Source organism: Bacteroidota bacterium, assembly GCA_040388375.1.
Lineage (GTDB): Bacteria > Bacteroidota > Bacteroidia > UKL13-3 > UKL13-3 > JAAFJM01.
Window position 1 is genome coordinate 1 of record JAZKBU010000007.1, and the last position, 461,373, is coordinate 461,373.

411 protein-coding genes, 3 tRNA genes and 2 riboswitches (1 of these 416 only partly in view) are annotated in these 461,373 nt (G+C 35.1%); of the genes, 223 read left to right on the forward strand and 191 right to left on the reverse strand.

Annotated features, from left to right (window positions below):
* From V4538_11600 to V4538_11615, 4 genes are all read right to left on the reverse strand, one after another.
* Nucleotides 1–3,152: metallophosphoesterase (locus V4538_11600; GenBank protein MES2381679.1), on the reverse strand; the 3,152-nt coding region annotated here is incomplete at its 3' end.
* 120 nt (nt 3,153–3,272) lie between these two features.
* Nucleotides 3,273–5,111, reverse strand: a complete 1,839-nt coding sequence (locus V4538_11605; GenBank protein MES2381680.1) for a cytochrome c peroxidase — start codon at nt 5,109–5,111, stop codon at nt 3,273–3,275.
* Between the two features lie 121 nt (nt 5,112–5,232).
* Nucleotides 5,233–6,813 (reverse strand): DUF1501 domain-containing protein, encoded by a 1,581-nt coding sequence (locus V4538_11610; GenBank protein MES2381681.1) that lies wholly within the window; start codon nt 6,811–6,813, stop codon nt 5,233–5,235.
* A 13-nt stretch (nt 6,814–6,826) separates the two neighbouring features.
* Nucleotides 6,827–8,536 carry a DUF1800 domain-containing protein gene (locus V4538_11615; protein MES2381682.1) on the reverse strand — a complete coding sequence of 570 codons (1,710 nt, stop codon included), beginning with the start codon at nt 8,534–8,536 and terminating at the stop codon, nt 6,827–6,829.
* A gap of 208 nt (nt 8,537–8,744) precedes the next feature.
* Between V4538_11615 and V4538_11620 the strand changes: the two genes are divergently transcribed.
* The 8 genes from V4538_11620 (at nt 8,745) to V4538_11655 (ending at nt 20,714) form a co-directional block, all read left to right on the forward strand.
* Nucleotides 8,745–11,117, forward strand: a complete 2,373-nt coding sequence (locus V4538_11620) for a 7TM diverse intracellular signaling domain-containing protein (GenBank protein ID MES2381683.1) — start codon at nt 8,745–8,747, stop codon at nt 11,115–11,117.
* An 83-nt stretch (nt 11,118–11,200) separates the two neighbouring features.
* Complete coding sequence (locus V4538_11625) at nt 11,201–12,445, forward strand: DEAD/DEAH box helicase (protein ID MES2381684.1); 1,245 nt, start codon at nt 11,201–11,203, stop codon at nt 12,443–12,445.
* A gap of 474 nt (nt 12,446–12,919) precedes the next feature.
* Nucleotides 12,920–14,050 (forward strand): T9SS type A sorting domain-containing protein, encoded by a 1,131-nt coding sequence (locus V4538_11630; protein ID MES2381685.1) that lies wholly within the window; start codon nt 12,920–12,922, stop codon nt 14,048–14,050.
* A 268-nt stretch (nt 14,051–14,318) separates the two neighbouring features.
* Nucleotides 14,319–15,950 carry a hypothetical protein gene (locus V4538_11635; GenBank protein MES2381686.1) on the forward strand — a complete coding sequence of 544 codons (1,632 nt, stop codon included), beginning with the start codon at nt 14,319–14,321 and terminating at the stop codon, nt 15,948–15,950.
* 14 nt (nt 15,951–15,964) lie between these two features.
* The gene (locus V4538_11640; GenBank protein MES2381687.1) at nt 15,965–17,500 is read left to right on the forward strand and encodes a hypothetical protein; all 1,536 of its coding nucleotides are present in this window, start codon (nt 15,965–15,967) and stop codon (nt 17,498–17,500) included.
* 408 nt (nt 17,501–17,908) lie between these two features.
* Nucleotides 17,909–18,328, forward strand: a complete 420-nt coding sequence (locus tag V4538_11645) for a hypothetical protein (GenBank protein MES2381688.1) — start codon at nt 17,909–17,911, stop codon at nt 18,326–18,328.
* An 11-nt stretch (nt 18,329–18,339) separates the two neighbouring features.
* Entirely contained in the window at nt 18,340–18,972 is a 633-nt protein-coding gene (locus V4538_11650) for a class I SAM-dependent methyltransferase (protein ID MES2381689.1), read from the forward strand.
* A gap of 125 nt (nt 18,973–19,097) precedes the next feature.
* Nucleotides 19,098–20,714 carry a T9SS type A sorting domain-containing protein gene (locus V4538_11655; GenBank protein MES2381690.1) on the forward strand — a complete coding sequence of 539 codons (1,617 nt, stop codon included), beginning with the start codon at nt 19,098–19,100 and terminating at the stop codon, nt 20,712–20,714.
* Between the two features lie 76 nt (nt 20,715–20,790).
* Here the strand turns inward: V4538_11655 and V4538_11660 are convergent, their stop codons facing one another.
* Nucleotides 20,791–21,165: a DoxX family protein gene (locus V4538_11660; GenBank protein ID MES2381691.1), complete on the reverse strand. Its 375-nt coding sequence runs from the start codon at nt 21,163–21,165 to the stop codon at nt 20,791–20,793.
* Between the two features lie 148 nt (nt 21,166–21,313).
* Between V4538_11660 and V4538_11665 the strand changes: the two genes are divergently transcribed.
* The gene (locus V4538_11665; GenBank protein ID MES2381692.1) at nt 21,314–21,667 is read left to right on the forward strand and encodes a helix-turn-helix domain-containing protein; all 354 of its coding nucleotides are present in this window, start codon (nt 21,314–21,316) and stop codon (nt 21,665–21,667) included.
* 5 nt (nt 21,668–21,672) lie between these two features.
* Here V4538_11665 and hrpB read toward each other — a convergent pair whose 3' ends face one another.
* The 3 genes from hrpB to V4538_11680 form a co-directional block, all read right to left on the reverse strand.
* Nucleotides 21,673–24,159, reverse strand: coding sequence for an ATP-dependent helicase HrpB (hrpB, locus tag V4538_11670; GenBank protein MES2381693.1), 2,487 nt, complete (start codon nt 24,157–24,159; stop codon nt 21,673–21,675).
* 136 nt (nt 24,160–24,295) lie between these two features.
* Nucleotides 24,296–25,045, reverse strand: coding sequence for a LytTR family DNA-binding domain-containing protein (locus V4538_11675; GenBank protein ID MES2381694.1), 750 nt, complete (start codon nt 25,043–25,045; stop codon nt 24,296–24,298).
* Nucleotides 25,042–26,814, reverse strand: coding sequence for a histidine kinase (locus V4538_11680; GenBank protein ID MES2381695.1), 1,773 nt, complete (start codon nt 26,812–26,814; stop codon nt 25,042–25,044). The genes V4538_11675 and V4538_11680 overlap by 4 nt, the downstream gene beginning before the upstream one ends.
* 1,120 nt (nt 26,815–27,934) lie before the next feature.
* Between V4538_11680 and V4538_11685 the strand changes: the two genes are divergently transcribed.
* The 7 genes from V4538_11685 (at nt 27,935) to V4538_11715 (ending at nt 36,210) form a co-directional block, all read left to right on the forward strand.
* On the forward strand, nt 27,935–28,429 hold the full coding sequence (locus tag V4538_11685; GenBank protein ID MES2381696.1) for a hypothetical protein: 495 nt from the start codon (nt 27,935–27,937) through the stop codon (nt 28,427–28,429).
* Between the two features lie 9 nt (nt 28,430–28,438).
* Nucleotides 28,439–29,539 carry a hypothetical protein gene (locus tag V4538_11690; protein MES2381697.1) on the forward strand — a complete coding sequence of 367 codons (1,101 nt, stop codon included), beginning with the start codon at nt 28,439–28,441 and terminating at the stop codon, nt 29,537–29,539.
* Nucleotides 29,508–29,918 (forward strand): hypothetical protein, encoded by a 411-nt coding sequence (locus V4538_11695; protein ID MES2381698.1) that lies wholly within the window; start codon nt 29,508–29,510, stop codon nt 29,916–29,918. The genes V4538_11690 and V4538_11695 overlap by 32 nt, the downstream gene beginning before the upstream one ends.
* 147 nt (nt 29,919–30,065) lie before the next feature.
* A complete protein-coding gene (locus V4538_11700) occupies nt 30,066–31,028 on the forward strand; it encodes a DUF898 family protein (protein ID MES2381699.1) in 963 nt (320 codons plus the stop codon).
* Nucleotides 31,028–32,119, forward strand: coding sequence for a M48 family metallopeptidase (locus V4538_11705; protein MES2381700.1), 1,092 nt, complete (start codon nt 31,028–31,030; stop codon nt 32,117–32,119). The genes V4538_11700 and V4538_11705 overlap by 1 nt, the downstream gene beginning before the upstream one ends.
* Before the next feature lie 223 nt (nt 32,120–32,342).
* On the forward strand, nt 32,343–34,175 hold the full coding sequence (locus V4538_11710; GenBank protein MES2381701.1) for a TonB-dependent receptor: 1,833 nt from the start codon (nt 32,343–32,345) through the stop codon (nt 34,173–34,175).
* Nucleotides 34,176–34,314: 139 nt separating this feature from the next.
* Nucleotides 34,315–36,210, forward strand: a complete 1,896-nt coding sequence (locus V4538_11715; GenBank protein ID MES2381702.1) for an SPFH domain-containing protein — start codon at nt 34,315–34,317, stop codon at nt 36,208–36,210.
* A gap of 73 nt (nt 36,211–36,283) precedes the next feature.
* On the opposite strand, the gene V4538_11720 is transcribed toward V4538_11715, so the two are convergent.
* Nucleotides 36,284–36,745, reverse strand: coding sequence for a hypothetical protein (locus V4538_11720; protein MES2381703.1), 462 nt, complete (start codon nt 36,743–36,745; stop codon nt 36,284–36,286).
* A 6-nt stretch (nt 36,746–36,751) separates the two neighbouring features.
* Nucleotides 36,752–38,632 carry an Nramp family divalent metal transporter gene (locus V4538_11725; GenBank protein MES2381704.1) on the reverse strand — a complete coding sequence of 627 codons (1,881 nt, stop codon included), beginning with the start codon at nt 38,630–38,632 and terminating at the stop codon, nt 36,752–36,754.
* Between the two features lie 105 nt (nt 38,633–38,737).
* Between V4538_11725 and V4538_11730 the strand changes: the two genes are divergently transcribed.
* The 4 genes from V4538_11730 to V4538_11745 all read left to right on the forward strand — a co-directional run bounded on the left by V4538_11730 (nt 38,738) and on the right by V4538_11745 (nt 42,098).
* Nucleotides 38,738–38,902: a DUF6728 family protein gene (locus V4538_11730; protein MES2381705.1), complete on the forward strand. Its 165-nt coding sequence runs from the start codon at nt 38,738–38,740 to the stop codon at nt 38,900–38,902.
* A 25-nt stretch (nt 38,903–38,927) separates the two neighbouring features.
* On the forward strand, nt 38,928–39,608 hold the full coding sequence (locus V4538_11735; GenBank protein ID MES2381706.1) for a zinc metallopeptidase: 681 nt from the start codon (nt 38,928–38,930) through the stop codon (nt 39,606–39,608).
* A gap of 106 nt (nt 39,609–39,714) precedes the next feature.
* Nucleotides 39,715–40,836: an outer membrane beta-barrel protein gene (locus V4538_11740; protein ID MES2381707.1), complete on the forward strand. Its 1,122-nt coding sequence runs from the start codon at nt 39,715–39,717 to the stop codon at nt 40,834–40,836.
* An 80-nt stretch (nt 40,837–40,916) separates the two neighbouring features.
* Nucleotides 40,917–42,098 (forward strand): cation:proton antiporter, encoded by a 1,182-nt coding sequence (locus V4538_11745; GenBank protein MES2381708.1) that lies wholly within the window; start codon nt 40,917–40,919, stop codon nt 42,096–42,098.
* Between the two features lie 32 nt (nt 42,099–42,130).
* Here V4538_11745 and V4538_11750 read toward each other — a convergent pair whose 3' ends face one another.
* On the reverse strand, nt 42,131–43,114 hold the full coding sequence (locus V4538_11750; protein MES2381709.1) for a helix-turn-helix domain-containing protein: 984 nt from the start codon (nt 43,112–43,114) through the stop codon (nt 42,131–42,133).
* Between the two features lie 563 nt (nt 43,115–43,677).
* On the opposite strand from V4538_11750, the gene V4538_11755 reads away from it, so the two are divergent.
* The 8 genes from V4538_11755 to V4538_11790 all read left to right on the forward strand — a co-directional run bounded on the left by V4538_11755 (nt 43,678) and on the right by V4538_11790 (nt 50,901).
* Entirely contained in the window at nt 43,678–44,112 is a 435-nt protein-coding gene (locus tag V4538_11755) for an SRPBCC family protein (GenBank protein MES2381710.1), read from the forward strand.
* An 18-nt stretch (nt 44,113–44,130) separates the two neighbouring features.
* On the forward strand, nt 44,131–44,544 hold the full coding sequence (locus tag V4538_11760; protein MES2381711.1) for a VOC family protein: 414 nt from the start codon (nt 44,131–44,133) through the stop codon (nt 44,542–44,544).
* A gap of 29 nt (nt 44,545–44,573) precedes the next feature.
* Nucleotides 44,574–44,942, forward strand: coding sequence for a DoxX family protein (locus V4538_11765; GenBank protein ID MES2381712.1), 369 nt, complete (start codon nt 44,574–44,576; stop codon nt 44,940–44,942).
* A gap of 11 nt (nt 44,943–44,953) precedes the next feature.
* Nucleotides 44,954–45,166, forward strand: coding sequence for a hypothetical protein (locus V4538_11770; GenBank protein ID MES2381713.1), 213 nt, complete (start codon nt 44,954–44,956; stop codon nt 45,164–45,166).
* Between the two features lie 157 nt (nt 45,167–45,323).
* Nucleotides 45,324–47,471 (forward strand): S46 family peptidase, encoded by a 2,148-nt coding sequence (locus V4538_11775; GenBank protein ID MES2381714.1) that lies wholly within the window; start codon nt 45,324–45,326, stop codon nt 47,469–47,471.
* 18 nt (nt 47,472–47,489) lie between these two features.
* Nucleotides 47,490–47,888 carry a DUF4920 domain-containing protein gene (locus V4538_11780; GenBank protein ID MES2381715.1) on the forward strand — a complete coding sequence of 133 codons (399 nt, stop codon included), beginning with the start codon at nt 47,490–47,492 and terminating at the stop codon, nt 47,886–47,888.
* A gap of 117 nt (nt 47,889–48,005) precedes the next feature.
* Nucleotides 48,006–49,670 carry a DNA repair protein RecN gene (gene recN / locus V4538_11785; protein MES2381716.1) on the forward strand — a complete coding sequence of 555 codons (1,665 nt, stop codon included), beginning with the start codon at nt 48,006–48,008 and terminating at the stop codon, nt 49,668–49,670.
* A gap of 7 nt (nt 49,671–49,677) precedes the next feature.
* Nucleotides 49,678–50,901 (forward strand): O-antigen ligase family protein, encoded by a 1,224-nt coding sequence (locus V4538_11790; protein ID MES2381717.1) that lies wholly within the window; start codon nt 49,678–49,680, stop codon nt 50,899–50,901.
* 15 nt (nt 50,902–50,916) lie between these two features.
* Here the strand turns inward: V4538_11790 and V4538_11795 are convergent, their stop codons facing one another.
* The 4 genes from V4538_11795 to V4538_11810 are packed head-to-tail and all read right to left on the reverse strand — an operon-like array spanning nt 50,917 to nt 56,917.
* The gene (locus V4538_11795) at nt 50,917–52,242 is read right to left on the reverse strand and encodes a TolC family protein (GenBank protein MES2381718.1); all 1,326 of its coding nucleotides are present in this window, start codon (nt 52,240–52,242) and stop codon (nt 50,917–50,919) included.
* On the reverse strand, nt 52,235–55,330 hold the full coding sequence (locus V4538_11800) for an efflux RND transporter permease subunit (protein ID MES2381719.1): 3,096 nt from the start codon (nt 55,328–55,330) through the stop codon (nt 52,235–52,237). The genes V4538_11795 and V4538_11800 overlap by 8 nt, the downstream gene beginning before the upstream one ends.
* Before the next feature lie 19 nt (nt 55,331–55,349).
* Nucleotides 55,350–56,414, reverse strand: coding sequence for an efflux RND transporter periplasmic adaptor subunit (locus V4538_11805; protein ID MES2381720.1), 1,065 nt, complete (start codon nt 56,412–56,414; stop codon nt 55,350–55,352).
* 5 nt (nt 56,415–56,419) lie between these two features.
* On the reverse strand, nt 56,420–56,917 hold the full coding sequence (locus V4538_11810; protein MES2381721.1) for a MarR family transcriptional regulator: 498 nt from the start codon (nt 56,915–56,917) through the stop codon (nt 56,420–56,422).
* Between the two features lie 158 nt (nt 56,918–57,075).
* On the opposite strand from V4538_11810, the gene V4538_11815 reads away from it, so the two are divergent.
* Nucleotides 57,076–57,441 (forward strand): hypothetical protein, encoded by a 366-nt coding sequence (locus V4538_11815; GenBank protein MES2381722.1) that lies wholly within the window; start codon nt 57,076–57,078, stop codon nt 57,439–57,441.
* 6 nt (nt 57,442–57,447) lie between these two features.
* Here V4538_11815 and V4538_11820 read toward each other — a convergent pair whose 3' ends face one another.
* Nucleotides 57,448–58,104 carry an START domain-containing protein gene (locus V4538_11820; GenBank protein ID MES2381723.1) on the reverse strand — a complete coding sequence of 219 codons (657 nt, stop codon included), beginning with the start codon at nt 58,102–58,104 and terminating at the stop codon, nt 57,448–57,450.
* Nucleotides 58,105–58,445: 341 nt separating this feature from the next.
* Here V4538_11820 and V4538_11825 point away from each other — a divergent pair, with 341 nt between their 5' ends.
* The 23 genes from V4538_11825 to V4538_11935 all read left to right on the forward strand — a co-directional run bounded on the left by V4538_11825 (nt 58,446) and on the right by V4538_11935 (nt 86,147).
* Complete coding sequence (locus V4538_11825; protein MES2381724.1) at nt 58,446–61,829, forward strand: PAS domain S-box protein; 3,384 nt, start codon at nt 58,446–58,448, stop codon at nt 61,827–61,829.
* A 16-nt stretch (nt 61,830–61,845) separates the two neighbouring features.
* The gene (locus V4538_11830) at nt 61,846–62,271 is read left to right on the forward strand and encodes a response regulator (GenBank protein ID MES2381725.1); all 426 of its coding nucleotides are present in this window, start codon (nt 61,846–61,848) and stop codon (nt 62,269–62,271) included.
* A 188-nt stretch (nt 62,272–62,459) separates the two neighbouring features.
* Nucleotides 62,460–66,269, forward strand: a complete 3,810-nt coding sequence (locus V4538_11835) for a PAS domain S-box protein (protein ID MES2381726.1) — start codon at nt 62,460–62,462, stop codon at nt 66,267–66,269.
* Nucleotides 66,270–66,386: 117 nt separating this feature from the next.
* Nucleotides 66,387–69,083: a PAS domain S-box protein gene (locus V4538_11840; GenBank protein ID MES2381727.1), complete on the forward strand. Its 2,697-nt coding sequence runs from the start codon at nt 66,387–66,389 to the stop codon at nt 69,081–69,083.
* Nucleotides 69,084–69,086: 3 nt separating this feature from the next.
* Nucleotides 69,087–69,521 carry a response regulator gene (locus V4538_11845; protein ID MES2381728.1) on the forward strand — a complete coding sequence of 145 codons (435 nt, stop codon included), beginning with the start codon at nt 69,087–69,089 and terminating at the stop codon, nt 69,519–69,521.
* Between the two features lie 37 nt (nt 69,522–69,558).
* Nucleotides 69,559–69,732, forward strand: a complete 174-nt coding sequence (locus tag V4538_11850) for a DUF3820 family protein (GenBank protein ID MES2381729.1) — start codon at nt 69,559–69,561, stop codon at nt 69,730–69,732.
* Nucleotides 69,733–69,740: 8 nt separating this feature from the next.
* Nucleotides 69,741–70,310 carry a pseudouridine synthase gene (locus V4538_11855; GenBank protein ID MES2381730.1) on the forward strand — a complete coding sequence of 190 codons (570 nt, stop codon included), beginning with the start codon at nt 69,741–69,743 and terminating at the stop codon, nt 70,308–70,310.
* A 106-nt stretch (nt 70,311–70,416) separates the two neighbouring features.
* Nucleotides 70,417–71,073 (forward strand): fructose-6-phosphate aldolase, encoded by a 657-nt coding sequence (gene fsa / locus V4538_11860; protein MES2381731.1) that lies wholly within the window; start codon nt 70,417–70,419, stop codon nt 71,071–71,073.
* 84 nt (nt 71,074–71,157) lie between these two features.
* Nucleotides 71,158–71,685, forward strand: a complete 528-nt coding sequence (locus V4538_11865; protein ID MES2381732.1) for a 3-hydroxyanthranilate 3,4-dioxygenase — start codon at nt 71,158–71,160, stop codon at nt 71,683–71,685.
* The gene (locus V4538_11870; protein ID MES2381733.1) at nt 71,685–72,014 is read left to right on the forward strand and encodes a MerR family transcriptional regulator; all 330 of its coding nucleotides are present in this window, start codon (nt 71,685–71,687) and stop codon (nt 72,012–72,014) included. The genes V4538_11865 and V4538_11870 overlap by 1 nt, the downstream gene beginning before the upstream one ends.
* A 72-nt stretch (nt 72,015–72,086) precedes the next feature.
* The gene (locus V4538_11875; GenBank protein ID MES2381734.1) at nt 72,087–73,286 is read left to right on the forward strand and encodes a bifunctional 3,4-dihydroxy-2-butanone-4-phosphate synthase/GTP cyclohydrolase II; all 1,200 of its coding nucleotides are present in this window, start codon (nt 72,087–72,089) and stop codon (nt 73,284–73,286) included.
* A gap of 56 nt (nt 73,287–73,342) precedes the next feature.
* Nucleotides 73,343–74,086, forward strand: coding sequence for an ABC transporter permease (locus tag V4538_11880; GenBank protein MES2381735.1), 744 nt, complete (start codon nt 73,343–73,345; stop codon nt 74,084–74,086).
* A complete protein-coding gene (locus tag V4538_11885) occupies nt 74,083–74,811 on the forward strand; it encodes an ATP-binding cassette domain-containing protein (protein MES2381736.1) in 729 nt (242 codons plus the stop codon). The genes V4538_11880 and V4538_11885 overlap by 4 nt, the downstream gene beginning before the upstream one ends.
* 70 nt (nt 74,812–74,881) lie before the next feature.
* Nucleotides 74,882–76,924 (forward strand): tetratricopeptide repeat-containing sensor histidine kinase, encoded by a 2,043-nt coding sequence (locus tag V4538_11890; protein ID MES2381737.1) that lies wholly within the window; start codon nt 74,882–74,884, stop codon nt 76,922–76,924.
* Between the two features lie 36 nt (nt 76,925–76,960).
* The gene (gene carA / locus V4538_11895; protein MES2381738.1) at nt 76,961–78,136 is read left to right on the forward strand and encodes a glutamine-hydrolyzing carbamoyl-phosphate synthase small subunit; all 1,176 of its coding nucleotides are present in this window, start codon (nt 76,961–76,963) and stop codon (nt 78,134–78,136) included.
* A 74-nt stretch (nt 78,137–78,210) separates the two neighbouring features.
* Nucleotides 78,211–79,503 (forward strand): phosphopyruvate hydratase, encoded by a 1,293-nt coding sequence (gene eno / locus V4538_11900; protein ID MES2381739.1) that lies wholly within the window; start codon nt 78,211–78,213, stop codon nt 79,501–79,503.
* A gap of 39 nt (nt 79,504–79,542) precedes the next feature.
* Entirely contained in the window at nt 79,543–79,842 is a 300-nt protein-coding gene (locus V4538_11905; protein ID MES2381740.1) for a septum formation initiator family protein, read from the forward strand.
* Between the two features lie 61 nt (nt 79,843–79,903).
* Complete coding sequence (gene rpsU, locus V4538_11910; GenBank protein MES2381741.1) at nt 79,904–80,098, forward strand: 30S ribosomal protein S21; 195 nt, start codon at nt 79,904–79,906, stop codon at nt 80,096–80,098.
* 107 nt (nt 80,099–80,205) lie between these two features.
* A complete protein-coding gene (locus V4538_11915) occupies nt 80,206–80,775 on the forward strand; it encodes a hypothetical protein (GenBank protein MES2381742.1) in 570 nt (189 codons plus the stop codon).
* Nucleotides 80,776–80,870: 95 nt separating this feature from the next.
* On the forward strand, nt 80,871–82,112 hold the full coding sequence (locus tag V4538_11920) for a transglycosylase SLT domain-containing protein (protein MES2381743.1): 1,242 nt from the start codon (nt 80,871–80,873) through the stop codon (nt 82,110–82,112).
* A gap of 121 nt (nt 82,113–82,233) precedes the next feature.
* Entirely contained in the window at nt 82,234–84,951 is a 2,718-nt protein-coding gene (locus V4538_11925) for a DNA gyrase/topoisomerase IV subunit A (protein MES2381744.1), read from the forward strand.
* Nucleotides 84,952–84,963: 12 nt separating this feature from the next.
* The gene (locus V4538_11930) at nt 84,964–85,653 is read left to right on the forward strand and encodes a VIT1/CCC1 transporter family protein (protein MES2381745.1); all 690 of its coding nucleotides are present in this window, start codon (nt 84,964–84,966) and stop codon (nt 85,651–85,653) included.
* A gap of 2 nt (nt 85,654–85,655) precedes the next feature.
* The gene (locus V4538_11935; GenBank protein ID MES2381746.1) at nt 85,656–86,147 is read left to right on the forward strand and encodes a hypothetical protein; all 492 of its coding nucleotides are present in this window, start codon (nt 85,656–85,658) and stop codon (nt 86,145–86,147) included.
* A gap of 17 nt (nt 86,148–86,164) precedes the next feature.
* Here V4538_11935 and V4538_11940 read toward each other — a convergent pair whose 3' ends face one another.
* The 8 genes from V4538_11940 to V4538_11975 all read right to left on the reverse strand — a co-directional run bounded on the left by V4538_11940 (nt 86,165) and on the right by V4538_11975 (nt 96,410).
* Complete coding sequence (locus V4538_11940; GenBank protein ID MES2381747.1) at nt 86,165–88,327, reverse strand: helix-turn-helix domain-containing protein; 2,163 nt, start codon at nt 88,325–88,327, stop codon at nt 86,165–86,167.
* Nucleotides 88,328–88,407: 80 nt separating this feature from the next.
* Nucleotides 88,408–89,586 carry an SPOR domain-containing protein gene (locus V4538_11945; protein MES2381748.1) on the reverse strand — a complete coding sequence of 393 codons (1,179 nt, stop codon included), beginning with the start codon at nt 89,584–89,586 and terminating at the stop codon, nt 88,408–88,410.
* Nucleotides 89,587–89,763: 177 nt separating this feature from the next.
* On the reverse strand, nt 89,764–92,076 hold the full coding sequence (locus tag V4538_11950) for a UvrD-helicase domain-containing protein (protein MES2381749.1): 2,313 nt from the start codon (nt 92,074–92,076) through the stop codon (nt 89,764–89,766).
* Nucleotides 92,077–92,158: 82 nt separating this feature from the next.
* Complete coding sequence (locus V4538_11955; protein ID MES2381750.1) at nt 92,159–92,821, reverse strand: DUF4159 domain-containing protein; 663 nt, start codon at nt 92,819–92,821, stop codon at nt 92,159–92,161.
* A 38-nt stretch (nt 92,822–92,859) separates the two neighbouring features.
* Nucleotides 92,860–93,762: a site-specific tyrosine recombinase XerD gene (gene xerD / locus V4538_11960; GenBank protein ID MES2381751.1), complete on the reverse strand. Its 903-nt coding sequence runs from the start codon at nt 93,760–93,762 to the stop codon at nt 92,860–92,862.
* A gap of 77 nt (nt 93,763–93,839) precedes the next feature.
* On the reverse strand, nt 93,840–94,718 hold the full coding sequence (locus V4538_11965; protein ID MES2381752.1) for an Omp28-related outer membrane protein: 879 nt from the start codon (nt 94,716–94,718) through the stop codon (nt 93,840–93,842).
* Between the two features lie 94 nt (nt 94,719–94,812).
* Nucleotides 94,813–95,667 (reverse strand): carboxylating nicotinate-nucleotide diphosphorylase, encoded by an 855-nt coding sequence (gene nadC, locus V4538_11970; protein ID MES2381753.1) that lies wholly within the window; start codon nt 95,665–95,667, stop codon nt 94,813–94,815.
* Between the two features lie 17 nt (nt 95,668–95,684).
* Nucleotides 95,685–96,410 carry a polyprenol monophosphomannose synthase gene (locus V4538_11975; GenBank protein MES2381754.1) on the reverse strand — a complete coding sequence of 242 codons (726 nt, stop codon included), beginning with the start codon at nt 96,408–96,410 and terminating at the stop codon, nt 95,685–95,687.
* Between the two features lie 75 nt (nt 96,411–96,485).
* Between V4538_11975 and V4538_11980 the strand changes: the two genes are divergently transcribed.
* On the forward strand, nt 96,486–96,989 hold the full coding sequence (locus V4538_11980) for an HAD family hydrolase (protein ID MES2381755.1): 504 nt from the start codon (nt 96,486–96,488) through the stop codon (nt 96,987–96,989).
* Nucleotides 96,990–97,010: 21 nt separating this feature from the next.
* Nucleotides 97,011–98,183, forward strand: a complete 1,173-nt coding sequence (locus V4538_11985) for a hypothetical protein (protein MES2381756.1) — start codon at nt 97,011–97,013, stop codon at nt 98,181–98,183.
* A 72-nt stretch (nt 98,184–98,255) separates the two neighbouring features.
* Here the strand turns inward: V4538_11985 and topA are convergent, their stop codons facing one another.
* From topA to rnr, 3 genes are all read right to left on the reverse strand, one after another.
* Nucleotides 98,256–100,658: a type I DNA topoisomerase gene (topA, locus tag V4538_11990; GenBank protein MES2381757.1), complete on the reverse strand. Its 2,403-nt coding sequence runs from the start codon at nt 100,656–100,658 to the stop codon at nt 98,256–98,258.
* A gap of 171 nt (nt 100,659–100,829) precedes the next feature.
* Complete coding sequence (locus V4538_11995; GenBank protein ID MES2381758.1) at nt 100,830–101,021, reverse strand: hypothetical protein; 192 nt, start codon at nt 101,019–101,021, stop codon at nt 100,830–100,832.
* Between the two features lie 18 nt (nt 101,022–101,039).
* A complete protein-coding gene (rnr, locus tag V4538_12000) occupies nt 101,040–103,256 on the reverse strand; it encodes a ribonuclease R (GenBank protein ID MES2381759.1) in 2,217 nt (738 codons plus the stop codon).
* A 181-nt stretch (nt 103,257–103,437) separates the two neighbouring features.
* Between rnr and V4538_12005 the strand changes: the two genes are divergently transcribed.
* Nucleotides 103,438–104,280 carry a M48 family metalloprotease gene (locus tag V4538_12005; GenBank protein MES2381760.1) on the forward strand — a complete coding sequence of 281 codons (843 nt, stop codon included), beginning with the start codon at nt 103,438–103,440 and terminating at the stop codon, nt 104,278–104,280.
* Between the two features lie 57 nt (nt 104,281–104,337).
* On the opposite strand, the gene V4538_12010 is transcribed toward V4538_12005, so the two are convergent.
* Together V4538_12010 and V4538_12015 are read right to left on the reverse strand one after the other, a co-directional pair.
* Nucleotides 104,338–104,817, reverse strand: coding sequence for a hypothetical protein (locus V4538_12010; GenBank protein MES2381761.1), 480 nt, complete (start codon nt 104,815–104,817; stop codon nt 104,338–104,340).
* Between the two features lie 406 nt (nt 104,818–105,223).
* The gene (locus V4538_12015; GenBank protein ID MES2381762.1) at nt 105,224–106,042 is read right to left on the reverse strand and encodes an SDR family oxidoreductase; all 819 of its coding nucleotides are present in this window, start codon (nt 106,040–106,042) and stop codon (nt 105,224–105,226) included.
* A gap of 119 nt (nt 106,043–106,161) precedes the next feature.
* Here V4538_12015 and V4538_12020 point away from each other — a divergent pair, with 119 nt between their 5' ends.
* The 7 genes from V4538_12020 to V4538_12050 all read left to right on the forward strand — a co-directional run bounded on the left by V4538_12020 (nt 106,162) and on the right by V4538_12050 (nt 113,241).
* Complete coding sequence (locus V4538_12020) at nt 106,162–107,796, forward strand: M1 family metallopeptidase (GenBank protein MES2381763.1); 1,635 nt, start codon at nt 106,162–106,164, stop codon at nt 107,794–107,796.
* Between the two features lie 728 nt (nt 107,797–108,524).
* Nucleotides 108,525–109,487: a rhomboid family intramembrane serine protease gene (locus V4538_12025; GenBank protein MES2381764.1), complete on the forward strand. Its 963-nt coding sequence runs from the start codon at nt 108,525–108,527 to the stop codon at nt 109,485–109,487.
* A gap of 53 nt (nt 109,488–109,540) precedes the next feature.
* Nucleotides 109,541–110,107, forward strand: coding sequence for a hypothetical protein (locus V4538_12030; protein ID MES2381765.1), 567 nt, complete (start codon nt 109,541–109,543; stop codon nt 110,105–110,107).
* A 45-nt stretch (nt 110,108–110,152) separates the two neighbouring features.
* Entirely contained in the window at nt 110,153–111,334 is a 1,182-nt protein-coding gene (locus tag V4538_12035; protein MES2381766.1) for a serine hydrolase domain-containing protein, read from the forward strand.
* A 13-nt stretch (nt 111,335–111,347) separates the two neighbouring features.
* Complete coding sequence (locus V4538_12040; GenBank protein ID MES2381767.1) at nt 111,348–111,908, forward strand: hypothetical protein; 561 nt, start codon at nt 111,348–111,350, stop codon at nt 111,906–111,908.
* A gap of 76 nt (nt 111,909–111,984) precedes the next feature.
* The gene (locus tag V4538_12045) at nt 111,985–112,461 is read left to right on the forward strand and encodes a GNAT family N-acetyltransferase (protein ID MES2381768.1); all 477 of its coding nucleotides are present in this window, start codon (nt 111,985–111,987) and stop codon (nt 112,459–112,461) included.
* A 183-nt stretch (nt 112,462–112,644) separates the two neighbouring features.
* Nucleotides 112,645–113,241 (forward strand): phage tail protein, encoded by a 597-nt coding sequence (locus V4538_12050; GenBank protein MES2381769.1) that lies wholly within the window; start codon nt 112,645–112,647, stop codon nt 113,239–113,241.
* Between the two features lie 464 nt (nt 113,242–113,705).
* Here the strand turns inward: V4538_12050 and V4538_12055 are convergent, their stop codons facing one another.
* Entirely contained in the window at nt 113,706–116,624 is a 2,919-nt protein-coding gene (locus V4538_12055) for a class I tRNA ligase family protein (protein ID MES2381770.1), read from the reverse strand.
* Between the two features lie 153 nt (nt 116,625–116,777).
* Here V4538_12055 and V4538_12060 point away from each other — a divergent pair, with 153 nt between their 5' ends.
* The 6 genes from V4538_12060 to V4538_12085 all read left to right on the forward strand — a co-directional run bounded on the left by V4538_12060 (nt 116,778) and on the right by V4538_12085 (nt 125,472).
* Nucleotides 116,778–117,650: a permease-like cell division protein FtsX gene (locus tag V4538_12060; GenBank protein MES2381771.1), complete on the forward strand. Its 873-nt coding sequence runs from the start codon at nt 116,778–116,780 to the stop codon at nt 117,648–117,650.
* A gap of 18 nt (nt 117,651–117,668) precedes the next feature.
* Complete coding sequence (locus tag V4538_12065; protein ID MES2381772.1) at nt 117,669–117,920, forward strand: DUF3098 domain-containing protein; 252 nt, start codon at nt 117,669–117,671, stop codon at nt 117,918–117,920.
* Nucleotides 117,921–117,955: 35 nt separating this feature from the next.
* The gene (locus V4538_12070) at nt 117,956–118,756 is read left to right on the forward strand and encodes an undecaprenyl-diphosphate phosphatase (protein ID MES2381773.1); all 801 of its coding nucleotides are present in this window, start codon (nt 117,956–117,958) and stop codon (nt 118,754–118,756) included.
* Nucleotides 118,757–118,773: 17 nt separating this feature from the next.
* The gene (locus V4538_12075; GenBank protein ID MES2381774.1) at nt 118,774–119,535 is read left to right on the forward strand and encodes an MBL fold metallo-hydrolase; all 762 of its coding nucleotides are present in this window, start codon (nt 118,774–118,776) and stop codon (nt 119,533–119,535) included.
* A gap of 9 nt (nt 119,536–119,544) precedes the next feature.
* Nucleotides 119,545–120,996 carry a DUF2079 domain-containing protein gene (locus tag V4538_12080; protein ID MES2381775.1) on the forward strand — a complete coding sequence of 484 codons (1,452 nt, stop codon included), beginning with the start codon at nt 119,545–119,547 and terminating at the stop codon, nt 120,994–120,996.
* Between the two features lie 99 nt (nt 120,997–121,095).
* Complete coding sequence (locus V4538_12085) at nt 121,096–125,472, forward strand: gliding motility-associated C-terminal domain-containing protein (protein MES2381776.1); 4,377 nt, start codon at nt 121,096–121,098, stop codon at nt 125,470–125,472.
* Nucleotide 125,473: 1 nt separating this feature from the next.
* On the opposite strand, the gene V4538_12090 is transcribed toward V4538_12085, so the two are convergent.
* Together V4538_12090 and V4538_12095 are read right to left on the reverse strand one after the other, a co-directional pair.
* Complete coding sequence (locus V4538_12090) at nt 125,474–126,286, reverse strand: hypothetical protein (GenBank protein ID MES2381777.1); 813 nt, start codon at nt 126,284–126,286, stop codon at nt 125,474–125,476.
* Between the two features lie 60 nt (nt 126,287–126,346).
* Nucleotides 126,347–127,309: a PhoH family protein gene (locus V4538_12095; protein ID MES2381778.1), complete on the reverse strand. Its 963-nt coding sequence runs from the start codon at nt 127,307–127,309 to the stop codon at nt 126,347–126,349.
* A 59-nt stretch (nt 127,310–127,368) separates the two neighbouring features.
* On the opposite strand from V4538_12095, the gene V4538_12100 reads away from it, so the two are divergent.
* The 3 genes from V4538_12100 (at nt 127,369) to V4538_12110 (ending at nt 128,568) form a co-directional block, all read left to right on the forward strand.
* Nucleotides 127,369–128,151 carry an SAM-dependent chlorinase/fluorinase gene (locus V4538_12100; protein ID MES2381779.1) on the forward strand — a complete coding sequence of 261 codons (783 nt, stop codon included), beginning with the start codon at nt 127,369–127,371 and terminating at the stop codon, nt 128,149–128,151.
* Between the two features lie 2 nt (nt 128,152–128,153).
* Complete coding sequence (locus V4538_12105; protein ID MES2381780.1) at nt 128,154–128,450, forward strand: antibiotic biosynthesis monooxygenase family protein; 297 nt, start codon at nt 128,154–128,156, stop codon at nt 128,448–128,450.
* A 44-nt stretch (nt 128,451–128,494) separates the two neighbouring features.
* Nucleotides 128,495–128,568 (forward strand) — tRNA-Met (locus tag V4538_12110).
* Between the two features lie 157 nt (nt 128,569–128,725).
* On the opposite strand, the gene V4538_12115 is transcribed toward V4538_12110, so the two are convergent.
* The gene (locus tag V4538_12115; GenBank protein MES2381781.1) at nt 128,726–129,319 is read right to left on the reverse strand and encodes a DUF6134 family protein; all 594 of its coding nucleotides are present in this window, start codon (nt 129,317–129,319) and stop codon (nt 128,726–128,728) included.
* A gap of 279 nt (nt 129,320–129,598) precedes the next feature.
* Nucleotides 129,599–130,084, reverse strand: coding sequence for a DUF3667 domain-containing protein (locus V4538_12120; GenBank protein MES2381782.1), 486 nt, complete (start codon nt 130,082–130,084; stop codon nt 129,599–129,601).
* A gap of 160 nt (nt 130,085–130,244) precedes the next feature.
* Here V4538_12120 and V4538_12125 point away from each other — a divergent pair, with 160 nt between their 5' ends.
* Nucleotides 130,245–130,385 (forward strand): hypothetical protein, encoded by a 141-nt coding sequence (locus V4538_12125; protein ID MES2381783.1) that lies wholly within the window; start codon nt 130,245–130,247, stop codon nt 130,383–130,385.
* Nucleotides 130,386–130,452: 67 nt separating this feature from the next.
* Here the strand turns inward: V4538_12125 and V4538_12130 are convergent, their stop codons facing one another.
* The 9 genes from V4538_12130 to V4538_12170 all read right to left on the reverse strand — a co-directional run bounded on the left by V4538_12130 (nt 130,453) and on the right by V4538_12170 (nt 138,964).
* Complete coding sequence (locus V4538_12130) at nt 130,453–130,902, reverse strand: PA2169 family four-helix-bundle protein (protein MES2381784.1); 450 nt, start codon at nt 130,900–130,902, stop codon at nt 130,453–130,455.
* A 12-nt stretch (nt 130,903–130,914) separates the two neighbouring features.
* Nucleotides 130,915–131,424 carry a pyridoxamine 5'-phosphate oxidase family protein gene (locus V4538_12135; GenBank protein MES2381785.1) on the reverse strand — a complete coding sequence of 170 codons (510 nt, stop codon included), beginning with the start codon at nt 131,422–131,424 and terminating at the stop codon, nt 130,915–130,917.
* 26 nt (nt 131,425–131,450) lie between these two features.
* Nucleotides 131,451–131,687, reverse strand: a complete 237-nt coding sequence (locus tag V4538_12140; GenBank protein MES2381786.1) for a hypothetical protein — start codon at nt 131,685–131,687, stop codon at nt 131,451–131,453.
* Between the two features lie 154 nt (nt 131,688–131,841).
* On the reverse strand, nt 131,842–132,942 hold the full coding sequence (locus V4538_12145; GenBank protein ID MES2381787.1) for a lipase family protein: 1,101 nt from the start codon (nt 132,940–132,942) through the stop codon (nt 131,842–131,844).
* A 5-nt stretch (nt 132,943–132,947) separates the two neighbouring features.
* Nucleotides 132,948–133,505, reverse strand: a complete 558-nt coding sequence (locus tag V4538_12150) for a hypothetical protein (protein ID MES2381788.1) — start codon at nt 133,503–133,505, stop codon at nt 132,948–132,950.
* Between the two features lie 20 nt (nt 133,506–133,525).
* The gene (locus tag V4538_12155; protein MES2381789.1) at nt 133,526–134,152 is read right to left on the reverse strand and encodes a hypothetical protein; all 627 of its coding nucleotides are present in this window, start codon (nt 134,150–134,152) and stop codon (nt 133,526–133,528) included.
* A 202-nt stretch (nt 134,153–134,354) separates the two neighbouring features.
* On the reverse strand, nt 134,355–135,605 hold the full coding sequence (locus V4538_12160; GenBank protein ID MES2381790.1) for a homoserine dehydrogenase: 1,251 nt from the start codon (nt 135,603–135,605) through the stop codon (nt 134,355–134,357).
* A 12-nt stretch (nt 135,606–135,617) separates the two neighbouring features.
* Complete coding sequence (locus V4538_12165) at nt 135,618–136,784, reverse strand: PLP-dependent aspartate aminotransferase family protein (protein MES2381791.1); 1,167 nt, start codon at nt 136,782–136,784, stop codon at nt 135,618–135,620.
* A gap of 195 nt (nt 136,785–136,979) precedes the next feature.
* Nucleotides 136,980–137,086, reverse strand: a riboswitch (SAM riboswitch).
* Nucleotides 137,087–137,281: 195 nt separating this feature from the next.
* A complete protein-coding gene (locus V4538_12170; GenBank protein ID MES2381792.1) occupies nt 137,282–138,964 on the reverse strand; it encodes a CocE/NonD family hydrolase in 1,683 nt (560 codons plus the stop codon).
* Between the two features lie 313 nt (nt 138,965–139,277).
* Here V4538_12170 and V4538_12175 point away from each other — a divergent pair, with 313 nt between their 5' ends.
* Nucleotides 139,278–139,544, forward strand: a complete 267-nt coding sequence (locus V4538_12175) for a hypothetical protein (protein MES2381793.1) — start codon at nt 139,278–139,280, stop codon at nt 139,542–139,544.
* A gap of 112 nt (nt 139,545–139,656) precedes the next feature.
* Here the strand turns inward: V4538_12175 and V4538_12180 are convergent, their stop codons facing one another.
* The 12 genes from V4538_12180 to V4538_12235 form a co-directional block, all read right to left on the reverse strand.
* Nucleotides 139,657–140,388, reverse strand: a complete 732-nt coding sequence (locus V4538_12180) for a hypothetical protein (GenBank protein ID MES2381794.1) — start codon at nt 140,386–140,388, stop codon at nt 139,657–139,659.
* Nucleotides 140,389–140,434: 46 nt separating this feature from the next.
* The gene (locus V4538_12185) at nt 140,435–140,746 is read right to left on the reverse strand and encodes a hypothetical protein (protein ID MES2381795.1); all 312 of its coding nucleotides are present in this window, start codon (nt 140,744–140,746) and stop codon (nt 140,435–140,437) included.
* A 2-nt stretch (nt 140,747–140,748) separates the two neighbouring features.
* Nucleotides 140,749–141,357 (reverse strand): hypothetical protein, encoded by a 609-nt coding sequence (locus tag V4538_12190; protein ID MES2381796.1) that lies wholly within the window; start codon nt 141,355–141,357, stop codon nt 140,749–140,751.
* Between the two features lie 31 nt (nt 141,358–141,388).
* On the reverse strand, nt 141,389–141,820 hold the full coding sequence (locus V4538_12195; GenBank protein ID MES2381797.1) for a hypothetical protein: 432 nt from the start codon (nt 141,818–141,820) through the stop codon (nt 141,389–141,391).
* Between the two features lie 27 nt (nt 141,821–141,847).
* A complete protein-coding gene (locus V4538_12200; GenBank protein MES2381798.1) occupies nt 141,848–142,168 on the reverse strand; it encodes a hypothetical protein in 321 nt (106 codons plus the stop codon).
* 119 nt (nt 142,169–142,287) lie between these two features.
* Nucleotides 142,288–142,707 carry a VOC family protein gene (locus V4538_12205; GenBank protein ID MES2381799.1) on the reverse strand — a complete coding sequence of 140 codons (420 nt, stop codon included), beginning with the start codon at nt 142,705–142,707 and terminating at the stop codon, nt 142,288–142,290.
* Between the two features lie 130 nt (nt 142,708–142,837).
* Nucleotides 142,838–143,809 carry a tetratricopeptide repeat protein gene (locus V4538_12210; GenBank protein MES2381800.1) on the reverse strand — a complete coding sequence of 324 codons (972 nt, stop codon included), beginning with the start codon at nt 143,807–143,809 and terminating at the stop codon, nt 142,838–142,840.
* 138 nt (nt 143,810–143,947) lie between these two features.
* On the reverse strand, nt 143,948–145,336 hold the full coding sequence (locus V4538_12215) for a SulP family inorganic anion transporter (GenBank protein ID MES2381801.1): 1,389 nt from the start codon (nt 145,334–145,336) through the stop codon (nt 143,948–143,950).
* Nucleotides 145,337–145,384: 48 nt separating this feature from the next.
* Complete coding sequence (locus tag V4538_12220; protein MES2381802.1) at nt 145,385–145,807, reverse strand: hypothetical protein; 423 nt, start codon at nt 145,805–145,807, stop codon at nt 145,385–145,387.
* A gap of 134 nt (nt 145,808–145,941) precedes the next feature.
* Nucleotides 145,942–147,315, reverse strand: coding sequence for a HAMP domain-containing sensor histidine kinase (locus tag V4538_12225; GenBank protein ID MES2381803.1), 1,374 nt, complete (start codon nt 147,313–147,315; stop codon nt 145,942–145,944).
* A gap of 4 nt (nt 147,316–147,319) precedes the next feature.
* Nucleotides 147,320–148,018 (reverse strand): response regulator transcription factor, encoded by a 699-nt coding sequence (locus V4538_12230; GenBank protein MES2381804.1) that lies wholly within the window; start codon nt 148,016–148,018, stop codon nt 147,320–147,322.
* Nucleotides 148,019–148,201: 183 nt separating this feature from the next.
* On the reverse strand, nt 148,202–148,753 hold the full coding sequence (locus tag V4538_12235; protein MES2381805.1) for a hypothetical protein: 552 nt from the start codon (nt 148,751–148,753) through the stop codon (nt 148,202–148,204).
* Between the two features lie 274 nt (nt 148,754–149,027).
* Between V4538_12235 and V4538_12240 the strand changes: the two genes are divergently transcribed.
* Together V4538_12240 and V4538_12245 are read left to right on the forward strand one after the other, a co-directional pair.
* Nucleotides 149,028–149,414 (forward strand): hypothetical protein, encoded by a 387-nt coding sequence (locus V4538_12240; protein MES2381806.1) that lies wholly within the window; start codon nt 149,028–149,030, stop codon nt 149,412–149,414.
* Between the two features lie 221 nt (nt 149,415–149,635).
* Nucleotides 149,636–150,412 carry a hypothetical protein gene (locus V4538_12245; protein MES2381807.1) on the forward strand — a complete coding sequence of 259 codons (777 nt, stop codon included), beginning with the start codon at nt 149,636–149,638 and terminating at the stop codon, nt 150,410–150,412.
* A gap of 493 nt (nt 150,413–150,905) precedes the next feature.
* On the opposite strand, the gene V4538_12250 is transcribed toward V4538_12245, so the two are convergent.
* The 6 genes from V4538_12250 to V4538_12275 all read right to left on the reverse strand — a co-directional run bounded on the left by V4538_12250 (nt 150,906) and on the right by V4538_12275 (nt 156,892).
* On the reverse strand, nt 150,906–151,199 hold the full coding sequence (locus V4538_12250) for a hypothetical protein (protein MES2381808.1): 294 nt from the start codon (nt 151,197–151,199) through the stop codon (nt 150,906–150,908).
* Between the two features lie 119 nt (nt 151,200–151,318).
* The gene (locus tag V4538_12255; GenBank protein ID MES2381809.1) at nt 151,319–152,167 is read right to left on the reverse strand and encodes a hypothetical protein; all 849 of its coding nucleotides are present in this window, start codon (nt 152,165–152,167) and stop codon (nt 151,319–151,321) included.
* 186 nt (nt 152,168–152,353) lie between these two features.
* Nucleotides 152,354–152,740: an acyl-CoA thioesterase gene (locus V4538_12260; GenBank protein MES2381810.1), complete on the reverse strand. Its 387-nt coding sequence runs from the start codon at nt 152,738–152,740 to the stop codon at nt 152,354–152,356.
* A gap of 12 nt (nt 152,741–152,752) precedes the next feature.
* Complete coding sequence (locus V4538_12265) at nt 152,753–155,146, reverse strand: ribonucleoside-diphosphate reductase subunit alpha (GenBank protein MES2381811.1); 2,394 nt, start codon at nt 155,144–155,146, stop codon at nt 152,753–152,755.
* 235 nt (nt 155,147–155,381) lie between these two features.
* The gene (locus V4538_12270; protein MES2381812.1) at nt 155,382–155,738 is read right to left on the reverse strand and encodes a four helix bundle protein; all 357 of its coding nucleotides are present in this window, start codon (nt 155,736–155,738) and stop codon (nt 155,382–155,384) included.
* A 179-nt stretch (nt 155,739–155,917) separates the two neighbouring features.
* On the reverse strand, nt 155,918–156,892 hold the full coding sequence (locus tag V4538_12275) for a ribonucleoside-diphosphate reductase small subunit (GenBank protein ID MES2381813.1): 975 nt from the start codon (nt 156,890–156,892) through the stop codon (nt 155,918–155,920).
* Nucleotides 156,893–157,004: 112 nt separating this feature from the next.
* A riboswitch (cobalamin riboswitch) is annotated at nt 157,005–157,140 on the reverse strand.
* 219 nt (nt 157,141–157,359) lie between these two features.
* On the opposite strand from V4538_12275, the gene V4538_12280 reads away from it, so the two are divergent.
* From V4538_12280 to V4538_12290, 3 genes are all read left to right on the forward strand, one after another.
* The gene (locus V4538_12280) at nt 157,360–159,462 is read left to right on the forward strand and encodes an endonuclease (protein ID MES2381814.1); all 2,103 of its coding nucleotides are present in this window, start codon (nt 157,360–157,362) and stop codon (nt 159,460–159,462) included.
* Between the two features lie 174 nt (nt 159,463–159,636).
* On the forward strand, nt 159,637–160,524 hold the full coding sequence (locus V4538_12285) for a DUF72 domain-containing protein (protein ID MES2381815.1): 888 nt from the start codon (nt 159,637–159,639) through the stop codon (nt 160,522–160,524).
* Between the two features lie 126 nt (nt 160,525–160,650).
* Complete coding sequence (locus tag V4538_12290) at nt 160,651–162,915, forward strand: S8/S53 family peptidase (protein MES2381816.1); 2,265 nt, start codon at nt 160,651–160,653, stop codon at nt 162,913–162,915.
* Nucleotides 162,916–162,996: 81 nt separating this feature from the next.
* Here V4538_12290 and V4538_12295 read toward each other — a convergent pair whose 3' ends face one another.
* Both V4538_12295 and V4538_12300 read right to left on the reverse strand, forming a co-directional pair.
* Nucleotides 162,997–164,595 (reverse strand): hypothetical protein, encoded by a 1,599-nt coding sequence (locus tag V4538_12295; protein ID MES2381817.1) that lies wholly within the window; start codon nt 164,593–164,595, stop codon nt 162,997–162,999.
* Between the two features lie 130 nt (nt 164,596–164,725).
* Entirely contained in the window at nt 164,726–165,484 is a 759-nt protein-coding gene (locus tag V4538_12300; GenBank protein MES2381818.1) for an XRE family transcriptional regulator, read from the reverse strand.
* Between the two features lie 214 nt (nt 165,485–165,698).
* Between V4538_12300 and dinB the strand changes: the two genes are divergently transcribed.
* Together dinB and dnaE are read left to right on the forward strand one after the other, a co-directional pair.
* On the forward strand, nt 165,699–166,883 hold the full coding sequence (dinB, locus tag V4538_12305) for a DNA polymerase IV (GenBank protein MES2381819.1): 1,185 nt from the start codon (nt 165,699–165,701) through the stop codon (nt 166,881–166,883).
* A gap of 3 nt (nt 166,884–166,886) precedes the next feature.
* Nucleotides 166,887–169,832 carry a DNA polymerase III subunit alpha gene (gene dnaE, locus V4538_12310; protein MES2381820.1) on the forward strand — a complete coding sequence of 982 codons (2,946 nt, stop codon included), beginning with the start codon at nt 166,887–166,889 and terminating at the stop codon, nt 169,830–169,832.
* A 178-nt stretch (nt 169,833–170,010) separates the two neighbouring features.
* Here dnaE and V4538_12315 read toward each other — a convergent pair whose 3' ends face one another.
* Nucleotides 170,011–171,057, reverse strand: a complete 1,047-nt coding sequence (locus V4538_12315) for a nucleoid-associated protein (protein MES2381821.1) — start codon at nt 171,055–171,057, stop codon at nt 170,011–170,013.
* Nucleotides 171,058–171,242: 185 nt separating this feature from the next.
* On the opposite strand from V4538_12315, the gene V4538_12320 reads away from it, so the two are divergent.
* The 5 genes from V4538_12320 (at nt 171,243) to V4538_12340 (ending at nt 174,865) form a co-directional block, all read left to right on the forward strand.
* Nucleotides 171,243–172,388 (forward strand): exodeoxyribonuclease VII large subunit, encoded by a 1,146-nt coding sequence (locus V4538_12320; GenBank protein ID MES2381822.1) that lies wholly within the window; start codon nt 171,243–171,245, stop codon nt 172,386–172,388.
* 11 nt (nt 172,389–172,399) lie between these two features.
* Entirely contained in the window at nt 172,400–172,582 is a 183-nt protein-coding gene (gene xseB / locus V4538_12325) for an exodeoxyribonuclease VII small subunit (GenBank protein ID MES2381823.1), read from the forward strand.
* Between the two features lie 155 nt (nt 172,583–172,737).
* Nucleotides 172,738–173,670 (forward strand): arginase, encoded by a 933-nt coding sequence (locus V4538_12330; protein ID MES2381824.1) that lies wholly within the window; start codon nt 172,738–172,740, stop codon nt 173,668–173,670.
* A gap of 107 nt (nt 173,671–173,777) precedes the next feature.
* The gene (locus tag V4538_12335) at nt 173,778–174,350 is read left to right on the forward strand and encodes a 30S ribosomal protein S16 (protein ID MES2381825.1); all 573 of its coding nucleotides are present in this window, start codon (nt 173,778–173,780) and stop codon (nt 174,348–174,350) included.
* Nucleotides 174,351–174,358: 8 nt separating this feature from the next.
* On the forward strand, nt 174,359–174,865 hold the full coding sequence (locus V4538_12340) for a hypothetical protein (protein ID MES2381826.1): 507 nt from the start codon (nt 174,359–174,361) through the stop codon (nt 174,863–174,865).
* Between the two features lie 57 nt (nt 174,866–174,922).
* Here the strand turns inward: V4538_12340 and queA are convergent, their stop codons facing one another.
* On the reverse strand, nt 174,923–175,969 hold the full coding sequence (gene queA, locus V4538_12345) for a tRNA preQ1(34) S-adenosylmethionine ribosyltransferase-isomerase QueA (GenBank protein MES2381827.1): 1,047 nt from the start codon (nt 175,967–175,969) through the stop codon (nt 174,923–174,925).
* 258 nt (nt 175,970–176,227) lie between these two features.
* On the opposite strand from queA, the gene V4538_12350 reads away from it, so the two are divergent.
* The 3 genes from V4538_12350 to V4538_12360 all read left to right on the forward strand — a co-directional run bounded on the left by V4538_12350 (nt 176,228) and on the right by V4538_12360 (nt 179,071).
* Nucleotides 176,228–176,464 (forward strand): hypothetical protein, encoded by a 237-nt coding sequence (locus V4538_12350; protein ID MES2381828.1) that lies wholly within the window; start codon nt 176,228–176,230, stop codon nt 176,462–176,464.
* 1 nt (nt 176,465) lies between these two features.
* Nucleotides 176,466–176,948, forward strand: a complete 483-nt coding sequence (locus V4538_12355; protein ID MES2381829.1) for a GAF domain-containing protein — start codon at nt 176,466–176,468, stop codon at nt 176,946–176,948.
* A 92-nt stretch (nt 176,949–177,040) separates the two neighbouring features.
* Nucleotides 177,041–179,071: a T9SS type A sorting domain-containing protein gene (locus V4538_12360; GenBank protein MES2381830.1), complete on the forward strand. Its 2,031-nt coding sequence runs from the start codon at nt 177,041–177,043 to the stop codon at nt 179,069–179,071.
* Nucleotides 179,072–179,292: 221 nt separating this feature from the next.
* On the opposite strand, the gene V4538_12365 is transcribed toward V4538_12360, so the two are convergent.
* The 3 genes from V4538_12365 to V4538_12375 form a co-directional block, all read right to left on the reverse strand.
* The gene (locus V4538_12365; GenBank protein ID MES2381831.1) at nt 179,293–180,717 is read right to left on the reverse strand and encodes a sugar transferase; all 1,425 of its coding nucleotides are present in this window, start codon (nt 180,715–180,717) and stop codon (nt 179,293–179,295) included.
* The gene (locus V4538_12370) at nt 180,714–181,601 is read right to left on the reverse strand and encodes a hypothetical protein (GenBank protein MES2381832.1); all 888 of its coding nucleotides are present in this window, start codon (nt 181,599–181,601) and stop codon (nt 180,714–180,716) included. Before V4538_12370 ends, V4538_12365 begins: the two co-directional genes overlap by 4 nt.
* 114 nt (nt 181,602–181,715) lie before the next feature.
* Nucleotides 181,716–182,651, reverse strand: a complete 936-nt coding sequence (locus tag V4538_12375; protein MES2381833.1) for a Gfo/Idh/MocA family oxidoreductase — start codon at nt 182,649–182,651, stop codon at nt 181,716–181,718.
* Between the two features lie 232 nt (nt 182,652–182,883).
* Here V4538_12375 and V4538_12380 point away from each other — a divergent pair, with 232 nt between their 5' ends.
* Nucleotides 182,884–183,528, forward strand: coding sequence for a protein-L-isoaspartate(D-aspartate) O-methyltransferase (locus V4538_12380; GenBank protein ID MES2381834.1), 645 nt, complete (start codon nt 182,884–182,886; stop codon nt 183,526–183,528).
* Between the two features lie 2 nt (nt 183,529–183,530).
* Here V4538_12380 and V4538_12385 read toward each other — a convergent pair whose 3' ends face one another.
* The 3 genes from V4538_12385 to V4538_12395 all read right to left on the reverse strand — a co-directional run bounded on the left by V4538_12385 (nt 183,531) and on the right by V4538_12395 (nt 185,042).
* The gene (locus V4538_12385) at nt 183,531–184,727 is read right to left on the reverse strand and encodes a M20 family metallopeptidase (GenBank protein MES2381835.1); all 1,197 of its coding nucleotides are present in this window, start codon (nt 184,725–184,727) and stop codon (nt 183,531–183,533) included.
* Between the two features lie 103 nt (nt 184,728–184,830).
* Nucleotides 184,831–184,914 (reverse strand) — tRNA-Leu (locus V4538_12390).
* A gap of 11 nt (nt 184,915–184,925) precedes the next feature.
* Nucleotides 184,926–185,042, reverse strand: coding sequence for a 30S ribosomal protein THX (locus V4538_12395; GenBank protein ID MES2381836.1), 117 nt, complete (start codon nt 185,040–185,042; stop codon nt 184,926–184,928).
* A 349-nt stretch (nt 185,043–185,391) separates the two neighbouring features.
* Between V4538_12395 and V4538_12400 the strand changes: the two genes are divergently transcribed.
* The 3 genes from V4538_12400 to V4538_12410 are packed head-to-tail and all read left to right on the forward strand — an operon-like array spanning nt 185,392 to nt 188,708.
* On the forward strand, nt 185,392–186,270 hold the full coding sequence (locus tag V4538_12400) for an aldose 1-epimerase family protein (protein MES2381837.1): 879 nt from the start codon (nt 185,392–185,394) through the stop codon (nt 186,268–186,270).
* Nucleotide 186,271: 1 nt separating this feature from the next.
* Nucleotides 186,272–187,381, forward strand: coding sequence for a DNA-processing protein DprA (dprA, locus tag V4538_12405; GenBank protein MES2381838.1), 1,110 nt, complete (start codon nt 186,272–186,274; stop codon nt 187,379–187,381).
* Between the two features lie 28 nt (nt 187,382–187,409).
* Entirely contained in the window at nt 187,410–188,708 is a 1,299-nt protein-coding gene (locus V4538_12410) for a folylpolyglutamate synthase/dihydrofolate synthase family protein (protein ID MES2381839.1), read from the forward strand.
* Here the strand turns inward: V4538_12410 and V4538_12415 are convergent.
* A complete protein-coding gene (locus V4538_12415) occupies nt 188,705–189,430 on the reverse strand; it encodes an aminotransferase class IV (protein MES2381840.1) in 726 nt (241 codons plus the stop codon). The two genes, V4538_12410 and V4538_12415, sit on opposite strands and share 4 nt — an antisense overlap.
* 111 nt (nt 189,431–189,541) lie before the next feature.
* Between V4538_12415 and V4538_12420 the strand changes: the two genes are divergently transcribed.
* The 5 genes from V4538_12420 to tgt are packed head-to-tail and all read left to right on the forward strand — an operon-like array spanning nt 189,542 to nt 192,720.
* A complete protein-coding gene (locus V4538_12420; protein MES2381841.1) occupies nt 189,542–189,856 on the forward strand; it encodes a thioredoxin family protein in 315 nt (104 codons plus the stop codon).
* Nucleotides 189,857–189,865: 9 nt separating this feature from the next.
* Nucleotides 189,866–190,108, forward strand: a complete 243-nt coding sequence (locus V4538_12425) for a hypothetical protein (protein ID MES2381842.1) — start codon at nt 189,866–189,868, stop codon at nt 190,106–190,108.
* 23 nt (nt 190,109–190,131) lie between these two features.
* On the forward strand, nt 190,132–190,863 hold the full coding sequence (gene ubiE, locus V4538_12430) for a bifunctional demethylmenaquinone methyltransferase/2-methoxy-6-polyprenyl-1,4-benzoquinol methylase UbiE (GenBank protein MES2381843.1): 732 nt from the start codon (nt 190,132–190,134) through the stop codon (nt 190,861–190,863).
* A 29-nt stretch (nt 190,864–190,892) separates the two neighbouring features.
* Complete coding sequence (locus tag V4538_12435; GenBank protein ID MES2381844.1) at nt 190,893–191,564, forward strand: outer membrane beta-barrel protein; 672 nt, start codon at nt 190,893–190,895, stop codon at nt 191,562–191,564.
* Between the two features lie 37 nt (nt 191,565–191,601).
* Entirely contained in the window at nt 191,602–192,720 is a 1,119-nt protein-coding gene (gene tgt / locus V4538_12440) for a tRNA guanosine(34) transglycosylase Tgt (GenBank protein ID MES2381845.1), read from the forward strand.
* A gap of 84 nt (nt 192,721–192,804) precedes the next feature.
* Here tgt and V4538_12445 read toward each other — a convergent pair whose 3' ends face one another.
* The gene (locus V4538_12445) at nt 192,805–194,502 is read right to left on the reverse strand and encodes a T9SS type A sorting domain-containing protein (protein ID MES2381846.1); all 1,698 of its coding nucleotides are present in this window, start codon (nt 194,500–194,502) and stop codon (nt 192,805–192,807) included.
* Nucleotides 194,503–194,620: 118 nt separating this feature from the next.
* On the opposite strand from V4538_12445, the gene V4538_12450 reads away from it, so the two are divergent.
* From V4538_12450 to uvrA, 8 genes are all read left to right on the forward strand, one after another.
* Nucleotides 194,621–197,452, forward strand: coding sequence for an alpha-amylase family glycosyl hydrolase (locus V4538_12450; GenBank protein MES2381847.1), 2,832 nt, complete (start codon nt 194,621–194,623; stop codon nt 197,450–197,452).
* 107 nt (nt 197,453–197,559) lie between these two features.
* Complete coding sequence (locus V4538_12455; protein ID MES2381848.1) at nt 197,560–200,631, forward strand: SusC/RagA family TonB-linked outer membrane protein; 3,072 nt, start codon at nt 197,560–197,562, stop codon at nt 200,629–200,631.
* 14 nt (nt 200,632–200,645) lie between these two features.
* Nucleotides 200,646–202,070: a RagB/SusD family nutrient uptake outer membrane protein gene (locus tag V4538_12460; GenBank protein MES2381849.1), complete on the forward strand. Its 1,425-nt coding sequence runs from the start codon at nt 200,646–200,648 to the stop codon at nt 202,068–202,070.
* Between the two features lie 17 nt (nt 202,071–202,087).
* The gene (locus V4538_12465) at nt 202,088–202,579 is read left to right on the forward strand and encodes a DUF5004 domain-containing protein (protein ID MES2381850.1); all 492 of its coding nucleotides are present in this window, start codon (nt 202,088–202,090) and stop codon (nt 202,577–202,579) included.
* 21 nt (nt 202,580–202,600) lie between these two features.
* Nucleotides 202,601–203,464, forward strand: a complete 864-nt coding sequence (locus V4538_12470; protein MES2381851.1) for a hypothetical protein — start codon at nt 202,601–202,603, stop codon at nt 203,462–203,464.
* A 231-nt stretch (nt 203,465–203,695) separates the two neighbouring features.
* Nucleotides 203,696–204,181, forward strand: coding sequence for a phosphatase PAP2 family protein (locus V4538_12475; GenBank protein MES2381852.1), 486 nt, complete (start codon nt 203,696–203,698; stop codon nt 204,179–204,181).
* The gene (locus tag V4538_12480; protein ID MES2381853.1) at nt 204,174–205,817 is read left to right on the forward strand and encodes a glycosyltransferase family 39 protein; all 1,644 of its coding nucleotides are present in this window, start codon (nt 204,174–204,176) and stop codon (nt 205,815–205,817) included. Before V4538_12475 ends, V4538_12480 begins: the two co-directional genes overlap by 8 nt.
* Nucleotides 205,818–205,898: 81 nt before the next feature.
* A complete protein-coding gene (gene uvrA / locus V4538_12485) occupies nt 205,899–208,784 on the forward strand; it encodes an excinuclease ABC subunit UvrA (GenBank protein ID MES2381854.1) in 2,886 nt (961 codons plus the stop codon).
* A gap of 1 nt (nt 208,785) precedes the next feature.
* Here uvrA and V4538_12490 read toward each other — a convergent pair whose 3' ends face one another.
* Both V4538_12490 and V4538_12495 read right to left on the reverse strand, forming a co-directional pair.
* Nucleotides 208,786–209,175, reverse strand: a complete 390-nt coding sequence (locus V4538_12490; GenBank protein MES2381855.1) for a hypothetical protein — start codon at nt 209,173–209,175, stop codon at nt 208,786–208,788.
* The gene (locus tag V4538_12495; protein MES2381856.1) at nt 209,168–210,154 is read right to left on the reverse strand and encodes a YihY/virulence factor BrkB family protein; all 987 of its coding nucleotides are present in this window, start codon (nt 210,152–210,154) and stop codon (nt 209,168–209,170) included. The genes V4538_12490 and V4538_12495 overlap by 8 nt, the downstream gene beginning before the upstream one ends.
* A gap of 238 nt (nt 210,155–210,392) precedes the next feature.
* Here V4538_12495 and gyrB point away from each other — a divergent pair, with 238 nt between their 5' ends.
* Nucleotides 210,393–212,333 carry a DNA topoisomerase (ATP-hydrolyzing) subunit B gene (gene gyrB, locus V4538_12500; GenBank protein ID MES2381857.1) on the forward strand — a complete coding sequence of 647 codons (1,941 nt, stop codon included), beginning with the start codon at nt 210,393–210,395 and terminating at the stop codon, nt 212,331–212,333.
* An 87-nt stretch (nt 212,334–212,420) separates the two neighbouring features.
* Here gyrB and V4538_12505 read toward each other — a convergent pair whose 3' ends face one another.
* From V4538_12505 to V4538_12520, 4 genes are all read right to left on the reverse strand, one after another.
* Nucleotides 212,421–213,215 carry a hypothetical protein gene (locus V4538_12505; protein MES2381858.1) on the reverse strand — a complete coding sequence of 265 codons (795 nt, stop codon included), beginning with the start codon at nt 213,213–213,215 and terminating at the stop codon, nt 212,421–212,423.
* Nucleotides 213,215–213,442 (reverse strand): hypothetical protein, encoded by a 228-nt coding sequence (locus tag V4538_12510; protein ID MES2381859.1) that lies wholly within the window; start codon nt 213,440–213,442, stop codon nt 213,215–213,217. Before V4538_12510 ends, V4538_12505 begins: the two co-directional genes overlap by 1 nt.
* Before the next feature lie 464 nt (nt 213,443–213,906).
* Nucleotides 213,907–214,605 carry a hypothetical protein gene (locus V4538_12515; protein ID MES2381860.1) on the reverse strand — a complete coding sequence of 233 codons (699 nt, stop codon included), beginning with the start codon at nt 214,603–214,605 and terminating at the stop codon, nt 213,907–213,909.
* 90 nt (nt 214,606–214,695) lie between these two features.
* Entirely contained in the window at nt 214,696–215,388 is a 693-nt protein-coding gene (locus V4538_12520; GenBank protein MES2381861.1) for a hypothetical protein, read from the reverse strand.
* A gap of 246 nt (nt 215,389–215,634) precedes the next feature.
* Between V4538_12520 and V4538_12525 the strand changes: the two genes are divergently transcribed.
* From V4538_12525 to V4538_12545, 5 genes are all read left to right on the forward strand, one after another.
* Nucleotides 215,635–216,285, forward strand: a complete 651-nt coding sequence (locus V4538_12525) for an alpha/beta hydrolase (protein MES2381862.1) — start codon at nt 215,635–215,637, stop codon at nt 216,283–216,285.
* Nucleotides 216,286–216,307: 22 nt separating this feature from the next.
* A complete protein-coding gene (gene priA, locus V4538_12530) occupies nt 216,308–218,761 on the forward strand; it encodes a primosomal protein N' (GenBank protein ID MES2381863.1) in 2,454 nt (817 codons plus the stop codon).
* Nucleotides 218,762–218,834: 73 nt separating this feature from the next.
* Complete coding sequence (locus V4538_12535; protein ID MES2381864.1) at nt 218,835–219,092, forward strand: hypothetical protein; 258 nt, start codon at nt 218,835–218,837, stop codon at nt 219,090–219,092.
* A gap of 4 nt (nt 219,093–219,096) precedes the next feature.
* Nucleotides 219,097–219,489, forward strand: coding sequence for a DUF983 domain-containing protein (locus V4538_12540; GenBank protein MES2381865.1), 393 nt, complete (start codon nt 219,097–219,099; stop codon nt 219,487–219,489).
* A 6-nt stretch (nt 219,490–219,495) separates the two neighbouring features.
* Nucleotides 219,496–219,894 carry a DCC1-like thiol-disulfide oxidoreductase family protein gene (locus V4538_12545; protein MES2381866.1) on the forward strand — a complete coding sequence of 133 codons (399 nt, stop codon included), beginning with the start codon at nt 219,496–219,498 and terminating at the stop codon, nt 219,892–219,894.
* A gap of 67 nt (nt 219,895–219,961) precedes the next feature.
* Here the strand turns inward: V4538_12545 and V4538_12550 are convergent, their stop codons facing one another.
* From V4538_12550 to rfaD, 4 genes are all read right to left on the reverse strand, one after another.
* Complete coding sequence (locus V4538_12550; protein ID MES2381867.1) at nt 219,962–220,411, reverse strand: Hsp20/alpha crystallin family protein; 450 nt, start codon at nt 220,409–220,411, stop codon at nt 219,962–219,964.
* Nucleotides 220,412–220,568: 157 nt separating this feature from the next.
* Entirely contained in the window at nt 220,569–224,237 is a 3,669-nt protein-coding gene (locus tag V4538_12555; protein ID MES2381868.1) for an ATP-binding protein, read from the reverse strand.
* An 86-nt stretch (nt 224,238–224,323) separates the two neighbouring features.
* Nucleotides 224,324–224,650, reverse strand: coding sequence for a multidrug efflux SMR transporter (locus V4538_12560; GenBank protein ID MES2381869.1), 327 nt, complete (start codon nt 224,648–224,650; stop codon nt 224,324–224,326).
* A 3-nt stretch (nt 224,651–224,653) separates the two neighbouring features.
* Nucleotides 224,654–225,622: an ADP-glyceromanno-heptose 6-epimerase gene (rfaD, locus tag V4538_12565; GenBank protein MES2381870.1), complete on the reverse strand. Its 969-nt coding sequence runs from the start codon at nt 225,620–225,622 to the stop codon at nt 224,654–224,656.
* 186 nt (nt 225,623–225,808) lie between these two features.
* On the opposite strand from rfaD, the gene mltG reads away from it, so the two are divergent.
* Nucleotides 225,809–226,846 (forward strand): endolytic transglycosylase MltG, encoded by a 1,038-nt coding sequence (gene mltG, locus V4538_12570; protein MES2381871.1) that lies wholly within the window; start codon nt 225,809–225,811, stop codon nt 226,844–226,846.
* 3 nt (nt 226,847–226,849) lie between these two features.
* On the opposite strand, the gene V4538_12575 is transcribed toward mltG, so the two are convergent.
* On the reverse strand, nt 226,850–229,972 hold the full coding sequence (locus tag V4538_12575; GenBank protein MES2381872.1) for a DEAD/DEAH box helicase: 3,123 nt from the start codon (nt 229,970–229,972) through the stop codon (nt 226,850–226,852).
* Between the two features lie 140 nt (nt 229,973–230,112).
* Here V4538_12575 and V4538_12580 point away from each other — a divergent pair, with 140 nt between their 5' ends.
* Nucleotides 230,113–230,529 carry a hypothetical protein gene (locus tag V4538_12580; protein ID MES2381873.1) on the forward strand — a complete coding sequence of 139 codons (417 nt, stop codon included), beginning with the start codon at nt 230,113–230,115 and terminating at the stop codon, nt 230,527–230,529.
* 1 nt (nt 230,530) lies between these two features.
* Here V4538_12580 and V4538_12585 read toward each other — a convergent pair whose 3' ends face one another.
* Together V4538_12585 and V4538_12590 are read right to left on the reverse strand one after the other, a co-directional pair.
* Nucleotides 230,531–231,181 (reverse strand): heme exporter protein CcmB, encoded by a 651-nt coding sequence (locus V4538_12585; GenBank protein MES2381874.1) that lies wholly within the window; start codon nt 231,179–231,181, stop codon nt 230,531–230,533.
* Complete coding sequence (locus V4538_12590) at nt 231,181–232,272, reverse strand: alkaline phosphatase (GenBank protein ID MES2381875.1); 1,092 nt, start codon at nt 232,270–232,272, stop codon at nt 231,181–231,183. Before V4538_12590 ends, V4538_12585 begins: the two co-directional genes overlap by 1 nt.
* A gap of 79 nt (nt 232,273–232,351) precedes the next feature.
* Between V4538_12590 and V4538_12595 the strand changes: the two genes are divergently transcribed.
* From V4538_12595 to V4538_12605, 3 genes are all read left to right on the forward strand, one after another.
* On the forward strand, nt 232,352–232,840 hold the full coding sequence (locus V4538_12595; GenBank protein ID MES2381876.1) for an asparaginase domain-containing protein: 489 nt from the start codon (nt 232,352–232,354) through the stop codon (nt 232,838–232,840).
* 95 nt (nt 232,841–232,935) lie between these two features.
* Nucleotides 232,936–234,195 (forward strand): aspartate kinase, encoded by a 1,260-nt coding sequence (locus V4538_12600; protein MES2381877.1) that lies wholly within the window; start codon nt 232,936–232,938, stop codon nt 234,193–234,195.
* A gap of 115 nt (nt 234,196–234,310) precedes the next feature.
* Nucleotides 234,311–235,708 (forward strand): hypothetical protein, encoded by a 1,398-nt coding sequence (locus V4538_12605; protein MES2381878.1) that lies wholly within the window; start codon nt 234,311–234,313, stop codon nt 235,706–235,708.
* 316 nt (nt 235,709–236,024) lie between these two features.
* Here the strand turns inward: V4538_12605 and V4538_12610 are convergent, their stop codons facing one another.
* A complete protein-coding gene (locus tag V4538_12610) occupies nt 236,025–236,852 on the reverse strand; it encodes a hypothetical protein (GenBank protein MES2381879.1) in 828 nt (275 codons plus the stop codon).
* Nucleotides 236,853–237,094: 242 nt separating this feature from the next.
* Here V4538_12610 and V4538_12615 point away from each other — a divergent pair, with 242 nt between their 5' ends.
* The gene (locus V4538_12615; protein MES2381880.1) at nt 237,095–237,469 is read left to right on the forward strand and encodes a hypothetical protein; all 375 of its coding nucleotides are present in this window, start codon (nt 237,095–237,097) and stop codon (nt 237,467–237,469) included.
* A gap of 23 nt (nt 237,470–237,492) precedes the next feature.
* Here V4538_12615 and V4538_12620 read toward each other — a convergent pair whose 3' ends face one another.
* A complete protein-coding gene (locus tag V4538_12620; GenBank protein ID MES2381881.1) occupies nt 237,493–239,130 on the reverse strand; it encodes a hypothetical protein in 1,638 nt (545 codons plus the stop codon).
* Nucleotides 239,131–239,346: 216 nt separating this feature from the next.
* Between V4538_12620 and V4538_12625 the strand changes: the two genes are divergently transcribed.
* The 7 genes from V4538_12625 (at nt 239,347) to V4538_12655 (ending at nt 243,877) form a co-directional block, all read left to right on the forward strand.
* Nucleotides 239,347–239,667, forward strand: coding sequence for a metalloregulator ArsR/SmtB family transcription factor (locus V4538_12625; GenBank protein MES2381882.1), 321 nt, complete (start codon nt 239,347–239,349; stop codon nt 239,665–239,667).
* A gap of 1 nt (nt 239,668) precedes the next feature.
* A complete protein-coding gene (locus V4538_12630; protein MES2381883.1) occupies nt 239,669–240,136 on the forward strand; it encodes an SRPBCC domain-containing protein in 468 nt (155 codons plus the stop codon).
* An 8-nt stretch (nt 240,137–240,144) separates the two neighbouring features.
* Nucleotides 240,145–240,534, forward strand: a complete 390-nt coding sequence (locus V4538_12635; GenBank protein MES2381884.1) for a DoxX family protein — start codon at nt 240,145–240,147, stop codon at nt 240,532–240,534.
* Between the two features lie 24 nt (nt 240,535–240,558).
* Complete coding sequence (locus V4538_12640; protein ID MES2381885.1) at nt 240,559–240,891, forward strand: hypothetical protein; 333 nt, start codon at nt 240,559–240,561, stop codon at nt 240,889–240,891.
* A gap of 32 nt (nt 240,892–240,923) precedes the next feature.
* Complete coding sequence (locus V4538_12645; GenBank protein ID MES2381886.1) at nt 240,924–241,496, forward strand: DUF4256 domain-containing protein; 573 nt, start codon at nt 240,924–240,926, stop codon at nt 241,494–241,496.
* A 27-nt stretch (nt 241,497–241,523) separates the two neighbouring features.
* On the forward strand, nt 241,524–242,102 hold the full coding sequence (locus V4538_12650; GenBank protein ID MES2381887.1) for a YdeI/OmpD-associated family protein: 579 nt from the start codon (nt 241,524–241,526) through the stop codon (nt 242,100–242,102).
* Between the two features lie 362 nt (nt 242,103–242,464).
* Entirely contained in the window at nt 242,465–243,877 is a 1,413-nt protein-coding gene (locus V4538_12655) for an NAD(P)/FAD-dependent oxidoreductase (GenBank protein MES2381888.1), read from the forward strand.
* A 318-nt stretch (nt 243,878–244,195) separates the two neighbouring features.
* Here V4538_12655 and V4538_12660 read toward each other — a convergent pair whose 3' ends face one another.
* The 7 genes from V4538_12660 to V4538_12690 form a co-directional block, all read right to left on the reverse strand.
* Nucleotides 244,196–244,795 (reverse strand): AidA/PixA family protein, encoded by a 600-nt coding sequence (locus V4538_12660; GenBank protein MES2381889.1) that lies wholly within the window; start codon nt 244,793–244,795, stop codon nt 244,196–244,198.
* A gap of 165 nt (nt 244,796–244,960) precedes the next feature.
* Nucleotides 244,961–245,518 carry an AidA/PixA family protein gene (locus V4538_12665; protein MES2381890.1) on the reverse strand — a complete coding sequence of 186 codons (558 nt, stop codon included), beginning with the start codon at nt 245,516–245,518 and terminating at the stop codon, nt 244,961–244,963.
* 291 nt (nt 245,519–245,809) lie between these two features.
* The gene (locus V4538_12670) at nt 245,810–246,085 is read right to left on the reverse strand and encodes a hypothetical protein (protein ID MES2381891.1); all 276 of its coding nucleotides are present in this window, start codon (nt 246,083–246,085) and stop codon (nt 245,810–245,812) included.
* A gap of 266 nt (nt 246,086–246,351) precedes the next feature.
* Nucleotides 246,352–246,993 carry a response regulator transcription factor gene (locus V4538_12675; GenBank protein MES2381892.1) on the reverse strand — a complete coding sequence of 214 codons (642 nt, stop codon included), beginning with the start codon at nt 246,991–246,993 and terminating at the stop codon, nt 246,352–246,354.
* Nucleotides 246,990–248,912, reverse strand: coding sequence for a sensor histidine kinase (locus tag V4538_12680; protein ID MES2381893.1), 1,923 nt, complete (start codon nt 248,910–248,912; stop codon nt 246,990–246,992). The genes V4538_12675 and V4538_12680 overlap by 4 nt, the downstream gene beginning before the upstream one ends.
* Complete coding sequence (locus V4538_12685) at nt 248,913–249,602, reverse strand: hypothetical protein (protein MES2381894.1); 690 nt, start codon at nt 249,600–249,602, stop codon at nt 248,913–248,915. It lies immediately after the preceding gene.
* Between the two features lie 87 nt (nt 249,603–249,689).
* Nucleotides 249,690–249,881: a hypothetical protein gene (locus tag V4538_12690; protein MES2381895.1), complete on the reverse strand. Its 192-nt coding sequence runs from the start codon at nt 249,879–249,881 to the stop codon at nt 249,690–249,692.
* A 115-nt stretch (nt 249,882–249,996) separates the two neighbouring features.
* On the opposite strand from V4538_12690, the gene V4538_12695 reads away from it, so the two are divergent.
* From V4538_12695 to V4538_12720, 6 genes are all read left to right on the forward strand, one after another.
* The gene (locus V4538_12695; GenBank protein ID MES2381896.1) at nt 249,997–251,127 is read left to right on the forward strand and encodes a PKD domain-containing protein; all 1,131 of its coding nucleotides are present in this window, start codon (nt 249,997–249,999) and stop codon (nt 251,125–251,127) included.
* A 135-nt stretch (nt 251,128–251,262) separates the two neighbouring features.
* Complete coding sequence (locus V4538_12700) at nt 251,263–252,054, forward strand: DUF4290 domain-containing protein (GenBank protein MES2381897.1); 792 nt, start codon at nt 251,263–251,265, stop codon at nt 252,052–252,054.
* Between the two features lie 64 nt (nt 252,055–252,118).
* Nucleotides 252,119–253,405 carry an ABC transporter permease gene (locus V4538_12705; protein MES2381898.1) on the forward strand — a complete coding sequence of 429 codons (1,287 nt, stop codon included), beginning with the start codon at nt 252,119–252,121 and terminating at the stop codon, nt 253,403–253,405.
* 9 nt (nt 253,406–253,414) lie between these two features.
* The gene (locus tag V4538_12710; protein ID MES2381899.1) at nt 253,415–254,857 is read left to right on the forward strand and encodes an aldehyde dehydrogenase; all 1,443 of its coding nucleotides are present in this window, start codon (nt 253,415–253,417) and stop codon (nt 254,855–254,857) included.
* Between the two features lie 374 nt (nt 254,858–255,231).
* Complete coding sequence (locus V4538_12715) at nt 255,232–255,690, forward strand: hypothetical protein (GenBank protein ID MES2381900.1); 459 nt, start codon at nt 255,232–255,234, stop codon at nt 255,688–255,690.
* 191 nt (nt 255,691–255,881) lie between these two features.
* Complete coding sequence (locus tag V4538_12720) at nt 255,882–256,454, forward strand: NifU family protein (GenBank protein ID MES2381901.1); 573 nt, start codon at nt 255,882–255,884, stop codon at nt 256,452–256,454.
* A 150-nt stretch (nt 256,455–256,604) separates the two neighbouring features.
* Here the strand turns inward: V4538_12720 and V4538_12725 are convergent, their stop codons facing one another.
* From V4538_12725 to V4538_12815, 19 genes are all read right to left on the reverse strand, one after another.
* Nucleotides 256,605–257,723: a GNAT family N-acetyltransferase gene (locus V4538_12725; protein MES2381902.1), complete on the reverse strand. Its 1,119-nt coding sequence runs from the start codon at nt 257,721–257,723 to the stop codon at nt 256,605–256,607.
* A gap of 57 nt (nt 257,724–257,780) precedes the next feature.
* Nucleotides 257,781–258,863 (reverse strand): iron-containing alcohol dehydrogenase family protein, encoded by a 1,083-nt coding sequence (locus V4538_12730; GenBank protein MES2381903.1) that lies wholly within the window; start codon nt 258,861–258,863, stop codon nt 257,781–257,783.
* 54 nt (nt 258,864–258,917) lie between these two features.
* Nucleotides 258,918–260,123 (reverse strand): aminotransferase class I/II-fold pyridoxal phosphate-dependent enzyme, encoded by a 1,206-nt coding sequence (locus V4538_12735; protein ID MES2381904.1) that lies wholly within the window; start codon nt 260,121–260,123, stop codon nt 258,918–258,920.
* Nucleotides 260,124–260,351: 228 nt separating this feature from the next.
* A complete protein-coding gene (locus V4538_12740; protein MES2381905.1) occupies nt 260,352–261,629 on the reverse strand; it encodes a Glu/Leu/Phe/Val dehydrogenase in 1,278 nt (425 codons plus the stop codon).
* A gap of 125 nt (nt 261,630–261,754) precedes the next feature.
* Nucleotides 261,755–262,723 (reverse strand): polyprenyl synthetase family protein, encoded by a 969-nt coding sequence (locus V4538_12745; GenBank protein ID MES2381906.1) that lies wholly within the window; start codon nt 262,721–262,723, stop codon nt 261,755–261,757.
* Nucleotides 262,724–262,763: 40 nt separating this feature from the next.
* Nucleotides 262,764–264,023, reverse strand: a complete 1,260-nt coding sequence (locus V4538_12750; protein ID MES2381907.1) for an aminotransferase class I/II-fold pyridoxal phosphate-dependent enzyme — start codon at nt 264,021–264,023, stop codon at nt 262,764–262,766.
* Nucleotides 264,024–264,140: 117 nt separating this feature from the next.
* Entirely contained in the window at nt 264,141–264,953 is an 813-nt protein-coding gene (locus V4538_12755) for a hypothetical protein (protein MES2381908.1), read from the reverse strand.
* A gap of 86 nt (nt 264,954–265,039) precedes the next feature.
* Nucleotides 265,040–265,534, reverse strand: a complete 495-nt coding sequence (locus tag V4538_12760; protein ID MES2381909.1) for a hypothetical protein — start codon at nt 265,532–265,534, stop codon at nt 265,040–265,042.
* Nucleotides 265,535–265,703: 169 nt separating this feature from the next.
* Nucleotides 265,704–266,234 carry a hypothetical protein gene (locus V4538_12765; protein MES2381910.1) on the reverse strand — a complete coding sequence of 177 codons (531 nt, stop codon included), beginning with the start codon at nt 266,232–266,234 and terminating at the stop codon, nt 265,704–265,706.
* Nucleotides 266,235–266,516: 282 nt separating this feature from the next.
* Nucleotides 266,517–266,909: a hypothetical protein gene (locus tag V4538_12770; protein ID MES2381911.1), complete on the reverse strand. Its 393-nt coding sequence runs from the start codon at nt 266,907–266,909 to the stop codon at nt 266,517–266,519.
* A 116-nt stretch (nt 266,910–267,025) separates the two neighbouring features.
* A complete protein-coding gene (locus tag V4538_12775; GenBank protein ID MES2381912.1) occupies nt 267,026–267,532 on the reverse strand; it encodes a GNAT family N-acetyltransferase in 507 nt (168 codons plus the stop codon).
* Between the two features lie 115 nt (nt 267,533–267,647).
* Nucleotides 267,648–270,806 carry an SIR2 family protein gene (locus tag V4538_12780; protein MES2381913.1) on the reverse strand — a complete coding sequence of 1,053 codons (3,159 nt, stop codon included), beginning with the start codon at nt 270,804–270,806 and terminating at the stop codon, nt 267,648–267,650.
* 376 nt (nt 270,807–271,182) lie between these two features.
* Nucleotides 271,183–272,076: a carboxypeptidase-like regulatory domain-containing protein gene (locus tag V4538_12785; GenBank protein ID MES2381914.1), complete on the reverse strand. Its 894-nt coding sequence runs from the start codon at nt 272,074–272,076 to the stop codon at nt 271,183–271,185.
* A gap of 255 nt (nt 272,077–272,331) precedes the next feature.
* Nucleotides 272,332–272,568 (reverse strand): hypothetical protein, encoded by a 237-nt coding sequence (locus tag V4538_12790; protein ID MES2381915.1) that lies wholly within the window; start codon nt 272,566–272,568, stop codon nt 272,332–272,334.
* Nucleotides 272,569–272,854: 286 nt separating this feature from the next.
* Complete coding sequence (locus tag V4538_12795) at nt 272,855–273,445, reverse strand: STM3941 family protein (protein MES2381916.1); 591 nt, start codon at nt 273,443–273,445, stop codon at nt 272,855–272,857.
* Nucleotides 273,446–273,600: 155 nt separating this feature from the next.
* Nucleotides 273,601–274,038, reverse strand: coding sequence for a hypothetical protein (locus V4538_12800; GenBank protein ID MES2381917.1), 438 nt, complete (start codon nt 274,036–274,038; stop codon nt 273,601–273,603).
* Nucleotides 274,039–274,289: 251 nt separating this feature from the next.
* A complete protein-coding gene (locus V4538_12805) occupies nt 274,290–275,195 on the reverse strand; it encodes a pentapeptide repeat-containing protein (GenBank protein MES2381918.1) in 906 nt (301 codons plus the stop codon).
* A 269-nt stretch (nt 275,196–275,464) separates the two neighbouring features.
* Nucleotides 275,465–275,923: a hypothetical protein gene (locus V4538_12810; GenBank protein ID MES2381919.1), complete on the reverse strand. Its 459-nt coding sequence runs from the start codon at nt 275,921–275,923 to the stop codon at nt 275,465–275,467.
* A gap of 132 nt (nt 275,924–276,055) precedes the next feature.
* Complete coding sequence (locus V4538_12815) at nt 276,056–276,697, reverse strand: hypothetical protein (GenBank protein ID MES2381920.1); 642 nt, start codon at nt 276,695–276,697, stop codon at nt 276,056–276,058.
* A gap of 214 nt (nt 276,698–276,911) precedes the next feature.
* Here V4538_12815 and V4538_12820 point away from each other — a divergent pair, with 214 nt between their 5' ends.
* Nucleotides 276,912–277,748, forward strand: coding sequence for an alpha/beta hydrolase (locus V4538_12820; protein MES2381921.1), 837 nt, complete (start codon nt 276,912–276,914; stop codon nt 277,746–277,748).
* 7 nt (nt 277,749–277,755) lie between these two features.
* On the opposite strand, the gene V4538_12825 is transcribed toward V4538_12820, so the two are convergent.
* The 6 genes from V4538_12825 to V4538_12850 form a co-directional block, all read right to left on the reverse strand.
* Nucleotides 277,756–278,247 (reverse strand): GNAT family protein, encoded by a 492-nt coding sequence (locus V4538_12825; protein MES2381922.1) that lies wholly within the window; start codon nt 278,245–278,247, stop codon nt 277,756–277,758.
* A gap of 29 nt (nt 278,248–278,276) precedes the next feature.
* Nucleotides 278,277–279,002, reverse strand: a complete 726-nt coding sequence (locus V4538_12830; GenBank protein MES2381923.1) for a hypothetical protein — start codon at nt 279,000–279,002, stop codon at nt 278,277–278,279.
* Nucleotides 279,003–279,359: 357 nt separating this feature from the next.
* Nucleotides 279,360–279,833 carry a group II truncated hemoglobin gene (locus tag V4538_12835; protein ID MES2381924.1) on the reverse strand — a complete coding sequence of 158 codons (474 nt, stop codon included), beginning with the start codon at nt 279,831–279,833 and terminating at the stop codon, nt 279,360–279,362.
* A gap of 39 nt (nt 279,834–279,872) precedes the next feature.
* Nucleotides 279,873–280,340, reverse strand: coding sequence for an SRPBCC domain-containing protein (locus V4538_12840; GenBank protein ID MES2381925.1), 468 nt, complete (start codon nt 280,338–280,340; stop codon nt 279,873–279,875).
* Nucleotides 280,341–280,354: 14 nt separating this feature from the next.
* Nucleotides 280,355–280,720, reverse strand: coding sequence for a DUF2200 domain-containing protein (locus V4538_12845; protein MES2381926.1), 366 nt, complete (start codon nt 280,718–280,720; stop codon nt 280,355–280,357).
* A gap of 152 nt (nt 280,721–280,872) precedes the next feature.
* Nucleotides 280,873–281,136: a hypothetical protein gene (locus V4538_12850; protein MES2381927.1), complete on the reverse strand. Its 264-nt coding sequence runs from the start codon at nt 281,134–281,136 to the stop codon at nt 280,873–280,875.
* A gap of 149 nt (nt 281,137–281,285) precedes the next feature.
* On the opposite strand from V4538_12850, the gene V4538_12855 reads away from it, so the two are divergent.
* From V4538_12855 to fdhD, 3 genes are read left to right on the forward strand one after another with little or no spacing between them, the layout of a single operon-like run.
* On the forward strand, nt 281,286–282,266 hold the full coding sequence (locus V4538_12855) for a hypothetical protein (GenBank protein MES2381928.1): 981 nt from the start codon (nt 281,286–281,288) through the stop codon (nt 282,264–282,266).
* On the forward strand, nt 282,256–283,335 hold the full coding sequence (locus V4538_12860; GenBank protein MES2381929.1) for an NTP transferase domain-containing protein: 1,080 nt from the start codon (nt 282,256–282,258) through the stop codon (nt 283,333–283,335). Before V4538_12855 ends, V4538_12860 begins: the two co-directional genes overlap by 11 nt.
* Nucleotides 283,336–283,337: 2 nt before the next feature.
* Nucleotides 283,338–284,192, forward strand: a complete 855-nt coding sequence (fdhD, locus tag V4538_12865; GenBank protein MES2381930.1) for a formate dehydrogenase accessory sulfurtransferase FdhD — start codon at nt 283,338–283,340, stop codon at nt 284,190–284,192.
* 99 nt (nt 284,193–284,291) lie between these two features.
* Here the strand turns inward: fdhD and V4538_12870 are convergent, their stop codons facing one another.
* The 16 genes from V4538_12870 to V4538_12945 all read right to left on the reverse strand — a co-directional run bounded on the left by V4538_12870 (nt 284,292) and on the right by V4538_12945 (nt 301,292).
* Nucleotides 284,292–285,896 carry a hypothetical protein gene (locus V4538_12870; GenBank protein MES2381931.1) on the reverse strand — a complete coding sequence of 535 codons (1,605 nt, stop codon included), beginning with the start codon at nt 285,894–285,896 and terminating at the stop codon, nt 284,292–284,294.
* Nucleotides 285,897–286,093: 197 nt separating this feature from the next.
* Complete coding sequence (locus V4538_12875) at nt 286,094–287,488, reverse strand: di-heme oxidoredictase family protein (protein ID MES2381932.1); 1,395 nt, start codon at nt 287,486–287,488, stop codon at nt 286,094–286,096.
* Nucleotides 287,489–287,508: 20 nt separating this feature from the next.
* Nucleotides 287,509–288,582, reverse strand: a complete 1,074-nt coding sequence (locus V4538_12880; GenBank protein MES2381933.1) for an imelysin family protein — start codon at nt 288,580–288,582, stop codon at nt 287,509–287,511.
* 10 nt (nt 288,583–288,592) lie between these two features.
* The gene (locus V4538_12885; GenBank protein MES2381934.1) at nt 288,593–289,012 is read right to left on the reverse strand and encodes a Rieske (2Fe-2S) protein; all 420 of its coding nucleotides are present in this window, start codon (nt 289,010–289,012) and stop codon (nt 288,593–288,595) included.
* Between the two features lie 13 nt (nt 289,013–289,025).
* Nucleotides 289,026–290,240: a hypothetical protein gene (locus tag V4538_12890; GenBank protein ID MES2381935.1), complete on the reverse strand. Its 1,215-nt coding sequence runs from the start codon at nt 290,238–290,240 to the stop codon at nt 289,026–289,028.
* Nucleotides 290,241–290,408: 168 nt separating this feature from the next.
* Nucleotides 290,409–290,768, reverse strand: a complete 360-nt coding sequence (locus tag V4538_12895; protein MES2381936.1) for a nuclear transport factor 2 family protein — start codon at nt 290,766–290,768, stop codon at nt 290,409–290,411.
* Between the two features lie 65 nt (nt 290,769–290,833).
* Nucleotides 290,834–291,178, reverse strand: a complete 345-nt coding sequence (gene gldC, locus V4538_12900; protein MES2381937.1) for a gliding motility protein GldC — start codon at nt 291,176–291,178, stop codon at nt 290,834–290,836.
* Between the two features lie 105 nt (nt 291,179–291,283).
* Nucleotides 291,284–292,645 (reverse strand): cystathionine beta-synthase, encoded by a 1,362-nt coding sequence (locus V4538_12905; GenBank protein ID MES2381938.1) that lies wholly within the window; start codon nt 292,643–292,645, stop codon nt 291,284–291,286.
* A 170-nt stretch (nt 292,646–292,815) separates the two neighbouring features.
* The gene (gene tnpA, locus V4538_12910; protein ID MES2381939.1) at nt 292,816–293,286 is read right to left on the reverse strand and encodes an IS200/IS605 family transposase; all 471 of its coding nucleotides are present in this window, start codon (nt 293,284–293,286) and stop codon (nt 292,816–292,818) included.
* 156 nt (nt 293,287–293,442) lie between these two features.
* Nucleotides 293,443–294,855, reverse strand: coding sequence for an NFACT RNA binding domain-containing protein (locus tag V4538_12915; GenBank protein MES2381940.1), 1,413 nt, complete (start codon nt 294,853–294,855; stop codon nt 293,443–293,445).
* A gap of 109 nt (nt 294,856–294,964) precedes the next feature.
* Nucleotides 294,965–296,491, reverse strand: coding sequence for a glutamine-hydrolyzing GMP synthase (gene guaA / locus V4538_12920; protein ID MES2381941.1), 1,527 nt, complete (start codon nt 296,489–296,491; stop codon nt 294,965–294,967).
* Between the two features lie 144 nt (nt 296,492–296,635).
* On the reverse strand, nt 296,636–297,979 hold the full coding sequence (locus V4538_12925) for an MvaI/BcnI family restriction endonuclease (GenBank protein MES2381942.1): 1,344 nt from the start codon (nt 297,977–297,979) through the stop codon (nt 296,636–296,638).
* On the reverse strand, nt 297,909–299,141 hold the full coding sequence (gene dcm / locus V4538_12930; protein MES2381943.1) for a DNA (cytosine-5-)-methyltransferase: 1,233 nt from the start codon (nt 299,139–299,141) through the stop codon (nt 297,909–297,911). Before dcm ends, V4538_12925 begins: the two co-directional genes overlap by 71 nt.
* A complete protein-coding gene (locus V4538_12935; GenBank protein MES2381944.1) occupies nt 299,142–299,360 on the reverse strand; it encodes a helix-turn-helix transcriptional regulator in 219 nt (72 codons plus the stop codon).
* 280 nt (nt 299,361–299,640) lie between these two features.
* The gene (locus V4538_12940; protein ID MES2381945.1) at nt 299,641–300,945 is read right to left on the reverse strand and encodes a type II toxin-antitoxin system HipA family toxin; all 1,305 of its coding nucleotides are present in this window, start codon (nt 300,943–300,945) and stop codon (nt 299,641–299,643) included.
* Nucleotides 300,945–301,292, reverse strand: a complete 348-nt coding sequence (locus V4538_12945; protein MES2381946.1) for a helix-turn-helix transcriptional regulator — start codon at nt 301,290–301,292, stop codon at nt 300,945–300,947. Before V4538_12945 ends, V4538_12940 begins: the two co-directional genes overlap by 1 nt.
* A gap of 223 nt (nt 301,293–301,515) precedes the next feature.
* Between V4538_12945 and V4538_12950 the strand changes: the two genes are divergently transcribed.
* Nucleotides 301,516–302,763 (forward strand): DUF1015 domain-containing protein, encoded by a 1,248-nt coding sequence (locus V4538_12950; protein MES2381947.1) that lies wholly within the window; start codon nt 301,516–301,518, stop codon nt 302,761–302,763.
* 21 nt (nt 302,764–302,784) lie between these two features.
* Here the strand turns inward: V4538_12950 and V4538_12955 are convergent, their stop codons facing one another.
* The 6 genes from V4538_12955 to V4538_12980 all read right to left on the reverse strand — a co-directional run bounded on the left by V4538_12955 (nt 302,785) and on the right by V4538_12980 (nt 307,068).
* On the reverse strand, nt 302,785–303,381 hold the full coding sequence (locus V4538_12955) for a DUF3575 domain-containing protein (protein ID MES2381948.1): 597 nt from the start codon (nt 303,379–303,381) through the stop codon (nt 302,785–302,787).
* Nucleotides 303,381–303,974 carry a dephospho-CoA kinase gene (gene coaE, locus V4538_12960; GenBank protein ID MES2381949.1) on the reverse strand — a complete coding sequence of 198 codons (594 nt, stop codon included), beginning with the start codon at nt 303,972–303,974 and terminating at the stop codon, nt 303,381–303,383. Before coaE ends, V4538_12955 begins: the two co-directional genes overlap by 1 nt.
* Nucleotides 303,975–304,036: 62 nt before the next feature.
* Nucleotides 304,037–304,366, reverse strand: coding sequence for a preprotein translocase subunit YajC (yajC, locus tag V4538_12965; GenBank protein ID MES2381950.1), 330 nt, complete (start codon nt 304,364–304,366; stop codon nt 304,037–304,039).
* Nucleotides 304,367–304,394: 28 nt separating this feature from the next.
* Entirely contained in the window at nt 304,395–304,850 is a 456-nt protein-coding gene (locus tag V4538_12970; protein ID MES2381951.1) for a DUF1573 domain-containing protein, read from the reverse strand.
* 51 nt (nt 304,851–304,901) lie between these two features.
* Nucleotides 304,902–305,849, reverse strand: a complete 948-nt coding sequence (gene nusB, locus V4538_12975; protein MES2381952.1) for a transcription antitermination factor NusB — start codon at nt 305,847–305,849, stop codon at nt 304,902–304,904.
* Nucleotides 305,850–306,000: 151 nt separating this feature from the next.
* On the reverse strand, nt 306,001–307,068 hold the full coding sequence (locus V4538_12980) for a Glu/Leu/Phe/Val dehydrogenase (GenBank protein ID MES2381953.1): 1,068 nt from the start codon (nt 307,066–307,068) through the stop codon (nt 306,001–306,003).
* A 131-nt stretch (nt 307,069–307,199) separates the two neighbouring features.
* Between V4538_12980 and argS the strand changes: the two genes are divergently transcribed.
* The gene (argS, locus tag V4538_12985) at nt 307,200–308,981 is read left to right on the forward strand and encodes an arginine--tRNA ligase (protein ID MES2381954.1); all 1,782 of its coding nucleotides are present in this window, start codon (nt 307,200–307,202) and stop codon (nt 308,979–308,981) included.
* Between the two features lie 14 nt (nt 308,982–308,995).
* Here argS and V4538_12990 read toward each other — a convergent pair whose 3' ends face one another.
* Nucleotides 308,996–310,234, reverse strand: a complete 1,239-nt coding sequence (locus V4538_12990) for an efflux RND transporter periplasmic adaptor subunit (GenBank protein MES2381955.1) — start codon at nt 310,232–310,234, stop codon at nt 308,996–308,998.
* 380 nt (nt 310,235–310,614) lie between these two features.
* On the opposite strand from V4538_12990, the gene dnaB reads away from it, so the two are divergent.
* Nucleotides 310,615–312,189, forward strand: coding sequence for a replicative DNA helicase (gene dnaB / locus V4538_12995; protein MES2381956.1), 1,575 nt, complete (start codon nt 310,615–310,617; stop codon nt 312,187–312,189).
* A gap of 37 nt (nt 312,190–312,226) precedes the next feature.
* On the opposite strand, the gene V4538_13000 is transcribed toward dnaB, so the two are convergent.
* The 7 genes from V4538_13000 to V4538_13030 form a co-directional block, all read right to left on the reverse strand.
* Nucleotides 312,227–313,087: a pirin family protein gene (locus V4538_13000; GenBank protein ID MES2381957.1), complete on the reverse strand. Its 861-nt coding sequence runs from the start codon at nt 313,085–313,087 to the stop codon at nt 312,227–312,229.
* A gap of 126 nt (nt 313,088–313,213) precedes the next feature.
* Nucleotides 313,214–313,993, reverse strand: coding sequence for an enoyl-CoA hydratase-related protein (locus V4538_13005; GenBank protein ID MES2381958.1), 780 nt, complete (start codon nt 313,991–313,993; stop codon nt 313,214–313,216).
* Nucleotides 313,994–314,035: 42 nt separating this feature from the next.
* The gene (locus tag V4538_13010) at nt 314,036–314,695 is read right to left on the reverse strand and encodes a lipoprotein signal peptidase (GenBank protein ID MES2381959.1); all 660 of its coding nucleotides are present in this window, start codon (nt 314,693–314,695) and stop codon (nt 314,036–314,038) included.
* Between the two features lie 68 nt (nt 314,696–314,763).
* Nucleotides 314,764–315,987, reverse strand: a complete 1,224-nt coding sequence (locus tag V4538_13015; GenBank protein MES2381960.1) for a TraR/DksA C4-type zinc finger protein — start codon at nt 315,985–315,987, stop codon at nt 314,764–314,766.
* Nucleotides 315,988–315,994: 7 nt separating this feature from the next.
* Entirely contained in the window at nt 315,995–319,450 is a 3,456-nt protein-coding gene (gene ileS, locus V4538_13020) for an isoleucine--tRNA ligase (GenBank protein ID MES2381961.1), read from the reverse strand.
* Nucleotides 319,451–319,611: 161 nt separating this feature from the next.
* Nucleotides 319,612–320,817 (reverse strand): T9SS type A sorting domain-containing protein, encoded by a 1,206-nt coding sequence (locus tag V4538_13025; GenBank protein MES2381962.1) that lies wholly within the window; start codon nt 320,815–320,817, stop codon nt 319,612–319,614.
* Nucleotides 320,818–321,386: 569 nt separating this feature from the next.
* Nucleotides 321,387–323,690 carry a TonB-dependent receptor gene (locus tag V4538_13030; GenBank protein ID MES2381963.1) on the reverse strand — a complete coding sequence of 768 codons (2,304 nt, stop codon included), beginning with the start codon at nt 323,688–323,690 and terminating at the stop codon, nt 321,387–321,389.
* Nucleotides 323,691–323,786: 96 nt separating this feature from the next.
* Between V4538_13030 and V4538_13035 the strand changes: the two genes are divergently transcribed.
* The 3 genes from V4538_13035 (at nt 323,787) to V4538_13045 (ending at nt 325,439) form a co-directional block, all read left to right on the forward strand.
* Nucleotides 323,787–324,578, forward strand: coding sequence for a M48 family metalloprotease (locus V4538_13035; GenBank protein ID MES2381964.1), 792 nt, complete (start codon nt 323,787–323,789; stop codon nt 324,576–324,578).
* Between the two features lie 7 nt (nt 324,579–324,585).
* A complete protein-coding gene (locus tag V4538_13040) occupies nt 324,586–325,059 on the forward strand; it encodes a 23S rRNA (pseudouridine(1915)-N(3))-methyltransferase RlmH (GenBank protein MES2381965.1) in 474 nt (157 codons plus the stop codon).
* Nucleotides 325,060–325,145: 86 nt separating this feature from the next.
* Entirely contained in the window at nt 325,146–325,439 is a 294-nt protein-coding gene (locus tag V4538_13045) for a hypothetical protein (GenBank protein ID MES2381966.1), read from the forward strand.
* 75 nt (nt 325,440–325,514) lie between these two features.
* On the opposite strand, the gene V4538_13050 is transcribed toward V4538_13045, so the two are convergent.
* The gene (locus tag V4538_13050; GenBank protein MES2381967.1) at nt 325,515–325,952 is read right to left on the reverse strand and encodes a DUF1573 domain-containing protein; all 438 of its coding nucleotides are present in this window, start codon (nt 325,950–325,952) and stop codon (nt 325,515–325,517) included.
* 123 nt (nt 325,953–326,075) lie between these two features.
* A complete protein-coding gene (locus V4538_13055; GenBank protein ID MES2381968.1) occupies nt 326,076–327,317 on the reverse strand; it encodes an MFS transporter in 1,242 nt (413 codons plus the stop codon).
* A gap of 48 nt (nt 327,318–327,365) precedes the next feature.
* Between V4538_13055 and V4538_13060 the strand changes: the two genes are divergently transcribed.
* Nucleotides 327,366–327,845 (forward strand): regulatory protein RecX, encoded by a 480-nt coding sequence (locus V4538_13060; protein MES2381969.1) that lies wholly within the window; start codon nt 327,366–327,368, stop codon nt 327,843–327,845.
* Nucleotides 327,846–327,867: 22 nt separating this feature from the next.
* Here V4538_13060 and V4538_13065 read toward each other — a convergent pair whose 3' ends face one another.
* The 4 genes from V4538_13065 to gldE all read right to left on the reverse strand — a co-directional run bounded on the left by V4538_13065 (nt 327,868) and on the right by gldE (nt 331,653).
* The gene (locus V4538_13065) at nt 327,868–329,205 is read right to left on the reverse strand and encodes a dihydroorotase (protein ID MES2381970.1); all 1,338 of its coding nucleotides are present in this window, start codon (nt 329,203–329,205) and stop codon (nt 327,868–327,870) included.
* An 81-nt stretch (nt 329,206–329,286) separates the two neighbouring features.
* Nucleotides 329,287–329,700, reverse strand: coding sequence for a Rid family hydrolase (locus tag V4538_13070; protein ID MES2381971.1), 414 nt, complete (start codon nt 329,698–329,700; stop codon nt 329,287–329,289).
* Between the two features lie 39 nt (nt 329,701–329,739).
* Nucleotides 329,740–330,321, reverse strand: a complete 582-nt coding sequence (gene gldD / locus V4538_13075; protein ID MES2381972.1) for a gliding motility lipoprotein GldD — start codon at nt 330,319–330,321, stop codon at nt 329,740–329,742.
* Nucleotides 330,322–331,653: a gliding motility-associated protein GldE gene (gene gldE, locus V4538_13080; GenBank protein MES2381973.1), complete on the reverse strand. Its 1,332-nt coding sequence runs from the start codon at nt 331,651–331,653 to the stop codon at nt 330,322–330,324. It lies immediately after the preceding gene.
* A 169-nt stretch (nt 331,654–331,822) separates the two neighbouring features.
* Between gldE and V4538_13085 the strand changes: the two genes are divergently transcribed.
* Genes V4538_13085 through V4538_13095 form a run of 3 tightly spaced genes read left to right on the forward strand, consistent with a single transcriptional unit; the run spans nt 331,823 to nt 335,159 of the window.
* The gene (locus tag V4538_13085; protein MES2381974.1) at nt 331,823–333,673 is read left to right on the forward strand and encodes a 2-oxoacid:acceptor oxidoreductase subunit alpha; all 1,851 of its coding nucleotides are present in this window, start codon (nt 331,823–331,825) and stop codon (nt 333,671–333,673) included.
* Nucleotides 333,674–333,732: 59 nt separating this feature from the next.
* On the forward strand, nt 333,733–334,089 hold the full coding sequence (locus tag V4538_13090) for a four helix bundle protein (GenBank protein MES2381975.1): 357 nt from the start codon (nt 333,733–333,735) through the stop codon (nt 334,087–334,089).
* A gap of 47 nt (nt 334,090–334,136) precedes the next feature.
* Nucleotides 334,137–335,159 carry a 2-oxoacid:ferredoxin oxidoreductase subunit beta gene (locus tag V4538_13095; GenBank protein ID MES2381976.1) on the forward strand — a complete coding sequence of 341 codons (1,023 nt, stop codon included), beginning with the start codon at nt 334,137–334,139 and terminating at the stop codon, nt 335,157–335,159.
* 15 nt (nt 335,160–335,174) lie between these two features.
* Here the strand turns inward: V4538_13095 and V4538_13100 are convergent, their stop codons facing one another.
* Entirely contained in the window at nt 335,175–335,537 is a 363-nt protein-coding gene (locus V4538_13100) for a hypothetical protein (GenBank protein ID MES2381977.1), read from the reverse strand.
* Between the two features lie 80 nt (nt 335,538–335,617).
* Between V4538_13100 and V4538_13105 the strand changes: the two genes are divergently transcribed.
* Complete coding sequence (locus V4538_13105; GenBank protein MES2381978.1) at nt 335,618–336,238, forward strand: DNA-3-methyladenine glycosylase 2 family protein; 621 nt, start codon at nt 335,618–335,620, stop codon at nt 336,236–336,238.
* Between the two features lie 25 nt (nt 336,239–336,263).
* Here the strand turns inward: V4538_13105 and rlmN are convergent, their stop codons facing one another.
* Nucleotides 336,264–337,322 carry a 23S rRNA (adenine(2503)-C(2))-methyltransferase RlmN gene (gene rlmN / locus V4538_13110; GenBank protein MES2381979.1) on the reverse strand — a complete coding sequence of 353 codons (1,059 nt, stop codon included), beginning with the start codon at nt 337,320–337,322 and terminating at the stop codon, nt 336,264–336,266.
* Between the two features lie 10 nt (nt 337,323–337,332).
* The gene (locus V4538_13115; GenBank protein MES2381980.1) at nt 337,333–337,983 is read right to left on the reverse strand and encodes a phosphatidylserine decarboxylase family protein; all 651 of its coding nucleotides are present in this window, start codon (nt 337,981–337,983) and stop codon (nt 337,333–337,335) included.
* Nucleotides 337,984–338,204: 221 nt separating this feature from the next.
* On the opposite strand from V4538_13115, the gene sufB reads away from it, so the two are divergent.
* The 7 genes from sufB (at nt 338,205) to V4538_13150 (ending at nt 344,462) form a co-directional block, all read left to right on the forward strand.
* Nucleotides 338,205–339,656 (forward strand): Fe-S cluster assembly protein SufB, encoded by a 1,452-nt coding sequence (gene sufB, locus V4538_13120; GenBank protein ID MES2381981.1) that lies wholly within the window; start codon nt 338,205–338,207, stop codon nt 339,654–339,656.
* 98 nt (nt 339,657–339,754) lie between these two features.
* Nucleotides 339,755–340,516: a Fe-S cluster assembly ATPase SufC gene (sufC, locus tag V4538_13125; protein ID MES2381982.1), complete on the forward strand. Its 762-nt coding sequence runs from the start codon at nt 339,755–339,757 to the stop codon at nt 340,514–340,516.
* A 93-nt stretch (nt 340,517–340,609) separates the two neighbouring features.
* The gene (gene sufD / locus V4538_13130; protein ID MES2381983.1) at nt 340,610–341,896 is read left to right on the forward strand and encodes a Fe-S cluster assembly protein SufD; all 1,287 of its coding nucleotides are present in this window, start codon (nt 340,610–340,612) and stop codon (nt 341,894–341,896) included.
* Nucleotides 341,897–341,959: 63 nt separating this feature from the next.
* Entirely contained in the window at nt 341,960–343,255 is a 1,296-nt protein-coding gene (locus tag V4538_13135) for a cysteine desulfurase (protein MES2381984.1), read from the forward strand.
* Between the two features lie 33 nt (nt 343,256–343,288).
* Nucleotides 343,289–343,720, forward strand: coding sequence for a SufE family protein (locus V4538_13140; GenBank protein ID MES2381985.1), 432 nt, complete (start codon nt 343,289–343,291; stop codon nt 343,718–343,720).
* Nucleotides 343,721–343,814: 94 nt separating this feature from the next.
* Complete coding sequence (locus tag V4538_13145) at nt 343,815–344,159, forward strand: iron-sulfur cluster assembly protein (protein ID MES2381986.1); 345 nt, start codon at nt 343,815–343,817, stop codon at nt 344,157–344,159.
* 87 nt (nt 344,160–344,246) lie between these two features.
* Nucleotides 344,247–344,462 (forward strand): hypothetical protein, encoded by a 216-nt coding sequence (locus V4538_13150; protein ID MES2381987.1) that lies wholly within the window; start codon nt 344,247–344,249, stop codon nt 344,460–344,462.
* A 42-nt stretch (nt 344,463–344,504) separates the two neighbouring features.
* Here V4538_13150 and V4538_13155 read toward each other — a convergent pair whose 3' ends face one another.
* The gene (locus tag V4538_13155) at nt 344,505–346,718 is read right to left on the reverse strand and encodes a DPP IV N-terminal domain-containing protein (protein ID MES2381988.1); all 2,214 of its coding nucleotides are present in this window, start codon (nt 346,716–346,718) and stop codon (nt 344,505–344,507) included.
* A gap of 221 nt (nt 346,719–346,939) precedes the next feature.
* Here V4538_13155 and surE point away from each other — a divergent pair, with 221 nt between their 5' ends.
* The 4 genes from surE (at nt 346,940) to V4538_13175 (ending at nt 349,972) form a co-directional block, all read left to right on the forward strand.
* Complete coding sequence (gene surE / locus V4538_13160) at nt 346,940–347,707, forward strand: 5'/3'-nucleotidase SurE (protein ID MES2381989.1); 768 nt, start codon at nt 346,940–346,942, stop codon at nt 347,705–347,707.
* 1 nt (nt 347,708) lies between these two features.
* Nucleotides 347,709–348,014: a hypothetical protein gene (locus tag V4538_13165; protein ID MES2381990.1), complete on the forward strand. Its 306-nt coding sequence runs from the start codon at nt 347,709–347,711 to the stop codon at nt 348,012–348,014.
* A gap of 49 nt (nt 348,015–348,063) precedes the next feature.
* Nucleotides 348,064–348,137: transfer RNA gene (locus V4538_13170), tRNA-Ala, on the forward strand.
* Between the two features lie 482 nt (nt 348,138–348,619).
* Complete coding sequence (locus tag V4538_13175; GenBank protein MES2381991.1) at nt 348,620–349,972, forward strand: ATP-binding protein; 1,353 nt, start codon at nt 348,620–348,622, stop codon at nt 349,970–349,972.
* Between the two features lie 67 nt (nt 349,973–350,039).
* Here the strand turns inward: V4538_13175 and V4538_13180 are convergent, their stop codons facing one another.
* Together V4538_13180 and V4538_13185 are read right to left on the reverse strand one after the other, a co-directional pair.
* Nucleotides 350,040–350,246, reverse strand: coding sequence for a hypothetical protein (locus V4538_13180; protein ID MES2381992.1), 207 nt, complete (start codon nt 350,244–350,246; stop codon nt 350,040–350,042).
* Between the two features lie 198 nt (nt 350,247–350,444).
* On the reverse strand, nt 350,445–351,146 hold the full coding sequence (locus V4538_13185; GenBank protein ID MES2381993.1) for a hypothetical protein: 702 nt from the start codon (nt 351,144–351,146) through the stop codon (nt 350,445–350,447).
* Nucleotides 351,147–351,837: 691 nt separating this feature from the next.
* Between V4538_13185 and V4538_13190 the strand changes: the two genes are divergently transcribed.
* From V4538_13190 to V4538_13200, 3 genes are all read left to right on the forward strand, one after another.
* Entirely contained in the window at nt 351,838–352,218 is a 381-nt protein-coding gene (locus tag V4538_13190) for a hypothetical protein (protein MES2381994.1), read from the forward strand.
* Between the two features lie 9 nt (nt 352,219–352,227).
* Nucleotides 352,228–352,617, forward strand: a complete 390-nt coding sequence (locus V4538_13195; GenBank protein ID MES2381995.1) for a hypothetical protein — start codon at nt 352,228–352,230, stop codon at nt 352,615–352,617.
* A 61-nt stretch (nt 352,618–352,678) separates the two neighbouring features.
* Entirely contained in the window at nt 352,679–354,064 is a 1,386-nt protein-coding gene (locus tag V4538_13200) for a hypothetical protein (protein ID MES2381996.1), read from the forward strand.
* Nucleotides 354,065–354,362: 298 nt separating this feature from the next.
* Here the strand turns inward: V4538_13200 and V4538_13205 are convergent, their stop codons facing one another.
* The 12 genes from V4538_13205 to V4538_13260 all read right to left on the reverse strand — a co-directional run bounded on the left by V4538_13205 (nt 354,363) and on the right by V4538_13260 (nt 365,098).
* Nucleotides 354,363–354,797 carry a hypothetical protein gene (locus tag V4538_13205; GenBank protein ID MES2381997.1) on the reverse strand — a complete coding sequence of 145 codons (435 nt, stop codon included), beginning with the start codon at nt 354,795–354,797 and terminating at the stop codon, nt 354,363–354,365.
* A 113-nt stretch (nt 354,798–354,910) separates the two neighbouring features.
* A complete protein-coding gene (locus V4538_13210; protein ID MES2381998.1) occupies nt 354,911–355,651 on the reverse strand; it encodes a lycopene cyclase domain-containing protein in 741 nt (246 codons plus the stop codon).
* Nucleotides 355,652–355,653: 2 nt separating this feature from the next.
* Nucleotides 355,654–356,106: a beta-carotene hydroxylase gene (locus tag V4538_13215; protein MES2381999.1), complete on the reverse strand. Its 453-nt coding sequence runs from the start codon at nt 356,104–356,106 to the stop codon at nt 355,654–355,656.
* Between the two features lie 22 nt (nt 356,107–356,128).
* Complete coding sequence (locus V4538_13220) at nt 356,129–356,590, reverse strand: hypothetical protein (GenBank protein MES2382000.1); 462 nt, start codon at nt 356,588–356,590, stop codon at nt 356,129–356,131.
* Nucleotides 356,587–357,423 (reverse strand): phytoene/squalene synthase family protein, encoded by an 837-nt coding sequence (locus V4538_13225; GenBank protein MES2382001.1) that lies wholly within the window; start codon nt 357,421–357,423, stop codon nt 356,587–356,589. Before V4538_13225 ends, V4538_13220 begins: the two co-directional genes overlap by 4 nt.
* The gene (gene crtI, locus V4538_13230) at nt 357,407–358,900 is read right to left on the reverse strand and encodes a phytoene desaturase family protein (GenBank protein MES2382002.1); all 1,494 of its coding nucleotides are present in this window, start codon (nt 358,898–358,900) and stop codon (nt 357,407–357,409) included. The genes V4538_13225 and crtI overlap by 17 nt, the downstream gene beginning before the upstream one ends.
* Nucleotides 358,900–359,559, reverse strand: coding sequence for a MarR family winged helix-turn-helix transcriptional regulator (locus V4538_13235; protein ID MES2382003.1), 660 nt, complete (start codon nt 359,557–359,559; stop codon nt 358,900–358,902). The genes crtI and V4538_13235 overlap by 1 nt, the downstream gene beginning before the upstream one ends.
* A 182-nt stretch (nt 359,560–359,741) precedes the next feature.
* Nucleotides 359,742–360,194: a hypothetical protein gene (locus tag V4538_13240; protein ID MES2382004.1), complete on the reverse strand. Its 453-nt coding sequence runs from the start codon at nt 360,192–360,194 to the stop codon at nt 359,742–359,744.
* A gap of 36 nt (nt 360,195–360,230) precedes the next feature.
* A complete protein-coding gene (locus tag V4538_13245) occupies nt 360,231–362,642 on the reverse strand; it encodes an outer membrane beta-barrel family protein (GenBank protein MES2382005.1) in 2,412 nt (803 codons plus the stop codon).
* Between the two features lie 16 nt (nt 362,643–362,658).
* On the reverse strand, nt 362,659–363,102 hold the full coding sequence (locus V4538_13250; GenBank protein MES2382006.1) for a PepSY-like domain-containing protein: 444 nt from the start codon (nt 363,100–363,102) through the stop codon (nt 362,659–362,661).
* 60 nt (nt 363,103–363,162) lie between these two features.
* Nucleotides 363,163–364,428, reverse strand: coding sequence for a HAMP domain-containing sensor histidine kinase (locus tag V4538_13255; protein ID MES2382007.1), 1,266 nt, complete (start codon nt 364,426–364,428; stop codon nt 363,163–363,165).
* Nucleotides 364,421–365,098 (reverse strand): response regulator transcription factor, encoded by a 678-nt coding sequence (locus tag V4538_13260; protein MES2382008.1) that lies wholly within the window; start codon nt 365,096–365,098, stop codon nt 364,421–364,423. The genes V4538_13255 and V4538_13260 overlap by 8 nt, the downstream gene beginning before the upstream one ends.
* A gap of 112 nt (nt 365,099–365,210) precedes the next feature.
* On the opposite strand from V4538_13260, the gene V4538_13265 reads away from it, so the two are divergent.
* Genes V4538_13265 through V4538_13280 form a run of 4 tightly spaced genes read left to right on the forward strand, consistent with a single transcriptional unit; the run spans nt 365,211 to nt 368,913 of the window.
* Entirely contained in the window at nt 365,211–365,687 is a 477-nt protein-coding gene (locus V4538_13265) for an OsmC family protein (GenBank protein MES2382009.1), read from the forward strand.
* A 20-nt stretch (nt 365,688–365,707) separates the two neighbouring features.
* Nucleotides 365,708–367,381 (forward strand): serine hydrolase domain-containing protein, encoded by a 1,674-nt coding sequence (locus V4538_13270; GenBank protein ID MES2382010.1) that lies wholly within the window; start codon nt 365,708–365,710, stop codon nt 367,379–367,381.
* Nucleotides 367,335–368,072 carry a carbon-nitrogen hydrolase family protein gene (locus V4538_13275; protein MES2382011.1) on the forward strand — a complete coding sequence of 246 codons (738 nt, stop codon included), beginning with the start codon at nt 367,335–367,337 and terminating at the stop codon, nt 368,070–368,072. Before V4538_13270 ends, V4538_13275 begins: the two co-directional genes overlap by 47 nt.
* A gap of 1 nt (nt 368,073) precedes the next feature.
* The gene (locus V4538_13280) at nt 368,074–368,913 is read left to right on the forward strand and encodes a GNAT family N-acetyltransferase (GenBank protein ID MES2382012.1); all 840 of its coding nucleotides are present in this window, start codon (nt 368,074–368,076) and stop codon (nt 368,911–368,913) included.
* Here V4538_13280 and V4538_13285 read toward each other — a convergent pair.
* The gene (locus V4538_13285; GenBank protein MES2382013.1) at nt 368,910–369,563 is read right to left on the reverse strand and encodes a metal-dependent transcriptional regulator; all 654 of its coding nucleotides are present in this window, start codon (nt 369,561–369,563) and stop codon (nt 368,910–368,912) included. The genes V4538_13280 and V4538_13285 overlap by 4 nt on opposite strands.
* Nucleotides 369,564–369,676: 113 nt before the next feature.
* Between V4538_13285 and V4538_13290 the strand changes: the two genes are divergently transcribed.
* Genes V4538_13290 through V4538_13300 form a run of 3 tightly spaced genes read left to right on the forward strand, consistent with a single transcriptional unit; the run spans nt 369,677 to nt 372,547 of the window.
* Complete coding sequence (locus tag V4538_13290) at nt 369,677–370,879, forward strand: di-heme oxidoredictase family protein (GenBank protein MES2382014.1); 1,203 nt, start codon at nt 369,677–369,679, stop codon at nt 370,877–370,879.
* 2 nt (nt 370,880–370,881) lie between these two features.
* A complete protein-coding gene (locus tag V4538_13295) occupies nt 370,882–371,322 on the forward strand; it encodes a Rieske (2Fe-2S) protein (GenBank protein MES2382015.1) in 441 nt (146 codons plus the stop codon).
* Complete coding sequence (locus tag V4538_13300; GenBank protein ID MES2382016.1) at nt 371,297–372,547, forward strand: hypothetical protein; 1,251 nt, start codon at nt 371,297–371,299, stop codon at nt 372,545–372,547. The genes V4538_13295 and V4538_13300 overlap by 26 nt, the downstream gene beginning before the upstream one ends.
* Before the next feature lie 282 nt (nt 372,548–372,829).
* Here the strand turns inward: V4538_13300 and V4538_13305 are convergent, their stop codons facing one another.
* A complete protein-coding gene (locus V4538_13305; protein MES2382017.1) occupies nt 372,830–373,153 on the reverse strand; it encodes an SRPBCC domain-containing protein in 324 nt (107 codons plus the stop codon).
* Between V4538_13305 and V4538_13310 the strand changes: the two genes are divergently transcribed.
* Nucleotides 373,148–374,254, forward strand: a complete 1,107-nt coding sequence (locus V4538_13310; GenBank protein ID MES2382018.1) for a DNA replication/repair protein RecF — start codon at nt 373,148–373,150, stop codon at nt 374,252–374,254. The genes V4538_13305 and V4538_13310 overlap by 6 nt on opposite strands.
* Here V4538_13310 and V4538_13315 read toward each other — a convergent pair.
* Both V4538_13315 and V4538_13320 read right to left on the reverse strand, forming a co-directional pair.
* Nucleotides 374,251–374,619 carry a response regulator gene (locus tag V4538_13315; GenBank protein ID MES2382019.1) on the reverse strand — a complete coding sequence of 123 codons (369 nt, stop codon included), beginning with the start codon at nt 374,617–374,619 and terminating at the stop codon, nt 374,251–374,253. The genes V4538_13310 and V4538_13315 overlap by 4 nt on opposite strands.
* A gap of 158 nt (nt 374,620–374,777) precedes the next feature.
* On the reverse strand, nt 374,778–375,383 hold the full coding sequence (locus V4538_13320; GenBank protein ID MES2382020.1) for a 7-carboxy-7-deazaguanine synthase QueE: 606 nt from the start codon (nt 375,381–375,383) through the stop codon (nt 374,778–374,780).
* A gap of 214 nt (nt 375,384–375,597) precedes the next feature.
* Between V4538_13320 and ruvB the strand changes: the two genes are divergently transcribed.
* Together ruvB and V4538_13330 are read left to right on the forward strand one after the other, a co-directional pair.
* Nucleotides 375,598–376,620: a Holliday junction branch migration DNA helicase RuvB gene (gene ruvB, locus V4538_13325; protein ID MES2382021.1), complete on the forward strand. Its 1,023-nt coding sequence runs from the start codon at nt 375,598–375,600 to the stop codon at nt 376,618–376,620.
* 298 nt (nt 376,621–376,918) lie between these two features.
* Nucleotides 376,919–377,638 carry a LuxR C-terminal-related transcriptional regulator gene (locus V4538_13330; protein MES2382022.1) on the forward strand — a complete coding sequence of 240 codons (720 nt, stop codon included), beginning with the start codon at nt 376,919–376,921 and terminating at the stop codon, nt 377,636–377,638.
* 53 nt (nt 377,639–377,691) lie between these two features.
* On the opposite strand, the gene kdsA is transcribed toward V4538_13330, so the two are convergent.
* Nucleotides 377,692–378,522, reverse strand: coding sequence for a 3-deoxy-8-phosphooctulonate synthase (kdsA, locus tag V4538_13335; protein ID MES2382023.1), 831 nt, complete (start codon nt 378,520–378,522; stop codon nt 377,692–377,694).
* A gap of 7 nt (nt 378,523–378,529) precedes the next feature.
* Nucleotides 378,530–380,650: a DUF349 domain-containing protein gene (locus tag V4538_13340; protein ID MES2382024.1), complete on the reverse strand. Its 2,121-nt coding sequence runs from the start codon at nt 380,648–380,650 to the stop codon at nt 378,530–378,532.
* A 281-nt stretch (nt 380,651–380,931) separates the two neighbouring features.
* Between V4538_13340 and V4538_13345 the strand changes: the two genes are divergently transcribed.
* Together V4538_13345 and V4538_13350 are read left to right on the forward strand one after the other, a co-directional pair.
* Entirely contained in the window at nt 380,932–381,300 is a 369-nt protein-coding gene (locus V4538_13345) for a hypothetical protein (protein MES2382025.1), read from the forward strand.
* 38 nt (nt 381,301–381,338) lie between these two features.
* A complete protein-coding gene (locus V4538_13350; protein MES2382026.1) occupies nt 381,339–383,660 on the forward strand; it encodes an FdhF/YdeP family oxidoreductase in 2,322 nt (773 codons plus the stop codon).
* 8 nt (nt 383,661–383,668) lie between these two features.
* Here V4538_13350 and V4538_13355 read toward each other — a convergent pair whose 3' ends face one another.
* The 5 genes from V4538_13355 to V4538_13375 all read right to left on the reverse strand — a co-directional run bounded on the left by V4538_13355 (nt 383,669) and on the right by V4538_13375 (nt 386,831).
* Nucleotides 383,669–384,589: a TIGR01777 family oxidoreductase gene (locus V4538_13355; GenBank protein ID MES2382027.1), complete on the reverse strand. Its 921-nt coding sequence runs from the start codon at nt 384,587–384,589 to the stop codon at nt 383,669–383,671.
* A 4-nt stretch (nt 384,590–384,593) separates the two neighbouring features.
* Nucleotides 384,594–385,427, reverse strand: a complete 834-nt coding sequence (locus tag V4538_13360) for a DCC1-like thiol-disulfide oxidoreductase family protein (protein ID MES2382028.1) — start codon at nt 385,425–385,427, stop codon at nt 384,594–384,596.
* A gap of 47 nt (nt 385,428–385,474) precedes the next feature.
* Complete coding sequence (locus V4538_13365; GenBank protein MES2382029.1) at nt 385,475–385,867, reverse strand: hypothetical protein; 393 nt, start codon at nt 385,865–385,867, stop codon at nt 385,475–385,477.
* Nucleotides 385,868–385,886: 19 nt separating this feature from the next.
* Nucleotides 385,887–386,255 (reverse strand): hypothetical protein, encoded by a 369-nt coding sequence (locus tag V4538_13370; protein MES2382030.1) that lies wholly within the window; start codon nt 386,253–386,255, stop codon nt 385,887–385,889.
* A 69-nt stretch (nt 386,256–386,324) separates the two neighbouring features.
* Complete coding sequence (locus tag V4538_13375) at nt 386,325–386,831, reverse strand: transcriptional regulator (protein ID MES2382031.1); 507 nt, start codon at nt 386,829–386,831, stop codon at nt 386,325–386,327.
* 147 nt (nt 386,832–386,978) lie between these two features.
* Here V4538_13375 and V4538_13380 point away from each other — a divergent pair, with 147 nt between their 5' ends.
* Nucleotides 386,979–387,671: an SGNH/GDSL hydrolase family protein gene (locus V4538_13380; GenBank protein MES2382032.1), complete on the forward strand. Its 693-nt coding sequence runs from the start codon at nt 386,979–386,981 to the stop codon at nt 387,669–387,671.
* Here V4538_13380 and map read toward each other — a convergent pair.
* From map to V4538_13400, 4 genes are read right to left on the reverse strand one after another with little or no spacing between them, the layout of a single operon-like run.
* Complete coding sequence (gene map, locus V4538_13385; GenBank protein MES2382033.1) at nt 387,661–388,425, reverse strand: type I methionyl aminopeptidase; 765 nt, start codon at nt 388,423–388,425, stop codon at nt 387,661–387,663. The genes V4538_13380 and map overlap by 11 nt on opposite strands.
* A gap of 1 nt (nt 388,426) precedes the next feature.
* On the reverse strand, nt 388,427–389,710 hold the full coding sequence (locus V4538_13390) for an aminopeptidase P family protein (GenBank protein MES2382034.1): 1,284 nt from the start codon (nt 389,708–389,710) through the stop codon (nt 388,427–388,429).
* Nucleotides 389,711–389,762: 52 nt separating this feature from the next.
* A complete protein-coding gene (locus V4538_13395) occupies nt 389,763–390,626 on the reverse strand; it encodes a helix-turn-helix domain-containing protein (protein MES2382035.1) in 864 nt (287 codons plus the stop codon).
* Nucleotides 390,590–391,111: a DUF3347 domain-containing protein gene (locus V4538_13400; protein ID MES2382036.1), complete on the reverse strand. Its 522-nt coding sequence runs from the start codon at nt 391,109–391,111 to the stop codon at nt 390,590–390,592. Before V4538_13400 ends, V4538_13395 begins: the two co-directional genes overlap by 37 nt.
* A gap of 731 nt (nt 391,112–391,842) precedes the next feature.
* On the opposite strand from V4538_13400, the gene V4538_13405 reads away from it, so the two are divergent.
* The gene (locus tag V4538_13405; GenBank protein ID MES2382037.1) at nt 391,843–401,280 is read left to right on the forward strand and encodes a T9SS type A sorting domain-containing protein; all 9,438 of its coding nucleotides are present in this window, start codon (nt 391,843–391,845) and stop codon (nt 401,278–401,280) included.
* A 241-nt stretch (nt 401,281–401,521) separates the two neighbouring features.
* Nucleotides 401,522–401,713 carry a cold shock domain-containing protein gene (locus tag V4538_13410; GenBank protein MES2382038.1) on the forward strand — a complete coding sequence of 64 codons (192 nt, stop codon included), beginning with the start codon at nt 401,522–401,524 and terminating at the stop codon, nt 401,711–401,713.
* A 77-nt stretch (nt 401,714–401,790) separates the two neighbouring features.
* Here the strand turns inward: V4538_13410 and V4538_13415 are convergent, their stop codons facing one another.
* Nucleotides 401,791–402,597: a hypothetical protein gene (locus V4538_13415; protein MES2382039.1), complete on the reverse strand. Its 807-nt coding sequence runs from the start codon at nt 402,595–402,597 to the stop codon at nt 401,791–401,793.
* A 237-nt stretch (nt 402,598–402,834) separates the two neighbouring features.
* Here V4538_13415 and V4538_13420 point away from each other — a divergent pair, with 237 nt between their 5' ends.
* From V4538_13420 to V4538_13430, 3 genes are all read left to right on the forward strand, one after another.
* Nucleotides 402,835–403,389, forward strand: coding sequence for an RNA polymerase sigma factor (locus tag V4538_13420; protein ID MES2382040.1), 555 nt, complete (start codon nt 402,835–402,837; stop codon nt 403,387–403,389).
* Nucleotides 403,376–404,758, forward strand: coding sequence for a hypothetical protein (locus V4538_13425; protein MES2382041.1), 1,383 nt, complete (start codon nt 403,376–403,378; stop codon nt 404,756–404,758). Before V4538_13420 ends, V4538_13425 begins: the two co-directional genes overlap by 14 nt.
* 146 nt (nt 404,759–404,904) lie before the next feature.
* On the forward strand, nt 404,905–405,657 hold the full coding sequence (locus V4538_13430) for a hypothetical protein (GenBank protein ID MES2382042.1): 753 nt from the start codon (nt 404,905–404,907) through the stop codon (nt 405,655–405,657).
* A gap of 66 nt (nt 405,658–405,723) precedes the next feature.
* Here the strand turns inward: V4538_13430 and V4538_13435 are convergent, their stop codons facing one another.
* On the reverse strand, nt 405,724–406,476 hold the full coding sequence (locus V4538_13435) for a DUF4197 domain-containing protein (GenBank protein MES2382043.1): 753 nt from the start codon (nt 406,474–406,476) through the stop codon (nt 405,724–405,726).
* Between the two features lie 96 nt (nt 406,477–406,572).
* On the opposite strand from V4538_13435, the gene V4538_13440 reads away from it, so the two are divergent.
* From V4538_13440 to pfkA, 46 genes are all read left to right on the forward strand, one after another.
* Nucleotides 406,573–408,483: a peptide MFS transporter gene (locus V4538_13440; GenBank protein ID MES2382044.1), complete on the forward strand. Its 1,911-nt coding sequence runs from the start codon at nt 406,573–406,575 to the stop codon at nt 408,481–408,483.
* A 161-nt stretch (nt 408,484–408,644) separates the two neighbouring features.
* On the forward strand, nt 408,645–410,276 hold the full coding sequence (locus V4538_13445; GenBank protein MES2382045.1) for a peptide MFS transporter: 1,632 nt from the start codon (nt 408,645–408,647) through the stop codon (nt 410,274–410,276).
* A gap of 24 nt (nt 410,277–410,300) precedes the next feature.
* Nucleotides 410,301–410,822 (forward strand): UpxY family transcription antiterminator, encoded by a 522-nt coding sequence (locus V4538_13450; protein MES2382046.1) that lies wholly within the window; start codon nt 410,301–410,303, stop codon nt 410,820–410,822.
* Nucleotides 410,823–410,982: 160 nt separating this feature from the next.
* Nucleotides 410,983–411,789 carry a polysaccharide biosynthesis/export family protein gene (locus V4538_13455; protein MES2382047.1) on the forward strand — a complete coding sequence of 269 codons (807 nt, stop codon included), beginning with the start codon at nt 410,983–410,985 and terminating at the stop codon, nt 411,787–411,789.
* Between the two features lie 8 nt (nt 411,790–411,797).
* Nucleotides 411,798–414,299 (forward strand): polysaccharide biosynthesis tyrosine autokinase, encoded by a 2,502-nt coding sequence (locus V4538_13460; protein MES2382048.1) that lies wholly within the window; start codon nt 411,798–411,800, stop codon nt 414,297–414,299.
* A gap of 30 nt (nt 414,300–414,329) precedes the next feature.
* The gene (locus V4538_13465) at nt 414,330–415,589 is read left to right on the forward strand and encodes a nucleotide sugar dehydrogenase (protein MES2382049.1); all 1,260 of its coding nucleotides are present in this window, start codon (nt 414,330–414,332) and stop codon (nt 415,587–415,589) included.
* A 32-nt stretch (nt 415,590–415,621) separates the two neighbouring features.
* Entirely contained in the window at nt 415,622–416,392 is a 771-nt protein-coding gene (gene rfbF, locus V4538_13470) for a glucose-1-phosphate cytidylyltransferase (protein ID MES2382050.1), read from the forward strand.
* Nucleotides 416,393–416,435: 43 nt separating this feature from the next.
* Entirely contained in the window at nt 416,436–417,500 is a 1,065-nt protein-coding gene (gene rfbG, locus V4538_13475) for a CDP-glucose 4,6-dehydratase (GenBank protein ID MES2382051.1), read from the forward strand.
* Nucleotides 417,501–417,506: 6 nt separating this feature from the next.
* Nucleotides 417,507–418,595 (forward strand): acyltransferase, encoded by a 1,089-nt coding sequence (locus tag V4538_13480; protein MES2382052.1) that lies wholly within the window; start codon nt 417,507–417,509, stop codon nt 418,593–418,595.
* Nucleotides 418,596–418,602: 7 nt separating this feature from the next.
* Complete coding sequence (locus V4538_13485; protein ID MES2382053.1) at nt 418,603–419,496, forward strand: NAD-dependent epimerase/dehydratase family protein; 894 nt, start codon at nt 418,603–418,605, stop codon at nt 419,494–419,496.
* Entirely contained in the window at nt 419,489–420,793 is a 1,305-nt protein-coding gene (rfbH, locus tag V4538_13490) for a lipopolysaccharide biosynthesis protein RfbH (GenBank protein MES2382054.1), read from the forward strand. The genes V4538_13485 and rfbH overlap by 8 nt, the downstream gene beginning before the upstream one ends.
* A 2-nt stretch (nt 420,794–420,795) precedes the next feature.
* Nucleotides 420,796–421,752 carry a glycosyltransferase family 2 protein gene (locus V4538_13495; protein MES2382055.1) on the forward strand — a complete coding sequence of 319 codons (957 nt, stop codon included), beginning with the start codon at nt 420,796–420,798 and terminating at the stop codon, nt 421,750–421,752.
* Entirely contained in the window at nt 421,752–423,293 is a 1,542-nt protein-coding gene (locus V4538_13500; protein ID MES2382056.1) for a hypothetical protein, read from the forward strand. Before V4538_13495 ends, V4538_13500 begins: the two co-directional genes overlap by 1 nt.
* A 31-nt stretch (nt 423,294–423,324) precedes the next feature.
* Nucleotides 423,325–424,221: a hypothetical protein gene (locus tag V4538_13505; GenBank protein MES2382057.1), complete on the forward strand. Its 897-nt coding sequence runs from the start codon at nt 423,325–423,327 to the stop codon at nt 424,219–424,221.
* A gap of 4 nt (nt 424,222–424,225) precedes the next feature.
* Nucleotides 424,226–425,323, forward strand: coding sequence for a glycosyltransferase family A protein (locus V4538_13510; protein MES2382058.1), 1,098 nt, complete (start codon nt 424,226–424,228; stop codon nt 425,321–425,323).
* A 38-nt stretch (nt 425,324–425,361) separates the two neighbouring features.
* Nucleotides 425,362–426,135 carry a DUF268 domain-containing protein gene (locus V4538_13515; GenBank protein MES2382059.1) on the forward strand — a complete coding sequence of 258 codons (774 nt, stop codon included), beginning with the start codon at nt 425,362–425,364 and terminating at the stop codon, nt 426,133–426,135.
* Nucleotides 426,136–427,029, forward strand: coding sequence for an alpha-1,2-fucosyltransferase (locus V4538_13520; GenBank protein ID MES2382060.1), 894 nt, complete (start codon nt 426,136–426,138; stop codon nt 427,027–427,029).
* A gap of 22 nt (nt 427,030–427,051) precedes the next feature.
* Nucleotides 427,052–428,413, forward strand: a complete 1,362-nt coding sequence (locus tag V4538_13525; GenBank protein MES2382061.1) for a hypothetical protein — start codon at nt 427,052–427,054, stop codon at nt 428,411–428,413.
* 29 nt (nt 428,414–428,442) lie between these two features.
* Nucleotides 428,443–430,272: an asparagine synthase (glutamine-hydrolyzing) gene (gene asnB / locus V4538_13530; GenBank protein MES2382062.1), complete on the forward strand. Its 1,830-nt coding sequence runs from the start codon at nt 428,443–428,445 to the stop codon at nt 430,270–430,272.
* Nucleotides 430,269–431,291, forward strand: coding sequence for a glycosyltransferase (locus V4538_13535; protein MES2382063.1), 1,023 nt, complete (start codon nt 430,269–430,271; stop codon nt 431,289–431,291). Before asnB (V4538_13530) ends, V4538_13535 begins: the two co-directional genes overlap by 4 nt.
* A gap of 7 nt (nt 431,292–431,298) precedes the next feature.
* On the forward strand, nt 431,299–432,018 hold the full coding sequence (locus V4538_13540; protein MES2382064.1) for a class I SAM-dependent methyltransferase: 720 nt from the start codon (nt 431,299–431,301) through the stop codon (nt 432,016–432,018).
* Nucleotides 432,015–432,998 (forward strand): glycosyltransferase family 1 protein, encoded by a 984-nt coding sequence (locus tag V4538_13545; protein MES2382065.1) that lies wholly within the window; start codon nt 432,015–432,017, stop codon nt 432,996–432,998. Before V4538_13540 ends, V4538_13545 begins: the two co-directional genes overlap by 4 nt.
* Nucleotides 432,995–434,077, forward strand: coding sequence for a glycosyltransferase family 4 protein (locus V4538_13550; protein MES2382066.1), 1,083 nt, complete (start codon nt 432,995–432,997; stop codon nt 434,075–434,077). The genes V4538_13545 and V4538_13550 overlap by 4 nt, the downstream gene beginning before the upstream one ends.
* A 2-nt stretch (nt 434,078–434,079) precedes the next feature.
* Nucleotides 434,080–435,924, forward strand: coding sequence for an asparagine synthase (glutamine-hydrolyzing) (gene asnB, locus V4538_13555; GenBank protein MES2382067.1), 1,845 nt, complete (start codon nt 434,080–434,082; stop codon nt 435,922–435,924).
* A 27-nt stretch (nt 435,925–435,951) separates the two neighbouring features.
* A complete protein-coding gene (locus V4538_13560; GenBank protein ID MES2382068.1) occupies nt 435,952–437,100 on the forward strand; it encodes a glycosyltransferase family 4 protein in 1,149 nt (382 codons plus the stop codon).
* A 3-nt stretch (nt 437,101–437,103) separates the two neighbouring features.
* Nucleotides 437,104–439,014: an asparagine synthase (glutamine-hydrolyzing) gene (asnB, locus tag V4538_13565; GenBank protein ID MES2382069.1), complete on the forward strand. Its 1,911-nt coding sequence runs from the start codon at nt 437,104–437,106 to the stop codon at nt 439,012–439,014.
* 104 nt (nt 439,015–439,118) lie between these two features.
* A complete protein-coding gene (locus tag V4538_13570) occupies nt 439,119–441,248 on the forward strand; it encodes a bi-domain-containing oxidoreductase (GenBank protein ID MES2382070.1) in 2,130 nt (709 codons plus the stop codon).
* 17 nt (nt 441,249–441,265) lie between these two features.
* Complete coding sequence (gene wecB, locus V4538_13575) at nt 441,266–442,357, forward strand: UDP-N-acetylglucosamine 2-epimerase (non-hydrolyzing) (GenBank protein MES2382071.1); 1,092 nt, start codon at nt 441,266–441,268, stop codon at nt 442,355–442,357.
* Nucleotides 442,358–442,371: 14 nt separating this feature from the next.
* A complete protein-coding gene (locus V4538_13580; GenBank protein ID MES2382072.1) occupies nt 442,372–444,252 on the forward strand; it encodes an alginate lyase family protein in 1,881 nt (626 codons plus the stop codon).
* A gap of 20 nt (nt 444,253–444,272) precedes the next feature.
* The gene (locus tag V4538_13585; GenBank protein ID MES2382073.1) at nt 444,273–445,514 is read left to right on the forward strand and encodes a glycosyltransferase family 4 protein; all 1,242 of its coding nucleotides are present in this window, start codon (nt 444,273–444,275) and stop codon (nt 445,512–445,514) included.
* Complete coding sequence (locus V4538_13590; GenBank protein MES2382074.1) at nt 445,514–446,119, forward strand: sugar transferase; 606 nt, start codon at nt 445,514–445,516, stop codon at nt 446,117–446,119. The genes V4538_13585 and V4538_13590 overlap by 1 nt, the downstream gene beginning before the upstream one ends.
* Entirely contained in the window at nt 446,116–447,084 is a 969-nt protein-coding gene (locus V4538_13595) for an ATP-grasp domain-containing protein (GenBank protein ID MES2382075.1), read from the forward strand. Before V4538_13590 ends, V4538_13595 begins: the two co-directional genes overlap by 4 nt.
* Nucleotides 447,068–447,724, forward strand: a complete 657-nt coding sequence (locus V4538_13600; protein MES2382076.1) for an HAD family hydrolase — start codon at nt 447,068–447,070, stop codon at nt 447,722–447,724. Before V4538_13595 ends, V4538_13600 begins: the two co-directional genes overlap by 17 nt.
* Nucleotides 447,725–447,765: 41 nt before the next feature.
* Nucleotides 447,766–448,893 (forward strand): aminotransferase class I/II-fold pyridoxal phosphate-dependent enzyme, encoded by a 1,128-nt coding sequence (locus tag V4538_13605; GenBank protein ID MES2382077.1) that lies wholly within the window; start codon nt 447,766–447,768, stop codon nt 448,891–448,893.
* Nucleotides 448,894–449,029: 136 nt separating this feature from the next.
* On the forward strand, nt 449,030–450,040 hold the full coding sequence (locus tag V4538_13610; protein MES2382078.1) for a Gfo/Idh/MocA family oxidoreductase: 1,011 nt from the start codon (nt 449,030–449,032) through the stop codon (nt 450,038–450,040).
* A 113-nt stretch (nt 450,041–450,153) separates the two neighbouring features.
* The gene (locus tag V4538_13615; GenBank protein ID MES2382079.1) at nt 450,154–451,488 is read left to right on the forward strand and encodes a DEAD/DEAH box helicase; all 1,335 of its coding nucleotides are present in this window, start codon (nt 450,154–450,156) and stop codon (nt 451,486–451,488) included.
* 95 nt (nt 451,489–451,583) lie between these two features.
* On the forward strand, nt 451,584–452,159 hold the full coding sequence (locus V4538_13620) for an acyltransferase (protein ID MES2382080.1): 576 nt from the start codon (nt 451,584–451,586) through the stop codon (nt 452,157–452,159).
* Complete coding sequence (locus V4538_13625; protein ID MES2382081.1) at nt 452,159–453,301, forward strand: DegT/DnrJ/EryC1/StrS family aminotransferase; 1,143 nt, start codon at nt 452,159–452,161, stop codon at nt 453,299–453,301. The genes V4538_13620 and V4538_13625 overlap by 1 nt, the downstream gene beginning before the upstream one ends.
* A gap of 6 nt (nt 453,302–453,307) precedes the next feature.
* Nucleotides 453,308–453,826: an exosortase family protein XrtF gene (xrtF, locus tag V4538_13630; GenBank protein MES2382082.1), complete on the forward strand. Its 519-nt coding sequence runs from the start codon at nt 453,308–453,310 to the stop codon at nt 453,824–453,826.
* Nucleotides 453,827–454,238: 412 nt separating this feature from the next.
* Nucleotides 454,239–455,936, forward strand: a complete 1,698-nt coding sequence (locus V4538_13635) for a hypothetical protein (GenBank protein MES2382083.1) — start codon at nt 454,239–454,241, stop codon at nt 455,934–455,936.
* Between the two features lie 67 nt (nt 455,937–456,003).
* The gene (locus tag V4538_13640; protein ID MES2382084.1) at nt 456,004–456,756 is read left to right on the forward strand and encodes a glycosyltransferase family 2 protein; all 753 of its coding nucleotides are present in this window, start codon (nt 456,004–456,006) and stop codon (nt 456,754–456,756) included.
* A gap of 9 nt (nt 456,757–456,765) precedes the next feature.
* Complete coding sequence (locus V4538_13645; protein ID MES2382085.1) at nt 456,766–457,530, forward strand: ElyC/SanA/YdcF family protein; 765 nt, start codon at nt 456,766–456,768, stop codon at nt 457,528–457,530.
* 1 nt (nt 457,531) lies between these two features.
* Nucleotides 457,532–459,304 (forward strand): ABC transporter ATP-binding protein, encoded by a 1,773-nt coding sequence (locus V4538_13650; protein ID MES2382086.1) that lies wholly within the window; start codon nt 457,532–457,534, stop codon nt 459,302–459,304.
* A 96-nt stretch (nt 459,305–459,400) separates the two neighbouring features.
* Nucleotides 459,401–459,718: a DUF3276 family protein gene (locus tag V4538_13655; GenBank protein ID MES2382087.1), complete on the forward strand. Its 318-nt coding sequence runs from the start codon at nt 459,401–459,403 to the stop codon at nt 459,716–459,718.
* An 85-nt stretch (nt 459,719–459,803) separates the two neighbouring features.
* Nucleotides 459,804–460,796 carry a hypothetical protein gene (locus tag V4538_13660; protein MES2382088.1) on the forward strand — a complete coding sequence of 331 codons (993 nt, stop codon included), beginning with the start codon at nt 459,804–459,806 and terminating at the stop codon, nt 460,794–460,796.
* A 104-nt stretch (nt 460,797–460,900) separates the two neighbouring features.
* Nucleotides 460,901–461,373 carry the 5' end (the start) of a 6-phosphofructokinase gene (gene pfkA / locus V4538_13665; GenBank protein ID MES2382089.1) on the forward strand. The gene runs 505 nt beyond the window's last position, so the window shows 473 of its 978 coding nt (coding positions 1–473); its start codon is at nt 460,901–460,903; its stop codon lies off the right edge, out of view.

The window sequence follows — 461,373 nt, forward strand, 5'->3', positions numbered from 1 at the left end:
GGTGGTAATACTTTTATGGTACGCGATGTTTGGCTTGTGTTGTTCCAAGTATAATTTCCAACAAATGATGCTGTTAAGGTAACACTATCGCCTAAATTAGCATTGATGGTAGTTTTTTGATTTACATTTTTAACCATAGTAAACTGGTCACGAATAACCCCATCAGCACAAATCCATTTAGCATCTAATCTGTTATTTTGTACTTCCAATATCATAGAACCACCGTTGGTAGCATTTGAGTAATACATGGCATTGTGTGGGAATTGGCTTCCTTGTGTTCCGCCTAATTGTCCTGCTGAGCCTGAAACCACATAAATAGTTCCTGCATTTACCAAAGTATCTTTTATGTATGGGCATGAATTGTTACTGCCATTATACTTACCTGTTGACTGGCTGATATTGTGCGTAAGGCTATCAAAACTAGCTTCTAAACCATAATGGCCTTTCATTAATTTTGAACGTTCGTAATCGTGGCTGTGACCAGTTAATATTAAATCAACACCGTAGCGTTCTAAAATTTTAATAAAATTTTGGCGGATAAGCATTAATTCTCCTTCAGTATCTGAATTATGCGAACCCATAGTAAATGGCGGATGATGCCAGTACGCTACTATCCATTGTTTGTTGGTATTGGCGGCTAAATCGTTTTTTATCCAGGTTACTTGTGCTCCTAATGTATCGTATAAACGGGTAGCATTGTTTTCTTTACCGTATGAGTCAATAGAAAGGAAATGAATGTTACCAATATCGTATGAGTAAAAAGCTTCTGTGCCTGATGCTAATCCACCTGCTTCCGCATTGGTAGGCATAGTAAACATATCATAATAAGGCATGTTATGATCGTTCTGACGAGCGCTGCTTCCATTTCCATAATCATGGTTACCAGGGGCAGGCCATAATGGATATTTTTTCAATAACTCATTTTTATAAATATTGAAAAACTGCGCTTGAAATTCAGCATCGGTTCCGCTTGAATAAGCATTGTCGCCAGATAAAAGCCATGAGTCCATATAATTATTACCCAGATAATTTACCAATTGGTTGTTTACATTTATTTGGTTGGTTGATGCATTACCACAATCGCCAATTACACCAATTCTGTATAGTTTACTGTTATCACCTTTTGCTGCTAATGTTCTAAAGTAGTTATTACTATCACCTTGTAGAGTATCAGCTAAACTACCTAAACTATAATAGTATTTAGTATAGGTACTCAATCCAGTAATTCTTAACTCATGTTCAGTTACCAAAGTTGAATCATCTTTTACAATATTTAATACACCTTTTGTAGTTCCTAATCTTATTCTGCTTTGTGCCGGATAATTGGTTCTCCAACGTATAGTAGCTGCATTTTGAGTAACCATTTGTAAGTATGGTCCTCTTATTAACGTAGCTGCTGGTGGTGGGTTAATAGTAAAACGTGCATTGCTTGTATCAAAAGTAGCTACGTTAGCTGAATCGCTAATACGTAATACACATTGTGTAGAAGGAGTATTAGGTACAGCCCAGTTATATGTGCCTAATGTAGCTGTAATAGCTGGAGCAACGGTATTCCATGTGCTTCCGTTTGTACTGTATTCAATTTTTACTTTGGCAATACTTGTATTGGCTAACCAATTAATAACATAATTAGTACCTGCATTAAGGGTTTCTCCTCCGTTTGGAGCAGATACAGTAATAGGTATAGTTGGTGTTTGATTACCTTTTAAACGTAAGTTGAAACTTACATCGGAACTGGTTCCACTTTGTTGGTGTATTTCTACAGCTATGGTATTCCATCCATTTACAAAATAGGTTTTTGCTAATGTATATAGTTGGTAATTTATTTCATCAGATCCACCAATAGCTGCCGGTGCAAGTGTAGTGTAAGTAATGGTACCTGTAGGTAAATTATCTCTCCATACTTCGTTTCCATTTACGTATACAACAGCACCATCATCGCGCACTACTTGTAATGAGAAATTATTGAAATCGTTTAAGTTTGGTATGTATACTTTTTTACGAAAATAGGTAGTAGTATATTTATTAGAGCAAGAAGGATTTTGTGTAACAGTACCACAAGCATTAATAATAGTTACTTCATCACCATCACCATAACCAAACTCTGCATTACCTGTGCTCCAACTTAAATCGTTAAAAGCACTGTCTCTCCATGCAGTGTTTTGATTAGAACCATTGTCCAGATATTTCCATGCAGTTCCAGGTTTAATTAAAGTATCAGATGCTATCGTAAAGTTAGCATTACTAGTATCAAAAGAAGATACATTTGCAGAATCACTTACCCTGATACTATAAGTACTGCCGGGCGTATTGACCGCATTAGGTAATGTCCAAGTATAAAAACCTAAGTTGCCCGCTACATTATTGGCAATGGTATTCCATGTAGTTCCATTGTTTGAATATTCTAATTTAAGTGTTTGTATTCCGTTGGCGTTAAAGCTAATATTTTTAGTAGCACCAGCTTGCCATGTTTCACCGCCATTGGGTATTAACAGATTAGGAAAAACCTGGTATTGAACAACCAGTTCCGGTGCCAAAGTAGTGCTTCCATCGTAAGTGTACGCATTACGCACACCGGCTCCACGCCAAACAAAGCTCATAGCATTACCACTTTTCCAGTTGGTTCTGTTTACTATATTTTGTACAATGGTTTTTAAGTCAGGTGTTTTTTGATCAACGCCTCTGGTTCCTCCGGCTGTGGTGCCCCAAGTACTGCTTGTACTGCCTGTCCATATTACTGAATCTGTAGTTACTGCACGAGAAGATAAATTAAAAGAAGTACTGGTAAATGTAGCTGTACTGTCACTTGCTTCACCTTTAAAAATTATATTACCCAACGTTGCATTTTTATCACCCTTCGTAGCAAACTGAATATAAGCATTGGTAATAATAGCACCTTTCGGTATAGTAATGTTTCTGAAACGTGAACCAATTACTTGGTACTTGGTTCCATCAAGCATGTTTTCTAAATCAGAGCTGGTTAAGTCCATAGTACCAACAGTGCCTGTTCCGCCTGCAATTACTTCTTCCACATCATCGGTACCTGCGCTTACAAAGCGACTAAGTGTTACTGTTGTTTGTGCATTTGTAACAGCATGTGATAACAGGATTACCAATAGTAATCCTGTTAATTGTTGTATTCGTTTTCTCATAGTTTTTTTGTAAATTTTACTTTGCAAAAAACTATGTCGCATGTTACATCATGGTGAATACTGCTTTACCATAAAGTTACTCTTAAATGAACTAAATGTGTAATTAATGTTACCTGCTTTTTATTTAATACTGTATGAGGCAATTGGCAATTCGTCAGTTAATGATTTCATAAAACTGATGATGGATTTGATTTCCTTATCAGATAAATCGAGAGGTTTGGAAGGCAAAGTTTGGTGTTGTAAAGTAAGGCCTAAACCATTGCCACCACCTTTGTTGTAAAACTCCATTACCTCTTCTAAAGTTTTAAAATTACCGTTGTGCATATAAGGAGCAGTACGTTCAATATTTCTGATAGTAGGTGTTTTAAAAGCACCCACATTGTATTCAATAGGGAAAAAGTGAAAGCGGCCACTGTCGGCATCGCATGTTGGTTTGTTAAAATTGGTATTCTTAGTAGTACCTAAAACTTCCAGTTCTGTAATGGCATAATTGGGAGGTAATAAACCATTAAACAAAGGAGCAAAATGGCAAGTGCCACATTGTGCTTTACCCATAAATAAATTAAAGCCTTCTATTTGTTCATTGCTCAGCGCCTTTTTATCGCCACGCATATAATTATCGAATGGCGAATTCATAGGAGCGAGGGTACGTTCAAAACTGGCTATAGCTAAGGCAATGTTTTGAATAGATATAATAGAGTCTTTTTTGGAGTTAGGGAAATTATTTTGGAATAGCTGAAGCAGGCGTTTGTTTTTATTTAAGCGCTTAATTAACAAAGGAAGCTTGGCGTTCATTTCTTTTTTATTAAACAATACCTGTTCAATTTGTTCTTCCAAACTTTGCGCGCGTGCATCTAAAAACTGTCCGTGTTGAAAAGCTGCATACAATAAAGTGGGTGCATTTCTATTCACTACCGATATGCCATTAAATGCAATACTTTTTTCTAAATTATCAGTAAAATAATTTGTTGGATTATGGCATGAAGCACAACTTACCATTCCGTTCCCCGATAATGATTTTTCGAAAAATAATTCTTTTCCTAAGGCTGTTAACTGCTCATTGCCATTGTTTGAACCATTGGGAAACAAACCAATATTTAAAGCATCTTTGGCAAATAAATTTTGATTAGCCTGATGGGTTTTAGCAAGCGTTAAGTTTAAATCGGCAGCTAAAATTTTTAACTGGTTTTGAAGCGGCAAAGCGGCTTCAGTTAAAAAGATAAGTCGGTTAAAACTATCAAAATGGTTGGTAGTGTTTGTGAAGTCAAGTGCTTTTTGTAAGTACTTATTTACACTGTCTTTAACAGGGGTGGAGGTCCTGTTTAAATAAGGTGTTAATACGGCTTGTATGGATAAAAATACCTGATGCGATTCAAGAATACCGCTTTTTAATTCAGGTGCATCAAACCCGCTAATACCTAAAGTTATATTACGCAATAATTCTAATTGCAGGCTTTCTATTATTTTTTCATCGTTTACCGTTAATTCGTACAAAAGCGCATTTAAATCGTTAGCGTACATATTTACCAGTTCTGCATTCGATTGTAGTTCTGCTAATAAACTGCTATCAATATTGTCTTCAAAAAGCAGCGCTTCTATGTATTGCATTCCTTTCGGATGTTGAAATTCCATGTGAGGTTCCTCTACCTCGTAAACCGGTGCTACATTAAATGGACGTGCCGTAACGGGAATAAAATACTCCAGAAAAAACTCAATTGGTTTGTAAGCTAAACGGCAGTTAACAAGTGCTTGTTTAGCTTGCTTTATGGTATTGCTATCCTTCGTATTAATGTTTTGAATAGCTGCTTTTAATTGGTTGGAAGTGGTTGCAAAAACTTTACTTTTAGCTTTGTAATAGTCTAGCGTTGAGTTAACACCAATAGATTGATTGGATGGAAAAATAAATCCAAAAGCAAAACAAAGGCAAATAAAAAAAGTGAAAAGTAAAGGCCGTTTCATGCTCAAAAATAAGCTTTGAACTGGTAGTAACTATATTTTTGCTATTATTTAACTATTAAACAATAAAGAGATAATAAGAAAGGTATTAGTTAATAATTTGTCAGCATTTACTTCCGTTATGTTATTTGGCTACAATCATGGTTTTCATCAATTGCGATTGACCTTGCTGTACCTGGTAATAATAAGTTCCGTTGCTTAAACTATCGGCTTGCATAACAACTTCGTGAGTACCCTTGCTAAAGTTATCTTCGGCTATGGTTAATATTTCACGACCCACATTGTCAAACAACCTGATTTTAACATAACCTCCGCTGCAAGTAAACCTAATAGTAGTTTGGCTAATTACTGGGTTAGGGAAGTTTTCAAGCACGCCTATTTTTGCCACTTCTGTTTCTTTAATACTGGTATTACCATCAGCTATAATATCAAGCAGCGGAAATGTTTTATTGAGCAATAGCGGGTTCAATTCAGCATCGCTTACATTAAACCAATATTTTAAAATACTGGCATAAATGGCTCTGAAATCAACCTGCATAGGTACATTATCGTTGGTAGTAACTACATCGGGAATAATAGGATTATTACCTGTAATGCCCGGTTTTACTTTTTTACCAAAAATAAATAATGGAGCAGCAGCACCATGGTCAGTACCTAAGCTATCATTTGATTTTATTCTGCGGCCAAATTCTGAAAAAGTCATACCCAACACACGCTCATCAATGGCTAATTTTTTCAAATCGTCCTGAAAAGCATTTACCGCCTGCGATATTTTTTGCATTAAATTAGCATGGGTTCCTGTTTCGGTAGCACTTGCATCAGTTTGCGAAGCATGTGTATCAAAACCACCTAAACTTACCATATATACTTGTGTTTTTAAACCACCTGCAATTAATTGAGCTACAATTTTTAATTGATCGGCTAAAGTATTTTGCCCTGCAGCCGGGTATAAAGTGGATAGGTTGGTAGCTTTATCGGCTGCAGCTTTAATGGTACCACTGTATTGTTGCGTTTGTTGGGCTACCAAACGTACATAAGTTAATTCGTGTCCGGCAGGAGTATTGGGTGCAGGGTCAACGGTTCCATTTACAAACTGATAAAAGGAGGTAGGGTCGGTAATAGACATGCCTAAACTGGCTTGATGGCCTTGCAATGCTGGTGAAACCATAGCACCAATTTGAATAGCCGGTGGGTCAGGATAATTGGTATTCGGATAATTGACAGGGAAATTTTCGAACTTGGTATCTAAATAACGGCCAAGCCAGCCTGTTTCTTCATTTACATTACTATCGCTGCCTGTAAGCCAAATATCAGTAGCTCTGAAATGAGAAAAGTTAGGGTCAGGGTAACCAACGCTTTGTACTATGTTTATCATAGCGTTGTCGTACAAGCTACGTATTTCACTTAAACTTGGGTGTAAACCTGTAGCCTGTGTTCCACTTAAAGTCAATACTTTGTTTTGTTGAATAATAATATTAGGGCGCGCCAACATTAACTTACTATATTGGTCCAATGGAATAACGGTGTTCAAACCATCATTTCCTCCATTAAGTTGTATCAGTACAAGTACCCTGTCTTCGGCTCCTGTTTTACCTAAAAACTGTACTATTGGATTGTCGGCTAAGGCTTGAATAGGGAAACCATTTATAAATAAAGGTATGGCGCTAGCGGTAATGGCTTTTTGTAAAAAATCTCTTCTTTTCATAATAATGGCTGTTTTAAATTAATTGAAACTCGGCTAAATCCATTAAGTATTTAAATAACCCTTGCAAGCGTGAGTAAACGGTTTGCTTTTTCATGGTATCGGTTGGGTCGGCTATATAGTCGTTCCATGCATCTGACCAATAATGATCACTGGCTTGTCCTGAAAGTAAAAACACAGTTTTTAATTGTGTTTTGGTATTGGCCGAAACATCAACAGCATATAATAAACCAAGTGATTCACTGATTACAGTATTGGGATCTTCTGGATAGGTTAACTGACTGGTAAACGCAATAGGGTCTAAAATAAGTTTAAAGCCTTGTCTGTTAAAACCAGTAGTAACTAATCCATCGCTTACCTGGTTTCGTTTTGGAAGGGAGTCAGAATTAATCCATAGTTCGTAAAACTGGGGCGATTGCCAGTATGCCGGCCAACCTGCTACATTTGGCGCATCGCCTATGTCTTGTCCAAAAGCCATTCCTAGTTGTTGTACATAATATAGATGAGCATACAATTGCGATACGTTTGCACTATCAGGGAATTGTAAATTAAAGGTACGTGCTAAACCAACTAAGTGATCTGTTGGTGGTTTTATAACACAACCCATATTGAGTACATCGTAAAAATGTTCACTTTTTAGCAAAGTGTCCATTACCGTTTTTATATTGTAATTGCTGTTTCTAAAAATGGTAGCCAAAGGAATAATTACATTCGTTTCAGTACTTGCATCAATGTTATAGTACACAAAAAAACGGTATATTTTTCGGCATATATATTTGGCTACTTCTTCCTGTGCAAAAATCATATTGATTAAATCATCCAATTCGGTTGCACCATTAGTTCCCATTTTGCCGGTAATTACGGTATTGTTATAGAATGCTGAAAATTGTTTATTGGTAGTATCATGTTTGGTTGAGTCAAAGAATGAGGTATAACCACTTCGGTTATTTCTCCATCCGGTCATAACCCTTGCCGCTGCTTTTACATCGTCTTCAGTATAATGGTTGGCTAGGTCTTTTCCTACGGTAAAAAGTTCTTGTAGCTCTCTGCCAAAATTTTCATCGGGTGCGGTTTTAGTGTTTTTTTCTCCGTTTAAGTACACCAACATACCGCAGTCCGTAGCCACTAAACGGGCAAATGTTTTAAAATTTCCCAAACAGTTTTGGCGCAACATTTTATGGTGGTCATAAGTAAATCTTGCTAATTGTATTACGGTTGATTCTGTGGCAAAATGATTGTGCCAAAACAAAGTCATTTTTTCTTTAATTGTTCGGTCTTGATTTATCATTAAGCCCATCCACCAAGCCTTAAATGATTGTCGCCTAACGGCAGTTAACGTAGGATTTTCGTTGGCATTTACCCATGTTTGTCCTAAAGGAACATCAGCATCGGGGAAGTTAACATTGGCACTGTAATGGTTAAGCGGAGGGGTAGGGTCTGTTACTGAAATATTTAGGAGGCTATCAACAGCCTGTACCATTGTTTTACTTTTTAAAAAATCAATATCGGCTTTGTTCACGCCAAATAAAGTTCTTCTGCACAAATGTTTAATTTGTTCTTCGCCCCATGCACCTTGGTATGGTGCAATACCCGTGGAGGTTTTTCGTAAACTAGTTGGTAATTCTTTGTTAATAGGATCCTTGTAAGGATAAACTGGAACTTCTTTTTCATCTAATACATTCAATGCTGCATTTTGAAAAAACTGTTTACGGTTAATTGGTGCCATAAAATAGTGGGATTAAAACAATAAAAAACTCAGACTGTTAAAAAGCCAAAAGGTTTAATAACGTTCCGTAAAATTATTTAAAAAAAGCATATTGTGTAATTTTATTTACTGGTAATAAGTAGTTTATGGGTATGTATATTCTTTTTTAATAATTACGAAATCTGCCGGCATAAAATTTCCGTACATAAGGCTTAAGCCTTATATAATAATGAAATATTTATTTTACGTTTTAATTTGTATTACAAGTAAAGTTGCGTTTGGGCAGTTACTTATTTCAACCAACCAAAATCAATCCTATGCGTTGTATCCGTACACACAGATAGCAGATGTTGGACAATCGAAATTTAGTTTAAGAGAGTTTAAGGCCAAAGCCTCCGGTTTGGAGTTTAAACCCGTTATGCATATGAATGCCAATATTGGTTTTACAGCTAATTATTACTGGTTAACTTTTAGCGTACAAAACAATACTGATGTTAAAAAAACGTATTATTTAGAAACAGCACGCCCCATTACAGACTATGTACATTTATATACGGAGTTTACCAATGGAATGATCAAAAGTCAGGAGAGTGGCGATGCCATGCCTTTTGCTGAACGCGATTACGAACACCGCAAAACCATATTTAAAATAGAACTACCCGCCAATGAAAAAGTGAACTTTTATTTAAATTTAAAAAGCGATGGCGAGGTTATAAACTTACCTTTAAAATTAAGTACGGCTGATGAATTAATTATACAAACCTATAAAGAGCAATTAGTGTATGGCATTTTTTATGGCATATTGTTATTAGCTACCATTACCTATTTGTTTTTTTATTTTGCCCTTGACGATAAAAGTTTTTTATATTACTGTTTGTACGTAGGTTTTGTTGGCTTACTCCAGTTTGCACTCGATGGGTTTTTTTATCAGTATTTTGGTCCCAATGCAGGCATACTTTCACTAAAGGCAGTTATTATTTTTGCTGCTTTAAGCACCCTGTTTTTTGTTAAATATACCCAGTGGTTTTTACATGTAAGCGAACATTTTAAAAGTTTAGACAAAATATATAAAGGGTTGTTTATAGCTATTTTGGTTTTATTTATTGTTTGTGTTTTAGCGCCCCAAATACCTACATTAAGTTATACCATTATTAATGCCATGGCTTTGTTGTCGTTGGTTTTAGTTATAGCAACGGTAGTTGTTTCCATTATAAAAAAAGTAAAAGTCGATCCTTTTTTTATAGCAGGTATTAGTTGTATGGTACTTGGCTTTACCATATTTATACTCAATAATTTTAGCATTATACCCAATTCATTTATTACCGAAAATAGCTCAAAATTAGGAACAGGTTTAGAGGTTATATTTTTATCACTTTCCATGTCCAACAGAATCAGGAAACTAAGGAGTGAAAAAGAAATGGCACAGTCTATAGCTTTAAAAAAATCGGAAGACATGAACGATGTGAAGTCGTATTTTATGAATAACATGAGCCATGAATTGCGGACCCCTTTAAATGCTATAATGGGTATTGCCGATGTAATGTTGAGCGAAAATATAGACCCTAAAATAAAAGAGAATTTTGAAATTATTAAATATTCATCGCAAGGTTTACTCAGTTCAGTAAACGATATTTTAGACTTTAGCAAAATAGAAAAAGGCGAATTAAAGTTAGATTATGTAGAGTTTGAACCCGTTCAGTTATTTATTCAGATTAACTACAGTGCCAATAAACAAGCCCTCGATAAAGGCTTATTATTTACTTATGAAGTAGATGAAAATTTACCATCCTTACTATTGGGCGATAACGTTAGGTTAAGCCAAATAATGAACAATGTAATTAGCAATGCCATTAAATTTACCAATGTAGGTTGGGTTAATGTACGCGTTAAAATAATAGCCCAATACGATAACGAAATTGTTTTACAAATAGCCATCAGCGATTCAGGTGTTGGTATTCCTAAAGAAAAAATAGAATCTATTTACGAGTCGTTTAGTCAGGAAAGTATTACTAACAAACGCAAGTTTGGTGGTTTAGGTCTAGGCTTATCCATAGTTAAAAAACTAGTTGATTTACAGGGAGGTAAAATTAACATAACAAGCAAAACTGGCCAAGGTACAAATTGTACCATAGAGTTACCCTTTACTATAATTACTCAACCGCAAATGATAAACGAACATATACAAAAAGAAGAACCCGTTGAAGACAATGGGGTCAATATTTTACTGGTAGAGGACAACGCCATCAATCAATTAATAATGAAAAAAATAATGAATAAATGGGAAAATGTTCGTTATGCCATTGCCAATCATGGCGAAGAAGGATTACAATTATTACAGCAAGACCATTTTGATATAGTGCTCATGGATTTGCAAATGCCCATAATGGATGGTTACGAAGCAGCTACGGCCATTAGAGTAGGTACAGCAGGAGTGAGTAATATAGATATTCCTATAATAGCCCTTACTGCCGATGTAATGGAGGGAACAAAAGACAGGGTGAAGCAGATAGGTATGGACGAATACATGTCCAAACCCGTTGACCAAAATATGTTGTACCAAACCGTTATGCGTTTAATACAACAGAAACAAAATAAAAGCTGAGGGTAAACAAGCCTATATTTAGTAAGCAAGGAATTACTATAATATTAGCTTATATTGCATCAATAAAAAACAGTATAAAACTTTTGACTTTTCACGATTTTAAATTTAATAAAACCCTGCTTGATAGTTTAGATGCAATGGGTTTTGAAACACCTACTCCAATACAACAACAAGCTATACCAGTAGTAATTGATAACAAAGATTTAATTGCTTGTGCCCAAACAGGTACAGGTAAAACAGCCGCTTATTTACTACCCGTAATGAATAATATAATTAACGATGGCTTGGGTAAACTAAGCACCTTAATTATAGCACCCACACGTGAGTTAGCCCAACAAATAGACCAACAGGTAGAAGGAATGGCTTATTTTACAGGCATTAGCTCAGTAGCAGTATATGGCGGAAGCGATGGACAAGTATTTGTGCAACAGCAAAAAGCCATGCGCGAAGGAGCAGATATAGTAATAGCAACGCCCGGCCGTTTAATAGCCATGCTTACCTCCAGCGGTTCAGTTGATATGAGTAATATAAAACACTTAATATTAGACGAAGCCGACCGTATGTTGGATATGGGTTTTAATGACGACATTAACCGAATAATAGGTTATTTACCAAAAGATAGACAAACCCTTTTGTTTTCAGCTACCATGCCCCCTAAAATACGCATGTTAGCCAACAAAATATTAAGACAGCCCGAGCAAATAAATATAGCTATAAGCAAACCGGCCGAAGGTATTTTACAACAGGCTTATATGGCTTACGATAACCAGAAAACAGCGTTGCTTAAAAATATTTTAAACCAAAAAGATTTTGGCAGCACTATTATTTTTGCCAGTACCAAGGAAAAAGTAAAAGACCTGGACAGAGAATTGCGCAGAAGCAATTTATCAATTAAAGCATTTCATAGCGACTTAGAGCAGGTAGAACGCGAAGCCATTATGAGCGATTTTAGAAACCATGCCGTACAAATTTTAATAGGAACCGATATACTTTCACGTGGTATAGATGTAAGCGGAATAGGTTTGGTTGTTAATTACGATGTGCCGGGCGACCCCGAAGATTATATACACCGCATAGGCCGTACCGCAAGGGCTGAGAGTACAGGTACAGCCATTACTTTTATTAACCCTAAAGATGCACGTAAGTTTTTCGATATAGAAAGTTTAATAGGTTACGATATTCCAAAATTGTCATTGATGCCGGAGTTAGGCGAAGCACCACTTTACCAACCGGAGGTTAAAATAAAAAAAGACTTTAGCAAAACAGGTTTTAAGAAACCATTTAAAAAGAAAAACTTTAACAAGAGCAATTCGACTAAGCCTAACTAGCAGTTTACCGGGCCTATTTAAAAGAGTTTCTTATCTTTTTTTGTTTTCTGAAACCATTATAAAAGCCAAGGTAATAGCCTACCAAAAATGGAATCATTAATAATCCTACTACTAAAATACATATAACTGTTATATCAGAAACACTCAAACTGTCTATCACTGCGTGTGGCATACTTTCTTAAATTCTATTCGTTTATTTAGCCTCCAAACATACAATACATATAGCATGCATTATGTAGTGAAAACACGGTATTTATAGTAGAATATATATTTTCATCTACTTAAAAATAGCCCTGTTTTAAATGTACTTTTATTGCTGTTTTTTAGGCTAAACTATTATTTGTAAGAAGTTAACACTATCTCGTTATTCATACTTTGTAATGCCGTATGGTAAATAAAAGGAATAAGATTATGTTTGTTTGCCGACCAAAAGCAGTAATAAATGGCAGCCATACAACAACAAACCATTACAAAATGAAACAACTTATTACCTTACTTGCTATAGCTATATATTCATTAAACTTACACGCACAAACCGACAGATTATTAGGTTGCAGGGCAGAGGGGAGTGGAGCCATATTCAGCTCGTTAAACAATGCCAATACCGCCTTTGCCGATATTGATACCATACCCAATATGAAGCTGAGTAGTTCAGGCGAAAGTGCTTTTGATGTAAACAATAACCGCTACTTTATTAAAACCAGTTTAGGCATTACCATTATGCATTCCGAAACAGGTGCACTGGTAGATACCATTAGTGCAGGAAGCGTTATAAAAGGCATAGAGTTTGACTTAAACACCAATAAAATAGTAGGATATAAAAAAGTAGGCAATGCACAAATATTTACGGCATTAAACTTAACAAGCAGAAGCATTACCACTATTGATACCTTATATGGTGTAAATGTAATAACACCCGGTGAAAGCACTTTTGACCTTAGTGGCAGCCGCTATTTTACCATAACAAACTTAGGAATAACCATTATAAACGCACAAACAGGAGCCATTATAGAAAGCATTGGCAATACAGCCGATATCAATAATTTAGAATATGACTCCGTTGGAAACAGGTTGTTAGGCGTACGCTGGGATGGAGATGTAGAAATACTGACAGCTTTAAACCTTACCGATAAAACATTTACCGATATAGATACACTGCCCAATGTAAATGCCATTATACAAGGTGAAAGTACTTTTGACAGAAGCAATGGACATTATATTATTAAAACCAATTTAGGTATTACCATTATAAATGCCCAAACAGGAGCCATTACCAATCAACCCAACAATTTAGGCGCATTAAAAGGTTTAGAATATATTAATAAATCAATTGCAGTTGGTATACCAAACATAGCAGTTGAAAATACAGTGAATGTTTTCCCTAACCCGTTTAATACCTATACTACCGTTCAGTTAAATATACCTGCCAAGCAAGTAACGCTGGCTGTTTACAATGTAAACGGACAACAGGTAAATACCACACATGAAGCATTTGGTAATAGCTTAATTATAAATAAAGCCGACTTACCTGCCGGCATTTATTTTATGCACTTACTACAAAACGATACAAACAATATAGTAAAAAAACTAATCATAACCGATTGATAAAAGGATAAATACTGATACCAAAAGAGTGTTTTCCCTATTTTGTAGAGTAGTTATTACCCTATGAAAAAAGAGTAGTTTTCCTATGCACATAGGGTGTTTTCCCTATTGTTGTTGACACAAACATTCCGCAAACTTGTACTCCAAAAAATAACTGATTGCACTTATACAAAGTGTAGGCATATTATATTTTGTAAGTATTAACAGTTACGGACGAAGCTGAAAATCCGCTAGAGAGTAAGCAAAGCAACAACAACAATACATACTCATGTCAACTTTTCAATTTATGCCTCCTGCTAACATACAGGATTTTGCAAACGATGCAAGCAACCAAGCAGCGTTAATTAGTTTATGGAATAACAACATCAATGGATTTATTCAACAAGGTATGATGGGCAATCCGTGGAATGCCACCAATGCACCCGTACCTACTAATTATTTTAATCCGCTTGTAAATAATCCGGATGGGCAAATAATGCAAGCTATTCCTTGGCCTGCTTTTCCGGGTAGGTTGGCTTATAACTACCCAACACTTACGCAGGTTGAGTTGTTTGCTTTAGCCGATACAGGTTTGGCACCTGCTGATATTAATAACAACCCATGCAATACAGCTACAGGTAATAACGTTCCTTATTTTCCGTATGGTCCGCGTGGTTGGCAGGATGAGTATTGTGAGTGGGCTGTTACCCGTAACAGCGAAGGTAAAATTACCCGTATTGATTTTACTTGCGAGAACCCCGAATATTATAATTCAGTTTGGTTAATCAGCCCACAAAAAGTATTAGAGCTATACCAAAACACATTAAACAAACCACAAATAGTATTGAACGATTTATGCGTATTAGATAGCGAAAACAATCCGGTTATCAATCCGTCAACAGGGCAGCCATTATACAATCCATTAAACAAATGGAATATAGGTTCCAACTCAACCGCTAAAACAGGTGGTGCTATGCACTTAACCAGTACACCCAATACCATACAAACCGAAATAGGTTTGGCTTGCGCTTCGTCAGTACAACGCAATGGTACCTTTACCGATAACAATGCATTGCTTTGTTGCGGGCAATACGGGCAACCACACAGAAACAGCGACCCGACTATAGGCGCCCAGGTAAATGCTTTTGTAGGCGAGGGTTACTCTGTAACATTGGCCAATCCTCCAGGCTTATATATACAAACACCTGATTTCTCCAGTTACGTGGCGCCTGATAATGCAGACTGCTCGGAGTTTTGGACTATAGTACGTGGAGCAGCATCAATGGACGGTATGCCCGGTAATTTTATATTACATGCCGTTTTTGAAGTACCCTCATCAAAACCATACGTAGTAGGCGATATATTAATTGGCAAGCAAAAAATCAGTTGGGGCTCACAAGTTACCAATACCTTTTTTATGCATATAGTAGCAGCCGCTTACAGCTCCTCAACACCCCAAAGCTACTCCTGTGTAGGCACACCAACCCCTGACCGAACCTTTGCGCAACCCCTGCAGTTGTTTTACGAAACAGTATACAATGCCATGTATCCTTCACCGGTACCTAACCCCGTAAGGCATCCAATAGCCTTGTTAAGTAACAGCACCTATATAGCACCATTTATTAACCAGGGTACTACCGCCAATATGGTTATTACGGCAGATACCTGCACCGCAGTAGCCGGCAATGCATCAACCTACCCAACAATTACTTTTGACGGAACAGGTATAACAGCAACCGTAAACAGTGTAGCGCCTGTTACCTATGCGGTACCCGGTAATTCACAACCCAGTACCTATACCGCTTTGTTTGTTACCGTAACCGTTGCTGCCAATGCTACCCAAGGATACAGAAGTTTAAGCGTAGCCAATGTGGGGCAATCCAACCCAATTGCTATGCCAGCTCTGTTAAATGTATTGTAATCTATTTACAGCCTATGAAACAAATAAAATTACCCCTGTCAAAACAGCACATTGGTTTAGTTGGCATGTTAACTATATGTATTGGTTTTTGGGCCTTTACCGGGATAGAAAAAAATGAAAATAGCCAGCCTAACAATTACGATAGTTGTGCGTGCTTTTCGCCCAATAACCAACTATCCAAACTAACCGTATATTTTAACAACCAAGTACCCGGTGATACCAAGCGGCCATTTACCAATCAGTCGCAAGCCGACTGTTTTGCATGGTCAGAGTTTATAAGCGTAAACTGGCCAACCAAAGGAAACTATTTTGGCGACCCGAACGATTTTTCACCCGTTGCCTGGGAAACTTATATGCCCCGAAACGTATTGTTTCAGGCCAATGGAAATCCGCCTCCCGCATGGGGTACACTCGTATCAAACGAGTTTGCAGCCAAGTTTAAAACAGAAAAATTAATATATAATAAATCAACAACCAAAGTGCTTACCTTTTTAGGTACAGGTGTCGATACTACTATTGACCTTGTTTTTGGCGACCCGAATCAGGCAGCACCTTTCGGGCATCCCAGTTGGTTAGGTGCACAAAACGGAGTGAACCTGTGGTACGAAATATTATTGAATAAAGACTATTATGATTTTGTAGTAAAAACAGGCTATTACAATGCCAAAACACAACACGACTCCGCCAAAGCAGGCATCCCTCTAAACTTTCCACAAGGCGTTTATAACGGACAAGTAGGAGCCATTGAAATAAAAGCGGCTTGGATGGAACTAACCGATACCATTTCAGCACACTGGAACCGTTATAAAAAATCAAAGGCTTATGTGTTAGACCCCGGTACCCGTAAAATGAGACAAGCCACTGTTGCTTTGGTAGGTATGCACATACTGCATAAAACAACCACTCAACCCACATGGGTATGGGCTACGTTTGAGCAAATAGACAATGTGCCCGATAAAACAAGACCAGCACCACCTTATGGTTACAACTTTTACAACAGCAATTGCAAAGCACAACAATTAAATGTTCCTGCTTCCGCATTGGGATACGACTCATTGACTTCACCAGTAACCATTCCCTGCAATGCCAATATACCGCCACCTTATTATTTAAAAGCAGGCATGAAATCCGTGCCTTTACAATTAGAACGTACCAATATAATTAATACCACCAATGCGCAACCAATTAATACCAATATGCGCGATACCATTAAAAAGTATTACCCAAAATCAGTATGGCAATACTACGAATTGGTAGATGTAATATGGTCGCAGCAGGTACAGCCTAACCCAACAAAACCTATTAATGTACCCAGAAATTTAAATCCCGGTTATATGAATCCCTTAACCATTGTGGCCAATACCACCATGGAAAGTTATGTGCAAGGTACCAATACCTGTACCAGTTGTCATATATACGGAACCATAGCCGACTACCCGCCAGACTCCGTAAACAATACCATTTTCGGTGATTTTAGCTTTGCCATAGGCGATGCTAAATACCCAAAACCTTTACAGACAAAATGGAAAACAAGTAAAGGCAAACACTAACTAAGAAACAACCTCTAAACAATCATTCATATATAATCCGTAGCCATTAACTATGTGGCTACGGGTTTTGAATGATAAATAATTTATCAAAGCTAGCACACGCTATAAGCGTGTGCTATTCTTTTAAATATTTTAGTAAATTTAAACACCTAATACAAAAAGGATGCGAGCGCAGGCCAGACAAAAAAGCGGGCCGCGCATCAAGCCTGTGGGGAGAAGCATTTTTTTGTCTAGCGTTTTTGGATACTTTTTTGGCAATGCAAAAAGTATCGAAGCAAAAAAAGAGAAGAACATTTATTGCAGGCGGGGACGCCTGCAATGGCTATATAAGATATCTGTGCTAACACACACCTATAGCGTGTGCTATTCTTTAATTATTGTAATATTACATTTTAAACAACCTTTAAAATGACAATAGCAAAATACCTTTGGGAGCTGGGCTCCCTCATCATTCTTTTATTGGGAAGCATTCATTTATACTATACCTTTTTTAGCGATAAATTTTTAACAAGAGATAAAAGCCTGAAGCCTGCGATGGAAAAAAGCAGCCCGGTATTAACCAAAGAAACCAACATGTGGAAAGCATGGATAGGCTTTAATGCCAGCCATAGCAGCGGTGCTATGTTTATTGGTATAGTTAATATGTATTTAGCTTGGCAATACTTTCCCGTATTACAATCAGCCTATTTCTTTTTTATATTCAATATTATAACCATTGCCTTTTATGTATGGTTAGCTAAAAAATATTGGTTTAAAGTACCTTTTATAGGTGTAAGTATTACTTTAATTTGTTTTATTGTATCGTTTATTTTAGTACTGGCTAGTTAAATATTTATACAATGGACGACCGTAATCAAACAACCATAGAAACCTGGGATAAGCTGGCTGCTGCTTATGAGGAAAAATTCATGGATTTAGATTTATACAACGATACGTATGATACCTTTTGCCAATTGATTGAAAAGCAAGCAGCACATATATTAGAGATTGGATGCGGGCCGGGAAACATTACCAAATACTTGTTAGCGCAAAGACCTGATTTTAATATAGATGCTACCGATGCAGCGCCAAATATGGTGAAAGCAGCACAGGAAAATAATCCAACGGCATATTGTACATTAATGGATTGCCACGATATAGATACTTTAACCACCAAGTACGATGCAGTGATGTGTGGCTTTTGCATGCCCTATTTATCCAAGGACGATTGCCGGAAATTGATAAAGGATAGTGCTTATGTGTTGAACAGTGGTGGTATATTGTACTTCAGTACCATTGAAGATGAGTATAACAAATCGGGCTACGAAACCAGTAGCAATGGAGAACATACTATATTTGTTTACTACCACGAAGCAGGTTATTTAAAAGACTATTTACAGGAAAACAATTTTGAGCTGTTGACTATAGAGCGTAAAGATTATCCGCAGGCAGCACACCCCACTCATATTATTTTTATAGCTCGCAAAAAGTAAAGAATTAATTTAACTACATATGATAGTTGCAGCATCAACTATTTTTTTTATTTTTACAAAACCCAACATTGTTTAATATAATTACGTACCCTTAAAAAAACAACTAATAACTAAAACTAACAACTATGAAAAAATTAATCTACTTATTTCTTGGCGTATTTGCCTTATTGTATAACACCCAACTGAAGGCCAGCCATGTGGTAGGGTCCGACATGAGCTATACCTGTACCACAACACCCAATGTGTATAAGGTTACCTTAAAAATATACAGGGACTGTAGTGGTATTAATTTATGCAAAAATTGTGGCGATAATCCTGTTCCTACAGGTAATACAAATGGTTGTAATACCAGCAACGCAGGTTTTTCAACAAATATTATTGGCATGAGTGGTACGTGTGCAGGAGTTAATTTTGGTAGTTACACATTAGATGCACTTACAACAAATAATGGTTATGATATTATACAAACATGCAACAATACAAAAACAGTTTGTACCAATTGTAATACCAGAACAGCAGGTACTTTTAGCCCCGGCATTGAAGTATATATATTTGAGGGTTTAGTTGATCTATCAAGTGTGCCTGCATCTTGTTGCGTAGTAGGCTTAGAACTAAGCCTTTGTTGCCGCAACACTGCATTAACAACTATGGAACCCGGTAATTTTTATACCAACGCCCAAATAAACAGGTGTGTGAGTGTTTGTAATTCAGCACCCACATTCTCTAACGAGGCTGTAATTATGGCTTGTGTGGGAGTAGACTATGAATATAATTTAGGAGCTATGGATCCTGATGGCGATTCATTGAGTTATAATTTAGGAGCTTCGCTTGCAACAGCCGGAGCTAATGTAAATTATATTGCACCTTATTCTCCGGCTTATCCTTTTCCTTATTTTGGTGCACCCAATGCCAATGCTCCTTTACCGGCCGGCTTACATATAGACCCCAATGCAGGCAATTTGTTTTTCAGGCCTACTGGTGTTTTTGTAGCTAATTTGGTTATAGAGGTTAAACAATGGCGTAATATAGCAGGTACTATGACTCAAGTAGGTTTAACCAGACGCGATGTGCAATTACAAAGCGTTATGTGTAATCCAAACCTAGCCCCTAAAATAAAAATATACCAAAATGGCGTACTACAAAGCAACAACCAGTTTTCAGTAAGACCCAATCAACAGATTTGTTTAGATATAGTAGCCGAAGACCAAGAAAACAGTTCAATACCAGCCGATACTACTATACTAACATGGAACAATCCTGGTTTGTATGTACCTGCTATGGCCAATGCTACCTTTACCAGTAATTACATAGCGAGTTTACGTAGTATAAACGGTCCCAAAGCCGATAGCTTTAAATTTTGCTGGACACCTCCTACAACAGCCGTTAGACCACAACCTTATTTGTTTTCAGTAACCGGTAACGATAATTTTTGCCCCTTTAAATCTTTAAGTATAAAAGGGATTAATATTAAAGTGGAGAATCCATTAGGAGTGAAAGCTATAGCTGCTGAAAACGATTTAATGGTATATCCCAATCCAAGCCAATCATGGGTTACGCTTACACATAAAACCAATTTAGCAGGTAAAAAGTATGTGGTTTTAAGTGTAGACGGACAGCAGGTATTAAATGGAAAAATGAATGCTTTTGAAACCATGATTAATGTAGAGTCATTAGCCAATGGTGTTTACCTGATAGAAATTGAAGGAGCCAATACTAAAGGTTTGAAACTAATAAAAAACTAAGTTGAATACGAGCCATACGGATGGCTTTTGTAAAAAGACCTCAGTACTTATCTGTTTGTACTGAGGTCTTTTTTTATTATTTGCTTACCTCACCGGTAGCAGGTGCCAAAAACATGGCTTTGTTGCTTAAGAATACCGATACCCATAATAAAGTTAAAAAGGCAGCAGCCATAGGAGGGTGTCCACTGGCTAACTCTATTGATAAAGCGCCACCCAAGTAACAACATAACAATAAAAAACCAATGCGGCTTGTTTTGGGGTAAACGAAAAGCGCTACCGCTAGTATTTCTATAATACCCAATAATGTAATGTAGCTACCCAATCCAATTTTGCCTAAACTGTCTACTATTTGCGGTGATGCCATCAGCTTCATTACCCCGCTCATTACTAACATTAATGAAGGAATAGCCATAAGTACTATAGCAATAATACGTGTTGTTTTGTTTGTCATATTTGTTTTGTTTTTAAATTGTTTTGTAATGCGGGCAAATGTATATACGTTTGCTATATAAAAGTAAGTACTATACAATAGTATAGCACTATACAAAAGTATAGTACTTGCATACCACAAAAGCTAAACGTAAAATTGACAAGAAATTATGCCTGAATTAATAGTACACAACAAGGAGCAATGCACAAAAGCCATTCTGCCTGTAAGAGATGCGTTAGATATATTAAGTGGAAAATGGAAGCTACCTATTATCATTTCATTATCGTTTGGCAATAAAAGATTCAGCGAAATATCCAAACACATTCCGGGTATTACAGATAGAATGCTTTCTAAGGAATTGAGGGATTTAGAGCAAAACCAATTAGTGAAACGAACTGTGTACGATACCGTGCCGGTAGTGGTTGAATACTCCATGACCACCTATGGTAAATCGTTAGAGAAAATAATACAGGAATTACAGGTTTGGGGAGCCAAGCACCGCAAGCGTATTATGGAGAAGTAAAATGCTTACCTTTTTACGCCACCTTTGGCTACGGCACTGGCAGTCCAGGGGTCATCGGGCCAGGCATGTTTGGGGTACCTGCGTTTCAATTCTTTTTTTACTTCAAAATAAGTATTGTTCCAAAAGCTGCGTAAGTCAGCCGTTACCTGCACGGGTTTAAAACCGGGCGATAACAAATGCAACACCAATGGAATGGTATTGTTGTTTATTTTAGGCGTATCGGCCATACCAAATACCTCCTGCAAACGCACGGATAGGATAGGAGTTTCGCCATTGGCTAAATAAGCAATAGCTATGTTGGAGCCACTGGGCACGGGTATTTTAGCCGGAGCCAGTTTGTCTAACGCTTGTTGTTGCTCCCAGCTTAAATGGTTCTTCAATGCTTCGGTTATATTTATTTTCTTTAAATCTTCCGGCTTTTTTACCTGGGTTAAATAGGGGGCAAGCCATTCTTTATTGGTCAGTAATAAATGAAAGGTGCTTACATCGGGCCAGTTATCGGCACTATTCCATTTACGTAAACTTAAAATACGGTTTTGTAATTGGGCAAAGCTTTCATCAAAATTCAACAAGGCTTCACCTTCGGTTTTTATGGCATTGCAAATAGCATCAACCAAATGCTCTGCACTTGGTGCAGGCAATGGTTTTGATTGCAATACAATACTGCCAATGCGTAAATCTTTGGTGGCAATTAAACCACCTTTGCGGGTATCCCAGGTTATTACTTCGCGTTCTTTCACCATCGGCAATAAGTCTTTTGGGTTTAAGGGTGAAGCCATAAATATTTTTCCCAAGCCATCGCGCGTATCAATATGGGCTACGGCTAACCAGGGCTCGTTGGCTAAGTTATCCCTATGTCCGGCAGTAGCTATTTTACCATTGGCTAATTGAAACTGTGCATTGTTTCCAGGTCTGGCAAAAGCAATGCGTTCCGGATAAGTATAAGCCAATAATAAACCTGTTTCGTAATCATCAACGGGTGTGTTTTCGGCTTCTACCTGTAACATTTTACGGTACGAGTCGGCTACCTTGTCTATGCGCCCAAACTTATTGCCCAAGCTGTTGGTCTGTCTGGCCCTGCGCAATGCTTCAATACGTAAGTTTATATCTATACCACTGTCTTTTGGTAAAGGATCACGTTCCTCTAAAATAGCAGCAATGTCGGTAGCTAAAGCAATGGCATTATCTGTTTTGGCTTTTAAAAGCATGTGCGCTATACGTGGGTGGCAAGGCAACTGGTGAATGGCTTTACCATGCTCAGTAATACGTTTATTTGCGTCTATGGCATTCAGATTGGTTAATACATCAAAAGCTTGTGCAACGGCTGCTTTGGGTGGTGGTGTTAACCAGGTTAATTGTTCAATATTGGCAATACCCCATTTGCTCATATCCAATACCAGGGCGGCTAAATCGGCTTCCATTATTTCGGGTGTGCGGTGTTCAGCCAAACGCTGGTGTGTGGCGTTGGTCCACATACGGTAACAAACGCCTGCACTTAAACGCCCTGCACGCCCTGCGCGTTGGTCGGCTGAGTCTTTGGTAATGCTTACTGTTTCCAAACGCGATAAACCTGACTTAGGGTCGAAACGCGATGTGCGGGCAAAGCCTGTATCTATTACTATTTTAATACCTTCAATGGTTAAACTGGTTTCGGCTATGGAGGTAGCCAATACTACTTTACGTTTACCTGTTTTGTTAGGCATAATAGCTGCGTATTGTTCGCGTTGTGGTAATTGTCCGTATAAGGGATGAATAGCAAAATCAGTGAGTTTGTTTTTTAACAACTCGGCACATTTTCTTATCTCGCCTTCGCCCGGTAAAAATACCAATACATCGCCCGGGTTTTCTTTAACCGCTTTTATTACTGCCTGCGATGTTGTTTCGGGCAGCAAAAATGGGTCTTGCTCGCCTGTATAATGTATAGCCACCGGGTATTGTTTGCCCTCGCTTACGGCTACAGGGCAGTTTAACAAAGCTGTTAGCTGTGGCATATTTAAGGTTGCCGACATAATCATAATACGCAAATCGGGCCTTAATATTTGTTGTGCTTCGCGGCATAAAGCCAAAGCTACATCTGCAAATAAACTGCGTTCATGAAACTCATCAAATATAACCAGCCCCACATTTTCCAAAGCATTATCAGTATGCAACATGCGGGTTAAAATACCTTCGGTTACTACTTCTATTTTGGTGTTTGGGCCTATTCTGTTTTCAAACCGAATGCGGTAACCTATGGTTTGCCCTACTTCTTCTTCCAATAGTTCAGACATACGCATGGCAATACTGCGCGCAGCTAAACGCCTTGGCTCCAGCATTATTATTTTTTTACCGCTGAGCCATGTTTCTTCCAGTAAGGTTAAAGGTAATAAGGTACTTTTTCCTGCTCCCGGAGGGGCATTTACGATGAGGGTATTGTTATTGGTTAAATGTGTTTTTACCTCAGTAATAATATCGGCAACGGGTAAATTATATTGGTATGGATTAAATGACAAGCGTGGTATGTAATTAGGGCTGCAAGTTTAGCAAAAATTGATGAATAAGGCAGGCTTGTTTTGCAGGTATAAAAACACAAAATACCTTGGCTTTACAAGCAAGGTCTTTTAATATATAATACATTTTTAGCAAGGTTTATTTGCTCAACCAGTTTTTAAAATCGGCAGAGCGGTCAATACTTACTATTAACTCCTCGGTACTGGCAGGGGTGGTTTCTATTTTTATACGCCCTTTGGTATAAGCAGTCATTTGTTTAATAGCCTGAATTTTTATAATAAACTGTCGGTTTATACGGAAAAAATATTCAGGGTCTAACATCGTTTCCAGTTTATCTAAAGTATAATCAATCAGGTGGGTAGATTCATCGTTGAGTATTACTTTAACATAACGTCCCTCTGATTGAAAGTAAGCAATATCATCTATACCAATAGAGCGTATTTTACTGCCTGATGTAACCATAAAACGTTTCTGAAAAGTGTCCTGATTTTTCATTTCATGTAGTAGCTTATCCAATACTTCTTTCGATACAACTTTTGTATCGTGGTACTTATCCAGTGCATTTTTAAGCTCACTTTTATCAAAGGGTTTCAACAAATAATCAATGCTGTTTAGCTTAAAAGCTTTCAGGGCATAGTGGTCGTAAGCGGTAGTAAAAATAATAGGTGCTTTTACCACTACGCTGTCAAAAATACTAAAGCTTATATTGTCTGATAAATAAATGTCAAGGAAAACAATATCGGGTGCCAGGTTATTTTTAAACCAGCTAATGGCTTTGCTTGCTGATGGAATAACCGCCAATACTTCTATGCTGCTATCTATTTCCTGCAATAGCTTTTGTAAATAGTCAGCCGCTATTTGTTCGTCTTCAATAATCAATACTTTCATATAGTGTGGGCTTGTATCAATGGAATAATGACTATGTATTTATTATCGCGGGTTTCAAAACGGGGCGTTTCGTTGTGCAAAATAGCAAATCGGGCCATAATATTTTTTATACCAACGCCCATGCTGTTTGTTTTGTGCGTACGTATTTGCAGGTTGTTTTCTATAATCAGGTAATGCTGTTGGGTGTATATATTTATTTGTAGAGGATGCTCTTCTTCTATGGTATTGTGTTTAAGCGCATTTTCTATCAACATTTGTAAACAAAAGGGCGGAATAAATAGCGCCATACTTTCTGCCGCTATGTTTTTATGCAATAACAAATTATTGCCAAAACGTATTTTTTGCAAATACATATAATCATCTACCAAGTTTAGCTCCTCTTGTAAGGGTATCAGCGAGTCGCCTTTTTGTGAGAGTATGTTGCGGTAAAATTTAGAGAATACGGTTACAAATTCGGCAGCCTTTTTTACATCGGTTTGTATAAGCGAGCTTAAAGCATTTAAGCTGTTGAATAAAAAGTGTGGACTAATCTGGCTGCGTAGTATTTCGTATTGTGCCATTATGTTTTCGGTTTGTAAGCCTACATTTTCGGTGGTTAGGGTTTGGTTGGTTTTCTTTTTTAACCGGGTATTTCTATACAGTAAAAACACCAGTAAAAACATAGCCCCAAGCAATATTATAAATATGGTTTTTTGCAATAAGGCTTTGCTCAGTTCGCTTTCCTTTAACTCGTTGGCGGTTTGTAGCAAAGCCAGCTCTTTGTTTTTACGTTCTACGTTAAACTTGGTTTCTGTTTCGGCCAGTTGGGCTACATGCGACTGGTTAATTAACGAATCGTTTAAGGCTATAAACCTGTTTTGCCACGCGTAAGCTTCGGCCGGCTTATGGGTTTGAAAACACAGCTCCCCCATATTGCGGTAGTAGTTGGAAACTACCGAGCGTGCGCCTATTTGTAAGGCCAATTGGTAGCCGCTGTCCAGGTAGTGTTTGGCTTCCTTATAATTACCTGTGCCTATTAAAACACTGGCCAGTGTGGTGGCGGTGCTGGCACAGCTTAGTTTGTTATTGGATTTTTTCTGGTATGCAATGGCCTGTTTTAAATAGTCAATGGCTTTGTCGTTTATGCGTAACTCCGCATAGGCTATACCTATACTGCAGTATAATACAGATTGATTAACAAAAGTGCTGTCCTTGTGGGCAGAAGGAAGCGCTTTTAAATACAAGGCAATGGCTTCTTTGTATTTTCCTTCCGAGGTATAAATATTGCCTATATTATTGGCTATGGATACATATTTTTTATAATCGCTGGCTTCTAGTTTCGATAGTGCTTGTAGGTAAAAACCCAATGCTTTCTTTTTGTTGTTTAAATAAAAATAGTCGTTGCCAATATTAACCAGGGCAGATATATATCCTTTTTCATATTGAAGCGAATCGTACAGGCGCAAAGCATGTAAATGCAAATCAACGGCCTCGTTGTATAAACCTTCTGTGCGCAGCATATTGGCGTTTAAATCCATGGCCATAGCCAAACCCGGAGCGTAATGTATTTGGGTGCTTAGTGTAGTTATTTCGTGTGTTAAAACTTTACCCGCTTCTCTGTCAGATAAAACAACGCCAAAGGCCAAATCGCGCAGCGCTTTTACCTTGTTGCTGTCGTTAGGCATGTGCTTAATAGCCTTTTGCAGGCTATCTATATTGTGGTTTTGCGCATGTATGGGGTTGCTAAAACAGACCCAAACAATGGTTAGTATCCATAAGGCTTTAAACATATGGCAACTTAAATATTTCAGCGCTAAAAAAGTATTATGCTGTGCTGAAAGTGTCATTTATTGACATGAAGGAGCAGTATACTATTTTAAAAATGACACATTTAAACGGTATGAAAAAGGGCTTAGTAGTTTACGAGTTAATAAGAGATGGGTTGATTGGCTGCCTACTTAAAACCCGGACAGTATGAAAAAAATGTTTTTGGTACATTCCTGAAACTGGGACTATATAAAAAATATATTTTTATTACGTTCCTCAAATTCGGAATGTATATAAAATAAATTTTTACTACGTTCCTGAAACTAGGACTGTATATAAAATATATTTTTATTATGTTCCTGAAACTCGGAATATATATAAAATAAATTTTTACTACGTTCCTGAAATGAGGAATGCATATAAAATAAATTTTTATTATGTTCCTGAAATGAGGACTGTATATAAAATAAATTTTTACTATGTTCCTAAAACTAGGACTATGTGTAAAATAAATTTTTAGTACTTATTTATAACTAACATATCATATAAAAAGCAGAAATACCTTCAGCGTGCGTACAGAAGTATTTTGCCCTTATTGTGTCTTCAGACCAATAAGTAGCCTGGCATTTTTGGATACTATTTTGCTCATGCAAAAAGTATTGAAGCAAGAAAAGGGAAGAATATTAATTGCATGCGGGGACGCCTGCAATGGCGTAATTACAATCCGTAAAGTGCTTCGTTAACTATATGAACTGTAAGATATAAAAATGTAATCCTACCTATATACCAATATTTATATTTTTTCGTTTTACATATTAGTTTTAAAAAAAAGAGTGTTTTTCCTACTAAAAAAGGGTATTTATACTATTGGATAGTAATAAATACATATTTACTATTGCAGTCAATATATATATAAGTAATATAACAAATATAGATAAAAAGCCCATAGGTGCGCTAACACCTACAGGCCATGTAAATAAATAAAACGTTGTCCTATGCTGATAAAACTACATCCTATTTAGCTACGAAAGTAGCCAAATAACAAAACATAGCAATACTGATTTGCTGATACACTAAAAATGCCATAACCCCAAGGCTAGCTTTAAATAGTGAGGTAAATAACAAACTATTAAACAAACAATAATGAAACGAATAATAATTATAATGACTACTCTTGTACTTGTTGCCTGTAGTCGTGAAAAACAACAGGAAAGTGCTTTACCCTTTAAAAAAGCTATTCCTAATCTTACCTCGACAAATACAAAAAAAGACCCTAAACCTACTTCTGGTAAAAATGCAAAAATGATAAAAACCAATAAATGTGATGCAACAGTGACTACAAACTGTACACTGATGAATAAAGGCACACGGGAAGCTCCCAGAAAGTATGATGAGTTGGTGGATATGCTTAAACTGGCGCCTGCAAATGGTAATCATTATGTGAGCGATTTATTTAACTCAAGTGATTTTGAAGAAATTTCGGAACAACTTGACTCCATAGATTTGGTTAAATTGCAAAGTGATACTTACTATTTAAATATTAATTATGAAGCTGACGATGTAGTAGTTTTTATGGCAGGACCTACTAACCCAGTTAGTACGGAGAATATGGACTTTGGATTTCAATTACCTAAATAATACACTTACATGTTATCAATTAAAAATATAGCTTTTGTATTCCTGGCAATTTGTTTTTTTACAAGTTGCCGGGAAAAGGTAAATGGAAATACTTACAATGCTGACGAGTTCATTACGGACTCTTTTACCATAAACATTAACGATTTTAACAGCGTTTGCCAGTTTATCAATTTTACCAATGCCCAAACTATTAACTCATTTGACCCGGTAAAAAATGAAATTGAAACCTATCAATTAAAGGGTAATACCTTTGTGCTTGATAGTACTCAAAACATACGGGTGAATCAGCGGGTGGATTTTTACTTTTTTACGCCTTTGCAAGGCAAATACTATTTAACGGATGCGGAGAACAATTGGACCATTGTAGACGCTGCTACTAAACAATCGCAGTTTTATAAACGAACCGCTACTATTCCGTTTATTGAACAAGAGTATCGCTTGGGTTATAACAGACAAACTCCCCTTATTAAACAGGGTAATGTATTATACTGCCAATATACAAGCCCTGCCGGGACAGCCCAAATAGATGAACATATTATGGCTTCGTTTACGCCTCAAAATGGTGTTATTGATAACATCAGTAATTATTTGGATAAGCCTAAGGCTTTATATAATTATGTAGAAAGACTGCATATGTATTGCGTAAAGGATAGTATTGTATCACTTCTGTTTCCTTGTTTTGATACGCTGTATAGGTTAAACATAACCACAGGTATGGTTACCAAGAAGGTACTCCAAAACAAAAACTTTTGTTTACCTGTACAAACGCAATTAAATGTTGATGATCCCAATTATTTTAGTGCTTTGAGTAAATATACTTATGCTAATTTCAGGTACTACGGTATTCAATACAACCCTGCTACCGGGCATTACGTAGCCTATTATAAATTACCTGTAAAACATGTAAAGGATAGAAATATAGTTGATACAGACCAACCGCTACAAGCCATTGTAATGGATAGTGATTATAATATTCTTAACTATGTATTGTTTAAACCTGTTTATGATGACCCTTTTTGTTTTGCAGTGCATCCCACAAAAGGTATAGCCATTCCTTTACTTAAAGAGCCTAAAACCAATGCTAAGAATTTTTATTATTTTAATTTTTAGTTGCTTGCTTGGGTGTAAACAAGTCAACTACACTACCAATAAGGAGTTTTTTAGCTATGCGGCTATGTGGGGTATAAAACCGGAAACGGATACGCAATTGTATGCGCTTTTTCCGGCTAACCAATGTACCAAATGTTTTACGATACACAATACCAACCCAGCTTTAACCCATCAAGTTACCATTATACATGCTTTGAATAAGGAAATGTTTAGTGGTTTTCAATCTATGTATTACGACAGTACAAATACGCTGCAAACCCTGCAACTGGTTAATTATGCCAATACTTTTGTAGTGGTTAAAAACAAAAACATAGTAGCCATTAGCCCTATTACCGACTTTTTCCCCCAAGCGGATAGTTTACTGGCAGTATACCCGTAATAGCGTACCATAATCAGTTAATTTAAATAAACACCAAGTATAAAAAATAGATTTCTCCTTTATTAACAACCCAATAATAAATACCCAAAGTTTGTAAATGGTATTAAAATAAATATTTTTGGCTTTACTAAAACTAAAAATTTATTTATGGAACAAACACCTACAACTGAAACAAAAAATTACCAACTTGATTATCACGGCAGAGGCAGTGAGTTATTTGGGGTACTTATTATTAATTGGCTGCTTACCTTAGTAAGCTTGGGTTTATATTACCCTTGGGCCAAAGCCAAACAACTCAACTATTTATTTGGAGCTACCTCTTTAAATAATGATAGGTTTGCTTTCCACGGCACCGGACAAGAAATGTTTAAAGGCTTTATTAAAGCCATAATACTGTTTGCTATTATTTATGGTATTTTTTTCCTGTTTATTTATTTGCAAATGCCTGTTATAGGTGCATTGCTAATGTATATAGGCTTTTTGGCTTTAATTCCATTGGCTATACATGGTTCGTACCGTTACCGCATGTCAAGAACCTCATGGAGAGGCATTCGTTTTGGCTACCGTGGCGATAGAGATAAACTAATAGCGCTATTTGTAAAAGGTATATTATTAACCATCGTAACTTTTGGTATTTACGGGGCTTGGTTTGCTGTTAATTTAAGAAGGTATGTATTGAGTAATGTACGTTTTGGCAATATTAGTTTCCGCTACGAGGCCGATGGTAGTGATTACTTTTGGTTGGTATTTAAAGGTTATATATTGTCAATTTTAACCTTAGGTATTTATAGTTTTTGGTGGATGAAAGAAATGTTTGCCTTTTTTGTAGATAACCTAAGCATGTATAAAGATGGCGAAAGAATAAACTTACATTCAAAAGCAACCGGAGGTGGTTTTTTTGCTTTAATGGTGGTTAATTTTTTAATTATAGTATTTACCTTAGGCTTGGGTTATGCTTGGGTAGTAACCCGCACCATGCAATTTATGGCCGAAAATATAGTAGTAGAAGGCGATATAGACTTAGACACCATTAGTCAAACCGAAGAAGAATTTACTGATGCTACAGGCGAAGATGTAAGTGACTTTTTAAACCTTGACATTACGTTATAATGTATAGAACCACGGCTATCTATTTTGATGGAAACTCGTCTACTGCGCAAACCATAGATTTGTTGCTTGATACGCAAAATGCTTTATTGGTTTTTGCTTCGGACACTTTAAGTATACAAAAATGGCCTGTAGAAGATATTATCCTAAACCATGTAAGCGGATTGCATACCATACAATATGGCAGCAGCCCTATACAAACCATTAAAATAGAAGACCAGGCATTTATACACCAGTTAAACCAATATAGAAAAGCAATAGGTAAGGACAGTTGGTATCAGGGTTTGCTTAATTTAGGTTTTATAGCCCATATATCTATAGCCCTTGCCCTGTTTGCACTTTTAGTAGTTAGTTATATATGGGTATTGCCGGCCGTGGCCGAACATGCAGTAGTATTAGTACCCGAAAGTTACGATATAACAGTAGGTGAGGAGTTTTACGAGCAGTTTATGGAGTACAACGAAATAGATTCATTCCGAACCGAAAGCCTTAATCAGTTTGCTAAAAAGCTGCAATTGCATAACCAAAAGCCGCTTCAATTTACGGTAGTAAAATCGGAAACCGTAAATGCTTTTGCTTTACCCGATGGACACATAGTAGTATTTACGGGTTTAATAGAGCTAATGGATAATTACGATGAGCTAGTAGCCCTCATAGGCCACGAAGCTACTCATGTAAATGAAAGGCACTCCGTAAAAATGCTTTGTCGTAATGTATCAGGTTATTTAATCGTATCGGCCATATTGAGTGATGCCAATGGTATTATGGCTACCCTTGCCGATAATGCCAATGGTTTATATTCCTTATCCTTTTCGCGAGGTTTTGAGCGCGAAGCCGACTTAAAAGGATTTGATATTATGGAAAGCAACCGCGTAAACCCATATGGCATGACCCATTTGTTTGATAAGCTGGTAACTGGTAACGATACCACTATAATAGTTCCTGAATTTTTAAGTTCACACCCTGTTACCAAAGATAGAATGAGCTATATGCACAAAACCATTGAGAGTCGCCCGTACAGCTACAAAAGTAATTTACTACTTAAAAAATTGTTTGACGATATTAAACGGGGCGAGGCTATTCCTATAAAATAAAGCTTCCCATAAAAAAGCGCAAAGGCCAAGCCTTTGCGCTTTTTTTATAACCATTCCGTAAGTATTAAGTAGTTGTAATGGCATACGTTATTAGTATTATAAAATACTAAAACACAAAATAAATACTGACAATCAACAGGATGAAGGATATATAATTTTTATCAATACCCGTAAGCACCTCCCATACACATAAGCAACTATAATTGCGCCCAATTTTTTAAGTATGAAATATAAAATATTGGGGGGAATATTGGCTGTTTTCAGTTTAATAAACGGAGCCACAGCACAGCAAGACAGTAACCAATTAAATACGGTAGTAATACAAGAAAACCGATTACAGATTAAAGAATTGCCCAACAGCCATGTGCTCTTAAAAATGGAGTTGGCACTATTACAATCACATAAAAGCGTAGCCGACCTGTTAAGTAACGTAAATGGAGTAGATATACGCCAAAGGGGTCCTGCGGGTATACAGTCCGATGTATCTATAAGAGGTGGTTCCTTTGACCAAACACAAATTTTATTGAATGGCTTAAAAATGAACGACCCACAAACGGGTCATCATAACATGAATTTGCCATTGCCCGAAGAAGCCATTAAAGAAATAATAGTAGCCAAAAACTCAGCCGCCCGTAAATATGGTTTAAATGCTTACAGTGGTTATGTAAACATACTAACACAAGTACCTAAAAACAATATGGTGTATGCAGGTGTTATGGGAGGAGAATATGGTTTGTTTGCTGCTCAGCTTGGGGCCGCTTGGCACATAAAAAACTGGGCGCAGCATATAGCGGTTAAACAATCAACCAGCGATGGGTATACCACCAATACCGATTTTAAAACCAAAGAAATATTTTACCAATCAAGCATTCATACATCCAAAAACCAATTGGATATTTTTGGTGGTTATGCCGAGCGTGCCTTTGGTGCAAGAGGTTTTTATGTAGCAAAATCAACCGAGTTTGAAACAACCAAAAGTACTTTTATAGGTATAAAAGATAAATTTAAAATAAACAATTGGCATATACTTACACAAGCCTATTGGCGCAATAATGGCGACCAATATATTTACCTGAGAAACAATCCCAGCATCTACGAAAACCAACATTATACCAATACCATGGGTTTAGAGTTACATGCTACGCATTATAATAAATTAGGGCAAACGGGTATTGGTATTGATATAAGAAACGAAAGTATTAGGAGTTATAATTTTTCGTCAGGTAAAAGAAATGAACAGTTGGGCATAAGAGATAGAAATATACAAGGACTTTTTGTAGAGCATGCGTTTAGCTTATTAAACAAAAAACTATTCATTACGCCAGGGGTGTATGTTAATTTATTAAACAATAACCAACTGGATTTTTTCCCCGGGTTTGATGCACAATACAAAGCCACCACGCAAATAACTTTATTTGCCACGCTCGATAATGCTTTGCGCTTACCTACGTATACCGATTTGTATTACAAAGGGCCTGCTAACATAGGTAACAGTGCACTGACGCCAGAAAAATCAATCAATTCAGAAATAGGAATACAATATAAAAAACAAGCCATTAGCATAGCTGCATCGTATTTTAATAGGTACTCCAACAATACCATTGATTGGGCTAAAATGGCCGATTCGCTAAAATGGCAACCTTTAAATGTAAACCACTTACAAACCGATGGTATGGAGTTTTCGTTTGCTTATTTTACCAAAGGCATTTTAAACAAATTGTCTGTTGACTATACTTATATAGATATGAAACTTTTGCAAAGCGAAAATTATAAAAGCTATTATGCACTCACCAACTTAAAACACCAACTGATTATAAAAGCAGCTATTAAATTACCCAAAAGTATCATGCTTACTTTATCGGGCAGGCACATAGAAAGAGTAAGTTTGGTTGATTACCAATTGTTAGACGCCAGATTGAGTTGGCAATACAAAGGCTTATTCACTTACATTGATATGAGCAATATATTGAACAAACAATATACAGAGGCAGGTTATGTACAAATGCCAGGAAGATGGTTCAGTGCTGGCATACAATATAAACTGGTGGGTAAATAAGGTGACGTTTTGTTACCTTTTTCCCTTTTCAAAATTTGCAAGTAATCAGCGTAGTTTAAATACTATAGAAAGTTAATCATAAAAATAATGCCATATTTCATTTAATTTATTTAATTGCACGCTACAAAACAAAACAACTATGGGAGAATTTTTAACGCATTATGGCTGGATTATTATATTGGTCATCTGTTTATTACTGTACAAAATTATATTGAGGTTTTTATTCGGAATGGTAATAGTTCCCGAAGATAAAATAGGTTTAGTAACCAAAAAATTTGTACTGTTTGGTACTGATAAGGAATTACCTGATGGACGCATTATTGCTACCAAAGGCGAAGCAGGTTTCCAGGCAAAAACATTGGCTCCCGGTCTATACTTCTGGATGTGGGTTTGGCAGTATGATGTAACCATGGAAAGCTTTATGATAATACCGGAAGGAAAAATAGGTTTGGTATTGGCAAAAGATGGTGCAGAGATTCCAACAGGTAATATATTAGGTAAACGTGCAGAGTGCGATAATTTTCAGGATGCAGAAAAGTTTTTAAACAATGGCGGACAACGTGGTCGCCAAACGGTTTATATAACGGCCGGTTCGTACCGTATCAATACCATGTTGTTTCAGGTATCCATAACCGATATGATACGCATACAGGAAAGCATGGTGGGTATAGTAACCACTTTAGATGGTATGCCTATAGATGCAGGACAAATAGCAGGTAAGCTGGTGGACGGACATAATAATTTCCAGGACTTTGATACCTTCCTTAAAAATGGTGGTAACAGAGGTTTACAACCACAGGTTATTTTAGCAGGTTCGTATAACTTAAATCCTTGGGCAGTGCAAATGGAAGAAATTCCGATGACGGAAATACCTATTGGTTATGTGGGCGTTGTTATATCGTACATAGGGCAAGAGGGAAGCGATTTAACAGGCTCAGAGTTTAAACATGGTAATATAGTAGAAAAAGGATTTAAAGGCGTTTGGCTAGAGCCGCTTGGTCCGGGTAAATACCCTATTAACAAATATATTATGAAAGTAGAGTTGGTACCAACTACCAACCTTGTTTTAAACTGGGCTGCAGCCCGAAGCGAAGCCCATAATTTAGATAAAAACTTATCGACCATTACCGTACGCTCTAAAGACGGATTTCCGTTTAACTTAGATGTGGCGCAAATTATACATGTACCTACTACGGAAGCACCAAAAGTGATTGCCCGTTTTGGTAATATGGTTAATTTAGTATCGCAGGTATTAGAGCCAACTATTGGTAACTATTTTAGAAACTCGGCACAGGATAGCGATGTAATTGCTTTTTTAAGCACCCGTAAAGAGCGTCAGGAATCAGCCAAAGGACATATTAAAAAAGTATTGGATGAGTATAACGTAAATGCTGTTGATACTTTAATTGGCGATATAGTACCACCAGAATCGTTAATGAAAACATTAACCGACAGGAAGCTGGCAGAAGAGCAAAAGATAACTTACAATACACAAAAGCAGGCACAGGAAACTCGCCAAGGAATGGAGAAAGAAACTGCCATTGCCGATATGCAGAAAGATATAGTAAAAGCACAACAAAGTGTAGAGATAGCCGAACGTACAGCTAACGCAACGGTTAAAAAATCGGAGGGAGATGCTGCCAGTGTAAGGTTAGCCGTAAGTGCGGAAGCAGAGGCTACCAAGCTGCGTGCGCAAGCCGAATCAGAATCTATTAAGCTAAAAGCATCGGCACAGGCAGAGCAAATAGTTTTAACTGGTAATGCCGAAGCAGGTAAAATTTTAGCCATTGGTAAGTCAACAGCCGAAGCCTATGAGTTAGCCGTAAAAGCATTGGGTGGCGAAAACTTTACCCGTTATAAAATTACCGAAGAGTTATCGAAAGGCAATATCAAACTAATACCGGATGTATTAATTGGAGGTAACAACGGTGGCGGCAATGCCATGGAAGGTTTATTGGGATTAAAGCTCATGGAAATGATGAACCCTGATAAGAAAGAAAATCCTGTTACTATTGAAAAGAAAGACGAAGCGTAAGTAAATAACCTATACTAAAAAAGCCCAACTGCATTGCAGTCGGGCTTTTTTAGTATAGGTTATTTTGTTTGTATTAACGTCTCCGTTTTACAAAGGTTAGCTTTTTTGCTTTAGGAGCAGGTTTCAGGCTTATTTCCTTTTCAGCCAAAGCTACATCGTAATCAATCCAGATAATGTTTAAATGGTAGTTGTCATATAGCACAATAACACGGTGTGTAATGTCTTTATCCTGTATATATTCTATAGCAGCAATGGTATATTTTCTGCCACCCATAGAGCAAGGCAATCTTTTACCATCAAGACTTGGCGTATTGAAAAATACTTTGGTAAAGCCTTCGCCCGTAATGGAGTCGTAAGCCGTTTTATCGTAAGCCGCAGTGCGGCTATACAATTCTATACCTACATATTCAGGTTTGTTTTTTACACAGGCGTTTATATGCAATTGCTGACCAACAGTAAAGGGCACTTTGTTTTTTTGCTGCGCAAACAAAGCAACACTGCTCAACACATACAGGATAATGAATAACTTTTTCATATTATTTTATGCTTTAACAACCAATACCGGAATATTTACCAAATGCCTTACATCGTCAACAGTTGAGCCAAAAATTAAATCGCTTATACCAGCATGTCCGTGTGCACCCATTACCAACACATCCATATTGTTTTCATTTACAATTTGTGCAATACTTTTAGCCCTGTTGCCGTAGCCTAACTGTATATCAGCGGTAATACCCAATTCTTTTAAGTTGTTTTGGTAAGCTTCCAAATTAGCTTGGTCTGATAGGGTTTCCGTATCCAATGCATCTTTACCCAAGCGTTTAGCCATAGCCGATTCTACCACATGTATCAATAAATAATCCATATCCTTTCCGCCCAAAGTAATAGCGTGGTTTATGGTAGCCTGGTCCTGTTTACTGAAATCAACTGAAATGGCAATTTTTTTGTATTGAACAGGTTCAATGTATTCCAACTGCACCGCATTGCCGTGAGGGACTAATCGTTTTTGTGTATTGAGTTTTACAAACAACGGATTGAAAGTAATGTATAATAAAAGCCCCAATGCAAATAAGCAGGTAGCCAATACCAATAGTTTTACTATAATATAATCACCACCCAATACATCAAATAGTTTTATAATTTCTTCAATAACCAGTTTTATATTTAAGCTTACAATAATAATGGCCGTAATCCATGCAGCTATTTTTACCCAATTATTAATAGCAAAAGAGCCCATTAGTTTTTTACTGCTGGTAAAGTGAATAAGCGGAATAACTGCAAAACCAAGTTGTAAGCTTAACACCACCTGGCTAAGTACCAACAGGCTGCCTAATTTATCGTTACCAAAAAATAAAATGGTTGCTACTGCGGGTATAATAGCTATTAAACGGGTTATCAACCTGCGTAATAAAGGGCTGATACGTAAGTTTAAATAACCCTCCATAATAATTTGTCCGGCCAGTGTGCCCGTAATGGTAGAGCTTTGCCCTGCACAAATTAAAGCAATGGCAAACAGGGCAGGAGCCAGATTGCCAAATAAACTTTTCAGTAAAATATGTGCATCCTGTATACTTGAAACCTCATGATGCCCCAGCTTAAAAAAGGCAGTAGCGGCTAAAATTAATATAGCAGCATTTACAAAAAAGGCCATGTTTAAAGCAATGAACGAATCAATAAAATTAAACTTAATGGCTTTGCGAATACCCTCATCGTTTTTTTCAATTTTACGCGATTGAACCAATGCCGAATGCAGGTACAAATTATGGGGCATAACGGTAGCACCAATAATACCAATGGCTATGTACAAGGCATTGCCATCTAGGTTGGTAGGTATAAAACCTTTGCTTACTTCTATATAGTCAGGATCAACAATAAACAACTCTGTTAAAAACGAAAGCCCAATAATACTAACCAGCGAAACAATAAATATCTCAAGCTTGCGTACTCCTTTATTAATTAAAAGCAATAATAAAAAAGTATCAAGCACCGTAATTAAAACACCATATATTAAAGGCAAACCAAACAGTAAATTTAAACCGATTGCCATCCCTATTATCTCCGCTAAATCGCAAGCGGCAATGGCTATTTCGGCAAATACATACAAAGAAACATTGGTCCATTTTGGGTACTGTTGTCTGCTGGCTTGGGCTAAATCCCAGCCTTTTACTATGCCTAACCGAGCGGCTAAACCCTGTAAGAGCAAAGCCATTAAATTACTCATTAACAATACCCAAATGAGTTGGTAACCAAACTGGCTTCCTCCGGCTATATCAGTAGCCCAATTACCCGGGTCCATATAACCAACACTTACCAAATAAGCAGGCCCTATAAACGCCAAAAGCGTACGCCACCAGTTTTTCTGAACAGGTATATTTACGCTTTCGTGTATTTCGCTTAATGATTTATCAGAGTGCTTATCCATAGATATAATTAGTTTCGCAAAACTAGTAAGTTAGACGCATCTAACAAATAAATATTCTTATTTTGTTGTTAAAACTTTTTTTGAGGTATAATTGTAAATAATATGATGATTAAGAAATTTTTGAGCTACATACTGTTTTGGAAAAAAACGCCCGAAACAGACAATACGTCAAACTTTAGCCTGAAGGTTATGCATGGAATTAACAAAATTTCCATTTTAATGTTCTTATTGGCAGTTATAGTGCTTATAGTACGCTATTTGTTTGCTTAGGCTTATAAATTAAACAATAAAAATTATGTTACCTTATCTAATATTAGTATTACTACCCATTGCTGCCAGCTATTTTATAGGATGGCGCTTTAAAGCAAAAGCAAAACAATATGCCGAAAGTTTTTTACAAAACGGACTAACAGGCGCACAAATTGCTGAGCGTATGTTACACGACCATGGCATATATGATGTAAAAGTTCTTTCAGTAGAAGGACAGTTAACTGACCATTATAACCCGGCTAATAAAACAGTAAATTTAAGCCAGGTAGTATACCATAGTAACAGCGTTTTAGCTGCTGCGGTTGCTGCGCATGAGTGTGGTCACGCAGTGCAACATGCCAAAGCTTACAGTTGGTTAATGCTTAGAAGCAAAGTAGTACCCGTAGTAAGTATTACCAGTCAGTTTATACCCTTTGTATTAATGGGAGGTGTATTAATGATTAATATATTCCCGCAATTGTTACTGTTAGGCATAGTTATTTTTGCCTTAAGTACCTTGTTTAGCATTATAACTTTACCCGTAGAGTTTGATGCCAGCAAAAGAGCTTTAGCCTGGTTAAATACAAAAGGTTATGTAGTAGGCAGAGAAGCAAACGAAGCTAAAACAGCTTTAAACTGGGCAGCTTCTACTTATGTAATGAATGCTATTGCATCAATTGGTACCCTTATGTATTACGTACTTTTGTTTACAGGCAGAAGAGACTAAAATAGTTAACAATAGGTTTTAAAAAGTTGTGGTTTAGCAGTAAGCCACAACTTTTTTGTTTATACACTTTTGTTGCTTACCATATCCTAAACTTTATATTTACCGCATGAAACAAAAGGCTTTACTCATTATTATTAGTTGTCTGCTTTGGCTTGGTACTTGGGCACAAGTGAGCAATACGGGTATGGTAGATCAAATGGACAGTGCTGAAAATGGTAAACTAAGTATTTCTGGTTACGTTGATATTTATTATGGATTCGATTTAAATCAACCAAAAACATCTGACCGTGATTATGCTGTTTCTTCTCCCAGGCATAATGAGTTTAACATTAACCTTACCTATATTGATTTAAAATACCGTAACGATAAAGTAAGAGCCAGATTAATACCTGGTTTTGGTACCTATGTAAATAGCAACTATGCCAACGAAAAGGGCTCGTTAAAAAATATTATAGAAGCCAATGTAGGCATAAAGCTATTTAAGGCTAAAGATATTTGGGTAGATGTTGGGGTAATAGGTTCTCCTTATACCAATGAGTCTGCTGTTTCTAAAGATCATTTTATGTACACACGCTCTTTCGCACCCGAGTATGTGCCTTATTATCTATCGGGAGCAAAGCTAACCCTTCCGTTAAGTAAGAAAGTAAATGCCTATTTATATTTACTCAATGGTTGGCAACAAATTTCTGATGTAAACAATCCATTATCAATAGGTACACAAATAGAATATAGGCCAACCAATAAAATACTTTTGAATTGGGATACTTATTTAGGTGATGAAGAGTCGAAAGTAACCCCACATTTTGGGAATAGATACTTTACAGATATATATGCTATTTACAATCCTGACGGGCAATTTTCATTTACCAGTTGCGTATATATTGGTTGGCAGCAAGTAAAAGACACCGTGGCTAATAAAACAAATTTCAATCAGTGGTGGCAAGCCAATTTTATAGGAAAATATAAAATAAATAAAAACACCTTTATAGCAGGGAGAGTGGAGTATTTTGAAGATAACCATGAAGTAATGATAAAACCGGTAACAGGTATTAATGGCTTTAGTACATATAGCAGTGGTTTATGTTTAACAACTAAAGTGAGTAATAATGCTTTATTTAGAATAGAAGGCCGCAATTATTATAGCAACAAAGAAGTATATATAGATACTGACGGTAATAAAGCAAATAGTAGTAATTTATTAATTACCAATATTACAGTTTGGTTTTAAAACTTAGCCTTACATTATCAATAACATGATTTCTTCAGTAAAATGAGATAACAACAACATTTATAAACTTTCTAAACCAAATGACTATTCCAATAATTATTACTATTTGTATACTCCTTATTTTAGCTTATATCTTTGATGTTAGTTCATCAAAAACAAAAATACCATCCGTTATTTTATTGCTGCTTTTAGGCTGGGTAGTAAAACAAATTGTAGTGTTATTTCAATTATCCATTCCCGACCTTACATCCATATTACCCATTTTAGGTACTGTTGGTTTAATTTTAATTGTATTAGAAGGTTCGTTAGAGCTGGAGTTTAATAAATCAAAACTTCCTATCGTTATACAATCATCAATTATTGCATTGTTACCTATGTTATTGTTAAGCTTTGGTTTAGCCTGGGCTTTTCATTATGTTGGCCATACCGGCTTTAAAAATGGTTTAGCCAATGCTATACCTTTTGCCATAGTGAGTAGTGCCATTGCCATACCCAGCGCTAAAAACTTAATAGCCCGCAACAAAGAATTTGTGACTTACGAAAGTAGTTTGTCAGATATTTTTGGTGTTATACTTTTTAACTTTATTACTTTAAACGACAATATAGGCACCAAATCTATTGGTATATTTTTGATAGAATTACTCATTATTTTAGTCGTTACATTTATTGCTACCTTGGGCTTGGCTTATTTGTTAAGCAAAATAAAACACCATGTAAAATTTGCCCCCATCATCTTAATCATTATTTTGATTTATGCCATTTCAAAAGTGTACCATTTACCGGCTTTAATTTTTATTTTATTGTTTGGCTTATTTCTGGGTAATTTAGACGAGTTGAAACAGTTTAAGTTTATCCAAAAACTAAAACCCAATATACTCAATCAGGAAGTACATAAGTTTAAAGAGTTAACTACCGAAATAGCCTTTTTAATTCGTGCCTTATTTTTTCTGCTTTTTGGTTACCTCATAGAAACAGCCGAACTGTTAAATTCAGAAACCATTTTATGGGCATTGGGGATTACCCTTGGTATTTTTAGCATACGTTATTTGTTTTTAAAAGTATTTAAATTACCAATAAGTCCCTTGTTGTTTATTGCACCCCGAGGACTCATTACCATACTTTTATTTTTAACCATACCCATTACGCAAACAATTGACATAGCCAATAAATCATTAATTATACAAGTAATAGTTTTAACGGCCTTGGTAATGATGTATGGTTTGATAAAACATAAAAATGCAGAAACCGTAGCAGCAACTTAATGCTTCTTGAGTCTGTTTATAAATCGTGTTATTTACGATTCCTTCATAGCCATTTTATTGTATTTATTCCGGTACTCAATAGGAGTAAGCCCTGTTATCTTTTTAAATATAGTTCTAAACGATTTCGTGTCAGTATAACCTACATCAAACATCACCTCATTTATATTTTTTCGGCTGTTTTCAAAGCTACGTTTAGCCGCTTCAATTTTTATACGTTGTATGTATTCTAAAACCGAATTATTGGTAGCCAGTTTAAAACGCCTTTCAAAACTACGTCTGCCCACAGCTATAATAGTAGCCAAATCATCTACGCTTAGTTTTTCGTGAATATTGTTCTCTATATAAGTTTGTATTTTTTTGATATCATCATCTTTATGATTCTTTTGGCCCTTAAACATGGCAAAAGTGGTCTGACTATCCCTGTCAATATCAATAGCAAAATATTTAGAGGCCAGTATAGCCGTTTCCCTATCCGTATATTTCTCCACCAGGTGCAATAATAAATTCCAGTACGAGTTAGCGCCACCACTTGAGTACAAACGGTTTTCTTCCGTAATAATACTACCATCAATAACATCAACCTCAGGAAACATTTCCCTGAACTCATTTTGAAAACCCCAGTGTGTTGAACATTTTTTGCCATTTAACAAACCCGTAGAAGCCAGTAAAAAAGCACCTACACATAACGAGGCTACCTCCGCACCATTTTCATATTGTTTATTAATCCACGGTAATAAATCCTTGTTTTGGTTAATAGCTGATTGCATATCGCCAAACAGTGCAGGAATAATAACCAAATCACTTGGCGCATCATCATGTATTTGCGTATCAGTATGTATGGAGTACATGCCATTATTTATTTTTACCTCCTTGGTACCGCCCACCAATTGTACTTGGAACAAAGGGCTTTTACCCGATGCCATTAAAAACTGGTTGACAGCCGAAAACAAATATTGAGGATCGGCAACGGCTTGCATAACCGATGATTCAGGAACTAATATGCTTACATGTTTCATGTTGTTTTATTGAAGTGATTGCGAATATAATAAAATAAATTGTCGCAAAACACCCTTTTGTTGCCGTTTATACACTGCTTTTATTTTGTAGAGTTATTACATATTTGTAGTGTTCAAAATCAAATAATATTCATTTAAAAAATATAGACATGCAAAAATTAGATTTTAAAATTAACATACAGGCAAGTGCTGCAAAAGTATGGCAGGTATTATGGACCGATGCACTTTACCGTAAATGGACCAATGTTTTTCACGAAGGTTCGTATGCCGTTTCCGATTTTCAACAAGGCAGCAAAGTATTGTTTTTAGGACCCGATGGTGGTGGTATGTATAGCGAAGTAACCGTATGCAAACCCAAAGAAGAAATGTCGTTTACCCATTTGGGTATGGTAAAAGATTTTAAAGAATTACCTCTTGACGAAGAAACAAAGAAATGGAGTGGAGGAATGGAACGTTATTTTTTAACAGAAGAAAACGGAACTACCCTATTGCATATAAGCTTAGATTCAGTAGAAGAATTCAAGGATTATTTTAATGAAACATTTCCCAAAGCAATCAATACCATAAAAGAGTTAGCTGAGCAACCCATATTAATTACCATAGAAGCACAGGTAGATGCACCCGTAGAAAAAGTATGGGAGTTTTGGACTTCGCCCAAACACATTATGCAGTGGAACAATGCTTCTGATGACTGGCATACCACAAAAGCCGAAAACGATGTAAGAATAGGAGGTAGCTTTTCGTCAAGAATGGAAGCCAAAGACGGTAGCTTTGGGTTTGATTTTGGTGGCGTGTACGATGAGGTAAAACCAAATGAAGTACTGGCTTATACACTTGGCGATGGCAGGAAAGTAAAAATACTATTTAGCGAGCAAGGCAACCAAACAAAAATAACCGAAACCTTTGGTGCTGAAGAACAAAATACCATTGCATTACAGGAATTTGGCTGGCAGTCTATTTTAAACAATTTTAAAAAATACGCAGAAGCTAATAAATAGTCAAAACAGTTTAATACCATGACTACGCAAATTAATACCTACCTGACCTTTAGTGGCAATTGCCGCGAAGCAATGACCTTTTACCAAAGCTGTTTGGGAGGTGAATTGGTGTTCCAAACTATTGGAGAGTCGCCTTTGGCAGCACAAATGCCTGAGCAAATGAAAGCGTGTATTTTACATGCTACACTTACCAAAGATAGTTTGCTGTTAATGGGATCCGACATGGTAGCTTCAGCCGGGTTAATATTTGGTAATGCTGTTTCACTTTCTTTAAATTGCGCTAGCGAGGAAGAAATAAGAAACTGTTATAGCAAACTTTCGGTAGGTGGCCATGCTACCCATCCCTTAGAAAATAGTTTTTGGGGTGCTTTGTTTGGTGGCTTAACAGATAAGTATGGAAACCATTGGCTACTTAATTACAATAAAAATTAACAACACAATTAAATTAAAAATAAACTACTATGAAAAAAACAACTACCCTTTACTGGATTATTACTTCTTTGTTTAGTGCATTTATGATTTTCACTGCTGTCCCGGATATTTTAATGGTGCCGGAAGCAGTTACTTTTATGAACCATTTAGGTTATCCCAATTATTTTATTCCATTTATTGGTGTAGCTAAAATTTTAGGTGCTATAGCTATTCTTATTCCTGGTTACCCACGTATTAAAGAATGGGCTTATGCAGGGTTAGCTTACGATTTAATAGGAGCCGTTTACTCAGCTGTATCTACTGATGGTTTTGACACCGGTATGTTATTTATGGTATTGCCATTTGGCTTCTTTGTTTGGTCGTATGTGCTATACCACAAAAAAATAGCAGCTGTTTAAAGCAGACATAAATGGTTGAAGTTTTTAAAACAAATGTGCAGGGAGTGGATGAATCAAAAATGATTATTCAGCAACTCCTTGCACATTTACCCGACAGTAAAATTAACTTTGATTTAGACGATTGTGATTATATTCTGCGAGTAGAATCACTTTGCACCGCCACCGAAAGTATTATTTCTACAGTGCAATCAATGGGCTACCAGTGTGTGGAACTGGTTGATTAGTAAATACAAGTAACTGCTTTACAGTTAGGAACGGGCAGTTTTTTTGTTGGTTAAGTATTACTCCAATACCTTCAAAACCAAATCAAACCTCTTAAAAAAAATATTTATATAGCCCGTAAATAATTTTTACATTGCCCCCTCAAAATTTTATTAAAGAATGAAGAAAATAATTACAAGTGTGCTTATTTTATTGATGCTTGGTGTAAAAGTATCGAAAGCAGATGAAGGCATGTGGTTACCATTGCTATTGCAGGAAAACTATGCCGACATGAAAAAGAAAGGGTTGAAATTAACAGCCGAACAGTTGTACAGTGCCAATAACTCAAGCATGAAAGATGCGATAGTTTGGTTTGGTGGCGGTTGCACAGGCGAGGTTATTTCAAACCAAGGTTTGGTTTTAACCAATCACCATTGCGGATACGATGCCATTGCAGGTAAATCAACCCGAAAAGACAATATTTTAGATAACGGTTTTTGGGCTAAAGATAAAAGCGAAGAAAAACAGATTGAAGGTTTAACAGTAGCTTTTGTAAAAAGCATTAGTGATGTAAGCGCCAAAGTAATGGAAGAGGTAAAAGGCATGGACGAAAAAACACGTACCGCTAAACTACCTAGTATATACAAAAAAATAGTTGACGAAGCTATAAAAGGAACAGGTTACGAAGGCTTGGTACGCGAAATGTACAAAGGCAATGCTTATTACCTGTTTATATTAGAGCGTTTTACCGATATCCGTTTAGTAGGTACACCACCACAAAACATTGGTAAATTTGGTGGCGAAACTGATAACTGGATGTGGCCACGCCACACTGGCGATTTCAGTATGTTCCGTATTTACAGCAGTAAAGACGGCAAGCCGGCTAAATACAGTGAAGAAAATGTTCCTTACACACCAAAACACTCATTACCCATTAACTTAAAAGGTATAAAAAGTGGCGATTACGCTATGATTATGGGTTTTCCTGGTCGTACCAACCGTTATGAGTTTAGCAAAGGTGTGCAGATTATTACCGATAAAGTAGATCCAACCATAGTAGCTTTACGCGATATCCGTTTAAATGCATGGAACGAACAAATGAGCAAAGATGTGGATACACGTTTAAAACTATCTTCAAACAAAGCATCAATTGCCAATTACTGGAAATTTTACAGAGGTGAATATGAGCAATTAAAAAAGAACAAAGTATTTGAACAAAAACAAGCCGAAGAAAAAGCATTTGCTAAATGGGCGGCTGATAAAGACGAATACAAAAACTTATTGGCAGATGTTGACAAAACTTTTGATGCTTACAGGCCAATAAGCCAACAACGTACCTTCTTAAACGAAGCTATTTTAGCACCCACCGTTTCAGCATTGGCAAACTTAGCAAGCGCTATGGAAGATGCAGTAAGCAAAGGCGATGAAAAACAAATAACAGGTTTAAAAGAACAAGTAATGGGCGCTATGGAAGATTTACCATACGAATCGTTAGTGGTAAAAGCCGATAAACGTATTTTTGATAGTATTTTATTGTACTACTACAATAATGTACCAAAAGACCAACAAGCACCATTAATGGGTGAGATTATTGCAAAATACAATGCAGGAAATCCGGCAGCAGCTATTAAAGCTTATACTGATGATGTGTTTGCACACAGTATTTTTGCCGATAAAAAAATGGTAGAAGGCTGGGTTGTTAACCCCCGTTTAAGCATGTTACATAACGATATAGCTTACAAACACGTAAAAGCATTTAAAGACCATTATATCAATAACTATAAATCTAAAGTAGACGCTTTTAACGAAAGCAGTTTAGCCTTAGGCAGATTGTATATTAAAGGTTTAATGGAAATGAACAAAAGCCGCAAGTTCTATCCTGATGCAAATTCATCGTTGCGTTTAACTTACGGTACTGTAAAACCATATGGTAAATTTCCTTTGATTACCAATTTAGATGAAGTAATAGCTAAAAACATAAAATACGCTGATCAACCAGAACAAGAGTTTGCTATTCCTGAAAGATTAAAAGAATTACACAAAGCCAAAGATTACGGTCGTTATGCTATGAAGGATGGTAAATTACCAGTTGCTTTTTTAACCGATAACGATATTACAGGTGGAAACAGTGGTAGCCCGGTAATTGATGGCGAAGGCCAGATTATAGGTTTAGCTTTTGACGGAAACTGGGAAGCTATGAGTGGTAATATACACTTTGACCCGGCTAACAAACGTACTATCTGTGTTGATATCCGTTACGTATTGTGGTTAGTTGACAAATTTGGTCAGGCTCCACATATAGTAGCAGAAATGAACATTGTTCAATAAACAATTATTTAAACTCAAATGAAAAAAGTATTTGCTATAGCATTGTTAAGTATAAGCTTGGTGGCTTGTAATAACGACCCTCGTGCAAAATTACCTGCAACAGGTAGTTTTGGTCAACCAGTAGTGGCTGATACCGTTAAAACAGTAAGCGATGTATTGACCTTGTTACAAACGGGTAATAATATACCCGTTAAAGTAACCGGTACCATTGACAAATACTGCAAAGGCGAAGGTTGTTGGTTAACCCTTGAAAATAAAGGTAGCGAACCTTTGTTTGTAGAGGTGGAGAACAAAGCCTTTGTTTTACCTTTAAATATTGAAGGTAAAATAGCTACTGTACAAGGCAATGCTGTAAAAGAAATCAAAGATGGTAAAGAAGAAGTGAGGATTATAGCTTCAGGAGTAACCATTCAATAATTATATTTTTATTAAAAAAATGCTCTATGCTGCAACGGCATGGGGCATTTTTTATGTCTAAGGTTCGAATGTTAGTTTAAAAATCATTATTTTACTACTTTCGCCTTTCCAATAGGTATGCTACAAAAGTTAAACATTAAAAATTACGCTATTATTAAACAAGTTGATATAGAGTTTCATAAAAACTTTAATATTATAACGGGTGAAACAGGTGCCGGTAAATCAATATTGATGGGCGCTTTGGGCTTAATTTTAGGCGATAGGGCAGATGCAAAATCTATTATGACCGATGAAGATAAATGTGTAATTGAGGCACAATATTTCATCAAATCGTACAAGCTAAAGCCTTATTTTAGTGCTAATGAATTAGATTATGACGATGTATGTATAGTAAGACGCGAAATTACCAGCAACGGTAAATCAAGAGCATTTATTAATGATACACCGGTAACTTTAAATCAGTTAAAAGATTTAGGCAGTTTATTAATTGATATAGTTAGCCAGCATGAAACATTGGCTTTAAACGATAATGCATTCCAATTATCGGTAATAGATGCCATTGCCGATCATGAAGACGTTTTAAACAATTATAAAAATAACTTTCAGCAGTATAAAAAAGCAGAAAAGTATTTGGCTGAATTGATGGAGCGTGAAGCAAAATCAAAACAAGATGAAGACTATTTCCAGTTTATTCTAAACGAATTGGTGGAAGCCAATTTACAGGAAAATGAACAACAGGAATTAGAATTACAGCTAAGCATATTAAGCAATGCAGAGCAAATAAAAGAAGCTACTTATAACGCTTATGCAGGTTTAGATGTAGCAGAGCAAAATATAATAGACCAATTACGCGCTATTAAAAATACCATTACGCCCGTTGCTAAACACAATATCTTAATAGTTGATTTGGCACAAAGAGTTGAACAAAGTATAGTAGAGTTAAAAGACATAGCTGCGGAGTTAGATGGCATTTCAGAAAAAACCAATGCAGACCCCAAAGAACTAGAACGTGTAGAAGAAAGATTACAGTTGTTATTTGCTTTGCAAAAAAAACACCGTGTAGCAAACAATGCAGAATTGTTGGCATTGCAACAAAAACTGGAAAATGATTTATTGCAAATAGGTTCATTACAACACGAAATTGAAATAAAACAAACAGAATTAACGTTACTCAAAAACAGTTTAACAAATAGTGCACAAACCATTAGTAGCAAGCGAGCCAGTGTTAAAACACAAGTGGAGCAAAAAGTAAAACTATTATTGGCACAGGTGGCTATGCCCGATGCGTCATTGCAAATAAACCAAACCGTATTGGCTACCGAGCAAATGAACATAAACGGAATAGATAAAATAGAGTTTATGTTTTCGGCCAATAAAGGTTCCGCATTTCAACCCATTAGCAAAGTAGCCAGTGGGGGAGAGCTGAGCCGTTTAATGTTATGTATTAAATCGCTCATTAGCGAAAAAGTAAGTTTACCAAGTATTGTTTTCGATGAGATAGATACAGGTATTAGCGGGGAAGCGGCATTAAAAGTATCGCAGGTATTACAAAAACATGCAAGTAAGCACCAAATAATAGCCATTACCCATTTACCACAAATTGCAGCCAAAGCTGATGCGCATTTTAATGTTTACAAACAAAACATAGGCAATAAAACAGTATCAAATATTAAATTGCTGAATAAAAGTGAACAAATTAATGAGATAGCAGTGATGCTAAGTGGTAATAATCCAACCGACCAGGTAGTATTAGCAGCCAAAGAATTAATGATGAGTAACTAAAATTTGCATGAAAGTAATTTTTAATAAATATAATCAATCCATTATGCTGTTTTTTTTATGGCTTTGGACTGTTGGTTTATTTACCGTAGATAAATTCAGAGTGCTTTCCAGTATATCCATGATTGGGTTTTCAGCCATTGGTTTGTTATCAGCACCACCTAAATATTGGTTTAAAAACTATTATAACAACAAATCATTTTTTGCATTAGGCATTAGTTTTTTTATACTATTTCCATCCTATTTATACTCTACCAATACCGATTACTTGTGTAAAAAAGTATTACTACTCCTGCCTTATTTTGTATTGCCCTTTACCTATGTACAAATTAAACCATTCAATAAAGACCATATACAAATTATCATCAATACCTTTTGTATAGGTGTAATTATAACTGCCGTACAGGCATTAATTTACTACTATAACAATGCCAGCGAGGTCAATCAGGCTTATTTAGAAAGCAGGGTAATGCCAACCGCAGTAGCACATCATCCAACATTTAGTTTAATGTGTGCTTTAGCCATTTATTTTTTATACTATAATTTTAAAAATGCTGAAACACTCAAATACCAAATTATCAATGCCGTAGGAGCTGTTTTATTAGTTGTATTTATTCATATATTTTCGGTAAGAGCAGGCTTACTAGCGTTCTATCTGCTAATGCTTTTAGCTATTTACGAACAAGTAATCATATACAAAAAGATAAAATTAGTAGTGGCTATGGTAGTGGTATGCTTAACCGTGGCAGGTTTAACCTTCGCGTTTTCACCTACCATTCGCAACAAAATAGCCAATACACAAAACGACATAGACAACTACCAAAGCGGTAAAAGTGTAAACAACCAATCATTGGGAAGCAGAATTATTTCCTACAAAAATGCCATTGAAATAGCCTCCAATACCTCCGTATTATTTGGTTGTGGGTTAGGCGATATTGAAGACCTCAATAACCAATTGTTTGCCACCAAATATCCCGAAGTAAGTAAAAGAATCATACCACATAATCAGTTCCTTTTTTATTATGCAGCCATTGGTTTATTAGGCGTATTCATATTTATACTAGCCTTTTATTTTCCATTGTATAAAAATTTCAGCAACCTGTACTTAGTAGCACAATACATAGTTGTTACCGTAGCGTTTTTAATTGAAGCCTTTCTAACCACCCAATTAGGTGTATCATTTTCACTGTTATTCCTGCTGTTGTTTATCAATAATAAGCAAGCAAGCTTATAGAATAATAGCCCTGTGCTAATTGCTTCGGTTAATATAAGCCATTAAGTCGCCACTTATTCTCATCAACTCTATTTCCGCCAGTTTTGCATCGTAGGTAGCACTTAAATAGCGGTTATTACTTAATAATAAATTTTGTTGTGCATCCCTTAACTCCAGCGAAGTAATAGTTCCTACTTTGTATTGTTCATCTGTAATGCTAAAGTTTTGCGTTACAATAGATACATTTTCCTTTTCGAATTGCACCAGTTGGTTATTTAACGTATACGTATTATACGATTGCTGTAAGTTGTTTTGCAGTTTTGCTAACGAATCCTTATACACTAGCTCGCTTGATTTTAAAGTGATTTTAGCATTCTGTAAACGCTTATTTACATCAAAACCATTAAACAAATTAATATTAAGCGCAGCTCCATAATGAAAACCTAAGTTTTGCGATGACTGTAAAAAGCCGGCTTCCGAGGTTTGTTTACTATAATTATAACCACTTTTTAATTGCACCGTAGGCATACGTTCTGCATTTATTTCCTGTATAGCCAAAGCATTTACCTGCTGGGTTCTTTTAGCTGCCAATACATCGGCATTTTGAGCCATTACTTTTGTTTGCAAATCAGTTAGCTTTAGTTCTGCATTCAAGGCAATCGAATCAGGTACATCAAAATCAGTACTCACATCTCTGGCCAATAATTGGTTTAAATTGTTCTTACTGTTTTTAAATTTAATCTCTTGTTTCATCAGGTTTGATTTATCAGTATTTAAATCAACCTTAGCCTTCAATACTTCATTAAGCGAAGCCTTACCGGCATCATATTTGTCTTGTGCCAACTGAACCCTTTTTTCAGAAATAGTTAAAGCACTTTTATTTACATTGGTTTGTTGTTTAGCCAATACTACATCATAATAGGCTCTTATTACCCTGGTGAAATTTTGTTCAATTTGCGAACGCATTCTTAATTCACCTATATTTTGTAACTCGTTTAATTTGCTTTTAGTGGCAAACATTTTTAAACCATCAAAAATAGTCCAGCCCAATTCAACGTTGGCCGCTAACTGACTACTTTTTGCCCCATCCTTGTTGTTTTCAGTACCATTTAAAAACTGTTGTTGGGTATTAATTACCTGATTGTCCTGAAGGGCAGTTCCAGCTACATTGGGTAACATTCCTGCTGCCCCAATGCGGTTATTGTTCTTGCTCAGTTCAGCTTCGTTTTTAGCCAGTTGAATAGCATAGTTATTGCTTAATGCAATAGTTAAAACATCGCTTAAATTCAATACCTGTTGGGCTTTACTTATGTTAGCATTGCCAATAAAATAAATGAGAAATAATACAATATACTTATTCATGATTCGATTCTTCTTTTAATTCGTTAGCGTTACCTTTTTGCTCTTTCGACATAAAACTATAAATAGCCGGTATTACATACAGCGTTAAAAAACCACTAAACAATAATCCGCCAATAATTACTATACCCATTGAAACCCTGCTTTTAGCTCCGGCTCCTAAAGCTAAAGCAATAGGTAAAGCACCTAAAATAGTAGCCAAGCTGGTCATCATAATGGGTCTTAGCCTTGAAACAGCAGAGTCAATAGCTGAATCAAATACCTTTTTACCCAAATGTTTTTGATGGTTGGCAAACTCAACAATTAATATCCCGTTTTTAGTTACCAAACCTATTAGTACAATAATGCCTATTTGCCCGAAAATGTTAAAGGTTTGGTTAAAATACCAAAGCGAGAGTAGGGCTCCTGCCAAAGCCATTGGAACAGTAAGCATAATAATTAAAGGGTCAACAAAACTTTCAAACTGAGCTGCCAAAACCAGATAAACCAATACCAGTGCCAGCACCAATGCAAAAGTGGTATTTGATGAGCTTTCGGAAAAATCGCGCGAAGGTCCGGTTAATGCAGTAGTAAATGATTCATCCAAAACTTTTTTGGCTATTTTATCCATTTCCTTAATACCATCGCCAATTGTTTTACCCGGTGCTAAACCCGCCTGTACAGTAGCTGCCTTATAACGGTTATAATGGTATAGTTGAGGTGGACTACTGCGTTCTTCTACTTTCAATAAGTTATCCAGTTGCACTATCTGTCCTTTGTCGTTTCTTACAAATAACGATTTTAAATCAAGTGGTTCATCACGATTGCCCCTGTCTACTTGTCCTACCACCTGGTATTGTTTTCCATTCATGGTAAAATAACCGTAACGTAAACCACTGTATGACAGTTGTAAGGTTTGTGCTACACTTTGAATGCTCACGCCTAAACTTTTGGCTTTATCCCTGTCAATAGTTACCACCAGTTCAGGCTTATTAAACTTTAAGTTTACATCAATACCCTGAAAGGTTTTGTTGTTATTTACCTCTTCCATAAACTTTGGTAAAAAGGTTTGTATTTTTTCAAAGCTTTGGTTTTGCAATATGTATTGCACAGGAAGCCCGGCTCTTGAGCCTCCTGAACCATTAATGGTTTGATCCTGTATTACAAATGTTCTAGCATCAGGATAAGCTTTTAAGTTTTGAGTAATATAATCAGCTATTTCCTGTTGCGTTCTTTGTCTGCTATCCGGAGGACCTAATAAAATACGTGTGAAACCCGTATTTACGGCACCACTCCCAATAAATCCTGGAGCCGTAACTGATAACATAACCCTTTTTTCATCCACAGAGTCCATAACCATTTGACCTATTTTATCCTGAAAATCTTCCATGAACTCATACGAAGCACCTTCAGGAGCAGTACTGCTGATACGCATTACACTTCTGTCGTCTAATGGTGATAACTCAGATGGTATATTAATCCAAATCAAAACAATCAAAACAAACGAAGCCAATACAATAACCCAGGCCAACCATCTTTTATGCATAAAACTAGTTAATGATTTTCTATAAGCCTCGTTTAACCATTCAAAAAATGGCTCGGTAGCATGGTAAAATTTGCTTCTCTTTTTTGCATCTTTTCTGGTCAGAACCACGTTTAACATAGGTGTTAGCGTTAACGATACAAAAGCTGAAATCAATACCGCACCCGCTACCACCACACCAAATTCCCTGAATAAACGGCCAACAAATCCTTGCATGAAAATAACAGGTAAGAATACAACAGCAAGTGTAATAGAGGTAGAAACAACGGCAAAGAAAATTTCATTAGAACCTTTAATGGCTGCTTCGCGAGGTGATAAACCTTCTTCTATTTTTTTGAAAATATTTTCAGTTACCACAATTCCGTCATCAACCACCAAGCCCGTTGCCAGCACTATAGCTAATAAGGTTAATATATTAATAGAAAAACCCGCCAGATACATAATAAAGAAAGCCCCTATTAACGATACAGGTATGTCAATTAAAGGCCTGAAAGCAATCAACCAATCCCTAAAAAACAGGAAAATAATAAACACTACCAATATAAAAGCTATCAATAAAGTTTCTTTTACTTCCGTAATCGAAGTTTTTATAAAACCAGTATTGTCAATAGCTATATCCAGTTTAAAGTCTTTTGGAACTTCTTTTTTTATTTGCTCATAACGTTTGTAAAACTCATCCGCTATTTCAATATAATTAGCTCCCGGTTGAGGTACAATGCCAAGCCCTATCATAGGTACACCCGATTCCTTTAAAATAGTTTCTTCATTTTCAGCTCCAATAATAGCATTACCAATATCCTTTAGTTTAATGGTTTGGTTATTATCCGACTTAATAATAAGGTTGTTAAACTCATCTTCAGTTGCAAATCTACCTACTGTTTTTACTGTTAATTCCGTATTGTTTCCTTCAATTTTTCCGCCCGGTAATTCAACATTTTCTTTATCCAAAGCATTTTTTATATCCAAAGGAGTTAATCCGAATGAGGCCATTTTAATAGGATCTAACCAAAGACGCATAGCATATTTCTTTTGCCCCCAAATTTGAATAGTACTAACACCCGGAATAGTTTGTAACTTCTCCAATAATACATTCTCAGCATAGTCACTTACCATTAATTGGTTTTTAGTATCACTCTGAACAGTTAATGAAATTATAGCATCAGAGTTAGCATCAGCTTTACTCACTACGGGCGGAGCATCAATATCTTGCGGTAATTGACGTACTGCCTGAGAAACTTTATCGCGTACATCATTGGTAGCACTTTCTAAATCTGCATCCAAATTAAACTCAACAGTAATACTGCTTGTTCCTAAATTACTAGCTGATGAAATAGAACGAATACCTGCAATACCATTAATAGCTTTTTCTAAAGGTTCCGTTATTTGCGACTCTATAATATCAGCATTAGCCCCCGTATAACTTGTTCTAACGGTTATAACTGGTGGGTCTATGGATGGGTATTCTCTTATACCTAAAAAGGTGTAACCAATAATGCCAAATAAAACAATAATGATTGACATTACTGTGGCTAATACCGGTCTGTTTATACTTATTGAACTTAAACTCATTTTTTATTTGGTGTAAATTTTATGGTTTGGTAACTTTTACTTTGGCGCCTTTTTTCATTTGTATTACGCCTTGCACTATTACACTATCATTTTCATTTAATCCGTCAATTACCTCAACAGTTAAATCATTTCTGTTTCCAATGGTTACCTGTTTCTCAATAGCAGAGTCACCTTGTATTAAAAATACTTTCTGTCCTTTTAAAATTGGAACAATAGCTTGAGTTGGGATTAATAAGGCATCAGGGTTACTATCCAACGTAATGTTTACTTTGGCAAAAGCACCCGGCAGTAACTTTTTATTAGTGTTATTACAGATAGCTCTGGCAATTACATTTCTGTTAACGGGGTCTATTTTTGGGTCAATGGCATATATTTTTGCAGTAAAGGTTTCTTTTTGTCCTTCTACAGTAAAGTTAATAAGCATACCGTTTCTTATTTTAGAAGTGTACTTTTCAGGAATGGCAAACTCAATTTTAACCTGATCGATATTTTGTAAATGACTAATAGTAATTGTATTGTTAATAAAGCTTCCTTCACTAATATTTCTCAACCCTATCAATCCATTGAAGGGAGCTATAATTTCGGTGCGTCTGATTTGTTCTTTCAATAAATCAATATCAGCATTAATACTGTTTAAGTCAGTTAACGATAAGTCGTAGGCTTCAGTGCTGATAGCTCCTTTGGCTAAAAGTTGTTTGTTCCTTTTTTCAGTTTCATCCTTTAGCTTTTTAGTTGATAAAGCCTTTTTCAATTGTGCCTGCAAGTCAGCATCGTTAATTTTTACTAACCATTGTCCTTTGTGTACTTGTTGCCCTTCGTTAAAGTTTATTTTTACAACCTTACCCTGTGTTTCACTTTTTAAATCAACCTCTTCATTGGCTAAAATATTTCCAACGGTTTGAATGCTATTATTTAAAACACTTTTCTTCACTACATAAATACCAACACTTACCGGAGCAGCAGGTCCTTTCTTTTTGCCGTTATTAGCTGTCTGTGCTGATTTGCTTGATGATATTTTAAATAGGGTCAATAATGCAATGATTGCAATAATGACTATCGTCCAGATTATTTGTCTTTTATTCATGTCTTTTATTTTCTTTTTTCAATCTTTAATTCGTATTTGTTAGCAGGTAGTTTACCAAGGTTATCTAACATTCTATTGGTAAGGTCATAAAATGTGGTTTTTTCCTTTTCTGTAAAGCCATCGAATGCCGCTTTATTGATATCTATAAATACTTGGCTAATTTTTGGAGCAAATTTTAAAGTTTTTTTAGTGGCTACAATTCTGTGTTCACGCCTGTCTTTTGGGTTTATTTCTCTTTTAACCAAGCCTTTTTCCGAGAGGTAATCAATAACACGTACTATCATTGCTTTGTCAATACCAAAGTATTTTGCCAAACATTGTTGGGTCATGTTTTCATTTTTACTAACCAGACTTAGTAAAAGAAAATACTTGTCCAGGTTAATATCTTCAAACTGTTTTGAGGCTACTCCATAATACGTTTTAGCTAATGTTTTAAACCCAAAGTAAAGAGGAGTTTCTTCATCGGCAAAAGGAGCCAGCGGTAATTCTCGTGTAGTTTTCATAATTGAAGGGCACAAATATAGTTGTTTCTGTCAATAGTTGATTTAATCAACTAATTTTTACAAAACGATGAATATTTAAATTATTTTAACAATTATCTTTTATTCAAATAATTTATGTATAAGTTTGCACTTACCAAAAAATCGGATATATTTTCATTATGAGAGATGCAGGCGTTTATACACAGCTTTGGAAGAAATACCTTCCTATAATCAGAATTTTACTAAAAAAAACTGAGGATAGTGATCAAAAATTACAAATTTACAAACATGAATTTGTTTCTACCGGAGCTAAAAATAAATTAGGCTATATCTTTAACTTAGAGCTTGTAAACGGTAAAGCAATCAATAAATCAAATTCAACAGCTCCTGCCTTTGATTTATTAAACTTAATGAACGATAATGAACTTATTGCTCAATGGTTAAAAGAAAAAAGTGTTAAAATTAGTGTAAATAAAGCCTGTGAGTTAAACTTACAGCTTATTCAAAAAGCAGAAGTGCCAGAAGTAGTTGAAGCTGCTATGTAAACTTATTTAGTCTTTAATATAAGAACTTTTAGCTCCCTGGTATTTACCTTGGGCTAAAAGTTTTTTCATTTTTAGGAGGGTGTTATACGGGCCATCAACCAAAAATAAATTAATCAGCCAAACAGGAATATTACCTCCCGGATTTACATACAAATAATATTCACCTTCCACTATTCCGTTTGCTTTTGGTGTAAATGTCCAGCTTGCTTTTAAGGCAGGTACTTCTACCATGTCAGCTTTTGGAGGTAATAAGCCAAGTATATTACTTGATTGTATAACCACTGTTTTATTTGAGGCCTGCCTTATTTTGTAGTAAATAACCACATATCTATTAGCCACTGGCCAGGGTGCTTCCGTTTCCTGATAATAATACAATTCAGAATCATTCACATTTCTGATGATATAAGCACTTTTGCATCTTTCAATGTATTGTTCATGTATAGCAATGTCTTTTACAAAAGCTACTAAACCGTTTAAATTGGAATTAAAATTAGTCACTGCTTTTATTTCATTAATGGCGTAGTTGTTATTCTTTTTTACATAAATCTTTATATTATTCTGGTCTTTTTTCAACTCCCAACGGTCATTATTATCACGTACATTTTGCGAAGTAAAACCAAAGCAACATACTAGGATGACAGGTACTAAAATCTTATGGTACAATTTTTTAAATTAATTAAGTGTATACAATTTAGTTATTGATTCTATTAAGTAGCTAATTTATTTTAGCTAAATAAGCCTTATTTTGTTGTATTTTATCCAAAATCCCTTTAATTGCAACTGCTAGTTTGAGTAATTAGCTGTTTTAGTGGTTGTTTTTTTAGTTTCAATGATTTTATTTTTTTAATCAGTTTAGACAAGAACTTGAGTAGAATATTTAAAAGACATCATGGGGCAATTAACACGATATCTTCTGAAACAGTATTTATAATTTATATTGACCAATACTTTAAATGAGAATAGAATAATTCTATTAATAAACGAATATTAGCAATAAACAATTAATGACAAATATTAATACTGAATTATCCCTATTTGATAAGGCCTTAAAGGAGACATTATTTAGTAGTTTTGAACATCCATTTGTAATCATTAATGAATATTACGAAATACAGAGTATACACGGAAATATAGAGTTGTTTTTACCCCCTACCTATTACAACAATAATTTATTAGAAATAGTTAATAGTAGTTTACAAACAGAAGTAAGCTCCATTACTTCACGCGCTATCAAAGAGCAAAAAGATACTAAAAGCGCTATTAAAAAAATAAACATAACAGGTAGTACTTATTATATACAATTATCAGTTAAAGTTTTATTGTTAAATGGCGTCAAGACAAAATTATTTATGGTAATTTTTGAAGAGGTTTTTTTTGATGATTTAGAACTTGACACCGTTAAGAACTCATTAGATTTAATCGTTAATCCACATTCAGTAGCCGAAAGACATATTACCGAAGAAAAATACAAAGCGTTTATTGAAAACTCAATGAGTGCCTTTTTATTGACCAAACCTGATGGAACAATTTTAGAAGTAAATAATGCGGCTATTGAAATATTTGGCTATTCAGAAGAAGAGCTTAAACAAAATGCCTGTCAAAATATAATTGACCATGACGACCCACAGTTTTCAAAATTACTGGAAGCCCAATTTAAAAAAGGAAGAATAAAAGGAGAAGCCATTGGCATTAGAAAAAACGGAGAATATTTTCCTGTGGAGTTTTCTTCAGTTGTATTCAAAGATTTTGTTACAGGTGAAGATAGAATTAGTAAAGTAATAACAGATATTTCTGAAATTAGAAAAACAGAAAGAATGTTGGAAGAAAGTAGTAAAGTGGGGAGGATAGGGGGATGGGAATTGGATTTGTTCCACAATACACTTTATTGGAGTGAGGTAACAAAAGAAATTCATGAAGTACCTAGTGATTTTGTTCCCAATTTAGAAACAGCAGTCAATTTTTATAAAGAAGGATATAATAGAAAAACGATTAATAGGTTATTGAAAGAGGCCGTAGACAAAGGCTCTTCTTTTGATATTGAATTGAAAATTGTTACCATTAAGCAAAGAGAATGTTGGATTAGGGTAAAAGGAGAAGCGGAATTTAGAAATGGAAAGTGTTCCCGTTTATTTGGAATTTTTCAGGATATAGATAAACAAAAAATAATACAAGAGAAATTAGAAATTAGCCAGCAAGAATACAAATCACTATACGAACAGAATCCGGCAGCCGTTTTTTCCGTTAATTTAGAGGGTGAGTTTATTAGCGCTAATGATGTTTTTGCACAAAAAGCAGATTGTACCAAAGAAGAAATTTTAAATAGTAATTTCAATAAATTTATCCATCAGGATGATTTAGCCCGTGTAAGTACCTATTTTGATGATGCTAAAAAGGGCGCGGTTAGCGAAGCTGAAATAAGGATAATCAATGCGAAGCAAAAAGAAATACTCATAGCCTTAATAGTTTTACCTATTATAGTTAACAATAAAATTACGGGAGTATATGGAATTGCTAACGATATAACGGCTGATAAATTAATTCGTCAATCTATTGAAAAAGCTAAAAACGATTTAACTAAAATTATGTCCGCTTCTCAGGATATTATTTGCACCATTGATAGAGAAGGGAAATTTGTTTTATTAAATAAAGCGGCAGAACATATACTTGGTTTTCCAATTGATTATTTAAAAGGAAAATCATACAACGAGTTTGTTTATGAGGCTGATATAGCAGACACTGAAAAATCAATGTTTTTGATTATGAATGGTCAGTTGGCTTCTAATTTCGAAAACAGGTATATCAGGATAGACGGAACAATGGTTCCATTATCGTGGTCAGCCAGATGGGACTCAACTGACCAGTTAATGTATTGTGTTGCACGTGATGTAACCCAAAAGAAAAAGGCCGAGGAGGAAATAATAAAAAGCAACGAGCGCTTTGAATATGTTACACAAGCTACGTTTGATGCCATTTGGGATTGGGACATAGTGAATGATTTAATATATTGGGGAAGTGGTTTTAAAACATTATTCGGTTATTCCAATATCAATGAATTTGTAAAAGGAAATGAGTGGAAGAACAGAATTTACAAAGACGATATAAAAAATGTAATACAATCATTAGATACTTTTTTACAAGGAAGAGAGTTAAACTGGACCTATGAATATAAGTATTTAAAAGCCGATGGAACTTATGCTTACGTATTAGATAAAGCCATTGCAGTGAGAGATGCAGCAGGTAATGCCATTCGTATGATTGGTGCTATGCAGGATTTAACCAAACAAAAACAAGAAGAGCATAGGCTTAAATTATTAGAATCAGTAATTATTAATGCCAAAGACGGTGTAATAATACTAGAGGACGAATTCAGTGCAAATGCAAGTAAAAAAATTATATATGTAAATGATGCACTTTGTAAAATAACTGGCTATTCAAAAGAAGAACTGATAGGATGTAGTCCCAACATATTTCAGGGTTTTAATACCGATAAAAAAGAAATAGAGCGTGTAAAAAAAGCAATGAATGATTGGCAACCAGTAGAAGCCGAAGTAATTAATTATAGAAAAAATGGTGAAGAGTTCTGGATGAATTTCTCCATTGTACCTATAGCAAATGAAACAGGTAAATATACACATTGGATTGCAATAGAAAGAGATGTAACAGCAAGGAAAACATCAGAGGAAGAGAAAGAACATTTACTAAAAGAGTTAACCCAAAATAACAAAGAACTTAAACAGTTTTCTTATATTACTTCCCATAACATGAGGGCTCCATTAACCAATTTATTGGCTATTTTCGATATTTTAGATTTATCTAAAATTACAGATATGGAGACAAAAGTTTTATTAGATGCTATGAAAACATCAACGTATCACTTAAATGAAACTTTAAATGATTTGATAAAAATCCTCATTATAAAAGAAAATACAAACCAGGATGTAGAGGAAATATATTTTAGTGATTCAGTACGGGCAGTAACCAAATCAATAGATTCACTATTGAAAAATGCCAAAGCAAGTATAAAAAGTAACTTTAGTAAAGCAGAAAAAGTAAACTTTAACAAGAGTTATTTAGAAAGTATATTTTTAAATTTAATTACCAATTCAATTAAATATGCTCACCCGGATAGAAGGACCCAAATGAGCATTACTACCACTACTATCAATAATACCATAGAACTTGTTTTTACAGACAACGGATTAGGCTTTGATAATGAAAAAGTGAAGGGTAAAATTTTTGGATTGTATCAAAAATTCCATAGCCATCCCGACAGTAAAGGGATTGGTTTATATTTGGTATATTCGCAGGTGACTTCTTTGGGCGGGAATATTAAAGTAAGCAGTAAAGAAAATGAAGGCACCACTTTTACAATAACATTTTTAAATTAACAACAAATAGACCAATATGATTCCTTTAGTACTTTGCGTTGATGATGATAAAGTTGCTTTAATGATAAGCAAGTTAAACTTTAAAAAGGCAAGTTTTTGTTCAGAGGTGGTAACTGCTGAAAACGGTAGAGAAGCACTTAATTATTTTGAACAACAAGATGAATTGGCCGAAAACGGCAGGAAAATACCCAATTTGATTTTCCTTGACTTAAACATGCCGCTTATGGATGGATGGGAGTTTTTAGATTTGTTTGCTAAAAAGTACGGAAGTATTTATCCCAATATAAAAATAGCGTTATTGTCTTCCAGTGTTAATCCGGAAGATAAAATAAAAGCAGATCAAAATCCAATGATTTTCTGTTTTATAGACAAAGCATTAGGAATAGATAATTTAAAGGAATTAAGACAAAATAAAGAAGTGAAGCATTATTTTGCAGAATAATAATTTTATAAGTGAGCTATGTATTTGTCGCGTTAATGTTAGCAAGTAACTATAAAACTCTATAAAATGATACAGCAAAATAGTTCTAAGTGAATTATTTTTGATTCGTACCATTTGAGATAAATTTTATATTAAAGGTCTATCAAAAATGTGTAAAGGATTTCAGTAAAATATAATTGATAATAAAATTGAATAGCTCAATTAACTATAATACTTTAAAAACTATATTAGATAATGCAAATCAGGCATTATTTGTAACCAATGCAAAAGGTAATATTTGTAATGCCAATAATACAGCCGGCAAAATATTCGGATATAGTAATGAAGAGTTACTGAATTATTCATTCAATGATTTAGTTAAAAGTACTGCTGGAAGCCTTGATTTTACTAGCTTTATTAAACAACAAATAAGCCCCTTAACAAAATTTATTGGTATTCATAAAGAAGGGTTTAGCTTCCCTGTGTTTGTTGCTAATACTTCCTTCACAGATGAACAAAATGGCGAGCAGTATTATTACATCACATTCAATAACGGTAATCAAACACAAGCAATAAACTCAGCAGATACATTAGAAAAAAACGAAGCCAAATTAAAGGCCATACTTGAAAATTTAGCAGATGTAATAACGGTTGTAAATAGTGATTTAGAAGTTGTGTTTCAAAGTTCCATCAAAAACATATTAGGCTATGAGGAAAGTGAATTAATTGGACAAAATATTTTAAATTATATTCATAAAGACGACTTAGCGCTTATAAAACAAGAATTTGAAAAAGGTATTGAAAAGGGAGGAATAAGCAATTTAATTGAATTTAAGTTTTTAAGTAAAAGTGGCAATTATATATATTTTGAGGCCAGTGGAAATAACCAATTGAATAATCCCGCTGTAAATGGTATTATAATTAATTCAAGGGATATAACCACAAGGAAACAGATTGAAAAAGAAGTAGTATTATCAAGATTTACTTTAAATAATATAGAAAGTTCCATATTATGGAATATGCCTGATGGTACTTTTTTAGACTATAATGACTATGCTTATAAAATGCTAGGTTATACTAAAGAAGAGTTTAAAAACATATCAGTTGCTAATATTGACTCCACTTACACACCAGAAGCTTGGGCAGAGCATTGGGAACATTTAAGAAAAGAAAAACACCTAAGTTTTGAAAGCAAACATATTCGTAAAGACGGTACTTTAATTGATGTTGAAATTAATGCCAATTATATTCAATACGGAGACTTTGAATTAAATTGTGCTTTGGTTAACGATATAACCAACCGTAAAAAAGTAGAAGATGCACTTCAGGCATCAGAAAGCCAGATTCGCTCTGTTTTTGATAATACAGAAATAGGTTTTATTTTATTTTCAGCCGATTTAAGAATAGTTTCATTTAACGCTACTGCTGAAAAATATACCATTGAAGAGCACGAAAAACAGTTAGTTAATGATGCGTATTATTTAGATTATTTTCCTTTAGATTCAAGAGCGAATATTTTAAAGCATGCTCAAAATGTGCTGGCAGGTAATAAAATGGATTTTGATTTACTTGGAAAAAAAAATAAAGCCAATCAGGAGAATTGGTTTAATGTTAAGTTTTCGCCAGTTACAAATAAAAACAATGAGGTTGTTGGTTTATTAATGGCAATGGAAAATATTAGTGAACGTAAAAAAATTGAAAAAGATTTAAAAATCAGCAACGAACGATTTGAATATGTTACGCAAGCTACATTTGATGCTATTTGGGATTGGGATTTACTAACCAACCATTTGTTTTGGGGTAAAGGTTACCATACTTTGTTTGGTTATAATGTAGTTGAAAGTAATAATTACATTAATGAATCAAACTATTTTATTCATGAAGAAGATAGAGAACGCATATTTGATAGCTTGCAACAAGCAATAGATAAAGGTGAAAATAACTGGAATGCTCAATATCGATACTTAAAATCAAATGGCGAATATGCCTTTGTTGAAGATAAAGGTGTAATAGTGAGGAATGAAAATGGCAAAGCCATTAGAATGATAGGAGCTATGCAGGATATAAGCTCGCAGAAACAAAAAGAACAACAGTTGAAATTGTATGAATCCGTTATTACAAACTCAACAGATAGTGTTTTAATAACAGGAGCCAATGCAACAGAAGAAGGTTATGAAATAGTTTTTGTAAACGAAGCTTTTACCAAAATGACAGGTTATACCAAAAAAGAAGTAATTGGTAAAACACCCAAATTATTACAAGGACCTAAAACAAATAAAAAATCATTAGACCGCTTAGACAGAGCTTTAAAAAACTTTAAACCTTGCGAAATTGAAGTAATCAATTACAAAAAAAACGGGGAAGAGTTTTGGGTTAATTTAGCTATTGTTCCCATTGGCGATATGAATGGTTCATATACCAACTGGGTTTCTATTCAACGCGATACAACAGAGCGCAATAAAAATATAATTGAAAAAGAAGCCATATTTGAAATAGTTAAGTCAATTAATGGCAGTAATAATCTAGAAAACTCTTTAGGAGAAGTAATAGAAAAAGTTTGCAGATATTTAGATTTTCAATATGGTGAAGTTTGGTCGCTGAATATTGATGAAAATAAAATGGTTTTTAGGGCAGATTGGAGTGCCAATAAAAAAATATTTTTAAAGCGGAGCGATGCTAGCATAAGTACCATAGAAAAAGGAGAAGGTTTACCCGGTACAGCCTGGTTAAACAAAGAAAGAATATACATAAAGGATTTACAGAACTCTATTTTTGTAAGAAAAGAAAGTGCTAAAAAGGCAGGTTTAGTAAGTGGAATGGCCTTGCCGATTTATTTCAATAATGAGGTAGTAGCCGTGTTTAATTTATTTTCAAACAAGCCATTTACCAAAGACCAGCTATATGCAGATTTACTTAATAAACTAACAAGCCAAATAGGAGCTGATATTCAAAAAAACAGGAAAGAATTAGAACTGAACCAGTTTTTTACTTTATCACCCGATTTGCTTTCCATATCAGGTATGGATGGCTATTTAAAAAAAATAAATCCGGCTTTTACCAACATTTTAGGTTATACAGAGCAGGAGTTATTGGCTGTACCACTCATAGAATTTGTCCATGCAGATGATAAGCATAAAACACTATTTACGGCTGAAAACTTTTTGGATAATAATTCAAACATTTATATTGAAAACAGATTTATAGCTAAAAATGGTGAAATAAAATGGCTGGCTTGGACATGTACTCCACTGGTTAAAGAAGGGCTGATTTTTTCAGCTACCAAAGATATAACAGAAAAGAAAAAAATGGATGATGAGCGTAAAAAGCTTATCAATGAATTAACGAGCAATAACAAGGAGTTAAAACAGTTTTCATATATTACCTCACATAACATGAGAGCGCCATTAACTAATTTATTGGCTATTTTTCAAATGTTAGATACTTCAAAAATTGTTGATGAAGAAACATTGACTTTAATAGAAGCAATGAGGCAGTCAACCCATAATTTAAATGAGACACTTAATGATTTAATTAAAATTTTAATTATAAAAGAAAATACCAACCAAAAAGTATTTGACCTTGAATTTAAAGTAGTGCTTGATTATGTACGTGAAAGTATCAGTTCTATTATTAATAATTCAAATGCAGTTATTAATGTTAATTTTTCTAAAGCCCCAATAGTTAGGTTTAATAAAGGTTATTTGGAAAGTATATTTTTAAATTTAATAACCAATTCAATTAAATACGCTCACACAACACGAAAACCTACTATACACATTGAAACCAGAGTAGGCAATGAGTTTATTGAATTGATTTTTAAAGATAATGGGCTTGGTTTTAATGAAGAAAAAGTAAAAGGTAAAATATTTGGGTTGTACCAAAAATTCCATAATCATCCGGATAGTAAAGGGATAGGTCTGTATTTGGTTTACTCTCAGGTAACAGCATTAGGTGGCGAAATATCAGTTAATAGTATAGAGGGCGAGGGTACTACGTTCGTAATAAAGTTTAAAAAATAAAAAGCTTACCAATAAAAAGCAGGTGAAATTACTTTTATGATTTAAATATCCATACCATACTAAAATGTAATCAGTATGATTGTAGTGTTATAATAACATTGTTTAAATGGCGAGTTGATGAGTTTAGAAAACGAAAATATTATCCTGAAACAAAAACTGTCTCAACTTGAAATAGAGTTGCAGCAAGTACGTGATACAATTTCAATTCCATTAAGTAAATTAAAACAAGAAACTATTTATCGCCAATTAATTGAATACTCCAGCGATATTATTTATGAGATTAATACCGAAGGATTACTTACCTATATTTCTCCAAGTTGGACAAAATTATTAGGACACCAGCCACAAGAAGTTTTAGGACACCAATTTGAAATATTTATTCATCCCAATGATTTAGCTGAAAGAAAAGCTTTTTTACTAAAATTAATACGCAATAAAACAGATGATGAAATTGAATATAGAGTGCTGCACAAAAACGGTAATTATATTTGGTATAAATCAAGAGTTACAATAGTAAAAAGCGGCAACGAAAAATTTTATATTGGCAATGCACGAGATACGAGTGCAGAGAAATACGCACAAGAAAAGGTACACTTAGTTGAGTTTACCATTCAAAAAGCAACTATGTCCGTTTTTTGGATTAAATCAAATGCTACATTTTTTGAAATGAGCGAAGCTGCCCATAATACACTTGGATATACCAAAGACGAATTAATGCGTTTAAGTATAGAAGACATAAACCCTGAATATAGTATTGAAACGTGGCCAAACCATTGGGAAGAATTAAAGAAAAACAAAACACTTGAATTTATAACAAAACAAAAAAAGAAAGATGGAACAGAGCTTTTAGTTGAAATAAAGGCTAATTTTATTCAGTTTGGCGATATAGAATTAAACTGTGCTTTTGTTACCGATATAAGTGAAAGGAGTAAAATAGAACAAGAATTAAAAGAAAGTGAACAACGCTTTAACGTAGCCATAGCCGGTTCAAGCGATGGTATTTGGGACTGGGATGTGAAAACCAATTCAGTTTATTTTTCAGGTCGGTTTAAAACCATGTTAGGTTACACTGAAAACGATTATTTGGATGGCCCAAAATTTTTAATAGAAGCTGCCCATCCAGATGATTATAACAGAACCGTTTTAGCTATTGAAAAAAGTTTATCAAATAAAACAAACTATAGCAATGAGTATCGTTTAAAACTAAAAACAGGAACCTATAAATGGTTTTTAGTAAGAGGCCAGGCTATTTGGGACGAAAACAATGCACCCATTCGTATGGCAGGTTCGTTAACAGATATACATGAAAAAAAATTAGCACAGGAAGAATTACAAAAAGCAAATGAGAGGTTGATTCAGAGTGAAGAAATGTTGCAAGAAAGCGATTCATTACAAAAAGCAATTATTTCAGCTTTACCCGATTTAATTTTTAGGAGCTCAGCTGATGGTACTTTTATTGATTACCATGCACCTGACAATGATTTATTAATTGTACCACCGGAAGAGTTTATTGGTAAAAAGCCTACTGATTTTATGGCTCCCGATTTAGGCAATGAGTTAATAAAAATAATTAATCATGTTGTAACAAGTCAGGAGCTGGTAAACTACGAATATTCGTTAAACTTAAATGATAAGGAATATGATTTTGAAGGTAGGATAGTGCCTTTTGGTACCAGCGAAGTGTTGGCTATAATCAGAAACGTTACTGATAAAAAAATTGCAGAAAAAGGAATTAAAGAAAGTGAAGAACGCTTTAAATCATTGGTACATAATATTTCCGATATTATTTCATTAATAGATGAGAAAGGATTTATAAAATACCAGAGCTCATCTATAAAACAGATAATGGGTTATGAAGAAAATGAATTACAAGGTAAAAACATTTTCGAAATAGTTCATCCTGAAGATCACTTAATAGTGGCTCAAGCATTTAAAAATGCGATAGAAAATGAAGGTAATAGCCCTGTTGCCGAATTTAGATTGTTAAATAAAAACGGTGATTATATTTATTTAGAAGCCCAAGGTAATAACCAACTAAATAACCCTTCAATAAAAGCAATTGTTGTTAACTCCAGGGATATATCGCAAAAGAAAAAAGCAGAATTCGAAAAACTTCAATTGATAAAAGAACTTACACAAAATAACAAAGAGCTTAAGCAGTTCTCCTATATTACTTCGCATAACATGCGAGCTCCTGTAACCAATTTAATGGCCATTGCCGATTTAATAGATTTAAGTAAAATTGAAGATAATGATAATAAAGAACTGATTAAAGGCTTTAAAACATCAACATTTCATTTAAACGAGACATTAAATGATTTGATAAAAATTCTTATTATAAAAGAAAATACCAACCAAAATTTACAATACATTAAGCTGGATACGTGTTTAGAAGAAGTAAAATATTCCATTGACTCTATTATAAAAAATGCACACACACAAATAGAAGTAGATTTCTCAGCGTCCAATGAAATATACTTTAATAATGCTTATATGGAGAGCATATTTTTAAATTTAATTACCAACTCCATTAAGTATAAACATCAAGATCGAAATCCAATTATTAGCATATATACCCAATTAGTTAATGGGCAAACAGTGCTTTATTTTCGGGATAATGGCATTGGATTTAACGAAGAAAAGGTAAAAGGGAAAATTTTTGGCTTGTACCAAAAATTCCATAATCATCCTGACAGCAAAGGAATTGGTTTGTATTTAGTGCAATCACAAATTAGCTCATTGGGCGGAACCATAGATGTAGAAAGCAAAGAAGGTGTTGGTACAAAATTTATTATTACTTTTGCCAAAAAATAAAATATGATTCCTTTAGTATTATGTGTAGATGATGATTCCATAACATTGATGTTATGCAATATGATTATGCAAAAGGCTTCGTTTAGCAAAAAAACAATTACCGCCACCAATGGCAAAGATGCCTTAAGTTATTTTTACGAACAAAGGAAACTGCCTGTTGCAGAGCAAAGCCTACCCTCGTTAATATTGCTTGATTTGAATATGCCCGTTATGGACGGGTGGGAGTTTTTAGAATTGTTTAATAATGATTTTGCTGATTTTCATAAAAGCGTTAAAGTAGTTATTTTGTCATCGAGCGTAAATCCGGAGGATAAACAACGAGCACATTCTTACCCTTTAATTATTGATTTTATTCCCAAGCCTTTAAGTGCAGTAAGTTTAGAAAAAATTAAACAGTTAGATGAAATAAAATCGTTTTTTCAAAGTGCCGGAGTATAACCCAAAAGAAATATTACTAAGTTTAGTACAAACAAAAATGCCCTATGGTAAATACAAAGATGTAACCATTTGTAATATACCTGTCTACTATTTGGAGTGGATGCAAAGGCAAGGTTTCCCAAAAGGAAAGCTAGGTGTACAGTTAGAAACCATGTACGAAATTAAACTAAATGGCCTCGAACATTTATTAACCCCCTTGAAGAATATTTAAAAAGTAAAATGGAAAGCCATAAACATTTTATTATACATAAGCCATTTGGTTACCTAAGTCAGTTTGTTGTTGATATAAAAAAGAAAAAGCTTTTAGGAGAGTTATATCCATTTCCTGATGGTATAATGGCCATAGGTCGCTTAGATGAGGATAGTGAAGGACTTTTACTGTTAACTACAGATGGTGCCGTAAGCGAATACATACGCAGCCGCAAAGTAGAAAAAGAATACTACGCACAGGTAGATGGCTTAGTAACAGATGAAGCCATTGAGCAAATGCAAAAAGGCGTTGAAATTGGGATTAGAAATGTAAAATATATTACCCAGCCATGTAAAGTATTCCGTTTAGCAGATAAGCCAGGTTTTGCAGAACGAACAAAAAAAATAAGAGATGAAAGGCATGGCCCAACTTGCTGGATTTCCATTACACTTACCGAAGGCAAATACCGTCAGGTTAGAAAAATGACCGCAGCCGTTGGTTTTCCAACATTGCGACTTTTTAGGGTAAGGATTGGAAATACCGTATTAGGTACAATGGAACCCGGAGAAGTAACAGAAGTGAGCCAATTTAAAATTTAAAACCCTTAGACATTTAAAGGTTCATTACTTTGTATATTATTGGTTAACTATTTAACAGAATAAATTAACATAATTTCATTTTATTTGCGGCTCCAAAAAATATATTATGAAGTTTTTTATTGATACAGCCAATCTTGCTCAAATTAAAGAAGCAAACGATTTAGGAATTTTAGATGGTGTTACAACCAATCCGTCATTGATGGCAAAAGAAGGTATTAAAGGCGATGCTGCTGTAATACAACATTACAAAGATATTTGTGCTTTAGTAGATGGCGATGTAAGTGCAGAAGTAATTGCAACTACCTATGACGAAATAATTAAAGAGGGAGAGGCTTTAGCAGCACTGCATAAAAATATAGTGGTAAAAGTACCCATGATAAAAGATGGTATTAAGGCCATAAAATACTTTAGCACTAAAGGAATCAGAACCAACTGTACATTAGTATTTAGTGCGGGTCAGGCTATTTTAGCAGCCAAAGCAGGTGCTTCATATATATCGCCATTTGTTGGCAGGTTAGATGATATTGGGTTTGACGGAATGGAACTAATTGCTCAAATTTCGCATATATTTTCAGTACAAGGTTACGAAACAGAAATATTAGCAGCATCAATACGTAATCCAATACACATTATTAAATCAGCAGAAGCAGGTGCTGATATTATTACAAGCCCGCTTGATAGTATTTTAGCCTTGTTAAAACACCCTTTAACAGATAGTGGCTTAGAGAAATTTTTAGCAGACCATAAAAAATTAAATTCATAAAATTAAAATGCCCTGAATAATAAAAAGATTTAGGGCATTTTTTATATTTGAAATCTTTAACCAGCCACATTTAAAACTACTAACATGATAAGAAGACCCTTTAACTTACAAAAATGGATAGATGAAAACAGGCATTTATTAAAACCGCCTGTTGCTAATAAAAATTTATATCCAGAAGGAACAGATTATATTGTAATGATAGTTGGTGGGCCAAATGCCAGAAAAGATTATCACTATAATGAAACCGAAGAGTTGTTTTATCAATTAGAAGGAGAAATAACCGTTCGTATTCAGGAGGAGGGTAAAGCCGTTGATATAAAATTAGGCCCTGGTGATATGTTTTTATGCCCGCCAAATACCCCACATTCCCCATTAAGAACAGAAGGCTCCATTGGTTTGGTAATTGAAAGAGTTAGAAAAGGCAAAGGTTTAATGGACGGTTTAATGTGGTTTTGCGAAAAGTGCAACCATCAGTTAAAAGAATACAAGTTTGAGTTAAGTGATATAGAAACCGATTTCTTACCCCGTTTTAAAGAATTTTATAGCTCTGAAGAAGCACGTACTTGTAAAAATTGCGGGCACGTAATGGAAACAGATTCACGTTTTGTTTAATGCCAACCGAAGAAATAGAAAAATATTATATCAATATAGGCGAACTAGCTAAGAAGTTTGATGTTTCCGTTTCGTTAATTAGGTATTGGGAAAAAGAATTTAAACAATTCAGACCCGATACAACAGAAAAAGGTACCAGAAAGTACAGCAAAAAAAATATTGAAACATTTAGCCTGTTATATAGGTTAATAAAAACAGAAGGATACACCATTGAAGGTGCCAAAGAAAAATTAAATAAACAGCCCAAATTACAGAGCAATCAGGAAACCATTGAGAAATTAACGGAATTGAAAAGCTTTTTAACCAGACTGAATGATTTGATTGGATAGTTACAAGGCCAGAATTGCTAGTTTTTAAATTCAACATCCATAAATCAAAAAACATAAATCAAAAATCAAGAAATGTTTAATACCATAGAAGAAGCCATTGAGGATATAAAAAACGGTAAGATTATTATTGTTGTAGATGATGAAGACCGTGAAAATGAAGGAGATTTTTTAACAGCAGCACGAAACGTAACTCCCGAAGTTATCAATTTTATGGCCAAAGAAGGTCGCGGATTAATTTGTGCGCCACTTATTGATACCCGTTGCCAGGAGCTAAAGTTAGAGTTGATGGTGAGCGATAATACCACATTACACGAAACTCCATTCACCGTTTCAGTCGATTTATTGGGTAAAGGCTGTACAACAGGCATATCAGCACAAGACAGAGCCAAAACCGTACAGGCATTAATTGACCCCGCTACAAAACCAGAAGAATTAGGAAAACCCGGACATATATTTCCATTAAAAGCAAGACCAGAAGGTGTATTAAGAAGAGCCGGCCATACAGAAGCAGCTATTGATTTTGCACGTTTAGCAGGTTTTGAACCAGCGGGTTGTATAGTTGAAATACTGAATGAAGACGGAACCATGGCACGATTACCAGAATTGGTTAAAGTGGCCGAAAAGTTTGATATGAAGTTAGTAACTATTAAAGATTTAATAGCTTACCGATTAAAGAAAGAAAGTTTAATTCAAAGAATTATATCAGTTGATATGCCAACCGAATATGGTCATTTTGTTTTAACAGCATACAAACAAATTGATACCGATCAGGAACATCTAGTGCTTCAAAAAGGAACTTGGGAAGAAAATGAACCCGTTTTAGTACGTGTACATTCAAGTTGCGTTACAGGCGATATATTTCATAGCATGCGTTGCGATTGTGGTGATCAGTTGGCCAAATCAATGCAAATGATTGAAAAAGAAGGCAAAGGAGTTATTATATACATTAATCAGGAGGGCAGAGGTATTGGTTTAATTAATAAACTAAAAGCCTATAAATTACAGGAACAAGGTTTAGATACCGTTGAAGCCAATATAAAACTTGGTTTTAAAATGGACGAAAGAGATTATGGTGTAGGCGCACAAATGTTACGCGATATAGGAATTTGCAAAATGCGTTTAATGACGAATAATCCTACCAAACGTGCTGGGTTAATTGGCTATGGCTTAGAAATAGTAGAAAATGTACCCATTGTAGTAGAGTCAAATCCGCACAATAAAAAGTATTTCGAAACCAAGCGTGACAAAATGGGGCATGAGTTTACAAGCTAAACCCTAAATAATAAGTAAAATTATATATTTTCGCACCCATTATTCACTAAGTAAACATGAAGTTTTTTCAACATTTTGGTGAGTATTTATTGTTTTTAAAAGCAGTATTTACCAAGCCCGAAAAAAGTAAAATATTTATAAAGCAGATTTTTACAGAAAGCAATAGCATCGGAGTAGGTTCATTTGCCATTATATCATTAATCAGTTCATTTATTGGGGCCGTTTCAACTATTCAAATAGGCTACCAGTTAGTGAGTGGAATTTTACCCGATTACTTAATTGGCCGTATTGTACGCGATAGTAATATTTTAGAATTTGCTCCTACAGTAACAGCGTTAGTATTAGCTGGAAAAGTAGGTAGTAATATAGCTTCAGAAATTGGTACCATGAAAGTTACCGAGCAGATTGATGCATTAGAAATTATGGGTATAAATGCAGCCAATTATACCTCATTAGCCAAAATTATATCAGGCATATTAACCATACCCATGTTGGTTTTGTATGCTATGTTATTAAGCTTAATAGGCGGAGCCATCTCGGGTTGGGCCTCAGGAATTATAAGCGTTGAAAGTTTTGTAAAAGGATTGAGAACCGACTTTATGGGATACAATCTCGTTTTTGCTATGACCAAAGCATATACCTTTTCATTTTTAATTACTTCAGTTTCAGCTTTTCAGGGTTTCAGAACACAAGGAGGAGCTTTAGAAGTAGGAGAGAGTAGTACAAAAGCTGTGGTTTACAGTTGTATGAGTATTATATTTTTTGATTATATCATTTCACAATTAATGTTATTCAAATGATAAAATTAGAAAACATAAATAAAACATTTGGTACCAAACAAGTGCTTAAAAACATATCAGCCAATTTTTATACCGGTAAGTGTAACTTCGTAATAGGAGCGAGCGGTGGCGGTAAATCAGTATTAATGAAGTGCATGGTGGGTTTACTCACGCCCGAAACAGGCAGCATTATGTTTGATGACAGGAACTTTTTAAAGCTCAATTACAAAGAAAAAATAAACGTAAGAAAAGACATAGGCATGTTGTTTCAGAATACAGCCCTGTTTGATTCATTAAATGTAGAAGATAATGTGGCATTTCCTCTACGTATGTTTACCGATTTTACAGAAGAACAGATTTTAGAAAGAGTAAACTTCTGTTTAAGCAGGGTAAACCTGGTAAATGTAAACAAACTGTTCCCCTCCAATATTTCAGGTGGACAAAAGAAACGTGTTGGTATTGCCCGCGCCATAGCCTTAAATCCTAAATATTTATTTTGCGATGAGCCTAATTCAGGCCTTGATCCATTAACAAGCCGTGTTATAGACGAACTGATTAAAGATATTACTAAAGAGTACAATATAACTACCATTATAAATACCCATGATATGAAGAGCTTGTTCGTGATGGGAGAAAACATTGTATTTATTCATCAGGGACAAAAATGGTGGGAAGGTGAAAAAGAAGGTATACGCTCTTCAGGAAATAGAGAGCTATTGGCTTTTATGGAAGCCAGCGAATTTTAAATACATTTTAAATGTTATTTAATTCAATTATAATTAGCTTACTTTGCTTCAAGGCTTCCCATTTTTAAAAATGAAACAGTACAGAGTAACAACCTTAAGTGTGCATAAACAAATAAAAATAGGAGTACTTTTAGTAGTTTTATTTTTTAGTGGATTACGCTTAATAGCTCAGGAAAACAATGTTTTGTTTGATAGTTTAAGAGACGAAAGCCGTAAAAACTATTTTTCTGGAAATTTCGAAAAAGCTTTTGAAATTAATGATTATGTACTTAAATTAGCCATTGAGAAGAAAGAAAAAAAGTATCAAATTTATTCGTTGAATACTTTTATGTTCTATTCCATTAATGACAATAAATATCTACCTGCCTTTAATGCTTCAGAGGAAGCCATACATATAGCAAAAGAAATAAAAAACGATACCCTTTTAGCCTATTTATACATTTACAGAAGTGAGTTATTGGCAAAAATAAACAATACTGATGGTGCAATAACCTATTTGCTAAAAGCAAAAAGGATATTGATGAAATTTGATGATTACGAGAGTTCATTACTACTCAACTCAACCCTTGCTTTATTTTATTACAACCAAAAAGAGTATTCAAAAGCAATTCAATACTTTAAATTAGCATTGGAACAATATGCTAAAAAGAAAGATACAAATAATTATAGAGGAGCTTTCGATAATATAGGTTTATGTTACAGAAATTTAGGTAACTACAAGTTAGCCGAATTTTATTTTAAGCAAGCCATCCATTTTTCAAAGTCATTTAAATCAGATATTGGAGAAGTAAATGCCAATATCAATTTAGCTGTCAATTATTCATTACAAAAAGACTTTAATAAAGCCATTAGTATTGCTAATTATACCGTTAGTCTTATTAAGAAATATAAAATTACCGATAACTACTTAATTGAAATTAGCACACAACTGGCTAAAATATATTTAGAAAAGAAAGATTTAAAAAAACTAGATTCAGTTATGAATCAGTTAGGTAAATTGTTTTATGATGATAAAGTAATAAGTGAACAAAGGCTAAATTATTTAGAAGTTGTATATAAGCGGAACAAAATGGCCGAAAGCCCTAATTATGTATACGATTTTGAAAACTTTATTGCAATAAAAGATTCGTTAGAAGGCCTTAAAAAAGTGAAGCTGGATAGCGGTGTCAGTAATAAATATGAAATAGCCGAAAAGCTTGAAAATTATACCGACATAGAACAAAACTTAAAAATAGAAAAGGTAGAAAAAACATGGGCCATCTACTTAATCATTATCATTTCAATAGCAGTTATTGTTCTATCTTTCTTAATTTATAAAGCCCAGAAAAATATAAAAAATGCCAATTTGCTGAAAGAAGAAATTACCCAAAAGAACAAAGAGCTGGAAATTTTAAACAAGCAAAAAGATTATATATTAGCTACTGTAGCACATGATTTGAGAGGTCCTATAGGCAACATAAGCAGTATTACAAGCTTTATAGAAGAAGAAACCGTTTTAAGCGAAGACAATAAAAACTTTATTAAGCTTATCAATCAAAGCGTTGATTTATCATTAAATATAATCAGTGATTTAGTTGATGCGATTGCTTTAGACAATAAAACAATGTTACTAAAGCAAGATAAGATTTTACTAAAAGAAACGATTGAAACGGTGCTTAGAATGTTGCAAACCCAGATAAACAAAAAAGAAATTTCAATACATACTGATTATTTTGATGGCCTGGAAATTAAAGGAGATAAGAACTTAATAATAAGAGTGTTTTTTAATATCATATCCAATGCGGTTAAGTTTGGACGAAAAAATACAGAAATAGCCATTGAGACCATTTTGTTTGATGAGAACAATGTATTGATAAAAATTATTGATAACGGAATAGGAATAGAAGAAGAACATTTAGCGGCTATTTTCGAACCTTTTACAGCATTATCAAAAAAAGGAACGGCAGGCGAAAAATCAACAGGTTTAGGCTTATCAATTGCTAAAAAAATAGTGGAGCTACATCATGGTCGGATTTGGGTTGAAAGTAAATTAGACGAAGGTTCTACGTTTAATGTGGTATTGCCATTAAATTATTTAAATCAGATTTTAAAAAGCATCCCGGCTAATTTTTAGAGCATTTATAAGCATGTTACAGCTTGTATTGTAACCATGTGGACAAACATTGAAAAACCTTCATTGGCAAAAAACTTAAAAAAGTATACTTTTGCCAAAACCCAAACCACCTTGAATAAGTTAATTAATAAATTTCCTGCAGTGTTACTTTTAGCCGATGGCACTGTATTTAAAGGCACTTCTATTGGTAAAATTGGTACAACCGTTGGTGAAATATGCTTTAATACAGGCATGACCGGCTACCAGGAAGTATTTACCGACCCTAGTTATTTTGGACAGATTTTAGTAGAAACCAATGTTCATATTGGTAATTATGGTGTTCATAATGACGAAATTGAAAGCAGCGATATAAAAATTGCCGGTTTAGTTTGTAAAAGTTTTAACGTAGTACACGATAGGAAACAAGCCTCACAAACCATTCAGGAATATTTTGCATTGAATAACTTGGTTGGAATAGCCGATGTAGATACAAGAGCTATTGTTAGGCACATTCGCCAGAAAGGGGCAATGAATTGTATTATTTCATCAGAAGAAAAAACAATAGAAGAGTTACAGGCTGAATTAGCTAAAGCACCTTCAATGGAAGGTTTAGAACTTTCAAGTAAAGTTTCAACTCCCGAAACCTATTATGTAGGCAATGAAAATGCAGCTCGCAAAGTAGCCGTACTTGACTTAGGAGTAAAACAAAATATATTACGTTGTTTAGCTGACAGAGACAATTACCTAGCTGTTTTTAATTGCAAAACATCATTTCAGGAAATGATGAAATTTAAACCTGACGGTTTTATGATATCAAATGGTCCTGGCGACCCCAGTGTTATGCCATATGCAGTAGATACTGTTAAACAAATTGTTGATGCAGGAGTTCCATTGTTTGGTATTTGTTTAGGTCACCAGATATTGGCCGAAAGTCAGGGATTAGAAACATTTAAGATGCACAACGGGCACAGAGGCTTAAATCATCCGGTAAAAAATTTAGTAACCGGGTTAAGTGAAATTACCTCTCAAAATCACGGTTTTGCTGTTAAAGCAGATGATGTAACAAGTAATGACAATATAGAAGTAACACATATTAACTTAAACGATAATACCATTGAAGGCATAAAATTGAAAAACAAAAAAGCTTTTTCAGTCCAATACCATCCGGAGGCAGCACCAGGCCCTCATGATAGCAGGTACTTATTCGATGACTTTGTGAAAATAATGAATTAAAAAACCAATCGGTTTGAATTTTTAGTGATAAAATAGATTACATAATATACTTAACTTAAAAAATTAAATAAAAAATGGGCTCAATTGTAGAAATTAAAGCAAGACAAATTCTTGATTCAAGAGGAAATCCAACGGTAGAAGTGGATGTAACAACAGAAGACGGTGCATTAGGAAGAGCAGCCGTTCCAAGTGGTGCATCTACAGGAGCACATGAGGCAGTGGAATTACGCGATGGTGATAAAGCTGTTTATTTAGGCAAAGGTGTTTTAAAAGCAGTTGAGAACATAAATGGTAAAATAGCTGATGCGCTTTTAGGAGTTGATGTATTTGAGCAAAACAATATAGATGCAGCCATGATTGCTTTGGACGGAACTGAAAATAAAGCAGTTTTAGGAGCCAATGCAATTTTAGCAGTTTCATTAGCTTGTGCAAAAGCAGGAGCCATTGAATCTAATATGCCTTTATACCGTTATGTTGGAGGAGTAAATGCAAATACGCTGCCTATTCCTATGATGAATATAGTGAATGGCGGTTCGCATGCTGATAATTCTATTGATTTCCAGGAGTTCATGATTATGCCTGTTGGTGCCGATAGCTTTAGCAGGGCATTACAAATGGGAACAGAAGTTTTTCATCATTTAAAAGCAGTTTTAAAATCCAAAGGTTATTCAACCAATGTGGGTGATGAAGGTGGTTTTGCTCCCAATATTAAATCGAACGAAGAAGCAATAGAAACGGTATTAACAGCTATAGAAAAAGCAGGTTTTAAACCGGGACAAGATATTTATATAGCAATGGATGCTGCAACAACCGAGTTTTACGATGAAAAAACAGGTTTGTACACATTTAAAAAATCAGATGGAAAACAAATGACTTCATCAGAAATGGTGAGCTATTGGAAAACATGGTGCGATAAATATCCGATTATTTCAATTGAAGATGGTTTAGCGGAAGATGATTGGGCTGGATGGGCTGAATTAACCCAAGTATTAGGTAGCAAAGTGCAATTGGTAGGGGACGATTTGTTTGTAACCAACACCAAACGTTTGGCTGATGGAATTAAAAAAGGAGTAGCCAATTCTATTTTAGTAAAAGTAAATCAAATTGGTAGTTTAACTGAAACTATTGATGCTGTTAATTTAGCTACACGTAATTCATATACCAATATTATGAGTCATAGAAGTGGCGAGACTGAAGATACTACTATTGCCGATTTAGCTGTTGCTTTAAATAGCGGACAGATTAAAACGGGTTCAGCAAGTAGAACAGATAGAATTGCTAAATACAACCAACTATTACGTATAGAAGAAGAATTAGGAGGAAATGCTTATTATCCTGGTTTGGATTTTAAATTTTTAAAAAAATAAGATCATTATTGATGCTTTCCATGGTTTAAACTGGAACAAATGCAAAAACTAGTACTCAAATATTATAAATATTTAATAAACAAATATGCCATAGCAACCGGGTTATTTTTGTTTGTTTTACTATTTAGTGATAGGAATGGATTAGTCAATCAATGGGAACAGAAAACCAAGTATAACAGGGTTTTAGAAGAAAATAAGTATTTTAAAACAGAGATAGAAAAGCTGAATAAGGATTACGTTAACTTGTTTTCAAATGCAAAAAATTTAGAGAAATATGCACGTGAAAAGTATTTGATGAAACGTGATGATGAAGATGTTTTTATTATTGTAAAAAAATAGTTTGCATTTTTATTTGATAATCTTACATTTGCAAGCCCAATGAAGGGAGGTGTAAAGGGATATGATATATATTAACGTAAAAGAAAACGAATCATTAGACAAAGCGCTAAAAAAATTCAAAAAGAAGTTTGAGAAAACTGGTGTTGTTAAGGAATTACGCGCTCGTCAATCATTTGTTAAACCATGTATTCAAAATCGTATGCAAAACATTCGTGCAGCATATAAACAAAAAATGCAGCAACAAGTTGAAGCATAATTAATAACTAATTTTAGTAAAAATTACAAAAGCCCATTTTTTAAATGGGCTTTTTGTTTGTTTTTTCAAGAAAAATTGTACATTATTGCTTTCTAAAATATTTATAAATGAAAAAAACACTCATTACAATAATTACACTTTCAGTTATTTTATTCAGTTCTTGCGAAGAAAAGAAAACAACAACTCCAACAACAACTACCACCACATCAACCACCAGTACTACCTCAACAACTAGTAGTACCAGCAGTGGTCAATTTATAAAAGGAACTTTTGATGGTCAAACCATTAATTTTACTTCATTTTTAGCAGAAAGATCAGAAGTTGATCAACCTTATCCAAAATTGACTATTATTGGAAGCAAAAGTGCAACAGAACAAAATCCAAGAATAGAATTTGCATTAGGACATGTTGGAACAACTTGGCCCAATGATTTGAGTTTTGTTTTAAATTCAACTAACACTTATTATTTTAGATATTATCAAAACGATGTTGTTTTCCATACTAGTAGTATACTAGATGAGCAAGAAGGCTCATTTAATATTAACTTTACTAAATGTAATTTTGCTCCAAATGGTATCATAAGTGGTACATTTAGTGGTTTATTAGCCATTGAAACAGATACAACTAAAATGAAAGTTGAAAATGGTTCATTTTACATTCAGTTAAACGATAAATAATATTCTTAAATAAAAGACTATTTATTTCGTTTGTAGATAACATAGCAAAATTCATTTATCTGAAATTGCTATTTTTGATTTTTTAATAAAAATTAATGCTAAAAAAAATATTATATATAAGTACTCTTGTTATATCTGCAACCTGCCTGCATGCACAAACAATAGTGAGTGATAATGCAGCGTTTCTTGCATCTATTGACTCGAATACTATAAAGCTTAGAAATAAGTTATTTCCGGTTGTTTGGCAAGGCGATTTGAATATATATGGATTTGATGAAAATGAAGTTCCTATTTATTCTGACCAAGACATTAAAGCCAGACTTAATTTATTGGAATCGGAAATTCCTTTAGATTACAACGAAAACGTAAGACCCTACATTGATTTGTACACGGTTAGAAAACGTAAATTATTGGCTAAAGTACTTACTTTATCTAAATTATATTTCCCAATTATTGAAGAAATATTTGATAGAGAAGGAATTCCTTTGGAAATGAAATACCTTGCTGTAATAGAGTCAGCTTTAAACCATGGAGCAACAAGCCCTGTTGGTGCAGCTGGTATGTGGCAGTTTATGGCACCTACGGGTAAAATGTATGGTTTAAAAACTACCAGTGCTTTAGATGAAAGACGTGATTTTATTAAATCAACAGAAGCATCGGTAAAGTATTTTAAAAATTCGTACCGTGTTTATGGCGATTGGTTATTGGTTATAGCAAGTTATAACTGTGGAGTTGGAAACGTAAATAAAGCAATCAGAAAAAGTGGAGGTAAAAGAAACTTCTGGTCTATCATGCCTTATTTACCAAGAGAAACCCGTGGTTATGTTCCAGCATTTATTGCTGCTACTTATGCCATGAACTATGCTTCGGAACATAATATTTACCCAACAGAGTTAGATTTAAATTACCATACTGATACCGTTTTAGTGGATAACAGATATTCATTAGAGCAATTATCGATGGCATTAGAAATGCCTTTGGATGAGTTAAAACAATTAAATCCATCACTTAGAAAAGGTTTTATACCGTTTACGGGTGAAAAAATTTCTTTAACTCTGCCTTATAATAAAGTAATCAAATTCTCATCTATCAATAATTTTGATAATTTAAATTTAGTGGATGAGCACCTTATTGCTTTAGCTGATAAACAAGATAAAAACTATCATAAAAAGCATAAGCAAGAGAAAATTTATTATAAAGTTAAAAGGGGCGACCTTTTAGCCTCTATTGCTGAACAATATGATGTTACTATAAAACAACTTAAAAAGTGGAATCGAATAAAAAGTTCTAAATTGAAAAAAGGACAACGATTAACCATTTATCCAAATAAAGCTTAGTGTAAACTAAGCTTTTTTTATGCACTAAAAGTTGTTATAAAATTCAATAAAATGTTGATAGTACTAAGTATAAATTAAATAGTTTTGTTATTTAAAAGCCATTTAGAAGAATATACAATTCATGGACGAATTAAACGAGAATAAAGAAGAAAATAAAGACGCACAAAATAAGAACGAATACCATGTTGTTGCTGTAAATGGGTTGTATCAAGACTGGTTTTTAGATTATGCAAGCTATGTTATATTAGAACGTGCTGTACCTGCAATTGAAGATGGTTTGAAACCTGTTCAACGCAGAATATTACACAGCATGAAGGAAATGGATGATGGCAGGTATAACAAGGTTGCTAATATTATTGGGCAAACTATGCAGTACCATCCTCATGGCGATGCTGCTATTGGCGATGCTTTGGTTAACTTAGGTCAGAAAGATTTATTGATGGATTGCCAGGGTAACTGGGGCGATATTAGAACCGGTGACTCTGCAGCAGCTCCTCGTTATATTGAATCACGCTTATCAAAATTTGCGCTTGAAGTAGCTTTTAACGGACAAACAACTTCGTGGCAAAGTAGCTACGATGGTCGTAAAAAAGAGCCTATTTCTTTACCAATGAAGTTTCCTTTGCTATTGGCACAGGGAGTTGAAGGTATTGCTGTTGGTTTGGCTACTAAAGTTTTGCCTCACAATTTTATTGAATTAATCAATGCGTCTATTGATTATTTAAAAGGCAAAAAATTTGACTTGGTACCTGATTTTCCTACAGGTGGTTATGTGGATACGGGTAATTATAACCAAGGGCAAAAAGGAGGGAAAGTACGTTGCCGAGCTAAAATTGAAGAGTTTGATAAAAAGACTTTATTGATTAAGGATATTCCATTTGGAACTACTACCACTAGTTTAATTGATAGCATTATTAAAGCGAATGATGCCAATAAAATAAAAATAAAAAAGGTAATTGATAATACGGCTAAGGACGTTGAAATTGAAATTCAATTAGCTCCAGGTGTTTCTCCTGATATTACCATTGATGCTTTATATGCATTTACAGATTGCGAAATATCAATATCGCCTAACACATGTGTAATTATTGACGATAAACCACATTTTATGTCGGTTAATGAGTTGTTGAAAATAAGCACTGAAAAAACACTTGAATTATTAAGACGCGAACTTGAAATAAGAAAAGGTGAATTAGAAGAAAACTGGCACTACGCATCACTTGAAAAAATATTTATAGAAAATAGAATATACAGAGACATTGAGGAATGTGAAACTTTTGAAGATGTAATTGATACCATTTGGCGTGGTATGAATAAGTTTAAGAAGTTGTATATACGTGAATTGAATGAAGATGATATTCTGAGATTGACGGAAATAAAAATTAAACGTATATCAAAATATGATGGTTTTAAAGCGGATGACTATATAGCCCGTATACAAGCCGAGTTGGAACAGGTTAAGAACGATATTGAAAATTTACGTGTTTATGCTATTAAATATTTTGAAAATTTATTGAAGAAATACGGCAAAGGACGTGAACGCAAAAGTGAAATAAAAACTTTTGACGTGATTGATTCGAAAACGGTTGCTATAGCTAATCAGAAATTGTATTTAAACAGAGCGGAAGGTTTTGTGGGAACTGGTTTAAAGAAGGACGAATACATTTGCGACTGTTCTGATTTGGATGATATTATTGTGTTTAGACGTGATGGTAAAATGCAGGTAAGCAAAGTGCAGGATAAAGCCTTTATGGGCAAAGATATTTTGTATGCCAATGTGTTTAAAAAGAATGATGATAGGATGACCTACAATATGATTTATATTGATGGGAAAACCAAAGTAAGTTATGCTAAACGTTTTAATGTTACGGGCATTACCAGAGATAAAGAATATGATTTAACCTTAGGTTCGCCTAATTCTAAAATTCTTTATTTTACAGCCAATGTGAATAGCGAAGCTGAAGTAGTAAGCGTAACTTTAAGTCCATTGAGCCATGCACGTAAACTGGCTTTTGATTACGATTTTGCTGAATTAACCATAAAAGGCAGAGGTGTTCAGGGTAATATATTGTCAAAATATCTGGTTAAGTCTATCAAACAAAAAACAAAAGGTGTAAGTACCATTGGTGGTAGAGAAATTTGGTATGATGATGTAATTGGTAGATTGAATAGCGATGGCCGTGGTAAATACATTGGTAGTTTTTTAAATGATGATTTGATATTGGTAATGTATAAAGATGGAAACTATGAGTTAACCAACTTTGAATTAACCAACCATTACGATGCACCGCAGGTAATGCATATCAATAAGTTTTATCCGGAAAAACCATTGAGTGTTGTGTACTTAGATTTTAAACAAAAAACGTATTATGTAAAACGTTTTTTAATTGAAACAAAAACCATCAATTCTAAATTTTTATTTATTAGCGAAGGCGAAAAAAATACCTGCGTTATAGCATCTGATTTAAAAACACCATTGATAAAAGTATTAACGGGTAAAAACAAAAAAGAAGCCGTTGAAGAAACCATTAATTTAAGTGAATTTATTGATGTAAAAGGATGGAAAGCTATTGGTAATAAATTAGGTGGATCTGAAATTTTATCTATTGAAATGCCAGAAGGTCAAGCAGACCCTGAAGAGGAAAAGACAAACGAAGAAAATACAGAAGAAGTTGTTAATCAACCGGAGTTGTTTAATGATGACTTTATAAAAGAGGAGCAAGAGTTGGTGAAAAAATTGTTGGAGGACGATGAAGAAGAAAAACCAACTAAACCGGCATTGCCTAAGTTAAAGAAAATTACGCCAAAGCCCGACTCTGATCAACCTAAATTATTCTAATAACAAAATAGTATGCACGAAGAAAAACACTTTGAAGGAAGTCAATTGGTTCGCGATATAGTAATTGGTATGAGTGATGGATTGACTGTTCCTTTTGCTCTTTCAGCTGGATTAAGTGGTGCTGCTATTGGTAATAATGTAATTGTTACTGCCGGCTTGGCCGAAATTGTTGCAGGAAGCATTGCTATGGGTTTGGGCGGATACTTAGCAGGGAGAACAGAAATTGACCATTATAACAGTGAAGTAAAAAGGGAATATTACGAAGTAGATCATTACCCGGAACGTGAAAAACAAGAAGTAGCTGAAGTGTTTGCAGAGTACGGTTTAAGTATTGAACACCAAAATATAATAGTGGAAGGATTGGCTAAGGATAAAGACCGTTGGGTTGACTTTATGATGAAATTTGAATTGGGTTTGGATAAGCCTAATATCAATGCGGCACGAAATAGTGCCGCGGCTATAGGCTTCTCCTATATAGTTGGTGGTATTATTCCCCTTTTAGCTTATTTTCCTGTATTTGGTTTAACCAACAGTATGGCTTTGTTATATAGTTGTGTGGTTACGGCTATTAGTTTATTTATATTCGGGTACTTTAAAACAAAAATAATCGGGCAGCCACCATTGAAGGGGGCTATTAAGGTTTTATGTATTGGAGCAGCTGCCGCTGCAAGTGCTTATTTTATAGCAGGCCTGTTTAATTAGTTATGAGAAATAAATTACTCTTCCTATCTATTATAATTATCACTTTTGCTTTACAGTTAAAGGCTCAAAATCCCATTGAAATAGGTACTTTAAATTCGGCAAATGAAGAGTTATTGCTTTCGGGTAAAAACAAATCGGCTTTACGTATAGCTTATATCAGAACGTTTAATGACGGTAGAAAATTAGATTCTGTTTGGGTAGAGAATGTAGGAGGAAGAAAATTTTTATTGATGGCCGGCACACGTATGAATGTAAAGAGCTTAACCGCTGTTAGTATTAGTATTATAAACAATAAAGTTTATGTAGAAAATACTACTGAAGTTAAAACCTGTGCCAATGGCTCATGTACTGCGTGTAGCTTTTTTGTAGAGCATAATAAAGTAGTAGCATGTAAGTGTGAGTCGACAGGAACGGTGAGTAATCATTGTACTTTTAAAGTAAATGATGCTGTTGTTTTTTATACTGTTTTATCGAAATTGAATACGGGGCAATAATAGGATAGAGGGCAGATTTATTTTTTTGCTCTTATATAACTAACGGCCATGCGTATTTGATCAAAAGTTACTTCCTTAGGTAATTCGGCCTTTAATTCACCAAAACGTTCTTTACCATTTTGTAATAATGTGGCAACCTGCTCTATTATTTCTTCTGTTACAAAATCAAGTGCATTTAATTCTCCTAAATCAACATAATGGGCTAAATGTCCACCAATGGTAGATATTGCCATTCCTCTTATACCGGCTATTTCGTCTATTGACTTACCATCTTTGTATAATTTAAAGCTTTCTTCTTTCGAATTTATTTTGGCTGCTTTCTCTTTACTGCTTTCTGTTATTATTTCTGGTATATCAATTACCCCATCTATTTTTAAATCAAAAGAACCCAGTGTAGCGTGTTGAATAGCTGAAATCTTTTTCCAGGTGAAGTTTTTTACTTTTGTTAAATTACTGATGAACTGTTTTGTTTTTTGTTTAGGCCTTAACTGTTCTTCCATATTTTGAAGTGGTTTATAAGCCAGCTCCATTAGTTTTGGTGTAAAATATTGTTTGGCACTTTTTATCCTTTCGCTTAATAATTGTTCATTCAGTGTAGGTTCAGTAATAATTTCTTCTATCCTGATTTTAAATTTGTCAGCTACAATTCTGTGTTCGTTTAAGCTGTGTATAATAGCACCTAGTTGTATTAAGGTCTCTTCTTTCTCCGGAATTTGTTTGGTGGCGGTATAAGCTTCAAACTGGGTAAATTCAATAAGTATTTTTCTTAAGTCAAATGTTTTGTATAATTGAATTAAGCCATATTCAAACTTTGCCTTATCAAGGTTATCTAGTAACTCTTGCTCGTTTGATTGTTTCAATGAAAACTGGACTATCCTTTCATCGCTCAAAATACTGTTTTGGTATATTCTGCTGAGTAATGTTAATCCATCAAAAGTTCTGCATCTGCTCAATGCTACATACACCTGCCCGGCTGCAAATGAAGCACCCGCATCTATAGCTAACCTGTCAAAAGTGAGTCCCTGGCTTTTGTGAATAGTAATGGCCCAGGCCAGCCTGATAGGGAATTGCCTGAAGTTGCCTATCTCTTCTTCTTCAATGGTGTTTTCGTCCCTGTTTAAATTGTATCTTATATTTCTCCAGGTTTCTTTTTCTATTTTTAGTTCATCATCGTTTTCAAAAACGACTACAATATCATCTTTATGTATTGATTTTATTTTGGCTAGTTTTCCGTTGAAATAACGCTTTTCAATGTCGTTTTTGATAAACATTATTTGTGCGCCCTCTTTCAGTTCAAGGCTCTTTTCTGCGGGTAATGCTTTTTCGTTAAAATCGCCAGTAATTTCTCCTTCAAACACAAAACTTTCCGATTCTATTTCTGCCAGTTTTTGTTGGTTCATATTATCAGCCGTTCTGTTGTGTGTGGTTAAGGTTATCAATCCATCAACATAACGTGCAGCCTCAGGGTCGAAACGTTCTTGCAGTAATTCAAAGTCATATTCATCCATATTATTGTGGCGAATATTGTTCAGTAAATTGATGAACTTCTCTTCCTTTTGCCTGTATATTTTAAATAATTCTAAGTGGGCAGGATTTAATTCTGCGTAGGCTTGAGAGCTAAAGAAAAAAGGGCTTTTGTAGTATTGGCTTAAAAGCGACCATTCGTTATCAGTAGTTACGGGTGGTAACTGATACATGTCGCCAATAAATAACACTTGTACACCACCAAAAGCTATTTGGCTACGTTTATAATACTTGAGTGTTTCTGAAATGCAATCAAGCATATCAGCACGTAACATACTTACTTCATCTATAATGAGTAAATCAAGTTCGTTAAGTAATTCAATTTTTTCACGGTTGAACTTTACGTTTTTAAAATGGGTAAATTTATTAACGTAATCTATTTGTCCAAAACCATGATTCCCATCTTTAATAAAAGGTAAAAAAGGAAGTTGAAAAAATGAATGCATGGTAACGCCACCTGCATTAATAGCGGCTACTCCTGTAGGGGCAACAACTACCATTCGTTTGTTACAGGTTTGTTGTATATGTTTTAAGAAGGTGGTTTTACCTGTACCTGCTTTACCTGTTAAAAATAAACTTATGTTGGTGTTTTTTACAAGGTCGCTTGCTAGGTTAAAGGTTATATTGTCGTTATCAGTAGTATCAATGTCACTCATTCTCTACAATGATAAACGAATTATATAAATGCTTTTAAACATTTAATATACCAATAAAATAAGGATTGTTTGTGATTGAATTATCGGGCTAATAAAATCCATGCATCAGGATTTTCGCTTTCATGAATAGTATTTAAAGCGATGGTACTTGCATTAAAATCATTCAATTTTTTATAGGTTACAAAAAATTTAATATCCCTTGATTTGGTTTTTGGATTGGCTATTAATTCTGCTTCCGGGTAACCTTCTTTGGTTAGCTCCTGCAATAATTTATTAGCACGTTTTTCTGTTTCAAAGGCACCTGCAATAATGTAGTAGGATGATTTTTCTGCAATGGTTGCTGTTAATACTTCTGTTACTATTTCGTTTATAGGTTTGCTTTCTTCTGTAACAGTAATTGGTTTAGCAATTACGCTATCCATATTGGTATTATCAGGAGTATTATTTATAGCATTGCTATCTATTATAATATCTTGAGCAGGTGGGGTTACAGGAACAGCTTTTTCTATAACTGTAGGAGTAGGCGTAATAGTTTCTGTTGCCGACTTAAAGTTATTGTCGAACCAAGTTTTTATGGTAACGCCTAAGTTTAATTCGTTGTATTTATTTCTGATAGGGGTTAGGCTTCCTTCTTGCAAAAAAATATAAGCATTTAGCGCTAATACTAAAACCAATACGGAGCCAATAGCAGTAAAGGTTAAACCTCTGCCACTTCTTTTTGATTTTGTTTTTGGTAAAACTGCTACATTATCATTTACTACTACTTCTTCTTCAGTGGTTGGAACAATAGTTTCAGTATAATTGGTAATTATTTTACTGGTTTTAGCATCACTACCAGTATTTAGTCTGATAGGTTGTAAACCAAATGAGTGGAGTAAAAAGTTGGTGTTTTTCTCAGGTGTAAAAACAAGGTTTCTATCTACGTTATGGGTAAAAACACCTAATCCTGATAAAACAATTTGTCCGTTATAGTTCAGTAAGTGATCAAAATTGGCTACTTCTGTTTCTATAATTTTGATAGCGTCAACGTAATTTATTTTTAAGTAATCGGCTACTTTGGTCGCTAAAAGACCATCGTTTAGTTTTAATTGCGCATTAAAAGTAATGGTTTTTGTTGGCGGATTAATGACCATAGAAACAGGGTCAATAGTAGCACTTTGTTGGTGCGCTAAAAAGCCTCCCAAGTTTGGAACTATTACACAATTGTGGTTGTACAATAGGCTATTAACTAATGACCATATATTAACTTCTACCTGCATCTATCTTGATTAATTACTCAAATATAACGTATGCAATATAGTAAAAATGCCTAAGCTATCAACATTTACGTGTAAAAAGTTAATTGCGACTTTTTGTTGTTTGGTTTACAAGTACTAATACGGTGGAAAACTTGTTAGCTGTTTACCTATTTAAATGAATTTGACTGACTTTTGTTTTTAAAGCAATTTGAGTTTGGCAAATTTTAGCACAATCATTTTTTTTCCAAAATTTTCAAATTCAATTTCGGCTTTTTTTCCATCGCCAGCTCCATCTAAATTGATGACCATTCCAAATCCAAATCGTTGGTGTTCTACTTTTTGGCTTAATTGTATTTTGCTGGTATCGTCTCCTATAAAATTAGGGTCGCCAGCTGGAGGAGGAGCAACCGTTGTTTTGGGTTGTGTGGTAAATTTTTGTCCTACTGTTGATGTGGCCGTTTTTGTTGCAGGTAAGCCGGGTTTACCAAATCGAGAGTTGGTATTACCATAGCTACCACGTGGCGATGAACCTATGCTATCGCTACCTTTACTGAATATAGCATCCATTTGCAGGTATTGTGGGTTTAACTCACTTAAAAACCTACTGGGTTCGCAATTACTAATGGTACCAAATTTAAACCGACTTGTGGCAAATGAAAGGGTCAGTTTTTTCATGGCTCTTGTTACGGCCACATAAAATAGTCTTCTTTCTTCTTCTAGTTCTTGTCGGCTGTTTAATGAAAGTTGTGAGGGGAATAAATTTTCTTCTAAACCTACAATATATACATGTTTAAATTCAAGTCCTTTTGAGGAGTGAATAGTCATTAAGGTTACTTTGTCTCTATCGCTTGGGTCTTCGTTGTCGGCATTGGTTAGTAAAGCAATGTCTGACATATACTCTTCTAAAATACCATATTTTTGTACACCATCATCATCCACACTATCGTCTACACTAAACTCTTTTATACCATTTAATAACTCTTCAATGTTTTTATAGTGAGCAATCCCTTCTACCGTTTTGTCTTCATATAAAGTTTTCAATAATCCTGTTTGTGTGGCAATATGCATAGCTATTTCATAAGCCGGTTTCTGCAACATGGTTTGAAAACTTTTAATCATTAACACAAAGTCGTTCAAAACATCACTCCCTTTAAAACCAAATTCTGCTGAGCGTTGTAGTGTGTCAAATAAACTAATATTGTTTTCCGAGGCTATAACGGTTAATTTATCTAAAGTGGTTTTACCAATTCCTCTTGTTGGGTAATTGATAATTCGTTTTAGTGCTTCTTCGTCATTGGGGTTAAGTACTACTCTGAAATAGGCTATTATGTCTTTTATTTCTTTACGCTGATAAAAACTAAGTCCCCCATAAATTTTGTATGGAATATTCATTTTGCGTAAAGCTTCCTCCAATGAACGACTTTGGGCATTTGTTCTATACAAAATGGCAAACTCATTGTTCATGGCGTGTGTATTCATTTTTTCCTGAAAAATGCTGCCGGCTACCATTCGCCCTTCTTCATTATCGGTTAAAGCTCTGAGTACTTTAATTTTTTCTCCTAAATCGTTGGTGGTAAATACTTTTTTAGGTATTTGGTCTTTGTTCAGTTTTATTAAATCGCCTGCTGCCTCCACTATGGTTTGTGTACTTCTATAGTTTTGTTCCAGTTTAAATACTCTGGTATCAGGGAAATCGCGTTGAAAGCCTAAAATATTGGCAATCGTTGCTCCCCTGAAAGCATAAATACTTTGTGCGTCATCGCCTACCACTGCTACATTTTGATGCACAGCTGAAAGTTTTTTTATAATAGCGTATTGGGCTTGGTTGGTGTCCTGAAACTCATCAACCATAATGTATTTAAACTGATGTTGGTATTTGTGCAAAACATCTGCATGGTTACGGAATAACTCAAATGTTTTTAAAAGAAGGTCGTCAAAATCCATGGCACTGGCTCTGAAACAGCGCTCTTGGTACATTTGAAATATTTTACCAAACATAGGTCTGCCACTGCTTTCATCAAATGAGGTATTCTCATCATTGGTTATGTATTCTTTTGCATTAACCAAAGCATTTTTAGCGGCTGAAATACGGCCTAATACACTAGATGGTTTATATAATTTATCGTCAAGCCCTAGTTCTTTAATAATGGTTTTGAGTAAACTTTTAGCATCATCGCTATCGTAAATAGTAAAATTACGTGGGTAGCCAATACGTTCACTTTCTACTCTTAAAATACGTGCAAAAACACTGTGAAATGTGCCCATCCAAAGGTTACGTGCTTCATTGCCAACTACGGAATGAATTCTTTCGCGCATTTCTTTACTGGCTTTGTTGGTAAATGTAAGGGCTAATATATTAAAGGCATCATTGCCTTGTTTTAAAATATGTGCAATTCTGTAGGTAAGTACTCTTGTTTTTCCTGAGCCTGCTCCCGCAATAATCATTACTGGCCCTTGGGTATTTTCAACTGCAGCACGTTGACTTTCGTTTAATAAACTTAAATAATCCACGTTGGCAAATTACTGTTTTTGCTTTGGCGGTTTTCAACAACTTTTAATAGTTTACCGTTGTTTTAAAAATAGGTGTTTTTATTTATTGGGTAAAAGCAAATTGTAAAATATTAGCACCCATTTTAAGCGCTTGTTGTCTGGTTGCTTCAGGGTCGTTGTATATGTCCTGGTCTTCCCAACCATTGCCTAAATCGCATTCGTAACTATAAAAACAAACTAACCGACCTTTATACATTAAACCAAAACCTTGAGATTGTTTTCCCTCATGCTCATGTATTTTGGGTAGGCCTTTATTAAAATCGAATTTCTGGTGGTAAATAGGGTGTGACCAAGGCAGTTCAACAAACTCCAATTCCGGAAAAACTTTTTTCATTTCGCGTCTGAAAAATTTATCTAAACCATAATTATCATCGGCATGGAGGAAACCTCCTGCTATTAAGTAATTGCGCAGATTTTCGGTTTCTTGTTTATTAAAAACTATATTACCATGACCTGTTAAATGTATGAGCGGGTAATTGAATAAATCTTTGCTTCCCACTTCTACAATATCTTCTTCAGGCCAAATGGCCAGCTTTAAATTATCGTTACAAAATTTAATCAGGTTGGGTAACGATGTTTTATTAGCATACCAATCACCACCACCATTGTATTTGAGTTTGGCAATTTTTACACTTCCTGTTTGGGTAAAGGATAAAAGTGTAATACTGAAAATAATATAAAGGCTGTACTTTATAAGTTTAAACATTTGTGTTGTTATGTTGAAAGGGAGCAAGGTAGTAAAATTTATAATTTTCCCCGTGGATGAAAACTATTTATTACGTCATGTAGATACTCTCTGCTGATGTGGGTATAAATTTCGGTAGTTGTTATACTTTCGTGCCCTAGCATTTGTTGTACTGAGCGTAAATCGGCACCTGCATCAACTAGGCTTGTAGCAAAGGAGTGGCGCAGGGTATGCGGACTAATGTTTTTATTAATTTGTGCTTTTTGTGCCATTTCTTTAATCACTAAAAAAATATAAACTCTTGACAGGCCTTTACCACGCCTGTTTAAAAAAATAATATCAGTACTGTTTTTATCTATGTTTAATTTATTGCGTACGGAGTGTAAATAGATATCAATTTCTTTTAAGGCTCTTTTTGATATGGGCACTAGGCGTTCTTTGTTGCCTTTGCCTATTACTTTTATAAATTCATCGTTCCAAAAAATATCTGATATTTTTAAACCTGTGGTTTCACTTACCCGTAATCCGCAGCTAAACATTGTTTCTATAATAGCATGGTTGCGTGTTCCCTCATCGGTGCTTAAATCAGCAGTAGCAAGCATTAGGTCAATTTCATCAACACTTAATGTATCGGGTAGTTTGCGTGTTACTTTCGGGCTTTCTAATAATTCGGCAGGATTTATTTTTATTAAATCTTCTAAAAGTAAATATTTATAAAATGATTTGATACCGCTAATGATACGGGCTTGACTGGTATTGTTTATACCTAACTCGTTTATAAAACGTAAAAACTCCCGTAAGGTATGTAATGTAATATCTTGTGGTTGTAGCGTAAGTTCTTTAGCGGCCAAAAATTGACAAAGTTTTTCTACATCATGTATATAGGCTTCAATGCTATTTGGGGAAAGTGATTTTTCTAGTTTTAAATAGGCATTAAAGCCAATTAGGTATGAGTGCCACATATGCTTGAACAATGATAATAAAAAAAGCCGATTCTAATTATTTAGAATCGGCTTTTTCTTATTTAGCATACAAGTAGTTATTCTACCGGTAATTTAACTTTTTGACAGTTCATTACTTCTACTACATTGGTTGTTCCAACTTTAGTATGTTTCCAAACTATAACTACTGCACTCATGTTAGCTTTGTTCCAGTAGTTAACTGAACCAACCGGTGTAGTAAGAGGAGCTGAACCCATGTGTACTTTTTCTATAATTGTTCCTGCATCTACTTTACCTGCTTTAATTTCATCTCCAAAAGCACTTGTTGAGAATTTACCTCTTAATACTTCATCGTGTATATAGTTTTGTACTATTTTGCCGTTTGCTATCTGGTGGTATTTAACACCATCTTCCAAAGGTAATACAGCCACTTTGTACTGACCGCTATCAGCAGTAAGGAATTTTACTCTTGTTTTTATATTGTAAATACCACCTGCATTAGTAGCAGTAACATTCATACCAACTATAGGAGCTGGAGCAGAAAATGTGTTTACATAACTGCTGGCATTGGCTTGGGCTGTAGAACCAGAACCGCTGAATTTAGCATTTGGTGGAATTAAAAATGTAGGTGCACTATAGCTTCCGCTTGATATAATAAGTTGTAATAATTCGCCACCTGCAGGAGCATTATACATACTATCATCTTGAGGAGCATTACAATGTACTGCTACGCCTATAACTTTACTTTTTAAGTTTAAATCTTTTGTTACGGCATTGTAGTTAGGAATACCTAAAGAACCACAAGGATTACATTCGCTACCGGTATAATAAAGGAAAAGAGCTGTTTTTGTAGAGCTAAATACTTCTCCATTTCCAGTTGAATCGTCCTTTTTAGAATCGTCTTTTGAGCAAGATGATAAAATTAGACTTGCTGCTGTAAAAGCAACAGCAAAAGTTTTTAGTGTAAAATTTTTCATTTCTGTTTTAGTTAATTTATAGTTAATTATACTTTAACAATGTAATTAAAAAAAAACTGAATAAGCAAGTAAAATTTTACAACATGTTCAATTATTACATAACTTTTAAACTCAAATCAATACTTTTTGCAGAGTGGGTTAAGGCACCTACCGAAATATAATCAACTCCCGAGGCTGCAAAATCGGTTATGGTAGCTTGTGTAATACCACCACTGGCTTCGGTTTCGTATTGTTTATTAATAAGTGTTATTGCTTCTTTAAGTAATGCAGGGGTAAAGTTATCAAGCATTATTCTGTTTACGCCCCCTTTGGCTAATACTTGTTTTACTTCGTCTAAACTTCTTGTTTCTATTTCTATTTTAAGGTCTAAATTATTTTGCTTTAGGTATGCATGTGTTTGGTCAATAGCTTGTGCTATGCCTCCTGCAAAATCAATATGATTATCTTTCAACATAATCATATCATATAAACCTATTCTATGGTTATAACTACCACCAATTTTAACTGCATACTTTTCAAACAAACGCATGCCCGGTGTAGTTTTACGTGTATCTAAAACTTTGGTATGGTAATCTTTTAAAAGGGTACTTATGTTTTTACTTTGGGTGGCTACACCGCTTAATCGCTGGCAAAAATTTAATACCAAACGTTCCGCTGTCAGTATTGAAATTGATTTTCCTTCTACTGTAAAAACGGTATCGCCCTTTTTTATGCTATCACCATCTTTAAAAGTAGTAGTAAAAATTAATGAGCTGTCAACTTGTTGGAAAATATATTTAGCCAATGGCAATCCGCAAATAATGCCATCGTCCTTGGCTGTACAATAAGCAGTACCTGTTTTACCGGCACTAATACAAGCTAACGAACTGTGATCGCCTGAGCCAATATCTTCTCGGAGTGCAATATTAATAAGTTCTTGCACATCGGCTTGTTGTAATAAATTTTCCATTAAATAATGAATTGCAATTATTTGTTGTAGGTTTTGAATAGGCTTTTTAGTTTTAAACTAATTACGCCCCAAATAGCTTCTTTGAAAATGGATTTACTCATTTTTGATTCTCCCTGTGTTCTATCGGTAAATATAATAGGTACTTCGGTAATTTTAAATCCATATTTTAATGCAGTGAACTTCATTTCAATTTGAAATGCATAGCCTCTAAATCTTATTTTATCGAGTTCAATGGTTTGTAGTAATTTCCTGGTGTAACAAACAAATCCGGCTGTTGTATCTCTTACATTCATGCCTGTAATAAAACGCACATAAGCACTGGCATAGTAACTCATAAGCACTCTGTTCATAGGCCAGTTTACTACGTTTACGCCATTGATATAACGTGAGCCAATGGCTAAATCAGCTCCTTGTTCACAGGCATTGTATAATCTGATTAAGTCGTCAGGGTTATGGCTAAAGTCTGCATCCATTTCAAAAATGTAATCGTAGCCTTTATTTAAACACCATTTAAATCCTTCAATATATGCTGTGCCTAAACCGTTTTTTTCTTTGCGGGAAAGCAGGTATAAATTACTGAATTCGTTTTGCAGTTGGGTGACCAATTTTCCTGTTCCGTCAGGCGAATTATCATCCACTATTAATAAATCGAATGTGGGCTGAAGGCTCATTACTTTTCTAATAATGTTTTCAGCATTTTCTATCTCATTATAGGTTGGTATGATAACTATTTTATTGGTCATAAATTTTTCAATTATAAACTTAAACGGTTTATTTTACAATTTATCGCGTATTATTGAAGCAAAAATTATTTATAAATGGTTTTGAACAAGGCCGCATTTTTTGACAGGGACGGAGTTTTAAATTTTGAAGTTGGAGATTATATTCAACGTTTTGAGGATTTTAAGTTGCTTCCTTATCTGTTTTCGAACCTGAAAAAATTACACGATAATGGTTACTTACTTTTTGTAATTACTAACCAGGGTGGCATAGCAAAAAAGCTATATAACAGGACTGAATTAGAAAAAATGCATTTGTTTTTGCAAGAACAAGCCAAAGAAAACGGCTTCTTTTTTACTGAAATGTATTACTGTCCACATCATCCTGAAAGTAGTAATTGCCTATGTAGAAAACCAGGAAGTATGATGGTTGAAAAGGCTGTTGCTAAATACAATATTGATGTAACAAAAAGTTTTATGATTGGTGACAAGGAACGCGATGTTGTTTGTGCAAATGGGGCGGGGGTAAAGGGCTATTTAATTGATGCAAATCAAGATTTTAGCCATATTGTTGAACAAGAAATGAGCTGCAGTATTAGCTAATTTATTGGGGAATTTAAGTAAATGAAGTATATTATTTTTAAGTGTGTAATTAGTTTAATTTTAGTTACTAGCTTTTGTTCAGGTTTAAAAAGTCAAAATTTTACCATTCACGATGGGGATACTATCAATGTAACTGTTGATGGCAAGAAGCAAGGTTTTTGGCGTTACTACTGGCCTAATGACGATTTGAAATATGAAGTGTTTTACGAAAACAATGAGAAACAAGGTCTGGAAATAAGATATTATGATGGACAAGACTGCATTGAACTAAGTAATACTTTTAAAAATGGAGTGCTTGATGGCCCTAGTGTTTCTTTTTTTCCTAATTGCAGCACACGTTGCGAAGAAATTTACAAAGATGGTTTAAAGAACGGTTACGAACGTTGTTACGATGAAGCCGGGTTTATGCAAACCGAAGCTAATTTTACTAAAGGCGATTTAGTAGGAAGCTATGCTCATTTTGATAAGAAGGGTTATGTAACTTATGAAGCGCCCACCAAAGAAAAACCAACTACTATAAAGTTTGATAAGTTTTTAACCGGAGAATATAAATTAAAAGACTCTACTATTTTTCATGCTTTCAGAAGAAACCCACAATGGAAAAAAATAGCTATGGTGGTTGATTTAACTGGGAGTATGTTTCCTTATATAGGCCAATTGCTTATTTGGTATAAACAAAACTACGAAAGCGAAAAAGTAATGTTTTATACGCTTTTTCATGATGGTGGTGATGTAATTGATGAAACCAAGAAAGTGGGTTTAGTAGGTGGTGTTTATACTTTTGAAGCCAAAGATTTTAAGAAATTTAAGAAGGATATAGACGAAACCCGTAAAAAAGGTGGGGAACGCCAAGGCGGAGATGACCCTGAAAACGATTTAGAGGCGGTTTTAAAGACAATTACTACCTTACGTGGGTATTCAGACATAGTTTTAGTAGCCGATGACAGCCCGGTACGTGATATGGTTTTATTGAAAAGAATAAAAAAGCCAATTCATATTATTATTTGTGGTACAGCAAAAGGAATTAATGCGGAGTATTTAAAAATTGCTTATCAAACCAAAGGTTCTATTCATACGGCCAAGGACGACATTAATATGAAAACCATTAAGGAGAACCAGGAGTTTACTATTGATGATGATATTTTTAAGTTTAGGGCTGGCGAATTTATATGGATGGATACGGTGGCTAAATAATTTTTAGCTTTAATGATAAAACAAAAAGCCCTGACTAAATATTTAGTCGGGGCTTTTTTATGGTATATTTTATTAAGCTTTTTTAGCCACTTTCTTGGCGGCTTTTTTCACTGCTTTCTTTGCTGTTTTGGCTACCTTTTTTACGGCAATTTTCTTCGCTGCTTTTTTATTGGCAGCAGCTTTTGTTTCTGCACTTGGTACTTTTACCAGTTTTATTAAATCTTCGTAAGTAAGTGTATTTACATCGGAACCTTTAGGTAGTTTATAGTTGTCTTTACCATAAGCTAAGTAAGGTCCCCAACGGCCATTTAATAGTTTAAGGTTGGTGTCTTCTTCAAATACTTTAATAAGCTTATTGGCATCTTTTTCTCTTTTTTCCAGTATTAACTCAATAGCTCTTTCTGCTGTTATACTAAAAACATCATCGGTTTTTGGAATAGTAGTAAACACACTGTTATGTACTATATATGGCCCAAAGCGTCCGATGGCGGCTTTCATATCTTTATCTTCAAACTGACCAACTACTCTAGGTAGTTTAAATAACTCTAATGCATCTTCTAAACTAATGGTCTCAATTAACTGGTTGCTGCGCAAGCTGGCAAAACGTGGTTTTTCTGCATTGGCATCATCGCTGTTTTCGCCTATTTGCGCATAAGGACCATATTTACCCACTTTAACCAATACGGGTTTATTGGTTTCCGGATCGTTTCCTAATAAGCGCTCCGCATTTTGACGCTCTGCATTGGCACTTGTATTGGTTACTTCCTGGTGAAAAGGTGTATAGAATTTTGAAATCATATTATTCCATACCAATTGACCTCTGGCAATTTTATCAAACTCTTCTTCCACACTGGCAGTAAAGCCATAGTCCATAATGTTTTCAAAGTGTTTGGCTAAAAAATCGGTAACAACCATTCCTATATCGCTAGGAAATAGTTTTGATTTTTCGCTGCCATATTTCTCTGATTTTACACTGCGTGTAATGTTATTGTTTTCAAAAAATAAAACGGTGAAGTTTCTTTCTTTTCCTTCTCTATCTTCTTTTATTACGTAACCTCGTTTTTGTACGGTACCAATAGTTGGTGCGTAGGTACTTGGTCTACCTATACCTAATTCTTCCAGTTTTTTTACCAAACTTGCTTCCGTATAGCGTGGAGCTGGTCTGCTAAAACGTTCGGTAGCATCTATATTGATTAAGTTTAATGTTTCACCTACTTTTAAAGGTGGTAGCATTTTGCTGTTTTCATCATCGCTTTCGTCATCGGTACTTTCTAAGTATACCTTTAAAAAACCATCAAACTTTAATACCTCACCAGTAGCTGTAAAAGTATCGGGCATGGTTGAAATGGTAACGGTAGCAATGGTTCTTTCAATTTGCGCTTTGCTCATTTGCGAGGCAATGGCACGTTTCCAAATCAAATCATACAAGCGTTTTTCCTGTACGGTTCCATCTATTTCTGCTTTTTCGAAATAGGTGGGTCTGATGGCCTCATGCGCTTCTTGTGCACTATCGCTTTTGGTGGTATATCTTCTTGAGTTGGAGTATTTATCGCCATAGCTGGCAATAATATTTTCTTTGGCATTGGCAATGGCTAACTCACTTAAGTTAACCGAGTCGGTACGCATATAAGTAATGTGTCCGTGTTCGTATAGTTTTTGGGCAACGCTCATAGTAGCTGTTACACCAAATCCTAATTTCCTGCTCGCTTCCTGTTGTAAGGTTGAAGTGGTAAATGGAGCAGCCGGTGATTTTTCAGCCGGTTTTACTTCTAAATTTTTAATAGTAAAACTAGCATTTTTACATTTTTCTAAAAAGGCCTGTGCTTCAGCTTCTGTTTCAAAACGTTTAGGTAACTCAGCATCCATTTGTTTACCGCCTACGTTAAACTTAGCGGTAACTTTAAATGCAGAGCTTTGGTTAAAGTTGTTTATTTCTCTTTCGCGCTCTACTATTAATTTAACAGCTACTGATTGTACTCTGCCTGCTGATAAACTAGGGCGTACTTTTTTCCATAATACTGGGCTTAATTCAAAACCTACTAACCTGTCTAAAACCCTGCGTGCCTGTTGGGCATCAACCAGGTTTTTATCAATAGTACGTGGATTTTCAACGGCACGTAAAATAGCGGGCTTGGTAATTTCGTGAAAAACAATACGTTTTGTTTTTTTTGAATCTAATCCCAATACTTCGCTTAAATGCCAGCTAATGGCTTCTCCTTCACGGTCCTCATCGGATGCCAGCCAAACAGTTTCTGCTATTTTCGATAATTTCTTTAACTCAGCTACAACTATTTTTTTATCGTCACTTACTTCGTAATGGGGTGTAAAATTATTTTTTATATCAATGGCTTCATCACCTTTTGCAAGGTCTCTGATGTGGCCATAACAACTTTTAACAGTAAACTCACTACCTAAAAATTTTTCGATGGTTTTAGCTTTCGCAGGGGACTCAACAATTACAAGGTTTTTACTCATCAGTTTTATTTATAGGATAACAATATGAAATTTTAAATACGGGCGCAAAGTTCAAAATTTATTTTAAAAAGCAAGCTAATCTTAAAAAACCTTTGCCTGTTTAAAAGTTAAAATTGCTGTAAAGTGTTTTTTACCAGTAAAATACGACAGTATTTTATAAAAAAAATAACTTTAATACCCTTGCGGATTTGACCGTTGCTTTACTCTTTTTTTCTTTACAAGTCCGTGTTTATCTATTCTGTTGTGGGTATCAACCTGGGTAAAATCAGGACATTTTTTTGACTTACATCCGGTTAATGTACTATAGGAAAAACCCACCAAACCAATTAATAAAAGTGTTTGTATTTTTTTTAAAGGGCTCATTGTTGTATTGATTAAGTTTTAACGCCTGCGTTTTTTATTTCCTCTTCCTTTTGAACGGTCTTTTTCTTTTTTGAAACGTTGCTGGTTTTTACGTAATTCTTTTACCAATGCATCGCCTTCCATTTCTAAATCAATCTGGCGTTTAATAACATCGGCTGCTACTACACGTACTTTAACTATATCGCCTAACTGGTATTTTTTGCGTGTGGCTCTGCCAATAATGCACAGGTTCTTTTCATCGTATTCATAATAGTCGTCCTGCATATTGGCTAAACGAATCAATCCTTCGCAACGGTATTGGGTTATTTCTACATACATTCCCCATTCGGTTACTCCGCTTATAATTCCATCAAACGTTTCACCTATAAAATCGCGTATATATTCTACCTGTTTATATTTAATACTGGCTCTTTCTGCATCGGATGCTTTTTGTTCCATTGACGAAGATTGTTTACACATTTCTTCATACATATCCTGATTACCACTTTTTTCTCCATTTAAATAATCAAACAATAAGCGGTGTGCCAGCAAATCAGGATAACGCCTGATAGGGGAGGTAAAGTGTGAGTAATAGTCAAATGCTAAACCATAATGTCCTGATTTTTTGGTGCTGTAAAATGCTTTGGACATGGTGCGGATAGCCTGGCTTTGTAATAAGTTTTGCTCCGGCTTACCTTCTACTTCGAGTAAAAAGTTATTAAGCGATTTGGCTACTTTGTTAGGATTGTCAAGGCTTAAACTATACCCGAAACGTGCAGCAAACATGCCAAATAGTTTTAATTTATCTTCGTTCGGGCTTTCATGCACACGGTATACGTAGGTGTATTTTTGATTGCCTTTACCCATAGTGGCTACATATTCAGCTACTTTTTTATTGGCCAACAACATAAACTCTTCAATCAGTTTATGGGCATCTTTTCGTACTTTAATGTATATATCAACGGGCTTAAAGTTTTCGTCTAACTTGAATTTTACTTCTTCTGTTTCAAAACTAATAGCTCCGCTTTTAAACCTTTCTTCGCGCATTTGTTTGGCTAAATTATTTAGCAAAACTATTTCATCTGCATAATCGCCTGTGCCTGTTTCTATGCGTTCCTGTGCTTCTTCGTAACTAAATCTTCTGTCACTATAAATAACGGTTTTACCAAACCATTCTGATAATACCTGTGCTTTATCGTTAATGGTAAATACGGCTGAAAAGGTTAGTTTTTCTTCCTGCGGACGCAGGGAACACAAACCATTCGATAGCTTTTCGGGTAGCATAGGAATGGTTCTATCAACTAAATAAACAGATGTTCCGCGGTTATAGGCTTCGGTGTTTAATTCTGATTTAGGTGTTACGTAATGGGAAACATCGGCAATGTGTACACCAATTTCATAAATACCTTTTTCTATTTCTTTGAATGAAATAGCATCGTCAAAATCTTTGGCATCAGCGGGGTCAATAGTAAAGGTGAGTGTTTTTCTAAAGTCTTTGCGTTTGCTTATTTCTTCTTTGCTTATTTTATCGCTAAAACGGGCTGCTTCTTTTTCAACCGAATCGGCAAATTTATTGGCAAAGCCAAACTCAGCTACAATAGCGTTCATTTCGGTATTGTGTTCGCCCGGCTTACCTAATATTTCAATCACTTCTCCCGTTGGGTTATCATCATGTGGCATCCAATGGGTTAGGCGTACTATTACTTTTTCGCCATTTTTTGCTTTGTTTATTTTTTCCTTCGGAATAAAAATATCGGTATACATGCGCTTGTCGTCAGCTACTAAAAAAGCATAGTTGAAGTTTACCTGTATGGTTCCTACAAAATCAATTTTATCCCTGTGTACTATTTCAACAATTTCGCCCGTTTGTTTGCCATTGTTTTTTGCTGCCAGTACCTGTACTTTTACTTTGTCGCCATGTAAGGCGGTGTTTACGTTTTCTTTCTGAATAAAAATGTCGTTGCTGTCATCGCCTCTGGCAGCCTCTATTGGTTTTACATAAGCAGCACCGCGCTGGGTCATATCAACTATACCTTCCACAAACTGGGCTGTAAATACGGCTGCAAATTTACCTGGTTGTACTTCTTCCAAAGCACCTGCTTTTACCAATTGTTTAATGGCAAGTATTACATCGTTTTTTTCTTCAGTGCTTGTTATTTCAAGCTTAGCCGCAATTTGTTTATAGTTTAATAATTTACGTTGGTTTTCGGCAAATACCTGTTCAACCCTACGTTTTATTTTATCTAGTTTAGCCATTATAATTAATTAAAATTAAGTGCAAAGTAATCATTACTTAACTAGAGATATTAGCATATAATCCCCAATTAGGTATTTATGACAAGGGCTTTACTGTTTTAACGGATGCATAATTTAAAACTTACATTGTGCTGAATTGGGTTAATTAGCCTATTTTTGACAAAATTTATAAATTCAAAATATGAACAAAGTTATTGCATTAACACTTGTTGCTGCGGCTTTTACCTTATCATCGTGTAGCAAAGATTCGGGGCCTACTGAAGATAAGTGTGCTGGAAAATATGCACCAAGTGGTGTAACCAATTTATTAATCAGCTTAGATCAGGACAAGCAAATGGGCTTGGCTACGGTTGCTGAAATTGAAAAAAATTCAACAGAGTATCCATTGTTAGATTCGGCTTCGCATCCGGTTGCTTATAGCCATATTAACCGCATTACTAAAAATATTTTAGATAGCGGTGGGGTATATTATAGAAACGAATTTGCATGGCGTGTACGCATTATAAAAAAGGATGACGTGTTGAACGCTTTTTGTACTCCGGGAGGATATATTTATGTGTATACAGGTTTAATTAAATACCTAGATAACGAAACACAATTGGCAGGTGTAATGGGTCATGAAATAGCGCATGCTGATAAACGCCATAGCGCTAACCAAATGGTAAAACAATACGGATTAAATGCTTTAATAAGTGTACTAACCGGAGGAAGTGCGGGTGAGTTAAGTACTTTAGCGGCTAATTTATTATTGCTTAAATATGGTAGAGATGATGAAACCGAAGCGGATAAATTCTCGGTTAAATATTTGAATGGAACGAGTTATGATGGGAGAGGTGCTAAATACTTTTTTGAAAAACTAATTGCCAGCGGACAAGGTGGAAGCACACCGGCTTTTTTAAGTACACATCCAAATCCTGATACAAGGGTAGCTGATATTACGGCTGTTTGGGAATGTTATGGAAGTAGACCCGGTCAAACTTTTGATGCGCAATACATGGCTTTTAAAGCTAGTTTACCAAACTAGAATAAAACGAGATAATAAAAAGGCACTTATTGAAAAATAAGTGCCTTTTTTGTTTTACTATTTATTAGTATCATCAATATCCTGACCTTCTTTGCAGGGGTTTCTGCCTTTATATTGAGGCTCGTGTATATTGGGCTTGTGTGCATAATCAAAGTTATTCATGTCTTTATGGTCACACAGGTAAATAGGGCGACCATCGCATACGTGTGGAGTTCCACCCGGATATCCGCCCTTGGTTTTGCAGGTTGATATTAAGAAAACGATTAAACTACCCAATACAGCGGTCCATTTAAAAGTAGTAAAAAAGCGAGGCATTTTTATAGGCTCTTGGTACAGTGTTGTATGGTTAAATTTTCCGCAAATTTCTTCTTCCGAAGTTTCAATTTTATTGATAATGGCTGCTGTTTCCCAGCCCCTGAAGTCATGTACCTTTTTGCTGCATGTATCGCAAAAGCGCCCACCTGCTACTTTATGCATAGCCGACCATTTGGCTTTACAAGGTTCAGGCAATACAATTATTTTATCTGTTGACTCCATACTGCAATATAAAAAGTTCTGTTTATAAAGTTATTTTTCCAATAAAAAAATCCGTGTAAAATATTTCTAAAAACTATTTGATGGATGCTATTTTGCTTATAAATAAATGTACATTTGCTAGCGAAAGGTCGGTATATATTTGAAAAAATTAATACTATTTTTAAAACGGCTCAACCACATATCAAAACCAGGCTTTTTTACCCTCGTGGGATTTTTAATACTTGTATTAGAGACGTTAGAAGGTTGCGGTGCCAGTGGAGGCTAAATCCTTATTCATTTCGGATTTTTATCAAAAGCCGACCTTTCTTTTAAGTCAGTTCGAGCGGAGTCAAGAACCGCGATATTATAAACAAAAAAGGCAGCTTAAATTTTAAACTGCCTTTTTTATTAGTTATTATATTAACTACTATTCTACGTCTTTGCCCACGTTAAATACATCGGGGCTAAAGCCTGTAAAGCTAAAACCACCATCGTGGAAAAGGTTTTGCATGGTAACCATTCTGCTTAAATCGCTAAACATTAATACGCAATAGTCTGCACACTGCTCAGCATTGGCATTGCCTAATGGACTTAATGCTTCTGCATAATCAAAGAAATCGCCAAAACCTTTTACGCCACTGCCTGCAGTAGTTTTGGTAGGGCTTTGCGAAATGGTATTGATACGTACTTTTTTGCTTTTACCGTAGTGGTAACCAAAGCTACGCGAAATACCTTCTAATAAAGTTTTAGCATCGGCCATTTCACTGTAATCAGGGAAAATACGTTGTGCTGCAATATAGGTTAAGGCTACTACTGAACCCCAATCGTTAATAGCATCCTTTTTATAGCAGGTAGCCAATAAACGGTGAAAACTCATGGCTGAAATGTCTAATGTTTCATGCATAAATTTATAATCCAACTCGGTATAAACTTTGCCTTTTCTTATATTCATACTCATACCAACGGAGTGTAATATAAAATCAATTTTACCGCCTAAAATCTCCATCGACTTATCAATCAAATTTTCCATGTCTTCGTTTTTAGTTACGTCACATGAAATAATTTGTGCATTGTTACAAGCTGCGGCCAGGTTGTTTATTTCGCCCATACGCATAGCAATGGGTGCATTGGTTAACACAAATTGTGCACCTTGCTCATGGCATTTTAAAGCTACTTGCCAGGCTATTGATTTATCGTTTAATGCACCGAATATGATGCCCTTTTTTCCTTTTAGTAAATTATTCATTTTATAAGTAATTAGTTAATCAGGTTAACCGGTTAATTAAGTTGATTTTTAAATATGATTAGTTAAACAGTGAACGCGCAATTTTAAGGTTTTTCTGCTTAGATTTGAAAATATTTTTTATGAAAAAACCATATCATATCTTTTATTTTCTATTTTTTAGCCTGCTCTTATCGCTGCAAGCACTTAGTCAACCTTTTTCAAAGCAAGAGTATGTACATGGTAAGCTTACCAAGCTGCGTAGCTGTTTTGATGTAAACGTATATGATATTACCGTAAAGGTTGATATTGACCAACAATTTATAAGCGGAACGAATGTCATTACTTTTACTGCATTGAGTAATTTTAAAAAGCTGCAGCTTGACTTAATGCAACCAATGCAGATAGAGAAAATACTGTATAACGATGCCCCATTATTATTTACCCATGATAACAATGCATACATTGTTCAGTTTAAGGAAACGATAAAAAAAGGAAGCAAGCATACCATAGTGGTTTCTTTTAAGGGTAATCCACCGGTGGCTAAAAATGCTCCCTGGGATGGGGGTTTTGTATTTACCAAAGACAGCAGTAATAAACCTTGGGTAGGTTTGGCTTGCGAGGGTATAGGCGCTTATTGCTGGTTGCCTTGTAAAGATCATTTGAGCGATGAAGCAGAAACGATGCTGATGCACTTACAAGTACCAAGTGGATTGGTAGGGGTGAGTAATGGAAAGTTTTTAGGTACCAAAGTAGTGGACAATAATTATACGCAATATGACTGGAAAGTAAGCTACCCCATTAACAATTATAATATTACTATCAATATAGGTGATTATGCGCAATTGCAGGATGATTACCGAAGCCCGACCAATGGTATTTTGGTACTTAACTATTATGTATTAAAAGGCAATGAACAAAAAGCTAAAGCACATTTTAAACAGGTAAAGGATATGCTGGGTTGCTTTGAGCGTTTTTTTACGCCTTACCCTTTTTGGAACGATGGTTATAAACTGGTTGAAACACCTTATTGGGGTATGGAACACCAGAGCTGTGTGAGTTATGGCAACGATTACCGGAACAATGCTTTTGGTTTTGATTTTATTATTATACACGAAAGCGGGCATGAGTGGTTTGGCAATAGCTTAAGCATGAAAGACCATGCGGATATGTGGATTCATGAAAGCTTTACTACGTATACCGAAGCGGTTTATGTAGAGTTTAGACAGGGTTTGGCTAAAGCCATAGAGTACTTAAACACCCAGAAGCACCACATCAAAAACCTGAAACCTATTATAGCGCCCAAGGATGTTTATTTTCATGGCAGGAAGGATAATGATGTATATTACAAAGGCACGTGGATGTTACATACCATGCGCAATATGCTGAATAATGATACTACGTGGTTCAATATGTTGTATGAATTAGCAGATGAGTTTAAACACCAAACACTGACGAGTGCGCAAGTTGAAAATTATATAAGCAAACGCACCCGTTTTAATTATGCACCTTTTTTTGAGCAGTATTTACGCCACGCTGCATTGCCTGTATTTGAATATAGCTTTATTCAGAAGGATGATATTTTGGAATTGAAGTACCGATTAAAAACCAATGTAGGAAATATTGAAATGCCTTTAAGGGTTATGTTGAGTAAGGATAAGTTTGAGTATATTATTCCTGCCAAGCATTGGCAAATAGTGGAGTTAAAGTATAGTGGTAAAGAAAATTTTAAAGTTGATACGGATAATTTTTTGATTGATGTAAAGGAAATAAAATAGCCTTGTTCCTTACGCCATTTCAGGCGTCCTCGCCTGCAATTATTTCACTGCTACCATAAACAAAACAGTTTCTGCTTTTCTTACTTCGATACTTTTTGCATTGCCAAAAAAGTATCCAAAAACGCTAGACGAAAAAATGCATGCAGTTGGCTTAATGCTTGAAATTCTTTTTATATTATGGATTAATTTTTTATTTCACTGCTACCCGCTACCCTAAACAAAACAGTTTCTACTTTTCTTACTTCGATACTTTTTTCATTGCTAAAAAAGTATCCAAAAAAGCTAGACAAAAAAATGCTTCCACCCGCAAGGCTTGATGCACTGCCCGCTTTTTTGTCGGGCTAACGCACACCTACTATTGGTGTTTAGTAAATCATATCAAATATTGTAAGGCATGACTTCAAATATAGTTATGAAGTGCTCTGATGTAATCATTTCATAGCTTGATATAGACGCTATAAACACATAGAAAAATTGTTTAGACTCTTTAAAGCAAGAGTAAGAAACTATTTTCTCATCTGAAATAACTATAGTCGCTTGTGCTTAGGTAAGCACAAAACAATTGATGCCGTAGGTATCAAATATTAATAATAACAAATCATTCAAACAGCATACGACCCTGAAGGGGTCGAATAGTTAAAAATGGGGTAGCGGTACTCTTGAGCGGGCATATTTTGTTATTGCTTTCAAATTAAAATTACTTTTATATTGTATTACAAGACTCGGTAATGGAAGAAATAACGGACGCTCCTCAAATAACAAAAAATACATTTCAAAAATTTGTTCCGGTATTTACCGTTGCCTGTTGTTTGGTTAGTATTGGTTTATGCATAGGCTTTAACCTGGACAGGCAGCCTGCTACATGGGACACTTACAAAAGGTGGGGAGCGCCTGATTCTATCGAGATTTTTAATGGTAGCTATTGGGGATTGTTTACTTCTAATTTTTTGCATACGGAATGGTGGCATATAGCTTTTAATATATATTGGTTTTGGTTGCTGGGTAAAAAGATTGAGTTTGAAAACAGCCGTTTTTTTTATGCTGTTTTTATTTTTACATCGGCATGGGTTAGTTCTGTTGCCCAGCTTAGTTTTGGTAATTCTACAGGCATAGGTCTTTCGGGTATCGTGTATGCTTTCTTTGGCTATATATTTATAAAAAGCAGAACGAGCGAAACCTATAAGCAATTCCTTGATACACGAACCATCAATTTGTTTTTATCGTGGTTGGCTATTGGTGTTTTGTTAACGCGTTTTAAAATGATAAGCATTGGCAATGCAGCCCATATAGCCGGGTTGTTATGGGGTATGGCCGTGGCTTATCTGTCAAGGTTTGCTGCTGTTAAACAGGTTGCTATTGGTTTGGTGTTGCTGGTGTTTTTCACTTCTTCTGTTTTCTGGAACCCCTTCTCTACATCGTGGTACTCGTACCGGGCATTTCAATTGCATAAGGACGATAAGGTAGATGAAGCCATGATTATGTACCAGAAAATATTGGACAGGGATGCTGATAATGAATTTGCAGGTGGTAATTTAAAAGCACTGAAAATATATAAGCAGGAACTGGAAGCGGTGGAGTTAACCAAACAAGGCTATTATGATAAAGCACGTAGAATTTATAATGAAATATTGACTCTTGACAGGGAAAATAAATATGCTAAAGAGGCTTTGGAAGGGCTGCCTAAGGAATAAATAATTTGCAGGCGAGGACGCCTGCAATGGCGAAAAATAATAATGGAAAAGCTATGACAACAAAGGCTGATAAAACAAACTGGTACAAAATAGCCATAGGTAGTATATTTTTTTTTGCAGCCCTTTTTAGTGCGAATAAAAGTGATATAAGTGGGGATGAATTAACGACTAAAACTATTGTTGTAAAATCGCCTGTACGCAATATACACAGACGCAGAAGTAATGATGAGTATAGCATAAGTGCCCTCAACTATGGGTGTAGTTTTATTATTAGAACTCCGGGAGTTATGGCTGCTAAGGGGCAGGATATAGCTAATATTACGCAAAATGATACGTTGCTTATTCATATTCGCAATAGCAGGGTAGATGATTTAAACAATAAATCGAAAGACATTCCTATTTATACATTGATAAAAAATAACCATGTTATTTATGGACTTGCTGCTTATAACGAATCGCAGGCTATACTTGACAAACGCTGGAATATTGTTTTTATCATGATGGGTTCACTCTTTTTATTAAGGGGCTTGGCGCTTATATCCAGTAAGGCAGGTTATATTTTAGGTGGACTGGCTGCACTTACTATTATTGTTTTGCGCATTTTGCATATATGGTGGTAATAACGCTAGCTTGTACCATTAAAACTGGCACATAAATAATAGTATATGAAACATTATATCTTATTGCTTACCCTTTCCATTTTATGGATAACTGCTACTTTGGGGCAAACAATTAAAAGAATAGATGGCAGTAAAATAACAGTTGATAGTTTAAATGCCAAAATTGAATACCTGATGAAGGTAGCCAATGTTTCAGGGGTGGCTGTTGCGGTGTTTAACAATAACAAACCTGTATTGAGCAAAACCTATGGCATGGCTGATGTGCAAAAGCATATTCCCTTACAACAAACATCGGTTATGTATGGTGCCTCCTTTGCCAAAGCGGTATTTGCTTATATAGTGATGCAGTATGTGCAGGAAAAAGTAATTGATTTGGACAAGCCACTTGTTACTTACTTAACTCAACCTCTGCCTGATTATAAAATAAATGGTTGGCGCAAGGGTTACCACGATTTAAAAGACGATAAGCGTTACGAAAAAATAACAGGCCGTATGTGTTTAACGCATACCACGGGTTTTCCTAATTGGCGTTGGTTTGAACCCGATAAAAAACTGCGGTTTAAGTTTGAGCCCGGTACGCGTTATAGTTACTCCGGTGAAGGATTGTATTTGCTGCAATTTGTACTGGAGCAAATAACAGGAAAAGACTATGAAACCATTTCGCAGAAAAGAGTTTTTAAACCTTTGGACATGGCCAATACGAGCCAGGTATGGCAAACCCGTTTTGATACCAATATATGTTACGGACACAATGCCAAAGGCGAGCCTTACGAATTAATGAAATGGAAGGAAGCGAGTGCAGGTGGTTCTATGAGTACCACTTTGGCTGATTTTACTAAATTTTATACGGCTTTAATTGGTAGCCAAGGACTTTCCAAAACAAGCTTTAAAGCCATGACCAGCCCACAGGTACGCATTAGGTCTGTAAGCCAGTTTGGGCCATTAGCCAAAGTAGATAGTACAGACAACGATACTATACAATTAAGTTATGGCCTGGGTGTAGGCGTTTTTATGACTCCTTATGGCCGTGCCTTTTTTAAAGAAGGACACGATGAAGGCTGGGGGCATTATTCTATTTGTTATCCTGACCAGAAAATTGCCATTGTTATTATGACGAATAACGACAATGGGGAAAGCATTTTTAAAGAACTGTTGGCTTATGCCATTGGCGATGTTTTTACGCCTTGGCGTTGGGAAAATTATATTCCGTATGACCAGCAGCATTAATAGCAATTTTAAAATGGAAAAAAGAATTAAACAGAAAATAAAGCAATTGGGTATTACTGCTCTTAAAGTTTATGGGCTAATAATTACCTGTTTTTTATTGCTGAGTCTTTTTCAAAATTGCTCCTCTAACAAAGAGGCTACACCTAATGAAGACTTTATTAGAAAATATGGAACGGATAATTATGATGTATTTAAAAACAAGTCCTTTTCTGTAAGGGGATTTGATGAGGGTAATCCCATTGTTTTTATTCGCGATTATGCAGCAACACAACAACCTTGCGGACTTGTAAGTATGACTATTTCGAGTCAAACAAAAGAATTATTAGCAGTGAAAGAAGTTCCTCAAAAAGATAGCTGTGTATTGAGTTTTGATAAAGCAGCCTATTATAACTTAGCTATAGCTTTTCTTAAATACGATATTAATTATTTGAGTGTTGATAGCGATTTAAATGTTTTTATAAAAACTTTATTTGTAGAAACACCGCCAGATTTAGTTCAGTTTGCTAGTCCGAAAAATATAGCCGATACTAAATTCGTTCAAATAAAAGACAATTGGTATAGCGTAAAGCAATAAAGAATAATGTGTATTCAATAGGATTTTATTACAAAATTATTTTGTTACTTGCTAATCCCTAAAATAACAAAACCCCATGCACCCACACATCACCCTCCGCACAACTGAGCTAACTGATTTGCCTATTTTTTTTCAATACCAATTGGATGAAGAGGCCGGTTATATGGCGGCTTTTATGCCGAAAAACCATACCGATAAAGAGGCTTATATAGAGAAATGGACCAGGCTCATAGCTGACCCGACTATCAGCATACGCACCATATTGTATCAGGATAATATAGTAGGCGTGGTGAGTAAGTTTATGATGCATGGCGATGCTGAAATTACGTATTGGATAGATAAACCTTATTGGGGGCAGGGGATAGCCAGTGAAGGGCTTGCGCAGTTTTTAACCATAGAGCTAACAAGGCCTATTCATGGGCATGTAGCGTTTGATAATGTGGGCTCGCAAAAGGTATTGGAGAAATGTGGTTTTGTGAGGATTGGCACTGATTATGGGTTTGCCAATGCAAGGGAAGCGGAGATCGAAGAGTTTATTTATCAATTACCATAAATGTTGTAGCGTTACGTTCGGGACATTGAGCGGAGTCGAAATGTGTCCGGATTTAATGATGAATGAACTTAAAAAAAAGAATTTATAAACCGAATACAACTAAACCAATTGATGCTTTAGAAATGATTATACCAACATCAATACAAATACCAAATAATAAAAAATTACCCCAAAATAAAATATATGAATAATTCAAAAATCTCTTTAATGAATGTAACGCTCCCTGTAGGGTCGGTTATTACCTATGTCGGAAATGTAGAAAAATTTCAAAACATTAATGCTCCATTTACTCTTCAACCCGAAACTCAGGGTTGGATGTTGTGCGATGGTTCGGCACTAAGAGCCACCGAGTACCCTGAGTTGTATGCAGCTTTAGGTAGTCTTTATGGTATTAACGGCTCCGGAGCTGATTTTACATTTAACCTTCCTGATTTAAGAGGGCAGTTTCTTAGAGGTATTGGTACAGACGAGGCAAGTGTGGAGGGACGCACCTCCGCTTATGGAGGCACTGCAAATGGAGTTGGCTCAACGCAAAAAGATGCATTGCAAATTCATGAGCATAAGTACAGCCAACCAACTGGTGCGCCTGTTCAAGGTAATGCAGGCATGGGCACTGCTACCGTTAATGATAATGCTTTTACGGGTGAGCCTACAAGCAGGTCAAATCCTTCATCCATTCATGTAAGTCAGTACGAAACAAGGCCTACTAATGTATTTGTTAATTACTTAATAAAATATACTTATAAGTTACCTGTTCTTAATCCAATGGCTGATTTATAAAGTAAAAAATAGTAAAGTATTTATGCCATTGCAGGCGTTCGCGCCTGCAATCTCTTTGCTTAGGGCATTGAGCGGAGTCGAAATGCATTTTTATAGTTGTTATCGACTCCGCTCGAACTACTGCAACTATCCGTTGAGTTAGCGAAGCGCTCTACGGATTATATATGCAAAGCGGTGTCTCTGACACGGTACAGTTTCTTAATTTTTTACTTCGATACTTTTTGCATTGCCAAAAAAGTATCCAAAAACGCTAGACGAAAAAATGCTTCTCCCCGCAAGGCTTGATGCACGGCCCGCCTTTTCGTCTGGCCAATGCTCGCCTTCTATTTGTATGATGTGTTGATTTGAGATTATATGATTATAAAACAAAACAGGCTGCCCGAAGACAGCCTGTTTTGTTTTATGTGCATTGAGCGTAGCCGAAATGCACTTTTATAGTTGTTCTCGACTCCGCTCGAACTGACTTATACTACTATATTGACAATTTTGCCTTTTACGAAAATTACTTTTTTTGGTGTTTTGCCTTCTAAGCGTTTTTGTATGGTTTCGTTGGCCAGTACTGCTGCTTCTACTTCGGCTGCGGTGGCTTGTAAACTAAACTCCATATTATCGCGATGTTTGCCATTGATAGAAATAGGATAGCTGAAGCTGTCTTCTACCAAATATTCTGCATGGAATACTGGGAATGTGGCATTAACTATACTACCGGTATTACCCAAAGCATGTTGCCATAACTCTTCGGCTATATGGGGTGCATATGGCGATATACAAATTAATAGATCCTGTAAGATAGCTTGCTTTGAACATTTCAAATCGCTTAGCTCGTTTACCGCGATCATAAAGGTAGAAACAGAAGTATTGAAAGAGAAATTCTCTACATCTTCGGCTACTTTTTTAATGGTTTTGTGCAAGGCTTTCAATTCTGCTTTGCTCGGTTCTTCCTGCGTTACGATGTTGTTGCCATCCTGGTAAAACAAACGCCATAGTTTTTTGAGGAAACGGTGTACGCCTTCTATACCATTGGTATTCCATGGTTTACTTTGCTCCAACGGGCCTAAAAACATTTCGTACAAACGCAAAGTATCAGCGCCATAATCAGCTACAATATCATCAGGTGTTACTACGTTGAATTTTGACTTAGACATTTTTTCAATTATACTTTCACACAATATTTTTGAATTTTTATTTGTAATGTAAGTGAAATCATCAAACTCTCCTTGATGAAACCTTTTAAAACTATCAATATTTAATATGGAATCAGAACCTTCTAATTTATTCTTGCTTGATTCTGATTTAACGTATTCAAATGATATTGTTCCCCAATCAATATTTTTATATTCTGAACTCATGAAATCAAAATTGATTTTTGCATTTAATGGAGCATTTTGGTAACCATCTCTTGTAACCTCAAATGAAGCTTGTTTCAAATCTGATGAAACAACAATTTTGTATTCTCTATTTATATATACAAAATTTGAAACACCAGTTATCATCCCTTGGTTAATCAACTTTTTAGCCGGTTCATCGCAAGGAATCAAACCTAAATCAAATAAAAATTTGGTCCAGAAACGTACGTATAATAAATGGCCTGTGGCGTGTTCGCTACCACCTAAATACAAATCAACCTGTTGCCAGTAATCAATGGCTTTTTTGCTGGCAAACTCGTTCGTATTTTTATTATCCATATAACGTAAAAAATACCAACTGCTGCCTGCCCAACCCGGCATGGTCGACAATTCGTATTCGTACTCGCCTTTGTATTTCCAATCGGTGGCTCTACCCAATGGTGGCTCGCCTGTTTCGGTTGGTAAAAACTTATCTATTTTAGGAAGCTCTAAAGGCAATTCATCGTAACTCAATACGTACGGAATATTGTTTTTGTAATATACGGGAATAGGCTCGCCCCAATAACGTTGGCGGCCAAATATGGCATCGCGCAGGCGGTAATTGGTTTTGCTTTTACCCAAACCACGCGATTCTATTTCGTGTATGGCTTTTTTAATGGCTTCTTTTACGGATAAACCATTTAAGAATTGCGAATTGTATAAGGTTCCTTCTTTGGTGTCGTAGGCTTCTTGTAAAGACGTTGCATGCAACGTCTCTACGGGTTTGATGACCTGTGTGATGGGTAAATTAAAATGTTTGGCAAAGGCAAAATCGCGGGTATCGTGCGCGGGAACGGCCATTACTGCACCTGTTCCGTAACCAGCCAATACATAATCAGCCACCCAGATAGGAATTTCCTGACCTGTAAACGGGTGTATAGCATAAGCACCCGTAAACTCACCTGTTATATTTTTTACATCAGCCTGCCTGTCACGTTCGCTACGGTTGGTAGCCATTTCTACGTAATCCATTACATCGCTTTCGTTATCTGCCGCTACCAGCTCTGATAACATTTCGTGCTCGGGAGCAATAGCTAAATAACTAATACCAAAAATAGTATCAGGGCGGGTAGTAAAAACTTCAATGCTTAAATTGCTGTCCTGTACTTTAAAAGTTAAGCTGGCTCCCTGCGATTTACCTATCCAGTTGCGTTGAGCTTCCTTTAAGCTATCGCTCCAATCTAATGAGTCTAATCCTTGCAATAAACGCTCAGCATAAGCGGTAATACGCATGCTCCATTGGTTCATCAGCTTACGTTCTACGGGATGTCCGCCACGCTCGCTTACGCCATCTTTTATTTCATCGTTGCTTAAAACAGTGCCCAAAGCAGGGCACCAGTTTACATAGGTTTCGCTTAAAAAAGCAATCCTGAAACCTAGTAATATTTTCTGTTGTGTTTCGTGGCTGTAAGCTTTCCACTCACTGCTTGTAAAATTACCAAAGTCTAATTCAATACCACCTGTTAGTATACCACTATCTATGCTATTAAAACCCTCTTTTTCAAAAATAGCTATCAGGGTTTCAATAGGTTCGGCTTTATCCGTTTTTGGGTTATACCACGAGTTGAATAACTGAATAAATATCCATTGTGTCCATTTATAATAATCAGGATTGGAGGTGCGTACTTCCCTGTCCCAATCGTAACTAAAACCCAGCTTACCTAATTGCTCGCGGTAACGGTTTATGTTTTCTTCGGTGGTAATAGCCGGGTGTTGCCCTGTTTGTATAGCATATTGCTCAGCAGGTAAACCAAAGCTGTCGTAACCCATCGGGTGCAATACATTAAATCCTTTTAAACGTTTGTAACGCGAAAAAATATCGCTTGCAATATAACCCAGCGGATGCCCTACGTGTAAACCGGCTCCACTTGGGTACGGAAACATATCAAGCACATAGTATTTAGGTTTGCTACTGTCTTCCGTTACTTTGTATATGTTGTTATCGGCCCAGTATTGCTGCCAGTTTTTTTCAATGTCCGTAAAATTATATTCTTTCATTTTCGTTTTTGTCTGTGTAAAATAGTCTGTTTTTGTACTATTTTTTGAGGTGCGAAAATATAATTAACAACACCTAAAACAAAACTGTGGATTGAATTTACTTGATGACTACTATTTATCAATTATTTTCGTCCTATAAAATTTTACATCAAATTGGCTACTCAGTTACAAAAAGTTAATAGAAGAAGACGCATATCTTATTTATCATCCATAGTTAGTATTGCTATGGTATTGTTAATGTTAGGCTTGTTTGGTCTTATTTACATTCAATCAACCCAGTTAAACAGGGTTATTAAAGAAAATGTGGTGGTAAGCATTTATTTAACTGACAATGCGGAGCAAAGCACTATTGATAAAAATATACAGGCTATTAAAAATATGCCTGATGTAAGGGAAGTAAAGTTTATTAGCAAAGATGCAGCCGCAGCCGATTTATCGAAAGAAATGGGGCAGGACATAGTTGGTTTTGCGGGTTATAACCCATTACCACCGGCCATTGAAGTAAGTTTAAATGCGGAGAGTGTAAACAGTACTAAAATACAGGAATTGAAAAATGTATTGCTGCAAATGCCCGCTGTAAGTGAGGTAAAATACAACGAGATTTTATTTGACAATGTAGGAAGCAACTTAGGTGCTGTCAGTTTCATCTTAATTGGGTTGGCAACTATATTTATTATTATAGCCTTGGTTTTAATTAACAATACCATCCGCCTACATTTATATGCCCGCAGGTTTTCTATTAAAAGTATGCAACTGGTGGGAGCTACCCATTGGTTTATTATAAAACCTTTTGTAGTACGCAGTTTTTTCAATGGTTTGTATGGGGCTTTACTGGCTTTGGTGCTGTTAAATTTAATACTTTGGGTATTGCCTAATTATTTACCCTCTATTGAAATATTGTACAATACAGAAAGTTTTGCAATATTGTTTATAGCACTTATACTTGTAGGCATATTGGTAAGTATGTTGAGTAGTTGGGTAAGCACCAATAAGTATTTAAAAACAAAAATTGAAGATCTTTATTAAATAGAAAAATAAAAAATTATGAGCGATAAAAAAGTAAACACCAGCAAAACGGCTGACAAAACTAACAATACTGTACAAGGCGATTTTATTTTCGGAAAACAAAATTACATGCTGATGGCATTGGGTGTTGTAGTTATTATTATTGGTTTTTTTGTAATGAGTGGTAAAGACGATATTTTTAGTACTACTAAATTAACCGCAGCGCCTATTATTATTTTGTTGGGTTTTGTGATAGAGATATTTGCCATCATGAAAAAAAATAACGATTAATTCTTTTATTAATCGTTACTTTATTTGTAAGCATTATGAGCATTATTGAAGCAGTTATTATTGCTATAGTTGAAGGATTAACGGAATATTTGCCCGTGTCGTCAACCGGGCACATGATAATAACTACCGCTATTTTGGGTATTGAACCCGATGATTTTATTAAATTTTTTACGGTAAACATTCAACTGGGCGCTATACTGGCTGTAGTGGTTTTGTATTTCAAACGTTTTTTCAAATCGTTTGATTTTTACTTTAAGTTGATAGTAGCCTTTATTCCCGCAGCTGTTTTAGGTATTTTGTTTAGCGATAAAATAGATGAGCTCTTGGAAAGTCCCGCTACCGTTGCCGTTACTTTATTAGTGGGCGGTATTATTTTATTGTTTGTAGATAAATGGTTTGCTGCCAACGATAGCGAAGGGGTAGAGGAAGTAACTTATAAAAATGCTTTTATCATTGGTTGTTTTCAATGTATTTCCATGATACCCGGTGTATCGCGCAGTGCATCAACCATAATAGGTGGTTTAACCCAAAAGCTCACACGCAAAGCTGCGGCTGAGTTTTCTTTCTTTTTAGCAGTACCAACCATGTTTGGTGCTACAGCTAAAAAATCGCTGGACTTATACCAGGATAAAGGCCTGGAGTTTTTTACTTCTGAACGATTGATGTTATTGGGCATAGGAAATGTAGTGGCTTTTATAGTAGCTTTAGTAGCTATTAAAGCGTTTATTACTTTTTTAACTAAAAACGGATTTAAAGTATTTGGCTGGTACCGAATTATAGTAGGTGGTATTATACTAATATTATTAGGTGCAGGCTACTCATTAAGTGTGATATAAATTAAAACAATAAAACAATGAAGGTAACATTTCTTGGCTCAGGTACTTCGCAAGGTGTTCCCATTATTGCTTGCCATTGCCGGGTATGTACTTCAACCAACCAAGCCGATAAACGCTTACGTTCATCTATACTTGTTCAGTACCACGATAAGAATATAGTGGTTGATACCGGTCCTGATTTCAGGCAACAAATGCTTACCGTAAAAATAGATAGTTGCCATGCTATTTTATTTACTCATGCGCACCGCGACCATTTAGCCGGTTTGGATGATATACGTGGCTTTAATTTTGCCATGAAAAAGCCTATTGATATTTACTGTGAACCCATCGTTGATGCAGCCATTCGCCAGGAGTTTCATTATGCTTTTGAAGAGCCTAAATATCCGGGAGTACCTGAAATGACTATGCACCCGCTGAGTGAGACACCACTTGAACTGTTTGGCAAGAAAATTATTCCTTTGCGTGTGTGGCACCATAAGCTACCTGTTTTGGGCTTTAAGTTTGATAACTTTGTATACATAACCGATGCCAACAGAATAGACGATGAGGTAAAGGAAAAAATAAAAGGAGCGGATGTTTTGGTATTAAATGCCTTGAGGCGGGAACCACATATTTCGCATTTTACTTTACAGGAAGCCGTTGATTTAATAAATGAACTAAAACCAAAGCAAGCTTATTTAACCCATATCAGTCACCAGTTAGGTTTACATGATGAGGTAAACAGTGAATTGCCTAAACATATACAATTGGCTTACGATGGCTTGGAATTAAACTTTTAAATTTAAGGTATGAAGCAGCTTAAATGGATTTACGCGGTGCATGCCTTTTTCTTTATTGCTTTTTGTTTAGTTTCCTTTGTTAACCATTATTTTTTCAGAACCTATGCGCACGATTTAGGTATAGCCAATCAGGCATTATATGAGTTTGCCCACTTTAAAAATCATTATGCTACATTACTGCTAAGACCCGACCCAACGCATTATTTGGGTTTGCATGTAGGTATTTGGGTGCCGCTGCTCAGCCCATTTTATTATGTTTTCGGTTCTTATACCTTACTGTTATTTCAAAACATAGCCATTGTGTTTTGTGCAATAGGTATTTATAAATATGCGCAAACAAAACAACTTTCAAATGTAATAAGCGCTTTGATTGTTGTTCAGTTTTACTGCATCTGGAGTTTGTATACAGCCGTTGCCTTTGATTTTCACGATACCGTAATGGCTATTGCCTTTGTGCCTTGGTTGTTTATGAGTTATGCCCATAAAAAATGGATACCCTTTGCACTTTGCTTTGTGGCTATTTTATTGAGTAAAGAGAACGAATCTATTTGGCTGATTGGTATTTTATTGGGTTTAATAGTTAAGCATAAACAATACAGCTTTAAGCAAAATAAAGTGGCTTTGGGTTTTGGCTTCATAGCCATAGCTTGGTTTTGTTTCTGTTCATTTCTGTTCATGCCATATTTAAGTCCTACTGGAAATTTTGAGCAGTTAAGCAGGTATTCGCATTTAGGAAATAGTATTGGAGCCATTATTTATACTGCTATAAATAATCCGTTATACGTACTCCAACAGTTTTTTGTAAGCAATGCACCCAACGACCCTGATACTATTTATAAAACCACATTTTATGTTACACTGCTGGCAAGTGGTGCTTTGGCTTTTGTAATCAGGCCCTATTATTTATTGATGATTTTACCATTACTGGCGCAAAAAATGCTAAGCAAAGTGGTTTCGTTCTGGGGCGTAAACCAACATTATTCCATAGAGTTTGCTCCGCTGTTAACACTGGCTGTTATTGATGTTTTGATTTTATTCAGGCAAACCAAATGGCAGGGGCTTATTACGGTAGCACTTATTATTAGCAGCTTTACAGCCACTTACAGTAAAATGTTTAGCGTAAAACATACGTACATAGCAGGGGAGAATTTATTTGAACCAGTACACTACCAAAGTCAGGTTGAGTTGAATAAAGTATATGAGGTAATTGATAAAATAGACAATGACATACCTTTATCAGTATCGGCACAACTGGCACCACATTTATACAAAAGAGCTTTGCTGTATCATTTTCCCATAGTACACAATGCCGCAAAAATTGTATTGTTAAAAGGCAATCAAACGGCTACTTACCCTTTGTATCCGCAAAATTATTTCCATAAACTTGATTCATTAAAACAAAGCAATGACTGGAAAATTGAAATAGAAAACAACGAAATCGTTGTTTTTAAAAGGCCTTAAAGGAACGGTGCCTTTGTAAAAAAAACCTTAAAATACCCTTTATCGGTAAATATTGCTTAATAGTTTATTAAATTGCAGTTGGTTTAAAACCAAACTGATTTGATAAACAATATTTACTTACTCATAAACAACATTAAAAAAACAAAATACCCATTCCAATGGGCTTGGTTGTTTATTATTTTTTTTAAAGTAAATAGTTTATTCGCTTTTCAAATGCCAACAGGCATTAAGTTTATTGAAAACAAAGGTCAGTGGGAATCGGAAGTGCTTTATAAAGCTGATATTCCTGGAGGACATTTATTTATTTCAAACAACTGTATTACCTATTATTTGGTTGATAAATTAGCCGTACACGACCACCAACATGGCAAGGGTATAAAATCCGGTAATGCGCAAGTTTATAAAATATTTTTTGATGGTAACAATCCTACCTTGGTAACCCACGAAGCCAATTTCCCGAATAAAGAACGCTATAACTTTTACAAAGGGGAGCAATCAAAATGGCGCAGCGGAGTAAGAGCTTACAATCAGGTTATATTGAAGAATGTTTTTGAAGGGATTGACTTGGAGATAAACAGTTATGGCATGCAGGTTAAAACTACTTTTATAGTAAGTCCCAATGCCAACCCTAATGATATTAAACTAAGATACGAAGGTGCTGATGAGTTAAAGTTGATTGATGAAGACATTAACGTAAGCACCTCATTAGGCGATATTATAGAAAAGAAACCTGAGTCGTTTCAGCGGTTGGATAAAACCATATTGAAAATATATTCGGCTTACGAATTAAATAAAAATGTAATTACCTATAAGTTGGGGGAGTATGAAAAAGGCAGGGAACTGATTATAGACCCTACCTGGATTTTTGGTACTTACGTAGGCTCTCCTGCTGATAATTTTGGCTTTTGCTCTACCTTTGACAGGTTAGGAAATGCGTATGCAGGCGGAACCGTTTATGGGGCTAATTTTCCCAGAACAGTGGGGCGTTTTCAAGCCAGTTTTCAGGGTGGTAATAGTGCAGGTAATGAATATGGGCGTGATTGTATCATAGCCAAGTTTAGTCCGGATGGAACCGATATGCTTTGGGCTACCTATTTGGGTGGAACCAATAATGAACAACCCCATTCCATGACCACCAATACCATTGGCGATTTATATATTATGGGTTCAACTTACTCCAGTAATTTCCCTGTTTCTACCGTGGCTTACGATAAAACTTTTAATGGAGCCTGCGATATATTTGTAAGCAAGTTAAGTCAGGATGGAATGGTTTTAATGGCATCGAGTTTTTTAGGAGGTGCCGGAAAAGATGGTATTACCGGTTTTGAACAAATTGGTTACCCAATCAATAATGGCATATTGTGTTACAATTATGCCGATTGGTATAGAGGTGAAATTATAGCTGATCAATTTGGTAGTGTCTACATAGCTAGTGTTACCGAATCAAATTTATTTCCCGTTCCAAATGCTTTTCAGCCGGGTTTTGGTGGTGGAGTAACAGACGGTGTATTGGCTAAGTTTAACGATAGTTTAAGCAGGTTAAATTTTGCTACTTATGTAGGAGGCTCAGGCGATGATGCTTGTTATGCCCTTATTACAGATCCTTTATCGAATAATTTATATGTAACCGGTGGAACAACTTCAGCTAATTTACCGGGAACTGCCGCACCATTTACTTACAAAGGTGGTGTGGATGGTTATATTTTAAAAACAAATACATCAGGCTCAAGCAGTCCGCGTACCGTCTATATTGGAACCAATGTATACGACCAAACTTATTTAATTCAGCAAAATACCGATGGCGATGTATTTGCAATTGGCCAAACCGCAGGCAATATACCTGTAACACCGGGCATATACAGTGTGCCGGGAGCCAAGCATTTTATTAAATCGTTTGACAGGGGTTTAACCACCGAAAAGCTATCGACTATATTTGGTAAACCTGCTGCTTTCCCCAGCTTATCGCCCACTGCTTTTGTAATTGATAAATGTAATAAATTATATTTTAGTGGATGGGGTGGAACCGTCAATTTATTTAACAATACCGATTTAAGCAATACTGCAGGGTTACCTGTTACGCCAAACGCTTTTCAGAAAACAACCGATGGCAGCGATTTTTATTTAATGATATTGGGAGCGGGCTTGAAGGATTTAACCTATGCTTCTTTTTACGGAGGCTCTCAAAGCTCAGAACATGTAGATGGAGGAACGAGTCATTTTGATAAGAACTTTATTATATACCAAACTGTGTGTGCGGGCTGTTGGGGTAATAGCGATTTCCCAACAACAGGTGATGCATGGAGTAATGTAAATCCCGGACGTAATGCTAAATTCAATGCTGCCGGTTGTAATATAGGTGTGTTTAAATTTAATTTAGATGCTTCTATTTATAAACCTGAAGTACGTGATACTTTGATAGAAATAGATGCCGGTGATACGCTTAATTTATTAATTAATGCCATTGACAAAGACAACGATTCTATTTTGGTAACGGCTACCGGTGCTATTTTAGCGCCCGGTACAAATCCGGCTTTGTTTGAAATAGTGAGCAGGAGTAAAGGCTTAACGCAAATGCGACTTAAGTGGGCTACCTTGTGTAAAAACATAAGTACCGATACTTTTATAGTTGATTTGGATTTGACAGACGATGCTTGCCCGGTTTCGAAAACAGGTACAGGCAAAATAAAAATATTGGTTAAGTCGCCTAAATCGGTAACACCATTTCCTGCATGTTTAAGTTCTATAAACGATAATACGGTAAGACTAACCTGGGATAGTGCCACCAGCAAACCGAAACGATTTGGTTACTTACAAATTTATAAAAGTGTAAACAACGGACCTTATTCACTCATTGATACTGTTGCTAACTGGCAAGTGAATAAACGCATAGATAACAATGCGCTGAACCATAAAATTATTCAAACCAAATACTATTTAGTATCCGTAAATAATTGTGGCACTGTAGGCGACTCAAGCAGGGTAATAGGCAGCGTGTATGAAGGTGATACTATTTTACTGCCCGGTTTTACCGAGGTGGGTGATACTTTGCTGACTGTTATTAAAACAGATTCTATTGGTACTTCATTTGTGTTAAAGGATACGGAAAGTAAAGATTCATCGTATATAACAGTAAGTGGCGATTTGTTAAGTAATAACTTGGCTACCATTACTACTGAAGACGGTTTGGGCTCAGGTAAAGTAAATATATTGGTGAAAACAGATTGCAACAGTGCCTTAAAAACATGGAACCTGTATGTAAAAATACGCGACAACCAATGCCCACAACCACGCGAAAAAACAAAACATATTCAAATACAGGTTATAGGAATGCCTCCCATTCAAATGCCAGAGTTGGTTTGCCCATTAAGGTTAAACAATGACAGGTTACGTTTGGCATTGCCACTACCCACCACCAATAAATACTATAAAGAATTTGCCTTAATTAAGTACAACAGGAATGTGTTTATGGGTAAAGTGAATATGTATAACAATTTATTGGCCGATACTTTTTATATAGATGAAGCTGCGGTGGATAATGCCAATAAAAATTACTGCTATCAAACCATTGCTTATAATATTTGTGGCGAAATAATGGATAGTTCGACCAAAGTATGTGTACGTAATGAAAGCGGTGTAACGCCTGATAAATTGAAATGGTACACTGTTACCGTGGTTGACGATAAAGAGATAAAACTGGTATGGAATAAATCGCCAAACGAAGCCATTAGGTTTCAGAACTATGTTATTTATAAAATGCAGGACAGGAATGGTAAGTTGTTTAATAATTTAACATCCGTTATCAGTATTAACGATACTACTTATACCGATACTGATGTAAAGGTAGATGACCATTCATACTGTTATAAAGTAACCAATACTAACGAGTGTGGTGTAGAGAGTGTAAACAACGATACGGCTTGTAGTATATTATTAACCGGATCATCTGAAAAACTAGCCCATAATTTACAATGGCAAAATTATAATTACTGGCCTTTGGGTGCGCAGAAATACGAGCTGCAAAAAGCCAATGTATACAATACCACATTCAATAATATTTTACCTAACAACAATAAAGGTCTGGCTTATCTTGACAAGGTTTTTGATTACCAGGTGGGTTTATATTATTACAAAACGGTAGCTTCCCAAAACCCTAACGAAGGCAATGCGTTTAGCGAATCAAATACGATTGAACTGATACAGGCACCTTATGTTTTTGCACCTAATGCGTACACTCCTAATGGCGATAATTTAAACGATATCTGGATTCCGCAACACGCTTTTGTACGTGACTATAATTTGAAAATATTCAACAGATGGGGTCAGCTTATTTTTGAAACCAACGATAAAAACAAAGGATTTAACCTGAGTACTTCAAGTGGACTTATAGCGAATGATGTATATGTTTACATTATTAACTACACAGGCTGGAATGAAGAGAGTAATACTTTAAAAGGTAATTTTACGGTATTGAAATAGTTTAAAAAGCTAACGTTATACCAAAGTAAAATATATTTAAATCGCTATCTGTATTATAGTTCTGGTACGATTCTAATGTACCGGTACCACTATTGAATTTAATACTTTGCGGATCTATTACTTTTATTATGTTTCCATAGTTTCTGTGGTAGCGTAACTCAAACAAAACATTTTTTACCAGTTGCATTTTAACACCACCACCTATACCATAAATGCGTGTTGCATCGCCTTCTATATTTTTAGTATCGGTTCTACTTTGGCCCGTTCCGTCAGTATAATTAATGTTTTGGCGGGTATAAAAAAAACGTCCGCCCCAATAAGCTGTTCCAAAAATTTTAACAGGCCAGTCTCTGCCCAATTCTAAATCAACATAGGGATACCAACCATAAGAGTTGCTGTTAATAGCTAAATTAGCATTGTTCGATAAATAAGATTTATCGCCACCAAAGTATAAATAATCAAAGCCTAGGCCTGCATATAAATTAAGCGGACTTTCCACTTTACACAAAGCATTATAGCCTAACTTAAAGGCAAAGCCATAACCGGTATTCAATGTTTTATCAATGCTGGTGGTTGGTATTGAAAAGCATAATGCTGCTCCCAACTGCAAAGTTTTGCCATCAAAGTTGTTGGTATTGTTACCGCTGTTTTGTAGCGAGTCAGCTTTAAAATTATTAAGAGAATCTCTGGTACTTGTATTCCCAGTTGGTAATTTACTTATTTTGCCCGCATTGGTATTGGGATTACGTTGGGCAATTGTTGTCAGGGTAAATAAAAATAAAAGGAGGCTTAATAGGGTAATTTGTTTCATCATCGTCTCATTAGTTAAAATCATGCCAAAATGGAAATCATTACTTTAATCAACCATAAAAAACTAGTCCGCTTTATCGTAAGCTTTAATAATATCTTTTACCAGTTTATGCCTTACTACATCTTCGTAGGTTAAATATTGTATATGAATACCTTCTACTTTCTCTAATATTTTTACCGCCTTTAGTAAACCCGATTGTTGTTTTTTAGGTAAATCTATTTGCGATAAATCGCCAGTAATAATAAACTTAGCATGAGGTCCCATGCGGGTTAAAAACATTTTTAATTGCAGGTCGGTAGCGTTTTGTGCTTCATCTAAAATTACATAAGCATTGTCCAATGTACGGCCACGCATAAAAGCCATTGGTGCTATTTCAATTACGCGGCTTTCAATATGTTGTTTTAGCTTTTCTGCCGGAATCATATCGTCCAGTGCATCGTAAAGTGGTCGCAAATAAGGGTCTATTTTCTCTTTTAAATCGCCTGGTAAAAAGCCTAAGCTTTCGCCTGCCTCTACCGCAGGGCGTGCCAGTATAATGCGTTTAATTTCTTTGTTTTTAAGGGCTTTTACGGCTAATGCTACTGCGGTATAGGTTTTTCCTGTTCCGGCAGGGCCAATGGCAAACAAAATATCGTTTTTATCAATCAAATCGAGCATGGCTTTTTGATTGGGTGTTTTTGCCCTGATTACTTTTCCGTTGTTGCCATGTAAAATAACATCGGTGGCAAGGGCTTCACTATCGCTGGTTCTGCTTTGTTTTATTTCGCTGTTTATATCGCCTGATAAAAGGGCTTTGAATTGCGCATCGCTAATGCTGCCTTTCTTTATAAGAATCTGCTCTAATTGATTTAATTTTTCTTCAAAAAGGTCTATGCCTAAATCATCGCCACTTAAAATTAACTGGTTGCCACGACTTACGATTTTTAATTTGGGAAAATGTGCCTGAAGTATTTTTAAGTTTCTATTATTGTTGCCTAAAAGTTCGGTAGGATCTAAATTTTCAATAAGTATTTCTCTGTTGTTCAAATTTAATGCTGCTTAATTATATTTTTGTACGAATTTATTAAAATACTTAAGCCACACAAGTGAATTATATAACCCTTTTATCAGATTATGGGAATGCCAGCCATTATGCGGCTTCTATTAAGGGAAGTTTATATAAATCCATCAGTGAGGTGCAGATTATAGACATCAGCCATAATATTCATACTTTTGATATATTACAGGCTGCTTTTGTTTTAAAAAATACCTATCAAAACTTTCCTGCAGGCACCATTCATTTTATTTGTGTGGATGTTAACTTCCATTTATACCAACAAATAATAGTGGTAGAACACAACGGGCATTATTTTTTAGCGGCTGATAATGGCATTGTTAATTTAATGTTTGATGAAATGCCGGCTTCGGTTTGGGTAGTTAAAGAGGAGCTGGTATTGCAGGCAGGTTCGTTTATTGAAAATGGGTTGTTTGTACAAATAGCTGCACATATAAGCAGTAAAAAACCACTGGAAGCCATTGCACAAAAAGGAGCCATACGCAACAACAGCCATTCACAAGCCATAGAAATAAGCAATAATATGATAAGGGCTAAGGTGGTGTTTATTGATGGTTTTAACAATGCTTTTGTAAACGTAAGCAAACCCGTTTTTGAACATGTGCGTAAAGGCAGGAAGTTTAAAATATACTACCATGGTAAAGAGTATATTGATAAAATTGTAAGCGATTACAGTCAGGCAAAAGGAGGAGAGGACTTGGCTTTGTTTAACCATAACGATTACCTGGAAATAGCCATGAACAGAGGCCAGGCCAGCCAGCTATTAGGTATAAAAATAGGCCATAATATTATTATTGAATTTTCTGATAAATAAATATGATTACACGTATAGTACGATTGAGTTTTGAACCTGCTAAGCTGGACGATTTTTATGCTGTTTTTGAAGCCAGTAAATTACAAATAGCTGCTTTTGAGGGATGTAATGGTTTGCAACTGATGCAGGATGCCAACGAAAAAAATGTATTGTATACGTTGAGCTATTGGGAAAGCGAAGCGCATTTGAATAAATACCGTTTTTCAGAACTTTTTAAAACAACTTGGGCCCAAACTAAAATTCTGTTTAACAATAAACCTCAAGCATTTAGTTTAGAATTATTGCAAAAGGTAAAATAATATTTGCGTATAAAGTAAAAATTTTTACATTTGCAGCCCTTAATGGCGGGGTAGCTCAGATGGTTAGAGCACAGGATTCATAACCCTGAGGTCGGCAGTTCGATTCTGCTCCCCGCTACAGATTCATTCGCTTCGTGCGGATGATTTTTTCCCTTGTTACTTTTATAAAGTGGCAAGGGTTTTTTATTTACGGCTTTGTTCATTGCCAGAGCGTCAAAGGCGTGCACAAGCATTGCGAATATGCTCATTCGCAAATGCGAGCGGGTGCAGTTTGATTAGGAGGTTCTTTTGGAGACTACTTTACCTATGGAAAGTTCCACTTCTATGATGCTTAGTTGACCATTTATGTAAGTATAAGCATTAACCTTACCATCTGGTGTGGTAAATTTATACTTATGATTTCCTAAGTCTGAAATCTTTACAAAAGAACCATACATGTTGGAATAAATCTCTGTTAATCCTATCGGTTCAGTAAAGTATAAATCGGCTACTGTAAATGTAATTGCAGGCTTGTAAATGGTATCTACCTTATGGTTAATATTGCTTACATATTTGTTACCGAGTTTCTGTGTGTAACCAATTATATTTTCTGTACCCCTGTTTGAATGCCTGTAGGCAATACCATTTTTCAGTACTGCCTGTTCCTTATGCAGGTTTATTTCTGATTCTACATGAATGGACATAACCAGTATGCTGGCATCAGTATTTGTTTTAACATCTATTGTTTCCTTTTTCCCCAGAATGGTTTTAGTGGCAGTTATACTGCCTATATTCATACCATTAAAATTTACCTCAAATTTCATTTGGCTGGTTTGTGCAAATAATAAGGTAGTAAGCAAAAGCAAGAAAGTTGTATATATAAATCTCATAGCTGTGAATATCAGGTTGTGAAAATAAACAATTAAAGGACTATTGTTATAGTAAATAAATGACCATGGTAATAACTAAAGCCGCAGCGAATAGTGAAAACAAAAAAATCAAAATAGCTTTGGCAATAATTGTAAAAATATTTTTATCCTTAAATAAGTAACAATAAGTCCATATCATAAGCAAGTGTCCGGGAATGGAAGTAATGTATATTACGGGTTTAAAGTACGCAGCATCCTGAAGTAAAGCAAGCGTTGGAATAGTTACTATAATCGCTATTATTAGCCGTTGTGCTGCCAAGTAAGTATGAATGACCAGAAACTCATAAAAATTATACTGTTTGTACGAAAAAAAAGAACTGAAAAAGCGGAATAGCTGAGTAGCAGCAGCAACTGAACTTGGGTATAATGAGTATACAACATTCCATTTAATTCCTCCGCTTTATGCCCTTCAATATCACTGGTAAACATATTCAGGTGAAAATACTGACTCAGTAACACGTACAATCCTGCTATTAAAATCAGGAAAGTAAAAGGCCTGATATGTTTAACCCGTTTTCCTTTCAGGTAATCTTCAATAGCCCTCCCCGGATTTATAAACAAAGACTTAGTTGTATAAAACAAACCATCGTCCCAGAAATGAATGAATGTTTTTCGTAATTCGTGTATTACAAAATGCCTGTCTATTTTAAATGTATCACCGGGCTGTCCGCAATTATTACAAAACTTACCACTGAATTCAGTATCACAATTCTTGCATACTAACATGATATTTTATATTTAGTGGTCAATATTAAGCAAACTAGCGATAAATTTTCGCTGGTTTGTCAGGGAATTGTTTAGCCCCTTTGCTAGTGTAAGCCTTTGGCGTGTGCTAATTTTGTTTTAGGTTGGTTTTTTAATACACTCACTCGCAACATGCGAGCGAATGCAGGGATCATGTTATGGTAAAGGCTTGTTCATGGTTGGTGCACCACTACAAAATTATAGCAGGGAGTTAGTACCGATAGATTGGGCTAAGCAAAGTATTGGCTGTATTAAACAGTTAGCGCTTTTAATTGATGTATAAGTTTTTGAGTGCCTTTTTATTTGTTGCTTAAAATTCAAAGTTATCAGTTAAGTAATTGATTTTAGTGCTATAGCCTATCACGCATTAATTTTACTTTATCGTGATCGGCCTTTAGTAAATCATATTGTGCCCTAATCATTGTTTTTTGTTCTGCTGAAAAAAGATCTGTATTTAATTCTAATGTGGTTTCGTAAGTAGTTTTCATGGCGTCTTCACCAAATTCGCATGAGTTTAAAATTGTTTTGCGGTCTTTGTTGGTGAGCGCTGCTTTTACATCCATCCAAACACGGAAAAATTTTCCTGATATAAGCGTTCCCTCGGCTATTTGACCTCCTAACATACTTACCTCAGCTACCAATTCTTGTTTGCATTTCTGACTGTTTTGTATAAACGTTGCGAACAAAGTTTTTAAATCGTGTTCATCGGTTTCTTTTGATGCTGTTTCGTAACCTTCTATTCTATCGTTGTTGATAGTGATGAGTGTATTTAACACTTCAATTGTTTTATCGTTTTCCATTTTGTGTATTGATTAAACTTTTATCTCACCTTCATTACCTGTAATTAAGTTTGTTCCTGTTATAACTGAAGCAGCCATTTTTAAGAAGTTTACCATTTTGTTTCCATCGGTATCCCAATAATAGGCCGTGGTTGGTTTTACTTTTATGATGGAAATATCCGGGTCGTTCTTACCCTCTTTAAACCAAATTTTTGCCATTGGACTCCATAGTTCGTCTATTTTCTTTTTGTCAATAATTATTTCGGCTTCCCCATTTACAATTAAGTAGCTGCTTTTACCGGGATGTGAAAAATACAATTGCACATTTTTGTCTTGTTTTATTTCCCTGTTCTTATCGCTGTTTACATCGCTAAAGAACCAAATATTTCCTTGGTCACATACTTCTATTGCTTCCATTGGTCTACACGTAGCACCATCATCTATTTTAAGATTGGTGCAGAAGAGGCAAACACCTATATCTTCAACTAAACATTTTAGTTTGTCAATTGCCTCTTTGTTGTATAAATTTTTTATGTCACTCATTTTATTATCCTTTCCTGTTATCTCATTTATTTTTTTCCTGCCCTCATTATAAGGAATGCAATGATAACGATGATTGCAACTACAATGAAAATACCGAAACTCATTCCGGCTTTGAAAATACCTCCTATAATTTCGCATGAACTTATAAGGGATGTAAGGAATAGTAGTGTTACCACTGCTAAAGGTTTTTTGATTGTATATATTTTTTCGTTTAACAGGCTATCATTTTGCTGATGGTTGTTTTGATCTTTATCGGTATCCATTTTTATATGATTTTAGGTTATAACTGAATTGTTACCTAACAAAGTTGGGCATAGTATTTAGCAGAATCATTATATAATTTCTAAAAGCAATTACATATTTTACGGTATGGCAAAAAAAATGGTTACCGTTTTTGGTAACCATTTAAATGAAATTTTATTTCAGTTTTTCTGCTAAAAATAGGTATTGTGCCGGCAAATGATGTTGCCATATATTAGGGTTTTGGGTATCGTTGCTATACAATTTAAAATAGGCATCGTCAGCATATAGTATAATAGTGTTGCCTGTTCTTACATAATAGTTACTCTTGTAATAGGCAGGTATATTTAAGTTTGGTATTTGTTTTTTTACGGCTTTGGCAACCATTTTACCCAGGTACTTCTCATAATTTTTTTGTGCTTTAAAGCTGGGTTTACTTAACTGATTGTATACTCTTTTTAAAATAAGATTGGCAGGAAATTTTTGTTTTTTGATCATAGCCTTTGCATTTCGAAATGGATTAACTGCTGTAAAGTCATCAACGGTTTGGACAGAGAAAGGTACATCAGGAACCCAGTCAGCGGTATTGACAATATTATAAGCCCAGCCACCTTCATTCATTTTTTCATAATCATAAGCAAAAAATAAGTTTCCGGGTTTTGGTCCTGCACTGCAATAGGTTTTAAACTGAATATCTTGTGGTAGCTTACCATCCAATTTCAAATTTTGCAGGTAAGCATTCAGCATAAAAGTAATACCTCCGCCCTGGCTATGTCCGGTTAATATAAAGTCTTTGATACCTGCTTTGTAACAGGAGTCAATTTTGGCTTCAATTGTTTTTGACAGGTAAGCCATAGCCACAAACCAGCCAACTTGTACGGCTGCATTAGGGCTCTTAGCTAATTTGTATTTAAAAAGAAAATCTTTGTCCAGTTGCAATTCTCCGGTGGCGGGTATCATGGCGGCATATAGGTTAGCTAAAAAACTTGCTTCTGTTTGAATACTACCTTGCACTGCAATTAAAGCAACAGGCTTTTCTTTATGTATCCATAAATCCCAAATATTATCAAAGGCTACAACGGGAGAGCGGTAAACAAAGCTAAATGTTTGCGGGTCGGGTACTGTTTTATTATCAGCCCATTTATCCAAAGCTATGTGTGCTTTCTGGTTAATTTTTAAGGTTTCAATGTATTCTGCTTTGTCAAATCCGGGTTTTAAAACCTGGCCAAATACCATTTGTGATAGGATGATGCAGCTTAGTAGTATGGTTATTCGCATATTGTTTATTGGCTGTTTGATAAGGTTAAATAGTCAAAGCCTATAGGGCTTTTAAAAATACAAATGTTTGTTGTTTCTCCAATGGTAATTGCATCCCAATAGTCTTCCCTGCAAAGCAGTCGTTGGGTTTGGTTTTCAATATTTACTACCAGTATATATTTTTCAACTCGTTTATAGCCGCCATTACTAAATTGTTTATCAATCACCATAAAGTTGCCACATTCATAGAGGGATGAAATTTTTGAATTTAAAATTTGCCCGCCTAACATAAAGGTTCCAACAAAGCCAATGGAAAACATATTTGCAAGGTTGTAATAATTTATAAGCATAGTAGGATTTAGGATAACGAAGGGCTTAATTTTTCTGGCAATGGTTAACCCTGCAATTAAACCTATTGTTCCGAAAGTAAAGGCAAATAAATAGGGGCTATTGTAGTTTTTAAAATTATCAACTCCTACAATACCTGCAAACATTCCTCCAAATAAAGAAACGAAAAAGATGATTACAATAGTTACTTGCTTGCCTTTGGAAGTTTTTTTTAAGTTTATTTTCTGCTTAGCCATGTTATTGCTTTGAATATTTGTTAGCTGCTTAATTTTTCTATGATGGTTGCAAAAAGGTGTGGTATTCTACTCAAGCCTTCTAATGTTTCATTTGTATTTAATATAAGTCCTGTTATTGTTTGTGGAATCAACCCCAGTATTTCAAGTACAATTATCATGATGGGTAAAATTAAATAAGCCCAAAGCGGGTATTTAAATTTGGTTGTTAAGCCTGAAAATACACTGTTAAAAGCTAACATAATCCGCTCTTTATAATGCCATAGAATTAAAAAATCAAGAAATAAATAGTAGGAGAGTCGCCAATAAAAGCCGGGCATTTTTATATAGGTAATATCAATAATTAAAATGTTGGCAAGAATAGGAATGGAAAGCAATGCACCTAAAATAAGAGTGCGGTTATATAACAGTAACAACGCAGCTATTATCTGCGATATACCTACAAACGATTTGAAAGGCTCCTGTTCAAAAAAATACCAGGATAGTTTAAACAAGCGTAAGTCTTTAACGGGTGTTGACAGTTCTTTATCTGATAAACCAAATTGCCCTTCAGTAAGTTTAGCCCAACCATAGCTTAAAAATGTATAGGCTATTAAAACCCTTGCACAAAGAATAAAATAGTCCCAAAGTTTTTGCTTCCGTTCGGTCATTATATAAGTAGTTACATTTGTTACCGAAGGGCTGCTAATTCAGCCCTTCGATGGATAAATATACAAATGTATTTTAAAACGCAAAATTTTACTGGTTGGTGAGGACACTAACCACGGACAAAAAAAATACTTTTTTGTCCGTGACAAATATCTCTATGGTCGTCAATGGTTGTGTCTCCCGACCAACCATTAACCAGTTTTTTTAAGCAAATGCATGTTCTTCTATTGCTTCTTTATTGCTAAATGCAGTGGTATTACTATTTGCTATTTCAAAAAGTATAATAGAGGTTTCTGCATTCGGTCTTTCATTAATTTGTTTCAGATACTTGAGTGAAATAGTACCAATAATAAAACCCGATTCATGGTTAAGGTATGATTCATTGATGGTTTCAAAATATTTTTTAAACTCGCTGCCATAAGCTAAATCATGGCGTAAAAATATTTTGAGCATAATGTCTGATTCATTGGCTAATGTTTCCTTTTGATTTAGTTTTTTATACTCATACCTGTAATCATAACTCAGTGCTGAAATATCGGATAATACGGCTGAAGCTGTTGGATAAGCGCCTGCTCCTTTACCCACAAAAAACTGTACATCGCTGAAATAGGACTTTGTTTTTACCCCATTGAATACATCATCAACTGAAAATAGCTTGTCGCTTTTATGAATGAATTTTGGCAATACAAATGATCTTATTTTACCATCGGCTGTTTTTTCGGCATAGGCAACCAGTTTTATTTTTAAACCTTTTTCGCGGGCATAGTTTAATTCGAGTTCACCAATTTTATCTATTCCTATATTGTAAATATCGTTGGGTTTGGCTACCACGCCAAAGGCATGGGCAATTAACAGCAGCAGCTTATATTTAGCATCAAAGCCACCTGTGTCCATTATGGGGTTAGACTCTGCATAACCTTTTTGTTGTGCTTGCAGTAAAGCATCGGCATACGAAATATTTTCTTCTGATGTTTTGGTGAGTATATAGTTGGTAGAGCCATTTACAATGCCTTCAATAGATTCTAATAAATCGTTGTCATAGTATTCTTCTAAATTACGAATAATCGGAATGCTGGCACAGCAGGCTGCTTCGTATAGCAGCGGAACATTGTATTGCCTTTGTAATTGCAGTAACTCTTCAAAATGTTCTGCAATCATTTTTTTGTTGGCCGTTACTACAGCCTTGCCTTTTTGCAAAGCCGTTTTTACAATTTCAAATGCTGCATCGGTATCGTCAATTAACTCCACAATGGTATTGATGCTATCATCATTAAAAATATCATGCTTATCAAAAGTGAAATGATGCGCAGGTATTTGCCTTTGTTTGTTTTTATCTTTTACACAAATGCGTTTGATGTTTGCTTTTAGTCCGGGTGTTTTTTCCAACACTTCGTACAGTCCATAACCTACACAACCAAAACCAAATAAGCCTATTGTTAAATCTTTTCTATTCATTGGTTGTATGTTTTATGCAGTGAACGATAATTTTTTTGTTGCAGAACGAATGGCAGTTTGCAAATCGCTGATTAAGTCTTCAACATCTTCCAGTCCAACCGACAAACGGATTAAGCTATCTGTAACACCTGATTGGTAGCGCTTTTCAACCGGAATTGATTTGTGGGTCATTTCGCAGGGAAGGCATATTAAACTTTTTACACCACCTAAACTTTCGGCCAGTTTAAAGTATTTTGTACTGCTTACAATTTGAGTGGCCAGCTCTTTGTCATCTATTTTTAAATCGAAGGTAACTACGCCACCAAAATATTTTTGTTGCTGTTTGGCTATGTGGTGGTTGGTGTGTTGTGTTAGTCCCGGGTAGTACACATTGTTTACAATATCCTGTGTCAATAAAAACTCTGCTATACGTTGTGCATTTTCTGAGTGTTGCTTTACGCGTAAGGGCAGGGTTTCTATTCCACGTATTACCAACCAACTGTCAAACGGGGCTAATATGGCTCCTGAAGCATTTTGAATGAACTTAATTTTTTCGCCTAATTCAGTTGTATTGGTAACTACTAAACCGGCTATTAAATCGCTGTGTCCGGCTAAGTATTTGGTAGCGGAGTGAATGACTATATCTGCTCCTAAATCAATTGGTTTTTGTGAGGCAGGTGAAGCAAATGTATTGTCAACACACAATAAAGTATTGTTTGCTTTGGCTATTTTAGCAATGGCTGCAATGTCGGCAATTTTAAGTGTTGGGTTGGTTGGCGACTCTAACCATATCAATTTTGTTTTATTGGTAATGGCATCAGCAATATTGTTTGCCTGTGTGGCATCCACATACTTTACGGTAATACCAAATTTTTCATAGATGTGTGTGAACAGCCTGAATGCACCACCATAAATATCGTCAACGGCTACAATTTCATCGCCTGTTTGTAATAGCTTTACTACGGCATCAATGGCGGCAAGCCCACTTGCAAATGCGTAACCGTTTGTTCCATTTTCTAAGGTGGCTATTAAGTCTTCTACTACTTTTCTTGTAGGGTTGTTACTGCGGGCATAGTCGTAACCTTTGTTTACACCGGGTGCTTCCTGCACGTAGGTTGATGTTTGGTAAATAGGGGTTGAAACGGCTCCGGTTAGTTTGTCAACGGGGATGCTGTGCAGAATTTTTGTAGTGTCTTTCATTTGTGTTTTGAATTAAGTTGTTAAACATTTTTTATGTTCTTTCATCCCGATACTATCGGGAAAACTTATCCAAAACGGCTGGTAGAAATAACCTTGCGAAAAAGCCTTTAAACTAAAAAAGCTCTTCCGACAGGTCAGAAGAGCTTTTAATATATTTCCCTATGCATCGGGATATTTTATTATTGACTATTTTCTAACTTATCTATCTCTAATTACTTAGAGTTGAATTTGGCACCTTCCTACTTTCGTAGGGGTTGTCAAGACTTCATCGGGTCAATTCCCTCTGTCTTTCTGGATAAGAATATTTATTAAGAACGCGTGGCAAACATAACAATATAAAAATGAATCGACCAAATTTTTTTTATAAAAAAAATTATGTGGGTTTAAATTGGGGGCTTTATAGGAACGGATAAATAGTTGTTTATGTAGGGCTTTAGCACTAGCAAATTGGTCCTGTATTTTATACTTTATAATGTTTTAAATATTACACTTGTCTTTCACTCTATCCATACAGGAATATTTATATAGCTGTCGTTGTACCAATTTATATGCAAAGGTTCATTAGCATCTTTTATAGTTTCGTCTGCTACATTTTTACCCGAGCCATAATTAATTATTTCAAAAGGATGTTTGTTAATGTTTAAAAGAATAACCAACTTACTTCCTTTGCTTATTTTTTTACTGATTAAGTGTGTATTTGAAAATGGTATTGTTTCTTTTTGATTTGGTTTTAGCAGGGTTCTTTTGCTGTTGTTTTTTGTGAAACTAGCACGGCCAATATATCGGGTAAGGAAAAAATATTTTCCATCGGCCTGCAGTTCATATAAAGCCATTGAAATATCCAGATCTTTTTTGTTGATGGCTGCACTTAGTTGCCCTGTAAATGAGCCATTTATTGAAAAGTCTTTTTCAAATGTTTTTGTTGAAAACACTAATCCATTACTGGTGTCAAGTGCGTCAAAAACAATTGTTGGCGTAAAGTAATTGTTTTGATTTTGTCTGTCTTTAAAATCTACTGTTTGTGAAATACTGCTTGTTGTTTTTGGTTTTTGGGAGTCGAGTGTATGATTATTCAAATAAAAGGTCAACGTATCGTTATTCATTTTGGATAAGGATTCAACATGTTTCCATTCATTACTTCCCATTACCTGATAATTTATTTTGTTTTTCAGAAGGGCAGGTTTTTTACCATTTTTTAAAATATAGTTGAGCCACTGAAAAGCCAAATCCTGCATACTTATATTTGCAACCGAGTCAATATTATATCCCATTAAGTTTGAAGATGCATAGCGTTGCCCACCCCAATGGTCATAAGGCCCAACAACAAAATAATGATTGGCTTTTTTGTTGTATTGGTTATGCAGTTTAAAGTATTGCAAAGCACTTAATTCTGCACCGTCATAATAACCGGTTGTGCTTAAAACTGGAATGTTGATGTTGGCAAATTCTTTTGGTGTTGGAACTAATAATTTCCAAAAATCGTCATAGGAAGGGTGTTGTAACCATTTCTGGAATATTGGGTTTGGTTGTCCTGCCAAACTATCTAAACTACGGAATGAAAGACCTTTTTCAAACCATTCAAATACTAAACCATTTCTTAATGGTTGGAATTTATAAATATTGTCATTTGCCCAATTGAGTATGTTTGTAGTAGGTACATTATTTTCCATGGGCATGTCAAATCCGGGCATTACAGCAACTTGTGGTACAATGGTTTTTAAAGCGGGATGTAGTTTTTTTGTAGTTGCCCATTGCGAAAAACCAGTATAGCTTCCTCCGTACATGCCCACTTTACCGTTGCACCATGGTTGCTTACTTATCCAATCAATGATGTCGTAAATGTCTGTTGCTTCATGTTCAAATGGGGCATAATTCTTTAAATCTGACCGGATACCACGGGCATAGGCAACTACACCAACATAATCTTTATCGGCCGATCTCTTTCCAAGTATGGCATCTCCTTTACCTTGATAATAGGTTGTATAAAAAAGAATGGTTGGCAGGGGTAGGGTATCTGTTTGCTTACGAACAATAATAGCAGAAATAGGTATCCCACTTTTTGTTGGAATTAATATGCTGTCTTGTACAATATAGCAACTGTCGGGCAAAGCTTGTTTTTGGGCAAAAGCTGTTGTAACGCTGCTTAATAAAAGTAAAAATATATAAATATAATGCTGCATTATTTTGTCTTCTTATTGTTTGTCCGGTGGTATTTAAAATACCTTCTACTGTTTTTGCTTGTTTGTTTTTAGGTGTTCAAAATTTTTGGTATTGGTAAAATAGTGTAGCACCAGAATTAAAACAATGGTTGATGCAAACAAAACTTTTTGAATGATGGCGAGGTACTCGCGAAAATAACTGGAGCCATACATAAAAAGGGTACTATAAAAAACAAGAAGATAAAGGACGCACAGTAATTTTAAAAAATGCAGTTGTGATTTTAAAATAAAAACGGTGATATAAAATATACTTACCAAAAACAGGATACTGGCTATGATAACCATTATATTATGTAATGGTGTTGCTATTAAAAAGGTAAATAACATGCCTGCTGCACCCAAATATTTAACCACATTGGCGGCATTTTGTATTGGTATTTTCTTTGAAAAATCAATAAAGAACAGGGCAAAACTAATGGATAGAAAAATCATTCCGACAGTAGCCCAGGGCCGTGATGCATTATCTGAACCATTTATAGCTTTTGCTTCAAACAGATTGCTTATAAAATTTTCTGACCAGTTAAAACCAATTGAATTATAGTTAAATATGGAACCTCCCGGATAAACCATTGTAGCAATTAGCATAAGGAATACTGAAAGAGTTACTCCTGATAATATGGAATGTTTTTTTAGCATTTTATATTTGATTGATGTTATTGCATATAAGGTTGAATATTTCCTTGAATAGTGTCGTTGATTTGTACTTTATATTTTATGGCGGGTTTGTTTTTAACCAGGTAATCTTCAAATGCATAATAACAACTTGTAGCTGCTTTAATGTCCAACTCGTTTGCATTGTCCCAGCGAATATCGGTGAAGCAGTCAAAGTCGTATTTTGATATGTAAAAATTACCAAATTTAGGAATGCTGTCGCCTTGGTTAATAACCGATATGTTTAAAAAGTAATTGCCGTTTACGGGTTTAACATATTTATAAACTATCAAGTCGTATTGCCCATTTGGTGAGGTACTGCGGTAAAATATTTTGCGTTGAAATGATGAGTCAATCGGATCAGTTTGTATTACTTTTATTACCACTCCGTTTATCATGGTATCGTTTAGGTTTGATTTGTTATTACTGATAAACTCGGTGAATTTCTCTGCAATCATAATGGTGTCGTTACCGTTCCAGTATATGCTATCTATGTCTAAGCTTGAAAAGGACTTGTTTGCACCTTGTGTAAAGCTATCAGTAGCATTCATGATGGTGGTGAAAGATGTTCGGCTGCCATCCCAGGCGCCTTGTTCAAAACGGTATGTTAAAAGGTATTTAGCACCGTTAGGGGAATAAACTCTTGCTATTTCGGTATAGGTTCCGGGTGAATTGATAAAGCTGCAGCCTGCAAGCGTTAATGTAATGATTAATATAATTAAAGTTAATCTCAATGTTTGTTAGTTATAAATGGTCGTAAACCAAAACATACATGTACTATTATACGGTGCGTTTATTTTGGTATGGTTTTTTATTTAGCTTGTATAAATAAATGAGTCCTGAAGATATTATCCAAAGTATTACAAAATAGAAGAGTAGTGTTAAATAAAGCCCCCCTTCATCGGGCCTTTTTATTATATCATTAATGGCAATTGCCGGTAGCAAACAAAAAAACTCTATTACTATTTTTATATTGGTTGAACTTCTTGAGGCATTAGCAAATGCATATCCGCTATGTAAATAAGTAAAACTAAGTAGCAGATACATGATACCTATAAGTAAGGATGTGTATATTATTTTCTTATGATTCATTTTTAATTTCGTGGAAAGGTAACATAAGTATAAGTAAATCTTAGCGTTTTGTTTGTTTGTCCGGCTGAATTTAACTCTGTTAATGTTTCTATATTATTAAAGTCGTTATAGGTAATATTTATTTTTTTCCAGCCGTCCGCAATTTGTTCAATTCTATTTTGATTGTCATAAACAAAGCTGCTTGAATAAATAGTTGAAGGACCGGAAATGGAGTAATTGGTAATTCTTCCGTCCTTGTCGTAAGTCATGGTATAATTGCTCCTTAAGTTTGCTTGCAGATGTTTATTTTCAATTTTGATGTTTGTTTGTCCTGCTTGTCCTGTTAGTTGTTCGCGGTCAGGAAAATAATAGGGGAAACGAAAATGGTCATTACAAAAGTTGATGTTGAACTTTGGCTTTAAACTATCAGGTGTATTACCGCAGGCTGTTTGGTAAATTATTTTATTTTTCGGAATAGAGTCTGATGGGTCGTTCTGGTAAACGGTTACCGAGTCAACTCCCTGCCATTGATTTTCATTTTTTTGATTGGAAACAGTGGTTTGCCCGCAGGAAATTATACAAATGCTTGTTAACAGGATGCTTACTGTTTTAGTGATTGTGCTACTATGCATTTTCTTTTACTTCAAAAAGTCTAAATGTATTTTATGGTTTAATAATAATGTATGGCCTCACACATTCAGGCAAATCATTGGTGGTTTTGATGGCTTTGTTCATAAACAAATTAATAATTACGCCTTTGCCGTTTATATTACCAATAATCAGCAATTGTTCGTAGGTATCTATTTTTGTGACATAGCCAACCAAGTCATTATTAACAACTGAAACCTTAATTTTGGTAGGGCTTTTAAGTTGTAGCAATAACTCTTTCTGGCGTTTGGGTAAATCTGTCAATGATTCATAAGTCCAGGTAAAAACATAGTCACTACACTTAATCATATTGCCTTTTGTTTGGCAGTTAGCCGGTGCCATAAAATGTTTACCACAAAACTCGCTCGAGTCTGCCGTTTGCCCTAACAATATGTTTGAACAGGCTGTCAGTATAACAGCGAGTATCAATTGTTTAATTGTTTTCATATGTGTGTTGGTTTAAAGGTCATGGTTTTATTTGGAAATATAATTTGTATAAAAAGTACCTGTTCCTTTAGCATCAAGCCGCCCAACAATTACCTCTTCGGAGCTGGCTGATAGTTCCAGTTTTGGCCGCAGGTGAATATGTTCTCTTGCACCTGTTGGCAATCCTGTTACATTATTCTGGTTGAGTTCGGCTAGCTGTATTAAAAGTTTTGCCAACGATTTAAGTCCTTCCGGATCGCCATGGATTAGTACTTCTTTCCATTGCATTTTTTCGCCATCCAGTTCATCTTCGTTTTCATTAACAATAATATCTAAGTGCCCACTTATTACTGATTTATATGAATCCATTGTTTTGTTCCTTTATTGTATTTACCAACTTTAACAAGTGGTTGGTGAGGACACCAACCACGGGCGAAACAGTTTCTTATGCTGTCCTTGGTTGTGTCTCCTGACCAACCAACAAAATATTATTGTTTAACCTGATGGTTAATCATCCACGTCATTCCGAATTTGTCGGTAAACATACCAAAGTAATCGCCCCAAGGAGCTGTACTCATAGGCATTGTAATTTTACCACCAACGGAAAGGCTGTTAAATAACTTATCAGCCGTTTCTTTATTATCAGGATGGAATGATAAGGAGAAGTTATTACCGGCCTTAAAAGCTTCGCCCATAAAAGGTAAATAGTCGTTGCCCATTAGTTTTATATTATCGGGGCCTTCCAGTGCTATATGCATAATTTTGTTCTTGTCCGCGTCCGACATCTGATCTGCATTTGGGGCGTCACCAAAACGTTGCAGGTTGGTAATGGTTCCATTTAAAGCGGTTTTATAAAAATCAAAAGCTTCTTCGGTGTTTCCATTAAAAGTAATGTAAGCTGTAATCATAATTATGGTTTTTAGTTTTTTATGTATGCATAACAAATGTAAACAACGGCTGATAAAAACTATTACATCTTTTTTGTATTTTACTTTGGTTGAAAATCCAACCAAAGAATAAAATACCTCTTTCTGTTAGCTATTTATTTACCACTTTTGCGGTCTTAAAAAACTGAATCCATTTGTCTTTTAACTCTGCCGGAACTGTAGCTTGTTTAACAGCACGGAAGTTTGTGTAAAGCGATGTTTTACCTTGAACAATATACCAAAGTTGTGATTCAGGTGTTTTGTCATTTTTAAAGCCGGGTGCTTCAATGGTGAAAATTATCCAAGGGTATTCTGCTGATTCGTCCTTTTCAATAAATGTTAGTTTTGCTTTTGATGAGTTTAATTTGGCTTGCTCAAACATCATATTCATGGCCTTATCCATAGGAATGTTTTTTGCACCTTTAATGGACATCATACTACCAAACTCTGTCCATTTCTCCAATGTTTCGTTTGTATGAATTAATTCGAGCATAGCCATTTCATCCGTTTCCTGGCTATTACCTACTTTCCAATTTTCACTTTCAGGCCAGTTCAGCATTAACGATTCTCCCTCTAGTTGTTCGTTACCACAAAACTGGGCTATATATTTATCTGCCTGTTTATCGCCCATTTCTTTGGCGTAAACAAAATCTTCACAAGCCCCTTTTTTATTACCTGTTTGCGCACGTATTTGCCCACGCAGGGTTAATGCATTGGGTGTTTTGGCGTCTAATTCAATAGTCTTGTCCAAGTCGGGTAGTGCCTCCGCATACTTTTGCAGGCTAACAAAAACAGCAGCTCTGCTGTAATAAGCTTCTACAAATTTTGGGTCCAGTTCAATGGTTTTGCTAAAGTCTGCCATGGCCGATTTATAATCTTTTAAAGCCAGTTCACAATTACCACGATTATAATAAGCGTCTTTGTTTGCTTTATCTTCTTTTATGGACTTGTCGTACTCTTTAATAGCTCCTTTATAGTCTTGTTGTTTATGTTTTGCAATTCCGTTTTGAAAATGCTCTTGCGAGGTTTGCCCAAAAGCAGCCAAGGTACAAATAAGGGTAAGTGTGGTTAGTATTTTTTTCATTCTTTATAGTGTTGCTGTTACAGTGTAAGTTCAGAAGTACTTTATAGTCTGTATAAACAAATATAATTGAAAAACTCAAAACAAAAACGGCCACCTTTTCAGGCAGCCGTTACACATTTAACATTTTAAAGCAAACAATTATGATGTTAATAGATGTGGTTTCTTTCTGAAAATGTATTTAACAACAAAATAGATAATTAATGCTGATAATACGCCTGTTAAAAAATCTGTCATTGGCACCATAACAGCGGTATACAACATCATGGAAAATTCAAATTTACCTAAGTGTTTTATCTCTTTTATTTCGGATGGTTTAATCATATTACTGGCTACCCATACTAAAATACCACCAATACAAGCCATAGGGATTAACTCTAAGTATTGTGCTAAAAAGTAGGCCATGGTTAGTTTTAAAATAGCTTTAAAGTATCCGGCTAAAGGTGTTTGTGCACCTGCTTTAATACTTGTTGCAGTACGTGCCAATGCACCTGTACACGGAAACCCTTGAACCAATGGAGTAATAATTTGCACCAAGCCTTGTCCAAAAAATTCTTTATCGGGGTTAAAAGGTGTTTTTTTATTGTTGGCTAATTTGTCTGCCATGGATGAGCATAAAATACTCTCCACTCCGGAAACAAATACGATGGCACATACAAAATATACTATATCTAATAATACACTTGCACTAAACGATGGCAACGATGGTGCAGTAAAAACAAAAAAGTTGTTGGGGATTGAACCATATAAATCTTTTACCAATATAATGTTTTTATCAGCAAGCAAAGTAGCAGATAGTACGGTTGCAACACCCATTGCAATAACGGGCCCCGGTATAAAAACAGAAATACGTAATAAAACTTTGGTTAACACAAAGGTCATAATGCCTAACAAAATAGACCAGCCATTTATTAAATGCATATTAGAAAAAGCGGTTCTTAAATTATGAATAAGTCCGCCTTTTATTTCTTCGTCTTGCCCTAATAAATCTTTGAACGATTCAATGCCGAGTATATCTTCTAAATTGGTTAATGCAATGGCAACGGCTATACCAATGGTAAAGCCAACAATAATAGAGTTGGGTACCAGCTTGGCAAAACGACCAAAACCGTAAATACCCATGATCATTAATATAATACCGGCAATCATGGAAACAAGAATTAAGAAACCATGTGCTGCTTCAAAAGTGCCACCGCCTGCTACTCCGTATTTGGTAATTAAAGCGGCAATAACGGGAATAAATGCTGCTGTGGGTCCATATACCTGGTACTTTGAGCCACCAAAGGTACGGCCTATTACACAGGCTAATGCACCTGCTATAATACCATGTTCGGGGCGCATGCCCATTGCCATGGCAAAACCCATTGCCATAGGTATGGCGGTCATGGCAACAATTAATCCGGCACTAAAATCTTTGTAAATTGTTTTAGCCCAATTGTCTTTGGTAAGGTCTTCCCATCTTGAATCGAAGAAGGTGAAGAATAGCTTTAAACGGCTTATTGGTGTTTTTGGAAATGTATTTTTGTTCATGTTTTATAAAATTTAATACAACGTGTGTGAATGAATGGGAAAGGAGGTTTACTCCACTTCGGTAAAGGGGAGTGTTGTTTTGCGTAACAATGGAATAGGGTTAAATGCCTGATTGGGCGTTTTTAATTTGTACGTTTTGGGTACATAAATGGCCTCTATATTGTTTGCCTTACAAAAGTTATTGAGTGCATTGGTGTTTACGCCATGAAATATCTTGATGTCAATTTTTTCAAGCGAGGCTTCGAACCTGTTTTTGAGTATTTCTAAAGCCTCTTGAAACTCTGGTGTGTTAAGTGCTGTAATAACTTTTGTATGGGAGTAAAACAATAAGTCTGAAATGGAATCACTGAGGTATTCAGCATACATCAACACAACTCTTATGGGGGTGTTTGTATTGTTTTCTAACACCACTTTTAATGTATGCAGGGAGGCGGTTTGAAAATCAATAGGTATTAAAATAGTTTTGGCCATAACTTAAGCATTAAGAAATATGGAGGCAAAGCTATGGTGGCTAAATTAGCAGGGTATAAGGATGAGATTAGAATTTGATAAGAATAAAAATGAATCGCTTTTCAAGCGGTTCACTTTAAGGTAACAGATGGTAGTTACACAACCATTACCGGAATTTTTATTTGCACAGTTGTTCCTTCATTTTGTACGGAACTAACCAGCACTTGCCCTTTGTGTAAGTGAATAATATTACGGGTTAGTGGCAGGCCTATTCCGTAACCTTCAAACAAAGTGGTATTGGATGCCCTGAAAAAGGGGTCGTAAATAAATGGAATATCGGTTTTAGGAATACCTATTCCGTTGTCCTGAATGCTTACTATAACATATGTATTGCTCGATGCTATTTGTACGGTTACAGGTTTGTTGTTAGAGTATTTGCAGGCATTGTTTAGTATATTGGCAAAGGCAAGGTTTAATAGTTGTTTGTTGCCTGCTAACTTTAGCTTGGTAGGGTCTTCGGGTAGTAAACTTAAATCTACCATAATTTTGTTATTGGGATTCAGTCTGTCTATAATGGCTTTTGTTTCCCAAATAATTTCGTCCATCCTTATTCTTTCAAACGTAATGGCCTGGCCTTTGTAGCCTGTTTGTGCTAAAAATAAAAGAGATTGGGTAATCTCGTTTAAGCGCTCGGCTTGTTGCAATATGTTTTGAATGGCTTTAATATACTCTCCCGGATTTCTTTCTTTTAACAAGGTAACATCGGCCTCGCCAATGATAGCGGTTAATGGCGTGCCTAACTCATGCGATGCATTGCTGATAAAGTTTTTCTGTGTTTCAAAAGCGGTTTCAACCCTATCGAGCAAACCATTAAAAGTATTGGTAAGTTCACTTATTTCGTTGCTGGTGGCGTAGTTACTTTCTAAACGCAGGTGAATGTTTTCGGTGCTTATTTGTTTTACCTTATCGGTTATGTTTTTAATGGGGTAAAAAATAGATTTGGAAAAGTAAACGGAAAAGGCGGCCACAATGAGTATAACCATAGAAATACCGGCAATGAGAATATTGCGGACAAAACTAAGGTGATGGGATACATAATAGTTTTCGGCCGATACAATAACGAGGTATTGTTTGTTTAGCTTTTGGTGTTTGGCTCCTGCATATAATATATTGCCTTTTTTCGATTCGGCATTGCCGTTTTTGGTCAATGCTTCTATAAAATCAAGCGGAAGTTTATAGGTATCGGCTATATTGTTTAGTGTTGTTTGCGGAAGCAACTCTATGATGTATTCCTGTTCTTTTTCCAGCTTTTCCAGGTGCTTGGTTCTTAAAGCAATTAAATGGGTATTGTTTAAATCATCCACACTTAAATTGTATTGTGCGGCAATACTCACACGTGCTTGCAGGCGTTTGTAAAAATCGAGGTACGAAAATTTGTTTAAAGAGTAATAAATGGTTGCACCAAACAGTATAACCAATACAATGCTTATTAACCCTAAAATAATGGCCAGTTTGGTTTGTGTTTTCATAGGGTTATTTTAAAATATAACCCATGCCTACAACGGTATGAATTAATTTAGGTTCGTTATCGGTATCTATTTTTTTGCGCAGGTAGTTAATGTAAACATCTACCACGTTTGTTTCCATATTAAAATTAATATCCCAGGCACTTTCTAATATATCCATGCGCGATAATACTTTGCCTTTGTTTTTCATTAGTACTAAAAGCAAGCGGTATTCGGTGGCGGTTAGTGATATGGCGGTGCCATTGCGCGACACTGTTTTTGCATCATCGTTCACCACCAAATCGCCTACCACAAAGGTGTTTTTACTTTTATCGTTAGTGGGTTCATCTGTTTGTGAGGAGCGCCTGAGCAATGCATTGATGCGTGCATTGAGCTCAATAAACTTAAATGGTTTTACCAGATAATCATCAGCTCCGGTATTTAAGCCCAAGGCTATATTTTCTGAAGTGCCCAGTGCGGTTAAAAATAAAATAGGGGAGCTAATGTTGCGCAAACGCAACTCTTTGCATACCTCTATGCCATTCTTGTCGGGCAGCATAATGTCCAGTATAATAAGGTCGTAACCCGCATTTGTGGCCATAGCAATAGCCGTGTTTCCATCCAAAGCAACCGATACTTCATAGCCCACTTCCTCCAGTCCTTTTTTTATAAAAGCAACTACTTTAATTTCATCCTCTACTAAAAGTATTTTTTTGTTTGTATTCATTTCTTGCGTGTCAATGGTATGGCTAAAGCAATTTCAATTATAGCAAATAATAGTATTTTATTTAGTAACAAACGTAGAGACGTTGCATTGCAACGTCTTTAAACAATATTAATTAATCAGTTATAACATCATTAATAATGTAAAACAAAAAGACGTTGCATACAACGTCTCTACAAATAGTATTTAACTAAGTATGTATTCTCCATTGCTATCCTTTTTTAACTTTTGCGGAGTGTAGTTTGGAAACATTTTGTTATCCAGGTAAAAGGAAAGTCCGGCAATGGTGCTTGCTAAAACTAAGTTAATCATCATATCCGGCCCTCCGTCTGACTTGCTCATGCTTTGTGCAAAACCCACTATGGTCATTATACCACAAAAACGATAGATGGGTGCGTTGTACCGGGCTACTTCATAGGCAAAATAAGCTGCAAAAAATGGAACAATAAACACCAATAAAAGGGTCCATGCTTGCCCGGTTTGTATAGTTAAATTAAATACAAGCAGTATGCGCAACACAATGGACAAACCCAATAACCCCAATAATATATTATTGTATAGCTTATATTTCTCTTTGTTCTCTTTGGTTACTGTTCCGGTAATTAAAAGCGCAATGGCTTTGCTGTCGTAATACTGTTGCACTAATTCATTGTAAATTTCCTGGTCTGTTTTGTTGCTATCCCTGCTCTCTATAATAAATTGTTGTGCTGCTTTTCTGTCTAGTGATTTTTTACTCATTACTGTTGTTTATTAAATGGACTATGCACCCTGCATAAACAAATGTAATTTAAAAATACAAAACTTTTAGAAGTGTGGTTGGTAAGGACACCAAGCACGGATAAATGATTCCAAAGGAGTCAAATGTTAATATGAAGGAGGGCACTGCCTGCCTGTACGACCCCTTCGGGGTCGAATCCCTTTTTTTGTTGGGTATACTATATATATTTGACCTTTTCAAGGTCATGGGTGAGGACACCAACCACGGACAAAAGTAATTGAGAAAAAAAACAGTATGATTTATAGGTTTTTTATATTAACAATGGTCTTTGTTATAAGTAACTGTAATATCCAGAATAAAAAGCATAGACCAATTGTTATCAAAGGATATTATGAAATAGATAGTATCATTATAAGTAAGGATAGTTGTATTCTGGAAGGAATAGTTTTCGATAAGAGGTCAAATGAAAAATTAAACTATGGAATTGTTTATTTAGATTCTAACAAATATTTAGCTATGGTTGACAGTATTGGCGGGTTTCGCAAACAAGTGAAAGAGGGAAGCCATTCAATCATAATATCAGCTGTTGGATATAGTAAATTAAAAACAGATACTATAAATTTAAAAAACGGATATAAGTTTTTTATTAAATTTTATCTGGGGACAACAATTATAAGATAAACAATGAAATGCTTTTGGTTGTTAGTACGCACACCAACCACTCACAAGAAAGACTCCAAAGGAGTCAAATGTTAATAAGAAAGGGAGTACTGCCTGCCTGTACGACCCCTTCGGGGTCGAATACCTTTTTTGTTGGGTATACTATATATATTTGACCTTTTCAAGGTCATTGGTGCGGATACCAAGCACGGATAAATTGACTACTAATTGAGTATAAGAGTATGTATAAAGTATTAATTGTTTTTGTTTTCGTTTTGTTTTGTACAGTTACAAAAAGCCAGGTATTAATTTCTGTAAATTCAAAAAAGAAATTAGATACAATAGAAATTCGTATAAATTCAGATGATAGGATTATTCTTCTGGTTGATAGTAATAATAAACTATCAAAAATACATTCCATTAAATGTAATGAGTTAAATGGATTTCAATATTATCTAAATAAGTATTTTTTAGATTCAATAGTAAAATATTCAAATAATTTACCAACTAATGAAAAATATATTAGTTCTAGTAATGGGGAATTGAATAAAATATATCAGTCTGATGGCTCTATATTAGACTCCAATAATTTAAAATTACAGTTTCTTCATCCACAAAATGGAATCCAACTAAGACCTAAAGGTATTTTAAAATTATACGAATATGATTCATTGGGTAGAATAAGTATCATAAGTGATATAGATAGTAACTATAACAAGAATGGTGAAAGTATTAATGTTGATGAAGAGCTTCACATTTCCCAAATTCGCAATTGGCTTAATGACATTTCTATTTTTTTTGATAGTAATCGTAGAGGTATTGGTATATATGATTGCGGTATTTCGGGCAAAAGATATAATATATGGATATGGAATAGGTATAATGAATACAGAACCATAAGTGAAATAGATATTTATATTACTGATAGAACAACTAATGAAAGGGATAGTAAAACAATTAAGATTAAGAAGAGTGGAAAAGTTAAGGGCTTAAAAAGAAATGCTAATTTTATTTGGTAGAGTAGTCATTTAAACAAATATCGCTTCTCCCTTAACGGTATAGAATACATATTTGCAATGCACATTTTCCAAAACCATAACTATCTGGTAACTCCTTTATGGGCATTTTGAAAAAATTATAGGCATAAAGGAACTCCTTTATTGACATTTCAGAAAAATTATGGGCATCGGGACTCCATTTTTGACATTTAGGCAGCAAAAAAGGTATATTTATACTCCTATATACCCTTAAAAAGTGAATGAATGCCTATAAAGGAACTCCTTTATAGGTATTTCAACATGAAAATAGCAATAAAGGAGTTCCTTTATGCCTTGGGAACGTGATTCCCAGGGTACATAGGAGTTCCTTTCCTGACATTTTAACACGAAAATAGGGGTGTAGTAACTCCTTTATACCTTGGGAACGTGAATACATGCCTATATAGGAGTTGTTTTGTTAAACTTATAATGTATGAAAAAGTAATGAGTAGGTTGTAGCCAGCAGCACTGCTTACTAAATTTGAGTTGCCAATGCCCAGGTTGTGAATAAAACGGAAAGAATTATAATAAAAAGAAATTCTAAACGATTGATTCTTTTAATTTTTGTCTTGTCGTAAAAGGCTGAATTTTTAAAAAAGAAATCTAAAACTTTTGAGATAAGGAAAACCAATAAACCAAGTATTAAACAAAAGCTTAAACGATATAAATAAACCTCCCAAAAATTTTCTTTTAACATTAATTCCTGTTGTTCCTTTCCACCTAAAGAAAAAACAGAAGCCCAGAAAATAATGGCAACTTCAGCAAGCAAGAAAATAATTCTTAATAGGTAATAGAGGCTTTTCAATAGTATTATAAAGTTTGTTTAGTGTTTTGTTGAATACACACGCCAAATGCGTGCGCTAGCTAGGTTCAGTTATAGGTCTTGAATTAAGATAAGCGTGTAGATCGTCTTCTAGTCACTTCATACTTATGCATATTCTTAAAAATATCAACTTCCAGTTCAGTGTATGGTACTCCATTGTCAGCATCTGTATAAATTCTATTTTTACCGTCAAATTCTTCAATTACGTGTAATCCATTTTCAAACTTAATAATAACTTTTTCATTCTCTTTCATATCCTTTTCCATCAATTCCCTTTGTAACTCTTGAATTTGTTTATCTTTATCAAATATCATATTATTAAGCTCTTTCATTTCCGCTCTTAATTCGCTATATCTCATTTCGAAAATTTTCTGTTCATCATTTGCCATTTCATCTCTATGATTAAGTCGAGACTTAAATTCGTCAATTAATAATCTATCTTGTTTTTTTTCATTTTCATAATCATCTTGTAATTGTTTATTTTTCTCTTGAAGTTCCTCAACAAGTTTATTATGTGTATTTTTTTCTCTATATTCTGTTTTAGCTTCTTCTCGTTTAATTTCTTCTATGGCAATTTGTGTTTCATTATCAATTTTTTGCTTTTGCTTTTCCATCTGAATGGCATTTCGTTTCACTAGCGGAAATTTCAATAGTTCGTCAAATAGAAGATTTAAAAAAGGAAGAATTAAAACATAAAAGATAGCTGCTAATAATGGTAACAAAAGAACTAACACGATATTTGAAAACTCGGTTTCTATGTATTTAATTTTGTCCTCAATTATTTGTGAAGATAAAATGATAAATACAATTGGTTTCCAATTGAACAATACCCAAGAAGTTATAAAAGAGCCAATAAATGGATTCTTGACTCTATCTTCTGTTGTTTTAAAAATTGATTGTAAAAATTCTTTCATAGCTTAAATATTATTATATAATATCACCAGCAACATACTTACCCTTTTCCATTCATACAAGAGTAGAAATACCTTTTTTTAGTAGTAGAAATACTCTTTTTGCAAATGACAAAAGGGCATCAAACAAAAAAGGATTGCCGTGGTATAAACCAGCAGCAATCCTTTTATAAGTGTAAAAATTAAATATTATTTAATAATAAGGGTTGACTTCTTGTTGTCGTCTATGGCTACAAAGGTAAACTCACCGGTAACGGCTTTTTCGCGGCCCTCGGTATACATTTGTTCTATATATATTTCAACACGTACCTTTAAGCTCGTAGTACCAATATAGGTTACTTTACCCACCAGCTCAATAATGGTTCCTGCAGGAATAGGCTTTTTAAAATCTATCCGGTCGCTGCTAACGGTTACCATTTTCTGGCGGCTGAAACGGGTGGCTGTTATAAAGGCCACTTCGTCCATCAGGTGCATGGCACTGCCTCCAAACAAGGTATCGTAATGGTTAGTGGTATTGGGAAATACCGCTTTAAATATACGTGTTTCGGAGGCTTGTATTTTCTGTTCTAATGTCATGGTTGCTTTTGTTTATGAGCCACAGCTAATACAACCATCTTCCATGGTACACACAGGTCCGTCTATTTGCACAGGTTCTATGGTATCGGTATTGGCTTGTGGTTTGTTTTCGCTTACCGGAATAATAGGGTTTATTTCGTTGCTGCCTTGTTTCTCTACCGTAAACTGTACGGCTTGCGTAGCTGCCTGGCTGCGTAAATAATACATACCTGTTTTTAAGCCTTGTTTCCAGGCATGGAAATGCATAGAAGTGAGTTTAGAAGCGGTAGGATTATCTACAAATAGGTTTAACGATTGCGACTGGCAGATAAAGGCACCCCTGTCGGCAGCCATATCTATAATATTACGTTGTTTTATTTCCCAAACGGTTTTGTAAAGCTCTTTAATATCGGCAGGTATTTCTTCAATGTTTTGTATAGAACCATTGGCAGCCACAATTTTGTTTTTCATGCTGTTGTTCCATAAGCCTAAATTAACCAGGTCTTTTAACAAGTGTTTGTTTACAATAATAAACTCCCCGCTTAACACGCGTCTGGTATATATATTGGAAGTATAAGGCTCAAAGCACTCGTTGTTACCAAATATTTGCGAGGTAGAAGCCGTAGGCATAGGTGCTACTAACAATGAATTGCGTACACCATATTGTTTTACCTCTGCTTTTAAAGCCGTCCAGTCCCAACGGTTGGTAGGGGTTACGCCCCACATATCGAACTGGAATATACCTTTCGATACCGGTGAGCCTTCATAGGTTTGGTAAGCTCCGTCTTTTTGCGCCAAATCTTTACTGGCGGTCATAGCAGCAAAGTAGATGGTTTCGAAAATGTTTTTGTTTAACATTTTTGCCAACTCGCTTTCAAAAGGTAAACGCAACAATATAAATACATCGGCTAAACCCTGTACACCTAAACCTATAGGGCGGTGTTTCATGTTAGAGGTACGGGCTTCTTCTACCGGGTAGTAGTTGTTGTCTATTATCTTGTTTAAGTTTTTGGTTATTTCATACGTTACCTCGTATAGTTTTTGGTGGTCAAACTGACCATTGATAACAAAACGAGGCAATGCTAATGAGGCTAAGTTACACACCGCTACTTCATCGGGGCTGGTGTATTCCATTATTTCGGTACACAGGTTACTGCTTTTTATAGTACCTAAGTTTTGCTGGTTGCTTTTGCCATTGGCGGCATCCTTATACAACATATAAGGTGTGCCTGTTTCTATCTGCGATTGCAAAATGGCAAACCATAGGTCTTGTGCTTTAACGGTTTTGCGGGCTCTGCCTTCGGCTTCGTATTTGGTATACAAGGTTTCAAACTCAGCTCCCCAACAGTCGCTTAAGCCCGGTGCTTCGTTAGGGCAGAATAAGCTCCACTCACCATTGGCTTCTACGCGTTTCATAAATAAATCGCATATCCATAAAGCAAAAAACAAATCCCTGGCTCTCATTTCTTCTTTACCGTGGTTTTTGCGTAAGTCTAAAAACTCAAACACATCGGCATGCCAAGGCTCTAAGTATATAGCAAAAGCGCCTTTGCGTTTTCCTCCCCCTTGGTCTACATAACGGGCTGTATCGTTGAATACGCGTAACATAGGTATAATACCATTGCTGGTACCGTTGGTACCGCCAATATAGCTGCCGGTGGCTCTTATATTGTGTATAGCTAAACCTATACCTCCGGCACTTTGCGAAATTTTAGCCGTTTGCTTTAATGTATCGTAAATACCATCAATGCTATCGTCCTTCATGGTTAACAAAAAGCACGAGCTCATTTGTGGCTTAGGCGAACCTGCATTGAAAAGGGTAGGCGTGGCGTGGGTCATCCAACGCTCGCTCATTAAGTGGTAGGTTTTTATAGCCGATTCAATATCTTCTTTATGAATACCCACGGCTACGCGCATATACATGTGTTGCGGACGTTCTGCTATTTTGCCATCTATCTTTAACAGGTACGATTTTTCTAAGGTTTTAAACCCAAAGTAATCAAACCCAAAATCGCGGTCGTATATAATGGTACTATCCAACAGCTCGGCATGCTCTTCAATAATAGCCATTACATCATCGGCTATAAGCGGTAGCTTTTTACCCGAAGCTTTATCTATATAGTTATAAAGCTTGCCCATGGTTTCAGAAAAGCTCTTTACCGTGTTTTTATGTAAGTTACTTACGGCTATACGCGATGCTAAAATAGCATAATCAGGATGCGTAATGGTAAGCGATGCAGCCGTTTCAGCCGCCAGGTTATCCAGCTCGGTAGTGGGTACTCCTTCGTAAATACCTTCGATGGTTTTTTTAGCCACATCAATAACATTGACCATGGGGCTTAAGCTGTAGCTTAGCTTCTCTATACGGGCAGTAACCTTATCAAATTTTACTGACTCCTTTTTACCGTTTCTTTTTATTACAAACATTGTTTACTATTTATGATTTGTGATTGATGATATATGATGTATATCCCGATAGTTATCGGGATTGATTTTTGATGTTTTTACTTAGTGCTTTTGTTATATTCTTTATTCCTTTTTGTGCTTCTTATATATTATTGATGTTATGTTGATGCGTGTTTATTGAAATCATATATCCTAAATCACAATTCACAAATCCCTTCATATCCTAAATCACAATTCCAATATCCTACATCATACATCATACATTCCGAGCTTTTGTTGTTTTAACCGTGGCTACAAAAATGCTTACCAACTCGTTTGCTTCTTTTAGTAATGGATTGGTTATGGTATCTGCTAACAGTTCTGCTTCTGTCATTATCTCCAACCAATACATACTTTCATCAGCTTCTTCTATAATTATTTCTATTTTATAAATAAAGTCCGCTGTCGATTTTGCCCTGCAAGCCGCCCTGTAATTAGCTCCAACCGACCCCGCTGACCTTATTAATTGTTTTGCCAATTCATATCCGGCAGTACTTTTAGGCAATTGGTCACAAACCTTTAGTATGGCTATATGAAATGCTTTAGTCCGCTTCTTTAATTCATCCCGAGTCATTTATGATTTGTGATTTATGAATTATGATTTATTTACTTGGTGCTTTTGTTGTATTCTTTATTCCTTTTGGAGTTTCTTATATATTATTGATGTTATGTTGATGAGTGCTTATTGAATCATATATCCTAAATCACAAATCCTTTCATATCATAATTCATAAATCAAAAATCAGCAATCCGTTAAAAGTCCTCCTCGGTTGAAAATACCTGCGATTCCTTGTTACCCATTACACCTGCTTTTTGATAATCGCCTACGCGTTTTTCAAAAAAGTTGGTTTTACCTTGTAAGGAAATCATTTCCATAAAGTCAAAAGGATTGGTAGTATTGTATATTTTAGCACAGCCCAGTTCTGCTAACCAACGGTCGGCAACAAACTCTATGTACTGTTGCATCAGCTTGGCATTCATTCCAATCAGGTTTACCGGCAATGCTTCGGTTATAAATTCTTTTTCAATAGTTACCGCTTCTTCTATAATGGCACGTACCTGTTGTTCAGGTAATTTGTTTTGCAGCATGCTATAAAGCAAGCAGGCAAACTCACAATGCAATCCTTCATCGCGGCTTATCAGCTCATTGCTAAAGGTAAGCCCGGGCATTAAGCCTCTTTTCTTCATCCAGAATATAGAGCAAAAACTACCACTAAAAAATATACCTTCTACTGCCGCAAATGCTACCAAACGTTCAGCAAACGAGCCATTGTCTATCCAACGCAAAGCCCACTCTGCTTTTTTCTTTACAGCAGGTACGGTATCTATGGCATGAAATAGTTTGTGTTTTTCCTGTGGGTTTTTAATATAGGTATCAATCAGTAAAGCGTAGGTTTCGCTGTGTATGTTTTCCATCATTATCTGGAAACCATAAAAGCACCTGGCCTCAGGCAATTGTACCTCGCTCATAAAGTTAACGGCCAGGTTTTCGTTTACTATACCATCGCTGGCTGCAAAAAAGGCCAATACATGGCTTATAAAATGACGTTCGCCATCGTTTAAACTTTCCCAGTCTTTGGTGTCGCCACTCAAATCAATTTCTTCGGCAGTCCAAAAGCTGGCTTCGTGCCTCTTGTATTGCTCCCAAATTTTAGGGTAGTTAATAGGTAAAATAACAAAGCGGTCTTTGTTTTCTTTTAATAATATTTCTTCGCTATTGGCTTGCATAGTATCGTTGTTTGGTATTTATTTTTTTCGCAAAAGGGAAATAAACAACGACAATTTGCCCCTTATAATCGGGCTAATTATTGAGTATGCTTTTTGCCTTTGTTGCGAAGGCTCGGCACAAAATTATTTTGTGAGGTAATCTGACTTATCCATTATTTTTAGGAATTACAGTTGCGGCACAGCCCACGATTCACACATGGTTCCCCTCTCTATTCACCTTAAATGAAAACAAAATAATATTGTAAAGAACTAGCACAATTGTACCACTTAATTAAAAAATTAAAGCCATTTAATTATACCATTCATGTGGATAAATTATAAAACAAAGCAGTGGTGCGGATTAACCTCATTTAAGTAATTATTTTAAGGTAAATGATGAAAAAATAATTTTGATATATGGAAGATTATATAATCATTATTTAAAATAGGGTAGTGATTATAAAAGTGAATAGTTATACTTTTGCCTTGTGAAATTTTTAGCGCATATATTAGTAGGGCTCATTAGTTTACAGTATGCCGTAGCAGGTACTATTGTAACCAGTGTAAGTACGCTTCCTTCTTTTGGAAACGTTTATCCGTATAACAGTTCAACCAGTTTAAAATATACCGTTTCGGGTACAAGCTTAACAGCTCCCTTAATTATAAGCAGCAGCCCTGCCTTTGAGGTTTCATTAACCTACGGGTATGGTTATACAGGTTCCATTACCATTAACCCAACTTCAGGTACGGTAAGCAGCACTGTTGTTTACGTAAGATTCAGTCCTTCTGTAGTAGCCACTTATGCCAGTGCTAGTAATAGTGTAACCAATGCAAGTGTAGGCTCTACAACCGTAAGTGTAACGGTAAGCGGTACCTGTATAGCTACCACTGTTCCCAGTGGTGCATCTGCTTATTACAATACAATTGGTAACGTAAGAGGAGCAGGTTTAAAAACAGCTTTGTATGGTAAAGTATCGGTAGGTACTACAGCCGTTGGTTATACGCCCGGTGTATGGAATGCTTATGCCACTACCGATGTGCAACCCAACGGAAAAGTATGGGATATATACAGCGCCCGTTTCGATGTGAACTCGCCCTATGAATATACCCTGAGCACCAACCAGTGTGGTAATTATTCGCTTGAAGGCGATTGCTACAACAGGGAACATTCGTTTCCGCAGAGTTGGTTTAACTCAAGCACCCCAATGGTAAGCGAGTTAAACCATGTTTTTGCTTCGGACGGAAAAGTAAACGGTATGCGCAATAATTACCCTTATGGTAATGTAACTACTGCTACTTATACCAGCGCTTATGGAGGTAAATTAGGTACCAGCACTGCCAATAATTTTGGTTATACAGGTACTGTTTTTGAACCTATTGATGAATATAAAGGCGACTTAGCCCGTGGTTATTTTTTTATGGCTACCCGCTACGAAAACTTAATTGCCGGCTGGAGCACCAATGGCAATGCAGGCGATATATTAGCAGGTAATAGTTTTCCGGCATTTTTACCGTGGCAGTTAAGCTTGCTTTTAAGCTGGAACAATTTAGACCCCGTAAGCGATAAAGAAATAAAACGCAACAATGCAGTAGCCGCATTACAAGGAAACAGAAACCCGTTTATTGATAGTCCGCAATACGTGCAAAGAATATGGGGTGGGAGCATAGCGCCTGAACCAACCATAAGCAGCAGTAATTTAACTTATACCCACAACGGAACCAATACTGCTAATTTATATTGGAAAAGCGGTAATGGAAACAGACGTATAGTTATAGCCAAAGCAGGTAGTGCCGTTAATTCATTCCCTACCGATACCTTTGCTTATACCGCCAATGGTGCTTTTGCCAGTGGCACTAATTTAGGTAATAGCTGTTACGTGGTTTATAACGGAACAGGCAGTTCATGTACCATTACCGGGCTTAACAATATTACCAATTATTATATGGCTGTTATTGAATACAATGGTATTTCCAATATTACAAACTATAATACCACCACCTTTTTAGCCAGTGCACAGGTTACCTTACCTGTTAAGTGGTTAGGCTTTCAGGCTAGTTTGTATACCGATGAATCAGTACTATTAAACTGGCAAACAGCTACCGAACAAAACAATGCTTGGTTTGAAACAGAACGCAGTACAGATATGGTTAATTGGTTAAGCGTTGATAAACAAAAAGGAGCAGGCACCAGCAACCGCATTAATACTTACAATAGCATAGATAATATAGCAGCTTTAACCAATACCGAAAACATTTATTACCGCATTAAGCAAACAGATGTAAATGGTAATTACACCTATAGCGATGTAAAACAGGTTACTATTAACAACAATCAAAATATAACAGTACAAGTTAGTCCTAATCCATTCCATAACACTCTTGGTTTAAACATAACATTGCCTACACCGCAAACCGTGAAAATTGCTATTAAAAACGGACTGGGTATAACCGTAGCTATATTTGAAAAAGAAGTAAACACCGACAACCAATACATTCAGATGGACGACTTACAAAGTTTACCAAGTGGTCTGTATATGGTACAAATTGAACATAGCTTTGGTACGCAAATAGTGAAATGCGTTAAAAATTAAAGGCTAGGCATGTTTCGACTACGCTCAACATCCCCAACGTGTAGAGACGTTGCATGCAACGTCTTTTTACCAAAACCATACCAGTCATATCGAGCATAAATTCTTTCTTTTAGCAAACTTTGGATTTATTAATATGCGCTATTTTTATAAATTGCACCCAAGCATATTATAACCATGAAATTCGGACAAGTAACCAACCCAGAAGATATAGACTTTACCATTCCTGCTGACGATACAAACAACCGTAACGTACTCAAAGGAAAAGAATCAACCGGCTTTAAAGCCTACGTTGGTTGTGCCAAATGGAATAAAACCGATTTAAAAAACTTTTATCCCCGTGGTACCAAAGATGAGTTGGCTTATTATGCTTCGCAGTTTAACAGCATAGAGTTAAATGCTACCTTTTACCGTTTGTTCCCGGCCGAACAGTTTGAAAAATGGCGCGATGCCGTACCCGAAGGATTTAAGTTCTTCCCTAAAATTGGGCAGGATATTTCCCATTTAAAACGCTTAAACAATACCGAAAAGTTAGTAGATGAATACATACACAATGTATCGCATTTAAACGATAAGCTGGGTGTTCCATTCTTGCAAATGATAGAAAACTTTGCGCCTAAAGATTTTGAACGTGTAAAAGCATTTATCAATCATTGGCCTGTTGATTTTCCTTTGTCCGTTGAGTTCAGGCATACCAATTGGTATAACGACAAAGCCGTAGCCGATGAATTATATGCCATATTAGAAAGCCGTAACATACTCAACGTATTGGTTGATACTGCGGGTAGGAGGGATTTAATGCACATGCGTTTAACCACACCCACCGCCTTTATACGTTACGTAGGCGCCAACCATGAGTCAGACTACAAACGTTTAGACGATTGGGTGGAACGTATTGCTGCCTGGAAAAAACAAGGATTACAAGAGTTATACTTCTTTGTTCATCAAAATATAGAGAAAGAATCGCCATTGCTTTCCGCTTACTTTATTGAAAAACTCAATAAAAAAATAGGAACCGATATACCTATTCCAAAAACATTAGACACTGCGGGTAAGTTGTTGTAACCATTGCACTCGCTCGCGTCCCGCGAGTGAGTATATTGCTTAGCCTTCGGCTACTTTTAAAATCATACACCTCAATATTTTGATAAGAGAGGCTTATTATTATATTTGTTTTCCAAAAATAAACAAATGAAAAAGTCATTCCTGTCAGCATTACTATTCCTTACCATTTTATATGCGTTTGCTCAAAACCAAGCCGCTGTAAAACCTAAGCTTTCGCCTTTTACCCGTAAGTTTATGTTAGAGCAGCAAAGCAAGTCGAAAGACCAAAAGCCAAACTATTTATACAAAAAAGGAAACGATGGAAAACTATATGTTAGTGCCGTTATTAAAGTAACCGATGCCACTGTTGCACAAAATGGTTTAAATAAAATTGGTGCCCATGTAGGTACAAAAGCCGGAAAAGTTTGGACAGTAAAAGTGCCGGCCGATAAAGTGCAGGAGTTTGTGGAGTTAGCAGGCATTTTTTATATACAGATAGACGAGCCTGTAAAGCCACATTTAAATATAGTGCGTGGTGTTACCCGTGTTGATTCCGTTCAAAAAGGCATTAACTTACCACTTGCTTATAGTGGTAAAAACGTGGTAGTAGGCGTAATTGATTTTGGCTTTGATTATAAGCATCCAACCCTTTTTGATACACTTGGCACACGTTACAGAGTAAAACAAGTATGGGAACTAAACGGAACAGGAACACCACCGGCAGGCTATACTTATGGTCGTGAAATAAAAGACACCAACAGCATTAAAGCTGCCGATACCGATAACCCAAAACAAACACATGGTACCGGAGTTGCAGGTATTGCTGTAGGTTCAGGCTACGGAAGCCCAACACTGAATACACGTTACAGAGGTATTGCATACGATGCCGACATTGTATTTGTAGGCGTAAGACGCGATTCTATTGAACAACAATGGTTAGAAGGCGGGTTTTCCGATTTTATAGATGGTATCAGTTATATATTTGAGTATGCTAAATCCGTTCAAAAGCCAGCCGTTATTAATATCAGCTGGGGCTCACAATCAGGCCCGCACGATGGCAATACACTTTTCAACGAAGCCTGCGATAACCTGACAGGCAGCGGACGCATTATAGTAATGAGTGCCGGAAACGATGGCGAAGAAAAAATACATCTTTCCAAAACATTTACTCCTACCGATAGTTTGCTGAATACCTTTCTTACGTTTACCCCGGCTACCTATAAAAGAACCTGGGTTGATGTGTGGGGCGATACCAGCAAAACATTTTGTGGACAGGTAACATTATACAGCAACGGAGTTGCAGGCAGTACCACGGGTATGGTTTGTATTGACGATTTAATGCATCCGTTTACCTTAATTGGTGCCAATGGCGATACCTGTACTGTTGAAGTAATTACATCAACATCAGAATTTAACGGTAAACCCCGTATGACATTGAGTATATTTAACAAAGCTGCTGATAATATATGCGTTACCTTAAAAGGAACCGATGGTGCTATAGATGCATGGAATGAATATTACTATTATGGTTTTCCAAAAGGTTTTCAAAGTGAATTCAGCAATTTAAGTTATTCATGGGCAACAACAGGCAATACCAATACTACCGTAAGCGATATGGGTGCAGGAAGATCAATTGTATTGGTAGGAGCCTATGCTTCCAAAATTTCTTATACCGATATTAATTCAAATCCGTGGTCCTATTCAAGTTATGTAACATCAGGTAAAGCTGTTCCATTTTCAAGCCATGGTCCTATGATAGATGGAAGGATTAAACCTGATATTTCAGCACCAGGTCTTACCATTGGTACAGCTTATACTTCATACGATAGTGCTTATACAGCAACAGGTGCGAGCAGCAGGAGCATTGTAAGTGGGTTTACCCATCCTGTTAGCGGTAAAAGATATTACTATGGCGAGTTTACCGGAACATCAGCATCAGCACCCGTAGTTTCAGGTATAGTAGCCTTAATGTTGCAAGCCAATCCACATTTATTCCCTTCACATGTGCTTAACATTTTTGCCAAAACAGCCATTACCGATACCCATACAGGAACCCTTCCGGCAGAAGGCAATAACACCTGGGGACACGGAAAAGTAAATGCTTATGGCGCATTGAAAGGTGCCATAGCCGTTTTAAGTGTATATAATTCAGCAGGTAAAAAGTTAGAGTGTGCATTGTATCCAAATCCTAACAAAGGCGACTTTACTTTGGATTACGCTTCAGCCGATAAGAATCCTTTGCATATAGAAATATTCAACAGCAGTGGCAGCAAAGTATTATCAAAAGACTGGATTCCGGAGATAGGTTTAAACAGCAATACCATTAACCTGTCAAATGAACCACAAGGTATTTATATCATCAGGCTTTCATCAGACGAAGGTTTTACTACCATGAAAATGCTGATAGACTAATTCGATAAGACGTATTGCTTTTACATAAAAAAAACACTGGCTTACAAAAGGTAAGCCAGTGTTTTTTTTATGCAATAAAGACTATTTAATAATGTTGATGATACCTGCGCTGTTAAATTTTTTATACTCATATTGGGTTAAAAAGCTACTATCTCCAAATTTTACCCAATTGTGGTTATAATCCATTTCATAGAACATTATAAAAGGCTCTTTCATTTTTTTACTGTCTAATGTTTTATCACTGCAAGCCAATTTACGAACAAAACTACCGTCATCATTAAAATTGACCAAAGCCATTACTTTATCTGAACTACCAAACATAGTTTTTAGGTCTTTACCATAAGTATTTTTTAACAAACCGTTTAATTCATAATTTTTAGGGTTATCATAAAATAAAATAGATAATTTATCATCAATTAGAATGTTCTTATAACCAAAGTGAATTTTACTAAGATTTTTGGTTTTCCAATCAATTACATGATACCAATTTATTTTATTGTCAATATTGCTAAAACTTAGTATCCCAATACCTTTATATTTTCTCAAAGCATAGGCTTCTGTTATGTTCTGAGCTTGTAAAGCTTTATCTTGAACGCCATAATTAGCATAGTCATCTCTATACATTTCAAAACTGATATAATGGTTTGTTTTACCAACAATACTTTTAAATTGAATATCATATTTTTGAAGAAAAGTTTCCTTGTACATATCTTTTGGAATTATGGTTTTTCCAATAGAGTCTAATTTATTGGTATTTAAATTATATTTCTCTGCATGTGCTATATATTCAATCTCGTTGTTTGCAATTTTCTTGAAAATACTAAACAAAAAGCAAGTATTTGTATGGGGCTCATATTTAAAATCGTACCATAAATAAGTATCCAGATAAAGATTAAATTTAACTTCTTCTACTTTATCTGTCATTAATTGGTGTTTCATAAGGTAAATATAACTTCCTCTGCGGTATTCATCTTTTTTCTGGTGGCTACTGCTTCTAAATTTAAGAACAATCTCGTCTTTATCCATATTTAAAGTTTCAAACTCAGAACTAGCAAAAGCAGTGGCATTCATGAAAAAATTATTCTTGCCCATTAGCTTCAAACTTGTTGGATGATAGAGTTCATAATTAAATAGGGAAGTGGTATCATCCTTTGTTTTTTGAGAAGTAAAATAAAACATTACCTTATCTTCTTTTTCAGCATAACATAAATTTAGATTATGAATATTACTTTTGTATATATCTTTCTTTATCAAATTCATCCAATCTGTTTGTTCACTCAAATCAAGTTTGATAGATTTTAAATAAATTGATATAGAATCTGTTGCACTTATATAGTCTTTTCGGTATAAAATCACTCTATCATGCGTAAAAACAAAATCAGAGATGGTTTTAGGCTCGTTTTGACCAAGATATCCTGTTTCAAAAACAATAGAACCTATTATTTCATTACTTTTATTATACCGTACTATTTTTTGAAAAAAATAGGATCTAGGAAATTTAATATCCCATAGTTCTTCATAGCGATAATAAGAGTTTTCGTCAGTGCCAATAATTTTAAATCTATCCCACTGCATGCCTCTTTTTTTTACAGGCTCCCATTGGGCTGAGAATTGCTGACTGTAGAGTGATTGACTAAATAAACTTGTTAGTAAAAGTAGTAATAATAGGTTTTTCTTCATGGTTTAGTAAGGTATAAAAGGCGGCAAATAAAAGCTTATTCTATTAATATATTTACATTTAATTTCCTCTTAGTATTCACTTAAGTTCTTGGCACTTGCTTACTTTTCGCAAGTGAGTGCTAAGAATAAACTAATTCTTTTTCAATCCCTCTATCTCAACCCGCATACTCCGCAGCATATTCATAATACTATCCAGGTTTAATTCATCCTCCTTCGTATCCGACATATTCAGGTTACACACAAACTCCCATATTTCAATAACCGTAGCAGCATGTACAGCATAAGGTTCGTAGTTTTTATTATCAGAAACCAACTGTAAGTTGTTACCATCGCGAAATACCCGTTTATAAACAACTCCTTCATCTTTGGTAATTAATACATACGTGCTGCCATTGCGTATATCGTTAATCGATTCCACATACTTACCAATTACAAAACAACCATCTTTAAGCGGAGGCATCGAGTCGCCTTTAATAGGGAAAGCACGGTGTTTGCCTATAACCCTAAACGGCAAATTCATTACAGGTAAACTTTCAATATACTCAGGATCGGCATAACCATTTAAGTACCCTGCCGAGGCTTTTACCGTTACCACTTCCACCTGGTCGTTGTTATTTTTATCAACCACAATCGGAAACAGAATACGGTTATCACCCACCTTAATTAAAGAGTCTGTATCAACCGTTCGCAGGTCACATTTAACCAATGCATCAATAGAAACATGAAACAGATTCGATATTTTAATTAAGGTCTCCACTGGCGGATCGCAACGTTCTTCCTCGTACGAGCCAATACGGGCGCGTGTACTATCTAAGGCATTGGCCAACTGTTCCTGCGACCATTTTTTTAACTGCCTTAAATGCTTGATGTTACTTGAAATTTTACTCATGCTAAAATATTTAGCACAATAATACTAAAAATATTGGTAATATTGCATACTGTTTTCAACAAACAATTTTGCATTGTAGTGCCAAGTGGAGGCGAGGTATTTATTTAATTGATTACAACGTTTGAAAAATATACTCGTCTCCACTTTACAATAGCAAAATACAAAGACTTACAGGAAAAGAAATAGTTCATTAAACAATAACCACTACATCAACATGAATAGGCAAATAGTACATATTGATTTAGATTCTTTTTTTGTTTCAGTCGAAAGATTGAGCAATCCTGCCTTATATGGAAAACCCGTATTGGTGGGTGGTATGAGCGATAGAGGAGTGGTGGCTGCTTGCAGTTACGAAGCAAGGGCTTTTGGTATCCATTCTGCTATGCCCATGAAAATGGCGCGGCAGCTTTGTCCTGAAGCCATTTTAGTGCGTGGCGATACCAGCAGATACAGTTATTACTCCAACATAGTAACAGAAATTATTGCCAACGATGTTCCTTTATACGAAAAAACATCTATTGATGAGTTTTATATTGATTTAACAGGCATGGATCGTTTTTTCGGTTGTTATAAATTAGCTACCGAGTTGCGGCAAAAAATTACCAGAGAAACCAACTTACCTATTTCATTTGCACTGTCGGCCAACAAAACAGTATCCAAAGTAGGAACAGGTGAGGCCAAGCCCAACGGACAAAAAGAAATCCTGGTTGGTACCGAAAAAAACTTTTTAGCTCCTTTATCCATTCGTAAAATACCCATGGTAGGCGATAAAACCTATCAACTACTGCGCGATATGGGCGTAATGTATATTAATACCCTACAACAAATGCCCATTGTATTATTACAGCAAGTATTAGGCGATAATGGTGGGGTAATTTGGCGCAAAGCCAATGGTATTGACGATTCATTGGTTATTCCTTATACCGAACGCAAATCCATATCGACCGAGCAAACTTTTGATAAAGACACCATTGATGTAAAAGCACTCAAAGGCATACTCATTGGTATGACCGAAAAATTAGCTTACCAATTGCGTAGCGAGCAAAAGCTAACCGCTTGCGTAACCGTTAAAATACGCTATTCCGATTTTAACACCTATACCATGCAATTACGCATTCCTTATACTTCCTTAGACCATATACTCATTGAAAAAGTAAACGAATTGTTTGACAAGCTATATCAAAAACGAATGCTGATCCGCTTAATTGGCGTACGGTTTAGTCATTTGGTACAAGGCGGCCACCAGTATAATTTATTTGAGCAAACACTTGAGCAAATACAGCTATACCAGGCTATGGATAAAATACGCAAACGTTATGGCAAAGATGCAGTAAACCGTGCTGCAGGTATGGATTTTCAATCACACGATTTCAATCCGTTTAGCGGTAAAACAAAATAGCTCATGTTACTCAACTGCCATACCTATTATAGTTTTTGTTATGGTACCTATACCATTGAAAACCTACTGGACGAAGTAATACAAAAAGGTTACGACACTTTTGTATTAAGCGATATTAACAATACATCCGCTTGTTTAGATACCATACGCTTAGCACAGGAAAAAAATATAAAACCCATTGTTGGTATAGATTTTAGAAACCAAACCCAACAACAATATGTTGGTATAGCGGCCAATAATTTAGGTTTTAAAGAGTTAAATGAACATCTTTCCCTGCACCTGCATAGCAGCATTCCCTTTAACCAAACAGCTCCGGAGTTTAATAATGCCTATATTATTTACCCATTAAGCTACTATAAAGGTTGGCCTTTGCGCGATAATGAGTTTGTGGGTGTAAGCATAAAAGAATTAGCAAACTTGGCTTTTTTACCCGCTAAGCAACAAACCCATAAACTAGTAGCATTACAAACCGTTTCGTTTGCCAACAAACAAACGTTTAATGCACACCGCTTATTACGTGCCATTGATACCAATAACCTGCTTAGCAAACTACCATTAACACAACAAGCCAAAGGTACCGAGTTTATGTTAAGCAGGCAGGAAATGTATGCGACCTATGCTGCTTATCCCAATATTATAGCCAATACCGAGCACATATTGAATACCTGTAACATACATTTTGATTATGGTAAGCTAACCAATAAAAACTTAAAACATTATACCCAAAGCATACCCGATGATATAGCCCTATTACGCAGTGAGTGCATGAAAGGCTTGGTCTATCGTTATCCCAATCCATCAACCGAAGTATTAAAGCGTATAGAAAAAGAGTTGGATGTAATAGGGCAGCTTAATTTTGCTTCCTACTTTTTAATCAATTGGGATATTGTAAAATATGCGCGGCATAAAAACTATTATTATGTAGGGCGGGGTAGTGGAGCCAATAGCATTGTAGCCTATTTATTAAATATTACCGATGTTGACCCTATTGAACTTGATTTATATTTTGAACGCTTTATCAATATACACCGGAACAATGCACCCGATTTTGACATGGATTTTTCGTGGACAGACCGTGACGATATTACCAGATATATTTTTGATACATTCGGCTCACACCGAACTGCATTACTCGCCACCTATAGCACCTTTCAGCACGATGCCGTTACACGCGAGTTAGGAAAAGTATTTGGCTTGCCACCTAATGAAATAGATAAACTACAACGCAATAAAACAGGTGAAGGCTTGGATGATATAAGCAAATTAGTAATACGTTATAGCCATTTAATAAAAGGATTTCCTAGCCATTTAAGCATACATGCCAGCGGTATTATTATTTCAGAAGAGCCCATTAGTTGCTATACCGCCACCAATTTACCACCCAAAGGTTATCCAACTACCCAGTTTAGTATGTTAGAAGCAGAGGATATAGGCTTGTATAAATTTGATATATTGAGCCAACGCGGATTAGGTAAAATAAAAGACACGCTGAGCATAGTAAAAGAAAACAAAGGAGTTGATATAGACATACACAATATAGCAGCCTTTAAAACCGATGAACAAGTAAAAGCCTTATTACGTAAAGGCAATACCATAGGTTGTTTTTATGTAGAGTCGCCAGCCATGCGTATGTTATTAGCCAAGTTACAAGCCGATGATTATTTACGCTTGGTGGCAGCCAGCTCTATTATACGCCCCGGTGTAGCTAAAAGCGGTATGATGCGCGAATATATTATTCGCTTTCGCGATGAGAGTTTAAGAGAAAAAGCCCGGGACAAACTACCCGAGTTATACAACCTGTTAGCCGAAACCTATGGCGTAATGGTATATCAGGAAGATGTAATAAAAATAGCCCATTTGTTTGCCGACCTAACACTTGCCGAAGCCGATTACCTGCGCAGAGGCATGAGTTGGAAATTTAAAAAGCGTAATGAGTTTGACCAGGTACGCGAAAACTTTTTTCGCAATTGTTTAAAAAAAGGACACGACATCAATACCATAAATGACATATGGAACCAAATAGAAAGCTTTGCCAACTTTGCTTTTTCCAAAGGGCATTCAGCCAGTTATGCAGTGGAAAGTTATCAGGCATTATTTTTAAAAGCCTATTACCCCTTAGAATATATGGTAGCCACCTTAAACAATGGTGGAGGTTTTTATCGTACCGAGTTATATATACACGAAGCACGCATGCAAGGAGGTACTATTGAAAAGCCATGCGTTAATTATAGTCAGGCACATTGCGTAATAAAAAATACCACCATATACCTTGGCTTAAGTTTAATTGCCGAGTTAAGTGAACAAAACATAAAAACCATTATAAACGAAAGAGACCACAATGGTCACTATAAAAACATACACGATTTTTTACAACGTGTGCCGATATCCATAGAACAAATGCGGTTATTGGTAAAAGCAGGTGCTTTTAACTTTACAGAGCGTAACAAAACAGAATTGTTGTGGGAAATACACAGCATTATATCGCCCAATACAAAAAAAACAAATACGCAGGAGTTGTTTCAAACAGCCACCCCACATTGGGAATTACCAGTTTTGAATTACTCTGCTATTGACGAAGCCTTTGATGAAATAGCCCTGTTTGGTTTTTCTTTATGCTCTCCATTCGAATTATTAAAAGAAACCATACCTACTAAAATAACAGCAGCGCAAATAAGCCGGTCCATAAATAAAACAGTAAGCATAGTGGGTTATTTAGTCAATGTAAAAAATACTTATACAGGCAAAGGCGATAAAATGCACTTTGGTACTTTTCTAGATATAGCAGGCCATTGGATAGATACCGTTCATTTTCCACCAAGCTTAAAACAATATCCGTTTACCGGTAATGGTTGTTACCTTATTAAAGGCAAAGTAGTAAACGAATACGATTTTATAAGTATAGATGTAAGCGAACTAACCCGCTTACCGATGGTGGATAGGGAGTTGTAGAGAGCTTATAGTTACGCGAACTTTAGTAAAGTAATCTTAGTAAGTAATAGAAATTAAGTTACGTTGTACTTTGTCATGACGAATTAATACTTTAACAATATAACTATTGAATAGTACTAATTAAATCCCCATCAATTTAATAACCAATAGTAAAAACAATACTATCAATACACTATCCCTAAACTTCTTTCTCATAATATATCTTGTAATACTTTCTACCATCATTTTCAACTCCATGCTCAATTAAGTCCTTATTGCCATGAATGTATATGTGAAAGTTTTTATCCAACTTTAAAATACTTTTAAATACGCGGGCCTGTTTTTTTACCGCTTGCGATGAAATTTCAAAACTGCTTTCCATATCAATAGCATGGTCAGCACGGTAAGTTTCATCAAACTTGCGGAACGAGTTAATTAAATCAGGGTCTTGAAAAACCTCTTGCTCAAACTCATCCTTTTCAAAATTATTATGCGTTTTAAAATACTCCATCGACCTGTTTAATATGTCAATCTGGTCCGTTTTATTTACCGCAAAATCTTCAGGTAGCTGAGTGGTTACATAGTTTTTAGCTATGTTTAAAAAATCTTTCGTTTGGTGGTATTCATCGTTACAAGGAGTAAGTAATAAAAAAGTATCTTTCCAGTATTGAGCCTCAGTTGATTTATTAGACTTATCAATGATACATACCTTAAAACCCTTATCCTGTTCTATATCAAAAACAATACAGCCCTTATCAAGCTTTTCAATGTTTATGCCGTCAAAGTATTGAAGGTTAAAACCGCTGCCGGCTGCATCCAGTTTTAAAAAATCCTGTCGGTTTTCCGACTTAAATATACCAATAGCCTGGATAGTTTTACCTTGCAAACCAACATTGCTGAGAGCAGCCACAAATAAGTCGCCTGCTTTTATTTGTGGGTGGTTCGATACTTCAAATAATTGTTTGGCAATATTTACAGTGTTTAAATGAAAACTACTGGCCCCGTCAAATAACTGGCTGGCATAATTGTATATTGGGTTTAACTTAAAATCGCCATTGCTAAAAGTAAAGTTGTAAAACTCATTACTAGTAAAAGGCGTTAAGAAAAACTTTTTAAGCAAATTTCTTAATTGTAAATCTTCTATATCAAGCTCCGTTTTGCTAATAGTTAAATCATCACCGTTGGTTTTATTCCCCACCTGATGAACCGAAACCTGATCAATAGATACACTACTAAAATCAATCATGTAAAAAGTATAAGGCTATTTTGTTCGATGCAATTATAATATTATGACCAATTAATAAAGAGACTCTTTAAAAGTTTTTACTCACCTTTTACTAAGATTTTAAGGTATAAACATTTGCAACAATGTTATTTATTTAATACGCCAATTTTGTAACCTTGCAACAGCCCAATTAACAAACAGTAAAAATGACCACACAAGCCATTAATCTATCACAGTTATTGTATAAAATAGATGAAACCCTGCAAATGCAGTTTGGTTATCAAACATTTTGGATAAAGGCAGAAATTACTGATGTAAAGAAATACGAATCAAAACGCTGGTGCTTTTTAAAATTAATTGAAAAAAAAGACGAACAGATAAATGCCGAAATTAAAGCCACCGCATGGAGTCAGGGATATGCCTTTATAGAGCAATTTGAGCGTTTAACCCAACAGCATTTTGGCAATGGCCTGCAAATTATTTGCAAAGTAAAAATTAAATATAGCATTAAATATGGCTTAAGTTTAGACCTGCTCGAAATAGACAATAGCTTTGCTTTAGGTCAGATAGAATTACAAAAGCAAGCCACTTTAAAACGTTTGGTAGATGAAAGCAATGGACAAATAATTAAGGATACAGACGATAATTATATAACACCTAATAAGCGTTTAAAAATACCCATTGTTATGCAAAGAGTAGCTTTAATTACGGCACATAATTCAGATGGGCAGCGCGATTTTAAAAATGAACTTTTAAACAATACCTATGGCTATGCTTTTCAGGTAGACGAATACCTGTGCCAGATTCAAGGTGACAATGCACACGAAAATATAATTAAGCAATTTGAGCAAATATTTGCCAGCAATATACCATACGATTGTGTGGCTATGGTAAGAGGAGGAGGGAGCGAAACTGATTTTAAACCATTTGAGCAATACGAATTAGCAAGGTTAGTAGCCTTTTATCATATTCCGGTATTTACAGGCATTGGTCATGATAGAAATACATCTATTGTAGATTTAATGGCCAACCAGTTAAAAACACCAACCAAAGTGGCCGCTTACTTAGTAGAGCATAATTTTATATTCGAAAACAATTTGCTGTATCAATACAACCAAATAGAACAAAACATTCATTTAAAAATAGACAGAGCTAAGCAAAATATAGTAAACCTAAAACGCTTACTTCAAACCTTAGACCCTGAAAATGTATTGAAAAAAGGCTATGCTTTGGTTAAGTTAAACAATAAAATAGTGAGTAATCCCAGTCAGTTAAAAGCAGGCGATGAGGTAGAAACAGTTATTAAAAACACCAAAATTAAAAGCACCGTATCAGACGTAATCAATAATTAATTCCCTAAAATATGAGTAACAACAAATTAAGCTATAGTCAGGCACAACAAAAGCTGGAAGACATGGTAGCACAAATGGAAAATAATGAAATAGATTTAGAAACCCTGTCAGAAAAACTAATTGAGGCCAAAGCTCTTGTAAAATTATGCGAAACCAAACTTAGAAAAATAGAGCAAAGTATAAATCCGGAGTAAATAACGTTTGACTTTTAATATATGCAGTTAAACAATTTAACAGTTAGGCAATTAACCAACCGATTTTTTAATCTTTACAATCTTTCCCCTTATTAAATTTGGCTATGTAAGCTTCTAAATGTACTTTCGCCACCGTTCACCATACAAAAAACTTTGTGCGAAGTGTAGAAATAATATCCATAGAATCTGATTTTGGGGCAGGGAAAAAAGGAGCCAAGTTAGGCCCTCAGGCCCTTATAAGACTAATCAATAAAAACAACATACCACATATTGCTCACGCCCACAATTCCAGGATTGTAGCCGATGATTTAGAAGAAAATATAGAGCATCCGTTCAATAAAAATATTGAATCAATATATGAAGTACAGCAATTAGCTGTTGATGCCATAGAAAACACCTTGTCAAAAAATTTGTTTCCGTTTATTATCAGTGGCGATCATAGCAATGGTTGTGCTGGTATTTCAGCCGTAAAAAATTTTTATAGCGATAAACGAATTGGTATTGTTTGGATAGATGCACATGCCGATTTACACAGTCCATATTCAACACCCAGCGGAAATATGCATGGTATGCCTTTAGCCGCAGCTTTGGCCGTAAACGATTTGGTAGAAGATGCAAATGAAGTAGATGAAGAATCAATAAAATTGTGGCAAAGTCTGGTGCATTTAGGCAGTAAAAAAATTGCACCCAAAATACTTCCAAGCGATTTAATTTTTATTGACTTACGCGATTTTGAAGAAGACGAACAAATACTATTAAATAATAAACATATTACCTATTTCACTCCGCAAATAAGAACAGAAATAGGTATTGAAACTATTTTAAACAAAACATTAGACCAGCTAAGCGACTGCGATTTAATATATGTTTCGTTTGATGTAGATAGCTTAGACCCCAATATATCAATAGGCACAGGCACACCCGTTCCAAATGGATTAAGTGAAGATGAAGCAGTTTTTTTATTAAAGAATTTAATTAATAACCCGAAAACAGTGGCTTTTGAAATTACTGAGATTAATCCTCTACTAGATAGGGAGCACCCTATGGAAGATGTGGCAACAAGAATTTTAGGAAGAATATTTGCCTAATTGGGCATAAATATTTCCTTTCCATTTGTTTTCTATCTAAAAATCACGACATTTGCAGCCCGTTTAATTTTAAATGGTAAACACATAACTTTAATTTATTTAAAAACATGTCAGTAAAAATCAGATTACAGCGTCACGGACGCAAACAAGCACCTTACTACCACATAGTTGTGGCAGATTCTCGTGCACCCAGAGACGGTAAGTTTATTGAACTAATTGGTTCATACAAACCACAAACCGTTCCTGCAACCATTGAATTAAACAACGAAAGAGCTGTTAAATGGCTTGAGAACGGAGCGCAACCAACAGATACTGTTCGTGCTATCCTTTCTTACAAAGGTGTTTTATTCCAACGCCACTTAGATGCTGGTGTTCGTAAAGGCGCTTTAACTCAAGAGCAAGCTGATGCTAAATTAGCTAAATGGCTTGATGAGAAAAATGCTAAAGTAGAAGCACACATTTCAAAAGAAAAATCAAAAGCAATAGATTCAAGTTCTGCTCGCTTAGCTGCTGAAACAAAAGCAAATGCTGCTCGTATTGCAAAACTTGCTGAAAAACAAGCTGCTTTAGATGCTGCTGCTAACCCAGTTGCTGAAGAAGAAGTAGTTGTAAGTGAAGAAGCTGCTCCTGCTGCCGAAGAAACAACAGAAGCAACTGAAACAGAAACTCCAGCAGAATAATTCAATCAATGAAGTCGTTACAATTAAAAGACTTCATTATTGTAGGTGCTGTTGCTAAAACGCATGGTACCGCAGGCGAATTAAAGCTTGATTCTAATCAAAAATTAAAACAAAAGGAATGGGTAATGATTGAATTCAATCAAAAGCCCGTTCCTTTTTTTATGGAACAATGTAAAGAAACAGTTCCCAATGAATACCTGGTAAAACTGCGCGATTACAATACCGTTGAACAGGCTCAACAATTAATAGGAAGAAGCATTTTTTATTATTCAACCAAAGCCGTTAAAAGCAAAAAACAAATTGATAAGAGTATAGTTGGCTATAAACTAATTGATTTAACCTTGGGCGAAATAGGCGAGTTGCAAGACATGATAGAAATGCCCGGGCAATTATTGTTTCAAACCACCTATCAATACAAAGAAGTATTAATACCTGCTGTGGACGATTTTATTGATGAAATAGACCACGAGCAGCAAACTATATATTTAAAGCTTCCCGAAGGCTTAATAACATAAAAAAGAGGAATTAACTTAAAGTCAATTCCTCTTTTTTATGAATACTCGTTAATAGGATTATATAATTAACATAGCATCGCCATAAGCTAAAAACTTGTATTTGTTTTTAATAGCTTCGTTATACGCTTCCATTAAAAAATCAAAATCAGCAAAAGCTGCAGTAGCCATCATTAATGTACTTTCTGGTGGATGAAAATTAGTAATTAAACAATTGGCAATTCTAAAATCATGGAAAGGGAAAAGAAATTTATCAGTCCAACTTGTTTCAGGGTTTAACCTGTTTTTTGATGATACTGATGATTCAATAGCACGCATTACTGAATTACCAACGGCTACTACTTTCTTTTTATTATCTAACGCTTTATTAACTGCAGAAGCAGTTTCAGGACTTATACTAAAGTATTCAGAGTCCATTTTATGTTTGGTTAAATCTTCCACTTCAACCGCTCTGAATGCACCTAAACCATTGTGCAGCGTAATTTCATTAAACTGAGCGCCTTTTATTTCTAAACGCATCATTAACTCTTTAGTAAAATGTAATCCGGCAGTAGGAGGTATAACAGCACCAATATTTTTAGCAAATATGGTATTGAATCTTTCTTTGTCTAATTTTTCAACTGGGCGGTTTAAGTATTTTGGAATAGGCATTTCACCTAATTTTTCAATTAATTTCCAAAGTTCTTCATCAGTTCCATCGTGTAAAAAACGGATAGTACGTCCGCGCGAAGTGGTATTGTCAACTACTTCAGCTACTAAATCATCGTTACCAAAATAAAGTTTATTACCTACACGTATTTTACGGGCAGGGTCTACCAATACATCCCAAAGTTTTGATTCTTTATTTAACTCACGCAATAAAAAAACTTCAATTTGAGCGCCTGTTTTTTCTTTGCTTCCGTATAAACGGGCAGGGAAAACTTTGGTGTTATTTAAAATAAAGGTATCTCCGTCACCAAAATATTTTAAAATGTCTTTAAATGTTTTGTGTTCAATTTTTTGTTTTTTTCTGTCCAACACCATTAATTTTGCTTCGTCACGGTTTTCTGCCGGGTATTTAGCAATCATTGAATCAGTAATGTTGAACTTAAATTGTGATAATTTCATTATTTACAAGAAGTTAATCCTCTATTTTGGCTTTGTTTAAGCAGTAATAAGGCTAATTAAGCTAAAATTTTCAGGACTGCAAAAGTAAGCCTATATTAAAAAAAGTCAAGTAATTTATTTGGGAAGTTCAAATTGATTCTTTTTCTATAAAAATGAATTTAATTACAGTTAAAAATAATCATATTTAAAATAGTTTTTATCAATTAGCATTTATTTGATTAAATTTTATATTCGCAGCATTAATCAATAAAATTTAGAATGAAAAAATTGTCAATAGTATTAGCACTGGTTGCAGGTCTTAGTTTAACTGCTTGTCATTATGGTCAAGAAGAGGCTGATAAAACACTTAAAGCAAATGATTTATACAAAGGCGATAAAAAAGACTATTCAACCAATCGTGGTAACGATGGTGTAAGACCAAGTGAAGAAACCAATAAAGTGGATGGTGCAGCAGCAGAAGTAAGTACTCAGGTTGCTGATACTACCAAAAAATAGTTTGTCAGAAAACATAATTATATCAGATAGGAGCAATAAAAAACAAATGTATGAGGAGTTGATTCCTCAATTAAAACATTTGCTTTTACCTACTGATGATTTAATAGCCAATCTTGCCAATTGTTCAGCCGCTTTAAAAGAGGTTTTTAACTTTTGGTGGGTTGGCTTTTATATTGTTAAAAATAACCAACTTTCCCTCGGTCCTTTTCAAGGGCCAATTGCCTGCACATCTATTCAGTTAGGAAAAGGTGTTTGCGGCACAGCCTGGCAAAATAAAGCAACTATTATTGTACCCAATGTACATGAATTCCCCGGCCATATTGCTTGCAGCGGAGCCAGTAATTCCGAAATTGTTATACCCATTATAAAAGCAAATGAAGTACTGGCTGTTTTAGATGTTGATAGCGAGTTTCTTGCACATTTTGATGAAACAGATAAAAAACACTTAGAAGAAGTGTGTACATTTTTAGCTAAGTTATTTTAAGAAATTGTTAATAAAATATGACAATTATAGGGTCATAAAATTTGGTAATTCCTAGCAAATAGTTAATATTGGGCTTTAATTAATAAAAAATTATGAAAAAAATATTACTATTAAGCTCTTTGTTGTGCAGTCTAAATGCTTTTAGTCAGTACTGGAGCTACAAAACAATTGGCTCAACTGATGCATATGCTCAGTTTATTGCCACAGGTTCAACCTCTGTTATTTTAAACAAGCCGGCAAACGATGTACTTTCTGGTGCAAACACAATTCCATTTCCTTACTCTTTTAACGGTACTTCTTATACCTCATACAAAGTAAGTGATAATGGTTACTTAACTTTTGATGGTACTGCAACAACAGCTCAAAACACACCGGTTGCTTTACCTTCGGCATCAGCCCCTAAAAGCGCAATTTTTGCTTTATGGAGTGATATGGAATGTATTGGTAATACCCAATATACTGCAGAGCGTTCTCAGGTTTTTAGTTATACTTACGGTAGCTCTCCTAACCGTGTACATGTAGTACAATGGTACGGAATGGCTAAAAAAGGTACAGCACCTGATGGTAACAATATTCTATTTACTGCTGTTAAATTATATGAAGCAGGTGGATTTGATATTGTCTATGGTGGTAAAGCCGGTTCTATATCAGGTGTTGCAGGTTACCAAAATGCTGACGGAACTCAAGGTGCTATGATAGGTAATACTGCTGCATTCGCTTACCCTATTACTGCAACTACATTAACAATACTTGCTGAAAAAGATATGATTGTTTACAAATTTGTAGAAGGTACTCAACCTATGTACGATGCAGGTTTAACTAAATTATCTATTCCTGTTTATGTTGGAAAAGGAGTTGATAATACTTTAAAAGGAACTTTAATTAACTACGGTACTGAAGATCTTTCATCAATTAAAGTATATTACTCAGTAAACGGTGATACTAAAGTTGCAGGTACTTTACCTAGCTTAAATACTACTAATTCAGGTGGTGTTGAAACTTTTGAATTTCCTTCACCTTTAAATTTTGCTACTACAGGTGCTAAATCAATCAAAGTTTGGATTGATAATCCTAATAACAGTGTTGATCAAAACAGAAAAAACGATACATTGACTATTTCAACAGAGGCATTTAATTCAGTAATACCTCGTAAAGTATTACATGAGGTATTTACTTCGTCAACTTGCCCTCCTTGTAACCCAGGTAACATTAATTTAGATAAAGTAATAGCTCCTAATACTGATAAATGGAATGTAATTAAATACCAAGTTAATTTCCCTGGTACCGGTGATCCATATTATACATCAGAAACTGCTACAAGATTCTCGTACTATGGCGCTTCTTTTGCTCCTTGGTTAACAATTGACGGTTCATTTAACGATAATGCTAATAACTATACACAAACAATTTTTGATTCTTACGCTATAAAGCCATCATTAGTTGCTATTACAGCTACACAAACTATAGTTGGTAAAACTATTACTGTTTCAGGAACAGTTACTCCTGTACAATCATTTACAACTACAAACTTAAAATTAAGAATAGCTGTAATTGAAACAAAAACAGTACAAAACATGAAAACCAATGGTGAAACAGAGTTTTATAATGTAATGAAAAAAATGTTACCAAATGCAGCAGGTACAGCTATTAGCTTTACTGCAGGCACAGCAGTTCCATTTACTCAAAGTTTTACATTCCCAGGAAGCTACCGTTTACCTCTTGATGGTCAATCAGCAAATATTATTAATTTAACTACTGAAAATTCGGTAGAAGAATTTGGTAATTTACAAGCTGTTGTTTTTGTTGAAGATGATACTAAAAAAGAAATCTGGCAATCACAATCTACAGCTGCTGTATTTCCTTTAGCAGTTAAAAAGGTTAATGCAAACAACCAATTTAACGTTTATCCGAACCCTGCAGAAAATAATTTCAGCATTGAATTCAAAACAGCTACTGTTGGTTCAATCAGAATTATTGATATTAACGGTAAAGAAGTATATAACACCACTATTAATTCAATGAATCAATCAGTTGATTGCTCTTCATTAAACAATGGCTTATATATTGTTCAAATTGAAGCTAACGGTTCAATCTCTAGCCAAAAATTAAACATTGCTAAATAATACCTTAGCATTTATATTATTTAAAAAAACCTGCTCAAAATTGAGCAGGTTTTTTTATGCCAGTATATTAAACATTTAAGTATACCTAATACTGATTACTTTTATAGCATGTAAGAACTATTAATAACTAGTTACAATAATTATTGTGATATGTATTGTAAGCTTATTTACAATTAAAACTGAAACTTAAATAAAGGAGTAAATGAGGGAAGAGGCTATTTTTATTTACCGCGTCCTTGTAAAATAATCAATGCAGTGTAAATAATAATGCGAAAGTCAATAGCAATAGACCGATTTTCGATATACAAAATATCAAATTGTAAGCGTTCCACCATTTGGTCAATATTTTCAGCATAACCGTATTTAACCATACCCCAGCTGGTAATACCAGGCTTTACACGTTGTAAGTGTTTGTAATGCGGGGCTACTTTTATTATCTGATCAATAAAAAACTTGCGTTCTGGTCTTGGGCCCACCAAACTCATTTCGCCAATTAATACATTATAAAATTGTGGCAATTCATCAAACCTGTACTTTCTAATAAATACACCAAAAGTGGTTCTTCTGCTATCGTTGGTACTTGATAAAGCTGGCCCTGCTTGTTCGGCATTTACATACATACTTCTAAATTTAAGTATGTTAAAAGGTTTACCTTTATAACCAATTCTAATTTGTTTAAATAGGATAGAGCCCGGACTGCTTAGTCTAACACCAATTGCGACAGACAGGAAAACAGGTGATAAAACAATTAAAACAAATAGTGAAATAACAATGTCAATACCTCTTTTAACTACTTTTTGCCACTGAGGCATTTTATCTTGATTGATTTCTATTAAGGCAGTACCAACTACATTTTCTAAACGAACAGAGCCACTTCGTAAATCATACACATCAGGAATGATTTTTAAAGTAACGTTTTGGTCTTCTAAAATATTGGTGATTTCATTTAGTTCAATATGGTTGGTACTTTCCACACCAATAATAATTTCTTCTATTTCATATTTTTTTATAATCTCAGGTAAATCATTATAAGTACCTAAAGCTTGAAACATGTTTGACAACCGATGTTCAATATTTTTGTGATTATTACCGCTAACAAATCCTTTTATAATAAATCCCTGTGCATTGTACTTTTGTGTTATTTCTTTTATTAAGCCAAAGGTTTTATCGTTATTACCAATTACAATGGTGTTGAATCCAAGTTCTTTAGCACGTAGCTTTTTAATAATATAAGTAGTAAAAAGAAGCCTAAAAAATACTGTTATACTAAAGTGTAATATAAAAAGGGTTATAGTGGTTCTGTAATAGGCTTGATAATTATAAACAGCATCATCTAATAAAAGCGTAAAGAATAACAGCATTACACCAATAACAGTAACGCTAAATGTTTTTGAAAGCTCTTTTATTCGCGATTTTCTCCAAACATCTTTATAATTACCTGCTAAGTAATAAAGGACAACCCAAAATAAAGGAACATAAAAAAGACCCAGAAAGAAATTCTTATCCAGTACAATTTCCATCTCTCCATAAAGAGTAGGTTCAATAAATACTTTCCTGTATGCAAAAAAGGTTGACCATGCAGTTGCTGCTGTCAATGCATCAATGATAATAGAAAGTAATGTATGTAAATTTCTTTTGCGTATCAAAGATGAATAAGTTTAATATTATCTAATAAAAGTTGAGTATCGTCAAGCCCGGTTTGTACGTTTCTTTGTACCCTGAAAAATATTTGAAATTTTGTTCCGGTTCCTCTTTGGGCTATTTCTGAGCCCACTTCTGTAGCCAAATCTACATAAACTTTTTTCCATTTACCTCCGGTAGAATTGGGGCTATAAACACTGTAAGCGCGGCTTTCTCCATTTGGATATATTACGTTAAGACCAATATCAAAAATATTAGTAGCGTTATAATCAACTTCTAAAAACAAAGGAACAGCGTTGGCCGGTAAATTAGATAGCTCTTTTGATATATAGTTAACTTCTGAAGTGGAATCAGATAAATTTATTTTAGCTGAATTATTGCCTAATTTCCAGGCTTTGTTATCATTAACAAAAGTAACAGTATCGCCAGGTTTTGCTTTATAAATGCTGAAAAAGCTTAAGCTGCCATCAAAATCCTGAACAATGGGAAACTTACAATAAGTTAAGTATTTCACAACGGGTTTAATAGTGTCGTTAGCAAGGTCCTTAAGTTCAACGGTTGTGTTAAAATCATCATAAAGTTGATATTGTAAACGTTGATCGTCCTGGCCTGACCTTTTAACACCACCTCTTAAGGTTAAGTTCTTTTTGTTTTTATCAATAATGGGAATATAAGTGGGTAACCCGTATGAACCTATAAATTCGCCATTTTGGTATAGCCAAACATCAAGTATATCGCTACTGGTATCACCTTGAAAGGTAGGAGTATTAACAGTTTCTAATTTAAATTTGCTTATATACAGGTAAGAGGGAATGGTTGCCTTCTCTACAGAACAGGATATAACAATAAATAGAAATAATAAAATAGATATGCCTTTGCGAGTTATCATAAACGAATGCCAAAGGTAAGAGAATTGCCTAAAAAGAAACATAGATAATAGTATTTTGACCTTATTTTTATATAAGACAAATAATATTATACTTAGGTTGTAGTTTTTCTATTATTAAAGTTGGTGTTTTTTTAAGTCTTCAATTATTTTGTGCGCTACCTCAATAGCCTGATAATTGTCGTAATAGCTACGCAACCTCAATGATTGTTGACTGATGTTCTGTGCAAAGTGCTCTAACTCACGTTTAATCATTTCTGTTTGGTTTTTTCCTGTGTTTTTTAAAATCTGCTCACTGTGGTTTTCGTCCAAGGCATCGCTTGAGTTTAAAAGAGTTATTTTAAAATTATTTAAATCAAATCCGTAGGTTTTATTTTTCTGAAAGAACCTAATTTTATTGCGTTGTTCTGATTTAAAATTCCCTCCAACCATATTATAAACACATCCATTATCAAATTCTAAGCGTACGTTAATAAAGTCAATTCTGTCGCTATGCATACATGCTCCTGTTGCTCTTACTTTTAATACGTTTGCTTTTACAATATTTAAAACCAATTCCAGTTCATTCAGTAATAAGTCAAAAACCAAATCTTCGCTTGAAAGGTTAATAATGTGCGGGTCAAATTTGGAAGATTCAATATATAAAGGGTTGTTAAGTAGTTTTTTGAGTAATTGAAAGTTTGGATGGAATCTTTCATATCTACTTACATATAATTGAATATTGGCTTCGTGTGCAAGATTGGCTAACTCTTTAGCTTCATCTAAGTTTTCACTTAATACTTTGTCTACAAATACATGTCTGCATTTTTTGATGGCTTTGGATACATAATTATAATGTGTTCCCACAGGCGATAATATATCTATGGCATCAGTGTGCTTAATCAAATCATTATAAGAGTCGAACCTAGTAAGCCCATAGCTGTTAGCAATTAAATTGCTGCTTTGTTCATCATGGTCGTAAAATCCAACTAACCTAAAGTCTTTTATCTCTAAAATCTTTTCGATGTGTTTTTTACTAAGTTCATTAGCACCTGCAATACCAATTTGAATCATGTGAGTGTTTCGTTGTTTAATTAACAAAAACAAATCTATTGGCAAATACTATTACTTAATCATTGACATGTTTTAAACTGTAAACAGCGACATTTTTTTTAACCTATAAAATATACACTTTACCATATTTTATAGCAATGTGTATAGGCTAATAAAATATTAACAAGGCAAATGTTTCTAACAAAAAAAATAATTAATTAGTTTGAACATGCTTGCGTAATTTGCCATGCCAATGATTGATACATATAAAGACAAAGGTGCAAGAAAGAGACTGATTGGAGAATTGCGTGCAAAAGGCATTGTTGATGAAAAGGTATTAGCAGCCATGCTGAAAATTCCGCGACATTTTTTTATACAACCAGAGTTTAAATCGCATGCTTATTTAGATAAAGCTTTTAAAATAGATGCAGGACAAACAATTAGTCAGCCATATACTGTAGCGTACCAAACACAATTATTGCAAATAGAAAAAGACGATAAAGTACTGGAGGTAGGGACTGGTTCAGCTTATCAATCAATTATACTATTAGAACTAGGCGTTCATTTATATACTATAGAAAGACAAGAGGCTTTGTTTAATAAAGCACATAAACGTATTGCCGATTTTGGTTATACTGCTACTTGTATATTTGGCGATGGGAGTAAAGGTTATGCGCAAGGTGCTCCTTACGATAAAATAATTGTAACAGCCGGTGCACCTGTTTTACCTCAGGCGCTTATTGATCAATTAAAGATTGGCGGCATTTTGATTATTCCTATTGGAGATAGCAATACGCAAAAAATGCATAGCATTATAAAAACTTCAGCTACCGGCTTCGAGGAGATAACATTGGAAAATTTTAGGTTTGTGCCACTTATTGGTGAGCAAGCCTGGTAGTTTTAGTTGCTTAAGTCGTTAAAGGCTATATAAGCCATTAAGCCGCTTCCTATAGCTAAAGCCTCTTCATCTATATCAAAAGTAGGAGTGTGAACAGAAGATGTTATTCCTCTTTTTTCATTTCTTGTACCTAAGCGGTAAAAGCAGGCAGGAATAACCTGGCTATAGTATGCAAAATCTTCTGCTGCCATCCAGGTATCTAAGTCAACCACATTCTCAGCACCCAGATAATTTTGTGCAGCCAGTTTAGTTTGTTCTGTTAACTCTTCATTATTTTTTAAAAATGGATAGCCTTTTCGCACTTCAAATTCACATTTTCCGCCCATTCCTTCAGCTATTGAAGTAGCCATATGAACCATTTTTTCGTGTGCTTTAAGTCGCCAGTCTTCGTCCAGCGTTCTGAAAGTACCTTCTATATGCACTTCATCAGGAATTACATTGGTAGCTCCGTTGGCAATTACTTTACCAAACGAAAGTACTGTAGGTATAATGGGTTGAGCAGTACGGCTGACAATTTGTTGCAGTGAAACTATAATTTGAGCGGCAATAGCAACAGGGTCTATATTTAAATGAGGCATAGCAGCATGACCGCCTTTACCAATTACTTTTATAAAAAGTTCATCGCTGCTGGCCATATATAAGCCACTTTTAAAACCTACTTTTCCTACAGGAATTAAAGGCATAACATGTTGTCCGAATATATGGCCGGCATCAGGGTTCAGTAACGCGCCTTCTTTTATCATTAAACTGGCTCCGCCCGGTAGTTTTTCTTCTCCCGGTTGAAAAATAAGTTTAATAGTACCTTCAAATTCATCTTTTAGCTGGAACAAAATTTTGGCTGCTCCCAATAAACAAGTTGTATGCACATCATGTCCGCAAGCATGCATTACTCCGCTGTTTATTGATTTATAAGGAACATCATTTTGCTCTACAATAGGTAAAGCATCTAAATCTGCTCGTAAAGCAATTGTTTTTTTTGATGGATTTTTACCTTCAATTAAAGCAACTAAGCCTGTATTTGCTTTAATATCAATTTTAGTAATACCAATTCTCTCAAGCGCTTCCTTTACAAAGGCAGAAGTTTTATATTCTTCAAATGAAAGTTCAGGATGTTTATGTAAATGCCTTCTTATGGCAATATGCTCATCATGAAGTTGATTGGCTAAACTTTTTATTTTTTGAATAATTGAAGTACTCATGTTGTATAGATTTTCTATAAAAAATGGGCATCTAAACGTTGTTAAATGCCCATTTTTAAATAAGTTTTAAGGTGTCTTTTCTTAATTTAGTTTTGTTTTCTTGTACTCCGAAAGAGATTCGAACTCTCACGCCTTTGCAAGCACCACCCCCTCAAGGTGGCGTGTCTACCAATTCCACCACCGAAGTATAGCATAAGCTTAAGCGGCCTTTGTATGAATTCTGTTTTTAGCTGATAAAGCTCTTTTGCTTCTTACTTTGCCAAAGCTTTTATTTTTCATTTTACCTTTTTTTGATCTTAAATCGCCTTTTCCCATTGTTTTAGTATTTTATGTTTATTGGACAAATGTAATAAAATTATCAACCAATCAAAGTAAATCTTTAAAATTTAGGGGCACTAAATAACCATGAAACACTACCTGTAACCGCGCCTAGTCCATCAGTCACATTTTCAAACCTTACTACCAAGTAGGTAAATGCACAAGTTAAAACCAACACAAATATAAATCGAAGCACATTAGCCATAGAATACAGTACATTAATTATTTAGCTTCAAAAGTAATTATTAATGTAATCAAAGTAATAGTTGTTATTAACACTAAATTTTATTTGTATTTTTTTATTGGCGTAATAATTAGTTTTAATTGCAGTTATTATTTTAAACCAATGGCTTTTAATTTTAATATTACCAATGGCTGTTTGGAGCTTACTGCAAATAGCAAAGGAGCGGAGTTAAGTTCCGTTAAAAACAGGAAGCATAATTATGAATTTATTTGGCAAGCCAATGCTGATGTTTGGAACAGGCATGCACCTATTTTATTTCCTATTGTTGGTAAGCTAAACAATGACCAAACGGAGATTGATGGTAATTGTTACCACATGTCACAACATGGTTTTGCAAGGGATTGCAATTTTGAAATGATTGACCAATCTGCCAATGGACTACGTTTTAAACTGTTGGCAACACCAGAAACAATGGTTTTGTATCCTTTCAATTTTGAATTGATAGTAACTTATTCGTTTACAGATGTTGCTAATCAAATAAAGGTTACCTATCATGTCAATAATTTATCAGATAAAGCAATGCCTTTTAGCATTGGTGCTCACCCGGGCTTTCAGTTACCTGTTAAAGATTTAAGCGAGTATGAAATTGATTTTTATACCATTGATTCGTTTCAAAAAGAATTATTGAGCAATGGTTTATTTGCAGAAAAAGCTGAAGAGGTAAAGCTAAAGAACTCTAAATTAACGTTACAGGAAGATAGTTTCAGTAAAGATGCCATCGTTATCAAAGACATTGTTGCTAAAAAAATAAAACTAAATCATTTGCATTCTGACTTTGCTATTGAAATGGCATTTAATGATTTTACAGATTTGGGTATTTGGAGCAAAACGAATTGTCAGGAGTTTATTTGCCTGGAGCCTTGGTTGGGTTATGCTGATAATGTTGGTTATACAGGAAATATGTATAATAAAAAAGGGATTGTATTGTTAGAGTCAAGCCAAAGCTATACTGCTTCTTATTTCATGTCATTTAGTATTTAAAATGGGTATTGGTAACGATTTATTTTATCAAATGGCTGTTAAACAAATTCCTAATGTTGGAAATGTTACGGCTAAGTTACTGATTAGTTATTGTGGTGGCGTTGAAAATATATTTAAACAATCAAAATCGAAACTATTAAAAATACCAGGTATTGGCGAAGTAACAGCTGAAAGTATTATTGGGTTTAAAGATTTTAGTAGGATAGAGCAGGAACTAGTGTTTATTGATAAAAACGATATCAAGCCACTTTTTTATCTTGAAAATGAATACCCTAAAAGACTTAAGGATATTGACGATGCGCCCATATTATTATTTTATAAAGGCAATGCAAACTTAAATGCCACTAAGATTGTTTCTATTATAGGTACCAGAAATGCTACGGAATATGGAAAAGCATTTACAGATAAACTAGTTGAAGCATTGAAACCTACGGAAGCTTTAATATTAAGTGGTTTGGCTTACGGAATAGATTACCATAGCCATAAAGCAGCAATGAATAATAACTTACCAACTGTTGGGGTTGTTGCACATGGCTTGGATGAAGTATATCCGAGAGATCATAAGAAGGCAGCTTATTCAATGATGGAAAACGGGGGTTTGTTAACAGAATACTTAAGCAAAACAAAACCTGATGCGGCTAACTTTCCGGCTCGTAACAGAATTGTAGCAGGCATGTGCGATGTATTGGTGGTAGTAGAAACAGCTATTAAAGGTGGCTCTATGATTACAGCTGAAATTGCCAATTCATACAATAAAGATATTATGGCACTACCCGGCCGTGTTAGCGATGAGTATTCGCAAGGCTGTAACTATTTAATTAAACAAAATAAAGCAAGTATATTAAGTAAACCTGACGACCTGTTTGAATTAATGAATTGGGATATGAAAAATACCGCCACTAAAAAACCTAAGCAGCAATTGCTGTTGCTTGATTTAGATGAGGAGGATGCTAAGATTATCAATTATATTAAACAAAAGACAAAAATAGGTTTAGACGAAATAAGCTTCGATTTGCAAATAGATTTAGGTTTATTATCTCTTAAGCTGCTTGATTTAGAATTTAAAAGTATTATCCGTTCATTGCCGGGCAAGGTATATGAAATGGCTTAATGCTTTTGGTTAATAAAATATAAAAGAAATGAATTACCAGGAAACACTTCATTATTTATACGGACAGTTACCCATGTTTACGCGTGTTGGGGCTTCTGCCTATAAAGCAGATTTAGACAATACAATAGCTTTGTGTTTGGCTTTGGATAATCCGGAAAGAAAGTTTAAATCCATACATGTGGCTGGAACCAATGGAAAAGGCTCTACCAGTCATATGTTAGCTTCTGTTTTACAAGAACAAGGTTTAAAAGTAGGTTTGTATACTTCGCCTCATTTAAAAGATTTTAGGGAGCGTATAAAAATAAATGGTGTTATGATAGCAGAGCAAGAGGTGGTTGATTTTGTGAATATGCATAAACCTTTATTCGATAAAATTATGCCTTCCTTTTTTGAATGGACCGTTGCTTTGTGCTTTAACTATTTTGCAGCACAAAAAGTTGATATAGCCATTATAGAAACGGGTTTAGGTGGAAGGCTTGATTCTACTAATGTAATAACACCGGAACTTTCCATTATAACCAATATAGGTTGGGACCATACGGATTTGTTAGGCGATACTTTAGAGAAAATTGCCATAGAAAAAGCAGGCATTATAAAACCAAATATTTCTTGTGTAATAGGTGAAGTATTGCCTGAAACGGCTGTTATTTTTGGGGAGAAAAGCCAAAAAGAAAATGCCCCCATTTTATTTGCACCGCAAGAATCGCAGTTAAATAATTTTACTTTAACAGACGAGGGTGTGAAATTTATACCGCAAATAAAAAACAATAAATTACCTATAAATACTGATGATTACATGCATTGCGACTTAGGCGGAATTTACCAGCAGTTTAATATCAATACTGTGTTAGTGGCTTTAAATGAATTGCAAAACTTAGCTTATAATTTAAGTGAATCAGCCATAGTGAATGGCTTAAACAATGTAAAACAAAATACGGGCTTAATGGGTAGGTGGCAGGTATTATCTAACAGCCCAAAAGTAATTTGTGATACCGGCCATAATGTAAATGGAATATACCAGGTGGCGAAACAGATTGCTTTGCAACAGTTTGATAAATTACATATGGTGATAGGAATGGTAAAAGACAAAGACATTAGCAAAGTGTTGGCAGAGTTACCTGCTAATGCAACGTACTATTTTTGTAAGGCTCAATTGCCAAGGGCTTTAAATGAAGTTGATTTGCAACTTACAGCCCAACAATTTAACCTTGTTGGAGAAGCTTATGAAACAGTGGCTTTGGCTTTACAGGCAGCTAAAAAAAATGCAGCGCAAAACGATTTAATTTTTGTAGGAGGCAGTACTTTTGTAGTGGCTGAGATTATTTAGCAAACCAACACAATAGGACTTATTCCATTAGCAGCATTGCTCATAAAAATTTCATCCGCTTGCTGTAAAGTTTGTAAAGTGCAAACCTGCTCAATGATTGGTGTATTTTTATTGATTTGCTCTTCCATAAATGTTTCTCGTGCAACACCTGCAATACAACCCTCACTTAAAGGTACAGTATATATTTGATTGTTTTTTTTCCAAAAAATATTGGAGTTGGCAGCTTCAATAATATTTCCCTCTTCATTTATAATCAAAGCTTCGTCAAGATTATTTTCTTGTGCCCACAATTTGGCTAATACATAAATCAAAGCATTACCCGATTTTAAATTAGCCAATGGGCCTTTTGCTTTGTGTTGTTGCGTATATATTCCGGCTCTTTTAGGTTTCGCAGCTATTTCTTTCCAATTGTTACTTAATTCAAATACCTCAATTATAAAATTTACTTTATTTGAATCAGGTAAATAAAAGCCACTGCTGTTTCTGTATAAAATAAACCGTACACGGCAATTTTGCTTATTAGCTAATTCGGAAAGAGTAATTTGTTTTTGTATTTCATCGGTAAAAAATGCTAATGTGAAGCTGTCAGTAAGTTGCATTTTAAGTGTAGTCGCACTCTTGCAAAGCCTTTTATAGTGCTTGCTTACGTTTTGAATTTCATTATTTAAAACAAGCATACTTTCAAAAAGCAAATCACCATATACAAACGCGCGTTCTATCATGTTTCAAGTTTAAAAAAAATAAAACTAAATATGCACTGTTATGTTCTATTGGATAGAATAAAATTTGAATTAATAAAATATCAAGTCATCTTTGCAAACAAATTAATCATAATGGTAACTAAAGTAACAGATTCGGAATTTAAAAACTTAATTGATAGCAATGAAAAAATAGTAGTAAAATACTTTGCTAACTGGTGCGGAACATGCAGGCTGTTTGCGCCAAAATTCAATAAGATTTCCAATAAAGAGGAATATAAAGATACTTTGTTTTTAGATATTAATGCAGAAGAGAATCCTGAAGCAAGAAAATTTGGGGGCGTAAGCAATCTACCTTATTTTGTAGTAGTTAAAAACGGGCAGGTTTTAGCCAGCGATACAACTGCCAAAGAAGAAGGTCTTGAAAAAATGATTGGTTTACTTTACTAATTAACACAGATGAAATTACCAGCCATAAAACAATTAGTTGAAAATTATACGCTTGATCAACTTCAGTTAGCGGAAGAAAACATGATGGAGGAAAGGCCTGCCGGAATAGAAGTGGATGGCGATGATGAAGGTGAGCAGCTAACGCATATTTTAGGAGCAATAGATGTTTTAGAACGGGTTAGAATAGAAAACAAAGATAAATCAACTGCCTTGCGCGAATTTTTTCAACGTGTTCGCAATTCAATAAGTTAATATTGCAACCTGATTATTAGCGCATGAAAATTGTAAAACCCGATTATAACTCTGACAAATCAAAAAAAGAACAAGTAGAGGAAATGTTTGATAGTGTGGCGAAACGCTACGATTTCCTCAACAGGTTTTTATCGTTAGGGATTGATATTTATTGGCGCAAAAAAGCAATTGCATATTTAAAAAAAGACAGTACTTCTATTATTTTAGATGTTGCCACAGGAACAGGCGATTTAGCTATAGAAATTAACAAACAAATAAATCCTGCAAAAATAATCGGGCTTGACTTGTCGGAACAAATGCTTCAGTTTGGCCGACAAAAAATAGAAGCTAACGGACTGTCTCATAAAATAGAAATGATTAAAGGCGATAGTGAAGCGCTTCCTTTTCAAGACAATTACTTTGATGCCGTTACCGTTAGTTTTGGTGTACGGAATTTTGAAAACTTAGACAAAGGCTTATCACAAATAAACAGGGTTTTAAAAACAGGCGCAAAGTTGGTGGTTTTGGAGTTTTCAAACCCTAAAGCATTTCCTTTTAAACAAATATTTGGTGCCTATTTTAAATTTGTTTTACCCATGTGGGCTAAACTAATTAATAAAGAAAGCGGCAATGCATACAAATATTTACCTGAGAGCGTTAAGTATTTCCCAGAAGGCGAAGCGTTTGCAGAACACTTGCGCAATTGTGGATTTAACAATATTATTGTAAAACCTTTAACATTCGGAACTTGCACCATTTACGTAGCTCAAAAATAAATCAGTTTAACTCAAACACTATTCAGTTTTTGGGCACACTTATATTGCTTATCGTTTTTAAGTTAGGTGCTATTGCTCAGCCTAATTTAGGCCAGTACGACAATAAAAAATTACATTTCGGTTTTACCCTGGCAGGTAATTTAGGGCGTATGCAGGTAGAGACAAAGCCGGGTTATTTTGCAACCGATACCATGAAAAACTTAACAGTAGCCAATTTCCCTGGTATTGGACTGGGTGCTATAGTTAATTTAAAATTAGGCAAATACTGGGATTTACGTTTAATGGCTCCTGTTATTTCATTTGTGCAACGTAATTTGGTTTATGAGTTTCAAAACTCTGAAAAAATAGTGAAAATAGAATCGGCTTATTGCGATGCTTCTTTACTTATAAAATTCAAATCGGAAAGAAGAAAAAATACAAGAGTATATGTTGTTGCCGGCCCCCGTTTCAGTTACGATTTTGGTAGTACTGTTACCCGTACACGCGGCTTGCAAAATCCGGTAGTTTCATTAATACCATTTACTTACGGATGGGAGGCAGGTATTGGTTTAGATATTTACTTTGAATATTTTAAATTTTCACCTGAAATAAAAACAGGACAAACCACTTCAAATGCACTTTATCGCGATATTTATCCCTATACACAAGCAATAGAAGGGCTTTACCCGCAACTTATTCAGTTTAGCCTACATTTTGAATAATAGCTAAATAGACTTTTAGCCATTACATTTTTTATTTATGAAATTTACAATTACCCAAACAGATAATAATTCAAAGGCGCGTGCTGGTGTTATTGAAACAGATAGAGGTCAAATACAAACGCCAATTTTTATGCCTGTTGGTACACAAGGTACCGTTAAAGGAGTAAACCAAACAGAATTAGCGGAGCGCGTTAAAGCGCAAATTATTTTAGCCAATACTTACCATATATATTTAAGGCCAGGACCTGAAGTTATTAATAATGCAGGCGGAATTCACCAGTTTATCAATTGGGATAAACCCATGCTTACTGATAGTGGAGGTTTTCAGGTTTTTAGTTTAAATGAAATAAGAAAAATAAATGAAAACGGTGTTGAATTTCGTTCTTATTTAGATGGCAGTAAGCACTTTTTTTCACCGGAAAGTGTAATGGATATTCAAAGAAAAATAGGTGCTGATATTATAATGGCATTTGATGAATGTACACCATATCCATGTGACTATGACTATGCTAAAAAATCGTTAGGACTTACACACCGTTGGTTGAAAAGATGTATTGATAGGTTTGATTCAACGGAGGATTTATATGGCAAATCGCAAACACTGTTTCCCATTGTACAAGGTTCTACGTACAAAGATTTGCGTATAGAAAGTGCTAAATTTATTGCCGATCAAGGTAGAGAAGGAAATGCCATAGGCGGATTATCAGTAGGTGAGCCTGCTGAAATGATGTATGAAATGACCGATTTGGTTTGCGATATTTTACCCAAAGATAAACCGCGTTATTTAATGGGTGTTGGTACGCCTGAAAATATTTTAGAGTGTATTGCCTTAGGTATTGATATGTTTGATTGTGTAATGCCAACCAGAAATGCACGACATGGTTTTATTTTTACCAGTCAGGGAATTATTAATATTAAAAACGAAAAATGGAAGAATGATTTTTCGCCACTGGATGAGGTTTTTACTCCGCAATACTCAAAGGCTTATTTAAAGCATTTAATTAAGTGTAATGAGTTTTTAGGAGCCAGTATTGCCAGTATTCAAAACCTGTCGTTTTATTTATGGTTGGTAGGAGAGGCCAGGGCCCATATTTTAGCAGGCGATTTTACAAGCTGGAAAAAAAGCACGCTTGATATTGTGAACAGAAGACTATAAGAAAGAGTTGTAATTTCACAAAGTACTATAAATAAAAAAGCCACTTGAGTAATCAAGTGGCTTTTTTGTATCATGTGTTATTGATTATTCTTGAATCATTAACTTAACAGTTGTTTTTTCGTTGTTTTCGTTAGAAATATTAACAAAATACAATCCGGCTTTTAACTCAGCTTTTTCTATTTTTAAAGTAGCTAAGCCATAGTTTTCAAATGTTCTAACAGTTTTACCTGTAATATCAACTACAGCTACATTGTGTAATTTGGCGTTATCGTTAAATGCAACTACGGTAAAGTCGTTAGTTGGATTTGGAAATAATTTAACTGCTGATGAAGTTAAACCAATTTCGTTAGTTGATAAGTTACTTGTTTTGCAAGAAGCCCATTTAAAGAATAAAGTTTGGTCACCTGCTGTTCTAACTAACTCACGGTTAAATCCACCTACACCGTTTGGTTTTGTGCAAGCACGGTCTGTTGAATCAGTAAAGTTTTCATAAATAGCATCGCTTGTACTATCAGCACCATTACCAAAGCGGTAAGCCACTGTTCCTGGGCAAATATTGTTTAAAGTAGTTGTGTAAGCACCTGGTACGCCTGATACAGGAGTCATACGCACAGCACCGTTTTTCCAGTCTTTATAATCACATATTAAATATACAATTTGTGGAGTTTGGCTTGTTAAATCAACTTTAAAAGTAACGTTTGATGGAGCTGGAAGTGGATTACATGGAGCAAATGAAGAAAAGCAATTTGCAGGTAAAACAGTATCTGATTTTAAATCTAACTCACGGTTACCTGAACCTGTTACAACACTTTCCCAAGTTCTTTGACCGGCACTATAGTAACGGAACTTATAAGCAATACCACTTGCGGAATCTAATGGGAATGTAACAGTATAAACTTTACTTCCTGATGATACTGGGGTCATTTTGCTTCCAGCATCCCATCCGCCCGGTACTAATCCACCAGCCACGTCAACTGAGTCAACATTACAGCTAGAAGACATATCAATTCTTAAAGTCACTTGGTAGCTAGGTATTGGTGCTGTTGGGCAAGCTGAACATGAACCAAAACAAACTTTATCAACTACCATGTCAGCAGCTACTGTTACACCTCTGTTGCCATTAGTAGCGCAAGTGCTTGGAACGCTTTCAGGAACACTAGGAGAATTCCAATCGTTACCATTCACAAATTTATATTCATATGCACCTGCATCTAATAACAATATAATTTCATATACCTTATTAGCTGTAGGGAACAAATTAGTCATTGCGGTTTTAGCCGGATCCCAGCCTTGTAGTGAGCCTGCTATATGCACGCCATCCGCACTTACTGCTGTAACTTTATCCATATCAACAGCAAAACGCACAGCATTTTTACCTGTAGGAGCTGCTGAACTAAATTTTGCAGTAATTAAAGTAGTGTCGTTAGCCATAGAATCAACGTACATCCAACGATTTCCATTACTTTGTCCATTTAAAGCATGTCCTTTTTGTACCAAAGCGGGTATACTTTCTTCTCCTGAACCCCATGAGTTACCATTGATAAATTTGAATTCAATAACTTGTTTGGCATCAATATTTAAAATGGTTCCATATGCATTAGGTATTCCAGGTACAGGTAACAATGTTGTACCCGCTGGATCCCAATTTTGAAAACTACCGGCCACATGTACACCATTTGGACTTACGGTTTGCCCTGTCATATCGACAACAAAGGCTACTTTTTTAGCAAATACACCACTAAACGTGGCTAAAGCTGCTGTTAATAGTAAAAACTTTTTCATTATTTATATATTTTTTTAGTGAAAGCAATTTATATTATTTTATTGTTAATTTGCAATACATTTCAAATTTTTCTACTAATTATTTAAATTTCCATATATAAATTAAGGAGTTATATTCATGTATAAACAATTACTAAAAAACGCATTACAAATTGTATTCATTGTTATTTTTTGTACAAAATTTAGTACTGCCCAGGTGGTTACTATATCGCCCGCTTTTGCAACGGCTGATGATAATAATGTTGTGATTACTTTTGATGCTTCATTGGGTAATGCAGGCTTGTTAGGTGAGTCAAATATATATGCACATACGGGAGTTATAACGGATAAAAGCACATCGGGAAGCGACTGGAAATATGTATTAACGGACTGGTCTACCAATTTACCAAAAGCATTATTAACACGTGTAGGTTCCAGTTCTGTTTATAATTTAACCATTGGGAATATCAGAACTTTTTATGGCGTTCCTGCTACTGAAAAGGTATTGAAAATAGCCTTGGTTTTCAGAAATGCCAATGGCTCTAAAACAGGTAAAACAGTTTCGGGTGGCGATATTTTTATAGACATCAGCCAAGGTTCTTATCAGGTAAAATTAAACAACCCTATAAAAGCTTCTTTCTTCAATGCCGGTGATAGTATCAGTATTAGCTGTTCTGCCTCACGACAAAGTAACTTAGAGTTGTATGCCAATGGTGTTTTATTGCGTTCTGTCGCAAATGACTCTGCTTTACTTTATAAAAACACAATAGATAGTATAGGTACTGATAGAATTGATTTGGTTTTGAAAGGTGATTATAATGGAGATATAGTTTACGACTCGTCTTATGTTATTATTAAATCAGGGAGTAATGTGCAAATTCCTCCTGCAGGTACGGTAGATGGTATTAATTATATCAATGATTCAACCGTTACTTTACAAATTTTTGCTCCTCTTAAAACATTTATTTATGTGATTGGCGATTTTAATAATTGGGAATTAAAACCCCAATATAAAATGAGCAGAACGCCCGGAGCGGAAAGATTTTGGATAACAATTACCGGGTTGAAGAAAGGTGTTGAATATGGATTTCAATATGCCATTGATGAAGTTCAAATGCGTGTGGCGGATGTTTATGCGGAAAAGATTTTAGACCCTAATAATGATGTATGGATACCTGAAATAACGTACCCTAATTTGAAAAAATACCCGGTAGGTAAAACAACCGAAATTATTTCGGTATTACAAACCGGGCAAGCACCATTTGTGTGGCAAACAACTAATTTTGTGAAGCCGCCAAAAGAAAAGTTAGTAATATATGAGTTGCTGTTAAGAGATTTTATAGGCAGACACGATTTCCAAACTTTAAAAGATACGCTTGATTACTTACAACGATTGGGTGTAAACTGTATCGAGCTAATGCCTATTACAGAGTTTGAAGGCAATGAAAGCTGGGGTTATAATCCAATGTTTCATTTTGCTATTGATAAGTATTATGGCACCAAACAGGCTTTTAAAGAGTTTGTTGATGAGTGCCACAAGCGTAAAATGGCTGTGGTTTTAGATATGGTATTGAATCATTCATTTGGGCAAAATCCCCAAGTAAGAATGTACTTTGATCCTAGTGCGGGTCAATTTGGACAACCTACGGCAAACAATCCATGGTTTAACCAAACAGACAAACACCCATATGGAGTTGGATATGATTACAACCATGAAGCCCAACCGACTATTGATTTTGTAAACAGGGTAAATCATTTTTGGCTTACTGAATATCATCTTGATGGTTATCGTTTTGATTTATCTAAAGGGTTTACACAAAAAAATACTTTTGGGAATGAGGCTGCCTGGAATGCTTACGATCAATCAAGAGTAAATATCTGGAAAAAGATTCGTTCTGAAATAATTAAACACTCACCCGATGCATACTTAATATTAGAACACTTAGCTGATAATGATGAGGAGAAAGTATTGGCCAACGAAGGTTTTATGATGTGGGGTAAAATGACAAGTAATTATGCGGAAGCAGTTATGGGTTACGATAATTCAAAGGCCAATTTAAGCTGGGGCGATTACAAAAGCCGTCAGTATAACTCGCCTAACTTGGTTACTTATGCAGAAAGCCATGATGAAGAAAGAGTAGTAGCAACTTCGCTCCAATATGGAAGGGTTCAAGGAACCTATAGTACAAAAGATTTAAATACTGTTTTAAAAAGGGTAGATGCTTACCATGCATTGCTTTTACCTTTAATAGGACCAAAAATGATCTGGCAGGGTGGTGAGTTGGGTTACGAAGTTTCTATCAACACAAACGGTCGTACCGGAAATAAACCTTTTAACTGGAGCTCTTTAACCAACAGCATTAGGAAAAAAGCATACGAAAATATCAGTAAGCTCAATAAACTAAAACAACATGTAAGCTTCTCATCAAATAACTATACTTATAGTACCAGTTCGGTTATTAAAACATTGAAAGTAAACCATGACAGCATGAATACGATTATAACCGGTAATTTTGATGTAATAACTATCAATGCAGCATTTGCATTTCAGCATACAGGTTGGTGGTATAACTATATAACAGGCGACTCTGTTAATATTACAGATGTTAATACTTCATTTTTACTACAAGCAGGGGAATACAGAGTATTTACCGATAAAAACATTTATGAACAGCTAAATACAACTGGGATTAAAAATGTAAAAGAAGACCTGTCAGAAAAGTGGAATTTATATCCAAACCCAAGCAATGGAAAAGTAAATATTATAGTTGATTTTGAAAACTATTCTAACTTAGAATTAGGCATTTATGATATTGTTGGAAAAAAAGTTTATAATATTCAAACCAAAAACCAATACATTTATGGTGCGCAAGAATTTGAATTAGATATAACCCATTTACCTAAAGGTTTATATTTAGTAAAAGCAAAAACCGACACTAGCGAGTCCATTAAGAAATTGATTGTTAATTAAATATATACTTTATTGAATAAAATTTGAAAATGTAGTTTTTGTCAGATTTTACGTTTTAAGTCCAGCTATATTTAATTACCAGTTTATTGAAATTAAAATATATCCATATGAAGAGAAAATTACTAGTATTATTTGTAGGTATTTTTATTGTTTCTGTATCCTTTGCGCAGAGTATTAAAGGAAAAATAGAAGATGAAAAAAAACAACCGGTAGTTGGAGCTACAGCTATTATTGATGGCACAAAAAAGGGTGGGTACACTGATGCCGAGGGTCTTTTTGAAATTAAAGATGTGCTGCCCGGGACTTACAAATTAAAAATTTCAAGTTTAGGCTTTAATACCATTTACAAAGATGTAGAAGTTACCGCAACAGGTGCTTTTGTTGCTTTATCGATGAAGGAAGACCAAAAGAAACTGGATGAGGTGGTAGTAGTTGGTTATGGTGTACAAAGAAAGCGTGAAGTAACAGGCTCCATAGCAAAAATTAGCGGAAGAGAATTAAATGACATGCCTGTACCTAGTTTCGAATCAGCATTACAAGGAAAACTAGCCGGTGTAAATGTAACTACGGGAAGTGGTTTAGCCGGTTCTGGAGCTGTAGTTAGGATTAGAGGTATAGCTTCCATTGGTGCTGGTGGCGATCCTTTATATGTTGTTGATGGAATTCCGATTACACAAGATTACTTTTTAAATGGCAATAGTGGGGGAATGAATAACAATCCTTTGGCTTCTATAAATCCGAACGATATAGAAAGTATCGATGTTTTGAAAGATGCGGGAGCAAGTGCTATTTATGGTTCGAGGGGAGCTAATGGCGTTATATTAATTACTACCAAACGCGGTAGAAAAGGTAGTAAAAAAGGACCGAGTGTTAATTTTACAGCTACCATGGGAACATCGCAACCAACAGCTTTGCCTAATATGTTAAATACACAACAATATTTACAATTACGTCAGGAAGCTTGGGAAAACGATGGCGGAACAGGCAGAGTTTGGTTACCGGGTTATTCATCAGCTCAGTCAACAGCAGCAGCACGAGAAGCAGCCTATTTAAAAGCAAGTCAATACAATACTGATTGGGTAAAATTAACTACACGCGTTGGCTTTAAACAAAACTATGATTTATCGGTAAGTGATGTGTTTAAAAAAGTAAGTTATTATGCCGGAGTTTCTTACAGCAACAACGAAAGTTTTTTAGTAGGTAATAGTTACAATAGGCTTGCCGGCCGATTAAATTTGGATTTTAAAGTTAGTAAGAAAATAAAAGTTTCGACCAATTCAAGCTTGGCACAAGGTAATAATTTCCGTGTTAACAGCGGTTGGGCCGGAGGTTTGGGGGCTGCTATGAGTGAGGCATTGCCTATTTATCCGGTAAAATTTGGCGGACCTAATGGAGATAGTGCTTATTTCAGGGGTGGCGTAAACCCTATAATAGCGCAAGAACAAAAAACATGGAGAGTGGGTGAAACCAGGACCATTAACAATATAGCTGTTGATTACAACCCAATAAAAAATTTATACTTTAGAGCGCAGGGTGGTTATGATTACATGCAATTGTTAGATGACCAATACGATAGCCCGCAATTATTAAACATTGCCGATTCCGCAGGAGGTAATGCTAACAGAACGGCTACTTTCACTAATAATTTAAATTACTTTATTACCGGAACTTATAATTACAACCCAACGGACAATCATAAGTTTAGTTTTATGTTGGGTAATGAGTTTCAGAAATCAACCGCTTCAACCAGAACACAAAGAACAGAACATACATCAGGTCCTTTTTACGAAAAAGAACCTGATTCGTTATATGCTAACCAAACAGCTCCCGGTAATGCATGGGCTTTTTTAAGCTACTTTAGCCGTATTAATTACTCATATAAAGACAAGTATTTTGCACAGGTAATTTTACGTGCAGACTGGTCATCACGTTTTGGCGAAAACTACCGCGTTGCATTTATGCCGGCTGTTTCGGCCAGTTGGGTTTTAAGTGAAGAAAAGTTCTTACGCACCAATAAGACCATTTCATTTTTAAAATTACGTGCCAGTGCCGGAAGAAGCGGTAACTCCAATATAAATGGAAATGCTCGTTTCTTAACATTCAGAACAGATGGTTTGTATAACCAACAAGCCATTACTTATCCAACGCAAGCACCTAATGAAAATTTACGTTGGGAAACATCGTTAATTTGGGATGCGGGCGTAGAGTTGGGTTTATTTAACGATAGAATTTTTACTACTGTTGATTATTTTGATAGAAGAGTAACCGATGCTATTATTGAAAATTTAGCTATCTCTCCTTCAACAGGTATGGATCAATACACAGCCAACGTAGGTAAAATAACCAACAGAGGGTTAGAGTTTGGAATTAAAACAAGAAACCTGGTTGGTAAATTCAGATGGAGTACAGACTTTAACATTACCAAAATATGGAATTCAATTGATGATATAGGTGCTTACTCGCAAGATGCTGTTAGTGGAGGAACCAACGATACACGCCCAATTATTGGAAGCCCGATTGGTACTAATTATTTAGTAAGATTTAGCCATATAGATAAAGCTACGGGATTACCAGTATATTTAGACGTAAATGGTAACCAAACAAGTACCTGGGATATTAATAACAGGGTAGGCGTTGGGAGTGTTTTACCGGATGCTTCAGGTGGTATGACCAATACCTTTTCGTACAAAGGTTTTGATTTAAGCGTATTGATAAACTTTGTTATTGGTGGTAATATATATGAATCGTCAGCTAAACGACAATTAGGAGTAGTTTCTAACTGGAATATGAGAACAGATTTATTTGACAGATGGCAAAAACCTGGCGATGATGCCCAGTTTGCCAGATTAACTTTAAACGAAGCCAATTATGGGTCAAATACAGTATGGATTAATACTGACCAGTTTTTATACAGTGCTTCATTTGCCAGGTTACGTAACGTAACATTGGCTTATAATTTACAACCCAAAGCTATTAAAAAATTAAAATACTGCCGCTCTGTTCGTATGGCAATTATTGCAACTAATATTTTAACCATTACCAAATATCCGGGCTTAGATCCTGAGATAGCGCGTGATTTCGAAAATGCGACAGATAGAAATATGAGTCCGAATATTACTTATTTAACTCCGCCACAAGAGCGTACTTATTCATTTCAAATAAATATTGGATTTAACTAGGGAGGAAGCAGAAGATGAAAAACAGAAATAAAATAACAATTATATTTAGCATACTATTAATAGGTTTAGGCTCTTGTACCAAATGGACAGAAATAAAACCGGAAGGATTTTTATTAGAAGGTGAGGCAGTTAAAAGCGGTCAAGATGTAATAAAAATAGTAAACTCAACTTACGATGCTTTAGCCAACAGGTTAAATGGTAATGCGCAAATTTATAGCGATTTGTTAGGTGATGAATTAGCAGATTATAATATTAATGGCGACAGAAGAGAAATGTACACAAGAGGTGTAATAGCCTTTAATGCTACAGCAACCGATAATTACAGGGGAATTTACCGCTGTGTGTTCCGTGCCAATACTTGCCTGGATTATATTCAAAAGTTTAACGACTTAACTGAAACTCAAAAAAGCACTTTAGAAGGAGAGTTAAAATTTATCCGGGCTTTATCGCATTTTGAAATAGCTAAATTATATGCGCATCCAAAAGGTTCGTCACCATTAATTGATGGTAATAAAACCCAATCAGGTATTCCGTTACGTAAAAAAGTATCTATCGATCCTGTATTGAGAAGCACCATTAACGAAATGTACAGCTATATTGAAGAAGATTTATTAGCAGCTATATCATTATTGCCAAACAGCAACCCGGCTAATACTACCCGAAAAGTGTATGCTGATAAAATTGCAGCTAAAGCATTATTGGCCAAAGTATATTTTCAAAGCAATCAATACCAAAAAGCCATTGATATACTAAACGATGTATTAAGCGATAATGCTTATCAATTAAGCGATAGTTTAAATCACTTTGACAATGCAAGCTTTAGTAAAGAATATTTGTTTCAATTTGTAAGTACCGGAACTGGCGATAACAGAGCAGCAGGATATACAGGAAATTACAGAAGCGATAATGTAGCCGTACCTAATATGCAAATTTCAAAACTGGCATACGACTACATGAATCAAGATACTACTGACAAAAGATTGGGTTTAATTAAAGTAATAAACAAAGGAAAGCCTGAAGAAGTATATGGCTCTAAAAAGTTTGATTACGACTTTTTTGATGTACCTTATTTATTGTTAACCGATATGTATTTAATGCGCGCTGAAGCTTTGGCTATTACCAACCAAAACTTAACAACTGCTGCAACCGATGTGAACAAAATTATATCAAGGTCATATATAACACCTGCACCTAAATTATTGACAGGAGCAGAATTACCGGATGTGATAAAAGCAAAAGTAAGAGATGAAAGACGCAGGGAGTTTTTATTAGAAGGCGATAGAATTCAAAGCTTTAAAAGAATAGGAGCTAATGGAGAAACACAGACACCAAATACAATCAGAAATGCTGAATTTAACTGCAATGGTCTTGTTTTTGCTTTTCCACAAACAGAGGTAACTATTGGGTTTACTCAGAACCCAACACAAGCATGTAACTAGTTAAAAAGGGAACGAATATGAAAAAAGCGATAATAATAGCAAGTATATTTTTAGGCATAATAGCTTGCAAAAAAGATATAAAAGACCTTGGCACACCATCGAGTAAAGTTGACGGATTGCAAGCCAAATGGGTGTTAAAAAGATGTTCAATGGTGGATGAAGTTTCGTTAACCAAAGAAACCATAAAAATGGGCGATTACTTTACCGTAAAAAACATTGCCTACACACAGCCCAATATTAAGTTTGAAACACTTAACGGAAGCAGAGTGTATACAGTTGATACTACTAACGTATTGGTTAATTTTTTCCAGACACCAACAGGCGCATGGAATTTTGACAGCGATGAATTTCCAACAGAAATAGTATTTACACCAACAGGCGGCACTGCATTTACATTGCCACTTGGAGGGTCAATAAGAACGGTAGACCAGGTTTTAAAACTACGTAAACCCGTTTATTGTGGTGGAGAGTTAAAGTTTTCTTATGTTTTAGAGTTTGAAAGAAATTAAGAGAAAGAAGAGGACACTAATATGAAAAAGATAATAGCCATAACCGTACTGTTTTTAAGTTTGTATAGCAATAAACTAGCTGCTCAAGCCTATTGGATTGAACCGGAAAATCCGGATGTTACCAAACCAATAAAAATATATGTTGATGTGAGTAAAACGACCAATACAAGTTGTAAGGACAATCCCGGACCATTTTATATATGGACTTGGAAGCCAAAAGAGCACCCCGTTGGGCACCCACTAAGAAATGGTCTTGGTGAACAAGAATGGAAAAACTCAAACGAAGCATTGAAAATGACTAACGATGCGACAAAGGGGCCATTTGTTTGGTATTACGAAATGACACCAACCGAATTTTACGAAACAAACGCGGCCGATGTTTATAAAAACGGAATCTCTTTATTAGTAAAACCAAAAGATGGTGGAGGATTTGGTGACCCTGATATAAAAACAGAAGATTTAAATTTCACTATAGAAGCTCCAAAAACAGACAGAGGCTCATTTTATACGGTTCCTGCCTTTGCTTTCCCAACCGAAATTGTAAATTTTGTTTACGATAACAAAGTAGAAACAAAAGCTACCATGAAAAATCTAGGTGCTGATTCTGTATATATATTACTAAAAGCCAATACTATTGATACCGTAACAGCAGTTACCAAATCATACCAAGTAAAAACAATTTTTACTATTTCAGATAATGACCAGTTAAAAATGCTTTACGAAGGAGATGGCGTATTTAAGTATTCCATATTACCATACCAATTTTTCTCTATGCCTAAAAACTTAAAAATTATTGATGTGGAAGTGTTTATTGTAAAACTAGGCTGGACAGGTATTGACGACCAAAGTGATATGATAAAAGTGAAATTTGGCGTTTGTAATTAAAATATAAAAAGAATTATACAAACAAAAATGCAACTTCTCGAAAAGAAGTTGCATTTTTGCGTTTTAAACATAAGCATTTCATCATTGAACGCATATATTCACAAAAACAGGGTATTCATTTCTTTATACTTTTTTGTTTTACTCATATTTACCTTGTTGCTCATATTGAGCAGCAGTGAAAATATAAGTTTGCTAATTAACAGTAAGCACAATCCCTTACTTGATTTGCTTATGAAATATATTACCCACTTAGGTGAGGGTTGGTTAGCTGTTCCGGTTTGTTTGTTTATACTTTATAAGGATAGGAATTTAGGCATAGCCATTTCATTAATTTGTATTTCCAGTGCACTTATCACCCAGTTTAACAAACATTTTGTTTTTGACAATGCTTTGCGCCCCTCACTTTTATTGAAAGAGTTTAACCTGCATTTTGTAGAAGGTGTTGAAGTATTAGAGTATCATAGTTTTCCTTCGGGGCATACCACAGCTGCATTTGCTGTATTCTCCACATTGGCTTTTATTTATACCAAACCCAAATTTCAAATTGCTTTTTTAGCACTCGCTATTATCATTGCCTTTTCGCGCATTTATTTATTACAACATTTTTTACGCGATACCATTGTAGGATCCTTAATTGGTTTTTTAACAGCATTTATTTTATTTTGGATATTGGTAGAAAAAAAAGAAGTGCTTAAAAGCAACAGTAGCAATGTATAAAGTTATAGCAAAGCATCCTTATTTTTATGTAGCAATTTGGGGTCTTTTATTATTTATCCCTTTTTTAGGCAATGTACATTTGTTTGATTGGGACGAAATAAATTTTGCTGAAAACTCACGCGAAATGTTGCTTACAGGAAACTACCAGCAAGTGCAAATTAATTTCCAGCCCTTTTGGGAGAAACCACCTTTATTCTTTTGGCTGCAAACCATATGTTATCATATATTTGGTGTGAATGAATTTGCCGCAAGACTACCGAACGCGCTGGTTGGTATAACCGCTTTATTAGCGGTTTTTTATGTTGGTAAAAAGTATTTCAACAGTCAGTTTGCCTGGATTTGGGTTTTATGTATTACCGGTAGTTTTACACCACATTTATACTATAAAAGCGGAATCATTGACCCCATTTACAATCTGTTTATAGCGGCAAGCATATTCCAGTTTTTTTTAATTGCAAAAAGTAACTCCTTTAAACAAAAAAACATCCATTCGTTATATGCCGGTTTATTAATTGGAGCCGCTATTATTACCAAAGGGCCGGCTGCTTTGCTTATATGTATTCTATCCATAATAGTATATGTTGCTATCAATAAGTTTAAATTCTTTTTTGGCTTAATACAAGTATTTATTTGTGCTTTAGCAGCGTTTGCGGTAAGTGCAACATGGTTTGGCTGGGAGTTAATGCAACACGGAAGTGTATTTTTAAAAGAGTTTATTTTATACCAGATAGATTTATTTAGAAACCCCGTAGCAGGACATGGACAACCTTTTTGGTACCACCCTTTAGTAGTTTTATTAGGTTGTTTTCCTATTTCCATTTTAGCTATCAATTTATTGTTTAAAAGAAAACTAAACGATTTAAATCCGCCTCAGGCAGCCATTTTCAGATGGAGTCAGGTTTTATTTTGGGTAGTACTTATTTTATTCAGTATAGTTAAAACAAAAATTGTTCATTACTCATCAGCTTGTTATTTGCCTTTAAGTTTTTTAGCTGCTTATGCCATTAGTCAGAGCTTAATTAACAAAGAAACAGTAGCACCCTGGAAACGTTATTTTATATTGATAGCAGGTGTATTATTAGGCATATTGCTTTCATTGATTACGTTAATAGATTTATTTAAGGGTAGCCTATTACCTTATATTGATGATGATTTTGCAAAAGCATCATTAAGCATAGATGCCAACTGGAGCGGTTTTGAAGTGCTATTTGGTTTTGTATTTATTGCCATTATTACGGTGAGTGTATTTTATTTAAAAAGAGTAGAATTAACAAAAGCATATTACGGCTTACTCGTTATGATTTCACTTTTCTTACCGCTTTACATGGCTTTTGTAGTACCTAAAATAGAGCAATATTCGCAGGGGCCGGCTATTACCATGTTGCAAAAAATAGCCGATGAAAATTGTTATGTAACTACCTTGGGCTATAAAAGTTATGCGCATTACTTTTATGGCAATGTAAAACCCTATAAAAACGATTCGGCCAGGAGCAACAATTGGTTACTCACCGGTAAAATAGATAAACCCGTTTATTTTCTTTTACATGTAAACGATACGCAAAACCATACCAACGAGTACATGCATATAGTTGACCAAGAAGGTGGTTTTTTAATGATGCAAAGAAACCCTCAATAAATTTCAATTTACCCAATTAAAAATAGCAACATAAATTCCTTTACAAGGAACTTTTTAAGTAATGTTGCGTTTAGTATATAAATGAGTCAGTCAAACAATAAAAACATAGTTATTAAGGGCGCTCGCGTTCATAATTTAAAAAATATAGATGTTAACATTAAACGAAATGCTATAACCGTTGTTACCGGTGTTTCGGGTTCAGGCAAATCAAGTCTGGTATTTGATACCCTATATGCCGAGGGACAAAGAAGGTATGTAGAAAGTCTTTCCGCTTATGCACGCCAGTTTTTAGGTAAAATGAATAAGCCTGATGTTGACTATATTCATGGCATTTCACCATCTATAGCTATAGAACAAAAAGTAAATACACGCAATCCGCGTTCTACCGTAGCAACCTCTACCGAAATATACGATTATTTAAAGCTGTTATTTGCCCGTATTGGTGTAACTTTTTCACCTATAAGCGGTCAGGTGGTAAAACGCCATACCATTGAAGATGTAGTTCATCATATTTTATCGTTACCCGATTCCACCAAAGCTTATTTGTTAGTGGAGATAAAAACAGAAGCTTCCGAGTTAAAGAAAAAATTAGAAGTTTATCTGCAAACAGGTTTTAACAGGTTATGGGTAAACGAAGAAGTAATTGATATTGAAGATTATATTGCTGGTCAAAATAAAATAGTCACACCAAAAACAAAAAAAGGTAAAGCTCAAGATGGTGAGATAGTATCAACCGCTCCATTGTTTTTATTGATAGATCGTTTTGCAGTTGTGCAGGATGATGAAGATTTTTTAAACCGTATTTCAGATTCCATACAAACTGCATTTTTTGAAGGGGAGGGCGAATGTGTTTTAAATGTATTGACAGAAAACAATACCTACGAAAGCACCATTTTTAACAATAAATTTGAGCTGGACGGAATAAAATTTGAAGAACCAAGTGCTAATTTCTTTAGCTTTAACAATCCTTATGGTGCCTGTAAAACATGCGAAGGTTTTGGTAATGTAATTGGTATTGATGAAGATTTAGTTGTTCCGGATAAAGGCTTATCAATTTTTGAAGATGCTATTGTGCCCTGGAAAGGTGAAAAAATGCAAGAGTGGAAACAATCGTTTTTACAATACGTGCGTAAAAATGATTTCCCTATTCATAAGCCTTACTTTCAATTAACCCAAAAACAAAAAGATTTTTTATGGCGGGGAGAAAAAGCCTGGGCCGGTATAGATGGATTTTTTAAAGAGCTAGAAAAACAAACCTATAAAATTCAATACCGTGTTATGTTGGCTAGGTATAGAGGTAAAACAACTTGCTACGATTGCAGAGGAACACGCTTACGTAATGACGCCAACAATGTAAGGTTAATTTCAGCAACAGATTATGCCCAATTAAATCAGTTAAAAGTAACGGACGAACACATGTCGCTATCTGTTTTAATGCTTATGAGTATTGACGATTGCGTAGCATACTTCAAACAGTTAACTTTATCAGAAACACATTCCAAAATAGCACAACGCATACTAACAGAAATAACAAGCAGGCTTAACTTTTTACAAAATGTAGGCTTAGGCTATTTGTCGTTAAACCGCTTGTCCAATACATTAAGTGGGGGCGAAACCCAGCGTATTAATTTAGCTACCTCACTAGGCTCAAGCTTAGTTGGTTCCTTATATATTTTAGATGAGCCAAGTATAGGTTTACACCCGCGCGATACAGAAAACTTAATTAAAGTACTGCATACACTTTGCAATATTGGTAACACCGTAGTGGTAGTTGAGCACGATGAAGAAATTATGCAAACCGCTGACGAGATAATTGACATAGGCCCCTTAGCAGGTATTCATGGTGGGCATAAAGTTTCGCAAGGCAATATTGATTTTATTAAAAACGATAAAAATAGCTTAACAGGAAAATACCTTTCCAATGTAGAAAGAATAGAAGTACCGGGTAAGCGGAGAAAGTGGAAAGATGCCATTGAAATAAAAGGAGCAAGGCAACATAACCTGAAGGGTTTCGATGTAAAGTTTCCATTGCATACTTTTACTGTTGTAACAGGTGTTTCAGGTAGCGGTAAAACCACTTTAATCAAAAAAATACTATATCCTGCGGTTCAAAAGCATTTAGGTAATTACAGTGGCGAAAAAACCGGAGCTCATGAAAGTATAACAGGTAGCATCAAATCAATTACACAAGTTGAAATGATTGACCAAAACCCGATTGGAAAATCGAGCAGGAGTAACCCGATTACTTATATTAAAGCCTACGATGCCATCAGGGATTTATATGCACAATTGCCTATTTCAAAAGCACGCGGATTTAAACCACAACACTTTAGTTTTAATGTAGAAGGAGGTCGTTGCGAAACTTGTCAGGGCGAGGGGGAAGTAACTATCGAAATGCAATTTATGGCCGACATACACTTAACATGTGAGGAATGTAAAGGCCAGCGTTTTAAAGAAGAAGTATTAGATGCCAAACACAATGGCAAAAGCATTAGCGATTTATTGAGCTTAAGTGTTGATGAAGCATTGGAATTCTTTCATGATGAAACAAGCATAGCCAATAAAATAAAACCACTGAGCGATGTCGGCTTGGGTTATATAAAATTAGGTCAGTCAAGCAATACATTAAGTGGAGGAGAAGCGCAAAGAGTTAAGCTGGCATCGTTTTTAGGCAAAAGAAATAGCACCGAGCATATCCTGTTTATTTTTGATGAACCAACCACAGGATTGCATTTTAACGATATCAAAAAACTATTGGCCTCATTCAATGCATTAATTGATCAAGGGCATTCCATTATAGTGATAGAGCACAATATGGATGTGGCTAAATGTGCAGATTGGATTATTGATTTAGGTCCACAAGCAGGCGAAAATGGTGGCAATTTGGTTTTTGCCGGTTTACCGGAAGACTTAATTAATAATACAGAAAGCTATACTGCTCAATACCTAAAAACGAAATTGGTATAAATTATAAGCTGCTAAACAAAGCATCAAGCTTATGTTTTTGTATTATTTTTTGTCCTTGTTCCCCTTCAGCAATGAGTCGGTCGCCAACTTTGGCCGTATAGGTGCAGATAATTTCGTTTTTAATAACGCTTTTTACAACGGCTGTAAACTCAACTGTAGAACCAATCAGTGCGGGGCTTTTATGCTGAATAGTTAAGAATGTGCCAATACCTTCCTCATTCGTTTCTTTCATATCCAAAACAAACAAACGGCAGCACCATTCCGCATCGCGGCCCAATGCAAATGTGGCATATACCGGATGTACTTCACCCGTGTCAAATGTGGCGGTATCGTTTTCTTTAACAATTTTGGTAAATTGTTTAGTATCCCCAACTTTAAAAGGATTATTCATCGTCCTTGACAGTATCTTCTAAATAAATAATAAAATTACTTTTTTCACGATGCGCTTTAGATTTAGCAGATTGGGATTTAGCTGAATCCAAAGCGACATTAAGCTCATAGCCAAGCAATAAAATAAACGTATTGATATAGATTAACATCATGATAACAATAAGTACACCAATAGAGCCATATACCTTGTTATACGTGTTAAAGTGGTTTACATAAAACGAAAAGCCTGTAGTAGTTATTAATATAATGATACAACTAAAAATAGAGCCGGTTGACACAAAACGCCATTTTCTTACTTTAGCAGGTGCATAATAAAATATAGCCGAAACAATACTTAAGCAAATACCCGCAGCTACCACATAGTTTAATGATTGTAGCCCGAATTTAGCAATAGACTGTGTAATTAAATTCTGCTTATCTAGCCACTTAATAGCAAAACTGGCACTGGTAATTAAAACGACCGAAATAAGAATCAAAAAAGAAACAAAAACTGCCAAACCAATAGCCACCACTCTTTGTTTCCAAAAAGGCCTGTTTTCGGTTGTATGTCCGTATTTGTTAAGTGAATCCATTAGCGAATGGAATCCGTTAGTCGAAAAGTAAATAGCCGATAAAAAACCAAACGATAATAAGTCGCCACGCTGATGTTTTAAAATATCCTCTAAGGTTTCCCTCAGGGTATCGTAAGCGCTTTTAGGAATGAGTGTTGAAATAAAAAATAATATCTTATCGTGATCCTGTTTTACAGGTAAATAAGCGATTACAGTAAAAAAGAAAATAACGGTTGGAAATAGGGCCAGAAAAAAAGTAAACGCAAGGGCGGAGCTGCGCAATTGAATATCTTTTTTGCTGACAGAACGTACAAAAAACTCCAGTACAGCGTAAAGCGATACATTTTTATTGCCCGGAAATGAAACACGTTGTGTTACTTTATAAAGCCATTTAACAGGTTTCGTATGTAACAGATTGTTCTTTTTCATGTAGCGCAATATAATTTTAAGCGACTAAAAAACGATATTAATCGCTACTTTTTAAAACAAATGCTTCAGAAATGAGCCAATTAAAAATACAATATAAAACTCCCACACTCAATTCGGTTAAAAAAGCGGGTAAAATGTGGAAAAACAGTGGTGCTAAAGCGAAGTATTGTTTAGGTAGATAAGGGCATTTGCAGTATATTTACAGCCTATTTAAACTAATAAATTTTAAATACAATAAATGGAAGATAAAAGTAATTATTCAGCCGATAATATTCAGGTATTAGAAGGTTTAGAAGCAGTACGTAAGCGTCCTGCAATGTACATAGGTGATGTTGGGACGCGTGGATTACACCATTTGGTTTACGAGGTAGTCGATAACTCAATTGATGAGGCTTTGGCTGGCTATTGTAAAAATATTACAGTTATTATCAATCCTGGCGAATCAATTACTGTTGAAGATGATGGGCGCGGAATTCCTACAGGAATGCATGCTAAAGAAGGTAAATCGGCATTAGAAGTTGTAATGACTGTGTTGCATGCCGGTGGTAAATTTGATAAAGATACTTATAAAGTTTCGGGTGGTTTGCATGGTGTGGGTGTTAGTTGCGTAAATGCACTTTCTACCTTAATGAGAACCCAAGTTCACAGAGAAGGTAAAATTTGGCAACAAGAATACTCATGTGGTAAACCATTATATGATGTAAAAATTGTTGGTGAAAGCGATAAAACAGGAACTATTCAATATTTTGAACCTGATGGCAGTATTTTTACAACACTTGAATACAAATACGATACCATTGCTGCCCGTTTACGCGAACTCGCTTTTTTAAATAAAGGAATTGTTATTCATTTAAAAGATGCAAGACCAGATGAAGATGGTAATTTTAAAGAAGAAACTTTTCATAGCGAAGGCGGATTAAGAGAGTTTGTTACTTATTTAGATGGTACACGCGAAAAAATATTACCAGACCCTATTTATGTAGAAGGTGAAAAAAATGGCGTACCAGTAGAAGTAGCTATGACTTATAATACAGGTTATACCGAAAACCTACACTCGTATGTAAACAATATCAATACCATTGAAGGTGGAACACACGTTGCCGGTTTTAGAAGAGCATTAACAAGAACTTTAAAAGCATATGCTGATAAAGAAGGTTTGTTAAAAAATGTAAAAGTAGAGATAGCAGGTGACGACTTTAGAGAAGGTTTAACAGGCGTTATTTCAGTTAAAGTACAAGAACCTCAATTTGAAGGACAAACAAAAACCAAATTAGGTAATAACGATGTAACAGGTGCTGTTGATCAATGTGTAGGTGAAATGCTTTCAAACTATTTAGAAGAAAACCCAAGAGAAGCAAAATTAATTGTACAAAAAGTAATACTTGCAGCAACTGCACGTGCAGCAGCGCGTAAAGCAAGAGAAATGGTACAAAGAAAAGGTGCTTTAACAGGAAGTGGATTACCAGGAAAATTAGCCGATTGCCAAGAAACAGACCCAGCACAGTGCGAAATATACTTAGTGGAGGGAGATTCAGCAGGAGGAACAGCTAAACAAGGCCGTAACCGTGTTTTCCAAGCCATTCTACCTTTAAGAGGTAAAATTCTTAATGTAGAGAAAGCCATGGAACATAAAATTTATGAGAACGAAGAAATAAAAAATATGTTTACCGGTTTAGGCGTTACAATTGGAACTGCCGAAGATGCTAAAGCCTTAAATTTAGATAAATTACGTTACCATAAAATCATTATCATGACCGATGCGGACGTGGATGGTAGTCATATTCGTACCTTAATTCTTACTTTGTTTTTCCGTTATATGAAAGAATTGTTAGAGTTTGGTTATGTATATATTGCCCAACCGCCTTTATACTTGGTAAAAAAAGGCAAAGAAGAAGAATATTGCTGGACAGAGGCACAAAGAACAGATGCTGTTTTACGTATTGCCAAAGGAGCAAATCCTGATACAGTAGGTATACAGCGTTATAAAGGTTTGGGAGAGATGAATGCAGAGCAATTGTGGAGTACTACCATGAATCCTGATACAAGAACCCTAAAACAAGTAACCTTAGATAGCGCTGTAGAAGCCGATAGGATTTTTAGTATGTTAATGGGCGATGAAGTTCCACCGCGCAGAGAGTTTATTGAAGCGAATGCAAAGTATGCTAAGATTGATGCTTAATAGATTATAATTTATTTGTATAAAACAAAGGCTGCCTCAAAAGGGTAGCCTTTGTCTTTACTCATGGTTATAATAAGTAAAATAACATTAAACTATTTCATACTCCAGCCTGGGTTTATTGCTTATTTGGTACCTGCTGTTAATCGTTAATTTTCTTTTGTCTGAAGGCGCTAGATTCAATATGTTTCTGGGTAATGTCAGGCCGCTTTCTGCAATTTCTATAATTTCATTACTATACACCTGAATATCGGTCAAAAGCAGAAGAGAGTTGCTATTGGCTTGCTGTTCCATTTCTATAACAGTCTGATCTGCTCCAAATGCTTGTCCATATTGCCATTCTTCAGGTTTTTGAATAAAAGGCTTCATGCTTTCTTTACTAATTTCCAAAATCTTTTTTAGTCTTTGGTAGTGCTTATTTTCTAATTCAGTATCGTTAATACCTTTTTGTTTTAAACCTAATTGAATGCTTATTTTTTCGGGTATGAAAATAGTATCAGGTTTTGCCTGATTCATCAGGTGTAAAAAAATGGGTACTTGTTGCTCCTTATCCAATACATTTTGCATTGTTTCACTAACAATAACATCGGGTATGTGTTTTTTGTCTATGGTATAGGCAGAAGCATCTGTTAGTAACAAATTGATGGGATAAGAAGTAAAATCAATGGCATCAATTAAACTTTTTAACCAGTCCAAACTAATTGGATTTATTTCCAGGAAAGTATAGTTAATACGGTTTTTGGGGTATTTAAATATAAGTGGTAATAGTATAGTGGCAAAAGGCCCGGTTCCTGCATACAATATGTTTATGGTATCATTGGTTTGTTGAGCCAATTTATCAGATATAGCTTTATGAGTACCTCTTATAAACTGGCGTGTTCTCATTAATCATCCAAGCATAAAGCAGCCCAAAACGGACCTATGGCAAGCCCATTATTCATATAAATATGTTGGCGCCCTTCACGGGTATTTAAGTCGTTAGCGTTTAAGCTTTGTAAAAGGGCCTTGTAGTCTGTTGTTATTTGGCTTAGTTTTTTATAATCAATGGTATCTTCTAAATATACAGAAGCAATGCGTAGTAATTCTTCTTTTATAGTTGTTTGCTCTATCATAACAGGTAATCATATAGGTTACCTGCAACATATAATTTATCCAAAAGAATAACCAATGCTTTTTTTGTTATTTAAAGGTTTTGTAAATTAACTAAGCCCAGTTATTTTTGAAGGGGGAAGCACTTTAAACAAATGTTAATGCATATTTTCGCACTATTTTTCTTTTCAGGATGGACTTTACGTGTCATATTTATCTTATTCTCTGGTTACATTGAATTAAAGTATTCGTTTAATTATCCCAAGAATAAATATAACCGTATTAGTATTCGCAAACTGAAGGCTCTAATTAAAAGCAACAAAATAGAAGATAATGGACTTTTGAAATTACTTAATTGGCTTATTTATATTTATTATGCAATGATGAGTTTACTCCTATGTTCTTTTATACTAATTATTGGATTTATAGTTTTATGTATAATTATCAGCTAATATAAAGGAATAAAAATATTTGGTTTGTTTACCACTTAATACTTACTAAAGTAGTAGTACAAGCCAATGGTTGGCACTAAGTTTAACCCAACAGTGAACCCGCCACTGGTTGCCTCTAATTTTGGGCTGCTGTTTCCAATAGGTTCTTGGTTTGCTCTGATAAATGAATAGCTGATCACTTTATTAAATGAAAAATCGAAACCCAATTTAGGGATAATAAAAAAGGTAATGCCGGGATTTAAACTTGCTTCAAAAACCGAGTTGGTTACTTTAATACTGTCTTTTAGTTGCGATTGTCCAAAAGTTTGTTTGTCATTATAAGTTCCCGAATTAAAGTCAAGGTTAAACTGGCTATGAAAATAAATACTTCGCCATATTTCAATGTAATGGCGTACATATAACTTACCTCCGTAATTAAACGCATTGATGTTTTCAATGGTGTTACCATCAAGGCTTGCGCGTTGTGTTACAAAGCTACTGCCTAAATTTACAGCCACACCGCAAGCCAGTTTATCGTTAATGAAATATGCCATACTTGGCGAAAAATTCCAGTTAATGGCAGGCTTTAAAGTATGTGTACTTGAGGTGCCATTGTTTAATGTTATTTTCTGTTCGCCAAAACCTACTGACGAGATACCAACACTACCTCCGGCAAAAAACTTATACTGCCCAATTTGAGCACTTAAAAAATTGGATTGAATAATAATGAGCAGTAAAGCTAATATCTTTTTCATAAGAATTATTTGATGAATAAATTTTAGTTATCAATAAAAAAGGCTGCCAATACAGACAGCCTTTTTTATTGAGATTTCAGAATGTATTAACTAAAATACAAATCCTAAACGTACACCACCTGTAGTAACACCAAATAAATCAAAAGTGCTGCCACCTAAAGTTTTAGTTTCAGCACCATTATTTATTTTTTGAGTACCGTCTCCATCAGTAGTCATGTTAAATAAACCTAAGCCCATTTCACCTCCTACAAAAATACCTTGTGTAATATGGTAGTCAGCGCCTAATAATAAACCTAATCCAATTCCTAATTTGCTACCACCAGTTGATTTGTAAGAATCGCCTGAATTAACTTGGCCAGGAGCAGGATTAGCAAAGCCAGAATTAGAAACTTCAGTAGAGACACCTGTTCCCATAGAAAACATTAATTGTGCACCAACATAAGGAGATAATTTAGCGGTACCTGCAAAATGTTTTTCAATACCCGGAGATAACATCAAATTAAAGCCACTACTTTCTTTAATTTCTGCAGTCACATCACCAGCACCATTCTGTACTTTTTCAGTAGAAGTAGTCATACCCATTCCTAAACGAGCTCTAACGGCCATTGTTTCTGAAAGGAAATAACGTAAACGTAATTCACCTGGTAAGTTGTAGCTAATAGGAGCTGTACCGGTTTGAAAGTTTAAAACAACTTCAGCAGTTTTTGAACCTGCTATTGGTTTTTGGGCATGTGCTGCAATAAATAATGAAGCAGTTGCAATAGTTAAGATAATTTTTTTCATATTGTTTTTGTTTTGGTTAACGATATCGAATGTAGAATTTAGTGTTATTACTTTCAAATGCTGAAACAAAGGTATTTAGCTTAAAAATGTTTATAATTCATAATTACGATGCTTAAGTATAGTCGAGATGCTAATAAAATAAGGTATTAGAGGTTGTTGTAGTATAAAATATACAAGACTATATTAGCGGTAAATATCATTAGGGAATTAGTTAAAAAGAGTACTTATATGAAAAGCAAAAAGGGTATGAAAATATATTTTATAAGTGGGCTAGGCGCGGATGAGCGGGTATTTCAATATCTTAATTTGCCTGATATAGAAAAGGTTTTTATTAAATGGGAAAAACCTTTAAAAAGAGAAAGCTTAAGTAATTATGCCGGTAGATTAATAAAACAAATAGATATTAGTCAGCCAGTTTATTTAATAGGAGTTTCCTTTGGGGGATTAATAGCACAAGAAATAGCTAAGCAAATTAACTGCGTTAAAATAATTATTATTTCCAGTATCAAATCGCCAAAGGAGTTTAGCTGGGCATTGAAATGTGTTAAGCTTTTACAGCTACATTTAATTTACCCCAAAGCGCTTTTAAAATGGAGTAACAGAATAACAGGCAATTTTTATTTTAGTATTCAATCAAAAAAAGAAGCGCAATTGTTAGTACAAATAATAAATGATACCGATTTAGATTTTTTGGTATGGGCTATGCATGAAATAATAAATTGGAAACCCGCAAACGAAACAACAATACCTTTGTTACATATACATGGAACCCACGACAGGATTTTTCCTGTAGGTAATTTAAAAGATTATCTACCAATAAAAAATGGCGGACATTTTATGATTGTGAATCAGTCAAAAACCATCAGTGAAATTATTTTAAACTACCTAAATAAATAAAAATATATAACTTGCTCCCTGCATGATTGAAGCTTTTGCCACCTTTGTTGATGTAGTTTTACCGCTATATGTTCCTAAATTATATACCTATAGAGTGGCTGATGATTTAGTAGCACAAACACAAACAGGCAAGCGTGTTTCAGTTCAGTTTGGAAAAAGTAAAGTATATGCAGCCATTGTAGCCAAAGTGCACAATACACCTCCTAAAGATTACGAAGCAAAATACATACTCTCCGTTTTAGACGAAGAGCCCATTATATTTGAACAACAACTTAAATTCTGGCAATGGATAAGCGATTATTATTTATGCAATATGGGCGATGTAATGCAGGCTGCTTTACCGGCCATGCTCAAACTACAAAGCGCCAGTAAAATAATTGCCAACCCTGATTTTGATACCAATACTGTATTGGATGATAGGGAATACATGATTATGGAAGCACTGCAAGTGCAACATGAATTAACCATTGATAATATACAACAAATTATTAATAGTAAAAACGCTTTACCCATTATAAAAAGCCTCGTTATAAAAGAGGCCATTATTATAAATGAGCAAATACACGAACGTTATAAAGAAAAGTTAGTATCGTGTATAAAGCTAACAGATACCTATACCCACGAAGAAAATTTAAAGCTGCTGTTTGATTTATTGGCAAAAAAAGAAAAGCAAATAGAAGCACTGGTTACCTATGTACATTTAAAGCAAAATAAAACGCATGTACTAAAAGCGGATTTAATAAAAAAGGGAAATGTGAGTACCTCATCATTACAAACACTTATTAAAAATGGTGTTTTTGAGGAGTTTGAAATAGCCGTAGACAGGCTTCAATTTGATGAAAATAAAACAGAAACATTTGAGTTAAATGCAGAGCAAGCAGAAGCATTTATTCAAATAGAAAAAGAGTTTATAGAAAAAGATGTGGTGCTGCTACAAGGTGTTACCAGCAGTGGTAAAACCCATGTATATGTTAGGTTAATGGAGCAAGCTTTAAAGCAGGGAAAACAGGTTTTATACTTACTTCCCGAAATTGCTATTACATCGCAAATTATACATCGTATAAAAAAATACTTTGGCGAAAAATGCGTTGCTTTTCACAATAAAATAGGGGATAGTGAACGGGTAGAAATTTGGAATAAAGTAAAATCGTCAGATATAAAAATAGTAATAGGCGCAAGGAGTGCTATATTTTTACCTTTTGCTGATTTAGGTTTAACCATAGTTGATGAAGAGCATGAAACCACTTTTAAACAAAATGATCCTGCTCCCCGTTACCATGCCCGGGATAGCGCAGTAGTTTTAAATAAAATATACAATTCGAAACTAATTTTAGGGAGTGCTACACCAAGCTTTGAAAGTTATTTTAACGCCAAAGGAGGGAGGTATGGTTTGGTGAAATTAACCAAGCGGCATGGCGATATAGAACTACCGCAAATTATAACAGCTAATATAGCGGAGGAAAGAAAAGCTAAAATTATACAAGGCAATTTAACTACTGTTTTGGTCAATGAAATAAAAGAAACATTGGCTAAAAATGAACAAGTTATTTTGTTTCAAAACAGGCGAGGTTACAGTCCGGTGTATGAATGCGATAATTGCCAGTGGGTACCTAAATGCCAGAATTGCGATATCAGTTTAACATACCATAAGTACATAGATTCACTCAAATGCCATTACTGTGGATTTACCCAAAAACTGCCGGATACTTGTATGGCATGTGGCGCACATACTTTAAGTTTTAAAGGCTTTGGAACCGAGAAAATAGAAGATGAACTAGCGATACTTTTTCCAACAGCCAGAGTTGCCCGCTTTGACCAGGATTCAGTTAAAGGTAAAAATGGACACGAGCATATTATAAAAGATTTTGCAGAACATAGGTTCGACATTATGGTAGGAACCCAAATGGTAACAAAGGGTTTGGATTTTGACAATGTAACATTGGTGGGTGTAATCAATGCCGATCAACTTTTATATTTTCCCGATTTTAGGGCCAACGAAAGAGCATTTCAGCTCATAGAACAAGTGAGTGGCCGGGGAGGCAGAAGAAAAAAGCAGGGGAGAGTTGTTATCCAAACCAGTTCGCCAAATCATCCAGTTATAACGGCTGTTATTAATCATGACTACGAGGCTGTTTACAATAAAGAAATACAAGATAGGGCTCAATTCCTGTTTCCGCCTTTTCAGCGCATCATAAAAATTAATTTACGCCACAAAGAATTTAAAGTATGTGAAAATGCAGCAGAACAATTACACCACTTGATGCATGGCACTTTTGGTGATAATTTATTGGGGCCTGCAAACCCATATGTGAGCCGCATTCGCAATTATTATATCAAAGAGTTTTTGGTTAAAATAGATAGGACAGATACACGCTTGCCGGCATTGAAAAAATTTATACGCCAACAAATAGCCAAGCTTTATGAAACCAAATTATACAGCCAGTTAATAATACAATTAGATGTAGATGCTCTTTAAACTAGTTACAAACCACCTCATTTACTGATAACAGTCAACTGCTAACTAACAACTAATAAAATACCTTTGTTGCATGAAAAATAGAATAATTGTTAGCCTATTTTTACTAATTAGTTTTATTAGTTCGTTGCCTTATACTGTAAATGCACAATGCCCTATGTGCAAGCAATCGCTTACATCAGCCAGAATGGATGGCGATACGAGTGTAGGCAATACCCTCAATAATGGGATTATTTACCTATTTGTATTTCCTTATATTTTAGCCATGGTATTTGTTTTTTTATACATAAGAAACACACGCGCTAAAAAGAAACTCAACCAAAACCAATAGTATTATGTGTAATCAATATGAACCTAGCAAAGGCTTATCAATAGCTAAAGCTAAATGCCCGCAATGCCAAAGCGGAAAAATGTATAAATACAACGCTTTTAAATTAAACGGATTTACGCAAATGTTTACCACTTGCCAGGTATGCGGAGTTCAGTTTGAAGTGGAGCCGGGCTTTTTTTGGGGAGCTATGTATGTAAGCTATGCTATTACTTGCGGTATTATGTTAGCCGTTGGTGGTATTGTTTTTTTTACTACTACAGGAGCGGGATTCTGGACATACATTATCCCTATTTTTATTGTTATGTTTTTATCAATACCATTTACCTACAGATATGCCAGGGTGTTGATGTTGTATTTCTTTTCTCCGCTTACGTTCAAGAAAGAATTCGTTAAATAAAAATAGATGGCGTCAGAGTCTATCATATTTTTTGACGGGGAGTGTAACTTATGCAACGGATTTGTGCAGTTTGTGTTAAAACACGAGCAAGCGCCAAACCTTAAATTCAGCAGTTTGCAAAGTGAATTTGCGCAAAACTTTTTCAAGCAACAAAACTTTGATCCCTCTTCAATAGATTCTGTTATTGTTTACCATAACAACCAATTTTACTTGCAATCAAAAGCAGCATTTATAGTTATAGCCCAGTTAAAAAGTCCTTACAAATGGCTAAGCGTATTTAAGTTTATACCTTCTTTTATAGCTAATTTTATTTATAAAATAATAGCCAGGTATCGCTATAACATATGGGGTAAAACCAATCAGTGTTGGGTAATGAAGCCAAATTACCAAGATAGGTTTTTATAAAACATTTATTGCAAAAAAAGCCCTTGAACTTACGTCCTTGGGCTTTTTGTTATCTAAAACACTTTAACTATTTAATGGTTACAGCAGTTTTTTCTGTTTTGTTTTCTACTTTTTTAAGTTCAATACTTAAAATACCGTCTTCCATTTTTGCATCAATATTTTCTTTATCAATATTTTCTGTTAAATGAAATACGCGTTTAAATTTACCTTCAAACGATTCAACCGTATGGAATTTGCGGGTATCGTTTTCAGTTTTTAATTTTCTCTCTCCGCTAATCACCAATTTGTTTTTTACTACTTCCACGCTAACGTTTTCTTTTTTCACACCCGGTAATAATACATGTATAGCATAATTACCTTCTGATTCTGTTACATCGGCTCTTGGAGTAAAGTGGTAATCGTTTTCTGCACGATTAAATTGTTGGTTGATTAAACTGTCTACTGAGTTTAAAAATTGTGAAGGGATTGAGTTTTCAATAAAGAACTCACGAGCTGGATTTACTTTTAAAAATTTCATATTTGTTTTGTTTAATTGTTTATTTAAAATATGAATACGGTTAAGCAAAAAGTTTTCCAGTTGAATTTTAAAGCCATAATGGCTTGATATTGCATTTTTGTATTAGGAGCGAAGCAAATTAAAAGACTTTTTGTCTTTTAATTTGAAAAATGACTGTTTACAAGTCAGCTAAAGGCAAGGTGATTTCAAATACAGTTCCCACATCTTCATGGCTGGTAAAGCTAATTTTACCACCACCGGCTTCAATCATATTTTTAACCATGGGTAAGCCCAAGCCCATTCCATAAATTTTGGTGCTGAAGTAGGGTGTGAAAATTTTATCTGCATCAGCGTTGCTAATACCTTTACCGTTATCGCTAATGCTTATCTTTACTGTTTTGTTATCAACTATTGCGCTTATATCAATTAAGCCTTTTTTATCGTCAGGGATAGCTTGTGCAGCATTTTTAATTAAGTTGGTAAATGTCCTGTTCAAATAATTATTATCAAAATACACATACATATCATCGCTTATCTGATTAACTATTTTAACATTTTCATCGTTTTGATGCAAATCAATAATAGGCTCTAAGGCATCCTTTAAATTAATGTTTTCAAACTCAGGCGTTGGCATTTTAGCATAATTACTAAACTCGCTGGCCAAATCGTTTAAAACGTCTATTTGTGTTATAATGGTTTTACTAACTTTATGGAATGTTTCTTCTAACTTAGGGTGCTTGTCATTCCACGCGCGTTGTAAGTGCTGTACACTTAGCTTCATAGGCGTTAAAGGATTTTTTATTTCGTGTGCAATTTGCCTTGCTATATCACGCCAGGCACCTTCGCGTTCACTTTGTGCCAGCTTTTGCGCACTCTCCTCTAACTTATCTATCATTAAGTTGTATTGCTTTACCAGGTCGCCAATTTCATCTTTTCTGTTCCAAAGTATTGGCTCGTTTTTTTTACCTAAACTGGTTGTACTTAACTGGCGTTGGATTAATATGAGTGGGAATGAAATACTGTGCGAAATAACATAAGCTATAACACCTATTATAATAAACAACAAAGCGTACAAGTTAATAAAGCCCACTACAATACTTGATATCTCACTTAATAAATCAGCTTGCTTACTAAAGTAGGGTAGTTGCGCATAACCAATTAACATGTTTTCGTTTTTATAAATAGGTACGTAAGCAGCTATATAACCAAACTCCGCTATTTTTTCAGCCTGACTAAACTGCGATTCTTTTAGTTTTGAGAGATGGTAAAAGGCTGTTGGATTCATTAAGTCGCCAATAACTCCTTCATCATATACTTTGCTTATACTACTGGCTAGCAACTTACCTTGCATGTTAAATATGCTTATATCTGTATCATAAAAATCGGCCAACTGGTTTAAGTAAGCTTTACTTTCATCCAGTCTGTTTTTTACAATATAATCAGCCGCTTCGCCTTGCAATGTATTTACTACATTCCTGATTTTTCTACTCAGCTTTTCATTTTGCTTGGTATTGTATTCCGACTGAATAAAATTAATGGTAACATAAGCCGTAATGCTTAACGTAATAAACACGATTAAAATAATAGATACCTGTATGCGGGTTCTAATCAATACTACATCCGGATCTTTGATAAACAATAAGCGGTTAATAAGGTGCCTGACGGTGCGGTATATATCCGATTGAATTAGTTTATACTTCTTTAAAAAGCGCCCATTAACAATGGCATATACCGAAAGAGAGAAAATGAGCAGGAGGGTAAAGAACGTAAATATAAGCGAAAACAAGCCTAGTGGCTCATAAAAGGTGTTATGCTTTTTGCTGACAATAACGGTTAATTGCTGGTCGTTAAAATATTGCAAATGATCGTAATCGTTTTCAATATAAGTAGTAAATATTTCCGGCTGAGTTGTTAAGCTATTTACGGTGCGGTAAGGATAATCGCCACTCTGGCTTATTAAAGCTTTATTTTTATAAATAGCATAGCTGTAATCAAACTTTTTAAAGCCAATGGTATTGGACGTTCCCTCAATTTGCAATTCATCAAAACGGTTTTCATCCTGAATAAGCTTTGGTTGCAATTGAATAAATATATAGCCTAATTTCTGGCTACCATTTTTAACCGTAAATTTTGATAAGTATCCTTTTAAATAGCTGTTTGTTTTTAAGTATTTAAAATATTTATCAATGGTTTCAATGGATTGGTTATAGTAAATTTCATTTAACTGATTAAATGAAATACCATTTCTTTCGTGGAGGTGATAACCGCTGGAATCAAAGTCGTAAAAGGTAACATCGTATTTACTTAAATAGCCTGTAAAGTACAATTGCCTAATGGTTTTCTTTAATTGCGACTTAAGCGCCATTGGGTTTAAGAAGTAATATTTTACCTGCTTATCCAATATTATTTTCTTCTCTACATCGCGTAAAAAGTATTCTGTATTGATATCGTTTTGCGATATTAATTTAGCCGCATACAGCTTCCGGTTATCAATATCTTTTAAGTTAGAAAAATACTGAACAGAAAAACTGGTAGCAAAAGAAATGAGTATAACCAAAACAAAATAATGCTGGAAGCGATTAGTACGAGTCACTAAAAAATTAAACCCGGCAAAAACAACAATTAAAACAACAGAGCCTAAGTAGTAAATATGTTGCCTGCCGAAAAACTCATTGATTATAACAGGATGGACAACGGCTAATACAAACACCATCAACCCGGTTAAAACATAATAGTTGAATTCATTTTTACGTATAAATAAATACGTGTTTTTTATACAGATATGTATAATAATGTAAAGTATTACTCCAATTAATAATCCGTAAAAAGTATATTGATTAAGGAGGTAAACATTTTTTAAGCTGTACGAAATCTGGGAGTCGAAAACCAAACTTTTTATACTGTCAATACTTGAATCAATAGCCGTAATGGTTATTAAAAATAAAAAGAACACTTTGATGTATTTTAACCATTCTCTTTTTTCAGGATTCACCAAAATACGTTTAGCATCAATAAGCACAGCAAACCACAGTGCCATAAAAGCCACCACAATAAAATCACCTAACGAAGGTATAATATCGCTTGAGGCATAAATAATGGGGCTAAACAAAGCTTTTGAATACAGGTAGGATGGAAGCTGGTAGTAAAGTAATAATTTTTTCAGCACCAACATAACACTAAAAAACACCAATGCTCCAATGCCTATATTTACATAAAGCAACTGACTGCAAAACAAATGGAACGATAAAACAAAAAATAAGATGGCTAAAATAGAAAGTGAAATAAGCCACCAATTGTCAAGCCAGTCCTTGCTAAACACTTCTACTGAAAACAAATATTTATTACTTACATCTTTAATGTCAGTAAAACCTTTCAAGGGTTGCGGACTTATAATACCATTATCTAAAAACGATAAATCATCAATAAACTTATTGTTTAAGTATTGGTTTTTATAGTTATAGCCTTCATAAATATTGTAAAAAAAAACCAATTGAAAGCTACCAACAGCTTTATAATAAACTAGGTATGAACCATTGTTATTCACTATAAAACTTAGCCCGTCTTTAAACTTATTGTTAAACTTTTGGGCATTAATTAAGTTACTGGTCCAGGTTATTAAAGTATCTTTTCTGAATATCTGAATGAGACAATTTTCCCGCTGGGCTATATCGTTAATGGTTAGCCAGTTTTTATCGAAACTGCTGCTGTCTTTTATTAAATGGCTATAGGCGTTTACTAAATCAAGTTCTTTGTATTTAATAAACTCTTGTAGCTGCTGATAAGTATTTTCTAATTGCTGAGGTGTGTTTTTTAAATAGCGTTGTTCAGCTACAAACGCTAACTGCATCAACACAATGGATATTAAAAACCGAAGGAAATATTTTTTTAGTTTTGAATTAATATGCATTGTAAGGCAAAGTACAATTATTTAATTTATTCCGAAACAAATTTCAGGCCCACAATAGAAAATATTAATGTGCTGATAAAAAATAAACGCCAGAAATGGGCCGGTTCATTAAAAACCAAAATACCTATTAAGGCTGTACCTACAGCACCTATACCTGTCCATACAGCATAAGCAGTACCCAAAGGGAGTGTTTGTGTGGCTTTGTATAGCAATAACATACTTATACATAAAGAAAGTAGAAAACCACCTAACCACATACTGGATTCAAGCCCATTGGTAATTCTTGCTTTGGCTAGACACGAAGCAAAAGCCACTTCAAATAATCCTGCAATAATTAATAGTAACCAATTCATCAATTATTCAAATTTTTGAGGTACTAAATAGTTGTTTACATAGTCGTGTACCGCTTCTTCAATATTGGTAAAAGGCTTATCGTAACCTATCTGTATCAGCTTATCCATATTGGCTTCAGTAAAATATTGGTATTTATCTCTAATGTCTTCAGGAATATCTATGTACTCAATATTAACAGGCTTATCCAATGCGTTGAAAATAGCCTTGGTTAAGTCATTCCATGTACGCGCTTTACCGGTACCTAAATTATATATACCACTGTTTTTTCTGTGGTGCATTAAATACAAGCATACATCGCAAAGGTCTTTTACATAAATAAAATCGCGCATTTGTTCACCATCTTTAAAGTCCGGCCTATGCGATTTAAAAAGCTTTACTTTCCCTGATTGTTGTATTTGATGGTAAGCATGGAAAATAACAGAAGCCATTCTTCCTTTATGGTATTCGTTAGGTCCGTAAACGTTAAAAAACTTTAGCCCTGCCCAAAAATAAGGCTGTTTGGTTTGTTTAACAGCCCAATTGTCAAAATCATTTTTTGATTGTCCGTATAAGTTTAAAGGAGTTAATGACGACAACTTATTTACATCATCATCGTAACCATTTTCGCCTTCGCCATAAGTAGCGGCACTTGATGCATAAACCAACGGTAAGCCTTCTGCTATACAAATATTCCAAAGCGTTTGGGTAAAATCTAAATTTAACTCTTTAAAAATAGCCGCATTTGTTTCAGTTGTATCCGTACGTGCGCCAATATGAAAAATGAATTGCACCTGATTGGCATTTTCCTGTAGCCAAGGGAAGAACTGTTTTCTGTTTATTTTAGCAGTGTATTTTTTACCGATCAGGTTTTTACTTCTTTCCGGCCAAGTGTCAAAATCATCCACCAAAATTAAGTCATTATAATTATGCTGATTTAGTTTTGCAACAAGGCATGAACCTATAAAGCCTTCGGCTCCAGTAATAATAATCATTATATAATATTTAAATTAACTTGTTTACAGATTAACAACACCTTTAAACTACTTAAACTTTTGATGACTAATAGGATAAAATAGGGTAGTGTTAATTCTTCTTATTAAATTTCAAGCAAATATCCTTATTGCATTGGTAAATTCAAATCAAATGTTTTTATTGTGCTTGAGATTTTTTATAAAACCATGAAAAACCAAACAATAAGTTGGCGTTATGTAAGCATTATCATAGGTATTTTACTGCTTTTTGCTGCTTATAAATTTGTAGCCGATTTGTTTTTAAACAATGTGGGTGATAATGTTAATCAGCCGACTTATATATACATACAATCCAATGAAAGCTTTGATCGCTTGATTTATAATTTAGATAAAGACCATATTCTTAAAAATGTAGAATCGTTTGAACGTGTAGCTAAACTATTAAAACTAGACGACTCTGTAAAATCGGGTAGATACAAGATAGGCAACAATATGAGTAATTTAGCTTTGGTCAGATTGCTTAAATCAGGCAAGCAAGAGCCTGTTAATTTGGTTTTAAAATATGCACGAAGAACAGGGAATTTAGCCAGCGCCATCAGTAAACAAATAGAACCGGATAGTACGGAACTAATGAATGCTTTTAACGACACTAGTTTTTTTTACAAAATAGGCTTTGATAGCAACAATATAATATCCCTGTTTGTCCCCAATACCTATAACGTATATTGGAATATTACACCCAAAAAGTTTATGGAGCGTATGAAAAGGGAGTACGATGTTTTTTGGAATAGTAACAGAACTACCAAAGCCATTTTATTAAAGTTATCTCCGCTGCAAGTTTCAACACTGGCTTCTATTGTAATGAGTGAAACCAATAAAGTTGACGAAATGCCTATTGTAGCCAGGGCTTATTTAAATAGGATGCAAAAAGGAATGCCATTGCAGGCTGACCCAACGGTTATTTTTGCCCTACATGATGATAGTATCAGGCGTGTATTACACCAACATACATTATTCGATTCACCATATAATACCTATTTATACAAAGGCTTGCCTCCAGGGCCAATATGCATGGCATCGCCTGCTGCTATTGATGCGGTACTCAATGCGCCATTGCATAATTATATTTATTTTTGTGCCAAGGAAGACTTTAGTGGCTACCACAATTTTGCTGGAACGTTAGAGCAGCATAATGTAAATGCCCGCAAATATCAACGTGAATTAAGTAGGAGAGGTATCAACTAAAAACTAGCTGAGTAAATCTAAAATCTCATCTACATTAATGGTTTTTATGAAACTTTCTTCGGTGGTAATAATATTATCAGCCAGCAATTTCTTTTTGTTTTGCAAAGCCATTATTTTTTCTTCAACCGTGTCTTTGGTAATAAACTTATAAATAAAAACCGATTTGGTTTGGCCAATTCTATGTGTTCTGTCTATGGCTTGCCTTTCAATAGCAGGGTTCCACCATGGGTCAATTAAAAACACATAATCAGCGCTGGTTAAATTTAGACCCAAGCCACCTGCCTTTAATGATATTAAGAAGAAAGGCATATCGTTTTTTTCTTGAAAATGAGTGACTGCTTTCTGCCTGTCTTGGTTAGTCATACTGCCATCTAGGTAGCCGTATGGTAAATTATTTTGAGTTAAGTATTTACCGTAAATATCAAGCTGTTTTACAAACTGTGAAAACATCAATACTTTGTGTCCTTCGGCTTTAGCAGTATTGGCACGTGCTGTTATTTCATCAAATTTACCGCTTCCAAAAGCATAATCTTTGTTAGCCAAAATAGGATGGTTAGCTATTTGACGAAGCTTGGTTAGGCCTTTCAATAAAGTAAACTGTGATTTGTTAATTCCTAATTCGGTAACAGATTTTAATATTTCGTTTCGGTAATAAGATTTAGTGGTTTCATATTCCTCTGCTTGCTCATCCGTCATTTGGCAATAAATAATTTGCTCCGTTTTCTCTGGCAAATCTTTAGCTACTTGGTCTTTGGTTCTGCGTAATACAAAAGGCTTAATAATGGCCTTTAATTGCTGCATTTTAAATTCATCTTTTCCCTTTTCAATAGGTGTTACAAATCGCTCTGTGAATGAATTTAAACTGCCTAACAATCCCGGGTTTACAAACGACAATTGGCTCCATAATTCCTGTACGCCATTTTCAATAGGTGTACCAGTAAGCACTAACTTATAAGCTGATTTTAATTGTTTTACAGCCCTTGCTGATTGCGATGAAGCATTTTTAATGGCCTGACTTTCATCCAGTATTATATAATTGAATTTAAATTCTTTGAGCAATTCAATATCAACACGTGAAGTGCCGTAAGTGGTAATTATTAAATCGTAATTGCTAAAGTATTTGGTATTTTTTATGCGTTGTGCTCCAGTATAAACCAATACCTTTAAGTTGGGTGTGAACTTACGTGCTTCGTTATACCAATTATATACCAATGAGTTGGGTACAATAATTAAATTGGTGCGTATAAAGGTTTGTTCGTTATTAGGGGTTTGCTCAAAAGCATTGAGCGTTTCTTTATTGGCTAAAGCAGGAGCCGCATAAGTAATATTAGCTAATTCTGCTCCGCCAAACATACTTACCTGTCCTCTGTTATCAGTATCAACAGCTACTTGTGTTTGTACCAATGTTTGGGTGCTGGCCGGCTGATTTTGCAAAGAGAAGATTTGATACAACTCACGCTCTTTTTGAATCAAAGCCAGAGTTTGTATGGTTTTACCCAATCCCATATCGTCAGCCAAACAACCACCAAACTGATTTTCTTTTAAAAAGTAAAACCAATCAAAGCCGGCTTGCTGATAGGGGCGTAGCGTTCCTTTAAAACTCAACGGAACATATGCTTCTTTTATTTCACCGTAATTTTTAAGTTTTTCCAGCTTATCACTAAATCGTAAATACTTACCGCCATTATTTACTATTTCATCTAGTAATCCAACGTGCTGTTTTTCTATTTTTATTTCATCATCATGGGTACTGAATTCAATAATGCCAGATAGATTACCAAACCATTCATTAGGAATAATAGCAATCATACCGTTGGGTAAAGTAAATTCTCTTTTTCCTTTTATTAAGTAATCCTTTAAAGCTAAAAAAGGAAAACTGAACTCCCCAAATTTTACGATGGCTTGTACATCAAACCAATCTTTTTGTTCTTTTATTTCAAGCTTCATTTCGCGCGAACCAATAAAGTATTTCGCGCCTTCCTTGTCTTGTTTTATTTCAATATTAGCCTTTTTTAAATGAGCATGGTGTTCATTTAGCCATTCCAAAAATTGGTATTTATTAGTGCCCTCATCGGTTAGCAATAAACCTGTTGTTGGGTGTTTTGCCTTTTGATTTTTTAAAGTAAAATAAGCCCCATTGTATTGCTTAAGGCCCATTTTTACAACTGCTTCAAATGTTTGTTGCTCAAAATCAAGATTACGCTTGGTGCGGGTGAATATATAATTATCGTCTTGCCTGTTAACGACTACCGATATTTTATTATCACTTCCAAAATCAAAAGGAGCACCATCGTAATTAAAGGTAAGTTTAAGTGCAATATTATCATCAATGAGTTGATGTATATTTAAAATAGCTTTTCCTTCTGGTTGATTGGTATTGATTTCAAAGCCTTCGGCAAATACATTGTATTTTTCTATTAACTGGTGTACAAATTTGGTAAAGTATGCTTCTTCCGCATTTTTATTTATTTGTATGAAACGCTTGTTTAAAAATGGTTGTAGTTTTTTACCGTCAATGCCTTTTTCAAAATCAAACAAGTTATTACCTAACAACATCCATGCAGGATTAAAAGTAATAATTTGTGCGCCCTTGTACATAAATTCTATACGCTGGCCACCATATTTAATAGTAGGGAAGTAGCGCGTTCCTTCTTCGGTTCGTTTAAAATGAAACAATACACTGGCTTTTTCGCTTGATACATTTATTTCAACCGAAGTTGGGTTGTTGTCATTCCCCGTTTTATAAATTTTTGTGCCTTTTAATAAATTGAACGCTTTGTTCATGCGCTCTTCAATAAATGGCTTTATGTTTTCATCAAAAAAATCCTCTTTGCAATAGCGGGTAAAAAATTCGGCTGTCCTTATTTTCTTTTTGGTGTCGGTATAAAATTTTTTAAAAATAAAATCATCGTCCAGCTCATCCAGTATAGCCATTATTTTGTAGTCGGCTTCGGTAATACAACGCGAAAAATAATCAGCTGTTTTAGTAAAAATACGCTGGTGTGTAAGCGAGTACTTACCCAAACTGTTTACCTGAACAATATGAGGCTCTAATACAAAACCTAAATACTGATGATTGACAAGTGTATAAACTAAAGCGAATGGTTGTGTATTAACTACAATCAAATTATTATCCCGTTAAAGGCGGTAAAGCTAAGGTTTTTTCACGTAATGGAATATTAAATTAATGAAATATTTTATTTGTCATTTCTGCTGATTTTAATACCATGCGGGCTATTAAAACAATAGTTTTGTAGCCTTTTTATATGAAACAATTAAATCATTCTTGTTCTCAATCAGCTAACCAGGTATTTCCTTTTATAGCTGATATCCAAAAATTTGTATCTATTCATCCGGTTTTGTTTAAAGCTGATGAGATAAAGCCTAATTATTTCCTGTTACACGAAAGGTTAAATAAACATTTACCTTTTAGCTTTAGTTATTATGTAACCATGGTGGAGATAATTCCCAATCAAAAAGTAGTGATGCATTCCAATATATTTAAGCTGGTTGACTTAACACTTACATTTGACTTTACTTATAACGAACAGGCACAGGTAACGGAAGTTACGGAGTATATAAATATAAAAGCACCTGCTATTATAAAATACCAATTCACTAAAATGATTAGCAAAATACACGTAGAACTGTTTTCAATAATTAATAAAACACTGGTTAGCTAGTTTATTCTTTCCATAAAAAAGGAAACAATACGTATGCCAAAGCACCAACCAGCATATTCATTAGCAGCAATAAAAACAAATCAGTATACATTAAGCTTACATCTATTCCATCCATTGCTTTTTTACTTGTTTTAATAAGTAGCAACAAAAATGGAATTATAATGGGGAAACTTAAAATAGGCATGAGTAAATTACCATTGCCACTTTTTTGTGCAATGGCAGAAACCATCGTAAAAGTAAAGGCAAATCCAACCGAAGCCAAAAACAATATCAGTATATAAAAATCCAATCGCTGGATAGGGTTATCTAAAATAACACTATAAAACAACAGAGCTATAAATGACAATACTATATTTAAAATAGCATTGTAAATAGTCTTGGCTAAAATCAGTTTTTCAGGCGTAATCAATACATGATAAAACAACATTTTGCCCCTTGGTTCTGCTATAAAACTTTTAGCAATGGCATTGATAGAATTAAATAAAATCAAAACCCAGAATACCGCGTTCCATGTAGGTAAATTAAGTGCTTTAACCGAAAGCGACACGGTAAATATGGAAGAGAAAACGTACAATAAAATACCATTAAGCGCATACCTTTGTCGCCATTCAACCAGCAATAAATTTTGTATCAACTTAATGGTTTCTTTCATTATTCTAGACCCAATAATTGTTTAAATTTATAATGAATAGCAGTGTTTTCATAAATGCCACTGAACAATTCAGAACCCGGGCCAAAAGCGAAAACAGGTACCATAATACCAGAATGACCTCCGGTTGAATAACTCACTTTAAAAGTACTTTTATCACTTTTGTTTTCATTCAAAGCCAAGCCACCGGTTTCGTGGTCGGCTGTAACTACTACTAAAATATCGCCTTCTTTTTGTGCATAATCCAATACTGCATTAATGGTTTGATTCAAGTCTATCAATTCGGTTTTCATATATTCAAAATTATTATCATGACCACCCCAATCAACCTGACTGCCTTCAATCATTAACATATAACCGTTTTTGTTATGATTTAATTGCTGAATAGTAGCCAATGAAGCCCTACGTAAATAATCATCGCGGCCATCTAATTTTCGTTTCAGACCATTAAAAGCCAAAGTGTAAACCAGCTTATCTGATAGGATAGGAGTGAAATTATTGGATGTATCTGTTTTAACCATAAAACCATTGCGCTGTAAAAGGGTGTTTAAATCTCTGCCATCGGCTCTGGTATTTGCATTTAAAAACTTAGTGCCGCCACCTATAGCTATATCGCAATTACCTTGCAATAGAAACTCCGCAATATCATCTTCACTTTTACGTGATGATACATGCGAATAAAAACAAGCAGGCGTTGCATGTGTAATAGATGAAGTAACCACCACACCCGTTGCCATGTTTTTTTTCTTCATCATTTCAAACAAACTTGGATAAGGCAAAGAATCAGCCCCGACACTGATAGCATAATTAAATGTTTTTTTACCAATGGCAAATACTGTGGCTCCGGCACCGCTGTCAGTTACATAATTATCAGCCGATGATGTTTTGCTTAAACCAATAACCGGGAAACGCTCAAAAGCATTTTGCTCATTGATATGACTTAAGGCACCACTGATTTGAGCCAAACCCATACCATCACCTATAATAAAAATTACCTTTTTTATTTTTTTAGGTTTGTTTTTAAATGAATAAGCGGCACCTAATAACAGAGTTCCCAGTAAAAAAACTCCAATGCCTAGTACATATTTTTTCAAATGTTTAAAAAATTTAATGGGTCAAATATAATGGGCTTGTTCAAATCATTATTCTTGTAGCAGAAAATAATTTATAAATATGGCAATTAGAGTATTTGTTACCGGTGGTACTTTCGATAAAGAGTATAATGAATTGAATGGGCAGTTGTTCTTTAAAGACTCGCATATCAATGAAATACTGAAGTTGGGGAGAAGCAGGCTGGATTTAAGTGTGCGTACTTTAATGCTTATTGATAGTTTGGACATGACGGATGTTGACCGTAACATTATTTTAGAAAGCTGCCAGCGTTGCGAAGAAGACAAGATAGTAATTACCCATGGAACGGATACCATGACTGAAACGGCTAAATTTTTAGCCAATCATATACCCAATAAAACAGTGGTTTTAACAGGCGCTATGATTCCATATAAGTTTGGTTCAAGCGATGGATTGTTTAATTTAGGTAGTGCATTAGCTTTTGTACAAAGCTTACCCAATGGCATTTATATAGCCATGAATGGCCGCTATTACGACTGGAATAATTGCAAAAAGAATAAACAAACCGGCTTTTTTGAAGAGTTGAATTAGTTTACCTGCAGGCAATAACAGTTAAAAATTTCCACAAATTTCAATAAACCGCTCAGGAGTTTTATTTTGCGCCAAAAGAAAGACAAGCGTATTGAATGAAAGTATTTAAATTTGGTGGAGCATCGGTTAAAGATGCGGATGCAGTAAAAAATGTAGCAAAGGTATTAAGCAACTTTCCCGACAAAGATATTTTGGTGGTTATTTCGGCCATGGGGAAAACGACTAATTTATTAGAAAAACTACACGAAGCTTATGTAAATAAGCAAAGCAACAAGCAAACCTTATTTGAAGAACTTAAGCAATTCCATTACAATATCATCAATCAATTAATCACACAAACGCAAAGCCATGCTTTTGATGATATTGAAAATATATTTATTGAATTAGAATGTTTATTAGAAGCCGAACCCGATAAATCGTTCGATTATCATTACGACCAAATAGTAAGTTATGGTGAAATATTTTCGACCAAAATAGTAAGTACTTACCTGAATGAAGCTGGTATAAAAAACCGCTGGATGGATGCGCAGAATTTTATCAGTACCGATAATACTTACCGCGAAGGAAAAGTAAACTGGCAATTAACCACTGAAAAAATAGCCAAAACCTTATTGCCTATTGTGCAAAAAAAGATGGTTATTACACAAGGGTTTATTGGTCGCAGTAGCAGCAATGCTACGTTAACATTAGGGAGAGAAGGTTCTGATTATAGTGCGGCTATTTTTGCTTACGGTTTAAATGCAAGTAGTGTAACTATTTGGAAAGACGTAGCCGGTGTAATGAATGCTGACCCGAAACGTTACCCGGAAGCTATTAAAATAAAAAGTTTAAGCTACCACAAAGCTATTGAAATGGCTTTTTATGGCGCAACAGTTATACACCCAAAAACCATACAGCCTCTTTTAAGTAAAGGTATTCCTTTGTATGTAAAATCGTTTATTAATCCAAATGATGAAGGAACAACGGTTGGTGTAGAAAAAGAATTGGAAGACCAGATATCTACTTATATATTTAAACAAAATCAAATGCTCATTTCCATATCCAGTAAAGATTTTAGTTTTATAGTAGAGGAGAACCTGAGCAATATATTTGCTTTGTTTGCAGCCAATGGGGTTAAAATAAATGTAATGCAAAATTCGGCTATCAGCTTTACGGTATGTGTTGACTATAACGAACATAAATGTGCTCAATTAATCAATGAGTTAGAAATGCATTATAAAGTAAAAACCAATGCCGATTTAGAATTATTAACCATTAGCAACTACGAAACTGCTCAGCCACATTTGTTTACACAAAACAAAAAAATACTGATGGAGCAAAGAAACAGAAGTTCGCTGCAATTGGTATTAGCCTAAATATAACAACATGCAACCTAATACAAAAGGCTAATGACTTTTGCATATATACATTTTACAATTACTTTTGGCAGGCAATTTGAATAACGACAAACAATCTATAATTTATATAATCATGAAAAAATCACTTTTAGTTTTATTGTGCTTAATAGCGTTAAACGGCTGGGCACAAAAAAGTCAAATAGAGTCCGCGGCACTTTATTTTAACAATTTGGAAATGGAAGATGCAAAAAAATCAATTGATGCAGCTGCAGAACATCCTGACACCAAAGACAACGTAAAAATGCTTTATTACAGAGCTTTAATTTACGATACAATAGCTACAACCGACAGATTTAAAAGCATAGATATAGATGCTGCCGAAAAATGGGCTTTAGCCGCTAAACGTGGTTTAGAATTAGATAAAAAAGAAATGTACAAAGATGTATTGGAATACATTATTGTAAATGCGGCTTTTGCTTGTTATGGTGAAGCTTACAAAGCCAGTGAAAGAGGTGATTACAAGAAAACACAATCGTACTATCAGTTAGTAATTGATTTATTGCCTTTTGATAAAAATGGTGATATGAAAAAGAATAACTTGACCGAAAAGTCAATTGTGTACAATCAGTTTTACTTTGCCAGTAAAGAAAAAAACAAAGAAGACCAAAAGAGATACCTGAATAGACTGATAGAATTAAACTACCAAGACCCGATTATTTTTGCATACCTAACCAATATATACTTAGAAGAAGGTGATACTATAAAAGCTTTAAAATACTTAGACCAAGGCCGCACGCTTTACCCGGAAAAGAAAGATTTAATAGCCCAGGAGATAAATATATACATAGCTCAGGGTAAAATGGACGTGTTATTACAAAAAGTGGAATTGGCCAATGAGCAAAAACCTGAAGATCCGGATTTGATTTATACCCGTGGTAACTTATACGACAATGCTGCCAATGGTTTTACCAAACAAATAAAAACGTACCGTGACGAGGCTACATCGTTAAACAAAAAAGCAAAAACAGAAAAAAATCCGGCTGTTAAAAAACAATTGGAGGCTGATGCCAAAGCGGCTACGAGTAAAGCTAATGAGCTAAATAGTAAATATGTAACTTTTAGCACTAAAGCAGAAGCCGATTATATAAAAGCCATTGATTTAAACCCTGATATGATAGATGCTTATTACAATTTAGGTGCTTTAACCAATAACAAAACTGCAGAAATAGCGGGTAAAATAAATGCGATAGATGCCAAAACCCAAGCTGAATACGATAAAAAGTTAGCCAGCTATAAAAAAGTACAAGACAGTATTTTTAACGTAGCTGCTGGATATTTTAAAAAGGTAGAAGAAATTGCTTTAACTAAGCCGGAGAAAACTGCTGACGAAAAAATAATTAAATATGGCTACTTAAAAGATGCGTATTTAAGTTTGCAATTAATTTACGCAGGAATGAGAGATGAAAAAACTTCGACTGATTACAAAAGAAAAAGAGAAGAAGCTAAAGCCATAATGGACAAAGCAAAATAGGAGGTTGTTAAACCTTAAGCAGAATAAGCCGATTTTATCAAATAAAGAGAGAATCGGCTTATTAAGGCAAACATTACTTAACATAATGTTAATTATAGGAAAATGAAATATGCTTTTAATTGGTTTATAGATCGTTATTTCTGCATTTTTACCCTATAATGTCTCATTATGTCTCTGCTACACTAAGATGCTAGGCCATGTATGGCCTAGCATCTTAAAAACTCAAACAATTAAAAAATGCTTACGAAATGTTTGCAAAATTAAAGCCGTCAGTCTTTGAACTAACGGCTTTAATAATTCATTATCTTAAGTTTATTTATCCGATGATGTATTTGCCTTTATACTTTTCGAACTTGTTATTCACTGCTCTTATTGCATCTTCTTTCGTCATAGTTAAAAGTTCCTCCATATCACTATTGTATGGAAATTTCTCTTTTCTGTCAGCTTTGCTCCTGTATCCTGCATCATATGCTTCTTCTGCAGACAATGCTTTGTTCTTATTAATCTCTTTAGGGATAACAAATAGGTTGTTGTATTGCAGTTCAACGATGTCGTAGTTATGTTTTTCGCATAACTCGGCACATTTGGAAATGCTTTGCCCGTAAAAATGATCTCCTTTCCAGTAATGATCATCATCATAAGTTACGGTGAATGAAATTGGTGGTGGGATTTTCTCGTTAATCTCAATACATATCAATCGCGGCCTGTATGATGATAAGATTTGATCCAGCACAAAATGATCATAACTATCTATATCAAGGCTAAGAAAAGCAAAATCCTTCGGACATTCACAACTTTCAAGTATAGCAACCACATTATTGGGAACTACTCTTACCTTTAAAAGGTTTACATTTTCAAAAGTTTTGTAGTATTCAGCCAGCATACTGAATTTAATGGGGTCAAGCTCAACCGCAATCCCACCCCAGCCACTTTTATATAAAAAATATGTATTGGATATTGACACTCCATCCGATGCGGCAATATCAACACATAATTTATTGGAAAGTGGTAACATATCCAGGTATTTTTTGATGGTTATTTCCTCATCACCAAAAGAGTAATGTTTTTTTTCAAGGGCCGGTTTCACTAATTTTAACAAAACAGGAGGTAAAATTTCTTTAAGTATTTTTCTGCCTAACGCCATAAATAAGTTGTTTAATGCGCTCAATTATACAACTTATTTCTATGTTTTATAAAATCTGCTGCTGTTATTTCTCAATTTTTACAGCTATTAAAGTAAGCTAACATAGAAAAATACATCTATAGTTATGTAATCCTAAAGGCACTCTGAAAAGAGATACTTCATTAAAAAATGTGCTTATTGATTTTAATATTAAATCAAACTTATCTTTACCCCGAAAACCAAACAGTAAAATTCCAAATTCCATGAATATCTCAGTCTTACTTTTTTTCTACGGACTATTCCTTATTTTATGTGGTATTACATCAGTTATCTTTATCGGGCTTAAAGCTAAAACGGCTTTGGCTTCTGGTGGGCTTTCAGGATTAATAGCCATGGGAATTGGTCATTTGATTTATACGCAAACTTACGGTGCTGCTATTGCCGGTATTGTTTTAACACTATTATTATTTTGTGTATTTGCCTGGCGCAGTACCAAAACGCTATTTAAAGTATTGGAATTAACTGTGACTCAAAATGCTGATTTAAAAGGAAAAGCAATAGCATTTCTAATTATTAGCTTAATGGCTCTGGTTTCATTAATAACATGCTTGTTGCAGGTAGTTGTTTACTTTGGCTAATCATTAACTAATATTTTTTTCAATCATTTCTTCCTGAGCCAGTTTCTGAATGTCTTTTTATTTTTGTTCACCATATCAGGGAGTTTTTCATTGTGCAATACAGTTTTTTGCATGCCAGTAAAAATGGTCTGCCAAAGCTGATTGAAAAAAGGCTTATCCGGGTCACGGTCTAATTTCATTTGTACATGGCGAACTCTTTCGCTCTGCATCGCATTGGCTGGGTAAATCATATTATCAGCTATTGTAGAAATGAGCGGAATACGTTTATCGTTATGAGGTGTCAGGTCAAGCTTCAGTGAATCATACAACATAGTAAGATAACCACGCATACTGTTTTCATTACCTGTTATGTGGACTTCCATGTTACGCATGTTGAAAGAGTTGAGTTTAACACCCCCAAGTGCTACCAATAAAGGATTTACTTGCTTATGACTTACATTTCTAATGGTACTATGGTTGGTAAAAGATCCATCGCGTGTTGTAAGCAAGAAGTCGAAGTTCATATGAACAGGACTCTTGCCAAGCATGCCCTGTAACTTGGCTACGCAATGCGGATTATTATTTATATACAGACTCATATTGGTCACTTCATTGATAGTACCATAAATAGCAGTGAACCTAACCCCGCCTTCGTGTTTGGTAAAACTGCTAAGTTCCCTGTATTCTACATCCATGTTTTTAACCTCAATCTGCTTAAATGAAAGTGGAAATGGAAGTTTCATCAACATTTGTGCGGGATAGGTGCCCATTTTATCTTTAGGAGGTAAAGACTCTTGTCGGCTAAAGAACAGATGAATATCGGCACTGTCCAATAGCAGCTTTTCTGCAATCAGTTGATTACTATCGGCAAGGTTCTGCCAATCCAATTGCTCCATTCGGGCAATACGTAAATGCACATTGTAAATTGTTTGCCGATGACCCAAGCGCTTATAAAAAGCCTTGCGTCCATAAGCAGGCTTGATATTCAAATCGCTGAAAGTACATGTATGCTCTTCCTTGTTGAGTTCGATACGACCTAATGAATAACGGTAATAACTTCCTGTTTTATAGTAAGTAAGGTCATTAGCTTCTATGTAACTGCTTTGGATATAATCTGCAATATGGTGACGCCTTTGCCCTTCCGTACTCAGCAACCAGTCGTATACTTTTATATTTCCTTTGCAGGCAAGGCCCATGGCAGCTCTCCCCTTTTGTATATGAACTAGGTAAAGCTGTTCAATATCAATGAACCCGACAGAAAATTCACGTAGGGCTTTAGTTTCTTTTTTTAGAGAGTCAGTGCTTTTTGTTTCCCCATCTGTAACTATCCTGATATAAGATTTTAGTATAGCCAGCCTGTTACAATGTACCTTATTACCGGTAAGCAAAGCCCATATCGAAATACCATCCAGTTCCAATTGTGCTGCCTCAAAGAACAGGGAGGTTTTATGTTCTTGCGTATCGTTTCCGGTTTGATGAGACTTTAAGCTAATATTCTTCAATGTTATCGATTTGCTCCATAGGTGAATAGAAATATCATTTAGTGTTAATTCATATTTATACTTAGAGGCTTTGGCTACCCATGCGGGTAAATTGCTTTTTACATATGGATCCAACCATAAGTTTACTGCAGCTATAAAGATTATCAGCAATACAGAACAGACTAACAGCGAGAGCTTCACAGATCGGGAAGTTTTTATCATGCAACTGATTGCACAATATTAGAGCCAATAAATACTTATCTAGTGCACGCTCTTATTCATATGTATGTTTTACGAAACAGAGTTGTCATATCGTTATAACAGTGTGTAAAGAATTCTACATATTAAATAGTAGTTGGAAAAAATATTTGCGAAGTTAAATGACTACACATATATTTGTAGCCGAATAACTACACAATGAATTTAAGACGAGATGTATTCCAGGCCATAGCAGACCCGACACGCAGGGCAATATTGCTGCTTGTGGCTTCGCAATCAATGACTGCCGGAGCCATAGCTGCAAACTTTGATACAGCCAGACCAACGGTTTCAAAGCATTTACAAATATTGACCGAATGCGAATTGCTTACTCAAGAGCAAAGTGGTAGGGAAATATCCTATCACCTCAATGCTAAAAAAATGAAAGAAGTAGCCGACTTTATAGAACCATTCCGTCAAATGTGGGATGATAGATTTAACAAACTGGAAGCCGTAATGAAAAAATACAAAGGGGAATAATATGGAACGAAAAACGAAAATAGATGCCGAAGATGGCAAGCAGGACTTAGTTATCACAAGGGAATTTGATTTACCATTGGAGTTGCTATTTAAAGCTTATATAGAGCCGGAAATCATATCACAATGGATGGGAACTAAAGTGATAAAACTAGAAAACAAAAAACATGGAAGCTGGCAGTTTGAAACGTCAGACCCTAAAGGAAATGTAGTGTTTCGCTCAAATGGGACAATTCATGAATTTATACCAAACGCAAAAATTACCCGCACGTTTGAAATGGAAAATACGCCCTTTCCTGTTCAATTAGAATACTTAACTTTTGAACCTCTTACTGACGACACTAGCAAGCTAACTATGCATATCATATACAAATCAGTTGCATTCAGAGATCAGATGTTAAAGCTGCCTTTTGCCCAGGGAATTAATATGGCGCATAACCGACTACAAGACACATTCAATAACTTAAAATAATTAATAGTATGACAACGAAAACAAATAAAATTATTTATTGGATTTCAACTCCATGGCTTGCATTAGGAATGTTATCGACAGGCATAGTACAGTTGATTCGCATGAAAGAAGAAGTTGATATGATGGCGCATCTGGGTTATCCGCTTTACTTTTTAACCATATTGGGTATATGGAAACTACTAGGTACAGTAGCAGTGCTTGTTCCTAAATTACCCTTATTAAAAGAATGGGCTTATGCAGGCTTCTTTTTTGCTATGTCAGGCGCAATATTTTCACACTTAGCTTGTGGCGATGAAGCCAAAGAACTTTTTGGCCCTGTATTATTATTTGTCTTAACAGTAGTATCTTGGTATTTCAGACCTGCTGATAGAAAAATTATCCCAATAGTTATCGGATAATAATTCTGCTTATATTTGGATATTATGAGTTTAAATAAGAAAAATTCCAGGCCAATAAGAGTAAATGGTGCTGAGTTTCGTTGGACAATCTCTCCCGCCATGCATCAAATCACTTTTGTAGCGGAATCATCTGGTGTAAAAGGGCGGAAAATTGAGGTACTTATTGATTCTGATATTAATAGCTTTTGGGTTGAATTTCCTAATGTTGAGGACTTAAATCTTAAGATTATAACACCAAAGGACGCGGAAAACATAATAGCACAAGCGCTCAAAAGTGGCTGGATTGTATCTGAGAAAGGCCCTCCGATGAGATTTGAATTTAAAAATGAAACATTAGAAATAATGAGCAAGCACTAATAAAATCTATATAACCTAAACGGTAAACAGCAATAAGTATGAGCAGCAGCAATAAAAAAGAATTATCACCGGCACAGCGTGATGAATTGATTGGTATATTAAAAACACGTTTTGAAAAAAATAAAAACCGCCTTAAAGATGTAGCATGGGCTCAAGTACAGACTAAATTAGAAGCAAGTTCAAAGCTATGGTCGCTTTACGAAATGGAAACAACCGGTGGCGAGCCTGATCTTATTAATTTTGATAACAAGGCAGACGAATATACTTTTTATGATTGCTCTATAGAAAGCCCTAAAGGCCGCAGAAGTTTATGTTACGACCGCCAAGCGCTGGATGCAAGAAAAGAACACAAGCCCGCAAATAGCGTAATAGATATGGCAGCTGACATGGGCATTGAACTTTTAACAGAGGAGCAATACAGAACATTACAGCAATTGGGAAGTTTCGATAACAAAACATCAAGCTGGATAAAAACCCCTGCCGGTATTAGAAAACTGGGTGGTGCTATCTTTGCCGATTATCGCTACGGCCAGGTTTTTGTATACCATAATGGAGCAGAATCATACTATGCAGCTAGGGGCTTCCGAGGCTCATTACAAATATAAATTGCCATTCATTAATCAATAAACAACATGAATACAAAGGTTGATTTTTATTTTACCAAAGAAAAAAAATGGCAGCAGGAAATTGAGCAATTGAGAATAATTGCACTTGACTGTGGACTAAGTGAAGAATTGAAATGGGGCTGCCCTAATTATACATTAAAAAAAAGTAATATTGTTTTAATACACGTGTTTAAAGAATATTGCGCACTGTTGTTTTTTAAAGGTGCTTTGTTAAAAGATACAAAAGGTATTCTTATACAACAAACAGAAAATGTGCAGGCAGCACGCCAGATTCGTTTTACCAATGTGCAGGAAATAGTGAAGCTAAGCAACGCCATAAAAACCTATATTCATGAAGCTATTAAAGTAGAAAAAGCCGGATTGAAAGTGGAACTAAAAAAGACTACCGAATTCAAAATGCCCGATGAATTTAAACAAGTACTGGATGAAATGTCAGAGCTGAAAAACGCATTTAAAGCCTTAACGCCTGGTAGACAAAGAGCCTATCTCCTACACTTTTCTTCTGCCAAACAATCCAAAACTAGGGAATCGAGAATTGCAACCTGTATACCTCAAATACTCAATGGGAAAGGCTTGAATGATTAGTGCTTCTATACTGAACAGTTAAATACTTAATGAATTTCTTTCCGCAATCTGATATTTTCTATCCTTGCCATTTAACCATGAATTTTCCCAAAACTAAAGGGTGGTTAATTACTAAATATGCTTTTATTTGTTGAGTTTTATAAAGGTTTCCATGCTAAAATTGTGGTGGTGTAAAAATGCGGATAATTCATTTATCAAAAGTAAAATAGTATTTCTGTTTAACTAAACTGGAAGGATTCTTGTTGGTTACGCTGCGCTAAACACCAACAAGGCAAAGTACCTATAAAATATTTTTTAAGTAAAATAAAGAAGATAAAAAGGTGGAAAACATAGAGAATAGTTGGACTATTTGCACAGAATGTATGGGGCAAGGAAAAAAAAGCCGAAAGTTCAAAAAAAATGCACTTTTAAGCTTTCAAAATAAGTTAATTCAATTTGAAGAAAACAAGAAAGAAGGGTTGGTACCTGCTCGTCCAAATCTTCATTTATATACATGTTTAAATTGTAGCGGCTCTGGATTAATAAAAGCAGAAAGTATTCCAATAGCAGATTATGAAAACTTTCCACATGTTGCCATTATTGGTGGTGGTATTGGAGGAGTGGCTTTGGCTGTGGCTTGTTTACACCGTGGAATCCCATTTACCATTTATGAACGCGATGCAAGTTTTGATGTTCGGCATCAAGGATATGGACTTACCTTACAGCAAGCCAGTAAAGCAATGAAGAGTTTAGGAATATTTAATTTAAAAGATGGGGTTAATTCAACAAAACATGTAGTTCATACTACTGAGGGAAAAGTTATTGGTGAATGGGGAATGAGAATGAATCCAGATTCAAAAACATCTCCAAAACGAACAAATATTCATATAGCTCGCCAATCATTACGTTTGGCATTACTTGAGCAACTTGGTGGACTACATGTTGTGAAATGGGGGCATGAATTGATAGATTTTAAAGAAAATAAAGATAAAAGTATTGAATTAAACTTTAAAGTAAATGGACAAATGAAGGATGCCAAAGCTGATCTTGTGGTAGGAGCTGACGGCATTCGTAGTGTTGTTCACAAGCTGATAATTGAAGAAGAAACTACCCCTTTACGTTACTTAGGTTGTATTGTAATACTAGGAATTTGCCCATTAAGCGCTCTAAAAGGTGTTGAAAGTCCATTGTTAGACTCTGCAACAGTATTTCAAACAGCCAATGGCAATGAACGAATTTATGTTATGCCTTTTACTAAAGATGCTATAATGTGGCAACTTAGCTTTCCAATGCCAGAAAATGAGGCCAAAGCATTGAGTGTTAAAGGAACTATGGCACTTAAAAAAGAAGCTTGCAACAGAACTCAGTGGCATCATCCAATTCCACAAATTGTAATGGCAACCATGGATGCTCAAATTTCAGGCTATCCAGTTTATGACCGTGCATTGCTTCAACCTGAAATGTTGGAAAAACACGAAAAAATAACACTAATTGGAGATGCAGCCCATCCTATGAGTCCATTTAAAGGACAGGGAGCAAATCAAGCGTTGTTAGATGCATTGGCGCTGGCTCGGGGAATATCAAAAGGATGCAGACCTTTATCAAATTGGCAAAAAGTTGGAATAAGGAAAAGTGTTTTAAAGGAGTTTGAATCAGAAATGTTAGAACGGAGTGCTGTAAAAGTAAAAGCTTCTGAGTTGGCCGCTGAGTTATTACATTCAGAAATTGTACTCGATGAAGGCGACAGGCCAAGAGGCAGAATCTTGAACTATTTAAGCATCTCTAAAACAGACTAATATAAATTATTCTAAAAACTAAAAGCGCAATTAAAATCCTTTATCAATCATAAAAAGGCCATTTCGCAAGACTAAGGATAGTTTGGAATTATTAGCCACATTGTTGGTGTTTAGTGCAGCGTCACCAACAAGGGCGAAATTTTAGGCAGCTTTATGGAAAACGAAGCCAAAATTGTAATGGACAAAACTCCCCTATGGATGTCTGGAAGTGATGTAAAGTCAAGAAGTTAGAGGATTTAATTCTTAGCCTAACGATTAGCTTAATAAATAAAAAACAGGCACATATCAATAGATACACGCCTGTTTTTTTTGTATTAATTACTGGATTAAGGGATTGATAACAATAAACGGATCCCATGAGAAATAGCCAATTATTGTTCCATTTGAGTTGTTTACTAAAGCAAAAGCAAGTGAATATTGAAGTGTTTGGCCGGGAGCGGTTATTAGTCCTATTGCTCTGGCAATAGCATTGGTTGCGGCTATAGGTGTTCCGGTTGGATTGTTGGTAGGCGGAAAGTAGTTTACCACTTCAGTGGTTAGATACTTTAATGGTGTTTTTATTCCTGCAGCTGCGCCTGCCGGTGCAAGACACTTGAAGTTTCCACCGTATAAATAAGGTGTTTGTCCTGTATTTGCATCAAATGTTATAACAGACCATTGAATAATATCTCCAATGTTACATATAATGCTTAATTCTGATTCCCCTTGCCCATGTCCACCTTGCGGATTATTGGTCACGTTGCTATGTTGCGTTACCATACTAAGATACACATCTGTAGTACCATAATTACCAATACTTGTTGGACTATCTGCTGTTCCTGCCAATAACGAACCATCCTGTATCTGGTTATACAAAGTTTCACCATCAACCGCAATTAGCACATTTATTGTTTTTCCCTTTTTGTTTTCACTTTTCATAATACTATCTGTTTTATACTTCCGCTTTACTTGTGTGGAGCAAGCCGTTTATTCAAGTGGGTTCTGCTCCACATTTATATTTTTACAGATAGTAAATAAAACGATTGCAGATTATTGCACACAAACGCTTTATTTACTATCCAATGATATTGTTTAATTAGCTGATTAAGCAGGATTAGTAACAATAAACGGATCCCAAGAGAAATAACCTATTATGTTTCCATTTGAGTTGTTTACTAAAACAAAAGAAAGTGTGTATTGAAGTGTTTGACCTGGAGTGGTTACAGTTCCTATTGCCCTGGCAAAAGTATTGGTTGCTTCTGCCGGTGTTCCTGTTGGGTTAGCAGTAGGTGGAAAGTAGTTTACAACTTCGGTGGTTAAATAGGTTAATGGCGTTATTCCGGCAGCCGCACCAGCAGGGTTAGTACAGTTGAAATTTCCATTATATAAATAAGGTGTTTGTCCTGTATTCATATCAAATGATACAATAGACCATTGAAGTTCATCACCAGAATTACATGTAATACTTAACTCCGATGCTCCTTCAGAAGAGCCATTGGTTACATTACTGTTTTGAGTTACCATACTAATGAACACATCTGACGAACTCCAAGCACCAAGACCTGTTGGAGAGCCTGATGTTCCGGCTGCTAATGAACCATCTTGTACACGTTGGGCTAAAGTTGCACCATCTACTGCGATTAAAATATTTATTTGTGACATTGTTTTTGTTTTTTATTTTTCCTACTCATAAGGCTTTTCAGATACGCCTCCATTTTTTCTTGTATGGAACAAGCCGTTTATTTAAGTGGGTTCTGCTCCACTTTTTATAAATATTTATAAAAACAAATTTGGGGCAAGTAGCAAAGCTTCTCTATACAGGAAAACAGGTATTTTAAACAAAAAATCAGCTTCGTATATGCTAAAACAGGCATATATCTATTGATACATGCCTGTTTTATTTGTTGTTTTAGACTAATAAATAAAGTGGTTTATCAGTTAACCATTGAATACTTACAGTCTGATAATACCTACAACGTGAGGTTTTCCATTTAATGGTTGGTAAATTTCAACAATAGCTTCCCATATTACATCTGCAGGAGGTATAGAAGCAGTACATTTGAAACGATAGTTTGTTCCGGCTACTACTTGCGTTGAAACTGTTTGTGGAGTGTAAGTTACTCCAACGAAACCAGCCATTGCTTCTGTAAATACTTTTTTGTCTGCTGGTGTAAGAGAATGATAAGGTGTCCATCCACCTAATACTGTTTGTGCGTTTGCGTTTGACATATTTTTAATGTTTTAGTTTTTTCTTACTCGTAAGGCTTTTCGGATATACGCCTCCATTTTTTCCTGTATGGAACAAGCCGTTTATTTAAGTGGGTTCTGCTCCACTTTTTATAAATATTTATACAACAAATTTGGGCTAAGTAGCAAAGCTTTTCTATACAGGAAAACAGGTATTTTTAGCTTGGCTAAATAAAAAAAAACACGCCATTGTTTGATGGCGTGTTTAAAGTAAATATAGTTATACTATACAGTGAATATTGTTGTTTCTAATCCAATAAACCCAATTGGGCAGCATACTTTACCAGCTCAGCTGTATTGTGTAAATTAAGTTTATTGAGTAAATTTTTGCGATGCGTTTCAATAGTATAATAGCTTAAAAAAAGAGTGTCGGCTACCTCCTGACTCGAAAGCCCGTTGGCTAACAAGCGTACTATTTCTGTTTCACGCTTGGATAAAGTTAACTTGGTATCATCAAAATGGTCAGGACGATCATATTTATTTTCCTGCATAACCGTTTGGTTTATTTCATCGCTAAAACAAGTACCACCGCTATAGACAGTTTTAATAGCTCCAATAAGCTCTTCTTTACTGCTGTTTTTTAGTAAATATCCATCAACACCCAGCTTATATAAGCTAATAATAAACTCACGGTTGCGGTACATGGTAATAATTATAATTTTTACCTGTGGGTATTTTTTACGTATTAAACTGGTAGCCGTAATACCATTCATACCCGGCATATTAATATCGAGTAAAATAACATCCGGTTGTTTCTGTTTAAGCAAAAGCATTAATTCATCGCCATTGGTTGCAGAACCATTTAAATGAATACCACTTTCAGGAGTAAAAAATACAGCCAAAGCATCGGTAAACATGCGGTGATCATCGGTTACAACAACATTAATCATAGTTGAATAGTAAATATAAAAGTGCTTCCATTGCCCCGTCCGCTATCAATATGCAAACTGCCTCCCAGTTTATTTAAACGCGAATACATATTTTTTATACCAATGCCTGACTGTGCGACAGCTGTATCAAAACCAACACCATCATCGCTGTAAATTAAAACCAATTGATTGTCAAATCGGGATATGTCAATTTCAATATGAGTAGCTTTTGCATGACGAATAGTATTGTTAAACAATTCCTGAAAAATGCGGTACATATTAATTTCCACATCGCTCTCAATACGAGTTTCCATGCCATGCACATGCATATCAATATGAAGCGTGCTTGTTTCTTTTAAAGCAGTAGTTAAATCATTTAAAGCAGGAATTAACCCAAATGTAGACAGTACTCCCGAAACTAAATTATGCGATACAAGGCGAATTTCCTCGCAAGCATCGTCAAGCAAATGACTTACTTTATTAAACTGCTGTTCTTTATCTACTTGCTCTTTGGGGGTAAAATGACTAAACTGTAGTTTAATGGTTGATAGCATACTGCCTAAGCGGTCGTGCAAGTCTTCTGCTATACGCTTCCGCTCCTTTTCTTGTGTTTCCAGCATGGTATGTATGGATTGCAACTCGCTTTTGCGCAACACCTCCTCCATTTGCTGCCTGTGTATTAATTGGTTTTGATTGGTAGCCTGCCTTGCATTGCGCACCCTTTGGCGTAAATAAAAAAATACCAGTAGTGCTACTCCGAATAAGCCAATAGCCAATGCTATAAAAACATTGCGTTGTTTTATGCTTGCTTTATTTTTTAGTTCTTTTACTTCGTTTTCCTGCTTTAAGTTGCTTATTTCTAATTGTCGTTTTTCCGCTTCAAACTCTTCCTGCAGTTGTTCTGTATGCTTAAGCATTTCAATACCACGTAAACTATCGCTTAAGTTTTTTTGCCATTCTTTATAAGTATAAGCCATTTTAAAATCGCTAATCTGCGCATAACACACTGCCAGATTATGATACACCTCGGGTAGCATATACCTGTTATTGAGTTGTTCAAATAACTTTTCGGCCTTTAATAATAAGTCAATAGCATCCTTGTATTTACCCTCATAAATTAATACCATGGCCAGGTTATTATGTTCCGTAGCCATTTCAAGCATATTGTTAAGCGCTGTTTGTATACGAAGCGACTCTTTAAAATATTTAGCAGCTAATCCATACTGACCAAGTTCTTTGTAAAGTAAGCCCAAATTATTGCAAGCCGTAGCAGTTGGCCTTACCAGGTTTGCTTTTTTGCATTGATGCAATGCCAAGTGAAGTACCGGTAAAGCTTGTCTTAAATAACCCCTGTCGGCCAGGTTACTTGCCAAAGCCAAAGTGGTTCGTGCTAAAAAATTACCATCGTTTGTTGCTTTAGCTAACTCATTGCTTAATGTGTAAAAATTGCCGGCTTTTTCAAACTTACCCAACTCAGAATGTAAATGCCCCAAATAAAAATAACTTCTAATAAGGGCCGATGTATCATGGAGTGTATTGGCAAGTTTCTCTGCTAAAAAATAATAGCTTAAAGCGCTATCAATATGTCTTGCACAACGATGAGCTGCACCCATACTGACGGCAGCCCACATTTGATTATTTTTCTCATGAGCTAAAGCCCGGGCTTTACCGGCAAGAAGCAAAGCGCTGTCGCACTCCCCTTTTTCTACATACCACCTGGTATTACAATACAATACCAATACTTTACAAGTTAACAATTCATTTGTTTGACAGTTGTAATTGTTTAACAGGTCTAACGCTACTTTAGCCTTATCAGCGTTTATATTTAATAATGAATCGTATTGGTAAATATGCCTGAAAAAAACTGAATTTTCTAGCTGCTGACCCTGGCTGGTAATCCCACAGACAAAAAATAAAAATAGTAGTAAGTATGTTTTCAATTAAGCTCTTTGGTGTATGTCGTTTCCATATGATTTAATACCTACTGGCGAAGAAACTGGCACGTTACCATTTACCGCTGTGCTTAGTGCAACTCCAAAATTATCTGTCCGGAACGGCCCAAATATACCCACATAAGGTACCGAAGGTTTATCACCCCCCTCATTTGAAATTACGTTTACAGTAAATTGGTCATTCGGGCTTTCCAACTTAAAGTTGTTGCTGCAAACTATATCACCTTCATGTAAGTCCATATTAATAATAATATAAACACTTCTATTCTCTTTATAAGAAGCAAAAGGAGCCGACACATAATCAATTTCATACTCTTTACCTTCATTACTGTAAGCCCCTAAAGTATATATAACTTCTCTCTCAGTCTTAACGCTTTTATCACCATGAATATTCACAGCAACCAACTGAATATTTAATACCTGTTCAATTTCATTGTTCATTGGCTCATACACACAGTTTGTATAATCAACAACGCCCGTTAAATCACTGGGATTCTCTTTAATGTAATAAATAAGGGTATCAGGCCCCTCAGTACTTCTTTTAAACTCATGTGTCACCGTATCACCTGCATTGATAGTGAAATCAATAAAAATGCCTGCTGCATCTTTTTCTGGGCTTAACCAAGTAGCAACTACCTTATTGATGTAATAAGGTTCTGTATTATCCAGTTTGTTCATAATAAAATTGTTTAAATAGTTTATACAAAAAAACAATATACAATATTCTTATCGAATACCTGTTTTCAGGTATTTCTGGACACCCCTTTATTTAGGAGAAACATCTTCGTTCTCATATAAATTCCCCAGTGCTTCAGCAGGAGTTTCTCCATTGGTTGGTGTATCAGTTTGAGTTACTTCCGGGCTTATAGCCGGGTTAATGGGTGTAGTAGGCATCATGTTCAATTGATAAAAATAGGTATAAGCAATGTATTGTTTTTTTGTTGAAAACAAATGCATGTAATCAAAGCAATGTAAAAAATGGCGGGTTTACCCTACAATTTTTATTACAACCTAACATTTCCATTTTAGTTATCGTACTACAGTTTCATACAAGCTAAAACCAATAAATATTATGAAACTTTTTACAAACCCTATCAATCAGTACCTATCAAAAAGTGTTTTGGTAGTATTATTATCCTTTGCTAGCTACCAGTTTACGCAAGCACAATGTGTAGCCAATTTCACCCACAGCGTAAACGACTCTACCAAAACAGTCACATTCACCAATACATCTACCGGAGGGGCCGGCTTGCGTTCATGGTGGGATTATGATGGCGTCATTAGTATGTCAACCAATACCAGCCCTGTATTTACTTTTCAAAATCCCGGATGGCATTATGTTTGTTTAAATATATCGAGGTTAAACGATTCTACTTGCCGCTCTAAAAAATGCGATAGTATTTTTATTAATAAAACCTCTCCTTGTGTAGCCAATTGGTTTTTTTATGGCGATACCAATGGAATGATGTGGTACAATGCTACACAATCGTTAGGTGCCAATTTGGTTTACTTCTGGAGTTATGATGACGGCTCACCTATTTCTGTTGAACCCTACGCAGTAACCGGACACCAGTTTCACCGAAAAGGAATCCACAATGTATGCTTAACAGTTGTCAATAGTTTAGATACAAGTTGCAAAAGCACTTCTTGCAAAACCATTTCAAACAGTAGTCCTTGCAGTGGGGCATTTTATTCATATACAGATACTATAACCGATACCACCCAATTCATTCCACAATATTCAGTACCAAATACTTCTTATACATGGACTTTTGACGATGGTACGGGCACTATTACCACTACAACTATACCTTTAAAACATAAATTCAATACACCCGGCCCACATGTAGTTTGCCTTACCGTAACCAATACAGCTGATTCTTGTACCGCTACTTCATGCGATACAATAATGGGCTCACCAAGTACCGGCATAAACACCATAAATAATGTCAAACGGAATTACTTCAGCACTTTCCCTAATCCGGTTGAAAATGTATTAAACATTATTATAAGCCAACCCGTTACCGAAAATGCTTATTTAAGTATTTACAACTCAATCGGGCAAAAAGTAATGGAACAAAAATTAGAACCGAGCCATAGCGAGCGAACAGTAAAACTAAATACCGAATCGCTACCTGAAGGCATCTACGTCATTGAGCTAAAAGGCTCCGATATGAAGCAGGTTGCTAAGTTTTATAAATAATTCCTCATACATATATATTTTTTATTAGTTAAAAACTAAGGGCTTGTAAATTAATTTTACGGCCCTTTTTTATGCATATTGATGCTACATTTTTCTCTTGAAATTTATGATTCATTATACTTATCTTGCGCCTTTATGGAAAAACAATTGAATTTAGAATACAATACCCAGCGTAGTAAATTAGTGTTGTCAGAATATGGGCGTAGTATTCAAAAAATGGTTGAATATGCTACCCAGATTGAAGACGTGGAGAAACGCAAAAAAGTAGCCGATGAAATTTTAACTTTAATGGGTCAGTTGAATCCGCATTTGCGCGATATTGTTGACTACAAACACAAACTATACGATCATTTATTTATTATTTCCGATTTTAAACTTGATTTAGAATCACCATATCCTAAACCAACTCCGGAGTCAATATACGTTAAACCACCGGCTATGGCCTATCCGCAAGAAAAAATTGTATATAGGTTTTATGGTAAAAATATTCAAAACATGATAGACCATGTAACTACTTTAGAAGACGGTAGTTTTAAAACGGCTTACATCAATGCTATTGGAAGTTTTATGAAAACCAATTGCCGCAACTGGAATGACGAAGTATTGGGTGACGAACAGATTATGGCCCATCTGGAACAATTAAGCGGTGGTAAAATTGTTATCAACGATGCGGAGGATATCGATTTTAAAGCGCAGCAAATGCGCAGGTTAAACAATAATAATAACAATAGCCGCAGTAACAGTAACAACAATAATAACCGCAACAATAACAACCGTAATTTCAGAAACAACAACAATAATAATAACGGTAATAACAGAAATAACAATAACCGCAATTCTAATAATAACAACCGCAACAACAATAGCGGTAGCGGAGCACCCGGCACAGACAGCGGTTACAGGAAATTTAACAGCAAGGATCGTTAATTGTATTACCCGTTTATCTTAACCCATGCATTTACAAAGGATAATTTTTAATTTTAAAAATGGCATGGAGGCCCTGCTTACCAATAAGTTTAGGGCTTTACTTACCTCGCTTGGAATTATTTTTGGTGTAGCGGCCGTTATTACCATGTTAGCCATAGGTAATGGGGCTGAAAAACAAATATTAGAGCAAATAAAACAAGTAGGCTCTAATAACATAGTTGTAAAACCTATTATTAAAACCAAAGACGAAGAAAAGCAGCTTAAGGAAAGTGGCATTGAGCAAAATAAATTCAGCCCCGGCCTAACAACCAAAGATGCTGAGAACATATCGCTTATTTTACCTGCTGCCGAAGCAGTAAGCAGCGAAATAGAACAACAAAATTTATTTATAAGAGAGGGTATAAAGCTAAGTGGGAAGCTGGTAGGTGTTAGCAATGCCTATTTCCACTTGTTAGACTTTACACTCATCAAAGGCAACCTGTTTTCCGATTTTCAGCTTAACAATGCTCAATCAGTTTGCATAATTGGGGCAAAAGTAGCCACCAAGTTTTTTAATACCGTTGACCCTATTGGGCAGGAAATAAAATGCGGCAACAACTGGTTAAAGATTGTAGGCGTTCTACGACCTAAAAATGTAGATGAAAGCAATATGCAAAAGCTCTCCATTCGCAATGCCGACCTGGAAGTATACACACCCGTAAAAACCTTCTTATTGCGATACAAAAACAGAGGTTTAGTAACTATAGCCAGTATTAAAGCCTCACAAAACCAAGAGGAAGGCGCTCCCAAACAAACAGACAACAATTACCACCAAATAGACAGGCTGGTAGTAAAAGTAGATAAAAGCGAAGCCATTGAATCGTCAGTTGATGTAATACAACGTATATTAGCAAGACGCCACAACGGAGTGAACGATTTTGAAATTATAGTACCCGAATTGCTGCTGAAACAAGAGCAAAAAACCAAAAAGTTATTCAATACTGTTTTAGGCATTATTGCCTCCATTTCACTACTAGTGGGTGGCATTGGTATTATGAATATTATGCTGGCCAGCGTGTTAGAACGTGTAAGAGAAATTGGTATACGCATGAGTATAGGTGCCAGCAAGCGCGATATCGTTATGCAGTTTATGGCAGAAAGCGTTACCATAAGTATTTCCGGGGGCCTTATAGGTATTGTACTGGGCGTTGTGCTCAGCTTATTAATAGAACAATTAACCGATATAGAAACCATTGTTTCCCCTATAAGCGTGTTTTTTAGCTTTACCATTTCCATTAGCGTGGGTTTGGTATTTGGTATTTTACCCGCCAAAAGAGCGGCAGAACAAGACCCTGCCGAATGTTTAAGATAAAATAAGTGTATGCAAAAAATAGCTAATTATATTGATGGTTCGTTGGTTGAACCTATTTCTAAAAACTATATTGATAATGTAAACCCCGCTTTAGGTAGTGTATATTCTCTTTGCCCGGACAGCGATGAGAATGATGTACAGTTAGCCTACGAAGCAGCCGAAAAAGCATTTCCTGTTTGGAGCAATATGCCGGTTAATGACCGTAGCAGGATACTTTTAAAACTAGCGTCATTAATTGAACGCGATAACGATAAACTAGCTTTGGCAGAAAGTATTGACCAAGGCAAACCGGTTTGGTTAGCTAAATTAGGCGAAATACCGCGTGCGGCACAAAACATACACTTTTTTGCAACAGGCATAGAGCATTATGCCAGCGAATCGCACGCTATGGGTACGCATGCCGTTAACTATACCTTGCGTACTCCTATTGGTGTGGTGGGCTGCATAAGCCCTTGGAACCTGCCTTTATATTTATTTACATGGAAAATAGCTCCAGCTTTAGCCGCAGGTAACTGCGTAGTAGCTAAGCCAAGTGAAATTACACCCATGACAGCTTTTCTTTTCTCCGAATTATGTATAGAAGCCGGTTTACCTAAAGGTGTTTTAAATGTAGTACACGGCTTGGGGCCAAAAGTAGGTTCAGCCATTGTAAGTCACCCTAAAATAAGTGTTGTTTCCTTTACCGGAGGCACCAAAACAGGGGCAGAAATAGCCCGCGTAGCGGCTCCTATGTTTAAAAAACTGTCGTTGGAGTTAGGTGGCAAAAACCCCAATATTATTTTTGCCGATTGTAATTTTGACAAGGCTGTAAGTGAAAGCGTACGTTCTTCTTTCACCAATCAGGGCGAAATATGCTTATGTGGTTCCCGTATTTTTATAGAAAAGAGCATTTATGAAACCTTTAAAACGGCTTTTGTAGCCCAAACACAGAAAATGAAAGTAGGTAATCCGTTAAGCGATGATACCAAAGTGGGCGCTATTGCCAGTCAGGTTCATTTTGAAAAAGTTTTAAGTTATATTGATTTAGCCAAACAGGAAGGCGGGCAAATACTAACAGGCGGACACGCAGTTCAATTAACAGGTGAAAACGCTAACGGATACTTTATAGCCCCTACAGTAATAGAAGGATTGGCTTTTGACTGTAGAACCAATCAGGAAGAAATATTCGGCCCTGTAGTTACTTTAACCCCTTTTGAAAGTGAGGAAGAAGTATTGCAGATGGCTAATAGTACACAATACGGACTGGCAGCTACTATTTGGACAGAAAACCTGAACAAAGCACATACCATGGCTGCTAAAATAAAAAGTGGCATTATTTGGATTAATTGCTGGCTTTTACGCGACTTACGTACCCCCTTTGGAGGCATGAAACAAAGTGGTGTAGGTCGCGAAGGAGGCTGGGAAGCGCTACGTTTCTTTACAGAGACTAAAAATGTTTGCATAAAACTATAGATTAAGTCTGTTCGAGCATAGTCGAGAATATTAATATTATAAAAGCTGCCTCAAAAGGGCGGCTTTTTTATTTCCAGCTATTACACAGTAGTAATTTTAGTGTTTAAGAAAGGTTTTTATGATTAAGTGCTATCACCCGAAAAATAACACCTGAAAACCTCTTTTTACAAATGTTTCGCCTGCTTTTCATTTGTAAAGTTGTTTGAAATTATCTCATTTAACACGCTTATTTTCAATAAATAACATATGTAAACCTGAACCAGCACGCAGACCAGCTACTTTACATTTCTGCATAACACTTTTTACATTTGTTAAATAACATTACATTTGTAAATAGGCGGCTTTACAAATGTTTTAAGTCACTTATAGTCAAGATGGATGCACTGAATGAGCGCGTTTGCGCAATAATGGATAAGTTTAGCAGTTCTAAATCTGCTTTTGCTAATGAATTGGGAATTGGACTACCCTCAATTACCCATATTACCAGTGGCAGGAACAAGCCTGGTATAGATATTTTGCAAAAAATACTACACACCTACCCGACCATAAATGCCGCTTGGCTACTCATAGGTAAAGGCGATATGATTACCCAGGAAAAACCCGGTATTGATATTGACAATGAATTGAATGCATTAATTTCATATACCCACGAATTAGAGCAAATAAAAGAAGAAAGCCAGCAAGTAATTACCTACCACAAGCTCTTACTGGACGAAATTAAACACCTGCATGAGTTAGACAAAAATATCATTGCCTCACATGCGCAAATAGACAAAGCCAAGCAAAAAATAGCCGAACAGGTGGCCGCTATTAAATCTAAACTAAAAAAATAGATTCAAAGACACAAGCACCTGAAAATATATAGTAAATATTTCTAATTAATTAAACAATTAGCCATTTAACAATGCGTATTAATTAAACAATTCAACAATAAAACCATCTGACAATATTTATTCGCTAAAACAATTGAATGAAGATAAATGTTATTTGTATGTTTGCCGTTCTCAATTAAATAAAAAATAAAATGACCGATACCGCATTTTTAAATGTATACGCAGAACAAACGCCCAATCCGGAAACGATGAAGTTTGTTTTTAATAAAATGGTTTTGCCTGACGAGGCTGAAGATTATCCGACAAAAGAAAAAGCCAATGCTTCGCCTCTGGCTAAAAGCCTGTTCGAATTCAGCTTTGTAAATGGTGTGTTTGTAATGAACAACTTTGTAACCATTACACGCGCTCCGGGAGGCGAATGGGACGAAATTGTACCGATTGTAAAAGAATTTTTAAAGGCCTATGTAGAAGCAGGCGAGCCTATCTCTTACAAATCAGATAAGTCAAGCATTGAGGGATCTGATAATATTATTGTAGCGCAAATTCTGGATGTATTAGATACTTATATTAAACCTGCTGTTGAAGGCGATGGCGGAATGATTTCATTTAAATCGTTTGACGAAGAAAGCGGACTGGTAACCGTAGAGTTAAAAGGCTCGTGCAGCGGCTGCCCTTCATCAACGGTAACACTAAAAAAAGGTATTGAAGGCTTGCTTACCCGCATGGTTCCGCAGGTAAAAGAAGTGGTAGCTGAAAGCCTATAATCACTGGTAAAACTAGTAGGATATAAAAGATTGAAATAAAGAGGCTGTCCTTATGGAGCAGCCTTTTTTTTGTATCGGTCAGTTTGCAATAGCACATTTGGTTCGCCCAGACTGGCCACTAATAACTAATATACCTGCTAACCGTACCTACTAAATAGCCATCCTGTAAGTTCTATGCACTTTCGTAGTTCTTGCACCCAGCTTATGGAACAAGCCGTGCATTTTAGGGTTAAAATCGCCAATCCAGGCCAATTCTGATGCATTTATTTCAGGATATTTCTGCATTGAGTCATATAGCTGAATAATCATGGCCGTTTCTATTCCTTTTTCCTGGTAAGCGGGAGCCACACCAAACACTTCTCCCCTAATCCTCCTCACAGTTCCAAATGTTTTGTAAAAGAAAAACTTAATGATGCCCAGCCAGTTCATTTTCCCGTTTACATGTTTAAAAATTTCGTTGATGTCAATTACACTTACATAAAAGCCAATAGGCTTCCCATTGGCATAAGCAAACCAAATGGCTTCTTCAATAATGATGGGTTTTAACTGCTTTAATTCAGCCATAATACGAGCTTCATCCATAGGCACAAAATCCTCACGGTGTGCCCAGGCTTGATTGTACACTTCCACAAAGTCTAAAGCATATTTTTTAAGGTTATTCATCTTAAAATGCTCAAAACTATATATGGGGTTTGCCAATACGCGATCCGACATTTTACGGAAACGGGCCATATCGAAAGTTTGATAGGTTATTTCGCTGGTGGTTTGTTCCGTTAATTGTTTGAAGCCATAAGCTAAAAACAAGTTTTCGTAATAAGGCCAGTTGAAATTTTCTTTGTACGAAGGATTTTTAAATCCTTGCACCATCAATCCCCAAAAGGCATTTTTCTCGCCAAAATTAATAGGTCCGTCAACCATATTAATGCCTTTGGATTGCAGCCATTCAATAGCCGTATCAAATAACAATTTAGAAGCAGCGGTATCATCAATACATTCAAAAAAACCTATGCCTCCCGCCCTTTCATTCTCCTTAAAATTATCGCTATTGTAGAATGCCGCAATGCGCCCGATCGCTTTATTGTCGGCAGTTTTCAGTATCCACTGAGCCGACTCGCCTGTTTTAAACGCAAGGTTATGATTTGGGTCCAATACTTTTTTTATATCATTATCCAAGGGGCAAACCCAGTCAGGATTGTTTTTATAAATGAGTCGATGTACGTTAATAAACTCAGCCAATAAAGAGGCTGAATTAACCGATATAATTTTCATTTGTTAATGGGGCTATAAAAAACAAAAGCGATAGTTCTGTTATCGCTTTTGTGGGTATTACATTCTTTTAAATAAATCCTTAATGGTGTCAATAGTCACCTTATCTTTCCAATCAGTTCCAATGGCATGGTTCCACATGTGTGGCAAGTTATAAGCTACGTGAGCCATAGCGGTTATATCTTCGTCCGACCAGTTTTTACTCAGACCTTGCGGCAAGGTAATATTATGTTTGGCCAACATGGTATTAAACTCTGCTACGCCTGCCGGGTAATAATCGGCCAGGTGTTGAAACGCCAAACAGTTGGCATAACAATGTTTTTCGCCAAATATTTTGCTTAAGCCGTAACTCAAAGCATGACAAACACCTACTTCGCTATAAGTTAAACTTAAACCTCCCATTAAAGAAGCAACCATTAACTTATCATCGTTTTCAGGGCTTTGTCCTGCGGCTTCGCTTGAATAAATATCGCGGCAAAGTTTTAAGCTTTGTTCGCCATAAGCCATGCTGTATGCATTGTTTAAAATACCATCACGGCTTTCAATACAATGTATAAAAGTATCCATTCCGGTATAAAACCATTTGTCAACCGGTACAGTCGCAGTAAGCTCAGAGTCCAGTATTACCTGATCAAATATCGTCCACTCGCATTTTAAACCCAATTTTTTCTCAGGCCCGGTTAGTACAGCCGTCATAGAGCATTCGGCTCCTGTTCCTGAAATAGTAGGCACGCCTACATGGTATACACCCGGTTTTTTTATCAGGTTTAAACCCTGGTATTGTTGCGAGGGGCCTTCGTTGCAAAGCATTAAAGCCAATGCTTTGGCTATATCCATAATAGAACCTCCGCCAATACCAATTACACCGCTTGGTAAACCTTTGCCCGCTAATATTTCATCGCGTAACTGGTCTATTTGCTCAGTGGTTGGCTCATGCGGATCAACATCTATAAAGTAAACGGTATCTTCGGGTTTGTTTTGCAGTTTAGTGGCTAAACTTTTTCCTTTAAAGTAATTATCTACAATATATACAAAGTATTTATTGTTTTCGCTGCGTTTCGGGGCTATAATTTCATCCAGTTGGCTAAAACTACCACGACCGAAAACGGTTTTTTCTATACTCTTAAAATTTTTATGACTCATTATGTATGTAAACACAGGTTGCATGAACTTGTTTGCAACCTGTGTTTTGTATTGTTAAGCTGTTTGTGATAATGCGGCTTGTATAGAAGTGCTCATTTTAGCTACTAAAGCTGTTAGCTCCTCTTGTGTCCAAGTGGCTTTAATACCGAATGATATTAAACGGCCTACTGTTTCCTGTGTTTTTGGTATATCAAGGTTTTTGTAATCTTGCGGAGCCCCTAATAACTGTACGTTTGTTTTAGCAGCTACACGGCCTTCTTTAATATGATCCCATTGGTTAATAAAATGGTACATATTGGTAAACCAGTAGTTAAAGCCGGCTACACCATTTTTGTTAAACTCTTCTACAGTTGCTTTGGCAGCAGCTGTATTGGGCATTAATATATTTAAGAAGGTAGCTGAGTCGCCATTGGCATCAGGAATGGTGGCAAAGTTTACCCCTGCAATTTTTCCTAACTCGGCCATCATGTATTTTTTGTGTTTGTTGTTGGCTTCGCGAATCATAGGCACTCTGCGTGTTTGCGCCAAACCCACTGCTGCGTGCAACTCTGAAATGCGGTAATTAAAACCTAAAACCGGATGGTTTTCCATACCTCTGTTGCTGCCAACGTGGTCATGTCCGTGGTCGGCATAATTATCGGCTAATTTATAAGCGGTTTCATCGTTGGTTACCATTACGCCACCTTCGCCTGCGGTGGCTATTTTAAAGAAATCAAAACTATAGCAACCTGTTTTACCAAACAAACCTGTTGAAGTTCCTTTGTAGCTGGCTGCCATGGCCTGGCCTGCATCTTCTACCAAAACAAGGTTATGCTCTTTCACTACGGCCATTATTTCGTCCATTTGAGCCATTTGACCACACATGTGTACCAAAACAATGGCTTTGGTTTTAGGTGTAATGGCTTTTTTAATACCTGCTGCGCTTAAGCAAAGGGTTTCATCTATTTCGGCAAAAACAGGTAATGCACCTGCAAATATAACGGCTTCAACAGTGGCTATATAGGTAAATGGAGGTACTATTACTTCATCGCCTGCGCCAACACCTGCTGCGGCTAATGCACAACTTACGGCAGTACTGCCACTGCTTACGGCATGTGCATATTTAGCACCTACCAGTTTGGCTACTTCTGCTTCAAACTCTTTTGCTTTCCATATATTGTTGCGTTGTGCATCGTGGTTATAACGAAATAAAATACCTGTTTCTAATACATCGTTTACTTCTTTGCGCTCTTCTGCGCCAAAATATTCGTTTCCTGCCATGTTTGTTAAATATTATTATGAATTAAAATTTTTATTGTACAAATATAATTTTTGGGTTGATTAAATGAAATGGGAATTGATGGATGGTTTATTTGTTAACAGGTTGACTTGTTAACAGGTTGAAAGGGCCATTCAACTATTCAACATATAAACCAATCAACCCACCCTCAAAAAAAAAACCTGACCGAATTACTTCAATCAGGGATTTTTTATAGTTATTGGTTGTTATTACAAACCAAATTTACCTCTTAATTTTTCTACTTCAGCTACGCGTTGTATTGATACTGCGTAAGCTGCTATACGCATTGGTATATTGTATTTTAATGATGCTGCGTAAACACCTTCAAAAGCTGTTTTCATTACGCGGTCTGCTCTGCGGTATACACGCTCTTCTGTCCAGTAGTAACCTAAACGGTTTTGTACCCATTCAAAGTAACTTACAGTTACTCCACCTGCGTTGGCTAAAATATCAGGCACTACCATAATACCTTTTTCGTTTAATATATGGTCAGCACTGGCACTTGTTGGGCCATTAGCACCTTCTACTATAACTTTGGCTTTTATGCGGCTTGCGTTTTCTTCTGTAATTTGGTCTTCCATAGCTGCCGGAACCAACACGGTAACATCTAATTCCAATAACTCTGCATTGGTAATTTTAGCCGCTTTATAACCTTCTAAAGTTCCGTTGTTTCCATCGCGGTAAGCAATGGCTGCAACTACATCTATACCTTCAGCATTGTAGTAAGCTCCGCTTACATCGCTAATAGCTACTATTTTTAAACCTTGTTGTGCTATTAATTTAGCGCTGATTGAACCTACGTTACCAAAACCTTGTACCGCACAGGTAGCACCTATTGGCGAAATGCCTAATTTGCTTAAAGCGGCTCTGGTTGAAACCATCACACCACGACCTGTAGCTTCCACACGGCCTAATGAACCACCTAAAACTATTGGTTTACCTGTAACTACTGCAGGCGATGAATGACCTACTAGTTTTGAATACTCATCCATAATCCACGCCATTTCTTGCGGGCCTGTTCCCATATCAGGAGCAGGTATATCTTTATCGGGTCCAAATACATCAACCATTAAGTCGGTATATGAACGGGTTAATCTTTCTAATTCGCCTTTGCTCATGCTGCGGGGGTCGCATTTAATACCACCTTTACCACCACCATAAGGAATACCTACTACGGCACATTTCCATGTCATCCATGCAGCCAAAGCTTTTACTTCGTCCAAGTGTACATCCATGCTGTAACGGATACCACCTTTACTTGGGCCTAGGTTAGCATTGTGTACTACCCTGAAACCTTCAAACACTTTCACTTTTCCATCGTCCATGGTAACAGGAATATTTACTATTACTGCTTTTTGTGGAGCTATTAATACGTTGTAATCGCTTTCGTCAAGACCAATAATTTTAGCTGCCTGGTCAAATCTTTGTTTCATTGACTCGAATGGATTTTCTGAGCCATGTTTAATCACGTTATCTTTTTGTGACATAGTTTTATTATTTATAGTTTAGTTAAAATAAAAGTGCTGGCAAACCTAAACATTTTTTATAAAAATGCTAATTATAATCGTTCAGTTATCCACGCTTTATTGGGTATTATTTGTTTTTTTATATTTTATGAAATACGGGTCATTAAATCGTTGGCTGTTTGCCTTAAAACACTCAGCTTAGCCTCGCCTACAGTTAGCTTGTTTAAATGGTCAAAAGCAAGATCAAGGTATTGTTGTTTTTGGTTTTGCGCAAATTCCTCAATCATATATTTGGTATACAGGCTTAAAACAGTCTCTATTTTTTCTTCGGTATTATCGTTTTTAACAGCGGTTTCTATCAGCTTTTTATCGTCTTTGTTTACACAAGCCAGCAGCTCTATAAACAGCAATGTTTTTTTATTGGCTGCTATATCGCCTCCTATTTTTTTACCTACGGTAGTGCCTTCGCCAAAGCTGTCTAAAATATCGTCCTGTATTTGAAAAGCTATACCTATGTTTTTACCAAACTCATACAGGTGTTGCGCTTCTTCTTTGCTTGCCCCTCCTATTAAAGCCCCTATTTGTAAGGAGCAGCCCAACAGTACGGCTGTTTTTAGTTTTATCATTTCAAGGTAATCGTTGTGCAGCACATTAGCCTGTGTTTCAAAATTCATATCTATCTGCTGCCCTTCGCATACCTCAATAGCGGTTTGGTTAAATACTTCGAGGAGTGATGATAAATCAGCAGAATCGGTTTTGCATAACAACTGGGTGGCTTTTATCATCATTAAATCGCCACTGAGTATGGCTATGGGCATATTCCATTTTTTATATACCGTTTCCTGCCCCCTGCGTAAAGGCGCATTGTCCATTATATCATCGTGTATAAGGGTAAAGTTATGGAATACTTCTATGGCGTGGGCTGCATGCAGGGCTTTATCTACTTCGGTGCTGAATATATTGCAAGACATAAGGGTGAGTATGGGGCGCAAACGCTTGCCGCCCAATTGCATCATGTATTGTATAGGTTGGTATAACTCTTTGGGATTACTACCGTAATTGGCCTCGTTGATATGGGCCATAAAAAGGTCGTACAGTTGCTGGTATGTTTTCATTAATTGCCTTGGTAAACGTAATTTTAAAAAGGGTTTGCTTTTAGTGTAATTGTTGTAATGCGGTTTCCAGTTTGCCTAACAATTCGGGTATATCGATTTCTTTTAAAGTGCCTACGGATATACGGTACCAATCGGTTCCGGCAGGGCAACCAAAAGCGGTAAAAGGCACTACGGCCAGTTGCGCGTGGTTTAACAGGAAGGCTGTAATCTGTTCTGTTTTTTCTATTTTAATACCTTCGGGTGTGGTTTTACCCATTAAAGCAAATTGGGCTGTTAGGTATATAGCGCCTTCGGGTGTAATTAATTGTACGGGATATCCTTTTTGTTTCAAATCCTGAAAGCCTTTGTACAGGGCGTTAAAACGTATATCGAGCTTTTGTTTTAACTCGTTTAAAAAGCTGTTTAAAGCGGTATCGTTGTTTAAAAAGTTGGCTGTAGCCATTTGCTCGGCTTTGGGCGCCCAGGCTCCTATATGGCCTAGTATGGATTTCATGCGGCTTATTACATGGGCAGGGCCTAGGCTCCATCCTACTCTTACACCGGTAGCGGCTAAGCTTTTGCTAATGCCATCTACAAAAATGGTGTATGCTTTCATTTCGGGGCGCAGGCTTACGGGGTTGTAATGTTCTATGCCGTTGGTGCGCAACATCCAGTATATTTGATCGTATATAATGTACAGGGGCTTTTCGTCCGGGCCTCGTTTGTTGTTTTCGGCCAGTACCATATCGCATATGGCTTCGAGCTGGTCTTTTTTAAAGGTGGTGCCCGTTGGGTTGAGTGGCGAGCAAAGGGCTAACAACACTGCTCCTTTTAAGTGCGGTGCCAGCTCCTCCGGTGTAGGCATAAAACCGTTTTCAGCACGGGTTTGTATTTCTACCTTTTGTGCATCGCTCAGATGGCAATAGTGGTTATTATTCCAGCTCGGTACAGGGTATATTACTTTGTCGTTTACATCTACTATGGTTTGGTATATGGCATGTATGAGCGGACGACCTCCACCGGCTACCATTATTTCATCATCCGCAAAATCTATATGTTCGTATTTGCTGATGAATTGTTGTATGGCTTTTTTTAGCTCTAATACGCCATCGGCAGGCGGATAATTGGTATGGTTATCCTGGTAAGCGTTAATGATTAGCTGCTTTAATTCATCGGGAATGCTGAACACATTGGGGTTAAAGTCCCCTATGGTCAGGTTGTATATTTGTTGTCCTTCGCGTATTTTCTGATTGATTTCATTGCCCAGTTTTATAATCTCTGAGCCTATTAAATTAGCTGCTTTGGTGGATACTTTTTGCATGAACCGAAACTATTATTATTTTATAAAAGTAAATAATAAATATTTCAACAATGTTGGGAATACTTGCTACGCAGAACGAGCGGGCGCTTGCACCAGCAGTGAGGCCGCCAACAATCATTAAGTTGTTTTGTAAATATACCACCCATTTCCTATTTCACGTACCATTATTACTCGATTTGCATTCATTTTTGGCAACTCTTTTTTATCTTTTACATATAGGTATCCAACGGTATTATCAATCATACCTCCAATTAAAAAGTTGATGCAGTTGCCTAATTCATAGCCACCTGTTGAAACAGAGGAAATAAACAATTTCCGATAATCTGTTTTTAAATTTTCAATCAGTTGTATACTTCTTTCTTCGTCTACTTTTTCTTTTTCGAGTTGTGTTAATGCTAAATTTTTAAGTTGCTCAAAAGCTACTTGATTTGCTACAAAATGTTTGACGATGTTGTCGTCTAATTCAATTGTCAGTGTTGCATTGCCTAACTGAAAGTTATAATCTTCCCATGACGTAAACATTGAAAAGCTATCTTTTTTCTTTTTTTTAGGCTTGGTAATAAAATCGTTTACTTGCTGTGTCGTCATATTTTCAAGTTCCGTTTTTATTTGTTGAATTATGCCTGTCATTGCCAATGCTCTAAAGGCATTCATTTTCCAAATTGCATCTTTTTCAAAGTACAAATAGGTATCAAGTCCTTTGCCTAATGAGTCTAAAATGGTCATTGCAACAACTGCTGTTTTCTGTGTCTGTTCAAGTACAATGAATTTTGTTGTAGCTCCTTTTTGTAAATCTTGCCCGTTGGGATGCCCTTTATATTCGCCAGTTATAAAATTGCCAATGGGTAATAAGCTGTCTTTGCTAAATATTTTTTTTGCTAAATCCAAAGGTTCATAAGCCTGCCCGTAAACGGTGCTTATTGTTTGCATTAGAAGTAGAAATATGATAGTTATTCGAGTAGTCATAAAAAGAGTATTACTTTATGCTCGCATTTTTGCGAATAAGCATATTATTTTTAAGATAAGGTTATCTTTCCATTTTTAATGGTAAAGCTGTACAATTCAACAGTATCAACTGAAATGTTTTTAATTTTTCCGGCTGTCCAAGTTTTTAGTTCTGTAAATACAGCTACTATTTGGCTGTCCAGTTCTGTACTTTTTGTTTTATTGCTTATCTCACACTTTACAAGTTCGCCTTTACAGTTTACAATTAAACTAACCATTCCCTTATCTTCATAATCTGGCTTATCTTTCAGAAAACTCACTTTAGCATTTAACTCCTGTATAATCTCTTCTTTGGTTTTAGTAGCTTGCGCTTTAACTTGTCCATTACCGGGAATTGGTAAAATAGCAATTACATTGGCATTGTCACAAACACCTTTTATGGGCTCTTTTACTTCCATTCTGGCAACCATATTATTTATTGAACTGCTTTTGGATGTTGCGCATGAGCTAATAATTCCGATGCTTATTAAGCCAATACAAATTGTTGTTAGTTTGTGTCTTTTCATTTTTATCTACGGTTGCTGTTAACTTATTTATTAAGTTATATATTTCTCTTATTCGCAAAAGTATTTTATTATTCCACACCTCAAAATACTGCGCAAAAAAAAAGGTTGGTGAGGACACCAACCTTGGACAAAACGCACTCGTTTCATCGCTAATCGCGAGGCCACTAACTCAGCAATGGTTATTTTTGCTAAAGTCACGTTTAAAAAGTATCTTATTGTTTCGCGCAATATAGTCGCCTGATATAATCAAATAGGGATGATTAGGCGAATACCCTGCACTGCGGCTTCTTACCATTATTTTGTCGTTCACTTTCAGGCTTTTTAACTGCTCAAAATCCTTAGGCGTAAATTGCATCATGTATTCTTCGCCATTAATCCTGACGATAAGCCATTTTATTCCTGATGATTTCCCTTCGCGCTGAAAAGTAACGGAGGTTACCACGGCCTCCATATTGGTAAAATCTTTTATGTACTTCTTTATTTTATTATGACTGGCATGCACCTTTTTACCTGCGGGAGAAACCTCCCATGCTTTGTAGTGTATACCGTCAGCAGAAGCTTCCCATTTTTTTCTTTCATCTGCCATGCGGGCTTCCCTGTCAGCAGTGGACAACGGCTTTGGAGATGGCTTGGTTTCATTTTTAATTTCACGATTGGCAAATACGAGTCCGCTCACCACAACCAGCAGTAAGATGAGCACATAGCTATTTTTTTTCATATGTTTCATATCCTTTCCAATTGATGCTACGAATCTAGTTTAATATTTTCCGGACTGAGCTGTAAATCTTGTTAATGAATTGTAAAAAGTATTTACTGAAACAATCCGCACTCGCCAGTGTTCCGCTAGTTAGTGCGGGTGCATTTATAGAAGGTTTGATATCGATATTGGTAACCGGCAGATATAATAAGAATATTCCCGCTGTTTTCATGAAAATTATCTACAATCAAATCCCCATCAATTGTTAAGCCGAGCCTATAGCGTTCAATATGAACTTTGCTGTATAAAATGGGTACAATGGGTGGGACCTCCATTCTTTTCAAGATAAAATTCATAATAACCTTTTTTTGAAAAGCGTCCTGCATATGTTTTTGTGAATTCCTTACCTTTATACTTGAATGCAATTGTTAGTTGCTTGTTGCTATTAAAAAAAACATTTACACTGTCAATATTCCCTTTAGTTTCATGGAGTATTGTTAATAATTCATGGTGATCCTTGCCAAATTCTTTCTCCGGGCTGATTTTATAAGGAACGTTGGCAATTGTTGCTGAAAAAAGAGGGGTCAAGGGCTGCACTTTCGATTTTCTGACTTGTAAGCCCGATCCACAAGAACAGAAAAGCAAAACAGATAGCGTAATGGTTATTATTCTTGTCAAGTTTTATGTTGTTTAAAATGCCCTATAACGTTTTACGGCTAAGTAGCCGTTAAATGATTGTTGTATTGCTAAGACGTTGTATGCAAAGTCTCTACGTTTGTTGTTGCTTAGCAGTGCTACTGCCAGTTTTCTTTTTTTACGATGTATCTTCTATCCATACAGTTGTCGTCTGCGTTAAAAAATTCTTTCTGCATGGTAAAAAACTTGTTCAGTATTTTAACTGATTTCACATTGTCAACGCATACATCAGCCGTTACCAATTCTGATTTCATTTGAACAAAACAAAAATCAATGAGTCCTTTGGCTATTTCGGTTCCATAACCGTTACCCCAGTATCTTTCTATAACCCGGTAAGCAATTTCATCTTCATTGGCATCGTTTTTTAAAACGCCACCAATGCCAATCAGGTTGTTACTGCCTTTTTTGCAAAGGCTCCATATTTTTGTGTCGGATGTTTTTTCCAGTAAGATGAGGTTATTTAATTTGGCAAAACTCCCGGCTTTGTCGAAAGCTTTTTGAGGGATGGGGTTGGTTATATTGGGATTGCCCATTAGCTCAAAAAATGCGGCCTCGTCATTTTGTTCGAGTCTTCTTGCATAAAGTCTTTCCGTTTCAAATACCATAGTTAAAAGCAATCTAATACTATTTCACCAATCATCAAATGGGTTTTTATTTGCTTATTGGAACGAGCGGACGCTCGCACTAGCGGGGTACGAAGTATTGAACTATAAAAAAATGTTAAATAAAAAGCCTATAATCATAAGTCTTTCCTTCAAATCTAGAAAGCAATTTTCCAATTCGAGCAATTTGATTTGAAGAATCAATTGTCGATGGTAACTTAGAATATAAGTCTAATGAATTCCAATTCATTTTTGTTAGTCCTAATATCTCTGTTGCAATAGTTTGTATATTAGACTCGCCATAATGTTTGGTTATTTTGACTGGCGCAGGGATACTTCTACCGCCCAAATAAAACTTATAGTTTTGTTGTCTTACAGAAGGAACAATGCCATGAGTCCATAATAATGCTGTATGCTTGTTTGTGACAATACACGTACCTCTCGAAATTGGAAACTTGTCAATCTGAAGTTCATTTTGATAAACACTCATAGCTAGGAAACGTGCATCTACTTCATAATTGATTTCAACTAAATCTATTTTCTTAATCCCAGCTTTATTTAGACTAGCTTTAATACCATTTATTTCATCTTCCGTAAATTTTGTTCTTTTGTGTATTACTACTCTTTCTGGAAGTTTATCAAGTGACTGATAAAACAATTCACGAATGGATACTCCAAATTGAAATGCATCTTTATAGGATAAATATGGGTTAAGTTGCTTGTCAAGAAAGTAGTTATCAATTTTTGAAAGTCTATACTTTAATCCTTGCCCGTTTGAATCGTAAATATGACTACAGCCAATTACAATTTCAGATTTATCTTGAATTCGTGAAACACTATACCCGATTCCCGCATAAGCTGTATTTTTCTCTTGATTATTCAAAATCCAAGGTGTTCTAAGCGACTTAACATAAAAAGATAATGATAACCACCAATAGATTTGACACTTTAGGGTGTCATTAAGTGTTTCTTCCCTAATAAGTTGTGTCGAAATACCTCGAGAAGCTGAAAATGCTTTAATATAGTCGTGTAAATCAAAACTTTCCCCTTGATTGATATAATTTTCAAATAATTGCCATTCATTAGGAATAAAAATTACGATAGTACTCTGACTTTGTGTATTCGCAATCTGTTCAATTTTGCTTGTGATTAGACGAACTAGTTTTATTGCATTTTCGTGGCTTTCCAAACCATTTTCTGGATTGAATTCAATGCCAATCCATTTTTCGCTACTATCAAATAATGGAATATTAATTGGAATATTAAAAATGGAAGAGAAGCCAGGGTAATCAATTAAATAATCAGGATTAATATTTTCTGTTGAGTGCTTTACTTGTAATTTTGATAGGAAATCATAAAATCTGTTCGAGTATTCTTTCCCACAAATTACTGAAAGATTTATTTCATTTGAATGAATTACTCCATTTAGATTTACATCAAATGGCCTGTTATTCACCAAACCTCTCATTGGATGATAGTCCTTAAACTCTACATCAGTAGCCACATTTCTAAAAACTAATTGGGGCTCTAAAAATTGTACCCCTTTAAATTGAGTTTGTCTCTTATCATAATTATTTGGTGTATATGACCTAAAGTTAGGGTCAAGCACATTTATTTCTCCAAATGCTGTATTCGATGAAATTTGAAATTCAAAACCTGTTCCAGATGAAATTGGGTATTCAAATTTGATTCGTTGATTACTAAATAATGTGGCATTCCAAAAGTCTAAAACTTCATCATATTTATTGTTGTATAATTTTTCTAGTTGATTTTTACTTACTTGTTGTTTCTGTGTTTTTGTTATTTCCTCAGAAGATGAAAGATAAACGGTTGGAGTAAAGGTTAAATAAGCAAAGCCCGCGTTTTTATCAAAATAGAATGACAAGTAGATAGATTTATGAACACCAATATTACCAAATTGCCTTTCATTTTTCTTGATCCAAATCTTATCTTTAAGATTTGTTTCAATTGTACTGTTAGAACTGAAATGTTTCAGGATTGCTTGAAGCATTAAGGATTTAAATGCGGAAACTCTCTCAATATCAAATTTTGAAATTGGCTCTCTTTTTATTTCGGATTTTAGATGCTTTTTAAAGGCATTGCTAATTTCAGAAAGAGTACCTAAAGCAAATACCTTTTTCTTGAAAGGTACAGCACAAATATTTGTATCTTTCGTAACTGCTTTTAAAAACGCCCAAGGCTTTTCTTCTTTATAATCAATTTCAAATTGGAATATCTCTTTAGGAAATACAATTGGATGAAGATTACTTTTGATGTATTTGTCTGTTCTTGAAAAACTCAAACTAAATTCAGTTTTGAAATATTCTTCATCATCAGAAACTTCCAAGGCTTCTTGAATTTTTTTAGAAATGGTTTGATTGTCTTCAAATGCTGATTTTGATAAATGAATCAACGTTTTATCAAATCCATCTGTTGCTACGTAATAAGCCTCTCTTCCCGACTGTCTAATTTGCAAAATAAGTTCGAGCACTTCTTTATTTATTTGGTCTCCATAGCCACACCAATATAATCTTCCTGCACCATTTTTGCTAAATGCAATTTTAATTGCTTGCATTAATGAATTATCTCTCCCACTATAACCAATTACAATTAGATTTTTATCAATATGATAATTTGCTAAATGCTCTTTGAACGTTTCATTTTGATTATCTAATTCTTTTTCCGTGTTTTTTAATGTGGAAAATTTATAGTCACCGTGTAGTGCAATTGATAATAGTTCTTTACTACTTTGATTGCGGTAAATTTTATCAGTATTGTCAAGCGTAATCTCTATTGGTGTTAATTTATTTTGATGTGCTGAACGTACCGTTAAGCCATCGAAGTTCGTAGTCCAAACTGATTTGACTATTCCATATTCCGCTAAAAGACAGAGTAATTTATAGCCAATATAAGGCTCTTTATTCTCTATTAGACTTAAAAAATATTTTCGTCTATCTTCAGCAATAGGATAAGCCTTTTCTGCATAAAAAGAATATTCTTCGGGTGAGTCTAGTAATGGATACTCGCCTTGATTATCTAACCAAGTCTGTATACTTTTTCTAACAGCTTCTTCTTTATAGTTTTTATAAAAGTCAGCTGAATTAATATTTTTAGATAGATATATATCTTTTTTCCATTCCCAAATACAATCATAGGCTGTTTGTATCCCAGAACTTATTGAAGTTCCTGCTCCCAATAAGAAGGAATGAGGGACGTCTATATTCCTTTTAAAAGATCTTAAAAAAGCATCGTATTCAAGATGTATATTTTCTACCATTATTATGTTGTTTTATTTATTAAATTAGGTTATCTGCTATTTTATGTTGCAAAATAGCCTATTTCATAACCCCTGTTTACAAAACTTATTCCAATATTATAAGCCACAGAAAAATTTAATTATTTTTTTATGTATAGGGGTTTTGCTTTTTGAGTAGCAGTTTTACTCCCCGCTTTTTTAAAAGAATATATAAATGAAGGGTTGGTACATATACTGGCAAGTACGAGTGGAAAGGTTGGTGAGGACACCAACCTTGGACAAACTTGTTGGTGAAGAACACCAACAAGGGCAGGAAACGAGCGGATGCTCGCACCAGCGGAGTGTTTGTGCAATAAAAAATCCCTTCTATTTTGTAGAAGGGATTTTTTGTTTGTGGTTAGGCTTTGATAAGGCTTACCTGGAGCTGGGTTATTTTACCCTGCTCAACAGTGGCTTGAACGCTTTGGGTTATATAGCCGCCTGCTTCTATACGCAGGGTGTACTGGCCTGCGCGCATTTTGGTTATTTCGCATATACCTTGCTGGTCGGCTTCATCGGTTTTGGTGCTACCCTCTAAAATGGCTTTGGCAATGGTAAGTGGGTTATTGCTTGCTGCATCTGTTACTTTTATGCTTACGCCTGTTTTGCGCACGGCTGCTTCGTTTATGACTTTGGTGGCTATAAGGATGCCGGCAAAAGCGGGGACATTCATTGCATTGACTACTAAATCGGTAATGATGGCCAAGCTGGCATCGGCTGCTTTGAAGAGGCTATTGGTTTCGGCTACCATGTTTTTTTTGTTTTTTACAGCGCTTTGTGTAGTACCTAAACTGGTTTGGAATGCATTTACTAACTGGCGTGCGGCTGTTACATCGGTAGGCTTGATGTTGAGGTCAACCAAATTGCGTGCATTGGTTTCGATGGGTGTTAATACTGCATTGGCTTTGGCATAACAGTCGGCATCGGGTAAGCGGGTAAAATCGGTTTTGGTTACATTGAAAAGGGTCATGAGTGGTATGTCTTTTTCATCCTTTGCCCATACGTAAGCGGCTCTTGCTAGTTTACAAAGGGTTTCGGTCATGGTTAATTTTAGCTGGGTATTGTTATTGGTAATACCTTTTGTGCTTACGCTGAGGCTGGAATTCAGCTCATCTATGCGTGCTAAGATTTGGTTGAAATGCTGCACCTCGGTGTCTAACCTTGCTAATAAGTTAACGGAGGCTGTGTTGGTTTTTAAAACTTGCTGTACGGCCTGGTACATGTTAAGTTTTGCAATTGAATTCTTATTCATACGATTTTTAATTTATTGGTTGTTATAACGTTTTTGATAGCTGTTTTATTATTTTAAGCTGCTATAAAATGTTTGTTATATGGCTTGTTCAGGGGTATGAATTTGATATGTGGTTTTATTTTATTTTGATTGGCATTGGAAGGAGTTTGTTTGGGATGTAGAAGCTTATGTTTATGCTTTGATGGCATTTGTTTGATTCCCGATATGGTTTGTTTGACTGTTGGTATTGTTTGTTTACTCTTTGATTGCCTTTGTTTAAGGTTTGACTGCATTTGTGTCACTTTTGATAGCGTATGGGTTAACTCTTGATTTTGTTTGTTTGACCTTTGATGGCGTATGTTTAACCTTTGGTTGACTTTGCATCAGGTGCGGCTGAATTTGTGTCACTTTCAATGGCTTATGTTTGACTTTAAAAGTGATTTGTTTGACTCTTGATGGCTTATGTTTAACCTTTGATGGCATTTGTTTAAGGCTCGACTGAATTTGTGTCATATTGAGCGGCTTATGTTTGACCCTTGATGTGATTTGTTTGGGATTGGGTGGGGTTTGCACCGCATTTCATACGGTGTATCTACCGTATTTTATACGGTGTATCTACCGTATTTCATACGGTGTTATTGAAATTAAATCACTTCGTGATTTTTATATGGGGGTGACTATATATGGAATGGAAATACATAATTATGCCTGGCCCCGTTCTTCTTCTATATCCTCATTGGGCCATTTTACTCGTTTTTCTTCCATGGTATAATATACTATTTGGTAAGATTGTTCTTACTTATACTTTAATTCTCTTATCACGTGCTTGCATTCCATTTAACGTGCTGTGTATTTTCCTTTGTTTGTTAATAATATCAACAAGCTCTGCAATATTGCACGCAAGAGCAGTTGAGGAGATACTTAATGGCGTTCCATAAACACGGTAATTCATGTTCATCCAAAATTTCTTAAACAGGTTTGCATTGTTGATGTATTGGTGTGGATTATTCACATAGATTAATACAAACTTTGTTCGCTTAACGGCTTCTATACGGAGGTGTGTTATGTCGTCCCATTTTATGGTTTGCCCGCCAATTGCGCTGGAGTTATCGGTTATGCCCATGTGGTTTATTATTATTCCCGGTTTGGTGTCGAATAGTTTTCCAAAACCTATTATTCCGAACAGTCCGAAAAGAAGGAAATCCATGAGGGCTACTATCCTTACCACAGTTGAATCGTAACGTGCCTGCCTCTCGGCTATGTACCACAGCCAAAGTCCGGCAGCTACAAACAATAAAGCCCCGATGGTGAGCAAAACAATTTTAAGCTTGTTTAGCGGTATTTCAATAGAGTCGTTTTTGTTTTGTATTAACATAGTACTTTTATCCATAGCGCTTAAAAACCAAGCCTGTCAGTGTGCTCCGTATTAAATAAATTAACTTCCCTAACAAAAGTATTGGTTTATTTGATTCAGCAAAATGTTGTCTAAATAAAAAAAATTAGCGATGACACTAACTCTGGACAATACCATAATACATACGTTTATTAAAAGAATTTTCTTGGCCCTCCTTTGAAGTCCCACGAACTTATTGGGTTAGGGTTATCCATATACCAATTGTCTGTTTGCTTAATGTCAACCAGCCATTCATAAGTATGCGTCCCTACCAATTCTGTTTCTAAATGTATGGTAGCACTTGTCCAATAAAGCAGTTTAAGAATAGCTTCAAATTTATTTAACCATTCGGTCCATTCATATTCAACAGACTTATAAGAAGCCCCAAATACTATTACCTGGTCTCTATAGGTCCCTTCAATATTATGTGGGTCTTGGCAAAGAAACATATTTCGGTGTATCCATGGAAAGGTATCTGTTTCCGGCAGAGCGCTTAAAATTTCTTTATTAAGCCGTTGTAATTTATGGTAATCTTCCGTTTTCCATGTTGCCCCTATTATATTTCCATAAACGATTGAAACGTGTCCCATTGAAATTGTTATTTTATATCTATAATAAACTTAAACCAATCACAACTATTATAATCTGGTTCATAATCTTCACTAACAAAAGTATTGGTTTATTTGATACAGCAAAATGTTGCCTAAATAAAAAAGGTTGGTGAGGGAACACCAACCTTGAACAAATTGTATTTAGCCAGGGGCTCATGTATATACTCACTCGCAAGATACCAACATGCAGCAGAAACACCTGTCCATTTGCTTCGCTTGCCCTGCCCTTGTTACTCTATTATTGTTATCCCTGTTAAATTTGCCTGGTTGTTTTTTAAAAAGGCATAGGTAATTTTATCTACTTTACAGTCAATAAACTGTACGCGTTTAAATTTTCCATTATACTTAAAAAAGGTATTTAAAATGGTTGCATTCTGAAATGTAACATTATAAAATGTACAGTTTTCAAATTGGCAGTTCTCTAAAGTGCCTTCAAAAACAATATCGCTAATACCTGCATTTTTAAATGATGTAAATTTCCACACGGCATTTTTCACCACATTACTTTCAAAATTTACTCCGGTAAACTCAGCCCCCGAAAAATTCGTTTCAGAAAAATCGCATTTGCCAATATTGCTTTTTAAAAATGTAGCATCTATCAATAAACAATTATTAAACTGGTTATTTAACAAATTAGATGATTGAATTTTGCTGTTTCTAATGTCTGAAGAGGAGAAATCGCACATTTCAATATTATTGCTTCCAAGAATAAGCCCCGACAAATCAGCGTTTGCAAACTTGCAGTTCTTCATATTGGAAGAGCTGAATTTTTCCTTTAAGTTCTTTAAGCCTGAAAAGTCAGCGTCAACCCAATTCCCTTTGGACATATCCCAACTCCAATCAAATTTGTTCTTTGCTTTAGCCTCCGGAATTTCTACTGTTTGGTTGTCAAACTGCTCGTTGGTTGTTGTTGAAATTTCATCAGCCTTAAAACTGTCAGAGAAATAGTTAAGATCAACTCCAAAAATTTCAGCCAGTCGGTTTAATGTGGTAATGTCGGGCATGGATTCACCACGTTCCCATTTTCCAACTGCTTGTGAACTGATTGATACTTGCTGGGCAAGTTCTGCTTGTGAAAGATTCGTTTTCTTTCTTGCTGTGGCAATTTTATTGCCAATTGTTTTTGAATTTAGCATCTTATGTTTTTTAAAATTTTGATGCTGCAAAGCTATTTCTACCTGTTGCCATCATGCAAATAAAGCCCGCTACTTACTGTTGTAATTGCACTACTTATAGTTGTTTTTTGACAACCATTAGTAGTATGACGGAGTTTTGGTAGCGTATTAACAAAAGTATTGGATTATTTGACACTGCAAAACAACTTTCTCCTGTCCACGGTAACGTCTCCCGACTAACCGCTCGTATTTTGCAAGTGAGTATTTTTAATGCTGAACAAGGAATTTATTTAGTCTTTTTTTATCAAAATATAAAATACCTGCCTTACCATCGTTATTACAAATAATACTATCCAGGTAAAATAGCCCAATATCGCAACGATTACGACACCTTTATAGACGGACGAAACAATACTATCGTCAAGAGGTTGGTTTGGCATAAATGTTTCTAGAAACGGCAATGAAACCAAAGTAAACAATAAGGGCATTAATAACATTAAATGAATCAATATAGTCTTGTCGGTAATGGTAGATTTTTTGTTTTGCTTAATAACCCGAAACAATTGGCCCAATAAAAAAATGATAGCGGCTAAAATGAAAATGAAATCCGATACTAAAAATTGATGATTGAAATTTCGAAAGCGTGAGCCCATGTCCGTGTCCACAAGAAATAACTTTGTTACTATACCAATTACTAAAATAACCAATGCGGTATAAGTATATATTGAAATACGTTTGTAATTGATCATACTATTTTGTTGTTAAGGTTTTAGGCTTGGCAAGGTAAGAGAAATTATGCTCAGCCGGAAACTTAGCTAACTATATACTCACTCGCAAGATGCGAACGGATGCGAATAGCACAAAGGTGTACCCTGTTTTTTTTAATGATACCATTGTCCGGTAGCTTGCGAAGTCCACTCCCCTTTTTCTTTTTCAAATAGAATTGTCCAACCCGTTCCACAAAGTCCGGGACATAAATTTCTAATCATCATTACAACCTTTTTCTTGTCTTGCGAAAAAACAGGGACAGAGAAAACATACCAGTTCTTGCGATTATTAAGGTTAAAGCCTAATCGCGAATTGTCCCAACTAAATATTTTAAGTCTGGCTTTTTGTTCTAGCATAAATTTGATGTCTGGTTTAGTCAGGCACTTGTTAAGTTGTGATGAACTAATTGTACTAGTAGTATTTACCCAGTTGCCAGTATCAACTTGTATGTCTTCCTTTTTATTGTCAATAAGCATTGTATTTAAAAATGTCTGATCATCTTGCGACAAATCAAAATTAGGTTGCGGCTCAAGTGTCAGTCCATAATTTAAATCTAATTTTTGGTCAGCAATAACAACTTTCATAAAGTTATAAATGGCTTGATTGGAAGTATCAGGCTCACTAATTAAATGCTCAATATGATCTTTAGTTGTTGTGTCAGTATAAAGTTTCGCTTCGGTAACAGGCTTATTTTCTGACTGCCCGCAACCTAAAAGTGAAATAGATACTATTGGTATATAAATTAGTTTTTTCATTGTCCTATTGGCCTCCTTACTGGTTTGAGCGTCCGCTCGTTCCTTTATATATAACCAAGGCAATGTACCGAATGTTGAATAGATTGCCCCAACTCTTTACCCCCTTTAAGTGTAAATTATGTATTTTTTTTCACAAGTTATGTAAGGCTTTGTTGTACTTCCATAAGTACGTTTGTGTTTGCAAAGTAACAATTTACGATTAAAAACAAACACTATGGAAACAGCAACTAAAGGATACAATTTAACTATTCCGGTAAATAACGTTCAGTTATCTTACAATGATATTGGAGAAGGAAGCATTCCTGTTATATTCATGCACGGTTATCCTTTCGATAAAACGATGTGGCAGCTTCAACTTGATTTTTTAAAATCCGGCTACCGTTTAATCTCTTTTGACATTAGAGGATTTGGAAAATCAACAGACGAGGAATCACACCTGAGCATTGATTTGTTTGCGGAGGATTTAATAGCGCTGATGGATAAGCTGAACATTGATAAAGCAATTGTTTGTGGATTATCTATGGGTGGTTTCATAGCACTCAATGCACAAAAAAGATTCCCTGATCGCTTTGCAGCATTAATTTTATGCGATACACAATGTATTGCCGATACAGCCGAAGTAAAAGAAAAACGCAATAAGATTATTAATGAAATAGCCGTTGATGGCGTTGCTCCTTTTAATGAAGGATTTATAAAAAGTGTTTTCCATAAAGATTCATTAAGCAATAAAAAGGAATTGGTTGAGCTGTTACGCAGTGTTGTGTTTGCTAATTCACCACATATTATTACAATGGGGCAAACTGCTTTGGCTGAACGTTCAGAAACCTGCTCTACTTTGAACGAGATAACTATTCCAACATTGATTATTTGCGGCCGTGAAGATATAGTAACACCTCTTGCTCAATCTGAAATGATGCATAACGCCATTAAAGGGTCAATACTGCATGTTATTGACAATGCGGGGCATGTATCTAATCTGGAGCAACCTGATGAATTCAACAAACATCTGCTAGATTTCTTAACTACTTTGAGTGCTGATGGCAGACCTTAAAAGGCAATTACCTTAATTCATACTCTACTTCATTGTCACCCAAAGTAGCCACTTTTATAAAGTGAAGCCTTTCCATAAGCTTCATGGCTGCTGCATTATGTTGGCTTGTTATAGCCCAAATACGTTTTAAGCCTATATCATGTAGTCCAAACTCAATGGCTAATAACATAGCAGCAGTCATATAACCTTGCCCGCGGTATTGCGGTAATAAAACACAACCCAGTTCGCCCTCCCCTTTGTTTAGCCCTCTGTAGTAGCCACAAGTCCCTACTATTTTATTTGTTAATTTATCTGCAATGCCCCAATGTATGGAGTTGCCATCAACATAATCATTGTTTATTTTAGCTTGCATGGCTGCAGCCTCTTGCACCGTTTTAGCCTGCACAGCATCGTAAAACGAAATCTCCACAAGGTCTTGCATGTCCTCCGTAATGATTTGCCGTAATACAATGTTATCACCTGTAATAGTAGGAAAAATGGAATATGGCGGTAGATTCATTTTGTTTGTTATTGTCTATTTATTAGAAATCAGTCACCAAAAAATCTTAATCCTTCTATTGGTGTATCGTAGGTGTGATTCTCTTTTAACCTAAGCCAGCCAACAAGTCCAAATTCGGTTTTAACTAAAAAAAACTTCTCTGAATTGTCAGTACCCGGGTCGCAAAGCAGTACCTCAACATCATAGTCTTTAGGAATGGAAGCAATCACTTCATTACCTGTCTTTGCTTTATACAATGTTAAAGCAGCAGTGGTTTTGCTTTTTAGTCCAACATAATAAAATGATTGCCGAATTTCTAATAAAGTATCTGGTAAAAGTTGAAACTTTCTTCTCTTGTTAAACATATTATTGGTATGTCCTGCCGTGTATATAATGTTGTTTTCCATGACATACAATTCCAGCGCATTAATACTTCCAATTACTCTTCCACTCTTCTTTGCTATAATAAATTCAAAATCATCACTTGGCCCCGTATCAAAAAGAATATCCAGTGTATCTGTTATTTGTTTATTATGTATTTGTGTCAGCTTTGTAATAGTTTCCGGATCGCCATCGCCACAATACCAATAATCTGTTTTGGGTAAACGGGAGCATTTTACATTTAGTAGTTTAATTGATTTGGCATCATACCCAAAAATGAATTCTTTACGAGCCGTATCTATATATATTTTCTTTAAGTTAGGAAAGTATGCGGGTTTCTGTCCGTAGGAGTAATAGCATGTTAATATAAAAAGGGTAGTAATAATGTTCTTCATATCGGGGTCGAATAACCTGTTCTTTGTATTAACAAAAATATTGTATTATTTGACACCACAAAAGATTTCATGCCTGCTACATTGCTGGTGTGAGCGTTCCGCTCCTTCCTTTTCGCCAATGTTGGCGTCCTATTTACTATTGCTTATTATTTTTCATTTTGTTAAACCACAGGTAAAGCGACCAAACTACCGTGATTCCGAAAACGATAAGCACAGCAATATAGTAAGTGCGGAAAAAGTCGTGAAAGTATGCTCCAACTAACACGTATGCCGATGCCATGCAAATTTTTAACAAAGCAAATTCAGCATTGGACCAGCTTGTTTTTATTTTTAAGAAATTCATATTGCTTTTTAGTTTTAGTCTGTAATGTAAGGCCCTCCTGTTTCGCCCCAACCCCACTTGGGCATTGGTTCATTTGTGAGCATTGGATTTTCGCTTAATTGTGAATTTATAACAGCGAGTCGTGTACCCCACTCAATATAACCAACAAATGCTGACCGGAATTCGGGGTCGCTTTTAAGCCCTACTTCATCAGCTGTTTGTAATAGCAAATGAACCCAACGCTGTCTCATTTCTTCAGTGAGCATTTTGCCTATATGATGCCCAACCATACTTGCGTGGCTTCCTTTGTCGTGGGTGGTATATAGTTTATCGCCACCAAATACTTCCGCTACAAAATGCGAAACGTGCTTAACATGCTCTGACGACATATTTTTAAATATTTCGCCAAGCAAATTGTCTTTTAATACCTTGTCGTAAAACTTCGTAAACAGGGTTTCGAAGGTTTGCATATCGCCAGCCCATTCGTATAATGTTGGAATATTTTTCATTATTTTTATGTCGGTTTATAGTATTTAGGTTAATACTGTTTATTGCTTACTGGTCACATAATGGGCTAACTTTTCTAATGACTGCTCTGTACCCGCTTCATTGTCTTTTGGGTTGATACCTGTTGGAATATTCTTAAAAACAATGGTCACTTTTGTAGCGTTACTTTCGTGTTCTTCTAAAAATACTTCCATCAGCATTTCGCCTGCAAACTCGTTTTTGTCTGACAAAAAATGAATAGACTGAACAATTTTTTCATAAGGATTGAGCTCAACAAACTTTGCTGAAAAACGATCTTCATTTGCCGCTGTTTTGCCTTCAGTTTCGCCATCCAAGTAAAATAGCGACATACTATATCCTCCTCCAACTTTCAGGTCAAAGTCATGTATTTTACCTTTCATATCTGTAGGTGCAAGCCAAAATTCCAAAGCACTCTTATTGGTGAAGGCATTGTAAATTTGCTGCTTTGTAGCCCGGATTACTTTTGTATTTTTTGTTGTTGATACCATCTGCTTTATTCCTGCTATGAGCCACGCAATATCTTCTCCATCTTCCTACCCTTTGCCAATTCATCTACCAGCTTATCTAAATACCTTACCTGCTGCGTTAAAGTATTGGTAATATCTTCCACACGGTAACCACATATTACACCCGTAATAAGCTGCGCATTTTTATTAATAGTAGCCTGCTTAAAGAATTGTTCGAACGTTGCTTTTTTATTAATCAGGTCTTGTAGTTGCTTATTATTAAAACCCGTTAACCATGTTATCACTTCATGTAGCTCTTCTTTTGTCCTTCCCTTCTTCTCTACTTTTGTCAGGTATAATGGATAAACTGAAGCAAATATCATTTTTGCCATACGCTCATCATGTGTTGCGGTTGTGTTCATAGCTTATTTTACTTCTACTAACAAAAGTATTGGATTATTTGAAATCACAAAAACTTTTCATGCTTACTCACCTAAGGTTGGTGAGGACATCAGCCTTGGGCAAACATTCAGGAACATACCCTGCGTTTGTTACTATCGACCAAACTTCAGTTTTAGTGCGTTAAAGATGTATATATCAGTAAAAGAACCAAGCCCATGAAGCCGGCAATAAGAAATGAAGCAGTAAAGGCCCATTTGTTCTTTTTCTTATAAAAGTAAATGGCTGCAATAGCACTTACAAGGCCAACCACTACCATGAATCCAAGTATTTGTAATAATGTTTTAACTGCTCCCATTTGGTCGGCAAATGCCAATGCAGGTAAGGCGAGTATCGTTAGTAGTGCTACTATTTTTTTCTTGTTGTATTGGTTTAGCATAGCGGGGGTATATTTGTTTATCGCTACCTCACAAATGTTATGCCAACGCTTGTTTATTATCCGCTGCTGGTGCGAGCGTCCCGCTCGTTCCCTAAAATGCAAACACTGCACTTGGACAATATTCTTAAAAAAGTTTATCATTGCATGGTATGCAACAAAGCAATTCTATTTATAAACTAACTGCACTGTGGGCCTTTACCGAATGTAGCCTGGGTGGCTTAATGCACCTATTTAAAATACCTTTTACCGGGTTTTTTGTAGGTGGCTTTGCCGTTATTATGATTGGATTAATTGCTTACTTCAGTAAACAAAACTTCCGAACCATTTTACAAGCTACTATATTGGTAATATTGGTAAAAGCTGCCGTTAGCCCCCAATCGCCACCACCCGCTTACTTTGCCGTATTATTCCAGGGCTTTTTTGGTGCTGTTATATTTGGAGGCATGGGCTTTAACAGGTTTAGTGCTATGCTGTTTGGTGCAGTTGCCATGGTTGAATCGAGCCTGCAAATGATTATAAGCAAAACTATATTTTATGGCATGGACTTTTGGAAAGCCATTGATTTATTATTTCAAAACATTTTAAAAGACTTTGGCTTGAGCACTACCCTTTCGTTTAGCTTTTGGTTGATATTTTTATACGTATTGTTATATGCCCTTTGGGGTTTACTGCTTGGCTTTTGGTGCAGTCAATTACCTTTTAAACTAACGGATAAATGGGAGTTGATTACACCCCGATTACAGGCAATACATAACACAGCCATACCAACGCCCAAACAAGGCCCTTACCGAAAGCTAAAATGGTTAGGCGTAGTTTTTACCTTATTGTTTATTATAACTGTTTTATTGATGAATGGTGAACAGATAGGCAAAGCGTGGTTTATTGTTTTGCGTACCATTCTGGTTGTTTCTATATTGTATTTTGTAGTAGCACCTCTTATTCAATATATCATTAAAAGATTTTCGGCCGACAGGCAAACACAAATAAATGCCATAGTAAATGACCTGCCCGCCATTAAACAAACTGCTTTACTGGCTTATACATTGGCAAGCGAAAACAAAAAAGGATTGGCTAAATACCGCGAGTTTGTTTGGATACTGATTACTTTAACCCTCTACCATGAAGACTAATATTTATATAGTAAGCAAGGCTATACAAACGGGTAAAACAACGGCTCTTCTTCAGTGGTGTAAAGAACAAAGCAATGTAGCCGGTGTATTAACACCTGATGTAGATGGTAGCCGCAAACTATATGATATTAAGCAAAAGCAAACCTTTGATTTTGAAACCAAGGAGACCTTGCCTGCAAATGAAATTACACCCATTGGTCGCTTTCATTTTTTAACCGAAGGTTTTAAGCAGGCACAACAAATAATACATGCCGGTGTTGGCAGCGAGTATTTGGTCATTGATGAAATTGGCCGCTTGGAGTTAAACGAAGGCAAAGGATTAGAACCAAGCTTAGGGCAGGTTATAAAGCAATATGTTTCAAAAGCAGTAAGTGGTAATTTGGTATTGGTTATCCGCGATTATTTATTGGAAGCTTGTATGGAGAAATATAGTTTATACGATGCACAAATTATTCAATCACCGGAAGAAATAAACAAGCAAAATGAATTGATTGGTTTGGTATTATGCGGAGGCAAAAGCACCCGTATGCATACCGATAAAGCTTTTATAAACTATCACGAAAAGGAACAGGTTTATTATTTAGCTGACAAAATGAGGCTACTTTGTTCATCAGTTTTTATTGCTTGCAATGCTACCCAAAAAGAAAAGATAAGCGAGCACTACAAAACGATTTGCGATAGTGCGACTTTTGAAAACACAGGACCTATAGCTGCCATTCTAACCGCATTAGCGCACTATCCTACCCATTCGTTTCTAGTACTAGCTTGTGACTATCCACTGCTTACTTTAACTGATATTTTAAAACTTAAAAGTGCATTTCTAAGCACGCAAAAATCGGTTTCGTTTTATAATGATGAAACTGGTTTCAGGGAACCTTTATTGGCTATTTACCATGCGCATGATTTGCAAAAACTGTTATCGTTTTATGAAACTGGAAATACCAGCTTACAGCATTTTTTAAATGAAATAGATGCGGTAAAAGTAAAGCCAACTGATTTAAAGGCTATAAAAAGTATTGATACCAAACTGGAGTTTGATGAAATAAAATCCTTAATTACGCATAACTGATTATGACTAAACCTGCCGTTGCTCCTGCCCAAATTGTAAAAGTAAACAACCATGAATTTTTGCAAACCAATGATTTACTGGCGGTGGAAGAGCCTTTGGAAATACGTATTGGCTATGGACTTAAAACGCAGCGCGAGCAACGCAATATTTCAGTAACCATGCGCACACCCGGCCACGATTTTGAACTGGCTTTGGGTTTTTTGTTTACAGAAGGCATTATAGAAAGTAGCCAGCAAATTGCACAGATAAGGTATTGTACTGAGTTAAATACACAGGAGAATAATGAAAACATTGTAAGGGTTGAGCTGCACGAAGATGTAGTTATAGATTTTAGTAAACTGCAACGTAACTTCTACACTACTTCCAGTTGTGGTGTGTGTGGCAAAGCCAGTATTGATGCCATTAAAACCGTTTGCCAAAACCAAAATCCGGTATCCGATTTTAAGGTACATGAATCCATTATTTTATCGCTACCCGACCAGTTAAGAGCGCAACAAAATGTATTTGAATATACAGGAGGTTTACATGCTTGTGCTTTGTTTGATGTAAAGGGAACTATTAAACTGTTGCGTGAAGACGTAGGCCGCCACAATGCATTAGATAAGCTAATTGGTGCTATAGTGGGGCAAACCAATACAGAAAATTTGTTTGTGGATACTGTTTTGTTGCTCAGTGGCAGGGCTAGTTTTGAATTAATACAAAAAGCAGCTATGGCCGGTATACCCGTTATTTGCGCAGTAGGTGCGCCCAGCAGCTTAGCCGTAGCAACGGCAAAAGAATTTGGTATCACCTTAATTGGCTTTTTAAGAGATAAACGATTTAATATTTATACGAACGAACAAAGAATTTCGTTTTAGTATTACTTGGACATAATTAGATTTTATTAACAAAAAACCACATGAGCCTTTTACAGCTTATGTGGTTTTTGTTATTTAAAGTAGCTTACTACTTTTAGTTTATTTTTTAACAGGCACTAATTTAATAGCAAACAAACGGTTACTCGCAATGGAGTAATGGCCTGAACCGCTACCAAAAACATTTGGCAAGGTTGATAATATACCTCCATGTAAATAACCTACTACAGCACCATCAGCATGTTTTTTAATAAAATCATCATACTTAATTACACCATTTTTATGCATCAATGCTTCATCTAAAGTCCATATAAATTCCGACTCCGAACCATTGAAAGCAGTAGAACCTGCAGGATAAACAGAACCCTTAATAGTATCTGATTTATTAACAACAGGAGGTAAATAATAAGGAACCTTGGTTAAAGGGAACGAATCTGGTAACAAGTATTGTGCAAACTCATGTTTAGCATTAACTGCAAGCGTTGTAATCTGGTTAGAGAATGCAACGTGGTCAAACGGATTTTTTGTATTGATAGGTGTTATTGGTGCATTTTTTTCATCCAGCAATATCGCCTTGCCTGTTGGCTTGCCATTGTATATAGCATTGGTCATACCACCTAATAAAGTCGCATATGATTCTTTTTTCGACTCACTATGTACAGGCACTACCTGACAGGTATATACGTTTGAACGCATTACAAAATCTTCTTCTTTGGCTGCATCTTTGCTAATCCATACCGGTGAATCAAAATTGGTATTACCATTTTTAAATACACCTGCATAGTATATCATCATTTGCGAATTATCAGCAGGGTCTATCAATGCACTTAAGCTTCCATCGCGTCTGCGGTAATTTCCTGTAGATGAAGTATCCTGCTCTCCATCCCAACAAGTTTTGCAAACATCCACTTTACTTACTGTAAGTGTTTTGCCATCATCTTTATAAGTATATTTACGTATCTCGTGCGTATATAAATCGCCTCCGCTAAATGAGAAATCCCAGCCAAATACCAGGTAAACTGTTTTATCAATAATGTTTAACTCACCACCGGTAACAAGAAATGATGAATCAATGACCTGTCGGATTGAATTAGGTTTCATTTTCTCGCCTTTGCTTACTGCATTTACCAAATCGCCCAAATCAATAGCGGTAAAATAAGGTAAAGTGATAGGTTGTTGGGTCGGGGCATTTGCATTTAACATTTTAGCGCCTTTTACAAATTCAAAACCACCGTCTACATTGTTCGGGTTTTTAAGTTTGGTTTCTTTGTTAGCACCCAATAATCCGCCTATAATATACAGTACATTATTTTCGGTAAAGAATTGCGCATTGTTAGCGGTGAATTGTTCTTTGTTTTTAAATTCAATTTTACTGCTATGCATACTATCAACAGTCCATGTAAGCGGATCGCCCCAGCTTTTGGTGTCAATTACATAAATGTACTGGTTGGTACGCTTTTGTGAAAACTCGTACGGTTGCCCATGTAGTCCATTGGTACGGCCTCCTATCATAATTATCTTATCGCCATAAACAGCATGAGAGTAAGAATGTAAAGCGGGTAATTTAGGATTAACAAACTCCTCTATCTGAACAGTATAAGGAGGTTCGGGTGTCTTGGAGTCGCCTCCGTTTGAGGTGGTTGTGGGGTTGTTGCAAGCAAAAATGGTGGTAAGTAATGCTCCAACATAAAGGGTAATTTTCTTCATAGTATTTTATGTTTTTAGGTAAAACAATAATACTCTTTTATTTGAATTATCAAATTACCGCTTTGTTAACGATGAAGGACCATTGCAAGGCTTATAGTCCAATAGTTATCGGACTTCGCTTGAACTGACGACATGTATGTTGGGTTTAAAAGACGTTGCATGCAACGTCTCTACGCCTGTAATGGTTTTACAGGCAACTATAATGATTGTAGAAACGCAATTAATGCTGTGCGGTCAGCTTTGCTTAGGTTTTTATAAGCCAATTTCGATTTTTCTGCCTCACCTCCATGCCATAAAATGGCTTCGCTTATGCTGCGTGCTCTGCCATCGTGTAAAAAGTTGTTGTGTCCATTAACCGTTTTACTTAACCCAATACCCCAAAGCGGAGCTGTTCTCCACTCGTTACCGCTTGCTTTGTTGTCTTGCCTGTGGTCGCTTAAATCATCGCCCATATCGTGTAGCAACAAATCAGTATAAGGAAAAATATGTTGGTTTGATACCTCAGGATAAATCACATCCGTTTGTGTAGTGTAATACGATTTGTGGCAGGCATTACAACCTACTTTATTAAATATCATTTTGCCTTGTTTTACCTCAGGCTTGTCAACATCTCTTCTGCCCGGTACAGCCAAGGTTTTAATATAATAAGCTACTGCAAATAATATACTATCGCTTAACTCTTGTTTTCCTTTTGAAAGTGCGTGTTGTGGCTGATCGATGCTGCTTTCTACCGGGAAAATAAAATTGGTAACACCCATGTCTTCATTGTAAGCCCCGGCTGATTGCTGAATAATAGACGGCATTCCTGCTTTCCAACCAAACCTGCCAATACTATATGTTTGGTTCATTACATCCCAAACCCAGTTTACTTTGCCCGAAATACCATCCTGGTTTAAGTCCATTTCATCAGCCTGCTTTTGTATATCGGCAGCACTAATGGCTTCCAATAAACCTAAACCGAATATGGGCGAAGCCATACGGGCTGAAACCAATACATTGGCCGGTAATGCAGTATAAGTATTGGTTAAAGTATAAACAGGTTTTCTTAACTGGTAAGTTTCGCCATCAGCATAAGCACCGTTAACGGTTGTGTATTGCACATCAACATTGGCTTCAACCTGTGCACCTAAAATAGCTCTTGGTTGTAGCTGTCCGCCAAACATAGGTGCGCCCATTGGCCCACCATGCGGATTGGTTCCTTCTATACTTAAACGCAGTAATAAGGAATTTAAATTTTCACCTGCTTCCGGTGCTTTTCCGCGCCCATCGCCTACATGGCATGAAGCGCACGAAACATTATTGTATAAAGGACCCAAACCATAGTTTAATTGGTTTGGGTCACTGTTAAATACGGCTTCAAAACCAGCATCACCCATTCCATGCAAAATACTTTTGTAGATAGGAAGCCCATTAAACTCTTGGCTATAGGCACCCGAACCACTGTTAAAAGCAGTTTGCACACCTCCTGAATACCATTCGTTTAATTCATCTTCGGTTAACGCCACGGCTTTTTTACAGGCCGAAAAAAAGTTGGTTAATCCTACTGATAAACTGACTAGTCCTATTACAATAAATAACTTCTTATGGGTCATTTGCTATCTTTTTATGCTAATTAGTTAGTGTGTAATTTCACTAAATCCATTAAATCTTCTTCTATTACTCCATGCAATGCACCAATCGCATCAATTGCATTTTGTACTTGAGTTGGTTGTTCTGAAATAGCTTTACCAAAAGGTACTGTAACATTTCCTAAAGCTGTTTTTGCAGCAGCAATGTGTTGTTTTATTTTAACGTCAAGCGATAGGCTATAAAAACGTACAAAATCTTCCATTCCTTTATCGTTACCGTTACCATAAGTACCTAAGTACATGTTTTCAACACTCTTAATATTGTTGGTAAAGTCAACCATTGAGTTTTTAGCAAATGGCGACTCTTCTAAACTTGCATCTTGTTTGGTAAATGGTTCTGACATTTTACCGTCAGCTACCTCTTCGCATATTTCAAACATAGCAGTTACAACTTGCTCGTATACTTCGCGTTGGTTTTTGTAAACACCGTTTGCGCTTGGATTGTTAAAATCAACACTGAAACCTGCAGCCCAACCGGTAGTAATACTGTTTGATAATGTTTTTAAGTTTTCAGCCAATGCCAACAAATAATCTTTTTGTTTGCCGGTAAAATCACTTGCTTTTTTATCGCCATTTTGGCCAAATAGTAAGTACTCAATCGGGTGGAAACCTCTTAATGCATCTTCCAATGTTTCAATATAAGCTGATGAGAAAGTGCTGTTGCTGGTTAAAACCGAATCCAACGACTGGTAATTAACCGGCCATGTATCAATACGAGGGTCAACATTTTCAGTAGCAACCGGTCCGAATAAAAAACCTTCTGATTGCTCCCATGCAGCACGCATAGTATACCAGCTGGTTCTGCATTTTACTAAATTAGCGTCAGTTCCATCAGCAATAAAAAGTTGAATATTGGTATATAATGAAACAGCTTCCTTATTCATGTCGGCATAAGTAGGTAGTATAACATTAGCGCTTAAGCTTGTTATAACGGAGCTTTTCATGGTAGCTTCTGTTACTGAGTTACCTGTAGCTGTTGACGAATCTTTACTACAAGCACCTAATGTAAGAGCAATTGCTCCTGCACCGATTAAAAATAATTGATTAAATGATTTCATGTTTTATTTTTTATAGGGTTATTATTATTTGATTGTTTTCTACACGTGTTTTAAATTGTTGCAAGGGCTCAATAGCAGGTTCTTTTTGCACATTGCCATCTAAATCAAAACTGCTGCCATGCGCTACGCAGAATAGACCTGTTTCCGTAGCTGATAGTATCTGATCCTGATGTGAACATTTCATGTATAAAGCTTTGTATTCTTCTTCTGTTTTTTTAACCAATAAAATATCAAAACTCATCCACGGTGCACTTACCACTAATACCTTTGACTGCATAAACTGGCTCACAGGTACGCTTATTTCTTTGCCTTTTGTTGCTTTATAAGTAGGTAAACTCTGGCACGACTCTAACATCGTTAGTATACTACCCCCCAGCAAAAGGCCTCCACAGGCTAAGCACGATTGTTTGATGAAATTTCGTCTTTGCATGTGTTACAATTGATTAAAAACTATAACCAAAACCTACGTTAATCTGATGATTACTTTTATAAAACGGCAACTGCGTGGCGTAAGGATTTACCACATACAACTGCGTGTTATAATTACCTGTTTCACTATAAATATAATCGGCTTTAAATACGATACCTCTTACCGGTTGGTAAGTAATACCACTTACCCAATATTGTTTTTCCTGAAAATTATCTTTTACTCCGTTTTCAGGTAATTTATTGTTTAGGTTCATGTATTCGTAACGACTAAATACTGACAGGTTTTTCTCCGTTTTCGGATTGAAATAATACAATACATTGTAAGCAGCCTCTACGTAAGAGCCCACCATTTGCGAAGGTGTATTAGATGCATAAGCCCTGTTTATTTTATCAGCGTCATATATATCAACTACGGTAGTCAATGCTTTTACACTTATTCCTTTATTGTGGTACTGTATGTTTGATTCTAACAATGAAATGGGGGTACCAAAAGCACCGTGGTCTAATTGCAAGCTATCTGATTCGCGTTTCGATAAACCGTTGGCTCCACCGTAATAACCCGAAACCTGAAACCTGAAATTGTGGAAATAATATAATAAAGCACCCGTTACAGCTACATTACCTGCTGTTGCCTGGCTGCCTTCAAACCTGCCTTCTCTAATACCCGAACCAAATGAAAAACCTTGTGCATTTAAGCCGTTTATAACCGCTACTGAATAGTTTAAGCCGGGTATGCTACGTGTTTGCCCATATAAGCCAATTCCTATTTCGCGCCACGTTGATGGGATAATTAATTGCTCTACAAAAGGCCTGTCGTTACCATTAAAAGTAGTAGGTAAATGGTTTTCGTTAATAGTACCTATTCGTGGAATAAACAAACCCGTAACCAAATACATATTGCGGTTCAGGTTGGTTTTAAGGAAAAGCTGCTCTAGTGATATTTCGCCAGATGCACCATTGGCTACTTTGGCATTTTCCAATTCTGTTTCGCTAAAAAAGCCAAATTGATCGTTGAATTTATGACCAAAAAACATAACGTTTCTGGTTATATTAGCCTCGCCTGTTCCAAAACGTAAATCATAAGCTACTTTGGCTTGTCCGTAGCCCGAAATAACGGTAGCATTGGTACCGGGAGTCAGGCCTGCGTTTAATGAATCTTCTTTGGTAATTATTTGAGCATTAGCCACAAAACAGCTAATTGCTACTATAAATAATAGTAGGTTTTTCATGCTGCAAATATGTTTATTTTTAATTAGTCTAAATAAGAATAATCCTAATATTTGTCAGAAAAATGAATGATGCTCGTCTGCTTTATGAAAATGCTTGATTTTAAAGGCTATTCGGCCATTTGTAAAATTAATAATAACAATAATTTAACGTATTGCAGCAATGCTTTTTTAAGAATGGTAAACTCTTGAAGCCACTATTTTACCCTCTTTTATAACCAATACCTCACCTACTCTCAAATCCTCTTCCCCGGGCGTTTGGCGAATGTATTCCATAAAAACCTGTTCGTCATCGGCAGTTAGTTTTATAACGTGGTAATACAATTCCGGAAGCCTCTCAAAAGCATCAGTCCACCATGCCCGCAGTGTTTCCTTTCCTTTTATTAAGCCATTGGTTTCCGGTTGACGCACTTTCAATTTAGGGCTATAATGCTCGGCTTCGTCACTATACAAAGCCAATAGTGCTTCTATATTATGGGTATTGAAAGCATGAAACCAAGCCAGCGCAATTTCTTTTAAATCAATGGGCATATTGTGGGTTTTTAAGTAAATGATTAAATAAAAAAAGCACGTTAACCGTGCTTTTTCTTTCTTTATTAATGTTGGTGGTCTGGACCAAATATATCTGTTTTATGACCAAAATGATGGGCAAATTCTCTTATCTCGTCAGCTATTTCTTTGTTATTGGTAGCACGCTCGTAAGTATCGCCTAAGGTTGATAAGGTTTGAAACATAAATAAATTCATTTCATCTACTTGCATTTCATTCGTCCAAAGGTCAATACGCATAGCATTTTGTTGTAAGCCATCAAACAACGAAAGCAATACCGCTTTAGCAGGTTGTTGCCCGTCAAAATCAGCATCATCAGCATCCCATTTAATCATGGTAGGCATGTTTTCTGCATCTATTTCTACATCTATTCTTATTTGCGATTTTTTCATTTTTTATAGTTAATATGTTGATTGGTTAATTTTAGGTTGAATTGTTAATTGCTTGAGTCATTTTCTTAAATCAAAAATCATAACTCAGCAATCACAAATCAAATATTAGCTGATTGCTTCTATCAAATCCTGTTTGGTTATAATATGTACCTGGTTCATTAAGTCTTTTACCAATACGGCTGCATTGTCTTTGGTAATCATACGCGATACATCTTCCATACTGCTTTGTGGGTTCACGAATGGAAATGGCGCACTCATTACTTCACTTACCAGTTTTTGTTTTAGTTCATGGTTTTCCAACAACATGCTAAACAAGGCCGCATCGTTTAAAGAACCTACAAACTCACCTGCTTCATTGGTAACCGGCAATTGAGAAATAAAGAATTTTTTCATCATTTGTACAGCCACGCCAACCGTATCAGTTGTTTTAGCAGTTACTAACTTTTGGTGTTTGTGGGTTTCTATTAAATTAATGGCTTTGGTTTGTTCGCTTAATAAAAAGCCTCTGTCACGCATCCAGTCATCGTTAAACATTTTACCTAAATAACGGGTTCCGTGGTCATGGAAAATAACCACTACCACATCGTCCTTGGTAAACATGTCTTTCATTTGTAATATACCTGCTAAGGCTGAACCTGCTGAATTACCTACAAAAATCCCTTCTTCGCGGGGAATTCTACGGGTCATCATGGCTGCATCTTTATCAGTTACTTTTTCAAAATGGTCAATTAAATCAAAATTTACATTGGCAGGTAAAAAGTCTTCACCTATACCTTCGGTTATGTATGGATAAATTTCATTCTTATCAAAAATACCTGTTTCCTTATATTTTTTAAATACCGAACCATAAGTATCAATACCCAATACTTTCACATTCGGGTTTTGTTCTTTTAAATATTTACCTGTTCCGCAAATGGTTCCACCTGTTCCCACACCTACTACCAAATGGGTAATTTTACCTTCGGTTTGTTCCCAAATTTCAGGGCCAGTTTGCTCGTAATGGGCTAATGAATTAGAAAGATTATCGTATTGGTTGGGTTTCCATGAATTGGGAACCTCGTTTATCAACCTGCTCGATACGGAGTAATAAGAACGGGGATCTTCCGGTTCTACATCGGTTGGGCAAACAATTACTTCTGCTCCAAATGCTTTTAAAGCATCTACTTTTTCTTTGCTTTGTTTATCGGTTGTAGTAAAAATACATTTATACCCTTTTATAACGGCAGCTATGGCTAAGCCCATACCCGTGTTTCCACTGGTTCCTTCTATAATAGTTCCGCCCGGTTTTAAACGACCATCGCGTTCGGCATCTTCTATCATTTTCAATGCCATTCTATCTTTTATACTGTTTCCCGGATTACCCGTTTCTATTTTGGCTAATACGGTACAAGGAAGGTCTTTTACTATACTATTTAGCTTTACCAAAGGCGTATTACCAATGGTTTCTAAAACATTGTTTTTCCACATGGCGGCAAACTTAGCAATACTATACTTGAATACAAAAAGAAAAGATAACATTCTGCTACAGGTTGAAACCCATAGCCATTGATTGGTTTTGTTTATTTGGTGGATTTTCTGTTCCCTCCAGATTTATCTGGAGGGTAGAATTTTTGCATATAAATAAGGCTTTAGCCAAATTACTCGTCTTTGATGATTTCAAAACCATATTTATCTATCATTTCCTTATATTCATCTTGGAAAACGGTTTTTCTATGGTGTTGTTCTTGCTTTTTAATATAGGCCCTTACTTTATCTAACATAGACAATGAAACAGAGGTAGCAAAATATTCATCTTGCCATTCAAATTTTTGTATTCCATCATTAATGGTATTGGGTAAATCAAACAATAATCCTTGTTTATTAATCCAAAAAGAAGACTCTCCTTTTATTAGCTGCATTACTTTTTGTATTGTTTGGTCAACACTTAATGATACCAAACAATGGCAATGGTCTGAATAGCCACTGATATGGTCTATAAAAATGCCTTTTTCTTTTGCATTCTCTTTTATGTGATTCCAAACTTTTACCCTGAGTTCTTTTGAATGTAGAAAAGGAATTCTGTTTTTGGTACTCCAAACAAAATGAATATATACTTTTACAAAAGGCATTGATATAATTGATTTATTGATGACATAAAATCATTTTATCCATTGGGTTAAAACCCTTTAACAATGATTTCTGCCTTTACGAAATAAATATATTTCTATTTTAATTCAATGAATTAAAACCATCTTTTCCGATGGGTTGAAACCCATCGCTATTGATTACCCCAATTTAGGTTCTACCAATAGAATCTCTTCTTTCTCTACAAACACCTGCCCGGGTTCGGCACCTTTGGGTTTGCGTACAAATTTTTTGGGTGTATAAATTACAGGCACCATCGCACTCCCTTTTGATTTACTGTAATAGGCTGCAATTTGTGCTGCGTAGGTAATTACATCGGTAGTAAAGGTGTTTTTGTTTTGGTGTTTAATAATTACATGGCTGCCGCTTACGCCTTTGGCATGTAGCCATAAATCGTTTTTATGCGCAATTTTCAAAGTCAGCTCATCGTTATTGGCGGCACTTTTCCCTACCAGTATTTTAAAGCCTTTATAAGTAAATACCCGATATTGCTCCCGTTGTTCCAGTTTACTTTTCTGTTTGCTAACAGGTAACTCAAATGCTTTTAAATCGCGCATGGTTTCAGCGGCTAATACAATAGCTAATTTCTCTTCGTTGGCTTGTACTTTTTCTTGTGCTTGTTTTATTTTATTGGCTAATAGCTGCTCTTCGTTTTTCTGGTTGCGGGCTTTTTTATAATAATATTGTGCATTCTCCTGCGGATTTAAATTAGCCTTCAGTTTAATTTGAATAGGTTCATTGGTGTAAAAATCCAAGGTGTTTAAATGCTCTGCTCCTTTTTGCATGGTATGCAAGTTAGCCATAATAATATGACCCAATTCTTCATTACGCGCATTGCTTTGTAAGTATTGTAACGCCTGAGTCGCATTTTGCGCAACAGGCCGCCAACGCTTCAACTCCCCTTCGCATTGTTGTTTTAGCTGATCGCGCTTTTGGGTAAAAAACCACTTGCCTAAATACTGCCTGCTAAACTCATTATAGACTTCTAAAAGGCTCTCACCAGTATACAAAACAGGCTTATCTGTTGCCTCATTTTGTAAAACAGGAAATCCTTTTTCATCTTGTACAATATAAAAAGAGTCGGATAAAACCGGTTGGTATTCGGCATTTTCTAATGCGGTAAATTGAGCAAGAGTAGCCTGCTTATCACTTTCTATTTGCGGCCTGAACAAGTCAGTTAATTGCTCCCCATCAAAAAGCAATACATTGGCTAAAGAGCCATACAATTTAAATACAAGGCTTTGGTTGTTTTTAAAAACAATGCGGAACGAGCGTTCATTCTCGTGTAAATAGATGCCTTCTACGGAAGCTTGCTTTAAACTTTCAAATAAAATATAAGTGGAACCTTTGCGCTCCATCGGGTAATCATAAAACTGAACAAAAAAGGTCCGCGCTTCAATAATCAGTTTTATACTTAACCATCGGTCTATTTGGTTAAACACCAAAACCAGCTCATTTTTATTCACACTGAAAGCATCATAAAACAAATAACCTTGCAAATGTTTTTGCAAGGTTAATCCTAATTGATGTATCAGTGGGTGTTTATGGTGCAATGTGATTTTGGTTTATTAGTTTATTGATTGATAAATATAATAATTTAGCATTTTGATGTTCGAGTTTCGCTATTCTAAAATCAAAAATCACACACCACACATCAAAAATCTATTCCCATTCAATGGTTGCAGGTGGCTTACTGCTAATATCGTATACTACGCGGTTAATGCCTTTTACTTCGTTGATAATACGATTTGATACATGGGCTAAAAACTCATGTGGCAAATGGCAAAAATCGGCTGTCATTCCATCAACTGAAGTAACGGCTCTTAAGCAAACTGCATTTTCGTAAGTACGCTCATCGCCCATTACGCCTACTGATTGGACAGGTAGGAATATAACGCCCGCTTGCCATACGTTTTTGTATTGGTCTTTACTTTTCAGTTCACTAATAAATATATGGTCAGCGTCTTGTAATATGGCTACTTTTTCAGGAGTAATATCGCCCAATATTCTAATGGCTAAACCGGGTCCCGGGAAAGGATGACGGTTCAATATAATATCGGCTATACCTAGCTCCTTGCCTACCTTTCTTACTTCATCTTTAAATAAAGTACGCAAAGGCTCTATTACTTTCAGGTTCATTTTTTCAGGCAGTCCACCCACATTGTGGTGCGACTTAATAGTAGCTGAAGGGCCTTTAACGCTTACACTTTCTATTACATCGGGATAAATAGTACCTTGTGCTAACCATCTTACACCCTCTATTTTCTTCGCTTCGTCATCAAATACTTCTATAAAAACACGACCAATGGTTTTGCGTTTTTGTTCCGGGTCTGATACGCCTTTTAATTCGCTTAAGAAACGCTCTCCGGCATCAACGCCAATTACGTTTAAGCCCATGCCTTTGTAAGCTTCTAATACTTGCTCGTATTCGCCTTTACGTAATAGACCGTTGTTTATAAATATACCAGTTAAATTATCGCCAATGGTATGTTTAAGCAATATGGCTGCCACACTGCTATCTACTCCACCGCTTAAGCCTAATATTACTTTATCGTCACCAATTTTGGCTTTCATTTCAGCAGTAATATTGCCAATAAAATGGGTTGGTGTCCAGTCTTGGTTTAGTTTGGCTACATGTTTTACAAAATTCTCCAACATCATCAAACCATCGGTACTATGTGTAACCTCCGGGTGAAATTGGAATGCATAAGTAGGCTCACCTTCTATTTTAAAAGCGGCTACTTTTACCGCATCGGTACTGGCAATTATTTTAAAATTATCCGGAATACTTTGTATCGTATCGCCATGGCTCATCCATACTTGTGTATTTTCCTTGATGCCCGTAAACAATACATCATCTGAAAGATAATTTAAATTGGTACGGCCGTATTCCCTGATTTTTGATGGAACTACAAAACCTCCATTTTGTTGAGCCATTAACTGTGCGCCATAGCATAAACCCAATATAGGTAGTTTACCACGCCAGGCACTCATATCAATATTCGGCAGCAAGCCATCGTTTACCGAATAAGGGCTTCCGCTCAGAATAATGGCTTTGGTAGCCTCGTCAATAACTGGTAAATGGGTGCAAGGATGTATTTCGGAATACACATTTAACTCGCGCAACCTACGAGCAATTAGCTGTGTGTACTGACTCCCAAAATCGATTATTAATATTTTTTGTTCCATGATTTTGGGGCACGAAGATGCTATTATTATTTGAGAATTGAAAAAGAAATTATAGGAAATAAAAGGAGGTGTATTGATTGAGGAAATACAATGATATTGACGGTTGTAAGTTACTTAATAATTGAGTTTAATTGGAAAATAGTATTAAGTTAGAATATCTAAAACCTCATTCATTTTATATAAATGTGGCAAATTCTGTGATTTTATTCTAAACTGACTGCGTTTTTTTATTTTAGGCTTTGTTGAGGCATTTTCCATTTTTATTCCTGGATCATAATAAATATTTCCATTTGCCATTTGTCCAAGGAACAATTGAAAATCTGTCCCCGCTCCTAAAATAATATTATTACCATATTTATATTTTCTTTCATTGGTTGTTTGAGAGAGTGAAGGCACATAACAAGCCTGATTGTGTTTTCTATTCCAATGTAAAAGCATAGATGCAAAACTCCAAGAAGCAGTTTCATTTCCATTAATGTCCACAAGTGAAATTCGCCCATTAGTATTTCTTATTTTCCCACTTTCAGCATCAAAACCAATTAACTGCATTTCTAAATTTGTCATAGGATGCCTTACACCCGATTTATGGACACCTCCAAAATTTATTCTATCTTCTTTTCCCATTTTGTCGGCATAACCATACTTTCTTAGAAAAGCTTCAGCACCTTCATTTTTATATATTCCATCAGTTGGTTCAGGTGTCATTAAAGTTATAATTGCAGAGTTAACTCTAGCAAAATTTGTAACTCCAAACTGTTTAATTTCCCATCCTAAAAAATCAGGTTCAGAGTAGCCATTCGGGGTTATTCCTAATTCCGCTTCAAGCGTATATCCCCCACAATTGGGAGCTTCACAGGCCACCAAATTACCAAGCCTATCTAGCCTTTTTGATTGTATCCAACCTAATTGATGAATACGAAGTAATTCATTAATTAATTTTACTTTATTATTTGCCACTTGCGGCAATTCGATAACTTTAAAAACACCATGTTCTGATACATCTTCTTGATTAATAAACTCATTTGCAAGTTCTGAGTCTGGAGCAGTGACATAGCCTAAAACAGAACCATTCTTTGCAACTGAAAAGAATAAAAGCCTGTCAGCTAGTCGTTGCGTCATTAATTCTGATGGGGGATTTTGGCATTTCGCTAAAAATCCTGAAAACCTTACCTCTGGATACTTAGGGTATAATATAAGTTGTGCATTTGGGGCTGGAAACAAATTTCCGTTTTCCGCAATCCAAGAAAAATTTATAGCTGCTTTAAAACGTTCTTTATTCCAATCTCCAGCTTCTTCATTTTTAATTTCAGAAATCGGAAGAATATTTAAAATCTCGAAGCTACCACCAAAGTAAACTTGATTTTTCGAGTTATCATTTGGTGAAAGTTTTTTAATATAAATTTTTGTGCAGCCGTTATCAATGAACAGCCTCTTTAGATTTTGTAAGTTCATTGATTTTAGAAATTTCTTTAATAATATTCTTTCCAACAGCTTGAATCAAAGGTGTTACAACAGAGTTTCCAAATTGTTTATATGCTTGATTGTCTGAAACAGGAATTAAAAAACTATCAGGAAACCCTTGAAGTCTTGCACATTCCCTTGGAGTTAAACGTCTTGGATTTTTTCCTTCTTGTGGTATTAATATCTCTGCGCCATCTTTATAATATCTTGCACTCATTGTTCTTGAAATTCCATCTAGGTTGGTAAGGCCAAAACCAAATCCATTACCCTTTGCTTTGTGCTTCTTTGCATACTCCTGTAAGTAATTCCATAATTTGTCGGATAAAGTATATTTAGGATCAACTTCATCTTCTAAAATGTCTCTTATAGCAAATTTTTTATCCCCTACTTTAGGAAATTCGAAAGATTCTTTTCCTTTAAAAATATTGTTATTGAAACCTACAATTATTATTCGTTCTCTATGTTGTGGGACAAAATGTTGCCCATCCAAAACTTTAAAATGAATAGAATATCCCAACTCTTTTAAAGTCTCTTTTATAATTGTAAATGTTTTTCCTTTATCATGAGATACAAGATTTTTTACATTTTCCAACATAAATGCTGATGGCATTTTATATTTAATAATCCTTGCAACATCAAAAAATAATGTTCCTTGAGTTTCATCTAAAAAGCCATGAGCTTTACCTAAGGCATTTTTCTTTGAAACTCCTGCTATTGAAAAGGGTTGACAAGGAAAACCACCGAGTAAAATATCATGGTCTGGAATTTCTTTTTCTGAAATTTTTGTAATATCTCCAAATGGAACTTCTCCAAAATTAGTTTCATACGTTTTTTTTGAATAAGTATCCCATTCACTTGTAAACACACATTTCCCACCAAGATTTTGAAAAGCCAATCTTATCCCACCAATTCCTGCAAATAAATCAATAAATTTAAATTTTGGTGTTGTTTGAGGAGGAAAAGGAATGTCCCATTTTATTGGTAAGTAATATTGAAAATCCGGCTCTTCAACAATATTTAATTTCTCGTGTAAGTCACTTAAATAACTTGTTGCTATTGGTTTGAAATACTTCGAAACACCATTTTTATGATTTTGAAAATAGTGCGTAAGGTGAGCTAAGTCGTTTCCAGTTGCCTTCGTTACTTCAATTTTGAGTTTATCCTTTATGTCTGAATACTTTTTGTTCATTTATTCGAAAACCTTATCATTAAAAAATGAAACAAAAGACTGATCTAAGGCAAGCAAAATTTTTTGGAGACTTGCTATGGTAATATTGCGTTTACCATTCTCCACTTCACTTATATATGTAGTATCTAAATCTGCTTTTTCTGCTAGTTTTTCCTGAGTTATATTCAGTTCTTTTCTTAAGCTTTTGAGCCTAATACCTACTTTTTCAGAAATGTCCATATTTGCAACTTATTGGTATTTAACCGGCAAAAACATAGACTATAAGTGAAGTTGTGTTGAGCTATTTTGACTACATTATAAGTTTCTAATTATTAATTAGGAAGACTTATTTAAAAACAGCATTTGTATAAAATGTTTATATTTAGTTAGTAGTATCTTTAATTGTCTTAGCTTCTACTAAAAGTCACTTCTTAATGGCATTTTCCATTAAAAATATCATGGCAAGAAATAATATACCTTTAGGGCAAGGGCAAAGAGGAAGTTTGGAATTACTTTTTAACTAAAACAGCACAAGCGTACTATCTATTTCATCCCTCAGTTTTGGCGAAACATTTACAGCATTGGCAAATCGTTTCCATTCACTAACAGTTTCGCTTATTTCTTTAATGGTAGCCAAGGCTTTTTTGTTGTTTATTGATTTACCAATAAGCAATAAATCATCTTGCGTAATATCTTTTCTTTTGCCATTAATACTCAGTGCATGTTGGCTCACCCATCGGTGGTCGGGTTTGTAGGCATGGCAAACATCGTAAGCCGGAGCCAACTCCCATTTACTATCCTTTTTTAGTCTGAATGAAAAATTTTTAGTATGGTCATCGCAATTTCTGGCAACTACATTAAATACCATCCGCCTGAATAATTGCTCCGCATCAGGATAGGGCAACTTCAGTTCACGCATGGTTTGAAACAGTTGCTCGTAACTAAAACTTGTTACTTCATTGTAATCAAAATGTTTGATACCACAAAAAGTTTGTATATGGTGTTTTATATCGCCACCTTCCCTGTCAAATCGTTTGGTCATAAAATGCGCCCTGCCATTTTCTTCTAACAGTTTAGAAGGCATCATGTCAATACCACAGGCTTTGGCCATATTGTAATAAGCCATCTCTACCCTGCCATAACCTTTGCTATCGCCCAACTGCACATCGCTCACACCATCCAGTTTTATTAACCAATGCTCAAATCCATTAGGCGAATTGGTTTGCCCGGATTTTACTTCACCTGTTTTTTCATTATAAGCAATGACTGCCTTTGGCCTTGCTCCGCCTGCCGATGTGCCAATCTTTAATATTTCCATCACGGCATTTTCTTCTTCCTTTTGCAAATTGCTTACAAAGGCTTCTTTTTTCGAAAGCATTTTTTGTGCAATATCTACCAAGCTTTCTATTTCAATACCAAATGTCCGCTTATTTTCTTTAAATGTGGTGGGCTCAAACTCTAAGGCGCCCATACCTCTGGTACCAATAAAACAAAGCATTTCTACAGGATTCATATCGTCTTGCGGACGGCCTTGCTGTGCCAGCCACATATTAATTAATTGGCTTCCGTACCTGTCAGGCAAAACATCAGCGAGTAAGCCGGGAAGCCCTTTAAAAGTATCGTAGTCTGTATTTTTACCTTTTCGTAATTCAGGGAAATTTATTTCTTTTCGGGTATCAGCAAGAGGCATTTTGAGTGGCGCTAAATCCCATCCTAATCTTTTAAACTTGGTATCATACTCAAAACCGGCAACACCGGTAGCTTCATTCCAAGCTACGGCACCAACCAGTTCTCCCCATATTTTTACAAATGCAGTATTCATAATTACCAGTCACTTTTATTATCGGTGTCCTTCTTCGTATTTCTTACTCTTTGTCTTTTATCTTGTTCCAGCTTTGCCAACGCTAAGGGACTGGGTGTTTTATCTATTTTAAATAAATCCATAACGGACAATAGATCCAATGCCCTTAATACTTGTATAAAAGTATTTAAAGCAACAACACCATCCCGTTCCAATAAACTGAGGGTGGAGCGACTTATACCGGCTGCACGTGCCAGCTCTTCCTGCGTTTTGTGTTGTTCTATTCTATGGTGTTTTATATAAGCCCCAATGGTCTCAGTGAGACTTTGGTCGCTCATAGCATTCCAGTTTGTGTATGATTTATCAGTCATAAAGTATACTATTTAGCTATAATGCATGATTTGCCATACAAATATGGTACTTTATTTAACAAATAAAAACAATACTATCAAATAACCACACTTTATGTATGATATATCAGTCATAAAGTATATAATTTAACCATAACGCATGATAAGTCATACATTAAAAACTAAAAATCATCAACTAACAACTAACACCTAAAAATATCACTGAAAATATTATTTTGCGCCCATGGCAATAATAAAACCCTTTGCAGCATTGCGCCCGGCTAGAGACAAGGCCGCCCAGGTATCGGCTCCTAGTTATGACAGTAGTTTACGTGAACTTTCCACCCACGAAATTATGCGTAACCCTTATAGCTACCTGCATGTAGTAAAGCCGTATTTGCATTTTAAAGGAGAAAAGAAAAACCCTGAAAAGCATTTTCCGTTGGGTTTAGAATATCTCAATAAATTTAAAGCTGAGCAGGTCTTAATCAAAGAAAACCAACCTTGCTATTATATATATCGCTTAATAAAAGGTAGTGTGGCTTATACTACTTTAATTGCAACGGCCTCGGTTGACGATTATAACAACAACAATATATTAAAACACGAAAACACATTAACCGAAAAGCAAAATGAGTTAGCGGAACACATTGCTTTTTTCAGTGGCTTGGGTAATCCGGTATTACTTACTTACCCTGACAACAATACCATTGAAGAAGTAATTAATAAAGTAATTACGCACCATGCTCCTGAATATAATTTTATAAGCCAGGATCAAATAAAACACAATTTATGGCCTGTTCATCAGGTGGATGATGTAGAAGCTATTGAAACTGCTTTCGCAAGTATAGACAAACTATATATTGCGGATGGGCATCACCGCAGTGCCGGATCTGCCGCTTATTGCGAAGCCATGCGCCAACAAGTGGGCAACTATACCGGAACAGAATTATTTAACTTTTTTCCGGTTTGTTTAATTCCGTTTAACAAGCTGCATATTTTTGAATACCATCGTTTGGTGAAGGATGAATCAATTGTAAATGGAGAAGACTTTTTAAATAAAGTAAGCCAATACTTTGATGTTATACCGAGTGGGCATGTGCCTGTACAACCTTTGGTAAAGCGCGAGTTTGGTATATACTTTAACAACGATGCGTATGTGCTTACTTTAAAACCTGCTTACGAGAAAGAACTAACAGGTACTTTGGCGCAATTGGATGTTAGCATTGTAGAAGAATTTATATTGAAACGTTTGTTTGATATACACGATAGCAAAACGGATAAACGTTTGAGTTTTTTAGATGGTAGCCGTGGTTTACTTACCTTACAAAACTCAGTAGATAGTGGCGATTTTGATTTAGCTATTACTTTATACCCAACCAGTATTGAAGAGGTAAAACAGATAGCTGATGAAAACTTGATTATGCCTCCAAAATCAACCTGGATTGAACCCAAAATAAGAACGGGTTTAATTATTTACGAAACGGTTTAAGGCTGTGGAGTAAATACTTTCTTAAAACCCGTAAGCCAAGGAAAGACCCAAACGTAAATCAAATTCGGATACGTCTTCAAAACGGTCTTCCAATGCACCCGTTTTAAAATGTATGGGATAATAGCCAGCACCCGCAAATAGATTAAAACCGATACCCCATTTACTTATTTTTTGGTAACCTAATTTAGCACCTCCTCCTATTTGATTATGGTATTCATCAGCTTGGCCTAGATAAATGGAATTGCTACTATTGTTGGGGTCTATTTTATAGTATACATTATTTAAATAACTTACATTTCTGTATTTTATATATGGTGCCATATAGAAACCTTGGCAAGCTTGGTTGGTATATCTTTGGGCATCAACAGTAATACCTGTCCAAGTGGCATTTTTGCTATTGAAAATGGGTTTATTTTCAAAGTAATTAAAGCTGGCAGCAATACTCCATTTGTCAAACATGGCTCTTTCGTATGCTACATTGAAAGAGGTAAATAAAATGGGTAATAAATTCACCGATACTACTTGGCTTACCTTTTTATGTTGTGTGGATTGGGCTTTGGGTTTATCACCTAAACATAAAATAAGTATCAATACAAGGGTAATTTTAGTATACATCATTATGCTTGAATAAGACGTTGATGTAACTCCACCACTTGCTGAATTAATGAATGAGCTTCATCGTTTTTTATTTCAAAATGGGCTTTGCTTAGCTTCTCTTCCTGGCTCCATTGGTTGTTCATTCGGGCTTCCACTTGCTCTTTTGTTATATTGTCGCGCTTAACCGTTCGGCTTATCCTTAGCTCCAAGGGCGCGGTTACCACTATAAATTTTTCTAAACCTTTGTAGCTATCCGTTTCAAACATCAAGGCAGCTTCTTTTAAAATATAGGAATGGTTTTGAGTACGCTGTTCTAATACCCAATTATCAAAATCAGCAAATACTACAGGATGTACCGTTTGATTTAACTGGGTTAATAATTCTTTATTGTTAAAGGCTAAATTGGCTATGTGAGCTCTGTTTAAATCTCCCTTAACATCATAGCTCTCTGCTCCAAACAATTCACTTACACGACTTATAATAGCTTGGTTTGATACCATTAAGTACTTGGCTCTTTCATCAGCATTGTATACAGGTACGCCCAATTCTTTAAAAATAGTAGCCACAATGGTTTTACCACTGCCTATACTACCTGTAATTCCAATTTTTTGCATATTCAAATAAAACAAAAAAGCCAGACTTTTCAGTCTGGCTCTTATACCAAATAAAATAATTATTATTTTTTAGCTTCTTCTTTTTTAGGAGCCGTTAAAGCAACAGTAGCTTCCATGCTTACTGCACTTTTGTTAATACGTAACTTAGTACCTTCGCTCTCAATTAAAAAACTGGTTTCAGCTACTTCAATAATTTTTGCTTGTATACCACCTAAGGTTACAATTTTATCGCCTTTACCAATTGATTCGATTAACTTTTTTTGCTCTTTTTGTTTTTTCATTTGAGGGCGAATCATAAAAAAGTAAAAAATAGCGATCATTGGAATAAAGAATAACATTTGTGTTAATCCTCCGCCTGAAGCAGGTGCTGCTTGTAATAAAATAGTATTCATGTTTGTGTATGTGTTTTTTATTTAATGTTTATTGGTTTTTAGGAGTTACATCGCCTTTAATTAATAACATGGTATTGGTAGGGCTGGTATTGGCTGTAACGGTTACTGTTTTTTCTACATGGTTTGGTTTGCCTTCGCTGTTAAAGGTTACATCTATTTCGCTCGTCTGACCGGGCATAATAGGTTCTTTAGGCCAGTTAGGCACTGTACAGCCACAACTGGCAACAGCATTGCTGATTAACAAGGGTATTTTACCTGTATTTTTAAATTTAAATTTATAATTAACCAACTCCCCTTCTTTAATCGTACCAAAATCAAACATGTTTTGATCAAATGTAATTTCGGTTAAATTATTGTTTTGTGCATTTGGATTTTCTGCACTTGCCGGGTTATTTACAATATCTGTTTCTGCTTGTTTAGTACCTTTTTCGTTACCACAAGCTATGGCTGATAAAATAAGCGCTGCGATGATTATTTTTTTCATTGATATCAATTTATTTGTGTAAATTATTGTGTTTATAAAAGGATAAAAATCTTACTCCATTAAGCCTCTACCCGTTTTATTTATTTTGCTTTCTTTGCGTAAGTCCAATTGAATTTTATCCAATACACCATTCATAAAAGTATGGCTGTTCGGACTGCTGTATAATTTGGCTATCTCTAAATACTCATTAATACTTACTTTAACCGGTATTTGACTAAAATGCAATATTTCGCACATTGCCATTTTCATTAAAATCATATCAACGGTAGCTATACGGTCAGCATCCCAATTTTGTGTTTTAGAGCTGATTAATAGCAATAACTCATCTTCGAACTGCAATGTTTTATAAAACAAATCAGATACAAACTCCGTATCTTCTGACTTGTCATTGTAAAAACCGGCTAATATTTCTACTTGTTTGTGTAGCTTAACCGATGATAATGTTTTTTGGAAAGCCATTACTACCATTACTTCATCATCTTCCCAGTTTAAAAACTGTTCTTCCAGTTTATGGTTAAATACTTCGCTGTCGGCTATTAAACTTTCAATTATTTCTAACAACAACTGCTTGTCGTTAAATATACTTTGGTTGTTTTCATCTTTGGCCGCATCTACAATAGTATCTATGGCTTTAAGCTCCGTTAAAATTTGTCTAAAAAAATCACCACTTTGACTCCAGTCTATTTTTAATGCTTTAATCTTTTCCTGTAAAATAACATCGTTCTCAAAAGCGCTAATGGCACTATTGGTGTACAGTGAATTTAAAAAAGCAATTTGATCTGGTTGAGGGATGTGTTTGTTTTGGTGAATTTCTAATTCTTTACCAACAAAGAATTTTAACTCAACAATAAAGGCAAGCAAGTAAATATAAATATCGTATGCCTTGTCTAACGATTTAACAAGATTTTTTTGAGCCACAGCTCTGCTTATACTTTCATCTTGCTTGAAAGCGTATAAGGCCTGAAATGTTTTTATGCGTAAAAAACGTCTGAATAGCATGGCTATTATTTTTTGTATTGACTAAATTAATTATAGAAGTTCTAAAGGCTTAGCAATACCCATTTTCAATTACCTAAAGAACGATTTTGTTTTTATTATATTAAAGCAAGTCTTATTAAAAACAGAAATAAGACTTGCTTTTAAATGCTGCTTAGTATGTTGAACCTACACGCATCATATCGTGAATGCGTTTTTCAGCCAATTCAGTAGCTGCTTTTTGTGTATGTACTTTGTCTTTTACTGATTTTTGGAAAATAGCTAAAGTAGTATCATAAATTTTCTCTGTATTACTAAATGCTGTTTCGCGGTTGTAACCAATATGCTCTTGGTACACGTTAATTAAACCACCTGCATTAATTAAAAAATCAGGTGCATAAGCAATACCTTTTTCCATTAACATAGGACCGTGAATGTTTTCATCAGCTAATTGGTTATTGGCCGCACCAGCTACTACTTTACATTTTAGTTTATTAATATTTACCGAATCTAAAATAGCACCTAAAGCACAAGGAGCAAAAATATCTACATCTAAACCGTATATTTCATCACCTTTTACTACTGTAGCACCAAACTCTTTGCTATATTTTTTAAGCATTTCCTCGTTAATATCAGTAACAAATAATTGAGCACCTTCTTTGTGTAAGTACTCTACTAAATGACCACCTACTTTACCTAAACCTTGTATAGCTACTTTTTTACCTGCTAAATCATCAGTTCCAAAAGCATGTTTTACTGCTGCTTTCATCCCTACAAATACACCATAAGCAGTTACCGGACTAGGATCTCCTCCTCCACCCATGCTTTCAGGTAAACCCACCACGTGTTCAGTTTCCATGTTTACATACTCCATATCGCGGGTAGTTGTATTCACATCTTCAGCAGTAATATATTTACCGTTTAAATTTTCTACAAAACGGCCAAACTTACGCATTAAAGCTTCAGTTTTTAAAGTTTTAGCATCGCCAATAATTACTGCTTTAGCTCCGCCTAAGTTCAATCCTGAGATTGAAGCTTTGTAAGTCATTCCTCTACTTAATCGCAAAACATCGTTAACAGCATCAGCCTCGCTTGTATAATTCCATACGCGCGTTCCACCTAAACCTGGCCCTAAAACTGTATTATGAATAGCAATAATTGCTTTTAATCCAGTGTACTCATCTTGGCAAAATACTATTTGCTCATGATCGTGTTGTTGCAATTGAGAGAAAATATCCGACATGTTTAATTGTTTTTTAAAGCGTGCAAAAGTATATTTATTTTTCACATTTCATAAAACCTTTTTACACCAAAAAACGGAACTATTTTAAGGTTATGGAATAAAGCCTCTAAGCATTATATTCGCGCACTTTTATGATTCAACAAGTACTAAAAAAACATATAGCTGCGGCCCTTTTAAATCTATACAAAATAGAAACAGATGAAAACCAATTGGTAATTGAAAGCACCAAAGCGGAATTTGAAGGCGATTTTACTTTTGTTGTTTTTTCTATTTTAAAACAAACGCAAAAAGGTCCGGAACAAACAGCCAATGAAATTGGGAATTATTTAAAAGAGCATTTGATTCAATTGGAATCATTTAATGTAATAAAAGGATTTTTAAACTTAAGCCTGCACCAAAACTTTTGGTTTGATTTTATTGATCAAACGTATGCCAATGGTTCATTTGGCTTTCAGCAAAACCCAACAGGTAAAAAAGTATTGGTAGAGTACTCTTCGCCAAATACGAACAAACCACTACATTTAGGACATATTAGAAACAACCTGTTAGGTTATGCTGTTGCGCAAATACTAAAAGCCAACGGACACCAGGTTAATACCTGTAATCTGGTAAATGACCGTGGTATTCATATTTGCAAAAGTATGCTTGCCTGGATGCGTGAAGGAAATGGAGAAACACCGCAATCGAGCGGGATAAAAGGCGACCATTTGGTGGGTAAATACTATGTAGCTTTCGATAAACAATACAAAAAAGAAATTGAAGAACTGAAAGCAAGTGGTTTAAGTAGCGAGGAAGCAGAAAAACAAGCCCCTTCTATTATAGCCGCCCAACAGTTGTTACAAAAATGGGAAGCCAACGACAAGGAAACCGTTGACGTTTGGAAATTAATGAATGGCTGGGTGTACGAAGGTTTTGAGGTTACTTATAAAAAATTAGGTGTTCAGTTTGATAAGTTTTATTACGAATCAAATACCTATATTTTAGGAAAAGACATCGTACAGGAAGGCTTACAAGCCGGTGTGTTTTTCAAAAAAGACGATGGTTCCGTTTGGATTGATTTAACTGCTGACGGTTTAGACCAAAAACTTTTACTACGGGGCGATGGCACTTCGGTTTACATAACCCAGGATATAGGCACAGCCGAACTTAAATACCAGGATTTCCATTGCGAAAACTCGGTTTACGTAGTAGGTAATGAACAGGATTACCATTTTAAAGTATTACAATTAATTTGTAAAAAACTAAATAAGCCGTTTGCCGATGGCATTTATCACCTTAGCTACGGCATGGTGGAGTTACCTGAGGGTAAAATGAAAAGCCGTGAAGGCACAGTAGTAGATGCGGACGACTTAATTGACGAAATGGTTGCTACTGCAACTGAAACTACACAAGCTTTAGGCAAAACTGATAATATACCTGCCGCTGAATTAGAAAAACTATATGAAACTATTGGTATGGGTGCCTTAAAATACTTTTTGTTAAAGGTTGACCCTAAAAAGAAAATGATGTTTAACCCAAAGGAATCAATAGATTTTCAAGGAAACACAGGCCCTTTTATTCAATATACCCATGCGCGTATCAAATCAATATTACGCAATGCAGGAAGTGTAGACTATTCAAATTTTGACATAAACAACACTACACTAAACAAAGCTGAACGTAATTTATTATTTACGGCTTACCAATATCCGCAAGCCATTGCAGATGCAGGCAAAGAAATGAGCCCGGGTATTATTTGTAATTATGCTTATGATTTAGCAAAAGCATTCAATCATTTTTACCATGAGTGCTCAGTTTTAAAAGAGGAAAATACAGACCAACGTAATTTCAGAATTCAATTGGTGCAATTAAGTGCTCATATTATTAAATCGAGCTTTGCTTTGTTGGGAATAGATGTACCTGAAAAAATGTAGTAATAAACTACCTTTTATTCACTCCACTTTAAACCTATTGTATCTTTAGGAGTAGATAAGTAAACCTCTTCATTAGCCGTTAAACCATTTAAAATCACTGTATGGGTTTCATTGCTAGCGGCTGTTTTTACGGCTTGTTTAACAATAGAAGTACCTTTCTTTTTGTAAACAAAACTCTTAGCCCCTTCAGCATGCACACTTTCTATAGGCACGCTTAATACCTTTTTTAAAGTATTGGTCGAAATAGTATTGGAAGTTGTCATAGCCGGTCTTAATGAGGTATCGGCAGTAATTACATCAATCACAACCTCAAACACTTTGGCTTCGCTGTTGGGTTTTTGCTCCCCAATACTGGCTACTGACTTTACTATTCCTTTTAATTTTTTGCCCGGTTGTGCATCCAACCCAATTTCAACCTGTTGGTTTAATTTTACTTTTTGAATATCCACTTCGTTTATATAAGTAACACTTTCCATGGTACGTAAATCGGGCAAATTAGCCACAGTTGGATCCCATGTATTTACAGTACTGCCTACTATTTTCTTTTTACCATCCCACTCCTTGGCATATATAACCATTCCACTTTTAGGTGCAGTAATAGTTAACTGTTCCAAAGTAGTAGTTAGTTCATTTAACCTGTTTTGAGCCTTGGCTAATTCGCTACCTACAATTTGCATTTTGGTTACGCTTTGCTCCTTCTTGGTTTTATAGTTTTGCTTTTTTTGGTCTAGGTTTCTAACTGCTTTTTCATACTCAATTTCAGCTTGTCGCAATACAGCAGGCGGCTCGTAAATAGACTGGTCTTTGGTTAATTTTCTTTCTTCAACAGCATATTGTAAATTAATCAATTCATCGCGTGCATCACGCATGGTTAAGGTAGTATCTAATTGTGTTTGCGTGTACTCTGATTGCTTTTTCTGAACGTTTAATTGCTCATCATTCAGCTTATTCATTACTTCCGTTTTATCTAATTCGGCTACAAACTCTCCTTCTTTTACTACAGTTCCTTCTGCAACCAAATTACTTATTTTTATTTGCCAAATATTTACCTGACGCAAACTACTAGGCGCTGAAATTTCAGTATAATTTTTAGCTCTCAACTCACCCGTATTGGTTACTGTAACATTAAAATCGCCATCAGAAACAGTGGTTACAATATCGTTGGTAGCTGCTTTAGCTACAAACAAAAAATAAATGGCCAGTACCATTACCACACAAGCAGCTATTATTATTTTATTTTTATTCTTTTTCAAACCTTTATTCCGTTTAATAGTTATTATAAGCAAATAAACATTAAGTAATCAATAAACAAAACTTTATTCATTATTGATTTTTCTTCAATAATAGCTCGTTTCACAACAAACAAGCTACAAGTTTTATTGCTAACGATTGTTGTTAAGAAATTATTATGTCGCGATTCGCAATAAACATAAGTGAGCCCTTTATAAAAAGTGAGTGCACTCAATGTGCATAAAACAAATTTCATTATCAGCACAATAACGTAAATTTGTGTAGATACTAACACTAGTCTAACATTCATTTTTATTATGTGTACAATATTTTGTCACTTGATTCCCCTTCAAATAACATTGATTTTTGATGCTGTCACTTAATAAATAACCAATACATTTTCATGGCTGAGACCACTATAAATAGGAAAAAACGTACATTAACCACCACCAACTTTCTTGAGTCGGGTAAATTACCTCCGCAAGCAAGAGATTTAGAGGAGGCGGTTCTTGGCGCTTTGCTATTGGAAAAAGATGCCATAAATATAGTAGCCGAGGTTTTAAAAGCAGACAGTTTTTACGACCCTAAACACCAGAATATATACAATGCCATATTAGCCCTTTGGCAAAATGGTAGCGCTGTTGATATATTAACTGTAACCCAACAACTAAAAAAAGAAGGTACACTTGATATTTCAGGAGGTGCTTATTATGTTACTTCATTAACCAATCGTGTGGCCTCATCGGCCAATATTGAATACCACGCAAGGATTATTGCCCAAAAGTTTTTACAAAGAGAATTAATAAGAATAAGTGGCGAAATAACAACCGATGCTTTTGAAGACAGTACTGATGCTTTTGAATTATTAGACAAAGCAGAAAGAAAACTATTTGAAGTATCGCAAGGCAATATAAAAAAGGATTACAGAGGCATACGCAGTGTAGTAAATGATGCCATTGCAGAAATAGATAGTTTACGTGGAAAAGAAGGCGGTCTAACAGGTATTCCATCTGGTTTTTTAAGATTAGACAGGGTTACATCAGGCTTCCAGAAATCAGATTTAGTAATTATTGCGGCAAGGCCCGGTATGGGTAAAACAGCCTTTGTATTAAGCGTGGCTCGTAATGCTTGCTTATCTAACACCGAAACACCGCGTGCAGTAGCCGTATTCTCATTGGAGATGAGTTCAAGGCAATTAGTAACCCGTATGATAAGTGCGGAGGCGGAGATTGAATCAGAAAAACTAAAAAAAGGTACATTAGAAGAACACGAGTGGCAACAGTTAAATACCAAAATAGCCAAACTAAGTGATGCTCCTATATTTATTGATGATACACCTGCTATTTCAGTATTTGAATTGCGTGCAAAATGCAGACGACTCAAACAACAGAACAATATTCAAATGATTATTGTCGATTACTTACAGTTAATGCGTGGCGATGATGCCAACAATAAAAATGGTAATCGTGAGCAAGAGGTAAGTTATATATCGCGAAGTTTAAAAGCTTTGGCCAAAGAGCTGGATGTACCTGTTTTAGCCTTGGCACAGTTAAGTCGTCAAAGTGAAAAACGCGGAGCAGGCTCAACACCCGGAACAAGTACTGGTCGCCCTATCCTATCCGATTTACGTGAATCTGGATCAATTGAGCAGGATGCGGATATGGTAATGTTTATTTACCGTCCGGATTATTACAAATTAACAGAATGGGATGACGGAACGCCTTGTAAAGATGAAGCAGAAATAATGATAGCCAAACATAGAAATGGGGAGCTTGATAACGTACGCTTACGCTTTATAGGTAAATACACCAAGTTTACTGATAAAACAGATTTCGATAATTTCTCAACGCCTGATTACAATCCAAGTGGCAACAATAACAATGGTACTATTACCATTAGCTCAAGTATTAATTGGGATAGCGATGTAGAGGATGACTTAAATTCAAGCACTTCTTTCGATTCAGAAGCACCATTTTAAGCATATTATAAATTAGATACGAGTCTTGAACTCGTATCTAAAAATCTTCAATCAATATGCCCATTTTACCCATTTGGTAATCGCGGATGGCCTGCATAATTTCTGTTTGATTATTCATTACAAACGGCCCATAAGTAGCTATTGGTTCATCAATGGCTTCCATATCAAAAAACAATAATCTGGTAGGCTCATTAAATTCAATAGTTACTTCCGTTGCATCTTTATCAAATACAACCAAGTTTGAACCGAATACAATTTGTCCATCCACTTGTATGCTATTGTCTAAATTATAAATAGCATGTTCCCAACCTTTATGTAAACTAAAAGTATGTTTGGCCTTGCCTTTAGTATGAACTTCTAACATAGTCATTGGACTTTGCATTTCATTAAAGCCTTGCACCCCATTGTAATTACCTGCTACTACTTTTATCTGCAAGTTTTCTTGCTCAATGGTAGGAATGGCGTCTTTATGTAATGCATAATATTTAGGTTGTTCTTGTTTAAATTTAGCGGGCGAATTAATCCAGATTTGAATAATTTCCTGCGTCCCTCCTGTAGCTGCTAATTCCAACGAAGGACGTTCACTGTGTATAATGCCTTTACCTGCATTCATCCATTGTACTCCACCCGCTTCTACTATGGAGTTATTGCCTCTCGAATCCCTGTGGTTTACGTCACCGTCAAAAATAAAAGTAACGGGAGCAAACCCTGTATGTGGATGAGGCCCAACACCAACTTCACCAGGTTTTGAGCCTGCTGCAATAGTTGATTGGTGGTGATGAATTAATAACAAAGGGCCTAAATTTTCTATTGATTTATTAGGCAAAGGTTGACGCAATGGATGACCACCCATTTCAACCCAATCTGCCGGAATTATTTGTTTAATTATATTTTGCATAACACTTTATTTAGCGTTTCAAAGGTACAGAAGCTTTTACAACCAAAGCATTAAACTAGTTCAATAAAAAAGCCCCATTTAAGAATAAACGGGGCTTTTAAAATAATCTGTTTTAAAAATCTTTATCTATTTACCGGTAAAAACCGGCTTGCGTTTTTCAACAAAAGCTTTCATTCCTTCTTTTTGATCTTCGGCAGCAAAGCACATATAAAAGTTTTTACGTTCAAAATACAAACCTTCCTGTAGCCCACTATCAAAAGCTTTCAATACACTTTCTTTAGCCAGCCTGATAGCAATAGGACTTTGTAAAGCTACTTCTTTAGCCAACTTTACAGCTTCCTCTAAATACAGTTCTGTTGGCACTACCCTGTTAATTAAACCTGCGCCTAAAGCTTCTTCTGCACTGATAAATTTACCTGTTAAAACCATTTCCATAGCCAATGCTTTTCCGACAGCTTTGGTTAAACGTTGCGTACCTCCAGCACCCGGCATAATACCTATTTTGATTTCCGGCTGACCAAATTTAGCCGTTTCACTGGCCACTATCATATCGCAGGTCATAGCTAATTCGCAACCACCACCTAAAGCAAATCCACTAACAGCTGCTATAATCGGTTTTTTGGTTTTCCGTATTTGATCCCACGTTTCAAACTGATCTATTTTCAATAAATCAATAGGTGTGCGACTTTCCATTTGCTTAATATCAGCTCCCGCTGCAAATGCCTGCTCATTACCCGTTATAACAATACAACGTACTTCATCATTATCATCTAAATCGCTTAAAGCTTGCTTCAGTTCAAGCATTAACTGTAGGTTTAAAGCATTTAATTCCTTTGGACGGTTTAATTGTATTAATGCAATATGTTGTGCATACTGCTCGTTTACCAATATAAATTCAAAACTCATTGCTTATTATAAATTTTACTTTAGTTATAAATATTATTCCTGTTAAAGTGAAGATTCTTCTTTGAAATTAGCCATTGCCTCTCTTAATTTTTGTCCTTCAGTAAATGGTTTCTGAAACAGCAAAATCAATACAAAACCTACACTAATGGTAGCATCAGCCACATTAAATACTGGCCTGAAAAATTCAAAACTTTGACCTCCCCATCCCGGGAACCAACCCGGGAAAGTACCTTTAAATAAAGGAAAATAAAGCATATCAACTACCGAACCATGAAACCAAGCTGCATAACCAGGCTCAGGTGGTAAAAACTGGGCTACTGTCCACGAATCGCTTTCCGAAAACAATACACCATAAAAAACACTGTCAACAATATTACCTAAAGCACCTACTAAAATCATAGTCCAACTTATAGTGTAACCTAAATGAGCTTTGGCTTTTATCAAAGAGCTTATATAATATATAATAACGCCACAAAATATAATTCTAAAAAAAGTAAGTACAATTTTACCCCAACTGCCACCAAACTCAATTCCAAAAGCCATTCCGTAGTTTTCTAAAAAATGTAACTTAAACCAATCGCCTAAAACATTTATTTCTTCCCCTAAATTAAAGTGTGTTTTTATATAAAACTTACTCCATTGGTCAATTAATAGTAATAACAAACCAATGACAATAGGATAAACGAGGTGCTTATTTTTCATGCTGCTTTATAAAAAAAATAGAGACGCAATTTATATTTACGTCTCTATTTATAGTCAAAAATTATTAATTATTTATATTGCTGTAACTTAGCTTCCATACTTAAAGTAGTATGTGGTACGGCACGTAAACGCTCTTTAGCAATTAACTTACCTGTTACTTTACAAATACCATAGGTTTTGTTTTCAATACGTATCAAAGCATTGTCTAAGTTTTCAATAAACTTACGTTGGCGGGCAGCTAATTGGCTTAAATGCTCCTTTTCGCTGCTTGATTGTCCATCTTCCAAAGTTTGGTAACTGCTATCAGTATCGTTACCACCATTGGCATTAGGATTTTGCATTTGGTCTAATAAGTTAGTTAACTCTTCTTTAGCCGAAGTCATTTTTTTAACAATGATTTCTTTGAACTCAGCCAAGTCAGCATCACTATAACGTTTTGCTTCGGTAGCCATTTCTAAATCTTTGTATTCAAAACGAGCAGGTGCTTGGTATGGAGGAGCTTCAACAACATCGTTAGCTCTGTCTGTTTTAGGTTTCGACACTTTTGGTGTTTTTACCACTTTAGGTTTAGCTATCTCTTTGCTTATTGGTTTGTTAACCAATGTTGTTTTTTTCTCTACCTTTTTAGCTTTTACAACAGGTTTTTTGGCAATAACCGGTTTAGCTACTACTACTGCTTTTTTTACAATTGGCTTAGCAACCACTTTAGCTTTAGTAACAACTTTGGTAGCTTTTTTGGCTACTATCACTTTTTTGGCAGCTACCTTTTTGGCAATTGGCTTAACAGTTACTTTTTTAACAACTTTAGCAACTGCCTTTTTAATTACCTTAGCTACTTTTTTAACTGGCTTTGCAACCACTTTAGCTTTGGCAACTTTGGTGGCTTTTTTTGCCACTACCACTTTTTTATTAACTGCTTTTTTCGCAATTACCTTCTTAACTACTTTTTTAGGAGCTGCTTTTTTTACGGCTTTTACTACCTTTTTAGGGGCTACTTTTTTAACCGCTTTTTTAGGAGCAGCCTTTTTAACTGCTACTTTTTTTACAACTTTTATTACTTTTTTAGGAGCCGCTTTTTTAGTTGCTACCTTTTTAACAGTTTTTACAACTTTTTTAGCAGCCTTTTTGATGGCTTTTTTTACCACTTTAACTACTTTTTTAGCAGTTTTTACTGGCTTTGCTTTCTTTGCAGGAACTACTTTTTTTACTGCTGCTTTTTTAGCTGCTTGTTTTTTCACTGCCTTTTTAGCCGCTTTTTTAGGAGCCGCTTTCTTCACAATTTTCTTGGCCATTGTAATATTAAGCTTTATTTATTTTTACTTTAATTTGAATTTCGTCAACCTCAACAATTACACCGTCTTCGATATTATCAACAACTTGTAATGTATCTGCTAAAATTTCGGTGCAAATATAGGTGTTGTAGTTTAATATAGCTACATCGGTGTAAACATTCTTAGTTACCTGAACGTTAATTTTATCCATTACCTCTAAACCTGATTCTTTGCGCATGTTTTGCAATTTGCTGATAAGCTCCCTTGCTACACCCTCATTTTTCAAGGTTTCACTAATTTCAATATCTAACGCTACAGTTATTTTACCTTCGTTAGCAACCTTATAACCAGTTATTTCTTTCGATAAAATTTCTACGTCTGTGAGTAAAATGTCAATTGTTTCCTCATCAATAGTCAGACCTATAACACCCTTTTGCTCTATAGTTTCAATTTCAGTTTGCGTAAAATTGGTAATAGCTGCTGCCACATCCTTCATTTTAGCCCCTACTTTTTTACCCAAAGTTTTAAAATTAGGCTTGATTGATTTATCAATGGCATCAATATATTCTAACTCTTTTACGTTTACTTCGGCTAAAATCAGGTTTTTAACATGCGTAATTTCATCCTTTATTCTTTGGTCAACAATGGGAATTAAAATACGTTGTAATGGTTGACGGACTTTAATGTTTTCCTTTTTACGGATAGAAAGCACCAATGACGAAATACGTTGTGCATAACTCATTTGTTCTTCTAAAATCACATCAATCAATTCATTATTAGCTATTTTTAAATCCGTTAAATGAACAGATTCTTTGGCATTGTGGCCAGCTAACCTTAAACTCTCGGTTAAATTACGGTATAACCAATCAGCAAAAAATGGAGCAACACTGCTCATTAACTGGCTCACTGTTTCTAAACATTCAAAAAGGGTTTCATAAGCTGCTTTTTTCTCGTCATTCATTTCTCCTTTCCAGAAACGTCTGCGACTCAAACGAATATACCAGTTTGACAAATGATCACTTACAAACTCTTCAATAGCTCTCGCTGCCGGAGTCGGGTCGTAATCATCCATCTTTTCACTCACTAATTTGATTAGACTGTTCAGTTTACTGATAATCCATCTGTCTAATTCAGTTCTGTTGGCTACATCAACGGTATTGGTATCGTCATATAAGAAACCATCTATATTGGCGTAAATAGCAAAGAATGAGTAGGTATTATATAAAGTACCAAAAAACTTACGTTGTACTTCGCCTATTCCCTCTAAATCAAATTTTAAGTTATCCCAAGGGTCATTGTTACTAATCATATACCAACGCGTAGCATCGGCACCATATTTATCAATAGTAGTGAATGGGTCAACTACGTTACCCAAACGCTTACTCATTTTTTGCCCGTTTTTATCTAAAACCAAACCATTAGCTATTACATTTTTAAATGCAATAGCGGGGTTTCCTGTTTTTTCATTAAAGGCTTTTATTTCATCTGAACTTTCGTTTAGCAATACAGCTAAAGCGTGTAAAGTAAAAAACCAACCACGTGTCTGGTCAACTCCTTCAGCTATATAATCAGCCGGGTAAGCTGACTCAAATTGCGCTTTTGCTTCAGCAGTTGAATCTTTACCCATATAATTCCACTGAGCATATGGCATAGCACCACTATCAAACCAAACATCAATTAAATCAGCTTCACGTTTCATTGGTTTACCCGAATCAGAAACTAAAATAACATCATCTACAAATGGTTTATGTAGGTCAATATCTAACGTATCATTTTTAACGCTGAATTTAGAATTGGTATTAAATCCGGCTTTTACCGCTTTTTCAAACTCAAGTGTTAATTCAGTTTTTGAACCTATACATTTTTCTTCTAAACCATCTTCAGTACGCCAAATCGGAAGCGGAGTGCCCCAATAACGCGAGCGCGACAAATTCCAATCAACCAAATTTTCTAACCAATTACCAAAACGGCCGGTTCCTGTTGAAGCAGGTTTCCAGTTTATTTTTGCATTGCTTGCTACCAATTTATCTTTTACGGCTGTGGTTTTTATAAACCAGCTTTCTAACGGATAATATAAAATAGGCTTATCTGTTCTCCAGCAATGCGGATAGGTATGGTCGTATTTTTCTTTTTTAAATAACTTGTTTTCGTTTTGCAGTTTTAAAGTAATACGTTCATCTACACTTAAGTAATGTAGCTTGCTCGTATCCTTCATAAAGCTTTTCAGCTTTTCCTTTTGTACGGCTAATTCTGTTTCTTTTTCAGTATCGTTTAAATAAGCTTCTTTTACAAACTCTTCTCCATACAAGAAAAAATCGTCTTTTATCTCCGGTAAAAACTTACCACGTTTATCAACCAGTGTTAACGAGCCTATTCCGTTTTGTTTAGCCACCCTGAAATCGTCCGCACCAAAACTAGGCGCAATATGTACTATACCCGTTCCATCTTCCGTAGTTACAAAATCGCCAATGATTACTTCAAAAGCATTCCCATTATCTACTGTAATACCATCAAAAGGCATTAACTGTTCGTATTTTATACCCGCTAAATCTTTGCCTTTATATTCGCCTACAACTTGGTAGGGAACCAATTTATCACCCGCTTTATAATCCTCAAATTTTAAATCAGCTTGCTCGGGTTTAAAATATTTGCCTAATAAGTTTTTCGCTAAAATTACATTAACAACTTCATGGCTATATTGATTAATTGTTTTTACCAAAACGTAATCAATTTTAGCACCCACCGCCAAAGCTGTATTGGAAGGCAATGTCCAAGGAGTAGTTGTCCAAGCTATGAAATAAACATCTCCATCAAAAAATGATAGTTGCGTATTATCAAACACTTTAAACATAGCCACAGCCGTCATGTCTTTCACATCCTTATACGTACCCGGCTGGTTTAACTCATGTGAGCTTAAACCAGTTCCTGCTGCGGGTGAGTATGGCTGAATGGTATAGCCTTTATACAGATAACCTTTATTGTGTAATTGCTTTAAGCACCACCATAAACTCTCAATATAATTGTTTTCGTAAGTTATATACGGATTGTTTAAATCAACCCAATAGCCAATGCGTGTAGTTAATTCATTCCACACATCAGTATATTTCATTACATCTTTACGACAAGCCTCATTATAATCTTCAATAGAAATTTTTTTACCAATATCCTCTTTGGTTATTCCCATTGTTTTTTCTACCTGTAATTCCACAGGCAAACCGTGTGTATCCCACCCTGCTTTGCGTTTTACCTGAAAACCCTTAATAGTATTATACCTGCAAAAAATATCTTTTATAGCACGGCTCATTACGTGGTGAATACCTGGCATACCATTGGCGCTAGGTGGCCCCTCGTAAAACACAAATGACTTTGCATCTTTGCGGTTAGCTACACTTTTATCAAAAATTTTCTCATCGTTCCAAAACTTCAATATTTCTTGCTCAAAAGCCGGAAAATCAAGTTTTTTATATTCTTTGTATTTAGTCATTATTAGAAAGTATTGAATTAAGTATTCAATTACTTATTTTTTTCAGAGGCGCGAAAATAACATTTGACAATACAATAATCAAATATAAATACCCAATATAAGAAAACTAACTAATTATAAAAGTAAGAATGGGATAATTTATAAATTATCAAGTTAAAGCTTTATTCTACTATAATTTTTTTAGTGATGGAGTTTCTATGCTCGTCTTCTAAACTTATAAAATACAATCCTTTGGCTAAGTTTAAAGAAATGGTTGTATTATTACTATCTAAAACTTTCGTATATAAAACCTCACCCAATGTATTTAAAACAATAGCTGTTTGAAAGCCCTGAATGTTTGATATTTTTATATTGTTATCTATCACAGGATTAGGATATATAGCTATTTCTTTTAGAATATCTTTAGGTTCATCTATACTTAATGCCAATTGTTTGGTATATAATCCATCAGCTTTGGCTAAAAAAAGCAAATCGTTTAATTCGAAAATATCATACACATAGCCATCTTCAATAAACTCCTCTTTATTGGCCCAAGTGGACCCTATACTATCGTGTTTATTCCTTTGTTGTATCCATGTACCACCACCTACTAAATTGGAAGCAATGTAGTAGTTTTTTGTCCCATTAAAAATGGTTCTATCAACTCCATTTCTTGCATCTTCTTTATCTTCTGCCCAACTCAATCCATCATTATTACTCGTAATTATGCGTTTGCCATTTACAGCAAAAATTTTGATACTATCTTGTATCATTTTTTGCATAATTAGTCCAGGCATTAAGTTTCCATAAAAGTATTCGTAAGCCCACCTTTTGGTATTTTTATTTAATCTGCTAAAAACACCATTGCCGCCACCTGCTGCCAAAAGCGAGGTGGGTGTAGATAAAATAGCTTCAATATTTACTGCATGGAGTGAATCGTTAAATGGCTGCCAAGTATTGGTATTTTCATTAAAAGCAAATACACCTGCTCCAATTGTTGAGGCATATAACTTATTTTCGTTTTTTACAATACAAGAAACCGGAAAAGACTCAATATTAGAATGCTGCCAAGTGGCCCCTGAATTGACACTGCTATAAATTCCATGTGCAAAAGTACCAAGATAAATTACTCCATCAATTGAATTCATTGAACAAATTTTAATCAATTGATTGGTTACAATAATGAGTTCCCAGTTTAATCCACCATCTACACTTTTGTATATTTTATTGTTGCCTGATGCAACAAATAAGGTATCATTTACGCTGGCAAAAGCCACCATTTCCTCTGTTGGTATTTGAAAAGACTTTACCCATTGTGCTGCTGCTTGATTGTTGCTTAAAATTAATATAGTTAAGCATAACATAAACGCTTTTTTAAAATATTTCATTTGATTATAATTTAAATTGATTGTTGACTATTGTTTTTACTTTATCATTTTCAGGAGGATTTTCTCCTTTTAGTAGCTGTGACATCAAACGCTACTTAAATAAAGGTATTTGGTAATTGTTGGTATGAATTTTTATTGTGTAAAAAGTGTTTTTTGATTTTTCAATGAATTAGACATAAGAGTGATTAAAAATGCTGCTTCACTAAAATTAGTATTCTAATGCTTTTTTAAGTGTATAATAGTCAACTAAAAACATCTTTACCCTACTCATTACATGGTGAATACTGGGTTCCCATTGGCACTGGGTGGGTCTTCGTACAACACAAAAGGCTTTGCTTCTTTACGATTGGGTAGACTCTTAACAAAAAATTTATCCTCGTTCCAAAACTTTAATATTTCTTGCTCAAAAGCTAGAAAATCAAGTTTTTTATATTTGACCATTGTCTATGTTTATGGTGTGGTTACTTTTTTGAAACTGTGGCTTCAATATATTTTAAACACTGTGTTAAATAAAAAAGCGACCTCCAATAAACTGGAGACCGCTTTTCATTTATTCATTTAAATAAGCTCTAAAAAGTTAAACTAAAACCAAGGGTTGGTATAAATGGCAATTGATTTAATCGTTTGTAGTTTAATACATCAAAATAGAAAATATTTTCGCGGTTATAGGCGTTGGTAGCTGCTGCTGTTACATTTAAAACCGATGTTTTGCTTAATGTAAACTTGCGTGATAACGATAAATCTAATCTATGGAAATAAGGCAATCTGCCGGTATTTATCTGGTCATAATAAACACCTAAGTTACCATTTTGTGCCAATGGACTGGTGTTGATACCGCCTGCAAAATTTAGTTTCTCATACAAACCTTGTGTTTGTGTAAAAGGGAAACCTGAACCAAAGTTCCAACGTGCATTAAATGTCCAGGCACTTTGTTTACCAAAGTTGTAGTTTAACACCACATTTAAATTGTGGCGTCTGTCAAAATGAGGCGTATACTCTATAATACCATCGTTACGTGTAACATAAGTAAGCGAGTAAACCAGCCAGATATACAATTTTTTTGCTTCGTATTTTAAAGTAGCATCAGCACCATAGGCTAAGCCTTTTTCAGCTATATAATCCAGTTTCAAAATGTCTGGCTTATCTAAATTCGACTGGTCATTTTCGTAAATTTTATTACGGTTAATGCTGATTATTTGTGTAAAGTTTTTATAAAATGCTTCTACATTTAAACCTATTTTTCTAGTAATGTCTAACTCAAATCCAAGCGCAGCATGCCAAGCTTTTTGTAACTTGGAATCAATGCTTTGCATACTACCCGACCTCGCTATCTCATCAGGACTTGATAAAAAACCATAGAATAAATTAACTACATCTTGGTCGCTTACAGCACTCATTAAGTTTTGAGAGTAAAGCCCCCCTGCCGTTTTAAGCCTGAAATTACTGGTTACATTGTATTTAACCCCTAAACGTGGCTCAACGCTGCTTTCTGATAATGAAGCATAATAAACCATTCTAAGACCCGGCTCGACTACTAAGCGGCTACCAAACACTTTTTTATACTTTATAAAACCGGCAGCTTCAGTATTGTAATTGGTTTGATCAACCGAACCTCCAGTTGAGTTTTTATAACTGTAAGCGGTATTGAAACCAACTATTTCAAACCCATATTTTATATCGTCTTTACCAATGAAATTAGTAAAACCAAATGAAGCATTGAAGCTACTGATTCCACTCGTACGAGGGCGTCCGTTAGCTTCCGTTAAATTCATTTGATAATTAGAATAACCAACAGCAGCATTGATTAAAGTGCTGCTTTCTTCAGGTATAATAAGCATATTTCCACCAAAACCTACATTATTCCAATTGTATTTCAAATTGTTAAATCTTGAATTATCATCAAACCTAAACCCGAAAAAATTAAGCCTGCTTCCGTTAGAACCAATATAGGAATACTTACCATACAAATCGGTAAATGAATAAGGCAAGCCATTCTCAGGATCAGCATTTTTGTAAAACAAAGGAGCCGTTTTATCTAGATACGATGTTTTGCATGACAATACATACGAAGCAGAACCATTGCCTTCACTGAATTTACTGATTGGACCTTCAATATTAAGTTTAGCAGTTATTGGATTAACACTCAATTTACCAGAGAATTTTTTTCTATTTCCTTCACGTGTAGTTACATCAATAATGCCTGAAATACGTCCTCCATACTGTGCATTAAAACCGCCCGCACTTACATCGGCTGTTTTAATTAAATCAGCATCAAACACACTAAATAAACCAATTGAGTGAAACGGATTATAAATAATCATTCCATCCAGCATTACTTTATTCATAACCGGAGGACCTCCTCTAATGTACAACTGTCCACCTTGGTCACCGCTAAAATTAACACCCGGTAATACTTGTAAATATTGTACTAAATCAGGCTCACCACCAAAAGTGGGTAACCTTGCTAAATCTTTTTGGGTAATAATATTGGTTGATATATTTACATTTTCTCGGGCTTTTTCTTTTTCGCCACTAATGGTTATTTCTGATAAGGTATTGTTTTTCTTAATTACGTTAAAATTTAACTGAACAGGATCTGCATTTTTTATTTCAACCGTTTTTGACTGTGTTTCGTAACCTGTTAATGAAAATCTTACCGTGTATGTTCCATTATTTAGTTTGGTAATATTATATAAACCATTTACATCTGTTTGAACAACGGTATTGGGAAGCTCCATAATTTTAATGGCAGCATAAATAATGGGTTCTCCATTTTCCTTATCTACTATTAACCCCCTTATTTTTCCTTGCTGAGCAAATGCTAACTGACTTACTAATAATAATATAAGTGTTCCTAAATAATTGTTCTTCATTTTTTAAAAAGTGTGGCGAATATAGCCATATATGGCAATGCAAAAAGCCCTTTGTTTAAAATTGTTATTTGTTGTTAAATTTGGCAAAAATTAAATATGAAAAATACTTGCATTAAACTAGTCGCATTTTTTTGCTTAACAGTTGCATTAAGCTCTTGTGGTGACGGCTGGAAAAATTACATAAGCATTAGTATTGATAAAGAACTTGGGGAACAGGCTAACAATCAATATGCACATATGTATGAGAATCAAATTTTACCGGAAAATGAAAATCAGAAATTATACGATAACATTAACTTAATCAAAGAAAGAATACTAAAATCGGGCGAGGTTACGCATGCAGATGATTTTGACTGGGAACTGAAAATAATAAACGACTCAGTATTAAATGCCTTTTGTTTGCCCGGGGGAAAAATATATGTTTATACGGGGTTGATAAAATATTTGGATAATGAAGCGCAATTGGCCGGAGTATTAGGACATGAAATTGCCCATGCTGACAAACGCCATGCTATTGATAATATGGCAAAACAGTTGGGTTTATCGGCTTTAATCAGTTTGGTTTTTGGAGATGGCAGTAGTATGGTAAACATAGCACAAAATTTAATTGGCCTAAAATTTAGCCGTAGCAATGAATCGCAAGCGGATGAATACTCCGTTAAGTATTTGTATAAAACAGTGTATGACGCAAGTGAGGCTAATGGATTTTTTGATAAAATTCAGAATGAAAAAGATGAACAAGAGGTAGCTGAAATAATAAGTACACACCCGGCACCCGAAAACAGAAAAGAGGAAATGCTTAATATTTGGCGAGAACTGGGCGGTAAAAAGGGTTTAAAGTTTGACGAGCAATACGAGGAAACAAAAAAACTAATACCTGCCTACTAATAAGCTCATGATAAAAATAACACTTATACAAATGGGTAAAACCCATTTTAAGTTTGTGGAAGAAGGTTTTGCTGAGTTTAATAAACGCCTTACCCATTATTGCAAGTTTGAGTGTAAAACATTTGAATTGCCTACCAAACTTAAAAGCAAAGATGCGGAGGCTACTAAAAAAGCGGAGGCTGAAATTATACTGAAACAAATTAAACCAACTGATTTTATTATACTATTGGATGAAAACGGCAAAACCTATAATTCCATTCAGTTTGCCAAACAACTGGAAAAACTAAGTACACAATACAGCCATGTAATTTTTATTATTGGTGGTGCTTTCGGTTTTGATGAAAGTGTTTATAAACGTGCCAATCACCAATTATCTATTTCAGCCTTTACATTTTCACATCAATTAATCAGGCTTATATTTATTGAGCAATTGTATAGGGCTTTTACTATTATTAAAGGTGAACCTTACCACCACCAATAGAAAGTAAAATTTGCGTTTTACTCAAAACTTAAGTTGCAAGTTTTCAAGTATTAATTATATTTGAATTATAAACAATTAATAACAACATGAAAAAAATATTAATCATTGCTGCTTTTGCAGCATTTGCGTTTGCAAGTAAAGCACAAACCACAGTTGCTCCTAGTCAATCATTACAAGTTGCTGCTCCATCAGAAGAGTTAATAGTTGTTGATGATAAACCAGCAAAAGCTGAAGATAAAAAAGACAAGAAAAGCGCTGATAAAAAAGCAGAAACAAAAGAGTGTGCTGATAAAAAAGACAAAAAATGCAGCTCGAAAAAACAATGCTGTGCAAAAAAAGCAGAAAAAACTGACGCTGTTAAAACAGAAGAACCAAAATAAACTACTGAGTTTATAAGCAATAAAAAAGCCTGACTATTAAAATAGTCAGGCTTTTTTATTGCTATCGAGTTTTGATTATTTTTTAGGCTCTTCTACTGGTTTTACTTCACCTTTTAAGTAAAGAACAACTTGAGATTTTTTAGCATTACTCATAACTGTTACTGTTTTGTTGAAACTACCTGCAGATGCTGCATTATAAGTAGCTTTTACGTAACCTTTTTGACCTGGTTTAATTGGCTCTTTTGTCCAGTCTGGAGTAGTACAACCGCAACCTGCAGCAGCGTTAGTAATAATTAATGGTTCTTTACCTGTATTTTTAAATACATAGGTATAAGTAGCTGGAACACCTTGAGGAATAACACCAAAATCATGTGTTTCTTCTACAAATTGAATATCAGCTTGATTTGGGTTTTCCTGCGTTGTTGTTGCAGCAGGAGTAGGAGTTGTTGTTTGTGCATTAGCTGCTACAAAACTAGCAACTGCAACAAACGCGGTAATGATTAACTTTTTCATGTGTTTATTATTTTTTGTTTTTAATATTAATAGTTAGTTTAGCAAAGGTTATACCAATTTTGAATTCAAATGTAATAATTTATTAAAAACAACGAACTAAAAATTTACTAAATTTTATTTTTTTTACTTTTCCAGAGCTTTACGTGTGCGCATGAGCATTATTGCAGCCATTAATAGGAACAAAGCCATAATTGCATAAGTATAAATAACATTGTTAGATAAGGTAAAAAAGGCTTGTGAAAAAGCAAATATAAACAGGCTTCGAATCAGTACATTTATTAGGTTAAAAATGCTCCCTACCCTACCCATAATTTCATTGGGAATAACTGTAAACAAATAAGTTAAGCGCAATACACGTATACCTGCATTACAAAAACCAAGTATTAAACTGATGGTATATATTACTAAAACGCTTTTAGTAGCAAAAGCCCATAAAAAAATACCGACCACACCCAATGTTAAAAATATAATGGTTTTAACCAGCGATGTTTTTTGAAATACTTTGGTTACAAATAGACCCGCACTCAATGCACCAACCGCATAAATGGTATCGGCTAAAGCAAACACATACCCTTTTTCATGCAAATGTTGTTTAATGTACGTAGGCAATACGGCATGTATTTCAACCAATAACATAGCAAATACTAAATAGCTGCATACACCAAATATAAAAATGGCTCTATGTTGGTTTAAATAACTAAAACCTTTTCGTAACCTAGCCGCAATGCTTTCATTTATATCCGACATTTTTTGAACAGGTACATAAGGTATAAAGTAAATAAGCACAGCAGCAATAAAGTAAGTTATGGCATCCATCATAAACACATCGTAAATATGCCATGCTTGTATATGAAAAGTTTGGTTAAATATAGAGAAATCAAAACCATCTAATAAAACAGCAGCAAAGCCACCGGAGAGTATAGAGGTTGATTGGCCTACTATTTCAATATTTGAATTTACTTTATTGTATTGATGTGGGCTTGATATTTCCTGCCCAAACGCATACAAGGTGGGGTAATGTATATTGTAGTTTAACATGGTTATAGCAAACACGGCAATAACCCAAACGCTTGACAACTCGCCTTGCCAATAGCCAACAGCAGCTATCATAAAAATTAATATACCACAAACCAATGAGGTAACTAAGAAATTATTTTTACGGCTAAATTTATCAACTAAAGTGCCTGCATACAAACCAAAAAACATAACAAAGAATGTTAGTGCAGCATACGCATAATTAAATACTTGCGAGTTATTGTTATTGGCAAAATACCAAGGAATAGATAACATACTTACCCCCTGTGCAAATCCGCTTATACCATTGGCTATAAATAAAAGACTTAAAGATTTGCTATTTTTGTGCATGCTTCAAAACTATTAATAGATTTTGATTGAAAAACCTTTTTTTATAAAATGGACATAAAAAAACAAAAGTTAACTCCTCAACAAGCATTGCTTAAACTGGCCGGTTACTGTGCTTACCAGGAGCGTTGCCATGAAGAAGTACGCGAAAAGCTAAGTGAGTTAGGTGTTTATGGAGATGAAGCTGAATTTATAATATACGAACTGATACAACAAAACTATTTGAATGAAGAGCGTTTTGCAAAGGCTTTTGCGGGTGGTAAGTTCAGGGTAAAAAAATGGGGAAAGAATAAAATACGTATGGAGCTGAAACAGAAAAAAGTTTCGGACTACTGCATTCAACAAGGTTTAAAGGAAATAGATAACGAGGCTTATTATGACACGTTAAACGAATTAGGTAAAGATAAATTCAATAGTGTTAAGGATAGTAATCCATTAATTAAAGCCAATAAAACAGCCAGCTATTTAATAGGCAAAGGCTACGAAACCGATTTGGTTTGGGACGTTATCAATGAAATAAAAAAGGGCTAATGCGCTCTTCTATTGTATCGAACTACCTGATAAATTTTAAACGCTGCCCCATTTTACTTTCGTTAAATGTTCCATTGTGATAAGTTAAATGCCCGCTTACAATGGTTGAATCAATACTTGCTTTAAAAGTATAGTCTTCAAACGGACTCCATTTGCACTTATATAAAATATTGTTTTTTGTAACCTTATAAGGCTTATTCAAATCTACTAAAACCAAATCAGCCCAGAAGCCTTCCCTTATAAAACCTCTCCTATCTATATCAAATAATATGGCCGGGTTATGGCTCGTTTTTTCTACTACTTTCTCTAAGCTTATTTTGTTTTGCAAATAAAATTCAAGCATAGCTTGTAAACTATGTTGTACCAACGGTCCGCCACTTGGCGCATTGATGTAGGCTTGTTCTTTTTCTTCCATAGTATGTGGTGCATGGTCTGTGGCTATTACATCTATGCGTCCATCATTTACTGCTTTCCAAATGGCATCTCTGTCTTCTGCTGTTTTAACAGCAGGATTCCATTTTATAAAATTACCTTTTGTTACATAATCAGCATCGCTAAACCATAAATGATGTATGCAGGCTTCAGCAGTAATACGTTTTTCAGCTAAAGGAATTTCATTGGTAAATAAATCCAACTCTTCCTTTGTGCTAATATGTAAAATATGTAAACGTGTATTGTATTTTTTAGCTAAGCCAACTGCAAAGCTTGATGATTGATAACATGCTTCCCTGCTTCTTATTAAAGGATGATGAATAGCTGAAAGCGCATCGCCATACTTTTCTTTAAACGCAGCATTGTTTTGTTTTATTAAAGGGTCAAACTCACAATGGGTAGCTATTAATGCTTTCACATTTTTAAAGATTGCATCCAATGCATTGTTGTTATCCACTAACATGTCGCCTGTGCTGCTACCCATAAATATTTTCACACCACAAACATTGGCTTCATCTACGGCTAATAGTTCTTCTAAATTACTATTGGTAGTGCCTAAATAAAAAGAATAATTAGCCAATGAGCATTGTGCTGCACGGCTATATTTTTGTTCCAGTAATTCGTTGGTTACAGCACTTGGCATGGTATTGGGCATTTCCATATAGGTAGTAACCCCACCAGCTAATGCGGCTTTGGCTTCTGTATATATTTCACCTTTATGTGTTAAACCTGGTTCTCTAAAATGAACCTGATCATCAATAACACCTGGCAATAAATATTTACCCGTAGCATCTATTTCAATATCAGCCTTCATGGCTATTGCATTGGTATCTATTTTTTCAATAAAACCATTTTTAATTAAAACATCAGCACCGTATATTTTTCCCTCGTTAACTAAAGTGGCATTTCTTATTAATATTGATTGCATAAAAAGTATGGATTATTTAAACTCAATTAAATGAGTAAACAGGTTATTTGAAAAGGTTAAATTTAGCAAAAAAAAATGCTGTTAATCGATAGTCGCAATAACTTTTAGCTCAATAGCAATAGGTGTTGGCAAACAGTTTATTTCTATGGTGGTCCTGCAAGGTTGCGTATCTTTAAAGTACTCAGCCCATAATTGATTATACACTTTAAAGTCGTCTTTCATGTTGGTAAGGAACACCGTTACATCTACCATTTTATCCCAACTGCTTCCGGCATCTTCCAATATGTATTTTATATTTTGAAAAACGGAGCGGCACTGTGTAGCTATATCATAACTCACTATATTTCCATTTTCATCTAATTCAACACCGGGTATTTTTTTTGTTCCTTTTTCTCTTGGCCCAACACCTGAAAGGAATAATAAATTACCTACTCGTTTTGCATGAGGATATAAACCTACTGGTTCTGGTGCTTTTGATGAGTGTATATCTGACATATTATTTAGTATTTAGATTTGATTATTGAATACTTATACTTACTTCTTCCATTCGAGTGTTTCAATCATCCTGAGCATGTCTTTCTTTAAAAAATTGAGCACGGGCATAATTGAATCCTGATTGGTAGCTGAATTAAAATATAAAGAACCTCTTAAAAAATGGGTTGTACTATCGGTTACATAAAATTGCGCATTGGTAGCTGTACTCCCATCCAATTCATAAAATATACCGTATTTATGGGGCTTGCTGATATAATTTTCTATTATTTCATCAGCCTTTATTACATGTTTATACACCATAACACGGCTATCGTTAATGAGTTTAAATAACGAATCACGGCTTTGTACTGGCCTGTAGCTTAAATGCAAGGTAACGTTAAATGGCTTGTATTGTATATTGTACCAGCATGGTTCAGCATTGGGGTATTTATCTAAAACCATTTCTGAATAAACTGGTATTTCCATAGAGTAATTACAAGGATTGGTAACTCTATAGTATTTTTTTGCAGGTAATTCTATTCGTTGGTAGCCTTTTGGCTTTGGAATTAAAGCCTCTTCCCCCCCACATGCAGCCGTGAGTAAAGCAAAAATTATTAATAAATAGCTTCCTATTACCTTCATTTATCTTTCAATAGTTATTTTTACTCTTTTTATTCTACGTTTATCTACCGCTTCAATTTTAAAAAGAACGGGGTGGTATTTAATTTCCTGGTTTTGTTTAGGCATATTGCCATTGAGTTCCAATATTAAACCAGCTAAAGTATCGGCTTCATTCCTTACCTCATCAAATATATCAGGGTCAATGTCCATGTATTTGCAAGCATCGTTTAACTGCATTTTAGCTTCAAACACAAACGTGTTTTCATCCAGCTTGCTGTAGTAAATTTCATCCTCGTCAAACTCATCATTTATTTCACCAAATACCTCTTCTAAAATATCCTCCATTGTTACCAAACCACTCGTTCCACCAAACTCATCTACCACTATGGCCATGTGCGTACGTTTATTTTGAAAATCTTTCAGCAAATCATCAATCATTTTTGATTCAGGCACATAAAATGGAGGTCGAATCAGTTCTTGCCATTTAAAATCAACACCTTTGTGTATATGAGGTAAAATATCTTTTATGGATAAAATGCCTTTTATATTATCCAAACTGTCATCGTAAACGGGCAAACGCGAATAACCTTGTTCATCAATAAGCTGAAGTAAATCGGTAAAATTAATTTCGGTATCAATAGCCGCCATATCCGGCCTTTGGCACATAATTTCGGTTACGTTTATATTACCAAAATTTACAATTCCTTTTAATATTGATTTTTCTTGTTTGGGCGCATCGTCTTCAGTCGTTATATCAATGGCATGGCTCAATTCGTCAACACTTAATATATGTCCTCTTTTGGTTACTCGTTTATCAATAATAGAAGTTGAGTTTTCCAATAAATACACCAATGGTCTGAAAATTTTATACATATAAAACATGAAAACAGCTACCCAGGCCGATACTTTACTGTTATTTTGAACTGCATATATTTTAGGAATAACCTCTCCAAACAATACAATCATAAAAGTGACAAAGACTACTTCAATTAAAAACCCGAATACGGGATTGTTTTCAAAATCGAAAATAGTGGTTAGTAATACAGTAGATACCATAACCATAGCCACATTGATAAAAGTATTTCCAATTAAAATAGTGGCTAGTAATTTTTTAGGATGGTTGATTAAATATTTAATGGCTTTGGCTGTTGCAGTTTCATTATCAACCAATTCTTCAATTTGCGGCTTACTTAATGAAAACAATGCATTTTCTGAACCCGAAAATAATGCTGATAACAATATGAAAATACAAATAGCAATACAGGTTCCTATAATTGAAGGCCAATCTGACGATTGTAAATTAGCGTTAACGTATGATAATAGTATAAACTGCGTATTAAGCGGGGGTTCCATTTATTGAATAAATAAGTTGTGCAATTATAAATAAATTTAAATGTAAAATTACACTCTAAAATCAATTTAAAACCTTAGTTGCTAACAAGTGTTAGTTTAATGATTAAAGTCTTTTACAATAATGTTATTAGTTTAATTTATTTTCGTAAAGTTTTTCAAATTAAAATACATGAGTTCAGCTATAGAAAAAGAGTTAGAGTCGGTGGTAATTCGCTTTGCAGGCGATAGTGGTGATGGGATGCAGCTTACCGGTACTCAATTTACCAATGCAACCGCATTGCATGGTAACGATTTATCAACTTTTCCTGATTTTCCCGCAGAAATACGTGCCCCATTAGGCACATTAGCAGGTGTTTCGGGCTTTCAAATACATTTTGGTTCTACCCGTATTCACACCCCTGGCGACATGTGTGATGTTTTAGTGGTAATGAACGTGGCCGCATTAAAGGCTAACTTAAAAAACCTGAAAAAAGGTGGGGTTATTATTGCCAATACAGATGGTTTTGATTCAAAAAACATGCGTTTGGCAAATGTTCCTGAGGATAAAAATCCTTTAGAAGATGGTTCTTTATCGGAATACGACTTAAAAACCATTGATGTAACTAAAATTACACGTGCCGCATTAGGCGACAGTGGCTTGGGTACCAAAGAAATAGACCGTTGCAAAAACATGTTTGTATTAGGTTTAATTTATTGGATGTACCACAGACCAACCGAAGGCACTATTGACTTTATAAAAGGCAAGTTTAAAAAGAACGAAGCCGTTATGAATGCCAATATAAAAGTAATGCAAGCGGGTTGGAATTATGGTGAAACTACGGAGACTTTTGCCAACCGTTATACAATTGCTCCAGCAAAAATGGATGCAGGTGTTTACCGAGGTATTATGGGAAACCAAGCTACCGCTTTGGGTTTAATAGCGGCTTCTGTTAAAAGTAAATTACCTCTTTTTTACGGAACCTACCCTATTACTCCAGCCACAGATATATTACACGAATTATCAAAATATAAAAATTACAATATAAAAACCTTTCAAGCTGAAGACGAAATTGCGGCTATTTGCTCAGCAATAGGTGCTTCATTTGGAGGAAGTTTGGCTATTACTGGTTCATCAGGTCCAGGAATTGCATTAAAAACAGAAGCGATTGGTTTAGCTACCATGCTCGAAATGCCTTTGGTTATAGTAAATGTACAAAGAGCTGGGCCTAGTACTGGTTTACCAACGAAAACAGAGCAATCGGATTTATTACAAGCATATTATGGAAGAAATGGAGAATGTCCTGTTGTAATTTTAGCAGCTCAGTCTCCTTCAGATTGTTTTGATATGGCGTTTGAGGCTTGCCGCATCGCATTAGACCACATGATTCCGGTATTTTTCCTGAGCGATGGTTATATAGCTAATGGTGCTGAGCCTTGGCGTTTCCCACAATCAAGTAATTTACCAGAAATAAAAGTAAGCTTTGCCCCGGCCAGAACTAAAGAAGATGGTAAGTTTATGCCTTACGAGCGTGATGAAAAATTAAGTCGTCCATGGGCTTTACCGGGAACTAAAGGTTTGGAACACCGTATTGGTGGCTTAGAAAAACAAAACATTACGGGTAATATTAGTTACGACCCTAATAACCATGAAGACATGGTACATTTACGTCAGGAAAAAGTAAATAAAGTAGCTAACTATATTCCTCTTCAAAAAGTTGATAATGGCCCGGAAACTGGCGATTTATTGATACTTGGCTGGGGTGGAACTTATGGTGCGTTAAAAACGGCTACCACTATTTTACGTGGCGAAGGTTATAATGTATCACATGCACATGTTCGTTATTTAAGTCCTTTCCCTAGTAATTTAGGCGATATTATAAAAGGATTTAAAACCGTAGTTGTTCCTGAATTAAACAATGGACAACTGGTAAAAATAATCCGCGATAAATATTTTGTGGATGCTATTCCTTATAACAAAATTCAAGGATTACCATTTATGAGTACAGAAGTAGTGAATAAAATTAAAGAAATTTTAGCCTAGTAAATAAATGTTGAATTTTAAGTGTTGTATTTTGAATTATGTAAATACATGAATTATGAATGGAAAAGAAAGATAATTTAATTTTAGAAAAAAGCTTCACTTTCGCTCTTTCAATTATCGAACTATATAAATACTTAAAATCTAATCATGAATATATAATATCAAAACAACTTTTAAGAAGCGGAACAAGTATTGGAGCCAATATAAATGAATCAACAGCTGCGCAAAGTAAAGCAGATTTCATTCATAAAATGGCTATTGCATCTAAAGAGGCTAGAGAAACCAAATACTGGTTAATGCTAATAAACAAAAGTCAGTTGGTTGAAATAAATTTAGATAAATACTTAAAAGAAATTGATGAAATTATAAATATCCTAACGGCTATTGTAAAAACATCACAACAAAATAATAAATAATTAGGATATTGAGCATTCAACATCCAACATTCAAAATTTAAAAAATTATGACCGAAGTTGTAGAAAAATTAACATCGAAAGATTTTGCTTCAGACCAGGAAGTACGTTGGTGCCCTGGTTGTGGAGATTATAGTATATTAAAACAAGTACAAACCGTTTTACCTGATTTAGGCAGACCAAAAGAAGAGTTTGTATTTATCTCCGGTATTGGCTGCTCAAGTCGCTTTCCTTATTATATGGATACTTTTGGTATGCATAGTATACATGGGCGTGCCACAGCAATAGCAACTGGTTTGAAAGCTACCCGCCCTGATTTATCTGTTTGGATTATTACTGGTGATGGCGATTCAATGAGTATTGGAGGAAATCACTTTATTCATATGTTACGCAGAAATCCTGATGTAAATGTATTGTTATTTAACAACCAGATTTATGGCTTAACCAAAGGCCAATACTCACCTACCAGTGAGCAAGGTAAAATAACAAAATCAACTCCAATGGGTAGTGTTGATTACCCCTTTAACCCTATTGCACTAGCACTTGGAGCCGATGCGACATTTGTAGCCCGCAGTATGGACAGAGACCCGAAACACCAACAAGCAGTTATTAAAAAAGGATACGAACATAGAGGTACTTCTTTGATAGAAATATACCAGAACTGTAATGTATTTAATGATGGTGCTTTTGAAATATATACAGAAAAGGCAAGCAAAAAAGAGCAAACCTTAATGATGGAAAATGGCAAACCATTAATTTTTGGTGCTAACGATGATAAAGGTATTGCACTTGATGGATTTAAACCTGTCATAGTAAATTTAGCTGATGTTTCTGCCAACGATTTATGGATACATGATGAAACAGATTTAGTAAAAGCAACTATATTATCTCGCTTTTACGATGATCCAACCCATGAAGACCATAAGCCTAGACCTTTTGGTGTATTCTATATCAATACTAAAAAGTCAACATTTGATGAATTATTCAATAACCAAATGGAAGCAGCTTTATCTAACGGAATGGGCGATTTAGATAAGCTGATTGCTGGAAAAGAAACCTGGGTAGTTAACTAAAAACTATACATACAACTATAATTGATCAGCCAGTCTTTTAACCAAAAGCTGGCTGATTCTTTTATTAATAGCAGTGTCGTGTAATTTATAAAAACTAAATTCCTCTTTTGTAAACAAGGCTACAATCATTCCCAGTAATCTTTGTTTAATGGTATTATTCTGTAAAATTATTTTTATAAAATCTAGTTTTTCTTGTTGTAAACTCGGAATGGTTCTATCGTTTATTTCTATACTTACTATGGCTAGTATTATTTCATTCTGAAATTTCAAAATAGGCCGCAAAGTATTGTTTTGAAAAGCCTCTTCGTCCAAACTTATTCTTGTATTATCTATTTGAATGTGTGTTCTCCAACTTAAAATAATTTCATCTCTATCCATTGTCTGTCTGCTTATATACTTAATGAAAGGTTTGAATGGTTCATTTGTTTTAAGTTATAAATAAATGCTTTATTTGTTCAATGATTCCGAAGAAAGCCCTTCAACTTTTAGAACAAGATAGTATATTTAAACCTATTGTTTCTCCTTGTTTACCACAAGTTCAGAAAAGATATGATGCCATCAATAAACTAAGCGATTTATACATCAGTTTGCTTAGAAGCATTGTTTCTCAACAATTATCTACCAAGGCTGCAGATACTATTTATAGCCGTTTTATTGATTTGTTCAAAGACAAATACCCACATGCCAAGCAAGTTATTAAACTAAAAGATGAGCAATTGCGAGCCGTTGGGTTATCCTATCAAAAAATAAGTTATATAAAAGCCGTGGCTGCTTATTCATTAACCAACAATCTGAATGCGGAGCATATTGGAAAGTTAAGCAATGAAGAAATTATTGAAGAACTTTCTTCTATTAAAGGAGTTGGTAAATGGACTGTTGAAATGATCCTGATATTTGGATTAAAACGTTTGGATGTTTTTCCTTATGATGATTTAATTGTTAGAAATGGCATTATTAAAATGTACAAACTAACCTCAACAGGTAAACAACTAAAAGCAGATTGCCACGACATAGCTGAACAATGGAAACCTTATAGAAGTATTGCCAGCTTGTTTTTATGGCAATCGAAAAGTTTGTAAAGAGTTAAATTAGGATTTCGGGCAACTAGCCTTCCATCAAAGCTTCATCATGCTTTTTATTGGCTAACTGGCCACAAGCGGCATCTATGTCTTTACCCCTACTTCTGCGTACGGTAGCTTTTACACCATTTTTTTCTAAATAAGCACAAAAGGCATCTATTTTGCTACTATCGGCTTTTACAAATAGGCCATCACCTGTTGGGTTGTATTCAATTATATTAACTTTAGCAGGCACTTTTTTACAGAACTTAAGCAGCATTTTGGCATCTTCAATGCTTTCGTTAAAGTCTTTAAAAGCTATGTATTCAAAAGTAATACGGCTTTTAGTTTTATTATAAAAATGTTGTAATGCCTTACCCACCGCTTCTAAACTATTGCTTTCGTTAATAGGCATTATCATATTGCGTTTTTCATCGCTGGCCGCATGTAATGAAAGTGCCAACCTGAATTTCACATTGTCGTCACCCAATTTTTCAATCATTTTGGCAATACCGGCAGTACTAACGGTAATACGTTCATTACTCATGCCCAAACCTTCGGGTAAGGTAATTTTTTTAATAGCGGCCATTACATTGCTATAATTTAACAACGGCTCACCCATACCCATAAATACAATATTGGTAAGCGGTTTTCCGTAATGGTTTTGAGCCCAGTTTTTTATATGAACTACCTGGTCGTAAATTTCAGCAGGGGTTAAATTACGCTCACGCTTCATAGTACCCGTAGCACAAAACTTACAAGTTAAGCTACAACCTACCTGGCTGCTCACACAGGCAGTCATTCTATCGTCAGCCGGAATTAAAACTCCTTCAACTAAAAAGCCATCGTGTAGTCTGAAACTGCTTTTAATGGTTCTGTCTTCACTTACTTGTTTATCCTGAACCTTAATATGATTAATGCAAAACTCTTCGTTCAACAAATGGCGTAACTCAACTGATAAGTTACTCATTTCATCGAAACTGGTGGCTGATTTTTTCCAAAGCCACTCATACACTTGCTTACCTCTGAAAGCAGGTTGACCTTTTTTTACAAAAAGGTCTTTCAGTTCCTCAAGCGTAAGTTCGCGTATATCTATTTTATTCAATTCTGGTTAATTATTTAATCTCGGCAATGATGGTTTTTCCACCTTTTACTACCTGATTTAAAGAAACGTTTATTTTAGCATCTAAGGGTAAGTATAAGTCAACCCTTGAACCAAATTTAATAAAACCCATTTCTGCACCTTGTTCTGCCTGTTGGCCTTCTTTTACATACCAAACAATACGTTTTGCCAAAGCTCCGGCAACTTGACGGAATAATACAGAAACACCATTTGGTTTTTCAATAACAGTAGTGGTACGTTCGTTTTCGGTTGACGATTTTGGGTGCCAAGCTACTAAATATAAACCCGGATGGTATTTAAAATATTTTACAATTCCACCAATAGGATTGCGGTTTACATGCACATTAAAAGGACTCATAAATACGGAAACCTGTAATCTTTTTTCATTGTAATATTCGGTTTCCATTACCTCTTCTATTACTACCACTTTGCCATCAGCCGGGCAAATTACCTGGTTTTCGTTTTGGTTTACGGTAACTGTTGGGTTCCTGAAAAATTGAAGTATAATCACTAAAAACACTACCGACAGAAATAAAACACTGTTAATTAACCAGTTAATCCCGGTAAAACCGATAGCAAAATTAAGTGCAAATAATCCTATTAAAGTGATAAGTATTGTTGCTTTTCCTTCTTTATGTAGCATATAGTATATTCTTAAAGGGGGCAAATATAATCAAAGCTTATTTAAACAGATGCAATTTGGTTTCTTTTTATTTTTCAATCATGCTTATTCAATCTTATTTATGATAAAAAATAAGCTCAAAACTCTTATTTTACTTTTTTGTATATGTAATTAGACTAAATACAAATAGTTTGGTTTTTTAGTTTAAATTTGCAACCCTAAACTTAAATAAAAGTTAGAAAATGTCAGATACACAGGAAGTTGATATAATAGACCAGGTAGTTAGCCAGGAATATAAATATGGATTTACTACGGATATAGAAATGGATTCCGCCCCAATGGGGTTAAGTGAAGACATTGTCCGTTTTATTTCTTCCAAAAAAAATGAACCGGAATGGATGTTAGAATGGCGATTAAAAGCTTACCGTTACTGGCTCACATTAGAAGAACCTAATTGGCAAAACTTCAAATTAAAACCAATTGACTACCAAAACATTATATACTACGCTGCTCCTAAAGAAAAAATTAAATTAGATAGTCTAGATCAGGTTGACCCCGAATTATTAAAAACATTTGAGAAATTAGGTATTAGCTTAACTGAACAAAAACGTTTAACGGGTGTGGCGGTGGATGCTGTGTTTGATTCTGTTTCTATTGCTACTACTTTTAAAGACCAGTTAGCTGAAAAAGGAGTTATTTTTTGTGCCATCAGCGAAGCTTTACACGAACATCCTGACTTGGTAAAAAAATACATTGGCTCTGTTGTTCCTTACACCGATAATTATTTTTCAGCTTTAAATGCTGCGGTATTTAGCGATGGTAGTTTTGTATATATTCCAAAAGGCGTTCGTTGCCCAATGGAGCTTTCTACTTATTTCCGTATAAATGCAGAAAATACAGGTCAGTTTGAACGTACACTGATTATAGCTGACGATAACAGTTATGTAAGTTATTTAGAAGGATGTACTGCTCCTATGCGCGATGAAAACCAATTACACGCAGCTGTAGTTGAGCTAATTGCGATGGAAAAAGCGGAAATAAAATATTCTACCGTTCAAAACTGGTATCCCGGTGATAAAGACGGAAAAGGTGGTATTTTTAATTTTGTAACCAAACGTGGTAGCTGTGAAGGCGCTTATTCAAAAATAAGCTGGACACAAGTAGAAACTGGTAGCGCTATTACCTGGAAATACCCTAGTTGTATTTTAAAAGGCGATTACTCAAATGGTGAATTTTTCTCTGTGGCTGTTACCAATAATATGCAACAAGCCGATACAGGCACTAAAATGATACATATTGGTAAAAATACCAAAAGCAGGATTGTATCGAAAGGAATTTCAGCCGGAAAATCGCATAATACATACAGAGGTTTAGTTAAAGTAAACAAAAAAGCAGAAAACGCACGTAACCACACGCAATGCGATAGTATGTTAATAGGCAACCGAAGTGGTGCACATACTTTTCCATACCTTGAAATAAGTAACAACACCGCTACTGTTGAACACGAAGCCAGTACCAGTAAAATTGGTGAAGACCAAATATTTTACTGTAACCAACGCGGTATAGGAACAGAAGAAGCAATAGGATTAATTGTAAACGGATTTTGTAAAGAAGTATTAAACCAGTTACCGATGGAGTTTGCTGTTGAAGCCCAAAAATTATTAGCGGTAAGTTTAGAAGGAAGCGTAGGTTAGATAGCTAATAGACGATGGTTGATAGACCATAGAAAAAAGTATAAAGAAGAAAGTATTATTTGCCATGGACTATTGTCTATGGCCCATAAACCAAAAATATGTTATCAATAAAAAATTTAAAAGCAGAAATAGAAGGAAAGAAAATTCTTAATGGATTAAGCCTTGAAGTAAAAGCAGGCGAAGTGCACGCTATAATGGGACCCAATGGTGCTGGAAAAAGTACTTTATCGGCTGTATTGGCCGGTAGAGCAGATTACCAGGTAACAGAAGGTACTGTTGACTTTGATGGTAAAGATTTATTAGCAATGAGCCCTGAAGACAGAGCGCGTGAAGGTGTATTTTTAGCTTTTCAATACCCGATAGAAATTCCGGGCGTAAGCAATACCAATTTTTTAAAAACCGCCATTAACGAAAAACGTAAATACCAAGGTTTAGAGCCTATGGAAGCTACTGATTTTTTGAAAATGATGCGTGAGAAAATGGCACTGGTAGAAATGGATAAATCATTAACAAGCCGTTCGTTAAACGAAGGATTTAGTGGTGGTGAGAAAAAACGCAACGAGATTTTTCAAATGGCTATGTTGGAGCCTAAGTTAGGTATTTTAGATGAAACCGATTCAGGTTTAGATATTGATGCTTTACGTTTGGTTTCAGAAGGTGTAAACAAATTACGTAACCAAGAACGTGCTTTTATAGTTATTACCCACTACCAACGTTTGTTGGATTATATAGTGCCTGATTTTGTACACGTATTATACAAAGGCAGAATTGTAAAAAGTGGCGATGCCAGCTTAGCTAAGGAATTAGAAGAAAAAGGCTACGATTGGATTAAACAAGAAGTAGAAGCCAGCGCACAGTAAATTCATAATACAATCCGGAGCAGATTTTTCGGATGCAGAATTTACATAAACATTTTCCGAATTTCAGTATTCGGATTTAGAATTTAGAACTATATGTTATTAGAGAATATAAAAGAAGCGTTTAACCAATATAAAAATCAAGCTGAAAAAAGTGATTTCTTTTTCAAACGTGAGCAGGCTTTTGCTGAATTTGAAAAAACAGGCTTCCCTACTACTAAGCACGAAGAATGGAAATACACCAACTTAAAAGCATTAACCAATAAATCGTTTCAATCAACTACTTTAAGCAACAGTGGAGCAGAAGTTTTATTAGCCAAATCGTTTTTAAAGGATTTAACCGCTAACCGTTTGGTATTTGTAAACGGCCATTTCAGTAGTAATTTATCAAATATTATTGAAACAGATTCAAGCATCATCATCTCTACTTTATCACAAGCCAGAATACAAAACAGCGAGTTATTCAACGCACATTTTAACAAATATGTTCCGGTAGAAGGAGAAGGTTTAAATGCTATGAATACGGCTTTGTTTAGCGATGGCGCCTTTATTTATGTACCTAATAACAAAAGAGTAGCCAGTCCTGTTTTTATCATAAACATAACAGATTCAAGCAGTATCAATGTATTATGCCAACCGCGTAATTTAATTGTAGTTGAAAAAAGTGCATTTGCCACTGTAATTGAAAGCAGTTATTCTCTTGGTACAAATCCATCGTTTACCAATGTAGTTAATGAAGTATATGTGAATGAAAATTCGCATATTGAATACTATAAAATTCAACATCAGGAAGGCGAAAGCTACCAAAATAATTATACGCAGATTTTCCAGGAAGCTAATACCAATATAAACCATGTAACGCTTACCTTAAGCGGAACATTTGTAAGAAACAACTTGCATTTTTTCATGAATGGACAAAATTGCGACAGTTTATTGTACGGATTATACATGCCTCACGGAACTGAGTTTATTGATAATCATACACGCGTAGACCATGCTTTCCCTAACTGCCATAGCGATGAGCTATACAAAGGCATTATGATGGATAAATCGGTTGCGGTATTTAATGGTAAAATTATGGTGCATTTAGATGCGCAAAAAACCAATGCTTACCAACGTAACCAAAACATATTGTTAAGCAATGATGCTACTGTAAACACCAAACCGCAATTAGAAATTTTTGCTGACGATGTAAAATGTACACATGGTGCTACCATTGGCCAGTTAGATGAAGAGCCTATGTTTTATTTACGTAGTCGTGGAATACCGGAAGACGCAGCCAGAAAAATGCTATTGAATGCCTTCGCAGACGATATAGCAGAAAGAATAAAAATACCTGAGTTGGTTGTTTTATTGGAACAAGAGATTGAGAAAAAACTATAGTAACGTAGATACGTTTCATTTATAAAGACGTTGCCATGCAACGTCTCTACATACAGATAAAATATGTCAAAATTAGATATTACAGCTATCAGGAGTAAGTTTCCGATACTTGATCAAAAAGTAAATGGCAAACCCTTGGTTTATTTTGACAATGCTGCCACCACGCAGAAACCACAAGCGGTTATTGATGCTTTGGTTAAATACTACAAAACCGATAATGCAAATATTCACAGGGCGGCACATACATTAGCGGCACGCTCTACTGATATGTTTGAGGCTACACGTAAAACCATACAGGCTTTCATTAATGCCAAGGAGGTGGAGGAATGTATTTTTACGAAAGGTGTTACTGAAAGTATAAACCTAGTAGCACAAAGCTGGGGGCGAAAAGTCCTACAAGCGGGTGATGAAGTAATTATTACTACCATGGAACACCACAGTAACATAGTTCCGTGGCAATTAATTTGCGAAGAAAAAGGAGCCATTTTAAAGGTTATTCCAATAAACGACAAAGGCGAACTGTTAATGGATGAATACGAAAAAATGCTTTCGTCAAAAACCAAAATGGTAGCTTGCGTATGGGTAAGTAATGCACTGGGAACTATTAACCCTGTTAAAGAAATTATAGCAAAAGCACATGCCGTTGGTGCTAAAGTATTGTTAGACGGTGCACAAGCCTGCTCTCATTTAACAGTTGATGTACAAGATTTGGATTGTGATTTTTTAGCCGTTTCATCACACAAATTATATGGCCCAACAGGTGTAGGTGTTTTATATGGCAAACGTGCTTTGTTAGAAAATATGCCGCCTTACCAAGGTGGTGGCGAAATGATAAAAGAAGTAAGCTTTGAAAAAACTACTTACAATGAAATCCCTTATAAATTTGAAGCGGGCACTCCCAATATTGGCGATGTAATTGCTTTTAAATATGCATTGGATTTTGTAAGCGAAACCGGTAAAGAAAACATAGCTGCCCACGAAAATGCATTGCTGAAACATTGCGTAGACGGTTTAATGGCCATCAATAATTCGTTAACGGGTACTTCGACTTCGCTCAGTGACCGTAATAGCATGTCGAGCGCAGTTGAGACAAAACCAATAACCTTAATAGGAACCGCTAAAGAAAAAGTATCTGTTCAATCGTTTGTTATTAACGGACTGCACCATTTTGATGCGGGTATGCTATTAGATTCAAAAGGAATAGCGGTAAGAACGGGACACCATTGTACGCAGCCCTTAATGAATTGTTTGGGAATAGATGGCACTATCCGTGCTTCTTTTTCGGTATATAATACTTTGGAAGAAGTAGATGTGTTTTTAGAAGCAGTGAAGAAATTATTAAAATTATCAAACAAATAAACTTTTAGCTAGAAGCCAGTTGCTAGTTGCCAGATGCAAAAAAATATAACAGATATACAAAACGAAATAATAGAAAACTTTGAGTTGTTTGATGGCGACATGGAAAGCACTTTGTTTTACTTAATGGATTTAGGTAAAAAATTGCCTGTTATGCCTGTTGAACATAAGACTGATGATTTTATAGTAAAAGGATGCCAAAGTAAAGTATGGCTCTACCCTACTTTTACGGATGGTAAAGTTGTTTTTGAAGCGGATAGCAATACTGAAATAACCAAAGGACTGGTAAGCTTATTGGTGCAAGTTTGGAGTAACCAAACGCCTGATGATATACTAAACAGTGAATTGTTTTTTATTGAAAAAATAGGCATGAGCCGTATGATTGGAAGCCAGCGAAGCAATGGTTTTGCCAGTATGATTAAACAAATAAGAATGTACGCTTTGGCGTATAAGGCTTCTGGCTCCTAGCCAATAGCCACTAGCTTTTAACAAAAATAATAAAATAAAAAAGCCAACAGCCATCCCGATAACTATCGAGAGCTAGAGGCCAGAAGCAATAAAAATGGAAGAAACCAATAACAATATAAAGCCATTGAGAACATTTGTAGATGTGCAAAATGAAGCGATACAAGTTTTACAAACCGTATACGATCCTGAAATTCCGGTAAACATATATGAGCTGGGATTGATATATGAAGTAAATGTTTCGAATGAATTGAACATTGAAATTATTATGTCGCTTACTTCTCCTTTTTGCCCCGCAGCACAAAGTATGCCTGCTGAAATAAAAGAGAAACTAGGTGCTATGGAAGGCGTAAAAGAGGTAACTGTTACCGTTACTTTTGAGCCACCCTGGAGTCAGGATTTAATGAGTGAGGCTGCCAAGCTGCAATTAGGCTTTTTATAAAAGCTGACTTTTGTTCAGCCTAAAATCATGTTTATGGTAAATAAATAGTATATACTTTTGTAGTGTTCAATCAATTAGTAAACAGCTATGGAAGCAGCAGTATTTTTAGTTTTTTTTGCCCCGGTAATGGGTTACCTCGCCATTACCAAAGGATATAAATTCTGGCCCTGGTTTTTTATAGGTCTTTTTCTACCCATTATATCTTTATTCATCTTATTCTTTTTAAAGGATAAACCAATTGTAGTAAACCCTGACGATATTATTGTTCATCAGCAAAACGACAAAGTATTATATAAAGCATAACAAAAAAGCCTTTGGAAAAATCCAAAGGCTTTTTTTATTTTCTTACTTCAAAAAGTCATTGAAGTACTGGTTTATCTTTTTAAACAAATGAACCCTGTCAGGCCCTAATACATTGTGTGCATGTGTTGGGTACACGGCATAATCTACCAATACACCCTCATCTACACTTTTCTTCACGTAGTTTAAGGTATGGTTCCAAAGCACCACATCATCGTTGGTACCGTGTATTAGTAATAGTCTCCCTTTTAAGTTTTTGGTATAGTTTAACAGGTTATTTTCTTTGTAACCTTCGGGGTTTTCTTCGGGTGTATCCATATATCTTTCGGTATACATTATTTCGTACATGCTCCAATCTATAACGGCTCCACCTGCCACTCCTACTTTAAACACATCTGGCGTTCTGGTCATTAAGCTGGTAGTCATAAAACCACCAAAACTCCAGCCATACACACCTAATTTGGTACTATCAATAAACGACTGTTGTTTTAAAAAGCTAACGCCTGCTAACTGATCGGCTATTTCTATTTTACCTAATTGGCGATGGGTAACGTTTTCAAAAGTTAAACCGCGGTTTAACGAGCCTCTGTTATCAACCGTAAATATAACATACCCTTGTTGGGCAAAAGCAAGCATCCATAATTCGGCTTGGCCTAACCAACTATTGGTAACCATTTGTGCATGTGGCCCACCATATACATATACTATACAAGGGTATTTTTTAGTAGCATCAAAATTAGCGGGCTTAATTAAGCGGTAATTTAAATCGGTACTGCCATCGGTTGATTTTATTTTGCCTAAGCTAATTTCGGTACTTTGGTAATTAATAATGGGGTTAATGGCATTAACAATAGAGCCATATAACCTGCCTTTATTATCGCTTAGTATAATTTGGCGAGGTGTTGTTAAATTACTGAAATTATCTACAATATAAACACCATCATCGCTTACCAATGGAGTATGAATACCTTCTATTTTGGTATGTTGTGTTACTTTGCTTGTTTTAATTTCTACCGAGTATAAGTATTTATTCATACCATCGGCTGAAAAAGCCATAAAATACAAATTATTACCTGTGGCATCAAAGCTTAACACTTCGCTTATATGTTGTTTCAGGTTGGTTAATTGTTTTAGTAACTTCCCTCCTCTTTCATATAAATACAGGTTATTAAAACCATTGCGCTCGCTTTGCCATATAAATTGTTTTTCGTTGTTTTTAACAAATAATACCGGCTTTTCAGGTTCTACATATTTATCGTGTGTTTCTATAAATATTGTTTTTATAAACTTGCCGGTTAAGCCATCGTACATATTCATTTTCATTTCGTTTTGCGCTCTGTTTACAACGGCTATGTATAAGTAATCTTCATTAGGGCTCCAGGCTATATTGGTTAAATACTGCTCAGCAGGCCCACCTGTTTCAACCTCTATATTTCGTTTTTTGGTAAAATCGTAAAAATACAATTTTACTTCATGGCTCTTGGCTCCGGCCATTGGGTATTTTATATTTTCAATGCCCGAAGGTTTGCTTTCAAACTGCATCAATCCATAATTGGTTACCATGCTTTCGTTCATTTTATAATAGGCTAATTTATTGCCTTTAGGGCTCCAAAAAGTACCTTTGCTTATACCAAACTCGCTTCTATGCACTGTTTTGCCTACCACTAAACCAAAACCTCCGTCTTGCCCGCTCACCAAATCAGTTTGTACAATACCTTCTTTTTTACCACGTTTTTGGTAGTCTGTTAAAACATCTTTTGAGGTTATGTCGCTTACATATAAACTATTACCTACTGTATAAGCTATACGGTTATTTATTTTTTCATAATCAAGGTTTTCTGCTGTACCCGGCATTTTAACTTTAAGCGATGTTTTTTTGCTGCTTAAATTATATACATACATGGTATTGTTATAGTTGTATAACATGGTATTATTATCTAACCAGCTAAAAAAAGGAAAACGCTCCAATTTCTTTTCTTCGGGCATTATACTATAAAACGAACTGTAGAAATCTTCTATAGTTAAAACGGTATCGCGGGTTAAGCCAGGTGTGTTTATATAAATTAAAACCTCTTTGCCATTTTTTTTGCCTACATAGCTTATTGTTTTGTTATCGGGCTTCCACATCATCTGGCTTAAACGTTCAGGGGCCAACGTTGTACGGCCTTTTAAAATGGCATCATCAATGGATAATGTTTGATTTTGTGCGTACGAAAACCCAACTATAGCCAACGATAGCAGTAAAAATATTTTTTTCATTTGTATTTGTTTTGAGTTGCGATAATACCAATCTTAACCTAAATAGTAAAACCTTTTATCAATTTATACAAAAGTGCTTAGGAAGGCAGCCATAAACCTGACCACAAATGGGTAGCTAAATGTTTAAACACGTGTATTAATTTGTTAGTTAAAATTTAGGGCTAATTATAAAACATTAGGCTCAATCGCTTACTTTGCGACTCTTATTATTAAAAAAACAAATGTCTGATAGGCCATTAATACTTATTACCAACGATGATGGTATAACTGCTCCGGGTATAAAAGCTTTGGTTAATGCAGTAAAACACCTTGGCGAAATTATAATTGTAGCGCCTGATGCACCTCAAAGTGCCATGGGCCACGCAGTAACCATTAGCAAACCTTTGCGTTTGGCTAAGACCGATTTGTATGGCGATATTGTTTCTTACCAATGCAGCGGCACACCTGCTGATTGTGTAAAGTTGGCTGTTGATAAAGTATTGCACCGCAAACCAGATTTGTTGCTTTCGGGTATTAACCACGGTAGTAACTCTTCTATTAATGTAATATACAGTGGCACCATGAGTGCAGCTATGGAAGGAGCCATTGAAGGTATTCCTTCGGCAGGTATAAGCCTTTGCGATTTTGCTTACGAGGCAGACTTTACGCTGGCTGCTCAAATAGCCACGCAGGTAGCTGAAAATATTTTAAAAAATGGTTTACCTACTGGTGTTTTATTAAATGTAAATGTGCCTAAAATTACCCGAAGCGAATTACAGGGAATAAAAATTTGCAGACAGGCCAATGCCAAATGGCACGAAGATTTTGACGAACGTACTGACCCTAACGGACGCCAATACTACTGGCTTACCGGTAAATTTATAAACTACGATAAAGGGGAAGATACGGATGAATGGGCACTGGCAAACAACTTTGTTTCCATTGTACCTGTTCAGTTTGATTTAACGGCCCACCATGCTATTGCTAACATTAACCAATGGACTTTTTAACATGCAAAAAAACAAATTCGATCATTTAATAATTGGTATACTTATAGGTTTATTAGCCCCTTCACTGGGTATTATTATATTTTACTTCAGTAAGTTTGAAGGCAGCAGCCTGGAGTTATTCATTACTACTTCGGTACAGGAAAAACTATTGTCGCCCCTGTTGAGTTTATGCGCTGTTATTAACTTAGCCGTGTTTTATTTAATTATACAGTTTGAAAAATACCAAACTGCAAAAGGCGTTATATTAGCCACTTTCCTGTACGGACTGGTTATTGTTTTATTAAAATTTGGAATTGTAAGTTTGTAAAATATATTTGCAGCCCGATTGACATAAAAACAATGGCAATTGGTACTTCGGGGGATTAGCTCATTTGGCTAGAGCGCTTGCATGGCATGCAAGAGGTGGTCGGTTCGAATCCGATATCCTCCACAAAAAATGCCCCGGTCGTTTAGACCGGGGCATTTTTATTTACAGCACAACGGTAAGCAAAGTTTACTAAGGCGTGCTATCAATAATAGTGCATCCTTTGTGTATGCAAAGGGCATTCATTGTTAGGTTCACCAAACAGGAAAAAGTATTAATCCGATATCCTCCACAACCAAAAAGGTTTCAATAGTACTATTGAAACCTTTTTGGTTTTATGCTAATGGAGTTGCTATAAAAACAAGCCTGAATAGCTATTAAAACTACGCCATTTCACGATTTGGATTTGCAAAACAATACTATAGTTTTGTTATGTAAGTATAGCAAAATACTTCCTTACATAACCATATAAAAGAGAGAAGAATGATTTTATAGATGTTAGCACCAATTGAAAGAAAAAAAGTTCTACGAAAAGATAATGTGAAAAAATCACGTGAAAATTTCACAGTGCAGATAGTTTGGTTTATAATTGCAGAAAATTTAATGACATGCTTTTAAAATTCTATTGCTCTAACTACAAATCCATAAAGGACGAAGTTGAGTTTAATATGTTTGCTGGTTCATACAAAAGACATGAAAGTCATCTTATTCCATTTAGAGATAAGTCTATATTAAGGACAGCAGCAATTTATGGGACAAATGGCTCAGGAAAGACAAATCTACTTCTTGCTTTGCAACTATTGCACAGACTAATAATTGTCGGAACAAAAGACATAAACGAAGTAATTAATATACCAGTCTTTAAGCTTTCAGACTGTAAAAACATTCCAACTAAGTTTGACATTGATTTTATTATTGAAAACAGAAGGTTTAATTATCAACTAGACATTTTAAATAATATAATCATACGTGAAGAATTGTTCGAAATTACTATTGAGAATTCAGAAGTAATAATTTTCAAAAGGAAATTTCAAGGTAAAAAAACTTCATTAACTATTGCTCCAAATCGTGACAAAAACCAAAAAGAAAAGTTACGCGAGGAAATATATTCAGAGGAACTCAGAGAGAATCAGACGTTTTTCAAAGAAGCAATAAACAAAAAACTAAATGATGTTCAACTGCCCTTTGAATGGTTTAGCAAGCAATTGAAATTTGTTTCACTTGAAGAATTAATTTCAAACTCACATTCAAATTATACCACTCATGGTTTAGCGTCAACTTTTATGCTAGACAAAGATTTTTTATCCGTATCAAAAAGTATAATTTCAAAAGCCAATGTTGGAATTTTAGATTTTAAAATTGTTGAAATTTCACTAACCGACCTCAAAGCAAAAGGCCTAAAATTGCCTCCCTTCATAGAAACAGACTTGCTGACTCAAGCAAATTTTGGTATTGATGTGACACATGAGGGTGAGTTATATTCTTCTTTTAAGAAAGACGATGAAATTAAATTTGTTAAAATCTCAACATTACATAAAGACAGCTCTGGCAATGAGGTTGAATTCAAATTTTCAGAAGAATCAAAAGGTGTTCAACGACTTTTTGAATTACTTCCTGCTATTTATCGTTCAATTCACAAAGGCGAAATATTTGTTGTGGATGAAATTGAGACAAGTTTTCATCCCGTATTAATCAGGGAAATATTAAGTCTATATCTTGATACTATTCCAAATTCGTCAGGGCAAATAATCTTCACAACACATGAATCACATCTCTTAGATTTAGATCTATTCAGACAAGACGAAATTTGGTTTTGTGAAAAGGACAAAAATGGCGCAACTAGACTATACTCTTTAAGTGAATTTAAACCTCGTTTTGACAAGGATATACGTAAAGGATATTTAGAAGGACAATTCGGGTTTATTCCATTTTTAGGTGACATTAATAATTTAGGTATATGAAACCAGACGAACGAAAAGAGAACATCCGAAATCCGCGAATAGATTTTGAAACTTTTATTTATAAAAATTATAAGGACATCTTAGCATCAATTTTTATAATTCTAAGTATATTAGTTTTGGTTTTATCAAAGGATGCAAGAGAATCTGAAAAGGTATCGACATTGTTGACAGCAATAATTTCTACTTCAATTGGATTCATTTTTGGTAAAAAAGTATCATAAGAAACAACTGGTGTTAACAGCACATTTGCAATATGTGGGGTTTTGCGATCCATAGATAGCTATGTGGTTAACCATACATTGGTTCTCCGAATCAACATTTGTGCTTCGAAATCGCCAACATCTTATAGCCACAAAACGTTACAAACTATCGTAAATAAGCTTTTGTTTTTATTAAACTCTTTCAAACAAAAAGCCCTTGTAATGACTACAAGGGCTTTTTGTTAATTAATAAATAAATAAAACTATGTTTTTTATGGTGTAACAGGCGGTTCTTCCGGAGGGGTTGGATTTTCATTATCTACCAGCAATAAACCAAAGTTAAAGTAGCTGTTAAAGGCAGCTTCATTACCAATAGTACGGGCAGCTATAAGCAGTACACAAGTGGTTAAATGCTCCGTTAATGCTTTTCTGTTTTTTTGCATTTCCGTTTGCGATGATTTTTTGCTGGATTTGGATGATACCTGTGTTTCCCTCGCATCCACATAAGCAGTTTGTAAAGTAGTGAGGTTGCGTACAAAATCGGCTGATAATTGAGCTGTGTATTTAGCAGCAGTAGCACTGTACCTATACAGCAATACTTTTATGCCCTCAACCGTAGAGCTGTGGTACTCCTTTAATCCTTGCGGGTAAAACTCGGTGTAAATGGGTGTGTTTTTACCAAACTTTGCTTTAATGGCTCCTTCTTCGCGGGTAATAAATTCTAAAATCGCATCGTAAGCATCCTGACGACTCATGGTGCCACCCTTTTGTACGGCACTGCTTATAGCCAGCGTACCATAGGTGCTTACAAAGTCCTGGTGTAAGCTAATCAGCAGCGTTTTGTCGGCTGCGGGTAATACAGAGTTTTGCATGGTAGTTAATCGGCTGATTAAATCTGTAGCAAATAGGTTGAGTTCATTTCGGCTAAAATTTTTACTGCCGAACAAATTGCTGGTTAATCTAGAGTATTTCATTAGTGAAACTTATTTATACAATTAATAACGCAACGCAAAAAAATTTCGTGTTAAATAGTATATCAATTTGTATAAAAATTTTCAATTTAATACGTTCCTAAAACGGAGACTATAGGTAAAAAGTATTTTTGCTATAGGGTAAAAACACGGAACGTATGTAAAAACTTTTTTTAGTACATTCCTAAAATGCGGACTATATATAAAAACTATTTTTACTATAGGGTAAAAACGCGGAACGTATGTAAAAACTTTTTTTAGTACGTTCCCAAAACGGAGACTATATATAAAAAGTATTTTTACTATAGGGTAAAAATTGGGACTGTATGTAAAAACTTTTTTTAGTATAGTCCCAAAACGCGGAATGAATGTAAAAACGCTAATACAACTTAGTTAGTTTTCTAATAATAATATATTTATTTATCTACGAATTTATAAATAGATAATATTAGCAATACAAAATATCATTCAAAATCTACAAAATAGCCATTTCTATTATATTTAAAAGAGCTTATCAAGTATAAAAGAGTATTTATACTACAAAAAAAAGAGTGTTTCCCCTACCAAAAAAGAGTATTTCTCCTATTGATTATATATTTTTTAATATATTAGTTTGTATCGCACAATTTTTGGTAGCTACAAAATGGAGCAAAAATGAAATCAATTTTTTCAAAACATTAAAACAATAAGTAAAATGAAAAAGAAAATATTAACAGGGCTTGCATGCCTTTTATTATTTGGAGTGGCTTATGCTAAAACAAAAAAGCCAACTCCAATAGCTAAACAAACAAATACTACACCGGAGCAACCACTACCCGGTGAATGGCGTTATGGTGAATTAAGAAAATCAGAATCAGGTTGGATGAGGTGTGAATCAGGAACTGATAAATGTGCACTTATTATTAAAAAAGTAGCGGTAGATTTACCTACTACAGGCTATTACCTGTATTTAAACACTTCGCAAACTTCGGGCGAAACAGTAATTAAAAAATACGATGTAGAAGATATACTGTTTGACAGGGATGAAAACGGAGAAGTAATTTTTAAAACTGTTCCACCTATTGAATTAAACTAAACAACGAGTATGAAAAAAATAATACTACTTACAGCAGTATGCTTTTTAGCTATTGGATTAGTAAATGCTAAAAATGGAAAAAAGCATAAAACAAATAAAAAGGTAAAATCACCTATATGGGAATTACCTACACCTATGGATGGACGTTGGGAGTACGGCACTTTACGCGAAACACCCGATGGTTGGTTTAAATGCGAAAACGGTCCGGGTAAATGTGCTTTTATAGTTAATAAAGCAGCAGTTAATGCGGGTACCAGTGGTTATTATGTTTACTTAAACCAATCAACCAATGTTAATGAAACAAACCTTGTTAAGTATGATGTAAACCAAGTATTGGTAAGCGAGGACGAAACAGGTTGCTTTATTTTTGTTACTTCACCACCAATCCATTTACCTTAATTAATTAAACCAAAACCAAATAACTGCAAGGACTTTCCTTGCAGTTATTTATATTTCAAACATGAAACAATTTATACTCATTACTTTTTATATATTCACTAGCTTAGGCATACAAGCCAAAAATAAATTGGTAATAGTGGTAAACCCAAAAACCTGCCGTTATTGCCTGCACACCATTAAAGGAACCAATATTATTGATTCTGTTATTGCCAAAACACTTTATTTTAGAACTGATATTAATGAAGAGCAAATAGCTTATTTTATTAAAAGCAACTTTCCTAAAACATTTACCAATTACCGTATTATTCAAAACGATTCGTTAGTGGATTTTTACAATGCCTTTGACAGTAATTATATAGTTAAAGGTATGGGAGCCATAGTAAGCGACTCTAATAAAATACTTAGCCATTTTAACCTTGATTATATCAATAATTATGTACCGCAAATTAACTGGTTCTGCAAAGACCGTAGGGTAAATGTAAGCATTAAGGAAGTACCCCAAATAAGACCTTTGATAGATTTTTTTACCATATCAAAATCTGAGAAAAACTTAATTATAGCAGGTTATGGTGAAGCTTTATTTGTTTTTGATAATAACCTGAAATTAGTAAAAGAAATTAATTTTAACAACGATTCCATTTGTACCTGGTTTTATCGTAAACTGCATAAAACAGATATATGGTTAGAATATTTTTTACGTACAAGCAGAGACTCCAAAACCTATGATTTTTTATCAAATACGGTTTACAAAAACAAAGTAGTTTTCCCCTTTGCATTTGATAGCGTTTACGTTCAATATGACACAGGCTATTTGCCCCCTTCTTATTTTATAGGCACTTACCATATTGATAAAGATAGCTTGGTAGTAGAAAGAATACATCAGCCAAGTGACAGCAATTGTTATATTTCACCAGAGTATGTTCATTTACTTAGTGATGATATTTACCGATTTAAGCTAAAAACTGTAAACAGAACTGAAAATGACCCTGCATTTGCTATTTATAAAAAAGTAAAAGGTAAATACGTATATCAAGGGTTGGAAAAACCACGCATCAATAATGTGAACCCTAGAATAAGTATAGGCTATCCCGAAAATATATTTATTAATGATGAATGTATAGTGCAATACAAAAGCATGACCTTTGAATCGTTAAAAGACAATATAAAAATTGCTTTAAAATGTACCGATTTTGCAGATGGTAAGAAACGACATTCCTCTGTTTTTGATTGCAGGTACAATAACAATATTATTAAGTTAACTGCTATTAATGAAAACCAATTGATAGAATACTTTTTTAATTTGAAGGGCGATATAATACATAAAAACTATTATGCTTTAGGAGAAGGTATGTTTAAAATAAGCAGTAATACAGCAGCTTTACCTAATGATTATAGCTTTATCAATAAATTAAATCAGTTAGTTACTATTACGTTATCAGAGTACTAGTAACCACTTAAATAAATAAAAAAGGCTTCAAATATTGAAGCCTTTTTGTTAAACTCACTATGAAAATACATGGAATTAAGAGTTCTATTCAATACTTGTATATCTAAAAATAACAGGTATGTTTGAATATAAAAAATTTAGAAAAATATACCTATGAGCAAAAAAATACCCCAACCAAGACCTGAACCGAGACCGCAGCAACGCCCTGAACCAGTTAGAATTCCACTAAGAGAAAATCCAGAAAAGCGTGAAAAACGCGATGCGCCAAGACCTGATACAGGTGGAGGTAGACCACCAGCTAAAAAGTAATAAAAAAATACATCACCATTATTAACGCTCCTACCATTAATATAAAACTAAACATGTTAAAAAAATTTGTCCAGTTTGTATAAATGGTAGCAAGGGTGTCATGCTTAGAAATTAATTTTTTATTTTTTGAAATCTTTTTCTTATTTGCGCTTAGCTTTACAGCGCACATTTTCATTTCATGCCCATTGGCTTCTTTACCTGTAAACTGACTTAAAAAATTTATTACGATTGCGGCAACAAACAATATACCTGCTCCTTTAATTTGCCAAACATTTGATAATGTTTTTTCAATTGAATATTTAAGTGTTTCTAATACAACATATATACCTGCTCCGCTAATTGAAATTATTAATAAATCGATTCTTTGTATAGCATAAAACCAACCCTCCCAAGCCATCTTCTTTCTATCATTTATATCATCCATCTGAATATTTATTTTTTCAAATGTATTCTTTTAACACGCTTAATACATAAAAAACAACTTACCTCCTATTTGTAAGCATTGCCTTTTTTGAATAGCATTCTGCTACAAGTACACTAATTAAGCTCAACCGAAGCCATTGTACTTACCCATTTATTTTTTTGGTTTCTACGCGCTGCTTTTTGAAAGAATTTAAAAAAGTAAAGCACCAGCAAAAACTGGGTATAACCATAAACAAAATCTTCAATGGGTATAGTCAGTATTCTTATACCCAAAAAATCGGCCGGGTTGTAATTAACAATGGGTGACTCCAATCCTGTTCCGGTAAGTATACCATTAACCGGAAAAAAACCTAACATTAATATAGAAAATACCAGGGAGGCTTTTGTAATCCATTTTATACGGGCAATAAAATGGAAATAAATTAATGCGAGTGTAGTTGCCAATGCTGTTGCAAAAGTGTAAATTTTATTGTAATGCAATAGCGCAATAACCGTAAAAACAATAACACCTACAAAAACAATTATATTGTTAAAAGCATAGGTCCGTTTAAGTTTAAAAAACTTTTCGAAACAGTAGTAAGTAAAAATACATGGAAAAGGAATACAAATAAAAAACAACCATTCTTCTATGGGCAAACCGCCAAGGTTAAAGCCAAGGGTATAGTCTTTATTAAACCACCAAACCCCATGAGCGGCAAACCATACATCCCACGCAATAAAAGGAACAGCAACAATAATAGCTGCTTTAATGTAGGCTCCAAAATGTTTGTAAAACTGAATCCTTTTATCGAAAGATGCAATGAAACAAATACTAACTGAGCACAACAGAATATAAAAATAAGTAAATTCTCTCATGACTATTCTTGCTTAAAATACATGTTGAAATATTTAAAAGGCACAAATAAAAAACCAAAACACTCCCCTTCTTCTTTTCCTATGTGTTTGTGGTGTTGTTTGTGTGCCCTGCGCAAAGCTAAAAAGTAAGGGTTATTTGTAGCGGTTAAAAACTTAATACGTTGATGTATGAAAATATCGTGTACAAAAAAATAAGCCATGCCATAAAGCATAATGGCTATACCAATAAAAAACAAATAGTTGAAATGATGTAATGAACCTGCATACATGAGTGCAATAGTTGGCAAAGCAAATATCACAAAGAAGTAGTCGTTCTTTTCAAAATGACCCTTGTTGCTATGGTCGTGGTGGTCTTTGTGTAACACCCACAAAAATCCGTGCATAATATATTTATGAATAAACCAGGTAGCGGCTTCCATTAATATAAAAACACTTAGTACAATTACAAAATTCATCATTTCAGCTTTATTCGGTAAGCTAATTGTTTAATACATTAGCAATCATTTTTTTTAAACTTTCGGGCTGTACTTCAGTAAGATGCTGTTTTATATAGCTTTCATCTTCCGTAATGCTTTTACTGTATCCTAAAAATTTAGGACAGTTTTTTTGCACTGAAAGCCTTACAAAACGTATCTCAACATTATCTTTTTCATTGCTTACTGCTTGCTCTATATTGGCTTTTCCTGTATCAAAGGTTTTTAACTTTGCTAAAGGATTAATGGTATGATTAGCCCAAATGGTTTGCAAACCACCTAAATAAGCCAGTTCAATATTATTCCGTTTTGATTTTTTCAAAACATCTATCATGGTTGTACATATTTCTTTATTGGTAATAGCCTGTTCGTAATGATTTCTGATATAAACCAAATCAATAGTTACCCTATTGCTTTTGAAAGAGCATAATATACATAAACTCAATAGGAGTGAAAACCGCATCATAATAGGGCAAATTTATACCTTATATAACTAAGAATCATCACCGAAAATTTCTGCGTATTTGGTATCCTTATTCGGTTTTTCAGAACACTCTCAAGCGAAGTTGATTTTATTTTTTTGAACAGGAATTTATAGTAGGTATATGCCAGGTAAACACCAAACTTTGAAGAGCTAGGAAGTATTTGAATACCAACTAAAGCTTCTTTAAATTCGCTTTCAATATCATTTTCTATTTTGCATTTCACCCGATTATCAAGCAAACGAAAATCAATATCGGGAAAGTAAGTCCGTCCTAGAATTTGATAATCGTCTTTTAAATCGCGCAGGAAATTTACTTTTTGAAAAGCCGAACCTAATTTCATGGCATAAGGTTTTAGTTTTTCGTAATCGGCTTTGTTACCATTGGTAAAAACCTGTAAACACATTAAACCAACCACCTCTGCCGAACCATATATATATTCATTGTACAATTCCGAAGTATAATCTATTTTATTTAAGTCCATTTCCATACTATGCAGGAACTGGTCAATCAATATGGTATCAATATTATATTGATGTACCGTTTCCTGAAACGATTGCAAAATAGGGTTTAGCGATATTCGTTCCGTTAATGCCTGATTTGTTTCCGTTTTAAATCTACGCAACAATGTAGCTTTATCATAATCGTGAAAACTGTCTACTATCTCATCTGCCAATCTCACATAACCATAAATAGCATATATAGCAGGCCTAATGGATTTATTTAAAGCCAATATACCTAGGGAGAAACTGGTGCTGTACTTTTTTGTTGTACTTTTACTTACTTCATAGGAAAGTTCATCAAATAGCTTTTTCATACATATCAGATTTAATTTTATTTACTTCATTGGCCACAATTTTACCCGAGATAATGGATGGTGGTACACCCGGGCCGGGTACAGTTAACTGGCCTGTGTAAAAAAGATTTTTAATTTTTTTATTCTTTATTTTTGGTTTCAATACTGCGGTTTGAGCAAGCGTATTAGCAAGTCCGTAAGCATTACCTCCGTAAGCACTGTAGTCTTTTATAAAATTGGAAACACTATAACTTCTTTTGTATTCCATTTTTGATAACAGCCCTTGTGTTTTGGTTAATTGCTCTAAACGCTCAATCATTTGTTTTAAATATTTTTCACGCACTTCATCATCATCATTAATTCCTATAGCCAAAGGCATTAGTAAAAAAATATTTTCGCCATACTCCGGTGCTACATGGGGGTCTGTTTTAGAAGGGCAGCAACAATAAAACAATGGATTTTCCGGCCATTCTTTTGTATTATATATAGCATCAATATGCTCGTCTAAATCATTTTCAAAAAATAATGTGTGGTGCTTAAGGTTGGGAATTTTCTCTTTAAAACCCAGGTAGTATATTAGGCATGACGGAGCAAAAGTTTTCTTTTCCCAATACGCTTCATTGTAATTCCTGTAATTTGCTTCCAGTAAACTTTCCGTATGGTGGTAGTCTGATGAAGCAATCACCATATCAAAATATTGCTTTTCTCCATTTATTTGAAGGGAGGTTACCTTATTGTTTTCTACATTTATTTTTTCAATTGTCTGGTTAAAATGGAATGTAGCCCCTTGCTGCTCTCCTACTTTTTGCATAGCCAATACCAGCTGGTAAAATCCACCCATTGGGTAATGGGTACCTAATACATAGCCACCATAATTCATTAAGCTATATAAGGCGGGAATATTTTTAGGTGAAGCTCCGAGAAAAATAACAGGAAACTCCATTAATGTTCTCAACTTTTCGTTTGAAAAATATTTTGCCACATAGCTTCTGAAATTGCTTAGCAGGTCTAATTTCACAGCACTTTTTAAAGTTTTTGGAGAAACAAATTCCATCCAGTTATGACAAGGTTTGTTTACAAAATCTCTCATCCCTACTTCATACTTGAATTCGGCTGCTTGCATAAACTCATCTAATTTATTTCCCGCACCACTTTCTATATTTTCAAAAAGTTGTTTTAGTTCTTGATAAGATTGTGGTATGGACATTTTATCCTCTTTAAAAATCATTTCAAACTGAGGATTGAGAGAAACCAACTCAAAAAAGTCCGAAGTTTTATAACCAAAATCACCAAAAAAGTTTTCTATAATATCTGGCATCCAATACCAACTAGGCCCCATATCAAAAACATAGCCTTGTTCAGTACAGAACTGCCTGGCCCTGCCTCCGGGTTGCGCATGTTTTTCAAATACGTGAACTTCATGGCCCTGTTTTGCTGTATAGGCAGCTGCGGACATTCCTGAAAATCCCGATCCTATTATGGCAATTTTCTTTTTCACTAGTTTTTACTTTTTAAAGCTTCTTCCAACAACTTTTCAGGTTCTAAATTTTGGTTGTATAGCGGGTTATGAAAATCGTTTAGCTTATCCAATAAGCGTATCAGTTCCATCTTTTCAGTATGGGTTAAATCACCGGTTACAACATGGGTAGCTTGTCTTATTTTGTCCATTTGTTTCTCCAATGCTTTTAAACCTTTTGGAGTTATACTAATTACCTTGCTTCGCTTGTCCGTTTCTGAATCTTGCTGCTTTACCCAACCTTGTTCAATAAGGCGATTGATAGTTTGCATACCAACAGGCTTATCCTGTATATTCTTTTTTATCAACTCCATTTTGGTCATATTGCCAAAAGCTTTAAGGTTAATGAGGTAAATAAAATCCTCCTGCGTTGAAAATTCGGAGCCATAAATAGCAGACTTAGAATAATTTTTAGCATATCTATTCATATGGACAATAAGTGTATTAATAACACTTTCAGGGCTTCGTCCATTTGCTTTTCCTTCCCAATCAGGCTCCGGTGTAAAAGTTTCGGCTGTAAATGTTTTTAGCATCCATTGCTTAAACCCATTAACATCACCGGAGTATTGTTTTGACTCAAAATTTGTATTTTCAAATTCCTTTATCAAATCAACAGCGTCTTTCATTAATTGGTAATTCATCTAAATTTATTCTAATTAGTTTACAAATAAACTACTTTTAAATAAACAAATCAATAAATAGTATATTAAATTACCTTTATTTTATTTTGGATTATTTGAAAACTTATAAATTACTAAAACAAAAAGGCTTCAAAATTTGAAGCCTTTTTGTTTTTCTATGAACTCTGATAAAATAATCTCAATTAAGGCCCTTCACCTAAACCTAATTCATTAATAATTCTTTCTTTGTTTTCGCTCAAATAAAACTGACGAAATGGATAAAGTACGCGATTGGTAACCACAAAATACGTTTCCTGTCTTGCTTGTTTAACAATACCGGCAAACTCATTGGGTATAGAATCATGATTTAGTTTGATATCTGAGGGATCTATTATTATTAACACATAATCACGCTTGGCTATTTCAATAATGTCTTTGTCTTTTAGTATATCCCAGCCCAATTTTTTATTAGTTTCTATATCTTTACTAACCAAAGCAAACAAGAACGATTTATATTTTTTCGGGTAGTTACCACAGTTTAATGCACTGTCAATAGTATAGTATACTCGATTATTGCAATTGTCTTTTGTCTGCGTTGTTGTACAAGCGGTCAATAAGAAAAATACACCGGTAATAATATAAATGAGTGTTTTCATATGTTACCCAAACATACTTATTTTTTATAAAACCAACTAAAACTTATAACTATAACCCAATCTAATTACTTGGGTTTCGTAGTAATCGGTACTGATATAGGTAAAGCCTTGTCCCTGCACTTCCTTTTTAATTATCATGGTATTTAATAAATCGGTTGCATTTAAAAACAACTCGCCTCTACCCTTTTGTATGGTCTTTTTTACGCCAAAGTCTAAAGAGAAACGCTGGGCAATTTTGCTTTGCGGAATAATATCAGGTGCTAAGTAGGTAGCCATTACTTGCGCATCAAGGTTTTTAGCCACATGAAAGGTATTGTTCAGCTTTATGTTTCCCGAAAATATTTCTTGTTCGTTAGCACTAAATACATTGGTAACCGGATATTTGTTTTCTACGGTAAAGGTATCAATTTGATTGCGGTATGCATTTAGGTTTATATTAAACGTATACCATTTGCTCAGCTCATGCGATAAAATAATTTCCATGCCTGTAGTATAGCTTCTGCCTGCATTTTGAAATACCGCATATATTAAATTACTACCTGCCACTGTGGATGAAATTCTGGTAATGGTTCCATCCACCATACGGTGGTATGCTGCGACATAAAAATAACTTTTTTTCCAACTGGTTTTATAACCCAACTCCCACAAATTGGTAAACTGTGGGCGCAAAGCAGGATTACCCACTTTAATAATTTCGGCATCATCGTACTTTGGAAAAATACGTATATCCACTTCGTTAGGTCTATCCACCCTACGGTTATAAAACAAGGAGATTTTATGGCGCTCGTTTATTTTATAAGCAAAGCGAACGTTTGGAAAGGGTTGCGTATAATCATAACCATTGCTTTTATAGGTATTGTGGTTTGGGTTTACATCGTATTGAAGGTTTACATACTCCAAGCGTAAACCTATTTCCGCTTCTATTTTTTTTGTTTCTATAATATAGTTGCCATACAAAGCGGGTATAATTTCCTTATAGGTTGCCCAACCACCCGCATTGCTATCCAACGGTGAGTTTATGCCCGGTATAAATTGCATATTGGTTGGTATATCTCTTTTGCGAAACTTGAAACCTGTTTCAATCCTACCATATTTTAAAGGGCGTATATAATCTATATTGAGGTCGGCTACCTTTTCGTCCGATAATACTTTAAAAGCATCTGCACCCGTATAAGTGGGCATAATATTATCGAAAAAATATTTCTCATCTTCCCTGTGAAAAGTATAGTTAAAACCTATATTTATTAAATGTCCGGCTTGTTTAAACCTATGCTGATAAGCAGCAGTAGCCATAGCGGTTGTTTTCAATTCATCTTCTAAAAATTGCCAAAGCCTTAACCTGCTTGAATAATCACCATTAAAAAAAGGTTGGTCTCCCCTGTCTATAATTTTTTCGCTACCAAACAGAGCTGAAATAGTTAAGGCATTGTTTTTATTTAGGTTCCAGTCAAAGCCTATTTTGGATGTAAAAAAATTGGTGTTTCTATTCCTTTTTAATTGGTGTTTGATAACGGTTCCATCATCATACGTTCTGGTTACAAACTCATTTTTATTCAGTGTTTCGGTATATAAATTATCAATTTGTACAAAAGCATTTATTTTATTTTTCCTGTAGTTCAGCGCAATGGATGGATTGACTTTAGGCGTTAAAGTGTATTGGGGTCTAATGCCGGGCAAATTGTCCTGGCGCACCCACAAAGCACCTAAGCCTGTTGTAAAACCAGCTTTTCCATTAAAGCCATCTTTATTGTTTTTCTTATATACTATATTAATAATACCCGCATTGCCATTGGCATCGTATTTAGAAGAAGGGTTGTTAATGATTTCAATTTTTTCGATAGCCGATGCCGGAATATTGTCTAAACCCGATTGATTGCCAAAGCCCGTTAAGGCAGTTTGTTTTCCATCAATTAACACGGTTACTTTATCATTGCCTCTTAATTGTACTTTTCCATCTTGCACGGTAACACCCGGTAAACTTTGCATGGTTTGTAAAACAGAACCTCCGCTTTGGCTTATATTATCGGCTACTGAAAATACTTTCTTATCCATTTTCTCACTCACTTCATCTTTTTTAGCCGTTAGTATTATTTCGTTTAAAGTTTTTGTTTTTTCAGTTAATTCAATAGAACCCACAGCCAAAAAATCGGTCAGATTGCCTACATAAAGCGATTGCCTTTTTATGGTATAACCAATAAAGGAAACCTCTATATAATAATTATCGGGTTTAATATTGGAGAGCACAAATGCTCCTTCTTCGTTACTTACAGTACCTGTTACAAAAGCGCTGTCCTTTTCTGTTTTTAAAAGCACATTTACATAAGGCAAAGCGGTTTTATTCGCTTTGTCTTTTATAAAGCCCGAAATGGTAACACCCTTGTTTTGTGCATGAGCATAAGCTATGGAAAACACCATCAACAAAAGGTTTAAAAATATTTTTCGCTGCATCGTTTCGCTATTAAGCTTAGTCATGTATTTCTTTAATAAATTGTCCATTGCTATCAAATAGCAAGTCCTTTCCTTTTATTTCCGCTTCATAAGTTACCGTGCCTTTGGCATCCGTAATTTTTGCGGCTTCTTTTACTTTTTGTCCAGTATATTTTGTTTTAATGTAGGCTAAAACACCATTGGGAAGTTCACTTAATTTAATCTCCACTTCTGTTTCTATTAAATTACCATCCACATCAAATAAAGCGGAGTAGTCTGCTTTGTTTAAGTCAAACGCTGCTTCGTATTTGTCATTTTCTTTTTCCCATTTTACTTCTTTGGCATTGGGAAATTGTTTTTGCAAAGCTTCTTTAACTTTTGCCGGAACACCCTTTGCAGGAATGTCTTTTTCATGTGTTTCTTGTGCGAAAGTGAGTGTTGAAAATAACACTGCTGCAATCATAATTGTTGTTTTTTTCATTTGTGTAGTTATTAATTTACAACACAAAGTTGCAACCTGATTTAGAAGAAATTTAGTGTTTTAGAATTGTATGCTGAATGAATGAAAATTATTATCAAAAGCATATTCAATTGGCCAGTTATTCATATCAGCTATTTTTTTAACAATGGCTAAACCCAATCCATTTCCTTGTTCCGATGGATTTGATTTTGAAAAACGATTGAATAATTTATCAACCACCAATGATTGGTTCAAACCTGTATTAAATACAATAAGTGTTTGATTGGATATAACTACTATTATTTGCCCGTTAGCCTTATTGTGTTTAATAGCATTTAGCAATAGGTTACTAATAAGTATTTCCAATAAAACAGGATTGGCTTTTATGTCAATCGAATCAGCTAATAACAGTTTTAAATCTATATTTTTAGCCTTTGCCTGCTCGGTAAAAAACGCTATGTTTTTCTCTATGCTTTCATTCAATGAGATGGGTTGCTTGTTGCTATAATTGTCGTTTTCAATTTTAGAAAGTAACAATAAATTTTTGTTCAGGCGGTTTAACCTAGCCACAGTATCATTCAATGAGTTTAGTATTTCAAATTGTACTTGCGTAACATCAGATAATTGCATTAAAGTATCAATTTTTGCTTTAAAAACAGCCAATGGCGTTTGTAGCTCATGTGCTGCATTTTCAATAAACTCTCTTTGGTTATGGTAAATAGAAATATTCTTTGTTATTAGTTGTTCTATGCTTTGGTTTAAGCGGTTAAACTCTTCAATATTGCTTGTTACCAATTCGGGTTGGTTCAATTTATCTATTTCAAATTGCTCTATTTGGTTCAATGTATGGTAAAAAGGCTTCCAAAGATTAATCGATAATTTTTTAGTAATTATAAACAAGCCGCCTAAAAGCAGTGTAATAATGATAATAAAAAGCAAGGCAATACTTTCCATTAAATCTTCCGCTTCTACTAAATTAATTCTGGCCATATAGGTATATGGTTTGCCTTCAATGGTAATAGGAAAATTAATTTCTCTATAAGGTTCATGTTCTGCCACCAGCGTATCGTAATAGTTGCTGTAAAAAATAGTGTCTTTAGTTAATCCTTTAGCTGGTTCTATTTTTATATCACGGTTAAATCGGTTCCAAGTAGGAATATCAGTTTGCTTTAAGTGCGAAAAGGAATAAATCATAAATTCATTTTTACGCAATTCCAATGCTTCATCAGCATCGTCTATATACAGTTTTTCAGTAATGTAATAAAACAACGGAGCTGTTACAATGAGTATAAGCAACGAAAAAATAAGGTATATCCTTAATGTTTTATGTAATAGTTTTTTAGTCATGTTGCCATTTGTAACCCAAGCCATAAACTGTTTTTATATAATCATTACAACCGGCCATTCTCAATTTATTCTTTACGTTTTTTATATGTGCATATACAAAATCATGGTTGTCTAACATATCAGCCATATCGCCCGAAAGATGCTCGGCAATAGCGCTTTTGGAAAGTACTTTCTTTTCGTTACCTATTAAATACAGCAACAAATCAATTTCTTTCTTTGTTATATCAATGAATTTACCTTTTATTTTTAAGGTCTTAGCCAAAATATCTATTTCAATTTCCTGATGAATAACCGTATTATTTCCTTTAAAATTTTTCCTCCTGATTAATGCTTGTATCCGTACCAATAATTCCGAAAGATGAAAGGGTTTGGTTAAGTAATCATCTGCACCAAAATGGAAGCCTTCAATTCTGGTTTCCAAAGTATCCTTTGCCGAAATAATAATTACACCTTCGGTTTTATTTTGGCTTTTTAGTTCTTTTAAAATATCAAAACCACTACCATCAGGTAACATTAAATCCAACAAAATACAGTCGTATTCGTACATGGATATTTTTTCAAAGGCCATTTTTTTATTGATGACCCACTCACAAATAAAATCATTACCTGTTAAGTAACTTTGAATGCTATGGGCCAGTTCCAGTTCGTCTTCTATAAGCAATAATTTCATTCCAGCGAAGGTAAAGGTTCAATTTAGAATAAATTTAGCATGCAAACATTAACTCCTTTTTGGAAAGCGTAATATTAATAGTTTTATTGCAAGTAAAAATTAAAATATACCTATGGAACATCAACACCACTATAAATTACAGGCCGTTTGGCATGGCAACAAAGGCACCGGAACAAGCACAGTAAAAGGTTATGACAGAAGCCACACGGTAAGCATTGAAGGCAAACCCGAATTGCATTTAACTACCGATAACGCCTTGGTTGGCGATAAAAATAAACTAAACCCGGAAGATTTATTGGTAAGTGCCATCTCCTCTTGCCACATGCTTTCCTACCTTTATGTATGTGCGCTGGAAGGCATAGTTATAGTTGATTACAAAGACAACGCAACAGGTATTATGATAGAAAAAAGCAGCGGTGGCGGTAGCTTTAAAGAAGTTATATTAAACCCTGTTTTTACCGTTGCAAGTGCAGAAATGGTAGACAAAGCCATTGAGCTACATCACAAAGCACACGAAATTTGCTACATAGCCAATTCTGTTAATTTTGAAGTAAAATGTAATCCTGTTTGTGAAGTGGCTAAAAGTTAAAACAGAAATAAATAATCAACATGAAAAAAATACTTATACAAATCTTGTTCATATGCATTGGCGTTGTTTTGTTCAACAATCATGCAACAGCACAAGCAAAACAGAAAACCCTAAAAAAGGAATACCTGTTTTTTTTGCATAACCGGTTTGTAGAGTTATTTGATTTAAAAACTGAAAATCCCGAGTATGGCAGAGCCGAATACAAAGAAATTTTAGACTCATTTAAAAGAGATGGTTTTATTGTTTTCAGTGAAAAACGCCCTGCGGATACGGATGCAAAAATATATGCACAAAAAGTAGTTACACAAATTAAAAGCTTGTTGCAATCAGGGGTAGAACCTAATCATATTACCGTAATAGGCATTTCAAAAGGTGGCTATATTGCACAATATATTTCTACTTTTTTAGCTAACCCCGATGTGAATTTTGTTTTTATTGGCAGCTTCCAGGAAAGGGATTTAACTGATAATCCTGATATCAATTTTTGTGGCAATATTCTTTCTATTTACGAAGCAACTGACCCTTATGGCGTTTCAGCCATTAAACGAAAAGAAACCTCCAAACTAACAGTAAATCATTTTAGCGAGATAGAATTACACACCAACTTACGACATGGTTTTTTGTACAAAGCCTTACCCGAGTGGATTGAACCTTGTAAAAAATGGGCCAAAAGAAATTATGACTTACACAGCAATAAAACTATTGCCCCAAAAATTGATGCCTTACTTACCGAAAAAACAACTAAACCCTTTAACGGAGTTATCCTCATTACCCAAAATAATGAAACGATTTATACAAAAACCATTGGCTACGCTGATATAGAAACTAAAACACCACTGCAACCAAATGACCAATTTTGTATAGGCTCCATCAGCAAACAGTTTACAGCCGTTTTAGTATTACAACAATTTGAAAAAGGCAATATTGCCTTACACACACCTATTAAAAAGTATTTACCACAACTTACACAAAGCTGGGCCGATACCGTAACCATACACCACTTGCTCACCCATACAAACGGAATAATAGCCTTGGATAAACCAACCCTGTTCCCGGCCGGAAGCCAATATGATTACTCACAATTGGGTTTTAAACTACTAGCCGATATTATAGAACAAACTTCAGGTAAACCGTTCGAACAATTGTCAATGGAATTATTTAAAACCTGTGGTATGACAAATACATTTCATCCGCACAGTAAGCAACACCATATGGTAAAAGGCTATACAGAGCAAGCCAACGGAAGTGTGCTTTATGACTCAACAAGCTTACTAAACTACCCGGCAGCAGGTGGCTTTATTTCTACCGCACACGACTTAATTATTTGGAATAAGCATTTGCACAACGGTAAATTACTAAAAGATTCCACTTACGAAATAATGATAACCAAACAAAAAAACGCCATTCGTCAGCACCCCTTATTTGGTAAAACTGAATACGGATATGGCATAACAGTAAGTAATGAAAACAATATTATTCAATTGGGACAAACAGGCTTTGCACCCGGCTTTAACAGTATGAATTTTTATTACCCGCAAACAAAAACAACTATTATAGTCCTTAAAAATATAGTTAATGATAACGGTGATTTAAGAAAGGTATTTCATTACCATACCGGCATTTTAAACATAGTAAAAGAAGACCTTTATGAAAATAGCCGCGGCACAAACAAAACCAATAGACGGAAACATTGAAGCCAATTTAGCTGCTCATTTTCACTTAGCAGCAAAAGCTGCTGATTATGGAGTACAACTTATAGTATTCCCTGAATTGTCGTTAACAGGATACCAGCGTGAATCTGCGTCTCAACTGGCATTTATTGAAAATGATTCACGGTTAGACAAACTAAAATCGTTAGCCGTAGATAAGAACATTATTACAGTAATTGGAGCACCTATTCAAATAAAAACGCAGCTTCATATAGGCACATTCATTTTACATCCTGACAATAGCACTTCCATTTATACCAAACAGTTTTTGCATCAGGGAGAAGAAGTATTTTTTGCACCCAATTTTGAGTTTAACCCAACTATTAAATTAGAAGATGAACTCATTTCGTTGGCAATATGTGCCGACATTACAAATCCTTTGCATCCGGCTAATGCAAGCAAAAATAAAACTACCCTTTATGTTGCCAGCTTGTTTTATACACCCAATGGAATAGCCGAAGCATTTGAACAATTAAGCCAATACGCCAATTTATATGCTATGAATATTTTAATGGCAAACTATACAGGCCAATCCTATATATATGATGCAGCGGGACAAAGTGCATTTTGGAATAATAAAGGCCATTTAATTACACAATTGACAAGCGATGAGGAAGCTTTACTTATTGTAACAAAAGAAAATAACCAATGGTACACACTCCAAATAACAGCTTAAAATGAAAATAACAACCCTTGAAAATATCAGTATTGATGAAATAGTTGATTGCTTCAACGAGGCATTCTCCGATTATATTATTCCGTTACAACTCAGGAAAGAACATTTAGAAACCAAAATAGCCAGTGAAAATGTACAATTTAGCTTATCCGTTGGTGCATTTAAAAATGATCAGTTAATTGGTTTCATGCTTCATTGTGTTGATGCCATAAATGGAGAAAAAGTACTTTACAATGCGGGTACAGGAGTTATTCCAACAGAAAGAGGAAATAACTATACAGCAAAAATGTATCAGTTTCTTTTACCTCAACTGCCCGATAATGGCATCAATAAAATTAAGTTAGAAGTAATTGCTGAAAACAAACCTGCCTTAAAAACATATCAAAATACAGGTTTTGCCACAGTAAGAGAACTCAATTGTTATAAAGGTGTAGTGGAACTAAACGAGGCTTCTTCAAAATTCAAAATACTTCATTTAAGTGCTTATGATTGGACTGTTTTAAAATCGTTTTGGGATTGTGAACCTTCTTTTCAAAATAGTATCATGGTAGTTGACAATTTATTCGCTACCAATATTTCAATCGGAATTTTCGATGATGAATTACTAATTGGCTACTTAATTTATAACCCAGCATCCAAACGTATTCATCAGTTTGCAGTAAGTAAGAGTTATAGAAACAAAGGAGTTGCCACACAATTATTTCAGTACATAGCAAGTAACTATTCAGCAGAAATGGGCGTAATTAATGTAGATGGAAGTTCAATAGGCACTAATCAATTCATAGAGTCCGTAGGCTTAAAATACTTTATTAAACAATACGAAATGGAGTGTCAACTTTAATCTACCAATAAACTCTCCGCAAACTTTTTAGATACCGTTGTTTTAGTATCCTTGCCAATTTGAATAATCATAGAACCATCAAATGGAATTTTATCAATTACCTTTATTTTAGTTCCAATACTTACCGACAACTGCAATAAATATTGTAAAAAAACAGTGGAAGTATCCTTTACCGCAGCAACCCTGAATGTTTTACCTATTTCAATTTCCGACAACAATGTTTTAACAGCATTTGGCATTTCACCATTCGACTTGGGTATAGGATCACCATGTGGGTCGTATTGCGGATTTCCTAGAAAATTATCAAGCCTGTCAGCCAGTTCATGGTGTTTAATATGTTCCAGTTGTTCCGCTATTTCATGCACAACATCCCACGAGTAGCCCAGTTTTTCCAATAAAAAAACTTCCCATAAACGGTGGTTTCTAATAATTGACAAAGCTGCTTTATTTCCCTTATCCAACAACTTTGCCCCCTTTACCTTATCGTAACTTATTAATTTTTTTTCTGATAATTTTTTTATCATATCAATAACAGAAGCCGCATTTACACTTATTTCTTCAGCTATTAAAGTAGGTGTTATTTTCAGGTTCCCCTGTTGCGACAGGCGATAAATTGCTTTTAAATAATTTTCTTCTGTTAGTGATTGCATCGTTTCAAATATAAACAATAAACCTAATTTCAAAAATTAGACTAATCTAATTTTTTTAATTTGGTTTATCAAATTATAGTTTGTAGTTTTACCAGCGAAATAATTTTAGAGAAATGACACAAAAGAAATTACTCATCATAACAATCATTATTTGTAGTGTTTTTATACTGGTTTCGTGCGAGAAACTAGGCCCTTCGGCTCTGAATGACGATGAAATATTGGACGGACCCATTGAAGGACTTAACACAGCACAGGCTAGTCAACACTTAAAAGGCGACATAGCTTTTAATGACGAAGTATTTACCTCAGCAACCGGGCTGGGTTCTATTTTTGTAGCCAGTAGTTGTGGTAGCTGCCATGCGGGCGATGGAAAAGGCCACCCTTTTACAACTCTTACACGTTTTGGACAAATAGACAGCACAGGCAATTTGTTTTTGGCACAAGGTGGACCTCAATTGCAAAACAGGGCTATGCCCGGTTTTAGTCCCGAACAAATTCCTTCGGGAGCAACTTTCTCCAAGTTTACCCCACCCGCCAACACAGGTTTAGGTTACATTGAATTGGTTTCCGATGCCGATATTATAGCCATGGCAGATCCATATGATGCCGATGGCGATGGTATTTCAGGCGTTCCCAACTGGATTACATTACCTGCCTTTATTACACCCAATGCCAATGCCATTACACAAAGCGGTAAATACATTCACCGCTTTGGAAAAAAAGCAGCAGCCTACAATCTATTACACCAAACAGCCAATGCCTATAATCAAGATATGGGTATTACTTCTGTATTTCAACCAAAAGATGTTTATTCATTACAAGATATAGATCCGGAAGTTTCTACTCAAACAGTAAATGATGTAGTGTTTTATTTACAAACTATAAAAGCTCCGATACAAAGAATACAAACCAACCCCGAAGTAATAACTGGTAAGCAAGTATTTGTAAATATAGGCTGCGAAAACTGCCATAAACAAACTTTAAAAACGGGATTTTCTACAATAGAAGCATTATCAAACAAAGAGTTTCACCCTTATACTGATTTGCTCTTACATGATATGGGAAGCACTTTAGATGATGGCTACACAGAAGGAAATGCCAAAACGTACGAATGGAAAACTCCAGCACTTTGGGGTTTAGGCCTTTCGCCAAAATCGCAAGGAGGTAGTTATTTTCTTATGCACGATGGAAGAGCTACAAGCATTGAAGATGCTATTATACTACATGGTGGTGAAGCCGCTAAAAGCAAAACTAATTTTCAAAACCTTTCGCAAGCAGATAAAATTGCATTGTTAAAATTCTTACAATCGCTTTAACTATGGATAGAAAAGAATTTATAAAAACCTGTGGCCTCGCTTGTTTGGGAGCAACAGCACTGGTAAGTCTTTTACAAAGTTGTGCCACCAACAATTATTTTGCACAAACAACAGTCAATAAAAATCAATTGGTGCTTAAGAAGTCTGAATTTATAAGTATTGAAAAAGACAAAATGGTCAATAGAAAATATGTTTTAGTAAAAACAGAAAAGTATAATTTTCCCATTTGCGTTTATAAAACAAGTGAAGAAAATTACAGTGCATTGCTAATGGAGTGTAGCCACAAAGGTTGCGAACTGCAACCACATGGCGCCTATTTAATTTGCCCATGCCACGGAAGCGAATTTTCAAACACAGGGGTTGTACAAAACCCACCTGCCGAACAAAATTTACACAGTTTTAAGATTACAACAGACAATGACAACATTTACATACAGCTTTAAAAACAGTTTAGCATTATTATTACTTGTAGGAGTTACAAGCATAACACAAGCACAAACCGATACCAGTACAACTATTAAACGCAACCCGTCAGATAGCGCAAGCAGCAAACTAAATATGGATGCGGTATACAACAGGCCATTTTTAACTGCAGGTAAGCTACCTATTGCCATTGGAGGCTATTTAGAAGCCAATACACAATATGCCCAAACCAATGGCATTAACGAAGGTTTCTCTTTTCAAATGAGAAGAATGACTTTGTTTTTTTCATCAACTATTGCAAAAAAAATAAAGTTCATTTCAGAAATTGAATTTGAAGATGGAACGAAAGAAATTAACTTGGAAACAGCCTTGATGGATATAGAGTTTCATCCACTCGTAAATTTAAGAGGTGGAGTAATCATGAACCCTATTGGTGCATTTAACCAAAACCACGATGGCCCGCGTTGGGATTTTATAGACCGCCCCATTGCATCAACAACTATTTTAGCAGCCACTCTCTCCAATGTGGGTTTTGGGTTACACGGAAAATATTTTACACGCGGTTGGGTACTCGGTTACGAGGCTTATTTAACCAATGGTTTTGATGATAAAGTAATTTCGAACGAATTAAACAGAACTTCCTTGGCAGCAGGCAAATCAAATGCGGAAAAATTTGAAGAAAGCAATAGCGGATTACCTATGTTTACTGGCAAAGTAGCTATTCGTAACCGAAAAATCGGGGAAATTGGTTTGTCATATATGTCAGGAGTTTATAACAAATTTCAAAAAGATGGTTTAACCATAGACAACAAAAGAACAGCTACCGCCATGGCTTTTGACTTTAACACATCACTGCTTAAAAACAAACTGAACATTACCGGTGAAGTTGTTAAAGTAATGGTTGATGTACCTGAGACCTACAGCCAGACTTTCGGTACAGAACAGTTTGGAGGTTTTGTAGATATAGTAGGTACCCTATTACAAAGGCAAATGTTTGGTTGGGATAAAGCAAAATTAAATTTAGGTGTAAGGCTTGAGTATGCCGATTATAACCAAGGAAAATTCAGAGAAACAAATGGAAATATTGCTGACGATATTTGGGCTATTGTTCCGACTATTGCTTTTAGGCCTGTTGGTACAACCGTTTTGCGGTTTAACTATCGCTATCAGGAACAAACAGACTTTTTAGGTAACCTACCCGCACGTACAGGTATTATTCAGTTTGGTTTCTCTACTTACTTTTAAAACCATTCATACAAGCTTATTTAGCAGTAATGGTATATATGAATAAACAATACCAGGAAACCAATAACAAGCATAAGGAAAAGAAACAAGTATAAAGTATTTTCCTTGTCCCACGTATTCATCCTATAAAAAATATAAATACGCGAAGCCTGTTTTTTAATATAGTTAACGAGTGTTGCGATACGTGCAAATTATTACTAAAAAATAGTAAAATTTATTTTCAAAATCATTTGTATTTTAAATGACGAAACACTGACAATCGGAATTTAACAGCTGCTTTATTTAAAGCGTTTCAGCTAAATTTCTTAAAGCTTTTAACACAGGATTTTCTTCGCCCTGTGGCGCTTCCTGCAGAGCATTGGGTCTGTTATCTTCCTGTATAATTTCCAATATAACCAATCCATTTTCAGGTGTTAATATATAACTCATTATAAAATAATTTTCAGGCTTATCCTCCAAGTCAGGCCAAGGTGCAAACCAACTATACTTAACCAACTCATTGGGTTTAACAGCTAAAACCTGTCCCCATTGTTCAAATAATTTCCCGTCCCATTCCAAGCTTAACTGCATATAGTAAAACATTTCTATATTTGACCATTCATGCACCTACAATTACAATCGTTACGATTATATAATTTTAAGAATTATGCTGCTGCTAAATTTGAATTCAGTCCACAAATTAATTGTTTTGTTGGCCTCAATGGAAGTGGTAAAACCAATGTATTGGATGCTATTTATTATTTGTGTTTTACCAAAAGTTATTTTCAGCTACAAGACCAGTTAAATATACTTCACAACGAAAGTGAAATGAGTTTAAATGGCGTGTTTGTAAAAAACAATTCAGAAGAAAACATACAGTTAATTATTCAAAAAGGAAGCAAGAAAAAACTAAAAGTAAACAATACTTTATACAATAAATTATCAGCACACATAGGCTCCTACCCTTTAGTCATTATTGCCCCTAACGATATTTACCTGATACACGAAGGCAGTGAAGAACGTAGGAAATTCATGGATGCTTTTATTTCGCAATTTGATAAAGAATATTTGTTTCAATTGATACAATACAACAAAGCCTTAGAACAACGCAATGCCTTACTAAAAAGCTTTTTTGAGCAAAACTATTTTGATAATAGCCTGCTTACTATTTACGATGAAAAACTGATAGAAAGTGGAGAGTTTATATTTAAAAAGCGTAGAGAGTTTCTTGCTCAGTTTGAACCTTTGTTCCTGCAGTTTTATAACCTAATTAGTCAGGAAGCAGAAGTAATTGGTTTAAAATATGAAAGTCAATTACACGAAAACACAATCAGTGAATTATTGCAAAATAACATCCATATAGATAAAGCAAGCCAACGCACAGGCAAGGGCATTCATAAGGACGATTTTATTTTTGAAATAAATAACTATCCGCTGAAAAAAATGGGTAGCCAGGGGCAACAGAAATCATTTATTATAGCCCTCAAATTAGCACAATACGATTATTTAAAAAATCAAACAGGTACCAAGCCCCTGTTGCTGTTAGATGATATTTTTGAAAAGCTTGATAACAATCGCTTACAAATTATACTAAACATGATAGCCCACGATAATTTTGGGCAAATATTTATAAGCGACACCGATAAAGGAAGACTTGAAAATATGTTACAAAATCTTCAAGCCACCATTAAATATTTTGAAATAAATAAAGGCTCTGTGCTTACTTAGTTAGTAGCACTTAAAGCCAATTCAATAGATTGTTGAAGCATTTGAGGAGTAATAGGTTTTGATAAAAAACCGTAGCTATTGGCTTCGCTAATACGTTTAAACGTTTCGCTTTCTTTATTACCCGAAGTAAAAATAACTTTTGAACTGGTACCAATTAGCTTAGCGGTATCAACACCATCTAATTTGTTATTCAGTTCAATATCCATAATACAAATATCAATATTATCCTTACGTACAATATCAATAGCATCAAACCCATTGCTACAAGTTAAAATATTTTTATAGTTTAAACCTGTCAATGTTTTACGTAATACTTCGCGTGTTACCTCATCGTCTTCTACAATAAGAAATGTTAAGTTTTTCATACATTATGTTTTTTTCAAATGTGATAAATAATTTTAATTTTCAGATGTCACTTTCTATCCTATTTAAATAAAGAAAATGTTATTAAACCAAAATTATGGTCACTCACAACAAAAGCTATAAGTACCCTATAAACGTATTTTTTAAAAGAAAAGTTTACTTAAGGAATCATTAAATATTTATGCGTTTGTAAACTTATTTTCCATTGCGGATTTTGTTTTACATACTCAATAATTAATGGCAATACCTGCTCGGCTTTATCCCACTCAGGTTGTAAGTATAGTTTGCAGGTGCTGTTTACCTGACTTGCATATTTTTCAGCCCACTCAAAATCAGTTTTATTAAACACAACTACTTTCAGTTCGTTGGCTTTTTCAATTACTTCACTAATCGGGGCTTTAAATTTTTTAGGCGATAAACAAATCCAATCCCAATGGCCGCTTAATGGACTAGAGCCACTTGTTTCAATATTTGTTTCAATATTATTTTGCTTAAGCAAAGCAGTTAAAGCATCCAAGTTATGTAATAAAGGTTCGCCACCTGTAATTACAGCCAATTTTGCTTTAGCTGTTGTTATATATTCTAAAATGGTATCAATGTTTACTTGCGGATGCTTGGCAGCATCCCAACTTTCTTTTACATCGCACCACACACACTCTACATCGCAACCACCAAGGCGTACAAAATAAGCAGCGCTACCTGTATGGTAACCCTCCCCCTGTATGGTATAAAAATGTTCCATTAAAGGAAGTTGACTACTATTCATTATGTTAAAAAAGGACTGCAATATAATTAATAATGCTTATAAATTAATTGTTAATGCTTGTACAACAAAACTATGGGGTTACCATACATGTGCCAATGGTTTACATAGAAGGAGAAAAAATATAAAAGCGCCATTTCAGTAATTACAGAAACAAAAGCCGGTAAACAAATTACAACCTATACTATTTTTAAGTAAAAAACTTACATTCGTAGCTGTGCGAAATCCCAATTTAGATCCTGAAGATACTAACCTAACCAATGCAGAAAAAGAACTTGAACGCGTATTAAGGCCAAGGCTCTTTGATGATTTTACGGGTCAAGAGAAAACCATTGAAAATCTAAAAATATTTGTACAAGCCGCTAAGCAACGTGACGAAGCACTTGATCATGTTTTATTACACGGCCCTCCAGGCTTAGGAAAAACTACTTTAAGCAATATAATTGCTAACGAACTAGGTGCTAATATAAAAACTACCAGTGGACCTGTATTGGAAAAAGCAGGCGATTTAGCCGGTTTATTAACCAACCTAGAAAAAGGTGATGTACTTTTTATTGATGAAATACATCGTTTAAGTCCGGTGGTTGAGGAGTTTTTATATTCAGCCATGGAAGATTATAAAATAGATATTATGATTGATAGTGGGCCAAATGCACGCAGTATTCAATTAGAAATAGAACCCTTTACCTTAATTGGTGCTACCACCCGTTCCGGTTTACTTACTTCGCCATTGCGTGCCCGTTTTGGTATCAATGCGCGTTTGCAGTACTACGATAAAAAATTAATGAAAACCATTATTGAACGTAGTGCTACTATTATGCAATCCATTATAGACGAAGAAGCCGCTTGGGAAATAGCACGCAGAAGCCGGGGAACGCCTCGTATTGGCAATGCATTATTACGCAGAACCCGCGATTTTGCGCAGGTGAAAAGCGATGGTATTATTAATTTAGCCATTGCCCAATATGCTTTAGATGCTTTAAATGTGGATAGCGAAGGATTGGATGAAATGGATTCACGTATTCTGAAAACATTAATAGAAAAATTTAAAGGAGGCCCTGTTGGTTTAAACACGCTGGCTACTGCTATTGGCGAAGACGGTGGTACTATAGAGGAAGTATACGAACCCTATTTAATTCAGGAAGGTTTTTTAATGCGTACTCCCCGTGGACGTGAAGCCACAGAAAAAGCATACCAACACATGGGTTTTACACCCAGCTACAAAAATAAACTTTTCTAAATTTTAATTAAAAACTATCAAACTGAATTTAGGGCAATTAAAAAAAATTGCGTTTATTTAATAATAAATGTTGTAAAAATGCCTTTTTATACAGTTCATTTTATTTGCACTTTACACGCAAAGCCTAGTTTAAATGCGACTTTAGCTTCCATTTTACTCATTTTTATAATAATTGTATCTTGTTCGCATAGTGAAAACCCCACATTTTTCAATTTGAAACAATTAAAACTGAATTATACTATACATAATTTGCATATAAATAATACTATTGTATTGTTTAGCAAAATTTAAAAGTAATATGAAAGTTCTTATTGTAGAAACTTCAAACTTCTTTTGTTACGTAATGGTAACAAATTTAAAAAGTATAGGATTTAATGACATTGAGATATTAAAATATCCATTGGATACAGACGAAGAAATATTTTATTTAGAATCTGTTTTAGTTATAGCAAATATTGATTTAAACGATGGATCTGTTATCGATTTTATTGATTCACTTAAGAAGTGTAAACCCCACATAAAAGTTTTAGGGTATACACTTAATGATATCAATGGAATTATTTCTCATTTAAAAAAGGTTGGTTTTAACGGTTTGTTTTTCAAACTGGCTAATAATAAAACCATAGAAACTGCTGTTAATTCCATGAATAATGATATTTTCTTTATTGACTCCTATTTTAAGAATTTGGAGTACAAAAAAACAATTGTGGCAGATGATGATGACATGCAGGTAACGGACAAAAACATACAGGACGCTACCAAAGAAAGCCATCAATTAAACAATAGAAAAATAGGGCTGGTAAGTGCCCTTTTCTATGGTAATAAAAACAAAGAAATTGCAGAATTAATGGGTATTTCTGAAAAAGGAGTTGATGCCCTGAAAAAACGTTTAAAAGAAAGTTTGAATATTGAAAAAACGCCTGACTTAATAAGATATTTTTTAGAAAAAGGTTTAATTACCGATAAATACAAAATGTTGTTAAAACCGAATACGGATAACTACAAAAAATTAAACTAAAAAGGCTTTCCATTATATATAGAAAGCCTATTTAGTTTATAATAAGTATTTACTTAACGGTAACTTACTTCTAAGTTGTGTAACTCAATTAAGGGTTTTAAAAACTCTTCTAATTGGTACACACTTAATTGTGAAGCAGCATCACATAAAGCTTTTTCAGGGTCAGGATGCGTTTCAATAAACACCCCATCAACTCCTGCAGCTACACCTGCCCTGCTCAATACCGGTAAAAACTCACGTGCTCCACCTTTGGCATCAGCACTTGGAATACCATATTTACGGATACTATGGGTAATATCAAATACCACCGGGTAACCGATTTGTCCCATTAAAAACATACTGCGTGGATCAACCACCATATCGTTATAACCAAATGTGTAACCACGTTCCGTTAATATAATCTGGTCGTTACCGCTATCGATACATTTTTGTACCGGATGTTTCATATTTTCAGGAGCTAAAAACTGCCCATGTTTAATATTAACTACTTTACCTGTTTTTGCAGCTGCTACCATTAATGTAGACTGCATACATAAGTAGGCAGGTATTTGTAATACATCACACACTTCACCTGCTGCTGCAGCCTGATCAGGGTAATGAATATCGGTTAACAATGAAAAACCAAACTGCTCTTTTACTTTGGCTAAAATGGCTATTCCTTTAGCTAAGCCCGGTCCGTCATAGTATTTTAAACTGCTGCGGTTATCTTTTTGAAATGATGATTTGTATATTATTTTAATATTCAGTTTTTCTGAAACTTCTTTTAGCTTTTCAGCTGTTTTCATCATAATAGATTCATCTTCTATTACACATGGGCCTGAAATAAGAAACAACTCATCGCTTCCACATTCAATATTGCCAACTTTTACTATTTTTTTTGTCATGTTATTTTTATTTACTTTCTGCTGGTTTACCTACTTGATTTTTTAACTCTCTAATTGTTTTTACTTTCTCATCAAGCTCCTTAATCATACGTTTAGCAGCAGCAATCTTGTCGTGTATTTGGGTAACCATATCGTTTTTAGCGTTACCATTTTTAAAGAAACCTAAATTATTATCCCACGTATCAATATCCGATTTTAAACCTTTTATACGCTCTATCAATACTCTTTCTTCGCGTTGTAAACGTTGTGCACCATCATTGTTATTGGCTAATGACTCAAAATGGGCTTTATCGTCTGCCTGGCGCATGTTTTTACGCAACTCACGGTTTCTACCATATATTTTATCCAATAATCCATTATACGTTTTAGTAATGGTATCTTTATCTTTATTGGGTACAAAACCTATTTTGCTCCATGCATCCTGAATAGCTTTTAAATCGTTAAACACATTGGCATTATCACTTTCGTCAGCAACCATTGCTTCCAATTTTACTATCAATTCTTTTTTAGCTATTAAATTAGTTCCCTGTTCTGCATTTTGCTCAGCAAAACGTTCTGCTTTCTTTTCAAAAAACAAATCACAAGCAGCTCTGAATTTTTTCCAGATATCGTCATTAAACTTATCAGGCACCGGCCCTATTTGTTTCCACGATTCTTGTAAGTTTTTGATAGTAGCCGTTTGTTTACCCCAATCAATTGGTGCTGCAGCTATATTTTCAGCTTCTTTAACCAAATCAGTTTTCTTTTTTAAATTTTCGTTGCGAACCGCATTGAAAGATTTAAACCAGTTATTCTTGTTATTGAAAAAGGTATTACGTGTATTTTTAAATTCTTCCCATACTTTCTCTCTTTCAGCTAAAGGCACATAACCAATTTTTTTCCACTCTTCCATTAATTCATTGGCTTCTTTTGTTTTTTCCAACCAATCCTTAATACGAGTAGTGCTATAGTCCGCCAAGCCTTTGGCTTTTTCAATTAAAGCTAATTTCAAATTTAAATTTGCCTGACGAACAACTTCGTTCTTTTCTGTTTCAGCTTTTATGTAAGCAAATACTTTATCAACTTCTGCTTTAAAACGTGTCCATATATCTTCATTGGCTTCTTTAGGTACAGGACCTATATTACGCCAATCTTCCTGGTATTTTTTTACAGCAATTAAAGCTGATTTTATACTTTTCTCTTCTGATAACTCACTTACTTTTTTGCATAAATCAATTTTTGCATCCAAGTTACGTTCCCTGTCTAATTGGGCTATTTCATTATTAATGCTAAGCTTATCGTAAAATATTTCGTTTAAAACACGATAGCTTTCCCATAGGCGCTCTACATGTTCTTTTGGAACATTTTTAACAGATTTCCATTCTGTTTGTAATTCCTTCAATTTAGCCAAACTATCTTTGGTTTCTTCTGAACTGTTTAACAGTTTTATCTTTTCTAAAATGGTTTCTTTTGCTTGTAAATTCTTTAGTCTGTCTGCTTCGGCAATGGCTTTTGCTGTAGCTATTTTATCACGTAAATCTTTGATGGCCTTGTTAAATTTATCGCGGGCGGCTACACCTGATTTAAACTCAAAATCATTTTTATCACCACCTTCTTCTACAAATTTTTGAAGTGCTAACTCTTGTTCTTCATGTAATGAAGCATCAAAAAATGGTTTTACATCTTTAAATATCTGTAAGGCCTCACTTGGCACTTTATCTTTAGCGGCTTCAATAGCTATAACTAATAATTCATCTTTCGTTTTACTAGCGTAGTTATTGGTTTCACTTGATTCTGCCGATTCAATAGCAGCTAAAACTTCATCATGTTCATGCTCATCAATAGCAATTTCAATTACATCAGTAGCTAAATTTAAGTCACTTTCAACTTTTGTTTCAACCGGTTTTGTTTTTTCTACAGGTTGCGTTTCAGTCGTGGCAGTTACTTCTGCTTCTACAGCACTTTCAATAGGCTTAGTTTCTGCATTTGCTTCAACTGCTGTTGTTTCTTCTACTGTTTGTGTTTCAGTTGTAGCAGTTAGTTCTGTTTCTACAGCATTTTCAATGGGCTTAGCTTCTGCATTTGTTTCAACAATTGGTTCTGCATTTAAAGCAGCATCAGAAGGATTCAATTCGTTTAATTCAGTCATTTTAAAAATAAATAAAAATAGTGTTTACGTTTCTTTTTTTAGAGAAGCGAATTTACAGTTTTTTCCTAAATGTCAAGACAGTATTATTTAGGGTGGTATTAATATTCTGTTATGGAATAAAACATGAAAACAACTAGCTTAACTCGCTAATTAATAAACAACAAAGTTATTTATCACAGTCAAAACTAATTTACAAAGGCCAAAAAGCACCTATTGTATAAGGCTATTTAATTGCTAAATTTGTTTAGATAAACTGAACAAAAACCGCTCGAATATTACATATGAAAATAAGAATAAAAGGAAACTCCATCAGAATAAGATTAAGTAAAACAGAGGTAGATAATTTTGCTTTACAAGGTTATTTAGAGGAACGCACCCAATTTATAGATAATGCATTAATTTATGCGTTAGAAGCTAGTAATACTGTAAGTGAATTATCGGCTAAAATAGATGGCGCAAAAATAACTGTTCAGGTACCACTCCTTATAGCCAATAACTGGACAAGTACAGAGCAGGTAGGCTTCGAAAATAAAATGAGTTTAGGCAACGAACAGTCGTTATTTCTTTTGGTTGAAAAGGATTTTGTTTGCCTTGATAACACTTTTGAAGACCAAAGCGATATGTTTCCTAATCCCAATGCTGTTTGTTAAAATCAATTTAAAAATCTTTCGTAATCAGTCACAAATACATGTCAGAAGATAACAATAAACCTAATCCTGAAAATCCGGAAGAATTTTTAGATATTAAGCTAACCGAACCTAAACTAACGGCTGCGGGAATTCCTGCTGTTATATCATCGGTTAAACATGTATTTAGCGAAATGGGCCCCATTCGTGGCTTCAAAGCTTTGGCAAAGCTAAATCAGAAAGACGGATTCGATTGTCCGGGTTGTGCATGGCCTGACCCTGACGATGAGCGTTCTCCTATTGCAGAATACTGCGAAAACGGAGCAAAAGCAATTGCGGAAGAAGCTACCACAAAAGCTCTATGGGCTTCTTTTTTTGCAGAAAACAGTGTAGTTGATTTATCCCAATTAGACGACTATAAAATTGGTAAAAAAGGCCGTGTAGCGGAACCTATGTATTTACCCAAAGGTGCTACCCATTACCAACCCATTACATGGGAAAATGCTTTTAAATTAATTGCTAAAAATTTAAATGCCTTACCTACTCCGGACGATGCTATTTTTTATACATCAGGACGAACAAGTAATGAAGCTGCTTTTTTATACCAACTTTTTGTACGTGAATTTGGCACCAACAACTTGCCCGATTGTAGCAATATGTGCCACGAAAGTAGTGGTGTAGCATTAAACGAAAGTGTGGGCATTGGCAAGGGCTCAGTAACTTTAGAAGATTTTTACGAAGCAGAGGCTATTATTATTTTAGGACAAAACCCGGGTACCAATCATCCTCGTATGTTAAGTGCATTGCAAAAAGCCAAACAAAACGGTTGCACCATTATATGTGTAAACCCATTAAAAGAAACAGGTTTGGTTGGTTTTAACAATCCGCAAAAACTGAATGGCGTATTGGGTATTAAATCGCAACTGACGGATATTTTTTTACAGGTTAAAATAAATAGTGATTTAGCACTTATAAAAGCCATTGAAAAAGTACTATGGGAAGATGAAAGTAAAGCTCCCGGTAGTATTTTCGATTTGGAGTTTATTAAAAACCATACTTCTGGGTACGATGAGTTAATAGAAACTTTTGATGAATATAGTTTAGATGAATTAAGTGAAGCTTGTGGAATTGGTATTGATGATATAAGGAAAACGGCTGAAGTATTTAAACATAAAAACAAAATTATAGCCTGTTGGGCTATGGGTTTAACGCAACATAAAAATGCAGTTGACACCATAAAAGAAGTAGTTAATTTATTGTTGTTAAAAGGCAGTATTGGTAAACCCGGAGCGGGCACTTGTCCTGTGCGTGGTCATAGCAATGTGCAAGGCGACAGAACGATGGGTATTTATGAAAAACCTTCTAAAATGTTTATTGATAAACTAAATACTGTTTTCAATATCAATGCTCCTTACGAACATGGTTTGGATGTGGTGGATGCCATAAAAAAAATGCATGAAGAAAAAGGCAAAGTATTTATAGCCATGGGTGGTAATTTTTTATCGGCTACACCTGATACTAAATATACAGCACAGGCTTTACAAAATTGTAAATTAACGGTTCATATCAGTACCAAGCTAAACCGAAGCCACTTAATTACTGGTGAGGAAGCACTGATTTTGCCTACTTATGGCAGGAGCGATAAAGACATTAATACCAAAGGGGAAGAACAATTTATAAGTTGCGAAAACTCAATGGGTGTAGTACAAATGAGCAAGGGCAATTTAAAACCGGTAAGCAATCATTTAATGAGCGAAAGCGTAATGGTTTGTCAATTGGCTAAAGCCACTTTGGGTACTAAAAGTAAAGTAAATTGGAGTTTATATGAAGAGGATTACGACCATATAAGAAACGATATTGAACGTACTATTAATGGTTTTAATGACTACAACAAACGTGTGCGTGAATCGGGAGGATTTTATTTACCCAACGGTGCTCGTGAAGGTAAATTTAACACACTTAGCACCAAAGCTAATTTCAATGTAGCCAAGCTTACCTTTAACTATTTAGCTCCTGATGAATTAATGATGATGACGATACGTACCCACGACCAGTTTAACACGACTATTTATGGACTGGATGATCGTTACCGTGGTATATTTAATGAGCGTAGGGTTGTACTCATGAACGAAAATGATATACGTAAATTGGGCTTACAGCATGGTGATGTGGTTGATTTATTTAACTACCACGACAATATTGAAAGGGTAGCACATAAGTTTATGGTTATAAAATACAATATTCCCGAACAGTGCACGGCTACTTATTTTCCTGAAACCAATGTATTGGTTCCTATTGGCTCTGTAGCCGATAAAAGCAATACGCCAACCAGTAAATATGTAGTTATTAAAATTAAAAAGCATATTGATTTAAGTAATAACTAAGCTGGTTATTATTTCTTCACTAATTGTTGCAATGCTTCTTCTATGGTATAAAAATTAAATGTAAAACCCGCTTGCTGTAGCCTTTCAGGTACAACCCACCTGCTTTTTAGTATTAACTCTGTTTCTGTTTTTATAAGCTTTGCGCCTATTGTCAATAACCATTTGGGTTGTGCTAATCCAATAGGTATATGCATTTGTTTACGTAAGCAACGCATAAAAACTTTATTGGTAATTGGCTTGGGTGATGAAATATTATACGCCCCGGTACAGCTATTTTTATGTATTAAAAAATCAATTGCCCTGCAAACATCATCAATATGAATCCAGCTGAACATTTGTTTACCACCGGCTGCTTTACCTCCTAAACCAAAATTTACCAGGTTAGTAAATGGTACCATTACACCTTTATTCTTACCCAATACAATAGCAGTACGCAAAGCAATTTGGCGTACTCCTAAGTAGGAAAAACTATTAAACATCTGTTCCCATTTTTTACATACATCTACACTAAAACCTTTTCCTAAATCGCCCGTAAGCTCTGTCATGGGCCTATCTTCAGCATGCCTGTATATAGTCGCTGACGATGAGTTAAGCCACACTTGGGGCTTTATTAAACATTTTTCAATGGCTTTACCCAATATATAAGTACTGTTTAACCTTGAGTTATAAATTTCGTCTTTATTGGTTTGGTTATACCGACAATCAACTGAACGGCCTGTCATATTAATCAATGCAGCAATACCTTCTAATTCTCTTTGCCAATACCCAAGTGTTTTTCCATCCCAATACACATACCTTATCCCCTCTTCATCTACCAGATTGTTTCGGGATAGAATAACTACATCATATTTTGATTTAAAATAACTAGCCAGTGCTTTACCAATAAAGCCACTACCGCCTGCTATTACTATTTTTTCTTTTACACTCATTGTATTAATAAATAAAAACCAATGGATAAATTAATAACCTAAATATTATCCAGCTTACACATAAATATTTGCTCCAACGGTATAAACCAACTCTACGCCAATGCTCATAAAACATAAACATATATACTATTCCGTAACTGACAGTAGCCAATAATTCTATTTGAATTCCGAAGTAAGATAATAAAACCAAACCTACTCCTAATAAGCCTAATAATAAAGCACCTAAAAAGGCAGTAAATGAAAGTTGTCCGGCATAATCGTAGAAATTTGTTTGCTTTAATGCAATAAAAACAATGCCTTGAAAAACAATTTGTGCTACAAATAAAACAACATCGGGTATATGTATTCCGCTATGCATATACTGGCTTAAGAAATTTTTAAAATACCAGGTAACTATAACATGTACCACTACAGCATTGAAGGCAATAAATAATACACGCCATGTTATAGAAGGAGAAGGCTCACAAACTTGTTTGTTATTGATAGCAGCCGGTGCTACTACTTTTCGGTTATAGGAAATAAACTGATACAGTAATGTAAGGAAAATATGAACCCATTTAAACCTGCTTATTGTACCTATAAATTTATACCTGTAAGAAAGTACTTTTAATAAGCTATCAATACCATAAGCTGTCTCACCTGTTTGGGTATTGAGCAATACAATTTTATTAGCCGCCAATTCTTTATCTATTAATGGGTATTTGTCAAAACCCATAGTTTGATAGGCTGTCCTCCCCTCTTTATCTAACAAACCACGTTTAATAAACTGGCTGGTGTAAGCCTCACAAAGTGGGCATTCTTCATCGTAAATTAAGGTATGTTTGTTTAAGGTTTTCATAAATGTTACTATTAAAAACTGGCGGCTATTTTCAAAAAGGCCTATACTTAACTTACTCTGTTTTGTATGCTCATTTCTCTTAATTGGTTTTCTTTTGATTTACGTTTACCTCTAAAAAATAAATATAAATTCAAGAACAGCATTAAACCTAAGTAAATTGAAAAGCCTCCAATTTTCAAGCTTAATACTTCTAATAAAGTCTGTCCGCTATCTACACTGTAATTGGTTTTAAGCATTAACATGGCAAAGCCAATATTGAGTAAATAAAATCCTACTCTTAATAAATGATTGGTTGATTCTGCTATTTCAGTACGCCCTTTAAATATATCAAGCATAAATATTTTAGCATTGTTAAAAAGGGTTTTAGCTACATAGTAAGTTAAAAATAATGTAACAGGTAAATAAACTCCGTAAGCTGCAATTAACATGTTGTTGTTCATAATGGTACTTTTTAAATTGTTATTGATTGTGTTGATAAAGTTTTTGAATTTGTTTGCTGAAATGAGAGAAGGTGTACATATTAAAATAATGTAATACGGCTAAGCCAATTATAATAATGCCTAAGCGTTTACTCAACTCTTCGGCTAGCTGCAAATAGGAATCAACGGATGAAAATGTATTAATTGAAATGGCTGCATAGCCTAAGTTTACCAGATAATATCCAACCAGTAAAAACTTATTCAATACTTCGGCTAATTCTTTGTTTCCGTTAAAAGCATCACTTAAAAAAACAATCCCGTTGGTATAAAATACTTTACCTATAAACACGGTTATATAAAAGGTGACAGGTAAATAAATGAGGTAGCTTATTAAATTATAATTATTCATATAGTTTCTGTATTTTCAATTATTTTTGAAACTTTATATTCTAAAAAAACTCCACTTAAGGAGCTATCATTATTTAATCATTTTTAAAATGGTTCCAAAAAACCAGCTTTCATCTGCTTTAAGCATCATATCAACCGATTTATCCATTTTACCTACAAAGCTGCTTAGGTTTTCAATGGTCTCGCTAAATGCTTTTACATCTTTGTCTTTTTTATCGCCTTCTACTTCTTTTAAGGTATTTAATATTTTAAGTACCGGTTCTATTTCTCTGCGTTTTCTTTCACGAGCTATAATGCGTGCTATTTCCCAAATGTCTTTTTCGGCTACAAAGTACTCTTTTCTATCACCGGGTATTAGTTCTTTATTTATTAATGTCCAATTCATCAACTCACGCAAATTCATATTGGCATTACCACGTGAAATGTTCAACTCATCCATTATGTCTTCAGTACATAAAGCACTGCTGCTTATTAACAATAGAGAATGTACTTGTGCCATAGTTCTGTTTATACCCCACTCGCTCCCTAAAGTTCCCCATGCTTGGATAAATTGTTTTTTGGCTTCAGTCAGTTTCATAGCACAAATGTAATTTCATTTTCCAAACTTTCAATAATTATTGAAAGTTAAATATATTGAATTAGTGATTTCAATCTAACAGTCAGATTTTCAATAGCAAAATTTTATATATAAAACCATTGTTCTATTTAAATCGTAAATAGAGTTATGAAATTTCTATTTTCAACAGTATTGTTTACTTTACTTGGTTGCAAAAAACCAGCACAAACTACTATGACCGTAAATACTTTTAAACCTGTTACTGTTAAATACCTGGCATTAGGCGATTCGTATACCATAGGCCAGTCGGTTGATGAAGCTGATAATTTCCCTTCGCAGCTAATTAGTAAACTAAACCACAGCGACTCTATTGATATTACTTCGACACAAATAATTGCAAAAACGGGTTGGACTACTCAAAAATTATTAAACGCTATGGCCAGTGAAAACTTAACTGATACATTTGGTTTGGTTTCTTTACTCATTGGTGTTAACAACCAATACCAAGGCAAGGATACTGGTGAATATGCTGTACAATTTGAAAGCTTATTAAACAAAGCTATTTCATTGGCCGGAGGGATTAATAAAGATGTAGTTGTTATAGCTATTCCTGATTATGGGTATACTCCTTTTGGACAAAGCAATCAGCAATCTATTTCAAAAGAAATAGATTTATTCAATAGCATTAACCAACGAATAGCCAATAGGTATCAAATAACTTATTTTAACATTACCCCTATTTCACGCAATTATGATACGGATTTAGTAGCTAACGATGGGCTACATCCTTCTGCCAAACAATATGGACTTTGGGTTGATTTGATGTATAATCAAATAAAGAAACAATTGCTTATTCAATAACTATTCCGTTGGCTTGGGTAAATATGACGGGCTTACCATCGGTTACCATAATAGTATGTTCATGTTGTGCCACCAAGCTATTATCGGCTGTATAAAGTGTCCATTTATCAGGTTTAGTTTTAATATGCCTGGCTTTGGTTGAAATAAATGTTTCTATAGCCACTACCATTCCTTTTTCAAACTTTGTTTTGATGGTTTTATCGTAATAACAAGGTATGTGTTGAGGATGTTCATGTAACCTCTTCCCTACTCCGTGTCCCGTTAAATCATATATAACATTATAGCCTAAATTTTTAGCGGTTTGCTCCATTAAATAACCAACATCGCTAATTTTAACACCATGCCTAATTTGACTTATAGCAACAGATAATACTTTAAGCGAAGCATTGCAAAGGCGCTGTTTATGGCTATTACTACCTACCACAAAACTGCAACCGTTATCGGCAAAATAACCATTCACTTTTGCCGATACATCTATATTAACCAAATCACCTTCCTGTATTATTTTCTTAGCAGAAGGAATACCATGGGCTACCTCGTTATTTACACTGATACAAGTTGCGCCCGGAAACTGGTATAAAAGCAATGGTGCTGCCTGTGCGCCAAATTGCAGCAATAAGTCATTGCCAAAATCATCAATTTGTTTGGTTGACATACCTACCTTGGTATATGCCACCATTTGCTTTAATGTTTCGCCTACTACATAACCAGCATGCTTTAACGCTTCAAATTCCTCTGCTGTATTTATTGTCATACTATGAATTCATTAATTCTTCAATGTCTGCTGCTTCAATGGGAACTGTTTCCATTAAATCTATTATTCCATTTTCGGTTAATACTATATTATTTTCAATGCGGATACCTATATTTTCTTCATTGATATAAATACCTGGCTCGTTTGTTAAAACCATACCTACCACTAACTTTTGGTTGTAGTCTCCTACATCGTGAACATCAAGGCCTATAAAGTGTGAAAAATTGTGCCCGCAATATTGCTGAATATAAAACAACGAGCCTTTCAACTTAATGTCATTCATACTACAAACACCTAAAGCTACCAATTGTTCTATCAGTAATTCGTTACAATGGTTTTGTAAATCTTTCATTAATGCCCCCGGTTTTAAAAGCATTTTCATTTGCTTATGCATATATAAAACGGCATTATACACTTCTTTTTGTCGGGCTGAGTATTTACCATTTGCAGGAATGACGCGCGTTAAATCTGCATTGTAACCTTCAAAAGCTGCGGCTGCATCTATTAAAATCAATTCATTGTTTTGTATAACTTTATGATTGTAGTTACAATGTAAAATACAGGTATCGGCACCCGAAGCTACTATGGGTTGATAATCGGCCCAGGTACCTAAGTATTGCATGTACTCATGAATCATTTCTGCTTCTACCTGCTTTTGATGCACACCAGGTTTTATAATCTTTAAAACTCTTCTAAAACCTTTTTCCGTTATAAATGCAGCTTGCCTAAGTAACGCTATTTCTTCGTCCTGCTTAATTACACGTAAGCCTTGTATAAGGGGTGCTAAACGTTCGTAATTATGTAAAGTGTAGGTTGTTTTGCACCAGGTTAAAAATCTGTCGTCACGTGTTTTTATACTTAGTTTTGCACGAGTATGTTCATTGGTATTTATACAAATGGTTTGTGCCTGAACTGCCAATTGCTTAAAAATGCTTTTAAACTCCCTCAAATAACGCACTTCGCTAATACCTGATATTTTACTGGCTTCTTCTTTGCTTAGCTTATGACCTTCCCATTTAATATGTAAAGCATTTGGTTCTAAAATAAACAGTATTTCTTTTTGCGAATTTTCTAATGCATCCGGAAACAATAACAAAATAGTTTCTTCCTGCTTAATGCCTGTTAAATAATATAAGTCGTTGTTTTGTTTGAATGGAAAAGTACCATCGGCATTGGTTGGTAAAATATCATTGCTGTTAAACACAGCAATTGATTGTTGCTTTAATAAAGCAACTAAACGTTTCCTGTTATTGGTAAAAAATGAATTACTTAAATTTGATTCCATTGCACAAAATTGCAATGTCTATTCTGAATTTCAGGTGTAAAAACACGACAATTTACATGGTAGTAAATCGTTTGTAGTCTTTCATAAAATGAGAGAAATCGTAAAAGCCCAATGCTTCATAATCCGCAGTGGAGCCTTGCAAACCGTAGCTTTTTAGTGCTTGTCTGAAACGCAATATGCTTAAACATTGTTTAGGGCTCACTCCTATTTCTTGCTTAAAATAGCGCTCTAATGAGCGTTTGGTAACATGCAATTGTTGGGCTAATACATCAACGGAAAAGAAAGATGTTTTTTGCATTACTTTATGCAAAGCATTACACACATATTGGGTTTTATAAGGTATGTGAGTTTGCTTATTGAGCTGCAGCAATAAAACAGTATCTAATAGTGTAGTTTGTTCCTTAAATGTATTTGCCTGTAATAGCTGTTCTTCTATAAACTGGTTACGCAAAAAATAAGTAGCATCTTCTACATGGTTGTTTAAATCTGCCGATGATATGCCAAATAATAAGTTAATGCCGGCAGGTTTAAATTTGATGCCTGTTAAAAAATTATTGCTGAAATGTTTATAGGTAAAGGTTTCTGTATGGTGTCCTATTAATACACTTGATTTAAGTTGCTGCTGTTGCTTATGTGCATTTACTGTAAAAGCAGTGCCTAAGTTAAATACCATTGAAGCATTTAAATTAGCAAATATGTGTTCAGCAAAATCATCATCCACGAAACAATTACCCCGTAAATCTAATTGCCAGTAATATTCAATTACATTGCTTAAAGCTATATGAGGAGCAACAAATTGGTATTGTTTCTCAAAATATAATTGATCTATTATTTCGGTATGATTAAATGACACTGCAACAAAAGTACTATTTATACTTTTTACTTGGTTATGATTTCTTCTTTTATCTCTCCGCACTTAAGCATATCGTCACCAAAATAAGGATTGCGGATTTGTTTTTCGGTCGATACCCAATAGGCTCCTTTTCCATTGTTAGCCATGGAGCAAAACTCAATATATACTTTACCTTTTTGTAAATTTTCTTTTTGTACAGCTCGTACAAATGAACTACTTAATAAAGTAAACAAACCTCTTTGCGCTGTCAGGTCAGTTGTCTGGCTTATTTTAATAGCTAATTCTGCTTCTTTAGCTAAATTACATTTAAACAACTGGGTTGCTAAGAATATAGCAATTTCAGCCGCTCCTTCATTGTTATCTAAAATAAATGCATCTTTTAAATCTAAATATGTTTGAAAAGATTTATCAAACAAAGTATCTTTAAAATTAGGATTATTACCCCTGTCTTCAACGGCTACTACCCCCGCATTATTACTAGCGGAATTGTTATTAGTACACGCAACATAAATAAGTAATGGAGCAATGAATAGTATTATTTTTTTCATAGTGAAAGCTATAGATGTCCAACGATTGACCATTTGTTTTATTATAAATAACTTTTATTGGGGTTAATTATTATTTAAAGTCCCCCAAATTAAATACTAAAAAACCTAACATGACTTTAAAATAAGAATTGCATAATTAATTATTTTTGAGATTAAAACCATTTCACGGTAATAATATTTTGAATTTATTAATAATTACATTTTGCAAACCTCAGTTAAAAAAAATCGTATACCACTAAGACTTACTGATACGCTCTAATTTGCAATAAAGTTGGGGTGTCAATAACTTTAAACTATTTTAGTATACGTGTAAAGCTAGCTTAATGCAAACATTTTACCATTACAACTTGTCGCAATTAAACCCCTTATAACTACCATTTAAATAATTTTTTTAATAATTTTTACTTAATCATTAAAAAATGACGCAATAAACTTTGCCCTTATTATTAAAATTTTAATTTAGCTGCTCGAAAGTTTCGTTAAATCGATTAATTACTAAATGAAAGATACTATTCTTTTACGTATACAAATAATAGCCGCGTCATCTCAATACGCGCATTGGAAGTCCACTGTGTGGAACGTTTAGTACGCTGTAGTAAAAACTAACTGATTACTTTTTTATTCCTCATTCGTAAATATAGTGTGATTTTTTTCATGAACTCCATGAAAAAATAATGGCGTTTCGGTGTCTAACTATTTTATCAACTTTAAAAATAAAATTAAATAAATATATGAATAGAACAACAACAAAACAAAACCTAGTAGCCAAAATACTCAGTATATGTATTTTGAGCCTACTATTCTGTGGCACTGCGTTTAGCCAAGTGCTCACAGGAACAAAAACAATTCCAGGAGATTACTCTTCTATTGCAAATGCCCTAACTGACATCAATACAAATGGTGTTGGAACCGGTGGGGTAACTTTTAATATAGCTGCAGGCTATACTGAAACCATTACAGCTAAGTTATTACTTACGGCAACTGGAACAGCAACCGACTCTATTATTTTTCAAAAAAGTGGTGCGGGACCAAATCCTTTAATAACTGCTCATGTAGGAACAGCAACCGTAACCAGTGCAAGTCCTGATGGCATTTGGGCTATTGCCGGTTCTGATTATGTTAGAATTGATGGAATTGATTTATTAGATCCTACTACCAATACAACTGCCACTACTTCTATGGAGTATGGTTATGGTATTTTTAAAGTATCTGCTACCAATGGTGCTCAAAACAACATTATTAAAAATTGTACTATTACTTTAAACCCTGTAAATAATACGACATGGACAGTTGGTCATATCGGATCAAGCGGTATTGTAATGCACAATACTACTCATGCCGCTGCTGCTACAAATATTACTATTACTTCTGCTGCAGGTAGAAGTGCTTTTAATAAATTTCACAGCAATACTATTAAAAACTGTAATGCAGGTATCTCACTTGTAGGTTATGCTGCCAGCTCTCCTTTTACTTTAGCAGATACGCTAAATGATATTGGTGGTAATTCTTTGGCAACAGGAAATTCTATCATAAACTTTGGAGGCGCTGCTGCTGCTGCCAATGCTGCGACAGGTATTTATTCAATCAACCAATGGGGTATCAATTGCTCTTATAATACTTTAAATAATAATGATGGAAGTGGTGTAAACCATGTGAATACTTTAAGAGGTATTTATCTAAACTCAGCTACAAGTGCTGCAGGAAATTGTAATTACAATACTGTAACACTTAAAGGAGGGGGAACAACACAAACCCTTTATGCTATAGATGTGGAATTTGGTGCTACTGCTACTACAAATACCGTTAACATAAATAACAACACGGTAGAAAACTGTACTTATACCACTGCTACTTCAGGTCCATTTTATGGAATTTATGCCTCTACTACTCCAGCTACACTTAATATTAACAATAATATTGTACGTAATAATAGTATCAGTGCATCAACCGGTTTGCTTTATGGTATTAACTGGACCAGCCCTACAAACTTATCTATTCAAAATAACCAAGTATATAGTTTATCGAGAAGTGGAGCAGGAACAACAGGGGGAATATATAGTGCTAGTGGTTCTACCAATGAAGTGATTAATAACAATACTGTGTATGATCTAACAAACACTAATACTTCATCAACGTCATCAACAATATATGGCATTTACCAAAATACTGCTGGAGGAACAAAAGAGTTTAAAAACAATACGGTTTATAACTTATCTGCTGTTGGCAGTACTGCTACAGGAAATACCATTATTGGTATGAATATTTTAAGAGCCACTACTCTTGATATTAGCTCAAATACGGTTTATGGAATAAGTGGCACGGGTTCAACTGTAACCGGAATTTCATTACCTGCAGCTGTAGTCGGAACATACACCGCTTATAAAAATAAAGTATATGATCTTTCGTCAACCATTGCAGCGCCTTTAATTTCAGGAATTTCTATTGCAGGAAGTACAGCAAGTACTACTTTTAACATTTATAATAACCTTATTGGTGATTTAAGGGCCTCTGCAGCCAGTGGTGCTGACATAATTAGGGGTATAAATATTACAAACTCTTCGGCAACCAGTACTATCAATGTTTTCTATAATACTATTAACATCAGTGCTACTTCTAGCGGAACTAACTTTGGAACAAGCGGTATTTTCCATACTACAAGCACAACGGCTACTACTGCTACTTTAAATTTAAGAAATAATATTATTGTAAATACCTCTGTTCCTAATGGAACAGGATTAACTGCAGCTTACAGAAGATCAAGTACAACACTGACTAACTATGCAACAACATCAAACAATAATCTTTTTTATACTGACTTAACTGGTAACAGAACTATATTTTATGATGGAACCAATAAAGATTCAACTATCAGTTTATTTAAAACGAGAATGGTAACCCGTGACCAAGCTTCTATAACTGAAAATCCAACATGGGTTAGTATTAGTGGTTCTAATACAAACTTTTTAAATTTAGTAACTTCAACACCTACTCAAATTGAAAGTAAAGCATTAAATATTACTTCTCCTGCTATTACAGTTGATTTTAACGGTAATATTCGCCAGGGCAATGTAGGCTATCCAACTCAGGTAAACGGTGGTGGAACTGCTCCTGATTTGGGTGCATGGGAATTTGACGGAACGCCATTATCGGCACCTACCATTTCAAGTCCAGTAACTACTCCTGCAGGTAACCAATGTACTGCAAGTTCACGCACCATTGATGTAACTGTTACAAATATTTCAGGAAGCATTACTTCAGTAACTTTAAATTATGCTTTCAATGGAGTTGCACAAACTCCGGTTACCATGACCAATACTACCGGAAATATATGGGAAGCTATTATTCCGGTTGCAAGTCCGGCTAATGCCTCTGTAACCTGGAGTGTTACTGCTACTAACAGCGTTCCTTTATCTAATACATTCGTGGGTACTTCTTATGGTGATGAACCTTTAACCGGTTATTTAACAACAATATCGGCTCCTGCGGGCCCGGTTTGTGCAGGTCAGCCTACAACAGTAAGCGCGATTGTATATAAACCCGGAGTTAGCCCTGTTGTTGGATTAGGAGCCACCACAAGTGCAACTTATCCAAACCCATTTTATAGCTTATGGTCAAATACCCATAACCAGTATTTGATTACTGCAGCCGAACTAATTGCAGGTGGCGTTTCAGCAGGTAATATTACTTCACTTGGAATTGATATTACGGTTACCAATTTAGCATTAAACGCTTTAAGTATTAAAATGGCTAATACAACAGCTACCAATGTAAGTTCTTTCTTAGCCGCTTCGTTTACTACTGTATATAGTGCAGCCACTTATACACCAATAGTTGGATTAAATACTTTAACTTTCAGTACCCCTTTTAACTGGGATGGTGTTTCAAATGTAGTAATTGAAATTTGCCATGGTAATTCAGGTAGTTCTGCAACTATGAATAGTACAGCATTGGTAGATAACACATCATATGTTTCTACTATTCATACACATGTAAGTGCGTCTTCGGCAGGTTCCGCTACTTGTGCTGATTTAACTTCAAATCTTACAACATATTCTATAAGACCCAAATTTACTTTTGGAGGTCTTGCAAATAATCCACTTAGTTCATACACCTGGACCGATGGTTCAACTACTGTTGGGACTGGCAACCCGTTAATTGTTTCTCCAACTGTTAATACAAGTTATAGCTTCACTGCAACAGATGCCAACGGTTGTTCAATCGCATCTACTACTCCAGCATCGGTAACAGTAACAACCAGCACTTTTTCAGGAACAATGAGTGTTGGTGCCGGACAAACTTATACTACTATAACTGATGCGGTAAACGCATACAATACAGCTTGTTCTATAAGCGGCCCGGTAGTTTTTGAATTGATAAATGCTACTTATGGTGCAGGTGAAACATTCCCTATTGTTATCAGTCCGAAACAACCAGCTACAGCCAGCAACGGATTAACCATCAGACCAGCAAGTGGAAACAACGTAACTATTTCAGGTAAATCTCTTACCTCAATATTCAAATTAGATGGTGCTGATTACTTTACATTGGATGGTTCAAATAATGCGACCAGCTCAAGAAACTTAACCATTATAAACGACTCAAACACTACTGCTGGAAGTGCTGTTATATGGTTGGCAAGTACAAGCGCAAGCAATGGAGCTAATAATAATTCCATTAAAAACTGTATACTTCAGGGAAGAGATTCAGCAACAACAGAAATTGTTGTTTTCTCAGGGGGAACTACCGGTATTGGCGCAGGTACATTTAATGCTTTAACCAATAACAACAACAACCTAATACAAAACAATGTTATACAACGTGCTAAATACGGTATTTGGTTAAAAGGAACTTCTACAACTGTATTAGATTCAAACAACAGAATTATCAATAACCAATTAGGTCTTGCTACTTCTAATGGATTTAATTCGGGAGGTATTGTTATTCAATTCCAAAAAAATGGTCTGGTTCAAAAAAATAATGTAAGAGGTGTAAGAGGTACAGGAGGTCTTACCAACGCAGGAGGCTCTAGTCCTGTTATTACAGCTCTTTACTTAAGACAATGTATTAACACTAGTATTAATGCCAATAGCATTTCTGCATTTAACTATACAGGAACTGGTACTAACAGATCGCATGTTTTATATGTAGAATCACCCGCATTTTCAACAGTAGGAAATCCATCAAATAATATTATTTCTAACAATGCTATTTTTGATGCAAGAGTTAGCTCAACAGGCCCATCAACATGGACTATTACCGGCTTAAGCTTAAATGGAGGTTATGGCGATAAAATTTACTTTAACTCTGTAAACTTAACAGGTGTAGTAAATGTAACAGCCGGACCTGCTGCTGCATTTAGTAATGGTAACGCTGAACAAACTACCTTAACCAGTACTATTGATTTGCGTAATAACATATTTGTTATTAACGGTTCATCAACTACAACAGCTACATTCTATTCAAACTACTGGCAATCGGCCAGCTACGCAGGCAGCACACTGAACTACAATTTATTACGTTCTGTTTCAACAGCTTCAGCAACAGCTAATATTGGATATAACGGTTCAGCACAAGCTACATTAGCCGCATGGAAAACAGCAACTTCACAAGAAGCTAATTCAATAAATGTTGATCCGCTTTTTGCCTCTAATACAGTGCTTGTACCAGGCTTGGGAAGTCCAGCAGTAGCTGCAGGTATTGCTATTACTAATTTCACAATTGATATTGTTGACTCGGTAAGAAGTAACCCTCCTACAATTGGTGCTTACGATAAAGCAATTGATGTTTCTGGACCGGTTATTACTTATACCAATCTTACAAACATCAATCAACTAACTAACAGAACTGTTACCGGTTTTGCTACTATTACCGATGTTAGCACGGTAGATGTAGGTACAAACAAACCTAGAATTTACTTCAAAAAAGGTTCTGACGCCAATGTATTAGGCACCTACCCTGCTGATAATAATTCATCATTCAATGGATGGAAATATGTGGAAGCAACAAACACAACTTCACCATTTAACTTCACCATTGATTATTCACTTTTATTAGGTGGTGCAAGTGTTAACTTTAATGATACTATTTTATATTTTGTTGTTGCACAGGATGCTTTAGGCAATGTAAGCAGTAATCCATCTGCAGGCTTTACCGCTACTTCGGTATCAGCATTAACAGCAGTACCAACTACACCAAACGGTTACTTAATAGTCGATGCTCCAATGACAGGTACTTATACTGTTGGTGTTAGTGGCAATTATCCTAACTTAAACAGTGCTGCATTTGCTTTAAATACAAGAGGCGTGCAAGGTGATGTAAACTTTAATATTATCAGTAATATTACAGAACCAGCTACAGTTGTTATTACACAATGGACAGAAACAGGTGCAGGTAATTACAAAGTACGTATTGCCCCTACCGGTACTGATACTATTTTTGCTAACTCTGCCAACTCAGGTGTTATTGTTCTTTTTGGTGCAGACAGGGTTACTATTGATGGTAGAATTGGTGGTACAGGAAATAACCTTACTATTGTTAATACCAATACTGCTGCTATAAGCGTAGGTATTTTAGTAGCAAGTGCCGGAACTGGTTTAGGTTGTGTAAACGATTCTATTGTTAATGTAAATATATTAGCTGGAACCAACACTGCTAACGCTATTGGTATCCAAGCACAAGGGGATAACAATAACAATTTGGTTATTCAAAACAACGTAATTAAACGTGCTCAAATTGGTGTTAACGTGTTTACGACTAATTACCCTGCGGGAGCTAATACAGGCTTAAACATTTCAGGTAATATAATTGGTGATGTTTTAAATACTTTAAATGTAAATATAGGTGGTATTAACATTGCTAATTCTCCACAAGCCAGTATTGCTCAAAACAAAATTTACAATGTAAACAGTACAGGAAGTACCAATAACTATGGTATCCAGGTTGGTGCTAATTCAAGTAAATCTACTATCATAGGAAATAAAATTGATACCGTTACCAATGCCAGCACAAGTGGCTATGGAGCATACGGTATTAATATAGCTGGTTCAGATACATTGACTATTGCCAATAATATAGTTACAAGAATGGCTATTTATAATTACTCTACTACCAGTACTACTTATAATCCTTTTGGAATCAGGATTGCATCAGGTAGCGGGCACCGTATTTATTACAATAGTGTAAATTTATATGGTTCTTCTCTTGGTGGTGGTACAACAGGTACTTTATCAGCTGCTCTATTAACCGTAGTTGGAAGTAACTTAGATATCCGTAATAATATTTTTGCAAATAGTTATGTTGGTGTATCAGGCTCACAAAGTTTTGCTGTATACAATTCAGCTATTACTCCTTATGCCATCATTAATAACAACAACTATTATGCATCGGGTACATATGGTGTACTAGGGTATTATACTGCAAACAGAACAACTATTGGTGCGTGGAGAACTGCTGTTGGCCAAGATGTTATTTCTATCAGTGCTAATCCTTCATATACCAGCAACAATGATTTAACTATTAATTCAGGTGCCACAGCTAATCAAATGGAATCTGCTGGTGCTACCGTTGCAGTAACAACTGATTTTAACGGAGACCCACGTCCTAAAACAATACCTACCAGTTATAATGGCAACACAGCTCCTGATATGGGTGCAATTGAATTTGACGGACAACCAATTGATTTAATTCCTCCTACTATTACTTACACTACTTTTACCAACACATCATTACTGACTAATAGAAGTATAACAGCAACTATTATCGATTTACAATCAGGTATTGATAGTATTGGAAACTCACCAAGGGTTTATTTCAAAAAAACAACCGATGCCAATACTTTTGGAGGAAACACTGCAAGTGATAATGGTTGGAAATATACTTCAGCTACCAAGTCGGGTAATAACTTTACTGCAACTATTGACTACAGCATTATTAATACAGGTGTTGTTAATGTAAATGATACTATTCAATACTTTGTAGTAGCTCAGGATTTAGCTACTGTACCTAATGTTATTGCTAATCCTTCAACAGGTTTTGTAGCAACAAGCGTTAGTTCCATTACTGCTGCTCCTACTACACCAAACTATTATGTAGTAACAGCGGCTCCGCTTGCTGGTAGTTACACAGTTGGTGCCGGTGGTAATTTTATTACTTTAACAGATGCAGTTAATAACTTAAACTTAAGAGGTGTTAGTGCTAACGTAACATTTGAACTAACAGATGCAACTTATACTACTCCTGCTGAAACATTCCCGCTTACCATTAACCAAATAAGTGGTGCAAATGCCGGTAGTAGATTTACGATTAAACCTTCGTCAGGTAATACAACTACTATTACAGGAAGTAATGCTTTATCTATCATCAAATTAAATGGAGCTGATTATGTTACTATTGATGGTTCAAACAATGGAACTACAACCAAAGATTTAACCATTATCAATACCAGCAATACAGCTAATTCAGCTACTATTTGGTTAGCCAGTTTAGGTGCAAACAGCGGAGCAACAAACAATAAAATACAAAATACCATTATTAACGGAGCTTCAACTTCTACAGTAAGTGTATTTGGTATTTACTCTGCCGGTAACACCATTTCAAATACAACAACCGGTGAAGACAATGATACATTAACAATTGACAACAATGAATTCAATACACTAGGTGTTGGTATTTATTTATCAGGAACAAGCACTAATAACCATAAAAACATAACTATTACCAACAATACTATAGGAAATAGTACTGTGGCAAATACTGTAATCAGTTTAGGTATTTATGCTTTAAGAGTAAATGGATTAGTGATTGCCAACAATTTAGTTAAAAACATTGTGGGTGCTAATACAGGAAGTCCGATTAACTCAGATGGTACTGAAGGTATTTTATTAGAATCTGGTGTATCAAATGCAACAATAACCAAAAACACTGTTGACAATGTTGTATATACCGGAACTGGTGGATACGGAGGAAAAGGTATTGATATCAACACAGGTATTGCTAACAGTAATATTGAAGTTACTAATAATATGGTATCAAATATGATGGGAGACGGATGGAGTGCGTTGGGTACTGATGCAATAGTAGGAATACGTATATTAGGTACAACGGGGAATGTTCGTTTATACCATAATACAGTCCATTTAACAGGTATTGCCAACAGAACATCTGCTACCGTTTCAGCAGCCGTTTATGCTGCAGCAGGAGTTACTAATTTAAATGTTAGAAATAATATTTTTATGAATGGAATAGTTAATAACACAACTGCTTCAAAAGCTTTCGCTGCAGGTACTGATATTACCAATCCGGCTACTATAACTATTAATTATAATAACTATTTTGTTTATGGAACACAAGGTATCTTTGGTTACTTAGGTGGTGATGTAGCTTCACTTACAGCATGGAAAGCCGCTATTGGACAAGATGCAAACTCAATTAACGATTCAACAAGATTTGTATCATTAACCAATTTGCATTTAACAAGTACATCAATTGGAAACTTTAGTATGAAAGCAGCTCCAATAAGTGGAGTAAATACTGATATTGATAACCAAGCGCGTACTGCACCATTCTATTATATGGGTGCTGATGAAATTCCAAGTTCTCCACTTCCTGTAACATTAACTTCATTAACAGCCAATGTTAAAGAAAACAATGTACTTGTTTCGTGGACAACAGCTTCAGAAGTTAACAACAAAGGTTTTGAAGTAGAACGCTCAATTGATGGTACTGAATTTGCTACAATAGCCTTTGTTAAAGGTGCTGGTAATAGTAGCAATGTAAATAGCTATAGCAAATTGGACTTAAATGCATTCAATACAACAGCAAGCAATACTATTTACTATCGCTTAAAACAAGTTGATTTTGATGGTAAATACACTTACTCGCAAATAGTTAAAGTTTACAAAAACCTAGAAGCATTTAGCGCAGTAGCAATTTACCCTAATCCGTTTGTTAGCCAAGTAACAGTTTCATTTAATGCAGCTACTCAATCAACTGCTGTTATTGAAATTCTAGATATACAAGGTAAAGTAGTAGCAACCAAAATAGCTAACACCGTAAATGGTACTAACACTGTTGAAGTTAATAATACTGACAACTTACAAGCAGGTATCTATTTTGCTCGTTTAACCTTAAATGGAGAGTCGCAAGTAATAAAACTTGTTAAAACCAACTAATAAAATAGTTAAATAAATTTACTAAAAAGGCGGGCTCATATTTTTGAGTCCGCCCTTTTTATTGCCTTTGTTTTCGGTTAGGTTTTGATACATTTATTCCCTTTTTAAGTAGGCTGTAAACTTGGAAAAAGACAAAATGCATTCATTAACAGATAATTATTTTAATATTTTTTTAAAATAAAATTAGTCTTTATCAAATTATTAGTTTACCCTTGCATCTCATATTTAATAAATTAATACAATGCAAGAAGGAAAAGTGAAGTTCTTTAATGAAACAAAAGGCTTCGGATTTATTTCTCCGAATGAAGGAGGAGATGACATTTTCGTACACTCATCAGGTATCGTTGATCGTATTCGCGAGAATGACACAGTAGTATTTGAAACAGAAAAAGGCCCAAAAGGCATCAATGCAGTAAGGGTAAAATTGAAATAATATTTTAATGATCGTTACGAAGAAGTATACCAATTGGTATACTTTTTTTTTGCCCTTTACTGAACTGAAATAAACAGCTAAAAATTAAAAACCAATTCATTTATAAAGTTGTACCACAACTCATTAACAGGCACAACCGGGTTATAATCATTCATGACGCGTAAGGTTAAATTATACGACAAATTTTTATTTATTCTATAGCCAAATCGGGTATGAGCCCCCAATCTGGGATTAGAAAAACTTGGTAATACACGTAAATAATAATAAACAGCTGCATCAATGGTAATCGTATTATTGATGAAATGATCGTAACTAAAATAACAGTTAAAACGAGGGTTAATTACCTCAACCGGGTTTGTATTAAGTGGTAATCGTTCAGTGGGCACACCATCGTAATTCCACTTTTCGTATTCCAATAAAAAACCGGCACCCGCAGCCAATGAAAGAGTAGTATCCCTGTATATTCTTTTTCGCATATTGGCTGTACCTGATATTTTACTTTGTAAGCCACGTGCTTCAAGCCATTGGTATTGTGCAAAATATTCAGGATACAAAGAGCGCGTTATATCCTTTCTAAACCTGGCAAACAAATAGCCACCGCTAATTACAGTAGTATTTCCATTGGTTATTATTTGTGTATTATTGGCTAAAGTGAGTATGTTTTTCTTTAACCTAATGGCTACCTCTGCCCTCCCCGAAAACTGGTTCACCACCTCTTTTTGTGTTTGCGAGCTAAAAGAACCAGCAAAAGAGCCGGCATAGTGTTGATTGGTATCCAAAGGAATTAAAACAAAACCTTCCGGAAATAAAAACTGGCTAAAACCAGTAAAAGGAATAAAAACCAATACCCAAAATGAAAAAAAACAACGAAAAACTGCAGCCATAATAATTCACAAAATAAAATAGGCAGAGGCAGTTTAGCTACTCATTATACGGCTAAAAAACTGTTAATAGTTTCCATTAGTAGCCACTTAACTTCTAGTTATTATGTTCTTTTAAAATTTTATTTCATAAAAAAATAAGAATCTTTTAAGGGAATGCAGCGTTTTATTTGTCCTATCAGTCTAACCATTTACTGAAAACAAAAATTGTCTTTAATAATAAAGCATAAAAAATCGGGGATGACCGATAACGAGTTGGTACAGGCCTGTATTCAAAATGATAGTATTGCTCAAAAACAGCTTTTTGAGCAGTATGCCTCTATGCTCCTGGGTGTATGTTTTAGGTATGCACACAATCAGGAAGAAGCAGAAGAAATATTACAACTCGGATTTATTAAAATTTTTAAAAACATAAAAAAATTCAGGTTTGAATCCGCTTTAAAAACTTGGATGATACGCATTATTATAAATACTGCACTTAATTATGTAAAAGCCAATGAAAAAGTAAAATGGGAAAGCGATATTGATGTTTTACTAGACAATAACTCATTTTCAGTAGAACAATTACACCAAATTGACTTGCATACTTTAATGAAATGCATTCAAGAATTGCCAACAGGATATCGTTTAGTTTTAAATTTATTTGCTATTGAAGGGTATTCACATAAAGAAATTGCAGAAGAATTAAATATAAACGAAAGTACCTCCCGCTCACAATTTTCGCGTGCAAAAATTTTATTGCAACAAAAATTACAAGAGCTGGGATTTGAAATAAAAAATTATGCAAAAAGATAATTTTAACGACATATTACAAGAAAGAGCAAAAGAGTTTACAGTTAAACCCTTGTATACAAATTTTGAATCAATAGTTATCGAACAACAAAAAAAACAATTCAAAATAAAAACAAGGATTTTAGTAGGCTTACTATTGCTATTAATTTCGGTGGTTATAGCTTTAAAATTACAATTTACCCAAACTAATATACCGCAAGAAGAAGAGTTAACCTCTTCAAATAAAGAAACAGCAATACCTAATCAAAGTACTACTCAACAAGCCCATTCATCCTCAACAAACACACCAAGTGCAAGTAAAATTATAGTACCAAAAAGCGAGAAATTAAATACTGAAAAAATAATAGTTTCTACTAATAAACCATTAGTAGTTAATAAACCTAATCCAGTAAATAACAAAAATAACAGCACTCCGGCTGCTATGGTTAATAATATAGAAAACAAAGAAAAGCCAAATACAAGTAGCAGTACTCCTAAGTTAGCAAATACTGTAGCCATTAATAATAATCTTAATCCTATTACAGAAACAGCAGCTATTGCTACTCAGGAACCCGTATCTGACACATCAGAAAACATTATTAACACGCTAGACAAGAAAGATACTGTGGTTGCCAATGCAAATAAAGCACAAGCAACAACTCCATCTGATAGTTTGCATAACATTTATAAAAACAAAAAACAAAAAAGCAATTACAGTTTTTCAATAGCTGCTTTTAACAGATATATGCTTGTAAACAATGCTTACAACGGAGCCAACAATTCAGTTATTAAAGATGAATATGGAATTGATTTTAGTGAAAAAGCAAAATCAAGTATGAGCACCGGAATGAGTTTCTATATCAATAAAAATAATTTTAGCTTAGGTGTAGGATTAGCTTATACAACCATTCAATTCAATAAAATTTATAATGCCTCCGATATTTATAACAATAAATCCGCTGATAGTATTTTAACAAATGAGCTTGCTACCAAAAGTCCTGCGGGTTATAAAAGAAATATTATAGACCAAAACTTACGCTATATTGAAATACCAGTAAGCTTATCGTATAAATTTGGAAACAAAGCATTCCATTTCAGTAGCCAGGTTGGGGCATCTTTCCAATGGCTTTTGAGTACCGAAACCTACCTGTTTGAAACTAACAATAAGCAAATTGATTTTAAAACAATTGATGATGCTAAGGACCAACGATTCCAACATTTTCAAATTACCTATTTTACTTCGGTACATGCCAATTACCAAATAAGTAAATGGAGCTTCTTTGCAGGGCCAATTATAAAACTACACCAAAATCAATTGTATAACAATGATTTTATAAAAAGAACCCCTCCCTTATTTATAGGTATAGAATCTGGTATTAAATTCAACTTTTAACCATACTTGGTTTCCATCTTTTTGGAGATAGACAATATCTAGTTTTACTTCATCAGTAGTCAATAAATTATGACATTGTTTATTATAAAACAATGCATCACTAAAGCATTAAGCCTTGTCAAATAAGGTATAATAAAAATACTCATATGAAAAAAGCAGTTTTAATCGGAAAGTCAATTATAGTATTGACATTAATTTTTAGTTTAGGTTTTACCAGTTGTAAAAAACAATGGTGGGGAGATGAAGAAGGCAACGGAGGTGGGTCAAATGGAGGAGGAAACCCCAACAATACTGCTATAAAAGGTACAATGGTACGTATATCCTGTGGTGCCAGTATTTATGATAACTTATGGATACAAACAGACGATGGAAAATTATTGCAACCCTGTGCACAATCATTTCAAACCTTATGCCCTATCCTTTTACACGAAGGCGATAGAGTTGATTTCAAATACAGGCCATTTTCAGGCTTTAGCTATATTGACAGCATGTATATCTGTAACATGGTATTGCCCGCTTGCAAACGAGTTATTATTGACTTTATTAATGCTACAAATTCCTGCACACCTATAAAAATAACTCCTGCTTTCAATACACCCAAAAGTGATAATGTAACTATTTTAGGAGCACAAAAAAACGGGACTTGCTTACAACTAAAAATGGGTTTTGGTGGCTGTAACGAAAATACCAAACGTTTCCAGTTAATTACTACAGGTAAGTTATTATCAAGTTACGGACCTCCTGTTTATGCAGCCAAAATAATAGATACAGACCCACAAGACTGCAAAGCCTATTTTGAAAGAGAAACCGGTTACGATATAAGCGTACTAACGGCTAATAAAAAACAAACTGTTTATTTAAAACTGGAAGGCTATAGCCCACTCATTGCTTTAAATTAATCAGTAAAAGAAAAGGCTATTTGAATTCAAATAGCCTTTTCTTTTTACAAGTAATCTTGTATAAAATTATTTTCCAAAAACACGTTTCAATATATCCGTTACCCTATGAAATGGGTCTTGGCGTATTTTAGCTTCTTCTTGGCTTACTTTTAAAAACAAGCCATCCAAAGCCTTTTGAGTAGTATAAGTTGCTAACGAATTTTGTTTAATGGGTGTCCATAACGAACCACCAATAGAAGCCAGATTATAAGCATCAATCAATTGTTGATAAGCTTTCTCTGCAGAATAACCAAGTACTATCGGCTTGCTTAACGAAGTGCGTATACGTGGTGCAAATGCATCCGTTAATTGTTGGTACGTATTGTTTTTTAAATAAGTAGTAGCAGCACTATTGCCACCATTTAAAATAGAAAAACCATCTTGAATAGTAATTTTAGAAATAGCATTGATAAAGATAGTTTTAGCCTGAGGAGCGGCATCTTCGGCAGCCCTGTTAATGGCTAATATCGCATCGTTAACTAATTTTTGACCACCTGGAATTTTACTTAAATTATTTACAATAGGTTGCGCCTCGCTTGGCAATGCCAGTTTAATTAGCGCATCGCTAAAAAAACCATTTGTTCTGCCCAAAATAGAAACAGAGCTATCAGTACCTACACTTAAAGCTGAACGTAAGCCTTTAATTACCTCATCGTTACTTAAAGGTATATTAGTTGATTTGGCTAAACCACCAGCTTGCTTTTGAATTTGTTCCAGCATCTTCGGGTCACAGGCACTAAACAATGCTAATAAACTACATCCTAAAATTAATTTCTTCATACACCGCAATTTTAGTCAAATGTTTGTATAAAAAAATTGCTTTTGAATATAGCTTGTATATATTGCAATCAATCAAAAAAATAAAAATATAACAATATGAGTAATTCTTCTACTGGACATCCAAAAGGGTTGTATCTATTATTTATAACTGAAATGTTTGAAAGATTCAGTTATTATGGAATGAGAGCCATTTTTATCCTATTCCTAACCAAAGCTTTGTTATATGATAAAGTACTGAGTTCTGATATTTATGGAAGTTATACTGGATTGGTATATTTAACACCATTATTAGGTGGCTATATGGCCGATAGATACTGGGGAAACAGAAAATCAATCGTTATTGGAGGTATTATGATGGCTATTGGTCAATTTTTTATGTTCTTAAGTGGCTCTTTTTATACACAAATAGAAATTGCACGTGTACTAATGGTTGGAGGTTTAGGCATGTTGATTTTTGGGAATGGCTTTTTCAAACCTAATATTTCAACAATGGTTGGTCAGCTTTACCCAAAAGGCGATAAAAGAATAGATTCTGCTTTTACCATTTTTTATATGGGAATAAATTTAGGTGCATTTTTATCTCCACTCGTTTGCGGAGGACTTGGAAATACTGGAGATCCTGCCGATTTTAAATGGGGATTCTTAGCAGCATCAATAGGAATGGTTATAAGTACTTCCATATTTGTTTGGCTCAAAAACCACTATATCGTTAGCCCAGAAGGTGAGGCTATTGGAGCTATTCCTAATGCCAATAGAAATTCAAATCAAGCAACTAAAGATAAAACAAAATCAGATTTTACCCAACAACAAGTTTTTACTTGGCTAGGTATTGAAATTGCGCTATTCGTTTTATTCTACTTTCTTGGTCAAGGTGTTATTGGCTCTTTCATATTCTCACTTTCTATTGCCGCTCCAGGTTTTATTATTTCCGATAAAAGTTTAAGTAAAGAAGAAAAGGAACGTATTTGGGTTATTTATATAGTTGCTTTCTTTGTTATTTTCTTTTGGGCAGCTTTTGAACAAGCAGGTGCATCTCTTACTTTCTTTGCCGATGAACAAACACAAAGAGAAATTGGCTTACATTTATCTAAAAGCACATTAACCATGCTATATGGCTTTATTATAGCTATATTAGGGCTAGTAGGTTTTAATGTATTCAACAAAATGAAAAATGAGCAAAAGGGTGTTAGAGAACTCATTCTTCTATTAATCGCTGCAGGAATAGGCTCATTGGTTTATCTAATAAGTGGTATTGCAAATGAAGGAATGGATATTCAAACTATCCCAGCTAGTGCTTTTCAATCGGTAAATGCTATTGCAATTGTAATATTTGCACCTATATTCTCTATTTTGTGGACAGTACTTGGTAAAAGAAACATAGAGCCTGCTTCCCCATACAAACAATCAATTGGCTTATTATTATTAGCCATAGGTTATGCCGTAATTGCGCTCGGAGTAAAAGGAATTGAGCCTTCAACTAAAGTAAACATGATGTGGTTATTAAGTCTTTACCTCATTCATACTTTTGGTGAATTATGTCTCTCTCCTATTGGTCTTTCTATGGTTAATAAATTGGCTCCTGTAAAATTTGCTTCATTATTAATGGGTGTTTGGTTTTTATCTACTGCTTCAGCAAACAAATTTGCTGGAACATTAAGTTCTTATTACCCAGAAACAATGCTTGCTGTTTCAGCGGTTCAAAATGAACAAACAGCTAAAAACTTTGTAATATGTGAGAAGCTAGATAAAAAAGAAACAATTAATGGAACAGACTTCATAAGTATTGATTTGATTAATTTAGAATCTATTAAAGACAAAGATGTAAAAGCAGAAGTTGTAAAAAACATTTTTACCAATTCTGTAATAAAAGAGAAATCTTTTTTAGGGTATAAAATAAATAGCCTTTACTCATTCTTCATGCTTTTTGTATTCATGGCAGGTATAGCTGCAATTATATTATTTTTTCTAAGCAAAAAATTATTGACTATGATGCACGGCATTTCATAATTGAAATACATTTTAATAAACAAACAAAGCCTCTTTACATAAAGAGGCTTTGTTTGTTTATAGACCCTTTAAACAGTCAGCTATTATCTTTATAAAGTAAAACTTCCATTTTATAAAGAATATTTGCATGGCTTAAATTATTTTTTAAATTCGCCCTTAACATGAACAAAAAACACCCTATAGGTCTTCCATTTCTGTTTTTTACAGAAATGTGGGAACGTTTTGGCTACTACTTAATGATTGGCATTTTTCAATTGTACTTAACAACTTCAATAGAAAATGGCGGATTAGAAATGACCCGAGGTGAAGCAGCCGATATTTACGGTACTTTTATAGCCTTTGTTTTCCTAACTCCTTTTTTGGGCGGTTTGTTAGCCGATAGGGTTTTAGGTTATAGTAAATCTATTTTCTTAGGTGGTATTTTAATGGGATTGGGTTATTTAGGCTTAGCTATTCCCGGCACTACCTACTTTTATATTGCTTTGTTTTTAATTGTATTGGGTAATGGTTTTTTTAAACCCAATATTTCAACGCTTTTAGGTAATTTATACAATGACGATAAGTATAAACATTTAAAAGACTCCGGTTATAATATATTTTATTCAGGCATCAATATAGGTGCGGCCAGTTGTACATTTATTGCAGCCTTTATGCGTAATAAGTATGGGTGGAGCTATGCTTTTGCCACTGCCGGTGTAGGAATGTTTGTAGGGCTTATTGTTTATTATATTGGTTTAAAAAACTATAAACATGCCGATGTTTTAAAACCCGCCCAAAAAGAAGATATGCCAATGGCAAAAATTTTCACTACCGTATTTTTACCGGCCATAGCAGTTGGTATAGGAGCATGGTTTATACCTGGCGATATTTTTGGCAGCAACAGCACCGATGCTTTTATTTTTGGAACTATTCCCGTAGTTATATTCTATGTTGGTTTGTACGTAAAAGCCAGTTTAACCGATAAAAAACCAATTGCTGCATTATTGGTTATTATGTTAGTTTCTGTTATGTTTTGGGCTATTTTCAAACAAAATGGAACCGCTTTAACTACTTGGGCTCAATATTATACTGACAGGGAAACACCAACGCTTGTAAAATCGACTGCGGAGAACTTATATTTGGTAGAAAAGGTTACTAATAAAGTAGACTCGGTAGAGGCCTTTAACGATAAATTTTCCATTATAAAGGAAAATGGTAAAGTAAAACGGGTTTGGGATAAAAATATTTATTTCAGAAATTTACAACCCGCTCTTACCCCTGCTGAAAATACAGAAATCGCCTTATTTAATACCGAGTTATTTCAATCTATTAACCCACTTTGGGTTATTTTATTAACTCCCGTTGTGGTCGCATTTTTTGCTTTCCTGAAAAAACGTAATAAGGAACCAAGCACTGCTTCAAAAATTGCAATTGGCTTACTCATTTCTTCATTCAGCACATTGATAATGGTGGGCGCTGTTTATTATTGTAACAATGGTTTGGACAAGGCTTCAGCCTGGTGGCTAATTGGTTGTTATGGAGTGGTTACCATTGGCGAGTTATTTTTAAGCCCAATGGGCTTGTCATTGGTTTCAAAACTAAGTCCTAAGCGCTTAACTGCTTTAATGATGGGTGGGTGGTTTTTGTCTACTTCAATAGGTAATAAACTATCAGGAATTTTGGCTAAAACATGGGATATATATGACAATAAAGCCAATTACTTTTTGGTTAATTTCATGTTATTGGCATTTGCCACGGTAATTATGTTTATGCTTTTAAAATGGTTGAACAAAATTTTAAAAGAGCATATTTAAACAAATACAATTAATTACTAACCAATGGAATTAAGCCGAGAAGTAAATAAATGGTATTTGTTATACACCGCACCAAGGGCAGAAAAAAAAGTCAATATTGAGTTAAGTAAAAAAGGCTTTACTACCTTTTTGCCATTACAAAAAAAATTAGTTCAATGGAGTGATAGGAAGAAATGGATTGAAAATCCGTTGTTTAACTCTTACATCTTTGTATTTACTGCATTAAGTAAGTATTATGAACTTTTAAATACCACTGGAATTGTTAAATTTGTAAGCTTGCAGGGGGTTCCCGTTGAAGTAAGTCAGCAGCAAATTGACTTAGTTAAACTCATGGTTTCCAGCTATCAAGATATTGAAGCCGTTGAAGAATTCATTGCACCAGGGCAAAAAATTAAAATTATTGCAGGACCCTTAATAGGACAAGAAGGAGAGCTAGTTGAGTATAAGTCTCAGAAAAGAGTTCTTATACGTGTTAATAACATTGGCTTCTCTATTTTAGTTCAGGTTCCTAATAATATTTTAAGAAAAACGCTCCAAACAACCTAGTAACCAGTTATATATTTTTTGTTAAATGTAACTGACCTGGCGAAGCTTTGCACTAAAATGAAAAATATCATTTTATCCACTTCCAAATTAACCCGTATATAACACCATCTTACAAACAAGTCCTGTTTGAAAGCATAAGAATTTAAAACTCAAATAATACATGCATAAACTATTAAAAATATTTCTCATTTGTGCTACAGTAGGCTTGGCCTCTTGCGTATCTAATAAGAACTACGTATTGGTACAAAATATGCCCAAAAACGCGGCAGCAAGCGATACAAACAATTTTGGTGTTCAGGCACAAACCAATTATAAAGTTCAGGCAGGCGATGTTATCTTTATTCGTTTTACCACCAATGACGAAAAAATAAACGCCATTTTTGCCGGAACAGGTCAAATGTTACAGATGGCCGCCAATTCATCCAATGGAACACCATTGTACTATACAGGTTATATTATAGATGCACAGGGTTTTATACATTTACCTATTGTTCATGCATTACCTGCATCAGGTAAATCAGTAGCTGAAGTTTATTCAATGATAGAAACTGAATTCAAAAAGTATTATAAAGAGTTTAACTTAATTGTAAACCTGGCCGAATTCAAAATAAATATTATTGGAGAAGTAAATAAACCCGGACGATATAGCTTTTTACAATCCAATGTAAACATATTGGAATTAATAGCCACTGCCGGTGACCTTAAAGACTTAGCAAATAGAAAATCAATCCATATTATTAGAAAAGAGAGCGGTAAAAATAAAGTTATTGATATTGACCTAACTCAAGGTAATTTAATCAATACCGAGTTTTACTATCTTCAACCAAACGACATTGTTTATGTAGAGCCTTTGGGTGTAAGGAAATACGGTAATTTAACATCAGGACAAAATACCATTGGTTTTTTACTCCCACTTTTAAGTACAGCTTTATTGGTACTTAATACCTACATCATTTTAAATAAATAACGGTTAATATGGAAAAAGAAAATATTCAAACTAATTCAACTGAAAGACAAACCATTTTTGACGAAAACTCATTAAGTGTTAGGGTAATACTTGCCAAGTTTTTGGTTTTTTTACCTTATTTTATAATCAGTGTTTTTATAGCTATAACCTTTGCTTATTTTATTAACAGATACGCTACTCCCCGATTTGCTTTAAAAACAACCATTTTAATTAAAGATAAAGGCCGTAACTCTTTTGACGGATCTGAAACATTTTTACAAGGTTCATCTTTAATCAATGCCTCAAAAAATATTGAAAATGAAATTGGTATTATCAAATCTCGCTTCTTGGTAGAGGAAACCATTAACAATCTGAATTTTGGCATTTCATACTACTATCAGGGAAAAGTAAAAACATCTGAATTGTATCCTAATGCTCAATTTCTTATTGAAATGGATACAAACCATTTACAACCTTATGGTGTACCTATTTATATTCACTTTTTAGCCAACAACCAAGTTGAGCTAAGCAGTAAAAACAAGAGCGGTTCGGTATTAATACCTTATAATGAAGAAAAAATAAATAACGTTTCGGGTGCTATTCCAAAACAAAAATTCAACTTAAATGAAGATATAAAATCAGAGAATTTTAAATTTAAAATTATTCTTTTAGACCCTTCTTTAGTGAATGACGATGAAAACATTTACTACTTTGTATTGAATACAAAAACCACATTGGTTAACCAGTATGCAGGTAGTTATGGGGTTAAACCTATTAATAAAACATCATCAATAGTTGAAATAACAAAAGAAAGTGGTTATCCTGAAAAGGATGTGGTTTTCTTAAATAAATTAGGTGAAACTTATATCAATATGGGCTTGGAAGAAAAAACCCGTATTTCAAAAAATACGGTTGGTTTTATAACTGACCAGATTAACGATATACAAGACTCTTTAAAATTCATTGAAGACAATTTACAAAGCTTTAGGGCAACCAATAAAATTGTAAATATCAGCGATGAGGGTAAGTACATCATGGAAAAATTAACTTCTATTGAAAAGAACAAAGCAATAGAAGAATCTAAACTGAATTACTATACCTACTTATCGGATTACATTAGCAAAAACAAAAAGATAAATGAAATTATAGCGCCTAGTTCTATGGGTATTGGCGACCCTTTACTGAATTCTTTAATACTTAGCTTATCAGAATTATATGTAAAAAGAATAACGTTACAAAACAGCATGCAATCTGCAAACCCTGCTTTGGCTGAAATTGATAACGATATTTTAAACATCAAACAAACCTTAGTTGAAAACGTAAAAAATATTAAAAAGCAATCGCAAATAGTGATTGAAGATTTTGACAAACAAGTAGGCGAAATTGAAAAAGAACTTAATATTTTACCTAATACAGAGCGTCAATTATTAAACCTAAACAGGAAGTTTACCATTAGCGATAAACTATATACTTATTTATTGGAAAAAAGAGCAGAAGCAGGCATTGCAGGTGCATCTGTTGTAGCTGATAATAAATTTGTAGATAAAACCATTGTAACGGGACGTACTTATCCGAAAGCAAGTAATAATTATCTTATTGCTTTGCTAATAGGTATATTGATACCTGCTGTTGTTATTTCTTCATTAGAAGCATTCAATACCAAAATAAATAACCACAAACAACTACAAGCGGCCTCGTCTATACCATTGATTGGAAATATTATCCATAACGTAAAGAAGAATCCATTGGTTATACAAGAAAGCCCGAAATCAAGTATTGCAGAATCGTTTAGAAACTTAAGGAGTAACTTAGGTTATTTTATTAAGAAACAAGACAAACAGGTTATTTTAGTTACCTCAACCGTGAGTGGTGAAGGAAAAACTTTCGTTTCTATGAACTTAGCTTCGGTTATTGCTATCAGTGGAGCCAAAACTATTCTTTTGGGGGTGGATTTACGTAAACCCAAAATTTTCCAGGATTTTAAATTAGATAACTCTATTGGTTTAACCAATTACTTAATTGGCAGAGCATCAAAAGAACAAATTATTCAAAAAACAAAAATCAGTAGCTTGGATGTAATTACGGCCGGCCCCACTCCACCAAACCCATCTGAATTATTAATTACCGATAAGTTTTTTGATTTATTGGTTGAACTGAAAAAAGATTACGAATACATTATATTAGATACACCACCTATTGGATTGGTAGCTGATGGATTGGATTTAATGAAGTATTCTGATATTATTTTATACATTGTTCGTCAACGCTTGAGTCGTAAAAATTATTTAAACTTAATCAACGATGTGCGCAATGGAGATAAAACCAAAAACATAGGTTTGGTATTTAACGATGTGAACTTTGCTCCTATTTATGGCTATGGCTACACCTATGGTTACGGTTATGGCTATGGTTACGGTTATGCATATGGATACGGTTATGGCTACAGCTACGGTGCTAATTCATCATACAGTTATGGCGACAACATTGAAATAGATAAAAAACCTTTCTGGAAAAAACTATTAGGCTATTAATAATAACTCAACTATTTTATTAAAAACATTATGAACAATCATACAATTGCGGTAATTGGATTAGGCTATGTTGGGCTACCTCTTGCTGTTGAATTTGGAAAACATTTTAATACTTTTGGTTTCGATATTCATCAAACACGTATTGATGAACTAAAAAAAGGTTTTGACAGAACTTTAGAGTCAAATGAAGAATCAATTCTATCATCTAAAAACCTTGTTTTTACCAATCAATTGCAAGACTTAAAAGCGGCTACTATATTTATTGTAACGGTGCCCACTCCTATTGATAAAAACAATAAGCCTGATTTAAAACCATTAATCAGTGCCAGCAGCAGTGTTGGACAGGTATTAAAAAAAGGCGATATTGTAATATATGAATCAACTGTTTATCCTGGATGTACAGAAGATGATTGTGTGCCTGTACTAGAGAAATTTTCAGGTTTAAAGTTTAACGAAGACTTTTATTGTGGTTACTCACCGGAGCGTATTGTGCCGGGTGATAAGGAACGTACATTAACCAAAATAAAAAAAATAACTTCCGGTTCTACTCCGGAAATAGCTGAAACGGTAGACCAATTATACAAAAAAATTATAGTGGCCGGTACTTATAAAGCAGCCAGCATGAAAGTAGCTGAAGCCGCCAAAGTAATTGAAAACTGCCAGCGTGATTTAAATATTTCGTTTGTTAATGAACTGGCTTTGATATTTGACCGAATGAATATTGATACAACGGAAGTATTGGAAGCGGCAGGTACCAAATTTAATTTCCTTCCATTTAAACCAGGATTAGTTGGCGGACATTGTATTAGTGTTGATCCTTATTATTTAACAACCAAAGCCGAATCTCTTGGCTATTACCCGGAAGTAATACATAGCGGACGAAGAATTAACGACAATATGGGCGAGTTTATTGCCAATAAAGTGGTTAAGCTAATGATTCAAAAAAACCTGATTATAAAAGGTGCCCATGTTTTGGTAATGGGTATTACCTTTAAAGAAAACTGCCCTGACTTACGCAACTCAAAAGTAATTGATGTAATAGCTGAGTTAAAGGAATTTGGAATACAGGTTGATATTTACGACCCACAGGCAGATAAAGAAGAAGTAAACCATGAGTATGGCTTAAGCTTAATTGACAATTTAGCCAATAACCATTATCAGGCTGTTATACATGCAGTTTCTCATACAGAGTTTCAAGCTATCAATATAAAAAATTTACTAAGCGAAAACGGAGTTATTTATGATGTAAAATCTGTACTGCCAAAAGAAATGGTAGATGGCAGGTTGTAATCGAATAGCATAAAAACAAATATTAAACTATTATGAAAGTTGTATTATTAGCCGGAGGATTAGGCACCAGATTAAGTGAAGAAACATCGCTAAAACCAAAGCCAATGGTTGAAATAGGCGGTATGCCTATTTTATGGCACATCATGAAAATTTATTCAAGTTACGGATACAATGATTTTATTGTTTGCCTTGGATACAAAGGATACTTGATTAAAGAATACTTTGCTAATTACTTCTTGCATAAATCAGATGTAACCATTGATATGAATGACAACTCTATCAAAGTACACGATTCGAAAGCTGAGCCTTGGAAAATCACATTGGTTGATACCGGTATTAACTCTATGACGGGCGGACGTATTAAACGCATTGCACCACACGTAAATGGAGAAGCATTTATGCTAACCTATGGCGATGGAGTTGGTAGTATTGCTATTGATAAACTGGTAGCACACCACAAACAAAGTGGCAAGTTATGTACCGTAACAGCTGTACAACCTTCAGGTCGTTTTGGCGCTTTAAATTTAAACGAAAACAACGATGTGCTTTCTTTCCTTGAAAAGCCTAAAGGCGATGGTTCATGGATTAATGGCGGATTTTTTGTTTGTGAGCCTAAGGTATTTGATTATATAGATGGTGATAGCACTATTTGGGAAAGAGAGCCTATGGAAAAAATAGCCAGTGATGGACAAATGACTTCCTTTAAACATGATGGCTTTTGGAAACCAATGGATACCTTACGTGATAAGCAAGAGCTAGAATCGGATTGGAACGACAATAAAGCTCAGTGGAAAATTTGGTAATACGATACCAAACTCAATAAACTATTAAAGCATCATTTCTCAAATGGATTTTTCTATTTATAAAAACAAAAAAGTATTTCTAACAGGACATACAGGCTTTAAAGGCTCATGGATGTTGGCCTGGTTACATCAATTGGGTGCAACCGTAAAAGGTTATTCATTAGCCCCTGAAAATGCTTCTGATTTATACCACACCATTAATGGGGATTCTCTTTGCGAATCGGTTATAGCTGATATAAGAAACAAACAAAAACTGGAAGAGGAAATACTTTCCTTTCAACCCGATTTTATTTTTCATTTAGCAGCACAACCATTGGTACGTTTATCGTACGAAATTCCGTCAGAAACTTTTGAAGTAAATGCCATTGGTACTGCGCATGTATTGGATGCGGTAAGAAAATTGGAAAAACCATGTACAGTGGTTTTAATAACTACTGATAAAGTATATGAAAATTTAGAATGGCATTACCCTTACCGCGAAAATGATCGCTTAGGCGGTTACGACCCATATAGTGCGAGTAAAGCTTGTGCTGAATTGGTAATAAGTAGCTACCGCAATTCTTTTTTTAATACGCAACATTACGATGAGCACAAAAAAAGTATAGCCAGTGCCAGGGCAGGAAACGTTATTGGTGGCGGAGATTGGGCCAAAGACAGAATTATACCTGATATAGTGAAAGCTTTGCAGAAAAATGAAACCATCACTGTTCGCAATCCTAAATCAATCAGACCATGGCAGCATGTATTGGAACCAATAGCCGGTTATTTACACTTAGGTTTAAAGTTATTGGAAAACCCGGTAACTTATGCTGATGCATGGAACTTTGGCCCTTTTGCTGAAGATAATTTAGTGGTGGAAGATTTAGTAAAAATAGCTTTGAAAATATGGGGACATGGCGAATACCATACTCCTACCCTCACGAAACAACCACATGAAGCGGGTTTATTGAAACTGGATATTAATAAAAGTATCAATGACCTGCATTGGAAACCAAAATGGAATGCCAAGGAAGCCATTGAAAAAACACTTACTTGGTACTTTAATAATAAACCTGAATTGAGCTATCAACAGGTAATTAATGATATTGAAAGCTACCAAAAACTGTAAGTAAATATGCTAAAGTATATTGATATAATCAGGGGATTAGCAGGCTTGTTTGTTTTCATTACGCATTTTAAACAATTTTTATATGCTAATTATCCGAATACATGGTTGCTAAGACCTATTGCTATTTTAGATGATAGTTTTCTTTTTGTTTTTGGTGCTAACAAAGGGCTTCATCCGGCAGTAATTATATTTATAGTATTAAGCGGATTTTGTATTCACTTACCGCATGCTAAAAAAACCAATTTTGATGGCGCATTCTGGAAAAACTACTTTGCCAGGCGCTTTATAAGGATATTCCCTACTTATATATGGGGTTGTATTTTAGGTATTATTGCTATCAATTTATTTGCAACTACCAGTGTTTCGTTTATACAAACCATTGTTAAGGATTTAATAGTTATAGTACAATACCCATTTTTACCCAATATTGATGTACCATTGGGAAACCCTGTATTGAGTACGGTTATTGTTGAAATGCTATTGTATGTATTTTACCCAATATTTATTTATACGAGAAAGAAACTGCAGATTATACCGCTGGCCCTTGGGTTTATGTTGTATTGCTTAAATATATTGTTTGCCTTAAAAGGTTACGATACTACCTGGGTTGGTCGTAACTTTTTTGCTTTTTATATATTCTGGGTTTTGGGAGCTTATGCTGCTGATTGGTACTATAAATTTACGGTTGAAAAAACCACTATTAACCTGAAACTATACAATGGGCTTATAATACTTTCATTAGGTGTTTATATACTATTGGGTTCATTCGTTCAGTTAAAAGGTATTCACTTGTTATACTCCTTACTATTAGCTGTTATTACCGGGGGGGCTTTACTTACCTTAAGCTTATTAGAAAAACAGCAGCCCAGCAATAGCAAACTAGTTGACTGGATTTGTAAATTAAGCTTAGTGAGCTATACCATTTATGCAACGCATTTTGCATTGATTGAAATTGTAAATAAAGTAACCACCCGATTTAATGTAAACAACCCATCATTAATTTTGCTGATAATAATTGTTTGTATGTTGTTATCGTACCTGTTTGTTGAAAAACCTAGCCATATTTGGGCTAAAAAACTAAAAACTAAATCTTAAAAATAGCATGCAAAAACACAAGGTATTGGTTTTAGGGGCTACAGGTTTTGTGGGTAGTCATATTTTCGAAGACTTAAGTAGTGCTTTTGATACGTATGGCAGTAGCAGGAAAGCAAACGGTGCTAATCAGATTCAATTTGATATTACAGATGAAACCACATGGTCATCTGTTTTAGCTATTGAGCCAACTATTATAGTGAACTGTATTGGTTATGGTGTAGTAAAGAATGAGTTGGATGTAAAACAAATGTTCGATATAAACTATACTTTAACGAGCAAGTTGTTTGATTTTATTTTTAGCAAACTACCCGATACTTTTTTATTTCATATAGGCACTGCTTTTGAATACAGTCTTAATCAAACCAAACTAACAGAAGACAGTATTTGTTGCCCGCAAACTTATTACGGCATTAGTAAGCTAATGGCTTCGCATTATTTATTAAGCCATAAGAATTTTACAAATTATACCATTTTAAGGCCTTTCAGCATGTTTGGACCTTATGAGCATGAAAGTAAAATAATACCTTATTTAATAAGCGCTCAAAAAAATAAACAAGCCATTCCTTTGTCAGCCGGTACGCAACAACGCGACTATTTTTTTGTAAAGGATTTGAGCAACTTTATTAAAACATTAATTAACAAACCCCATAACAGCATACCCAACCTACTCAATGTTGGAAGCGGAAAAACGTATTCTTTAATTGATTTAGGAAAAGCCATTGCGGCTCAATTACCTGATTTCAATGAGGAGTATTGGCAATGGGGTAAAATACCCTCAAGAGTGGGTGAAAGCGATGCCTTTTACAATGCATCCAATTTAGCTTTTGACAATGGCTTTGAAATAAGTCCATTAAACAAAGGTTTTGAACAAACAATAAAATATTATTTAGAAAATGTATAGCAACTTTAACGGCAGTATTGAAGATTCATTAAGAGCCATTGCACACAACAAAACAACTAAAACCTACGAACCGGGTAAAGATTATTTACCTGTTACAGGAAAGGTATTAGATGCTGATGATTTATTACATGGAGTAGATGCAGTATTAGACGGCTGGTTAACTACCGGCAGGTTTGGACCTAAATTTGAAAAAGAGTTTGCCCAGTATTTTGGCTCACGCTTTTCCTTCTTAGTAAACAGTGGTTCATCGGCTAATTTATTGGCTTTTTATGCGCTTACCTCGCCTAAATTGGGTGAACGTGCTATTAAGCCCGGTGATGAAATAATTACGGTAGCTGCTGGCTTTCCTACCACGGTTAACCCAATGATTCAGTTTGGTTGTATACCCGTTTTTATTGATGTAGATATACCTACTTACAATATAAAAACTGAGTTATTAGAAGAAGCTTTAAGCCCTAAAACAAAAGGTATTATGTTGGCGCATACGCTAGGTAATCCGTTTAATTTAGATGCGATTATGGCTTTTGCTAAAAAACATAATTTATGGGTAATTGAAGATGATTGCGATAGTTTAGGCGCTACTTATAAAGATAAAAAAACGGGCACTTTTGGCGATTTAGCCACTGTTTCCTTCTACCCTGCCCACCATATTACCATGGGTGAAGGTGGTGCGGTATTGGTAAACAATGCGCAACTAAAAAAAATAACCGAAAGCTTCAGAGATTGGGGACGCGACTGCTGGTGTGAGCCGGGTAAAGACAATACTTGTGGCAAACGTTACGACCAGTGTTTAGGAGAATTACCACATGGGTATGACCATAAATATACTTACTCGCATATCGGGTTTAACTTAAAGGTAACTGATATGCAAGCAGCTATTGGCTTAAGCCAATTGAAAAAAGCTGATTATTTTGTACAACGCAGAAGAGAAAATTATGCTACTCTTTATGAAATGCTTAAACCATTTGAAGAGCATTTTATATTACCAGAACCAACGCCTCATAGCAATCCTAGTTGGTTTGGTTTTTTAATTACCATAAAAGATAGCAGCCCTCTTGATAGAAATAAACTGGTTCAGTATTTAGAAGAAAATAAAATTGGTACCCGTTTATTATTTGCTGGTAACTTATTACGCCAACCTGCATACAAAGGTGTTGAACACCGTATAGTTGGTGGTGGTTTAACCAATACTGATACCATTATGAATCGTTCATTCTGGTTGGGTGTTTGGCCCGGATTAGAGGTTAGACATTACGAATACATTATTGATAAACTAAAAGCTTTCATTAACAAGTAACATTGGATAATCAAGAGGTTTTTATTTCTGTTTGTATTCCAACTTATAACAGGGCTGATTTTTTAGTAAGCTGTATACAGAGCGTATTAAATCAAAACTATAGCAATTACGAAATTGTAATTTGCGATAACCAAAGTACAGACAATACGGAAGAAATAGTTAAATCGATTACTGACTCAAGAATACGTTATATAAAAAACAGTGCTAACGTAGGGCTTTGGGGCAATCACAATGAATGTATAAAAAATGCCAAAGCCAATTGGATATTTTTTCTGCACAGTGATGAACTGCTGGAAAATAAAGAAGCCTTACTGGTATTCTCTAACACTATTCAACAGGTTAATGATGACGTAGCCGTTATTATTACCTCGGGTGACAGGCCTGCCATTAATGAGTACCAGGCTTTAAAACCTGATGCAGCATTGATTGAACCAACTGAAGCTTTGTTTCTTTCCTTAACAGGCATTGGAAGTCCATCGGGTATGTGTTACAATAAAAATGCATTGCATAAAACCGGTGAATTCAGAACAGCCAATGAGTTAATATGTACCAGCGACCATGAACTACTAGCCAGATTTTCGGCTCTTAATTATCAATTCTATCTTATCAATACTCAAATACTAAAGGTAATTGAAGGTGATCACCGAATGACCAATAAGGTAAACAAGTTTGATTACATCAATGGATTTAAAATATTGTATGGCGATGCAAAGTCGAATCCGAACTATGCAAAAACGTTGGCGTTTTTTTATAACAACACAAAACATTGGTCAGGCCATTTTATAGCACTTTTTATATTAAGGCTTAGTTATGTGGAAAGCAAAACCACTTTGCTAAGGTTTATATTACTGGCTTTTAAAAAGCGTTCTTTGTTAACGAACAACATTTTTTATTATGGCTTAGCTAACTTTATGTTTGGTAAAAACAGTCATTATAAACTACTTAAATACGTAGGTTAATGAACCAAAACGCACAAAAAAAACGTGGTGTATTTGTTCAGTTAATTGCATCTTATACCAATACAGCTTTTGCTGTTATTAGCGGTTTGTTTTTTGTACCGCTTTACTTCAGGTATATTGACATAAACACATATGGTAGCTGGCTGGCTTCGGGTAATGTTTTAAATATGCTCAGCATTATAGAAGGTGGGGTTGCTATTGTTTTTTCGCAAAAGGTGGCTGCTTTTTATGGAGCAGGCAAAGGCAAAGAATTTGCTGTTAGCACTGCTTCCGGCATAAGTATCAGTTTTTCTATTGCGTTCTTAATTATGATAGCTGCTTTATCATTATCACCCTGGGTTCCTTATTGGGTTAAAGCTGATGCAGCAAATATATCAGGTATAAGATGGGCTTTTTTATTTGCAGGCTCAGGTAGTGCATTAGCTATTATTAATTCAGCCATCGTTGTAATACCAAGAGCCTGGCACAAAAACGAATTCACTTCTATTACTGCTTTGGTGGCATCATTAATGGGTTTGTTAGCTATTTTTTGCTCACTTACTTTTTTCAATGCAGGCATTGTATCGCTGGGTATTGGTTCATTTACCAGAAGCTTAATAAACCTGGTGGGTAACAGCTTTTATACCATAGGTAAATGGAAGCATCATTGTTCGTTTAAACCAGCATTTCAGTTTAACGATTTAAAACAATTAATGGTAACAACACTCCCCGTATTTGGCAGTAACTTTTTAGGCGCATTGCTCAATAATTCAAAAGAGTTGTTATTAGCAATTTTAGTAAACCCGGCTAGTGTAAGTATTTTATCTATTACGGCCAGGTTATTTGGTTTAATTGTAATGGTTATCAACCCACTTTCCTCTTCTTTATTTTCGGCACTTTCAAGCCTTTCATTGAATAAAGAAAAGTTGTTTTACTGGATTCCAAAATTGTTCAGAACCTACAATTTTGCTTCGGGTATTATGTTTGGTATGGCCATATCAGTTAATGCATGGTTTATTAGTTTTTGGGTAGGTGCTGATAAATTCGGAGGTATTGAACTATCAATATTGCTGGGTATTTCGGCTTGGTTAACTACCAAATGTAATATGAATATTATGCTCTTAAACGTGCAATCTATATTTAAGCCTACTTCGTTTATTTCGGTTGTCGATATTTCAATCAGGATATTTTTTATAGGCCTCTTGGTTTTATCGGGCATCCAATTTAAAATAATTTACCTCCCATTAATTGAGTGCTTTTCTATCCTATTCTCAGTGCTTTACCTAGAGTATAATTTATCGAAAAGCTTAAACGACAATAGCTCATTTAAAAACAATGCATTCCATTTCTTTTACTCATTAATACAGTATGTAATTATTGCAGTATTGGTGTATTGGGTAGCCAATTATGGTTTAATAAAAGTAAGTTATTTAAACAGCTTATATCAACTGGTACTAGCCTCGTGTGTTAGTTTAATAGGGTTTGGTTTATTCATAGCCCTTTACCCTAAAAACAGGGCAATGGTTCAGGAAACATGGGCATTAATAAGAAAGAGAAGTTAGTTAAATGAATTCGGGGAAAAAGTTTGGGGTAATGATATTGTTTTTTGATTGCGAGCAATTCATTTTAAAAACAATTGAAAACTGCGCTCCTTTCGTTGACAAAATATATATTAGTTATAGTCCACAACCTTGGTCAGCTTATAATGCTGATGCGCCTAGTTTGTATGCCAATCGGTCAAACCCCGAAATACTAAAACAATCGGTTTATTTTGATAAGCTGGAACTGGTACAAGGAGTTTGGGAAACGGAGGAAGCACAAAGAAATGCCTGCCGCACAAAAGCCATTGCCGATGGTATGGATTATTTAATAGTGCAGGATGCTGATGAGTTTTATTTGCCTGAAACCTACCAACAAAATATTGACGAAATATTAGCTAACCCACAATACAATATGTATCAATGCCCGTGGATGATTTTTTGGAAGGATACAAAACATGTTATCCTACACCGGGAACATTTAGGCGAAAGAAATACTATATATGCGGCTTGCCCATTGTTTGCCATTAACCTGCATGTTGACAATCCATTTACAAGCCGCAGGCTGACAAAGGATATTGATAATAAATTGATTTTACAAGGCATGTGCTTTCACTTATCGTATGTTTTTTCGGATGAAGAAATGGTAAGGAAAATAAATACCTGGGGACACTCGCACCAGGTAAATAAAAACTGGTTACGTTGGAAATGGCTTGCCTGGAATCCGCAAACCAAGTATTTGAATCCATTTAACAGTACGCAATGGATTAAAGCGGTTCCGTACACAGGAAAATTACCTAAAGAATTAATTGATTTTCCTACACCACCTCAAACTATCATTCCATTAAGTTTATTGGAGCAAATTAAATGTAACTGGCAAGACACTATTAGCTTGGGTTCTTTTCAGTTAAGGCAATTGTCTAAACAAGTAAAAAGGCTCTTAAAAAATTAATAATATGCTCATAATATTACCAACATTTAAGCGAATAGAAACTGTTTATTGGGTTATCATTTCAATTATTAATAATGATTTACCTGCACTAGACGAAAAGCCTCGCCTGTTAATTGTAAACAATTACCCGCCCAATAAAGAAGCCATTGAAAACATGGTGGATTCTCTTCAAAAAAAATACCCTGAAAAGGCGGCACTATGGGAGTGGATTCAATTGCACCGTAAAGAAACATTAACACCGGTAGCCAACTGGTATTCGGCTTTGGAAGAATTTGCCAAGGAAGACGAAGTAGCTTTTTTTGTGGGCGATGATGACCCATTACCTAAGTGGAGTATAAAAGTACGTTACGAGCAACTGGTATTAAACAAAGCAGATTTTATTTCGGGTAGGTTATGTTCGGGTATTTTCTTCTATCAGAATGGAAGCAAACTGCATTTTGAAGGCGAAACACCCCAATTAAGCAGCAATACTAAAACAGAAATAATAGATTACAGCAACGTATGGAGCTGGCCTACGGTGCATTTAAGCAACCATTGTTTTGTATACAACGATACTTTTAAAAAATCGCTGGCAATGGTATATGACTGGTTTGAAAGCCAGCCTGAAATAGGCGAATTTAACCGCACTTTATTCATTACTTTTTATGTTCCGCTGGCCTTATTGGTAAATAATGCCAAGATGATTGGTATTGAAGAAATTGTAGTGTACAGGGGCCAGAGTGTAGAAGAAATTATTGACAGTAAATTTGGTATCAGGTCATGGAATTTAGGTTTCATTTCTATGTTGTGTTACGATGTAATGCAAACCTTTTTACCCAACGAAAAAGGCTTAACAGGCGTAAAAAACCATTTTATTGAAACCTATAAAAAATGGTATTTAACTACCTTTTTCGACCCAAGAATCAGCCCTGCTGAAAACAAATACATTCAATCTAAGTACAAGTCGATTATCAATGAATTAACGGTAAGCGACAGACTGTATGCGGTTAAATTAATACTAAAAGACTGGTTAAAAATTAAAGGGCTTCCTTTAAAAGTAAAAGCTTTTTTGGGTGCGCAGTCAGCCGATAAAGTGTTTAAAAAGCTATTGCAAATTGATTAATAAAGCAGCTTATACTACTCTCATTACTTAAAACATCTATGAAAAACTTACTTAAACGCATATATAAATTATTTAACTCGTTGTTATTTGATCCATTGGCCATATACCGCAAATGGAGGGCATTGCCACATTTTATAAGAAACATTTTTGCTTATAAAAGTAAACAACAAGCTAATTCCAGTTTTAAAATAAGCACCAAAGACTTTTATTTTACTACGGCTGATAAGTTTCAATCATCGGGTAATTCATATGGTCATTATTTTTTACAGGATTTATGGGCTGCCAATAAAGTGCACCAATCGGATGCAAAATTACATATTGATGTGGCCTCAAGAATAGATGGTTTTGTAGCGCATTTACTTCCTTTTTGCAAGGTTGAGTATGTTGACATCAGGCCTATGGAATCGAAAATAAACAACCTTACTTATGTGAAAGGTGATATTTGTAATTTACCATACGAAAGCAACACGGTTGATAGTTTAAGCTGTTTACATGTATTGGAGCATATAGGTTTAGGACGTTATGGTGATGATATAGACCCGGACGGACATCTAAAAGGAGCTAAAGAATTAGCCCGAATTTTAAAGCCGGGTGGCACTTTGTATTTTGGCACTCCGGTTGGTAAAGAGCGTTTATGTTTTGATGCACACAGGGTTTTTAACCCGGAAACAATTGTTAAAATATTTGGCGATTTAAAATTGGTATCGTTTAGTTTAATTGACGATAAAGCGGAACAGGTTTTTGAAAATGTAAACTTAGCTGATGGAGCCCATTTAAATTACGGATGTGGCCTTTATGTATTTACCAAATAAATGATTAGCGTTCGTATTTTAGGCGGTTTAGGAAATCAAATGTTTGCTTATGCAAGTGCTAAAGCTATTGCTAAGTTTAATAAAACCGGTTTGCAGTTGGATACACACTCCGGCTTTAGAAACGATGCTTACAAAAGAAATTATGCGCTTGACCATTTTAATATAAAAGCCACTATAGCCAATAATATCAGTAACTATAAAAAGCTGTTTGGTCATTACCGCCAGTTTGTAGAACGTAAAATCAATTTATATTTACCCAATACATTTAAGTGGTATTGGCACGAAACACATTATACCTTTCATAAAGAATTATTAACCAAACCCAATAAACATTTGTATTTGGATGGTTACTTTCAGGCTCCTGCCTATTTTGACAGTATAAAAAATGAATTACAGGAAGAGTTTACTATTAAAAATCCACCTACCGATGAACTCAACCAAAGTATATTCAATAGAATTAAAGCAAGCCAGAATGTGGTTTGTGTGCATGCACGCAGGCTGAGAGCTTTGGCGGCTGATGGTTCTGTAGTAAGCACTAACGATAATAAAATACTAGGATTAGGTTATTACCAACAAGCCATTGCTTATATGCGTAGCCACTTAAACAACCCAACTTTTGTGTTATTTGGTGACGACCCTATTTGGTTACAAGAAAACTTATCGTTAAACGAAAATGAATGTATAACGGTAGGCCATAATAAAGGCGATGAAAATAATTACAAAGACTTTTGGTTGATGCAACATTGCCAACATTTTATACTTTCTAACAGTACTTTTGCCTGGTGGGCAGCTTACTTATCGGAAGCTAACAACAAAATAACCGTGGCCCCTCCTATTCGCTTTTGGGAAAACGATTCTATTTTAAACGACAGAACTTATCAAATTATAGACTAATTGATTTACTGCTAAAAACAATATGTTTTTTTCCCTAACCATTATACTCATAACACTGTTCATATTTATAAAGGCTATAAAATTGCCTTCGTTTATACCTACGCTATTAAGTATTTTGCCCTTACAACAAAGTATTTTTATTTGTTATGCTTATTTTTTTAAGGAGGGACTATTTGCGGAATACTTTATTCATAATGATATTCTGAACGATGCAGGCATTTATTATATACTCATCAATTACTGCTTATATGCAGCCTTTATTTATGGTATTTCATTTCTAGTATTAAAGAAAATAAGGTTTAATAACAACTCACTTCAGTGGTTGCAACTATCGAGTTTTAGCTTTTCGTTAGAGAAATTAATCATTGTGTACTTAGGCTTATCTATGTTGTTTTTAACCTCTACAGCATTAGATGGTTTTATTCCAAAAGTAACCCGTATAGCTTATTCGTACATGAGTTTTGTACCCATATTAGTTGGCTATTTTATTAAAAAGCTGGAACGAAAAATAGTGCTGTTATTTTTTATAGTAGTAGGCCTTTTTGTGGGTGTTAATTTATTAGCTGGTGGTAGAGGCTATTTAGTAACCATTGTTATTTCATTTACGTTGGGTCTTTTGGCTAATAAAGAAAATTACAACCTACGTAGAAAATACTTTATCACCATTGGTATTATTGCGGTGCTAGCCTTTCCATTACTTAGTTTTATTGAGCAATTCAGAACTGAAAATGAACGTGTAAGTTTTGAAGAGGTAGATGGACAAAGGCTTAATTCTTTGGTTTCGGAATACAAAACCAATACCAATAGCAAAGAGACCAACAATGATGGAATAGCCCGTTTAATTACCTGGCCTACCTTATCCGTTATACTACTTACTGATGTTACGGTACCAACAGTGGGTTTCAGCAATATTGGTAACGATTTACAGTTTATTTATACCAATACTTTTATTACCGGAAAAGGTGTGGAAGAGTCGCGTGAACAATACATAGAAAATTTATGGGGATCCTCCCCTTCCAACTTATATGATTACAACGTAAACTTATCAAATAGCGTAGAGTTTTCGTTAATGGCTGATGGTATTTGGCGGTATGGACAATTGGGTTTCTTTTACAATTTGATTATTATTATTTTAATAGCTTTACTCATTGAAAACTATATTGTAAACTCCATTAGCACAAACAATATCAGTTCATTTAAACTATTTATTTTAGGTAATACCTACCTAATTATGTACAATTCAGTAGGAGCAGAACCGCTTATAAGTATTGCGAGAAGTTTAATTTACAATATGTTCTTCTCCTTTCTGTTTTCTAAAATTATCGATTTCTATTTACATAAACATGTACTAAGAAAAGCCTTAAATACTATAGAAAATCTGTAACGTAAAATTCATTCAAAACTATTTTTAACATGTGTGGCATAGCAGGAATAATAGGAAACAATCATAGTCATGAATTAATTTATACTATAGTTGAAAAAATAAAACACAGAGGCCCTGATGGTAATGGCGTAGCATTTAGAATTAATGATAAGTCCGTTACGCTGGCTCATGTAAGGTTAAGTATTATTGATTTAAGCACTAACGGGGCACAACCCATGTTAAGCGAAAACAATGGGAACGTAATAACATTTAATGGCGAAATTTATAATTACCGCCAGTTAAAAGAAGAACTTAAATACCATTATACTTTTAAAACCAGCAGCGATACAGAAGTAATATTAGCCGCTTATGCCCATTGGGGTGTGGAGGCTATTAGCAAACTGCAAGGTATGTTTGCCCTTGCCATATACGATAAAAGCAAAAACAAAATATTAATAGCCAGAGACCGGGTCGGTATTAAACCTTTTTATTACAGGCAATACAAAGGCAATTTTTTATTCTGCTCCGAAATAAAAGGTTTGCTTGGTTTACCCGATACGCAACATACTTTAAACTTAGCCAAAACAGGTAAGTTTATTGGATACCGACAACTGGATGTTGACTACGAAACTTTTTACAATGAAGTAAAACAATTGCCTTCGGCACATTACGCCTGGGTAAATGAATCAGGTGAAATGGAAACACCCACAGCTTATTGGGATTTTCCAAAACAAGGCTATAAACATTTTGATGCCCAAACTGATAAAGATGCTTTGGTTGATTTGTTTAGAGAAACACTCAACCTGCATATGATTTCAGATGTAGAAGTAGGTGCTTTTGTATCGGGCGGTATAGACTCATCATCGGTAGCCAGTTTTGCTTTACAAAGCAATGAACAAGAAGTGTTACACACTTTTTCAGCCATACAGGTAGAGCAAAACAGCGAGAATACTTTAATAAAATACATTGTTGATCAACCCAAAATTAAACACCATTCCTTTTTACTGGATGGCACCGGTTTTTTTGATGAGTTGGCTAATGTTATTTATCACCACGATGAACCCTTATTAGATGGTTCCATGTATTCACACTATAAACTTTGCCAAATGGCATCGCAACACAAAATAAAAGTATTGCTGTCAGGTGCAGGTGGCGATGAATTGTTTGGTGGTTATCTTTCGCATGTAAGTGCTTATTTGGGTACTTTATTAAGTGAAGGTAAAATAGGTGCACTTAACAATGCCATTGGTATTATTGCCAATAACAGCGAATACAGCGTAAAACAATTATGGTTAAAAGCCATACAGGAAGCTACGCCTGTTGCATGGAAACAGTCGTTTAAAAACAAACAGTTTAATAAAAACACCGCTATACTTAACGTAGATGCGAGTGATTTAAACAGTACTTTTTATTACCATAAAGCAGATACAGCTTGGGAAAGTAATTTCTTAAACAACTATAAAAGTTGGACAGTGCCACCTTACCTGCATTACGAAGATAGAAACTCGATGGCTTTTGGTGTAGAAATAAGAGTACCTTTTTACGACCATCGCTTAATTGAGTTTGTTCGACAATTTGATACCGCTTCTCTCATGAATGGAGCAAGCAAAAGTTTAATCAGGCAATCGTTTAAAGGAATAGTACCTGAACCTATTTTACAACAAAAAGGAAAATATGGCTTCCCTTCGCCTATTGATAATTTATTAAAAAACGATAAACGTAGCAAAGAATTATTTTACGATTTGGTTCCAACAAATCCTTTTATGAAAAAAGAGTTAGCTATTCAGTTAGGTGATGATTTTTATAGTGGTAAAGCAGATTTAGGTTTATTCTGGCGTGCTTTATCATTTAGTGTGTGGTACAACAAAAACTTTGCATGAAATTAAACTTGCTTTATGTAGGCGATTTATGGACAGGCAGCACTGCTTTACAAAGGCTTGATGCACTAAAAACACTGAACTATAATATTGTTGAAATAGACTCGACACAGGTTTTAAATAAAATACAACAATTACTTTTTCGAATAAGCTTTAAACTAAAATGGCCTATTGATTTTATTGGACTCAATAAAAAAATAATTGATACTATTAATCAACAAGCCTTTGATGTACTCTGGGTAGATAAAGGTTTATTCATTAAACCAGATACACTAAAACTAGCCAAACAAAAAGGCATAAAATTAGTAAACTACAGTCCGGACGATATGATTAATAAAAACAATCAGTCCAATTACTATTTAGCAGCTATGCCTGTTTACGATGTACATGTAAGTACTAAATCGTATAACATGGAAGAGTTAAAACAACTGGGTGCTAAAAAAGTTATTTTTAGCGACAAAGGTTTTGACCCGACATTACACCACCCTGTACAACCAACAGAAAGTGAATTGCGTGAACTAGGTAGCTTGGTTGGCTTTATTGGTAGTTACGAAGATGACCGTGCAGAAAGTATAAAGTACTTATGTAAAAACGGTATTGAAGTAAGAGTATACGGGTCAACTTGGGCGCATTTAAAAAATAAAATCCCTAATTTAATAGTCGATAGCAATAGTTACTTTCATAGAAGTTATGTTACCGTATTAAACTGCATTGAAATCAATTTATGTTTTTTAAAAAAACAAAACCGCGATTTACAAACCCAGCGCAGTGTTGAAATAACAGCTTGCGGCCGCTTTATGATTGGAGAAAGAACAGCAGAGCATTTGCGTTTATTTAAAGAAAACGAAGAAGCCGTTTATTTTGATAATGACAACAAAGAAGAACTGTTAGAAAAAGTGCGTTATTATTTAGATAAAAAAGAATTACGCGATAAGATAGGGCAAGCTGCAAGAGCGCGCTGCATTGAATCGAAATACGACATTAACAGCAGACTAGAACAAGTTATACATTCCATTAACTAATTAAACCATGAATTATAAAAAAGCGGTATACGACTCATACCTCAGTTTTCATAATAAGCACTTATACGGAGCACCTTCTTTGGAAAGGTTTAATGCCCACAAAGCTGTTAATGATTTTTACTTAAACCCATTTTTACCAAACAACAAACAGGCAGCTATTTTAGATATTGGCTGTGGCGATGGTAATTTGGTTTATTGGTTGCAACAAAAAGGCTACCAACAAGCACAAGGTGTTGATGTATCAGCCGAGCAAATAGAATCAGGTTTAGGTTTAGGTATAACCAATTTATTTATTGGCGACTTAACCGGCTTTTTGCAAGACAAAGAGAACAAATATGATTTGATTATAGCCCGCGATGTATTTGAACATTTTACCAGACAAGATTTTTTTGAGGCTTTGATTGTAATAAAAAAAGCATTGAGTAAAAATGGAAAGCTGGTTATTCAGGTGCCCAATGGTGAAGGACTTCATTATACCAGTATATTTTTTGGCGATATAACCCACGAAATGGCTTATACCATGGGTTCATTGCGCCAGTTAACAATGGCTGCCGGATTTAGTCAGGTAAAAGTATTTCCAGTTAATCCTTACCCAAAAGGTATAAAAGGATTTATAAGAAGCACATTATGGAAATATAAAGTACTCGTTACCCGTTTTTGGCAAACAGTTGAACGTGGAGGTTCAAGTGGCATATTTACTGCTAATTTAATTGCGCAAATAGAGTGATAACCGTAGCTTTACTTTTTAGAGAAAAAAGACCTAACGGTTTTTCGATTGAAGAGATATTTAAAACCATTGAACGGGAACTTGCACAACAGGTGGTGTTCAAAAAGTTTTATGTCAATAAATCAAAATCGAAATTCTGGAATATTAAAGCGGTAGCTAAAATAAAAGCTGACGTGTACCATATAACGGGCGATTGTAACTATTTGGCTTTAGGCATACCACCTGAAAAAACCATATTAACCGTACATGATATTGGCCATTATGAAAACACTTTAAGTGGTTTAAAAAAATGGCTTTATGGTTTGTTTTGGTTTAAATGGCCTTTACAAAAAGCCCATCATATAACGTGTATTTCTAATTTTACTAAAAGTAAGCTCATTGAGTATTTTAAAATTGATGCTGCTAAAATTAATGTTATTTATAATCCATACCCTGCATTATTCAAAGCCAATTTAAAAACATTCAGAACCAAAACACCTATTATATTACAAATAGGTGCCGGCCATAATAAAAATACTGCCCGATTAATTGAAGCCATAAAAGGTTTAGATTGTAAGCTATTGCTTATAAACGGGCTCAATGAAAATATAGAAAAACAACTTAAACAAAATCAGATTTCATATATCAGTAAATCAAAATTATCATTTGATGAAGTATATGAAGCCTACTGTTTTGCTGATATTGTATTTTTTGCTTCCACTTACGAAGGTTTTGGATTACCCATAGTAGAAGCCAATGCAACCGGAAGAGTTATTATTACTTCAACCGTTGCTTCCATGCCCGAAATTGCAGGCGACTCTGCTTATTTAGTTAATCCATTAAGTGTGGAAGAAATAAGAACCGCTCTACAAAACATAATAGAAAACGCAGACTTAAGAAGCCAATTAATAAAAAATGGTTTTGAAAACATTAAACGTTTTGAGTCGTACGAAATTGCAAACCAATATTTTCAATTGTATTGTAAAGTAGCACAAAAATGAAATTATTAGTTTTATACGCAGAGTTAATGCCCTACAACATGGCTTGTTTTAAAAGTCTGGTGAATAATTGGGAGACAACTATTCATGTAGTAAGGTGGGATAAAAAAGTATTAACTCCTTATCAACCGGAAAATATTGATGGTGTTACTTACTATAATCGTTCTGCTTTTTCATTAGAACAAATAAAATCTTTATACAACACACTCCAACCCGATGCCATTTTTGTAAGTGGCTGGATGGATAAAGACTATTTGAAAATATGTAAAATAGCCAAGCTAAATAAAGTACCTGTTATAACCAGTGCCGACAGCCAATGGACAGGTTCCATAAAACAACGTTTAGGAGCCATTAGTGCTAAATTTTATTTTAAAAAGCTGTTTGATTATATCATGATTCCTGGTGCTTATCAATTTGAATTTGCCAAAAGAATTGGTTTTAAAAATAACCAGATTTTATTCAATTTATATGCCGGTGATGTTTCTTTTTATTCAAAATTATACCAGGAACATTTACCACAAAAAACCAATCAATATCCCAAAAACATTCTTTTTTTAGGTCGCTTTGCCGATGTAAAAAATTGCAGGTTACTCATTGATGCTTTTACAGAATTAACACATCCGCAAAAGGCAGCATGGAAAATATACTTTATAGGAAATGGACCGCTTGAAAAAGATATTCCCGTAAACGATAATTTTAAAATATATCCTTTTATGCCACCACTAGAGTTGGTTAAAGTGTTACCGAAGATTGGGTTTTTTTGCTTACCGAGTAAAAAAGAACCTTGGGGGGTTGTAGTGCATGAAATGGCAGCTTACGGGTTGCCTTTATTGATATCAAACGCATGTGGCGCAGCAACAGCATTTGTAAAAAATGCATATAACGGTTTTACTTTCCAATCAGAAAACAAAGCATCATTACAATTTCAATTATTACAACTGTTTAATAAAACCGATGAAGAGTTACTGGCAATGGGCAAAAAAAGCAACCAGTTAGCCAAACAAATACTACCCGATATATGGGCCAGTGAAATGGTTCATATTATGCAAACAAAAATAAACCATACTATAGAACAAGCGTAAATATGTGCGGAATTAGCGGATACATCAATACCAACTTATCAAAAGAAAAACTACAAAACATGTTGCTTTGCATGAAGCACCGTGGGCCTGACGATGATGGTATATTTATTTCGGCTAATGAAAAAGTGGGATTAGGACAAGTACGCTTAAGTATTATTGATTTAAGTATGCATGGCCACCAGCCTTTGTTTAGTGACGATGGAAACTGGCTTATCGTTTTTAATGGTGAGATTTATAATTTTAAAGATATAAAAGCAAAACTGCAAGCTGCAGGGCATGAGTTTAAATCAAACTCCGATACAGAAGTATTGTTACATGCTTACCAAAAATGGGGTATTGATTGTTTACAGGAGTTGAATGGTATGTTTGCTTTTGCCATACACAATATCCGCGAAAACACCACTTTTATTGCCCGTGACCGCTTTGGCGAAAAGCCATTGTATTACCAGCAAACGGCTGATAACGGATTTATTTTTGCTTCTGAAATACGTTCATTGCTGGCATCAACAGTGGTTAAACCAAAATTAAACAGGGCAGTATTACCTGAGTTTTTAGCACAACAAACCGTACATTACCCCAATACACTCATTGAAAATGTATATAGTTTAGAGCCTGCTCACTATATATTAATTGATGAAAATACTTTTGAGAAAAAATGTTACTGGCAGGCACAAATTAATCCTGTTGAAATAAGCCATGAACAAGCACTTAAGCAAGTAAGAGATTTATTTATAGACTCGGTTGATAAACGCTTAATCAGCGATGCTCCTTTAGGCGCTTTCCTTTCAGGTGGAATAGACTCTACTATTTTAGTGGGAGTAGCAGCTAACATTAACAAAACAAAATTCAATACCTATACCGTAGCTTTCGATAATCCCGCATTTAAAGATGGCTACTATTCGCAAATTGCAGCCAAACATTTTGGTACCATTCACCACGAAATAAAGTTAAGCTTAAACGATGTTTTGCATGAAATACCGCAGGCATTGCAAAGCATAGATCATCCGTCAGCCGATGGCGTAAACTCCTATTTGGTTTCAAAAGCAGTAAAACGTGCAGGCTTAAAAGTAGCCCTTTCAGGTTTGGGTGGTGATGAAATATTTGGCGGATACGCCAGCTTTAAGCAGCTATCAAACCTAGCCCAAAACAACAAATTTGTTAAACTGGTTCCTCAAGGCATTAGAAAAGGAATAAGCAATGCTGTTGTCAACACAAACTCAAGTATTAAACTGCAAAAAATAAGCGCTTACTTACAATCAGACTTAAGCATTGAAAGCAATTATACCATTACACGCCAATACTTTTTTAACAACCAGATAAAAGAGTTAAGTAAAAACAAATTTGCTGGCTATAATATTCCAAAAGAGAATATACCTCAAGCATACTCCTACTCTACTATTTCAAAACTAGAGTTAGATTATTATATGCACGATGTATTGTTACGTGATACAGACCAAATGAGCATGGCAAACTCATTAGAAGTACGTGCACCTTTTCTCGACCATCGTTTACTGGAATTAGTACTTTCTATTGAAAACAGTTATAAAACTGACCCTAGAATAAATAAATCGTTGTTTGTAAAAGCCCTGATTGATTTTATACCGGAAGAATTATTATACCGTCCAAAACAAGGCTTTGTAATGCCTTTTGACAATTGGATGCGTAATGAATTAAACACCTACTGCAAACAAAAACTAACATACCTGAAAGAAAAGGATATATTTGATGCACATGCAATAGACCATTACTGGCAATGTTATCTGAACAAAACGGGCAATGTAAATTGGGCCCGTTTGTGGTTATTGGTAAGCCTTGCAAACTGGCTTGAAACAAATAATATTAACTAATAAGCTATATACTTTACAAAACATATTGTGAATTTACCCAAACCAAAAATTTTAGCTTTCTTCGATTTTTTCTTCCCTGCCTATAAATCAGGAGGGCCCGCAAGGTCTTCATTAGGCTTGGTGGAAACATTAGGAATGTATTATGATTTTGAGATTTTTACCCGTAGTACTGACAAGGATTTTAAAGAGAAACTACAAGGCATTGAAAGTGCTAATTGGTGCGATGTAAAAGGGGCAAAAGTATTTTACTCAACCAATGCTATTCAAATACTAAAAGCTGCTAAAAAAGTAGAGTACGATGTGTATTACTTTAATAGTTTCTTTTCAGCAGCATACACTATTTTACCATTGCTGCTCATATCGTTAGGCATACTACCCGAAAAGCCAATTATACTAGCTCCAAGAGGTGAATTTTCAGAGAATGCATTGGCCATTAAAAACTGGAAGAAAAAAATTTATCTAAAACTGTTCAACTCCTTTTTATACAACAAAGTTATTTTCCATGCTTCCTCTAATTTTGAAAGATGGGACATTATAAAAGCTACCCGGGTTAAATACTCACAAGTACGCGTAGCACTTAATTTAAGGCCTATTTCAGAGTTTTCGGCCATACAATACAAACCCATCACCAAAGAAAGTGGTGAGTTAAAACTGGTGTTTATTTCACGTATATCAGCCATGAAAAATATTGATTTTGCATTAAGAGTACTTAAAAACTGCAAAACAAATATTACCCTTGATATATATGGTATTGTTGACGATAAAGCTTACTGGAGCGAATGCAAAACCTTAATAGCTGAATTACCTGCCCATATTAAAGTAGTTTACAAAAGCGAGGTTTCACAAAAAAATGTATTTGGTGTTTTACAAAACTACCATGTTATGTTTTTACCTACACGGGGCGAAAACTTCGGGCACTCCATATTAGAATCATTTATGGCCAATAGGCCGGCATTAATTAGCAATGTAACTATCTGGCGTAATTTAGAACAGCAAAAAGCCGGATGGGATTTAACCCTTCATGATGAAAACCTTTTTGTTCGTAAATTAGATGAACTGAATGCAATGGATAATGACACCTATCAGCAGTTTGTTTCAGGTGCACACCAAATGGCACAAAACTATTTTTACGATAGTGAAAAAGTAAACGCTTATAAAAAATTATTTGATTATTAAGATATGTGCGGAATTGTTGGAATAGTTAGTAAAGAATCAGATCAGTTGATAGACAACTTGGTTCGCTCCATTGTGCATAGAGGCCCTGACGATTATGGTTGCTATAATGGCAATGGCATTTCATTGGGTCACAGACGTCTTTCTATTGTTGATTTAAGTCCTTTAGGGCATCAGCCCATGATTTCAGCCGATGATGATTATGTATTAATTTACAATGGTGAAATTTATAACCACAGTATTATAAGAGAACGTTTATCAGAAAAAGGCTACACCTTTAAAGGCACAAGCGATACAGAAACACTTTTGTATGCTTACATAGAATACGGACCTAAAATACTCAATGAGTTAAACGGAATTTTTGCTTTTGCTATTTATTCAAAAAGTAAAAATGAACTCTTTATAGCCCGCGATCAGTTTGGCGTAAAGCCATTGTATTACATGGCCGAAAAAGATACTTTTTTGTTCTCGTCAGAGCTAAAAAGCTTAATAAAACATCCAACACTTAATAAAAGTATTGACCATACTGCTATTATGGACTATGTAAATTATTTATATAGTCCTGCAGAAAAAACACCCTTTTCGCAAATACAAAAAGTAGCACCCGGTCATTACATAATATACGATTTAAATACTCATACTTACAAGCAACACCAATACTACGATATTCCATTTACCGGAAAAGTAAATTCAGCAAGTTTGGAAGAGCTTAGTTTTCAGTTAGAGAAAAAACTATTTGATGCTGTTGAAAGGCAATTAATGAGTGATGTGCCGGTTGGCTTTTTCCTTTCAGGTGGACTTGATTCAAGCTTAGTAGCAGCTATTGCCCAACAGCTTAATCCTGATAAGCCACTGACTTGTTTTACTATTGACTCCGGTGAGGGAAAGGTAACCGAAGAAGGTTTTGCCAATGATTTACTATATGCTAAACTATTAGCCGATAAATTCAACTTTAACTTACATATAGTAGATGCTAAAGTTGATATTTTAAAAGACTTTGATAAAATGATTTGGCACTTAGATGAGCCACAAGCAGACCCTGCCCCGCTTAATGTATTAAACATTTGCCAGGCAGCAAGAGGCAAAGGAATTAAAGTTTTATTAGGCGGAACCGCGGGCGATGATTTGTTTTCGGGTTATAGAAGACACCAGGCTTTACATTACGAAAAACTTTTCACCTATATACCAAGCACATTACGAACAACAGCCAAAGATGTTAGCAAAAGGTTAGATGCATCAAAACCTATTAACAGGCGTTTAAGAAAGTTTTTGCATGATGCAGATAAAAGCAAATTAGAACGTATGGCAGGCTATTTTGCATGGCTGCCTTACGAAAATAATTTAAGCCTTTATTCGGATAAAGTAAAAAAAGAATTAAGTACCTACAGACCTAATCAAATATTATTTGACCTGTTAAGAAACATTCCAAACGAAACAGCAGACTTAAACAAAATGTTGTATTGGGAAATGAAAACCTTTTTAATGGGACATAACCTGAACTATACCGACAAAATGAGTATGGCTGTTGGTGTTGAAGCACGTGTACCCTTTTTAGATTTAGAGTTGGTAAACTTTAGTACAACCATACCCGACCACTTTAAACTGAAGGGACAAACAACTAAGTATATTCTAAAAAAAGTAGCTGAAAAATACCTTCCCCATGAAATTATATACCGCCCAAAATCAGGCTTTGGAGCACCGGTAAGGAAATGGATAACAGAAGACTTAGACGAGATGATTAAAGAAAGATTATCGCCTAATAAAATAAAAGCTCGTGGTATTTTTAACGAAGAAGCCGTTTGGCAATTGATAAAAGACAATAAAGATGGTAGAATAGATGCCTCTTATACAGTTTGGAGCTTACTCTCCATTGAAAGCTGGATGCAACAATTTGTAGACGGGGAAAAGTTATTTTAATGGATTAACTCCATTCAATTCCTGCAATACATTTTTACAATAAGTCATTTTAATTACAATAAACTATCTACACAATCACCCTGCGTGATTAATAACTATTATTAATGAAACAAATAATACAAAATTTAAAAAACGGAAATACCATATTGGAAGAAGTGCCCGCTCCTTTAGTAAAAAAAGGCCATGTACTGATACAAACTAGCAAAACCCTTGTTTCATTGGGTACCGAAAAAATGTTGGTAGAATTTGGTAAATCAAACCTCCTTTCAAAAGCCCGTCAACAACCCGAAAAAGTGAAGCAGGTATTGGATAAAATTAAATCGGACGGATTATTACCAACACTGGAAGCTGTTTTTAATAAGCTTGATGAGCCGCTTCCTTTAGGTTATTGCAATGCAGGAGTTGTTATTGAAGTAGGCGAAGGTCTAAGCGAATTTAAAGTAGGCGATAGAGTTGTTTCCAATGGCGCCCATGCAGAGTTTGTGTGTGTACCTAAAAATTTGTGTGCTTTAATTCCTGAAAATGTAAGCGATGAAGAAGCCGCTTTTACCGTAATCGGTTCCATAGGTTTACAAGGCATCCGTTTGGTAAACCCAACCATTGGTGAAACCGTAGTTATTATTGGTTTAGGATTAATTGGTTTAATTACTGCCGAATTATTAATAGCCAATGGCTGCGAAGTAATAGGCTTTGATTTTGACGATAAAAAAGTAGCCTTAGCCCAAAGCAAAGGCGTAAAAGCATTCAATGCATCAAAAGGTATTGATGTAGTTAAAACAGTTGAAGGACTTACCAATGGAATAGGTGCCGATGCAGTTATTATTACCGCATCAACCAAAAGTGATGAAGTAATTAGCCAATCAGCACAAATGAGCCGTAAACGCGGACGCATTGTTTTAGTAGGTGTAATTGGATTAAATATAAACAGAGCCGATTTTTTCAAAAAAGAATTAAGCTTTCAGGTATCATGCTCATATGGACCGGGTAGATACGATGAAGATTACGAAAACAGAGGTATAGACTATCCTTTGGCTTATGTAAGATGGACCGAAAAAAGAAACTTTGAAACCATTTTAGGTGCTATAGCAAGAGGCAAAGTTGATGTAAAACCACTCATTACCGAAAGAGTAAAACTAGACGACTATATGCAAATATATGGTTCTATGGGAGGTGCAAGTATTGCTTCAATCATCAGTTACGATGCACCTCAGCAACAGGCAAAACCCAAAAATAATGTACAGTTAAATCAAGCCACTTTTGCGGGTAGCAAAGGCGTTATTGGTATTATAGGTTCTGGTAATTTTACTAAAATGACCATGTTACCTGCACTGAAAGGTACAGGTGCGGCTTACAAATATATTGCGAGTCAAAGTGGTGTTTCAGGCAATGCATTGGCTAAAAAATATGGCTTTAGCAACTCCACCACCGATTACAAACAAATATTAAATGACAGCGAAGTTGATTTGGTTTTAATAACTACCCGCCATAATGTGCATGCAAGCATGACCATTGATTGTTTAAATGCAGGCAAACACGTTTTCGTGGAAAAGCCATTGGCCATTAACAATGAACAATTAGAACAAGTTATTTCAACTTATGCTCAGTTAAATACTAAACCAACCGTCACTGTTGGTTTCAACAGACGCTTCTCCCCTTTCATTCAAAAAGCAAAAGCATTGTTGGGCAATGCCAATAATGCTATCAATATGGTTGCTACCATGAATGCAGGTTTTATTCCACCCGAAGTTTGGGTAAACGATTTACAGGTAGGTGGCGGAAGGATTATTGGCGAAGCTTGTCACTTTATTGATTTAATGACCTATTTAAATGGAAGCAAAGTAGTAAGTGTTTCCATGAGTGCATTGGGTAATCAGGTAGCTGAAAATACAGACAATGCTATTATTACCTTAAAATTTGAAAATGGCTCACAAGGCGTAATCAACTATTTTGCCAATGGCCATAAAGCCTACTCAAAAGAAAGAGTGGAAATATACTCACAAGGCAGAACCCTTATTTTAGATAATTTCAGACGCATGGAAGGATTTGGATTCAAGGGTTTTTCAAGCATGAAAAGCAAACAAGATAAAGGACATAAAAACCAGTTTGATTTATTAATTCAAGCCATTAAAAATGGAGGCAATGCCTTAATTCCTTTTGATGAAATAGTAAATACAAGTCAGGCAAGTATAGCCGCCATTGAAAGCTTAAAAACAGGAAAAACTATTCTTTTATAACCTATAAGAATTACACAATGAAAATTACAATTATAGCAGGAGCTCGTCCTAACTTTATGAAAATAGCACCCATTATAGATGCTATGAAAGCAGAACAGGCAGCGGGCAAAAATATAACTTATAGATTAGTACATACCGGCCAGCATTACGACAAGAAAATGTCGGATGATTTTTTCACAGAGCTTGGTATTCCTGAACCCAATGCCAATTTAGCTTGCGGAGGCGGCACACAAGCCGAGCAAACAGCAGCCATCATGGTTAAGTTCGAACAAGAACTATTAGATAATCCTGCTGATGCCATTTTAGTAGTAGGTGATGTTACTTCAACCATGGCTTGTTCCATTGTTGCTAAAAAATTAAATACCGATGTAATACATGTAGAGGCAGGCATACGCTCGTTCGACTTAACAATGCCCGAAGAAATAAACAGGATGGTAACCGATGCCATTACCGATCATTTTTTCACCACATCAGAGCAAGCCAATATCAATTTAAGGAATGCAGGACAAGCTGATAATAAAATACACTTTGTAGGCAATACGATGATTGATACATTGCTGAAACAAATGCCCCGTTTAAAAAAACCGGGTATTGTTGATGAATTACAATTACAACCACAATCGTATTTCGTTATTACCTTACACCGCCCGGCCAATGTGGACGAAGAAGAAAAATTAAAATCATTACTTTTTGAAATTATTAATAATGTAAATGGCTTACCTATTATTTTTCCTGTACATCCGCGTACCGCAAAAATGCTTGACAGCATAGGTATTAAGGCCGATAACCTGCACATGATAGATCCATTGGGTTATTTATCATTTAACTATTTGGTGAAAAATGCCAAAGCAGTGATAACAGATAGCGGAGGCATTACCGAGGAAACAACCGTAATGGGTGTACCTTGTATTACATTACGCGATAATACAGAAAGACCTGAAACCATTACCGTTGGTACCAACGAGTTAATAGGCACCAACCCACAGGCTGTAAAACCGGCACTGCAAAAGTTATTCAGTGGCAATTGGAAAAAAGGCGGTATTCCCGATTTATGGGATGGAAAAACAAGCCAGCGAATAGTAGCAAAACTACTTGAAGTATACGCTTAAGATAGATTCCAAAAATGAATAAGCTAAAACAATTCGTACAAATAATTCAAAACATGGGCTTACGTTATGTAAGCTTCAGGCTTGGGTTTGAAGTAATGAAAAAGTTAGGATTATTAAAATATAAATATCCTACCAATCCGGCACCAAAACAATTCATCAGCTTAGCAGATTGGAAACAGTTAAATCAAAAATTCTTTTTTGAATCGAAGGAAACACTAACCTTTACCAAAGACAGAAATAATCAATTACAGGAAGAAGCTTTAAAAATACTTGATGGTACTTTAAAGTTTTTCAGTGCGCAGGAATATCATTTAGGCAAAGACTACGATTGGTTAACAAACCCTGATACTGGTTTTAAATATAGCAATACAATCCATTGGTTATACATTAACGATTACTCCAAACAAGCAGGCGATATTAAATACGTTTGGGAAAAGTCGCGCTTTACCTATTTAAATACCATCATTCGTTACGACTATCATTTTGATACAGACCAATCAGAATTTGTATTCAGTGAAATAGAATCGTGGATTAAAGCCAACCCCGTTAACCAAGGACCTAATTACAAATGCAGTCAGGAAACATCGTTGCGTGTTTTTAACTGGCTATTCGCATTACACTATTATAAAAACTCAGCAGCTTTAACCGAAGCACGTTTTCAATCTATTATGCATGCTATATACTGGCAGGCAAAACACATCAATAACAATATTAACTTTTCAAGGATAGCCGTTAGAAATAACCATGCTATTACAGAAACCTTAGGCATGTATTTAATAGGTTTACTCATGCCCTATTTTCCGGAAGCCAAACAATGGAAAACAAAAGGTAAACAATTTTTAGAGCAGGAAATAGCCTATCAGATTTACGAGGATGGAACCTTCTTACAATTTTCGAGTAATTACCACCGCGTAGTTATTCAATTACTCAGCTGGGCTATTCAGCTCAACAAACTAAACGATACCCCTTTTTCAGATACCTTTTACCAACGGGCTAAAGCAAGCGTACATTTTTTAACCACTTGCATGCAAAAGGAAAATGGACAACTACCAAACTATGGCGCAAACGATGGAGCTTTATTCTTTAAATTCAGCAACCAGCATTACAGAGATTACAGACCGCAGTTAGAAGCATTAAGCCTGTTGCTAAACTTAAACTGGCCATACGACACCTTTGAAGATAAAAACTGGTATGGTATAAACAATAAAGTCATTGCTCAAAAACAAGCCAGACAACAATTAAGTCAGTTTAAAAAAGGCGGTTACTATATTATAAACGAAGCAAACACCCTAAGTTTTATTCGTTGTGGTAACCACAAAGACAGGCCATCGCAAGCCGATAACTTACATTTAGATATATGGGTAGATGGCGAAAATATATTACGCGATGCAGGTTCCTATAAATACAATACCAGCGAAGAAGAAATACGTTACTTTTTCGGAACGGCATCACACAACACAGTCATGCTAAATGGATTTGACCAAATGCGTAAAGGCTCCCGTTTTATTTGGTTTAACTGGTCGCAAGCTGTTGCAGCAACACTTAATGAAACAACCGAAGCTTTTGAATTTGATGGCACTATCAAAGCATTTGAATACATAGAAAAAGGCATTACCCATCAAAGAAAAGTACGCAAGTTTAAAAACGAGTTGAAATGGGAAGTAGAAGATATACTTAAACACCATACAGAATACCCTATTAAACAAATATGGAATCCATCAGAAAGCTTTTTTAACAACTATAGTATTAAAGCTTACGATAGCAATAACCAACCCATTGAACCCATTTACCAAGATGGTTTTTATTCCGGCTTATACGGCATCAAAGAACCTAGCAAACAAATTATATTTACAAGCAATGGAACCAAAATAACCACGGTTATCCATAAAATTTAAATAGTTCGAAATACCCATTAATGAAAATTTTACTTATACATCAATACTACTTAGAAAAAAGTGATAGTGGCGGTTCGCGCTGGAACGAAATGAGCCGTATGTGGGCCGAGCAAGGCCATGAAATAACCGTATTAGGCGGTATGGTGCATTATGCATCAGGCAAAAAAAACGAGAAGTATAAAGGCAAGTATTTTTTCGATGAAAAAAATTTCGAACCTAATATCAGGGTTATCAGGAGCCATGTTTCCGAAGCTTACAACGTAAATTTTTTAGGCAGGCTATGGGCTTACTTTTCATTTGTATTCAGCAGCACATGGGCAGGAACCTTTTATGCCAAAGATAAATACGACATTATCATAGTAACATCGCCCCCTTTATTTGTGGGTATTACCGCTTATATTTTATCAAAAATTAAACGCATTCCATTTGTTTTTGAAATACGTGATTTATGGCCCGAATCAGCTATAGATACAGGCGTAGTAACCAACGGGTTTATTATTAAAATGGCTTATGCTTTTGAAGCATTTATATACAAAAAAGCCAAATTGATTAATGTATTAACTCCAGCCTTCAGAACAACGCTGATAGAAAAGAAAAAAGTAAGCACCGAGAAAATTATATTCATTCCCAATGCAGCCGACTTTAGTCTTTCGCAAGAACTACTCGCTACTTTTGATACTAAATTATTCAGGGCAGAAAAAAGCATTGGCGAAGATAAATTTGTAATTACTTACGTAGGTGCACATGGTGTAGCCAACCATTTAATACATGCCATAGAAACAGCCGAGTTATTAAAAGATACACCCGTATTGTTTTTAATGATTGGAGAAGGCATGCAAAAAGCATGGTTGAAAGAAGAAGTGGCCAAGCGTCAACTCACCAACATACAATTTATAGATGCAGTTCCTAAAAAAGAAGTATTCAAATACATTTTAGCATCAGACATGGGAACCTCTATACTTAAAAAAGTAGATACCTTTAAAACCGTATACTCCAACAAAACATTCGACTACATGAGCTGTAAAAAGCCCATATTAATGGCCATAGATGGTGTTTCGCGCGAGTTAGTAGAAGAAGCCAACGGAGGCATTTACGTAGAGCCAGAAAATGCACAAGACTTTGCAGATAAAATAAAAATATATTTAAACAACCGCGACCTGTTACAACAACAAGGAGAAAGCGGATACCAATTTGCGCTTAATCATTTTGATAGGACACATTTAGCCAATAAATACCTGGAAGAAATTAAAAAAATAATATGATTTATCGCTCAGTCATAAAACCCGTTTTTGATGCTGTAGTAGCCTTGTTGGTGCTTATTTGTTCTAGCCCTGTTACCATACCCGTAACCATTATATTATGGATAGTAAATGACCGGAAACCATTTTTTGTACAGGCAAGGCCAGGCAAAAACGAACACGTTTTTAAACTGATCAAGTTTAAAACCATGAACGATAAAAAAGACAAAGAAGGCAACCTGCTATCAGATGCAGAACGTTTAACATGGATAGGTAAGCTGGTACGCAAAACTTCGCTCGATGAAATACCACAAATGATTAATGTATTAAAAGGCGATATGAGTTTAATAGGCCCTCGCCCTTTACTCGTTCAGTACCTGCCGTTATATAGTGTAGAACAAAAGAAACGCCATTTGGTAAAACCCGGTATTACAGGCTGGGCACAGGTAAACGGACGAAACAATATTAGCTGGGAACAAAAATTTAATCTGGATGTATGGTACGTACAGCACCTTAATTTTTTGTTAGATATAAAAATAATCTGGCTTACCGTTTTAAATATTTTAAGATCAAAAGACATTAACCAGGAAGGACATGCCACCATGCCCTTTTTTAAAGGTACAGAATGAAAAATATACTAATTAGTGCTGCAGGCAGGAGAGTAAACTTGGTAAAAAGTTTCCAGGCAGAATTACATGCGCTCGATAAAAATGCAAAAGTATACGCATCAGACATGAACCCTACTCTGTCATCAGCCTGCCAACAAGCCGATGCATATATACAGGTTAAAGCTATTAAAGACCCTGAATATATTGACGATTTATTAGCCAAATGTATAGCCTTTAACATAGGTGTTATAGTACCCACTATTGATACCGAATTAGTATTGCTGGCTGAAAACAAAGAGCTGTTTATAGAAAAGGGAATTACACCCGTAGTTTCAGGTTTAAGCTTTACCAAAGCCTGTCGCGATAAAAGATTGATCAATACCTTTTTTGAAGAAAGAGGTATAAGCATTCCCAAGCCCATTGATAAAAATAACCCCAGCTTTCCCCTCTTTATTAAACCATACGATGGCAGTTTAAGTGCCGATATATTTTTAATAAACACCAAAGAAGAGTTGACCAATTACCATTTAAGCAATCCAAAGCTGATGTTTATGGAATACGTTGACAAAAAACAATACGATGAGTTTACCGTAGATATGTATTACGGAACCGACCATAACGTAAAATGTATTGTACCCAGAAAACGCATAGAAATACGCGGAGGAGAAATTAGCAAAGGCATTACTTTAAAAAACGACATAGTAGATTACCTGAAAGAAAAGCTGAACCATATAGATACAGCAGTAGGTTGTTTAACATTACAATTGTTCAGGCATAAAGAAAACGAAAATAAAATAGGCATAGAAATAAACCCCCGTTTTGGTGGAGGTTACCCCTTAAGTTATAAAGCCGGAGCAAACTATCCGTTGTTTATTATAAAAGAATACCTGCTTAACGAAACCCTTTCCTACACCAACGACTGGGAAGAAAATTTACTGATGTTGCGTTACGATGATGAGATAATAATACATGATGCCCGTTTTTAATAAAAACAGTTTTGTTGTTTTCGATTTAGATGATACCCTTTACAATGAAATTGATTATCTGAAATCAGCCTACAGGCATATAGCAAATACCATTAACCCGGCTATTGAAAACAATATTTACACCGATTTACTGAACTGGTATAACCAAGGATTAAATCCATTTAGCCACTTAATAGAAAAATACCCAACCACACTTACTTTAAGCCAACTACTCGATTTATACCGCTTTCATACACCACAAATAAAAATACATGCCGATGCATTTGATTTTATGCAGTGGCTCATTAAACAAGAAATACCCATGGGTTTAATTACCGATGGCAGAAGCATCACACAACGTAACAAATTACAATCACTTCAAATAACTGAGTTCTTCACCGATATTATTATTTCAGAAGAATTTGGCAGTGAGAAACCCGATAAGAATAACTTTTTATACTTTGCAAAAAAATATCCCGATAAAACCTTTACCTATATTGCAGATAATACAAAGAAAGATTTTATTGCACCCCGGGAACTAAACTGGCAGATGATATGTTTGCTTGACAATGGTAACAACATACACAAGCAAGACCTAAGCCTTTTGCCAAAAGAAACCATACTAATTAAAAACTTTAAAGACCTGTTGCAAAGCCTATAGCAATAGGTTTAACAACAAGACCTCTTATAAAAACTAACTACATGACAAACGATAAAATATGGCTTTCATCGCCCCACATGTGTGGTAAAGAATTTGAATTCGTAAAAGAAGCTTTTGATACCAACTGGATTGCACCATTGGGACCAAACGTTGACGGATTTGAAAAAGACCTAGTTGAGTTTACCCAAACAAAACATGCTGCTGCATTGAGTTCAGGAACATCAGCCATACATTTAGCTTTAATTATATTAGGCGTAAAAGCAGGCGATGAAGTAATTTGTCAAAGCTTTACCTTTTCAGCATCGGCCAACCCGATTATGTACCAAGGTGCTACACCAGTATTTGTAGATTCAGAAACCGACACATGGAACATGTGCCCGAAACAATTGCGCTTAGCCATTGAAGGCAGCATAGCAAAAGGCAAAAAACCAAAAGCCATTATACCAGTTCATTTATATGGTATGCCCGCCAAAATGAATGAAATAATAGCCATAGCCAATGAGTTTACTATTCCGGTTATTGAAGATGCAGCCGAGGCATTGGGTTCAACATTCAATGAAAAACCTTGCGGTACATTCGGGCAACTGGGTGTACTTTCATTTAATGGCAATAAAATTATCACCACTTCAGGCGGAGGCGCCTTAATAGCCAACAACGAAGACTGGATAAAACAAGCGCGCTTTTTAGCCACACAAGCACGCGATGCAGCACCACATTACCAACACTCACAAATAGGTTATAACTACCGCATGAGCAATGTTTGTGCAGGTATAGGCCGTGGACAAATGACCGTTTTACAAGATAGAGTAAACCACCGCAGAGCCAATTTTGATTATTATAAAAACGAGTTAGCCACTATTGAAGCTATACAATTTCACGAAGCACCAACAGGCGCATATAGTAACCGTTGGTTAAGCTGTATTTTAGTAAACTCTAACAGCAAAAACATAACCCGCGAAACCATCAGGTTAGCTTTAGAAAAAGAAAACATAGAAGCAAGACCATTGTGGAAACCAATGCATTTGCAACCCATTTTTGAGCAATATCCTTTTTATGGAGATGGAACTTCAGCCCTTTTATTTGAAAAAGGACTTTGCTTGCCTTCCGGTTCCAACCTGACAACCGATGATTTAAAACGAGTAGTAACCATTATAAAATCTTTATTTTAACTAACCAACAAGCATTCAGAAGTCCCGAAATAAGAACTGTTTCGGGACTTTTATTTTAAACATATAAAACTTTCCATACGCGTTTATTCATTCATTTCAAATAAATAAACAGGATAATGCGTTTGTAAACCCTTACATGAATACAAAAATAAAATTTGCCATACTAGGCTTCGGGCATATAGGTAAGCGACATGCCGATATGATACTAAGACACACAGAAGCAGAGTTAGTGGCAATTGTCGATACTCATTTAAACATAGATTCCAACACCTATCAGGTACCAACATTCAATACACTTGACCAATTAATAAATGCCAATATACCTGTTGACATAGTTTGTATAGCAACACCCAATTACCTGCATTGCCAACAAGCCATACAAGCTTTACAAAACAACTGGCATGTAGTTATTGAAAAACCAATGGGGCTTTCAAGTCAGGAGTGTCAGCAAGTTATTGATACCGCTGCAGCCAACAACAAAATGGTTTTTTGTGTTATGCAGAACAGATATTCCCCACCCTCAGCTTGGTTAAAAGAAGTTATCAATCAAAACCTGCTTGGTGATATTTACCATGTACAAATTAATTGTTACTGGAACCGCGATGAAAAATACTATGCCCAATCAAACTGGAAAGGAAAAAAAGAATTAGATGGTGGAACCCTCTTCACACAGTTTAGTCATTTTGTTGATACCATGTATTGGTTATTTGGCGAAATAAAAAACATTACTGGAAAACAATACAATTTCAACCACCAAAATAGTATAGAGTTTGAAGACAGCGGCTTTATTCAGTTTGAAATAAACAATGGCGGAACAGGAAGCATTAACTATAGCACCAGTGTTTTCAATAAAAACCTCGAAAGCAGCATAACCATAATAGGGCAAAACGGTTCCGTAAAAATTGGCGGACAATACATGGATGAAGTATTGGTTTGCAACATAAAAGATTACCAAATGCCCCAATTACCAAAAACCAACCCGGCTAACGATTACGGTTCGTACAAAGGCAGTGCTGCCAACCACGAGTATGTAATACAAAACGTAATAGAAGTTTTACAGGGCAAAGCCAATATAAAAACTACCGCTACCGAAGGTTTAAAAGTGGTAGAAACCATTGAGCATATTTATAAAGCTTTGCATAATTAACCCGTAAAGCAACAACACAAAACAACCCACAATAAGCGGAACATATAGTAAAACCTAGATTAATGCTTTATATAAGCTATCTTCCGCAAATTATTATTTTATAAACTTAACACATGTCATTTAAAGATCTAAACCTTATCGAGCCTATTTTAAAAGCGTTAAACGATGAAGGTTATACAACTCCAACACCTATTCAAGAACAATCAATACCTATCGTATTACAACGAAAAGACCTATTAGGTTGCGCACAAACAGGAACAGGAAAAACGGCAGCATTTGCCATACCCATATTACAAATACTTAACCAGGAACAAACCGAACAAAAAGGACAAAGGGCTATAAAAGCTTTAATTTTAACCCCTACCCGTGAACTGGCTATACAAATAGAAGAAAGTTTTAACGCTTATGGAAAATATTGTGGCTTAAAAAACCTGGTTATTTTTGGAGGCGTTTCACAACACAGTCAAACAGAAGCTCTGAAAAGAGGTGTTGATATATTAGTAGCTACACCGGGTCGTTTACTCGACTTAATGAACCAGAAATATGTTCATTTAAACAACATCAAAATGTTTGTTTTAGATGAAGCCGACCGTATGTTGGACATGGGTTTTATTAACGATATTAAAAAAATATTACCCAAATTGCCACCTAAAAAACAAACCCTGTTTTTTTCGGCAACCATGCCACCTGAAATTCAAAAATTAGCCAATACCATTTTAGTAAACCCTTCAAAAGTTGAAGTAACACCCGTTTCATCAACAGCCGAAAAAATTGAACAATCAGTTTACTTTATTGATAGAGGAAACAAGAAAAATTTGTTAGCCCTTTTACTCAAAGACCCTGCTATAAAAAGCGTATTGGTATTTACACGTACCAAACATGGTGCAGATAAAGTAGTAAAAGAACTGGCTAAAATAAATGTGAAAGCTGAAGCCATACATGGCAATAAATCGCAGAATGCACGCCAACGCGCATTAACCAATTTTAAAGCAGGACACACACGCGTACTTTTAGCTACCGATATAGCAGCAAGAGGTATTGATGTGGATCACCTTTCACATGTAATTAATTTTGAACTACCTAATATAGCCGAAACATACGTGCATAGAATTGGGCGTACAGGTCGTGCAGGTGCAAGCGGTATAGCTATTTCATTTTGCGATGCAGAAGAAAAAGAATACCTGAGAGATATTCAGAAATTAATAGGTAAAACAATTCCTGTAATTGACGAACATCCTTATCCGTTAATGGATCATAACCCACCATCAACCAAAGACAATCAACGTGGTGGACGCGGTGGCGACAGAAGACAAGGCAATGCCCCTAAAAAAGAAAATGCCGGTGCAAAACACCAAGCAAAACCGGTACAGTCAAAAACCAGTGCAGCACCTAAGAAAAATTTCAACCGGAATTTCAATAAGCCAAAGCCGCAACCAAAAGCAAACTAATTTTTTAAATAAAGTATTATTGTAAGCAGTAATACTTTATTTTCATTTAGACTATAAATAGATTTAACTCGTTATCCATTAAATTTATCAGAATAATGACAAACTTTTTTGCCCATCAAAGCGCAGTTATTGATGAACCTTGCGAAATAGGAAATGATGTTAAAATCTGGCATTTCAGTCATATCATGTCAGGCGCTGTTATTGGTGCTAAATGCAATATTGGGCAAAACGTATTTATAGCCAACCACGTTAAACTAGGCGAACAGGTAAAAATACAAAACAATGTTTCCGTATATGCCGGTGTGGAATGCGAAGACGATGTTTTTTTAGGCCCATCCATGGTGTTTACCAATGTAATTAACCCAAGGAGCCATGTTAACAGGCAAAATAATTACACCAAAACTTTGGTAAAAAAAGGAGCAAGCATTGGAGCTAATGCTACCATTATTTGTGGAAATACCATAGGCGAATATGCTTTAATTGGAGCAGGGGCAGTTATTACAAAATCAGTACCCGCTTATGCTTTAATGGTTGGTAACCCAGCCAAACAAATAGGCTGGGTAAGTGAATATGGCCATAACTTACAATTTGATACAGCAGGCAAAGCCATTTGTACCGAAACACAACAAGAATACATATTAGCAAATAATAGCGTAACAAGAGTAAAATAATGAGCGTTACTATTCCAATGGTTGACCTCAAAGGTCAGTATGAAAAAATTAAAACCGAAATCAATAACGGTATCAATGAAGTAATAGAATCAAGTACATTCATTAAAGGGCCAAAAGTAAAAGAGTTTGAAAACCAACTGTCACAATACCTTAATATAAAACAAGTAATAGCCTGTGCCAATGGTACCGATGCTTTACAAATAGCCTTAATGGCGCTTCAGTTACAACCAGGCGATGAAGTAATAATTCCTTGCTTTACTTACATAGCCACAGCCGAAGTAATAGCATTATTGGGTTTAAAACCCATATTGATTGATGTAGAAGCCAACTACTTTTGTATAGACCCGCAACTAATCGAATCGAAAATAACAAACAAAACAAAAGCAATAGTACCCGTTCACTTATTTGGCCAGTGCGCCAACATGAACCAGATTATAGCTATTGCAAACAAACACAATATATATGTAATTGAAGATACTGCACAAGCCATAGGTGCTGGTTATATATTAGAAAACAATACGCAACAAACAAGTGCAGGAGGTATTGGTGTAATTGGCACCACTTCATTTTTCCCGTCAAAAAACTTAGGTTGTTATGGAGATGGAGGCGCCTTGTTTACCAACGATGAAAAACTAGCCAGGCAAATCAGGATGATATGCAATCATGGACAAGAAAAACAATATGTACATGATATAATAGGCGTTAACTCCCGTTTAGATAGTATACAGGCAGCAGTATTATTAGCCAAGCTTCCACATTTAAACACATACGCTCAGGCACGCAATCAGGTAGCCAACTGGTACGATGAATTGTTAAGCGGAAACGAACATATTATTATACCCAAACGTGACCAAAACTCAACACACGTATTTAACCAATACACCATTCAACTAGAAGGTGTAAATAGAGATAGCATCAAAAAACACTTAACAGAGAACAATATTGCCAGCGCTGTTTATTATCCGCACACCGTATACCAGCAAAAAGCATTTAGTGACTTAGGCTACCAAGCAGGCGATTTTCCAGTAGCAGAAAAATTAACAGAAACCGTTTTGTCGTTACCCATGCATACCGAAATGACACAAGAAACAGCCACCTATATTGCAAAAGAAGTATTAGCGGCTATCAATAAACACAAATAAGCAATCATGTTTAAAAACAATAAAGCCATTAAGTTTATAGTCATTTTTGTAATAAGCTATTTACTGCTTAATGGGCTTTATCAATTAATATTATGGGCTTACAACCCACAAGTTGATTTATTTACACATTATACTACCACTTCCCTTTGCGCTATTTTCAACGACTTTAGTTATGTACCCAGCCACTACCAAATTGGTTATGTGCTCTCCTATAAACAACAAAAAATTATAAATATAACTGAGGGCTGTAATGCTATTGCCATTGTAATTACACTACTCAGTTTTTGTATAGCCTATACCAGTAAAATAAAAAACTACCTGCTATTTATACCCATTGCATTAAGCCTTGTATATATCATGAACCAGCTACGAATTTACTGGCTCGTATTAATCAAAGTACATTACCCAAACTTCTTTTCATTTTTCCATGTTTACATTTTCCCTGCTATTTTATATTTAGTTGCATTTGGGTTAATGGTTATATGGATTAAATTTTTTGTTGACAAAGAGCTAAAAGAAAACTAACATGAGTGTTAAAACTTCCATGGCATGGCTTATTGGTTTATTCATACTGAACTTTGCATTACAAAATGTAAATTTTATAACACTAAACTGGAATAGCTGTAGTTACTATACCTACAACCCTGTCTGTGCAAACCCCATAAGTTTTATACTCAATAAAATTTTACGTTTACTCCTAAATGCCTACTGCATATACATCGCCATTCAACTTTATAATTATCGTTTTAACAAAAAGCAAACCTTGCTTACAGCAAGTATTGTAGCATTCTTATTTATTATCGATTTAGCTTTTTGTTTTTCAAACAATCAACTACTCATAAACTTCCATAAAGTTTTAAATCCACTTTTGTATAGCCCTTTAATAGCAATGGTATTACTTGCTTATTATTTCAGCAAACAATTAAAATAACAAATTATGCTCACTATTTTAGCAACATGGTTACTGTTATTTATAATTAATTATTTACTCGGTTACCTTGTTAAATATACCCTCAAGTTCCAGGTAGGTTTCGGCTTACAAACCCTGTTCGGCTTAATCCTAACATCCGTTATTTGTGGTTGTGCGGCCTTTTTTATTCCCATTAACCAAACCCTTTTATATGCTATTATTTTGCTAGCCTTATCCGTTGGATTGGTATTTTTTAAAAACATTATCAGCGAGTGTAAAGCACAATTAAGCACTATAAACAATACCACCAGCTGGAGTATTATAATAACAGCAGCTATTTGTTTAGCAGCTTACTCAAGCGGTTATTCCAAAATAAACGATGACGGTTTGTACTACATCCAAACAGGCATGTGGCTTAACAAATATGGGTTTGTTCATGGTTTATCAAATTTACATGTTACACTTGGCCTATGCTCATCGTGGCATATATTACAAGCTGTATTTTCATTTAGCAGCCAAATTCATTTAAACGATTTAAATGGTTTTATACTGCTCATATACCTTTTTTATATCCTTGAAAACTATCAGACAAACACCAACAAAATATTTTCATTACTACAACTAACCGTAATATTTATTTTAAGTATACCCTTTTTAAGTGCACCCAACCCCGACTGGGCAGTTATTGTAATTAGCGCCATAACCTTCGATTTATTTTACAACAAAATCAATAAACAATATCTACCCATCACCCTTATACTAACTGCTTTTGCCCTAAGTATAAAATTTTCAGCCATCGCATTAATCATACTTGGCTTGTATTGCCTTTACAATAGCATACAACAAAGCAGTTTAAAAAAAATAGCTCTAAGCCTATTCTTCGCCTTTATTATTGTATCCTTACTCATTACTAAAAATATATACCAAACAGGTTACCCCGTTTACCCATACAAACCGTTAGCTATTACCCAACTCGACTATACAACTCCGCAAGAAATAGTCAGCTACTACTCAAACGGAATAAAAACATGGGCCATATCCGATAAATTTAAACCCAACGATGTGGCCGAAGTAAACAACATTAACAATTGGAGTTATATAAAAGCACTCATAAGTCGAGGAGGCATAAAAGGGTTTATCAATATTTTAATCCTGCTGATTGCCCTTTTAACCAGCGGCATTTTGCTTCTCCAACAAATAAAAAAGTATAACAGCAAACCTATATCAATACTCCATTTTGTTAATATAATAAGTATCTTAATTTGGCTGATTATAGCTCCACAATACCGTTTTGCATTACCCATGCTGCTTTTTTATATAGCCTGGATTGGTGAGTTTATAATAAACAAATACCTACCCCAATTAATTACTTTATTAAAACCACAATGGTTGCTATTCCCCACTGCTATTATGCTTATAATAACACTGGTCGGATTTGATTTAGGAGGAAACGATACCAGTAAATACATTGGGAAAATAGAAAAACTAAGCATGGCACACCTGTTAAAACCAATGCCACAATACCCGTTTCAGTATGATACTTTAGTTATAGATAAGCAACAATATTATTATACCCATAACAATAGATACTGTTGGGATGCCCCCTTGCCTTGTTTACCCGAATCGTACGAGCGTATGATAAGAACAAACTTTAATTACACCTTACAACCACGAAGTAATAACGTTACCGATGGTTTTAAATACGTAAGCATACCCAATAATTAATTCTGAAAAGAAAAGAATTAGAAACCTATATTTGCCCAAAGCCATCCATTTTTAAATATACTCGTTTTTGAAAATTTCAATTATTACAGTTGTTTTTAATAGTAAAGAAACCATTGAACAAACCATTCAATCGGTGCTGTCGCAATCCTATAAAAACATTGAATACATTATAATTGATGCACAATCTACTGATGGCACTATTGATATTATAGAACAGTACAAAGATAAAATTGCACATATAGTTTCAGAACCCGACAGCGGATTTTATGAGGGTTTAAACAAAGGCATTAAACTAGCCACTGGTGATGTAATAGGTATTTTAAATGCCGATGATCGATTTGCTGACGAAACAATAATCAGCCAGATAGCCAAACAGTTCAATGCACATCCAAACATTAATTCTATCATTGGCGATATAGCTTTTGCTGATTCAAGCAATAAAATTTCACGTTATTATTCAGGTGAAAAATTTACAGCCAACAGCTTTAAATGGGGCTTTATGCCACCACACCCTTCCTTCTATTGCAAAAGAAGTTTATTCCAAAAATTAGGCTATTACAATACTAACTATAAAATAGCCGGGGACTTTGAACTGATGCTTCGTTTTATTTGGAAACATAAAATTACCTTCCATTATTTACCACTGTTAATGGTTTATATGCGCAAAGGGGGTAAAAGCACAAGCACCATATTTACCAGCTTTTTTGTTATCAATCCCGAAGTGTACAATGCTTGTAAAATAAATAACTTACAAACAAGCTATTTCAATATATACATGAAATACTTTTTAAAAATAGGGCAATTTTTCAAACAAAAATAAATTGTAATAATGCTTACCAGGGTTATCATCAAAAAAATATTTACCACACTCATCTACCCTACTTCACTATTAGCATTAGTTAGTATTTGGTTCGTTTATTTATTGATAAAAGGAAAACCAACCAAATGGCCTAAGTATATTTTTATTGGCTTGTTCATAAGTACTCTACTCGTAACATCACAGCCCCTCAGTTCCATATTTATTAATAGTTTGGAAAACGATTATGAGTGCTTAACAGATTCAAACAAAATAAACGAAGCACAATACATTGTAGTATTAGGAGGCGGTTACTCCAAAGAAGAAAATATACCAGCCACAAGCCAGTTAAATAGTTCATCATTAGCCCGCTTAATAGAAGGTATGCGTTTAAAGAGAATAAATACCAGCGCTACCCTTATATTTTCAGGAGGTAATAATGACCACGATAACAAAGAAAGTGAAGCCGAAATTTACCAATTAGCGTACAAAACCATTAGCAATGATACAAGCTGGCAAATACTAAGTGAACGCCCGCACAATACCCGTTCAGAAGCCGATGAAACATTTAAACTAATTGGCAACAAACCCATAATTATAGTTACCACAGCCTGGCACATGCCACGTGCCATGTACTTGTTTAAGCAAGCCGGTTGTAATGCCATTGCAGCGCCTTGCGACTATTTAGCCAAAGAAATACATTATATACCCGATTTACCCAATAGCAATTCCATCAAACAATTCGAAATGGCATTTCATGAATATATTGGTATTGCAGCCTATAAATTATTAGACTAAGTTGAAAGAGTTAAAAACATTAAATAAATACTTTGTTAAATATAAATGGCATTTACTGGCAGGTATAGCCAGTGTTACCATTGCAAGTATTTTTCAAATATTACCGGCAAAATACGTTAGAGAAGCAACCAATTTAGTGGCACAAGCTTTAGAGCAGGCAAACAAACAAAACAACCACGAAGCACTTTACAACGAGCTATTCAAATTTTCAATACTCATATTAGGCTTCTCCGTTTTAAGAGGCGTGTTTATGTATTTCATGCGCCAAACATTAGTAGTAATGAGCAGGCATATTGAATACGATTTAAAAAATGAAATTTACGAAAAATACCAAACCCTTGACATGGAGTTTTATCGCCAGAACCAAACAGGCGATTTAATGAACAGGATTAGTGAAGATGTAGGCAGAGTGCGTATGTATATTGGGCCGGCTGTAATGTACACAGTCAATTTAATTATAACCTGTGCCATTACCATTTATGCCATGTTTAAAACCAATGTGCCGTTAACCTGGTACACATTAATTCCGTTACCAATTTTATCCATTACCATATTCTATGTAAACAATTTAATAGAAAAAAGAAGCGATGCCATACAAGCCAAACTAAGCGATTTAACCAGTTTTGTACAGCAAACATTTTCAGGTATCAGAGTAATTAAATCATTTGGAATAGAAAAACAATTTGAACAAGAACTCATAAACGAATCAAACGAATACAAAAGCAAACAACTCTCCATGGCCAAAGTGGATGCTTTGTTTTTTCCCGCTTTGTTTTTCCTGACAGGATTAAGTAATTTGATTGTTATTTTTATAGGAGGTATTTTAGTAGCACAAGGAAAAGAACAAATTGGTATTATCCCTGAGTTTATACTGTATGTAAATATGCTTACATGGCCGGTAACCTCACTGGGTTGGGTTAGTTCGCTGGTGCAAAGAGCATCTGCATCACAAGCAAGAATAAATGAGTTTCTAAATACAGAACCTGCCATTAAAAACAATAGCAATATTCCATTTGAATTCAACCAACAAATAGCATTTAAAAACGTAAGTTTTACCTATAACAATAAAACAAACAAAGCCATCAATAACGTTTCGTTTCAAATACAAAAAGGACAAACCTTTGGTATTTTAGGTAGTACTGGAAGTGGTAAAACAACCATAACCCAGTTGCTACTGCGTATGATAGAAGTGCAAAGCGGTGAAATATTAATAGATGGTAAAAATATAAACCAAATAAATATAGATGCTTTCAGAACCCAAATAGCATACGTACCACAAGATGTTTTTCTATTTAGCGATAGCATTAAAAACAACATAGCATTTGGTATCAATAAAAGCGAGATAAGCGAAGCCAAAATAACAAAGGCAAGCGATAATGCAGCCCTCACAGAAAACATATTACGCATGCCTAACCAGTTTGATACCGTTATTGGCGAACGCGGGGTAACCCTTTCAGGTGGCCAGAAACAACGAACAGCCATTGCACGTGCGTTAATTAAAAATGCTCCCCTGCTTATTTTCGATGATAGTTTAAGCGCACTCGATACCAAAACCGAAACCGAAATATTAGATAATATATACAGGCAAGAACAAAACAAAACCATCATCATTATCAGTCAACGTGTTTCAAGCGTTAAAAATGCCGGTCACATACTGTTTTTCGATGAAGGTGAACTAATTGAACAAGGCAATCACAGCGAATTATTACAACTAAAAGGTAGATATGCGGAACTATACGCCAAGCAAATAACCAACGAAAATGTTTTTAATTAATGCCATGTGTTAAAATGAGTACAAAGTGTGTACAAAATATTTTGTAAACATGGCTTTGGTGGCTATTTTGCGAAAGTTTAATTACGGAAAAGACTTATGGACGATTTTGAAAAAAAAGATAATCAGGAAATTTATTCTAAAAAAATAAGGGCTGGAAAAAGAACCTATTTTTTTGATGTTAAATCTACAAAAGCTAACGACTACTTTATAACCATTACTGAAAGTAAAAAAAGAATGGAAGACGGTACTTTTGTAAAACATAAAATATTCTTATACAAAGAAGATTTTAATAAATTTACAGAAGCCCTTGTTGAAACAGTAGATTATGTAAAATCAGACTTAATGCCTGAGTACAACTTTGACGAATTTACAAGAGAAGATTATAAATCAGGTTCAGAAGGACAAGAAGCTTAATAAAAATATTACTTGATAAAAACAGCTTTATGCACTTTATTTGTAATCTATTCACGCAAAAAATAATAAAACAATATAAATAAACATGAAAAATCTATTTAAATCAATAGCAATGCTAGTAATAGCTGGAAGCTTATTTGCTTCATGCTCAAAAGATGGCGATTCAGCAACTACTGCCACTACAACAGGAACAGTTGGCGATCCAACATTAACAATTACACCAACAGCTCCGGTTTCTGTACGTTTTAACGATACAATTAAAATTGGAATTACAGCTACTCCGGCAACAGGTGCTAAAATTAAAGGTATTGTTATTAGCCGTGTAGTAGCAACAGGTCTTCCAAAAATAGTTTATGGCGATTCATCTAGCACAAGTTTAGGTGATGGTGCAATTACAAGAAACTTCAATGATATCATTATAAATACAACCGGAAATATCACCGATAATATCGTTTATACTATTATAATAACAGACGATAAAGGTAAAACAGCTTCAAAAACAGTTACGGGTCAAATTATTGGTTTATACAGTTCAGGACAATTCTTATTAGGAGTTCCTGCCAATACAACCAACTTAAACAGATTCTTTGGATTTGATGGTTCACAGTCTAAAACAGTTAAATTATTTAAAGCAGGTGTTGCCACAGCTCCAGACGTTCCTAGTACTGCAGATTCAGCAACCAGAGCTCGTTTCAATGCTGATAAAATAGATATTTTATATTTTTATAATTCAGCTGGTGGTATTAGTCATGCTATTTATGCCCCAAGCTACGCATTTGCGAGTAACAGCGGATGGGAAACTGAAATTTCAAACTGGCCTACAGGATTAGCAAAAGGTACTTTATTAAAAGTAACTACATTGTCACAATCACAATTTGAAGCTCCTGATTTTAACGTAGAAGAAACTATCAAAGGAATTGACTTTACTTCAGCAACTACAGATAGAATAGTTAATTTAGCTATTGGTCAAGTAATAGGTATTAAAACTGTTGATGGAAAACGTGGTTTATTAGCTGTAATACAGGTAAGTGCCGGTACTACAGGTCAAATTACCTTTGAAACAAAATGGTTTAAATAACATCTGAACAAATTATTTAATAAAAACCGCTTCAAAACTGGAGCGGTTTTTTTATTTTATACATTATAGTAATTACATTTACACTCCATAATAACAAAGAAATCATGAAAAAAATTGCTGTATTTACATCCGGAGGCGACTCCCCAGGAATGAATGCTTGCGTTAGAGCTGTTGTAAGAACGGCCATATTTCACAATATAGAAGTAGTAGGAATAATGCGAGGATACCAAGGTATGATAGAAGGTGGCGATAACTTTGTTCCACTTACATCACGTTCAGTTGGAAACATTATTCAACGAGGCGGAACCATTTTAAAAACTTCAAGAAGTCAAGAATTTATGACCGCAGAAGGCCGTAAAAAAGCCTACGAAAATTTAAAAGTCCACGGCATAGAAGGTATAGTTTGTATTGGCGGTAATGGTACATTTACAGGAGCCGAAATATTTTACAACGAATACAAAATTCCTTCCGTTGGTGCACCGGGAACTATTGACAACGATTTATACGGAACCGATTTTACTATTGGTTTCGATACAGCTATCAACACCGCGGTAGATGCAATTGATAAAATAAGGGA

What these genes read in the sequence shown, in the direction of transcription:
- V4538_12800 (MES2381917.1), bottom strand. Translation starts at nt 274,038, where the DNA reads ATGGGACACGTTTCAATCGTTTATGGAAATATAATAGGGGCAACATGG.
- V4538_11825 (MES2381724.1), top strand. Translation starts at nt 58,446, where the DNA reads ATGACAAATATTAATACTGAATTATCCCTATTTGATAAGGCCTTAAAG.
- V4538_13410 (MES2382038.1), top strand. Translation starts at nt 401,522, where the DNA reads ATGCAAGAAGGAAAAGTGAAGTTCTTTAATGAAACAAAAGGCTTCGGA.
- V4538_11980 (MES2381755.1), top strand. Translation starts at nt 96,486, where the DNA reads ATGGTTTTGAACAAGGCCGCATTTTTTGACAGGGACGGAGTTTTAAAT.
- V4538_12480 (MES2381853.1), top strand. Translation starts at nt 204,174, where the DNA reads ATGTATAAAGTTATAGCAAAGCATCCTTATTTTTATGTAGCAATTTGG.
- V4538_13190 (MES2381994.1), top strand. Translation starts at nt 351,838, where the DNA reads ATGAAAAAGAAAATATTAACAGGGCTTGCATGCCTTTTATTATTTGGA.
- V4538_12750 (MES2381907.1), bottom strand. Translation starts at nt 264,023, where the DNA reads ATGCAAAAAGTATCCACCAAAGCAGCTAATTTAATAGGCTCAGAGATT.
- argS (MES2381954.1), top strand. Translation starts at nt 307,200, where the DNA reads ATGATTCAACAAGTACTAAAAAAACATATAGCTGCGGCCCTTTTAAAT.
- V4538_12155 (MES2381789.1), bottom strand. Translation starts at nt 134,152, where the DNA reads ATGACCGAACGGAAGCAAAAACTTTGGGACTATTTTATTCTTTGTGCA.
- V4538_12665 (MES2381890.1), bottom strand. Translation starts at nt 245,518, where the DNA reads ATGTCACAAATAAATATTTTAATCGCAGTAGATGGTGCAACTTTAGCC.
- V4538_12735 (MES2381904.1), bottom strand. Translation starts at nt 260,123, where the DNA reads ATGGCAGGAAACGAATATTTTGGCGCAGAAGAGCGCAAAGAAGTAAAC.
- V4538_13500 (MES2382056.1), top strand. Translation starts at nt 421,752, where the DNA reads ATGAACCAAAACGCACAAAAAAAACGTGGTGTATTTGTTCAGTTAATT.
- V4538_12875 (MES2381932.1), bottom strand. Translation starts at nt 287,488, where the DNA reads ATGACCCATAAGAAGTTATTTATTGTAATAGGACTAGTCAGTTTATCA.
- V4538_13605 (MES2382077.1), top strand. Translation starts at nt 447,766, where the DNA reads ATGACAAACGATAAAATATGGCTTTCATCGCCCCACATGTGTGGTAAA.
- V4538_11925 (MES2381744.1), top strand. Translation starts at nt 82,234, where the DNA reads ATGGACGAATTAAACGAGAATAAAGAAGAAAATAAAGACGCACAAAAT.
- V4538_12120 (MES2381782.1), bottom strand. Translation starts at nt 130,084, where the DNA reads ATGTTAGTATGCAAGAATTGTGATACTGAATTCAGTGGTAAGTTTTGT.
- V4538_12550 (MES2381867.1), bottom strand. Translation starts at nt 220,411, where the DNA reads ATGAAATTTTTAAAAGTAAATCCAGCTCGTGAGTTCTTTATTGAAAAC.
- V4538_11975 (MES2381754.1), bottom strand. Translation starts at nt 96,410, where the DNA reads ATGACCAATAAAATAGTTATCATACCAACCTATAATGAGATAGAAAAT.
- V4538_12955 (MES2381948.1), bottom strand. Translation starts at nt 303,381, where the DNA reads ATGATGTATACTAAAATTACCCTTGTATTGATACTTATTTTATGTTTA.
- V4538_12600 (MES2381877.1), top strand. Translation starts at nt 232,936, where the DNA reads ATGAAAGTATTTAAATTTGGTGGAGCATCGGTTAAAGATGCGGATGCA.
- V4538_13660 (MES2382088.1), top strand. Translation starts at nt 459,804, where the DNA reads ATGAAAAATCTATTTAAATCAATAGCAATGCTAGTAATAGCTGGAAGC.
- V4538_12275 (MES2381813.1), bottom strand. Translation starts at nt 156,892, where the DNA reads ATGCAAGCCAATAGCGAAGAAATATTATTAAAAGAAAACAAAGACCGC.
- V4538_13090 (MES2381975.1), top strand. Translation starts at nt 333,733, where the DNA reads ATGGAAAAGAAAGATAATTTAATTTTAGAAAAAAGCTTCACTTTCGCT.
- V4538_12840 (MES2381925.1), bottom strand. Translation starts at nt 280,340, where the DNA reads ATGGTATCAACAACAAAAAATACAAAAGTAATCCGGGCTACAAAGCAG.
- V4538_13165 (MES2381990.1), top strand. Translation starts at nt 347,709, where the DNA reads ATGCAAAAAAACAAATTCGATCATTTAATAATTGGTATACTTATAGGT.
- dnaB (MES2381956.1), top strand. Translation starts at nt 310,615, where the DNA reads ATGGCTGAGACCACTATAAATAGGAAAAAACGTACATTAACCACCACC.
- V4538_12935 (MES2381944.1), bottom strand. Translation starts at nt 299,360, where the DNA reads ATGGACATTTCTGAAAAAGTAGGTATTAGGCTCAAAAGCTTAAGAAAA.
- V4538_12195 (MES2381797.1), bottom strand. Translation starts at nt 141,820, where the DNA reads ATGAAAACAATTAAACAATTGATACTCGCTGTTATACTGACAGCCTGT.
- yajC (MES2381950.1), bottom strand. Translation starts at nt 304,366, where the DNA reads ATGAATACTATTTTATTACAAGCAGCACCTGCTTCAGGCGGAGGATTA.
- fsa (MES2381731.1), top strand. Translation starts at nt 70,417, where the DNA reads ATGAAGTTTTTTATTGATACAGCCAATCTTGCTCAAATTAAAGAAGCA.
- gldD (MES2381972.1), bottom strand. Translation starts at nt 330,321, where the DNA reads ATGAAGGTAATAGGAAGCTATTTATTAATAATTTTTGCTTTACTCACG.
- V4538_13550 (MES2382066.1), top strand. Translation starts at nt 432,995, where the DNA reads ATGAAATTATTAGTTTTATACGCAGAGTTAATGCCCTACAACATGGCT.
- V4538_13155 (MES2381988.1), bottom strand. Translation starts at nt 346,718, where the DNA reads ATGAAAAAAATATTTTTACTGCTATCGTTGGCTATAGTTGGGTTTTCG.
- V4538_11610 (MES2381681.1), bottom strand. Translation starts at nt 6,813, where the DNA reads ATGAAAAGAAGAGATTTTTTACAAAAAGCCATTACCGCTAGCGCCATA.
- V4538_13265 (MES2382009.1), top strand. Translation starts at nt 365,211, where the DNA reads ATGGAACATCAACACCACTATAAATTACAGGCCGTTTGGCATGGCAAC.
- surE (MES2381989.1), top strand. Translation starts at nt 346,940, where the DNA reads ATGTCTGATAGGCCATTAATACTTATTACCAACGATGATGGTATAACT.
- V4538_13450 (MES2382046.1), top strand. Translation starts at nt 410,301, where the DNA reads ATGGAATTAAGCCGAGAAGTAAATAAATGGTATTTGTTATACACCGCA.
- map (MES2382033.1), bottom strand. Translation starts at nt 388,425, where the DNA reads ATGACAATAAATACAGCAGAGGAATTTGAAGCGTTAAAGCATGCTGGT.
- V4538_12020 (MES2381763.1), top strand. Translation starts at nt 106,162, where the DNA reads ATGAAAAAACCATATCATATCTTTTATTTTCTATTTTTTAGCCTGCTC.
- V4538_12950 (MES2381947.1), top strand. Translation starts at nt 301,516, where the DNA reads ATGGCAATAATAAAACCCTTTGCAGCATTGCGCCCGGCTAGAGACAAG.
- V4538_12225 (MES2381803.1), bottom strand. Translation starts at nt 147,315, where the DNA reads ATGAAAACACAAACCAAACTGGCCATTATTTTAGGGTTAATAAGCATT.
- xrtF (MES2382082.1), top strand. Translation starts at nt 453,308, where the DNA reads ATGTTTAAAAACAATAAAGCCATTAAGTTTATAGTCATTTTTGTAATA.
- V4538_13215 (MES2381999.1), bottom strand. Translation starts at nt 356,106, where the DNA reads ATGAATTTTGTAATTGTACTAAGTGTTTTTATATTAATGGAAGCCGCT.
- V4538_11760 (MES2381711.1), top strand. Translation starts at nt 44,131, where the DNA reads ATGACTACGCAAATTAATACCTACCTGACCTTTAGTGGCAATTGCCGC.
- sufB (MES2381981.1), top strand. Translation starts at nt 338,205, where the DNA reads ATGTCAGATACACAGGAAGTTGATATAATAGACCAGGTAGTTAGCCAG.
- V4538_12585 (MES2381874.1), bottom strand. Translation starts at nt 231,181, where the DNA reads ATGAAAGAAACCATTAAGTTGATACAAAATTTATTGCTGGTTGAATGG.
- V4538_12820 (MES2381921.1), top strand. Translation starts at nt 276,912, where the DNA reads ATGGAAACAGCAACTAAAGGATACAATTTAACTATTCCGGTAAATAAC.
- V4538_11930 (MES2381745.1), top strand. Translation starts at nt 84,964, where the DNA reads ATGCACGAAGAAAAACACTTTGAAGGAAGTCAATTGGTTCGCGATATA.
- rfbF (MES2382050.1), top strand. Translation starts at nt 415,622, where the DNA reads ATGAAAGTTGTATTATTAGCCGGAGGATTAGGCACCAGATTAAGTGAA.
- V4538_12730 (MES2381903.1), bottom strand. Translation starts at nt 258,863, where the DNA reads ATGAGTCATAAAAATTTTAAGAGTATAGAAAAAACCGTTTTCGGTCGT.
- V4538_11795 (MES2381718.1), bottom strand. Translation starts at nt 52,242, where the DNA reads ATGAATAAGTATATTGTATTATTTCTCATTTATTTTATTGGCAATGCT.
- tnpA (MES2381939.1), bottom strand. Translation starts at nt 293,286, where the DNA reads ATGCCTTTTGTAAAAGTATATATTCATTTTGTTTGGAGTACCAAAAAC.
- V4538_12885 (MES2381934.1), bottom strand. Translation starts at nt 289,012, where the DNA reads ATGCAAAGACGAAATTTCATCAAACAATCGTGCTTAGCCTGTGGAGGC.
- V4538_12505 (MES2381858.1), bottom strand. Translation starts at nt 213,215, where the DNA reads ATGAGAACACGCCAGTTTATAAGAGGTACTCATAAAGCTATATCTGAT.
- V4538_11620 (MES2381683.1), top strand. Translation starts at nt 8,745, where the DNA reads ATGAAATATTTATTTTACGTTTTAATTTGTATTACAAGTAAAGTTGCG.
- V4538_13635 (MES2382083.1), top strand. Translation starts at nt 454,239, where the DNA reads ATGCTCACTATTTTAGCAACATGGTTACTGTTATTTATAATTAATTAT.
- V4538_12245 (MES2381807.1), top strand. Translation starts at nt 149,636, where the DNA reads ATGTATAAAGTATTAATTGTTTTTGTTTTCGTTTTGTTTTGTACAGTT.
- gyrB (MES2381857.1), top strand. Translation starts at nt 210,393, where the DNA reads ATGGAAGATAAAAGTAATTATTCAGCCGATAATATTCAGGTATTAGAA.
- dinB (MES2381819.1), top strand. Translation starts at nt 165,699, where the DNA reads ATGAATAGGCAAATAGTACATATTGATTTAGATTCTTTTTTTGTTTCA.
- V4538_11655 (MES2381690.1), top strand. Translation starts at nt 19,098, where the DNA reads ATGAAAAAATTAATCTACTTATTTCTTGGCGTATTTGCCTTATTGTAT.
- V4538_13645 (MES2382085.1), top strand. Translation starts at nt 456,766, where the DNA reads ATGCTTACCAGGGTTATCATCAAAAAAATATTTACCACACTCATCTAC.
- ileS (MES2381961.1), bottom strand. Translation starts at nt 319,450, where the DNA reads ATGACTAAATACAAAGAATATAAAAAACTTGATTTTCCGGCTTTTGAG.
- V4538_11660 (MES2381691.1), bottom strand. Translation starts at nt 21,165, where the DNA reads ATGACAAACAAAACAACACGTATTATTGCTATAGTACTTATGGCTATT.
- V4538_13195 (MES2381995.1), top strand. Translation starts at nt 352,228, where the DNA reads ATGAAAAAAATAATACTACTTACAGCAGTATGCTTTTTAGCTATTGGA.
- V4538_12210 (MES2381800.1), bottom strand. Translation starts at nt 143,809, where the DNA reads ATGAAAAAAATACTAACCACACTTACCCTTATTTGTACCTTGGCTGCT.
- V4538_13360 (MES2382028.1), bottom strand. Translation starts at nt 385,427, where the DNA reads ATGAAAACCTTAAACAAACATACCTTAATTTACGATGAAGAATGCCCA.
- V4538_13065 (MES2381970.1), bottom strand. Translation starts at nt 329,205, where the DNA reads ATGCAATCAATATTAATAAGAAATGCCACTTTAGTTAACGAGGGAAAA.
- V4538_12400 (MES2381837.1), top strand. Translation starts at nt 185,392, where the DNA reads ATGGCTTTTAATTTTAATATTACCAATGGCTGTTTGGAGCTTACTGCA.
- V4538_12335 (MES2381825.1), top strand. Translation starts at nt 173,778, where the DNA reads ATGTCAGTAAAAATCAGATTACAGCGTCACGGACGCAAACAAGCACCT.
- V4538_13140 (MES2381985.1), top strand. Translation starts at nt 343,289, where the DNA reads ATGCAAAAAAATATAACAGATATACAAAACGAAATAATAGAAAACTTT.
- V4538_11680 (MES2381695.1), bottom strand. Translation starts at nt 26,814, where the DNA reads ATGTTTAAAGCCTTATGGATACTAACCATTGTTTGGGTCTGTTTTAGC.
- V4538_12740 (MES2381905.1), bottom strand. Translation starts at nt 261,629, where the DNA reads ATGTCACAAAAAGATAACGTGATTAAACATGGCTCAGAAAATCCATTC.
- V4538_13280 (MES2382012.1), top strand. Translation starts at nt 368,074, where the DNA reads ATGAAAATAACAACCCTTGAAAATATCAGTATTGATGAAATAGTTGAT.
- coaE (MES2381949.1), bottom strand. Translation starts at nt 303,974, where the DNA reads ATGCAAAAAATTGGAATTACAGGTAGTATAGGCAGTGGTAAAACCATT.
- V4538_13055 (MES2381968.1), bottom strand. Translation starts at nt 327,317, where the DNA reads ATGCACAAAAATAGCAAATCTTTAAGTCTTTTATTTATAGCCAATGGT.
- V4538_13485 (MES2382053.1), top strand. Translation starts at nt 418,603, where the DNA reads ATGCAAAAACACAAGGTATTGGTTTTAGGGGCTACAGGTTTTGTGGGT.
- V4538_11855 (MES2381730.1), top strand. Translation starts at nt 69,741, where the DNA reads ATGGAAAGCCATAAACATTTTATTATACATAAGCCATTTGGTTACCTA.
- V4538_12200 (MES2381798.1), bottom strand. Translation starts at nt 142,168, where the DNA reads ATGGATTCATATAAATCAGTAATAAGTGGGCACTTAGATATTATTGTT.
- V4538_13145 (MES2381986.1), top strand. Translation starts at nt 343,815, where the DNA reads ATGGAAGAAACCAATAACAATATAAAGCCATTGAGAACATTTGTAGAT.
- V4538_12090 (MES2381777.1), bottom strand. Translation starts at nt 126,286, where the DNA reads ATGATGAAACAAATTACCCTATTAAGCCTCCTTTTATTTTTATTTACC.
- V4538_12395 (MES2381836.1), bottom strand. Translation starts at nt 185,042, where the DNA reads ATGGGAAAAGGCGATTTAAGATCAAAAAAAGGTAAAATGAAAAATAAA.
- V4538_13315 (MES2382019.1), bottom strand. Translation starts at nt 374,619, where the DNA reads ATGAAAAACTTAACATTTCTTATTGTAGAAGACGATGAGGTAACACGC.
- V4538_11815 (MES2381722.1), top strand. Translation starts at nt 57,076, where the DNA reads ATGAGAGATGCAGGCGTTTATACACAGCTTTGGAAGAAATACCTTCCT.
- V4538_11830 (MES2381725.1), top strand. Translation starts at nt 61,846, where the DNA reads ATGATTCCTTTAGTACTTTGCGTTGATGATGATAAAGTTGCTTTAATG.
- mltG (MES2381871.1), top strand. Translation starts at nt 225,809, where the DNA reads ATGAAAAACCAAACAATAAGTTGGCGTTATGTAAGCATTATCATAGGT.
- V4538_12360 (MES2381830.1), top strand. Translation starts at nt 177,041, where the DNA reads ATGAAAAAAATATTACTATTAAGCTCTTTGTTGTGCAGTCTAAATGCT.
- V4538_12160 (MES2381790.1), bottom strand. Translation starts at nt 135,605, where the DNA reads ATGAATAGAAAAGATTTAACAATAGGCTTATTTGGTTTTGGTTGTGTA.
- V4538_12705 (MES2381898.1), top strand. Translation starts at nt 252,119, where the DNA reads ATGGAGGCCCTGCTTACCAATAAGTTTAGGGCTTTACTTACCTCGCTT.
- V4538_12285 (MES2381815.1), top strand. Translation starts at nt 159,637, where the DNA reads ATGAAATTCGGACAAGTAACCAACCCAGAAGATATAGACTTTACCATT.
- V4538_11865 (MES2381732.1), top strand. Translation starts at nt 71,158, where the DNA reads ATGATAAGAAGACCCTTTAACTTACAAAAATGGATAGATGAAAACAGG.
- V4538_12695 (MES2381896.1), top strand. Translation starts at nt 249,997, where the DNA reads ATGAAACTTTTTACAAACCCTATCAATCAGTACCTATCAAAAAGTGTT.
- V4538_12005 (MES2381760.1), top strand. Translation starts at nt 103,438, where the DNA reads ATGAACAAAGTTATTGCATTAACACTTGTTGCTGCGGCTTTTACCTTA.
- V4538_12540 (MES2381865.1), top strand. Translation starts at nt 219,097, where the DNA reads ATGTGTAATCAATATGAACCTAGCAAAGGCTTATCAATAGCTAAAGCT.
- V4538_12080 (MES2381775.1), top strand. Translation starts at nt 119,545, where the DNA reads ATGAAGCAGCTTAAATGGATTTACGCGGTGCATGCCTTTTTCTTTATT.
- V4538_12165 (MES2381791.1), bottom strand. Translation starts at nt 136,784, where the DNA reads ATGAAAGACACTACAAAAATTCTGCACAGCATCCCCGTTGACAAACTA.
- V4538_13115 (MES2381980.1), bottom strand. Translation starts at nt 337,983, where the DNA reads ATGCTACATAAAGAAGGAAAAGCAACAATACTTATCACTTTAATAGGA.
- V4538_12685 (MES2381894.1), bottom strand. Translation starts at nt 249,602, where the DNA reads ATGAACAAACTGGATAATACAGAACCTTATTACATCAATAAGGTAGTT.
- nusB (MES2381952.1), bottom strand. Translation starts at nt 305,849, where the DNA reads ATGCTATTCAGACGTTTTTTACGCATAAAAACATTTCAGGCCTTATAC.
- V4538_12370 (MES2381832.1), bottom strand. Translation starts at nt 181,601, where the DNA reads ATGATAACTCGCAAAGGCATATCTATTTTATTATTTCTATTTATTGTT.
- V4538_12410 (MES2381839.1), top strand. Translation starts at nt 187,410, where the DNA reads ATGAATTACCAGGAAACACTTCATTATTTATACGGACAGTTACCCATG.
- V4538_12650 (MES2381887.1), top strand. Translation starts at nt 241,524, where the DNA reads ATGAATACAAAGGTTGATTTTTATTTTACCAAAGAAAAAAAATGGCAG.
- V4538_12075 (MES2381774.1), top strand. Translation starts at nt 118,774, where the DNA reads ATGAAGGTAACATTTCTTGGCTCAGGTACTTCGCAAGGTGTTCCCATT.
- V4538_12785 (MES2381914.1), bottom strand. Translation starts at nt 272,076, where the DNA reads ATGAATAAGAATTCAATTGCAAAACTTAACATGTACCAGGCCGTACAG.
- V4538_12675 (MES2381892.1), bottom strand. Translation starts at nt 246,993, where the DNA reads ATGATTAATGTTGTTGTAACCGATGATCACCGCATGTTTACCGATGCT.
- V4538_13150 (MES2381987.1), top strand. Translation starts at nt 344,247, where the DNA reads ATGGAAGCAGCAGTATTTTTAGTTTTTTTTGCCCCGGTAATGGGTTAC.
- V4538_11995 (MES2381758.1), bottom strand. Translation starts at nt 101,021, where the DNA reads ATGAGCCCTTTAAAAAAAATACAAACACTTTTATTAATTGGTTTGGTG.
- V4538_13405 (MES2382037.1), top strand. Translation starts at nt 391,843, where the DNA reads ATGAATAGAACAACAACAAAACAAAACCTAGTAGCCAAAATACTCAGT.
- V4538_11940 (MES2381747.1), bottom strand. Translation starts at nt 88,327, where the DNA reads ATGAGTGACATTGATACTACTGATAACGACAATATAACCTTTAACCTA.
- V4538_11800 (MES2381719.1), bottom strand. Translation starts at nt 55,330, where the DNA reads ATGAGTTTAAGTTCAATAAGTATAAACAGACCGGTATTAGCCACAGTA.
- V4538_11675 (MES2381694.1), bottom strand. Translation starts at nt 25,045, where the DNA reads ATGAAAGTATTGATTATTGAAGACGAACAAATAGCGGCTGACTATTTA.
- ubiE (MES2381843.1), top strand. Translation starts at nt 190,132, where the DNA reads ATGAAAATTGTAAAACCCGATTATAACTCTGACAAATCAAAAAAAGAA.
- V4538_13420 (MES2382040.1), top strand. Translation starts at nt 402,835, where the DNA reads ATGACCGATAACGAGTTGGTACAGGCCTGTATTCAAAATGATAGTATT.
- V4538_12555 (MES2381868.1), bottom strand. Translation starts at nt 224,237, where the DNA reads ATGCAGTTAGCGTTTGTAGCTGAACAACGCTATTTAAAAAACACACCT.
- V4538_13655 (MES2382087.1), top strand. Translation starts at nt 459,401, where the DNA reads ATGGACGATTTTGAAAAAAAAGATAATCAGGAAATTTATTCTAAAAAA.
- V4538_12515 (MES2381860.1), bottom strand. Translation starts at nt 214,605, where the DNA reads ATGAAAAAGATATTAGCTTTACTGCTCATTATTATTCAATCCAATTTT.
- V4538_12760 (MES2381909.1), bottom strand. Translation starts at nt 265,534, where the DNA reads ATGAAAAGACACAAACTAACAACAATTTGTATTGGCTTAATAAGCATC.
- topA (MES2381757.1), bottom strand. Translation starts at nt 100,658, where the DNA reads ATGAGTAAAAACCTTGTAATTGTTGAGTCCCCTGCGAAAGCTAAAACC.
- V4538_12720 (MES2381901.1), top strand. Translation starts at nt 255,882, where the DNA reads ATGACCGATACCGCATTTTTAAATGTATACGCAGAACAAACGCCCAAT.
- V4538_13100 (MES2381977.1), bottom strand. Translation starts at nt 335,537, where the DNA reads ATGGATAGAGATGAAATTATTTTAAGTTGGAGAACACACATTCAAATA.
- V4538_11765 (MES2381712.1), top strand. Translation starts at nt 44,574, where the DNA reads ATGAAAAAAACAACTACCCTTTACTGGATTATTACTTCTTTGTTTAGT.
- V4538_12015 (MES2381762.1), bottom strand. Translation starts at nt 106,042, where the DNA reads ATGAATAATTTACTAAAAGGAAAAAAGGGCATCATATTCGGTGCATTA.
- V4538_12300 (MES2381818.1), bottom strand. Translation starts at nt 165,484, where the DNA reads ATGAGTAAAATTTCAAGTAACATCAAGCATTTAAGGCAGTTAAAAAAA.
- nadC (MES2381753.1), bottom strand. Translation starts at nt 95,667, where the DNA reads ATGGAAAATTTATTACAACAAGCCGATGTGCAAGAACTTATTAATATT.
- V4538_13105 (MES2381978.1), top strand. Translation starts at nt 335,618, where the DNA reads ATGATTCCGAAGAAAGCCCTTCAACTTTTAGAACAAGATAGTATATTT.
- V4538_13175 (MES2381991.1), top strand. Translation starts at nt 348,620, where the DNA reads ATGCTTTTAAAATTCTATTGCTCTAACTACAAATCCATAAAGGACGAA.
- V4538_11985 (MES2381756.1), top strand. Translation starts at nt 97,011, where the DNA reads ATGAAGTATATTATTTTTAAGTGTGTAATTAGTTTAATTTTAGTTACT.
- rfbH (MES2382054.1), top strand. Translation starts at nt 419,489, where the DNA reads ATGTATAGCAACTTTAACGGCAGTATTGAAGATTCATTAAGAGCCATT.
- rpsU (MES2381741.1), top strand. Translation starts at nt 79,904, where the DNA reads ATGATATATATTAACGTAAAAGAAAACGAATCATTAGACAAAGCGCTA.
- V4538_13205 (MES2381997.1), bottom strand. Translation starts at nt 354,797, where the DNA reads ATGGATGATATAAATGATAGAAAGAAGATGGCTTGGGAGGGTTGGTTT.
- V4538_11750 (MES2381709.1), bottom strand. Translation starts at nt 43,114, where the DNA reads ATGAAACATGTAAGCATATTAGTTCCTGAATCATCGGTTATGCAAGCC.
- V4538_12460 (MES2381849.1), top strand. Translation starts at nt 200,646, where the DNA reads ATGAAAAACAGAAATAAAATAACAATTATATTTAGCATACTATTAATA.
- V4538_12855 (MES2381928.1), top strand. Translation starts at nt 281,286, where the DNA reads ATGCAACAAAGCAATTCTATTTATAAACTAACTGCACTGTGGGCCTTT.
- V4538_11920 (MES2381743.1), top strand. Translation starts at nt 80,871, where the DNA reads ATGCTAAAAAAAATATTATATATAAGTACTCTTGTTATATCTGCAACC.
- V4538_13185 (MES2381993.1), bottom strand. Translation starts at nt 351,146, where the DNA reads ATGAAATACTCTAGATTAACCAGCAATTTGTTCGGCAGTAAAAATTTT.
- V4538_11885 (MES2381736.1), top strand. Translation starts at nt 74,083, where the DNA reads ATGATAAAATTAGAAAACATAAATAAAACATTTGGTACCAAACAAGTG.
- V4538_13300 (MES2382016.1), top strand. Translation starts at nt 371,297, where the DNA reads ATGACAACATTTACATACAGCTTTAAAAACAGTTTAGCATTATTATTA.
- V4538_12140 (MES2381786.1), bottom strand. Translation starts at nt 131,687, where the DNA reads ATGGATACCGATAAAGATCAAAACAACCATCAGCAAAATGATAGCCTG.
- V4538_12830 (MES2381923.1), bottom strand. Translation starts at nt 279,002, where the DNA reads ATGAAGAACATTATTACTACCCTTTTTATATTAACATGCTATTACTCC.
- V4538_12490 (MES2381855.1), bottom strand. Translation starts at nt 209,175, where the DNA reads ATGAATAATCCTTTTAAAGTTGGGGATACTAAACAATTTACCAAAATT.
- V4538_12850 (MES2381927.1), bottom strand. Translation starts at nt 281,136, where the DNA reads ATGCTAAACCAATACAACAAGAAAAAAATAGTAGCACTACTAACGATA.
- V4538_11790 (MES2381717.1), top strand. Translation starts at nt 49,678, where the DNA reads ATGAAAGTAATTTTTAATAAATATAATCAATCCATTATGCTGTTTTTT.
- V4538_12860 (MES2381929.1), top strand. Translation starts at nt 282,256, where the DNA reads ATGAAGACTAATATTTATATAGTAAGCAAGGCTATACAAACGGGTAAA.
- V4538_13445 (MES2382045.1), top strand. Translation starts at nt 408,645, where the DNA reads ATGAACAAAAAACACCCTATAGGTCTTCCATTTCTGTTTTTTACAGAA.
- V4538_12945 (MES2381946.1), bottom strand. Translation starts at nt 301,292, where the DNA reads ATGACTGATAAATCATACACAAACTGGAATGCTATGAGCGACCAAAGT.
- V4538_11665 (MES2381692.1), top strand. Translation starts at nt 21,314, where the DNA reads ATGCCTGAATTAATAGTACACAACAAGGAGCAATGCACAAAAGCCATT.
- V4538_12150 (MES2381788.1), bottom strand. Translation starts at nt 133,505, where the DNA reads ATGGCTAAGCAGAAAATAAACTTAAAAAAAACTTCCAAAGGCAAGCAA.
- V4538_13580 (MES2382072.1), top strand. Translation starts at nt 442,372, where the DNA reads ATGAATAAGCTAAAACAATTCGTACAAATAATTCAAAACATGGGCTTA.
- V4538_12610 (MES2381879.1), bottom strand. Translation starts at nt 236,852, where the DNA reads ATGGCGTTAGGCAGAAAAATACTTAAAGAAATTTTACCTCCTGTTTTG.
- V4538_11605 (MES2381680.1), bottom strand. Translation starts at nt 5,111, where the DNA reads ATGAAACGGCCTTTACTTTTCACTTTTTTTATTTGCCTTTGTTTTGCT.
- V4538_12380 (MES2381834.1), top strand. Translation starts at nt 182,884, where the DNA reads ATGATTGATACATATAAAGACAAAGGTGCAAGAAAGAGACTGATTGGA.
- V4538_11615 (MES2381682.1), bottom strand. Translation starts at nt 8,536, where the DNA reads ATGGCACCAATTAACCGTAAACAGTTTTTTCAAAATGCAGCATTGAAT.
- V4538_12190 (MES2381796.1), bottom strand. Translation starts at nt 141,357, where the DNA reads ATGCATAGTAGCACAATCACTAAAACAGTAAGCATCCTGTTAACAAGC.
- V4538_13425 (MES2382041.1), top strand. Translation starts at nt 403,376, where the DNA reads ATGCAAAAAGATAATTTTAACGACATATTACAAGAAAGAGCAAAAGAG.
- V4538_12595 (MES2381876.1), top strand. Translation starts at nt 232,352, where the DNA reads ATGGCAATTAGAGTATTTGTTACCGGTGGTACTTTCGATAAAGAGTAT.
- V4538_13000 (MES2381957.1), bottom strand. Translation starts at nt 313,087, where the DNA reads ATGCAAAATATAATTAAACAAATAATTCCGGCAGATTGGGTTGAAATG.
- V4538_12780 (MES2381913.1), bottom strand. Translation starts at nt 270,806, where the DNA reads ATGGTAGAAAATATACATCTTGAATACGATGCTTTTTTAAGATCTTTT.
- V4538_12815 (MES2381920.1), bottom strand. Translation starts at nt 276,697, where the DNA reads ATGAAAAAACTAATTTATATACCAATAGTATCTATTTCACTTTTAGGT.
- V4538_12030 (MES2381765.1), top strand. Translation starts at nt 109,541, where the DNA reads ATGACAACAAAGGCTGATAAAACAAACTGGTACAAAATAGCCATAGGT.
- V4538_11775 (MES2381714.1), top strand. Translation starts at nt 45,324, where the DNA reads ATGAAGAAAATAATTACAAGTGTGCTTATTTTATTGATGCTTGGTGTA.
- V4538_12375 (MES2381833.1), bottom strand. Translation starts at nt 182,651, where the DNA reads ATGATTCAAATTGGTATTGCAGGTGCTAATGAACTTAGTAAAAAACAC.
- V4538_11875 (MES2381734.1), top strand. Translation starts at nt 72,087, where the DNA reads ATGTTTAATACCATAGAAGAAGCCATTGAGGATATAAAAAACGGTAAG.
- V4538_11850 (MES2381729.1), top strand. Translation starts at nt 69,559, where the DNA reads ATGCCCTATGGTAAATACAAAGATGTAACCATTTGTAATATACCTGTC.
- V4538_12175 (MES2381793.1), top strand. Translation starts at nt 139,278, where the DNA reads ATGATAACCATTATATTATGTAATGGTGTTGCTATTAAAAAGGTAAAT.
- V4538_13435 (MES2382043.1), bottom strand. Translation starts at nt 406,476, where the DNA reads ATGAAGAAATTAATTTTAGGATGTAGTTTATTAGCATTGTTTAGTGCC.
- V4538_12270 (MES2381812.1), bottom strand. Translation starts at nt 155,738, where the DNA reads ATGACTCGGGATGAATTAAAGAAGCGGACTAAAGCATTTCATATAGCC.
- carA (MES2381738.1), top strand. Translation starts at nt 76,961, where the DNA reads ATGTGGACAAACATTGAAAAACCTTCATTGGCAAAAAACTTAAAAAAG.
- V4538_12615 (MES2381880.1), top strand. Translation starts at nt 237,095, where the DNA reads ATGAATATCTCAGTCTTACTTTTTTTCTACGGACTATTCCTTATTTTA.
- V4538_11915 (MES2381742.1), top strand. Translation starts at nt 80,206, where the DNA reads ATGAAAAAAACACTCATTACAATAATTACACTTTCAGTTATTTTATTC.
- rnr (MES2381759.1), bottom strand. Translation starts at nt 103,256, where the DNA reads ATGGCTAAACTAGATAAAATAAAACGTAGGGTTGAACAGGTATTTGCC.
- V4538_12560 (MES2381869.1), bottom strand. Translation starts at nt 224,650, where the DNA reads ATGAATTGGTTACTATTAATTATTGCAGGATTATTTGAAGTGGCTTTT.
- V4538_11745 (MES2381708.1), top strand. Translation starts at nt 40,917, where the DNA reads ATGACTATTCCAATAATTATTACTATTTGTATACTCCTTATTTTAGCT.
- V4538_13200 (MES2381996.1), top strand. Translation starts at nt 352,679, where the DNA reads ATGAAACAATTTATACTCATTACTTTTTATATATTCACTAGCTTAGGC.
- V4538_11935 (MES2381746.1), top strand. Translation starts at nt 85,656, where the DNA reads ATGAGAAATAAATTACTCTTCCTATCTATTATAATTATCACTTTTGCT.
- dnaE (MES2381820.1), top strand. Translation starts at nt 166,887, where the DNA reads ATGTTACTCAACTGCCATACCTATTATAGTTTTTGTTATGGTACCTAT.
- V4538_11725 (MES2381704.1), bottom strand. Translation starts at nt 38,632, where the DNA reads ATGGATAAGCACTCTGATAAATCATTAAGCGAAATACACGAAAGCGTA.
- V4538_13035 (MES2381964.1), top strand. Translation starts at nt 323,787, where the DNA reads ATGAAAAATACTTGCATTAAACTAGTCGCATTTTTTTGCTTAACAGTT.
- V4538_12230 (MES2381804.1), bottom strand. Translation starts at nt 148,018, where the DNA reads ATGAATACAAACAAAAAAATACTTTTAGTAGAGGATGAAATTAAAGTA.
- V4538_13295 (MES2382015.1), top strand. Translation starts at nt 370,882, where the DNA reads ATGGATAGAAAAGAATTTATAAAAACCTGTGGCCTCGCTTGTTTGGGA.
- rfaD (MES2381870.1), bottom strand. Translation starts at nt 225,622, where the DNA reads ATGATTATTATTACTGGAGCCGAAGGCTTTATAGGTTCATGCCTTGTT.
- V4538_11635 (MES2381686.1), top strand. Translation starts at nt 14,319, where the DNA reads ATGTCAACTTTTCAATTTATGCCTCCTGCTAACATACAGGATTTTGCA.
- V4538_12845 (MES2381926.1), bottom strand. Translation starts at nt 280,720, where the DNA reads ATGAACACAACCGCAACACATGATGAGCGTATGGCAAAAATGATATTT.
- V4538_13610 (MES2382078.1), top strand. Translation starts at nt 449,030, where the DNA reads ATGAATACAAAAATAAAATTTGCCATACTAGGCTTCGGGCATATAGGT.
- V4538_12835 (MES2381924.1), bottom strand. Translation starts at nt 279,833, where the DNA reads ATGAAAAATATTCCAACATTATACGAATGGGCTGGCGATATGCAAACC.
- V4538_13620 (MES2382080.1), top strand. Translation starts at nt 451,584, where the DNA reads ATGACAAACTTTTTTGCCCATCAAAGCGCAGTTATTGATGAACCTTGC.
- V4538_11880 (MES2381735.1), top strand. Translation starts at nt 73,343, where the DNA reads ATGAAGTTTTTTCAACATTTTGGTGAGTATTTATTGTTTTTAAAAGCA.
- asnB (MES2382062.1), top strand. Translation starts at nt 428,443, where the DNA reads ATGTGTGGCATAGCAGGAATAATAGGAAACAATCATAGTCATGAATTA.
- V4538_13535 (MES2382063.1), top strand. Translation starts at nt 430,269, where the DNA reads ATGAAATTAAACTTGCTTTATGTAGGCGATTTATGGACAGGCAGCACT.
- V4538_13525 (MES2382061.1), top strand. Translation starts at nt 427,052, where the DNA reads ATGTTTTTTTCCCTAACCATTATACTCATAACACTGTTCATATTTATA.
- V4538_12715 (MES2381900.1), top strand. Translation starts at nt 255,232, where the DNA reads ATGGATGCACTGAATGAGCGCGTTTGCGCAATAATGGATAAGTTTAGC.
- V4538_12905 (MES2381938.1), bottom strand. Translation starts at nt 292,645, where the DNA reads ATGTGGAAAAACAATGTTTTAGAAACCATTGGTAATACGCCTTTGGTA.
- V4538_12580 (MES2381873.1), top strand. Translation starts at nt 230,113, where the DNA reads ATGAAACAATTAAATCATTCTTGTTCTCAATCAGCTAACCAGGTATTT.
- V4538_12415 (MES2381840.1), bottom strand. Translation starts at nt 189,430, where the DNA reads ATGATAGAACGCGCGTTTGTATATGGTGATTTGCTTTTTGAAAGTATG.
- V4538_13135 (MES2381984.1), top strand. Translation starts at nt 341,960, where the DNA reads ATGTCAAAATTAGATATTACAGCTATCAGGAGTAAGTTTCCGATACTT.
- V4538_12025 (MES2381764.1), top strand. Translation starts at nt 108,525, where the DNA reads ATGGAAGAAATAACGGACGCTCCTCAAATAACAAAAAATACATTTCAA.
- V4538_11840 (MES2381727.1), top strand. Translation starts at nt 66,387, where the DNA reads ATGAGTTTAGAAAACGAAAATATTATCCTGAAACAAAAACTGTCTCAA.
- V4538_13390 (MES2382034.1), bottom strand. Translation starts at nt 389,710, where the DNA reads ATGGAATCAAATTTAAGTAATTCATTTTTTACCAATAACAGGAAACGT.
- V4538_13505 (MES2382057.1), top strand. Translation starts at nt 423,325, where the DNA reads ATGATATTGTTTTTTGATTGCGAGCAATTCATTTTAAAAACAATTGAA.
- V4538_13275 (MES2382011.1), top strand. Translation starts at nt 367,335, where the DNA reads ATGAAAATAGCCGCGGCACAAACAAAACCAATAGACGGAAACATTGAA.
- V4538_13010 (MES2381959.1), bottom strand. Translation starts at nt 314,695, where the DNA reads ATGAAAAATAAGCACCTCGTTTATCCTATTGTCATTGGTTTGTTATTA.
- V4538_12890 (MES2381935.1), bottom strand. Translation starts at nt 290,240, where the DNA reads ATGAAAAACCTACTATTATTTATAGTAGCAATTAGCTGTTTTGTGGCT.
- V4538_11695 (MES2381698.1), top strand. Translation starts at nt 29,508, where the DNA reads ATGCTAAGAATTTTTATTATTTTAATTTTTAGTTGCTTGCTTGGGTGT.
- V4538_11730 (MES2381705.1), top strand. Translation starts at nt 38,738, where the DNA reads ATGATTAAGAAATTTTTGAGCTACATACTGTTTTGGAAAAAAACGCCC.
- V4538_12880 (MES2381933.1), bottom strand. Translation starts at nt 288,582, where the DNA reads ATGAAATCATTTAATCAATTATTTTTAATCGGTGCAGGAGCAATTGCT.
- V4538_13595 (MES2382075.1), top strand. Translation starts at nt 446,116, where the DNA reads ATGAAAAATATACTAATTAGTGCTGCAGGCAGGAGAGTAAACTTGGTA.
- V4538_11945 (MES2381748.1), bottom strand. Translation starts at nt 89,586, where the DNA reads ATGCAGGTAGAAGTTAATATATGGTCATTAGTTAATAGCCTATTGTAC.
- recN (MES2381716.1), top strand. Translation starts at nt 48,006, where the DNA reads ATGCTACAAAAGTTAAACATTAAAAATTACGCTATTATTAAACAAGTT.
- V4538_12455 (MES2381848.1), top strand. Translation starts at nt 197,560, where the DNA reads ATGAAGAGAAAATTACTAGTATTATTTGTAGGTATTTTTATTGTTTCT.
- V4538_12205 (MES2381799.1), bottom strand. Translation starts at nt 142,707, where the DNA reads ATGATTACAGCTTACATTACTTTTAATGGAAACACCGAAGAAGCTTTT.
- V4538_11630 (MES2381685.1), top strand. Translation starts at nt 12,920, where the DNA reads ATGAAACAACTTATTACCTTACTTGCTATAGCTATATATTCATTAAAC.
- V4538_13320 (MES2382020.1), bottom strand. Translation starts at nt 375,383, where the DNA reads ATGAATAGTAGTCAACTTCCTTTAATGGAACATTTTTATACCATACAG.
- V4538_12825 (MES2381922.1), bottom strand. Translation starts at nt 278,247, where the DNA reads ATGAATCTACCGCCATATTCCATTTTTCCTACTATTACAGGTGATAAC.
- V4538_12545 (MES2381866.1), top strand. Translation starts at nt 219,496, where the DNA reads ATGGCGTCAGAGTCTATCATATTTTTTGACGGGGAGTGTAACTTATGC.
- V4538_12220 (MES2381802.1), bottom strand. Translation starts at nt 145,807, where the DNA reads ATGGCCAAAACTATTTTAATACCTATTGATTTTCAAACCGCCTCCCTG.
- V4538_12450 (MES2381847.1), top strand. Translation starts at nt 194,621, where the DNA reads ATGTATAAACAATTACTAAAAAACGCATTACAAATTGTATTCATTGTT.
- V4538_12790 (MES2381915.1), bottom strand. Translation starts at nt 272,568, where the DNA reads ATGACACAAATTCAGTCGAGCCTTAAACAAATGCCATCAAAGGTTAAA.
- V4538_12420 (MES2381841.1), top strand. Translation starts at nt 189,542, where the DNA reads ATGGTAACTAAAGTAACAGATTCGGAATTTAAAAACTTAATTGATAGC.
- V4538_13050 (MES2381967.1), bottom strand. Translation starts at nt 325,952, where the DNA reads ATGAAAAAGTTAATCATTACCGCGTTTGTTGCAGTTGCTAGTTTTGTA.
- V4538_13370 (MES2382030.1), bottom strand. Translation starts at nt 386,255, where the DNA reads ATGAATAATTATAATTTAATAAGCTACCTCATTTATTTACCTGTCACC.
- V4538_12660 (MES2381889.1), bottom strand. Translation starts at nt 244,795, where the DNA reads ATGAAAAGTGAAAACAAAAAGGGAAAAACAATAAATGTGCTAATTGCG.
- V4538_13345 (MES2382025.1), top strand. Translation starts at nt 380,932, where the DNA reads ATGAAAATAAGAATAAAAGGAAACTCCATCAGAATAAGATTAAGTAAA.
- V4538_11965 (MES2381752.1), bottom strand. Translation starts at nt 94,718, where the DNA reads ATGAAAAATTTTACACTAAAAACTTTTGCTGTTGCTTTTACAGCAGCA.
- V4538_12125 (MES2381783.1), top strand. Translation starts at nt 130,245, where the DNA reads ATGCAGGGATCATGTTATGGTAAAGGCTTGTTCATGGTTGGTGCACCA.
- V4538_13365 (MES2382029.1), bottom strand. Translation starts at nt 385,867, where the DNA reads ATGAACAACAACATGTTAATTGCAGCTTACGGAGTTTATTTACCTGTT.
- V4538_12700 (MES2381897.1), top strand. Translation starts at nt 251,263, where the DNA reads ATGGAAAAACAATTGAATTTAGAATACAATACCCAGCGTAGTAAATTA.
- V4538_13355 (MES2382027.1), bottom strand. Translation starts at nt 384,589, where the DNA reads ATGAGTGTAAAAGAAAAAATAGTAATAGCAGGCGGTAGTGGCTTTATT.
- V4538_13235 (MES2382003.1), bottom strand. Translation starts at nt 359,559, where the DNA reads ATGAATTACCAATTAATGAAAGACGCTGTTGATTTGATAAAGGAATTT.
- V4538_13310 (MES2382018.1), top strand. Translation starts at nt 373,148, where the DNA reads ATGCACCTACAATTACAATCGTTACGATTATATAATTTTAAGAATTAT.
- uvrA (MES2381854.1), top strand. Translation starts at nt 205,899, where the DNA reads ATGAGTCAGTCAAACAATAAAAACATAGTTATTAAGGGCGCTCGCGTT.
- V4538_13375 (MES2382031.1), bottom strand. Translation starts at nt 386,831, where the DNA reads ATGAAACTGACTGAAGCCAAAAAACAATTTATCCAAGCATGGGGAACT.
- V4538_12970 (MES2381951.1), bottom strand. Translation starts at nt 304,850, where the DNA reads ATGAAAAAAATAATCATCGCAGCGCTTATTTTATCAGCCATAGCTTGT.
- V4538_13510 (MES2382058.1), top strand. Translation starts at nt 424,226, where the DNA reads ATGCTCATAATATTACCAACATTTAAGCGAATAGAAACTGTTTATTGG.
- tgt (MES2381845.1), top strand. Translation starts at nt 191,602, where the DNA reads ATGAAATTTACAATTACCCAAACAGATAATAATTCAAAGGCGCGTGCT.
- V4538_13095 (MES2381976.1), top strand. Translation starts at nt 334,137, where the DNA reads ATGACCGAAGTTGTAGAAAAATTAACATCGAAAGATTTTGCTTCAGAC.
- V4538_11710 (MES2381701.1), top strand. Translation starts at nt 32,343, where the DNA reads ATGAAATATAAAATATTGGGGGGAATATTGGCTGTTTTCAGTTTAATA.
- V4538_12040 (MES2381767.1), top strand. Translation starts at nt 111,348, where the DNA reads ATGGAAAAAAGAATTAAACAGAAAATAAAGCAATTGGGTATTACTGCT.
- V4538_12510 (MES2381859.1), bottom strand. Translation starts at nt 213,442, where the DNA reads ATGATAGAGCAAACAACTATAAAAGAAGAATTACTACGCATTGCTTCT.
- xerD (MES2381751.1), bottom strand. Translation starts at nt 93,762, where the DNA reads ATGTGGCACTCATACCTAATTGGCTTTAATGCCTATTTAAAACTAGAA.
- V4538_11805 (MES2381720.1), bottom strand. Translation starts at nt 56,414, where the DNA reads ATGAATAAAAGACAAATAATCTGGACGATAGTCATTATTGCAATCATT.
- eno (MES2381739.1), top strand. Translation starts at nt 78,211, where the DNA reads ATGGGCTCAATTGTAGAAATTAAAGCAAGACAAATTCTTGATTCAAGA.
- xseB (MES2381823.1), top strand. Translation starts at nt 172,400, where the DNA reads ATGAGTAACAACAAATTAAGCTATAGTCAGGCACAACAAAAGCTGGAA.
- V4538_13340 (MES2382024.1), bottom strand. Translation starts at nt 380,650, where the DNA reads ATGACTGAATTAAACGAATTGAATCCTTCTGATGCTGCTTTAAATGCA.
- V4538_11770 (MES2381713.1), top strand. Translation starts at nt 44,954, where the DNA reads ATGGTTGAAGTTTTTAAAACAAATGTGCAGGGAGTGGATGAATCAAAA.
- V4538_13005 (MES2381958.1), bottom strand. Translation starts at nt 313,993, where the DNA reads ATGAGTTTTGAATTTATATTGGTAAACGAGCAGTATGCACAACATATT.
- V4538_13440 (MES2382044.1), top strand. Translation starts at nt 406,573, where the DNA reads ATGAGTAATTCTTCTACTGGACATCCAAAAGGGTTGTATCTATTATTT.
- V4538_12215 (MES2381801.1), bottom strand. Translation starts at nt 145,336, where the DNA reads ATGAACAAAAATACATTTCCAAAAACACCAATAAGCCGTTTAAAGCTA.
- V4538_13400 (MES2382036.1), bottom strand. Translation starts at nt 391,111, where the DNA reads ATGAAAAAAATAATACTATTCATTGCTCCATTACTTATTTATGTTGCG.
- V4538_13285 (MES2382013.1), bottom strand. Translation starts at nt 369,563, where the DNA reads ATGCAATCACTAACAGAAGAAAATTATTTAAAAGCAATTTATCGCCTG.
- V4538_13260 (MES2382008.1), bottom strand. Translation starts at nt 365,098, where the DNA reads ATGAAATTATTGCTTATAGAAGACGAACTGGAACTGGCCCATAGCATT.
- V4538_12010 (MES2381761.1), bottom strand. Translation starts at nt 104,817, where the DNA reads ATGGAGTCAACAGATAAAATAATTGTATTGCCTGAACCTTGTAAAGCC.
- V4538_11645 (MES2381688.1), top strand. Translation starts at nt 17,909, where the DNA reads ATGACAATAGCAAAATACCTTTGGGAGCTGGGCTCCCTCATCATTCTT.
- priA (MES2381863.1), top strand. Translation starts at nt 216,308, where the DNA reads ATGATTGAAGCTTTTGCCACCTTTGTTGATGTAGTTTTACCGCTATAT.
- sufD (MES2381983.1), top strand. Translation starts at nt 340,610, where the DNA reads ATGTTATTAGAGAATATAAAAGAAGCGTTTAACCAATATAAAAATCAA.
- V4538_11810 (MES2381721.1), bottom strand. Translation starts at nt 56,917, where the DNA reads ATGAAAACTACACGAGAATTACCGCTGGCTCCTTTTGCCGATGAAGAA.
- V4538_12725 (MES2381902.1), bottom strand. Translation starts at nt 257,723, where the DNA reads ATGAAAATTATATCGGTTAATTCAGCCTCTTTATTGGCTGAGTTTATT.
- V4538_13255 (MES2382007.1), bottom strand. Translation starts at nt 364,428, where the DNA reads ATGACTAAAAAACTATTACATAAAACATTAAGGATATACCTTATTTTT.
- V4538_12045 (MES2381768.1), top strand. Translation starts at nt 111,985, where the DNA reads ATGCACCCACACATCACCCTCCGCACAACTGAGCTAACTGATTTGCCT.
- V4538_12105 (MES2381780.1), top strand. Translation starts at nt 128,154, where the DNA reads ATGATTACACGTATAGTACGATTGAGTTTTGAACCTGCTAAGCTGGAC.
- V4538_13625 (MES2382081.1), top strand. Translation starts at nt 452,159, where the DNA reads ATGAGCGTTACTATTCCAATGGTTGACCTCAAAGGTCAGTATGAAAAA.
- V4538_12170 (MES2381792.1), bottom strand. Translation starts at nt 138,964, where the DNA reads ATGCAGCATTATATTTATATATTTTTACTTTTATTAAGCAGCGTTACA.
- V4538_12350 (MES2381828.1), top strand. Translation starts at nt 176,228, where the DNA reads ATGAAAAAATTGTCAATAGTATTAGCACTGGTTGCAGGTCTTAGTTTA.
- kdsA (MES2382023.1), bottom strand. Translation starts at nt 378,522, where the DNA reads ATGACAAAAAAAATAGTAAAAGTTGGCAATATTGAATGTGGAAGCGAT.
- V4538_12710 (MES2381899.1), top strand. Translation starts at nt 253,415, where the DNA reads ATGCAAAAAATAGCTAATTATATTGATGGTTCGTTGGTTGAACCTATT.
- V4538_13240 (MES2382004.1), bottom strand. Translation starts at nt 360,194, where the DNA reads ATGAAAACACTCATTTATATTATTACCGGTGTATTTTTCTTATTGACC.
- V4538_13585 (MES2382073.1), top strand. Translation starts at nt 444,273, where the DNA reads ATGAAAATTTTACTTATACATCAATACTACTTAGAAAAAAGTGATAGT.
- V4538_13180 (MES2381992.1), bottom strand. Translation starts at nt 350,246, where the DNA reads ATGGATCGCAAAACCCCACATATTGCAAATGTGCTGTTAACACCAGTT.
- V4538_12135 (MES2381785.1), bottom strand. Translation starts at nt 131,424, where the DNA reads ATGAGTGACATAAAAAATTTATACAACAAAGAGGCAATTGACAAACTA.
- V4538_12070 (MES2381773.1), top strand. Translation starts at nt 117,956, where the DNA reads ATGAGCATTATTGAAGCAGTTATTATTGCTATAGTTGAAGGATTAACG.
- V4538_11845 (MES2381728.1), top strand. Translation starts at nt 69,087, where the DNA reads ATGATTCCTTTAGTATTATGTGTAGATGATGATTCCATAACATTGATG.
- V4538_12655 (MES2381888.1), top strand. Translation starts at nt 242,465, where the DNA reads ATGGGGCAAGGAAAAAAAAGCCGAAAGTTCAAAAAAAATGCACTTTTA.
- V4538_12145 (MES2381787.1), bottom strand. Translation starts at nt 132,942, where the DNA reads ATGCGAATAACCATACTACTAAGCTGCATCATCCTATCACAAATGGTA.
- V4538_12265 (MES2381811.1), bottom strand. Translation starts at nt 155,146, where the DNA reads ATGTTTGTAATAAAAAGAAACGGTAAAAAGGAGTCAGTAAAATTTGAT.
- V4538_11780 (MES2381715.1), top strand. Translation starts at nt 47,490, where the DNA reads ATGAAAAAAGTATTTGCTATAGCATTGTTAAGTATAAGCTTGGTGGCT.
- V4538_13615 (MES2382079.1), top strand. Translation starts at nt 450,154, where the DNA reads ATGTCATTTAAAGATCTAAACCTTATCGAGCCTATTTTAAAAGCGTTA.
- V4538_11700 (MES2381699.1), top strand. Translation starts at nt 30,066, where the DNA reads ATGGAACAAACACCTACAACTGAAACAAAAAATTACCAACTTGATTAT.
- wecB (MES2382071.1), top strand. Translation starts at nt 441,266, where the DNA reads ATGAAAATTACAATTATAGCAGGAGCTCGTCCTAACTTTATGAAAATA.
- V4538_12050 (MES2381769.1), top strand. Translation starts at nt 112,645, where the DNA reads ATGAATAATTCAAAAATCTCTTTAATGAATGTAACGCTCCCTGTAGGG.
- V4538_11735 (MES2381706.1), top strand. Translation starts at nt 38,928, where the DNA reads ATGTTACCTTATCTAATATTAGTATTACTACCCATTGCTGCCAGCTAT.
- V4538_11905 (MES2381740.1), top strand. Translation starts at nt 79,543, where the DNA reads ATGCAAAAACTAGTACTCAAATATTATAAATATTTAATAAACAAATAT.
- V4538_13430 (MES2382042.1), top strand. Translation starts at nt 404,905, where the DNA reads ATGAAAAAAGCAGTTTTAATCGGAAAGTCAATTATAGTATTGACATTA.
- V4538_13045 (MES2381966.1), top strand. Translation starts at nt 325,146, where the DNA reads ATGAAAAAAATATTAATCATTGCTGCTTTTGCAGCATTTGCGTTTGCA.
- V4538_13060 (MES2381969.1), top strand. Translation starts at nt 327,366, where the DNA reads ATGGACATAAAAAAACAAAAGTTAACTCCTCAACAAGCATTGCTTAAA.
- V4538_12475 (MES2381852.1), top strand. Translation starts at nt 203,696, where the DNA reads ATGAAATATATTACCCACTTAGGTGAGGGTTGGTTAGCTGTTCCGGTT.
- V4538_11870 (MES2381733.1), top strand. Translation starts at nt 71,685, where the DNA reads ATGCCAACCGAAGAAATAGAAAAATATTATATCAATATAGGCGAACTA.
- V4538_13515 (MES2382059.1), top strand. Translation starts at nt 425,362, where the DNA reads ATGAAAAACTTACTTAAACGCATATATAAATTATTTAACTCGTTGTTA.
- V4538_12465 (MES2381850.1), top strand. Translation starts at nt 202,088, where the DNA reads ATGAAAAAAGCGATAATAATAGCAAGTATATTTTTAGGCATAATAGCT.
- V4538_12895 (MES2381936.1), bottom strand. Translation starts at nt 290,768, where the DNA reads ATGCCCATTGATTTAAAAGAAATTGCGCTGGCTTGGTTTCATGCTTTC.
- V4538_13250 (MES2382006.1), bottom strand. Translation starts at nt 363,102, where the DNA reads ATGAAAAAAACAACAATTATGATTGCAGCAGTGTTATTTTCAACACTC.
- asnB (MES2382069.1), top strand. Translation starts at nt 437,104, where the DNA reads ATGTGCGGAATTGTTGGAATAGTTAGTAAAGAATCAGATCAGTTGATA.
- V4538_11650 (MES2381689.1), top strand. Translation starts at nt 18,340, where the DNA reads ATGGACGACCGTAATCAAACAACCATAGAAACCTGGGATAAGCTGGCT.
- V4538_11720 (MES2381703.1), bottom strand. Translation starts at nt 36,745, where the DNA reads ATGAAAAAGTTATTCATTATCCTGTATGTGTTGAGCAGTGTTGCTTTG.
- V4538_12535 (MES2381864.1), top strand. Translation starts at nt 218,835, where the DNA reads ATGAAAAATAGAATAATTGTTAGCCTATTTTTACTAATTAGTTTTATT.
- V4538_13030 (MES2381963.1), bottom strand. Translation starts at nt 323,690, where the DNA reads ATGAAGAACAATTATTTAGGAACACTTATATTATTATTAGTAAGTCAG.
- V4538_13465 (MES2382049.1), top strand. Translation starts at nt 414,330, where the DNA reads ATGAACAATCATACAATTGCGGTAATTGGATTAGGCTATGTTGGGCTA.
- V4538_12625 (MES2381882.1), top strand. Translation starts at nt 239,347, where the DNA reads ATGAATTTAAGACGAGATGTATTCCAGGCCATAGCAGACCCGACACGC.
- V4538_12425 (MES2381842.1), top strand. Translation starts at nt 189,866, where the DNA reads ATGAAATTACCAGCCATAAAACAATTAGTTGAAAATTATACGCTTGAT.
- gldE (MES2381973.1), bottom strand. Translation starts at nt 331,653, where the DNA reads ATGGAACCCCCGCTTAATACGCAGTTTATACTATTATCATACGTTAAC.
- rfbG (MES2382051.1), top strand. Translation starts at nt 416,436, where the DNA reads ATGGATTTTTCTATTTATAAAAACAAAAAAGTATTTCTAACAGGACAT.
- V4538_12115 (MES2381781.1), bottom strand. Translation starts at nt 129,319, where the DNA reads ATGAGATTTATATATACAACTTTCTTGCTTTTGCTTACTACCTTATTA.
- V4538_11705 (MES2381700.1), top strand. Translation starts at nt 31,028, where the DNA reads ATGTATAGAACCACGGCTATCTATTTTGATGGAAACTCGTCTACTGCG.
- fdhD (MES2381930.1), top strand. Translation starts at nt 283,338, where the DNA reads ATGACTAAACCTGCCGTTGCTCCTGCCCAAATTGTAAAAGTAAACAAC.
- gldC (MES2381937.1), bottom strand. Translation starts at nt 291,178, where the DNA reads ATGAAAAAATCGCAAATAAGAATAGATGTAGAAATAGATGCAGAAAAC.
- guaA (MES2381941.1), bottom strand. Translation starts at nt 296,491, where the DNA reads ATGGAACAAAAAATATTAATAATCGATTTTGGGAGTCAGTACACACAG.
- queA (MES2381827.1), bottom strand. Translation starts at nt 175,969, where the DNA reads ATGAAATTATCACAATTTAAGTTCAACATTACTGATTCAATGATTGCT.
- V4538_12980 (MES2381953.1), bottom strand. Translation starts at nt 307,068, where the DNA reads ATGTCGGATATTTTCTCTCAATTGCAACAACACGATCATGAGCAAATA.
- V4538_12795 (MES2381916.1), bottom strand. Translation starts at nt 273,445, where the DNA reads ATGGATAAAAGTACTATGTTAATACAAAACAAAAACGACTCTATTGAA.
- dcm (MES2381943.1), bottom strand. Translation starts at nt 299,141, where the DNA reads ATGAACAAAAAGTATTCAGACATAAAGGATAAACTCAAAATTGAAGTA.
- V4538_13070 (MES2381971.1), bottom strand. Translation starts at nt 329,700, where the DNA reads ATGTCAGATATACACTCATCAAAAGCACCAGAACCAGTAGGTTTATAT.
- V4538_12290 (MES2381816.1), top strand. Translation starts at nt 160,651, where the DNA reads ATGAAAAAGTCATTCCTGTCAGCATTACTATTCCTTACCATTTTATAT.
- sufC (MES2381982.1), top strand. Translation starts at nt 339,755, where the DNA reads ATGTTATCAATAAAAAATTTAAAAGCAGAAATAGAAGGAAAGAAAATT.
- V4538_12340 (MES2381826.1), top strand. Translation starts at nt 174,359, where the DNA reads ATGAAGTCGTTACAATTAAAAGACTTCATTATTGTAGGTGCTGTTGCT.
- V4538_12445 (MES2381846.1), bottom strand. Translation starts at nt 194,502, where the DNA reads ATGAAAAAGTTTTTACTATTAACAGCAGCTTTAGCCACGTTTAGTGGT.
- V4538_13290 (MES2382014.1), top strand. Translation starts at nt 369,677, where the DNA reads ATGACACAAAAGAAATTACTCATCATAACAATCATTATTTGTAGTGTT.
- V4538_13270 (MES2382010.1), top strand. Translation starts at nt 365,708, where the DNA reads ATGAAAAAAATACTTATACAAATCTTGTTCATATGCATTGGCGTTGTT.
- V4538_12775 (MES2381912.1), bottom strand. Translation starts at nt 267,532, where the DNA reads ATGGTATTTGAAACGGAAAGACTTTATGCAAGAAGACTCGAACAAAAT.
- V4538_12670 (MES2381891.1), bottom strand. Translation starts at nt 246,085, where the DNA reads ATGTCAAACGCAAACGCACAAACAGTATTAGGTGGATGGACACCTTAT.
- V4538_12690 (MES2381895.1), bottom strand. Translation starts at nt 249,881, where the DNA reads ATGCATTTGTTTTCAACAAAAAAACAATACATTGCTTATACCTATTTT.
- V4538_13015 (MES2381960.1), bottom strand. Translation starts at nt 315,987, where the DNA reads ATGGCCAAGAAAATTGTGAAGAAAGCGGCTCCTAAAAAAGCGGCTAAA.
- dprA (MES2381838.1), top strand. Translation starts at nt 186,272, where the DNA reads ATGGGTATTGGTAACGATTTATTTTATCAAATGGCTGTTAAACAAATT.
- V4538_13455 (MES2382047.1), top strand. Translation starts at nt 410,983, where the DNA reads ATGCATAAACTATTAAAAATATTTCTCATTTGTGCTACAGTAGGCTTG.
- V4538_12805 (MES2381918.1), bottom strand. Translation starts at nt 275,195, where the DNA reads ATGCTAAATTCAAAAACAATTGGCAATAAAATTGCCACAGCAAGAAAG.
- V4538_12525 (MES2381862.1), top strand. Translation starts at nt 215,635, where the DNA reads ATGAAAATATATTTTATAAGTGGGCTAGGCGCGGATGAGCGGGTATTT.
- V4538_12185 (MES2381795.1), bottom strand. Translation starts at nt 140,746, where the DNA reads ATGAATCATAAGAAAATAATATACACATCCTTACTTATAGGTATCATG.
- V4538_13350 (MES2382026.1), top strand. Translation starts at nt 381,339, where the DNA reads ATGTCAGAAGATAACAATAAACCTAATCCTGAAAATCCGGAAGAATTT.
- V4538_11640 (MES2381687.1), top strand. Translation starts at nt 15,965, where the DNA reads ATGAAACAAATAAAATTACCCCTGTCAAAACAGCACATTGGTTTAGTT.
- V4538_13330 (MES2382022.1), top strand. Translation starts at nt 376,919, where the DNA reads ATGAAAGTTCTTATTGTAGAAACTTCAAACTTCTTTTGTTACGTAATG.
- asnB (MES2382067.1), top strand. Translation starts at nt 434,080, where the DNA reads ATGTGCGGAATTAGCGGATACATCAATACCAACTTATCAAAAGAAAAA.
- V4538_12385 (MES2381835.1), bottom strand. Translation starts at nt 184,727, where the DNA reads ATGAGTACTTCAATTATTCAAAAAATAAAAAGTTTAGCCAATCAACTT.
- V4538_12745 (MES2381906.1), bottom strand. Translation starts at nt 262,723, where the DNA reads ATGAAAACATACCAGCAACTGTACGACCTTTTTATGGCCCATATCAAC.
- V4538_13540 (MES2382064.1), top strand. Translation starts at nt 431,299, where the DNA reads ATGAATTATAAAAAAGCGGTATACGACTCATACCTCAGTTTTCATAAT.
- V4538_12810 (MES2381919.1), bottom strand. Translation starts at nt 275,923, where the DNA reads ATGATCAATTACAAACGTATTTCAATATATACTTATACCGCATTGGTT.
- V4538_12635 (MES2381884.1), top strand. Translation starts at nt 240,145, where the DNA reads ATGACAACGAAAACAAATAAAATTATTTATTGGATTTCAACTCCATGG.
- V4538_13210 (MES2381998.1), bottom strand. Translation starts at nt 355,651, where the DNA reads ATGAGAGAATTTACTTATTTTTATATTCTGTTGTGCTCAGTTAGTATT.
- V4538_13245 (MES2382005.1), bottom strand. Translation starts at nt 362,642, where the DNA reads ATGCAGCGAAAAATATTTTTAAACCTTTTGTTGATGGTGTTTTCCATA.
- V4538_12320 (MES2381822.1), top strand. Translation starts at nt 171,243, where the DNA reads ATGACCACACAAGCCATTAATCTATCACAGTTATTGTATAAAATAGAT.
- V4538_12520 (MES2381861.1), bottom strand. Translation starts at nt 215,388, where the DNA reads ATGAAAAAAATTATCTTAACTATTGCAACTGCTTCATTATTTATTGCA.
- V4538_13220 (MES2382000.1), bottom strand. Translation starts at nt 356,590, where the DNA reads ATGATGCGGTTTTCACTCCTATTGAGTTTATGTATATTATGCTCTTTC.
- V4538_13480 (MES2382052.1), top strand. Translation starts at nt 417,507, where the DNA reads ATGCTAAAGTATATTGATATAATCAGGGGATTAGCAGGCTTGTTTGTT.
- V4538_12470 (MES2381851.1), top strand. Translation starts at nt 202,601, where the DNA reads ATGAAAAAGATAATAGCCATAACCGTACTGTTTTTAAGTTTGTATAGC.
- V4538_13040 (MES2381965.1), top strand. Translation starts at nt 324,586, where the DNA reads ATGATAAAAATAACACTTATACAAATGGGTAAAACCCATTTTAAGTTT.
- V4538_13085 (MES2381974.1), top strand. Translation starts at nt 331,823, where the DNA reads ATGAGTTCAGCTATAGAAAAAGAGTTAGAGTCGGTGGTAATTCGCTTT.
- V4538_12495 (MES2381856.1), bottom strand. Translation starts at nt 210,154, where the DNA reads ATGAAAAAGAACAATCTGTTACATACGAAACCTGTTAAATGGCTTTAT.
- V4538_11955 (MES2381750.1), bottom strand. Translation starts at nt 92,821, where the DNA reads ATGTTTAAACTTATAAAGTACAGCCTTTATATTATTTTCAGTATTACA.
- V4538_13460 (MES2382048.1), top strand. Translation starts at nt 411,798, where the DNA reads ATGGAAAAAGAAAATATTCAAACTAATTCAACTGAAAGACAAACCATT.
- V4538_12035 (MES2381766.1), top strand. Translation starts at nt 110,153, where the DNA reads ATGAAACATTATATCTTATTGCTTACCCTTTCCATTTTATGGATAACT.
- V4538_12055 (MES2381770.1), bottom strand. Translation starts at nt 116,624, where the DNA reads ATGAAAGAATATAATTTTACGGACATTGAAAAAAACTGGCAGCAATAC.
- V4538_11685 (MES2381696.1), top strand. Translation starts at nt 27,935, where the DNA reads ATGAAACGAATAATAATTATAATGACTACTCTTGTACTTGTTGCCTGT.
- V4538_13520 (MES2382060.1), top strand. Translation starts at nt 426,136, where the DNA reads ATGATTAGCGTTCGTATTTTAGGCGGTTTAGGAAATCAAATGTTTGCT.
- V4538_12755 (MES2381908.1), bottom strand. Translation starts at nt 264,953, where the DNA reads ATGCAAACAATAAGCACCGTTTACGGGCAGGCTTATGAACCTTTGGAT.
- V4538_12130 (MES2381784.1), bottom strand. Translation starts at nt 130,902, where the DNA reads ATGGAAAACGATAAAACAATTGAAGTGTTAAATACACTCATCACTATC.
- V4538_11715 (MES2381702.1), top strand. Translation starts at nt 34,315, where the DNA reads ATGGGAGAATTTTTAACGCATTATGGCTGGATTATTATATTGGTCATC.
- V4538_12065 (MES2381772.1), top strand. Translation starts at nt 117,669, where the DNA reads ATGAGCGATAAAAAAGTAAACACCAGCAAAACGGCTGACAAAACTAAC.
- V4538_12630 (MES2381883.1), top strand. Translation starts at nt 239,669, where the DNA reads ATGGAACGAAAAACGAAAATAGATGCCGAAGATGGCAAGCAGGACTTA.
- V4538_12295 (MES2381817.1), bottom strand. Translation starts at nt 164,595, where the DNA reads ATGAAGAAAAACCTATTATTACTACTTTTACTAACAAGTTTATTTAGT.
- V4538_12255 (MES2381809.1), bottom strand. Translation starts at nt 152,167, where the DNA reads ATGAAAGAATTTTTACAATCAATTTTTAAAACAACAGAAGATAGAGTC.
- V4538_11690 (MES2381697.1), top strand. Translation starts at nt 28,439, where the DNA reads ATGTTATCAATTAAAAATATAGCTTTTGTATTCCTGGCAATTTGTTTT.
- V4538_12315 (MES2381821.1), bottom strand. Translation starts at nt 171,057, where the DNA reads ATGATTGATTTTAGTAGTGTATCTATTGATCAGGTTTCGGTTCATCAG.
- V4538_13025 (MES2381962.1), bottom strand. Translation starts at nt 320,817, where the DNA reads ATGAAATATTTTAAAAAAGCGTTTATGTTATGCTTAACTATATTAATT.
- V4538_13600 (MES2382076.1), top strand. Translation starts at nt 447,068, where the DNA reads ATGATGCCCGTTTTTAATAAAAACAGTTTTGTTGTTTTCGATTTAGAT.
- V4538_13380 (MES2382032.1), top strand. Translation starts at nt 386,979, where the DNA reads ATGAAATTTCTATTTTCAACAGTATTGTTTACTTTACTTGGTTGCAAA.
- V4538_11890 (MES2381737.1), top strand. Translation starts at nt 74,882, where the DNA reads ATGAAACAGTACAGAGTAACAACCTTAAGTGTGCATAAACAAATAAAA.
- V4538_12235 (MES2381805.1), bottom strand. Translation starts at nt 148,753, where the DNA reads ATGAGTAAAAAATCACTAGACAGAAAAGCAGCACAACAATTTATTATA.
- V4538_13570 (MES2382070.1), top strand. Translation starts at nt 439,119, where the DNA reads ATGAAACAAATAATACAAAATTTAAAAAACGGAAATACCATATTGGAA.
- V4538_12260 (MES2381810.1), bottom strand. Translation starts at nt 152,740, where the DNA reads ATGACATTAGAACAGAAAATACAAGCCTCCGAAACACGTATATTTAAA.
- V4538_12640 (MES2381885.1), top strand. Translation starts at nt 240,559, where the DNA reads ATGAGTTTAAATAAGAAAAATTCCAGGCCAATAAGAGTAAATGGTGCT.
- V4538_13225 (MES2382001.1), bottom strand. Translation starts at nt 357,423, where the DNA reads ATGAAAAAGCTATTTGATGAACTTTCCTATGAAGTAAGTAAAAGTACA.
- V4538_12240 (MES2381806.1), top strand. Translation starts at nt 149,028, where the DNA reads ATGATTTATAGGTTTTTTATATTAACAATGGTCTTTGTTATAAGTAAC.
- V4538_13415 (MES2382039.1), bottom strand. Translation starts at nt 402,597, where the DNA reads ATGGCTGCAGTTTTTCGTTGTTTTTTTTCATTTTGGGTATTGGTTTTT.
- V4538_12870 (MES2381931.1), bottom strand. Translation starts at nt 285,896, where the DNA reads ATGAAGAAAATTACCCTTTATGTTGGAGCATTACTTACCACCATTTTT.
- V4538_11740 (MES2381707.1), top strand. Translation starts at nt 39,715, where the DNA reads ATGAAACAAAAGGCTTTACTCATTATTATTAGTTGTCTGCTTTGGCTT.
- V4538_12605 (MES2381878.1), top strand. Translation starts at nt 234,311, where the DNA reads ATGAAAAAATCACTTTTAGTTTTATTGTGCTTAATAGCGTTAAACGGC.